Here is a 461,373-nt window from a genome sequence, read left to right on the forward strand (position 1 = left end):
GATAAATCACGCCTCCGTTTCCCTCTCCACCGATAACGGCATTGACTTCTTTCATTTTGTTGACCACATTGACTTCTCCTACTGCTGCGGCTTCATAATTGCCGCCTCTTTTTTCGGTGACATCCCGAAGTGCGCGGGTTGAGCTGAGATTGGAAACCGTATTTCCCGGCTCCTGGGACAAAATATAATCTGCTACTGCTACCAAGGTGTATTCCTCACCGAAAAAAGAACCGTCTTCATTGATAAAACAAAGCCTATCGACATCCGGATCGACCACAATTCCCAAATCATACTTTCCTTTGCGAAGCTTCTCCGATATATCCCTTAGGTTCTCGGGGAGGGGCTCAGGGTTGTGGGGGAAATTGCCATCAGGAGTGCAGTACATTTCTTCCACTTCCTCCACTCCAAGAGCAGCGAGCAGTTTTGGCAATGCGATTCCTCCGGTAGAGTTCACGCAATCGATCACCACTTTGAACTTTCTTGCCGCGATGGCTTCTTTGTCGACCAATCTAAGGTTCAGAACATGCTCCACATGTCTGTCAATATAGTCATCAATCTGAGTATAAGAACCCAGTTTCCTTACTTCTGCAAATTGGAAATCATCGTTTTCTGCCTTTTCGAGAATGTCTTTGCCTTCTGCATCGGAGATGAACTCCCCTTTGTCGTTCAGCAGTTTCAGCGCATTCCATTGTACAGGATTATGGCTGGCTGTGAGGATGATTCCTCCGCCCGCTTTTTCCAAAGGAACAGCCAGTTCAACGGTCGGCGTGGTACTCAAGCCCAAATCAATAACATCAATTCCCAAGCCTTGCAATGTGGCAGCAACCAGTTTGGAAACCATCTCCCCGGAAATCCTGGCATCACGGCCAATCACGATTTTGGGATTCTGAGTATGCTCTAAAACCCAAGCACCATAGCCCGAAGCAAATTTGACAATATCTACTGGGGTAAGACCTTCTCCTGGTTTACCACCTATTGTTCCTCTGATACCAGAGATTGATTTGATTAAAGCCACTTTAAAATAATTAAGGTTAAACTAAAAAAATTCCGGATTTCCCAGGAATAGAAAAGATGATATTATTTAAATTTTGCCATGACTTTGTCCACCTCATTGTCAGGATTGCCGCAGCTGCTGTCTGCATCTACGATTTTTCCGCAATAACTGCAGGAGTCTCCATCTTTGTTGAGAAAGGGATTTTGAGAAGCACAGGTGCCTTTAAATTGTCCGTCCTTCAAAAAGATTAGTCTTACAGACATAAGTACGAAAAACAGAGCAAGAAAGCCCATTGTTAAATACAAGGTTGCCATAATAAATTTATTTGTCCAAATTTACGTATTACTTTCAAAACCCCCATACATTCTGAATAGTTTCAATGCATATGTCTGAATTATCCTCAAGAAAATCACAACTCGCTTCTTTCGACAAGCTTTTGACCATTATGGATGAACTTCGGGACCAATGTCCTTGGGACAGAAAGCAAACCATTGAAAGCCTTCGGCACTTGACCATCGAAGAAACCTTCGAATTGTCAGATGCCATATTGGACAACAATCTCGAGGAGATCAAGAAGGAATTGGGCGATATTCTTTTGCACATTGTCTTTTATGCAAAAATCGGAGCAGAAAAATCGGCTTTTGATATCGGAACAGTCATTGACAGCCTTTCCGAAAAACTTGTGCGAAGACATCCCCACATCTATGCCGATACCATCGCTGAGGATGAAGAGGCTGTAAAACAAAACTGGGAGAAAATCAAGCTGAAGGAAAAAGGAAATATCTCGGTTTTGGGAGGTGTGCCCAGATCACTTCCGGCCATTATCAAAGCAATGCGGATTCAGGAAAAAGCCCGTGGGGTTGGTTTTGACTGGGAAGAAAAAAACCAGGTTTGGGAGAAAGTCGAAGAAGAGATGCAGGAATTCAAAGCAGAATTCAATGCTGCCAAGCCTGAGGAAATCAACTTGGACAGGGCAAAGGGAGAGTTTGGCGATCTTTTGTTTTCCTTGATCAATTACGCAAGATTCATCGACATCAACCCAGAAGAAGCATTGGAGAGGACCAACCTAAAATTCATCAAGCGTTTTCAATACCTGGAAAAAGCCGCGAAAGAGGCCGGAAAGAAGATTGAAGACATGTCTTTGGCCGAGATGGATGTCTATTGGGAAGAGGCAAAAAAGGTTTGAACAAAAAGACACTGGCTAACCCGAAATCTGCATTGCAATTCCTATTGGGGTTGAAGTTGCAAGATAATAGGCAATGCATAACAGGGTCCAATGAACATTTTCTACAACCCATCAAAAAAACCTGAACAATCCGGGGTTTAATTCAAAATCGAATTAAACCTTCCCCTGCCAAAATCTGTCTAAGGGAATGTTCCCTGAAAAGGAATTTATTCTTATTTCATTTAACCTTTCATCCTAGAAACCTTATGCATTTACTGTCAACACTTCTGCTCTTATCCGCCGTGGCATTTGCTCCGGTAATGGAAATGGATACACCCGCAACCTTAAAAGTGAACAAATCCGAAAGTACAGTTACCTGGAAAGCCAAGAAAGTAACCGGTGAGCATTTCGGAAAAGTACCCTTGAGTGATGCCAATTTGGACTATGCCAATGGCAGGATTACAGGTGGCTCATTTGAAATTGACATGACGGTACTCACGGTTGAGGACATCACCGATGCCAACTCCAACAAAAGACTGACCGACCATCTGAAGTCCGATGATTTTTTCTCAGTCGCCAATCATGGTAAATCAAGTTTCAAGATCACCGAAGCGAAAACCAGCAACGGAAAAGATTATGAAATCAAAGGCAACTTGACCATCAAGGGAATCACACATCCGGTGGCCTTCCCTGCAAAGGTGGAAACTGTGGGAAACAAGGTCATTGCCACAGCAAAAATTATTTTTGACCGCACCAAATATGATATCAAGTATAGGTCTGGAAATTATTTCGAGAATCTCGCGGATAAACTCATTTATGATGATGTGGAATTGGACGTGAAATTGGTGGCAGAACAGCCCTAAAATCTCTATTAAAGGTTTTCAATCCCCCAAATCCTCCGACGGATTTGGGGGATTTTCTTTGTAGGGAAATTGAAATTGCCTGATCAGGATCACAATTGAAAACTTTTTTAAGAAATAAGCAGCATACTTTAGTAATTTAGCCCGATGGAGTACAATTGGAAGATCCGTAAAAAGGCAAACGAGGAAAGGGTAGAGGCGCTGAGCAGTGAAATCAATGTAAACCCAACATTGGCAAATATTTTGGTGAACAGAGGTGTGGACACTTTTCAAAAGGCCAAGGATTTTTTCAGACCGGACTTGGACAAGCTCCATGACCCATTCCTGATGAAGGACATGGACAAAGCCGTCAACAGGTTGAAATCCGCAATAGAAAATGAAGAAAAAATCATGGTCTATGGAGATTATGATGTCGATGGCACTACCTCTGTCGCCTTGTTTTATGGATTCCTGAAACAGTTTTACGACCAGGTCAGCTTTTATATTCCAGATCGGTACAAAGAAGGATATGGCATCTCGGATAAAGGAATCCAATTTGCTGCCGATAACAATTTCAAACTTATCGTAGCCTTGGATTGTGGGATCAAGGCCATTGAAAAAGTGGCTTTCGCCACTGAACTCGGGGTGGATTTCATTATTTGTGACCACCATACACCCGGAGAAGAAATCCCAAAAGCAATAGCGGTCCTGGATCCCAAAAGGAAGGACTGTTCCTATCCCTACCAAGAACTCAGTGGATGCGGAGTGGGTTTTAAGTTGATCCAGGCTTATTCAGAATTTACTGGAATGGACCCTGCAGGGCTTATTGGATTCCTGGATCTTCTGGCGATCAGCATTGCTGCGGATATCGTCCCGATCACTGGCGAAAACAGAATACTGACTTTCTATGGCCTTGAACGAATCAACAATAACCCAAGACCGGGGATTCGGGCACTTATTCTTGCGAGTAAAATAGAAAAGGAGATCGAAATTTCCGATATTGTTTTCAAAATAGGTCCCAGAATCAATGCCTCCGGGAGAATTGAACATGCAAAAGCATCTGTGGAATTGTTGATTGCCAAGGATTTGGAGGACGCACTCCGACGTGCGGCATTGGTGGAAGACGTGAATGCTACGCGAAAGAATTTCGATGAAAACATCACCAAAGAAGCCTTGTCCATGATCCGCAAAATGGACGAAACCAAACAATTCAAATCCACGGTTTTATTCAAGGAAGATTGGCACAAAGGCGTCATTGGTATCGTTGCCTCTCGCTGCATAGAGGAATTTTACAGACCCACCATCATCCTGACGGAATCCAACAACAAAGCAACAGGAAGTGCAAGGTCTGTGTATGACTTTGACATTTATGAAGCCATCAGCGAATGCAGTGATCTTTTGGAGCAATTCGGTGGACACAAGTATGCTGCGGGCTTAACACTTTCGGTAGACAATGTCGTCGCCTTTCAGGAAAAATTCGAGCAGGTGGTCTGTTCACGAATCGAAACGATCCACATGATGCCCGTAATGGAAATCGATGACGAAATCCTCCTGGACCAGATCAATTATAAATTTTACAACATCCTCAAGCAAATGGCTCCCTTTGGTCCGGGCAACCCAGAACCCATTTTTTGTGCAAATGACGTGTATGCCGAAAATGTGAAGGTCTTGAAAGACAAACACCTCAGGTTCAATATTGTACAGGATGGGCAGCAAACCCGGCCAACCTGCATTGCTTTTGGTCTGGCAGACAAATTGAAATATGAGGATGATACCTACTTCAAGATGCTGAATGGAAAAATGCGTTTTAATATCGCCTTTGATATCCGAGAAAACACCTTTAGAAACACCAGCAGCCTTCAATTGTACGTAAAAGACATTAAATTCGATTGATATGAAATTAAGGGCCGAAAACCTGATCAAAATTTATAAAGGAAAAAAGGTAGTCAACAACATCTCCGTAGAAGTGGGACAGGGTGAGATCGTTGGGCTTTTGGGTCCAAACGGTGCGGGCAAAACGACCACTTTCTACATGATCGTAGGCCTCATCCAGCCCAATGAAGGGCAGATTTTTTTGGAAGACAGAAACATCACTTCCCTCCCCATGTACAAGCGGGCACAGTTGGGCATCGGCTACCTAGCACAGGAAGCCTCCGTTTTCAGGAAACTTTCCGTGGAAGAGAATATTATGGCCGTTTTGGAAATGACCAAAATGAATAAAGTCGAAAGAAAAGAGAAAGTGGAAAGCCTCCTTGAAGAATTCAGCCTCACCCATGTGCGCAAGAATCTTGGAATGGTACTCTCCGGTGGAGAAAGACGGCGGACGGAGATCGCACGGGCATTGGCCGTGGATCCAAAGTTCGTCCTTTTAGATGAGCCGTTTGCGGGTGTTGACCCCATTGCCGTGGAAGAAATCCAAACCATCGTGGCAAAACTCAAAACAAAAAACATAGGAATCCTAATCACCGACCACAATGTCAACGAAACGCTCTCCATCACAGATCGTGCATACCTCATGTTTGAGGGTCGACTCCTGAAGGCTGGAACAGCAGAAGAACTCGCGGCAGACGAACAGGTTAGGCGCGTTTATCTGGGTCAAAATTTTGAACTCAAACGAAAAACCTTCAACTGATGGAAGTTGTCAACACTTTTATGACCTGGATTTTTAAAAACCGGATGGGTCAAATCGAGAATTTTAAGGAAAATCCGATTGAAGTTCAAAGGGAAATACTCAATGAACTTATCGATAGGGCAAAAAAAACAGAGTTTGGGATCAAAAACGGTTTTTCTAAAATCCGTAGCTATGCTGATTTTGCAAAGCAAGTCCCGCTGTACGATTATGAGGAGATGACCCCTTATATCGAAAAAACCATGAAGGGGGCTGAAAATGTAATCTGGCCCGAAGAGATCATTTGGTTTTCAAAATCTTCCGGCACCACCGCCAACAGAAGCAAATACATTCCTGTATCCCAAGAATCCTTGGAAGACTGCCACTTCAAAGGCGGAAAGGACATGCTTTCCCTGTATGTGAACAATTATCCTGACAGCAAATTATTCTCAGGGAAAAGTTTGAGCATTGGAGGAAGTCTCGGGGACAATCCATTTGACAAAAACGGGAATGCCAAAGTGGGAGACATCTCTGCCATCATCATGGAAAATCTACCGCTTTGGGTTCAATTTGCCAGGACACCGAGTCTTGACACCGCACTCATGAGCGAATGGGAAGAGAAGATAGAGAAAATGGCCCGGGAAATCATGGAGGAGAATGTGGTCAGTATTTCTGGCGTCCCCACATGGACAATCGTGTTGCTTCAGCGAATAATGGACATCAAGGGTGCAAAAAACATCTTGGAAGTTTGGCCAAACCTCGAGGTGTTTTTTCATGGCGCGGTTGCTTTTGGACCCTACAAGAAATTGTTCCGGGAATTGATTCCGTCAGATAAGATGCGTTATATGGAAACCTACAATGCGTCTGAGGGATTTTTTGCGATACAGGATCAGCCCGATTCGGAAGATTTACTGTTGATGTTGGATTATGGAATATTCTTTGAATTTATCCCAATGGAAGAGTGGGACAATGAAAACCCGATAGTCATCCCCCTAGAAGCCGTTGAATTGGGGAAAAATTATGCCTTGGTGATCACCACCAATGGTGGGCTTTGGCGCTACAAAATCGGGGATACCGTCAAATTCACGAGTATCAAGCCCTACAGAATCAAAATTACAGGAAGAACAAAGCATTTTATCAATGCCTTCGGCGAGGAGGTCATCGTGGAAAATGCGGAAAAAGCGATTCAGACTGCTGCGGAGGCTACCGGTGCCACCATTACGAATTTCACCGCCGCTCCGGTTTATTTTGATGGTTCCAAAAGCAAGGGCGCACATGAATGGGTGGTAGAATTCAGATCCATGCCCTCAGACAATGACCGTTTTGCTTTTTTGCTGGACCAAACCTTAAGGGAAATCAATTCCGATTATGACGCCAAACGCTATCGGGATATTGCGCTCAATGCACCCAAAATCCATTTCGTCTCAGAAGGGGTTTTTGAAAAATGGATGAAGTCCCGCGGAAAACTCGGTGGACAGAATAAAGTGCCTAGACTTTCCAATACCCGCGAATATATCGATGAGGTCCTGAAACTCCTTTGATCAAATCCCGAAACCTACTGGATTAATATTGTTCATCTGCCTCAGAATCCAGGATTGTCTGCCGTAAATATAGGGGGTGGGTCGAGCAGGACTCCAGCGCCTTGGATTGGGCAAAACAGCTGCAATCATCGCTGCTTCCTGTCGGCTTAACTTGGCTGCGGGTTTCTTGTAATAGGTTTGCGCAGCAGCTTCGATTCCGTAGATCCCTTCTCCCATTTCGATTACGTTCAGGTAAACTTCCATGATCCGTTCCTTAGACCAAAGTACCTCTATCAATATTGTAAAATAGGCCTCAAGCCCTTTTCTGATTAAATTTCTTCCCGGCCAAAGGAATACATTTTTGGCCGTCTGTTGTGTGATGGTGCTTGCGCCCTTGATACGCTTCCCCTTTTTATTCCCTTCCCAGGCCTTTTCCATTGCTTCCCTATCAAAGCCAAAATGATCCAGGAATTTTTGATCTTCTGCAGCCACTACTGCTTGTGGCATATGCCTGGAAATCTTGTCGATGGAAACCCAATCTTTTTTAAATCGCACCTCTTTTTCCTTGTCAAAAACCTGCTCCACCCACCTGATCGCCATCAGCGGTGTCACAGGTACTGGCAAAAACCGGTATATTATTGTCAAACCGATGGTAATAATAAAAAACCAAAGAATAATCTTCCCCAGTATGCGTATTGATTTTCTGAATATCGTCATCGGATCGTTACAATTAAGCAAAGGCTGTTGCCTGGATAAATCTATAATAAAAAACCGATTCCTTCATTTCTTTGAGTGAATCCATCGCCTCTTGCATGGATTTTAATTGCTGATGGTCGATCAGTCCTTCTTCGAGCAATGCAGGGGAAGCGCTTTCCATCAGATTTTTCCAATAGTCAAACACGATGCGTTTTTCTTCAAATTCCCTGCTGTCCAAGTGGAATCCACCGGACCTCAACTCTATCCCCTGATAGCCGGATTGGGAAAGCAAATCACCCAATCGGGCACCCACTTGCGGATCTCCTCCAATATTGGATTGGTAGTCATTGTAAATTTTCCAATACTCCATGATTTCCTTTTTTTCGGGGTAGGTATAAAAAGTGGTGTTAAAAACTTCCGTAATGACCAATTTGGCTCCAGCTTTTAAAAATGGTTTCATGCTGACCAATATTTGGATCGGATCTGACACATGTTCCAATACCCAACAAATAAACGCCCCGTCAAAAGTGTCTTCCAGCTGAAGGTTTTTTGCATCTTGCTGGATAAAAATGACCTGAACGTCCCCAAATCCCAATTGAGTCATGTTTTCACGCGCCTTTATGATTTGTTTAGGTTCATACTCAACGCAGGTAATCTGCAAATTTGGAAATCTTTTCAAAAGAATTTCTGTCTGTGCACCTACTCCAGAACCAATTTCCAAAAGCTTCCGACAATTGGAGAAGTCTATAAAATCATAGATTCGCTTTTCAATCACCAAAGCCTGATGCCGTAGTCTTTGCTGTTCTTCTTCTTGGTAACCGTGGATGTATTTAGGGGGAAATTCCGCTGTCATTTTGCTTACAATTGAATGACAAAGTACGTCGAATTTTATCAGATTAAGAAATGAGGATTGGCTTTCCGATTGGGATCATGGCTGGGAGATTTTCTTCAGGACAAGGGGTTCTTTTAATTTACTGATGACGATTTCCATAAAATATTTCAGCTCAGGATAATGGGATGCTTCAATGACTTTTCTCCTCAAGTCCAGGGTGGCATTAATTTGGACTTTCCCGTCGAATTTGGTGATCTTATAAGAAAAGAATACAGCGTCTCCAGGAGTATTGATGGCCGCATCTTCCGGGAAATCATCCAACTCGAATCCTTCTGGAATATCAATTATGGTGGTATAATTATCGCTAAACACATAATTGAAATCGACAGGAAATGATCGATATTCGGATTGAAAAGGATTATCCGTCCATCTTTGATACTGAAAGGGTATCAGAAAAATTGTTTCGGATGCTGTCGTTGTCAACAAGGATTTGACTTTGGCATCCAATTGTTTTCGAGGCTCATCCGTATCCTCGATAACAAAGTCCAAATATTCTCCTCCTGTTTTGTTGAAAAATTCTTTCTTGAATTCGTCCTCTCCCCTTGATTCATTTTTTTTTGACATTGCCAACGCCTCATAATCCAAAAATCTTATTGTGGACTCCGAAATCAACTCGCCATGCTCATTTGCTTTGATGTTGGTCATTTGTTTGATGCCAGAACGGTGTGTCAGTTGGATTGGACGCAATCCACTTTCTTTTTCCAAAAGGATAAAACCACTACTCGAATGGTTTTCCAAAGGAAGGTAGCCAAAAGGGATATTGGGATCGGTGGCATCAACAAAGAATTCTTTCCCATCAGCTTTTACCATCAGGATCAACTGGTTGAATTGACCGGCAAATGGAGCCTCCACCAATGTGGACCGACCGTTTCCCTTACTGCTGATCAACATTGGAAATGATTCGATATTGTTGGTTTTCAAATGTGCCAACAGACTCAGGTTGATTTCTGCCCGCGAACCTCTGCCGATATCAAGCAGGCTTTTTAGATTTTGGGAAGGAATATCACCTGATTTTCCATTGAACTTGAATTTTTCTGTCACATACTTGTAAATTTCTTTGGCACGATCGCTTTCAGATTCCGATGATGTCCGGAAACTTTTAAGCCGGTTTTCAATGGTATTGTTTGGATTCATATATGAATTGAAGTCTGGAAACTCCCTTATCGTATTGGACAGCTCCTGCCATGAGCCAAGGATTTCTTTGTATCCGCCCGGGTTGGTTCCATAACCATCAATTTTGTTTCTTACAGCATACCCAGCCAATTGAAATTCCACTTTCTCCAAATAATCCACATAATGATTCATATAAGGTTCTCCAAAAATGGATCTCAGATTGGTCAGGGTCCATTTGTAGACACCCGCTTTGCTGGTTTGGTATTCAGCCTTAATTGTTGCATCCCCTTGTAGAAGCATTCGATAAGTCAGATAGGGGGGAATCTCCAGGAAATAGACAGATTTGAGCGTGGGCACTTCATTTTGAAAAAGGTAACTATCCAAAAAGGTAATGTTTTTGTCTATTTTAAGGTATTCGTATTCCATAATGGACCCTTCTCTTACATTTGGAAAAGTAAACCGAATCTCCTTCCATCCGTTTTCCCGATCCACTTCAAAATAATCTTTTTTGGAAAGCATGATTACCTCTTCTTTGCCATCTATGATATTCATGATTTGGGCACTGAATTTTTGGATCATCTCCACACCGTCATCTCCAAAATAATAGGCGATTTTTACATCTCCGTTTGATTTCCCGCTTTCTTTCAGGACCTTGATTCTCCGGTGAACATTCGTATGCTGGATCCCTCCCATAAATTGGTTTCTGGAAAATTCCTCCAATACGACAGCATTTGCCTCTGGCTCAAAATCCACTTCGGTCAGCTTGATTTCGGCCTGTGAATATTTCCCAAACCGCATTTCCTGTCCTTCAACAATCCTAACGCCCATTGAAAAAAACAGCAGAAGCAAAAATTTGATCATGACACCTCTCATATTGATACTGATTTTTTAAAAATTAAACTTTTATTGGTTTGGACATTGATTTTATCAATCGCCTCCTTTTTGGATTCCTTCGACATCTCTTCAGGGAAATGGATTTCAAGCTCCTTTTGGACGAAAACCTGTCCATTCTCTTCGCTTACAAGCACTTTGAATTTGAAATATTCCTCCTCAATCTCTATGGACGATGTTGTTTCATCCAGTTTCAGACCATTTGGAGTCCGGATCAGAAAGGATTCTTTCAACATCAAATGATTATTGACCATCATCTCCTCATCTATTTTTTTCCAAGTGACAGGGATAATCGATCTTTTGGAGGTGTTTTGGGAAAATCGCTGGACAATGCCATTGAACTCGACCTCAGCGATGGCAACATCATTCAGTTGGCCAATATCCATTTGGTAATCATTTACCAAGAGACCATTGCCTCCCAACCTGGCGTTCAAAAAAATCTTTTTTTCCCTGTCGCCATAATAATAGTGAACGTCAATAAAATCGACAGCAGGAGCCCCATAGAATTTGCTCAACCCACTAAGCGTGGCATCTCCATTCTCCTTCAAGTCCAAGGCATAACTGGACACAATCGTGTTGAAGTTATCATCATCGTATGCGGGTGTTTTGTCCATAAAACCACCCGCATCCGTCACCACCAATACATCCCTATTCCTTGTGAAATCCCCCAAATAACCCGCTGGCAACGTATTTGATGTGCATTCTAACCATAAAGGCTTGGAAGCATCTTCCTGGGGCACCCTGAGAATCACATGATTGAATTGATTGGATGGAAAATCAAGGTCAATTTTTTCAACGGCTTTTCCAGCCTTGACCAAGGTATATTGAGAAGGAATTCCCACTTCCTTGAGCATTGCTTTCATCAGCATGGTCAAGGCTTTACAATCCCCATATTTTGACTTGACCACTTCATCTGCACTCTCAGACATCCATCCCCCTATTCCCAACTGAATGCTGACATATCGGTAGTTTTTTTGGAGGTACTGGTAGAGCACGCTGATTTTTTCGTATGGATCATCCTCCACTCCCTGAATCAAAGCATGAACCTCCGATTTAAAATGAGGAGAAAGAACATCTTTGTTTTTGTTTAACAATCCCATCCAACTGCCCAATCCTGCCCACGAATCCATGGATGCACCATACCCTTCCATGGAAAACTTGATGGGTGCGAGTTCGAGATAAGGATCATCCACTTCAGTTCCTTCTTTCTGTGGAGATAGATTTTTCTCTTCCCATTTGATCGATTTGGTAGATCCTTCACCGGAGAACACAGGGATTGAATTCAAGTGATGTGTCTTATACCGGATACCCAAATCTTCCGGATAAATCACTTCCAGACTTGTTTCGGTGACTTTTTGATTGTAATGCGGAACCGGCCTCCAATCTGGAAAATAAAAATTTCCCTGGTTTGTCACTTCCAGGGAAACCTCCAAGATCACGGGTGTTTTTTGGGCTCTCATCACGAAAAATTTGACACGACTGTCTTGGTAAAGCGTATTTCCACTGACCCGTGAAGCGTCGCTGAGGTCCTTCAGCTTTATTTTCCTGATTGTTTTTCCAGAAACCGGATCAATCAGTAGGGCTTCAAAATTTTCAATTTTATTGAATTTATCATAATAGATATTGATGTTGGCATGTTGAAGTCCTTTTGGCTCCAAGATGTGGATGGACTGAAACTGTTTGGTGGTGACTGAAAAATCCGGGTTCAATTGAATGGTCTGCTTTTGTTCCAATTTGGAATAAACAGGAATTGTCTCCGATTGGAAGGCCATTATTGGTGTGAAAAAAAGCAATTCCAGTACAATTAAAAAAATCGAAAACCTTGCCATAGATCTTATTATGCAGTACTAAATTTACATACATAGTTGTATTAAAAAAGATTTTTTCAATAAATTAATTGTGCTTAAGTAGGACACCAGTATTTTCATTTTCACACAGAATTTTCTGCTGTTGCTTCCTTCTTGGGCAAATGGCTTTAATCCAATAGAATTATTTGATACCTTTATTTTTTTAAATCGGATAATATTATGAGTCAAATCATCATTGGAAGTTTTGAGGACTTCGAACAATACGCTGGAAAAACCCTGGGGGAATCCCAATACCATAAAATCACCCAGGAACAAATCAACCTCTTTGGTACGGCCACGCTTGACCATCAATGGATCCATACAGACCCAGAACGGGCCAAAAAGGAAGGGACATTTGGGGATACCATCGCACATGGATACCTCACACTTTCCATCGTTCCTTATCTTTGGGAGCAGATCGTCAAAGTGGAAAACCTGAAAATGATGGTCAATTATGGCATCGAAAACCTCCGTTTTGCGCAAGCTGTATTGGTGAACAGCGAGGTAAGACTCAATGCTTCCTTGAAAAACATCGCGAACCTTCGAGGAACGATCAAGGCAGAAGTCAATGTGAAACTGGAAATCAAAGGTCAAAAAAAACCTGCATTTACAGGTGTATTGATCTTCCTATACCACTTTAAAACCCAGGAATAGACCATTTATCCGTTTTTTGATTCCCTCTTTTTCAATATTGCAACAAACCATTTTTGTTGCTTTTCCCAGCCGAAAAAGAGTTGGGATTACAATGGGGTTTTGGGATGGACGCTATTTTGATTTTGAAAAAACACGGGTGAAACCCGGTCTTTTTTGGAGGGAAAAATCCATATTCCGGTAAAATTAACGAACCCGAATACGCTGAATTTCAGGCATTCGGGTTCGCTTTTTATCACACCCAATTTATCAAATAGGGCTGTGGATAATTTTCATTAGTCCAACCTGTTTCGCTCTTCGGTACTTCCGCTTCTGTTGGAAATCCTGAAACTTTCCCCTTGGGCAAATTTATACCTTAGGGTAAGCCTTACTCCCTGATTGCTTCTGTACTGTCTGAAACTGGTATCAATCTTGTCAAACTGGACATTTGCACGGATCACTTGGGTACGAAACAAATCCGTTCCGTTTACAGTCAGTGTCAGTTTGTCTTTTTTGAAGGATTTCGTCACACCGGCATCCACCCAGCCAAAGCTTTTCAACATTGCTTGTCCATAAAGCTGTGGTCCAAGATACATTCCCACTACTTCCAGTTTGAATCCTTCCGGCAGCGTAATGTTATGCTGTGATCTCAACATATAAGAAGTTTGTTCTACATCCAGCAAAGCCTCTCCGATCATCGAATTCCATTTGTTGTAATTTACCTGAAGCATATTACTTGTGGTCCACCATGGCCTGATCTCCACTGGAATCATGGCCTTGAAGTTTATGTTTTGTGACTTGTCCAAATTGGTGGTGTAAGTGGTGGTCGTCCTGGATTCCTCGTCTTGTTCAAATATCTGCTGGAAGGCATCATTTGTTTGGGAATAACCCAATGAAAATTGGTAGGACCCCTTGATCACATGGTTCATTTCCAGGTTGTGTGCATATTGTGGTTTTAGATTGGGATTTCCCTCTTCCGTTGTCAATGGATCGATGTAGTAGACGAAGGGGTTCAGCAGGCGATAGTTTGGTCTGGTAATCCTTCTGTTTGCATTGTAGATGATCTGATAGTTTTTACTGACCTGATGCTGGATAAAAACACTTGGGAACAAATTCAGGTATTCTTGTTTGTTGACCTGATTCAAGGTCACCGATGTGCCGGTGATGTCAGAATATTCCGCTCTCAATCCTCCTTGAAAACTCACTTTGTCGGAAAATTTACTTTTGTAAGAAGCATAAGCAGCAAGGACATTTTCCTCGTAAATAAACTGATTGCTGTTGGGATCTGGCATAAAGGGTTGTTCTTCAATGGATCTGCTCAAGTCCAGATCATTGTCGGATTTTACCCAGCTACCTTTTAAACCGGTCTCCAAAACTCTTCCTTTTCCAAAGGGTTTTGTAAAATCCACTTTGGCAGTAAAAATATTGTAATCCATTTCGTTGAGATTCAAAATCCTATCCCGTGTCGCTTGGTCCTCTTGGTCATTTACCCAGTAGCTATTGTTGAGCAGAGAATTTCCTTTCGCCCACATTTTGGTGTAATCAATGTCAGCGGTCAACTTGGTACCCAAAGTATCCAAAAGGCCCAAATAGTGAAGGTTACCAAAGATTCTGTCTCGGTTTCCAATGCTTTCATTGAAGGAAAAAATGTTGTCCCTGTCCGATGTACCCGGATTGTCAACTAGGGTGCTGGAGTTATTGTTATCACTGCTTTCCGATTTCGAAGCTTGGAGATTTATGCCAACACTATGGTTTTTGTTGATTTCATAATCTGAACCTCCATTGAAAAACAAGTTTTTGTTACGGGTTGTAATCCTACCGATCTGTTCGAATCGGGAAACGCCCTCTTCCAATTGGAAATTGCGGTTGATTTCAAGATCGTTGTAGACAGCATATTCGTTGTAATTCAAGCTGGCATTGTTTGTCCACTTTCCTTTTTTGACGTTCAAGGTAACGCCACCGAAGGGTGCATATTGGCCGTTGTATTGACCGCCAGCCTGGACATTTCCAAAAACCCCATCCATATTGTTTTTATTCAGCTTGATGTTAATCACACCCGCAGCACCTTCTGCATCAAACCTTGAAGTGGGGTTGTTGATAATCTCGATACTTTTGATGTTGTCGGCGGGCATGGCTCTCAGGAAATTGGCCAAGTCATCTGCGCTCATGTAGGTCTGTCGGTCATTGATCATGACGGTAACCCCTGAACGTCCATTTAAGTTGATCTTTCCATCTTGGTCCACGTAGACTCCAGGGGACCTTCCGATGACGTCCAAAGCTGTATTGCCTTCGGCCATCACCGTTCCCTCTACGTTAATGGTTGTTTTGTCAGCCTCGATGATCACTTCCGGCCGGGTAGCCTTCACGGTTACTTCTCCTAAAGCCGCCATTTCTTCCTGAAGGGTGATGGCGCCAAAATCCTTCATGGCACCTGGCTTAATTTCAAATTCCTCTGATTTGTAGGTTTCAAAACCAATGGAGGAAATAACCAATTGTGCCTTTCCGGATTTAACGGATTCAATTTTAAACTGTCCATTATCATCTGAAACCGTCCCCGTGATCATGGCACCGTTTACGGATTCCAATAATGCTACATTGGCAAATGGAAGACCTGCCCCATTTTGATCTTTAATTTGGCCACGGATCTGCATGACTTCTTTGGCGGCGAGATTGCTCATTCCTAGTAAAAAGAAGAAAAAAGCTGTAAAAATTTGAGTGGAGAGTTTCATTGTTGTTGTTTTTTGAATGTTTTTCATAATGCTGTATCAGCTACTATGAAAAACAAATGCCAACAATTTTTATAAGGCGTAAATATCTATTATTCAGTTATTTATAAAACACTCCCGAATTTTATGTGTCCCAATACCGTACACTTCTTCCGTTCGATATGGGTACAAAAAAAACCTTGGGGATTTTGAAATCCCCAAGGCTAAATCACTCTTGCATCGAAAATTAATTATTTCGCAGCGGTAAATCTTTTGCTTACTGCATCCCAATCAACAAGATTCCAGAAAGAAGAAATATAATCAGGTCTTCTGTTTTGGTAGTGCAGGTAATACGCATGCTCCCAGACATCAAGTCCCAAAATTGGAGTGCCTTTTTTCTCAGCCACATCCATCAAAGGATTGTCCTGATTTGGGGTAGAGGAAACAAAAAGTTCATTGCTCTCATCTAAGCCAAGCCATGCCCAACCTGATCCGAATCGAGTAGTAGCCGCTTTGTTGAATTCTTCTTTGAAAGCATCAAAAGAACCGAATTTTGCATCGATGGCTTTCGCCAAATCTCCTGAAGGCAATCCACCACCTTTGGGCGACAAAATTGTCCAGAAAAGGCTGTGGTTGTAATGTCCGCCGCCATTGTTTCTTACCGGTGTATTGGCTCCGGCAACCTTCATTAGCTCTTCAAGACTCTTGTCTGCTAAATCTGTACCTTCTATCGCTTTGTTGAGATTGGTCACATAAGCATTGTGGTGTTTACCATGGTGGATTTCCATAGTTCTGGCATCAATATGCGGTTCAAGCGCATTAAAATCATAGGGTAATTTTGGAAGTTCAAAAGCCATATTTTATAAAGTTTTATAGTTTATGATAAAATAATTATTCGTTTCGATTTACTTTTAACTAACCAAATTGATTGGGGAATGGTTCTATTCTCTCAAAAAAGGGGTCAATTTCTTAATTTTTTGAAAAAATGATCCAGCAGTTGTTTGGACTCTTCGGCCATTAAACCTGAAGAAAGCTTGGTTTTGGGATGGAGCAAATATTGGGATATTTGGGAAAACCCTCTTCTGGGATCTGATGCTCCATAGTGGATTTCGCCCAACTGGGACCAAAAACAAGCTCCTGCACACATGACGCAAGGTTCCAGGGTAATATACAAAGCGCATTCTGGAAGGTATTTTGAGCCCAAAGCATTGGCGGCGGCTGTGATGGCGAGCATCTCTGCGTGCGCGGTGACGTCCGTCAATTTTTCCGTTTGGTTGTAAGCCCTAGCAATGATTTTTTTCCTGCAGACAACCACTGCCCCTACTGGAATTTCTCCTTCCTCGAAGGCAATTTTGGCCATTTTGAAGGCCTCATTCATGTAATACGCGTCAGTGTAAAGCTCCATTTAATATCGATTCCGAGTAAATTTAGCTCTAAAAAAATAAGGCACAAACCATAGAAGGGTTTGTGCCTATTTTAAATTGTCAAAATATATTGGCGACTAGATCAAACACCTCTTTTCTCACCCCTTCATTGATGATCAAGGCAAGGACCAATGAAACCAATAAGCCTATTCCAGCTTTTATGACATCTTTTCTTGCCAGTCGGTAAGCCCTCACCAGTCTTGCTTTTCTTTTCTTTAGTTTTCTGGATTTTGCCAAGGCAATGGCCAATTCCCTTCCCCCAAGAAGTCCAATGAAAACCCAAGTAGTACTCATGGGTATGTTGCTTGCAATTTTAAAATAAAACAAGATGATGGCATACACAAAATCAACAATGGTCGCCGCTCTTACGTCTGTCACATTTGTCTTTTCGTTGACAATACCCTGAATTTTATCCCCTTTTAGATAAAAAAGAAAACCCAATCCTCCAAAAACAAAGCCTGCATAGGCAACAAACTCCCACAAATTCAACTGTCTTGGAAGGAAAACGGCGATGTTGGCAGCATCTTGCATGATCCAAACTGCCCAGAGTGTACCTGAAGTGATCCACTGCAAAACATACCAATAAGGCTTTGCCTCTCCTTTTAAATAGGTCTTCACAAATTTTTCAAGGGCAAACCAAACCACGATGGCAATAAAAAAAGCCAAAAGGTAACCCAGAAAACTTTTTTGCATTACACCCACGATCGTTCCGGCCTTGTAGGTAAACACATTAAGCAAGAGAAATGTGGTGGAAACCGGCATTCTCAATCGGGTCATGATCAACAGAACGATAGGAGCTGCTAATTGTAAAAACACAAAATTCGTAGGCGCAATGTCAAGACCCGGCACCTGAAGCCGCTCATAACTTACATCGCCATTGAACACAATCCAGCTGTAAGTGACTGTGCCCACGAAAATCAGGCCCATAAACAACCACAACCAATACCATTTGGTGGTTTGATTGGAGCCGATAAAAGTACCAATTGTCTGGATACTGTCATTGGCAATGGCAGAGTAAGCTGCCAATGCAAACCCAAACCACATCGCAGCATAGGTGTACGGAGTTATCATCCCAGCAATGGAAACCAAAACACAGATAATAATTAAAAAAGGTCTTTCTTTTTTCGAGAAATCAAAAAGTGAATAGGCTGCTTTTGAAAGAGCATCCTGATTGATATTTTGATCTTTAAGTTTTACCATGTGAGGTGAATAGAAGGTATTTTAAACGTGGTGCAAATTTAAAGAAGATAATTGGGCTTGTACATTAAGAAATTGTTAAGCCTATAAGACCATTTCTTAACATCACCATATTCGCCAAAGAGACACTCCTAAGGGAAATAAGCAAAATAAAATTAAGCAAAAAGAAGAAATGAAAAAATTTTATATGATTAGGTCTTGAAAATCTCTCGTTTTTTCCGAGATTTTATTAACAAAATCTTCATCTTGAATCAGGTACTTTGTGACAATTGTGTTCTTACTTTGTAGACCAATAAATCAGATTCTGGACCCCTCTCCAGGGGTTTTTATATAAATGACCGAAATAAGAGAAGTCTCTTCGCCCACACCTACGTTTTATATTTTTTTGCAAATGCTCGTTGCATTGGCGCTTTTCATGTTTTCGATTGATCTTCTCACGGTTTCCGCCACCCGACTCAACAATGAGGTCGCCATGGAGCTCTTCCAAGCGACAAACAATCCTTTCATCGGGCTTTTTGTGGGTTTGCTGATGACTGCCCTGCTTCAGAGTAGCTCTACAATTACTGCCATGATCGTCGCAGTAGTCGCCTCTGGAAATCTCTCCCTTGTACAGGCCGTTCCCTTGATAATGGGTGCGAACATTGGAACCACCATCACCAGTACACTGGTTTCATTTTCATATATCATGGATATCAGAAATTTTAAAAAAGCATTTTCGGCTGGAATTGTCCACGACATATTCAATATCATCACCGTAATCATTTTTCTTCCTTTGGAATTCTATTTCGGATTTTTAAGCAAAACCGCCCAGTTTTTGACCAACACATTCTTTAATGTCGATAGTGGATCCGAGGTGGATTATACCTATAACGTTCTATTTACCCGACCATTGACCCTGTGGCTGCTTGACATCCTATATTATCCCTTGCTGGGATTGATCCTGAGTGTAGCTTTGGTTTTCTTGGCGATCAAATTTCTTTCGACTACCGTATTCAAATCCTTTGTTTCCAATAACTTCAAAAAAGTAAGCAAGCATATCTTCAAATCTCCTTTGGTGGCATTTCTGTATGGAATTTTTTTCACCGCAGCCGTCCAATCCAGTACGGTCACGACTTCATTGGTCGTACCAGCGGTAGTCAATAGAAAAGTATCATTGGTGAAAGTATTTCCTTTCATCATTGGAGCCAATATTGGGACCACAGTCACTGCGGCAATAGCCGCACTCTACAAAACCGAAGCCGCGATAAGCATCGCAATCGTCCATTTCTTGTTTAATTTTATTGGCGCAATGATTTTTCTCCCCTTTCCGGGAATAAGGAATATTCCCGTCAGGATCGCCACATTCCTGGGAAGAGAAACGGTAAAATCCCGTCTCGTGGGTTTTGCTTATATCCTGTTGTGTTTCTTTATCATCCCTTTTTTGTTGATTTATTTCAACAACTACGAAATCAAAGATTCCAGCATAAAAGCGGTCGAAACACCCAAAAAAGAGATTGTTTTAGAAAAATAAATTTCATTTCCCTCCGAGCTCCTTGCATATTTCCACACCTGAACTCGTGCCAATTCTGTCAGCACCTGCTTTTATCAATTCCACAGCTTGGGAAAGATTCTTAATTCCACCACTTGCCTTAATCCCAACTGTACTCGGTAAATATTCCCTCATCAGCTCAATATGTCTCAGTTTTGCGCCTTCTGGTGCAAAACCTGTGGAAGTTTTCACATAATCCACGCCTGCATCGACACAGATTTCACAAGCTTGAAGAATCTCGGCATCACTCAGATAGGATGTTTCAATGATTACCTTCAATATCCGCTCTTGTGCATGACACAATGAGGAGACTTTTGCCAACTCAATCTTAGGCCAATTCATTCCTGATTTAAACGCAGTGATGGACCATACGACATCTATTTCGTCAGCCCCATTTTTAATGGCTTGCTCGGTTTCGAAAATTTTTGTTTCAGTCGTGTTATAGCCCAAGGGGAACCCAACCACGGTCACCAACTGGATGGCTTCGTCACCAATCTCCCTTTTTGCTTTTTTCACCCAAAATGGGGGGACGCATATCCCTAAAAAATGATATTGCTTGGCTTCAGAGACCAACCTCTCAATATCAAGATCCACAGCAGTGGGTTTGAGCACAGTCTGTTCGATATATCTTTGAATGTTTTTCATGTTTCTAAAAATCTTGTGGTGCATCATTCACGAAATCTCGCAAATAAATAAATTCTACAGTGAGATCGCCCTCTTTTGTGACAGTGGCCCTATCCAAGACGGTTGATGTTTCCTTCAGCAGCTCAGGGATTACATATTGGGTCAATTGGTCACCAAAATCTTCCGAGGCGTCTCTCGGCAGTTCTGAGGGAAGGTTGTCAATCGCCATCACGGAGATACTGTTTTGTTTCCCAAATGCGGGCATCGCTTGTAATGTCTGCCTATCGATATCATAAACAGGATCCAACGGCGTACTGGCCTTTAGGGTCGTTGGAATGGAGCCATCGATGTCACAGGTGATGTCCGCAATCACAGAAATATTAAAATCATCCGACCTGATATCCTCCAGTTCAAACAGGCGTGGTGCCCGATAATCCCAAAAAGCTGCACCGATCAAGATGTCACTCACCTCCGCAAACTTGAGAAAATGACTCTCATATTTTTCGGGATAGGTATAAAATTCATTCTTGTCGTATCCTCCATCAGTCTTTCGCCTGTTGTAGTCACTCGATGACAGCAAGGCAAAAACCGGTTCGTCAAAATAATGATGAACCAAGTCATGGGGAGAAACCTCTTTGATTTTGATGGCATCCAAAACCTCACGAACTCCTTTGCCAACCCGTCCCTTTCCTGTTACGACGATTTTAATTGGTGGAAGCTGGATCTTTTGGAGCTCCTCATTCAGCTCTAGACGATCATGGCATGCCATCGCCCGTTTTAGCGCATAGAGTCCGGATTTTTTTCCATAGGCCCAAAAACCATTGTATGCGCCCACAATTCCAGCCCATCTACCAAACGCCACAAGTCTTTCCCCCTGGTCATTTTTGACCACTTCATAGTCTATCAACTCGATATTCTTCTCCAAAATCGCCTTCAGTAGCTTCCGGTTGTAGGGCTGTTTTTTAAAAGTATGGGAAAAGAAAAAATAGGTCTTGTTGGGGATCAGCTGGTCGATGGGGACTTCCTTAATGCCCATCAAGACATCACAACTTCCAATATCATCCACTACTTCAATCCCAACTTGCCTGTATTCCTCATCCTGAAAACATCTGATTTCACTGGATTGGACCAAAAACTCCAATTCTGCCCCGTAGTTTTCCTTTAATTTCAACAATTGTTTCGGGGTAAAGGGAACCCTTTTATCCGGAGGCACCTTTCCCTCTTTAATTATGCCGATCTTCATTGTGTCGATATTAAGAAGGTGAAAGCGTTATGCATTGAAGTTGGTTTGTTTTCATTTATTTCACCAAAATGGCAAATACGCTTTTCCGAAAAGTAATCTTTACTTTTGACAGAGAATAAAAATATTTCATAATAAGAAGATGTCATGTCACACTTGATTTTGGTTGTCCTTTGGGCCCTATTCTATTTCTTACACAGTCTGCTTGCGAGTTTGAATATAAAAAGAAAATTGCAAGGAAAGATGGGAAGTGCCTATAAATGGTACCGTTTAATATACAGTTTTAGTTCATCCATCCTGTTTTTGGCGATTTTTGTTTATGCTGGGCTTTTTGAATCCAAAATGCTGCTGAATTCCTCCCCTGGTTTGACCTATTTATCTTTTTTGACCGCAGGTTTGGGAACCATTATTTTGGTTAAAGCTTTCAAGCATTTCCAGAGCATGGAATTTATCGGCCTGGCACCACATGAGGATCTCGATAAAAAGGGAGATCTGATAAGAAAAGGAATTCATCAATATGTTAGACATCCCATTTATTCAGGGCTGATTCTGATTTTTTTGGGATACTTTTTTTACCTACCCACCCTCTCCTCCATGATTCATTTGGTGGCTCTTTTGGTCTATCTCCCTTTCGGGATCTATTATGAGGAGAAAAAACTTACCGCTCTTTTCGGAGAGGAATACAAAAAATATAAGGAAGAAGTACCTGCGTTGATTCCATTCAAAACAAAAAAGGCCGCTTAGCGCGGCCTTTTTCAAACTTTTAATCCATTCCCAGAAAATCCACTTCAAAAACCAAAACGGAGTTGGGTGGGATTCTATTTATGTTTTCTTGATTCCTGTAACCGTATGGGGAAGGAATAATGATAATTCCCTTTGATCCACTTCTCATCCGTTGAAAACCAATACTAAATCCCTGAATCGAAGAAGTAGACCCCAATGGAAACTGGAAAATGTTATACGTTGCGGTCTCTACAAAAAGGTCGTTTTCTTTGGCAACATTCTCAAGATTCGTATCGAAAACTGTTCCGTCGAGTAGTTTGCCAACATAATTTGTGTAAATCACATTGTTGTTTCTCGGCCTGGAGCCAGTCCCTTCCTCTTGTACAATCACCACTACCCCACTGGGGTCATGGATCCTATACAGACTATCATATGGCGTAGTCAAAAGATACTCAGCTATTTTGAGACTGTCTATTTTTAGATTCCCTTCCGTATCGTAAACCGGTCCACCAAATGGGTTCGCTGATTCGCAGGAAAAGCTGAAAATCAAGATCAGACTTGAAAACAGTATTATACCAATCTTTCTCATTTATAAATCGTCTGGGATTTGAACCCCGTTTACTTCCACCAAATCTATTTCGAAAATCAAAATGGAATTTTTGGGAATAGTAGATACTTGTTGTGATCCATAACCGTAAACCGAAGGAATGATCACTGTAGCTTTGTCTCCCATTTCCATTTTCGACAAGGCATACTCAAATCCTGGAATTACCTGGCCATATCCGAACAACAGTTCCAAAGGGGCATAAACTCTGTTTGCATTGAAGAGATCATTATCCTTCGCCACTGATTCCAAGGAAGTATCGAAAACCTTGTTGTTCGAAAGCTTGCCTACGTAATCCACTTTAAGAGTATCACCTACTACAGGGAGTTTACCACTGGCAGAAACTTCTTGCCAAAGAAGCACCAAACCAGAGGCTGGATCTTTGATCTCTTTCACGGAAGAAATCGCATTTTCTGAAAGATAAAGTTCAATGTTTTTTAAATCCCTTTCAAAAATGATTTGGGTATTTTCCTCTTCGGAAACACAACCCGAAAAAAGAACTGTTGCCAGTAAAATGAAAACACTGAATTTATTCATAGTTTTATTTTTGTACATCTGTAACTTCAACGTCGAAAATCAAAACAGAGTTAGGCTGGATCAAAGCGCCAGACTGTCTGTCACCATAACCCAGTGGTGATGGAATCAAGAATTTTGCTTTTGAGCCTTTTTTCAACAAGGCAAGGCCTTCGTCCCATCCTGCAATCACACGTCCTTCTCCAACTACAACATCAATTGGGGCATATCCGCCTTGCTGATCCCTTTGTTCATTGTAAACATTGGTTGTCTTGGCAAGTTCCTTATTGCTGGTATCGAAAAGTGTTCCGTCCAAAAGGTAACCCGCATAATGGATAAAGGCCATTTCACCATTTTGGATCTGATCTCCTTCTCCTTCTTTTTCTATGACGTAGTAAAGACCGGATTCTGTCCTGGTCGCAGTCAAATTATTTTTTGCGATATAATCCTCTATCAATTGTGTATCTACTTCAAGTTGTTTGATGGCATCTTGGGCTTGGATTTTCATCTGTGCTTCCTGAAGCGCTGTGAAATAGGCCTGGATACCTTGCTCATCCAAAACGTCGATGACACCGATACTGATTTTCACCTTTTGCTCATTGGTAAGAAAAGGAGGCATGTTGGATTCCCCAAACACTTTCAGTGCGGTACTTTCAAATGCGATGCTATCCCCTTTTCTCAAACCCAAAAAGATTTCGTCCATTCCGTTTTGTTTTGGGGTGGAATCATTGAACATCAGATACCCAGGCATCTTTTGATCATAAGTAGAGATAAAGGTAGAATCCTTATCATTTTTCACCACCAAGTTATACAGGATAAATTCCCCGTTTTTGGGAGAATCTTTTCCCTGCTTGATGTAAGTATATTCTATACCGTCAGATGTTTTTTCTGTCTTTTTGCAGGAAACCATACCGGTAATGACTACCAACAGCGCGGTAGACAATAAAATGCTTTTAATTGTTTTCATGGACGAGTTCTAATTGATTTAATAAAGCTTTTTTGTTTTTTTTGATAAGTTTTTCGAATCTATCTGTGGTTTCTTTCAAGCCCATTTCAGATTTTCCTCCGGAAGCGTTTTTGTGTCCCCCTCCGTCAAAAAACGCTGCTGCAAACTTGTTTATGGCCACATCATGCGTGGATCTAAAGGATATCTTGACGGCATCGTCTCGCTCGGTGAAGAGCGCCGCGATTTTGATTCCCTCCAAAGACAAGGCGTAATTGACCAAGCCTTCAGTATCGCCGGTTTGGGAATTGTATTTTTTTAAATCCTTTTTAGTGATGGAAAAATAAGCCGTGTGTAGATTTTCCAAAATCGTCAATCTTCTTGTAATGGCAAAACCCAGGAATTTTAGTTTGTCTATGCTGTTGGTATCATAGATCAATTTTGAAATCTTGGTGTTGTCAGCGCCCAAGCCAATAAGTTCGGCAGTTACCAAGTGTACGTTTTTGGTGGTATTGGGGTGTTTGAAACCCCCGGTATCTGTCATGATCCCGGCGTAAAGACATTCTGCAATATCCTTGTCAATCAGGTCGTGGTCACCAATTTTTACGATCAGATCATAGACCAATTCACAAGTAGCTGCAGCAGAAGTGCTCCAATAATTGAAATCAGAAAAGTTTTTTGGATCTTGGTGATGGTCGATGTTGACTTTGTAAGCGGTGGCATTGTTGACATAAGACTGCATGCTATTCAGCCTACTCAAGCAGGAAAAATCCAGACAAATGATCACATCAGCTGATTCAATTTTTTTGATGGCCTTTTCCTGTTTGGAAAGGTCTTCAAAATTAATCACCTTTTTATTCCCCTTCATCCAATGGAGGAAAGAGGGGTAATCCGATGGAGTGATCACATCGACTTCATGACCTTTTTTAATAAGGTAATTGGCCATTCCCAAGGAAGAACCCAATGCATCTGCATCAGGTTTATGATGGGTAGTGATGACAATTTTTTTCGGTAAGGCAATTATATCTTTTAGAGACTCTAATTCTTGCATTTTAAGGCTTTTATATGTTCTCCGCAGAAAACACAGTCGACAAAGGTCAGGATTATTTTTGAAAAATCCCAATTCTACCAATTGCCTAACATGTAATCAGATAGGATAGAATTCGCTGGCTTTATTCGGAGATTCGTTTATTTACCCTATTTTTGCACTCCAATAAAACGTTGACATAAATTTAAGGAAATGGCAAATAACAGAACATTCACGATGATTAAGCCTGATGCTTTTGGCGCAGGAAATTCAGGTGCGATTTTGAAAATGATTGAAGAGGCAGGATTCAAAATAGTGGCCATGAAGGCTACCAAATTGTCTCCGGAAATGGCAGGGAAATTCTATGAAGTCCATAGCGAAAGACCTTTTTACGCAGCACTTTGCGCATACATGTCCTCGGGACCTATCCTGCCCGTGATCTTGGAAAAAGACAATGCAGTGGAAGATTTCAGAAAATTGATCGGAGCGACCAATCCAGCAGATGCTGCTGAAGGAACGATCAGAAAGATTTTTGCAACTTCCATCGAAGCCAATGCCGTTCACGGTTCCGATTCCGACGAAAACGCTGCAATCGAAGGGAACTTTTTCTTCAGTCAATTCGAAAGAGTTCTTTAATCTGGCTCAAAAAAGAATTTAAAAGCCCTCGGAATTTGACGATTCCGAGGGCTTTTTTTTGTCGAAAATCAAAATTCAGATCGTCCAAAAAATTTGGAATGGCTTAATCCAAATCTTTTTCCAGCCTAGACCAGTTCCATCCATCCATTGTTACGGATGGGATCTTAGTTTACTTTTTCAAATTTCATATCCTGTTCGATCACATCCCCTCCTACTATCCCTCCAGGAAAAAAAAGTTCATTCCCTTCATTTCTCAGCGAATAGGTTTTGGAATAATCCGGATATCCCTCTACAAAGGTGCTTTGCAATTCCTCTTTTGCATAATGGACTTTTTCACCAAAATAAGGCCGGTGTAAAAATGCTGTCCGGGTGAATACAATAGTATTGTTGTCGAGTAAAAAAGTCCCGGATTCATGAAAATTATATCCCAAATCCACGACAGAGCCTTGTTCACGAAGCGTGGAACTGTAGCTATAGGTTCCATCTCCTTTAAATACATAGATGGTGACGTAATCCAATTCAAGGTAATTGTTGAAGCCAACCATTTCCCAAGTTCCCAAAAGTGGGAGGGGAAGGGTATCATCTCCATCTTGACACGAACTTGCGAAAAGCAAAATAATAAAGAGAGGGAGCGTTAGGATTTTTTTCATATTCATTGCGGTTTTTTCATCCTACGAATATTGATAATCTGGGGTTTCTTATTTTTATTCAGGAAATGAAATATTTGGAGTTTTTAAATTTTGACATCAAAAAAAGCGGGAAAATCATGATTTCCCCGCTCCTTCATTTATAAAATGTAGCTTTTGCCACAACAATGTATTTACTCCATCACATTTTAGCACTATAATTCGGTGCCTCTCTCGTGATGCTGATGTCATGTGGATGGGACTCCTTGGCTCCTGCCGAAGTGATCTTGACAAATTTTCCGTCACGCTGAAGGTCCTCAATATTGGGGGTACCGCAATAGCCCATACCTGCCTGTAATCCTCCGATCAACTGATACAAAACTTCGGAAACAAGTCCTTTGTAAGGTACTCTTCCCACGATTCCCTCGGGTACCAATTTCTTGATGTTGTCTTCCGCATCTTGGAAATAACGGTCTTTTGAACCGGATTCCATCGCTTCAAGAGAACCCATTCCCCTGTAGGATTTGAATTTCCTACCTTCAAAAATGATCATTTCTCCAGGAGCCTCTTCGGTTCCGGCAAGCAAAGATCCGATCATGATAGAGCTTCCACCCGCGGCGATGGCTTTTACCAAATCTCCCGAATAACGGATTCCACCATCTGCAATCACCGGTACGCCCGTACCTTTCAAGGCTTCTGCGCATTCGTATACTGCTGACAACTGAGGAACACCCACTCCAGCAATGACGCGGGTGGTGCAGATACTTCCCGGTCCAACACCGACTTTTACCGCATCGGCTCCAGCCTCCGCTAGCGCAATCGCTGCTTCTGGCGTGGCAATGTTTCCAACGATGACTTCCAAATCCGGAAACGCAGCCTTGATTCTTTTACATGCATCAATGACACCTTTGGAATGGCCATGAGCAGTATCAATGGAAACAACGTCCACTCCGGCAGCCTTTAAGGCCTCCACTCTTTCTTCGATATCTGCTGTGACACCGACAGCAGCGCCAACTCTCAATCTGCCAAATTCATCCTTACAGGCATTTGGTTTGTCTCTCCTCTTCAGGATATCCTTATAGGTAATCAGACCAGAAAGTCTATACTCCTCATCGACTATGGGAAGTTTTTCGATTTTGTATTCCTGAAGAATTTCCTCCGCTTCCTCCAAAGTGATTCCTCCCTTGGCGGTGATCAGATTCTCCTTGGTCATGATTTCTTTAATGTTCCGGTTGGGATCTTTGATAAATCGCAAGTCACGGTTGGTGATGATTCCCATAAGTGTCCTATTTTCATCCACCACAGGAATACCGCCGATATTGAATTCGCTCATGATGTTTTGAGCATCCTTTACTTTGGCATCAATGTGTAGTGTGATAGGGTCTAGGATCATTCCGGATTGAGACCGCTTCACCTTTTTGACTTGTGAGGCTTGTTTCTCAATGGACATATTTTTATGGATAAATCCCAATCCTCCTTCCAAAGCAATGGCAATCGCCAATTCTGCTTCGGTGACGGTGTCCATGGCTGCTGAAACCAATGGAATGTTGAGCCGGATTTTCTTGGTGAGTTGAGTGGATGTGTTGGTGTCGCGCGGGAGAACTTCTGAGTATCCTGGGACTAAAAGCACGTCATCGTAGGTGAGTGCTTCAAAAAGAAACTTTTGTGACTTTTGATTCATGGCAAATATCGGTTAGGTTACCCTATTTGCACGCCAAAGATACAAACATTTTCAAATGTGGATCAAACGCTTTTCAAAATAAATCCCATTATTTGCCAAAAATGCTCTTTAAAAAGGAATTTTCTTCTGTTTTAAAGAATTTACACCGTTTTCGGGATTTGAGATTTGGAGGAAGATGGGATTAAAAAAAGTATGAGAGGAAAGAATGGACTTCAATTCCCTTCATCTTTATAAAAGGTCGGCTTCTTTCGAAGGGGAAATTTTATCGAGAAAAAAGCAAATCATCAAGCGATGTCCTCTTGGAAAAACCTGCTTTTTTTTGAAAACACAATGGAGGAAATATAGTTTAAAAAATCAAGCATTGCCGGAGAGGTCTAAATCATTTCCTCTCCGACAACGCTTATTTATTATTCGGTTTCCGGTGCCGTTTCACTTTCTTGAGGAGTGGAAGATTCTTTTTTTCTCAGCTTCGCAATGTAAAAACCATCAAAGCCACTTTCCTGGGCCAAAACTTTCTTGTCCTCTATCAACTCGAAGTCCTTGCCTTTTTCACTGGCCAAAAATTTGGCTATTTGCATTTCGTTCTCTGTTGGCAAAATGCTACAAGTCGCATAGACCATGATCCCACCGGGCTTTAGCATTGAAGGATAATTCTGAAGGATTTCTTCTTGGATCTTTTGGACTTTTTCGATCGATTCTGGCGTCAATTTCCACTTGGTATCAGGATTCCTTTTCAACACACCCAAGCCAGAACAAGGCACATCCAGCAACAAACGATCGGCGGATTCCTTCAGTCTTTTGATGGTTTTGTTTCCTTCTATCGCTTTGGGCTCAATGATGCTCACCCCATCTCTTCTGGCGCGCAATTTGGCATTCTGCAGTTTCCAGGCCTCGGTATCCATGGCCAAAATCCTACCTTTGTTTTCCATCAATGCTGCCAAATGAAGGGCTTTTCCTCCAGCTCCGGCACAGGCGTCGATCACACGCATTCCTGGCTGAACATCCAAAGCAGCTGCCACCAATTGAGAAGAGGCATCTTGCACCTCAAAAAGTCCCTCTTTGAACGCTGGGTTTCTAAAAACATTCTGTCTCTTGGCCAAAACCAAGGCATCTTTGTAGCCAGTAGGGGTATAGGTGTCAATACCATCTTCGGCTAGGCGGTTCATCAGGTTTTCACGGGTTGTTTTTAGGGTATTCACCCTAAGGACAACTTCCGCCTCTTGGTTCAAGGTATCCAGTTCCTTTTCCCATTTGTCTCCCAATAGATTGGCGCCCATCTCATCCAACCAATCCGGAATGGACTGAAGAATGGCACGCTCCTGAATTTTCTGATAGCGGTTTTCAACATCCCTGGGATCGATTCCCTTGAATTCTCTCCAACTAGGCAATTCTTGCCCTTGAAGCAACCAATACGTACCAAAAAGATGGTACAAATCATCCGAAGGACTCACCTCATTGATCAACCTCCACCAACGAACCATTTCGTATACGGATTCTGCGATAAAGCCCCTGTCTCTCGCGCCCCATTTGGGATTGGATCTCAGGGTTCTTTCGATAACTTTATCGGCGTACTTATTTTGATGGAATATTTCATCAATGGCTGTAATGACGCCATGGACTGTATTGGTGTGGAGTTTCATGAAGTTGAATTTGCCTGCAAAGATAGGAAAGTTATTGTTAGAAGTCGAAAAGCTTAAAATTAGTGCCTTTAAAAAAGTAAAGCGGCGCCTATACCGCCAAAATCACCTCCATAAGAGACGATTGCACAGGCCCACTTCCCGCATACCAAAAGCATATGGAATTCTCCGATTTGAAAAATTCAATATTTTCAATCTTCCGGTTTAATCTAGCATTAAGCCAATTTTTGGTCGATTGGATTTTTCCTTTTCATCTGAAGAACAATTTTCTCTTGATGTTCAAATAGGAAAAAAGGCTGCGTTTTCCCCACTTGTATTCATAATAAAACCGATCGTTATGGGTGAGTTTGAATTGTTCTTTTTCATCCTTGCTCTTCAATGTCTGGCTTTCCAAATGATCTACGATGGAGGAACTTACGAGTGCATGCTTGAGACCATGCTTCTGGATGGTATTGATGTAATCATTGTCCGAATACCAAAAAGTGAAGCCTTCATCCAGTTTCCCAGTAATGTCCAGCATCTCTCTTTTGAAAAACAGACACCAACCTGCAACTTCCTTTCTCACTTCAAACCCTTCATGAATTCCGGAATACAAATCAACCCCATGGGCCGGATGATGAATCGAACAGGCCGGTGAAGCACTAACCAGTGACGGGTCCGCATCGAAAGCGCGTAACATTTCGGAAGCCCAGCTTTTGTGGAAAACCAGGTCATTGTTGGCGAGACAAATGTATTGGCTATCTGTTTTTGAAATCCCAAGATTAAAATATTTATGGAAACCGAATTTCTTCCTTGGAAAAAGAGTCCGGGTGCAAGGGTATGCATATTCTTCTTGCTTTTTATTGGACTCTATCACCACGATATCAAATTGGATATCGCTGGGATTTTCGGATGCGATCAGGCTTTGTACGGCGTTCTCAGTTATTCCTTTCAACATCGGGCTGCTGGCATTGGACAGTATGATGACGTCTATTTTTTGCATGTTGTTTATTGATGGTTTTTCTTCTGAAATTCAGTGCTTTGAAATAAAAGGAAATGACCGTTGGCCAATCCCAAAGTTTTGCCATTTTCATCAAATGTGAAGGATCTAGCAATGGACCATGATACATGATGTATTTGAAAAGGGCCAGTTTTCGGTTTTCGTTTTCCTCCATCAGCCTCTTTTTTTCTTCCTTTGAAAAAGAACTCTCTTCGATTTTCTTCCCGACCCAATTCCTCAGATTCAATTCCCCGTACCGCATGATTTGCATGTCCTGACTGACACTTTTCTTATGGACACGAATCAGGCTAAAAGCATCCGGATGGGAAAAATAGTGAATACATGCACCATTGAATGCACAATCGAACCAAAACTGCCAATCTTCGGTATGGGCAACTTCTTCCGGAAAACCATTGGATTTTTGAATGATGTTGTTTCTAATCAAAGGGCTACTGGAGACCGCAATATTGTTTCTTATCAGCGCCTGTATGGCTTCAACTCCTTTCCCAAAAAAATGAGGCATCCATTTTTTCCCTTCCATTTCCTGGTCCGGAAACCAAACATCGGGTTGCCCATTTTGGAAATAATGGTTGTCTGTGTAGCAAATGTCAACGCTGGGATTTTGCCTGAAATAGTCCAACTGCAAGCTGAGTTTTTCGGGACTTAGGAGATCATCAGCATCGAGAAATTGGACGAAATCACCAGAAACATATTGCAATCCCAGGTTCCTTGCCGCAGAAACACCTTTATTGATTTGCTTAAAAAAGACAATCCTGCTGTCTTTTTTAAGCAGGGGAAGAATGATGGATTCGGTATTGTCCGTGGATCCGTCATCGATCACGATCGCTTCCCAGTTTTCATGACTTTGGTGGATGAGGCTTGCCAAAGTTTCAGTGAGAAACTCCCCGTAGTTGTAACAGGGAATAATGATGGATACTTTGTCTTTCATCTCATGAAAATTTAAAAATCCTTTTTGCCTTGACCCCCCAAATGTGACGAAGGGCAAAACAGGTTTTGGACCATTCGCTTTTCTTTAAAATGGGAAGTAGGGAATGCCTGCTTTTCCATATCTCAATCCCAAAATCCAGATTGATGTAATTGTCCTTTCTTTTCCATGCCTGTTGGTACAAACGGGTTGAGAATGTCGCATCTGTCACCCCTTTTTGAAAACCTGCGCAAATTTTCAACCATTGATTTTCCCTCTCCAACCGATCAAGAGAAGGGGAGAGCCCTTTGGTGATGGTTTTGGTTCCGATGATATCCGTTGCATTTTTGGAATGCTGCCTGTATTTGACCAGAGAATCGCTTAGATAGTCAATGCTACCCAAATGTGAGGCAACAAACGCCAACCAATGGTCATAAAAGCCTTTTTCGGGAAAAGGAAGCGCCTTCTCCAAAACCGATTTCCTGAAAATCATGCTGTGTCCGGAAACACAATTCAGGAAAAAGAATGCCCTTGGATCCGCCCCTTTTACAAAGTTGAACTTCTCGGACATCTTATATTCCATGGACATTCCATTTTCATCCATAAATTCAGAATCATGATAGAGCATGATATTTTGCCCGATTTCATGCTGCATGGTTTGCAGTTTTTCCAACTCCCAGCGATCATCCTGATCTGAAATGGCAATCAGGTCTCCTTTGCACAATCCCAGTGCTTTTTCGAAATTTTTGTGATAGCCAAGATTTTGGGTGTTTTTAATGATTTGGAGTGAAGGGAATCTTTCGGCATAATCCTTCAAAATATCCCAGGTCCCATCTTCCGACCGATCATCCACTGCGATGATTTCGAGATTTGGATAGGTTTGGCCAACCAAGGAATCCAATTGTTCCTTCAAAAACCGTTCACCATTAAAGGTGCACAAGGCGATGGAAATGAGTGGAAATTGCTTTGCTGTCATATCATTGTGAATTGCTGCATTTCGATTAATCTATTGTAGCGCCCTTCTTGGTAGAGCAGCTCGTGGTGCGTGCCCTGCTCAATGATCTTTCCCTCCTCAAGGACCAGAATGAGATCTGCTTTTTGAATCGTACTGAGCCTGTGCGCAATCACCAGAGTAGTCCGGTTTACCATCAGTTTGTTCAAGGCATCCTGGACCAATCTTTCGGATTCCGTATCAAGCGCCGAGGTGGCTTCGTCGAGAAGAAGGATGCTTGGATTTTGAAGTACAGCCCTTGCGATGCAAAGCCTCTGCTTTTGTCCACCGGAAAGCTTGGTCCCTCGGTCTCCAATGTTGGTATCATATCCATGAAGTGTTTTGGAAATGAAATCATCCGCATTGGCAATTTTCGCCGCGGCAATAATTTCTTCTCTTGAAGCATCGGGCTTGCCAAAAGCGATATTGGTATGGATCGTGTCATTGAAAAGAATGGAATCTTGGTTGACGATGCCAATGTTTGCCCGAAGGGAATTGCTGTCCACCGAACGGATATCCAATCCATCTATCAGGATTTTACCTTTATTGACATCCAGAAACCTGGGGATAAGATCCATCAGCGTGGACTTGCCACCGCCCGATGAACCTACCAAGGCAACGGTTTTTCCTTTGGGAATAAAAAAACTGACATCTGTCAAGACAGGTTTTTGATGATAGGAGAAATGTACGTTTTGAAATGTAATTCCTTTTTCCAATCCTTTGATGACAAAGGGCTGTGCCTCATCCTGAATCTTTGGTTTCTCATCTATAAGTTCCAAAACCCTTTCCCCAGCCGCTATCCCTGCATGGATGCTGCTGAAAGATTCAGTTATCGCTTTGGCAGGCCGCATGACTTGGGAAAATATCGCGATGTAGGTAATGAATTCTGCCGCGGATAATTCCGACTGATTCGAAATCACCAAGGAGCCGCCATACAGAAGAATCACCGCCACCATGAGCACACCCAGAAATTCAGACACCGGAGAGCCGAGTTGCTGTCTGTAGGCCATTTTTCTGCCCAAATCTGAATACCGGACATTTTCATTGTGAAATTTCTGTTTGATTCTATCGGTTGCGTTAAATGCCTTGATGATTTTGATTCCCGAAAGGGCTTCATCGAGATAGCTGATCATCAATCCATACAATTCTTGGGCTTCAGTGGCCTGGGATTTCAGTTTTTTGACGATTTTGGAGATCACAAAACCTGAAATGGGAATGACGAGCAGGGCAAACAGGGTAAGCTTGTAAGAAATGGCAAACAAAATCCCGGTATAAGCCAAAAGCTGAAGGGGTTCCTTGAACAAGACCTGAAGGGTGCTCGTTACGGAATATTGCACCACCTGCACATCCGAGGCAATTTTGGAAATGATGTTGCCTTTTCGCTGCTCATTGAAATACTCCACATGCAAGTCCATTACATTGTTGAATACCGCCTTCCTAAAATTAAGCAAGGTATGGATCCGGAGATTTTCCATCACCCTTTGGGAAAGGTATCGGAAAATATTGCTCAGCAATACAGACAGGACGATCACCAAACAAACCCATTTGAGGGCTTGATAAGCGCCAAATTCCAGATTGATTCTTTGGGTGTAGTAATTGATGTAACCCATGATATCCGTCCAAGAATCCGGCTTTTGACTTGTAAAAACCGGGTTGTCTTCAAAAAGGGTACTGAGTAATGGCGCCAACAATGCAAGGTTCATCGTATTGAAAATCACGGCAAAAAGCGTGAAGATCACATACGGAATTGCGTATTTTTCAATAGGTTTGGCAAAGGCCAATAGCCTAAAATAAGTGTTCATAATTTCCTTTGTTCTCGTATCAAACCCAAATGAGGTTTTTATCCTGACTGATTTTATTGAAATAATTATTGATGTCCGGCATCGTTTTTTTACTGTTGTGCGAATGCATAAGCTGCTCAAGAAATTTTCTGGACAAATCAATCTGTTCCTTTTTCTTTCTGAAGCCAAAATAACTCTGGAGAATCCAAATCTGTCCTATGAGTAGTTTTGGAATCACCTCCAAAAGAAACAATTGGAATTTCCAGAACAAAAGGTTGCTGTTCTCGGTATGGATGGCGTGCAGGACCATTCTGTTCCTGTAGTAGACCATCTTGACCTGATTTTTCTGACAATATTTTTTGGTGGTGTGGGAGCCCAAGTGATAGCAGGTGGAGACGTGATCATAGTAGGATCTCCATCCCAGTTTCCATGCCCTGATCCCCAAATCCGCATCTTCTGAATAATAGGGAGAGTAAATCTCATCAAATCCTCCCAGTTCCCTGAATTTTTTGGCATCCACCAAGGCATTTGCACCAGACAGAAAAATGGTTGGCGTGGCTTTGGTTGAGGCCGCACTCAAATAAAACAAACGGTCGGTTTTGAGCTTGCAGCCATTCATCTGTGGAAACCTGGCTGCTACCTCTATTTTTTTTCCATCGGGAACCAGTATTTTTCCCATTACCCCAAATGTGTGGGGATTGGAAAAATACTTCCATAGTTTGGAGAAGTAATTTGGAGAAAGCCTAATGTCAGAATTCAAGAAAAAGAGCAATTCATACTGAGCGATTTCCATACCCCTGTTGCAGGAAAAGGAAAAACCCATGTTGGATGGATTGTTGATGACCTTGATCTGGGGATAATGGATTTTCAAGAAATCATTGGAGTCGTCTCGGCAACCATCATTGATCACAATAATCTCATAGTCAACACCTTCACAGGAAATTGCTTGAATCGTGTCTGGCAGATAGATTTCCAACAAATCCTTTCCGTTATAATTGGGGATAATAATGGAAACTGATTTTTTAAAAGTCATGAGGTAACGTGTTATAATTTCATGACGAACCAACCTTCAAAAATGAGACAATTAAAAGAAAATATTTTTTTATAGTTTTAATTCTGGGGCATTACTTGATTTTTTTAATAAAATCAATGTCCAAATAATATTGATAGTCAAGCCAATAGATTCGAAAACGCCATTATTTCCTTTTAATTGACCACTTGAAAACAGCCCCTGCATCTCAGGTTCACTTTTACAAAACGCGGGGCTTTTTAGCGAAATTGTTTAATTTGCCCCCATGGGAGAGAAAAAATGTCCCCATTGTGGGGAATGGTCAAAATGGACGACGGATATGCAGGATACCTGCGAGCATTGCGGCAAACCATTGGGCGGACGCGATTTGGAATACCAAAAAATCCGCGAAAAAGACAAAAAGGCAAACGATGAACAATGGATATTTCATATCAAAGAAGGAGACAGCGACTTGGTCAAAGGCCTTAAGAAAGCGGGTAACTTCTTTTACATGATCTACATGGGGATTCTCACTTTTTTGGCTTGGGTGATCGCCGCTTTACCCGGCTGATGTCAGTCATCAGAAATCCATATTTTATCGTGTGTTGCCTTCTTTTCTGGGCAAACCAATTTTTGGAAAGGATTCTCGGAATCTTTATTCCCTTCGTTCATGAATATCTGGATGACCTGCTTGCGATGCCTGTCGTGTTGGGCATCTCCCTGCAGGTTTTTCGCTGGATTTCTCCTCTGAAAGATGGGTTCATCTTCACCAAAACCCAGATATTGGTCGGAGTAGCCTATTTTGCCTTTCTCTTTGAATTTTTGCTTCCGATGTTTTCTCCTGTCTACACCCGGGATTTTTGGGATGTGGTCTGCTATGGAGTCGGTGCGGTGTTTTTTCATCGTCAGATCAACACCTCTCCAAAAGATATTTGATAATCCGTCGCCCAATGTTCTTAAATTTGCGAAATCGCTTTTGCATTTTGTTTCCCTAAAAAAGCAATAAAAGTCTATCCCAAAGAATATGCAACTCAAAAACCTCTTTGTCTCCTACCGCGATCAGCTTCTCCTGATTTATCCGAAACAGGAAGCGGAAAGTCTGGTTTTTTGGCTTTTTGAGTCCTTTTTAAATAGGAAGCGGATGGATATCTTGAATGATGTCCCTATCGAAGCCGTTCCGGCAGAAATGGAAATTGCTTTGGAAAAGTTGCTCCGGGGAATGCCGATCCAGTATATTTTGGGAAAAGCTCCTTTTTATGGGCGAGAATTTAAGGTCGGACCAGAGGTTTTGATTCCACGAAACGAAACAGAGGAGTTGGTCCACTTGATCATCAAGGAAAACCAGACACCAGGATTGAAGATTCTGGATGTGGGCACGGGTTCTGGATGCATCCCGATTACGCTGGCATTGGAGTTGAAAAATGCAACTGTATTCGGCCTGGATATCAGCGAAATTGCCTTGGAAATGGCAAAAGAGAATGCAAAATCATTGAAGGCCGACGTTTTGTTTTTCCACTGCAACATCCTTCAGGATGAAATCCCAATACAAGGCCTGGATATCCTGGTCAGTAACCCTCCTTATGTAAGGGATTCCGAGCAAGCCCAAATGCATCAAAATGTGCTGCAATACGAACCGCACCTTGCCCTATTTGTAGCAGATGATAACCCGCTGATTTTTTATCGGAGCATTGCCGAGAAGGGCCGAATCGCACTAAAACCTGGAGGAAAGCTCTATTTTGAAATCAACGAAGCATTTGGACCAGAAACAAAAAAATTGCTTGAGGATTTAGGCTACTCAGAAATCCATATTTTGGAAGACCTCAATGGTAGGGACAGAATGGTTACAGGAATAAGGTAGCCCAAATCGCGTTTTACTTTTTCATCAACCAACCATGAACTCCCCGATCCAAAAAACCCCTTTGGCTTGGAAACTCGAAAACCCTTCTTCCACCTCCACAAAAGTGGCGTGATTGATCTTGATGAATGCTGTCGTCTCACCGGTTTTCATTTCCAAAAGCATATTTTCCGGGGCATGAAGCTGAAGGGATCCTTCAGGATACCATTTTCTGAACGTGCCGTTTTTGATTGGAAAGTAACGGATAGGTCCGTCAATGATGACAATGTCTAAATTCTCCAAAAGGGACTCCAATCCAAAAACATCTTTATGGTCAAATCCAACCACATTTACCGCCGAATGCTCGGTCTCTTTTAGGTATTGAATCCCTTCATTCAAAAAATCCCCATGTACTACTGTTCTGAATTTCATGGGATACTGCTCCTCAAGCAAGTGACTGTTTTTTGCTTGAAAATCCAAATCTGCCAAGACCACATCCAATTTGATTCCCCAAGAAATCACCGCCTCAACCGCGTCCTGTGCCACCAAAACGGTGGGCGACCATTCCAGCAAAGAGGCTATTTGCTCAAAATCCACCCCTTCTGTCTTTAGGATCAAAAGTGCGGGCTCCTGTTGTTCTTTTACAAAATGATGGGAGGACATGGTTATCGATTGGACAAATGTGGAATCTCTATTTTAAATTCTAAATTGGCAAAATCAATAAATGGATTTCCATATGGTTTTTTTCCATTTTAATAATCCCATTAGGCTTTCTTCCATAAATTACCGAAAAACCGTTGACAATTTTTATACGCCAGCTTTTCCAGTTGGTCCTGGCTGAGGTTTTCTGAGAGTTTTTCAAGGATGGAGGGGTATTTTCCTGCATTCGCCACATTGGGAAAATAGAAAGGCAAGCGGGATTTGTCAGGGAAATTTTTGGTATAGAAAAAATCCGCCCCAAAACACATCTGCTCTTCTGCACCGATTTCAAAACCATGGAGAATATGCTCATAAATCCTTTCGGGATTTTCATTATCCAAAAATGCACGGAGAAAATTCCCTCCTATAATACCGCCTCTTTTGATAATTTCCTTGGCAAATTCATCGGTCAGGTTTCTTTTGTGGTTCCAGATTTCCCTGAAATTGGAATGGCTGGCAATGATCGGAACATCCAGATTTTCCTTCTCCAGATGATTCAAAATCCCTTCTGCCAATACATCCGAGGTGTGGGAAAAATCTATTGCTATTTTTTTGCCCGAAATGTAATCCAACAGTCTTTTTCCGTCGTCCTTCAAGCCTACCTCGGTGTAGTTGCCTCCGCCGAATCGGTTTTCGGTATGATGTGTTAGACTGATATACGCCATTCTTCCCGTCATACCAATCAAATTATCGAGCTGGTGAAATGCTGCTTCAAGTGGAACTTGCTCATTGGCCAATCCGGCCGCATTTTCAATGGCGGTGACCAGTCCTATCTTCGATTGTTCAGTTATCGAGTGCAAAAAATCCGCATCGGCTTGGCAAACCCCATTGGGAAATTCCTGCAACAGCTGCCGGTACTTTTGGGCTTGAAGCATCGCAAAAGCCATGCTTCCAGAAGACACGTCGGTATATATCGCCAAAACCTGCATTTTGACATTTCCCTCTTGAAGAAAGGGAAGGGCACATGCGATATCGTCAACCTTGTCGGCTTTTGCGCCGGGCACGATGGCCAAGTAAGACAGCAAATCACAATGGGTGTCAATGATGGGAAGTTTCATATTGCCTTCAGTTGTTTGAAGGACCAAAGAAACTCAAAAAATGACAGTTTTTTTATACTTTTAGCATTGAAAAGAGTTATACCCCTAAGCGATAGCCCGAAGAAATCAAATCCTTTTCTTTCCGTTTTAAAAATCTCACAAAAAACCACAGGCCATGCCACTTTCAAAACCTATTAATTTCACGAAATGGATTGAAGAAAATCGCCATTTGCTGAAGCCTCCCATTGGCAATCAACAAATCTACAAGGACAACAAAGATTTTATCGTCATGGTAGTCGGTGGCCCAAATTCCCGAAAGGATTACCACTACAATGAAGGGGAGGAATTTTTCTATCAAATCGAGGGTGACATTGTCCTCAAGATCATCGAAGAGGGCAAACCTGTGGATTTTCCGATCAAGAAAGGGGAGATTTTTCTGCTTCCTCCAAGGACGCCCCACAGCCCTAGACGTCCTGCCAATACCATCGGCTTGGTGATCGAACGCTACCGCAATCCCGGAGAAAGAGACGGTTTTATCTGGCATTGTGAAAATTGCGGAAATAAACTGTATGAAGAATATCAGGAAATCACCGATATCGTCAATCAACTTCCCCCGATCATGGCCCGTTTTTGGGAAAACCCCGAAAATACGAAATGCAAGAAGTGCGGAACAGTGATGGAAAAATAAGGGTACTGGGGATAAGACTCGCGCAAGGAATTCCCAAAACACACAGAAAATCCTTTTTGAAAGCAGAGGATTTCAATAATTAAGACCAAATATAATTCTTGTAATCCCTTCAAAATTCGAACGGCAGATGAGTAAACCAATATGAAAGACATAAAATACGAGTATTCCGAATTCTTCGCCAGGCAACTGGACAATGAAGATCCTTTGAAGGATTTCCGGAATGAGTTTTATTTTCCAAAAATAGAAGGGAAAGAAGCGATTTATTTCTGCGGTAATTCCCTTGGACTCCAACCAAGATCCACCAAGGAATACATCCAAAGGGAATTGGACAACTGGGCAGAACTGGCTGTTGATGGACATTTCAAGGGCGAAGATGCCTGGTACCATGTAAGAAAAAAATCCAAGCCCGCCCTGTCCGAAATCGTAGGTGCACACGAACACGAAGTGGTGGCCATGAACAACCTAAGCTCCAATCTTCATTTCCTGATGGTTTCCTTTTATCGTCCATCAAAAACCCGTTTTAAGATCATCACCGAAGCCGGTGCTTTTCCTTCGGACATGTACATGTTGGAAACCCAAGTTAAATTTCATGGGCTGGATCCAGAAAAAACCATTATAGAAGTAGCTCCTAGACCCGGGGAACATACTCTGAGGACAGAGGATATACTTTTGGCGATCGAAGAACAGGGGGAGGAATTGGCTTTGGTCATGATGGCAGGCTTGCAATACTATACTGGTCAGGTTTTTGATATGGAATCCATCACCCGAGCGGGGCATTCCGTGGGGGCAAATGTAGGATTTGATTTGGCCCATGCGGCAGGAAATGTCCCGATGTCCCTTCATGACTGGGGGGTTGATTTTGCCACTTGGTGCAGTTACAAGTACATGAATTCAGGGCCTGGCAATGTCTCTGGTGTTTTCGTCCACGAGCGACATGCCCAAAATCCGGATCTTCCACGTTTTGCAGGTTGGTGGGGACATGATGAGGAAGAACGCTTCAAGATGGAAAAGGGCTTTAAACCCATGTATGGGGCGGATGGCTGGCAGGTAGCAAATTCAAATGTGTTGGCCTTGGCCGCTCATCAATCTTCCCTGGACATCTTTGAACGGGCTGGAATAAAAAATCTCCGCGAAAAAAGTGAACTATTGACAGGATATTTGGAGTTTTTAATCCAACAAATCTCTGGGGATAGTGGTGTAATAGAAATAATTACGCCAAAAAACCCACAGGAAAGGGGCTGTCAGTTATCTTTGTTGGTCCATAAAGGTGGAAAGGCTGTGTTTGATGAATTGTATCTCAATGGAATCATCGGAGATTGGAGGCACCCAAAAGTAATGAGGATCGCCCCAACGCCACTTCACAACAGCTTTTTGGACGTATTTAGATTCGCCCAAATATTGGAAAAATCAATCCTGAAATTCGCTTGATTGAGGGAGTTATTGAAATAGAAATAATGGAAAAAAATGAGATAAGCATTTTAGGCGCAGGGTTAATCGGCTCTCTTTTAAGTATTTACTTGAAAAAAAGAGGCTGTGATGTTTCCGTGTACGAAAAAAGAGCTGACAATAGAAAAGTTGGGTACAAGGAAGAAGGAAGGTCCATCAACATGGCCTTGAGTGACAGGGGCTGGAAAGCTTTGGAGAAAATCGGCATGACCGAAAAGGTCGCGGCTTTGACCATCCCTATGTATGGCCGAAGAATCCATGACGAACATGGCAACACTTCCTTTCTTCCCTATGGCAAAGACAAGCAAGCCATCTATTCCATTTCACGGGGAAAATTCAATCAGCTTTTGGTGGAGGAAGCCGAGAACAAAGGCGTGAAAATATTTTTTGACCATAAATGCGAATCCGTTGACTTAAGGACCAATGAAATTAGTTTTACAGTACCCGAGACTGGTACGGAAAAAATTCATTCAAAAGTAATCATCGGTTCTGATGGAGCTTATTCCTCCCTGAGAATGGCCATGCAAAAGCAGGTCAGGTTCAATTTCCGACAGGAATACATCTCCCATGGATACAAAGAACTGAGTATTCCGGCCACGGCAGAGGGAGAATTTGCCATGGACCCCAACGCGCTACATATTTGGCCGAGGGGGATGTTCATGCTGATCGCCTTGCCAAATCCTGACAAGTCATTTACCTGCACCCTGTTTTTGCCCTTTGAAGGCGCAAAGGTTTGTTTTGATAAAATCAATGATAAAAGGGATGTTGAAGGTATCTTCAAAAACTACTTTGATGACGCCTACCAATTGATGCCAAATCTGGGAGAGGAATTTTTTACCAACCCAACATCTGCCTTGATCAATGTGGAATGCTATCCCTGGGTCTTGAAACAAGCCATGCTGATAGGAGATGCCTCCCATGCAATGGTCCCTTTCTATGGTCAAGGCATGAACTGCGGATTTGAAGATTGTTTTATTTTGGACAGTTTGATTGAAAAGTTGGGAACAAACGCCTGGGAACTCGTTTTTGCAAAATTTCAGAAAATGAGAAAACCGGATACCGACGCCATTTCCAAATTGGCGATGGAGAATTTCGTGGAAATGAGGGATGCGACAGCGGATCCAAAGTTTCTCCTGAGAAAGAAAATTGAAGCCAAATTGCACAGCTTATTTCCAAATGAATGGATACCGCTTTACACAATGGTGACTTTCTCGGATATGCCCTACTCTGAAGCGTACACGCAGGGTAAATTGCAAGAAGCGATTATGGACAAAGTGATGGCAAATCCCCTGATTACCCAAAACTGGGACAAATTGGATTACGAAGACATCGTCAATCAAATGGATGCTGCCAAGGCGGTATAAAATCAAAAAAGCCCTGACTCGAAATTTTGAGTTGGGGCTTTTTTGTGTTGTGGAGGCAATTGTATTGAAGATCAATTCATCGATGTGATTTTCGCAGGATAAAAATTGAAATCACTCCATTTTTTCTGTTAGGGCTTTGTCCACTTAATGGTACAGCCTATTGCTTTTGTGGTTTTTAAAGCCACTTCATTTCCGGACAAAACAGCATCCAGCGCATTTTCTAGATATTTTTCAGTCACCGAGGAGGCATCTTGGTGATTGTTGTCTATTGCACCAATGTATTTGACCACATAATCGTTGTCTTCTTTTCTCAACAGAAAAACATGGGGGGTTCTGCTTCCCCCATAGGATTTGATCACTTCTTGCTTTTTGTCATGGACATAGGCAAAAGGGAAGTTTTTGTCCTTTGCTCTCTTCTGCATATTTTCAAAACTATCTTTCGGGCTTACCTTATCATCATTTGGATTGATGGCAATCAAGGGATATCCCAGTGATTCATATTTTTGATGTAGCGCTATCATCCGGTCTTCATAGGCGACCACATAGGGACAGGTGTTGCAGGAGAAAATGACGATCGCCCCTTTTGCATCTTTCAAGCCTGAAAGGGAGACCATTTTGCCATCTACGTTTTTTAGCTCAAAATCAGAAGCCTTATCCCCCACCGAATACCCTTTTTCCTGGGCTTGGGTGGAAAAAGAAATCCCAATCCACAAGAAACAGCCCAACATTTATATCGTTTTATTTTTCATTATGCCCTTGTTTTATTTTTTTGATCAAATATTTCAATTGCTTTTCATTGAGCTCTCCTTCATGAAAAAATCTAGTGCCATCCGCGCTGATAAACAATGTTGCCGGAATGGCACCCGACCAATTCGAAGAAACCTTATCAATCCATTTGTTGTAATCCACATCGTCCAAAAGGAAAACCGGGGCCTTAATCCCTCTTTTCTGGATAAATTCTTGTACCCTTTGGGTTTTATTACCATCATCCAAAGAAATGAACATCAGCTCTACCTCTGGATCCTGCGCATTTACTTTCTCAAAATCGGGCATTTCCTTGACACAAGGCGCGCACCAAGTGGCCCAAAAATTAAACATGCGGATTTTCTCAGAGGGGGTTTTGGTAATGGATTCAAATTCATCGAAATCAATAACCTTGAAACCATCTGCTTTCCAAACACTGGCTGTACTGATCCATGCAGCAAACAAAATGAAGGCAAAGACAGAAATTTTTGGGATTGGTTTCATTTAGAATATGATTTTTATTTTGATTTTTGTGTTTTTTAAATAAACAACAAGACATTACAAATCCCAAAATTTAGGCAATGGAAATAATTTTCATCAGTAAAGTCCAAAGCGAAAAAAATTCAAAATTTTATTTTCTTAAACAGGAATTTTATCACCTGTAATGGTCTACGATTCTAGTAAAAAAGGGTTTGAAAGAAAATCAAAAACCTAAAAATCAGGCCCCTAATAAGGTTATTAAAAAGCAAGGGTTATTTATCCACATTTATCGAAAGTTATCCACACGCCCAAAAAAAACAAGCCTTATCTATTTGATTATCAATAACTTAAGGCCGATTACATTTAGCCAATTTTGTGGATAAACAACTGAAAATGAGAATCATACTGATTTATTGGTTTTCAGGATGGTGGATAAATCAATGAAAGAGCATAAAATTTCTTTTTCTCTATTCTTGGTTTTGTCTTATTAAACGTTTTCTATATGCATTGAAAATACGAGACTTAGAAATAAAGCCAAGGTACTTCCCGTCTTGCAGTACGGGAAGGTTCCACGCTCCGGATCTTTCGAACTTTTGCATCACTATTTGCATATTTTCATGGAGGAGTATGACTTCAGGAGGACTGTGCATCAATTGACTGATCTTGGTGGTTTCCTGTTTTTCGGGATCAAACATGATATCCCTGATATCGTCCAAGGTGATGATCCCATTGAGAACCCCGTCTTCCCCGACTACAGGAAAAATATTTCGACGGGACAACTTGACCAAATCGCAAAGTTCTCCCAAACTTGCATTCGGTAAAATGGGGAACAAATCATTCTCGATCAATTTTCGGATATCGATGAGATCCAATACTTCCTCGTCCTTGGATTCGGGAAGAAACCTACCCTTGTCCATCAATTGCTTTTTATAAAGGGAGTCCTTATCAAAGTAAGAAGTGGTAATGAAAGAAATCGCAGAGACCAACATCAGTGGCACAAAAAGCTCATATCCACCGGTAATTTCGGCTATCAAGAAGATGGCCGACAAGGGGGCATGCTGGACCCCACTCATCACCCCGCACATCGCCACTAGGGTGAAATGGGCCACTGGCAAAGGAATTGGAAACCCCAATAAATTGGAGGTATAGGCAAATAGGAAACCGGCAATGCCACCCACAAACAGAGAGGGGGCAAAAATACCGCCACTTCCCCCACTTCCGATAGTAACGGCAGCCGCGATTGGCTTAAGAAAAATAATCAAAACCAAGACAGTGATGATGAAATAAGGATTGGAATACTCTCCGAAAAAGGGACTGTTGGCCAAGATGCGCTGTGGTTCGCCTTCAATCAACGCATAAAGGGTCTCGTAACCTTCCCCATAAATGGAGGGAAAAAAGAAGACGATCAAGCCCAAAAAAGCCCCGCCATAAAGGAGTTTTAAGAAAGGCTCATCGAATTGTTCCATTAAACGCTCCACTTTAAATACGGCTCTGCTGAAATAAAGGGAAATAAACCCTGTCATGATCGCCAGTAAAAGATAATAGGGAGTATGGGCAGCCAAAAAATTATCCGAAAGATTGAATGTAAACATCACATCCTTACCCTGGAGCAGCATCGAAGTAAGGGATCCTGCCACCGAGGCTATCAATAAGGGGATAAAACTCGCTACACTTACCTCCATCAAGATTACCTCAATGGCAAAAATGACGGCGCCAATAGGCGCCCCAAAGATGGCAGAAATAGCCCCTGCGGCACCGCAACCTATCAGCAGGGTTCTTTTTTTGGCATTGAGATGCATCAGGTTTCCGAAGTTGGACCCTATCGCAGAACCTGTAACCAAAATGGGCGCTTCCAAACCAACAGAACCTCCGAAACCAACCGTAATGGCGGAGGTGATCACCCGACTGTACATTTTGACTTTCGGGATCAAGCTGCTCTTCTTTGAAATATTGTACAATAATTCTGGAATACCATGCCCCCCAACATCCTTCAAAACATAATTTCCGATCAAATAGGCTAGGGAGATCCCTATTAAAGGATAGATGATGTAGAAAAAATTGGCGTATTCCTGATTAAAGTCTTGGGTTAGAAAGGTTTGGATGGCATGTACGGTTGCTTTTAAAATCACAGCAGCAAAACCAGCAAGAATCCCCACCAAACCGCTCAGGATCAAGACAAAGTTTTTGGTGCTTATGTTTTTAAGCCGCCAAATCAAAAGACGCGTAATGATGTCTGTTTTAGGCAAAACCTATAAATCGATTAATTTTTATGATCAACAATTTCAATTCTTTTAATTCAAAACAACCTGCTTATTCCTTTTATTTTAAAGGTATCAATTCTTTGTCAAATGCGATCAAGGCATCCAAGATCAATTGAACCGCTCCCAAATAAAATTCCGGGTGAATATTTTCAAAAGTATCTGTGGGTTGGTGGTAATCCTGGTGATCCTCAACACCAAAATAGATAAAAGGGATATTATTTTTGTGGAATAACGCATGGTCGGAGGACATGGTCCAGTCCTCGAAACCGGTGTTGGGCTGATCATGGCCCAGCATCAGTTTGGGGGATTTTCCTTGGGAAACTTTTTCAAGAATTGGCTTCAACTTTGGATAATGATAGGTGCCGACGGCATACAATTCGTTCTTGTCATTTCTGCTGATCATATCCATGTTGATATTGAGTACGACTTGTTCGATGGGAAATGGAAAATCGTTCACCAAAGCTTTGGCACCCTGAAGCCCCATTTCTTCGGCATCCAAGGCGACAAACATCATGGAATGCATCGGCCTGTTTTTGGAAAAGTATTCAGATAGGGACAATAAGGCTGCAACTCCAGAGGCATTGTCATCTGCACCGTTGAAAATGACCTCGTCTGTTTGACCAATATGATCGTAATGGGCCATGACCACGATGAGTTTGTCCGTTTCACTTCCCGGCATAAAACCAACGATATTGGCAGCATTTTCATAAAATTTTCCTTCCCTTTCATTTTTAAAGTTAAAAAATTGGGTGAAATCCGAAAATTGGGAATGGAGGCCTTGGCTCTTGAAACGTTCCTTGATATATTCCCGGGCAACGAGATTTCCTTCCGAAAGCGTTTTTCTACCTCCCAATTGGTCCCCTGAAAGGTATTGGATGTCTTGAAGAACGGTCTTCCCATCGATACTCTGTGCCAACAAGGCTACAGGCATCAACCAGATGAGAAAGGAAAGAAATTTGATTGGGTTTTTCATATGGAAAGAATTAATCACTCGTTGTGTATATTCGTAAAATTAGTAAGGTTTCCCTAGTCCGATCCCAAAAATCATGAAATATATTTCAGCATTTATCATTGTATTGATTCTGTTCCACAAAGCTAATGGTCAAAACATGCTCCCTGAAAGTTTTTTTGACGGTAAATCGGTGGTATTGATTTCAAATTCACCTCAGGCTCAACCTTCTATGGACTGGAAAATGCTTTCTGAGAAAATCCATTCGCCACTGGTGGCGGCAGGCGCTGACCCCATCGGGTATTATGAGTTGGAAGACATCGCCTTGTCCGGCGAAGTGCAGGCTGGCTATGGTGATGCATTTTCCAAAAGAAAGGTGGCCAATATCATCCTCCTTACCCGAAAAGCAAACGGAGAATTGGTCTTGAATATTACCCCATTTACAAAGAACAAAAACATCGTTTCCAATTCCGGCGGATGGAGCACCGCAGCAAATTCCCTTGAGGAACTTTCGACAACCTTGGAAAATGTTGGTAAATCCAATCCCAGCAAAAATTACTTAGTCTTGGAGGTCCCTGAATTCCCAAATTCCTCAGAAGGCCTGACTACTGCCAAAGGTTTTATTGCCAAAAACCCACTGAATCTGGAGGTCTTCAAGCTGGGTGTTCCGCTTACTGGCGCTGTGGGTGAAGAAGGTTTTTTGAGTACTTTCCGGTATGATTTGTTGGGCAAATCCCCAGAAACGGTTCTGGCGGAGCAAAATGCAGAGAAAGGGGAAATTGAAAGCATCTTAAAAAATCACTATTCCAACCAAGTGGAATACCTTACCGAATACAGAACAGATGCCGAATTGATTGCCAATAGGGTCCAATTCCTCCTGATGCGGTTAGAAGCTCGGGAAGGCGATTTGATGAAAAGTATGGGCTTGGAAGTAGAAAACATTGAAGAAAAAACCGGTATTGTGGTCAAATATTACATCCGCTTTTTGGTCAGAAATGAAAATTATATCGGTCCAAAATGGGATGCCCATCCCAATGCCCAAGTTGCTTTGCGTCAGTTTTTGGAAAACCTGAAAAAAAATTAGGGTTCCATATCGGAACCCTAATTAAGCATTGATTAAATTAACGGGTGATTAAACAACCTTTGCTTACTGTTTTATTTGTCAATGGAACCAGTGACTCTTTTCATAAAGGCATTCAATGCTTCCTTCTTGTCCATACCTCCCTTGATCATTTTATTGACCTCCAAAGAACCATATAGATTAGAGATCAATTCTCCCATCACTTCCAGTTCCTCATCCTTGAGAGATGCAATTTCTGTCATGTTTTCCAGCAGGTCGATCGTCTCCTCTACCCAGTCTTCGTCATTGGATTCAATGAAACCCAAGACGTGTTTAATTATTGGCAATCTCATCGATCAGTGTTTTTAGGATTTCCTCTTTGTTGGTTTGTGTTTGGTTTACTAATTTACCTCCTTTGAATGATGCAAAAGTTGGCAGATTAGTCACCTGAGCCAGTTTTCTTGACTCTGGAAGTTTTTCTGCATCCACATACAAAAACTTTATGTTCTCATGATCTCCAGACAAACGCTTGAACTTTGGCTTCATGATGCGGCAATTTCCACACCAAGTGGCACCATATTGCACGACAACCAATTCGTTTTCATTTACAACTTCCTGTAAATTGTCAATTTCTAATTCCTGTAACATATGTGTGTTTTATGCTGATTTCTTGATGCAAAGGTAAAATCTATTCCTTATACTTTCTAATTGAAACTATCTATCTGCGATTGTCAAATCTAAGGGTAGAGCGGTTCATTCAAAAATGGGATCAGTGCCAAAATCACGGCTTGTTTATAATATTCCTTCCGATTGATCGCTCCATTGGTCAGTAAACCCACAGCGCCATCCCCTTGTTTAGAATTTTCTTCTTGGAAAAAACGGTCATTGGCAGCACCAAGTTCCAGTCCCCCTCTGACCAAATCAGAAATGACTGCAGGCAAGAAAAAGACAGCTGTTTTGGCCTTACCCATCCGGTCATCTCTATCCAATACCACCACCCAGGCAAAGGCGGACATTTCCCCCTCTTTTTCTTCAATTCCACCTTCTATTCCAACCCAAAAATCCGCTTCCGGAAAGATTTTCTTGGCATTTTTTGCCCTATTATTGGCCCCTAAGTAGGTCTGCTCATCACCAAAGGGTTGATCTTCGATTTCGGAACTTGCATTGACTCCCTCCACAATAAACGCCGTGTCGAAAGCGGCATGGAAAGCCTTGTCTGCACAACTGATTTTTACTGGGTTTTTGCTTCCCACAATCACGAGTCGATGCCTGGTTTCTTCTTTGATGTTTTTTCTTTTGGGATAAATCATTTTAATCGGAAATTGTTTTAGTATGAAAAAACGGATTCAAATCAGGTCATATTGGTAAAAACCTGATTGACATCATCATCTTCCTCAATTCTTTCAATCATTTTATTGATTTCTTCCTCTTGCTCTGGCGTGAGTTCCATCGTGGTAGCCGGAAACCATTGGAAATCGGCATTGATCACCTCTATTTTCCTTTCCTCCAGGGCATGCTGCATGTTGCCAAAATTCTCAAAGGAGGTATAGGCAAAAATTTCCCCTTCGTTTTCGTCTATTTCTTCCAGTCCATAATCGATCAATTCCAACTCCAATTCCTCGATGTCCAAACCGTTTTGTGAAAATCGAAAAACAGCCTTTTTATCAAACATAAAACTTACCGAACCCGAAGTGCTCAGTGAGCCACCTGCCTTGGCAAAGTAACTTCTGATATTGGCAACGGTCCTGTTGGTATTGTCGGTAGAGGTTTCTATGATGACGGCGATCCCAAATGGACCATAGCCTTCATATACGATTTCTTCATAGTCCTTTTCGTCCTTGTTGGAGGCTCTTTTGATAGCCGCCTCAATCCTGTCCTTCGGCATCGATGCACCCTTGGCATTTTGCACAATGGTCCTCAGCCTTGAATTATTGGAAATATCGGGCCCTCCGGCTTTCACCGCCATCACGATTTCTTTTCCAAGACGGGTAAACACCTTAGACATTTTATTCCACCGCTTGAATTTTCGTTCTTTCCTGAACTCGAATGCTCTTCCCATGTTCGCTTTAATTTATTACTGACAAAATTAATAAATCTTTTTTATTGCCATAGGCAATATAGGTCCCAAGGATAATTAAATCGCTTTACCTAAATAAAATTTGGCCTTTTTTTTATTAAATCAAAGGTTTTTACGTACAGTAATGAAATATCAAAAACTACTCTCATGGATTTTTATTTGGACGCACCCCTCCCAAACCTCCCAAAAACAAGCCAAAAGAAAATAATCATTATCGGAGCAGGTTTTGCCGGTTTGAAGCTCGCAAGAAAACTCAACGGGACTGCCTACCAAGTGATTTTATTGGACAAGAACAATTATCATCAGTTCCAACCGCTTTTTTATCAAGTCGCTACTTCTGGCCTTGAGCCCAGCGCCATCTCATTTCCCCTGAGAAAAATTTTTCATCAATCCAAAAACGTCCATTTTCGAATGGCGGAAGCCAAAAAAATCGACCAAAACATCAATCGTCTTTATACAGATGTAGGTTACCTTGATTATGATTATTTGGTTTTGGCTTTGGGGGCGGAAACCAACTATTTTGGATCCAAAAACATTGAAGCTTTTAGCACGCCGATGAAATCGGTATCGGAAGCACTTTTTATCCGAAACAAAATCATTTCCAACTACGAAACTGCCATCAACATCGCCGAAGAAGAAAAGCGGAAACCGATCATGAATGTCGTCATCGTGGGAGGCGGACCGACAGGAGTGGAGTTGGCAGGAGCCATGGCGGAATTAAGGAACAATGTCCTGCCAAAAGATTACCCGGAATTGAGTTTTAAAAACATGAGGGTGGTCTTGATCGAGGCCGGAGGAAGTTTACTTTCCAGCATGTCCACCGCAGCCAAAAACAAATCCCTGGAATATCTCCAAAACCTGGGCGTAGATGTCTTATTGAATACGCAAGTTGAAGACTATGATGGCCTGACCGTAAAACTTAAAGGTGGTGAATCCATCCAAACAAAAACATTGCTATGGGCGGCAGGAATAAAACCCGCAAGTATCAAGGGAATTGGGAATGAACAAAAATTGGCAAACGGAAGGCTATTGGTGAATACTTTCAATGTCCTTAAGGGCTCCAAGGATGTTTTTGCCCTGGGAGATCTTTGTCTCATGGAAATCGATGATCCCAGAGGATACCCCCAGGTCGCACAAGTCGCCTTGCAACAAGCGGATAATTTGGCTGGGAATTTAAAAGGGGTTTTAAAATCCCAAGAATGGAAGCCCTTCCGGTACAGAGATCTTGGATCCATGGCTACGATAGGAAGGAAACTGGCTGTGGTGGATCTTCCCTTTATCCAATTTCAAGGAATAATGGCTTGGCTTACCTGGTTGTTTATCCACCTAATGGCCATCCTTGGGGTCAAAAACAAGCTCTTTATTTTTTTCGATTGGGCTTGGAATTATCTTTCCTTCGACCCCAGTCTTAGGCTATTGATCAGGCCAAAAGTCGTAAAACAAAAAGAAAATAAGGCATAAATATCCTTAGGTCATTGAATCGGACCGGCGCGATTGATGATTCCTGCGAGGTATCCGTTGGGGATTCCATTTGCCCTGCCACCCCTCAGAATCGTTTCCAGGTATCCCTTTTTGGGAAATATGTTTTCTTTGCAGTCGCTGGAAATGAAGGTGTAGGCTTTCATTTCGCCTTGTTGTGAAAAAACCTCCACTTGGACAAAATCATATCCCGGTTCTGACAAAAGGAAAAAGTCAAAATCCTCTTGGTTGATTTCAAAAATCAACCCGTAAACAGACTCGTTTTCACTTTTTACCAGATTGGCTCGAGCAGAACCATCCGGATTCTCAAAATTAAATCTAAAACCATAGGAGGGAAGCACGCCAAGCCCAAGGAGGACAGGCTCTTTTTTCAACCTTCCTTTTAATGTGCTTACATCGAGGTTGCTGGCATAGCCGAAATAATGAAATTTTTTCATAGGGTAAAATTAGGTTTCAGAATTTAACCCATTTTATGCATTGTCAATTCAATTCCGGCCTAAAATTGCCTAATAATCAGTCGGTTGTTGCTGTTTTTGACTTCACCAGATTGGACTATTCAGGATTATTCAAATAGTCTTATTATCGTGTAGTTACAGCCCTATTAGGAAGCCCAATGCATCATTCGGGTTTAATGCTCAATAATACCTCCTTTTGACCAAAAATAACAATTAAGGTTTGTTAACATTTTATTCGGTGACCTGGATTAAACCCTAAAGCTTGACCTAAGTCTAAATACCAAATTCCAAAACATTTGGAAACAATACCCAATTCATTCCCGGGAAAGGAAGCATTGCAAAAAAATTTCCAAGTATTTTACCTGTATTGAAACTTAAACTAAGAAAATCATGAAAAGGACACTATTAATTGCCGCAATATTCTCTTTGACCATATTTGCCGTATCTGCGCAGCGAGGTCATCAAAAAACGATGCAGAGCCCAGAGGAAAGAGCAGAAAAAATGACCTCCAAAATGACAGAACAACTTGAACTGAGCGAGGATCAGAAAAAACAGATCTACCAGATCAACTTGGAGAATGCCACAAAAAGGCAAGCTGAAATGGAAGCTCGAAAAGAAGAAATGCAGGCAAAAAGAACCGCAATGATGGAAAAAAACAAGGACCAGCAAGAACAGATTGAAGCGGTTTTGACTCCGGAGCAAAAAACAAAGTGGATGGAACTAAAGGATGAGAACCGAGAAAAAAGAAACACGATCCGTGATGCCCGCCAAAACCCAGACCGTGAAAAATTCCAACAACGCCGCAAAAGACCCTCAAGGGACAAATAAATTTCACATGATACAAGGTTGGTTAATAAAAATGACACCTGAAATGGGTGCCAAAACAAAGGAGAAGGTCATTGACCTTCTCTTTTTTGTTAAAAAATCCCTCCAAATGGAGGGATTTTTACATCGTTAAACTAAACTTACTATCTCGCTTTACTCTATTATTCAAGGTTTATTTACGTTAACATAAATCCATTTTATTAAACTCATCCACCACCTGAAAATGACTTTCGTCCTTTTTAGGCAACATGGAGCTTCCCTGAAGAAACTCATCTACCAACACTGCGGCTTCACGACCCTCCGAAATTGCCCAAACCACTAAGGATTGACCTCTTCTCATGTCACCAGCCAAAAACACATGTCTATTGGAACTTTGGTAATTTTTGGATTTGGGAAGTGTATTTTCCATGATTTCCACCCCGAAAGACTCCAACAAACCATTTTTTGCTGGGCCGGTATATCCGATTGCTATCAATGCCAAATCACAGGGGACTGTTCTTTCGGTATCTGGAATCTCCACAAATTGCATTCTCCCATTTTGTTCCTTCCATTCTAGATCGACCAGTACCAAGCCGGAAACCTCTCCTTTTTCATTCCCGATAAATTCCTTGGTCAGGACAGAAAATACGCGGTCGACACCCTCTTCATGAGAACTTGAAGTTCTAATCGTCATGGGCCATTCCGGCCAAGGATTCAGGATTGTCCTTTGGGTCGGAGGTTTTGGCAATAGCTCCAATTGGGTCACTGATGCAGCCTCATGCCGATTGGATGTACCAATACAATCACTTCCGGTATCCCCTCCACCAATCACAATAACATGCTTACCTGTGGCTGATATTGGGTTTTCTTTGATTTCCCCACTCGTCACCCGGTTTTGTTCCCCCAAAAATTCCATTGCAAAATGGACCCCCTTGAGATCATGCCCTTTGATTTTCAATTCCCTTGGATGTGCGGCTCCTGTGGCCAACACCACTGCATCAAAATTCCTAAGGATATTCTCCGCTTTGATGTTGAATCCCACCTCGGTTTCTGTGGAGAAGATCACACCTTCTTTTTCCATGATGTCTACCCTTCGGTCGATCACCCATTTTTCCAGTTTGAAATCCGGAATTCCATACCGCAGCAATCCCCCTACGCTTTTATCTTTTTCGAATACGGTGACCTCATGGCCGGCAAGGTTTAATTGATCCGCTGCAGCAAGTCCCGCGGGGCCAGAACCGATAATGGCTACTTTTTTCCCTGTGGATTCAGTGGGTTTTCTCGGCTGAACAAATCCAAGTTCATAGGCCTTCTCTGCAATGTTTTTCTCAATCAACTCAATGGCAACCGGGTCTTTATTGATCCCCAATACGCAGGAAGCCTCACAGGGGGCTGGACAAATCCTTCCCGTAAATTCAGGGAAATTGTTTGTGCTCCGCAATATCTGAAACGCTTCTTCCCATTCATTTTGATACACTGCCTCGTTGAACTCCGGAATCACATTGCCCAAGGGGCATCCCTGGTGGCAAAATGGAACACCGCAATCCATGCATCTAGCAGCCTGATGGTTGAGTTTATCTCCGTCAAACGGTTTGTATATTTCTTTGTAATCGTTAAGTCTATCTTCCGGTGTGCGCGTCTCCGGCAACTCCCTTTTAAATAAAATAAATCCTTCTTTCGCTCCCATCTTACACCAATGTTTTTGTTTGTTCCAATGCTCTCTTTCTCAAAACCTCCTTGTAATCTCTTGGTATTACCTTGATGAATTTTTCTCTGAATCCATCCCAACTGTCCAGAAATTTGCACGCAAGTTGGCTGTTCGTAAGTTTCACATGATTCTTTAAATACTTTTTGATGGTCACAAAATCATCCTCATTAAGTGGATCCATGTCCACCATTTCGGTGTTGATGAGGTGCAGGTAATCCTTAAGGACATAGGCAAGTCCTCCACTCATCCCTGCAGCAAAGTTCCTTCCGATTTCACCGAGGTTGATCACAAGTCCGCCTGTCATGTATTCACATCCATGATCTCCGATTCCTTCCACCACAGTCTCTACACCTGAGTTCCTGACAGCAAACCTTTCGCCGCCTTTTCCATTGATATAGGCTTCTCCTGAAGTCGCGCCATAAAAGGCAACATTTCCAATAATGATGTTTTCTTCCGCTGGGAAATTGGCATTCCGACTTGGGTATACAATCAGTTTACCACCGGAAAGCCCTTTACCAAAATAATCGTTGGCTTCCCCTTCAAGTTCAAACGTGACTCCCTTAGTGAGGAATCCTCCAAAAGTTTGTCCTGCGGAACCTTGGAATTTGAATTGAACAGTATCTTCCGGTAATCCTGGACTTCCATAGATTTTGGATATTTCATAGGAGAGCATCGCTCCCACTGTCCTGTCAGTGTTTTTGATCTGGAAACTGCCCGAAACGGGGTTCGCCTGCTCCAAAGCTGGAAGGGAAGCTTTGATCAGTTTTCTGTCCAGCACTTTTTTGAGTTCAAACTCCTGATCGATTTGCTTGAATATCCCGACATGGTCAGGGACTTCCACTTTGTGGAAAATCGGACTGACGTCCAGTTTATCCCATTTCCAATGGTTCAAGTGACCGGTTGATTTGAGTACATCGCTTTGTCCCACCATTTCATTGATGGTTCTGAAGCCCAGAGAGGCCATTATTTCCCTAAGGTCCTGTGCCAAGAAGGTGAAGAAATTCACCACATGGTCTGGATCTCCGGTAAATAACTTCCTGAGTTCTGGATTTTGGGTGGCAATGCCGACAGGGCAAGTATTCAAATGACACTTCCGCATCATGATACAACCTTCGACGACCAAAGCACCAGTGGAAATACCCCACTCTTCGGCACCCAACAATGTGGCAATGGCAATGTCTCTTCCGGTTCTCAACTGTCCATCGGTCTGGAGCACGACACGGCTCCTTAAATTATTTTTGACCAAAGTTTGGTGTGCTTCGGAAATCCCGAGTTCCCAGGGAAGTCCAGCATGTCGGATGGAACTCAAAGGAGAGGCTCCCGTTCCCCCGTCAGCTCCCGAAATCAGGATGACATCCGCCTGTGCTTTGGCAACACCAGCCGCCACAGTACCGACGCCCGCCTGGGAAACCAATTTTACATTGATCCGGGCTTTTCTGTTGGCATTTTTAAGATCATAAATCAGTTGGGCAAGATCCTCGATGGAGTAAATGTCGTGATGGGGAGGTGGAGAAATCAATCCTACTCCCGGAGTGGAATGTCTTACCCTTCCGATCCAATCATCCACTTTGTGGCCGGGCAGCTGCCCACCTTCACCTGGTTTGGCACCTTGTGCCATCTTGATCTGCAATTCTGCGGCATTGGCGAGATAGTTGGAGGTTACCCCAAACCTTCCCGATGCCACTTGCTTGATCGCGGATCTTTCCCAATCTCCGTTTTCTTTCACTTGGTATCGGATTTCATCCTCACCACCTTCACCACTGTTGCTTTTGGCACCAATACGGTTCATGGCAACGGCCAAGGTAGAATGTGCCTCATGAGAAATCGAGCCAAAGGACATCGCTCCGGTTGCAAACCTTTTCAGTATTTTTTCAACGGGTTCAACCTCTTCTATTGGCACCGAAATCCTTTTTTTGAATTCAAACAAACCCCTTAGGGTAATGGCGTCTTTGGTTTGGATATTGATTTTTTCCGCAAATTTCTTGTATAGGGAATAATCGTTAAGCCTCGTTGATTTCTGAAGCAGGTGAATGGTCTCCGGATTGAACAAATGCTTTTCCCCTCTTCTTTTCCACTGATAGACACCTCCCGCTTCCAAAACAGGTGTTTCGGTTTCATAAGCAGTATGGTGGCGGATCAGGACTTCTTCTGCCAATTCGTCAAAAGAAATACCACTGATTCGACTGACTGTTCCTTTGAAACACCTGTCAATGACCTCTGGACCAAGACCGATGGCCTCGAAAATCTGAGCGGCCTGATAGGATTGCAGGGTGCTGATTCCCATTTTGGAAAGCACTTTCAACAATCCTTTTCCAATGGCCGATTGGTAATTGGCAAAAAGTTGTTTTTGTGGAATTACCTTGGATAGACTTCCTTTTTCATTGAGTGAAAGAAGCGACTCCAAGGCTAAATAAGGATTGATGGCTGAGGCGCCATATCCGATTACAGTGGCAAAGTGATGCGTTTCCCGGATATCTCCTGCTTCCACGACCAAGCCTGCCCGTGTTCTTAGTTTCTTGTTCACCAAGTGGTGATGCACCGCGCCGATTGCCAATAAGGATGGAATTGGCGCTTTGTCTTCAGTGCTGTTTCTGTCGGAAATAATGATGATATTTTTTCCCCCATAAATCGCTCCTTCAGCTTCTCTGCTGAGTTTGTTCAGCGCTTCGAGCATTCTTCCTGGTTTGTGATCTGTCTCGAAATGCGCATAAAGAGTGATGGCGCGGTAGCCCTGCTCTTCAAGATGTTTGATTTTCTCCAAATCCTCATTCAACAGCACCGGCTGGGAAATATGGATCTGACGGGTATGTCTAGGACTTTCATCCAAAATGTTGTGGCTTTCTCCTATTCTGGTGAATAGCGACATGACCAATTTTTCCCTGATCGGATCGATAGGGGGATTGCTCACTTGTGCAAAAAGCTGCTTGAAATAATTGGATATGTGTTGACTCTGCTTTGAGAGTACCGCAAGTGGCGTATCTGCACCCATGGAACCCAATGGTTCATAAGCCGTGTCACCCATAGGCGCAAGCACAACTTTCAAATCCTCAGAGGTGTAACCAAATATCGTTTGTCTCTTTTTGATTTCCTCAGTCCTGTAGGGTTGATCGAGTTCTTTTGGATTGGGCATGACCCTAAGCTTCAATCTTTCTTCCCGCACCCAGTTGTCATAGGGCTTGTTGTCACAGACGCTTGCCTTGACTTCATCGTCAAAAGAAATTTTTCCTTTTTCCAGATCCACCCAAAGCATTTTTCCTGGGCTTATCCTTCCTTTTTCCTTGATCGTAGATTCCCTCACAGGCAGAGACCCCGCTTCCGAGGACAAAATCAACCTGTCATCCGAGGTGATCAAATACCTTAGCGGACGAAGACCATTTCGGTCCAAAGTGGCACCAAGTGATTTTCCGTCGGTAAACAACAAGGCGGCAGGCCCATCCCAAGGCTCCATCAGTGCAGCATGGAATTTATAAAACGCCTTTCGGTCCTTGTCCATCATCTGATTGTCTTGCCATGCTTCAGGAACAAGCATCATCATCACGTGTGGCAATGATCTCCCACTAAGCGTCAGCAGCTCTACCAACGCATCAAGATTCGCTGAATCGGAGTAATGTTGATTGGTCACAGGCATTAGTTTGGACAATTCATCATCCGAAAAATGTACTGATTTCATCAGTGTCATCTTGGACTTCATCTTGTTCAAATTTCCCCTGATGGTATTGATTTCACCATTGTGTGAAAGATAGCGGAAGGGTTGTGCCAACCTCCAATTTGGGAAAGTATTGGTGGAAAATCTGGAGTGGACGATTGCCAATCCTGAAGTGATCTTATTGTTTTGAAGATCTTTATAAAAAGGCAAAACCTGATCGGTTCTCAACTGGCCTTTATAGATAAGTGTAAATGCACTGAAGCTGGCAAAATAGAATGCATTGTTCACCCCAGAAATCGTCTCATTGATGATTCTAGAGGAATAATTGCGAAGCACATACAGCTTTCTTTCCAAGTCGATCCCTTGCAGCCCCTCTTGATGGGACACAAAGACCTGCTCAATGTTTGGCATGACTTCCAAAGCCCCAGAACCAGGGACGGTTTCGTCGACTGGAACCTCTCTATAGCCGATCAATTTGAATCCCAAATCCTTGATGATCTGATTCAGTTGTTCTTTGGACTTCTTATAAAGCTGCTTGTTTCTGGGAAAAAAGGTCATCCCGACGCCATAATTTCCAGCCTCGGGTATATTGAATCCTGCCCTGGAGGAGACTTCCTTTAAAAATGAGTGTGGGATTTGGATCAGGATGCCAGCACCGTCCCCAGTCTTGGGGTCGCTTCCTCTTCCGCCTCTGTGCTCCATATTGCTCAGCATGAAAAGAGCATCACTGATTGTTTCATGGGTTTTATTCCCCTTCACATTCACTACCGCTCCAATACCGCAGGAATCATGTTCGAATTCTGATCGATATAAGCCTTCATTCATTATATAATAGTTTTAATAGGTTTTTAAGATTGAGTTGCAAAATTTACAAAAAAATTTCTTTTTATTAAAATTCAAGCAACAAACAAGGCATTAAAATATAGAGTTCACACCTAATTAAACCATTAATTGAAATTGGCAATAATTTATATTACACTCCTTTTTTAATCAATTTTTCAATTGAAATACATTTTTATTAAAAACAGGTCTCTATTTAAACCATATTTTCCACAAATTCCGTAATTGATTGAAAAATAGGTTTTTCTGAATTTTATTGAAAAAATTTTCAGATTTTTCTCCTGCATTTTTAAAACAGGGGCATTACTTCAAAGACAACAAAAAATATTATAAAACATTATACTTTAAATATAAAAAAAACATTCTTTTTATTTCGCAGCTAAATTCTGGTTCAATCTTCGTTATGGCCCACATTATCCTCGCTATCAGAAAGAAGATGGACTTTGATCTTTTTGATTTTACGGGTATCCATGGAAAGTATGGTAAATTCAAAATTCTCAAAAACAATCTTCGACCCATTCTTGGGAAAACTGGAATTGATTTCAAGTAAAAGCCCACCCAATGATTCACTTTCCCCTTTCACCTCGTCGAAGATCTGGGTGTCCAAATCAAGCTTTTTGCAAAAATCGTTGAGCGATATTTTTCCTTCGAAAACAAAAGTTTGAGGGTCCAATTCTTTGAAATAAAAATCCTCTACATCGTCAAATTCATCGTTGATCTCACCGATGATTTCCTCAATCAAGTCCTCAAAAGTAACCAATCCTGATGTGCCGCCGTATTCATCAACCACAATCGCCATATGGACCCTTCTTTGCTGAAAGTCCTTCAACAAGGAATCCACTTTCTTGTTTTCCGGCACAAAAAAACCTTTCCTGACAAATTTCTGCCATTCAAAATCCTCCTGGTTGTCAATGTGGGCCAAAAGATCCTTGATATAAAGAATTCCTTCTATGCTGTCGATCGTTTCGCGGTATACCGGGATTCTGGAATATCCACTTTTATTGATTTTATCCATCAACTCATGAAAGTCTGTCCCGATTTCCACTGCTGTGATTTCCATTCTGGAATGCATCACCTGCTTCACAGACAAAGTCCCAAAATTCACAATTCCCCTTAAAATATCTTTTTCTTCGTCCGTCGTGTCTTCGGCGGTAATCTCCAATGCCTGGTGCAATTCCCCAACTGACATTGAATATCCTTTTCGTTCAATTCTCCTTTCGATAATATTGCTGATGGACATCAAGAAAAAAGAAAGTGGCTTCAGTATCGTTGAAAAAAACGACAAAGGCTTGGCCATCATCAATGAAAACTCAATTTTGGCCTTGGTTGCGTACACCTTTGGAACGATTTCACCAAAGAATACGATGGCGAATGTAACGCCTACAGTTTGAACCAAAATGATCACAATGCCAGATGCACCTGTACCAAACAATGTCCAGGTGACAAAGGTGGTCAGCGTGACTATGCCTACGTTGATAAGGTTGTTTAAGATCAAGACCGTACTCAACAACTGCTGAGGGGATCCAACCAATTCTATCACTTTGTTTGCCCTGTCATCAGATTGACTATCCAGCCCCCCAAGATCATTTGCGTCAAGGGAAAAAAAAGCAACTTCTGATCCGGATATCAAGCCAGAAAGAATTAAAAGAATAATAAAAATCAATCCATTTAACAAAAGATAGCCAGCTGAAATGGGGGCCATTTCAGCCAGCAAAAGTATACTCGGATAGGGGTCGTCCATCAAAATTTTAAATGATCACCGCAAAATTAACCAATTCCTGATGAAAATTTCAAAAAACATATCAGAATGGCAAATCGTCATCCGTGGATGCACTTTCCATCACCGGTGGATTGGGACTGTTCATCGCTGGTTTGTTTGCATAATTTCCAGATGGCTGTTGTTCGGAAGCAGTGCTGCCACCCTCAGGTCTTCCACCCAGCATGGTAAAGCTTAAGACCCTAATCCTGACTTTTTTACGATTGTTCCCCTGCTCATCCTGCCAAGTATCCGTTTTGATTTTTCCCTCCACATAGAGTTGCATGCCTTTTTTAAGGTATTGTTCTGCGATTCTAGCTTGACCGTCCCATAATTCCAAATCATGCCATTCGGTATTGTCAACCCTATTGCCACTTTTGTCTTTGTAGGATTCTGTCGTGGCCAAACTGATATTGGCGACAACTTTGTCACCTTCCAAGTGCTTTACTTCAGGATCTGCACCTAGGTTACCTATTAAAATTACTTTATTTACTCCTGCCATATTTTTGAATTTATTGTGTGTAAAAAAATTTGAACATGAATTTAGGCATTATTTTTCACCGTTCAAAAACTTAAGGATCAGCCTAGGTTTACCAAGGTTCTCCAACTCCGAGTCATTGACAAGGAGGTAGCCTTGTTTTTCTGCCCAGATCAATAGATTAGCCCGATGTATTCTTTCTATCTCCAGGGAAATAAATTTTGCGAAAATTCTTTGATGGGTAAGCAAGTGCTTGAATATTTTTCCTGAATTGAGATTGACAGTTGGATCCAAGGAATTGAGTTCAGGGTCCAAGAGGAGAAGCTGCAGATTCTCCAAATCCAGGTCATTGCTTTCAATCAGCGGGAAATCATGCAATCCTTGCCAAATATCGCCGGCTGTTCTTTGTCGAATCACGGTTTCGTTTCCGCTCGTGATGTGCAGATAAGTAAAGAATCTTTCCTTGACCTTGATTTTTTTGGCTTTGAAGGGGAGCTGATCGACCATTTCTTTGTTAAAAGCAAAACATCCTTCCATTAAAGGGCAATCCAGACAGTTTGGATTTTTGGGTTTGCATTGAAGGGAACCAAACTCCATGATGGATTGGTTGAATTCTCCTGGGGCAGATATTGGAATGATTTGATTTGCCAAGGTTTCAAATTCCCTTTTCCCCGCGGGACTTGCTATATCTGTTTCTATTCCAAAATACCGACTCAAGACCCTGAACACATTTCCATCCACAACCGCTGCGGCTTCGCCAAAAGCAAAGGAAGAGATGGCGGCAGCAGTGTAGGAACCCACACCTTTTAACTTCAACAATTCTTTGTAGGAACCAGGAAATTCCCCACCATGAATTTCAACGATGTCTTTTGCGCACTGATGCAGGTTACGTGCCCTGCTATAATAACCCAAGCCTTGCCAAAGCCGCATCACCTCCTCATCTGGTGCTTGTGCCAAATCCTGCACTTTGGGATAGTTTTGAAGAAATTTCTCGAAATATGGGAGTCCTTGGGCTACGCGTGTTTGTTGCAGAATCACTTCGGACAACCAAATGATATAGGGGTCATTGGTGTTTCTCCAAGGCAAATCTCTTTTGTTTGGGCCATACCAATCCAACAATCTATGGGCAAAATGCTTATATTTCAAAATAGGGAATTTTATCAGGTTACTTTTTCATCAAACAAATGAAGCTAATTTTGAACAATTTGTTTTTATATTGAAATGCTTAGTGTAAATTTGCAATCCCAAAAACAGTTGGTTAATAGGTCGTTAAGCTTATTCGATAACAAATTAAATATAATCTACAGTGACTAAAGCAGAAGTAATCACCAAGATCTCGGACAAAACAGGAATCCAGAAAGACGATGTAACTCAGACAATTGAGGCATTCTTCAAGGTAGTAAAAGATTCCATGGCAGACGGGGAGAACATTTATGTAAGAGGTTTTGGCAGCTTCATTAACAAGAAGAGGGCTAGAAAAATCGCAAGAAATATCTCCAAAAATACAGCTATCGTAATCGATGAGCATTATGTACCGGCCTTTAAGCCTTCAAAAGTGTTTATTGAGAAAATCAAAAACAGCAAGAAAATAAAGGAATTATCTCCTCAGGAATAGTCCTGAGGACTATTTTTTCTCTATGAAAAAAACCCAAATCTTAGTTCTCGCCTTGGCAATAATTGCTATCGGCGTTTTATTTCTCCTTCCGAGGGTAATTATCGACAATGACGAGGGCAATTCAGAAATATCCAGTAATGAAGCAAACCCTGTGGCAGAAACCGAAGCATTGCACAATGCGCCAATTTCTGCTTCTGAAAGGGAAACGATCACCTCACTTGTGACAAAACTGGATAGAGAAGAAAATAAAGAAAAATTCGTTACCTTCGCAGACTCTATCGCTTTATTGTACAACCAAATCGGTAAATTTGACAGCGCAGCATTTTATTATGAAAGGGCTGCAGAAAAAATTGACAATGCCGAGAGATGGGAAAAAGCGGGAAATGCGTATTACGAGGCATTTGGTTTTGCTTTGAATGACCAAAAACTCGTTTTTCTTGCTGAAAAAACAAGGAATTACCTCAATAAGGTTTTGGAAAAAGATCCAAAACGATTGGATTTAAAAACAAAGGTTGCCATGACTTATGTTTCCTCCTCCAACCCAATGCAAGGCATCACCATGCTGAGGGAAATATTGGAAGAAGATCCACAAAACGAACAAGCGATTTTCAATATGGGCCTGCTATCAATGCAATCCGGCCAATACAAAAGAGCTGCTGAACGTTTTGAGGAATTGGTAAAATTGTATCCGGAAAACATTCAGGGTCAGTTTTACTTGGGAGTGAGTTATTTCGAATCAAAACAAAATAATAAAGCAAAAAAGCAGTTCCAGATAGTCAAAAGCACGAGTACAGACCCTATGGTGCTGTCAAGTGTAGAAAGTTACTTGGAAAGGTTATAAATAATTGTTCAACTTTAAATATACATCATCATGCCTTGCGGTAAAAAAAGAAAAAGACATAAAATCGCTACGCACAAGCGTAAGAAAAGATTAAGAAAAAACAGACATAAGAATAAGAAGAAGTAGTACACTTCTTCTTATTTGAGTTTTTACATTAAACGTTCATTTACATTATAAACAGAGACACGATTTGAGCACAGAATTAGTAATCGATTCTGCTCAAGGCGGTAGTCGCATAGCCCTTTTGAAGGACAAAAACTTGGTAGAGCTCCACTCCGGTGGGGAAGACAACCAGTTTAAAGTCGGTGATATTTATCTGGGTACGGTTCGTAAAATTGTCAATGGGCTCAATGCAGCCTTCATAGACGTTGGTTATGAAAAGGACGCTTTCCTGCATTATCAGGATTTGGGTCCGCAGATCAACAGCTTGAACAAATACACGAAGCAGATACTCACTCAAAATGCCACCAACTACAACTTAAAAGGGTTTGGTTTGGAGCCTGAAATAGAAAAGCTTGGGAAAATTTCCAATGTCCTTTCTAAAAACAGCCAAATATTGGTTCAGGTTGTAAAAGAGCCGATCTCAACGAAAGGCCCACGACTATCGTGTGAGCTCTCCATTGCCGGTCGCTATTTGGTAATGGTCCCATTTTCGGATTCTGTCAACGTATCGAAAAAAATACGAAGTGCAGAAGAGAGAAGAAGACTGGTCCGACTCATCACTTCCATCAAACCCGCCAACTTTGGCGTCATCATCAGAACCGTTGCCGAAGGCCAATCCGTCATAGAATTGGACAAAGACCTCAGGAATCTGGTGACCACTTGGGAAGAAGGAATGAAAAAATTGGCCAAAGCCAAAGGCCGCGACAAGGTAATCGGAGAAATGAGCATGGCATCCTCCATCATTAGAGACCTGCTCAACGAATCATTCGATGCAATCACAGTAGAGGATGAGTTGATTTTCGATCAGATTCGGACTTATATAAGGACGATTGCCCCTGAAAAAGAAAAAATTGTCAAGCTTTACAATGGTAAAGCAAAGCTCTTTGAAAGTTTTGGAATAGAAAAGCAGATCAAAAGCTTGTTTGGTCAGACGATAAGTCTTCCACAAGGCGGTTATGTTATCATTGAACATACCGAAGCCCTTCACGTCGTCGACGTGAACAGCGGAAATAAATCCAATCAAGAAAGTGACCAGGAAACAACGGCCTTAAAAACCAACCTGGCAGCTGTAAAAGAAATTGCCCGACAACTACGCCTCCGAGACATGGGAGGCATCATCGTCATTGACTTCATAGACATGAAAAAAGCCGACAACAAGAAGGCTATTTATGAAGCGATGAAAGACGAAATGAAATCTGACAGGTCAAAAAACACTGTTTTGCCGCTTACCAAATTTGGTCTCTTGCAGATCACCAGGCAGCGGGTAAGACCTGAAGTAAACATTGTCACCAAAGAAACCTGCCCAGCCTGTAATGGCACCGGCAAGATTCAGGCTTCCATATTGGTCGCCGACAAATTGGAAACAGACCTCGAGCATATCGCTACTATCCAAAATGTTTCAAGCATACACATCGGGCTTCACCCATACCTGTATGCATATTTTACCAACGGGATTATTTCCCAACGTGTAAAATGGTTTTTCAAATATTTTAAGTGGGTAAAACTGATCAGAGATTCCTCACTACCCGTGACGGAGTACAGATTCCTGGACGACTCAGGAGAAGAAATAGAACTAACAGTAAAAAGCGAGATCGAATAGATCCAGCATTTTCAGAATCAAAAAGGGCACGAAGGGATAAACCTTTCGTGCCCTTTTTGATTATATGGGAAGACGATTTACTTAATGCCATAACTCAACCGCATCGTGATCGAGGCGGTTTTTTCCTTTGAGGAAGTATTGAAGGTGCCACCCCAGGAGTAGTCCTCTGTAGAATTTTGGCCTGTAATCTGGAAAATCCCCATATTGGCGGAATTCAATTTTCCCAATTTCGACCCTGAATTTTCGGCGATCTTTTCGGCCCTGAGCCTTGCATCTTCGGTGGCTTTCGAGATCATTTCAATCTTGAGGCTTTCGAGTTGGGTATAATAATATCGAGGAGGCTGGGAATAGAATTTAACCCCCTGCATCAACAGTTCCGTAATTTCACGCGAGATTTTCTCGACTTTTTCTATTTCTTTGGATTCGATCTGAATGGATTGGTTGAGTTCATAACCCAAAAAAGTCTGTCCCATAAAATTGCCGGTACTGCTGTAATTCTGCTGGTATCTGGGATTGGTGCTGACGGCGGAGAAAATGATCTTCTCTATTGGGATTCCCTTGGCGACCAAATAGTCGGTTACCGCTTTTTTGTCCTTCTCCAAATCCGCATAGGCCAACTTGATATCGTAATTTTCTCTACTGAAATTCCCCTCCCAAACCACCAAATCGGATGAAAAATTCTTTTCTCCTAAGCCGGTCACATCGACGGCTCCAGCCTTTTTGTTGCGGTTCACAATGGAATTTGCCAAAACAATGGAGGAGATTATTATGGCGATTGCAAAAATAACCGCGGTAAGATGATTTTTCATAGATGATGAATTTTAGGTAAACCAATTTAAAACAATTCCTGATCAATAATCATTTTGGATATAAAAAAGGATGCCTATATCAAGGTCACTCACATCACCTTTTGTCTATAGGATTGAGTAGCCGGATTTTCCAGATCGATCAAATAGCCATTCACAACAGCATATTTCAACTTTCCGTCCTTGGCCAGAAAGAAATTGGGACTTCCCCCCATTTCTATTCCAGTTGGAATTTCTGTCTTGTTCTTCAACAGCAAAATCGGGAAAGCGTGACTTTGTCTATCCAAGGATTCTATCACTTTAACTCCCAAAAACCCCTTTTTCAGCAATTCAATGGATTTTTCCATCGTGATTTCCTCCGGATTCTTGAAGCTTGTTTCATATATTTTGCCCTGTACCACTTCCATTCCTGCGGCATCGAATTCCTCGAAACCATAAAAAACGGATAAATCGCCCAAATCATCAATGGTTCCATTCACGAAAAAACTATCGTTTGCATCGGCCTCTCTTCTTCTGATACCCAAGTCAACCCCATAATTGGTCTCATTTTTTACCAAGGCCAAATTTTTCAGAATCAAGTCCATCAACTTTAAATCATTGTCAGGAATCTTGTAATAATCCTCCAAAACATATTGATCATGGGAGCCATTGGCGATCTCAGAAAGTGCATTGAGGATAATGATAAAGTTGAGCTTGCGGATATACTGCTTTTCGGGGTCATCCTTATAACCGCCCGATTCAATCAAAATGGTGCTAGTTCCCCATTTCTGGAAATTGTCGCCAAAAGCCCTTGGTTCAAAAGCATCGTCATATTTCCCGACTTGGCCAGGGACGATTTGCTGAAGGACACGGTTCATTCCCACGATGACCTGCATGGCATTCTTTCGGACGTCATTCACTTCTGTTGCATAATTGTAAGCAGGTGCCAAAACTGAAATGGTTGCGGGCTTTTCCGTTTGAGAAACATTATAATAGACCTGCTGGTCATGAAGGTTGAATCCAAATGCTGGTGAAAAATTATCTCTGGCATTTTTGAGGACAATGGCCTCCGGTGAAGTTTGCTTGATGGCATCACGGTTAAGATCAATGTCGAAAGCATTTCTTCTGGTCCAGTTATCCATTCCATCGGGATTGACCATGGGGATAAACCTCAGGGTGAGTTTGGATTTCAGGGTATTCCTGAGGTCTTCAAAATCATCATCTTTGGCTTCCAAAAAATTGAAAAGATCAAAAAGTGCCATGGTAGCCGTACTTTCATTGCCATGCATCTGTGACCAAAGCATCACCTTGGTAGGCCCATCACCGATGGTCATTTGGAAGATTTCCTTCCCTTCTACAGATTTCCCTATTTCCTCCACAACAAAATGTCCATCCAATCTCCCTTTCACCAAAGGCATGGCTTGGGCATGCTTGAATCTTCTTTCAGTGATGGACTTTTCTTGGTACTGTTCATGGACCGCCTCCAGAAGACTGATGTCCAATGCAAGAAATTCCTTTTTTTCGTTTTGACAGGAAAAAAGAAAAAACAGGAACAACAAGGCAGAAAAACTGGTGGATTTGAAACTGAATGAAGGAATCATGCGGGTCTTTGATTTCATGGAATAATCCGTGTAAGTTATGGACTTAAGCAAAAAAATACACTTACTTTTGGCCAAAATATAAATTCATTTTTATGCAGCTCTCCTACATTGTCAAAGATCTTGTTCTAAAGCACACTTTTACGATCGCCCATCAAAGCCGGGACATTCAGGACACGGTGATAGTCCGCTTGGATGATGGAGAAATGTATGGTTATGGAGAAACCACCACCAATCCCTTCTATGGAATGACGGCGGAGAACATCACTCGTTGTTTGGAAGAGGCTAAAGATCGGGTAGAAAATGGCCATTGGAATTCACCAGAGGAGCTTTGGGAAAACACCAAAGAAATCTTTAAGAGCAACCCATTTGCACAATGTGCCTTGGATATGGCGGCTTGGGATCTTTTTACCAAAAGACAGGGGAAAAAGCTTTACGAATATCTGAGACTCGATCCAAAAAACACCCCCACCACCAATTTTACGATCGGCATAGATTCCATCGAAAAAATGGTCTCCAAAATGAAGGAGGTGGATTGGCCCATTTATAAAATCAAGTTGGGAACGGACCATGACATGGAAATCATCCGTGAGCTTAGAAAATATACCGATTCCATCTTCCGTATTGATGCCAATTGTGCCTGGACCGCGGAACAATCCATCAGGAATTCGGAAGAACTGGCAAAACTCAAGGTCGAATTTATGGAGCAGCCTCTCCCCAAAGATGATCTGGAGGGGATGAAAGAGGTCTTCAAATTCAGCAAATTGCCCGTAATTGCAGACGAAAGCTGTATCATCGAATCAGATGTCAGAAAATGCTTTGGTCACTTCCACGGCATCAATGTAAAGTTGGTGAAAGCTGGAGGAATCACACCTGGACTGCGGATGCTGCAAGAAGCCAAATCCTTGGGTATGAAAACCATGGTGGGCTGCATGACCGAGTCCTCAATTGGGATCACTGCCATCGCCCACATTGCCCCATTATTGGATTATGTAGATATGGACGGAGCCATGTTGCTGGCGCATGACATTGCCACAGGAGTCAGGATAACGCCCGATACAATCACTTTTCCTGAAGGGAATGGGATAGGGGCGGAATTGATCAGCTGATCATTATCGGTAAAGAATTCTTTAACCCCACCAATGTGGAGTAAGAATTTTCATCAAAAAGCCTCTCCAATAAAAAGATAAACTCCTGATCCTTCCTGCGTGTAGGCAAGATCGAAACGGGTATAAATGTCTTTTTTGGGAAACAAAAGAAACCTCAAACCGGCACCCGCTGACCAGACCACTTTGTGAATCGATGCTTTTTGGAAATCGGGAAACACTGTCCCCAATCCTCCGAAAACCGCTGCTCCTATCCGCTTTGAAAAACCCAAAGGGAGCGGAAGGAATCGGTTTTCGACTTGGAAAGCAAGTAGGTTTTTGTCCCGATACCGGCCCATATAATATCCGCGCATCATGTTGTCACCACCCATCAAGGCCAGTTGATTGAAAGGAACATCCCCTGTAGTGAACTGGCCAAGAAGCTGGGCTGCCAGCACATTGTTTTTTCCGATCGGCCTATAAATCCTTGTGTCTGATAGAACCGAAGTAAAACCAAAATCGCCAAGTGCTTGGGTATATCTCAAAATGGCCAATTCCGAAAACAGTCCTTTTCTCACATTGAGCACATTGTGCCTGTTGTCATAAACGAGCCCAACTCCTAAACCCAAATTTGTAGAACCTTCGCTTCCTGTTGGCAAATCAATTGTCGGGTTTTCGGGTGAGGCCTTAAAATCCACACCGCCTAGTCGCTGAAAGTCAGCCTGAAGTCCAAAAAAAAGGTTTTTTCTTACCTGCCGAAGTACTCTTTCTCTGATCATTATCTGATTGGCTTCTACAAGTGCCAAATATCCCGCAGGGGAATCCATGCCAATTCCGTGGTATTTCAGCGGAAAACTCTGAAGGCGCAACCTTCCCAGAAAAAACCATTTGTTTTTATCCGTGTACAATGCGTGATCCAACCAAAGTCCGTATTGATTCTGAAGGGTAAAAAATGTAAAGGCATTGACCTCACTTAGTCTGTTGGTGGTGTCTTTTTTTGGATAATAAACATAGAGAGAAGAAAATCCGATTTCCCAACTTGTTTCGGGAGAATAGGCAACCGTTGGATACATCAAAAATTGGGGTTCCCTGATGTCAGAAGTGTCATTGATGATCCCGTTGACGTATTTTTTGAAAATGTTTTGGCTAAACGTAGGTGAGTAGAAAGGCAAACAAAGAATGAGTATTAACAAAAAAACGATTTTTCTGTACATGATTCAAAAACGGGGTGGATATTCCAAATAAATATTCTGGAATAGTTAGCAATGTTCTTCCAATCCAAACTTAACCTCGAATATTTCAAATAGGTTTCAAATTGTTTTTTGAAAGCTGTAGAGAAAAAAACCACTATTAATAAAATCAAACATTTTCTTTTCCTATCTGAATGAATGGATGGAAAGAACCAATTGCTCTAATAATTTTTTGCTACTTGAATCTCACGATTTTTCCATGCGCTTTTGAAGTCATTGGATGGGGAATGGATGCGGTGATTTCATTGTAAAGAAGCTCCACCAATTTCTTTTTCAAAAAACTTCTTGTCAGAATAATACTTACCTCGCGTATCGGTTCTTCCTTGTCGAATCTTCTTAGCCGGAGTTTTTCCTCCTCGGTCAAATCAAAGGTGGCCAATTCTGGAAGAAGGGTGATTCCCTGGTATTTATTCACCATGTTTTTTAGCCCTTCCAAAGAGCCGCTTTCATAATGAAAATTCATCCTATGGAATTTGGTTTTGTTGCATAGGTTGAGCACCTGATCCCTGAAACAATGACCTTGCTGAAGCACCCACATATCTGCATTCTCAAGATCCTTGATATCCAAGCGATCCTTTTTCAAAAGAGGATGGTCTTTTGATAAATAGGCATAAAATTTTTCGTAGAACATGGGCTTTTCCAAAAACCCCGGTTCCTCCAAAGGAGTAACAATGATCCCAAGATCGATTTCATCGTTTTTAAGTCTCTTTAGAATCTCCTCGGTGATCAAGTCCTCCACCTGAAGCTGAACATTGGGGTATTTTTCGAGAAAAACCCGAATGAAACGGTGCAGCAGATAGGGAGCAAGCGTGGGAATGATGCCAATCTTGATCACTCCGGAAACATCCCCTTTGAGCTGGCTAACCAATTCAAAAATACCCTTGCTGTGAGAAGTCACTTTCTTGGCTTGTTCGATGATGGTCGCTCCAATTTCTGTTGGAATCACGGGCATCTTGGAGCGGTCAAAAAGAATGACACCGAGCTCTTTCTCCAATTTGTTTACTTGCGCACTGAGGGTGGGTTGGGTAACAAAACAGGATTCCGCTGCATTACCAAAATGGCGATGTTTGTCCACTGCAATGATGTATTCAAGTTGTTGGATTGTCATTGTTATTCCTTAAACATCTCATAATTCCATTCAAAAAATCCGCTTAACTGTGTGGCCACAAATATAAAAATCTTTTTGTCTTTATTTAGATTTGATTTAAATAATGATTATTTTTGCCCCATTAATCTACCAAAATATGCTCAAAACTCTTATAAAAACCAGTCTCGTTGCAGCCCTTGCGGTTTCATTGTTTTCCTGTAGCAGCACCCCCGAAGAAGGTGTCGTAAATGTCTATACCCACAGACACTACGAAGCAGATCAACTGATCTTTGACAAATTCACCGAAAAAACCGGAATCAAGGTCAATGTCGTAAGTGCCAGTGCAGATGAACTGATCCAAAAGCTGGAGCTGGAAGGTGCCAATTCACCTGCGGATGTTTTGATCACTGTGGATGCAGGAAGACTTCACCGCGCTGAAACAAAAGGATTGCTTCAAACTATTTCCTCGGAGATTTTGGACACAAATATTCCAAGCAAGTTCAGAAATCCAGAGGGATACTGGTTTGGTTTGACTTATAGAGCAAGGATTCTAGCCTACAGCAAAGAGCGGGTAAAAGCAGAAGAACTCAGCACGTACGAGGCTTTGACAGCGCCAGAGTGGAAAGGAAGAATATTGACCAGGTCCTCCGAGAATATTTATAACCAATCCCTATTGGCATCGATCATTGCGGCCAATGGAAGTGCAGGTGCGGAAAAATGGGCCGCTGATCTTCTTGCCAACATGAGCAGATCTCCAAAAGGCAGTGATAGAGATCAGGTAAAAGCTGTCGCCTCCGGTGAAGGGGATGTGGCGATCGTCAATACCTATTATATCGGTATCATGCTCAATGATGCCAATGAGGAAGAAAGAAAAGCCGCAGAAAAAGTTGGCATATTTTTCCCCAATCAAGGAGACCGAGGAACCCATATCAACATTTCAGGTGCGGGCGTCACCAAATATGCTCCCAACAAGGAGAATGCAATAAAATTATTGGAATTTCTATCTGAGCCAGAATCCCAAGAAATTTTGGCCAATATCAACTTTGAATATCCCGTGAACCCTTCTGTAGAGGTTTCCGATTTATTGAAAAAATGGGGGAACTTCAAAACGGACGACCTCAATCTTTCCAAACTCGGTGAAAATAACAATGAGGCAGTTATCATTTTTGATAAAGTCGGTTGGAAATAAGTTAAACCCGAAAGATGCATTAGGCTTTCTTAGGATATTGAAACCGAAAGAAAATCAGACAATTGGGAGACTATTTCCTGACACCGACATGGTGAAGTCAATAAAAGCCAAAAACTGACTAATTATCAGATAAATACAGTATTGAATGGCATTCGTAATGCATAAAATGGGTTAAAATCCTTGGAAATAAGAAAACGACATTATTATTGGTGGAACAAATGGACAGGCTACTCTATTCTAATTGTATTGGTGGTAGCTACCCCTTTGTTCACCATTTTATTCAAACTATTTGATCGTCCTGGAGATAGCTGGTCACATATCTTCAATAACTTACTTTTTGACTATTTCCAGAACACAATTCTCCTTCTCCTTGGAGTGGCTTTTTTTACCTTTTTGCTCGGTGTCAGCACTGCCTGGTTGGTTTCCAATTATGAGTTTCCTGGCAGAAAATACTTCGAATGGTTGCTTATTTTACCCTTGGGATTTCCAGGGTACATTATGGCCTACACCTATGTAGGTTTGCTGGATTATGCAGGCCCATTTCACAGTTTTCTTCGCAACACGCTAGACATTCAGGTAAAAGGCAGCCTGATTGACATCATGAACCTTCCCGGGGCGATATTTATTTTATCCATTACATTGTTCCCCTATGTGTTTTTGATTTCGAGAGCCTCATTTGCCCAACAATCCAAAACCCTTCAGGAAGCCTCCTTTCTTTTGGGTTCAAACAGAACCAAAACCTTTTTCAAGGTTGCGCTTCCGATGGCCCGTCCGGCAATAGTGGCGGGGATCGCATTGGCTTCCATGGAAGTCCTGAACGATTATGGTACGGTGAAATATTTTGGCGTGAATACTTTTACCACCGGGATATTCAGGGCTTGGTTTTCAATGGGAGATTCCTCCACAGCCATTTATTTGGCGGCTATCCTGATGGTCTTTGTATTTGCCATACTCTATCTCGAATCCCTTCACAGAGGGAATAGACAATATTCTGCAGTGAATGGGATCAACAAACCCACAGCTAGAATTCATTTGTCCATGGTCAAAAAGGTCCTTTTTACCGGAATCTGCTTCCTTATTTTTATAGTCAGCTTTTTGACCCCATTTTTGCAACTCCTGTATTGGGTAAGCATGACGTATGAGAAAGTCATCGATTCTGAATTTTTCCTGCTGATCTTCCGAAGTTTTGGCCTGGCCGCAGTCAGCGGTATTATCATCGTACTCTTTGCTGTAGTATTGCTCTATACTTTGCGTTTGAGCCCCTTCAAGTGGATTAAAAGCATTACCAAAGTGTCCACCTTGGGTTATGCGGTACCCGGAGCGGTGATTGCCGTTGGCGTTTTGATTCCATTTTTGGCATTTGACAAGTGGATTTATGATTCTTTTCTTTCTTCCAAAACTGCGGGGTTGTTTCTGTCTGGGACTTTATTTGCCTTGGTCTTTGCCTACGTGGTGAGGTTTATGGCCGTAGGATATAACCCAGTAGATGCCGGATTCCAGAAAATCGGGATACACATCAATGAGGCCAGCAGGCTTCTTGGCACGAGAAGCACACGAACGCTCTGGAAAATAGACCTGCCTTTGATCAAGACCAGTTTGATTTCCGGCATATTACTGGTATTTGTAGACGTTTTAAAGGAATTACCTTTAACTTTGATTTTAAGACCATTCAATTATCAGACATTGGCCACCAAGGCATTTGACATGGCGACCAATGAAATGATCGCTGAATCGGCGAATGCTGCATTGATCATCATCCTGACAGGAATCATACCCATCATTTTCCTCAACAGGCTCATTAAGAAAAGAGAATTTTAAGGATACAAGCCAAAACCTGATGACGATTTTATCACTCCATCACATCTTCAAAAAATACAGCCAAGCTCCCGAATATGCCATCAATGATGTTTCTTTTGATGTCAAAGAAGGAGAAATTTTGGCTTTGGTGGGGGAAAGCGGCTCAGGAAAAACCACTTTGTTGAGGCTGATTGCAGGCTTGGAACATCCAGAAAGCGGTTCGATTTCACTTTCCGGACAGGTCATCGTAGAGGGTCGGGAATCGGTCCCGGCACATGAAAGGCAAGTGGGGATGGTTTTTCAGGATTATGCACTTTTTCCACACCTGACCATTTTGGAAAATGTGAAATTTGGCCTGCAAAAATTCAAGGGCGATAAAGAAAAAAAGGTTCGAGAAACACTCCTCTTGGTAGGGCTTAAGGAAGATTTCAACAAATATCCCCATCAGCTTTCCGGAGGCCAGCAACAGCGTGTAGCCTTGGCGAGAGCGATGGCTCCGAATCCCAAAATCATTTTGATGGATGAACCCTTTAGCAATCTTGATGCAATGCTCAAGGATCAGGTCAGGGAAGAAATCCGACAAATCATCAAGAAAACAGGTGTGACTGCCATTTTAGTCACCCATGATACTCGTGATGCGCTTTCGACTGCCGATAGGATTGCGATCTTGCACAAAGGCTATCTGCAACAGATCGATATCCCCAAAATGCTTTATGAAAAACCCGTGAATCCTTATGTTGCCAACTTCTTTGGAAAGAGAAACGAAATCTTGGCGACGCCTACGGCTGAAGGATTCTACACACCCTTTGGTTTTATAAAAGACAAAAAAGCGGGAGATTATAAAGGCAAAGTAAAGTTACTTTTTAGGCCGGAGCACGCTGAAGTGGTTCAGAATGACGATCAGCAACTGATTGGAACCATATTTAAGGTTTCTTATTTTGGAGACCACCAAATCGTGAAAATTGCAGATGAAGAGGGAAAACGGATCAGTATCAGGACCAATCCCGGAAGAACCTTTGAGGGAATAGAAAAGGCGTTTTTTTATCTCTGGAAATACGATGTGGAAGAGGCATTTTAGAATTCCCAAAAACCAAAAATTTCAGCCAAATTCCTGGAGAACAAAGTCTGCACCTTCGAGAGAACCAATATAAGATGTGGCGATCCATTTTCACCCTAAATCACCACTATCAGGTAGCATAGGGCTACAACATCAATTGTTGATGTTCTATGGAAAGCCTGAATAATGTCTACGAGGAATCATAGAAGGGAAAAGAATCCAAAACTCCCTGACCCAGATTTTAAGTGGATTGGCTTGAACCCGAAACATACATTCGGAAACCTAATGGGCTTGAATCTGCAAGGAAACCAGGCTATTTGGAAAATAAGGCATTGTACCGACAAGCTGAGATTAAAAAAAGGAATCATTGACTGATTGTTAAGCAATTTCAGCTGGAATGAAGCTATTGATGCATTATACCGTTTGAAATATTGAGTTAAACCCGAAATATGCATTAGCCTTTCTAAGGATATTGAAACCGAAAGAAAATCAAACCATTGGGAGACCAATTCCTGAAACCGATATGGTGAAATCAATTAAAGTCAACAAGGGACTAATTATCAGATAAATACAGTATTGAATGGCATTCGCAATACATAAAACGGGTTAAAATTCGGAGCCTAGGCAGAAGAGATCATTCATTCAATAATATTCCGGTAAGCCAAAGAATTGTTTCGAATATAACCCTGCACTCTAAAACTCAAATATACAACCAATTTCATTGCTTGATCGAGCATGTATGTTGGTTGATCAATAGCAGTATCCATTATTTGGAATAAAAGCCAATCCCCTCATCGAACTGCCTGCCTTGCTCAGGATCAGGGTTTCAAAAAAATTAAAGAATATTATCCTAGTCCAGCTTTAGTAGGATAAATTTTTGTTGATCTCACTGAATGCCAATTAGAAATCGGCATTTTTAAAATACAAGACCGCATTGAATGTGGAAATTTCACTTGGCTTTTCAAACATCTGATTTACCTTTGCACTTGGTCAAGAATAGTCTATTCCAAATACAATCGGTTTCATTCAATCCTTTTGAATGAAACTAAAAGAAGAGAGTTTTTAAAACCAACACATTTTACTGAATTGGCTAGTGGAGAAATTCTTTTTCTCCAGACCAATGAAACGACGAGATTTTAGACATAAAATGGAAAAAGATATCACAATATATGATATAGCTAAAGATTTGGGAGTTTCTCCAACCACAGTCAGCAGGGCTTTAAACAACCATCCGGCAGTAAAAGACAAAACGAAGAAAAAAATTTTTCAGGCCGCAGCCGATATGGGTTATCAATCCAACGTATTTGCGGCAAATTTAAGAAGTAAAAGAACGAATAACATTGGGGTGATTGTACCAAGTTTGAACAGTAATTTTCAGTCCTCCGTCCTGGCCGGCATGGAAAAAGTCGCCAATAAAGCAGGTTTCAACTTAGTCATCAGTCAATCCCTTGAATCAAGCGATAAAGAGATTGCCAATACCAGATCCATGTTCAACAGTAGGGTGGATGGATTGCTGGTTTCCTTGGCAAGTGACGCGGAGCATTTGGAACATTTTGCGCCATTTCACAAAAGGGGTATTCCTGTGATATTTTATGACAGAATAGCCAATAGCGATGACAGTACAGGAGTTACAATAGACAATATTCAAGCTGCTCAGGTAGCCACAAACCACCTAATTGAACAAGGCTGTACGCGTATTGTCCACGTCTTGGGAAGTGTCAAAGTGAGTGTGTATGCGGATAGATTGAAGGGATACAAGTATGCATTGATGGAAAAAAACATTCCTTTTGACCAAGATCGAATTATCATACTGTCTGAAATCAATGAAGAGGCGGGCGAAAAAATTGTTAACCAAATCTTAGAAATGAACCCGATTCCTGATGGGCTCTTTGTCTCCAACGATGCCTGTGCGGCAAGCTGCATCAATCATCTAAAACAAAGGGGAATAAGAATACCAGAAGATATCGCCATTGTAGGTTTTAACAATGAGGTGATTTCCAGACTTGTGGAACCTAAAATCACAACCATCAACTACCCGGGATTTGAAATGGGGGAGGTTGCCATGAAAAGTCTGATCAATTACCTGGATGAACCAGAAAGGACTACGCTACAAAACACAAATAAAATCACTTTACGCTCGGAATTGATTATCCGGGAATCTTCTTTGAAAAAAAAGGATGGCTTTTTTAATTAGTAAAATCGGATCGCTTTTCAAAAAAAAGATCCCTAAACCCGGTATTTTTGGAATTGTAAATGAAAAATCTCGCTAGAAATAAGAACGTAGTTTTGACGCCTGGTTATGAGGGTTAAGGACTTAATTTTTATATTTATTTCCTGAATCCAGGGTAAAACCGCCCAATTGGAAAAATCAAACTACAAAATTGTTTTGAACCAGTTTTATTCATTCTCAATTCCATCCTATAATTACCTAATAATCATCCAGTTGTTTGCTTGACTTCCCCAGTTCGGTATTACACCTTATTTATGAATTGGTTTGATATTCTTGCCATTTCAAGACCTATTGGGAAACCAAATTCAGGTTTCGAGTTGAATAAAAAATGGGTGGAAGATTATCTCCCACCCAGTAACAAACCAGTTTTGATTTTTAAATATTAAATTCTCACGAATTAATACCCTGGATTTTGATAAATGGTTCTATCACCCTCCATGGCATCAATCTGACTCTGTGGAATTGGTCTTAGGTAATGGTGCGCTTTGATATTTCTCGTGATGGTTTGCGGCGTGTGGTCTCCATAATTCCTACCTCCAATTTGATAGGTCTTTGCCAATTCTTCCCACTTTTGCGTACGGATCAAGTCATACCAACGATAGCCTTCGGCATAAAATTCCCTTGAACGTTCGGCAAGAATGTAATTGATGTCGATCACCATTGGAGTGGCAGCAATCATTTCTGCGCTGTTGTCAATGATTTTTTCTTGGTTCCCATTGTTATCCCAACGCCATACACCTGCTCTTGCACGAAGCACATTGACCAAATCACGTGCGCTTTTGCCTCCAACGGCTCCTTTTACAGCAGCTTCAGCCGCGATCAGGTACAGTTCAGAGAACTTGGCAATGTTGAATGGTCTGGTACTTCCCGCATTTGGCTGACCCAAGCCGTCACCACTGTCTGTGCGATAAGGCCCCAATTTCCAAAGACCTGGATAGACGATTCTACTTATTCCTTTTGGAGAAACCACAAAATCGGATCTTCCCGGCAATATCCCTGCACCAATATTTCCACCCAAACTCGCTGGAGTAGGATACACAATCGCTTGATCAGGCTCCTCATTCAAAAATGTTAGAATCGCGTCACCTGGCTGCACTTGGATCAAATTCGCATTATAAATGGGGCTACTGATGGCTGGTGCTTTGTCAGTATTGGCACGGTATACCGTAGTAAAGGTACCGTCATAGCGAGAATCATTGCTCTTATCCGCAAAGGTATTGGTAATCACACCTATTGTCGGACACATACGCGTCCATGGTCGACCTGTCGCTTGAGCAGCTTCCCGCCTTACAGACTCGATATTATTGGCCCATTGGGTGGCCGATGCACTACTTCTGATCACGGTATAATTCCAAGTCATCATCCAACCCGCGAAGTTGTCAGGTGCGCCTCCACCTCCAAAAGTGAGACTTCCACCATTGTAAAACTCACTGGTTTCAGTATGATCTGCATACAATAACATTTCCTTGTTGCGGTCATTTTGCGCCAAATTGACATCATAAAATGTCTCTTGAAGGCCAAAAGGTCCCGGATTGTCTATTGCTTCGTTCGCAATATCATAGGCCCGCTGGAAATACCATTGTGCATTATTTCCATCCGGATCTACTCTGGAAGTTTCTGGATACGTAGGAATGTTGTTTGGATTTTCCAACCACCAAGCATAAGTAAGGTAGGCCTTTGCCAAATAAAGACGGGCCAAGGTTTTGGTAGCGGTACCTGTAAGCCTACTTACCTCGGGCAGTTCATTTACAGCTCTGACCAAGTCTGGGAAGATTCCCCTCGTGTATACTTCAGGCACAGTATTCCTTACGGAGGTCCTGGTTGGGACAACATTAAATTCCAATTCCCCAGCGCCTAAATCAAGCGGCACACCGCCGAAAGTCTGAACCAACAAGAAGTAATCAAAAGCCCTAAAGAACCTGGCTTCTGCCACGAGGGCATCGGATACACCCGCATTTTGAGCGAACTTTATGATACCGCTTGCAGTGTTTATATTCGAATATGCGGCTCCCCATAAAGCATCTGCACGGCTGTTGTTCGGATCAATATCTCCTTGGCCACTGATATCCATCACCAAGAAATTTTGGTCCGCACTCTGGGCATATGTTACTTCATCAGTCCCGGTTAAGGTGGTGTTGAAATAATATGCTTGTCCATAAATGTAGCGAAGGTGCGCATACATCGATGTCAATCCACCTTGAATGCCTTCTTCGGTTTGGAAAAATCCAGGTTCAAATATACTCCGGGGTTTTTCATCCAATATTTCAGAGCATGATACAAGGAAAAGCGCTGTCAAAAACAAGCCCTTTATTGAATTTTTATATAGCTGTATCTTTTTCATATTAAATTAAAATGTCAAGTTAATACCCAATATAAAATTACGTGTTGCTGGCGCATTGGTGCCAATAGTCAACAATCGACTTGGGAGCGCATTGGTAATTGCGGTATTTTGGTTGGCGAATGAATTGGTTTCAGGATCCAAGCCTGTTTCCTTATGGAATGGAGAAAACAATACAAATGGATTCTGTACAGCACCATAAACTCTAAATCGACTCAATCCCGCTTTGGTCATCCAATTGCTTGCATTGTCAAAGTTGTAACCAAGGGTCATGGTTCTGATTTTCAAATAGGAGCCATCGAAGTAGCCCAGCGTGCTGCCATACTTAGGATTGTCACCACTCGCCAAGCCTCCAGGTGCAGGATATCTCGCATCTTGATTTTCAGGAGTCCAATAATCCACTTTAACATTGTTTCTTCTTCCATTCATCATGTTGAGATATCCTGAAGAAGAATGAAGGGAGCTAATAAGCACTCCGCCGCTTTTGAAGGTCCCAACAATACTCAAATCAAAGTTTTTGTACCCAACGCGGGTATTGAATCCTCCCATGAAGTTGGGTTGCAAATCAAGAATTTGACGATCAGCAGGCCCAACCGCCCGGGTAGGTACTCCCTCATCATTAAATTCACCTGTATAGGTAACTTTGATCATTCCCGGATTCCCTCCTGGCTCCAAAATATTCCGGTGCATATCATTTTCCTGCCACAAGCCTTGATACTGATAATCAAAAATTACATCAATTGGAGAACCCACAAACCACCAGTTTCCTTCGTCTCTCGTCTGTCCGGACGCTAAAGAGACTAGTTTGTTTCGGTTGGCATAAACATTCAATCCTGCTTCCCAGCTCCAATCTTTATTTTCGAATATCAATCCATTCAAGGATAGTTCAACCCCTTTGTTTTGGGTTTCACCAATATTTGCAGTGTAACTTCCTACTCCAGAAGTTGCTGGTAAATTCACACCCAGCAAAATATCCTTTGTGTTCGTAATGTAATATTCTGCACTACCTGTCAGACGATTGTTAAACAAACCGAAGTCAACCCCTATGTTATAGGTCTCCGAGTATTCCCAACCCAGATCCGCATTGGGGAGTGAATTGACAAAATAACCGGTAGCATAGGTATCGTTTCCAAAATTATAGGGTCTAGTTCCTAAGCCTCCCAATGTCGCATAAGGTGCGATTGCCTGATTTGAGGTCTGACCATAGCCCACTCTCAATTTCAACAAATCCACAGAGGCGGCATTATTCATAAAACCTTCCTTTCGCAAATTCCACCCAGCTGATACAGCAGGATAAGTATGCCACTTATAGCCCGGTGCTAGTCTAGAAGAACCATCAGAACGTAAAGTTGCTGAGATCATGTACCGATCGTCATAAGAATACATTACCCTACCCATATAGGACATCAAACCCCATAGTTCATAGCTTTGATCGCCTGGGTTAACTTGAATCTCTCCGTTGGCAAGACCAATGTTATAAAACTGAAACTGATCGGCTGGGATATCTCTTGCCGTCATTCTGGATCTATGAAATTTATTTTGTTCGGTTGAGTATAGGGCTGTTACATTAACAAAATGTTTATCTGCGAATATTTTATCGTAGGTGATCAAGTTTTCCACAATCCAATGGTAGTTATGGGAATTTCCCACACCTGCCGTGGAAGGAGTAGTAGGGTTTGCGGTGTTTATGCCTCTTCCCGTATAGTCACCTTGGTTGCTTTGACGGTAATCCAAACCTAAATTGACTCTGTATTTCAAGCCATCCACTCCTGGGATTTTCGCTTCTGCATAGATTGCATTGTATGTTGCAAATGCCCGCGTTTCGTTCAGCCATTGACCCTCTAAGTCTCTCACAGTTTCACGAGTGGTTACAAATGATTCATCCAAAGGCATGGTGATTGTCCTCCTCCTGGTTCCGTCCGCATTAAACGGAGATGCGATGGGAGACATACTCAGGACATTGTACAAACCAACTTGAGAACCTTGCGTGGTATTAAAATTATTGTTGGTATTGAATCCTATTCTAAAGAAATTCCCAATTTCCTGGTCAACTGCAGCCCTCATGGAGATTCTATCATACTGCTGGGTAGGGACGACTCCTTCATCGTGGTAGTATCCCAAACCAAAACTGTATGTGCTTTTCTCTCCACCACCAGTAACGTTTATATCATGGTTGGACATCACGCCGTTTTGGTAAAACAAATCCTGCCAATCTGTATTGATGTCATTGGACTCACTCGGTCCATTGGTAAACATGCCTGCGGCTTCTCTCATTTGGATAAATTCCGGACCATTCATCATGGGATATGGAGAGAAGACTGTTTTTGGGCCGTGAAAACCGCTATAACTCACTTTCGCCTCCTGCCCCTTAAAACCTTTCTTGGTTGTCACCAATACCACACCATTGGCACCTCTCGATCCATAGATCGCCGTTGCCGATGCATCCTTTAGGATATCAATACTTGCGATATCCTCCGGATTGATATCTCCAATGGAACCAGAAAATGGAATTCCATTCAATACGACCAAGGGATCGTTACTTGCCGTAAGTGACCGATTGCCCCTTATTCTAATACGCATGGTAGCGCCCGGCTGAGAAGAGGTCTGGGATATTTCCACACCCGGGAGACGACCCTGAAGGGCCTGTGTGATATTTGCCGAAGCTACTTCCCTCATGACGTCTCCTCCTATTGAAGCCACAGATCCAGTCACCGCCTCTTGGCGCATGGTCCCGTATCCAACGACGACCACCTCTTGGAGTGAACTGATATCAGGTTTCATATTTACGGTTATAGAAGACCGATTGCCCACCAGTAATTCCTGAGTAGTAAAACCAATAAATGAAAAGACCAATGTGGCTCCTGGCTTTACATTGATCCTATACTCTCCATCTATACCTGTTACCACCCCATTGGTAGTTCCTTTTTCTTGAATTGAAGCACCTGGCAATCCAATTTCATTTTCGTCGAGAACAGTTCCCGAAACACTTACGCTCTGAGCCATTGACAGATTGCTGATAAAAATAAATACCAGTGCAGCTGTCATGCGAACAAGCCAATTTCCAATCGGTATTTTTTTGACCTTACTGAAAATAATGGCGGATGTTGTTTCCATAAGTTTGATTATTTTGAGGGTTTGTTAAATAGGTTGATTACCACTTTTCTTCACACCTTTTTTTTAGGCAAAGCACTGAAAAAGCCAATAATTTGATAAACCTCTAAAAAAATAAGAATAAATGCAACCGATTTCATTTTTATTTTCATTTTACCCGGCGTGGCCAGCCAAGCGGAATTATATTTGAATTAAAAGCCTCTTTTTCATGGTCTTGGTAATTTTGTGCTCCAATTCAAATTTGGTCGCCCTATGAACCCGAAAAAGCAGATTTTAGTGAATGATTTTGTTTTACGCATTGATTTCCTACCTGCTTTTTCAGTAAATTCCATAAAACCGAAAACACTGATTTTGCCCCTCAGGAATTGGCGGAATATTGACTTCGGGTATGGGAGAGACAAGCTTCGTTTTACTACGCAAATTCCTTCTAATCAACAGGAGTCTCCCTTTTTTCCAGAGGATTGGGATAAATCTTTCATGCTAGCATTCCTCCCAAATTGCCTCACAAAGAAGAAATCAGGCCCTTTATCAAACATTGGCATACGAAGGCTATTTTTTGGACCCTTAAATTTTTTAGATAAATCGTTTTAAAGTAATATTATACTGAAGGCGATGCCGAAAAAAGAATATTCAGCTGTATTTCTGAATAAATGGGATGCATCACCCTTTTTAGGATTGACATTAAACCCAACGAACATGAAAAACAACAAAACCACTTTTTCCAGAAGGAAATTTCTGGGGACATCCCTATTGACCACCGCAGGATTGGCGGCCTTGCCAGGAATGAGTTGGGCAGAAAATATTAAGCCCCTTGCAGATATTCATCAGATAAGACTTGGGTTTATCGGATTGGGCAGACAATCCATGGGGCTCCTCAATGGCATGATAAAAATCCCTGGGGTAGAAGTGGTGGCAGGTGCGGATGTCTATCAGGTAAAAAGGGAGCGATTTGAACTTCGCGTTTCCAAGGCCTACTCCGAAAATGGCAAGCCCTCCCAAAAAGTGACCCTCCATGAAAATTACAAGGACCTTTTGGCAAGACCGGACATAGATGCGGTTGTTATCGCCTCTCCCGATCATTGGCATGCCCTGATGGCCATAGATGCCTGCAAAGCAGGAAAGGATATCTATTTGGAAAAGCCACTTACACTGACCATCAGAGAAGGCCAAGAATTGGTAAAGGCGGTTAGGGCCAACGGAACCATCCTCGCCGTAGGCAGTCAGCAGCGATCAGACTTGAATTTTCAACACGCCGTGAGGATGGTTCAAAAAGGAAGAATCGGAAAACTCGAGAAGGTTTTGGTCAATGTAGGACAACCGGAGCATCCCATCTCTTATGATTTGCCTGAACAAAAAATTCCCGATGGTTTGGATTGGAAATCCTGGTTGGGACCATTGAAACCAATTCATTACAACGAGCAATTGAACCCATCCATCAGCCTAAATCCAGAAAAGAACGAAACTTTTTGGGGAGCTTGGAGAAAATACAAAGAAACAGGGGGAGGATACATGACGGATTGGGGAGCTCATATGTTTGACATTGCGCAGTGGGGAATGGGTATGGACCGCAACGGACCTTCAAAAATTCTTCCTGCCATGAATGGCAAACCTCTGACCTACCAATATACAACTGGTGTGGAAATGGTCGTGGGGGCTTTTGATGGCCCCACACAGGCAGTAAAATTTGTCGGTGAAAAGGGATGGATTCAAGTTTCAAGAGGCAAATTCGCCGCCTCAGATGAAACCTTAAATCCAATCATGGAACGCCCAAACCCAGGGTTTCCGCCACACCTTTTTGACTTCATCGATTCCGTTCAGAAAAGAAGAGACCCTATGGTTCCAGTTGAAATAGGTCACAGTACCTGTATTGTCTGTACTTTGGGAAACATTGCCAATGAACTCCAAAGGCCCTTGGTCTGGGACCCAAAAACAGAAACATTCCCAGAGGATTGGGAAGCAAGCACAAAACTTCATTACAATTACGAAAAAGGATTCACACTTTAAACCCAGCAAAAATGAATAAAAGACGAGATTTTTTAAAACTCTCCGGGGCGATAGCCATTGGAAGTTTGTTGAGCCCGACCAGCCTATTGGCTAATTCGGTATTCGCCAAAAGACCGATTGGTCTACAACTCTATTCCTTAAGAACCGATATGGCTTCAGATCCTCAAGGTACACTGAGAAAGGTGGCCTCAATAGGCTACAAGTCACTCGAGACAGCCAACTATCAGGATGGAAAGGTTTATGGCATGGAACCAAAAATGTTCAGGAAATTTATTGAAGATCTTGGAATGAAGCTAAACAGTGCCCACTTGGGCGGGCCGCAATATACCCCTGAGAAAAAGGAGGAGGCAATGGAATGGTGGAAAAAAGCAATCACCGACCACAAAGCCATGGGAGCAAAGTATATCATCAAGCCTTCGATGCCGATACCAAAGACTTTGGCTGAATTGGATATTTGGTGTGATTACTACAATGCCATCGGAGCTTTGGCCGCTAAATCGGGTCTGAAGTTTGGCTTTCACAACCACGCCCGTGAATTTGAAAAAATTGAAGGTGTGGTCATGTACGACCACATGCTGGCCAAGACCGATCCAAAGCTGGTTTGTTTTGAATTGGATGTGTACTGGTCCAAAAAAGGTGGTTATGATTCGGTTGATTATTTGAAAAAATATCCCGGAAGATTCCCCCTTTTGCATATAAAGGATGAAGAGGAAATCGGCGCCAGTGGAGACATGGATTTCAAACCGATTTTTGAAGCGGCTTATGCCCAAGGCATGAAAGACTTCTTTGTTGAAGTGGAGCGGTATAATTTCGATCCAATCGATAGCGTCCAAAAAAGTTTTGAATACCTAAACAATGCTGCTTACGTAAAGTAACCTTCCCCAGCAGCCTAAAATACAAAGGTCTTGGATTTGGGAATTTTCCATTCCAAGGCCTTTCTAATTTCGATTCAAAATATCAATGAAGCTCGGTTGATCAAAAACCTCTGGTCTTCGGCCCCTTTTTTGTCCTCAGTCGAAAATTGGTTTTGATAAGCCATTCATTTTGAGGATAAAGAGATTTTTTTTCGAATTCAAAATGGTATCTTTAATTACCAGTCAATTTGATTTTGATAAACCTCAAATTTCTTGAAACCATGGAAAAAACACAATTGCTTTCTTTGGGTTTGTGTTTGACAATCCTGTTTTCTGTTTCATGCAACAAGCCCTCGCCGGAGAAAAGCGCCAAAGAGATGGCCTCAATTTTTGTCCCAAATCCACAAAAAGTTGCGGAAAAGCAAGTACCAAAACTTAAAATAGGGGAGAAGGCTCCCTTTTTTAATTTGCCAAACGTGGATGGAAAGCTCATTTCAATAGATGATTTTCGGGAAGCAGAGGTATTGGTTATCAATTTTACTTGTAACCATTGCCCGACAGCGCAGGCTTATGAGGATCGCTATATCCAGTTGGTGGATGAATATTCGGACAAATCGGTGGGATTTTTGGCCATCTCCCCGAATAGTCCTATCGGAATTCTTCCCGAAGAACTCGGATATACAGACCTCAGCGATGATTTCAAAAGCATGCAAATCCGCCATGAAGACAAGAAATACAATTTCCCTTATCTCTATGACGGCGATGACCATGCCTATTCCCTGGCGTATGGGCCGACGACGACTCCACATGTATTCGTATTTGACAAAGAAAGAAAACTCGCTTATTCCGGAAGAATTGATGCGTCGGAAAAGCCCGGAACAGGTAAAGCGGAGGACCTTCGCAACGCCATCGACAGAACCCTCGCTGGGGAAGTCCTGGAACCGGAAAAGGCGATTACACCAGCTTTCGGCTGTTCGATCAAATGGGCTTGGAAAAATGAATACGCCAAAAAAGTAAATGCGGAATGGAAGGAAAAGACCGTGGAAGTCAAAAAAATCAGTGTAGCGCAATTGGCCGAAATTCTGAAAAACGATACAGATGAGTTGTTGCTGATCAATTTTTGGGCAACTTGGTGTGGACCCTGTGTGATCGAATATCCGGAATTTATTGAAATCCAAAGGATGTATGGAGAAAGAGATTTCCAATTCATCTCCCTGAGCTTGGACAGCCCTGTACAAGAGGCAAAAGTTCTCAAATTCCTTAAAGCCAAGTATTCTGCCATTCCCAATTACCTGATCGATACCGAAGACAAGTATGCCGTCATAAACGTGGTCAATAATGACTGGGATGGAAGTTTGCCGATCACATTGCTCATCGAACCCGGCGGAAGGGTGGCTTATAAGGTTTTAGGAGAAATCAATCCACATAAGCTAAAACGTGCAATTGTTGACCATCCCATGATTGGAAGATACTATTGAAAATTAAAAGTTAAGTACTCAATTCGGTTAGATAAAAAAATCAAACGCCGAAATGATCGGCAGGAAGATATTGGCTGTGAAGGATTGAAAGATTTTTTGGGAAACTAAATAAAGATTACTAAATTTAATTGTTTACAATTTAAAGCCGCCGATATGTCCATTTCAGATGATTCCTTATTGTTGAAAAACCAAGTTTGCTTTCCACTCTATGCGGCATCCAGAATACTGATTCAGGCTTACAGAGAACCTTTGGAAGAGCTCGGCCTGACTTATCCACAATATTTGGTTATGCTTATTTTATGGGAAAAAGATGGATTAACGGTCAGCCAGATAGGAGAGAAGCTCTTTTTGGATTCCGGAACACTTACCCCAGTGCTAAAAAGATTGGAGGCCAATAATTTCATAAAAAGAAATCGAAGCGACAAAGACGAAAGAAAAGTTGAAATTGAATTGACATATCCAGGAAAATCTCTGCAAGCAAAAGCAACACCTATTCCAGAAAAAATTCATTCTCTCTTAAACCAATGGGAAGAAGGGGAGTTATCACTGTTTAAGATCCAAGTCAATAAACTAATAGAAACGCTTAAACATTGAGATTACCATGAAAAAAATCACCATTGATTATACAGCAATTGCCGTAAATACGGGAGGAAGAAAAGGAAAAATCAAGACAGATGATGGCTTGCTCGACATGGAAGTAGCCATGCCAAAAGAAATAGGGGGTCCGGGAGGAAAGACCAACCCAGAACAATTGTTTGCTGCAGGCTATGCCGCTTGTTTTGGTGGGGCTCTGGGAGCAGTTGCCAATGGTGTGAAATTGGACGATGCTGAAATCACTGTTAAAACCCATATTGGCAAAACAGGTGATGGAGGATTCGGACTGGCAGTGGATATTTTTGTCAAAATTCCGCAGGCCAATTCCTTGGAAGATGCCCAAAAATTAGTGGATGCAGCACATGAGGTTTGTCCATATTCCAATGCAACCAGAGGAAATATAGAGGTAAATGTAAGTGCCGTAGCATAAAACATCCAGCCCTTGGTAGATTTGCCAAGGGCTAATTTTTTTCCTTGAATCCCTTTAAAAGTTTATTGGTTTGCTTTTGGATTTTGGCTTTCATAAAAGGTGTCCAACCCAATAAAAAGCCCTTCCAACCCAAAGCTTGTCTTGTCCATGCCCACAAATCAAATTGATCGGTGTGCCTGATAATTTTTCCATCCATGAATTCGAAACTTGCATGAATGGTATTGACAACTTTTCTTCCGGTTCCCCCATAAACATACTCAGCAATCCAATCTACAGTCCCATTTTTTTCATCCGCATGGACATTCCGAAAGGTGATCTTGAGGTTCCCTTTGCTTCTTTTGATCAGCATCCTCCACATCATTTCGACATCCCGGCCCTTCAGTTCCCCAAATGCAGGATCCCTAAAAACCACCTCTGAATGATAACAAGCGGACATTCTGTCGGCATCTGCTTTGGCAAAGGCAGTATAAAATTCATGTAGAAGTACTCCGTTGCTTGTCATCATAGGTTTATGCATTTTTTGAAATGAATATTGGATAGAAAAGAAGATCCAAAGTTTCCCAAGAGATATTGCATTGGAATTCTTCAATAACACAGTCTCTCCAAACTGAATCCAGCCGGCAATATTTAACGTCTTCAAGCGCAATATTTGGAGATGACCTGAGCCGATTCGGTTTTGAAGTTTTTTCCTACCTTATTGGCTCAAAACCCCTTATAAGTCATAATTTGAACAGCATTGCGTTTTTTCACTTCTAAATCGAAATAAGGTAATTAAATCATATCCTTCCTCAAAATTTCTTAAAGGCATTTGGACTTACCTTTTTCAAAAATTGGAAAACCAAACACTGCAGAGAGAACCCCATCCCGAAAACTCAAACCCGAATTGTAAGACACTGAAAAAATTAAGCAAAGCATCTAACTTGAACCCGAAATATACATTAGGTTCCCTAAAAGGTCTTGAAACTACAAGAAAATCAGACCAAGTGAAGTACCGAATTGGTGAAGGTAAAAGCAGTAAATAGCTGAATGCTTATTAAGCTATTATAGGTTGGAATTGAATTGGAAATGCCTAAAACGGGTTGAAGTAAGAAGGAAATATGCAATAGGCTTCCAAATAGGGCTATAACTACTAGAAAATCAGATTATTTGGATAATGATAATAATGAATAGTCCAGTATGGTGAAGTCAAAAACAATGAACAACCGACTGATTATTGAGCAATTTCAGGCCGGAAATGAATTGAAATTGCATAAAACGGGTTAAATGGAAAAATTTGAATCAGTTGGCACAAAAAAGGCGAAACCCTATTGGATTTCGCCTTCTGACCTTGAGTGCAAAGATTTGAAGAAATTGATCTTTTTAGGACTCAGCTTCTTTTTGATTCAATTCGGATTCAAATTCAGAAAATTCGAAATCCTCTTCTTTTAACCAATATTCGGATGTCGTGATACTGAAATTGTTGTCTTCGGAGGCTTTCACATCCCATAGAATATTTTCAGCCTCTGGAAAATCGATCTCCGTTTTCATCTGAGGCTCAAAAAGTCTCTCCAAAAGACTCCTGTCGGACAAGCCCACACTGAATAACTTAAGAATATCCTCTTTGGTAAGCACCGGATTTGGCTTCTTGTCAACCCGAGCGATGGAGCAATCGATCACGCTTGCCTTTGCATCGGGAAATTTTCCATTGAAGGCTTTAAACAGGAGTTGATTGACGTGAAACAAGGTAGACTGCAATCCAATTTCCGGATATTCCTCACAAACCTTGTCCAAAAGCATGTCATTTGAAATCTGTTGGATTTGTCCATCAGCAAGATGATCGGACAACTTGTATTCCAAAACCTTCACAGCTGCTTCTTGGGGCTCAAAATCGGTAATGGCCATCAAAAGCAATTCTCTCAGGGTTTCCTTCGGTGCTTTTTCTGCATCGGGATAATCGAATTTTTCCAACAACTGGATGTAATCCTCTGAAGTCCAATATTCTCTTATTTCGTCAACGGTAAGAATGCTATTTATTTTTATTTGAAATTTCATAAATTTTGATTTTAAAGGGATAATGGTAAAAATGAGCTGTTCAATGAATTCTAAAAACACTATGGAACAAAAGTGTGTCCCTAATTCGCCTCCTCAATCTTCACCTTGATTTTTTTGAGCTTTTCGTTTTTCAATTTGGCAAGGACTTTATTTACCTGAGTTCTCTTCACAGAGACATAAGATGCGAAATCCAAGATGGTAATCAGGCCGATGTCTTCTCCCGAAATACCCGCATTTTTGGTCAATAGTCCGACAATATCGCCCTTGCTGATTTTATCCTTTTTCCCTGCACTGATGTATAAGCACGCAAAAATGGGAGGAGGCGGTAGCACCAATTCTTCCTGAAGTGTAATCTCCGTAACGGATTTTTCAACGTATTCAGGCAAAGCTTCGTCATTGGCCAAAACCAGGTAGGCCTGACCTTCGGCGTGCATCCTTGCTGTCCGCCCATTTCTGTGGATAAAGGCATCTTCCTTTGGTGGCAATTGGTAATGTACCACATGTTTGATCTCTGGGATATCCAATCCCCTTGAGGCAAGGTCTGTTGCGATAAGCACATTGTGTGCTCCGCCCCTGAATTTGATGAGGTTTTTTTCCCGATCGATCTGCTCCATTCCTCCATGAAGGACACCATGCGCAAATCGATGGTCTGTAAACAAGGTGCTGATTCGGTCCACAGCGTCTCGGTGGTTACAAAAGACCAAACACACTTCGTCGTTGAATTCAGCGACCAACCTCATCAAGGTTTCCACTTTTTCAATACTTCGGGTGTGTACCAGCTTCAATTCCAGTTTGGAATCCACTTCGTCCTTCAGGTAATTGAGTGCTTCGGGTTTGGAGAAGGGAAGAAACTCAGGCCACAATTTCAATTTTGTAGCGGAAGTGAGCAGGTGCTTTTGCTTGCCGTTTAGGGCCTTAAAGATCAAGGTCAATTGATCATGAAATCCCATTTGTAGGGATTTGTCAAATTCATCCAAAACCACCATATTGACGGTCTTTGGGTCAAATGATTTTCTGAAGATATGATCTGCCAATCTTCCTGGTGTACCAATAATCACAGCAGGGGCCTCATTTAGGCTGTTTTGTTCGATTTTGACAGAGTGTCCACCGTAGCAGCAACTTACTTTGTAAGAAGTTTTCATTGCCTTGAATACCTGCTCGATCTGAAGGGCCAACTCTCTTGATGGAACCACAACCAATGCCTGCACCCCAGAACTGTCTTTTTGAAGTTGGTTTACAAGTGGAATCAAAAAAGCGATGGTTTTACCAGATCCTGTGGGGGCGAGCAACATCAAGTTTTCTGAAGAAGCTGCCTTTCCAATGACAGCTTTCTGCATGTCATTGAGTTCCGCGATGGAAAGATTTTTTAGAAACTCCGCGGTTGTCTCTTCCAAATTATTTTGCATATACAAAGGTAGCTTTAAGCTGACGTCTTTTAGCTATCTTTTTATTTTGTCTTTCGGGTCTTCGTGGAGAAAGCTACAGATTAAAAAAAACCGATCGTTCCAATATCGTGGATTTTGGAGCGATCGGTTGGTATTTTGCTTAGGAAAAAGGATAATGTCCTTTTTCAATCATAAAATCAGCAATTTGTCTTCTCAGGCTTTTGGTATCTACCAAATCCATTTTGGTGAAACGCTTCAATCCCATCAACATGACTTTTTGCTCATCTCCAGAAGTAAACGAAGCGATTGCTTCCTTCGCAGCGATGTTTATTTTTTCTGCCGCCTCAGACAGATAAACCTTGGCCATTGCGATCTGCTGCTGACAACTTTCCTCGCCTCTCAGTCCCACCAATTTCTCAGCTCTCAGGATAGCGGATTCTGCCGCATAAATTTCAATCATGACATCTGCCAGATTCATCATCACCTCCTGTTCATCCTCGATCCTGTCCTGAAGTGACATGGCGGCTTTTCCTCCAACCATCAGGAATACTTTCTTCAATTTATTCAGAACATCTTTTTCGGCAGCAAAAAGTGTTGAGGTATCGAGAGATTCGAAACTTGGTACAGATGTCAATTCCTTGGAAACAGCCATTGCCGGTTCAAAAATGTTGACTTCCCCTTTCATTGCCCTTTTCAAAAGCATCCCAACCATCAGCATTCTGTTGATTTCGTTGGTCCCTTCATATATCCTGGAAATCCTTGCATCTCTGTAGGCCCTTTCCATTGGTGCATCTGCAGAATATCCCATTCCACCATAGACCTGAACTCCCTGATCCACGACATAGTCAAGCACTTCAGACCCATGAACCTTGGCAATGGCACATTCGATGGCAAATTGCTCCACACCCTTGAGTTTTGCTTCGGAATCTTGCATTCCTTCAGCGATCAGACTGTTGATTCGATCCTCTATATCCTGCCCTGCACGGTAGCAAAGGGCTTCTGTAGCAAAGGTTCGAATCGCCATTTCTGCCAATTTAGCCTTGATGGCACCAAAAGTATTGATGCTCACACCAAATTGTTTTCTTTCGGTAGAATACTTGATGGCAAGGCTTGTAACGGTTCTCACACCTCCCAAAACACCTGCACCAAGTTTTACCCTTCCGATATTAAGGATATTCACGGCGATTTTAAATCCGTTTTGACGATCGGAAAGCATGTTTTCCACAGGCACCTGACAATCATTGAAGAATACTTGACGGGTAGACGAGCCTTTGATTCCCATCTTTTTCTCCTCTTCATTCATCGTGATACCACCAAAGGACTTTTCGACAATGAAGGCAGTCAGGTTTTTATCGTCTTCAATCTTGGCAAAGACAATGAACAAATCCGCAAAACCCGCATTGGAGATCCACATTTTTTGCCCGTTGAGAACATAATGTTTTCCATCAGCAGATAGTGTTGCCTTTGTTTTACCGCTGTTGGCGTCTGAGCCAGCGTCTGGCTCAGTCAGACAGTAACAGGCAGCCCATTGACCGGTTGCCAACTTGGGCAAGTATTTGTTCTTTTGATCTTCCGTACCATAATAAAGAATAGGCAAGGTACCGATTCCGGTGTGTGCACCATAGGTAGTGGAAAATGATCCCGCCGCCCCGATAATGTCGGCGATCAGCATAGAGGTATTGAAACTCATGCCCATTCCACCAAAGACTTCGGGAACGGAAATGCCCAAAAGACCCAATTCTCCAGCTTTTTTGAAAATCTGGGGTACCAAATCCGGGTTTTTCATGCTGTCTATCTCCTCGATCCTGGGAGTAATCTCCGTATCAACAAAGTCTTGACAAGCTTGAGCCATCATTTTTTGTTCTTCCGAGAACTCCTCAAAAATAAAGATGTCCTCTGCAGCTGTTTCCTTAATTAGGAATTCACCGCCATTGATTGATTTTTTTATGGTTTCCATTTTGTTTCAGTTTTAAAAGGATAGGCATTCTGACGCGTATTGTTTTGTATTCAAGCAACAACCGGTAAACAATTGAAACCGATCACATTCACCTATTTCAAGAGTTCAAAAACCCCTGCCACTCCTTGCCCACCTCCAACACAGGCGGTTACCATTCCGTATTTTTTATTCTGACGGCGGAGCTCGTTGAAAAGTTGGACGGATAGCTTGGCTCCGGTGCAACCTAGGGGATGACCCATGGCCACAGCACCGCCATTGACATTGATGATATCAGGGTTAAGGTCTAGGGATTTGATAACCGCCAAGCTTTGCGCTGCAAATGCCTCGTTCAATTCAATCAATTCAATGTCATTGATGGAAAGACCGGCTTGCTTCACCGCTTTTGGGATTGCCACTTTTGGACCTATCCCCATGATTCGAGGTTCAACACCGGCGACAGCGTAGGACATCAGCCTGGCGATGGGTTCAATATTCAATTCCTTGACCATTCTTTCCGACATCACGACCACAAATGCGGCACCATCAGAAGTCTGGGAAGAATTTCCCGCAGTCACTTGACCTCCGTTTTTGAATGCAGGTTTTAGGTTGGAAAGGATTTCCATTGATGTTCCTTTTCGAGGACCCTCATCTGTATCGACGATGTATTTTCGGGTTTTCTTCTTTCCCTTTTCGTCAAGATAAGTTTCTTCTACTTCCACAGGCACAATTTCATCCTTGAACTTTCCAGCGGCAATGGCTGCAAAAGCCTTTTCATGTGATTTTACGGAGAACAAATCAGATTCCTCTCTGGTGATGTTATAATCCTTTGCCAATTCTTCCGCAGTAAGCCCCATGCTGAGGTAATAATCCGGAGTTTTGGAGGCAATGTTCCAGTTGAGCGCTGTTTTATAACCCATCATCGGGACCATTGACATGGATTCCGTACCGCCGGCGATAATGCAATCTGCCATTCCTGCCTTGATCTTGCCAACCGCCAAAGCAATGGCTTCCAATCCCGAGCCACAATATCTGTTGACAATAAATCCAGGATTATCTACTCCCAAGGCAAGTAGTGAAATCATTCTCCCCATCTGCATGCCCTGTTCGGCTTCCGGAACGGCATTGCCTACAATGAGGTCCTCAACCATTTTGGATTCCAAACCCGGTGTGTTGGCGACCAAATGCTTGATGACATCAGAAGCCAAATCATCGGGCCGATAAAAACGAAAACCTCCTTTTTTGGCTTTGCCAACTGCCGATCTATATCCATTTACTATATATGCTTCCATTTTATTTTTTATTGGGTTAACTGAAAATTTAAGGTGACCAAATCTTGATCCTGGCCAATCGATCCAAATTGTCTGGGAACCGACACTAATTTCTAAGTGGTTTTCCTTTGAATAGAATGGAGTGAATCCGCTCTAGGGTCTTTTTCTCACCAGTCAAGCTCAAGAAGGCCTCCCTTTCCAAATCCAAAAGATATTGCTCAGTCACTTCTGTCGGAGAAGACAAATCCCCTCCAGACATTACCCAGGCAAGTTTTCTAGCGATTTTTGCATCGTGATCAGAGATGTAAGCACCGTACTGCATCCCGGTAATCCCAGCTTCAAACAAGGCCAAAGAAGTTTTTCCAAGTACCTTGATATTGGTTTGCTGTATCGGCTGGATATAACCCGCATCGGATAAGGCCAGTACTTTTTCCTTGGCATCTGCCAACACCCTTTTTCTGTTCAGGGTGATGGCGTCCTTGGTCTGCAAATATCCCAAAGCCCTTGCCTCATGTGCTGAGGTAGAAACCTTGGCAGTGGCGATGTTCATAAAGTAGTCCTGAAGTTGGTTGAGTTCCACATCTCCGGCAATCAGTCTGTTGGAAAATCTCAGCGTCATCTCCTTGGTTCCTCCACCTGCTGGAATCAAACCGACACCTACTTCTACCAAACCCATATACAATTCCGCGTGTGCCTGAACCGCATCTGCATGAAGAGACATTTCACAACCTCCCCCCAATGCCATATTGTGTGGAGCAACCACCACTGGAATAGAAGAATAGCGCACCTTCATCATGGTGTTTTGAAACTGTGCAATCATCAGGTTGATTTCGTCGTATTCCTGATCACCTGCAAACATGAACAACATGGCCAAATTTGCCCCTGCGGAGAAATTTCCACCTTCGTTTCCAATCACCAATCCTTTGTAGGATTTTTCAGCCATGCTGATGGCGGTATTGATTCCTTCTATCACTTCCGCACCCAGGGAATTCATCTTGGTATGGAATTCCAATCCAATCACCTCATCGCCCATGTCATAGATCGTGGCTCCAGCATTGCCCCAAAGTTTTTTATTGGCCGCTTTAAGTGTATCCAAGAGAATAAATTCTTCCGCACCCGGAACTGGCAAGTATGATTTTGAATGAATATCGTAGTACTTTTTCTGTCCGTTTTCAACCTTGTAAAAAGCCGTATGGCCTGCATCCAACATTTCATGGACCCATGGAGCTGCAATTTCTCCGGCAGCTTTCATCTTCTCGACGGTTTCTTGTAAACCCAAAACATCCCAGGTTTCAAATGGACCCAACTCCCAACCAAACCCAGCACAAACTGCTTGATCGATACGATAGAGTTCGTCGGAAATTTCAGGAATCCTATTTGCACAGTATTGAAACAGATCATAGAAAGTAGCTCTGTAAAATTCACCTGCCCTATCCTCAAAATTCACGAGGAATTTAATTCTTTTCTTCAAGTCATCAATTTCCTTGGAGGCTTCCAATGCCTTGAACTTTGGCTTCTCTACATCCTTATATTCAAAAGTCTTAAGATCTAATTCCTTAAGTTCCTTGGTGCCATCTTCATGACGGATCATTTTAAAATAACCCTGGCCGGTTTTATCACCCCACCATTTGTTCTCGTTCAATACTTCGACAATCTTAGGTAATTTGAATTTATCCCTGGATTCATCATGCGAGAGCGCCTTGTAAAGGTTATTGGCAACGTTCACCGTAGTATCCAATCCCACTACATCCATGGTACGAAAAGTAGCAGATTTGGCCCTTCCAATGAGTGTTCCTGTGAGTTTGTCCACCTCAGATACACTGAGTCCCATTTTCTCAACAGCATGCATCCCCGAAATAATGGCATAGACACCTATTCTATTGGCGATAAATGCAGGGGTATCCTTGCAGAGCACAGTTTCCTTACCCAAAATCCTGTCCCCAAAATCCATCAAGAAATCGATGATTTCAGGATTGGTCTTGGGAGCCGGAATAATTTCCAATAATCTCAAGTACCTCGGGGGATTGAAAAAGTGGGTTCCGGCAAAATTCGCCTGAAAATCTTCAGACCTTCCTTCGCACATGAGGTGCATCGGAATTCCGGAGGTATTTGAGGTAATTAAGGTGCCTGGTTTCCTGAATTTTTCCACCTTCTCAAAAAGTGACTGTTTGATATCCAGTCTTTCCACTACTACTTCCATCACCCAATCGTAATCCTTGATTTTTGGCAAATCATCATCAAAATTACCTGTGGTGATCCTGGAAATAAACCCAGCATCGTAAAGAGAAGCTGGTTTTGATTTTAATGTGTTGGTTAAGGCGGTTTCAACAATTCTATTCCTGACTGCCTTGTCAGAGATAGTTAAACCTTTTTTCTTTTCTTCCTCACTCGGTTCTTTGGGCACTATATCGAGCAACAATACCTGAACGCCAATATTGGCGAAATGGCAGGCAATCCTCGATCCCATTACTCCCGAACCTAAAATGGCAATTTTTTTAATGGCTCTTTTCATAAAGTTTTTTTATTAAAGTTCGTACACCTTATCACTGTACGAATTAGGGTTTATTGGTTCTGATTGAATATTTTCAATGACTTTATTGATTTTCTGGAACACTGAATAGAAAATTTCCAGCTCACTTTCACTGGCCAATTCCCTTACCTGAAGATTAAAATTTTTGATGGTCTCCACTGAAATTGCCTTTTTGCGTTTACCCTCCGGCGTCAAAAATATCCTCACGGATCTTTTGTCATTTGGATCCGCTTTTTTAAAAATGAATCCTTTTTCCTCCATAGTCTTGAGCATCCTGGTGAGACTTCTTGCCTCCAGTCCAATCAATGGGGCAATTTTGGTGGCAGCAGTCCCTTCCTTGGAGTTGATGTTGATCAGAACAAATCCCATGGCCGTGGTAAAATCTTCCTGGGCTGCTTTTTGATTGTACATCCTGGAAATGGCATGCCAAGCACTCTTGATGTGATGATCTACCGTTTCTTCTCGTTTCATAGACAATATTTTACACTTCTAATGTAAGAAAAATATTGTATGCATGCATACTATTTCCTAAAAAAGTTATGCATGCAGAGGAAATTAAAAAAACATAAATTTTAAAATAACGGAATATTATTTTTCCGTTATCAATTTAGGGCCATTAAGTATTGAATTTTGGATTAGAAAACTGAAATATCAAAATAAGTTTCTGAAAATTTTATTTGTATAAATCTTCCATTTCTTTCGCATATTTTTCATGTATCACTTTTCTCTTCAGTTTCATGGTTGGAGTAAGTTCACCGGATTCCACGCTCCAGGATTTTGAAAGCAATTTGAACCTCTTGATTTGCTCCCATTTCCCAAAATACTTGTTTAGATCATCTATTTCCCTTTGAAATTTCTCCAAAATTTCATCCTTTGCGATCATCTCCTCGTCATGGGTGTAGGGGATATCTTTGTGTTTACAATAATCCTTTAGTGCATCAAAACTCGGAACAATCAGTGCCGTTGGGTAATTTTTGTTTTCTCCCACCACAATCAATTGGTCGATTAAGACAGATTCCTTGAATTTGTTTTCCAAAGGCTGTGGAGCAATATATTTACCTCCGGAAGTTTTGAACATTTCCTTCTTCCTATCAGTGATCTTTAGGTAATTGCCTTCGTGTAGCTCTCCAATATCGCTTGTATGGAACCAGCCATCCTTGAGTACCTCTGCGGTCAATGCTGCATTCTTGTAGTAGCCTTTCATGACATTTGGTCCCTTGACCAAGATTTCTCCATCTTCAGCAATTTTGACTTCGACCTCCTTGACCAATTTTCCTACAAATCCTATTCTAATTTCCTTTAGATTACATACGGAAGTGGATATAACGGGAGAAGTTTCGGTAAGCCCATAACCCTCACAAATAGGAATGCCAGCACTCCAAAATACCCGGGCCAATCTTGGTTGAAGTGCAGATGCGCCTGAATTGATCTGCATAATATTGCCTCCAAGCGCCTCTCTCCATTTGTTGAAAATGATTTTATTGGCCAATTTCAATTGAAAATTGTACCATGATCCCTGATCCTTGGAGGGTTCATATTGCAGACCAAGGTTTAAGGCCCAGAAAAAGAGCGATTTTTTTATACCGGTTAGCCCGTAGCCTTTGGAAACAATTTTATCATATACTTTTTCCAGTAATCTGGGGACTGTATTGAACATTTGAGGCTGGATTTCTTTTAAATTTTCCCCAATTGATTCCATACTTTCAGCGTAATAAATGGAAATACCCATGAATAGATAACAAAAAGAGCCTGTTCTTTCATAGATATGACAAAGGGGTAAGAAACTTAATGCCTTCGAATTTCCAGCAGGTACAATGATCCGGTCTTCCACTGCAGATACATTGTGTAGCACGTTGCCATGCGTCAACATAACTCCTTTGGGTGTTCCGGTCGTTCCTGAGGTATAGATAATGGTAAAGAGACTCTCTTCCATTACAAATGATTTAGCCGTCTCTAGCGCACTCAAATCTCCATTCTTTCCTTTTGACATAAAATCCTCCCAATGGATACAGGATTCTAATTTGTCAAAAGAGAATATCTGCCTTTCAATTCCAAGGGATGCTTCCTTTGCTTTGGCTAATATTTCCTCATCACCCACAAAAACCATTTTCACCTCTGCATGCTCAAAAATGTACTTATAGTCCTCTGCTGAGATGGTTGGATACATCGGAACAGATATGGCGCCTATTTGCTGGAGCGCCAAATCTATAAAATTCCATTCTGGACGGTTGTTTGAAATAATGGCAACTTTGTCTCCTGACCCAATATTGGACGATAAAAAAGCCATGCTCAGTTGATCCACTATCTTTTTCAAATCCTTGGATGAAAAGGTTACCCATTCTCCATTTACTTTATGGCCTAGGGCGACCTCTTTGTTGTATTTTAAAATCTGATAATCGATGATGTCAAAGAGTCTGTTGATCTGCATGTGGAAATGGGCTTAATGTTTTTTTAAGGTATCAAAAAGCTTTGAGGAAAGCAAAAGCGATCAAAATAAGTTATCCACCCTATTGTATATTTATTTGATTAATTTAAGAAGAGAACTATTAAAGTTATTATAGGGTGGATATGTGGATAACAATTGTTCAAATAGTTTCCCACAGGATTTTTTTTGAATCGATGAATGTTATGCACCTATTACCCACATTTTTTTCTTTGATAACTTCTTCATTATCATCTACCCTTGTAAAAAACCGATAAAGTTGTGAACAATCCCGAAAAAGATAGCTGTTCATAAAAACTTGTGTTTGTAATTGTTGACAAGGGTGTACAACCATAGAGTTGTCCATACTTTAAAAAATTTTACTCTTTTTAAAAATCTCATTTGGGGACAAACCTCTTTTTGTACCCATTTTATCCTTACTTATGCACAGTCTTATGGGTACTTGTCTACCGTATTGTGGGTTGATTTTCTTCATCTTTTGTTGGCGAGGGTTCGTTTTCTCCATTTTTCAAAAGGCCTAGTCCAATGGGATTTAAAGGATTGATGGTGATTTCATTGTCCCATCCTGCTTTTAAGATGATGTCCCGTGAGTTGTCATTTTCGGAATTGATATGGTAATATATCGGCTCGGCTTGTCTTTTTTCCGTGAGATTTGATGGATCCCATCTCCTATTTCCGTTTAGGTCTTCGATAACTCTTACTCGATAGGTTCCCGCTTCCAATTCCATAAATACAATCTCATTTTTGTCTTTGAGGTATTCTTCCTTGACCAACTGATCTTTGTTGTTCAATAATTGGATGATGAGTGGATATCTATTGCTGTTTATCTTTACTCTCAAAGCATCCGCAAGAACTTCCTTTTTTAGTTTCCTGTACGTTCCCTCAATTTTATTTTCGTTTGTAAGTCCTTCTACATCAAAAAAGGTTGAATCTGCTGAATAAACTGTGAATACTTCATTCTTTAAGGAATCTGGAATAGCGATATCAATGTATATTTTTGTATAATCCGAGCTGTCTTTTAAATATATCCACTCTCGTTTTACCGGTATAATTGATGCTGTATCATATTTGACAAATAAGGAATCCAGTGTTATTTTCTTTATGGGCTTGTTGAAAGTTATCTCCGAGGTAAATTTTCTGACAAAATTAGTCCCAGAATTGATTGTGCTTTCCAGTTTCTCTTTTGATCTATCACTCTCTTGGAATTTGGCAAAGACCATTGTATCCTTTTTGAAACCTACGGAATCTTTGAAAACCAACCCAATGGCCGTACTGTCTCCTTCAAAATCAGTGTGGTAAAAACGCATATTTTTGTCCTTGATTCTATAAAACAATTTTTTATGAATGTCTGGATGCTCTACTTCTACTTCTGTGATGGGTTTGCTTAGAATGATGTCATAATTGGTGCCTACAGGCGAACTCCTATTAATCTTAATGGGAGATAGATCAGCTTTTGATATATAAAATTGTGCGTTGTCAATATTGTCTGTTATGTTGACCTCAGCATCCAAAAACCCATATGGTTCTGTTTTATCTTCAGCTTTAAGGGAGTTGTTGATATCATGCCAGGCATAAGCACTGTATGCTCCTGCCTTGATATTTGTGATTTGGAATCTTCCCAAGGTATCAGCTTGTCCTATGTAATAGGGAGGCCCGCTGAGTACATCTGTCGTGTCTGATAATGGATACAATCCCACCAGTACATCTTTCATGTTTTTTTCTCTTTGTGGAAACAAGAAATTTACTTTTCCCGAGAATGTTAAACTGTCTATATTCTCACCTGTAGAAAAGACGAGTTTAAGATTTTCCGCTGGGTTTTTTTCTGTGATGTCTGTAATGCTTTTTTGGAAATTGAACACATAGGTGGTGTTGTCCTCAAGTTCTTGATTCAGTTTCATGGTCACACGGTTTTTTACCGCTAAGACCTGCATCTCATCCTTTTTTATTCTCGGTGTGATAATCACTTGCTTGTTGGGGTTTTCGATGTTTATGTATTCATCGAAATCGAGGGTGATGGTCGATGGTCTAATATTGACCGCATTGTTTTTAGGATTTGTTTCCAATAATTTTGGAGGATCCAGGTCTTTTGGACCTCCCATTGGCGTGCTTTGTTTAGCACATGAATGAAGTATGAATACTGCTATAAATATTAATAATTTATGGATTAATTTCATTTTTTCTTCAAAATAAACAAAATACTTGAATATTTTCCATCATTATTTTTTGCCCATCTATTTGATTTCCAGCCCATTGTAAGTGCTTTCATCAAGTTTTTCAATTTGGCTGTTTTCGGATGGACATAACTTTCTGATAAAAGAGAAACATAATAGCTATCAAAAACCATAGGCTTTTGATCTACAATTTCCATGCTCATTTCATTGGCAAAGTGCTGTATACTTTCTTTGGTGAAATGATACAAATGTCTCGGTACATCCAAGGAAGCCCAATTGTTTTTGTATTGAAGGGAATCGAATGAATCATAATTGGGAACAGCAATATAGAGGAAGCCGTCATTTTTGAGTTTTTTGATTAATTTCTTACTCGTTTTCCTCAATGAGTGAATGTGTTCCAATACATGGAATAATGTTATGGCATCAAATTTCTTTTCCTCATCAAGATTATCGATGGTTTTTAAGATGTTGAGTCCAAAATCTTTTCCTATTTTTCTTGCATCTTGGTTGGGTTCAATGCCAGTTACTTCCCATCCCGATCTTTTTGCTGTTTTTAAAAAATAACCAGTTCCACACCCATAATCCAACAATCTACCAGGTTGTGGGCATTTCTCCTGAATCCATGAAATTTTGGTTTTTAGGGTTATTTTCCTCACCCACTTGTATATAATGTTGGTTAGGTTATTTGATTTGTCTTGGTGTGAAATATACCCCTCAAAATCATAATACTTTCCTATGTCTTTTTCTTCTGGCCTTGGGTTTGTAAATATCAACTTACAAGAGGAACAATGGCAAAGCAAAAATTTTTCTTGGCTAACAGCAAAGTCTTTAACTTCTGTATGATTAAGAAAAAGCCCACTTTTACAAAGTGGGCATTTGGTTAATCTTTCTCTCATCTTCCTAGGTAAACCGTTAGTATGGATAGATCTGCTGGTGACACACCACTTATTCTTGATGCTTGCCCTAATGTTTCGGGCCTTATTTTGTTGAGTTTTTGTTTACCTTCCGCTGATAAGGCTGTTATTCCCAGATAGTCGAATTCTATGGGGATTTTGTAATTTTCCATATTGTTGAGTTTTTCGACCATCTGTTGTTCTTTCTCTATATAGCTGTCGTATTTGATCAGAATCTCTGCCTGCTCCAAAGCGTCTTTGCTGTATTTGGATAGATATTGCTTTAGATTAGCATCCAATTCCATAATTTGTGTCAATCCTATTTGAGGCCTTTTCAATAGCTTTTCCAAGGTTATTTTCTCCTTTATGGTTGCTGTATCCAAACCTTCTAGGCTGATATTGATCTCTTCTGGAGCGAGTTTTTTTTGTTTGAGGTCATTGATCAATCTGGCGGTATCTGCTTTTTTGTCAAGCATTTTTTCCATACGGACATCATCTGCCAGACCGATTTGATGGCCTAATTGGGTCAATCTCAAATCTGCATTGTCCTGTCTCAAAAGCAATCGAAACTCCGCTCTGGATGTAAACATGCGATAGGGTTCTTCTGTGCCTTTGTTGATAAGATCGTCGATCAATACACCGATATAGGCTTCAGATCTTTTCAACACGAAAGGATCTTTTTCATCAGTTTTTAACGATGCGTTTATTCCCGCCATCAATCCCTGTGAAGCGGCTTCCTCATATCCTGTTGTCCCGTTGATCTGCCCTGCGAAATACAGGTTTTCTATCAAATGAGTCTCCAGGGTTGCCTTAAGTTGGGTTGGAGGAAAAAAATCATATTCTATAGCATATCCAGGACGGAACATCTTGGCTTGCTCAAAACCTTCTATTTTTCTGATTGCATCGTACTGTACATCTTCTGGCAATGAGGTTGAAAAACCATTTACATAGATTTCAACTGTATCCCAACCCTCAGGTTCTACAAATATTTGATGTCTCTCCCTTTCGGCAAAACGGTTGATTTTATCTTCAATGGACGGACAATATCTCGGGCCCAGACCTTGGATACGTCCATTAAACATTGGAGATCTGTCGAAGCCTTTTTCTAAGGCCTTGTGGACATTTGTATTTGTGTAGGTAATCCAACACGGTCTTTGTTCTTTTATCGGCTTGGTTTCATCAGAATAGGAGAACTTTTCTGGGTTCTCGTCTCCGTGTTGGATTTCCATTTTGGTATAATCCAAACTCCTGCCATCCACACGAGGCGGTGTTCCGGTCTTCATCCTCCCAGCTTCAAAACCAAGGCCTACAAGTTGCTCTGTAATTCCTTTTGAAGCGGATTCGCCGGTCCTACCACCGCCAAATTGTTTTTCCCCAATGTGTATGATCCCATTCAGGAAGGTGCCATTTGTAAGAACGACGGATTTTGCTAGAATTTCAATGCCTATATTTGTTCTGACCCCGACCACTCTATTGTCTTTTACCACAATTCCACTGATCATTTCTTGCCAAAAATCAACATTTGGTGTTCGTTCTAGGGCTAGCCGCCATTCTTCAGCAAATCGCATTCTGTCATTCTGGGCTCTCGGGGACCACATGGCAGGCCCTTTTGATCTGTTGAGCATTCGGAACTGAATGGTCGACTTGTCTGAAACAATGCCTGACATTCCTCCCAACGCATCGATTTCTCGCACGATTTGACCTTTGGCCACACCGCCCATGGCTGGGTTGCAGGACATCTGGGCAATGGTGTTCATGTTCATGGTACACAACAATACCTTTGATCCCATTTTTGCCGCGGCATGCGCAGCTTCACAACCTGCATGACCCGCCCCTATTACTATTACGTCGTATATTGGAAACATAAATCGTTTTCTTAATTGTTTCACGTGGAACACTTCCGTTTGTTATGGATTTTAGTGTGTTTTCCACGGGGTGTATTTGTAAATGTTTCACGTGAAACATTTACATGTTTTGAAAATGATGGATGCAAACTTCCTCCATTTTTCTCATTTTCAGCACTTCTTCTTCTTTTTTGTCTTTGTAGCCCATTAGGTGCAAAATCCCGTGGCTCATTACGCGCAGCAATTCTGTCTCAAATAGAATGTCCATTCTTTGGGAATTGTCTATTACCCTGTCTATGCTGACAAAGATGTCTGCCTCTATTTTGTTATCCCCTTCAGAATTGTCGAAAGTGATGATGTCTGTGAGTGTGTCGTGATTGAGGTACTCCAGGTTTTTTTGGTGAAGGTATTCGTCAGAGCAAAACACATAGTTTATTTCCCCAATAGAGTATCCACCTTCTTCGGCGATTTTCTTCAGCCATTTTTTGTGTTTGTTCTTTTCTTTAAGCTGGAATTTGATTTCCTCTTCAAAAAACTGAATCGCCATATTAAGAGATGTAAAATGTCAAGATGGTTCTTCTTCCTTCGTCTTCATACTTTACATCATCAGACAGGTGCTTCATGATAAAAATTCCCCTACCCCCCATTTTCTCTAAGTTTTCTGGTGATGTTGGATCTTTGATGTTTTCAAAATCAAATCCTTTTCCTTCGTCTTTTACGATAAACCGAACTTGGTCTTCTTCAAAAAACAACTCAAGGCCCACGTTTTTGGCGCTATCAGCACCGTTTCCATGGAGAATCGCGTTGCTTACACATTCTGTTACCGAAATCATGATGTTTCCGTAAATGTCATCATTGATTTGAAATCTGTCTCTTGCGTTGTCAATGAAGCTTTCTACGATTTTTATGTTTTCAATCAAAGAGGGAATTGAAATTTTAATAGATTTCATGAAGCTTTTATGGTAAAATTGATAAATTACTTATTTATTTTTAGTTCAACTCTATTAAAATTGGACAATGATCGGAATGAATGGCGTCTGGTAAAATCAACGACCTTTTGATCTTCTCCCTAAGTGGACTTGTCGTCATATGATAATCAATCCGCCAACCCAAATTTTTACCTCGGGACCCCGCTCTGTAACTCCACCAGGTATATTGGTGGGGGTCCTGATTGAACAGCCTGAAACTGTCTTCAAATCCTGTACTGGTAAACTTATCCATCCAAGCCCTTTCTTCGGGTAAGAATCCCGAGGAATTTTTGTTGGATATCGGGTTATGGATATCGATTGGCTTATGGCAGATGTTGTAGTCTCCACTCAATATCAAATTAGGAATTTTTTTTATCAAGTCTTGAGAATAGCCATATATGTCATCCAGAAAGCGATATTTAAAGTCCTGTCTTACATCACCTGTAGTCCCAGAAGGGAAATAGGCAGAAAGGAAGGAAACCCCGTCAAAATCCGCTCTGATGATTCTCCCCTCATCGTCATATAGGGAATGATCCATTCCATATTCGACGTGGTTGGGTTTGATTTTGCTTAGGATCGCTACTCCACTGTATCCTTTTTTGACGGCAGGGTGCCAATAGATGTGATAACCTAGGTCTTCAAATTGGCTTCGGTCGATTTGGTTTTCCAAAGCCTTTACTTCCTGAAGACCGATTACATCTGGATTCACGGCTATTAACCAGTCTTTAAAACCTTTGTTTAAGGCTGCCCGGATGCCATTTACATTATAGGATACGAATTTCATTTGCAATTGATTGTTTTTGTTCCCAAATCAAGTAAATTATTTGATTTCTATCTGGAATTCTTGCTCGAAATAATCCAGCGTGTGGATTTTGAGTAGTTTTTCTTGTTCCAAGGCATTGAAATGGGGAAGTTTTTTCAACAGTTTCCAATGTGGCCACCCGTCTTGATCAATGAAGTCCAATTCATAAAAACCCGATAGACTCAATACCTTGCAGACTGCGATATGCATCAGGTCTTGTTTTTGTTCTTTTGTAAAATTCCGTTGCCCCTGTCCCAATTCCTGGACGCCAATCAGGAACAACACTCCGTTGAGATCGGCGGGCTTTTTTCCAACCAATTCTTGTATTCCAAAGAGGAGTTTGTTGAATCGTTTGTCGAGATCGAGATCTTTTTTGAACATGTTATTTTACTGTGTTTTCTAGTTCTTCCCAGTATTCTACGGCTCTTCTCAAATGTGGGATTACAATGGATCCGCCAATAACAGTTGCAATGGAAAATACCTCAAACAATTCTTCTTTGCTCAAGCCTTCTTCAAAGGATTTACCCAAATGGTACTTGATACAATCATCGCATCTCAAGACCATAGAGCATGCCAACCCGATCATCTCTTTTGTTTTGACATTAACAGCACCTGCTGCGTAGGTATTGGTGTCCAAATTGAAGAATCTTTTTATTACTTTGTTGTCTGCGGCCATGATCTTTTCGTTCATTTGGCCTCTATAGGTGTTGAATTCTTCTATTAAATTCATTAACTTTTAATTAAAATTTTAATTAACTGGCAAATATAACAGGTATTTTCCGCCCATTGTTTGTAACAACCCTTTTTCGAGATGCGTTTCACTTTTTTTGAAGATTTTCTGTCCTTGGTTTTCCCAAAAACCTGTTGTGTTTGTAAGAGGAGTCTTTTTGTTTTTGAAAACCAACTCTGTAAGGTGTGCATCGGATCTCTTCCGATCACCAATTACCACCAAAGGCCTCAAAATAACGAACTTTCCCTAAAAATCTTGGGACTTACCAAGCCAAACTTGGTCATTTCCTTTCTCCAATTCACCAAAAAAGGGACCAGTCAAAAATTGCTTCACCAGCTCAAATACAGGAATAAACCCGAAATAGGGGTTGAACTTGGAAGGATATATGGCCACATTCTTAGCGAATGGGGTTTTGGTTCCCATTGGGATTATATCATACCTGTGCCCTTACATCCCATAAAATTAAAAAGGAGAGGATACAACCAAAGCGAACAATTTGCTTTGGGCTTGAGTGAAATACTGGGAGTCCCCATTTCAAGGAGTTTGCAAAGAGATCAATTTACCGATACGCAAACGCAGAAATCGAGAATGGAGCGCTTAGAAAATGTAGCCAATGTTTTTTCCGTCCGTTATTTTGACGAAATCAAAGGAAAAAGAATACTCTTGGTGGATGATGTCATGACAACTGGAGCCACCCTTACCTCTTGTGCCAACAGCCTGCTGATGGCTGGTGCAGGTACAGTTGACCTGGCAGTAATTGCCGCAGGGAAATAGCTTGGTGAGGAGTGGATAATCTTGTTATTTGATGGTGTTGGATTACCAACTGCCACCGGCTCCACCACCACCAAAAGATCCTCCGCCGAATCCACCAAATCCTCCGCCGCCGCTGCGGCCGCCAAATCCTCCACGCCCAGAAGAAAAATCGCCAAATTTCCCTCCTCCGCCGCCTCTGAGCAAATTGGCAAGCATGATGCTGGTGAATAAATCGATTCCACCACCTTTTCCACCCATATGGTTGTCGTTGTCTTTTCTATTTTTGAGCATGGGAAGAATTACGAAAAGGAAAAGAAAAAACAGGAAGAATACGATTGCTCCTCCATGGTTCCCTTTTGAGACGACTTTATCTGCCTGATATTCTCCCGAAGCAAGTTTAAAGATCATATCAGTGGCTTTGTCCAAGCCCGTATAATATTGCTCCATTTTAAAATTTGGAACAATCAACTGATCCACGATCCGTTTTGCCAAGATATCCGGGACTGCACCTTCCATGCCATATCCTGTGGCTATAAATACTTTTCTATCCTCCATTGCAGCGAGGATAAGGATGCCGTTCTCTTTGTCCTTTCTTCCAATTCCCCACAAATCACCCAGCTTGAAAGCATAATCACTGATGTCATATGGCCCAATTGACCTGATCATGACGATACTCACCTGGGAAGAGGTACTGTCATTATAGGCCACCAATTTGTTTTCCAGTTGTGATATTTCGGAGGGAGAAAGTGTTTGGGTAAAATCATTCACCAATCTCGGTGGATTGGGCGAAGGCGGAAAATCACTTTGTGCCCATAAGAAGGAAATGGAAATGATATTTATTAAGAAGAGAAGTAGGATTCTTTTTTGCATAATTAATTACCCAAATGAGATCTCATTTGGAAGTTCGTTGGCATCACCTTTTTGGTCGTAGGGGAAGTGGGCTTTCAATTGCTGGCCGGACATTTCTATACCTTTGCGAAGCCCCTCGGTGAAATGTTTCTTTTTGAAGCTCACAGTCATTTCTTCCTTAATGTTTTCCCAAAAATCTTTAGAAACCACACTGTTGATCCCGGCATCTCCCAAAATGGCAAATTTATGATCTTCAACCGCGAGGTAAAACAGAACCGCATTGCGGAACTGGGTTTTGTGCATCTTCAGGGTTTCGAAAACCTCAGCGGCGCGGTCCAAGACCTCGCCACTGCAATGGTTTTCTATGTGCACCTGGATTTCTCCAGAAGTTTCGTTTTCAGCAGACTGGATGGCTCCAATGATTATGGATCTGTCCTCAGGACTAAATAATTTCTCGGCCATGGATCAAATTTGATTAAAATTGTACTGTTGGAGCATTTTCTGAGCCTTCGGAGGCCTCGAAATATCCCTTACGATCAAATCCATACCAGCCGGCAAAGATATTGTTCGGGAAGGTTCTGAGATTTGAATTATAAGCCTGTACAGATTGGTTGAAGTTCCTTCTTGCTACCGCAATTCTATTTTCCGTCCCCTCAAGTTGTGCCTGTAATTCCAGGAAGTTTTGGTTTGCCTTCAAGTCAGGGTAGCGTTCTACAGTGACAAGCAATCTGCTCAAAGCGCCACTCAATTGGTCCTGAGCCTGTTGGAATTCCGCGATTTTTTCAGGTGTAAGGTTCTCAGCATTGATGTTGATGGAGGTGGCTTTAGATCGCGCCTCAATGACTCCTGTCAGTGTTTCTTGTTCAAAATCAGCATAACCTTTTACAGTATTCACCAAGTTGGGAATCAGATCTGCCCGTCTTTGATATTGGGTTTCAACTTCCGCCCACTCTCCATTAATTGTTTCTTCAGTTTGGACAAATTGGTTATAAACACCGACTGCTTTTGTGTAAACAAAAATCCCGATCAGTACCAGGACAATAATGGGAATCAAGAATTTTTTCATTGTGTTTTTATTTTTTAAACAGTTTCTAAACGCAAATCTAACTTAAACGGTTCTTATAATTTGTATCCACTGTCGAAAACCGGATTTTTTATAGGAACTTCTGGTTTTTGAATTTAAAGGTTTTTCCAAAAGACCAAAATGAAATCAATTGTGGGGATTGGACTTTCCTTTTTTCAAATCTTCAATATTTGATTTCAATTGGTTGAGGTAGATTGAGAAGGTGGTGCCAACCCCAACTTGGCTTCTTACTTTTAAGTTGCCATCATGGGATCTGATTTGTTCTCTAACAAGGTAGAGCCCAAGGCCTTTACCCTCTACATGGGAGTGAAATCTTTGATAAAGGCCAAACAAACGCTCCCCGTACCGATCCAAGTCCAACCCTATGCCGTTGTCTTCAAAATGGATGACTGTAAAACCCCCTTCTTCTTCACTGCGGATGTTTATGACCGGCTTTCTATCGGGGTGTTTGTATTTTATCGCGTTGGTAGTCAGGTTGGTAAGAAAGTTTTCAAGGTGGGAATAGATATAACTGATATTGGGTACTTTGGAAAAGTCTTTCTGGATAAGCGCACCGGATTCACGGATTTGTTTATGAAGACTCATCTCAATGTTATGGCAAAGGAGGAGGAAATCCACTTTTTCTATTTTTGGGAGCTTGTTTTTTTTGATGGAGACGACGTCTATCAAATCTTGCAAAGTGCTATTCAAAATAGATGTGGAGATCTTCAGGTTATCGATTATTTCCTTGTTGTCTGGGTCGACTGATTTCTCTTCGTCATAAAGTTCCAGCAAGGAAGAAATGTTGACAATTGGGGCCCTTAAATTGTGCGAGATAATATAGGCAAATCTTTGAAGCTCCTCATTTTGGGATTTCAGGTCTCGAATAAGTTGTTCTCTTTCCTCCTCTGCGATTTTGGTTTCGGTTATATTCTGGGTCACCAAGAGAATTCTGTCAATTTCTCCTGATTTGTCCATCAGTGGTACTCCGCTCTTCAGGTAATATTGATTTCCAATGATAACCTCAAACATTACGGATTCCCCATTCAGGATTTTGTCCAGATATTCGCGGACTTCATTGGAAACAAAACTTTCATATTTGGAGAGGTGTGGTGTTCCGATCAGTTTTTTGGGATCCATTCCTGATGTCTTGAATTCTTTTCCCTCGGCATAGATGTAGGTCAGTTTCTTGTCCAATACCTCTACGGTTCCCTTTGGAAAATTCTCAGCGATGCTCCTGAATAAAAGTTCTGAGTTGACCAACTTGTTTTCATAATACATTCTGTCGAGCTCCGAACCAATACGGTCTGCAAGAATGGTGAGCACAGGCGAAATGGAGGTTCCGGACAAAAGGGGTTTTTCGTCCATCAAAACCAACAAACCCACACGCTTATTCTCCATATCCGTGATCGGTACACCCAAGTAGGAAGATATTTGTCCTTCTACCAAGATCTTGGAGTTGGGGAAATGCTTGTAAACGTCTTTGGTATAAATAATAGGGCTAGATGAATTCAAACATTCCAAACAGGGAGTTTGGGAAATAGAATAGGAATAATTGGAGGCTTTTTGACCTTTTTTGGAATAGGATATAATTTTGGCTTCGGTGATCTCTTCGTTTACTTCTGCAATGAAACAATGGTCCATCTGGAATCTTTCCGAAAGAATGGCGGTGAGTTTATCCAAAAACGATTGCCCGCTAAACCTGGAAGTGCTTTCGGTAAGATGGGACAAGATGTTGTGCACGTATTCCTGCTCACTGATATCCTCCAGGATGGCTTGAAAGCTGTTCCCATCATCCATTGTTTTTGCGGTGAGCCGCAAATAGAAAAGTTTGTTGTTAAAATAACTGATATAAGGACCCTCATAAAACCCATAGCCTTTTAGGAAACTCTCCAGATATGCATTTTTGATGGGCTGATCCCCGATCAAATCAAATATGTTTTTTCCAATGATTTTAAGTGGGTCATCAAGATCGATTTTTTGAAGAAAACTATTGTTGATGTCCAAGACGAAACCATCCCTGTCATATTGAAAAATCGGCAAAGGATTTTCTTCAAAAAGGGATTTATATTTTCGAAGGTTGATGGAAGATTCCTTCTCTTTGTCTTTGGTATAAGTGATATCTATAAAAATTCCTGCCCAGATTGATTCCTGCTGGTATTTTTCAAGTCGATTGGAAGCACCGTAAATCCATTTGGTTTTCCCCGAGGCCGTTACAATACGAAAAGAGCATTCAAATTTAGTTCCTTTCTCGTAAGATTCTTTATCTATTTGAAGTAGCGTCGCAATATCCTCAGGATGTACCAAGTCCATGAATTTTTTCTCATCTTCAAGAAGTTCTTGGGGTTCAATTTCAGCTAGTTGCCGTATGTTTTCACTTACGAAAATAAATTCATGGCTTAAATCAGGAAATGTTTTGAGCATATAAACCATTCCGGGGACCACTCCGGTAAGCTCTTCCACCATGGTCTTGTTTTCGAGCAGGTCCTTTTCTATTTCTTTTATTTCGGAAATATCGCGGATAATGCCAAGGATCATTTTTTCTTGGTCCTTACTTTTTCCGTATTCTTTTATTTCTTCCTGAACGAAAATGTAATATCCATTTCTGTGCAACATCCTGTAAACGATGGATGGCGAATGGGACAATCCCTTTTTGTAAATACCCCGATCTTCAGGGTGGATCAGGTTTTTCCAACCTTCTTTGGACAATCCCTCAAAAAATGAAGCTGGATAACCCAAGATCTCCTCCAATCCACCAGACCACCGTATTTCTGCTCTCTCTGGGTAATAGTCGTAATAGATCAATCTAAGCTTTGTGGATTCTAGAAAAGAGGATGTTGATTCTTTTTCAGACGGCAAGGATTGAAAATATTCCAATTGGAAAAGCAAAAAACCATTGCTCAGTGGTTTTCGACTCAGGTAAATATGTTCTGGAAATACGGCCAATACCTCCTCAGAGCGGGATTCCTGGAAGGCGGTCAGTTTTTCAAGCTCCAGAAATGGAAATTTTTCAATAAGAAAGGAATTCCATTTCGTTATATTCTGGACGGGTTTTCCAGAATTTTTTCCGGAGTATACTATGCCATTTGAGGGATCCATCAACCAGCTGAATTTCCCAGGATTTTCCTGCTGAACAGGTGTGATCAGTGCATTGATCAGATAGGATTGGTCTTCTTGGGCGATCACATAACCCTCTATTTGGACAAGGTGGAAAAAATCCTTGCCGATAATCAGTGGACAAATAAATTTGTCTCCATTTCCAAGTGTTTTGAATAAATATTCGAATACCTTCGTTTCCAAAGTTGGAAAAATCCTGTTGAAGAAAGTTTCTTGAAAAAACTTTTCCTTTCCCGAGATCACCTGCTTGATTTCGGATGAAACATAAAGCAATTCAAAAGTTTGATCGTTGTACTTTTTTAGAGTAAGTAAAATATTTTGAAAAGAAGAATTTAATCTGTCTGACATTTTTCTCTTAAAAGAGTGAGCAATTGTAATTTATATTATTGTATTATAGTTAATTAAAAGTCAAAAATCTTGTACCAAATGTACAAATTGAAAAGGGAATTTTAAAAATTTTAATGAAAACTGTCTGTACAAAACAGTTCTCATCAATTTTTGGAAGATTTATATCTGCTTTTTAAGTTTAAAACTCACTTGCAGCATTTCAAAAGTCTCAAGTTCGTCATTTGAAAATCGCTTAATTTCCAAAAATATTTCCCGGTTAGGTTCCGATCGAAAGAGCTTTACCAAGTCTGATAATTCCCAAAAATCAAGGGGTATTTTATTTATCGTCATGATTTCGTCCCGAAGTTTGATACCTGCCACAGCAGCAGGAGAACCTTCTCTGATTTTTGAAATATAAAAACGTTTTTCATCCAAGGGATACATTTTTACGGTAATTCCACTCATGTCATGTTCAAAAGGATTATTGAAAGTAGCCCCTTTTTTCAAGTATAAGCGTTCCCTTCTGTAATCCAAAATCATCCGCGTTCGTCCAAGGATTTCTGACCCCAGACTACCCTGCCGTCCAGTCTCTTTGATCACATAACTGTACTCCGTCTCTTCTGGATAGGAGGCAATCACGTTTGAGAATTTCATGCCATCGATGGACAATTGCTTCACTCTTCCCACAAAACCAAATAAATCACCACCCAAGGACCTGCCCAATTCTGTTTCAATAAACACAGGAGGCAATATGATTTTATCAGAAGTTTCCATGTTCAGGAGCAAGCCATGGTTGGCACCGGTATCAATCAATAGCTTCGCATCGAGATCTTCTCCCTGAACCTGCTTTATTTTTGTGTTGATGTAGGGTTTGTTGTTTTCCACTTTCATGGATATTTTTTTGAATCCAAAAGGCCGCCATTTCATGACGTTGGAATCGTAAAAAGTGATCTTGCTTGTATTGTAGTCGATTTTGACAGGATTGTATTTGAAAAACTCATACCCGATGACGCCATATACCGGAACACCGATGATCATTTCCAACTCAAAGAAATCATCGTCAAGAACCAGTAATGTTTGGCTGATCCCCTCTAGATTGCCTGCATCCATGTGGTTGTTTGGTGAGACAGAAGCGGTGATCACCGTTTTGCCGTCCGCACCGACCAGATCAAGTTTTCTGGTAAAGACAAGACCAATTTGCTCACCAATGGTCTTGCTAAACAGGAGGTTGGTTTTAACCCCGGTATCAACCAAAAAATTTATAGCAGGACTTCCGTTGATGGAAATCGGAATGATGATAAGATTATTCGATGCTAAAAATGGGAGTTCAGTTTTTCTCGAAGGTTCCTTCATGTAGAATCCCGGTACCTGTGCGGTTCCAAAACTAGAAATGGCCAAATACAAGGGTAAAATCAGAACCAGAATTTTTAAAGCCATATGTGGGCTGATATTTGAGAAAATCACTCCTTAATATAAGCATAATATACAGGCGGATAAATTTGTTTCGTAAAATCTTTAAATGCTTAGATTTAAACTGTATTTCTTCCGAAAATCAACGACCAATTTAGAATAATAGCAAATAAGTACCATCTTTGACCATTGTGCGGCTTCGATTTGAAAAAATCTAAAAAATCCCGCATCTTTAATTTTTAGATCTTGAAGGTATGGCAGAGAAGTCACTAGTTGAAAAAGCGAAAAAGATTTTTGAGAATTTCCTCTTAAGACAGGGAAGCAGGAAAACCCCTGAGCGGTTTTCTGTCCTTGACGAACTCTATGCCCTGCCCCAAGATGAGCACATTGATGTCGAGGGTTTATTCCTTTCGATGCGGAACAATGGATATACGTTGAGCCGAGCAACCATCTACAACACACTTGATCTTTTGGTGGAATGTGGATTGGCTGTCAAACACCAATTTAAGGACAAAGTGGCCCTTTATGAGCAGGCATTGACTTATAAACACCATGACCACCATGTCTGCAACCAATGCAGGAAAATTCGTGAGTTTTCCGATGAACGCATCAATTTCATCAAAGAAGCGATCGGTATCGAGTTTCAATCTGGTATCACCAGCCATTCTTTGGTCCTTTATGGAGATTGTAAAATTCCCGATTGCGTCAACCTGAAGTTCTTGGGTTGATTGCAGACCCTTTGAATATTTTTTTATAAACGGGCTTACGGTACAGAAACTGGAGCCAAAGTGCAGGAAAAAGCAAAAAGGTCATGACACCGTTTGGACCTTCATACGTGATCTCATCTTTGATAATACTCGAGTCACCATCTTTGACGATTCGATGTCTGTGCTCCCAAGATTTTAAGAAAAATGGCAGCTTTATTCCTTTGTCCACAAAGAAAAATTCACTTTCGCTTGTCTGATCATCCGTGATTTCACTTGTCCAGACCTGTTTGAACAACAAAAAATCCAACTCAAGGCTGACAACATCTCCTTTTTTTGACCCGTCAAATCTCAAGAGTTTTACAGGTGGGAATGGAGGGCTAAGTTTGGAAAATAGATGTTCAGTAAACCCCTCTTTTACCTGTAGGTAGTCCTGCTCAACTTTAGTGGATATGTTTATTTTCATTTTCTGAAGAAAAGCAATTAAAGATACTCCTTGTTAGAAAAAAAACCACTTGGTTATTAGATTACCAAGTGGTTTTTTTTTGTCAATTCAATTTTTTGAAATATTTGAAAAACTCGCTTTCTGAGGAAAGAATTAGGCTTGTGTTTTCATCCAGAGATTTCTCCAAACTTTCCATGGACCTGACGAATTTGTATAAGTCAACAGAGGTTCTGTTTTTGTTGAAGGCTGCGGCATAGATCTTGGTCGCTTCTGCATCGGCTTTACCTTTGATTTCTTCTGCAAGTCTAAAAGCTTCGGATTGGATTTGTGCCAAATCCCTTTCCTTGTTTCCTTCCGTGACCCTAGCCTCACCTTGGCCTTCTGATCGAAACTGGTCAGCAATCCTATTTCTTTCACTGATCATCCTGTCATAAACCCTATCCCTGACATCATCGACGTAATTCATCCGTTTGAATCTAAAGTCTAGAATCCTTACGCCCAAGTCAGTTGTCCTAAGATTTGCTTTCTCCAACACGATCTTTTCAATTTTATCTCTACCTACCGAGATATCGGAAAGAATTTCTATTTCCTCCATAAACTCTTCCGTGACTTCGGGATCCCTGTTGGTGGAGCGAACAAGATCCAGAAGCTCGTGGCTGGCGATCGCATTTCTGGTTTCCCCATCCAATATGTCGTCCAACCTGGATTGGGCGGACCTTTCATCTCTCAGTCGGATAAAAAACTGAAGCGGGTCAGTGATTTCCCAACGGGCATATGTATCGACAAATATGAATTTTTTGTCCTTGGTGGGCACTTGGTTTCTGTCCCCATCCCATTCCAAATAACGTTTGTCAAAGAACTGTACTTTGTGCAAAAAGGGGGTTTTAAAATTCAAACCCGGAGTGGTTCTGGGATCTCCTACAGGTTTTCCAAATTGTGTAACGATGGCTTGCTGTGTTTCATCGAGGATATACACGCTGTTCATTAATAACAATACAGCGATAAATGCGACTACAATGTATCCTATTATACTTTTTCTCATGGTTTTAGGACTTTAGCTTTGTCAATATTCAATAAAGGCAACACACTGTTTCCTTTGTCATCCACAATGATTTTGTTGCCAATTTTTGGCATAATGCGCTCCATTGTTTCCAGGTAAATCCGTTGTTTTGTTACTTCTGGGGACTGGATGTAGGCTTCATACAAAGAATTGAATCTTTCTGCCTCACCTTTTGCGCGGTTTACACGGTTAAGAGCGTAGGCTTCTGCGAGTTGAACGGTTTCTTCCGCCTCACCCCTAGCTCTTGGGATCACCCGGTTGTATTCAGCTTCCGCCTGGTTAATCAGTGTTTCTCTTTCTTGCTGGGCTTCATTTACAGCATTGAAAGAAGGTTTTACCGCTTCGGGAGGGTTGACATCCTGCAATACGACCTGATCGATCCGAATGCCGTTTTCATAATCGTCACACATTTTCTGCAACAAGACTTCGACACTGGAAGCAACTTCCTGACGACCCACGGTCAGTACCTCATTGACAGTTCTGTCCCCGACGATTTTTCGCATGGCCGCCTCTGACATGTCTCTTAGGGTTTTGTCAGCATTTCTGACCTTGAAGAGGTATTTGAATGAATCGGTAATCCGATATTGTACCACCCATTCCACGTCGGTTAGATTCAGGTCTCCTGTCAGCATCATGCTCTCATCGGCATAGCCGGTTTTCACATATTCAGATCGCTGACTGGCTTGGGCCGTCCGAAAGCCAAATTCTTGTTTCAACTGACGCTGGACGGGTATTTTAAACATTTTTTCAAAGCCATAAGGGATGATAAAACTTAGTCCGGGTTGAACTGTTCGGTTATATTCACCCAACTGGACAACCACTCCTTCTTCCTCAGGCCCCACTGTCTTGACGCCGGAAAAGATGCCAGCCAAAACGATTAGTCCAATGATGATTTTCCCAAGATATTTCTTGATCCAATCGGGGTTAATATTGATTTCGTAATTTTGATCAGCCATATTTATTATTGATAAAGTAAGGTTTTGTCTAAAATCTCCAAGAACTAAAATTTTTGCCTAAAAGGCTAATACAAACGTGAAAAACAACACAATCCATATTAGGTCCATAAAATGCCAATAGGTGGTAAAAAGGTGTATTCTCATTTTCTCAAAAGGATTGGTCAATAGAATGAGATGTTGGATTTGGTCCTTTTCTTTTCTGGAATACTGGACCAACATGATCAAGGCAAAAACCATCGCCACGAGCAAGTGAAAGACATGAATGCCGCTGAGGACATATAAAAAGCTTCCCCTTGGAAGCCCTGTGAAATCTATCCCCATGGCGGTAAGTTCCTTCCACCCGATAAACTGAAGTACCGTAAAAAGAAGTCCGGATAAAAAAGTGGCCAATAGGCTGTTTTTCAATTTTGAAATTTCTTCCTCCCTGAAATGTAACATCATCTTGGAAACCGAATATCCACTGATCAGAAGGATGAATGTACTCCCGATAAAGGCTTTGGGCATCCTGAAACCGATTCCGTCCATATTACCGACTCCAGATAAAAGAAAGGCCAAGGTCATAAACGTGAAAATCAAACCGCTTCCGAACATCCCCAAATACATCAGGGTTTGATAAGGGTGCATGTTTTCTATTTTTTGGAACCATGTTCCGCTCGATTTTTGCATATCAGGACAATTCTTTATTTTCATAAACATTTAAATCATCCATAGGTTCAAGATATTCGATGACAATTTGATAATTGTCTTTTTAAGGCGGAAACAAATCATTTCTGTAACTTTGCACTTCTTACCGTCAAAACCCAGTTCAAAAATTTTGGATAAAAAAGCATTTCAATCCCTTTATCATCAGGATCCTTTTGTGCGTACCATGGCCCATGCACTCCAAACGGAGAAGGGAAAAAGTTTTCAAGTAAAAGGTCTTTCAGGAAGTCTTGACTTGGTTCTGTTTTCCAGCATCTTCAAAGAAATTGGTGGGTTTCATTTGATCATTGCCCATGACAAAGAAGAAGCGGCTTATCTCAACAGTGATCTTCAGGAGCTTTTGGACACAAAAGACCTTTTGCTTTTTCCCTCAAGCTACAAGAGGCCCTATCAATTTGATGAGGTAGAGAATGCCAATGTGCTGATGCGGGCGGAGATTCTCAACAAAATCCTTGTCAAAGGGAACAAAAATGAGATCATCGTCACGTATGCTGAGGCGCTGTATGAAAAGGTGATCAATAAAAAATCATTGAAGGACAATACTTTTACGGCCCGCGTGGGTGAAAAAGTCGATCTTGAATTTATTGCGGAATTATTGTCTACCTATGATTTTGAGAAATCTGACTTCGTTTACGAACCTGGTCAATTCTCCATAAGGGGAGGCATTCTTGATGTTTTTTCCTATGCAAATGAATATCCCTTCAGGCTTGAGCTTTTCGGAAGGGAATTGGAAAGCATCAGGACTTTTGATCCGGAAACGCAGCTTTCCTTAGGCCCCGTCGATAAAATCAGTATTATTCCCAATATCCAAACCAGATTGCTCCAAGAGGTTAGACAGTCATTCACTGATTTTTTGCCGGAAAAAGCGACCATTTGGTTCAAGGATTATCAATTCACCTTGGATGTATTGGATGAGTCCTATGATAAAGCCAGTCTACAATTTTCAAAAATTGTGCACGATGTCGAAAAAGACAGATTGTTGATCCAACCCAAGGACCTTTTTGACCGCTCTGAAACTTTTGTAGACAAGATCGGGAGGTTTACAAAAGTGGAATTTGGACATAAATTTTATTTTAAGGAGTGTCAGGTTTTTCACTTTGACTCCAAACCCCAACCCTCCTTCAACAAGGATTTTGACTTGCTGGTGGCGAATTTGGTGGAAAACGAGAAAAATGGGTTGCTCAACATCATCTGTTCTGAAAATGATAAACAGATCAATCGACTCGAAAATATTTTCCATGAATTGGATCCCACTTTAAAATTCCAATCCCTTATGATTGGCTTAAGGGAAGGATTTGTGGACCGTTCGCTCAAGATTGCTTGCTACACCGATCACCAGATATTTGAGCGTTTTCACCGGTACAAAACAAAAAACAAATCCACCAAATCAAAAGCGCTTACCCTCAATGAACTCAAAATGCTCCATCCAGGAGACTATGTGGTGCATGTAGAATATGGTGTGGGGAGGTTTGCAGGTTTGGAGAAAATCGAAGTCAACGGAAAATTACAAGAAGCAGTAAGGTTGATTTTCAGGGATGATGATCTTCTTTTTGTCAATATCCATTCTCTTCATAAGATATCGAAATATTCCGGTCAGGAAGGAACGGCACCTGCCATGTCCAAATTGGGCTCTCCAGATTGGGAAAACAAAAAGAAAAGGGTCAAAAGCAAGGTCAAGGACATTGCAAAGGAATTGATTGCCCTTTATTCCAAAAGAAGAACTGCACCAGGATTCAGTTTTGCCCAAGACTCTGTGTTGCAGATCGAATTGGAAAGCTCCTTTATTTACGAAGACACACCGGATCAGGCCTCCGCTACCGTGGATGTAAAAGCCGATATGGAAAAACCTTATCCGATGGACCGCTTGGTCTGCGGTGATGTGGGTTTTGGAAAAACAGAGGTCGCTATCCGAGCAGCTTTCAAGGCACTCAATGACCGAAAGCAAGTTGCTATCCTGGTTCCCACGACCATTTTGGCCATGCAGCATTACCATACTTTCAAAGATCGATTGGCAGCTTTTCCTGTAAGAGTAGATTACATAAACCGTTTCCGCACCGCAAAGGAGATCAAGGAAATCATCAAACAGGTGGCATCCGGAGAAATCGATATTCTGGTGGGGACGCACAGGATTGTCAACAAGGACATCAAATTCCGGGATTTGGGACTGCTCGTGATTGACGAGGAACAAAAATTCGGCGTCAAGGTAAAAGACCAACTCAAGGAATTGAAATTGAATGTAGATGTGCTGACACTTACCGCCACACCTATACCAAGGACCTTGCACTTCTCCTTGATGGGGGCCAGGGATCTTTCGGTGATTGCCACCCCACCGCCCAACCGCCAGCCCGTCACGACAGAGATTCATTCTTTCGAGGAGGAAATCATCAGAGATGCCATCGCCTTTGAGCTGAGAAGAGGCGGTCAGGTGTTTTTTGTCCATAATCGTGTAGGTGAAATTGACTCCATTGCCAACCTAATCATGCGATTGGTACCGGATGCAAGGGTAGCCGGAGCACATGGACAAATGGATGGCAAGAAGTTGGAGAAAATCATGGTAAGTTTTATTGAGGGAGAATACGATGTTTTGGTTTCCACCAATATCATTGAATCAGGGTTGGACATCCCCAATGCCAATACGATCATCATCAATAGGGCACACATGTTCGGCTTGAGTGACCTCCACCAAATGCGGGGACGTGTGGGAAGAAGTAACAAAAAGGCTTTTTGTTACTTACTCACCACACCTACTTCAGGACTTACCTCCGAGGCAAGGAAAAGACTTCAGACCCTGGAGGAGTTTTCGGACCTCGGTGATGGAATAAAAGTGGCGATGCGGGACCTGGATATTCGAGGAGCTGGGAATTTGCTGGGTGCGGAACAGAGTGGCTTTGTTACGGATCTGGGTTTTGAAATGTATCACAAAATCCTGGATGAGGCGGTTCAGGAATTGAAAGAAAATGAATTTGCTGCCCTTTTTGAAGATGATTTGAAGGAAAAAGTGGAGGTGTTGGTGCAGGATTGTGTCATCGAGACGGATATGGAGCTTCTCATACCGGAAAGTTATGTGAGCAATATTTCTGAGCGACTCAATCTGTATTCCAAATTGGACAATATTAAACAAGAGGAAGATCTAGCCGCCTACATTGTTTCTATTCTAGATCGTTTTGGTCCGATTCCAGAGGTTGTTCACGACCTCTTTGAAACGGTAAGGATAAGATGGATAGCTCAGGGCTTGGGTTTTGAAAAATTGGTTTTGAAAAATGAGGTGATGAAATGTTATTTTCTTCCAGCCCACAAGGAAAAGTATTATAAGTCAGAAATATTTGGAAGAATATTGGCTTTCATCCCCAAGCATCCAAAATTCTGTAAAATAAAGGAGCATAAAAATCGTTTGATTCTCACCATTACGGGTGTGAAAAGCATCAAAAAAGCCAAACAGTGGCTTTTGGAGATAAATAATCATAAATAAGAATAAAATTAAATGGCTCGAAAATTGCTTTTGGGTCAGCTATATTTGTATTCCTTCGCCGGAAATGGGTAAATCCATTCCAAGAAAGGAATTTTGAAGAAAAAATAATATTGTGATAAAATATTATTGATTCTATATTAGCGTTGTAATTTGTGCACAAAAAATACTTTTCTCAAATGGCTTTTGCAAAAAACAAACTAAGTATGATAGCCGTGTCGGCCCTGATCGTAATGGGTGGTATCCTATCTTCTTGTAACAAAACACCGGGATACGGCAGAAGAACTGCTGCAAAACCTGGAAAAGCAAGTGCATCTACAGGTGCGGAATTCAGCTTCGATCCCAATGACAGTTCTAAGTTTCAGGTAACCAAACTTGCGCAGCAGGTGGTGGGCCCAAGACTGAAATATATCCAAGGTGGGAGGACCGTAGTAGGTTCTCAAGAACAGGACGTAATGGCATTTAGGGATAACGTGGAAAGAACGGTAACCATCGCGTCTTTTTATATGGATGAGACGGAAGTCACCAATAATGATTACAAGGAATTTCTGTTCTACATCAAAAAAAGTGTGAGCGCTGATTCGGTCCTTAAGCTTGAGCCGAAGGACAAGGTCTGGGCGGGAGCGATGTCATACAATGACTTGTATGACACCTATTATTTCAGATTCCCGGGGTTCAATTTTTACCCGGTTGCTGGGGTATCGTGGAGTCAGGCTGTCGCCTACTCCAAATGGAGAACCGATATTGTTGGTAATATTCTTCGTGAAAAGGAAGGACTTGACAGTACCTTGTCAAAAAGACAATTAATTGAAAGAGGAGTTGCCCTTGCGGAATATAGACTTCCCAATGAAGCAGAATGGGAATATGCTGCAAAAGCCATGATCGGAACGCAGTACATGGATGAAAACCAAGAAAATGGAAGAATTTACCCTTGGGACGGAAGAGGAGTTAGAAATCCATATGACGTAAAAAGAAAAGGGAAACAAGGCGACTTCTTGGCCAACTTCAAGAGAGGGCGTGGGGATTATGCGGGTATCGCTGGTGGAGAATCCAATGATGGAGAAATCCTACCAACCAACGTATATGACATGCCTCCGAATGATTTTGGACTTTATCACATGGCTGGAAATATGAATGAGTGGGTACAAGATGTTTACAGACCACTCTCATTTCAGGATTTTGACGATTTGAATCCGTTAAGAAAAGATGGGATTTACGATGAACAAGAAAATTACACGACCATGTTGATCGATGATAATTTCAGAGTTTACAAAGGTGGATCTTGGAGAGATGTGGCCTACTGGCTTGCACCAGGAACTAGGCGATTTATGCACCAGGATTCAGCAACAAACAGCATTGGCTTCCGTTGCGCCATGATTTCCATCGGGGCAAAAGGGAAATAACAAACAATAAAAAACACAAAAAAAGGAGCCATCAGGCTCCTTTTTTTGTTTAAATCCATCGACATCCAGCCGTTTATAACGGATGTCTACCATAGACCGAAATATCAAGATTATCCATTAAGAAATCTTTAAATTTAGGGACATCAAAATTTTGATTATGAAAAATACTTTAAGAAGGTTACCAAAGCTGTGGTGTTTCGTTATAGTTTTTTGGTTAGGGAATACCGGCTCAATACAAGCACAAAGTGATGGAAATTACAAAACACCTCCCAAGGCGATTGCAGATCTTGTAAATGCCCCTGTCACTCCCTCCGTTAGTTTTAGCCGAATGGGTGATTTTATGCTGATTCTCGAAAGATCAGGAAATCCATCCATTGAAGAGCTTTCCCAGCCAGAGTTAAGGATAGCGGGAGTAAGGATTAACCCAGCGACCAACAGTCCAAGCAGAGGCATTACCTATGAAAGCATTAAAATCAAGAAGCTAAAGGAAGCATCCGAAAAAGAAATATCCGGTTTACCCCAAAACCCGAAAATGAGTGGTTTTTCCCTTTCCAAAGATGAAAAACACATGGTATTCACCAATGCTTCCAATACAGGGATAAGCCTCTGGCTGGTGGATCTGACAACTTTTCAAGCGAAAAAACTCACGGATGAAATAGTCAATCTAGCCAATGGTGGCGCGGTAGTTTGGACTCCAGACAACCGCATTTTACTCAAAGCCATTCATCCCAAAAGGGGGCAAATGCCAAAAACACCTTTAGCGCCATCTGGACCCAATATGCAGGAGACTGCAGGAAATGCAGCGCCTTCCAGAACCTATCAAGATTTGTTGAGCAATCCACATGATGAGGCACTTTTTGAATACTTCATGAATTCGCAACTCATCTCGCTTGGGTTGGATGGTAGCCAAAATGCTGTCGGGCCCTCGGGAATGATCAAATCCATGGATCTTTCCCCTGACGGAAAGTACATCATGGTGGATGTGATCAAGAGACCTTTTTCATATCTCGTTCCTGCTTCCCGTTTCCCTTATGATGTTGAAATTTGGGATATGGGAGGAAAAAAGACCAAGACGCTTGCCCAAATTCCTTTGGATGAAAACAGGCCATCAGGGTTTGATGCCACAGTTACCGGGCCAAGATCCATCAACTGGAGGGCAGACAAGCCAGCCATGCTGTATTGGGTAGAGGCGCAAGATGGAGGAGATCCAAAAGTTGCGATGGAGGAAAGAGAGATCGTTTTTACACTTGACGCCCCTTTTACGAACGAAAAAAGCAAGCTTGTCAGCATCGCATATCGTTTTTCTGGAATCAATTGGTCCGACGACAATTTTGCACTGTTGAACGAACGTTGGTTTTCGACCAGACAGGAAAAAATCTCTATGATCAACCCTTCAAAACCTGGAGAAAATAAAAAAGAAATTTTCTCACATTCCTCCGACGATATTTATAACGATCCAGGAAATCCTGTTTTCACACTAAATCAATATGGTAAAAACGTTCTTTTGAGAAATGGAGATGAGGTTTTTATGACGAGTGAAGGTGGGTCTTCTGAAGGAAGCATGCCATTCTTGTCTTCTTATAATGTTAAAACGAAAGCACAGAAAATCCTTTGGAGAAGTCAGGCTCCTTATTATGAAAGGGTCGTAAAAGTCCTCAATGAGAATGCGACTGAGTTCATTACCATCAAGGAAAGTACAGATATTCAACCCAATTATTGGATTGTAAATACCCGGAAAAGAATTGCCCCAATGCAAATTACGGAATTTTCTCATCCTTATGCTTCCATAAAGGGAATCAGCAAGGAATTGGTGAGGTACAAAAGAAAGGATGGTTTGGATCTTTCTGCAGTTGTCTATACCCCGTCGGGTTATGATGCTGCCAAGGATGGTAGATTGCCAGTATTGATGTGGGCTTATCCAAGGGAATACAAATCAGCGGAAATCGCCTCCCAGGTAAGGGGGTCAAAGTATCAGTTCACGAGATTGAACTGGGGCTCCCCGATTTATTGGGTGACGCAAGGGTATGCCATCATGGATCAAACCGAAATGCCCATTGTGGGTGAAGGAGCAGACGAACCAAACGATACCTTTGTGGATCAGCTGGTCGGCAATGCAGAGGCCGCCATCGATTATATCGTCAATAGTGGTGTGGGAGACAGAGACAAAATTGCAGTTGGCGGGCATTCTTACGGGGCTTTTATGACTGCAAACCTACTTTCCCACAGCCAGCTTTTTGCAGCGGGAATAGCGAGGAGCGGTGCCTACAACAGGACGCTGACACCATTTGGTTTCCAGTATGAACAAAGAACCTATTGGGAGGCTCCGGATGTCTACAATACGATGTCTCCGTTCATGAATGCGCACAAGGTAAAAACCCCGATTCTATTGGTCCATGGAGAGGCTGACAATAATTCAGGGACTTTTCCAATCCAGAGCGAAAGGTATTACAATGCACTCAAAGGACATGGAGCAACCACCCGATTGGTTTTTCTTCCCCATGAAAGTCACGGCTATTCAGCCAAAGAATCCATACTTCATACACTTTATGAGCAGCATGAGTGGTTGGAAAAATGGGTTAAGAATAAATAAAAAATCACAAACAATGAATAAAAAAAGCCTCCTTAGGGAGGCTTTTTTTATTCATTTCAGGTTCTTGTGAAAACCAAAGTGGATTGATCCTTGAAGTTTCCAAATTTCCCCAGGGAATCAATATTCTGCACTATTCCATATCCTTGAATTGTGACATGTCGATCACCTCATCCTCCAAATAATGCGGATACATTTTCATATGTTGTTTCTTGACTTCTTTGATGAGAACTTCCCTGAACAGCTCCACGTTGGTGCCGTCATGGGCGGCCATAAATACAGGTTCAATTCCTGTTTTTTTAGCATATGCTTCTGAGAGTTTTTCCAAATCAAGGAAATTTGCCTCCTCAAATTCAAAATCACTCATGTTTTGCCTTTCCACTTCGGTAGGCATTTTTTTGACCAAGTCTACTTTATTGAAAACCAAAATCATGGGCTTTTCCCCAGCGCCGATTTCATCGAGTGTTTGGTTGACCACCGTAATGTGATCCTCAAAATTTGGGTGCGAAATATCCACCACATGGACCAATAGCTCAGCTTCCCGAATCTCATCCAAGGTAGATTTAAACGATTCGATCAAGTGCGTAGGGAGTTTCCGAATAAATCCAACCGTATCGGACAATAGAAAAGGAATGTTGTTCAGCACAACTTTTCGGACAGTGGAATCCACTGTAGCAAACAATTTGTTTTCTGCTAAGATATTGGATTTTGTAATCAGGTTCATGAGCGTGCTTTTTCCTACGTTGGTATATCCCACCAAAGTCACCCTGACAACCCCTTTTCTGCCTTTTCTTTGTGTGGCACCCTGCTTTTCTATTTCTTCTAGTTTTGCCTTTAAAAGGGTGATTTTACTTCGGATATCCCTTTTGTCTGTCTCAATTTCTTTTTCTCCGGCTCCACCCCTTGTGCCCGTGCCACCCCTTTGGCGTTCCAAGTGTGTCCACATATTGGTCAGTCTTGGAAGCAGATATTGGAACCGGGCAAGTTCAACCTGGGTTTTGGCTTGTGCGGATTGGGCCCTATTTAAAAAAATATCCAAGATCAGCAAGGAGCGGTCATAGACCTTTACTTTGAGCTCATTTTCAAGGTTACGCATTTGGGAAGGCGACAAATCGTCATCGAAGACCACCATGTTTACCTCAAAATGCGTCACATAATTTTTGATCTCTTCCAATTTACCCGAGCCTACAAAAGTTTTGACATCCGGCCTTTCCATCCTTTGGGTAAAGGTATAGACTGATTTTGCTCCCAGTGTCTCGGTTAAAAAAGCCAATTCTTCCAAGTATTCCTTGGCCTTTTGGTCGGATTGCCCTTGTCGAAGTAGCGCTACCAGTACCGCAGTCTCCGGTTGAGGAGCGGTATCATGTAATTTTTGTAATTTTTTTGAATATTTGGTCATGAATGGACTTGCTTTTTTTTAAAAGGCTATGGAATTGTAATAAGTTCCAAAAGGAATCTTCTACAAATTTACCAACCTGGGCCGAAATCATGCTATATTTGAGGTACTTATCCAAGGAATGATAAAAAATCTTTCCAAAAAGCATATTTCAAGTGAAATATGGTGGTAAATAGTATTTGGCTTTCCTGGGAAAAAAAACTTATTTATCATCTTCTATAACCCAAATTGAAAATAAATTCATGAAAATTGTAAATACACCCATAGAAGGTGTTGTTGAAATTTACCCAAGTGTATTTGAAGACAATAGAGGTTATTTTTTTGAGTCCTTTCGCAAGGACCAATTGGAGAAAAACGGAATACCGACAAATTGGGTCCAAGAAAATCAATCTTTTTCTAAGGCAGGTACGGTCCGAGGACTTCATTTTCAGCGGAAACCCTTTGCACAAGCCAAGTTGGTAAGGGTGATTCAGGGAAAGGTATTGGATATTGGCGTGGATTTGAGAAAGGACTCAAAAACATTCGGAAAAGTTTTTTCAAAGATATTGGATACAAAAGACCACAACATGTTGCTTTTACCCGAGGGCTTTGCGCATGGGTTTTCCGTTTTGGAAGACGCCGTCTTTTCCTACAAATGTTCTGAATATTACAACAAGGAATGCGAGGGGGGAATCCTATGGAATGATCCTGAATTGAATATTGACTGGATGGTTTCTTCACCGATTCTTTCCGAAAAAGACATGCAGTGGCCTACACTCGAAGCGTTCAGAAAGTTAAGTAAAGGAGGATTATAATGGCATTCTTTGACTTATTCAAAAAAAGCAAAAAAGAAAATCAGGAATCTCTGGATATGAGTTGGCTGGAAGTGGACATGCATTCCCATCTGATTCCCGGAATAGACGATGGATCCAAAACCTTGGAGGAATCCATTACCTTGATCAAAAGGTTGAAGGGGTACGGATATAGGAAGGTCATCACGACTCCCCATATCATGTCCGAGTTTTACAAAAACACTCCGGAAATCATCCAAATTGGTTTGTCAGAACTTAAACACACGCTATCTGAGGAGGGTGTGGACATAGAAATCCATGCCGCTGCAGAGTACTATATGGATGAGATTTTTCTTGAAAAGGTTCAGGGAGGGCAAAAACTGTTGACGATTTCCAACAATTATGTGTTGGTGGAAACTGGGTTTATCAGTAAACCCCAAATGTTGCTTGAAATTCTTTTTGAGATGGAAATGCAGGGCTATAAACCGGTTCTTGCACATCCAGAGCGCTATCAATATTTGGTACAGGACAAAAAACTGGTCAGTGATCTGATCGATAGGGATATTTATTTTCAGATGAACCTGCTTTCTTTGACAGGGTTTTATTCCAAACAGATCAAGACTTTTGCAGAACTGTTGATCGATGAAAAAAAGGTCAAATTACTTGGAACAGATTGTCACAACGAGCGTTATTTAGACATGCTCGAGACCTTGCCAAGAACCAAATATTTAGATAAGCTGAAGCAATTGGATTTGCTGAACCAGCAATTATGAAAATTCTGATCACAGGAATCACGGGTTTTTTTGGCGCGTACCTGGCCAAGAAGTTTTCAGCCATAGGTGAAATCCATGGATTGAAAAGACCGAACAGTGATCTTCGACTTTTGGGGGGGCTGGTTGACCGGATCCATTGGACAGAAGGGGATGTCACCGATGTTCTTTCTTTAGAGGAAGCCTTTGTAGGAATAGATCTGATTATCCACTCGGCTGGATTGGTCAGTTTCAATCCTTCCGATGATAAAAATTTGATGAAAGTCAATCTGGAAGGAACGACCAATGTGGTGAATGTCATGCTGGAAAAGGGTGTGAAAAAATTAATTCACATCAGTTCAGTTTCGGCTTTGGGAAAAACTCCCGATTTGGACATCTTGGACGAAGCACACAAATGGACGACTTCTCCCCTAAATACCTCCTATGCCATTTCCAAATATTTAGGGGAACTGGAGGTCTGGAGGGCTGCTCAAGAAGGGTTGGATGTTATCGTGGTCTTGCCTTCTGTATTGCTCGGGAAGATTTCCGACAGAAGTAAAAGTAATGGTCTATACGAACATGTATTGACGGGTGGCCATTATTATCCGGCAGGTTCCATCAATTTTTTGGATGTTAGGGATGCTGCCGAATTGATTTTTCAGCTTTATGAAAAAGCTGTTTGGGGCGAAAAGTTCATATTGAATCAGCAATCCCTATCCTACAAAAGTTTTTTTGATAAAATGGCAGGGGTATTTGGGAAAAATGCACCAGAAAAAAAAATCACACCTTCGATGCTCAAAATCCTATTGGCAGGGATTTGGCTTGGTAAAAAGCTAGGATTTACCAAGAGCGAATTAAACACCAAAACTTTAAATCTTGCCCAAATCGGAGTTTTTATGGACAACCAGAAGGTCCAAAATCTGCTTCAGTTCCAATATACTCCGCTGGAAGAAACATTTGCTTGGGCGGTAGCGAACGAAAAAATCTAGGACTTCGTTTTGATGAAAGGGTTGTTTTCAAATCTTTGGAAAACTGCCACATCAAGTTAAAATGCGAATCACCTTTAAGAATAAATTAATCAATTTAAGATTTTGACCCACCATTATATTTGGTATCTTAATCGAGAATTAAAAAGAAAATCGATGACCGGAGATTTTGAAAACGAATGGGAAAACGATAAGGAATTAGTTGAGCGATTTGAAAACTCACTTAAGTCCAATTTGGATCTCTATTTTGAAGAAGAAGAACTAGAGGATATCATCCGTTTCTACTTTGACCAGCAAAAGTTCATGAAGGCACTCAAAGCCAGCAATCATGCACTGGAAAAATTCCCCTACAGTATTGAGATCAAGTTGATGAAAGGCCAATGCCTGATCTTCAATGATGAGCTGGATGAAGGTTTGGAAATTCTGGAAAACATCAACAACCTTTCCCCCAACAATGAGGAAATCATATTGGCGCTGACCAATGCCATGCTTTTGGCGGGCAACGTGAAGGAGGCCATATCCATCCTTGAGGATTTTCTCCCCTTGGCAGTGGATAAGGCTGAAATATTTTACTCGCTTGGCAATTTCTACAGGGCAGAAGACAACACCGAAAAAGCGCTGTATTATTACAAGGAATGTGTCAAAATGAAGATCAATCATGAAGACGCCTTGTTCCAGCTGGCCATGATTACGGAGGAAGAAGGCTCATTTGATGAAATCCTTCAGTTTTATCAAGAATTCATAGACCAAGATCCTTACAGTGCCGGTGCTTGGTATAATCTGGGCGTGGTATACAATCGATTGGGCCGATTTGAAGAAGCCATTAAAGCCTATGATTATGCACTGATCATCGATGATTCATTTTCTTCTGCATATTTCAACCTGGGCAATGCGTACATGAACACCCAAGAGTTTGAGTTGGCACTTGAAGCCTACCAAAACACGATCAATTGCGAGGGAATAAATTCCGAGAATTGTTGTTACATGGCAGCGGCATACGAAAAACTCGACCAGATTGATCAGGCTTTCAAATATTTTAAGAAATCTGCCAAATTAGATCCCGAATATGAGGATGCTTGGTTTGGATTGGGAATGTGCATGCTCAAAAGAGATAAGTTTTTTGAATCCATCCATTATTTCAAAAAGGCCATCAAACTTTCCAACGAAAATGCCAATTTTTGGGTAGGATTGGCAGACGCCGAATATAATCTTGGAAACCTTCAGGCCAGTGCGGAAGCCTACGAGGAAGCCATCAACCTGGAGCCGGGTATTTTGGAGACCTATGTAAATCTTTCTATTATTTATTTTGATCAAAATAGGTTTGAGGAGGCAATTGATGTCATCAATGAAGGGCTTGAAGAGTTACCAGAGGAGGCTGAATTCTATTATCGATTGGTGGTTTTCCATATCAAAATCGGTAAATACAAAGAAGCCTTTACAAATCTGGAAAATGCATTAACTTTGGACTTTGAAAAACACACCCTGCTGTATGAATTGATGCCAGAAATCAAACATCAAAAGGCCATTTTCAAAATCATTACTCAATTTAAGGATAGCTCTAAGAAAGCTTGATTTTAAACCTTATTTACCCGAAAATTTTAAAATAATGAATTACGTACTCAATAACATTCCTGTACGTACAGAGAAACCGCGTGCCTCTGGCCTAACGATGGTCATGGACAAGGGCCTCAGTATCCGAGAAGTTGAAGATTTTATAAGTGCCAATAGTGATTTTGTGGATATTGTTAAATTAGGGTGGGCGACATCTTATTTGACAAAAAATCTTGCTCAAAAAATCAATCTTTATCAAGATGCAGGGATTCCCGTGTATTTGGGTGGAACCTTGTTTGAAGCATTTGTCATCCGCGACCAATTTGACGATTACAGAAAGGTCGTTCAAGAATTTAACCTGAGTTTTGTGGAGGTTTCGGATGGATCCATCACGCTTTCGCACGAAAAAAAATGCGATTACATCAAATTGCTCTCTAAAGAGGTGACGGTTCTTTCCGAAGTTGGATCAAAGGATGCAGCAAAGATTATCCCTCCCTACAAATGGATCGAACAGATGCAAAAAGAACTCGATGCGGGTTCTTGGAAAGTCATCGGAGAAGCCCGAGAAGGTGGAAATGTCGGTTTATTTAGGGATTCAGGAGAGGTCAGACAAGGTCTTGTTGAGGAAATCCTGACCAAAATCCCAGAAGAAAAAATCATTTGGGAGGCTCCCCAAAAAGAACAGCAAGTTTGGTTTGTCAAACTTTTGGGAGCAAATGTCAATCTTGGAAACATTGCCCCAAATGAACTGATCCCACTTGAAACAATCCGACTGGGATTAAGAGGGGATACTTTCGACCACTTTTTGGGAGATCTAAAACTCTAAACGTTAAGGGACTGCCTCATTTAAAAAGGCAGTCCCTTTTGTGTTAAAATCGATGAAAAATCTTAAAGATTACATCCTGACTTACCTTAAAGGGATGTCTATGGGAGCAGCAGATATTGTGCCTGGGGTTTCCGGGGGCTCTATTGCTTTGATTACCGGTATTTATGAAGATTTGCTAGAGAGCATCAATTCCATAAACAAAGAAGCCCTGAAACTTCTTTTCAAATTCCAATGGAAGTCTCTATGGGAACATATCAATGGAAGTTTCCTCTTTACGCTGTTGTTTGGGATTTTGACCAGCATCTTTACGCTTTCAAAATTGATTTCATATTTGTTGGAATACCATCCCATTCCCGTGTGGTCATTTTTCTGCGGGTTGATTCTCGTCTCCGCGGTGGTAATTTTGAGGGATATCAAACGCTGGACGATTGGAGTAGTTTTGGCCATTCTGATCGGTGCCGGGTTGGCATTCTGGATCACGGGTCTTCCGCCGATGAGTTCTCCTGATACGCTATGGTTTACTTTCGTTGCTGGTGCGATCGCAATTTGTGCCATGATATTGCCCGGGATTTCTGGTAGCTTTCTGCTCTTGATCATGGGGCAGTATGAGCGGATCCTTGCTGCGGTGGCCGAAAAAGACATTCTTGTATTGGGCCTTTTTGCAGCGGGATGTATTGTGGGAATCCTGTCCTTCAGTAGGTTGATCACTTGGTTGTTGAAAAACCACCACGCCATCACCATCGGTTTATTGTCAGGATTTATGCTGGGGTCGATCAATAAAATATGGCCGTGGAAAAAAGTGCTGTCTTATACGGTTTCCTCCAAAGGGATTCAAAAACCCTTTATGACGGAAAATATTCTTCCGCACCATTACTTATCTGTAACGGGTCAGGAATCTTTATTTTTAATTGCCATCTTGTCCTTTTTATTTGGAATCCTTTTGGTCATCGGAATTGAAAAGGGAGCAAATTATATGAAAATAAGATGAGGAAATTTGGACTTATTGGTTTTCCACTCACCCATTCTTTTTCCAAGAAGTATTTTACTTCCAAATTCGAGAAAGAGGGCCTTACAGATTGCCAATACGATTTGTTTGAAATTGAACACGAATCCCTTTTCCCAAGTATAATCGGGCAAAATCCGGAATTAGAGGGAATAAATGTGACCATTCCCTATAAAGAGAAAATAATCCCTTTCCTCGATGCCTTGGACCCGGCTTGTGCAGAAATTGGCGCGGTCAATTGTATTCGGATCAAAGAAGGAAAGCTTACGGGATTCAACACGGATTATATTGGGTTCAAACAATCCTTAGAACAATGGTTGGGCAATGAGAAGCCAAAAGCCCTCGTATTGGGCACTGGCGGTGCTTCTAAGGCTGTGGTGCAAGCCTTAAACGACTTGGGTATGGAATTCTTGATGGTTTCCAGAAATGACACCAAAAACCCCAACCTGATCAGTTACGAGGTTTTGGCTCAAGAAGAAGATATTTTGAAAAACCATCACTTGATCATCAATACGACTCCAGTGGGAACCTATCCCAACACGGAGGAAATGCCCAAAATCAATGTGGATTGGATAACGAGTCAACACAAAGTCTACGACTTGGTTTATAATCCCGAAAAAACCTTTTTGATGCGGTCCTTGGAGGCCCGTGGTGCAGTTGTGAAAAATGGATTGGAAATGCTTCATCTTCAAGCCGAAGCGGCTTGGAAAATTTGGAACTGATTTCACCATTTATTCAACTATCATGTATTGGAAAAAATTATCACACGAGCAGATCAAAGAAACCGTATTCAAATCCATTGAGGAAAATCTTGATTATCGAGGAGAGCATCCCATATTGGGCATTCCCGGCACCTATCTCGACACGACAGAATTCTATCCTGATGCACCGTTCCTAAAGGATGCGCCTTATATGTCGGCCATGGTCAGCAATCCCAACCATATTGGGGTCCATACCCTAAGCGAAGAATCCGTTTTAGAGGTTTTTCAGGGGACACAGAAAATCGAACGAGCGCTGATCAAATTGGTCGCTGAAGAGATTTTCAATGGAAACCCTGGAGAACAAGATGGATATGTGGCGACAGGAGGAACTGAGGCCAACATTGAGGCAATGTGGATCTACCGAAACTTCTTCATCAAGGAATATGAGGCAAGAATTGGTGAAATAGCAGTGGTCTATTCTGAGGATTCACACTACTCCATGCCCAAGGGTGCAAATATCCTGAACCTTTCAAGTATAATTCTGAAAGTTGATCCAGAGTCTAGGGAGATTTTATGGGCAGCATTGGGGGAGCAAATCACAAAAGCCCGAAATGAAGGCGTCAAGTTTTTCATCGTCATCGCCAATCTTTCTACCACAATGTTTGGGTCTGTAGATGATATCGATATGTTGGGAGATTATTTTTCCAACCAGAATGTGCCGTTTAAGATTCACGTAGACGCAGCATACGGCGGATTTATCTACCCATTTACCAACCCCACGAGTAGATTTACTTTCCAGAATCCTTACCTGAGCTCCATTACAGCTGACGGTCACAAAATGCTTCAGACCCCTTACGGAACCGGACTTTTTTTGGTAAGGAAAGGATTGATTGAATACGTGAAGACCGAAGAGGCTCAATATATCCCTGGAAAGGATTACACCATAAGCGGCAGTCGATCCGGTGCCAACGCGATTTCAATGTGGATGATATTGCAAATCCACGGCTCAGAAGGCTGGAAGTATAAAATGGAAAGTCTTTGTGACAAGACTGAAAGAATTTGCAAAAAACTAGAGGGAATGAGTGTGGTTTATTTCAGGAACCCACACCTCAACATCATTGCGATAGAGGCCCAATATATTTCCAAAAAACTGGCCCATAAGTATCAATTGGTTGCAGATTCGTATGAATTTGATCCAAAATGGTTCAAAATCGTGGTGATGCCACATGTAAAGCAAGGGACAGTTGATACCTTCTTGATGGAAGTCGAGGCGGAATTGAAAGGGTCCAAAATAGGATAAACAAGCTTTCATAACAAACCATTAGATTATAAAAAACCACCTTATGCCTCACAAATCGGGCTTGATGGTGGTTTTTTTATTCTGGGAAAGTGAAAATAGAGAAGGAGAAAAGACCCATGGTTTCATTTGGCAGATCGTGTTGAGAATTTTTTTGGGGTTGCGCTCTGACTCTCCGTTTTGTATTGGGGAAGTGTTTTGATGATGCAACCCGTGTTACGCATTACCAATCCCATTCCAGTCTGAAATTGCTAAAATTATCAATCAGTCAGTTGATTACTGTTCTTGTCTTCCTCCTATCGTTATTACTCTTTATTCTCCCAATAGGTGGACTTTTATGCAATTTCAAGTCCGATTAAGAATCCTAATGCATACGCTAGGCATGAATTGTAAGCCATGCGTCCAATTCATGCCTATATATTTAATTCCGAATGTGAATTTGTGAACTTCACACCCACCCAAAATTTTTCTCGCTGAAAATCACATTTTTAAGCTTGTGTTTTTGATATTGAATTTTTATTTCTTTTCATAAAATGGAAATCCAAATTATAATTTTTTAACTTATTCCTACCTAACTATTTTATCAGCTCGTCCCATGGCAAAATCAAAATCCGACAAAGACCGAAAAATATTTGTGTTGGATACCTCCGTGATCCTGTACGCTCATAACTCCATAATGACTTTTGCAGAACACGATGTGGTCATTCCGATTACGGTACTGGAAGAGCTCGATCACTTCAAAAAAGGGAATGATTCCAAAAATTTTGAGGCGAGGGAATTTATTCGCCTGTTGGATAAATTGTCCATGGACAATATGATTCACAATTGGACCCCCCTGAATGGGAAATCAAAGGGCTTTTTCAAGGTGTTGATGAATCCGGAAAACGCCATGAATGCCAATGAAATCTTTGGGGAAGAAAAGAATGACCATAAAATTCTGAATGCAGCCTTACACCTGAAGCAAGTAGAGCAGGGAAGAAAGGTCATCCTTGTCAGCAAGGATATCAATCTAAGACTTAAGGCCAAATCACTGGATCTTTTTGCTGAGGATTATGAAACAGGGAAAGTGAAGAATATAGACGAATTGGAAAATACCGGTATGTTCCACATGGACGGAATTGAGGGTTCTCTAATCGACAAGCTTTATGAATCCCATGCGGTGGAATCAAAATTGATTCTTGGCACCAAAAAAAGGAAAGCGAATGCTTTTTATATTTTAAGGAGTGAAAAGAATTCGGTCTTGGCCTTTTACAATTCTGAAGACAATTCCATGGAGCGGGTGGATAAAAAGCTGGCTTATAATATCAAACCCAAAAATGCGGAACAGACATTTGCGCTGCACGCCCTGCTCAATCCCAAGATAAAATTGGTTTCCATCCAGGGTGTTGCCGGAACCGGAAAAACGCTTCTTGCATTGGCGGCAGCACTTGAACAAAGACGGGAGTATAAGCAGATATTCTTGGCAAGGCCCATCGTCCCTTTGAGCAATAAGGATATTGGATATTTGCCAGGGGATATTAAATCGAAGTTGAACCCCTATATGGAACCCCTTTGGGACAATCTGAAATTCATCCAAAATCAGTTTCATGAAACCGACAAAGAGTTCCAGAAAATCTCAGAACTGGTCAATCAGGAGAAATTGGTTATCCAACCGCTGGCCTATATCCGGGGAAGGTCTTTGTCCAATATATTTTTCATTGTGGACGAAGCCCAGAACCTAACCCCACACGAAATCAAGACCATCATCAGTAGGGCAGGGGAAAACACAAAAATTGTCTTCACGGGTGACGTTTTCCAGATTGATACGCCCTATTTGGACAGCCAAAGTAATGGACTATCCTATCTCATCGACAGGGCAAAAGACCATCCCCTATATGCCCATATAAAACTGGAAAAGGGGGAAAGATCGGAATTGGCCAATTTGGCAAATGATCTTCTATAAAAATTCATTATGATCAACCGGTAGTGCAGCCCTGTCTGCATTACCGGGTTGTTGATTTTTCACCTCTATTGTCTTTCCGTTAATCAATTGTTTAGCCGGTTTTTATGTTGTATCAAACTGGATGCTTTTGTGTCCAAAATCGAAAATCTTTTTTAATATGAAATCATTAATACTCTGTAAATCAGCGCTTTAAAAATATGGATTGACGTTTGATTTATTGCTTATACAACCTGATTGCTGAAATCCAAATTGGAGACTTCACCTCGGGTCAACAAGCGATAAATAAACAACTAAATACCACAAAAATGAAAGCATCAATTTTAACCCAGAAAAATGCATGTGCCTTATTAGGTTTAATCATGGCATTTACGATCGTTTTCAAGGCAAATGCAACCGATGGAAGACCGCAGCAGCAGGTCATAAGTGATTTGATGCACCAGAAAGAAAATCTTGATTCGATCCAAGAAGTATCCCTTGCCCCAATTGAAGTGGATTTTTCAGAAATGGCTAAAATGCCAACCATAACGGTTATCAATAAATATGGTGAGGTAATCGCCGCGTTTTATGGAGAAAAATCCGAAATACAGGAAAAATTTATGGACGCGTTTAAAAAATGCCACCTTATTACAGCCTATGGCAAACAAGAGTTTTATCTCATAGGATAATTGGCCAAATCACAGAAAGTTGAGGAAAGTTGAGTGGTTCTCAACCTTCCTCAACTTTCTGTGATTGTATTCAATTTTGCTAAAAAGCTGTTGTAATATTGTCTTCCTACTTGTAAAACAGCACCCATTTGTAAATTGATTTCTTTGGTATTGAAATTCTCGATCTGGGCGAGTTGGACTATAAATGATTTTTGAACCCTAAGAAACAGGTTTGACGGGAGTTTTTCCTCCATGTCCTTCATTGATTTCCGAATGGTATAGTTTCGGTTTTTTGTAAAAATGGTTACCATGTTTCCGTTTGCTTCCACATAGTAGATTTCTGGGTACGGAACCCTTTCAAAAGCATTATCGGCTTTTATGAAAACAGCATCTGAAACCAAATAAGGACTTTCGTCCTTTGTTTTGGACATAGCGGATTCTGATGCAGGTTTTGATCGTCTGTTGTAGAGAACAATCTCCACGATAGCGTGAATGTCATTGGTATTAAAAGGCTTCACGATAAACCCGGCTGGATTTACTCTTTTTGCCCTTTCGATGATTGTGGGATCACTGTAGGAAGTTACATAAACCAAGGGTGCATCCACCATTTGTTTCAGAATTTCTCCCAATTCTATACCATCCTTATCGCCCTTAAGTTTGATATCCATAAAGATCATATCGGGCCGATATTTCTTTACTATTTTGATAGCTTGGTTTGCGGAATTGGCAATGTCGATATTCACATATCCTAAAAGTTGCAATATTTCTTCAATATTTTCTGCAATATTGACATCATCTTCAACGATAAGAATTCTTTCCTCTTTCATAAATGCTTTTGCTGGAAATAATGCGTTAATAAGTGAAACAAATAGGTTTTCTTGTATTCAAAATAAGTATTAGTTACTATTTACGCAAAAATATTATTAGAATCAATTATTCCGTTAAATTATCTTAATTGGCGATTTAATTATTTATTAAAGGCTCATCATGTCTTTGAACCGGGCGGCCTGCCTTCTGCTTACTTCTATCCTATCCCCACCTTTTAGCGTCACGACCAGCCCTCCGTTGAACCAAGGCTCTATTCCCTCTACCCAGCTTAGGTTAATGATGTGTTTTCTACTCGCTCTGAAGAATGATTTCTCATCCAGTCGCTCATCCAATGCATTTAAGGATTTGTGAATCATGGGTTTGAAATTTTCAAAGTACACCTTGATGTAATTCCCATCTGATTCAAAAAGTCGAATATTGACAAGTTTCACAAACCAACATCTGTCTCCGTCTTTGACAAAGACTTGGTCTTCTAAAGTAAGCTTTTTTGAATTTGAGGGAAATTCAGCTCCTTCGGTTTTGGCAGTAGACTCGGTTAATTTTTTTTGTAAGCGCTCAATGGCCTCGCCCAATCTTTTTGGTTCGATGGGTTTCAACAAATAATCAAGCGCATTGACCTGGAATGCCTTCAAGGCATATTCATCGTAGGCGGTTGTGAAGATGACATGTGGAACGTTATCAAGCTCTTCAAGAAGGTCAAAACCTGTTTTTTCTGGCATTTGAATATCCAAGAACACCACATCGGGTAGAAGTGAATCGATCTTTTCCTTGGCATCATCTACATTGTTGGCTTCACCGATCACCTCAACCTGATCAAATTGTGATAACAAAGTGATGAGTTCTTTTCTTGCCAATCTTTCATCGTCAATTACAAGTGCACGCATTATTTTTTTAATTTTAACCCAATGTAAGGGTTTGTTTTGGAATTTTTATTTCTGTTATGACAAAATCGCTGCCGGAATTGAATATTTTAAAGGAAGCGCGATTTCCATAAATCAATTTTAGTCTTTGTATCGTGTTGTCGATCCCGTGTCCCTCCCTTTCTTTCTTTTTGGTTTGGGAAGGTAATTGGAGCTGTCCACTGTTTTTTACCTGTATGTATAAATCATCCGTGAGACCCTCATAGCATTTAATCTCTATGGTACCGCCTTTGACCCTATTGGATATTCCATGTTTGATGGCATTTTCCACAATCGTTTGGAGCATCATCGGTGGGATTTTATATTCATAAGCTACCGGATCGATGTCATAAAACACCCGGATGCGCTCTTCAAACCGAATCGTTTCAAGATTCAGATAATCCTTGACGGTGTTGATTTCATTTTCAAATTCTATGGTTCTCTTTTTGTCCATCATCAATGAAAATCTCAGGATATTGGACAATTGGGTGATGGCCAATTTGGCTTTTTTGGGGTCTTCGTCCACCAATGCACGGACACTGTTCAGTGCATTAAAAATGAAATGTGGATTGAGTTGGCTTTTGAGATGGTTGAGCTGGATTTCATTGATTTTGGCCTGATATTTTAGGGATTGGTTATAATTGTCCAGAAAGTGAATCAAAAAATAAAGCATTGCCCAGAGCGAATAGAACAGGAAACTGACAAAGATATTGACTGAAATCACCACAAGCCTGAAATCTTGGTCAGGATTGAGTGTGTCAAAAACCAGGTTGATCAGAATTTGTGCGGAGGTATTTAATACACTCAATATTGCCAAGGCAAAAAGGGTATTGGTGATGAGCTGCGTAAAATTACGATTCAGCCAACCGTACTTTTTTATGACATACCGCAGGGAGTGGGTAGAGACCAAGTAAAAACCCGCTAAGGATAAAAAAGCACCGATCTGTACAGCAGAAAGACCTCTTTCTAGAGATACAAAAAACAGGTTGATCAAGCCAAAGCTCAACCAACCCAAAATCTGCAATATCCAATATAGTTTGTTTCTGTTCATTCCCTTACTTCAAAGATAAGCAGTAAAGTCAAGCTCAGTGACGTTAATTTTATAAAAGGGGACAAACAGCATTTTTATAGTCAAAAGCCAATTTAAGCCAATTCAGGTTTTAGGAATTTGGCGGTGTAACTTGTTGGATGCTTTGCCACTTGTTCCGGAGTGCCCCGAACAACGACTTCCCCCCCATTTTTCCCGCCTTCCGGACCAATGTCGATGATATAATCCGACACTTTGATGACATCCAAGTTGTGCTCGATGATCAACACGGTATTGCCTTTTTCAACGAGCCTGTTCAAAACTTCCAATAAATGTTCAATATCCTGAAAATGAAGGCCTGTAGTTGGTTCATCTAAAATATAGAAGGTCTTTCCGGTGTCTTTTTTGGAAAGTTCTGTTGCAAGTTTAACCCTTTGTGCCTCACCTCCGGAAAGTGTGGTGGCGTGTTGACCCAAAGTGATATACCCCAATCCGACATCATTGAGGGTTTGGATTTTCCGAAGGATCTTGGGTTGGAAGTCAAAGAATTCGACGGCTTGTTCTACAGTCATTTCCAGAACATCCGAAATGGATTTTCCCTTGAACCTCACTTCCAGTGTTTCCCTATTGTATCTTTTTCCCTTACAGGTTTCGCAGGGAATATGAACATCTGGAAGGAAATCCATTTCCACCAACTTCATTCCAGCGCCTTCACATCCCTCGCATCTTCCTCCTTTGACGTTAAAACTGAATCTTCCCGGTTTATATCCTCGGATTTTTGATTCGGGCAACTCTGTAAATAAAGTCCTGATGTCTGAAAATACGCCCGTATAAGTGGCGGGATTGGATCTGGGAGTTCTTCCGATGGGTGATTGGTCAACTTCTATGACTTTATCGATTTCGGACAAACCCTCAAATTTTTCATAAGGCAAGGGATCCTTCTTTGAGTTGTAAAAATGCTGGTTGAGCAAAGGGTACAGCGTGTCATGGATCAAGGTGCTTTTTCCGCTTCCGGAAACTCCCGTCACGCAAATCATGGACCCAAGAGGTAGGTTTACATCCACTTTTTTAAGATTGTTGCCACTTGCTCCTTTGAGCGAAAGGTAACTTCCATTTCCCTTTCTCCTTGTTTTTGGAACTTGGATGTTCAGATCCCCAGAAAGGTATTTTGCCGTGAGGCTTTTTTGTTTTAGAAAATCATCAGGCTTTCCGGCAGCAACGATATGCCCACCATGCCTGCCTGCACCTGGCCCTATATCCACCACATAATCCGAATCTAACATCATGTCTTTGTCATGCTCCACCACAAGAACTGAATTCCCTAAGTCCCTTAGGTTTTTAAGAGCTTTGATCAGCTTCACGTTGTCCCTTTGGTGGAGGCCTATACTGGGTTCATCCAATATGTAAAGTACGCCGACGAGTTGGGTTCCGATTTGTGTGGCCAGCCGAATCCTCTGCGCCTCTCCACCGGAAAGTGTTTTTAGGGGACGGTTGAGCGAGAGATAATCCAACCCGATATCCAAGAGAAAACCGATTCTCTTTCGGATTTCTTTCAATACCTCTTTTCCGATCAAGCGCTGCCTTTCGGTCATTCTGCTTTCTACATCCTCAAACCAATTGGAAAGGGAGGTGATATCCATCATGGCCAATTCTCCGATATGTTTTTCTCCTATTTTGAAGTGGAGGGATTCCTTTTTCAACCGGTAACCTTGGCAGTCTGGGCATACATTCACAACGGTAAACTCGCTTACCCATTTCTGGATTTTGTCGGAGCTCCCTTCTTGGTGCTTCTGGAGGAAATTGACAATGCCTTCAAAAGTAGTGTTCCACATTGTGCCCGGGTATTTGACAGAATCTACGGCGATCTCAATTTGATCTCCATAAAGGAGAATGTCAATCACTTCAATGGGCAGATTTTCGATAGGTGTCGTGATGGCACATTTGTAATGCTTGAGAATGGCATCGATTTTTTTGAAAATCCAGATGTCACGAAACTCACCCAATGGTGCAATCCCACCTCTACTGATGCTCAGCTTTGGGTTGGGGATAATGCTTTCTTTTGTGATTTCTTCGATTTGACCCAGACCGTTGCAGGTAGGGCAAGCTCCATAGGGACTGTTAAAGGAAAAATTGTTGGGTGCCGGTTCATCATAGGATAGCCCGGTGGTCGGGTCCATCAGGTATTTAGAAAAATGGTAAAGGTTCCCTTCTTCATCCCGCAGCATGATGATCCCTTTTCCATGTTGCAAAGCTGTTTTGAGAGACTGGCTGATCCTGAAGCGATCTTCTTCATCGGCTACAATCCTGTCGATTACGATTTCTATATCATGGATCTTGTATCGGTCCAGCTGCATTTTCGGCACCACTTCCATGACCACACCATCCACTCGAACTCTCAGGAAACCCATTTTTCTGATTTGTTCGAAAAGTTCTCGGTAGTGTCCTTTTCGGCCCTTTACCACTGGAGCGAGGATATAAAGTTTTTTGCCCCTAAAATTTTCAAAAAGTTGCTCCAAAATCTGGTCCTCCGTTTGCCGAATCATTTTATGACCAGACAGGTAAGAAAAAGCCTCTCCCGCTCGGGCATACAGCAATCTCATGAAGTCATAGATCTCCGTCACAGTGCCGACTGTTGACCGTGGGTTTTTGGAGGTGGTTTTTTGTTCGATGGAGATTACGGGAGAAAGCCCGTTGATTTTATCGACGTCGGGGCGTTCCATTCCTCCCAAAAAAGAACGAGCGTAAGCAGAAAAACTTTCCATATACCGGCGCTGACCTTCGGCATAAATGGTGTCAAATGCCAATGAGCTTTTCCCACTTCCACTCAGGCCTGTGATGACGACCAATTTGTTCCTCGGAATATTGATGTCTACGTTTTTCAGATTGTGCTCACGCGCTCCGTAAATCTCTATCCACTCTTCTTTCTCGGCTATTGAATCTGTCATGAAGGACTAAATCATTATTTCTTAACATGCAAAAATAAGAATTTTAACTTGGGTTTCCCATGTTAATTCTTTGTTGCTAAACTGAAGGGTTTGATTTAAGTTTTGGATTGGGCTGTATTCTTTCCCTCCTTAGGCATTGAAAAACCTCATTTTGCCTTTTTAGGAGTCCCATTTCTATTTTCAAGTTCTTTTTTCTTCATTTCCTCAAGATCTTCTCCCGTCAATGTAGATTTCAATCCGCTGAAAATCAGTTTCCACCAATAGTTATAAATGGATTTATGGGGCTCTCGGAGATAATAAACCGTTCCTTTTTTCAAATCTCCCCTCTTGTTTGGGTTGTTGGATTTGATGACCACTTTATTGGCAAGAAAAGAGCCTATTTTTCTGAACACATTTTGATCTTTGCCAAAATCCTTGTTCAATAATTCGAGTTCAAGGTCTTCATACCTGACGATCGCCTCACCACTGCCCTCGTAATCATTTGCGATAATGTTAAAATCCAACCGGTTGATCACCCCGGATTTCAAGCTGATTTTGGCCTCAGGCTCTATCATGTTGTTCAAGGTCCGCAATGGCATTTTTCCGAGAGTCCCCTTTAATTTGAAGGTGCCATTTTCACTTGCCAAATCGTAATCCATGCTTAAATCCACAGGGCCAATGTCCATCAGCTTGGCCTTTACATTCATGACCAATTGAGAATTTCCGGCCATCATTTCTTTGTGATTGGAAATGTTCTTGATGTGCGCATTTAACTCCGTAAAAAATAGTGCTCCGGATTGGGGCGCATTGTTGTCCGCCCTCTCTTCTATTCTCAAATACCCATTCCTCAACAGTGTGTTTTTTATATGCAGTACTTGTTCAAGTTTGTTTAAACTCTCATGAAACATTGGGGGGCGTTTTGACAAGTCTTCGGATTTCCGCTTGTCCGTAAATACAGATAGTTTCAGATTTGAGGCGATCAACGAATCGATTTCAACCGTCCCATTTCTGAAATAAGAATTGAAATCCATTCCCCTGACCTTTAATTTGGTGTCTCCAATCTCGATCCAACTCATTCTTTTGTCCTGCAATCCAGTATAGGTATATCTATCTAGCTTGTGTATAAGGGAGAAATTCCCGATTCCCAACGTGTTGTCTTCTGTATTGAAAGCCAGACTATCTACAATTACCATTTGACGGTATTCGTCAAAATGTAAATTTGCCTTTGAAATTGTTCCCTGGATCATGTCTACGTCAAAAAGTGCTTCTTTATTTTGTATGTCTTCTTCTGTAAGCCTAAATCCTGAAGCAGCCACTGAAAGATCGAAAAGTTCAAGTCGCAGGGAATCAGAATAACTGTCCCTGTTTTCCACTGAGAGATGATTCAATCCAAAATGCTTGACACTGATGATTTTGTAGTCCCTGTGTGCTTTCCGATTGGGTTTGGATTCTGAAAAATGCATGGAATCCAATGCTGGAGAAAGGGTTTTGATGGTGATGTTGTCAATCGTGGCAGAATCAACAACGATAGAATTTTCCATCAGGAAATCCTTCCATCTAAACCCCGAGACCCTCACTTGTTTTGCGGAAAGTGTGACCTTGAGTTGGTTTTCGCTGATATTGTCTGCGGGGGTGATTTGGATGTCTTCCAGCTGTAAATAAGTACCTGAGTAATTGTAGTCCAATTTGATCTCACCGAAGGTAATTTCGTGATCCCCAAAACCACTGGTTCGTGTGATCATGTTGCTGACAATCCTGTCCGCATTCTCATTGAGGTAGAGGTTGACCAAAACCGGTAGACCTTTAAAAACAAGTAGGATCAAAAGGAGTAATGCAATTACCCAAATTAAGAGTTTCTTCATGAAGTCACCGGTGAAAATAGGTTTAAATGAAGGATAATTTAACCAAATTCCCAAATATGGGAGTACCTAAAATCAAAAGACAGAAGATGTCAATTCACGGGGATTTTTAAGATGTATTCTTTTCCATTTGCCACAGTCAATTTTGATGACCTTAACCATGGATTGTGGATTTTCAATTCTTTGTAATTTGTATTGTGACGAAGTGCCCAATCCGCCAAATTTGGAATGGATTGGGTCACTTTAAGTTCACGGAAATTCGGGAGTCTATAGAGATCATTTTCAACGAGCTGAAAACCATATTTTCTAGGGTGTTCAAAAATTTCTTTAAAGGCAAGGATTCTAAAGAGGTATCGGCTGGTTTCTTCATTCAGTAAAAGGTCATAATAACTGGTCATTTTTTGCGCCGCCTTTCTTTTTCCCAAGCCGGACATTCCCATATTGTAACTAGCCGCTACGGATGTCCAATTCCCAAATCTCCCATAGGAAGCCTTGAGGTAGCGTGTTGCCGCCAAGGTGGATTTTTCCAAATGATACCGCTCATCCACATCATCATTGACCTCCAATTTGTTTTCCTTTGCAGTCTCTGGCATAAATTGCCAAAATCCTCTTGCACCAGCAGGTGAGGCAACGTTCAAAAGTCCAGATTCAACCATGGCCAAATATTTGAAGTCTTCCGGAATGCCATTTTGGAGTAGGATTTCTTCTATGATTGGAAGGAATTTATTGGCCCTTTTCATCAAAAGGATCATGTTTGATTGCCAGTAGGCATTGACATATATTTCCCTTTCAAATCTCTCTCTTACGTCCGGAAGATCCATTGGAACCTTTTCACCAGAAAACGAGATTTTTTCGGGGATTGCAAAAATCCTTGCATGTGCTTCTGGTATAAGGATTTTCATTTCCTCTCCCGAAGATTGGTGGATGATCACCTCATTGTAATCCACACTTGACTTTTCTTTGGAATTGTGCAGGTGAAAAGCAACTCCAAACAAAATGGCAACCAAAGTATATATAATGTAAAGATGGTAGTTTTTCAAGTTTAGAAATTTGGGGAAAGGAGGTACTTGCTGTAGAAATCATCGATTACCTTTACGGCTTCTGATGGTTCATCTACGAGAGAAAAGAGGAAAAGATCTTCGGCGTTTACATTTTTGTGCTGATCCAGCATGGTGTTTTTTATCCAATCGATCAATCCCTGCCAATATTCCCTGCCAACCAACACGATCGGGAATTTTCCGATTTTATTGGTTTGGATCAAGGTCAAAGCTTCAAAAAGCTCATCCAAAGTCCCAAAACCCCCTGGCAGTACCACGAAGCCCTGTGCATATTTCGTGAACATGACCTTTCTGACAAAGAAATAATCGAATGTAATCAGTTTGTCCTGATCGATATAGATGTTATTGAACTGTTCAAAAGGGAGTACAATATTGAGGCCCACGGATTTACCGTTTTGGGAATGTGCACCTTTGTTTCCAGCTTCCATGATTCCGGGACCACCACCGGTGATTACGCCATATCCATGTCTTACCAGTTTGGCTGCGATTTCCTCAGCCATGAGATAAAATTTATTCTCTCTGGGCGTCCTTGCCGATCCAAAGATTGAAACACAGGGTCCGATTTTCGACAATTTTTCAAAACCCTCCACAAACTCAGACATAACCTTAAATATTACCCAGGAATCGGCACTTTTTATTTCACTCCAATCCCGTTCCTTGAACGCCTGTAATATTTTCTCTTCTTGTCTTTTTTCAAAATCCTCTAATTGCTCATTCATAATATCACGTTTTTTGTAAAAAGTACAGTATATGATTGCTTAAATAGTGATGTATTCAGGCAATCAAAGTTAGGTTTTTCCATTTCAATTGGGCAAGAACGGTTTTAAATAATATATAAAAAGATAAAAAAAATGCATTGTGACCAGGATGTTGTTTTGTATGCGAAAGTGTCTACCTTCGCTGACTTTTAAATAGGACAAATGAATTTACAGGATAAGGCTCTGGGGGTCAGGCAAGTGTTTGACGAATTGGGGATGGAGATAAAGTCTTATTTGGATGAAAGCCAGTTGACCTGTTTCTCAGGCTGTGGCCTCTGTTGTTCCAACCCAAAGGTGAATGCCTCTGTCATTGAATTTTTACCCTTGGCGTTCAAATTGTTTGAAGAAGGAAAGGCGGAAAGTGTTTTGGAAAAGCTGGAAACACTGGATGATGATGCTTGTGTCCTCTATAAAAAAACCAGTGAAGATGGTCATGCCGGATTTTGTTCTGATTATCAAAACAGGGGTTTGATCTGCCGACTATTTGGAACATCTTCCCGAAAAAACAAATACAACGAAAATGAATTGCTGGTATGCAACAAGATAAAAGTTGGCAAGCCGGAGTTGTTCAATGAGGTGTCTTTAGCGATTAAAAAGGATATGCAAGTTCCTTCCAGCGCAAACAATTACTCAAAACTATCGAACCTTGATTTTGATTTGACATCGGCTCAGTTTACGGTCAATATTGCCATTAAAAATGCCCTGGAAGCGGTTTTGAGATTTGAGTTTTATGAGCGGAATCAAGAGCCTGAAATCCCCGAAAATTTTTGAACCCGGGTTTTTGCCGTATATTGTGATTATTTTCAACTAATTTTTGGCACAATAAAAGCGAGGTTTATGTTAAACGTTTCTGAAATAGTACAAACAATAAAAAAGCTTATTGAAGTCCGGTTCAATATCATTCGGGATGAGGTTCAGGATCAATTTTCTTCCATTCTCACCAGAATATTGATCCTGGTAAGTATGGCAATGGTTTCGTTATTGGTGTTGCTGTTTTTAAGTATTTCACTCGCTTTTTATATCAGTGAATTGACCTATTCGACCTATAAAGGATTTTTTTACGTTGGCATTATTTATTTGTTGGTTTTGTTTTTGCTATATCTGGTTAGAAATTCGAGAAGAATGAAAGGTTCACTTCAGGAAAATCTTAGGGAGTTTATTTTTAAAATGAAAAAATAATGGATATGATGGATGACATGAAAAGAAAGGCGGAAGAACTGGAACAAACACTGGAGATGCAGTTGAATCTTGTCAAAAGTGAATCGGGTGACTGGTTCAAGGTTGGTGGAGCGGTTCTGATCGGTGGATTGGTTTCTTATGCGCTTGTGCGCATGGTTCAGAAAAAGAAAACCAGGAAGACGGTCAAAGTATTGAGGGCTTTGGAAAAAGAAGGATTACTGGATGATGACATTAAAAACAAACTTACCCATAACAGCCGTTCCGGTTTTTTAAGCCGATTTGGCCCTTTGTTATTGCCTATTATTTTGGCGTATGGAAAGGATATGTTGATGAATAGCTTGGAGAAATCCAAATTGGAGGAAATTGATGAGGCCACGCAAAATTGAAGAAAGGCTGAAAGGTCTCAATTCTTCAGGTAAAAAAGCAGTGGCTTGGTTGATTGATCCTGACAAGGTCAAATCCACAGAATCATTGAAAAACCAAATCAAGGAGGCTATTCGGCTCGACCTTGATTTTTTTTTCGTGGGAGGGAGTCTAATCCAGGAAAATTCTATTGATTCGATCGTGGGTCTTATCAAGTCCCTCACCACCGAGATTCCTGTTGTGATTTTTCCTGGGAATGTCATTCAGTTTTCAGAAAAAGCTGACGGTCTTTTATTTCTATCATTGATATCGGGGAGAAATCCGGAATTTCTGATTGGTCAGCACGTCACAATAGCTCCCTTGCTGATGAAAACAAAGGTTGAAATTTTGCCAACCGGATATTTGCTCATTGATAGTGGTGCGCCGACAAGCGTACAGTACATCAGCCAAACCATCCCCTTGCCCAACACCAAGCCAGACCTAAGTGTTGCCACCGCTTTTGCGGGTCATCTCTTGGGGCTTCAATATTTTTATGTCGATGCAGGGAGTGGGGCAAAAAATCCAGTCTCTTCCAAAATCATCCATGCCCTTAAAAAACACATTCCTGCGCCACTTATCGTGGGTGGAGGACTGAATAGTCTTCCCAAAGTGAAAGAAGCGTTCACATCGGGAGCGGACTTGGTGGTTATTGGAAACGGGGCAGAAAAAAACCCCGGCTTTTTGACCGAGGTTTTGGAATATATAGCGGTATTTAACTTATCCCTGAACGTTAATTAGGGATTCTCTTCTTCTCATTTTACCTGCAGGCAAACCGTACATCATTTTGAATCTTCGGCAGAAATAGGCAGTGTCCTTATAGCCGACTTCCTTGCCGATATCCCGGATACTTTTCTTGGAAGTTCTGAGTAATTCTACAGCAGCCTCCATTCTCTGGTATTCTATATAATCCTGTGGATTGATGCCGGTAAGCATTTTGAAATATTGGCCCACATAGTCCTCGGAAACATTCGCTACCAAGGCCAAAACCTTGTTTGAAAGATCTCCACCGATGTTCTTTTTGATATAGGTGAACATGTCTATTAGTCGGGGATCCTTGAAATAGGTGCTGTTTGTGGACAATTCCTCAACGAACAACCTGTTTTTCAGAATGTGTCTCACAATCTCCACCACCAATAACTCGGTATGAAGCTTGATTACCCTTTCTTTTCCAGGCGTATTTTGTTCGGATTCTTTGACGATGTCTTCTACGATAGAAGCAATTTTGTCATTGAATCTGATTACAAAAGGAGGGATTCCGAGTGAATTGAAGAAATTGACTACATCAAAAACCTTCGCTTCGAAGGTGACCAATGTGATACAATCCTCCTCAAGATTTTTTATCTCTTTGAAACTTACCGTCTGAAGATATTTTCTTTTATTGTCAAGGAAGTTTTCGTTGTTGATTTCATTTTTCTTGGTTGCTGAACCAAAAGAAATGCTGCTCGATCTGCCAGCGGGAATAAAAAGGATCTCGCCTTCGTTAACTCCTTCTTGGTCATCCGAGAACTTCAATGAACCTTTGTGCAAAAGGATGGCAGTATTTTCTATATCTTGGTAGTCAGTAACAAAAACAGGTTTTTCAATTTTGTAATTATTCCCTTTTACAAAGCGAACACCTACAGATTCTATGACTTTATTGTAATATTCCATGACGAAATTCTGCTTATATTTTTTGTAAAAATATAATATTTTTTGAAACACGCATGCAATAATTCAATATATATTGAAAAATAAATAAATATGGGTATAAAATCTAAAATAAATGTCTCTTTTGCCAATGAAAATACGATTAGCTTAAAATACCTCTCGATATGACTATTTTTTGAATTTCGCTGGTTCCTTCATAAATCTGTGTAATTTTTGCATCTCTCATCAGGCGTTCTACATGGTATTCTTTGACATATCCATAACCTCCATGTACTTGAATCGCTTCAATTGTCACGTCCATTGCTACTTTTGAGGCATAGAGTTTTGCCATTGCACTTGCTTGAGAAAATTCTTTTCCTTGGTCTTTTAGCCACGCAGCTTTCAAAACCAACAGTCGGGCAGCTTCGATTTCAGTGGCCATATCTGCCAGTTTGAACTGAATCGCCTGGTGCTGACAGATGGGTTTGCCAAAAGTTTTTCTTTCTTTGGAATAGGCCAAGGCCAACTCATAGGCTCCGGCAGCAATGCCCAAGGCTTGGGCTGCAATTCCCAAACGGCCACCATTCAGGGTCTCCATCGCAAGGCGAAAACCAAAACCTTCCTCCCCAATCCTATTTTCCACAGGAATCTTTACATCGGTAAACATTAGGGAATGTGTATCAGAACCCCTTATTCCAAGCTTATCTTCTTTTTTACCGACCACAAAACCTTCCCAATCCTTTTCGACGATAAAGGCTGAAATCCCTTTATGTCCCTTTAAAGGATCTGTTTGGGCGATTATGATATACACACTGGCGGTATTTCCATTGGTGATCCAATTTTTGGTCCCATTGAGGAGATAATGATCCCCGTTGCGTTCGGCTGTGGTTTTCTGGGAAGTCGCATCTGATCCCGCTTCTGGTTCTGAAAGACAAAAGGCTCCAATGATTTCGCCTTTGGCCAATCTTTTTAGGTATTTTTCTTTTTGTTCTTCATTGCCGTATTTCTCCAAACCCCAGCAAACCAAGGAATTGTTTACAGACATGGCAACTGAGGCCGAAGCATCGATTTTGGAAATTTCCTCCATAGCCAATACGTAGGAAATGGTGTCCATTCCACCACCGTTGTATTTAGGATCCACCATCATGCCCATAAAGCCAAGGGCTCCCATCTCCTTGATCTGCGCGTGTGGAAAAGTGGCATGGGTATCCCTTTCAATGACACCTGGTAAAAGTTCTGTTTGGGCAAATTCCCTAGCGGCATCCCTTACTGCAAGATGCTCCTCCGTGTATTCGAAATTCATATGAATATTTGGGTTTTATTGAATGATTGCAGGAATATAGCTGAAAAAAACAAAAGGGACAATTTCTTGCCCCTTTATTGTAAACTCATTTCACTGATTTCAGTTTCCGATTAATCTCTGTTTCCAAAGAACACAAAGATATAGTAAGCCAATGTGGCCAAAGAAGCCAATGCTGCAACTACATAAGTCATGGCAGCCCATTTGAGTGCATCTTTTGACATGGCGTATTCAGCAGTGGTAACCACGTTTCTTTCCTTCACCCAAGCCAAGGCCCTGTTACTGGCATCAAATTCCACCGGTAAAGTGATCAAGGTAAAGAGTGTCATGATTCCATAAGAACCGACAACAATGGTTCCTATAAATTCATAAGGCAAGCCGATCAGGTATCCTCCCAAAAGAGATGCGATCAAGACGATGTTTAGAATCTTGCTGCTGGCGTTTTGAATAGGCACCATGGCAGATCTCATTTTCAGCCAAGTGTAAGAAGTCGCATGCTGTACTGCGTGACCACACTCATGTGCTGAAACGGCGGTTGAAGCAGCATTTCTTCCATAATATACATCTGGGCTTAAATTCACCGTTCTATTCATCGGATTGTAGTGGTCGCTCAATTGGCCCTCCACACAATTTACCTTTACGTCATGGATATTATTATCCGCCAACATCAATTCGGCAATCTCCTTTCCGGAAAGATTGGCCTTCAATGAGGTTTGAGAATATTTTTTGAACTTGCTTTTAAGCCTTCGGCTGACGACAAATCCAAGAATTGCAAAGACAACGACAATGAGTATGATCATAGTTTTATTTTTTTATTGCTTTCTGAATACGAAGTTAAGAGGATTTAGGTTCTTTCTTAGCTGAAAGTTTCAGGAAAACGGCTGATGCAATTGTTCCCAAGACAATCACCGTGAGTACCTGACTTCCATGGACAATCACGGCAAAGATTTTACCTTCCTCATTCGTCAAACCATATGCCATCAAAATAAAGGCCACGAGTGCATGGAATGTCCCAATGCCCCCTTGAACAGGTGCGATCATGCCAATACTTCCCATGACCATCACCATGAGAACAGAACCGGCTGACAGACTGGCAGTGGAAGGGATGGCAAGGGCCACAAAATACATGGTCAGATAATAGATTGCCCAAATAAGTACAGAAGATGACCAGAAGCCAAATTGATTCCGAACTTGTTTGAGACTGATGAACCCCTTTATGATATCCCTGATGAAATGCTGGAATTTTTGGAACAGGCCATGATCCCTGTATTTTTGAAAAACCAAATAGATAAAAATCGATGCGACAAGTGCTCCTCCCAAAAGGAGTGGCAGGGCGCTTGAGATTCTGTCCCCGAGTGTTTCCAAGGAAACCAAATCGGATAATAGGCTTAGGAAGAGGTCTTTTTCAATCAGGAAGGCAATAGAAATGGTGGAGACCAGAAAAATCAAATCTATGGTTCGTTCTAGAATGACAGTTCCGAAAAGTTTCCCGATTTGGATGCCTTCGGTTTTTTTCAATGCTCCGCATCGTGCAATCTCACCAGCCCGTGGAACGAGTAAATTCGCCAAATAACCGATCATCAATGCCAATAATACTCTTTTGGTAGGAATGCTGTCGGACTCACCAACTTGGATCAACAGTTTCCAGCGCCAAGCTCTCAACCAAAAGCCTATTATGGAAATCAAAATAGACAGTCCAAGCCAAAAACCCGAGGTTTCCCGAAGTCCTTCTAAAAGTGCCTCTTGGCTGATGTCCTTATATAAAAACCAAAAAATCCAGATGGCCACCCCAAAAGAGAGAAACACCTGGATCCATTGTTTAAGAGTAAGTTTCAACTCAGATTATTTTATTGTGGTCATCTGGAAAGACAATCACCGGTTTATGTTTTTTGGCTTCTTCGAATTCCATGGAAGCATAGGAAATAATGATGACGATGTCCCCTACTTGGGCTTTCCTTGCGGCTGGGCCATTCAAGCAAACCATTCCACTTCCCCTTACTCCTTTGATAACATAGGTTTCCAGACGTTCGCCGTTATTGATGTTGACGATCTGAACTTTTTCATTTTCAATGAGATTAGCAGCGTCCATAAGGTCCTCATCTACGGTGATACTCCCCACATAATGGAGTTCTGCCTGCATGATTTTTACCCGATGTATTTTGGATTTTAATACTTGAATATGCATGGATGATATAATTATTCAGTAATAGTAAGGTTATCGATCAATCTGACTTCGCCAATATAAGCCGCAATGCAGATGGATGTTTTTTGTGAATTTTGGATTTGGGTTACTCTGACAAATGTATCCGACTCGATCCATTCATAGTATTCCAATCGGGCTTGGGGCTCATTGTGGAACCTATTTGTAATCCTGTCTTTTACCTCAAACCAATCTTTTCCTGCCAATAGTTCATCTTTGCCAAATATCAAACACTTATAGAGAAGCGTCGCGATGGTCCTTTCCTCCAAACTGAGCCTTAGGTTCCGGGAAGACATGGCCAAGCCATCCTGCTCCCTTTTGGTTTCCACCACGATGATTTCCACATCAAAGGAGAGGTCTTTTACCAGTCTTTTGATAATGGCTACTTGTTGCAAGTCCTTCTGTCCAAAGTAGGCTTTGTTGGGTTTAACAATATTTAACAGTTTGGAAACCACCAGTCCAACACCATTGAAATGGCCAGGTCTAAAGGTCCCTTCAAGGGTCCTTTCCAAGTCTCCGAAGTCAAAATTTAGGGTGGTTGGCTCAGGATAAATTTCATTCAGGTGAGGTAAAAACACGTAATCAACACCAGAAGCAGCCAAAACCTGAAGGTCCTCTTCTAGTGTTTGGGGGTATTTTTCAAAATCCTCTTTGCTATTGAATTGGGTTGGGTTTATAAATATGGAGACTAAAACAGAGTCAGAAGATAATTTTGCCTGATGGATCAAAGACAAATGTCCTTCGTGTAAAGCGCCCATTGTAGGTACAAAACCGATTGTTTTATTGTCAATTCTCAATGGATGTAGACTGTCTGATATTTCGTTTTTTGTCCGGAGGATATGCACCTTTCTTGTGTTTGCAAATTGTAAAATAGTCGCAAAAGTAGGGTATTCTTTAGAAAAACAATGGATTTACCGCTTTTTTTTCGTAAGTTTGTAGTCCCGTATTATCCCTAAACATAAATAAACAAGATATGTCCAAACTTCGTATTCTTTACGTAGCCAGTGAAATCAATCCATTCCTTGAAACTTCAGAGGTTGCCAACTTTGTAAGGGCATTGCCTCAAGCCATGCAGGAAAAAGGAATGGAAATCCGTATTCTTGTTCCCAGATTTGGTTTGATCAACGAAAGAAAGAATAGATTGCATGAGGTAGTGAGACTTTCAGGTATCAATATTTCTGTTGGAGAGGAAGAAAAACCTTTGATCATCAAGGTTGCTTCCATACCTAATGCCAAGCTTCAGGTCTATTTTATTGACAACGAAGACTATTTCCAGAGGAAAAGCGTTTTCCATGACAAGCAGGAAAAATTCTATGAAGACAACGACGAAAGAGCGATTTTCTTTTGTAAAGGAGTCATTGAAACAGTAAAAAAACTGGGCTGGGCTCCAGATGTGGTTCATTGCAATGATTGGATGACAAGTTTGATTCCAATGTATCTGAAGACCACATACAAGAACGAACCTCTATTTAAAGATACAAAATCTGTATTCGCTATTTATAATACCGGATTTAACCATAAATTTGGCGATGATTTGTTTGAGAAGGTCAAAATGGTGGATATCGATGATTCCATTCTTGCGCCCTTGAAATCAAAAGATTACGAAGGTTTCCTTAAAATCGGAATGGCATATGCCGACGTAGTCATCAAGAGCAATGACATCTCAGAACATCTTACCCAACTCATTGAAGAGTGCTCTAAAGATAAAAAGTGTGAAATTAACAGCGAAGAAGAAGAACAGCTTTTTGAAAGTTATTACAACATCTATACAGACCTTGCCGGCTAAACTGGCTGGAGGTTTGTTCATTTCCTTGACCATTGCGAGTTCATGTAGCGATCCTTCCAATATAGGATTAGACTTGGATCCAAACAATAATCAAATAGGGGTTTTCTTTACGGAGATACCCCTATCTGCGTCTATGGTCTTGTTGGATTCATTCAACACGACCAATCAGGGAAGTTTTGTGGTGGGAGGAGAAACCAGTGCTTTCTTTGGTAAAACTGAAGGTATTGGTTTTAGTAGACTTGCCATCAATGTCACTGCCCCTTTGCCAAGGCAAGAGGCAATTTTGGATTCTGTCAAGTTCAATTTTCAGGTAGAATCTGCAACCGGAACGAATTTCAGCACACCAAAATCCCTTAAAGTCCATTTGTTGACAGAAGGAATCCAAGACACATCCTATTATAGTTTTGATAGATTGGAATTTGATCCTGTCTCAATAGCCGAAAATAGTTTTAATTTTTCCGCTAGAAAAGATACCTTGGTAAGCACGAAGGTGAAGGATGAATTTGCGGCTTTCCTTTTTCAGGAAATGAAAAAAGGTGACGCATTCAAGGATATATTTTCCTTCAGGCGATTGATTCAGGGCATAGCGATTACCGGAAACCCTGAACAAGAAGCTTCCATCAGTCTAAGAGTGGGGAACACAACTGGAATTTCGGTTTTTTATCACTACCAAGGCGATACCGTTCCAACGGTTTATCCAATTAGTACTGCACAATCCCGTCATTTCAATTATGTGAAGAATGACCGTCAAGGTACGCCAACAGAAATCATCACTCAATCAGGCAAAGCTTATGACACCGGGGAAAAAGTAGGATCCAAATCTGGTGTTGGTTTGGTCTTGAAAATAGACACGAGTCCCATTGATGCATTCCTTGATAGCATAACAAATGTCACCTTTAACGATATTTCCTTTGAAATAGGCCCATTGGAATCAGCTTCTGCAGACAATCTCCCTCCCACTTTTATGGTGATGAATTTCACCAATGAAACCAACAGGGTGCTTACCAGATTCGATGGTGAACCACTGTCTATACAGGCCGATGGCCAAGCACAACAGGGCGTTGATCCCAATGGAAACATCGTTCCGGCTGTATTGGCCCCTGCTCTTTTGGCTTATTTCTCTGAATCAAAGGTTTACAATCAAAGAATCACTTCTTATATCAATTCAGTGTATAGATCCAATCTGCAAAGGAATGATTGGATCCTTTACCCAAACTCACCCGGAACAGCGGGAGATGATTTTAAGAAATCTTTTAAAGAATTTGTGGTCAATAAAAACAATATCAAATTAAAAATATATTACTCTAAAATTAGAGCATTGTAAATGATTACCGCAATTGAAAAGCGTAAAAACTGAATTTTTTATTGAAGATTGGTTTTTGGTTGCATTTTTGATTGCCATTATTATAAAACATTACCTTTAATCCTCAATATTTTTACTTATGTGCGGAATAGTAGCATACGTAGGCATGCAAGAAGCTTTGCCTATCATCATCAAAGGTCTCAAAAGATTAGAATACCGGGGCTATGACAGTGCCGGCGTAGCCCTCCTCAACAAGGAAGGCCTAAGCATTTACAAAAAGAAGGGAAAAGTCTCTGAATTGGAAAACCATCTGGTTGATCTCAAAAATCTCAATTCTACAATAGGGATTGGGCATACCCGATGGGCAACTCACGGAGAACCCAATGACGTCAATGCACATCCTCATTATTCTTCCAACGAAAAGTTTGCGATGATCCACAACGGGATCATAGAAAACTATGAAGTGTTGAAAACCGACCTCGTCAACAAAGGATATCAGTTTCAAAGTGAAACAGATTCCGAGGTATTCATCAAGTTTATCGAAGATATCTACGACAACAATGACTGTAGCCTGGAAGAGGCTGTGAGATTGGCTCTGCACAAAGTGGTGGGCGCCTATGCGATTGTTATCATGAATATAGAAGAGCCCGATACGCTCATCGCGGCGCGAAAAGGATCCCCTTTGGTTATTGGTGTTGGGAAAAACGAGTATTTTCTCGCTTCTGATGCTACTCCGATCATCGAATATACCAACCAGGTGATTTACCTGGATGATTATGAAATCGCTGTGATCAGGGACAATAAACTTCAAATCAAGACGATTGAAAATGTAGAAACCAATCCCTATATCAACCAACTGGAAATGCAGTTGGAAGCGATAGAGAAAGGTGGTTACGAGCATTTTATGCTTAAGGAAATCAATGAGCAGCCAAGATCGATCGCAGATTGTATGCGAGGAAGGTTGGATGCCAAAAATGGCCGATTGGTATTGGGCGGTTTGAGGGATTATATGAATAAATTCCAAAACGCAGAAAGAATCATCATTACGGCTTGTGGTACTTCATGGCACGCAGGTCTCGTAGCAGAGTATCTTTTTGAGGAATTTGCGAGAATTCCGGTGGAAGTAGAATATGCATCAGAGTTTCGTTACAGAAACCCTGTCGTGAGTGAAAAGGATTTCGTCATCGCCATTTCCCAGTCGGGCGAAACGGCAGATACCCTGGCAGCGATAGAATTGGCAAAATCTAAAGGAGCGACCATTTTTGGGGTTTGTAACGTTGTGGGTTCTTCCATTGCAAGGGCGACCCACGCAGGTTCTTATACCCACGCAGGCCCGGAAATCGGGGTGGCTTCCACAAAGGCGTTTACGGCACAGATTTCTGTCTTGACGATGATGGCCTTGAAACTTGGCTATCAAAGAGGAACTTTGCCTGAAAGCAGATATATCCAACTGTTGAGTGAACTGGAAACTATTCCGGGGAAGGTGGAAAAGGCTTTGAAGCTAAACGATCAGATAGAAAAAATTGCAGCAGAATATAAGGATTCCAGAAACTTCCTCTATTTGGGACGTGGTTATAATTTCCCCGTTGCCCTGGAAGGTGCTTTGAAACTGAAGGAAATTTCCTATATCCACGCAGAAGGATATCCAGCTGCAGAGATGAAGCATGGTCCGATTGCCTTGATTGATGAAGAAATGCCAGTCGTATTTATCGCGACCAAGGACAGTTCTTACGAAAAGGTAGTAAGTAACATACAGGAAGTTAAGGCAAGGAAAGGAAAAATCATTGCGGTAGTGACAGAGGGAGATACTTCGGTAAGAAATCTAGCGGACCACGTGATCGAGATTCCTGCTACAGAAGAGGCATTTGTTCCTTTGCTGGCTGTAGTACCTCTTCAGATTTTGTCCTATCACATCGCCGTGATGAGAGGATGTAATGTGGATCAGCCAAGAAACTTGGCCAAATCCGTAACTGTAGAGTAAAAAACAGGATACTTTTGGCAAATAATTCTCTGATTATAGAGAATGTATTTATAAAACCAAGCCTAATCCAAATGATTGTGTTTGGATAACAAAAAAAGTAATTGAACCCGTTTTATGCATTACGAACTCAATTCAATGGTATAATTAACTGATATTCAATTAGTTGTTGATTGTTTTTGATTTCATTTTATTGGTGTCAGGAATTAGTCTCACAATAGGCTGATTTTCTTGCAATTTCGATCTCATTTGGAAACCTAATGCATATTTTGGGTTTAAGGGATATATATTCCAAAAATACGGTTCACTCGCTCAAGCTTTTTCATCGACAGAAGAAGGAAAAACTTGAATGGGTGAACCGAAATTTTGATAGAGATTTTTGATCCAAAAAACAACCTTGAATTTTTTAAAATCCTTCGTGATGATTTAGGGCGAAAGACGTGAAGCATTGAATATCACCGCAAAACCCAAGTGCAAAAACTAGCCCGCACCTTTTTTAACCCGTTTTGTGCATTACAAATTCAATTCAATCCTGAAATTGCTTAAAAATCAGTGAGTTGTTTGCCGTATTTAACGTCACCGACTCGGTACTTCTCCTTATTCTCCAAATAGTCTGATTTTCTTGTAGTTTCAACCCCAATGGGAAGCCCAATGCATGTTTTGGAATATACAGATTGATGATAAATTGAGCTTGAGATTTGAAGGGACGTCCCCGAGCCTCCTCACACAGGCGAATTTTCCATTACCTACCAAGATCGTATTTCTGCTTTTGGGAATTAAAGTCTTTTTATCAATTCCTTTTTTGGGAGGCCTATGCTCCACATTCCCCGAAGGTCGCCCACTTTATGTCCGGTGGCTTTGTCTTCTGGGTATAGATTTTTCAATTTTTGGGCAGTCTCCGGACTGATCTCTTTGTCGATCGACCCGTGACAGTTCAGGCAAAAGGCATCGGGAATTACAATCGCTTTTGTGAAAAGCAAAATATCGCCATTTTGGATTCTCTGGATGTTGGGCTCGTTCTTGATCCCGTTTTCGGAATTGTAGGTATAAGCATCTAGAAGCGCTTCTTCCTCAGGCAAGGGTTTGTCCTCGGGGTTTCTGTATTTCATGGAGACCCTTCTGACAGTTACACCATGTTTTTCCCCAACTTCCCTTACAATTGGCAAGGCATTCACGTTGCAAAATTCGATGGCACCCGGAACCCCTTCATCGGCAATTGCTTTCTTCAGCGCTGCCATCAACTGTTCCTGGCTTTCTTTGCTGATTTCTTCCCCCCAAACCATGGCCGCCTGAATGATTTCGGATTCACTCAGTTTCTTGACTTCCATGCTTCTATTAACCTGCTCAAAAACTTCCTTGCTCACCCGTTCATTGGAACCGCAAGCACTCAAAGCCAAATAGAGGGCTAGGCTAAATATTGTTTTTTTCATCTTTTTTTTGGTTTATCCCCGATAGCTGGAAGTAAAAATCTTGGTTATTGTAAATATACGATATGCCTTTAAAATTCCATTGTGAAATCGACGGTACATTCAATTGGGATCCCAGCGGACGGGCTGTTCACTATAAGGACCAACCAAAAACTCAATTTGACGAAAGCGAAAACCCCAGGTAACCGCCAAAAATCAGGACCTGCAGGATTGGGAATAGTTTCAAAAGAAGCGTTGTGGCGTTGGTTGAGAATAGGTGATTCCATCAAGAGGCAAGGGCCAATTCTCATTCCCCAATCTGCCCATAAGTGTCCATTTCCGCAGCGATCTAAAGACTAGTAAAAGGGGTGTTTTAATGAAAATTGTTAGTTTGGTGAGGTTTTCCAAAAACCAATTTGAAATTATTCGAAAAATTCAATTTATTTTCTAAACCATAACAGCAAGAAATTCACCTTTCCTCAAAAGTTTAATGCTGTTTATGCAAATTTCGCAATGGCTTGACTCTAGGGCTCAAATCGACACCTTGTAAACCTCTAGACTATTCTTATATTTAATTTCGTTTTAGTGCGCTAAAATCCCTGAAATAGACTTCCCCATTATGAAGAAACTTCTACTGCTATTGCTTTTTTTCGTAATCGTAGGGCATTCGCTTTTTGCCCAAACCTGGAGAAGGCTTGGGGGTTGGGGAAATAAACTGACTGGAATTTCATGGGTAACTGACGAAATAGGTTTTGTTTCAGGGGAACAGATTATCCTGAAAACCATTGATGGGGGATTGAGTTGGACTGAATTGGAACCTCCGACGGACAATAAAATGCTCGCCGTGGATTTTTTCAATCAAAACAGAGGACTCATTGTGGGTGAAAATGGACAAGTCTATCTGACAACCGATGGCGGGAGCACCTGGCAGCTGAAAAATTTGGCTACTGCAGCCACTTTGAAAAAAGTAAAGTTTCTGAATGAAAATAGGGCTTACATCGTCGGAGAAAAAGGCGAAGTGTTCCGCTCCACCAATGGCGGACAAAATTGGTCGAAGCAACAAGTGAATAACACCACGGATTTGAACAGTCTTTATTTTGTCAATTCTGACACCGGCTATATTGCAACGTCTTCCGGACAGGTTCTCAAAACCTTCAATGGAGGTAATGCATGGACCTTGGGCAATACCGGTGAAAGTAAATCATTGAATGACATTTATTTTGTGTCAGGCAAAACGGGTTATGCCGTGGGTGAAAAGGGAATAATTCTAAAAACAGTTGATGCCGCCCAATCTTGGACAGTTGTCAACAGCGGTACCGAAAGGGATCTAATCAGCGTTTCTTTCAACAAAACCAATTCCAATGCCGGGGTGATAGTGGGCAACTCCGGAACGCTGCTTAGGACCGTCAATGGAGGCCTGACCTTCGATGGCATCAACATCAGCAATTCCGAGAATTATGCCGCAGCAAGCTTTAGGACGGGTTCTAATGTTGTGTTTGCCGTAGGAACCAACGGCTTTGTTATTTCTTCCATCAATTCTGGAGGAAGCTGGACACTTCGGCTATCGGGTGTGGACAATGACTATACGGGAACAAAATTCAAAACGGCAAATCTTGGTTATATCATAGGAAAGGCGGGCAGGTTCTTGGTGACCTCCAATGGCGGAACCTCCTTGGTGGATCGCTCCAGGCCTTTGTCCATTGCTTTCAACGGTTTGTCTTTTCCCACAAACAACTTTGGTTATCTCGCCGGAGAAAACGGGATTGTCCTCAGGACGGGAAATTCCGGCTCCAACTGGACCTCCCTCAACCTCAACACGGAGGTAAACATCAATGGACTTTTCTTTTTTGCCAACAGTGTGGGTTATGTAGTCGGAAATGGTGGATTTATCTCTTCGACGACAGATTCTGGTGTGAATTGGAAGGAAGTCACTGGCAGCAATACGAATGTGGATTTAAGGGACATCGCCTATTTTGATTTTGCGGTTGGGATCGTAATCGGAAAAAACGGGTATTTGGGATGGTCTTTTGGCGGGCAACAATGGGAGAAAATCACCCTTCCTACCACAGAAAACCTAAATGCGATGAAATTATTGGATGTGCAAAATGCCATCGTTGTCGGAGACAAAGGCAGTATTCTGAAAAGTTCGGACCAAGGGAAAACCTGGAAAAAGATCACCACATCGTTTACACAAAACATGACTGCGATTGATTTTTTGGATGAGTCTGTTGGATTTATTGCCGGCGAAAAAGGATTGATGCTTAGGACGATTGATGCCGGTGAGACCTGGGAAAGAATGCCCACGGGTACCTTCCAGAATTTTTCGGGGATCAGTTTCGGCGACCTGAGCCGTGGGTATGCTGTCGGTGCGAAGGGAACGCTTTTCAGTTACAGCTGCCAAGTCCCGGAAACCCCAACAGTCATCTTTGGGGAAAGCAATATTTGCCTCAGTCAGCAGATTTACACCGTCCAGTCCGATTTGCTTCAGGGAGAGGAATTTGACTGGAGAGTGGATGGGGGGACCATTTTGGAAGGTCAGGGAACCAACAAAGTTATCGTCAGATGGGACAGTCCGGGAAGAAATGCAGTATTGGTTAGGGGGAAAAACAATTGTGGAAATGGAAGTACCCGTGGACTTGAGGTGTTGGTCTCCACCGAGCCTGTAAAAATCCCCGAAATTACCGGCGAAGGGGCGGTCTGCTTGAATAGTTTTGCAGAATATGAAGTTTTCGATGTTCCAGGGACCGATTTTTTATGGGAATTGACTGGTGGACTTATCCTGGAAGGCCAGGGAACTTCCAAGGTCAAAGTGCAATGGACAGGATTGAATGCCCAGCAGCTAAAAGTTACCCCCAAAAACCCTTGTGGAAATGGATTGGCTTTTTCTAAAAGCATCTTGGTGCAAAATGTTCCCGAACTTCCCTCAGTAATTTCCGGGCCTGTTATGGTCGCCCTATCCGAAGAAGAATACCAAGTGGTGAAAGTGCCAAATGTCAACTACCAGTGGAGTGTAAGTGATGGTGGAGGAGAAATTTCGGAAGGGCAAGGGACAAGCAAAGTCAAGGTGACTTGGAAAAAGGAGGGGAATTTCGACTTGATCGTCTCTCCGATGAACGGCTGCAACAAGGGTGAAGAAAGAAGTTTGAAGGTCAATGTGAATCTCATTACCAGTATAGGAGAGGAAAATTTCGATGCCAAAATCGAACTTTATCCAAACCCGTCGCAAGGAAACCTCAATTTAAGATTGCTGGGCCTAGGCGATGTCCAGGAAATTTCAATCGTGAATGCCTTGGGACAAACTTTGAATCAAATCAAGGGAAGACCAGGGGTTTTTGAATACGTAATCTACAATTTGCCACGGGGACTCCATACCGTGGCGATCCGCACCCGAGAGCGGGAATATTACAGGAAAATAATCGTGAATTAATTTTCAACCCCCTACTGGGGTACCCTCCTCATTCATCGGGGTCTTGATGAAACCCAAAAGGAAATTGATGAGAAATTTCTTTTTGGGTTTTCCCCCATATTTTTTGGAGGCGGACCTCGTTATTCAAAAAGCCAAACAAAATTTTATTTGGGTAAAATGGAATAAAATATATTCCTGATCCATTTTTATAAAATAAAATCCATATATTTTTAAGTGATTCAAAATAATATTTTATGAGTCTTCTTGATTTTATTGGAAGATTTTATGTCATTTGCACTCCTAAACCCAAATGTAATGGACCAAAGAAATTTTCATCCGGAAAGTCTGATGATGACCCATGGATACAAGCCGGAATTGTCCGAAGGGGCGATCAAATGTCCTATTTTCCAAACCTCCACTTTCGTATTCAAATCTGCTGAAGAGGGCAAATCCTTTTTTCAGGTTGCCTATGGCAAAAGGGAAAAAGAACCTAACGAGGAATTGGGATTGATCTATAGCAGATTGAACAATCCGGATCTTCAAATTTTGGAAGAAAGACTCTGTCTTTGGGATCAGGCAGAGGAATGTGCTGTGTTTGAAAGCGGCATGTCGGCCATTTCGACAGTTATGCTGGAGTTTTTGCGGCCTGGCGATGTTCTTCTTTACAGCAAGCCCGTCTATGGCGGTACAGATCATTTCATCAATAAGGTTTTGCCACAATACGGAATTAATGGCATTGGATTTACAAGTTCCCAGTCATTGGAAGAAATCACCGAAATGGTAAAGTCCAAAGGGGCTGAAGACAAGGTCAAGATGGTATTTGTGGAGACGCCAGCGAATCCCACCAATACGCTGTTTGACTTGGAAGTTTGCCGAATGGTTGCTGACCAGCATTCCAGAAATGAAGATAAGGTGATCGTTTGCGTCGACAATACTTATATGGGCCCACTTTGGCAACATCCTTTGGCGCACGGGGCGGACTTGGTCGTCTATTCCGCCACCAAATATATCGGGGGTCATTCCGATCTTATTGCTGGTGCAGTATTGGGTAATGTATCGCTCATGAAGCGTGTAAGGACCCTTAGGACCTTTTTGGGAAATATGACTGGACCTTGGACGGGTTGGTTGCTGATGAGAAGTCTGGAAACTTTAAAGGTAAGGATGACCAAGCAGGCTGAAAATGCCGAGAAAGTAGCGGGATTCCTTCAAAATCATCCTAAGGTGGAAAAAGTCTATTACCTCGGAAATCTAATGCCTGGGGATCCTCAATATGCTGTTTTCAAAAAACAAATGACCTCAGCAGGAGCGATGTTGTCATTTGACATCGTCGGAGGAGAAAAGGAAGCCTTTTCTTTTTTGAACAATTTGAAACTTATCAAACTGGCGGTTTCACTGGGAAGTACTGAATCGCTTGTAGAGCATCCAGCGACCATGACCCACAGCGATGTAAGCGAGGAGGACAGAAATTTGCTGGGAATCAGTGAAAAACTGGTTAGGATTTCCATTGGAGTAGAGCATTATTCCGACATTATCTGGGATATTGAACAGGCTTTGGCCATCGATATCTAAAAACAAATGGTCTGGTTCAAAAGCGGGAAGGATTTCCCAAGAACCAGGCCGTTTGTTTTATGCGTGTTTTTCGACGTCATCGCGAATCATCACATATTGGAAAAGATCTCCAACTTCACCATTTTTTATATAGCCATGTTTCAAAATGGCTTCGGGAACATATCCGGCATTTTCCAACACCTTCATGCAGGCAAAATTGAAATCGTATACCTGCGCGTAAATCCTTTTGATTTCCGGAAATTTTTCAATCACGTATTCGCTATAAAGCTGGACCGCTTCAGTCGCGATACCCTTTCCCCAGAATGGTTCTCCGATCCAGAAGCCCAGCTCTAAATTTGTGCTCAATTCATTTTTCCCGATCTCACAGCCAATCGATCCTGCCAATTTGCCTTCAAACTCAATGGCAAAGTTTTGTGGGGGATTGAATTTTTGGTTGTGCTCGATCCAAAACCGTGCATCGTGAATCGTATAGGGCTGAGGATAACTGTCTTTGAGGTTCTTGGCTATATTTGGATTGTTGGCCAAGGGATATAAGCTATGGAAATGTCCATCTTGCCAAGAAACCAGACTTATGCTTTTATTTCCACTAATAATCATGCAGGTTGGTTTTAGTTTTCTTTAAGTTAACGCCCTTTTGTGATTTTCTGTACTAAAAACCAAAATATTACAGTTTAACGCCTAAAATTATTAGCATTCTGCAATTATTATCCTTCCTTTTTCAGCAAATGGCTATTCTTCCATGCCATTGGTCTTCATTTTATCCAGATTCTCTGCAAATCTCAGGGCGGAAATGAATTCCTCGATATTTCCTTCCATGAAATCGGGAAGGTTATAGACGGTTTTGTTGATACGATGATCCGTCACGCGGCTTTGGGAATAGTTGTAAGTCCGGATTTTGTCAGACCTGTCTCCACTTCCTACCATTGACCTTCTTTGTGCGCCCACGGCATCGTTGTGCCTGTTCAATTCAATTTCGTAAAGCCTGGAACGCAATACTTTCAGCGCTTTTTCAAAGTTTTTGATCTGGGATTTTTCATCCTGACAGGTCACGATCATTCCTGTGGGAAGGTGGGTAAGCCTTACCGCCGAATAGGTGGTGTTGACCGATTGTCCACCAGGACCGGAGGAACAGTAGGTGTCTTTTCGGATTTCATTCATGTTGATATTCACCTCGACCTCATCCATTTCTGGGAGGACGGCAACGGAAGCTGCGGAGGTGTGGACCCGACCTTGTGTTTCGGTGGCGGGCACGCGCTGTACGCGGTGGACTCCGGATTCATACTTCATCATCCCGTAGACATCAGGTCCCGTGATGGTGCTGATGATTTCTTTGTATCCTCCTGAGGAGCCAAAGGTTAGATCCAGTACGGTAAGCTGCCAGCCCTGTTTTTCACAAAAGCGTTGGTACATCCTGAAGAGATCTCCGGCAAAAATCGCGGCCTCATCCCCTCCGGTACCTGCCCTTACTTCCAGGATACAGTTTTTGGAATCATTTGGATCTTTGGGAATCAATTGTTGCTTGAGTTTTTCCTCCAATTCCTCTTGCCTGTTTTTCAACTCCTCGATCTCCGCCTTGGCCATTTCCCTAAAATCCGGATCTTTTTCCTTGTCCAGAATTTGCTTGGAGCTGGTGATGTTATCCAAAACCAGTTTGTACTCGTCATACAATTCCACAATTTTTTCCAAGTCCTTGTACTCTTTGGTTAGCTTGGTGTATTTGCCCATGTCCGACATCGCATCCGGCTGAATGATCAGCTGACCCACATCTTCAAATCTATCTTTGAGTGCTTGTAATTTGTCAAGCATATTGTTTTCTTTTTTTGATTGACAAAATTAAGAAAATTATCGAGAGTCGCAGGAGGAAACGAAAAATGAAGCCCTTTCCAAACTTGGGGGAACAGAGACTGAACGACTCTTGAACCCGAAATATGCATTAGGTTTCCAAATGGGATTGAAACTGAAAGAAAATCAGACTATTGGGAGAATAATTCCTGACTCCAATAGGGTGAAGTTAATAATAGTCAACACCCAATTGATTATCAGTTCATTACAATATTGAATAGCGTTTGTAATGCATAAAACGGGTTGAAAAAATCACTTGAAAAGGGCAGCAAACCTTTTTCAAAAATTCAGAGGTTTGCATTTGGGAATAAGACCTCTTGCGACCAAAATAACAACACTTTTAGCAATGGAGTATTGAATTGCAACCTATCCATCATTGGTGATCTCCAATTGGTGTTTGAATAACAAGCCTCCAAGGTTCAAGGCTGAAAATTTCGCCTTTTTCATTTTGTTCCTGTCGGGGTCAATGGCAAAATTATTGGCCGAACGAAAATCCGCTTTCTCCAGAATCGTGTTGGAAAACTTTGTCCCGCTCAGGTCACAAGCATCAAAAACAGCTTCTGTCAAATCCGTTTCCGTGAAATCCGTTTCTTTGAGTGAGCAACCTGTGAATTTGGTTTTTCGAAGTTTTGTGCCAAAAAAAGTGCAGTAATCCAGATAACAGTCTTGGAAACTGAAGGAAAACAGAAACCTGTTACATCTCGTGAAATCTACCCCAAGCAATTTGCATCCAATGAAAGTGGCATTTCTAAAACCCGCCCCTTCGATCAAAGCCATGGAAAGATTGCAGTTTTTAAAAGTACAATCCTCAAAATCATTGTCTCTCAAATCACTTTTCGCAAAATCACAAGTGATAAATTCACATTTGACAAACTCCCTGTTTCTCAGCTTTTTTTCAGCGTAACTTATATTGGAAAATGTTTTTTTCAGGTGAAGAATCGGATCTATTGAGGGATTCATTTGCGTTGGTTTTTGAATGCTGTCAAAAATAATCAATCGAAATTTATTTGAAGAAAATGCATGCAAAAGATTATTTTTTATTGAATCAGGAGCGTGAGTATTCGTGCTTTATCAGATTGACTGTGGGTGGAAAAGCCCCTTATCCGAGACCCGAGTGAAAAATCTGAAGAAATTGTAGCGTTTCTCCTCGGTTTTCCGTCTTTATAACAAATCGCAAATCCATGAAAAAGACATTGTCAATAATCATTCTGGCCATTTCAGGAATATTTTTAGCTTTCCAGTGTGAGGACCAGCAACCCAAGGAAATAGTGAACTGTATTGATCCCGCAAAAATCAATACTGAAGCAGTTTGTTATATGCTTTTTGATCCTGTCTGCGGCTGCGACGGAAAGACTTATTCCAATGACTGTCTGGCCACCAATAGCGGCGTAACCTCCTTTGTGAAAGGGGCATGTGAAAAGTAATACTTTTCGCCTTCGGGAATTAATACAGGATTGAGAAATCCGCATACCCCTGTTTTTCTCCCTCTTCTTCCCAAAGTGCCTCCACTTTTGCATTCGGAGGTCCTTTCCTCAGCCATTCTTCCATTGCCATCACGGCATAGAACTCACCTTCGATTTCTGTCAATACAGATCCGTCTGGCTCATTTTTGACCCAACCCTTTATCCCCAATTCCAGGGCTTTTTGTTGAGTACACTTTCTGAAAAAAACTCCTTGAACATTTCCGGTTACCCTTATTTTTTTATTCATCGCAATTGGTTTAGGATTATTTTTTTTCCAAAAGAGGCGCATCGTAGTCCTCATACCACTTTTCTTCGAAAGTATGTTTGACCTCCACATCGGCCGTCAATACTTTATAAACCATCCAAAGCACCATAACCGGTGAAATGGAAAACATAAATAGGATCAGTCCTGTGCTCAAATTCACCTGGACGGAGGTCACATAGATCAAGAGAAAGCCTGTGACCAGGTAGACGGGAAAGAGATAGTTTTTCATATATTTTCATATTAATCGTACAAGATTTAAACCAGTTTTCCCCTATTTTGGTTATGACCGTGTTATGAAAGGATTTAGATTTACACAATATATACCCCCGCAGGACCCTGAGAAAAATGCTTTCGAAAACCTGTTGAACATTTTTCTTCAATTGGTGACCATGACGGGAGGAGATGTGTCGGAGGCCCTCAATTGGCTGAGTAACCTGGACAAGCGCTACAAAATGACCAATCCGGAGTACGGCATCGGGGATTTTATAGAAGAGATGAAGTCCAAGGGCTACCTGACGGAAGAAAACCAAAAAGGTGGTTTCAAAATCACTGGCAAAGCGGAGCAAACCATTCGGAAGAGTGCCCTAGAAGAAATTTTCGGAAAACTCAAAAAAGCCAAGGGAGGAACCCACAAGACAACCCATTCGGGACAAGGGGAAGAAAAGGGAACGGATCGTCGTGCCTATGAATTTGGAGACAATCTGGATCAGATAGCCCTGACGGATTCTTTGCGGAATGCACAGATCAACCATGGACTTTCTGGGGATTACCTGTTGACGGAAGGGGATTTGGAAATCAATGAAAATGAATTCCGAACCCAAACCTCCACAGTCCTGATGATCGATATATCGCATTCGATGATTCTCTATGGGGAAGATAGGATCACCCCGGCCAAAAAAGTGGCCATGGCCTTGGCCGAATTGATCAAAACCCGATATCCAAAAGACACCTTGGACATTATCGTGTTCGGAAACGATGCTTGGCAGATTGAAATCAAGGATTTGCCCTACCTACAAGTCGGGCCGTACCACACCAATACAGTAGCGGGACTTGAACTCGCCATGGATTTGCTCCGAAGGAGAAAAAATCCCAACAAACAGATCTTCATGATCACCGACGGTAAACCAACCTGTTTGAAAGTCGGCATCAAATATTATAAAAACGCATTTGGTATCGACAGCAAAATTCTCAGCGAGACGCTAAAATTGGCTGCTCAATGCCGCAAGATCAAAATCCCTGTGACCACCTTCATGATCGCAACGGATCCCTATCTCAAGGAATTCGTCAAAGAATTCACCAAGGTGAACAATGGCAATGCTTATTACAGCAGTTTGAAAGGTCTGGGAGACCTTATTTTTGAAGATTATAAAAGAAACAGAACAAAACGTGTATAGCATGGACTATCAGAAATTGACAGCAAAAGAATTATTGAAAATAAAGACTTTGGGGGAATTGAAAGCGTCCGGCTACCAGCCCCGCTCGATCAAAGAAGAACTTCGCCAAAACCTCATCAAAAAAATCCAGAAAAAAGAGAATGTGTTCGAAGGCATTTGGGGATTTGAAGATACTGTAATCCCGGATATCGAGCGCGCCATACTCTCACGGCACAACATCAACCTTTTGGGATTGAGAGGACAGGCCAAAACAAGAATTGCCCGATTGATGACCCATTTATTGGATGAATATGTGCCAGTGGTGGATGGAGCAGAGTTGAATGACGACCCACTTCAGCCCTTGACTGCCTATGCGCATGACCTTATCGCCTCAAAGGGCGACCATACACCCATTTCTTGGTGGCATCGACACGACCGCTACACCGAAAAACTCGCTACCCCGGATGTTTCTGTTGCTGACCTGATCGGTGATGTGGATCCCATCAAAGCCGCTACACTGAAGCTTTCCTACAATGACGAAAGGGTGATCCATTATGGTCTGGTGCCAAGGTCTCACCGTTCCATTTTTGTGATCAACGAACTCCCCGATTTGCAGGCAAGGATTCAGGTTGCCCTGTTCAATATCCTGCAGGAAGGCGATATTCAGATCCGTGGTTTCAAGCTAAGATTGCCCCTGGACATCCAATTTGTCTTCACGGCCAACCCAGAAGATTACACCAATCGAGGAAGTATCGTCACGCCACTCAAGGACCGTATCGAAAGCCAGATCATCACGCACTATCCAAAATCCATCGAAATCGGAAAGAGGATCACTGCACAGGAAGCAAGACTGGACGGCAAGCCCTTGGACAAAATTCATGTTCCCGAATTGATGAAGGACCTGATCGAGCAGATTGCAGTTGAGGCAAGAAGTAGCGAATATGTGGACGAAAAAAGTGGCGTTTCTGCCCGCTTGACGATTTCCGCCTATGAAAACCTCATCAGTGCGGCAGAGCGACGCCTTTATCTGAACAACGAGGAAAGTACAGTCATCAGGATCGCAGATTTGATTGGCGTCATTCCAGCAATTACCGGAAAAGTGGAGTTGGTGTATGAAGGAGAACAGGAAGGTGCCGGTTTGGTCGCCTATAATTTGATTGGAAAAGCCATCAGGACCCTGTTCACGGATTATTTCCCATCACCTGAGCAGAACAAAAAAGAAAAATTGGCCAATCCTTATGAGGCAACGGTGGCATGGTTTGGGGAAGGAAATTCCCTGGACATTTTGGCTTCCCAAAATGACAAAACGTACAAATCCCTTCTGCATGGGGTTCCGGGACTTGAAACCGTCATTACCCAGACGGTGAAAAACCTTCCGGAAAGAGAAAAGGAGTTCTTCATGGAATTTGCACTCCACGGTTTGGCGGAGTACAGCCAGTTGAGCAAAAAATTGCTTGAAACAGGGATGCAGTTCAAGGACCTCTTCAGCTCCATGTTTGACATGGGCGCTCCGGACGATGACGATTTCGAAGAGGATGATGATTTGTAGCCAATTGAATCCATCAATCCATACGGCATAAACTTGCCGGGTTTTTGGAAATTTGGGCCTTGCTGGATTTAAAATCCAGCAAGGCCTTTTTTTGGCAGGAATATGCCGTCGATGTTTTTTTTGGATATTTTAGACCAGGCTTTTATGAAACAAAGTTTTTTTTCCAATGAAATTGCGTGAGATAAATTGGCAGCAAGATGTGAGTCTGGGCGGTAATAGGCTTTAATTTTAGGCTGTTTGTGGAGGCTGTCAATGGGAATCATTCAATTTCTCCTTACCTTGGGGGATTCATCAAAACCCAGTCGAATGTCCTCTTTTTCTTTGAAGCAGTTTTTTTATGACGAGTTTAAAAAGAACAATCTCGACACCGAAAACAAGGCATTTATTCAGGCTTTGGAGATTGCGCTTTTCTCCGAAAGATCCCTTTTTCTCACCGGAAGGGCAGGAACTGGCAAAACCACTTTCCTCCATACGCTAAAAAGAATCAACCTGGATAAAAATATGGCTGTGATCGCTCCTACAGGAGTCGCTGCCATCAATGCCAAGGGAAAAACGATTCACTCCTTCTTCAGGATTGATCCAAGGCAGCTCTTCCTGCCTGGAGATCCCCGGCTTCAGCCCAATGCCCGTGACAAAAAGACCTCCATATTCAAGACTTTTTCATTTGCAAAACCCCAATTGGATGTGATCAGAAGGCTCGACATCCTGATCATCGATGAAGTATCCATGGTCCGTGTGGAGCTTTTGGACGTGATCGATCAAATCCTTCGGGTATTCAGGAAAAAATTGCACCTGCCTTTTGGGGGAGTCCAATTGATTCTCATCGGAGATCCTTTCCAACTGCCGCCCGTGGTCCGAAATGAGGACTGGCAGCATTTGTCCCAACATTACAATACCAGGTTTTTCTTTGGCTCCCATGCCTTCAAAAGCCTGCAGCCCATTCATATCGAGCTTCAGAAAATCTATCGGCAAAAGGACGAAGAGTTCAAGGCCTTGCTCAACAGGGTCCGTGAATCTTCACACACCTTTGACGATATTGCCTTGTTGAACCAAACGGTCAAAAAATATTCCTTTGACCTTTTGGACCAGGGATATGTGTTGCTGGGAACGCACAATCAGACCATCGCAGAAATCAACAGCAAAAAGCTGGAAGAACTGAAGGGGACAGAACATCATTTTCCCGGGATAATCAAGGACAATTTTCCGCCGAACATGGCTCCTTTTGACCCGATGGATCTCACCTTCAAGGTGGGTGCCCAAGTAATCTTCATGAAAAACAACTCCTTTTTGGGCTATTACAATGGCATGATCGGGAAGATCACGAAGATCGAAAAGAATTCTATTCAGGTACAATCCATGCCAGGACGGATTTACGAGGTGGAAAGGGAGCTTTGGGAAAACGTGGAATTCAAATACAACGAAAAAGAGGATCATGTAGAATCCGAAGTGATCGGCACCTTTTCTCAATTCCCACTGAAACTCGCCTGGGCCATTACCATCCACAAAAGCCAAGGCTTGACTTTTGAACGGGCGATCTTGGACATCAGTCGCTCTTTCGAGTCCGGACAAGTCTATGTGGCCTTGAGTCGCTGTACAACTTTGGAAGGTTTGGTCCTGAAAAACAAAATCCAGTCCAATTCGGTGAAAACCAGCCCCGATTCAATCGAATTCGCCTTGCAAAAATCGGGAGACGCCTATATAGAGCAGGAACTTGAACATGCCCGGGCAATGGTCGCTGTAAAATATGCCTTTCAAGCTTTCAAAGTTGGGAATTATCCGCTTGCTGAAAGACTCTACGCTGAAATCCAAGGCATCCAGGACATTACGCTTTTTCCCAAATGGGAACAGTTTTTAAGAGTGAGAAAGTGGCTGCAATACAAAAACCAACTCAGGGCAATCCCAAAGTAAGAACAGCCGTTTTTCCCAAAAAACGGAAGAAATGATAATGTCATTGGCCATCGCATTCCTGGATGTTTGGGTGAAAATTGGTCGATTGGTTTACGGGCAGGAAAGAGCAATAAAAATCTATCCAAACCTCATTTTTTGCATAATTGGACTTTCCGGATGATTAAATTCTTCCCAACCTCTTATAATTTGTCTTATTTCTCCTATTTATTTCCCATTCTTTCTGGGAAAACCTCTTATTATAAATTTTATTGTTTAATTTTCGAGCTAGTTTAAATTCAAAAAAACTGTTGATTGGACAGTTTTGCTCCGTTGATTATTTTCCCAGAAAACTATGAAAGTTTCTTCCGAGAAGCCTTTTGAGATTGTATACTCCCTATTTAGCCACGAATACCTTGGATTGCTTTTCGAATCCTTTGTGATTCAGCTGGATGAAAAGGGCAGGCTTTCGTTTGCCCACCAAAATATTTCGCATGTCAATGCACCCGAGTTTGCTGCAGGTCTTGATGAGAAGGACTATGCACTGATTCAGTGGATGGATGAAATGCAACAGGATGCCTTGGTGAAAAAACTCAATACCAAGAAACTTAAAGCCAAGGAATATCTTCGGAAGATCTATGATGAAAAAACCGGAAACAAAACCATCCAAGAACTGATCGAGGTCAAAGTGGAAGGATTGAGGGCTAAGGTCCTTGAAAACCTCCAGGGAAAACGGTTGTTTGAGATGGGAAATGATGGCAATCCGATTTGGAGGGAAATTGAGATCATGCCGGAAAAAGCCAAAGTGCTTTTCCATTTCCGAAGAAATGAGGAAAACACGCATTATTTCCCAACCATCAAATACCGGGGAGAAAAACTGGAATGGCAATATCGGAATGGCTATCTGGTCTGTCACGACCCCGCCTGGCTTGTGGTGGACAACAATCTTTTTAGTTTTGCGAAAGGTGTGGATGGAAAAAAGCTACAGCCATTTCTGAACAAAAAATTCATTGTCATTCCCAAAAAAATCGAGCAACAATACTACAAAAAGTTTGTCACCCAGCTGGTGGCCTCCTTTGACGTCTATGCCCAAGGTTTTGACATCAAGGTGGAGAGAAGTCAGCCAGAACCAGTCCTGAGTCTCAGTGACCTTCCCGGAACTCCAAAAGTGGACTTGTTTGGCAACAAATTGGAAAATGAGGACGAAGACCAGATCGTTTTTGACCTCCAGTTCCAATATGGTGACTATGCGTTTCGCTCAGAAGAAAAGGCTTCCAACAATGTCGAACTCGAGGAATTGGGAAACAACTATGTTTTTCACAAAGTCATCCGTGACTTGGAAAAGGAAAAATCCTATGGAGATTATCTGAAGGATTTGGGTCTTCCGGTTAAATCTTCCCGTTTTTCCCTGACCAAGTCAAAAGCCTTTGGATGGATCAATACCCATAAGGACAACTTGGAAGAAATGGGGATCAAAATCCGCCAATCTGCCATTTTTAAAGGAAAACGTTACTTTATAGGCCATGCACACATCAGTGTGGAGGTAAAGGAAAACATCGACTGGTTTGATGTCAACGCTTTGATCCGGTTTGGCACCTACGAAATCCCGTTCTCCAAAATCCGGAAACTTTTGCTTCAGGGAAAATCGGAGTTTGAGTTGCCTAATGGAGAAATCGCCGTTATCCCCGAGGCGTGGTTTGTCAATTATTCAGAGATTTTCTCCTTTTTGGAAGATCAGGAAAAAAACGACCCAGTGTTGAAGTTGAAAAAACACCACATCGCACTGGCCTTGGAACTGCAAAACCACAACCTTGTCCAGCTTTCCCTGAGTAAAAAACTGGAAAAACTGAAGGACTTTGACACCATTGAAGACTATGATCTTCCTGAGACTTTTCATGGAACACTCAGACCTTATCAAAAAGCGGGGTACAATTGGCTGCGGTTTCTGAATGAATACCGGTTCGGAGGTTGCCTGGCAGATGACATGGGTCTTGGAAAAACTGTCCAAACACTGGCGCTTCTGGCCCACGAAAAACAAAGGACTTCAGGCGCGACATCACTCTTGGTGATGCCAACCTCCCTGATTTACAACTGGGAACTTGAGGCCAAGAAATTTACGCCTGAATTGAAGATTTTGGTCTATACCGGCACGCAAAGACTAAAAGACAACAGTCGATTTGCCAAATATGATTTGGTATTGACCTCCTATGGGATCACAAGGATGGACCTTTCACTCCTACAGGATTTTTATTTCAACTACATCATCTTGGATGAATCCCAGGCCATCAAAAATCCGGGAAGTATCATTTCCAAGGCAGTCAATGAGTTGAAATGCAAGCACAAACTCATCCTCACAGGAACGCCCGTGGAGAATGGCACCATGGATCTTTGGTCCCAGATGAATTTCATCAACAATGGACTTCTGGGCAATCAGAGCATGTTTAAAAAACAGTTTTTATTGCCGATTGAGAAAAAGAACGACCGGGACAAGGCCATCAAATTGAATGCGATGATCAAACCCTTTGTCCTAAGGAGGTTGAAAACCCAAGTGGCCACCGACCTTCCTGAGAAGGTTGTCAATGTGAAATATTCCACCATGACACCCGATCAGGAAAAGGCCTATGAGGAAGTGAAGAGCTATTACAGGGAAAAAATCGTCAATGAAAACAGTCTTCCGGGACTTAAAAACCAACAATTCATGCTGCTTCGGGGTTTGACCCAGCTGCGACAGATTGCCAACCATCCCCGCTTGACCAACAAAGACTATACGGGAGATTCCGGGAAACTGGAGGATGTGATCCACATGCTCAATGCCACGGCGAGTGAGGGGCATAAGGTTTTGGTTTTCAGTCAATTTGTTCGGCATTTGGCCATTGTGAAGGAATATTTGGAGGAAAAACAAATCCCCTATGCTTACCTAGACGGGACGACCAAGGACCGACAAGCACAGGTGGAATCCTTTCAGGAAAATGACAAAATCAAAATATTCCTGATTTCCCTAAAGGCCGGTGGAGTGGGTCTAAACCTAACCAAAGCGGAATATGTGTTCTTGTTGGATCCTTGGTGGAATCCTGCAGTTGAGTCACAGGCGATCGACAGGGCGCACAGGATCGGTCAGGAAAATAAGGTCATGATCTATAAATTTATTACCCACAATACTGTGGAGGAAAAAATTATGGCCCTGCAGGAAAGAAAAATGGCCCTTGCCGGGGAATTGATCAGTACCGAGGAAAGCTTCATGAAGACCCTCAGCAAGGATGACATTCAGGCATTGTTGGAATAACCGATTTTCGGTTGTTCCATTGTGTTTTTATTATCTATTTCATGCTTTTTTTGAAAATAATTTGGAAAAACAACATTCATTTTGGATATTTTTATTTTTGAATCCTAATTACTTCCGATGAAAACAGCGATTTTAATCATCCAATGCCCAGACCAAAAGGGGATCGTAGCGGCGGTTTCTGATTTTTTGTTTGTGAACAAAGGCAATATTCTTGAAATAGACCAGCATGTGGACCAAGCCATGGGGATGTTCTTTATGCGCGCAGCCTGGGAACTTGAAAGTTTTGCCTTGGCAAAAGAAGAAATTGGGACTGTTTTCTGGGAAAAGGTTGGGAAAGATTTTCGGATGGAGTACAATCTACATTTCAATTCCCCCAAACCAAAAATGGCCTTGTTTGTCTCCAAACTCTCCCATTGCCTATTTGATATCCTAAGCAGGTATTACTCCGGACAGTTTGAGGTAGAAATCCCCTTGGTCATATCCAACCATTTGGACCTGAAAGAAGTAGTGGACAATTTTGGAATTCCCTTTCACCACATCCCCACTTCCAATGCCAACAAGGCTGAGGCGGAAAAAAAACAATTGGATTTGTTGAAATCCCATGATGTGGATTTTATCGTGCTGGCCAGATACATGCAGATCCTGAGCGGGGATTTCATCCAGCATTATCCCAATCAGATCATCAATATCCATCACTCTTTCCTGCCGGCATTTGTCGGAGCCAAACCCTACCATGCCGCCTATGAAAGGGGTGTGAAAATCATTGGCGCCACCGCCCATTATGTGACTGAGGTATTGGATGCAGGTCCGATTATCGAACAGGACGTGGCACGGGTCAGGCACCACAACAGCGTTTCTGACTTGGTACAAATGGGCCAAGACGTGGAAAAAGTTGTCCTTTCCAAGGCCATTAGATATCATTTGGGGAGAAAAATCTTCCCTTTTGGGAACAAAACCGTGATATTTTATTGATCCCGAATCTGAAAATCAGTTTGAATACCAGATACCCCTATAATCAGGCAATGATTTTCCTTGGAATATCCTGAGGCAAGCGGGTCAGCAATTCATAATTTACCTGTTGTGTGGATTCTCCAAAGGAAGCTACCGTGACTTCTCCTTTTTTCTGTTTTCCGATCAGGACGACCTCGTCCCCTTTCCCGATCCCTTTCAGATCTGTAATGTCCACCGCAATGCTGTTCATCGTGACCGTTCCCACCACCGATACGAGTTGGCCGCCAATAAGTACCTTGCCCAAATTGCTCAACATCCTGCTGTATCCATGGGAATACCCAATCGGCACCAAGGCAATGGTCATGTTTCGCGGAGCCATATAACTGGAGCCATAGCCGATGAAGTCTCCCATTTTGACTTTTTTGGTGCTCATGATGGAGCTTTTCCAAGAAATGAGCCTTTTCAATGGGTTTTTGTTGTTTTCAGGCAGTTGTTTGAATTTGCTCATGTAGGTTTCCTGTGTCGGCCAAAAGCCGTAAGAGGCAATTCCGATCCGGACCAAGTCCATGATTGTTTCCGGATAATTCAAAGTAGCTGCAGAACAGGCTGTGTGGTACTTTTCAAATTTGATTTGCTTTTCGACAAACCAATCTTTGAATTGGTGGTATCTTTTGATCTGATCCATAACCCGCACATAATTGCTGATGCTTTCCGCACCGGCATAATGTGTACACAGTCCTTTTAAGTCCAGAAATTCAAGGTTGTTTTTGAGAAATAGTTCGAGTTTTTCCCTTTCTTCCCATTCAAATCCCGTCCGGTGAAAACCGGTCTCTACCTCGATATGGATTTTGGCCTTCACACCGATCTTTCTTGCTACCTCTGTAGCGGCGTTCAATCTGTCGAATTCAAAAACGAAAAAACCGATCCCCTTTTTGATGATTTCTTCCAGGTCCTCATTGGCGAGCATCCCCATGATCATGACTTCGCTGTTTTTTTTGCTGCTTTGGTAAACCCGGAGGGCCTCATCTGAGCTAAAAGTGCTGAAATGTCTGATGTTGGCCGCTTCTGCGATTTGGACGATATTTTCTATTCCGTGACCGTAGGCATTTCCCTTTACCACAGCCGAAATCGTGGGTCCCGGACCTACTTCCGACCGTATAAATTGAATGTTTTTTTTGTAGGAGGATTTACTGATTTCAATGTAAGAAGTGTGGTTCATAAAGGGATTTAAATAGGGAGAATTGCTGTTCCAGGAATTCCGGTGAACCAAGTGGTTCATTATTGGAAGATTGCGTTTTGATTTTAGGATTGGGTTATTTCTGGTTTGCCGTGGATTTGTGCCATGATTTCCAAAAACATTTGGATTCCTGTAGGGATAATTTCATCTGGAAAGTCAAAATTGGGTTCGTGGAGTTGCGGTTGTTTTTTGCCTGATCCCAAGCCGAAGAGCAGGGTTTTGGTATAATCGGAAAATAAGCCGAAATCTTCCGACCAGCGGAAAGGAACCCGAATATGTTTGGTTTTCAACTTCAATTTTTTGGCGGCTTCATTTCCCAAATGCCAGGCGTCAGGATCGTTGTGGGTGGCGGCAAAAGATTCGGTATAGGTGATTTCAAATGTCAGTCCGTATTCCTTTGCGATCAAAGCGATGAGTTTTTCGGCGTAACCAACCAACTTATCCCTTGTTTCATTGTCAAAGGATCTCAGCGTGGCCATCACCACCGCTTCCCCTGGCGTGGTTCCGAAGGCAACATTTCCAAGCTGGGCATGGCCAACGGTCACCAATGTGAATTTTTTCATGGCATCCGGAAGTCTTTCCAAGGCCAAAATAATTTTGCACATCGCTTCAGCGGGGCTGTTTCCAGCCTCTGGGTGGGCAGAATGGGAGGTTCTGCCATGCAATTTGACAATCATTCCCACGGAAGAAGCTGCAAATGCACCTTTCTTTATGATGACCTGATTCAGTTCGTATCCAGGAAGATTATGGAGGGCAAAGGCATAATCGGGCTTGATCTGTTGAAACTTGGGGTCTTTCAGGATGGCCGCTGCGCCTTCCCCGGTTTCCTCAGCAGGCTGAAAAAGCAGAACCACTTTCCCTTTTTGTGGTCGATTTTTGGACAATTCCAAACCCAATCCGGATATGATGGCCATATGTCCATCGTGCCCACATACATGGGACTTTCCGGGAAGTGTTGAAATATGGGGAATGTCGTTTTTCTCCTGGATAGGCAAGCCATCCAACTCGCAGCGGTAAAGCGAAACAGGACCTTTTTCCAAACCTTCAAATACGAATGCAATCCCCTCACCTCCTAGTTTTTCGATGATTAGATCGGGCTTCAGGGGTATAAAAAATTCCTTTATCCTTTTAGAGGTTTCAATTTCCTGGCCGGAAACTTCTGGGTTTTTGTGCAGGGTTTTGCGGAGCGCCAAAAGTGATTTAAGGTCTGTTTGCTTCATGTGCTTTGGGTTAAAATCAAAAAAGGAGATGCTTTTAATGTAATAATGACAAAATAATGGTTGGAATTGTTCCTTTTTGGAAAATTTAAGAACGTTTTAAAAAAGGAAATTTAAATCTTTGCTATTCAGTGGCTAAAAAAAATTGGCGAAAATCCCTGAACTTTTATATCTTGAATTTTGCTAATCCCCAAAACAAAGGCCTTATGAATACAGAACAAACCACCGCTTTGGACACTGAAATAGAACGTCTGGAAGGGTCCCTTACCGGAGACATGTTTCAGGACATGGAAATCCGTGATCAGATCCATAATCTAAAAATGCAACGCATGGGCGTCAAACCGATGGACAGCCATTTTGATTGCATAGGATGTGGGAGTTGATCGGCTGAAAAAACATATTGAGGGTCCTTAAGATTGCATAAAAGGCAAGATTTCGACCCTCTTTTTTCTCGATTCCACAACGATTCTTTTTTTGAACAAATCCATTTCTGTTTTCCAAATCCATTTCCTGATTGTAATCAAAATTTTTGCCCCTTTCTATCACAAATGTCCAGTCCTCGTTATTTTATTCTTTACAAACCCTTTGGAATCCTTAGCCAATTTAGCGGCGAAAAGGATTCCTTGAAAGAAGTTTCGGATTTCCCGAAAGAGGTCTATCCCGTCGGCCGATTGGACAAAGACAGCGAAGGTTTGCTCTTGATTACAGATGACAAGCCGCTGAACCACCACCTGCTCAATCCTCAATTTAAGCACCAAAGGACTTATTTGGCACAAGTAGATGGTATTCCTTCACCTGAGGCGGTCGATGCTCTGGAAAATGGGGTGGAAATCAATGTGGATGGAAAAATGTATGCCACACAAAAAGCAGAGGCCCGATTGTTGGAGGAGGAACCGCAATTGCCTCCAAGAAACCCACCGATCAGATACAGAAAAAATGTTCCCGACAGCTGGATTGAGTTGAAGTTGACCGAAGGAAAAAATCGGCAGGTGCGCAAGATGACCGCAGCGGTCGGATTCCCGACTTTGAGATTGGTTCGCTGGTCGATGGAGGAGCTCACCATCAGTGGATTTGATGTGGGAGAAGTCCGGGAATTTTCCCAGGAGGAAATCTATCGACTGTTGCATCTTCGGGTAGGGCAATTGTCGGAAGGTAAAAAAACCACAAATTTTAAATTTATTGGAAAATCTGCCGTTAAAAAGAAAAGGTGAAAAATAGCCAGATTCTTGGCTGCATTTTACCACTGATAAATTACCCAAAATAGGTATTGGGATAGCATCTATTTTATTCTAATTTTGGCACCAATTCATTTTCAATCCTATTTCAAAGGAGACCATTCAGAAAATGGGTTGTTACTGGGCAATCCGTCCCGTTCCCAAAGGATAAGCCTTTTGGATTCCGTACCTTTGGGCATTCTTCTCACTTTGTGAGCATTCCAATCAACCAATAACCAAACCATGCATCAACAGAAAATTCAAGAGGTAATAGAAGAAGTTAGGAAAATCGTCGTTGGTCAGGACCGGATGGTCAACAGACTTTTGATCGGTCTTTTTACCAATGGTCATATTTTATTGGAAGGCGTTCCTGGATTGGCGAAGACATTGACGGTGAACACACTGGCAAAAGTGCTTCACCTTGATTTCAAAAGGATACAATTCACCCCGGATCTTTTGCCTTCGGATTTGATTGGAACGATGATCTACAACCAGCAGGAAGCTGATTTTAAGGTCAAAAGGGGTCCGATTTTTTCCAATATTATTTTGGCGGATGAGATCAACCGTTCTCCGGCCAAGGTTCAGTCTGCCTTGCTGGAAGCCATGCAGGAAAAACAGGTCACCATTGGGGAAACCACGTACATGTTGGACAGGCCTTTTTTGGTTTTGGCTACGCAAAATCCGGTGGACCAAGAAGGAACCTATCCGCTTCCGGAAGCCCAAGTAGATAGATTTATGATGAAGGTCCATATTGACTATCCTTCCAAATCAGATGAATTGGAAGTGATGAGAAGGATGGCAAACATGCATTTTAAATCCGAAGTCAACGCGATACTCACCAAGGAGGATATTTTTGCAATTCGTTCCCAGATCAATGAAGTGAAAATCGCAGAGCCTTTGGAAAACTATATCATCGAATTGGTATTTGCGACAAGATTCCCTGAAAAATACGGATTGAAAGAAGAATCCAAGTACATCCAATTTGGCGTTTCGCCTAGGGCCAGTATAAACCTCAACCTTGCTGCAAGGGCTGTTGCTTATATGGACGGAAGGGATTATGTATTGCCTGAGGACATCAAGGAAATCGCCGAAGATGTGCTCAATCACAGATTGATACTCAATTATGAGGCTGAAGCGGACCGGGTCAATAGCCGCGATCTGGTCAGGATTATTTTGGACAAAATCCCCATTAACAAAAGCGTAACATTGAAATAAGCTTCATTCCAAAGAAATAGCGATTTAAATTGATTCAAATCCATTGCTCAGCCATCACAATATTAAATTATTGTGATGGCTGAAACTTTTTAAATACCCCCTAATTAATGAATTGATAATTTTTACTACCCTATCAGTTAACATTCTCTTCTGACCTTTGTGGTGTTCGTAAAAACACGTATTTCCACATGAAGAAAAATCTTTGTTTATTGCTGTTGACCTTCTTTTTCGCATTGGGACTGCAAGCCCAATCCGGAAGCATAAGAGGAGTCGTATCGGATGCTGCATCCGGAGAAACCATCATCGGAGCCAATGTCAGATTGGAAGGCACCAGTCTTGGTGTGGCCACCGGCTTGGATGGTGATTTTGAAATCACCAGAGTCGAGCCAGGGAGTTACACCTTGGTGATCTCATTCATTTCCTACAAAAGCATTCGATTTGAAGACATTCAGGTAGTGGCAGAAAAAGCCACTGTATTGAATGTAAAATTGGAAGAAGATCTTGGGGATTTGGGAGAAGTGGTCGTCATGGCCACCCGGGAAACAGGCTCGAATGTGGCCATTGTTTCCGAAATCAGAAAATCCCTTCAAGTAGTCAGTGGCATCTCTGCTGACCAAATCAAGCTTTCACAAGATGGCAATGCCGCCCAAGTGATGAAAAGGGTTTCGGGTGTTACCATCGTCGACAATAAATTTGTAAGAGTAAGGGGTGTGGATGACCGATACAATGTGGTCATGATCAACAATGCCATTGCGCCGAGCACCCAAGTGGATAAGAGAACTTTTTCTTTCGACCTGATCCCAAGCGAAAACCTGGACAGGATGATGATCTACAAATCCCCTTCTCCGGAAGTTCCTGGAGATTTTGCCGGCGGATTGGTGAAGGTTTTTACCAAAAATGCCCCTGATGAGGACTTCATCAATTTTGGAATGGGAGTTGGTTTCAGAAACGGGACTTCACTTCAAGACTACAAGCAAACAAGAGGCTCTAAAACAGATGTTCTCGGATTCGATACTTCCAGGGATTTGCCAAAAAATTTCCCAACTACCGATCAATTGTTAAACGCCTCAGGAGGCAGTCCACTCAGAGCAGAAGCGGGAAGGCTTTTGGACAATAATTATGGGGTGAACACCAGTACTGCATTGCCAAACCTAAGTTCGGGCTTGTCATTCGGGAAAAATTGGAGCCTTGGAGGCAAAAGACTCTCCACCGTTACAAGTTTTACTTGGGCCCAAAACCAGCAATATTATCAAGCCGAAAGAAACAGATATTTCTTCCCAGTGCCGGGCGCGATCACTGAAAAAAGGGATGAGTACTTTGATGATTATTACTCCAAAAGCAACGAAGTGGGGATCATGTCCAACTGGCTTTTGAGATTGAACAAGGACAATAAAATCGAATTCCGAAATCTCTTCAACCAAACAGGTTTGAACGAAACCGTCCTTAGAGAGGGCAAAGATTTTGTGCAAAGAACTGAAGGTGCAAGGGATTATGCTTTCCGCTATGAATCCAAACTGATCTATTCAGGTCAACTGGAAGGAACACATTTTTTCAACGATGAGCAAACCAAGTTGAATTGGGTTTTGGGAGGCAATTACATGTACCAAGAAGAGCCTGATTTCAGAAGGTTGAGGAGTTATTTCAGTACTGAAGGTTCAGAAGGACAATATGTAATCAATGACCCTCCAGCGTCCAGTCCCCAGGATTTGGGCAGGTTTTATGGTTACCTCAAAGATTATGGCATCAGCAACGGCGTCAATTTCGAGAAAAAATTCAAAGGTGTAGAAAAAGACAGACCAAGGATTTTGAGAGCAGGGTATTTGGTGGATTACAAGGCAAGAAATTTCAATGCCCGCTACATCACAACATACTATCCAGGTTTTCACGAAACTGGTTCTAAGGAGAATTTAATCCGTCTCCCGATAGACCAATCCTTCGCTCCTGAAAATTACAGAAACAATGATGGCTGGTTGATTCAGGAAGGTACCCGTCCGACAGACAGTTACGATGCTTCCACTTTGGTGTCTGCAGGGTACATTGGTGGAGTGTATCCATTGGGAGCATTTAACTTTTCCGGTGGCGTAAGAACCGAATACAGCATCCAGCAACTTGACAGTCGCAATGATGGCGGATTGGTTCGAGTGGACAAAAGAGAGCTGGCAGTGCTTCCTTCCTTCAACATGGATTATAACATCAACAAAAAATCCTTGATCAGAGGGGGCTATGGAAAGACGTTGAACAGGCCGGAATTCAGGGAATTCGCTCCTTTTCTTTACTACAGTTTTGAATACCTCGCTGGTTTCTTTGGCAATCCAAATCTGGAAATGGCACGGATCGACAATTTTGATCTCCGGTATGAATTTTACCCGAATGAGGGAGAAACATTCAGCTTCGGCGCGTTTTACAAATTCTTTGATAAGCCTATCGAAACGGTTCAGCAGAACGTAACGGAACAACTCCAGTTTACTTATGCCAATGCCGTGGATGCGAGGGTATATGGAGTTGAGTTGGAAGCGAGAAAGGCATTCAGTTCCTTTACATCAGCCCCCTTTGTGAGAGATCTTTCATTCAATATCAATGCTTCCCTGATTTGGTCGGAGGTGTTTTTGGGGGATGATGTGTCTTTTCAGGATAGCAGAAGGGCATTACAAGGCCAATCGCCTTATGTTGTGAACGCCGCATTGTACTACATCAATCCAAACAGTAATGTCCAAATAAGCGCGGCTTATAATGTGACCGGTCCAAGAATCTTTGTGGCAGGAAATGCCAACAATCCCGAGATCTATGAAATGCCAAGACAGGCAATTGACTTGACCGTCTCCAAGACTTTCCGTGACAGGACCACCTTCAAGTTTGGTGTACAGGACCTACTTAATTTCCAATATCGTTTTTACCAAGATTCAAACTTCGACAGGAAAATCGACACCAAAGTGGATGATCCCATGTACCTGTGGAAAAAAGGAAGCCTTTTCAGTGCCTCTCTTAGCTACAGGATTAAATAGCAAAAACATTACTTAACCAATTACTTAATTGACATTAAAAATGAAAAAGACCCTGAAATTCGCTGCTTTTGCGGCATTGCTGGCCTTCTCTTTCTCTTGTGGAGAAGACAACCCAACACCCGTTACACCGGAACCGGAAGAAACCCTTGTAGAACTTATAGGTGACTTGTCGACCAGAACACTGACTGCTGACAAGCAGTATTTGTTAAAAGGACAAGTATTTATCCAAACTGGCCAAACGGTCACTATTCAGCCAGGAACAGTTATCTACGGCGAGAAAAGATCAAAAGGCACATTGATCGTAAACAGAGGCGGTAAATTGATTGCAAGAGGTACAAAAGCACTTCCTATCATCATGACCTCCGCACAGGCTCCAGGTGAAAGAGACCGCTCTGACTGGGGTGGCTTGGTGATCTTGGGAAGGGCTAAAACCAACCAGGCGAATCCAGCTGTGGAAGGAATCGATCCTGTCGCCAATTTTGGTGGAGAGGATGATGCTGACAGTTCCGGAGAATATGAATTCCTTAGAGTGGAATATGCAGGAATTGAATTGACGCCAAACAATGAAACCAACTCCATCACGATGGGTGGTGTTGGAAGAGGCACATTCATGGAACACCTGATGGTATCCTTTGGTGGAGATGACGGATTTGAATGGTTTGGCGGTACAGTGAATGGAAGATATTTGATTTCCCATTCTACTTGGGATGATGATTTCGATGTAGATTACGGTTATTCAGGAAATGTTCAGTTTGGTTTGGCCGTAAGGAATCCTTTCTATGCGGATCAGTCTCAGTCAAATGGCTTTGAAACCGACAATGGACCAAACGACAATGACGTGCAGCCATATACCACCGGAACCTTCTCCAACATCACGATTTATGGACCAAGAGACAGAGTCGGAAGATCAATTTCCGGAAACAACTTCCACGGAATGGATATGAGAAGAAGAACTGCGGTTTCCATTGCCAATTCAGTTATTGCAGGTTTCCCTGTAGGCTTGAGGTTCAATACTGCTTCGGTCACCCAACAGTACCAATCTGGTACAGGAGTATTGACAAACAATATCCTGATCAACCCAAATACGGACTATGCAGCTGGTGGTGGTGCTGATGTGGCCAATGTAAAAGCTTATTGGGAATCCAAAAACACCTCTGTTTCACTTCCTGCAGCTGATGGTCCATGGGAAGCTTTCTACAGAGGATATGGTCTGAACCCAGACAATTTCTTTGCAAAATATACCGTAGCCAATTATCCAAACAATCCCAACTTTTCTTTGGTGGCAAATGGAACACTCTTGACGGGAGCTTCTTTTGAAGATGCTAAATTTTCAGAAGCCACAAGAACTGCTTTCTTTGACAAGAATGTTCCTTTCGTTGGTGCATTTGGCACAACGGATTGGACGGATGGATGGGCTGAGTTCTCTCCATTGAATATTGTTTACGCAAAATAAGATTTCTTAAACCTAGTGAAAGACTTGTCATTGGCTTGATGCCAATGGCAAGTCTTTTTATCTTTATCCCTAAATCTCAAAAAGCAATGAAATTCCTATTTCCAATCCTTGCTGCCCTGATGCTATTGGTTTCTGCTTGTTCTACTGAGAATAAATACGAGGCCGACAAGCATTTAACAGAAGTGGAAAAAAGCCAGCTCTTGTTGACAACCATTCGTTATATGGGGCACCTTCCAAAAAAAGGTACCCAAGAAAATAAGTTTGATGCGGATTTTGATGAACACTACAGCACGCTTGCCAAAGAGTATACAGTGGAAGCATATCATCAAAAAGATGATTATGAATATGTATTGACCACCAGGATCGCCCCCTCCCTAAAAGAGAAAAAAATAGCAATCGGAGTCAAAATGCAAAGAAATGCCAATGGCGAACTCACCTACTATGAAGAGGTTTTTAGGACCTGGAAATTTGAAGTACCCGAAATGAAAGAGAAGGGCTTTATGCTTTTTGATAAAATGGTGAAAGGCGAAGACCTGAGCCCCTACTATCCACAAAATTCCGGAAAAGAAGAATTTATTGAGTTTCCCGACCAGAAAGTAACTTTCGACATCAAGGAAAGAAGATGGATAATGAAGGGAATGGACCTATTTGAAATGTGATTTTTTTAATTTCAAAATAAAAACCCCTCTGATTATACTTCAGAAGGGTTTTTTATGTATTGCCCCTATTTCAACCCGAAATACGCATTAGGCTTACTATGGATATTGGGACCGAAAGAAAATCAAACCATTGGGAGACCAATTCCTGAAACCGATATGGTGAAGTCAATAAAAGTCAACAACGGACCAATTATCAGACAAATACAGTGTTGAATGGCAGTCGCAATGTATAAAACGGATTCAATCGAGGCCCGAGGTTCTAACTTTCATCAGCACTGTTGTCTATCCATATTGGCTCAATACTACCGATGAATCTTTCTACATTGGATATTATTTGCTTCCATGCCTAACCGATTGATTGGAGATGGAACAGTTACAATGCATTTTGAGATTTCGATCAAAAATTCCGTCAAGAGAATTTTCCCAATCATAAAAAAATCAATTTCACCTTAAAATTGATTACTTTTCTTGTGTGAAAATGCTGCCGCTCTTATTGCTCCTTTATGTGCTGTTTTTGGCCTCGGCGCCATTGCATGTGGAGGAGGATTGCCATCATGACAGTATTACAATGGAACAGGAAGCGGCGGATGACCATGAAAATCACCATTGTTGCAATCCTTTTGGACCTTGTCAAACCTGTGCAGCAGTTTATTTCCCCAACGCATTGACAGCTACCTGCTCGGAGATTTTAGATTTGAAAAGCATTCCTCCCATTTATCCATTTTTTTCCATTCCGGAAATCTCCTTCTCCATTTGGCAACCACCAAAACTCGGTTGAACCCGTTTTATGCATTACGAACTCAATTCAAGATTGTAAGTAACGGATAATCAATTAGGTCTTGACTATTTTGGCCTTACCCTATTGGTTTCAGAAATTTCTCTCCCAATAGGCTGATTTTCTTGCAGTTTCGATTCCATTTGGAAACCTAATGCATATTTCGGGTTGAATTTCACCTGCTGGAAACGTATGCCTTCTTCGTTTAGGACTATACGGACATCAAACGGGTTGAATCCGCGGTTCCAACCACACCGGAATCCGGATAATCCACTGATCCGCATTCCACCGGACTCAATTAAAAACGTATTGAAATTCATCCAAAAAATCAAATTCCAACATGCCAAAGTACATACTGGCCTTTTGGCTTTGCCTTTTGTTTGGCAATGCCTTTGCTCAAAAATCCATTTCATTTTCACTTAAAAACCAGAATACCCAAGAAGCGCTCGTCGGAGTTTTCGCCATGGTCACCGGAAGTACTGCCGGTGCAGTTTCTGACTTGGAAGGACTTCTTGTCCTGGAAAACATTCCCACGGGAAAAATCAGCATCCGCTTTTCCTTGATGGGCTATGAATCAAAAACCCTAAGTTTTGAAATCCCGGAGATGGGCCAAAATCCAATTGTCGTTTTTCTCCAACCACAGGAACAGGAAATGGATGTGGTCACGATTTCTTCCACAAGGAGTTCCAGATCCATCGAGGACATCCCCACCCGGGTAGAGTTTATCGCAGGGGAAGAGCTGGAGGAAAAAGCCAACATGAAACCCGGTGATATCCGATTGCTGCTCAGTGAAAGTACCGGCATCCAAGTCCAAATCACTTCCCCCACCAGCGCCAATGCCGGAATCAGAATCCAGGGATTGGACGGAAGATATACCCAAATCCTGAAGGACGGGTTTCCCCTCTATTCCGGTGCGGCAAGTGGGCTGGGACTGCTCCAGATCCCTCCATTGGATCTCAAACAGGTGGAAGTCATCAAGGGTTCTGCTTCCACACTTTACGGTGGAGGTGCCATTGCAGGATTGGTAAACTTGATTTCCAAAACCCCTGAAACGGATGGAGAATTGAGTTTCCTCCTCAACGGGACCAATGCAGGGGGACTGGATCTTAGCGGTTTTTATGGCAAAAGAAACGACAAGACCGGAACCACCATTTTTGGAGCCTACAACACCAACAGTCCTTACGATCCTGCTGATATTGGGTTAACTGCCATCCCGAAATTCGAAAGGTTCACCTTCAACCCCCGTATTTTTCTCTATCCTTCTGAAAGAACAAAATTGAATTTTGGGCTGAACACCACCTTCGAAGACAGACTGGGCGGCAACGTGGCCTATATCAAAAATCCTGAGGAAAACCCGAATGGCTTCTTCGAGGAAAACAAAACCCAGCGGGTAAGCAGCCAGTTTTTCTTAGACCACAAATTCGATGATCGTCGGCATTTCCAAGTGAAAAACAGTGTCAATTTCTTCGACCGGGGATTGACTTCCGGGGATTATCGCTTCAAGGGATTGCAACAATCGACCTTCAGTGAGATTTCCATGGGAATGGATCTGGAACAAATGGACTGGGTCCTTGGGGGAAATATCTGGACCGAAAGCTTCCGTGAAGAGCAATTTGGTTCGGCTTCCCTTAGGGATTATGACTTGAATACTTTTGGGCTCTTTCTCCAAAACACGTGGAAAACCTCGGCAAAAACCACCCTCGAAACTGGATTAAGAACAGATTATGTGGGGAATTATGGATGGGCAATCCTCCCCAAAGCGGCACTTCTCTATCGTGTTTCTCCAAAAGCCACTTCCCGAATTGGTGGAGGACTGGGCTATAAAGCCCCGACCATTTTCACGGAAGAAAGCGAAAGGATCCAATACCGAAATGTCTTGCCGATTGATCCCAATACCAACAGGCTTGAAAAAAGCTACGGGTTGAATTGGGATGTGAATTATAAAACCGGACTTTTCGATGACCAATTGTTTCTGAGTATCAACCATCTGTTTTTCTACACCTATCTCGATAATCCTTTGTTTCTTGAGGAGGTTCAGGCAGGATTCCGATTTGTCAATATCGAGGGATCCAGTGAATCAAAGGGAACCGAAACAAATGTCAAGCTGGAATACCAAGACTTCAAGCTCTTTTTGGGCTATACATTCACGGATGCACGCCTAAGGCAAAATGGAACGACACGCCCAAATCCTCTGACTCCGAAACATAGGGTCAATACGGTCCTATTCTATGAAGTGGAAGAAGAATGGAAAGTAGGACTGGAAGGTTATTATTTCAGTGAGCAAAAATTGAGCGACGGTACGATTGGCCGAGACTATTGGATTGTGGGTTTGATGGCGGAGAAAATATGGGAGAATTTCTCCCTCTATATCAATTTCGAAAATTTCCTGGATGCCCGGCAAACAAGGTTTGACAGCATCTTCACCGGGAATCTCGACAATCCCAGCTTTAGGGACATTTATGCACCTTTGGATGGATTTGTGATCAATGGCGGGGTGAGGTTGAGATTGATGTAAAGCAAAAAAGCGGGGCAACCGATAGATTTCAATCCTTCAGTTGCCCCGCTTTTTAGATGAAATTGACTCCGGAAGTCAGGCAAATACCGGAATATCCACAATGCTCGGATTTCTTCACTTTTTCATCAATACTTCCACTTATTGGCCAAGGCCACCAGAGACAGCATGATGGGAACTTCCACCAAAACACCGACGACCGTCACCAAAGCCGCCGGGCTGTGCAAACCAAATAAGGCAATCGCGACCGCCACTGCCAACTCAAAGAAATTGCTTGCCCCAATCATTGCGGCCGGGGAACAGATCGCATGGGAAAGTTTCAGTTTTCTTCCTCCAAACCATGCCAAAAAGAAAATAAAATAGGTCTGTATTGTCAAGGGAATGGCAATAAGCAGGATGATCAGGGGATTGTCCACGATATTGGGGCCCTGAAAAGCAAATAGTAGTACCAAGGTAAGTAAAAGGGCAATGATGCTGACGGGCTTGAATTTGGGGAGAAATTCCTTTTTGAACCAGACTTCCCCTTTGCTTTTGACCAAAGTCTTGCTCGTGATGATCCCCGCTACCAAGGGCACAACCACAAAAATCAAAACACTGGCGACCAAAGTATCATAGGGGACCGTGATGTCCGTGATCCCAAGCAATAAGCCAACGAGGGGAACAAATGCAACCAGAATGATCAAATCATTGACGGTGACTTGTACCAACGTATAATTGGGATCGCCATCGGTGAGATAAGACCATACAAAGACCATTGCAGTGCAGGGCGCAACGCCCAAAATAATGGCTCCGGCGATATATTCCCCAGCCAATTCTGGCGAAATGAAAGCCGAATAAATTTGATCGAAGAATATCCAGGCAAAGAATGCCATGGTAAAAGGCTTGATTAACCAATTGATCACGAGGGTCAGCAAAAGTCCTTTTGGAGATTTTCCGATTTTCTTCAAGCTGGAAAAATCGATCTGCAGCATCATCGGATAGATCATCATCCAGATCAGGATGGCGATGGGGATATTGACATTGTAAATCTCCATTCCACTCAGGAAAGCTAGGTCTGCTCCCGCAAAATGACCAATGAGGATTCCCAAACCGATACACAAGGCTACCCATAGACTCAAATACCTCTCGAAGAATGCGATTTGCTTTTTAGGTTGTTCCAAAACAGGGCTCATTATTTTTTGATTTTGGAAAATACATAAAACATTTCGGATGCGATTTGCAAGCTCCTCTCGTCATACTTCTCGGATTCTTCCGGAGTGCCATCGAAAGCTTTTGGATCTTCATACCTGACCGGAATCCTGGCTTCAGCACCTGGGATAAAGGGGCAATTCTCGTCAGCATGGGAACAGGTCATAATTGCGGCAAAACCCGTAGGTGCATTGGCGGAATCATCAAAAATCTTGGAAAATGCGACAATTGGTTCCGAATCATCCGAATGGAAAATGAAGTATTTAGGGTTTTCAAGGCCATTTTTGGTCACTCGGAATCCCGCACGTTTGATGGAGTTTACAGCTCTTTCATTGAATTCGGTGACTTCCACTCCTCCTGAAAAACAGGCGGCTTCTATGCCATTGAGGTCTGCAGCGGTCTGTGCCCAGATCTGGGAAAACTGGCTGCGTCGGGAATTGTGCGTACAGATAAAATTCAGGTTGACGGTCTTTCCAGCATCCACTTTTTGTTGGATATACTGGATGAATTCCTGAAGAATGGCCTTTCTTTCTTCCGAAATAGGAATCGTTTTGGCTTTGTTGATGGTGGTTTGGAGGATGGGATTCATCAGTTTTTGAGAGGATTTTTAAGTGAAATCAAAAGACAGGAGCCATCACACTTTAATGTTACTTCCCCTGTCTAGAATTTATTAGCAACATCCCCCGCCAGGAGTACATTCTGCCGCTGAAATCGCAGACAATTGGATGCTTTTTTTGACGGGAGTACCACAGCAGGCCGCTGCCGCTTCTTCTGGGCTGGTCGCCCTGTCCTTTGCTTTGCAGGAGGTTTGGTCTGGTGTCAATTGTACAATGATGCTTGAGCCATTGTTTAGGAGGTTGCTTATGGGAAGGATTGCTGTTGGAAAAGAAGCGTTTCCGTATTCGAATTTGATCTCGACGTCCTTGAGGGTTGACCGAACTTTGTCTACCACTTGGAAGATTTTCAAAGCTTTGGTCGTATCCACATGGTGATCCGGTTCAGGGATTTGGTTTTCCCAAAGCTGCACATGGACTTCATTCCACGCATTTTGAATTCCACCGCAATCCACTGTGTCATAACTGACATTTTTAATTTCGGTGATGTGGTAGTCCGTTCTTACATATTTCCCCTCCTGGTATTCAAAATACAAAGCCAAGCCAGGGTTTTGTTCGAGTAATGTGGTGAATTCTGAGGTTTTCATGATTTTGGTTTTAGCGAATTTTCAATGATTTTGAGTGGGTTTATTCAACAACAGGTATTTGCGTCAGGGCCTTCGTATTGGTCAAACAGTGCACTGAATATTTCCTTGAACTCTATCCACCTCCCATGATGGATACAATAACTTACTGAAGCTCCTTCGATGGTGCCTTGGATAATCCCAATTTCTTTCAATTCCCGCAAATGCTGACTGATCGTTGCCTGTGCCAAACCCAGCTCAAGGACCAGATCCCCATTGATACAGGTATTGGATTTAAGCAAATATTGGATAATGGCGATTCTTGCAGGATGCCCCAAAACTTTGGCGAACTGAGCCATTTGATTTTGCTCGGCCGTAAAGAGTGCTGATTTTGTTACCCCCATTGTCTTGCTATTTTTTGTTGAAATGAAATCTGTTTCCGAATTGCACAGGCACTTTTCTTTGCACAAAGTAAAGCTGGCCAATGACTTTCAGAAAGGTAAATATTATATTGCAATATTACGATGATTAAATAAAAAAGGCCAAAAAAATCTCTTTTTATTTGAAAAAAATCTGGGTACGGACTACCTGCTATCCCTCACTTAAACCCGAAATGTGCATTAGGTTTCCAAATAGGGCTATAAATGCAAAAAAAATCAGGCTATTTGGATAATAATGTAAAACCTAAAACGGAGAAGTCAAAAACAGTAAACAACCGGCCGATTAATAAGCAATTACAAACCTGAATAAAATTGATACTGCATATAACGGGTCAAATTTTGTGTCCTAATGGCAATCGAAAAATTATCTAAGGGATACAGTATACTTAGGAATCAATAAACTTGGCCGCAATTCCCAAAGGGCGAAAAATGAAGCGTTTTTTTGTTTTATGGGCCATACTTCGATGGAAAATGTTTCGGAAGGCTTCGAGTACCTCCAATGTATATTCCCCTTTATTGATCATGACACATTCGGCTTGGGCGGCTTGTCCGGCATCGGTGATTTCCGAACGGGTAGCCATCCCGGATTTGTTGAGGCTTTCCAAGACTTGTGTGGCCCAAACCACAGGTGTGTGCGCAGCTTCGCAGATCCATAGGATTTCTTCCTGGATTTCTCCAGTCCTTTCAAAACCAATTTCTACAGCCAGATCCCCTCGTGCGATCATGACTCCAAAGGCAGCTTGTTGCATACCCTCAAGGAGAAGATGTGGGAGATTTTTAACAGCCTCATGCGTTTCGATTTTCAGAATGAGTTTTGGCGGTTGCTGGGATTGTATTTGTAACAATTTGTGAAGTTCTGTGATATCTTCAGGAGTCCTTACAAAGGAATACCCAATCAAGTCTGCTTGGGAACAGATGAAAGGCAGGCATTTTTTATCATAATCCGTGAGAGAGGGAATGGACAAATGGGTGTCCGGAAAATTGATGCCTTTCCCCTTTTTGATATGACTTTTGGAGGATGAAATCCTTGTGATCCGAATACCAGCGACCCCTTTTTTGATTTTTTCGACAAATCCGAGGATGATCCCATCGTCGATGAAAACCCTCTCCCCAATTTTCAGAAAGGGAATGATACCCGGTTCATTTGGACTGATGACGACATCTTCCTTTTCAAAACCACCACTTTCGTAAGCCAACCAAATCAATTGTCCCAGTTTGATCTTGACTTTTCCTTTGTCTTTACCCTTGTTCAGAATTTGAGTCCGGATTTTTGGGCCAGCGAGGTCCATATAGATTTTACAATCCAATCCGGTTTTTTGACAGGCTTTTTTGAGGTTTAGGATCATTTTGGACCAAGTCTTTTCGTCATCATGTGCACAATTGATGCGGCAAACATTCATCCCCTTTTTCAGCAGATTCTTGATCAGGTCAAGGTTTTCTGCAAAAGATACATCGAAAGTGACCATGATGTAAGGCTCGTCAAGGCCAGGTTTGGGGCCGAAAAGCTGGATGTTTTTATTGGCCAAAATTGTCTTGCTGAAATCATAGGTGCAGACTTCCAATTGTTCGGGGGAATATTCCATTCCAATGCGTTCCTGTATCGCTTGGATTTGTCTGCGGATATGGCTTTCGGCACTTGCCAGTGAGGACAAGCCGAGCGTATGCAGTTCATTCTGCAAAGGCCTAATTTCCTCTTTCCTGAGGGTAAGATAATGAATCAGGTTTCTGGCAGAATGAAATTGTTCGGGATGAAGGGTTTTTAGTAAAAAACTCCTTTTGTCCACTTCAGCCAACATTTTGGATTCAAGGGAATCCAACTGCTCTTTGATAAAAGTGAGGTTCGAAGGCAACATATCCGATGGCTTTTTGAAGGAGTCCTAACAGGAATCAAGCTACATAAAATAATGCGATACTCGAAAAGTATTTGAATTCAATTGCCTATCATTACCTATCAAATTCAAAAATAATTCGACTATGTTGTGGGTTGTTTTATTGTCCCAATCAAAAGGCATCCCGGATTAAAACGAAAATATATGACAAAAGAAAACAATCAACCACTTCCCAATGCCTATGTGGAAATCGACCAAGCAACCAAAAATTGCGGTTTCAATATGGCTTCTGATATCTTGACATGTTCCTTGCTCCGCACATTGGCCGGAACCAAACCAGGAGGTAAATTTCTTGAATTGGGTACCGGAACAGGGCTTTCAACAGCCTGGATATTGGATGGAATGGATCAGAACGCCACTCTGGTTTCCATCGACAATGACCCAAATTTTTTGGGTATCGCCATGGAATATTTGGGAGAAGACAGCAGGTTGGAACTGGTGGAAACGGATGGCGGGGTTTGGGTGGGGAAGAATTTGTCCCGGAAATTCGATTACATTTTTGCAGATACCTGGCATGGAAAATACCTGCTTTTGGAGGAGGTTTTGTCCATGTTGAATCCAGGTGGATTGTATATCATAGATGACATGCTCCCCCAAGACAATTGGCCGGAAGGTCATCAGGAAAAGGCCGAAAAACTTGTTTCTTTTTTGGAAAACAGAGGAGATCTCTTTTTAACCAAGCAGCACTGGGCAACAGGAATCGTTATCTGTGTCAAAAGATAAATTCTTAGTTGGAATAAGGCTTGAAGTTCAGTTGATGACCAATTAGGACATCCGCGCAATGATGGCTTTCTCCTCAGGAAACAATTCCAAAAGTGCTGCCTCGCCAAACATTTTGAAATCCTGAAAATCAAACCCAGGGGCGACGACGCAAGAAACCAAAGAATAGGAATCCGGTTCATCGACTGTTGACCCAAAAATAACTCCCGAAGGCACCATTTGTTGGGGGAAATGACCACTTCCGGATGCAGGACCGACCAAGAGTTTTTTATACCCATTTTCTGAAAGGACGTGCACGGTCAAAGGGCTTCCTTCATGATAAAACCAGAGTTCATCACTTTTGATCTGATGGAATCTGGAGATGTTTTCAGAAGTGAGCAAAAAGAAAATGGATGTTGCCAGGCTTCGATTCCCGTTCTCAGTGTTGATCCATTGTGGAGCACGGTAAGTTTCCGCAAAATATCCACCTTCAGGATGGGGTTGTAGTCCCAATGTCTCAATCAATTCTTGGATTCTGTTTTGCATAATTGTCCACATTGTTTTTTTGAGCCCTCTAACTGCCTAAACTTCCACAGCGTCTGGTCTTTTCGAGTTGGGACCCTGAAAAAATAATGGGCAACTCTAATATGAGGGATAAATTGAGCCAATTTCTATTTATTTCCAAAATCTCCTGTTTCCTAAATGAAGAATTAATGGTCAGGATTTGTCAAAGTATTCCTTTGGAAGCCTTCTGTTCAAGTCCTTGATTCATCCGAATGGTCAGGTCAATCAGGAACATTAAAGTACCCTTCCTTTGCTGAATTCGGCAAAGGAAGGGTAAGTTTTTTTAATCAAATCAGTGGAAACTGACCACTTGGATTTGCGATTTTAGGAATAAATGGAAATAATTTTATCCACAATCCGCTGAGCGGTCTTCCCATCCCACATCGGAATTCCCTGGTACTGTTTCCATTCCCCTTTCATTAATTTTTCAAGGTAGGGGGCAAGTTTTTTGGGATCGGTACCGACCAATTCATTTGTGCCCAAATGAATTGTTTCCGCTCTTTCGGTATTGTTCCTTAGTGTCATGCAGGGTACGTTCATGACGGAAGCTTCTTCGGTAATTCCACCAGAATCAGTGATGACGCCTTTGGCGTTTTTGACCAAGTAATTGAATTCAAGGTAGCCCAGGGGATCGGTCATGTGTAGGTTAGGGTCTGAAATCCCCATGTTTTCGAGGATTTTGGCTGTCCTTGGATGCACTGGGAACACCACTGGAAAACCCTTTGTCCCATCCAAAATTGCCTGGATCATTTCCTTGAGCGTTTCTTCCTGATCCACATTGGCAGGTCGGTGCATGGTCATGACGAAATATTCCTTTGGTTTTAATGTATCATAAATTTTCCCCTCAGGTATTTGGAATCGGTCCATGTTGGCCATCAGTGTATCGATCATGGTATTTCCGACAAAATGGATGCTTGCCTCTGGAAAACCTGATTTTCTAAGGTTTTCATTGGCGATCTCGGAGGTGGTGAAAAAATGATCCGTGATGCTATCGGTCACCATCCGATTGATTTCTTCGGGCATGCTCAAATCTCCGGAACGAATTCCGCCTTCCACGTGGGCAACATCGATGTTGAGTTTTTTCGCAGCGATGGAACACGCCAAGGTGGAAGTGACGTCTCCCACCACAATGACCAAATTCGGCCTGTTTTCCATCAATTCCTTTTCAAATGCGATCATTACCGCAGATGTCTGTTCTGCTTGTGTTCCGCCACCTGCGCCCAAATTTGCATTCGGCTCAGGGATATTCAATTGGTCAAAAAAATCACCGGACATTTTTTTGTCATAATGTTGTCCTGTGTGGACAAGTCTGAATGAAATGGTCGAACCCAATGCCTGTTGGGCTTGGATGGCATGGACCATAGGTGCGATTTTCATGAAATTGGGCCTTGCACCAGCCACTAAAGTAAGTTTGATCATCTTAAAAGCTGCAATTTGAGGCTGCAAAATAGAGAAAAATCTGTTCATTCTTGAATTTCAGCGAATGATATACCCAACAAGAAATTGACCCATTTCAAGTTTAATTTCGTTTATTTGTGGGTAAGTTAAAAACTGATTATCCATAACAGCTTGATTGAATTACGATTACCTCTTTTCCGCAAGATATGCTTAGCATAATAAAAAACCCATTTGCTTCTTTTTTAGGACTCATGACTCTATTTATTTTGACCTCTTCTTGTGAGGACACACTTGAAAGTGAAGTCATGGTGTATTCCAATGATTTTTCCACCTTGAATTTGGCCAACTTTGAAAATGCCAGGCTTTTTGTGTTCCAATCTGATACAGTTGTGGGATTTTATCACAATGAGGAAGTTTCAATGACGATCCCGGATTTGCCAGGACACAATATTTTAAAAGTGACAGTAGATATTCTAATCCACGACAGTTGGGATGGGAATCCAGACGATGGACTTAGTGGCCCGGACATATGGTACATGAAGGTGGATGGCCAAGAAGTTGTCAGAACCACCTTTTCCAACTCTCCCTGTGCATCGACCTATTGCTTGAAACAGTCATATCCTCAGGATTATTTTAGGCAAAACGATCCGAAAACAGGTGCGGTACAGACGAACTTACCAGGACTTTGCCTTTTTGGGGCGAGTCAAAGCTACACCACGCGATACAGTATTTCCAGATTGGTTACCCACCGTTCTTCCAGTGTGAAAATCACCCTGGGAGACGAGCTCAAGGCCCTAAATTCACCCGATCCCATCTGTGACGAGAGTTGGTCGATTGCCAAAATAGAAGTGACTTCCATGGTCGTCATTTGATACAGAAAAAAACAAAATGAAAATAACGGTATTCAAATCCATTTTTCTTCTCCTGTGTCTTGGTGCTTCCTTGAATACAGGTCTTTTGGCACAATCTCTTCCACTGAACACTCCCGTTTTGGAAGAATACATCAGAAGACAACAATTGCTGGGCAAGGTAGATCCTCTCAGTTCCTTTTCCATCAGACCACTATATCCCGCTTACGCCTTTGATAGGTACAATGGGATTGACTTGGACAGTACTTTCACCGATTACGAGGATTCAGAGTTTAACCGAAAATTTGGAGAGGAGCAGGAAGGTCTTATTTTGACCATGCCATTTGGAATAAGGACCCAGTTTAACTCACGGTATGCTTTTGGGCTGAATGACGGAGCGATGATCCCAAATAAGGGATTACAGACCGTTTTGAGCGGGGGGATTTTTGTCAAGTACAAGGATTTTAGTTTCCAGCTTCAACCTGAAATTTTGCTTGCCCAAAACCAGGATTATCTTGGATTCCCCTTGGAACATCAGGCCACGATACTGTTTTATTACGAGTACATGAACCGGATTGATATGCCCGAAAGATTTGGAGGCGCAGGTTACAATCGGCTTCTCCCGGGAAATTCAAGTATCCGGTACAATCCCGGGGACTTTTCGGTTGGTGTATCCACTGAAAACCTTTGGTGGGGACCGGCAAAACGCAATTCACTGCTGTTGAGTAACAATGCTCCTGGGTTTTTACATTTCACGGCCAACACTTTGAAACCGGTGGAAACTCCCATTGGACATTTTGAAGGTCAATTTATTGCCGGCTTTCTAAAAAGCACAGATTATTTGCCTCCTCACCCGGATTACAATATACAGCAAAACCCTGTATTGATACCCAAAAGAGAGGACAATGGCCGCTACCTTTCGGGATTGATCTTCACGTATCAACCCAAATGGGTTCCGGGACTTTCGGTTGGCTATGCTTCAGTGAATCACATGTACCGATCCGATATGGACAGATTTTCGGATTATCTACCGGTTTTCAATGGAGGAAAAGGTCTGAATAATGTCGTGAATTCCACTCGCGACAAAAGACAGCAATTCAGCAGTGGCTTTTTCCGCTGGATGAGCACTGAGGGCCACTTTGAATTTTACGGAGAGTATGGCACCAATGGGAACAGCAGAAGAATCAGTGACTTTATCATTACCCCTGAAAGAAACCGTGGTTTTACGCTCGGGTTTTCCAACATGATGTCATTGAAACGCAGTGGTCAATATTTGCAGATCAGCGCCGAGATGACGCAAACCGGTCAATCCATCCGGGAATCCATCCGAGATTTGGATACCTGGTACATCCACGACCATGTGCGCCACGGATACACACACAAAGGGCAAGTCCTTGGGGTCGGATATGGGCCTGCGGCAAATGTCAACTGGGTTGAATTTGCCTGGGTAAAGGACTTCAATCGATTGGGTTTTCAGTTTGAGCGCATCGTGTACAACAATGATTTTTATTATTTCCGATATGAAGCCTCCAAGGATTTAAGGAACAAATACGTGGACTTGGTTCCCTCTTTAGTCGCAGATTGGAGATTTGGCAATCTTCTGGTGAGCGGTACATTTCAGTATGTAAACACATTGAACTACAAGTGGTTCCTCGAAAATCAACCCGACCAATACTTTGTGCCTGGCTATGACCGCAAGAACTTTGTCGCAAACGTGGGGTTGTCCTACATTCTAAAGTAGATCATAAGCTTGGTTTTGGAAAAAGAGGGTTTCACCAGCACAAAAAATGCCTTGCTCTCTTTGTTTTTTTCCAAAGCACGCAACGTGATTCGAAAAAGACACTAGGAAAAAAATCGATACTGTATAGAAAAAGGCCTTTGCGGTCTCTGAAAACCCCTTGCCGATCTTTGCGCAAAACCTCTTCACCGGTAAGGCAACAAAAGCCAAAAGTTTTTTTTCACAAGGAACGCAAAGAAAAAAATCAAAGCCTGCAAAAAAACGTATTCGGCTGTAAAGAAATCTTGGAGTAAAAAACAAGAAGCTAAAAAACCTCATTCAATCCAAAATAGAACGCTTTCTGGTCACCGAAGGCGATATCCATCCGGATATTGAGGCCTTCTTGATTCAGTCGATACCTGAAACCGAGTCCACCTCCATACCTAAATCTATCCCAGCCGAAGGAATTGACTTGATGGGCGACTTGCCCGGCACTTCCGAAAAAAACCATTCCAAAATTCCGGAAAATGGGAACGCGGTATTCTGCCTGATGGACCATGGCATGGTTGTCACGATAGCGCCCTTCAAAATAACCGCGCATCAGTTGGCTTCCCCCAATAAGGGAAACGTGTTGGAAAGGAGGATTTCCTGCCGTGAAACTCCACCAACTCTGCAGGGCAAGGACCTGTTTTTTGTGAAGGTTTAGGTATCTTCTGAAGTCTAGTCTGTATTGGTTGAAGGTGAAATTGCTTCCCAGGAAAGGCTGAAAAGTCATCCAAGAGTATTGGTTATACCAGCCCTTGTGTGGTTGGAAGATATTGTCGCGGGTGTCCTGGTTGAGGACCAATCCCAGTCCCGAAATGCGCTGGCCATCACTCCCTGCAACCTGATCACTATCCAAAATCCCATCTGGTTTTTTCTTGTAGATATTGTCTGTTCGAAACTCATATCTGGGGCCAATATAAAGCCCTCTTGAAATTTGCCACTCGTAATCCACATGAAAATAAAAGAATCTGGTGGAATAAAATTCTTCATTGGAGGCATCCAACTCGTTTCCAATCCCATAAAACTTGAATGGATAATTGGACAGTTCCAGTCGGACATTCATGTGTTCCCTATTCTTGTTTGCCCAAAGATCCAGCTCGGTGGTCAGAAAAGTCTGGTTGTTGAAGGTGTACAAAAAGGTGATGGGCAGGGTGGAGGGTCTCAAAAGGGAGTCCGCGATGTTTTTATGCCGAAAAACCCGGATTGCCCGGGCCCCAAGACCCAAGCTGGTCTCGGGGGAATAGACCACTGCCGGAATAAAGGACCATTTTTCACCCGAGATCAGGTTGATGGTATTGTCGGCAAAATCAAACAGCTTTTCTATCAATCCCGGATTTCCCGTAGAATCACCTTTGGAGGATTCCTGGGCATATCCGCCGAACGATAAAAACATCGCCAATCCAATCAGTATTTTTTTCATTGGAGGCAAAGATAAGCAATGCTTGAGGAATCAAAGAAAGAACCCTTTTGCCCCTTGCAATTTCCGGTTATGCCGATGAGACTTTACATCTAAAACTCAATGATCAATCCAATCGTCGGCAAAATGGTCCCTGCAGGGTTTTCTACTGTCCGCAACTGATATCGGGATGGATCGTCTGTCCTTACAATTAGCTGGCCCGAACCATCTCTGACAGGGACCAAACGAGGTGCTTGCTCTGCCTGGAAATTATAGGCATTCTGGATGTCGAAGTACCAGTTCAGGCTCCATTTTTCGAAGAAATATTTTTTATCGATCCTCAAATCCAATTGATGGAAAGCAGGCAAACGTACCGCATTGATTTGATCAAAATCAAGTTGCCCTTGGCCTCTCAAATCCCAGTTGCTGATCAGCGAAGAAGATGCCAGATCGAAAGGCGTATACGGTGTTCCTCCCAAAAATCTCCATCTACCCCCGATTTCCCAGTTTTTGCCGAATCGTCTACCCGCCGTCAGGCTGACGATAAATCGGTTGTCCCAAGAAGAGGGAAGGTAACCGACTGTGTTGGGATTGGTAAACTCACTTCTGACCAAGGTGACGGCTGCTATTCCGTAAAAATTTTGGAAAAGCCGCTGTTGGGCCAATAATTCCAAGCCGTAAGCCCTGCCTTGTGCATTGGAATTGATGGGCTCATTGCCAATGACCCCAAAATCAGCCCCGAGATTGGCCAAGGCAATCCCATTTCGGATGGAAGATGGATAGTTGCTGTAGTGTTTGTAGAAGGCCTCGGCAGTGATCCTTCGTTTTTTTTCAGGCATGACCTTTTCAATTCCCGCAATCACCTGAGCGGAACGGATGAATCGGATGTCATTGATTTGATTGGTCAATTCTCCCTCGTTGTTTCTGTACCCCAAAGCGGTGTAAGGAGGCTTCTGGTAATAAACACCCGTATTTCCGGTTAGGAATAGGTTGGGTTTCAATTGATAGGATACCGAAACCCTTGGGCTGATTTGGTTCAAAGGATTTTGGGCTGTTTTTCCAAAATCGCTGCCATCCAACCGGACGCCTCCCGTCACCAACAACCTGTCTTGGAAATAATTTTTGCTCCCAGAGATAAAAGCCCCATAACTGTTGAAAAACGATTTGTCATTCACATTGATGGTTTCTCCTTGCCCGGCCAGTGTTCCCCGGTCAAAATCACGGATGAGATAACGTGCAAATTCATAATTCACCCCATATTTCAAGGTAAAACCTTTTCCAAAGACACTGTTTTCTGCCCGGAATTTGTTCTCGCTCTCCTGAGAGGTATAATCGAACAATAGATTTTCAGGATTGCTTTCGTCGTTTCTTGCGTATTTGAAGGAGCGGTTGTTCAGCATGTTTCGGCTGAGTACAAATGTCCAAAAACCATTGTCCCTGAATTTTTTGAGCTTGAGCCCTGTGGCGTAATTCCACTGGGAGGAAATAGGGAGGCTTTCCAACAGGAAAAGTCGGTTTTCGCGATCCTCTTCCAATTCATTTTTGGGTGTGTCAAAATTGAGCACGAAATCATCGATTGCCCCTACTCCGATAAAAGTGAGTTCGGTTTTGTCGTTGATTTTTGTTGTCGTTTTGACTTGGAAGTCATTGAAAGTGGGGAGAAAAGGGAGTCCAATCAATCTGAATAATCCCTGCAGATACGAACGTCTTGCAGACACCAAATAGGTCGTTTTATCCCCCAAAGGACCTTCATTGGACAAGGTAAGTTCGCTTGCGCCTACGGTAAGCTGGGTCGCCATTTTGTCCCTTCTTCCTTCCTTCAGTTGAAATTCAAAAAAAGAACTCAGGGAATTCATCCTGTTGGAAGGAAATCCTCCGGTGATCAGGTCCACATTTTTGATCAGGTTTACATTGAGAATCCCGACGGGTCCTCCGGAAGAACCTTGGGTTGCAAAATGGTTGATGACCGGAACCTCGATTTCATCGATATAGAATTTGTTTTCGCTGGGTGCCCCTCCCCTAATAATGATGTCATTGCGAAAACTGGCGGTACTGGCCACTCCTGGAAGGGATTGGATCACCCTGCTGATGTCTCTGTTTCCGCCGGGATACCGCTCGATTTCATTGGCATTGAGTTTTCGGACAGAAAGCGGTGTTTCCTCAGATCTGGTAAATTCCGAGCTGACCAATACCTCGCCAAGTTCTGAGGCTTCCTCCAGAAGCCCAAAATCAAGCTGAACCGATTTTGCCAAGGTTACTTGTACTTCAAAGGTGGTTTTGGAACGAAATCCGACAAAACTTGCACGCACATTATAAAGACCCGGCGTAATGTTTTCCAATCTATAGTTCCCATTTTCATCGGAGACGGTTCCCAATTCTGTGTCTAGAACCAGGATATTTGCGAAGGGAATGGGATCATTGTTGATGGGATTGAATACCCGGCCGGAGATCACTCCGCCTTGACCCAAAATTTGGAAGGAAACAAACAAAAGGCAAATAACAGTAAACAGCTTTCTCATGGAAGGGGATTATCAATTTCAACTGGTCAAATAGAGTGGGTCGCTACCAACCCGAATTTCATTTTTTCACATTTGTTCTAAAAAAAGCGTTTCCCCTTCAATCATTACTTGGCTTCCCGGATTTTGTGTATTCCTCCTTTACCTTCCAGAGGTTCCACCAAGGGGTCCCCGGGGAATCGTGGTGTTCGTAATGATAGCCGAAGAAATAACAGGAAAAAAATGCCCATAGGTGATTCTTCGATTGGCTATAAGAATGGTGTCTGTTGTGCGCATTTCCCATGTGTGGAAGGAAAGTACCGAAATAAAACAACTGCAGCGTGGATAAAATTGCAGGGATCATCCAAAATGCAATCAGGTTTTCCGTTGGCAAAAAAAGCTTGAGGATGTTGAAAGTACCGGCCATCAAGAGGATTTGCCAGATAGTGACATACTGGAGGAGAAAACTCAAATACCAGCGAAAAAAGTTTCCCGACGCGTGATAGTCAGGGTCCTTGTCTGTGGCCACGAATCGGTGGTGTTCGTGGTGTTTTGGAAATAACTTCCAATAGAAGTTGTATGAAAAAAGGATAGCTGAAATCCATCCTATTGCATGATTCACTTTTTTATTTGGTGAGACGATTCCGTGCATGGCATCATGGGCGGTGATAAAAAGCCCAGTGTATAGGTGCATTTGCACCAATATTCCCAAATAAGTCAGTGGATTGGACCAACTCATTTCGGTATTTAGCAAAAAAATTAGGGAGGTAAACCAAAGCACAATGACCGTCAATGCGATGATGACGCCTTTATTGCCTAAAGAGTAAGATTGCGGAATCGATTTGGACACGGAGCAAAATTAATTCAAGATCCAATGGAATCCTAAAAAGCGAGGATTCTTCGCTTCACCTCTTCCATCAACCACATTGGCGTGGATGTAGCGCCGCATATCCCGATGGTTTGGCCTTCCAAAAACCATTCCTTATCCACCTGTTCCGAATTGGACACAAAATAAGTGTTTTGGTTTCTTTCTTTGCATACGTTGAACAAGACTTTTCCGTTCGAAGATTTTGTTCCACTTACGAAAACAATGTGGTCATATTTGTCAGCAAAATCCCTGAGTTCCTTGTCCCTGTTCGACACTTGCCGGCAAATGGTGTCGTTGGTATTGACCGTTATCCCATTTTCAAACAGAATCTTATTGATCTCGTAAAACTTGTCCGTGCTTTTAGTGGTCTGGCTGTACAGCGTGATATTTCTTGGCAGACTGGGAAGATCCAGCTCGGAGATGTCTTGGAAGACAATCGCTTTGTTGTTGGTCTGACCCAAAAGGCCGATTACCTCTGCATGTCCGTGTTTTCCGTATATGTAGATGGTTTCTTTCTTGTCAAATGAATTCTTGATCCTGTTCTGCAGCTTCAATACAACCGGACAACTTGCGTCTATGAGCGTAAGGTTATTGGCGATGGCCAACTCGTATGTGGAAGGCGGTTCGCCATGGGCACGGATCAAAACCCTTTCGTTTTTTAAGGTTTTCAGTTCATCGTAATTGATGATTTTGAGTCCTTTCTTAGTCAGCCGATTGACTTCTTCATCATTGTGTACAATGTCTCCAAGGCAATAGAGGTAACCGTTTTCATCCAGTATTTCCTCCGCCATTTCTATGGCATAGACTACGCCGAAGCAGAATCCGGAACTTTGATCTATATGGACTTGGAGATTCATCATAGCGTATTAACTTTTGCAAGCTTAAAATGTTTTCGATTCTTTATGGCCTCATAGATGGAAATATTGATGAGTAAAAGTGTCATGGAATATACGAAATCCTCCACAGGAATGGTAAAAAATCGAATGGAAAGGTTTTCTAAATTGTTGTAGAGCACTACTGGCTCTTCGATAAACGAACCCGTCAATATTCCATTCATGATGGCGAAAGGAATGAGATGGACCAAATATGTCAAGTAGAATCTCCCAAGATATTTCACCCCGAAAAGCATGAAATGAATGATCAGTACCGCCGCTGCTATCGGGAAATTGACTGAAGTGTACATTCTGTCAAGGTTCATTAAACCTATTCCAACAAAGCAAAGGACAAGAATAACGGTCAAGGGTTTTGCTATTTTCCCTAAAATGTCCTTCTCTACGAAGTAATTCAACACCTCATAAATAAAAACGCAGGAGAAAGGGACCACGATAAAAAACATCCATTCTTCGATCGGAAGATCCAAAATATAGATGCCCATGTTATAGCGGGGATTGAATTCCCAAACACCCATCACGGTAAACCAATGGTCCCAAATCACGAAGAGTGTCCCCGTGATGATGATCGCAGGGAACAGTGCATACCATTTTTTGGCATACTGTATTTTGGGTTCAAAGGATCGGATAAGGGGAAAGGAGATCGTAAACAGGATCAGTGTTAAATAAAGATATTTATCCATGATTTAATCAAGTCCAAGTTTCATCCCAAAGTAAGTGAACAGCAAAAGTGAAAATTTCCGAGCATTTGGGATCCGGATTCTTTCATTGCAGATGGTCTCGGGAGAAAGGCCCTTTATTTTGTCAAAAAGTTTCAAATAATATAGATAAGCTACTTTAACACCCATTTTGGCGCCATTGGGGAGACGTTTTATTCCCTCCAATGCCTCGTCAAAATCCTTTTGGATATCCTCTTCGATAAGAGATTTGACGGATTTGTCAAAACTTTTGAAATCCACTCCAGGGAAATATACTCTTCCGCGTTCCTCGTAATCACTTTTGATGTCTCTCAGGAAATTCACCTTTTGGAAGGCGGCTCCGAGTTTACAAGCGGATTCCCTCAACTTCTCGTATTGGTTTTGGTCTCCTTCGCAGAAAATCTTGAGACACATCAAACCCACTACTTCCGCAGACCCATATATATATTCATGGTACCTGGAATCGTTGTACGTCTTAAAATCCAAATCCATTTCCATACTTTTTAAAAAAGCCTCGATCAGGTCATTTCCTATTTTGTATTGGTTGACGATGAGTTGAAATGCATGCAGGATGGGATTAAGGCTGATTTTTTGTTCGATGGATTGAAAAGTATCTTTCTTAAATGCTTCCAAAAGGGATTTTTTATCGTGTTCATGGAATGTATCCACGATTTCATCAGCGTACCTGACAAACCCATACACCGCATATATGGGCATATGGAATTTCTTGTCCAGGGTTTTGATTCCCAAAGTGAAGCTTGTGCTGTAGCGTTGGGTAATCAGTTTACTGCATTCGAATGTCGTCTGATCAAATAGTGCCTTGGCATCCATGCTAATAATATACCTTTATTTTTGTAAACTATATTCTTTTATTACCTCTTTGGCCACTACGTGTCCCGAAATCAAGGAAGGAGGAACTCCTGGGCCGGGAACGGTAAGCTGACCTGTATAATACAAATTTTTGACTTTTTTGTTTTTAAGAGAGGGCTTCAAAAAAGCAGTTTGCCACAAAGTATTGGCCAGACCATAGGCATTTCCCTTGAAGGCATTGTAATCTGCCTTAAAATCGGATAGTGCGTAGGAGCGTTTGTAAATGATATGGCTTCTGATTTCCTGACCGGTAAGTTTTTCCAATCGATCCATAATCATGTTGAAGTATTTTTCTCTTAATTCCTCCGTATCCACTAGGTCGGGTGCCAAAGGAATCAAAAGAAAAAGGTTTTCCTTTCCATCCGGCGCTACCGAAGGGTCTGTAACCGAAGGGGCCGAAACATAGAACAAAGGTTTTTCGGGCCACCTTGGATTTTTATAAATCGCGTCTGCGTGGGGTCCAAGCGGCTCATCGAAAAATAAATTGTGGTGAAGGAGATTTTCCAGTTTTTTATCTATTCCGAGGTAAAACAAAAGACTGGAAGGCGCCATCACTCTACTGTCCCAATATTTAGGACTGTAATTTCTCAATTCAGGAGCCAAAAGCATCGTGTCCACGTGGTGGTAATCAGCTCCTGCAATAATGATGTCTGCTTCTATTTTTTCACCCGAAGAAAGCGTCAAGCTTTCCGCTTTTCCATTGGTCACGTTGATTTTAGAAACGGCACAATCGTATCTGATTTGGACTCCTTTTTCTTCCGCTAAAGTGACCATTCCTTCGATGATTTTGTGCATTCCTCCCATGGGATACCATGTTCCCAGAGAAATGTCCGCATAATTCATCAGGCTGTACAATGCAGGGATGTTTTCAGCGGTTTCTCCCAAAAAGAGAACGGGAAATTCCATCAACCGAAGTATTTTTTCTGCCTTGAAAAATTCACGGACATGTTTGGACATGGATTGGAAGATATTCAAGTGGACCATGTCCAGAAGCAGACGGGGACTAACAAACTCCAGAATGGACCTGCTGGGCCTGTATACCAAGTTTTGGATACCCACCTTGTATTTATAAGCTCCTTGTTTTAGAAATTCGTCAAGTTTCGGTCCTACACCAGGCTCCATTTTTTCCATCAGATTTCTAAATTCCGTGGGGTTGGCTGGTATGTTCACAAAATCGTCTTGTCCAAAAATCACTGCATAGGAAGGATCAAGGCGCACGAGGTTGTAATAATCAGCAGTCTTCTTGCCAAAATGTGCAAAGTAAGTATCGAAAACATCTGGCATCCAATACCAACTCGGCCCCATATCAAAAACGAAACCCTCGGTTTCGAACTTTCTTGCTCGTCCACCGGGGGTGTCATTTTTTTCCAAAAGTGTGACCTGATATCCTTGGTCAGCAAGGTGTGTTGCGGCCGATAAACCTGCAAATCCAGCACCAATGACGACCACCCTTTTATTCAACATGAATTTAGTTTTTATGTTTGTAAACGTGAAGTTGGTCTTTCAAAATCTTACGGGCAATATGAATTCTATTTTTTACAGTTCCAATTGGAATGTCCAATTTGTCAGCAATTTCATGGTATTTAAAACCTCTGTAATGCATCATAAACGGAGTCTTATACACATCATCCAATTGGTCGATCGCATTGGTGATATCGTCCATCGTAAAATCTCCGTAGGCGTCGTTTTCAACCAAAGCTCCACCGGAATTGATGTAATGAAGATTGTCCGTGGTGTCCACAAAAGTACCTCTTCTAACCATACGCTGATAGTTGGTGATGAAAGTATTTTTCATGATCGTATATAACCATGCCTTTAGGTTCGTACCGTCCGCAAACTTGTCTTTGTTTGTGAAGGCTTTTACCATCGTATCCTGTAAGAGATCATTGGCATCATCCATGTCTCTAGTCAATTTCAACGCAAAAGGCTTTAATGAACTAGAGAGTTTATTCAATGAGTAGCTAAATTCTAAAGTAGTCATGGCTTTGTGTTTTTGTTGAAACAAATATAGAACATATTAAACAAAGTGCAATAGTTTTGTCTAATATTTTTTTATGTTTCTTAAACAAAATATAGACACCCAAAATTTTAGGATCCGTTTTAAACCAGAAAAGGCACTATTCAATAAAAAAAGACATAAAAAAAGTGAAAAATAAATTTTCACCTTGTTTAACAAAAATGTGTTTTTGTAAACTATTTCTCTTGCTTCACCTCTTCTATCTCAGCCAGGTATTCCAAAATGCTTCGGATATAGTTCATGACCTTGACATTTTTTGGGAATTTCAAGTCTTGGCCGACCACTTGGTATCCCGTCAAAAGGATTTTGGATTGACTGAACCTTTCCGAAAGCAAATCGATGTATTCCTGGATATTTTCCGAACTGGGGGATGTCGTGATCACCGTCATTAGATAATCCGGTTGGTGCAATCGGTATACGGTCAACAGATCTTCATTGGGCGTGTTTTGCCCAAGATAGATGACTTTGTGGCCCCTCAGCTTGATTAGATACGCGGCAAATAAAAGAGAGATTTCGTGCAGCTCGGCCTCCGGGAGAAAAAGCAGAAATTTTTTGCCCCCACTTTTATAGATTTGGCCATCGATGGCCACAATCAGTTTTTGTCTGATGAGATTGCTGATAAAGTGCTCTTGGGCAGGGTTGATCGCGCCGGTTTGCCACAGTACCCCAATCTTGGACATAAAGGGATAGATGATATTGAGCATCGTCTGCTCAAAGCCAATTTTAATGATGTTGGTGGAAAGAACTTTGTCAAATCGCTCCTCATCCATCTCAATCATGCAGATGGTCAAGGCATGTATCTGATCATCATGGGTCAGTGAGCGCTCGGTGAGTTGAATGACATTTTGCCTGATTTCGGCCTCTGACATCACGGCAATCTTACTGATCTTGAAACCATTGTCATTGAGAAGGGCAACATTGAGTATCAATTTCAGATCATCATCATCATAGTACCTAATGTTCGTTTCTGTCCGCTTTGGGCTGAGCAGATTGTGTCTTTGTTCCCAAATTCTGAGGGTATGGGCTTTGATGCCTGACAACTGTTCCAGATCTTTTATTGAATAAGTGCTCACGTCATTTAATTTTTAAAGTATTTTTTAGGAACGATGAACAAACCAAAAGAAACAGCATCGTTCTTTTTGTTGGTAGCATGATGCGCTTGATGGGCTTTAAATATGCCCTTAATGAATTTGTTCTTTGGCTTATTGAGCCATTTCAACCTTCGGTGGATCAGGATGTCGTGGAGAAAGAAGTAGCTGATTCCATAGAGACTGATCCCCACTCCGATCCAAAACCTGAAATCCAAGCCCTCCGCTCCGATAATGATCAAGGCGATGGCGATGCTGCCAAACAAGAGGGAAAATAAATCATTCAATTCAAAGAAGGATTTGGATGCTTGATGGTGGGTTTTGTGAACATTCCACAAAGGCCCATGCATGATGTATTTGTGAATGAACCATCCGGAAAATTCCATGGCTGCAAAACCAAGAAGAACAAATATGATCGCGTTCATAAAATTCATAACACTTTAGTAATTACAATGTTTAAAGGATTTTTTCTACCTCAACTGAGTACGACATTCAGGATCCCAAAAAAGACAATCAGATTGAGCAACAAAAACAAAGCTAGGGGGTTTTTTTTCCTAAACTCAAGTTTTCCATAGATCAATTGAATGACAAGAGCCACTATAAACCAACTGGTATAATTGGACAAAGGGATTTGGCCGCCTTCCCAGGCCCAAAAATCCAGGGACACTGCGACTGGCTCAATCAGAAAGTCCATGATTACCATGACCAATGCTCCCAGAATGGCGGCTACCAACCAGTTGCGGATTCTTCCCTCAAAAATCTCAGCGCTCAGGTATACAAGGAGAAACCAATTTACCCCAATCATCAGAGGGACCTCAAAAACCTTAACTCCCAAAACCGAACCATAGGAATAACCCCCAAAAAGCAATTGTGTATGGACGCCAATGACTTCGGCCCCGAAACCTATTCCAAAAGCCAAGAGGGAAAAAATCAGGAAATTTACATTCCATCCTTTGTGGAATACCAGCAATAAACCCGTACACAGCAAAAGGTGAAATGGGGTTAGCAGCTGGAAATAAGGCCTGATGGAAGGAATCGACATCCCGACAATCCCCACGATGTGAAAGACAAGGATGATGAGTTTGAAAATATTGATCCTGTCCAATTGGTGGTTTTTGGTTGTTTCTTCCGCAGTGATTCTCTCCATTATTTTTCTAATTTCATCCTTTGGGTGATCGCAATTAATTGTTCGTGGCGTTTTTTTAACCCGACAAAACTATATTTGTTATTCTTTCGGGCCACAAAAATAAAGATAAAACCCAATAACAATGATATTATACAATATAACAGTCAACATTGAAAAGCAAGTTGAGCAGGAATGGATCCTATGGATGAAGGAGGTGCATATTCCGGACGTTTTGGCTACGGGTATTTTCCATGAAAATAAATTTTACAAATTGTTGCATGAGACAGATGATGGCACGGTCAACTATTCCATTCAATACTTCACCGACAGCATGGAAAAAATAAGTGAGTACAATTCGACATACGCCCCAAAGCTTCAGTCAGATTTCAAAGCCAAATTCGAAGATAAATATGTTGTTTTTAGATCATTGTTAGAGATCGTAAAATAAATGAACAACACACTCAAATTGGTGATTTCGATCGTTGTTCCACAATTGTTTGGTGGATTGGGCGCGCTAGTTACGGTTGCCTCTATTGGGAGCTGGTACCAAAGCATAGAAAAACCTTTTTTCACTCCGCCTTCATGGGTTTTTGGACCGGCGTGGACGCTTTTGTACCTGATGATGGGGCTTGCGGTTTATCTGATTTGGAAATCGCAGCACCCCTTTAAAAAACAGGCTCTGGTGGTTTTTATCGCACAGCTTGTTTTGAATGCCATTTGGTCTCCCGCGTTCTTCGGGCTGGAATCCCCGATACTGGGTTTGGTGATCATCATTCCGCTTTGGGTTTTGATCCTGATCTGCATCAGGCTTTTCTTTCCGATCAATAGAATTGCAGCATATTTGATGATTCCTTATATCCTTTGGGTAAGCTTTGCCATGTTGTTGAATGCGAGTATTTGGTATTTGAACCTTTGATGCAAACAAAATGAACAGACCACAAGATCCGGAAAAGCACAGGTGTCCCTGGTGTCTCGGCTTTGAGCAATACATCCAATACCATGACGAAGAATGGGGCGTACCTGTTTATGAGGACAGCATCCATTTCGAATTCTTGATTCTGGAAAGTGCCCAAGCAGGATTGAGCTGGGCGACAATTCTCAAAAAAAGGGAGGGATACAGAAATGCTTTTGCCGATTTTGATTACAAAATTGTTGCGGAATTTCCAGACGGTTACGTGCAGGAATTGCTGCAAAATCCCGGCATCATCCGAAATGTCCTGAAAATCAAAGCTGCCATCAACAATGCAAAAAGGTTTATGGAAATCCAATCCGAATTTGGAAGCTTCTCCAATTATATTTGGGATTTTGTTGATGGCCAACCCATTCAAAGGAAGTTGACGAAACTACAAGAAGTGGTCGCCACCATTCCCGAATCCGACCGCTTGGCCAAGGACCTAAAAAAAAGAGGTTTCAAATTTTTGGGAAGCACGACTATTTATGCACACATGCAGGCCACGGGTTTGGTCAATGACCATTTTGTGGATTGTTTCCGCCATGAAGAAGTGAAGTTGCTCCAGAAATAACTTGGCCCTTTTTTATTTTATTTAGCTGAATCAAACGAAGTTTTGGAATTCCTCAATGAATTACAAAAGCTGAAAAAAGATTGAAGGTGCCATTCCCCCAAGGTTTAGGTTTTGAGGGAATGGCGCTTTTTGCTTCAGGTTATTGCTTTGGTTTCTTATAACCGTCCCTGTATCTGGTCCAGATTTCATAAATGGGGTTTCCGGTGGAACTCACGCCACTATGGTGCCATTCACCTTCGTTCACTTCAAAATCAAAACCCAAGGTGGCCCCAACACGACTGTCGTCCCTTGAGAAAAAAGCGATGTTTTCGACATATTTGCCGTTTTCTGCCGTATAATTTCCGCCACCAGTCCCCATAAACTCCTTGGTTTCGGAATTGAATGCCACCCATTGGAAATGCCCTCCACTGAGGATTTTGATAGTCCTTCGTGCTCCAGGTGTGCTTCTGCTGATTTCTCCATCTCTTTTTCTTCCCGTCATCACCCAGTTTCCGGTGAGATCATTTTTTTGATCACTGATTTTTTTCCAAATTTCCACCCGGGATTTGCCCTCGATTTCAGCAGAAATCACAAGCTTTCCATCTACCAAGTCAAGCGAATAATCAGCCACTTGCCCCACCATTTCGGGTGTTTCGGTATTGAAATCGAATTTTTCCGTGTAGTAATTGTCCTTAAGGATGTATTCTCCTCCGCCTGCACTGATAAATTTATCCCCATCCAGCTCTTTTGCTCCGAATGAAAAATAACCATCTTGGTAAATTTTTACGATTTCCCTATCGGTTACCGGCTTTCCATTTTGATGGGTCATTTTCCATGATCCCTCCAGATGCTGTGCGGTCAGGGTTGCCACAAAAAACAAAAGGGGAAGTATCATCATTTTTTTCATGTTCTGGTTATATTTGGTTGAGTCTACTAAAGTACATTTTTAAATTCTGTTATGAAAACATTTACGCTGGGGCAAAGTAGGGAACAGGTGATGGCACTCATCCCGGATAGAGGGATTAAACTAGTCCAATTAGGCACTGTCAAAATCTGTGTTTCCAGACTTGGAAATGAATTTTTCGCCTTCGAAACGCTGTGTCCCCATCAGAAGACACCTCTTCATCAAGGCCAAGTCACTGGCTTGGCGGAGGTGATTTGTCCTTTGCACCATTTCAGATTTGATCTCCATACGGGACAAGTCCGATCCGGAAATTGTGCAGAACTCAAGGTCTATAAAAATTTACTTTGCGAGGAGGGGCTGCAGATTTTTATCTGATTTTTCAGTGCAATTTTCCCCCGTTGGGAACTGGGATATCCACGGTGGCCAGGACAATTTTACCGGATCCATCATCAAATCCAGTCACCAATATCTCCGACATGAAATCCGCAATTTGCCTCGGCTTGAAATTGCAAACACAGACGACCTGCTTGCCGACCAACTCATCTGTTGTATAATGGTCGGTAATCTGGGCGGAGGATTTTTTGATTCCAAATTCTCCCAAATCCACCCAGAGTTTATAGGCGGGTTTTTTGGTTTTCCCGAAGACTTCTGCTTTGGTGATCGTCCCCACTCTCAACTCAATCTTATAAAAATCAGTGATATCAATCGTTTGCATAGTGTTGTAATTTTTTGTATTTTTGAATCTTAACTTGCTTAAACACAGTGTTGAAAGTACTCAATCCATTAGCCAAAATGACAAAACCAAACAAAATTTCTTTAAATGCCCAAAAAGGAACTTTTCTTGCCGTTGTTTTTTGCATTGTTGCTTCCATGAATGCATTCGCCCAAGTTGAACAAGAAAGAAATATACCTGAGTTGCCAAAAACGATTGATCACTCGGGGAGTTTTGAAAGTCCAGAATCCGGTACAGTAGACCAAAGATCAGATAATTTTTACAGACCAAGCCCTGCAAAAAATAAGCCTCAGGTTTTAAATGCCGCTCCCCAAAGAAAGGAAAATCCAATCTTAAAGCAGGGTGGTGAAAAAGAGAACAGGAAAGAAGGAATGTCCACTTTATCATTCAATTTGTTTCTTTATGTCGTGGACAAATTCAAGGAGGATTAAAGTGGTGAAAAATATTCATTAAATAAAAAGCCAGGCCATCAAGTCTGGCTTTTTTTGTTTGGGAAAAAAGGAAAATTCCTCAATTGCCCTTCAAAACCCCCATTTTGGAGACAAAATCCCAAACAGCTATACCCAAACTGACAGAAATATTAAGAGAATGCTTCGTGCCCAATTGTGGGATCTCGATGATGTGGTCGCAAGCCTGGATCACTTCGTCTTCCACGCCGAAGACCTCATTTCCAAACACGAGTGCATATTTCTCCCCTTTTTCTGGTTTAAATTCATCAAGGGAAAGACTATGCTCTACTTGCTCAAAGGCGCATAGGGTATATCCGGAGGATTTCAGGGTTTCGAGTGCTTCCAGGGTAGTGGGCGCATAGGTCCATTCCATGGATTCGGTGGCGCCCAAGGCGGTTTTTTGGATTTCCCGGTTCGGGGGTGTTCCGGTAATGCCGCAGAGATAGATTTTTTCGATCAAGAAAGCATCTGCAGTCCTAAAAACCGAACCCACATTGTTCAAGCTTCGGACATTGTCCAACACAATCACGAGTGGGCTTTTTTCTATCTTCTTGAATTCTTCCACCGAGAGTCTGTTGAGCTCCTCCATGCTTAATTTTTTCATTGGGTTTTGTTTAGCTTTTTTAATCTTTTAATTTCAGGTGTTAAATCAAATCCAAAATTAACATAAAGATTTAATTTCGAGCGAATATGGCCAAGGAGAAGGATAAAGAAGTGAAGGAAACCCCATTGATGAAGCAATACAATGCCATCAAATCAAAACACCCTGGGGCACTTTTGCTTTTTAGGGTTGGGGATTTCTATGAAACTTTTGGGGAGGACGCCATCAAGGCAAGCAAGGTATTGGACATTGTTCTGACCAAAAGAGCAAATGGTTCTGCCTCGCACATTGAGCTGGCTGGGTTCCCACACCATTCCCTGGACACCTACTTGCCCAAATTGGTGCGTGCCGGCCACAGGGTGGCCATCTGTGACCAACTTGAGGATCCCAAGGAGGCAAAAGGGATTGTCAAAAGAGGGGTCACTGAACTGGTCACTCCGGGCCTGTCCTTCAATGACAATGTCTTGGACAAAAGAAAAAACAACTTCTTGGCATCCATTTATTTTGGCAATGAAATTCTTGGCATCGCTTTTTTGGACCTTTCAACGGGAGAGTTCATGTGTGCCGAAGGTTCCCAATCCTATATTGATAAATTGCTGCAAAGTTTCAGTCCTTCTGAAGTCATCTATTCAAAAGCCGCAAGAAGCAGAGCGGCAGAGGTGCTCAAAGACAATTATTCCACTTTTCATTGCGAAGATTGGGTGTTCCAGTTTGATTATACCTACGAAAAACTAATCAATCATTTCGCCACCCAAAACCTCAAAGGCTTCGGTATCGAAAACTTGGAACATGGAATTGTCGCTGCCGGTGCGGTCCTTTTTTATCTGGAAGAAACGGAGCATCGGCAGGTAAAGCACATTGCATCCATTTCTCGTATTGCAGAGGAGAAATATGTTTGGTTAGACAAATTCACGATCCGAAACCTGGAGCTTGTTTATCCCCAGCAAGAAGGCGGTATTCCGCTGATCCAGATTCTGGACCACAGCATTACGCCAATGGGTTCCAGGATGATGAAAAAATGGATGGTGCTCCCCCTCAAGGAAAAAGAGCCCATCGAAGAGCGGCTGAAGGTAGTGGAGCATTTTTACAATGAAGCGGAAGCTGGAGAGGAAATTCTTGCCCACCTGAAGCACATTGGGGATTTGGAACGGATTATCTCAAAGGTCGCTGTGGGCAGGATCAACCCGCGGGAAATGAATCAGCTCAAAAGGGCTTTGAAAAACACCCTTCCGATCAAAAGCTTGCTCAAGACCGGAAAAAACAATTCACTCCGAAAACTTTCGGATCAGATCAATCCCAGTGAATTTTTGCTTGAAAAAATCCAAAGGGAGCTGCAGGAGGAGGCCCCAATGCTGATCCACCAAGGCGGCATCATCAACGATGGCGTGGATGCAGAGCTGGATGAATACCGTGGATTGGCCAATACGGGAAAGGATTATTTGCTCAAACTCCAACAAAGAGAAATCCAGGCTACCGGAATCACTTCCCTAAAAATCGCCTTCAATAAGGTTTTTGGATATTACCTGGAGGTGACCAACTCCCATAAAGACAAGGTTCCGGAGGAATGGATCAGGAAACAAACCTTGGTCAACGCAGAAAGATACATTACGCCTGAGCTTAAGGAGTATGAGGAAAAGATCTTGAATGCGGAGGAAAGGATGATTGCCATCGAGCAAAGGTATTTTATGGCCCTGATTCAGGATGCTTCTGAATATGTCCCCCAAATCCAGCAGAATGCAAGGATTTTGGCCACGGTGGATTGTCTCCTTTCCTTTGCCCGGGTGGCCCGCAGCAATCAGTATTGCAAGCCAAAAATCGCGGATACCGATTCCCTCGAAATCAAAGACGGCAGGCATCCTGTCATTGAAAAACAGCTACCGATCGGAGAACCCTATGTGCCCAATGACATTTACCTGGACAATGATGCCCAGCAAATCATCATCATCACGGGACCCAACATGGCGGGTAAGTCCGCATTGCTCAGGCAGACGGCCCTCATCGTACTGATGGCCCAGATGGGGAGTTTTGTCCCGGCTTCCTATGCCAGGATCGGCATTATCGACAAGGTATTTACCCGTGTCGGGGCCTCTGACAACCTTTCCCGGGGAGAATCCACGTTTATGGTAGAGATGACCGAAACAGCCAGTATTCTCAACAACCTGTCAGACCGAAGTCTTGTTTTGATGGATGAAATCGGAAGGGGGACGTCTACCTACGACGGCATTTCCATCGCATGGTCCATTGTAGAATTCCTGCACAATCACCCAAAGTTTAGGGCGAAGACTTTGTTTGCCACACATTACCATGAATTGAACCAATTGGCTGATGATTTTCCAAAAGTTAAAAATTACAACGTTTCCGTAAAGGAAGTCGGGAACAAAGTGATCTTCATGCGAAAACTCAAAGAAGGCGGTAGCGAGCACAGTTTTGGTATCCATGTTGCCCAAATGGCCGGAATGCCTAACCATGTCGTTTTAAGAGCGTCGGAAATCATGTTGCACCTGGAAAAAGACAAGGCGATTCACAACCAAAATGAGAAAATAAGGGAAATCCCAAAAAACACCTATCAATTGAGCCTGTTTGAAATGGACCCAAAATTCAAGGAAACAAAAGAAATGTTGGAAAAGATTGACATCAATACCATTTCTCCGATTGAGGCGCTCATAAAACTAAATGAAATAAAGAAAAAATTAGAGAAGTAGGTGGTTTTTTCCATAAATAAAACTTTATATCGTATATTGAGGGGTTACGTTTTTGGAAAAGTTTTTTATGGATCAATTTTTAATAAATAAGTTAAGCACCCAAAATAAGTTTTCAGAAAAATTTATCCAATGGACAGAACAGGATTTTTGTTCATACCAGCAAAATGAATCCAAATTGATGGAGGATTTGGCAATTATCAGTGATAATATCGGGATGAAGGAGGGGTTGATCATTGCTTGCATTGATTATCGGGACCTCAGCATCGCTTTTTGTACGGACAATGTTGGGGATATTATTGGGTATCCGAGTTCGTATTTCAAAAAAAGGGGATTTGAAGGAGTCTTGGACATGATCCATCCAGAGGATCGTGAAATACTGTATAAGTTTCAGGACATCATTTTTGGCGTGCTTTCCAAATTGAATTTTGAAGAAAAAAAAGGCTTTGAGTTTACCTATGTCGTGCGGTGGCTCCATAAAGAAACACAAATAGCCAAATGGTTCTTGACAAAAGTGAAGCCTTATTGGATAGACGATAATGGGAATGTTGTGATGGATTTGCATATTGTAGCCCATCTTACCAGTCCACCGGCTGTCAAGGAATTCGACTGGGGCTATTCCTATACATCCCATGATGGCACCAGAATCGCCTGTTACAAGAACGAGCCGGTGAGCGTTGAGATTCCGTTAACCAAAAAAGAAAAGGAGATTGGATCCCTGATGTTGGAGGGCTTGGATTCCAAAGAGATTGCGGAAAAGCTTTTTATTTCGGTAAATACCGTTTTTACCCATAGGAAAAAGATCATGAAAAAACTGAAAGCCAAAAATACAGGGGATATGATAAAAAAATTAATGGATCAAAGAACCCTTTAAGTGGTTGACGTTCAATTTATGAGCAAATCAAGAAACGAAAATTAAATTTTTTTAAGTTCACAAACTTGTAAATTTAGAATTCTGCTTTACCTTTGTACTCATAATTGATTCAGAAAACGATCTGGATTCGCAATTTAAACAAAAGCGAAAGTAGCTCAGCTGGTAGAGCACGACCTTGCCAAGGTCGGGGTCGCGAGTTCGAATCTCGTCTTTCGCTCCAAAAGCCCTTGAAAGAGGGCTTTGTTGTTTACAACAAAAACCAAGTAGCTCGGAGAAATCCGCAGTGAAGCCGGGATGGTGGAATAGGTAGACACGCAAGACTTAAAATCTTGTGAGAGAAATCTCGTGCGGGTTCGATTCCCGCTCCTGGTACAAAAAGCTTCGCCATTTTGCGAGGCTTTTTGTATTTTAGGGAGCATATTTTTTCACTCTATTTCTCCCCGAAAAAAATTCATTTTCCTCAAAATTCTTTCGTTTTTTTGTAATTTCACCCCCATCGATTGTACAATATGAAAAAAGTAACCGGTATAGGAGGAATCTTTTTCAAGTGTAAGGATCCCCAAAAAATGAAGGAATGGTATGCCGATCATCTCGGCCTCCAAACAGATGCCTATGGGACCAACTTCGAGTGGAGGCAGGCTGAGCACTCGGAAAAAAAAGGATTCACCCAATGGAGCACCTCCTCCGAAAACTCCCAACATTATCATCCTTCTCAAAAGGAATTCATGATCAACTACCGGGTGGAAGACATTACACGCTTGGTGGAGGAACTCAAAAAGGATGGTGTCACGATCTTGGATGAAATCGAGGCGTTTGAGTATGGGAAATTTGTGCATCTCCTGGATCCCGAAGGAAACAAAATCGAACTTTGGGAGCCCAATGATACCGAGTACGACAAAATAGTGGAGGGAAGGACGAAATAGCCTGAATTTGGTTTTTCGGGTTCCCGCTCTTTGGATTGGATTTGGATGGACTACAGTCAATCAAGACAGCCTCATAAAAAAAGAACCTGACATTTGATGCCAGGTTCTTTTTTTATGGGAATACATTATTGTTCGCTTTCTGCCCAGTACTGAAATTCGTTTTAGGCAGCTTGGCCCAATCGCTTTAGGAAATGGTAATGGGATTTTAGCGCTGAATAAAAGGTTTCGTTTTCGTGATAAGGAAGTTGAAATTCATGTGCGGTTTTCTTGACGATTTCAGACATGGCAGGGTAGTGGATGTGGCAGATCTTTGGAAAAAGATGATGCTCCACCTGATAATTCAACCCACCACACAAGAACGTCGCAATTTTGCTTTTCCTTGCAAAGTTTGCAGTGGTTTTGATTTGGTGTTCAGCCCAAGCTTCCTCAATGTTTTCGAACTCCTTAGGATTTGGCATATCGGTATCTTCCACCAAGTGCGCCAGTTGGAAAACAAGTCCTAAAACCAGTCCCATTGCAAAATTCATTGATAAATAGCCAATCAGGTATTGCCACCACGTGATGTCCATAAATACCAAGGGAATCACAATGAACAGGGTGTAATAAAATGCCTTGTAAAAGAAAAGATTGAAGTATTCAATTTTTGGATGCTTGTTCACATGGGCGCCAATTTTCTTTTGAAAGAATTTCACATAGTCCTTTCTGAAAAACCAAGAAATTGAGGCCAAAGAATAGAGGAAAAAGGCATAGATATGTTGATAATTATGAATGCTTTTTTTCTTTTCTTCTGGGGAAACCCTGACCAGACCCGGAGCTACTTCCAAATCTCCATCGTGACCGATGATATTGGTGTAGGTATGGTGCACCTTGTTGTGGGTGATGTTCCAGACATATACATTGGCACCAATGAAGTTGAAGAGAAAACCAAGGGATTTGTTTACCCATGCCTTTTCTGAATACGATCCATGTAATGCATCGTGGCAGATGTTAAAACCAATAAATGCCATTACGAACCCTAGTCCTATCGCAACAAAAAATGTCAGGTAGAGCGGCAAAATATCTGAAATGATCAATGCATAAAATCCAACAAAGAGGACAATGTAGACGGCCGTCTTGAAAACCATAGCGCCGTTTGCTTTCTTGGAAATTTGATTTGATGTGAAGTATTCATCAATCCTGTTTTTTATTGTTACGAAGAAAAGCGAGTTACCTGAATCAATGAATTTAATGGGTTGGCTCATGATACTTATTTTGTTATTGGGGTAAGCGGATATAATTTGTGTAAACTGGATGTCTTTTGGGAAACGCTTTTGAATCGAAATAAATTCAATATTTTTTTTTCAAATACGGAATATTCATTTAATGCACCCTTAATTTTTATTGATGAATGCTTCTTTAACAGGGGTCCATCATAATTTAAACCCCACTTGGGATTACCAAACCAGCACGGATTTGCCCGGACTGTATTGGGATGATTTACAACCTTAAATATCCCAAATTAAAATTATAAATACCATTATAAAAACGAACAAATATAACTATTGAATGGATGTAAAGGTTTTAAGGTTTGACGACTAAGACCCAACATCATTCCTTTGCACCAATTTTTTAGGGGGTTCTTTCAAGAATGCTCTTTAAATCCGCAGGTGAATAATTGATTGACTTCAATGTTTTCCGGTCTTCGGTCCTGAAGACCAAATATAAATTTCCTTCTTTTTCGTGGAAACAATCGACTCCCTTATTTTGATAATGGGATACTGTCGCTTCAGCCTCCTCTAGATTTTCGCAGGCCTTGCTCATATTTGACCTTTGAACCTCGTCAAATAGCGATTTGAAACTGTCGGCCAATCCAAATTCCAATATGGCCCCCGCCAACACATATTGTATGTCGCACAATGCATCGGCGATTTCCACAATATCCTTGTTTTCGATACCCTCCTGCAATTCCCTCAATTCTTCCGCGATCAAGGATACCCTCAATTGGCATCTTTTTTCGTTCGGAATCATCGGTTCGGGTAAAATAGGATGCTTAAAGGTGGTGTGAAAAGCGGCTACTGAAGTCAAGGTGGTTGGATCTTGCATTTTTATTGTTGTTTAATCTGTTTCTAAACCCTAAAAAAACGAAAAAAGCCGGAATTTTCCGGCTTTTTTCGATACTTAAATAACTGTTGGTTTATTTCTTTTTCAAAATCACTGATGACTTCAAATTGCTTTCGATTTTGCTCAAAATAGCAGCATTTCCGTCAGGACTGTTAGGACTGATTTCTATACGTCCATCACCATCTGCATCTACTGCAGTCTTGAAGTCGATTCCTTGAAACAATTTGTCCATGTCAAACATCATGACCAAATCTGTATTTCCATCTACCTCGATGCCCAAAGCACTTTCGGTCAATGCCTTTATTTCCATTTCAGATTCCGTCCAAATCCTGGTTAATTTTCCGTTCACCTCACCAGTCAGCAAAAGTGATTTCTTGAACATCGGATCGTTTTCGTTCGTCCCGGTGTTTTTGAACAGTTTAAAGTTTACCTCCGAATAATTTCCCTTTGAGGTATTTCCTTCACCTACCAAAGTGTATTTTTTATCTCCTTGGGCAACCAAAACCAAAGATTTGGATTCCGCTGTAGAGGCGTGAAGTTTGGTATTCACATTTGACTTAAAAGTGATGTTACCTAGATTTACCCCTGCCACCAAATCGGCTTGAGCTGCATACATCATTTCTACATTCTGGGATCCAACCGTGAATCCGGTGGTTGCGAAACCATTGACAACTGTCCTTCCTTTTGCATCCGAAGCAGATGAAATACTCTGGGCTGAAGCGCTAAGTGTAACTTGGCTCTGTGGCTCAGTGATTACATTTTCGTCGGTCTCAGAAGAACAAGACATGGCCAAGGCTCCTAGGGTAAGCAGTGTAAACAGTTTTTGATAGTTTTTCATAATCTGGATTTTTTTGAATAGTTGGTTTTATAAAGGCCCTCTATGCAATGCCCATGCCATTAGTAGCTTTGTTTTGTGCCTAAATCCATAGCTTAAAGGACAGAAAAGGGGTTTATTTTACCACTTAAAGGAAAGACGGGGCAACTAAAAGAAAAGTCGATTTTTTTTTGGCAAAAAAATAGCGAGGGATAAACCTCGCTATTCAATGTAAAATTGATCTTTTTTAATTTAAACCAAGGCCTCGTACCGTTCGGAAACCAAGTCCCAATTGATGACATTCCACCAATTGCTGATGTAGCCCGCACGATCACTTGTGTAGTTGAGGTAATAGGCATGTTCCCATACATCAATGCCCATCAAAGGGATTCCCTGAAATTCCGAAACATCCATCAAGGGATTGTCTTGGTTAGGGGTAGAGCCAACTGCAAGTTTATTGCTTTTGTCCAGTACCAACCATGCCCAACCGGAACCAAACCTAGTCTTGCCGGCGGTTTCAAATTGTTCCACAAAAGCTTCGAAGCTGCCAAAGCTGCTGTTGATGGCTTCTGCCAAAACCCCTTCAGGTTTTCCTCCTGCATTTGGCTTCATGATTTTCCAATACAATTCGTGATTATAATGTCCACCACCATTGTTGCGCATCTTGGTTGAGTACTTTGAAATGTTCATCAAAACATCTTCCAAAGGTTTTGAGGCATCCACACCTTCCTCCGAAACAGCTTCTCCCAAGTTTTTGGCATAAGCGGCAGCATGTTTGGTATAGTGGATTTCCATGGTCATGGCGTCAATATTTGGCTCCAAGGAGGTGTAGTCATACCCAAGCGGAGTTTGTTCGAACCCCGTACTCAATGTGATTTTTTGTTCCTTCTCGCCGGGACTTCCACAGGCGGCCAAAAAAGAAGAACCTACCATCGTACTGCCAATTCCCAACGCCAAAGTCGCCTTGGAACTTTGCGATATAAATGATCTTCTGGAAACGTGAAAGGGTGTTTTTTTCATTTTTTTGTATTTTGATCCTTTAGAAATTAAATTTTTTCCAATTTTTTTATGAAAACAATTGGCATCAAGTTAAACAATTCGTCCTGAAAATAAAATCAAGTAGCGGACAATACGTCTGATTTTGTGACAAGATGATTATGTTTGTAGAACCAAACAATTACTGGTTTGGTTTTTGAAATATCAATTTGTCCCACAAATGGGAAACCGCATGATGAAAATCTCTTTTTATAAATACCAAGGAACCGGCAACGATTTTGTCATGATCGATGACCGTTCGGAAAGTTTTCCTGATCAGGATCTCTCCTTGGTTGGGCAGCTTTGCGACCGAAGGTTTGGGATAGGGGCAGACGGGCTTATTTTGATCAGAAATAAGGCGGATTTTGACTTCGAGATGATCTATTTCAATGCTGATGGTTCCAAGAGCATGTGTGGAAATGGTGCAAGGTGCGCGGTTGCCTTTTCAAAATTCCTCGGAATAATTGAAAAAAACACGAGCTTTTTAGCCATCGATGGTCCACATCAAGCCACCTTGAACGATGGACTGGTGGAATTGGGAATGTCCCCGGTCAGCAGTCTTGCCAATATGGGGCAGGATTATTTTGTGAATACAGGGTCTCCGCACCATATCCGCTATGTGGAGAATGTGTTGGATTATCCGGTAGTCGAGCAGGGCGGCCTCATCAGATACAGCCAAGCCTATGCCCCAAAAGGCACCAACGTCAATTTTGTAAGTCCAATCGCATCGGATGAGATCCATGTCCGGACCTACGAAAGGGGCGTGGAAGACGAGACACTTTCCTGTGGAACCGGCGTCACGGCATGTGCGTTGGTATTTGGGTATCAAAACGCACTGAATCTGGTCAAAATCAAAACCTTGGGGGGAAACCTCAAAGTAAAATTCACCAAAAGCGCGGATGGGAGTTTTAAAGACATCCTGTTGATCGGTCCTGCGGAACAGGTTTTCTCAGGGGAAATAACCATTTGACCACCGACAGTGGATGGAGGAAAGTGAGAATTCCAATCCTTTTCCTCCCATATCCGATGCGGTTGGATTATCAATTGTAACAAAAAGACTGTAATTTTAAGGCCTTATATACACAAGATTAAAATATGTTAGAATTAATAGCCAAAGGACTGGCAAAAGTATTTGGAACCAAGTCGGCAAGAGATATAAAAGAGTTGTCCCCCAGAGTACCACTCATCAATGAGGCCTTTGAAAAATTAAAAGGCTTGACGGATGATCAATTGAGGGGAAAAACCGCTGAAATCAAAGCAATCATCAATGGGGATCTAAAATCCTTCGATGATAAAATCCTCGAAATAAGGGATAAAATAAATGCATTTGCTCCCGACAAAGTGCATCAAAAAGACGCACTTTTCAACGAAATCGACAAAATCGAAAAGGAAAGGGATGCAGCATTGGAGGTAGTTTTGGACAAAGTCTTGCCCGAAGCCTTCGCTGTGGTGAAGGAAACCGCCCGAAGGTTCAAGGAAAACGGGAAATTGGTGGTCACCGCAAATCTTCGAGACAATGAACTTGCCGCCAAAAAGGCAAATGTGGAAATATCGGGTGAAGAAGCCATTTGGCACAACAAGTGGCTTGCCGCTGGCACGGAAGTCATTTGGGACATGGTCCATTATGACGTTCAGCTGATCGGAGGAATGGTCCTTCACAAAGGCAAAATAGCCGAGATGGCAACCGGTGAAGGAAAAACATTGGTTTCGACCCTACCCGCATACCTCAATGCGCTTGCAGGCCGAGGAGTTCATATCGTTACGGTCAATGATTACCTCGCCAAAAGGGATTCCGAGTGGAATGCCCCGATTTTTGAATTCCATGGTCTGACCGTGGATTGTATCGACAAATATCAGCCCAACTCCGATGCCAGGAAAAAGGCCTATGCCTCCGACATCGTCTATGGAACCAACAATGAGTTTGGTTTCGATTACCTCAGGGACAATATGGCCCGTGAAGCCGGGGATTTGGTGCAGGGGAAACACCATTTTGCCATGATTGATGAGGTCGATTCCGTGTTGATTGATGATGCAAGAACGCCATTGATCATTTCGGGCCCAGTACCGAGAGGTGACGAGCATGAGTTTATGGACATGAAACCAAGGGTCTCTACTTTGGTGGACGAACAGCGAAAGTTGGTTCAGGGCTATTTGACCACAGCCAAAAAACTGATCTCCGAAGGGAATGAAAAAGAAGGCGGATTGCCGCTGTTCAGGGCTTTCAGGGGAATGCCGAAATACAAACCTTTGATTAAATATCTTTCCGAGCCGGGAGTAAGGGTCATCTTGCAAAGGACCGAAAACCATTATCTTCAAGACAACAAGCGGATGATGCCAGAGGCCGATGAGCCGCTTTTGTTTATTATTGAAGAAAAAACCAATACGGTTGAACTGACCGACAACGGTATAGAGGTCATTACCCAGAAAAATGAAAACCCTAGCTTCTTCATCCTTCCGGATATCGGTGTGGAAATCGGCGAAATGGAAAAAAATCCAGATTTGGACGATAGGGAAAAACTGATCAGAAAAGAAGAGCTTATCAAGGATTACAGCATAAAAGCCCAAAGAATCCATACCGTAAACCAATTGCTGAAGGCTTATTGTATGTTTGAGAAAGACACCGAATACATCCTTGTAGATGGAAAAGTGAAAATCGTCGATGAGCAAACAGGCCGTGTAATGGAAGGCAGAAGGTACTCAGATGGCCTTCACCAAGCAATAGAAGCGAAGGAAAACGTGAAAGTGGAAGATGCCACACAAACTTACGCCACGATCACCCTTCAGAATTATTTCAGAATGTACCACAAGCTTGCCGGTATGACCGGTACGGCTGAAACGGAAGCGGGTGAGTTCTGGGAAATCTACAAATTGGATGTAGTGGTGATTCCGACAAACAGACCGATTATCCGTGAAGACCGGGAAGATATGGTGTTCAAAACCGTCCGGGAAAAATTCAATGCGGTGGCGGATGAGATCAAAGTATTGACAGAAGCGGGAAGACCCGTTTTGGTGGGTACCACATCGGTGGAGATTTCCGAAGTACTGAGCAGAATGCTCACCATTAGAAAAATCCAGCACCAGGTATTGAACGCCAAGCAACATGCCCGCGAAGCCGATATCGTGGCCGAAGCTGGTAAATCGGGAACAGTGACCATTGCCACCAACATGGCGGGTAGGGGAACGGATATCAAGTTGAGTCCGGAATCCAAAAAAGCCGGTGGTTTGGCCATCGTCGGAACGGAAAGACACGAATCCCGAAGGGTGGATCGTCAGCTAAGAGGACGTTCAGGTCGTCAGGGAGATGTGGGTTCCACCCAATTTTTTGTGTCCTTGGAAGATAACCTGATGCGCCTTTTCGGTTCGGAAAGAATCGCCAAATTGATGGACAGAATGGGTCTGGAAGAAGGAGAAGTCATCCAACATTCCATGATCACCAAATCCATAGAGCGGGCACAGCGAAAAGTAGAGGAAAACAACTTCGGGGTAAGAAAGCGTTTGTTGGAATACGATGACGTGATGAATTCCCAAAGGGAAGTGGTCTACAGAAGAAGAAAAAATGCGCTCATGGGCGAAAGGCTGGAACTGGATATCCTCAACATTATGTACGACGTCTGCTCAGACATCGTGGATATGGCGAAAACCACTTCAGATATGGACAATCTCAGAATGAATATATTCACATCCCTCGGGATTGATTATAAATTCTCGGAAACCGATATCAAGGTGAAAGATGCGGGTGCCTTGACCCAAGAATTGTTCAATGCCGCCTATAAAAATTATGTGGCCAAAAACGGGATGATCTTAGAAAAAGCGCTTCCTGTCTTGAAAGACGTTCATACCCAAAGAGGGGGAACGGTGAAGGAAATCATGGTTCCTATCACCGATGGGATCAAACAAATCGGCGTGGTGATCAATTTGGGATCTACCATTGAAAACGAGGGAAGGGATCTGATTCGGGCGATAGAAAAAAATGTAACCCTAGCCATTATTGACCAAAACTGGAAAGAGCACCTAAGAGATATGGATGACTTGAAACAGTCTGTCCAAAATGCGGTTTATGAACAGAAGGATCCACTTTTGATCTATAAATTTGAGGCTTTCCAAATGTTCAAGCGTTTCTTGGGCAAGTTGAATGAGGATGTCATTTCTTTCTTGGCAAAAGCCGAGCTTCCAACCCAAGACCCCAACCAAGTAAAGGCAGCACCCGCGCAAGTCAAAAAACCGGTAGAGCCAAAGATTGAAGCTTCAAAGGCAGAGGTCGGAAGTTCGCTCAATCCAGGATCAAGCAGACAAGCCGCTGCTGCAGTGGCCAACAGAAGCGCGGCCCCTCAAGTAGTGGCTCCAAGAAAATCAGAAAAAGCGTATGGCCGAAATGACAAAGTCACTGTCCAATATAAAGACGGAAACCTCAAGAAAGACGTCAAGTATAAAAGCATCGAAGAAGATGTGGCCATGGGGAAATGTGTGATTTTAGAACATTAATCAAATCAATATGAAAAATAGGCTTTGGAGTGGGATCATCATATTGGTATTGATGGGGTCATGTAATCTTATCAAAAAAAGCAGTGCTCCAGCAGATGCCTACAAAGGATATCAGGAGGACCTTTCGGATTCCAGAATTACCTTTGAAACCCAACCCGCTCCAAATGTGGTGGATGAAAGCAGGTTTGAAGGTGGTGAACTTGCCATTGACAAGGATTTGGATCAGGCACTGACCCGATTTGCCAATAACAATAAAGCGGAAAGGTATTACAGTGGATTTACCGTTTTGGTTTATAGTGGAGTGGACAGGAACCTTGCCTTCAAAACCCGTAATGAACTCTATACAAATTTCCCCGAAATCAAGTTCGACCTGCAGTACCAGCAGCCACGGTATTTGTTGAAAGTGGGTAAGTTCATCAACCGAATCGAAGCCCAAGCCTATTATTTTAAACTTAAGGATAGTTTTCCTTCGGCCCGAATCATTCAAGATCGGTTCCAAAGAGATGAAAATTTCTCCTCAGATGAAAATCAGAATGCTGAAAAACAGGATTAAAAGCCTCGCCCAAGAATTCAAAACCGAAATAATTTCCAACCGAAGACACCTGCATGCCCACCCTGAGCTTTCGTTTCAGGAGCACAATACCGCAGCCTTTGTAGAGGCCCAACTCCAAAGTTATGGCATCTCTGAAATGGAGCGAAAGGCCGAAACAGGAATTGTGGTCCTTATCAAAGGAAAGAATCCCGACAAAAAAACAGTGGCACTTCGTGGAGATATGGATGCCCTTCCCATCGTGGAGCAAAATGATGTCCCCTACAAATCCATTCATCCAGGAGTCATGCATGCCTGTGGGCATGATGTGCACACCGCGTCCCTGCTGGGAGTGGCCAAGATCCTGAATGAAATCAAAGACCAATTCGAAGGGACGGTTAAGCTTATCTTCCAGCCAGGTGAAGAACTTATTCCCGGCGGTGCTTCGCTCATGATCAAGGACAAGGTTCTGGAAAACCCAAAACCTTCCGGGATTATTGGGCAGCATGTGATGCCATTGATCCCTGTGGGAAAGGTAGGCTTCAGAAAAGGAATGTACATGGCCAGTGCCGATGAACTCTACATTACCGTAAAGGGAAAAGGTGGCCACGGCGCCATGCCGGAAACACTTGTGGATCCGGTTTTGATCGCTGCACACATGATCGTCGCCCTCCAACAGGTGGTCAGCAGAAATGCTTCCCCAAAAACCCCTTCTGTTCTGTCCTTTGGCAGAATTGAAGCACTTGGAGCAACCAACATCATTCCCAATGAAGTGAAAATACAAGGAACCTTCAGGACCCTGGATGAAGCTTGGAGAGCAAAAGCCCATGGTCACATGGTCAAGATTGCAACAGGAATAGCGGAAGGAATGGGCGGAACCGTCGATTTTGAAGTTAGAAAAGGATATCCATTTCTAAAAAATTCACCCGAACTTACCGGAAGGGCACAGCAGGCAGCAATAGATTATCTTGGCGAAGAAAATGTGTTGGACCTAGATATTTGGATGGCCGCTGAGGATTTTTCCTATTATACCCAGGAAATTGATGGCTGCTTTTATCGCCTTGGGACAAGAAATGAGGCAAAAGGAATTGTTTCCGGTGTCCATACACCCACCTTTGACATTGATGAAAATGCCCTTGAAATCGGCGCTGGTCTGATGGCTTGGCTTGCCTTAAACGAACTTGCTTCCTGACCGATCTTTTGAACCGGACAAAACGCCCATAAAAAAATCACCCTTTATATTCTCCCAAATATGCAGAAATCAAAAATTTCAATTCTCACCCTTATTCTCTCCATTTCCCTTATCTCCCAGTCTTTTGCATGGGGACCTGTTGGACATTATGTGATCGGAGCCATTGCAGAATGGCAGATGAAGTCTAAAACCGTCAGAAAGGTGGAAGCAATTTTACAGCAACAAACGATCTCTGGAGTGGGCGTCTGGATGGACAATATCCGTTCGGACAAAAAATACGACTATACCAATACCTGGCATTGGGTCACCACTGTGGATGGGGAATACGATCCTGCAATTCAGGAAAAAGGCGGGGATGCTTATGAGGCTTTTCTGAGAATCAAGGCAAATTTGAAAAAAGGAGGCCTTTCTCCAGAAGAGGAAAGAGACCAGTTGAGAATGCTGATCCACATTGTTGGGGATTTGCACCAACCTTTTCATGTTGGCAAACCTGGTGACCGTGGTGGAAATGACGTGAAAGTGAGTTTTTTCAACAAAGAGACGAATATCCACGCGATTTGGGATTCTGACCTGATCGAAGGAAAGAAAATGAGTTATACCGAGATCTCTCGCGAACTGAAAAAAAGGATCAACCCAACCGTGTCCCAAAAATACAATGCCGCAACTCCCGCAGACTGGCTTAGAGAAGCCGCCGCGATGAGGCCGGACATGTATGATATCCCTGAAAATGGGAGAATCGGTTATGAATATATCTACAAACATTACCACCACGTGGAGGAAAGACTGACCGCTGCGGGAATCAGATTGGCCAAGGTCTTGGAAGAGATTTACGGATAACCTGTTTTTAGGTGGGAAAAAAAAGCCATTGCCCGTTTCAGGCAATGGCTTTTTTTATTCCCTCAGGAATGCATTTTCTGCCAAAAGGAAGGATTTGATCTTAGATTGGTTTGAACCCGAGAGATGCATTGGGTTTCCAAATGGGATTGAAACTGAAAGAAAATCAGACAATCTCAGGCTGTAATGCCATTCGCAATGCATAATACGGGTTGAATGTTTCTCGCCGAAACCGAATAAGATCATGTTGTTGGTATTCACCTAAAGACCATCTTTCCCAATTTTTCTACCGATATACAAAGGTCTAAAAGGCTATTGGCCACCTTTATTCCTTGATTATTTGTCAAAGGAAATCCTGTAGCCATGTAGACCGGGATATGGATTTGGATTTGCCCATACATCAAAAAAAGATCCTGTTTGCTCTTGAAAACCTGTACCAACAAGTAGCGTTTTGGAAAGTATTGTGAGGAGGTTCAATTTTGAGTTTTCAACAAGTGTCACACTGGGTTGCCCTTTAAAATCCATTTGGATTCTCCTTTTATGACTGACGTTCTTGATCACATATTTGGAATCTACCTCATCCAATTCAAAATGAATGGTTTCTTCCTTGAGGTGTGCGCTTATCCCTGCAAGGTTTTTTGAGGCAAGATTGGACGTCAAAAAATAGGCTCTCAGTCCCTTTTCATTTTTCCAAACCGTGATTTTCTGGATCTTAAATGTATGCTTATCTATCCATATTTCGCCGTCCTCATGCTGTCTGTTGCTTTTTGACTTCACGAGAATCCGGTAATGATTTTCAAATTCACCATCCAATTCATAGGCGTATTTTTTCATATTGGGACCAAAAAAGAAACTTGGCATCGATCCGGCTTCGTAAAAAAAATTATTGCTTAGCCAAAATCCATTATTGAGGATGAGGTTTTCATTTTCCTTCCAAAAACTACTATCCTCTACCTGCATATCGTGAATGGAAAACTGGGGAAAACCTTTTCTGACATGTGCTTTGTACCGATCAAAAACAGCAAAACGTTTTGCCTCTTTTTTTGTGCTTCCGGAATGAATAACAACTTCATTGCCATACTCGTACCTGGTCGTGGAAGGAAACCAATGGTAAGCTTTCCAAAATAAGGCTGCCGAGTTTTCCACAATCTGGTGCGCCGTCAATGAAACAAGCTCGAATTCAGGCAGCTCATAGGTCAATGATTCCATTATTATTTCTATCGGTTGCTCTGGGTCCTTTACGAGAAAATCCTTTGTGAAAAATCCGAGGGATTGGAAGGTTAAATTACGGTCCTCATTCAACAACACCGTGAATTCACCAGAGTTGTTGCTTACGCTGAAATGGTCTCCTGAGGCCACCAAAACACTTGGAATTGGCCTTCCATCTCGATCTTTCACAATACCATGAACGCGTGGCAACGCGATTCCCCACAACGCCAAAAGTATAAAAATCAGCTGCATCCTATAGAAATTTGATTTTTACAATGGCAAAGAGTGCCTCACCCATTAATATATTTTGTAAGTCAAAGGGTAGGTCTTGATTCCCACCGGCAAGCAAGGGGCGTAAATAGTCCAAGTCAAGCACTGTGATCAACCCTTCCTGATACTCGAAATTATAATTCATCAACATAAATTGATACAGGAAAGAAGGGATGTCTTTTCCGAATCCCAAAGCAAATAATTTATCGGATTCAAAATCAAAATACCTAAAATTCGTATCCTCCCCGTTGAGGAAATGGAAAAAAAGCTTTCCTTTTGCGTAAGACATTCCATCCATACCCGTAATGAATTTATCCTCCCCTGAAATTTTAGAGTTGTTAAAAGCTTCAATGGAAAACAGCTTGGATTTAAAATCAAGATTTACCACTGTTTCAACATTACCAGATCCATCCAACTTATAAATGTTATTGTCAAAAGGTGGGGCAAAGTAGGTGTCAGCTCCATTGATCGCATAGTTCCTGATTCTATCCTGCACGAGTATTGGCTCTTCCCTAAAAGGAATTTGAAAAGATTGAACAGTATATTTCTGGCGATCCATATAGGCCAAATTAAAATTTTGGCCATCGTCCATCACTTGTTGCCCCAAATCACACATCATTCCTCCATCATTCACAAAAAGCATGGAGAGAACAGGGAAATCGGAATTTTGACTGCCCAAATACTCCCCGCTCATCGAAAAGCGTTCAAATTTATTTCCCAAGACAAACAACACCATCTCCTCTTTTTGTTCATCAATGATGAAGTCCCAGATCGCCGTGCTTTCAAATGACTTGATGGTCCTCATGTATTCACCAGTCAATCCATACACCTGAACACTTTTGGTGAAAGTTGGGTCAAGAATAAATATTTGGTTTTCAAAAACAGAAATCCTTTCAACCTCACCAAATCCCGAAGAATGGTGGAATTCCAGCGGGATTATTTCTATGTTCTCAATTAAGTCCCCAAAAAAGATTTTTTCTTCGGGATCCATTGCATCGACAAGCGCTGGTGAGGAACCTCCGCATGAAAATGACGCCATCGAACACACAATCAAGCCCATCACAAATACAGATTTTATCCATTTCATTATTTTTTGATTTAAAGACTCTCCCCATTCACACCATAGGGGCAGGCGTAAATCTCCAAAAAGTAAGCTTTACCGGTAATTTAACCTTTCATGAACTAAATTACCACCCACCTATTAATTAATCCTAACTCTTAAAAACAATTAGTCGACTAATCTCAATGTGAGGTGAGAAATAAAAAACAGAACTGTAACCAAAAATTGTCTTGATAACTTAAATCCGGCACGCTTAAACCCGAAATAGGTAAAAACCCACTATGGTTGATCTCCAAAACCAAACTCTTTCCAAGGCACATCCTTGTCCCCAAAGACCCTCTTCTCCAATAGCCTTGGAATAAACTTCAAGATTATGTCAAAAAAGAAGAAATTAATCCCCCTTTCCTTTTTAATTTGAGCCTATAATCCAAACAATGTAACCTTGTTCAGTTTTTTTGATACCAAAATAGAATTCCTCAAGGGGGTAGGTCCCCAAAAAGCTGCCCTGATCAACAAGGAGTTGAATATTTTCACCTTTGGTGAGTTGATCCAACATTACCCGTTTCGATACGAAGACCGCACCCAGTTTTTTAAAATCAATGAGTTGACCGAGGATCTGGAACATGTTCAGATCGTGGCCAAAATCCGCTCGGCCGAAACCATCGGCGAGGGCCAAAGAAAAAGATTGGTGGCCACCATTTTTGACGAAACAGGTGAAATGGAACTGACCTGGTTCAAGGGGATTCAATATGTGGTAAAAAAATTGGTTCCGGGAATCCCCTTTGTTTTTTTCGGGAAACCCAATAAATACGGGAGAAAATTCAGCATCGCACACCCAGAAATGGAAGCCTTGTCTGCTGCCCAGGAAGAAAAAAGTTTCTTCCAACCGGTCTACCCAACCACAGAAAAACTCCGGTCCAGGTTTTTGGATTCCAAAGGGATTTCCAAAATCATGGAGGGATTGGTCACTGCCGCCTTCCCGCAAATCCAGGAAACCTTACCCGGAGAGGTTCTCCAGCGTTTCAATTTGATTCCCAAAAAAGATGCTGTCAAGGAAATCCATTTCCCGGAAAATCCCGAAGTCCTGAAAAGAGCGATTTTTCGGTTGAAATTCGAGGAGTTCTTCTTTATGCAGCTGAGGTTGCTAAAATTAAAACTCACAAGGACCGAAAAATCCCAGGGCCAGATCCTGAATCAAACGGAGCTGTTGAACGTGTTTTACAAGGAACACATTCCCTTTGAGCTTACCGAGGCACAAAAACGGGTGGTCCGGGAAGCGTATGCCGACATGAAATCCGGAAAACAAATGAACCGGCTGATCCAAGGGGATGTCGGCAGTGGGAAAACCATGGTGGCATTTATCTGCATTTTGATTGCAATCAGTTCGGGTGCCCAGGCCTGTCTGATGGCACCCACAGAGATCCTGGCCAACCAGCATTATGCAGGGTTAAAGGAGTATGCGGACTTGATGGGGTTGAACATTGCGCTGCTGACTGGGTCGACCAAAAAATCAGCCCGGAAAGTCATCCACGAATCCCTGCTTTCGGGGGAGCTTCCCATCCTCATCGGAACACATGCTTTGCTGGAAGATATTGTTCAGTTCAGAAATTTGGGCATGGCGATCGTAGATGAGCAACACCGGTTTGGGGTGGCGCAAAGGGCCAAACTTTGGGCCAAAAACCCTCGATTTATCCCTCATGTGCTGGTCATGACCGCAACCCCCATTCCCAGGACATTGGCGATGACACTCTATGGGGACTTGGAAATTTCCGTCATCGATGAACTTCCCGTAGGCCGAAAACCCATACAGACTGTCCATCGCTATGACAAAGACCGTCTAAAAGTATTCGGTTTTATTCGCAAACAGATACTCGAAGGAAGACAAGTTTACATCGTCTACCCCCTGATTGAGGAATCCGAAACCTTGGATCTCAAGAACCTTATGGATGGTTTTGAAAGTATCTGTAGGGCATTCCCTGAATTCCCTGTCAGTATCGTCCATGGAAAAATGAAACCACAGGACAAGAATTTTGAGATGCAGCGCTTCGTGAAAGGAGAAACCAAAATCATGGTCGCCACCACGGTCATCGAGGTGGGCGTCAATGTTCAGAATGCTTCTGTTATGGTGATCGAAAATGCGGAAAGATTTGGGCTTTCCCAACTCCACCAACTCCGGGGAAGGGTGGGAAGGGGTGCTGATCAGTCTTATTGCTTGCTGATGACCAAGTATGAACTTTCCAAAGACAGCCGTATCCGACTGGAAACGATGGTGCGGACCAACAATGGTTTTGAAATTGCGGATGTTGATCTCAAATTGAGAGGTCCGGGCGACTTGATGGGTACGCAGCAGAGTGGCTTGATGGATCTTTTGATTGCGGACCTCAGCAAGGATGCCCCGATCTTGACGATGGCAAGGGATGCTGCGCAGCTATTGCTCCAGGAAGACCCAGATCTTTCCCAGCCAAGAAGCGCAATGGTCCTTCGTCAAATCCGGAGTCAAAAGAAGCATGAAATAAACTGGAGCAGGATTTCTTAATAGAAATCGCTTGAACTACTGAATTTGCTCACGCAGATTTCGAAGATAGGAGTAGGAAAGATATTGATTCTTCCAGTACATTTTTATCATAAAATCAGAAATTGTACTCAAGTATTTTTCGTTATTATAAAAATAAATTTTATGTTCTGTTTTTTATGAAATTACAATCCTTTTAGTTTGAAATGGGGGGGTAAATATGAAATCCAAAGATAGTCCTGAAATCCACTATAGAAATAGTGCAATTTAGTCGACTATAAACGGATAAGAGGGTTGTTCGTATACCTAATATTTGTGTTTTTGAATTTTAAAGACTAGAATTATCTGATATTCAATCTTTTCACATTTTAAACAACAAATTTTATGGAAGCATTAAGCTTAGAAAAAATGGAGAGTCTAGTCGGAGGGTCTAACTATTGTGACACAGCTTGGATACTGCTTTCCGGTGGTGGATTTCAGGGGAGTGATGAATTGTATTTACTTCTTGCCTCAAGTTATGCAGCTAATTGCCCAGACCATCTTCCTGGCAGTAATTGAAAAACAAATTTAAAAAGGATGAGCCTTTTGTGCTCTCCTTTTTTATTTTCACTTAAATTAAAAAAAAATGAATTCAATATTAGTTTTAATAATGCTCGTTATTTCCTTCAACAAACCATCAATTGAAGGCAAATGGAAAATGAATCGAAGTGAAGCTTTTGAAAAAATATTGACTTCCAACAATTTTCAAATGCAGGATGAACAACAACAGAAAGCATTGGCTGAAACTTTTAATAAAATCCTTGATGGTTATTATTACGATTTTAGAAAAGACACTGTTTACTTTACTGATTTCAAAAATTATGAATTAGTAGAATTAAAAGGAATCTATTGGATTGACGCAGATACACTGATTATTGGTCAATTTGATAAAATAAAAGTCCAAAAATATTTGATTTCAAAAATCAATGAGAAAGAGTTACATCTAAAATTGATTGATCCTAAAGGTGCTGTTCTAGACATGAGGTGGATGTTTAAAAGAGAATAATTTTATCCATCTAACTAAGACAAAAAATGAGAACAATTTCATTATTGATTACTTTAATTATTTTATTGAATCGTCCCTCAGTAGAAGGCAAGTGGAAAATGGTAAGGGATGAATCCTTTGAGAATATTCTTACCTCTCCCAATTTTCAAATGCAGGATGAACAACAGCAGAAAGCTTTGTTTGAAACCTTTAATAAAATTTTAAATGGATTCTATTATGATTTTAGAAAAGACACTGTCTATTTTACTGATTTCAAAAATCATGAAATTGTGGAATTAAAAGGGATCTATTGGATTGATGCTGATACTTTGATTATTGGTCAGACAAATAAAATATATTTACAGAAATACATAATATCAAAATTAGATGCAAATGAGCTTCATTTAAAGCTTATTCATCCAAAGGATGGTACAGTATTTAATAGCAGGATGATGTTTAAAAAAGAATAAATCTATTTTCTAGTTATTGATGATTAAGACGTTAAAAAAAATCAAATTGTCTCTTTGAATTAGATTATGAAATATTTTTTCCCATTAGCACTGACAGGTATTTGTTTGGGTCTGCTTATTGATTTTCACTTCCTTTCTGAAGAAGTATACTATAGTCATCTCTCAGATAAATTTACCTATACCAGAATTCAGAATATGCTTGAGTTCCGTGGGAAATGGCTTTGGTTAACATACGTCATCGCCACTTACCGGTGCAATGGATCGGAATACTGAAAACCTTGTTTTGGAATTATTGATGAAATTAAAATCAAATATGATTATTTTAGTTGTTACACATAAAATCAAACCTGCATTAATTGCTGACAGGGTTTATATATTAGAGGATGGTCTGATTGTCAAAGAAGGAACAACGAGAGAATTACTTGATGGGGAAAATCTTCTCTCTTCCGCATATAGAGAAATTGTACAGTTTTAGACCGGGACAATTAATTTTTTCGCGCAGATGGCGCAGAATGGGTCTACGAAAATCCGCCTCATCCGCGCGAAAATAAATTAAATCACCACCCTCTTTCCAGTCTCTGCAGATTCCAATATCGCCTGCACGATTCGGATATCCCTCAATCCTTCCTCACCTGGTACTGGCATTGGTTTTCCTGCCATAATGGACAATGCATCGTGGTCCATTTGGTTCGCTTGCTGAAATGGGACCTCATAGGGGAAATTGATTTCTCCCAAGGGGCTTTTTCCTTTGTTTCCTGCATAAGATGAGAACGGGGACATTTCGATAGTTCCTTTTTCGCAGGTGATGTTCAAAAAATTGGTGTTTTCAAAAAAGGAGGTTTTGATGCTTCCGATCACGCCACCTGGAAATTCAAGCACAGCAGTGACCACTTCGCCCAAACCGTCTTTGTAGATTTCAGGCCGCTCTGCCCAGACTTTCGCGGATTGGACAGCGATGGGTTCCATCCCAGATCCCAAACGTGCACCCTGAATGGAATAAACTCCCATGTCGTAAATCACACCACCGCCCATTTCTCTTTTTTGTTTCCAATGATCAGTCCTTCCCTCCCGGTATCCAGCCGCACAATCGACTTTGGTGACTTTCCCCAATTGTTTTTCCTTGACGATTTTTTGAAAGGCCAAGGTGTTGGGTTCATGCTGGCAGCGGTAGCCAATCGAAAGAGAAACCTTGTTTTTCTTGCAGGCATCGATCATGGTTTGGCATTCCTCCACAGTCACCGCCATGGGTTTTTCACACCAAACATGTTTGCCTGCATTTGCTGCTCTGACAACATATTCCATGTGCATGGAAGGCGGCAAGACGATATAGATGACATCGATATCGGGATTATTAGCGATCGTGTCAAAGTTCTCATAGTTGTAGACATTCTTCTCGGGGATTTTGTACTTCTCCTTCCAGGCTTCTGCTTTGGAGGGTGTTCCCGTCACGACTCCCGCAAGGTAACAATGCTCGGTTTGCTGCAATCCAGGAGCCAGCAAATCCGTGCTGTAATAGCCCAAACCCACCAGGGCAATGCCCAATTTGTCCTTTTTGGGCGCATTTTGACAAGCCAAGAGGCTAAGTGGTGACAATAGGCTGATTCCTGATCCTAATGTGATCATTTTGAGGGTATCCCTTCTGGAAAAACTCTTCATGGTTTGGTTGTGTTGTGTGAAATCAATAGTTAAAAATGCATGTAGACTTCAATTTAGGGTTTTTAAAAACTTGTTCAAAAAAATTTATTAAATTAGAGTCTTAGTCTCTTTTCCAAAATCATAAAAACCTATTCCATGAAGAATTTAACATTCCTGTTTTTGCTCTTTTTATCCTACCCCTCTTTTTCCCAAAATCATCAACAACCTTACCTCAACCTGGCTGAGGCAGAAAGGATATCCGATGCGGCAGAAGCCCGAGCCCGACAGGACAACTGGAATGTAGTCATTGCCATTTTGGACAATGGAGGGCATTTGTTGTTGTTGAAAAAGATGGATGGCACCCAAATCGGCAGCGTGGAAGTGGCCCAGGCAAAAGCCAAATCAGCGGTGTATTTCAAGAGGTCAACAAAAGTGTTCGAAGATGCAGTCAATGAGGGAGGAAACAGAATCCTTTCCTTGCCCAATGCCATTCCAATCGAGGGTGGTTTGCCTATTTTCAAAGATGGTATCATTGTAGGTTCCATCGGTATTTCCGGGGTGACTTCGGTGCAGGATGGGATCATTGCTGAAGCGGCCTTGAAGGCACTTTGATTCTATGAGTAGTATTGCCAAAAATCGCATTCTATACATAGGGGGAATTGTTATTTTCCCCGACAAAAACCATGACCTTATGAACAAGTATTTCTTGATTTTTGCTGTGTTAGGTTTTTTTGCCTTTGGCTGTGTCTCGACGGATAAGAAAACGGACGAAAGCGAAACCTTGAGGAATTATCTTGATTTTTCCCAAAGGGATGATCAGTTTACCGGTGGGGTGAAAATGATTCCCATTTCCACCGAAAAGGGAGAATTCAAGGTCTGGACCAAAAGGGTAGGCAACAATCCCAAGATAAAAGTACTCCTGCTGCATGGAGGGCCGGGAATGACCCATGAAATCTATGAATCTTTTGACGGATACTTTCCTTCGGAAGGCATCGAATACATTTATTATGACCAATTGGGCTCCTATTACAGCGACCAACCGGAGGGAGACGAACTCTGGACGACAGAGAGATTTGTCGAGGAAGTGGAGCAGGTCCGTCAAGCGTTGAATTTGGACAAGGATAATTTTTATCTTTTTGGACAATCCTGGGGAGGAATCCTGGCCATTGAGTATGCCTTGAAGTACCAAAACAATCTCAAAGGACTCATTATTTCCAACATGATGGCCAGCATTCCGGAGTACAATTCCTATGCGCAGGAGGTTCTTGGTCCAAAATTGCCCCCTGCTGTTTTTTCTGAAATCCAAGAGATTGAAGCCAATCAGGATTTTGAAAACCCCAGATATGAGGAATTGCTGATGGAGCACCATTATACCGAGCATGTTCTCAGAATGCCATTGGAAGAGTGGCCTGAAAATATCAACAGGGCCTTTAAACACCTCAACCCGAAAGTATATGTTCACATGCAGGGTTACAGTGAGTTTGGGATTACAGGAAATGCAACTTTAAAGGAATGGGACAGAAAGGCGGATTTGCCGAAGATCACCGTTCCGACATTGGTCATCGGGGCAGAACATGACACCATGGACCCTAAGCACATGGAGTGGATGTCTACTCAGGTAAAAAACGGACATTACCTCTATTGTCCAAATGGTAGCCATCTCTCCCAATATGATGACCAAAAAACCTTTTTCAAGGGATTGATCCAATTTGTGAAGGATGTTGACAAAGGGACGATATAAAAAAATGACGATTGACATTCCATTAGGGAATGGTTTTGATAGGAGTATAGAGGAGTTTAAAAAAGACAATCCCCTTGGATATTGAATTCAAGGGGATTGTCTTTTCATTTTGATGATGTAATCCACCAGCTGCATTTTTTATTTATTGCCGTAGGCCTTGTCCAAGAAAAGATATCGGGCATCATTATTCGCCTTCATTACTTTTGATTCCGTATCCAGGATCATTACCGGAGGATTTGGATCTGCCGCTTGGGCCGCGGGCCATTCTACCTGATCGTTTCCGTTTGGATTGCCGGTTTTGATGAAATTGGCAAAGTAATTTTGCATCACTTCGGAGACCTTATAATCGTCTGCTGTCCAGGCAAAATCCTTGACCAAATGGAGATTTCCCATGCAATATTCTATTTCGCAAGCATGGGGAGCACCGATTGCCTCCGGCATTTTGGCATCGGAATCATTGGAAGTAGTCCCTCCGGCAAGTCCGGTCGTCAGGTTTTGATCGACCAAAGGCGGACGAAGCTTGCTGTACAAATACCGGTAAACAGGTTGATCAGAATTTTTTCGGTGCAGGTCAAACCATTTCCAGGTACTGTATGCGATAAATCTGTCAGAAGCCAAATCAGTAGCCGATTGTTCGATTTCCTTTGCCGACCCGTAAGGATAAAGTTTCAAGACTTCCGCATGGTCATTTGGATAGGCTTCTTTCACTTTATCAATGTAGTTTTTTTCGTCATAAGGAGCACCTTGCATAAATGCCATTCCCGGGATTTCTGCCGAATTCCATCCCAATAGCAAAGGGACTTGCGCCTGCTCTCTATTGTTGAAAATTTCCGGAAGGGTTTTGGGCAAGAAATATCCATCCAATGCAATCGGAAATCCAAATCTTCCCGACTCATTATAAATCTCATAGATGTCCCTTGCAGGGAGTTTTCGCAGCTCGGCGATCGATGAAATGCCGGCCTTGGTGACAAATTCAGCACCTGCTTTCTCGGCTTCTGCCAAAGATACCGGAGCCAAGGTTGGATGGATTCCTGCACCGCTTTCTCCAATGGCACCTGCTATCAGGCCTTTGGCCAAGGGAGACGCCATTTGGTAACTTACCGCGATGGATCCTGCAGATTCACCGGCAATGGTTACCTTATTGGGGTCACCTCCAAAGGAAGCAATGTTTTCCTTCACCCATTTCAATGCTGCCAATTGGTCCAATAGACCATAATTTCCAGATGCTTTGTAAGGCGCTTCTGCACTCAATTCAGGATGGGCAAGGAAGCCAAAGACATTTAATCTATAATTGACCGTCACAGCGACGATTCCTTTCTTAGCCATGCTTTCTCCATTGTACCTCGGCTCTGCTCCGTCACCGGCTACAAAACCTCCACCAAAGAAGTAAACCAAAACCGGAAGGTCTTTCGTGTCTCTTTTGGCCGGTGTCCAGACATTGAGGTAGAGACAATCTTCACTCACCCCGTCGGACCATGAATTCATGTCTCCGAACACGACAGTCTGCATGGGTCTAGGCCCAAACTTTTTGGTCTCTTTTACTTCCCCCCAATTTTCCATCGGCTGAGGCGCTTTCCACCTGAGCGCCTCTACCGGAGGTTGGGCAAAGGGAATTCCGAGGTAACTTTGAATGCCCGAATGGGTGTCATAATCTCCTTCGATGACACCAGTGGTCAGCGTGGCTTGCACAGGGAAACTGTTTTTCCCCTGTGCAAATGCCCCAGCACAAGAAAGGAGAAGTAGGCTCAAAATATAAAATGCTTGTTTTTTCATGTTGAATGGGTTTACTATTGTCTCAATATGAAACAATAGTAATTGGATTTGAGGATAATTCCTACTTACTTGGCAACAATTTACAATCCTGAACAAAAAATGAGTCTTCCTTTAGAAAACGATTTTATTCCACACTTGGCTTTTGATTCGGTGATTTTTGGGTTTTCGGGAGAAAAGTTGAAAATCCTCCTGATGGAATACCACAATACGGCCTGGCTGGCGCTGCCCGGAGGATTTGTAGGGAAAAATGAAAATCTCAATGACGCTGTCAGAAGAGGCCTCCAGGAGCGGACGGGATTGGACAAAATCTATTTGGAGCAGTTCTATACCTTTGGGGATTTGGCCCGTTTCAAGCCCGAGATCATGCAGACCATTTTGGCAGCCAATGGCCACCAGGTCGCGGCGGAAAATTGGATGCTGGATCGGTTTGTTTCTGTGGCTTATTATGCCCTGATCAATTACCATGAAGTCGAGCCAAAACCGGATGCCTTATCGGATTCCATCGCTTGGTATGATGTAGACGCCCTTCCGGAATTGATCTTGGACCATTCGGAAATCGTCAAGAAGGCTTTGGAAACTTTAAAATCGAATATAGACAGGAAATTGGTCAGCATGAACCTTCTTCCGCCAAGGTTTACAATCAAGGAATTGCAGCAGGTATATGAGGCGATCTTGGGCGAAAAACTCCGCAGAACGACCTTCCAAAGGAAAATATTAAGCTTGGATATCCTCGAAAGACATGAAAAATTGTACAGCGGAAAATCACACAAAGCACCCTTTCTCTACAGTTTTAAGGGAAATCAAATGGGGAATTGAAGATATAAATGCCTTAATTTTTTCGCCAAAGGATTTTTCATCCAACCCACGTTCTTATTTCCGGAGAAATGGCTTCAGGTCCACTTTCGTGGTCTTTTCCAAAAGCTGTTCGGCAAGGGCTTCCCCAAGTCCAGCAGAATGCTTGAATCCATGGCCACTACAGGCAGAGGCGATCAGGACCTCAGGAAAGTCGGGCATTTCATCGATCACAAAATTGGCGTCGGCAGTCATGGTGTAGAGACAGACCTTCGAATCTACAATCCGATTTTCAATCCCATGGATTCTTCCGGATATTTTTTGATCCAAAAACGCAATCTGTTCCTCGCTTGTCACTTCTCGGGAAACGGTATCCGGATGCCCTCTTTCCATAAATGATTCTGATGCCATTTTAATGGTCTGGCCGTCCAGGGATGGGAATCCATAGAGAAAATCTTCCGGATTTTCCCCAAACCCCCACATAAAAACAGGGGTTTTCCCAAGCTCAAAAAAGTCCTTGTTTTTAGGGATCCAGTGCAAAAGTTGCCGACAGATTTTAAAATGGCTTTTTTCGGGTGCCGGCAAAAAATCCTTGATCCAGGGTCCTGAGCTGATAAGCGCCTTCCCCGCTTCAAAATCCCCATGGTTGGTCCGGATCAAAACGCCTCCGTCGGAAATGGGCTGTACACCGAATACTTTTGTATGGGTTTTGATCACCGCCCCATTTTTTTCAGCCAATGACAACTGAAGGGAAACCGCAAGTTCTGGTTTAAGAATCCCCGCGGACGGCTCAAAATACACCTTGCCTTCATCCTCCAAATTAAATTCCCTGAACCTTCTTTTCAGTTCCCGGCCATCAAAAACCTCATGTGGAATATTTCCTTCCTCAGAAAACTTGACGGTTCTGGCAAAAAAACCTTCCGATCCGTGTTTTGACCAGCTTTTTCCTCCTGAATCAAAGAGCAAACCGCCTGTGGTGATCATGACTTCCTGCCCGGTTTCCCTTTCCAGCTCGCGCCAGATTTCATGGGAGCGTTTGACCACCGGGACAAAATCCATTCCCTCACCAACAGCCAAGCGGGTGATCCTGGATTCGCCGTGCGTCGATCCCATGGTGTGGGGCGGGGAAAATTGATCGATACCCAAAATTCTTTTACCCGACTTACTCAATTGCCAAAGCGCCGAGGAGCCCAAAGCCCCCAAGCCAATCACGGCGATATCAAATGGTTTGCGCTGCATTTCGAAAGATTATTTTTCCAGAAGGGTACAAAAATAGAAAAAATCAGATGCGGAACCATTGGGTTCAGGCATGTCGGTTGGTCTAAAATGCTTCCTGTTTTGACAAGTAGGCATGAAAAGAGGGAGAATGCTTTTGTGGGCAGGTTTTTCAAGCCCATGGAATTTGGAAATCAACTGATTCTTGGCCTTTTTTTCTAGCGGATTCCATTTCCTTAAAACCCAGGTTTTCTTTACAAAAATCCATAAAACAAAAAACCTTCTCCGTCCGGAAGACTTCGAAGGTTTTTTGTTTGCTATTCGGTCCAGATTTTCCCGACATCGCTGTAGGGGATGCATCCCTCGTAAGGTCCGGGAATGGGATTGTAGGCGAGTATTTCCTTGCCCACTTTTTCGGATTGAAAATAGCCCATCAAGGCCAATTCTTTCATCATCCTGTAGAAAGGAAATTCTGTGGGTTCCCCAAAGGAAAATCCCCACATCGAACCGGGAAGCGGTCCGGATTTTTCCTCGAAATCACGGATAAGTTGGTCTTGCTGTTCGGCACTGCCATTGGTGAAATCTTTTCCGAAAGCAGTATTTGCAGCGGCATTAAAACTATCCAATCCTCCGGAAAATCCCTTTTGGATGTCTTCTGGGAAGACTTTTTGCAGGATTTTATCGATAAACTGGTCTACGCCGACCTCCAAAGCGCCCGGTGTTGCGGTCTTCGGGAGGATTCTGTCCACGATCGCGGAGAGGGTTTTGGCTTGTGTTTCGGAAAGCACCTGTGGGATCCATGTCAATTTTGCTCCTGAGTCGCAGGATTGCATGAGGGCAGCCACCGTAGAACCGGTAAATGCATAGCCCAATATCATCGCGGTGCCTTTGAGGGCTTCTCTTCTGTTCATGGTCATGGAATTAAAGGTTGTTGCGGTTGATTTCCTTGGTTACATAATCGACAGCCCTTGCAGTCATCGCCATGTAGGTAATGGAAGGGTTTTGGGTTCCGGAAGAAGTCATACAAGCTCCATCGGTCACAAACACGTTTGGTACTGAATGGACCTGGTTGAAGCCGTTCAAGACAGAGGTTTTTGGATCCCGACCCATTCTGGCCATTCCCATTTCGTGCACACCAACTCCCAAAGCGCCACTGTTGTCGTAGGTGTGGACGTTTTTCAAGCCTGCGGCTTCCAGCATTTCGGCGGCATCGGATTTGATGAATTCCCGCATTTTCATTTCGTTTTCTTTGTATCCCGCATCAAACACCAATTTTGGAAGTCCCCACTGATCCTTTTGGTTTTGGTCGAGATACATGAGGTTGTCATGGTAGGGCAATACTTCCCCGAATCCGGTCATGCCAAATCCCCAAGGACCGGCCTGCATCAATCCGTCTTTGAATTCCCCTCCAAAATCCTTCTCATTGGCACCTCGGCCCCAGCCTCCACGGCTTGCGCTGCCTTGGTAACCATAGCCACGGAGAAATTCACTTGTCTTGGTCTGTTCGTTGATGTTCCTGAACCTCGGAATGTAGATCCCATTTGGGCGTCTGCCTTTGTAATACTGGTCTTCAAAACCATCAAAAGTACCCGAAGCACCCAATCTGTAGTGATGGTCCATGATGTTGTGTCCCAATTCCCCGCTGTCATTGCCCAGCCCATTTGGAAAGCGATCGGAGGTGGAGTTGAGCATGATGGCAGCCGTTCCGGGGGCTGATGCGTTCAAAAAGATTATTCTTGCATAATACTCGATCATCTCCTTTGATTCCCGATCGATGATCCGGACGCCGGTGGCTTTTCCGGATTGCGCATCATAGATGACCGAGTGCACCATGGAGTTTGGACGCAGGGTCATGTTTCCAGTTTTGGCCGCATCCGGCAAAGCAACGCCATTGCTGCTGTAATAGGCGCCGTAAGGACAACCTCTTGAGCAACGGTTTCTGGATTGGCAAGCGCCGCGGCCGTTATGGGGTACGGTCAGGTTGGCTACCCGCCCGATGGTCATGTTCCGGTAATCAAATTTGCTTTCAATTTCTTTTTTGATGTGCTTTTCCAGGCAGTTGAGTTCCATCGGGGGTAAAAAATTTCCATCCGGAACATGGGCAAGACCCATTTTTTCTCCCGAAACCCCTATGTAATTTTCAACATAGCCGTACCATGGCTCCAAATCCTTGTACCGAATCGGCCAATCCACAGCAATCCCTTCCTTGGCATTGGCCTCAAAATCCAAATCAGACCAGCGGTAACACTGTCTGCCCCAAAGCAAGGACCGACCACCGACTACGTCTGCCCGTATCCAATCAAAACGCTGCTTTTCCTCATAGGGATCGGCTTTGTCATTGTGGTAAAAATGTTTGTTTTCTTCGCTGACAAAACCGCTTCTTGCCTGGATATAATAATCTTCGCGCTCACTGTAGGTGAGCCGATTGTTGTTTTCAAAATCCCAAGGATCCTTGTTCATGGTGGGATAATCCTCCACATGGGTGACCAATCGGCCCCTTTCCAGGACAAGGGTTTTCAGGCCTTTTTGACAAAGTTCCTTTGCCGCAAATCCACCGCTGATCCCGGAGCCCACCACGATGGCGTCATAGGTGTTTTCAGCGACTGCTTTAATATTGAGGTTACTCATTGGGGGTCTTAGGGTTAAATAGGTTTTAGATGATGGAAATAGGGATTCAAATTATAAAAAATGGAGGGAATAAAAAACCGCTATTTTTTTGAAGTCAAGAAAATATGGGGATTGGGTAAATTACGGGCAGTGGCAGCATCGCTTCTCAATTATTTGTCAATAACATTTCGTTTAACCCGGTTTTCTTCGGGTTTCAATTTATTCTTCTTTTTAAAAAAACTAATCCCTGGGAATCTGGATTTCCTACGGAAATAAAAACCAGATCGGCTTCATTTTACCTTATCAAGGTAATCAACTCTGCCACACAAACTGGCTTCTCCGAACCCCTGGACTCCATTTCGGCATAGATAAATAGTTTGAATCCGCCATCATTGGTTTCCTCCACATTGATCAATCTTGCCTTTAGCCTAACCTGGTCTCCTGAATAAACCGGTGCTGGGAAGCGCACTTTGTTTACGCCATAATTGAGGGCCATTTCGATTCCCTCCAATGGAAGCAAATCAACCAACAACTTGGGGACCAAAGAAAGCGTGAGGTACCCGTGGGCAATGTTTTTTCCTCCGGGCAAGAGGGCTTTGGCTTTTTCGGTGTCCACATGGATCCATTGAAAGTCATCCGTGGTTTCAGCAAATTTTTGGATGACCTCTTGGGAAACCGTTGTCCAACTGCTGATCCCCAATTCTTGTCCAACATGCTTTTTCAAATCTCCCAAAGTTTTGAAGGAAATAGGTATTGATGCATTGGATCCAATGGGTTTTGTATTCTGGGATAGCGATTTTTGAATGGCTTTCTTTTCTTCTTCCCAATCGCCAACCTTGACGATGGCTTTTCCCATCACTTTTCTATCCAAAAGTTCCTGAAGGGCATTCGGTGCGGATTCCAAATCATAGACTTTGTGGATGTGCTGGCTGATTTTGCCCGACTGGATCATGGACAGCAACTCCATGATATTTTGCTGGTTTTTTTTAGGTTCTTCCTGGGAAAATCTTCCCCAAAATACGCCCATTACCGCACAGCCTTTCAAGAGCACCAGATTGAAGGGCAGCTGCGGAATGTCCCCGGCAGCAAAGCCCACTACCAAATACCTTCCTTTCCAGGCCATTCCCCGTAATGCTGGTTCGGCATACTTTCCCCCGACCACATCCAGCACCACATCCACTCCTTTTCCCTCCGTGATTTCTTTTATCCTCTCTTTGAGATTTTCCTGCTCATAGTTGATCCGCTCATCAGCTCCCTTTGCTTGGCAAATGGCCAGTTTTTCGGCTGAGGAGGCTGCTGCGATGACTTTTGCACCCATCGCTTTCCCGAGCTCGACCGCTGCCAAACCCACTCCGCCGGAGGCGCCAAGCACCAAGAGGGTTTCACCCGCTTGGAGAATTGCCCTGTCTTTCAGCGCATGGTAGGCGGTGCCAAAGGTGTAAAGCGTCGAAGCGGCTGTCAAATAATCCAGATCGGGAGGAATCGGGAAGATCCTGTCTGCTTTGACCACTACTTTTTCGGCAAATCCACCCCAGCCACAAAGCGCCAGGACCCTTTGGCCCTTTTTCAGGTTTTTGACTTTTGTCCCGACGGCTTCCACCAGGCCGGAGACTTCCCCACCGGGTGAAAATGGCAATTCCGGCTTGAACTGGTATTTGTTCTGAATGATCAGGATGTCGGGAAAATTCACGCTGCAGGCTTTTACCGCAATGAGAACCTCATCTTCTTTGGGAACAGGGTTTTTTGTCTCCGTGTAAATCAGTTGATCGGGCAAGCCAAACCGGGTGCATAGTATCGCTTTCATATAGAAAAATTTTGGTTAAAATAGGCAATTCCTTTTTTAAAACGTAATTTTGAGGCCTTCATTCGACAACAGAACAAACCCATATATGTCAGTAAAACAGTATATTCAAGACCATCAGGAGAAATTTCTAAACGAACTTTTTGACTTGTTGCGCATTCCTTCGGTCAGTGCCGATCCCAAATTCAAAGGGGATGTATTGTCCGCTGCCGAATTTGTGAAAGACAGCCTGATCAGCGCAGGAGCCGACAAGGTGGAAGTCTGCCCAACTGCAGGTTATCCGATTGTTTATGGCGAAAAAATCATTGACCCAAGTCTTCCAACCGTGTTGGTTTATGGCCATTATGATGTGCAGCCAGCGGATCCTTATGATTTGTGGGATTCCCCGCCATTCGAACCCGTCATCAAAAAAACCGAAATGCACCCGGAAGGCGCGATTTTTGCCCGTGGATCTGCCGATGACAAAGGCCAGTTTTTCATGCACGTGAAGGCTTTTGAAGCGATGATGTCCACCGGTACTTTGGCCTGTAATATCAAGTTTATGATCGAGGGCGAGGAGGAAGTTGGCTCGGAAAACCTGGATATTTTTGTAAAGGCAAACAAGGAAAAACTGAAATCCGATGTGGTGTTGATTTCCGATACCAGCATGATTTCTATGGAAACCCCATCGATAACTGTCGGCTTGAGAGGATTGGCGTACATGCAAGTCGAAGTGACTGGGCCAAACAGAGATCTTCACAGTGGATCTTACGGAGGAGCTGTCGCAAATCCGATCAACATCCTTTGCAAGATGATTGCGTCAATGCAGGATGAAAACAACCACATTACCATTCCTGGTTTTTATGATAAGGTAGAGGAATTGTCTTCCGAATACAGAGCTGAACTCAACAAGGCTCCTTTCGATCTGGAAGAATACAAAAAGCTTCTGGCCATCGATGATATCCATGGAGAAAAAGGCTACACCACACTCGAGCGCACCGGCATTCGTCCGACCTTGGATGTCAATGGAATCTGGGGCGGTTATATTGGAGAAGGTGCCAAAACAGTGCTTCCCTCCAAAGCCTATGCGAAGATTTCCATGCGATTGGTCCCCAACCAAGAGCACAAGGAAATCGCGCAACTGTTTGAAGATCATTTCAAATCCATTGCGCCAGCTTCGGTGAAAGTGAAAGTCACGCCACACCACGGAGGTCAACCGGCCGTGATCCCGACAGATTCTGCCGGATACCGCGCGGCACAAGGTGCCGTCATGGAGGCATTTGGAAAAAAAGCCATTCCTACACGTGAAGGAGGTTCCATTCCGATCACTTCTTTGTTCCAGAAAGAACTGGGATTGGATCCGATTTTGATGGGATTCGGCTTGGATACCGACGCCATCCATTCTCCAAATGAGCATTACGGCGTGAAAAACTATTTGATCGGCATCGAAACGATCTCTTTGTTTTTCAAACATTTCAAGGAAGAAGCTTCCAAATAATGCTATTCCCGTTTCGCCAGATCATTTTCTCAGTGGTCTGGCGAAACGGGATTCTTTAACCCCAAAAACACATTGGGTTTCCTATTGGGGTTGAAACTGCAAGTAAACCAGACTATTTGGTCCATAACCTCTATTGCCGATAAGGTCAAGTCCGAAATTGTAAACAAAGACTGATTATGGAGCAATTTCAGGCTGTAATAGAATCAGTACTGCATGATACGGGTTAAACCCTCCATTTTTAGGAACTAATCTCCGGTATTTCACCTTTACCAATCAGTTTAGCATACACCATCATCCGAAATGGCAAAAACAATAAAAATATTCCTGGTTTCCACTTTTTTGACTTTGCTTGCTTTCCAGTCTTTTGGACAGCTTATCAAGCCACCCAAATGGGACATCAAGCTTTCCACGCAAGCGCTCCAAGTCGGTGAGGAGGTGGAAATCATCCTGAAAGCCACCATTCCGACCAATTGGTATATCTATTCCAATGATTTTGATGAAAACGTGGGGCCAATCCTCACCAGCCTTTCCTTGGAAGGTTCCAAAGGAATTTCTGCTGCAGAAAAGTTAAAGCCCATCAACCCCAAAAAGAAATTTGATGAGGTATGGGAAGGCGAAGTCACCTACTTCGCTGGCACGGGCGAATTTCGTCAGAAAATCAAGATTATCGACCCAAACATCTCCCTGAAAGGAACAGTTGAATACCAAATGTGCTCCGATATCACGGGGCAGTGCATTCTTTATGAAGAGGATTTTTCGATCCAGGCTCAGGCCAAACCCGCCGCTGCGACCAGCCCAACTGCTCCGGAAGTGGCTTCTCAAGATTCCGAACCAGTAAATCTTGGGATTGAAGCGGAGGAAGGGGTTGAAGAAACGGAGATTTCGGAAACGAGTACTACGGCCCCAGACACCACTGAAAGATCCTTTATTTCTTTGGACTATGAAGACGAAACTTCTGGTCTGATCGGTTTTATGTTCATTGCCTTTTTGGCAGGATTGGCAGCTTTGCTGACGCCCTGCGTTTTCCCAATGATCCCGATGACGGTCACTTTCTTCACCGGAAGGGCAAAATCCAAGATTGCGGGAATCAGGAATGCCTTTATATATGGGTTTTCCATTATTGCCATTTATACCATTGCCGGCACTGCGGTGGCGTCGATCCAAGGCCCTGAGTTTGCGAACTGGCTTTCGACACATTGGGTGCCGAATGTATTTTTCTTCCTGGTGTTTATTTTCTTCGCCATGGCCTTTTTGGGGATGTTCGAATTGACCTTACCCAGCAGTTTTGTGAACAAAATGGATGAAAAATCCGACAAGGGAGGAATGACGGGCATTTTCTTTATGGCCTTCACCTTGGTCTTGGTTTCCTTTTCCTGCACCGGACCCATCGTGGGTTCCATTCTGATCAGTTCGGCGGGTGGGGCATTGCTCAAACCGATTTTGGGGATGTTTGCATTTTCTTTGGCTTTTGCCATTCCATTTACTTTGTTTGCGATTTTTCCGGGCTGGTTGAATTCCTTGCCGAAATCAGGCGGCTGGTTGAATTCCGTCAAGGTGGTTTTGGGATTTTTGGAACTGGCCTTGGCTTTCAAATTCCTCTCCATAGCGGATCAGGTGTATCATTGGGGACTTTTGGACAGGGACATTTACCTTGCGATTTGGATTGTGATCTTTGCCTTGTTGGGGGTGTACTTGCTCGGCAAACTCCGGCTTGCGCATGATTCTCCAATGGAATATCTCGGCGTTCCAAGATTGATGGCGGCGATTGCCACCTTTGTATTTGTGGTGTATTTGATCCCCGGATTGTGGGGTGCTCCTTTGAAAGCCTTGAGCGGCTACCTTCCTCCGATGTCCAGCCATGATTTCAATGTTCTGGAAAACAGAGGTGGAGTTGCGGTGGAAAACACACTGGATGAAATCCCTAAATACTCAGAATTCCTTCATTTTCCCCATGGAATCCAAGGATACTTTGATTATAACCAAGCATTGGCTGCGGCCAAAAAGCAAGGAAAACCACTTTTCATCGATTTTACGGGCCATGGTTGTGTCAACTGTAGGGAAATGGAAGCCCGGGTCTGGTCAGATCCGCAGGTGCTTAAAATCCTGAAAGAGGATTTTGTGATGGTCGCTTTGTATATCGATGAGCGTTATGAATTGCCGGAATCCGAATGGTACACTTCTGAATATGACGACAAAGTGAAAAAAACAATCGGAAAGCAAAATGCCGATTTCCAAATCATCCGTTTCAACAACAATGCCCAGCCCTACTATGTCCTGCTGGACCACAATGCCGAATTGCTGATAAGGCCCAAATCCTATGACAGCAGTATCCCGGGTTTTATCGCCTTTTTGGAGGAAGCGAAGGCGGAATTTGGAAGAAGGTAGGACGAGAGGGCTGAAACCGAGTATTGGATGTTTGGATGAATTTGACGGTGGAGTGGCGTAAGCAGTTTTTTAGGATTGTTTAAGATTGGACATCGCTTTCAATAGGATCATCTGGTTTTTGGCGCGGTGGAGATTCTGGTCAGGATAGTGGGTGGTGTAATACATGTTTCCCCGCAGATAATCCGCAAGGAAACGCAAACCCATAATATAGGTCATCATCAAGCCTCCAAACGGAAGGGAGTCCAATTCCTCCCTTGTGAAAAAATCCTTTCCAGCCTCCGCAAAACCTGCGTACAGGCCCTTATATTTTTTTTGGTCAAAGCTGATATTCTCCCAATCTGTGGAGGACTCTTCCTCGGTACATGCCACCGTTCGGACCAAATCCCCAAAATCAAAAAACACATATCCGGCCATTAAGGTGTCCAAGTCGATCACGGCATTGACCTTGGAGCCGTCCTCAGAGAAAATCAGGTTGTTGATTTTGGTGTCGTTATGGGTCAGCCTTCTGGGCAATATTTTTTTCCATTCCAAATATTCTTCCACCAAGGAATACTGTCCGAGATAAAAGTCCACCAAGTCTTTGAGTTCACCCTTGATCTCCAATTTGGTTTCGGACAAGGCTTCTTCCAATTGCTGATACCGGAATTCCAGGTTGTGGAAATCCGGAATTACCTCCTGCAATGCGTTTGGATCCACATCCTTCCCTGCGATAATCAATTCAGCAAAGGCCTTAGCTGCCAAAAAAGCCTGTTCTTCACTTTTTACCTGATTGACACAGTCCCCAAAAACAAAAGGAGAAAGCCTGAACAAGCTGTTTTCGGTTTTGGTAAACAGTTCGCCTCTCAGGTTGACGATTGGCAAAGGAAGTTGAAAAGAAAGCGAGGAACGATCCAAATCCCGAAGGACCAAAGCCTGATTGTGTGAAATTCTTTCGGGAAACTGAAAAACGCTTTGGTTGAACTGTTGTAAAATGTAGCGGCTCCCTTCAATATCGACTAAAAATGTCGCGTGGATATGCCCTCCCCCGAATTTCTGGATTTGAGAAGGGGCGATAGACAATCCATATGCTTGTTCAATCGTCTTTAACCAAGGGTAATTGCTCATAGAATGATTTTTTTTCTTGCTGGCGCAAAGTTAATTCAATCCCCATAAAACAAAAGACTGATAAAATTCAATATCTTGACCGAGATCAATTATTTTCATTCCTCAGATTCCACTTTTGCAATTCCTAAATAATTTTTTACCTTAGTGAAATTTATTAAGGAAGTTTAGAATAGAAAATAAAAAAAATCAATAAACAAACACAAGTTTTCATCCTGAAAAAACAAAAAGCCAATGAATATATCAATACTTGACTGGGGCATTATACTCGCCTTTTTTGTGGTTTCCATGTTGATAGGTGTGTACACCTCCAGAAAAGCGGGTTCCTCGGCGAAGGAATTTTTTCTTTCCGGCAGAAACATGCCTTGGTGGTTATTGGGCGTATCCATGGTGGCCACGACCTTTTCAGCCGACACACCCAATTTGGTGACCGATATCGTGAGAAAGGATGGCGTCTCGGGCAACTGGGTCTGGTGGGCTTTTTTGCTCACGGGGATGTTGACGGTATTCGTCTATGCCAAGCTATGGAGAAGATCGGAAGCCACGACTGATTTGGAATTTTATGAATTGCGATACGGAGGAAAGCCTGCTGCTTTTCTTCGGGCTTTCAGGGCTCTTTACCTCGGTGTTTTCTTCAATGTGGTCATCATGGCCACTGTTTCCCTTGCTGCCATCAAAATAGGTGGCATTATGCTCGGCTTGAGTCCCGTAGAAACTTTGCTTTTGGCCTCTGTGGTCACTGTGGTCTATAGTTCTTTGGGAGGATTGAGAGGTGTTTTGCTGACCGATTTTTTCCAGTTTTTCATTGCCATGGCAGGTTCCATTGGCGCAGCCTATTACATCCTCGATTTGCCTCAAATCGGATCTTTGAACAATCTGCTTACCCACCCCAATGTCTCTGACAAACTCTCCTTGATTCCCGATTTCAATGATTGGAACACGGTGATCCCACTCTTGATCATGCCTTTGGCCATCCAATGGTGGGCAACTTGGTACCCGGGTGCAGAGCCAGGCGGCGGAGGTTATATCGCACAAAGGATGCTGTCTGCAAAAGACGAGAAAAACGCCATCGGTGCCACCTTGTTTTTCAATATTGCCCATTATGCCATGCGTCCTTGGCCATGGATCATCATTGCCCTTTCGTCCTTGATTATATTTCCACAGATCAGTGACATTCAGACGGCATTCCCGAATATTCCTGCAGACAAATTGGGAGATGACTTGGCCTATTCTGCGATGCTGACTTTCCTTCCCAAAGGTTTGATCGGTTTGGTGTTGGCTTCTTTGATCGCGGCGGTGATGTCCACACTTTCCACGCACCTCAACTGGGGTTCTTCTTACGTCGTGAATGATTTCTATCTCCGATTCCTGAAGCCGGAAGCGACAGACAAGGAGTTGGTGGCTGTGGGAAGAATCTCCACCGTTTTGCTGATGGCAATGGCCGCAATGCTGGCGCTGTACCTTTCGAATGCCTTGGAGGCCTTCAATATTTTGCTCCAAATCGGTGCGGGTACGGGATTGATCTTTATCTTGAGATGGTTTTGGTGGAGGATCAATGCCTATACAGAAATCTATGCGATGATCATTTCCTTTGCCGTGGCCATTTTCTTTGAAGTCATCAATCCAAGAGTGGAATGGGTCCTTATTCCCGAAAACCAAGCATATTTGAAGCTGCTTTATGGGGTCGGCATTACGACTGTGGGCTGGGTATTGGCCACGTTTCTGACCAAGCCCGAAAAAGAAGAAGTTCTGCTTTCTTTCTACAGGAAAATCAGGCCGGCATCATTTGGCTGGAAAAAATTATTGGATAAATATCCTGCCGAAAAACAAGAACAAGGTCAGCTTCCCATGGAAATAGGCTTGATGCTGGTGGGGTCGGTCATGATCTATTCTGCGTTGTTTGCCGTAGGATATTGGATTTATGACAATACCCCTTATGCGATGATTGCCACTGCAATTACGGTCGCCGGTGGATTGTTTATCATCATGAGTTGGAAGAAAATGAAATAAAAAAATGAAATCCTGCGGGTTGAATCGTTCAATCTGCAGGATTTTTCAACGTTTTTTAAACTCAAGGGTATTCATCAAATGGGCCATGTCCACCTTGATGTATTCAATGACAGGTGCCAAGGAATCGTTTTTCATGGCGGTATTGAAATAAAGCGCACCTCTCAAAAAATTGCTTGTGGAATCGGTGACGAAAAACTGAAACTGGGTGGGCACTTCTCCGCTGAGTTCGGCGATCACTCCCGTATATCCTTTTGGCGTCAGCATGATGGATTCTTCAATCCCATAAGCCTTGATCTGGTGCTTCGCCGTCAAATTGATGGCGTCCTTCAAGACTATTTTCAGGTCCTTGTCCTTGCCGCCCAAAGGCAAATAAGTGAGGTGGACCTTGGCTCCCATTTCCCTGTAATTGAGGTTGATCCAGGATTTTTCTGATAAATTGAAAGAATCAGGTTCCACGGTTGCGTATTTTGAAACCTCAAATTGATAGGGGAGTACCTCCTCGACCGCAGTAAATGCGTGTGCAGGCAGGTCGATCCTATTGTACCCTTTTGGCTTTGGGAGATAATCGCTTTCGCAGGAAATCAGCACCAATGCCCCCAACAAACAGATTAAATTCCTTTTTCGCATAATTCCAAAGTTATCGAATTGGTTTGATTTGCGGATAGGAAACAGGATATTTATGGAAGAATCAAAAAACATACTATGAAAAACAAAAAAAATATTCTCACGCTAGCATTTGGGCTATTTGCCTATTTGCTCACAGGAGCCGCCTCAATGGCGCAGACGACGATGGAAGAATTTATGGCCAAATGGGAAAATGGAAAAGAGTTTACTCTGGAAGTGGTAGACAAAATGCCGGATAATTTGCTTGACTACAGGCCTGAGGCTGAAGCGATGAGCTTCAAGGAGCAAGTTACCCACATCTCTTCCAGCATCGTTGGCATCAGCAAAGGATTTTTGCTAGGCGCAGAACCCGGTTTTGCTTCAGATGCAAAACCGCAAACCAAGGAAGAACTGAAGGCATTTGTTACGGCTTGTTTTGATTATGGAAAAAGCACTTTCAGCAAATTGACCGAAGCGCAATTGAACGAGCAGATTGATTCGTTTGCAGGAAGAGTGACCAGGAGACAAATGGTCGGATTGGTCGATGACCATGCTACCCACCACCGTGGCGCTGCGATTTCCTATATCAGGGCAAATGGCATTACGCCTCCGGCATTCAGGGGATTATAAAAAACCAGTTTCTTTTAATGCAAAAAGGCTGTGGATTGTCCACAGCCTTTTTGAGTATATCGCTTCTGGGTTTTATTCTTTCACCCAAGTCACTTTTTCTGCTATCGGTTTTCTTTTTCCAGCAGGCCAGTTGTCAGTTGCCGGTTTGGCGATGTAGAAAAATCCCATCAACATGTCTTCTTCGCCGAGATCAAAATATTCCTTTGCCTCAGGCCAAAAAGTAAGGCCGCCGGTGCCCCAATACGCAGCCAATCCATGAGCAGAAGCAGTCAAGTACATGTTTTGGACCGCCATGGCCACGGAGGCAATTTCCTCCATCACCGGCAGGTTTGCCCTCATGTCCCGCTTCATCATGATGGCGATGATATGGGAAGCTTTCAATGGATTTTCCTTGAACTTGTTGAAATTGGCTTCCACGAAGTTTCCGTTTTTTTCAGCCCTTTCCTTGTAAACCTTGGCGGTCAAATCCCCCAATGTTGCCAATCCTTTGCCCGAAAACACGGTAAAACTCCATGGTTCGGTCAGTTTGTGGGTTGGGGCCCAATTGGCATTTTCCAGCATTTCCTCGATGATGGCGTCATCCACAGGATCATTTTCCTTGAATTGTGCCAGGAACATGGATCTACGTCCCCGTATGATTTTATTTACTTCTTCTATATTGAATGTCGGTTTTTCCATTGTATTGGTTTTAACCACAAATATAGAGAATCCTGTTAGGATGCCGAATAAATCACATTTTTTCAAGTCAGGGCTTTACCCGATTGGTTTCGGTATGTAAAGGGTAAGGCTGAATCAGCATTGCTAACATTGCCATTCCAACCAAAAAAAAGGCTGTCTCCTTTAAGAAACAGCCTTTTATTAATTGGACAAAAAATCCCGGATATCCGCCATCAGTTTCTCGAAATCCGGTCGGTGGTTGTACATCATGTGCCCTCCCTCATAATAGGTCATCTTTACCCGTTCCATGGGAATGTCATGTCTGGCAAAGGTGTATTCCGCATCAAAAAACGGAGTGATCAAATCATAGTAGCCGTTGGCGACCAGGATTTTCAGGTCTTTGTTCCTCCGCATGGATTCCCCCAATCCTCGGGCGACATTCACGAAAGCGGGCTCCCAATAACTGTCCTTGGAAACGGGTCTCCAATTCCATTTTTGACCAATATTGCCGTTGGAGGTAAGGTATGGGCGGTCTACAATTGTCTTCAACTCCTGTGCAAAATAACTCTGCAAGGCCGCAGTGTAGGCCGCGTCTATGGCATAACTGGCAACATCTCCCAGGGTGGGATTTGCTGCCGCCCAGTCTCCTTCACTTCCCAAATATCGGCCATCCAGCCTTCCCAAGGTGAGCCCTTCCTCCCGCATCAGTTCCTTCTGGTAACGTGACATCAGGATACGGTTGTCCGAGCGAAGGATATAATTGGTGTTCAAACCGGTAAAATAAGCCAACCTTTCTGCAAGTTTCTTTTTTTCCCCATCTGGCAAAAGGTTTCCCTTATAAAGTGCTGAAATATACTCGTTGTAAGCAAACTGACGGGCTTCCTCGGCGAAATCTTTCAGGGTTTTGCCCTGTCCCGCTTTGCCATGATACCAAGCGGTGGCGGCCATGGAGGGCAAATAAGTGAAATAGGAAGGAATAATGTCATGCTCAGAGGTCGATCCCTGATAGTCCAAGGCCTGTGAAATCAAAATCAATCCATTCATCGCCATGCTCTGACCACCCTTTTCCAAATCCGCGGTCACAGCTGCAGCCCTGGTGGTGCCAAAACTTTCCCCAATGATATATTTTGGAGATTGCCATCTTTGATGTTGGGTGATCCACATCCGAATGAACTGTGCAATGGACTTGGAATCCTCAGTCAATCCCCAAAAATCTTCCTCCTTTCCTTTGCCGATGACCTTGCTGTATCCTGTGCCTATTGGGTCAATAAACACCAAATCCGTCAGGTCGAGCAGTGCCAGGTCATTGTGGATAAGTGGGTAGGGGGCTGCTCCATCGTCTTCCTTTGCATCAGAATCCACTTGGACTATTTTTGGCCCAAGTACACCCATGTGGAGCCAGACGGAAGCAGATCCAGGGCCACCGTTAAAGACAAAGGTTACGGGCCGCTTGGATTGTCCCTGCTCATTTTTGAGGTAAGCAGTTGACCATAACGCCGCTACTGGCTCTCCTTCATGGTTTCTGAGAAATGTTTCTCCAGAAATGGCTTTATAACTGATGTTGACTTTGTTAAAGGTCCCTTGATGGCTGGTCTCAAATGAAATCAGGTCTGGGATTGGTTTTTCTGTTTCCTGGGCAAAAACAGGTGTAGCCAGCACAATTGCGGCAAGAAAGAGGAGCGTTTTTTTCATGGGATTCTAATAATAAGCTTTTTCAACTGGACTCTTTTTGGTCTTTCAAGCCGAATTTTCAAGGGGGCTTGCTTGGTGAATCGGATTGTTTTCCTATTAGATTTTCAATATCTAAATCCGACTTTCAATCCACCATACCAATTTCTTCCCGGGGCCGGTTGGAAAAACCTTCCGCCGAAAGCATTCAGGTCATTGCCAAGGCTATAGCTTTCGTCGAGTAAGTTATCCACACCCGAATACAACTCCAAATCCCACCTGCTTCCAAGTGTATTCCTCCATCCCAGCCTGCTTCCAACCAGATTGTAGGTGTCTTGGAAAACGGTATTGGCATCGTTCAAGGGGATCTTATCCACATACTGGTGGGTGAAATTCAGGTAAAACCCAGGCTTTGTTCTGAGATCCAACTGGTTCACCAGTGTATTGGGAGCGACTCCTGTCAGTTTGTTACCAGAGAAATCATCGTTGCCTTTGGTGAATTGGGCAAATTCAAAATAATGTCCAGTAAAGGCATGGGCGATTTTAAATTCCTGCACAAAACCAGCTTGGTTCCGGATCAGGGCATAGTCCAGACTGGCTTCTACCCCCTTCTGATTTGTGGCTCCCGCATTTTGAAACAAGACCACGCCTTGGGCATTGGTAAAGGTCGTGATGGTTTGGTCAAGTTTGAAGTAAAATGTGGTCAAGTCAAGATTGAATCTCCCGAATTGGGCACGGTATCCCAGTTCATAATTCACCCCGCGCTCTGCCTCCAAATCCAGGTTGATGCTTCCTTCATTGGTCCTGACTTCGTCGATGGTCGGCGGAGAAAAACCCGAACTGATGCTCCCGTGCACCCCGGAATTGGCATTCAAAAGAACGGACAAGGCAATCCGTGGAACAATAATCGGGTCAAATTTCCTGACATTTGTCGCTGGATTGTTGCGGCCTGCATCTATTGTCCTGTCGATTTCGAAACGGGAAAAATTCTCACTGAAACCAAGGGTCATCAGGACTTTTGGTGACCATTCGAATTCCAGTTGCTGAAACAAGAACGCTTGGGAAGCGATGAGGTCATCGCTGAAGCGGATGGTGTCTGCCTTACCGGCACGGTTGCCAAAGTTCTGGGCCAAGGTTTTGGAAAATTGGTATTCCCCACCCGCAACCATTCTCACAGGGAAATTTCCCCACATTCCGTTGTGGACAAACTTGGTTCTTCCCCCATAGCCGAAGGCGGTTTCTTTTTTGTAATCCAAAATAAACGGATTTTCGAAATCCGTGGTGTTCATATATAGCGAGGTCACGTTTTCCAATTCCGAACCGAAGGTATAGGAATGTGACAATGTTCCATAGAGGGATTTCTGTGAAATCGAACTGTTTTGGCCTACGGATCCGGGTCTCGCCTGTGTGGGATCTTCTGCCAATTGCGCGGCATTGAGCGCCCCTGGTATTTGGTAGTCCAAGTCCGTGTAGAGGATCTGTGTGGATAACTTCTGTTTGTCGGAGGATTTGAGGAGAGCTGACAATTGAAAAACCTCCCGGTCCACAGCACTGTGTTCCCGATAGCCATCGGATTTTTGTTTTACATAGGAAACACTCAATCCCCCACCATTCACTTTTTGGTCCAGCCCAAACCTGTACCGAAGCAATCCAAAATCACCCACTCCGACATCCGCGGCAATCCGGTTTTCATTGATTTCCTGGCGACTTGTCAGGCTGATCACGCCTCCATTTCCCGCGCCATAGATGCTCCCGGCTGGGCCTTTGATGATTTCGGTGTTTTGGATGTTGGACAAATCAAGCAGATTCAATGGCGTGGTGCCGTCCGGAGCGGTAAAGGGAACCTCATTCCAATAGACCTTTACGTTTCTCACCCCAAAAGGAGCGCGCAGTGAACTTCCGCGAATGGAAATCCTGTAGCTCGCCGGAGCTCTTTCTTCCACGCGTACGCCCGCTTTGGTGTTGAACGCATTGACGATGGAGGTTTCGTTGAAGCGATAGAGTTCATTCTCGAGCACCCGACTGACGGATCCTGCCTGCCTCAGCAAGGGTCTTTCGGACTCAAAACCCATGACGATCACTTCAGATAGCGCATTGGTAGCGCTTTTCAATTGGATGGTAACATTTGTCCCAGGAGCAATTTCCAAGGACTGGGTTTCAAAGGAAACATGTGAAAAAACGAAGAGCAGCGGTGCTGAAAACTCGAGGAGAACTTCTCCCGAACTATCCGACACTTGAGGCTTGAGTCCGGGCGCCTTCACCAAGACGCCGGGAATGGCTTGATTTGTCCCTGCTTCTTGAATCAGGATTTTAGTTTGTGCCAAAAGTGACAAGGGGAATAAAAGGGCTAACAATAGGGTCAATTTTTTCATTATTGGATGGAATATGGAAGCTAAAGATAAGGATAATACAGCTTTTTGCTTTCATAGATTTTATGAACAGCAGCGATGTATGTTTTAAACTGTGTTGAGGCTGGATAAGTGAAATTCAAACGCTCGGATATTCCTCAATGAACAACTTGAATCAGGCTTTTGACTGTATTATTTTGACCATTTCCGACCAAATCTTATCCAAGCGCAGCCCTGTCATCTTTATCATTTCTGCAAGAGGGGAATTTTCGCTAATATGGTCTCGCAATCCCATCATGCATGAAAAAGAATTTACTCATCCTACTCCTTTTAGTGGCCTGTCAGAGCCAAAAAACAGATGCTCCCGCAGCAGTTGAACCCATTCCCACGGCCCGGCAACTGGCTTGGCAGGAGCTGGAATTTTATGGATTTGTCCATTTCAACATGAACACTTTTTCGGACATGGAATGGGGAATGGGAGACGAAAGTCCTTCCCAATTCAACCCAACTGCCTTGGATACCCGACAGTGGGCCAAGACGGTCAAGGATGCGGGAATGAAGGGAATCATCATTACGGCCAAACACCATGATGGATTCTGTCTTTGGCCTTCGGCCTATACGGATCATTCCGTTAAAAACTCACCTTGGCGGGAAGGAAAGGGAGATTTGATCCGGGAACTGGCGGATGCATGTGCCGAATATGGATTGAAAATGGGGATTTATTATTCCCCATGGGACCGCAATCATGCGGACTATGGAAAGCCGGAATATATCGACTACATGAGAAATCAACTGACGGAATTGTTGACCCACTACGGCGATGTTTTCGAGGTCTGGTTTGACGGGGCAAACGGTGGGACAGGATATTATGGTGGTGCCAATGAAGAAAGAAGGGTGGATAAAAAGTCCTATTATGACTGGGAAAACACTTTTGGATTGGTCCGGGAACTCCAGCCAGAGGCGGTGATCTTCGGGGATGCCGGACCCGATGTACGCTGGGTGGGAAATGAGGAAGGCATCGCCTACGAAACCACCTGGTCCAACTTGATGCGGGATTCCGTCTATGCGGGAATGCCTGAATACTCCGAAAAATACGCTTCCGGACAGGAAAATGGCTCACACTGGGTGCCTGCAGAATCAGATGTCTCCATCCGGCCGGGTTGGTATTACCATGAATATGAGGACCACAAAGTGAAGTCACTACCCGCTTTGCTGGACATTTATTACAACAGTATCGGAAAAAACAGCTCCTTGCTGATCAATTTTCCCGTCGACAGAAGAGGCTTGATCCATGAGCGGGATGTGGAACAAATCCTGAAGTTATCCACAAAGATAAAAGAGGATTTTGCAATTGATTTGGCCCAAAATGCAGAAATATCGACCAGCAATGCCCGTGGAAAAGGATTTGAAGGCAAGCAGGTTTTGAATTCAGAAAAAGATACCTATTGGGCTGCCGAAGATGGGGTTTTGGAAAACACAATCACCTTGGCCTTCGAAAAACCGATCACTTTTAATCGCTTTGTGGTCCAGGAATATATTCCTTTGGGACAAAGGGTAAAGACATTTTCCCTAGAAATCGAAACGGAAACCGGCTGGAAGGAAATTGCAAAAGGTACTACGATTGGATTCAAAAGAATCTTGAGGTTGGATGATTTTACCACGGGTAAAATCCGTTTGGTGATCCAAGACGCCAAGGCCAGTCCAACGATTTCTTCCATAGGCATTTTCAATGCACCAAAATTGGTGGTTGAGCCCAATCTCCTCAGAGATAAATCCGGAAATATCAACCTCCTTGTCCCGGAGAAAGGTGTGGATATCTTTTACACACTTGATGGGACAGCACCAGATAAAAGCAGTCATCGTTTTGAAAAAAGTTTCCAAATCAAAGAACCCACCATTTTAAAAATGATCTCCATAGACCCCAAAACAGGGAAAAGCAGCGAGATGGTGCAAGAAAATCTGGACATTGCCAAAGCCAACTGGAAAGTTATCCACATGGATGAAAAGGCGCAAAACCTTATCGACGAGGACCCAAATACTTTCTGGACCAGCACGGGGAATGAGGCGGTGATCGACTTGGGCGCATTGATCCAAACCCAGGGATTTGCCTACTTGCCTCCCCAAAATCGGTACATGTCGGGGGTCATTCAAGAATACCTTTTTGAAGGGAGCCTCGATGGAAAAAAATGGACAACGCTCAGTAAGGGGGAATTTTCCAATATCGCCAACAACCCGATCAAACAAGAAGTCAGCTTCAATCCTGTGTCGGTGAAGTTCATCAAGTTGAAGGCCATTAAGACCAGCGATGGGAAAAATGCTGCCTTTGCAGAGCTTGGTGTTATTTCAAGAAAAAATCAGGGCGATAATTTATAAATGCAGTCAGCGCTTTCTGATATTTTTTTCACAGGGAATGTTGAAAGGTCTGAACATCAACCAAAACCAGAGAAAGGCTTCTTCGGCTTCCCATAAACATCCTCAAAAAGGAGGATTCTGAAAGGTCATACGCATTGTTTTGATTCTTAAAAACCCCCCGATTTGACAAATGGTTATGAATTTTTCCTAAAACGTTTTACCTTTTGTTTCCAATTCACTTCAACCCTAATGACCAAACCATGAAAAGAAGAGACGCTCTCAGGAGTCTGGCGCTGATCACCGGTGGCCTTGTGTTGGTGCCGGCATGTGATTTCAGCAAAGACGACATCCTCAGCGCTTATAAAAACCTTAATGTCACCACCTCCCAACAAAAATTACTGGCGCAGATCGCCGACACCATCATCCCGGCAGGATACATCAAAGGTGCTTCGGACCTTGCCGTTCAGGACTTTATCCTCGTGATGGTCAATGATTGTGTAGATTCCGAAGGCCAAAAATCATTTTCGGATGGACTTTCCGCTTTTGATGCATTCAGCAAAAAATCAGGGGGAAAGGTGTTTGACAAACTGGAGGTGCCCCAAAGAGAGCAGGTTTTGAAAACAGTACTGGCCTCGGAAGGCGAGGAAGATAAAACCATCCGTGCATTCCTGAATACGACCAAAAGATTTACCATCCAGGGTTTTATGATGTCTGAATACATCATGACCAACGTGAAGCCCTATTCCCTAATCCCCGGAGATTACAATGGAGAAGTCCTGATCGCCGACCTTAAATCAGAAAAAATAAATGGCTAATTTAAATATAGACGCGGCAAAAGAAAGAACCTTTGAAGCCATCGTCATCGGCTCAGGAATCAGTGGGAGTTGGGCGGCCAAGGAATTGTGTGACAAAGGTGTGAAAACCCTGGTGATCGAGCGTGGCCGAGATGTCAAGCATCTCAAAGATTATCCCACCACCAATCTGCTTCCTTTCGAGTTTGAGCACAGAGGTCAGATCACCCAGCAAGAACAAAAGGAAAATCCCATAGTCAGCAAATGTTATAATTTCAGAGAAGATTCCAAGCACTTTTTCGTGAAGGACAAGGAGCATCCCTACATTCAGGAAAAGCCATTTGATTGGATCCGTGGCTATCAAGTCGGAGGGAAATCCCTGCTTTGGGCCAGACAGGTCCAGCGGATCTCCGATTTTGATTTTGAAGGTCCGGCCAGGGACGGCTTTGCAGTGGATTGGCCTATCCGATACAAGGATCTGGCACCCTGGTACAGCCATGTGGAAAAATTTGCCGGTGTTTCGGGCAATAAAGATGGCTTGGCAAGTCTTCCGGATGGGGAGTTTTTGCCGGCTTACAAGCTGAATGTTGTCGAAAAGTATTTTCAGGATCAATTGAAGAAAAACTACGGCAACGACCGCCATATGATCGTGGCCAGATGTGCCCACATTTCGGGAAATGCCGAGAATTTCAAAGACCAAGGCAGAGCCCAGTGCCAAAACCGAAACCTTTGTCAGCGGGGTTGTCCTTTTGGTGGATATTTCAGTGCGAACTCCTCCACACTACCTTGGGCCGAGCGAACCGGAAACATGACGATGCGTACCGATGCCGTGGTCCATTCCATTATTTATGATGAGAAAAAAGGTAAAGCAACCGGAGTCAGAATCGTGGATGCCGTTACCAAAGAAACAGAAGAATACTACGCGGATGTCATTTTCCTCAATGCTGCCGCAATCAATACCAACCTGATCCTCTTGAACTCCACTTCGAGTCGTTTTCCAAACGGACTTGGCAATGACAATGGCTTGTTAGGCAAATTTGTCGCTTTCCACAATTACCGAGCGGGAGTTTCCGCGGAGCATGAAGGCCATCAGGAATATACCACTTCGGGCGACAGGCCCACCAGTGGTTATTTTCCAAGGTTCCGGAATGTTGAAAAACAGGAAACGAATTTCCTCCGTGGCTATGCTGCAGGATTCAGCGCCTATCGTGGATCCTATGCCGATCAAAGTGGTATCGGGATGGAATTGAAGGAAAATCTGTTGAATGCGAACAATTATGGCCCTTGGAGAGTCGGTTCCCATATGATGGGCGAAACGATCCCAAAAGAAACGAATTATGTCGCCCTGGACCCCAATGAAAAAGACGCATGGGGAATCCCGCAATTGAGAATCAACATTGCCTATGATGACAATGATGAGAAAATGATCAAGGATTATCAGGAGCAAATGACCGAGATGTTCGAAAAGGCAGGTTTCATCAATATCAAAACCCGTGACGACAACCGGGCGCCGGGTTTGGATATCCACGAAATGGGAGGAGTCAGAATGGGGCATGATCCCAAAACATCCCTGCTCAACAAACACAACCAACTCCATGCCTGCACCAATGTCTACGTGACCGATGGTGCCTGCATGACTTCCACCGCAACACAAAACCCCTCCCTCACCTATATGGCCTTGGCAGCGAGGGCGGCGGATCATGCCGTGAAGGAAATGAAAAAATAAGGATCTCTTTTTTGTCCTGAATTAAGAGATACTCAGCTAGCTTAAGCATCTTGTGGGCCTATTTACAACCCACAAGATGTTTTTTTTTAATGACATTTTTTTGAAGAAAACACCGTAAAAACTTATTCTTCCGTAGATTAGGGATGTAATTTCCATTTTCATGTCTATGCAAATTTCGTCAAAAAGTTTAGCGGCAATATTTTTTCTCCACCTCTTTGTTTTAACCCATTCATTTGGCCAGTCAGCGATTGAGAAATTGCCTGAGCTCATCCTGAACTACAATCAAGCCTTTCCTTGGGAGAAAGTTTATTTACATACAGACAAGCCCCAATACTATTCCAAGGACACCATTTGGATCAAGGCCTATGGAATTCTTGAAAAAGAAGAGAAGACAGCCAACACTTCTTCGGTTCCGCTATATGTGGAGCTTATTGATCCCAAATTCCAGAGAATAGCTGCTGAGATCACCATCAAAATGGATCAAGGCAATGGAAGGGGGGATTTGGTGATTACTGAAGACCTTACACCAGGACCCTATACCCTCCGCGCATATACCAATTACATGAAAAATTTTGGAGGGGAGGCGGTTTTTCACAAGGATATCTGGATAAGGGATTTTATACCGGGTCAAAGTCTTGGCTATACAGAGGGTTCAGATCTGCAATTGTCATTCTTTCCGGAAGGGGGAGTTTTGGTGGATGGAATCAAAAGCAAAATTGGGATAAAAGCTTCTGAGCCAGGAGCCAAAGGCATTGCTTCATTCGGGTATTTGTTCAACAGCAAAATGGATACTTTGCTTAGGTTCGAAACCAATCCTATGGGTGTTGGTAGTTTAAGTTTTGTTCCACAAATAAATGAAACATATGAAATCAGAGCAAAGACCAAAAAAGGTCCCTGGCAAAAGTTCCGGCTCGCTGCGATACAAGCGACAGGCTTTGTCATGGAAGTTGACCCTTTGAGCAATATAGAAAACATCAACATCACTATTCAACACAATTCAGGGGATACCCGAGACCTGTTTTTGATTGGAATGTCCAAGGGAGGATTGGTCTATCAAAAGCAAATGGATGCCAAACGGAATCAACAGGTTTCAATTCCAAAGGATGATTTTTTACCCGGATTGGTTTCTTTTTATTTAATGGATACAGAGACCAATATTTTGGCCCAGAGGCTGGTCATGCTTCATCCCTTTTCCAATGGAATCGGGAATTTCCTAACAGATAAATCTAGTTATCAAACCAAAGACACTGTTGAATTGGAAGTTGAAATTACAGATGAGTTTGGACGAGGTTTACCGGGTGACTTTTCTGTTTCTGTATTGGATTCTTACCAAGTTATTTCTTCCTTAAAAGAAGATAATATTTTTACCAATTTTCACCTCAGTTCCGAAACCAGCAGTGAGATAGAAAACCCATTTCATTATTTTGATCCAGAAAACCCCTATGCAGCGCGTGATTTGGACGACCTGTTGCTGACTCAGCGATGGAGAAGATTTTCCTGGGAAAACCTGCGCTTGCTTGACAACCGGTCGGTTCATTATATTGAAGAAGGTTTGAGCTTATCCGGTAACCTCTCCGGCATGAAAAAAGACAATAGTCATCGACTGGCTCTCCTGATCAATCCATTTTCTGGAGAACCCATCTTCCATGAGGGTGACACGGATCCAGAAGGAAATTTCAGTTTCAGAGGCTTGGAATATTATGATTCGGTTGGGGTATTTTTACAGGCCTATATTCCCATAGAAAAAGGGAAAAACACATGGAAAGTTCTGAAAAAACATGAAGTGAACCTTTCGAAGGTTGAAAAACCTGTTCTTGAAAACAGGACTTTTGCGACGCTGCCGACTATTTTTTATTATACCGATGATGATGCTTATTTGGTGAAAGTCAAAAAAGTCAATGACATGCTGGATCAGATGCGAAAGTTCCGGGATATTGAGCTAGGGGAAGTGACAGTAACCGGAAGAAGAAGCAACTTGGTTCCCGACAAAAGAGCAGAATTCTATCAAAACAGTCCTTATACAAGTCTGGAAATAACTGAAGAAATGCATGCTTACCAAAACATATTCCATTTTTTGAAGACCAAGCTTGGCTATAAGGTAATTGGGGATGAATTCAGCCTCAGTCCTCCGCCAATCCTGACATTGCGAAGCGGTTCATTAAACACGGGTGGTGTTAGGTTCATCATTGACGGCAAGCCCACCTTCAACAACCTGTTGGCTGCATCCTTGCCCTTACATCAGATTGAGCGAATCGACATCTTAAGGGGGCCCAATGTGCCATCGATATACGGGGCGAACAGCGAGGGCGTGATCAATGTACTTACCAAATCCGGGAACCCAAATCCAGACTTTTCCAAGCTGGCAATAACGGGGAATGCCACCATGGTTGCCAAAGGATATGCGCCTGTCCGTGATTTTTATACAGGACCGGATCCGGAAGTTCCTTTGGGCATGGACTACAGATCCACACTTTATTGGAATCCAGAAATCCGTACTGATGCAAATGGAAAAGCAAAAATTATATTCCAGTTGTCAGATGGTGATTCTGAGGTATGGGTTAGGTTAGAAGGGTTATCAGATGCAGGGGAACCGGTATTTGTCATGCATAAAATCAAAGTGGGAGAAAAATAAATGCGCCTGAAAATACCAAAAGCTTTAATGCTCAGCTTTTTCGCACTGTACTTTTTTGCAGCTGTAGGACCTGTGCTTGCTCAATATTCCATTAAAGGCAGAATTATAGATGCTGAAAGTTTTAAGCCCCTGTCTTTTGCGACCGTATTTGTGAGCAATTCATCTTTTGGGGAAATTACAGACGAAGAGGGTTTATTTGAAATACAAATTCCTGAGGGAGAGCACAACCTTGTCATCAGTTTTATGGGGTACGAGCCATTTAGTTATAGTCTGTCCACCAGATCACTCCGGGATTTTTATGAATTCCGCCTTTTGCAACAGCCAATTGATTTGGAAGAGCGTGAGGTAATGGGTCGACGGGATGCAACTTGGCACAAAAATCTACAAATTTTTGAAAGGTATTTTTTGGGAAACAGCAGCAACGGCGTCAAATCTAAAATCCAAAATCCAGAGGTATTGATCTTGGATGCGGAATCCAACAATTCTAAATTAAAAGTTACCGCTAGGGAAATCCTTGAGATAAAGAATCCCAATTTAGGTTTTCAAATTAAATATGTGTTGTTGGGTTTTGAGTATGACTTTTCTTCGCAGCAGGTCACCTATTCAGGTTATCCTTACTTTGTGGAGGCTGATATACCAAAACGTAGACTCAAGAAAGTTACGGATTCACGTGAGAAAGCATATTTGGGTAGCATCATGCACTTTGTCAGATCATTGTACCGGGGCAATTCCAGTGAGGAGGGTTTTGAAGTCCATTCCACAGAGAAAGCCTTGAATCCTAACTGGACAGCGCCGAAAAGTGATTCTAGCCAATTGTCCAGCCGAATCGAAAAAGCAATCGGACAAACCCCAATTCTTCCTGGTTATATTCCCCAATGGATCAACCTTCCAAAACAACCCATTCATGATCCAAATGAATTGATACAGACCACCTCTGATGGCAAAATATTCATGACCTATGCAGCGCCCGTTTATGTGGTATATCAGCACGAAGCCGAAGATCCTGAATTTCATCCTTATAGTCTGAGAAACATCAGCCCCCTTGTTAGGGATCTTGGTTTGTCCGGAAATGAAGAGCTCCATGATCGGGGAAAATTTTCTCAGGTGAGTCTGTTGTACATGCGGGCAAAAGCTGTTCAATTATTTGTCAACGGCAGCTATTTTCATCCCTATGACATTTTTGTGGAAGGGTATATGGCTTGGGAAAAAATAGGGGATTTATTGCCCTTTGAATATGAGCCTTTGCCAAAAAAACAAAGACCCTGATCCGTTTATCAACCAGGATTTATATCCTCAGCATTCTTTATTTTCGGCTTATCCGCTCTATGGGATGAACAACCGAAGATATCCCCGAAATATGCATTAGGCTTCCTAATGGGATCGAAACTGCATGAAAACCAGGCTATTGGAAGACTAATTCCTAACACCAATAGGGTAAAGTCAAAAATAGGCAATCCCTAATTGAATATCGGGCAATTACAATCTTGAATGGGGTTCGCAATGCATAAAACGGGTTAAACCATGTACATTTCCTACTCCTTTGAAAAGTTGAACTTTTGTAGGCGCAAATGACCGAGAGGTTTGAAAAAGCCGGTTTTATCTATCAAAACCAGGGGCGATAACCGGGCGTCCAGATTGGGGATCCACGAAAAGGGAGGTGTCAGAATGGGGCATGATCCCAAAACATCCCTGCTCAACAAACACAACCAGCCCCATGCCTGCACCAATGTCTACGTGACCTATGGCCCCTGCATGACTTCCATCACTACACAAAATCTGTCCCTGACCTAGATGGTCTTGGCAGCCAGAGCAAAGGGTCATGCCGTGAAGGAAATAAAACAAGGCTGATCTTTATAAAACTGAGCAATAAAAAAACCCAAGGGGCTAAATCCTTGGGTTTTTTTATTGTTTCAATTAAACAAAGGGTATTTTATCGCTCTTATTTTTTCTGCGCTTTTTTCATCGGATTGTCACCGGTAGAAACTCCTCTGGCACCACCAGCGCCTTTGAAAAGCTCAAATCGGGTAGGTGTTGCCTGACTTGGCCAATAGTTGTTGGATTCGTCGATATCGGCTGTTTCTCTGAAGGGGTCCAAAACGATGTTTTTCACTTCCTTGAACTTTGCAAATACTTTGGTGACTTCGCTTTCATTCAATCTCCATATTTCAGCTGGAATTCTTTCGATTTCCGAAGTTCCATCCACATAGTTGAATTGGATGATCAAAGGCATGACCAAACCACCGACGTTGCTGAATTTCATTTCATAGAAATTCAAACCGGAGTTCAGCAAATCTTTTTCCTTTTGGTTCAATCTGGCCATAAAGTCTTTGTAGGCTTTCTCGTCCTCAGGAGTGACTGCGAATGGATTGTAGCTGTTGTAGAAATCCCTGGTAGCAGGATTTGCTTCCAATACGGTTTGTGGGATATCCTGTTTGTTGTAGGTTTTGCTGACGTAAGATTCCTCTCTGTCAAATTCCTTTTTGGCATCGGCTTTCTTTTCTGCTGGCGTTCTGTTGTCCAGTTTGAACCAATTCACTTGGTCCAAAGAAATGTCAACCGGCTCAGCACCGTAAAACCAACCTCTCCAAAACCAATCCAAATCCACCCCGGAGGCATCCTCCATGGTTCTGAAGAAATCTTCAGGCGTTGGGTGTTTGAACATCCATCTGTTCGCATATTCTTTGAAAGCATAGTCAAACAGCTCACGACCCATAATGGTCTCTCTCAAGATATTGAGTGCAGTGGCAGGTTTTGCATACGCATTGGGACCAAACTGGATGATGTTTTCGGAATTGGTCATGATCGGCTCCAACAGGTGTTTTTCACTTGCCATGTAGGAAACAATTTTATGGGCGGCACCTCTTCTGGAAGGATAATCCCTGTCCCACTCTTGCTCAGCCAAAAACTGCATGAAGGTGTTCAAGCCTTCGTCCATCCAAGACCACTGTCTTTCGTCGGAGTTGACGATCATTGGGAAATAATTGTGACCGACTTCATGGATGATGACCGAAATCATGCCGTATTTCACGGCGTCGGAATAAGTACCATCGGCATCCGGACGACCATAATTGAAGCAGATCATCGGGTATTCCATTCCGTTGGAAGCCTCCACAGAGATGGCGACCGGGTAAGGATAATCAAATGTCCTTGCAGAATAGGATTCTATCGTGTGGGCAACTACCCTTGTGGAATATTGCTCCCAAAGTGGATTGCCTTCTTTTCCGTAATAGGACATTGCCATGACGTCTTTGCCAGCTTGCTTGACGGCCATTGCATCCCAGATAAACTTTCTGGAAGAAGTCCATGCAAAATCCCTTACGTTTTCGGCATGGAAAATCCAGGTTTTCTTGTTCTTCGCCTTTCCTTTTTCCAATCTTTCTGCTTCCGCCTGGGTACGGATGACCACAGGTTTGTCATAGGTTTTTTGTGCAAGATTCCATCTGTCCAACTCGACTGCGCTAAGCACCTCCTCTGGATTTTGGAGTACACCGGTAGAGCCAACCATGTGGTCTGCAGGAACCGTGATTTTCACTTTGTAATCACCAAATGCCAAGGCAAATTCCCCTCTTCCGACGAATTGCTTGTGTTGCCAGCCTTCAAAGTCTGAGTAAACAGCCATTCTTGGGAACCACTCAGCCATGGTGTAGAGATAATTCCCGTCTTTTTCAAAGAACTCATATCCGGGACGGCCGCCGATAAAACTCATTCGGTCGTGGATATTGAAGCTCCAATCTACAGTAAACTCAAATTTCTCACCTGCTTTCAAAGGCTGAGGAAGGTCTACACGCATCATGGTTTTGTTGATGGTCACCGAAATATCATTTCCGCTCATGTCTTTGAGGGAATTGATTTTGTAACCCAAGTCCAGGTCATGCCATACAATGGACTCCAATTGTCTCATGGACATTCTTTGGCCGATTTGACTGGACGCAATTTTTGGGGTGTTGGAATCCTTGGCCCTTTCGTTTTGGTCCAACTGGATCCATAAATAGGTGAGGGCGTCCGGGGAGAAGTTGTGGTAGGTGATTTTTTGGGAGCCTTTGATGGACTGGTTGTCGTCGTTCAGTTCCACTTCGATTTCGTGATCGGCTTTTTGTTGCCAATACATGTGTCCAGGGGCTCCGGAGGCCGTTCTGTAGACGTTGGGAGACCTGAATGTGGTTCCCAATTGCTCAAAACGCTCTGCGTGGTTTTGGACACTTTTTTGAGCGAAAAGAGAAACGGAGGTCAATAATCCGATTCCAATCGCAGTAAGTAATCTTTTCATTCTTTTTAATTTAAAGTAAAATGTCCCTGATCCAATGAACCAAGAATTTCAAATATCGCTTAATTTATCAATCTTCAGAACTAAATATAGGACGAAGAAAACCTTTTTCCGGTAATTTTTCCAAAAGCGGTTGTTTTATGATTTCACTTTCTTGGAAAATGGTCTTTTTAAAAAAAAAACTCACATCCACTTTACCAATACTTGGTTTCAAGCATCATCATCACGGACATTCCCAACACAATTGCAGAGATGACCAAAGTCCATTCTTTGCGGTTGATGCCTACCAAGCCCACCAAAAGGGAGGAAGCCAGCAAAAACAGGGCGACGATGATGAGTTGCCCGACTTCCAAGCCTAGATTGAAGGCCAACAAGGGTTGAAAGATGGAGGATTCCCTGCCCAACAATGATTTCAGGTAATTGGAAAAGCCCAATCCATGGACCAATCCGAAGAAAAGTGCGAAGAAATAATTGATCTGGACCCCCCTTCCCGTACTTGCCTTTGGCTTGAAGATATTGACCAAGGCGGTGATCGCGATGGTAACGGGGATCAGAAACTCGATCAAGTTGCTGTTCACCTTGACCAAATTCAATGTGGCCAAGGCCAAAGTAACCGAATGCCCGATGGTGAATGCAGTGACCAGGATCAATATTTTTTTCCAATCCCTCCCGATGTAAATTGCACAAAGTGCAATGACAAAAAGAATATGATCGAAACCTGCCAAATCAAGAATATGTTTGATGCCTAACTGAAAGTACAGTTGAAACTGACCCATGCTTATTTTACGTTGAAATTTATGGCCGAAGTATTCTCCGGCGCGTTAGATAATTGTATAATTTTGCAAAAAAAGTAAAAATCATCCATATCCATGCTACATTATTATATTTTCTCACTCATTATAGGATTGAAGGTACTTTTGCATCCTTTCTATATCAGCCTCACAGATATCCGCTACAATGCACAGGGCCAAAACCTGGAAATCGCACAGAAGATTTTTTGGGATGATTTGGAAGTGGCCCTTTCGGAATCTTCCAACAGCAAGGTGGATTTTTTGAATCCCTCCAATCCGGAGAAACTGAATAAAATGGCAAGGGAATACCTGCTGGCTTCCAATGCGATCACTGTCAATGGGCAAAAGATTGAGTTGAGATACTTGGGATACGAGATTGAGGAAGATGCTGCTTGGTTTTATATGGAGACAGGCAAAATCCCTTTTCCCAAACAGGTCAGCATCAAAAACACGGTGCTGTTGAATCAGTTTGATGGACAACAGAACATCGTCAATTTTTACTTGGACAAAAAGCCCAAAAGTTTGATCCTTTATAAGGAAAATGAAACCGGAAACCTTGTTTTTTAACCCGTGTGATGCTCGAACACTTCAAATCTGAAATAGCCTTGAAATCAGTCGGTTGATTGCTGTTTCCGACTTCAGCCTATCGGTAAAATGCATTCTTCTTCTAATAGTCTGATTTTCTTGCAGTTTCAACCTCATTTGGAGACTTAGTGCATGTTTCGGGTATAAGATTTTTGGAATAAAGGATCGAATACACTGAATAGGTTTTCAATACATTCTCAATACAAAAAAGGCTACCCGATGAAGGTAGCCTTTTTGATTGTAAACATGAGAAGATCTGAAAGTCCCGGTTATTCTGGTACAGCGTCATTGGCTGTAGTGGCATACAATCCAATCATATTGCCCGTGAATCCTCCGGCCACATTGGTTGACAGGATATCCCCCGACACCTCAAAATAGGTGAAATCCCCTTCTCCAATTGCATAACCAAATGCATAAGCATCTCCGGTTGCCTTTACCTGCAACCTGATCGGGCCTTTTGTTTCAATTTTTGCGCTTCCGATGATTTGTGATTCTCCTTTTTCGGTTCTTTGAAGGAGAATGAAATCTTCATTCCCTTTTTTGGTGATCCCAAAGACATAATTGAACTTCTCACTCTGAACCGTGGTGATTCCGGCCAGTTCTTTTTCGGAAGCAGGCTTGAATTCGATGGCGGTAGTAAAGGCAAAGTTTTTGTGCTGCTGTCTGTAGAATAAAGTGGAAGTTGGTTTGACCTCCTTGATATTTACAGCAAATGGGTTGATTTGAAGTCCTTTTTTGTTGAAGGAAATAAAATCTTCCCTCGGGCCACGCAAGCCGATCCATCTAAAATCAAGTTTTTCGGCATCGAATCTTTCCGTGTAGGTGAAATTGCCATTTGGAAAAAATCCATCTGAACCGGTTTTGTTCTCAGTGATGCCCGCCGGCATTTTCAATTTTGGCTCCATAGGGATCAATCCGTTTTCGAATACCGGAAATTCACCCGACCAATCTACCGGAAGAATAAAGGTCTCTCTACCCGTATTCACCCTGTTTTTGTCATTTGGTCTTATGCCCAAGAACACACCGTAGTATTTGTCATCTGGTCCAAGGACCAAATCGGCATGACCAGCCCAATCCACTTTATTGCTTCTGTTGTTTCCAAAATATTTCTGTGTCAAGATTGGATTCGAAGGTGCCGGGATAAAAGGTCCCGTGGGGCTGTCACTTTTGAAGATCACCTCGCTGTGATTTCCACCGGTACCCCCTTCTGCGCACATCAGGAAATATTTCCCATCCTTTTTGTAAATGTGCGGGGCTTCTATCCAAATAGGATTCTTTGAAGGGTCCACGCCACCATCTACAATGATCTTATCTGTGCCTGCCACTACTTGGTCATTATCGAGATCATATTCCCAAATTTTGATGACGCGGTGACCTTCGTATCTTTCCTCTCCTCTATTTGGTGCATCGTTGTGCACCACATAGGCTTTGCCATTGTCATCAAAAAACAATCCTGGATCGATGCCATCAAACTTGAGTTTAATGGGGTCACTCCAGCCTTGCATCGGATCTTTTGTCTTGACCACGATATTGCCAAAACCTCCGGCAAACTGGGTGGTGATCATATAAAAGGTGTCATTGTATGGGTTGTACTTGATGTCGGGGGCATAAATCCCCATGCTTATTCCCGTATCCTGAACCTTCAATTGGGATTTTCGATCCAGAACATGACCTATTTGCTTCCAATTCACAAGATCCTTGGAATGGAAAATCGGCACCCCGGGAAACATGGCAAAAGAGGAAACCACCATGTAATAATCGTCTCCTTTTCTGGTAATCGCCGGGTCAGGATAACATCCTTGGAGAATGGGATTGTAAAATTCATTTTCCTTAAGTGGGTTGTCGATGTAAACTTGGTCTTTTCCCTCATATACCACTTCTGTGAAAATGGGAGGATTGTTTTTTTTCTTTTGGCCATACCCGTCTGATACGGAAATGAAAGCCAAAAGGAAAGCCAAAATAACTGCTGGTTTTCTTTTCATTTTGCTGGTTTTATCTGTTTGATTATGAATTTTTTATGATTAAAATTATTGGTTAGAAGGCCACTGTCAATCCTGTAACAAAGACAACATCTTCATGCCATACCTTCTGCCCAACTCCCGGTAGCCAGCGGCCGAGAAATGGAGCCCATCCTCCAAGGCCTCGCAGTCGGTGGAGGAAATCACATACGCTTGTGGAATCACTGTGGGCAATGTTTGAATAATGGCATTCATGCTGGCACACTTTCCACCCTGATCGGCACTGACCATTTCACCTGCCAAGAAGGGAAGGGAATTGGGAGCCAAACCCAGATCCGCTAGAATAGTATCATAAACGCCCTTGGTTTTTTTTGGCCAGTTTTCATCTCCTGTGTTCGATTCCCCTTGATGGAGCAATATTCCTTTGATCATGCCGTCTTTTTGGGCGATTTTGGCCAATTCGATTAATCTCGCATAGGGATCTCCATCATATTCCTTGACCATATTCTGTAGCCAATCAGGTGAAGACTGTACATAGGATTCAAAATTCCCTTTTTCAAAAAGTTCGATCTTTGCTCCTCCAACGGAGACATTGATGATCCCGATTTTAATATTTTCAGGGAGATGTTCTGTCAACGTCCTTCCGAAATAATCTGCAGGACCAAGCCCGGTATGGCATCTGGTCAAAGGTGCCGTTGCCGGATACCATTGGCCTTTTTTTCTGTTCAGGTTGTCGCAGTCGATGGCTTGCAAAACCTTGAATCGATCATCCTCAATGGTGTCCTGACCTTCAAATTTGGCCGCACCTTCCATATTGGATTGTCCAAAACTTAGGAAGATGTAAAAGTTTTCATCCTGTTGGGCGAAAGCCGATAGGCCAATGTTGAAGAGAAAAAAAGCCAAGAGGAATGGCTTGAGGTGGTTTGATTTCATAATGCTGTTCATTTAGGAATGCTTGAAGCGATAAATTTTCCTTCGCACGCTTATTTTTATTCTCCAATTGTTTACTTGCCTTGCCGCCGTTACCGTCCAAATGGCATCGGAAAATTTTTCCACCATTTCGCCACTACGGTAATCCCACCAATCAGCCGAAGTGGCCACGGTTTTCCCGCTCTATCCAAAAACAGTTCAGGTGAATGAGCATCTCTTGGCTATCGAACGGTCTTTTCATCAGGGATTAAAATTTTATTTGATCCTCAATTTTGAAATAGTCAAAATCAGCATGACCTCCAGGCTGCTCGGTTGAGTAATAGAACAAACCGTACCGATACCCCATGAAATGAGGAAGCGTGTATTTCATTTGCAAAACATCTCCCAATTGCTTCCAGTTTTTTCCTTCATCAAGGCTGTAATAGAATTTTGCTTCGTCTTTCCTTTCATGAAAATCACAGACAGCCCTCAGCAAAACCGAATCCCCAACGAATGCTACGGTCTCAATTTCACTTTCAGATGCATCAGAAGCCTTTTTCATGACCAGCTTTTTTTGTCCATCCTGAACCCGAACGCCAATCAGTCCATAGTCTTTCTGCAGCAAAGTAAGTCCTGCAAAATCACCTTCTTTCATCCCAGAAACATCGATTTTGATGGTTCCCATACTTTCGGGGCCAATTGTCCTTTGGGTAAGGGTGTTTCTGGCGGATAAAACACCTTGGTCAACCCGATCGGTTTTCAGTCTGAGGGTTCCTTTTTTCCCATTGATAGACCAAAGGTCAGGAACGGGATTGTGATTCCATTGCCAGACCAAGGGCAAATCGGCATCTCTTTTTTTCCTCTTGAAATCATCAGAAGCGACGATTCCAGGCATAAGTCCTTTGCTTTCTGGCAGGTCAAGTTCCATGGGAACCTTACCGGCTACGCCCAAAACCGGCCATCCATCTTCCCAAGTGACGGGGACCAAATAGGGGACTCTACCTACAGCACCATTGTCCCGGAAGAGATAAGCAAACCAATCTCCATTAGGAGTGTCAATCAAACCTCCTTGAGCAACACCCTTGTCCTGAAGCGCAACTCTTCCTTCATAAGGGCCTTCGATATTGTCCGATCTGTGGATGATGACTGTCCGCATTCCCCCTTTGGGCCAGGCGATATTGAAAAGGTAATATTTGTCATTGACCTTAAAAAGTTGTGCCCCTTCAGCCGGCAAGCCGACATTGTTCCCTGAAGGTTCGGTGGCGTTTTGGATCAATACCCTTTCCGTATTTGGCTTTACCCCAGTCAGATCACTTTCCAATTCCACCATTTTGATGGTGCCAGCTCCCCAAATCAAATAGACCTTTCCATCGTCTTCAAAAAACAAGGTATGGTCATGCAGGGAAGGTTCGAAGACCATGGATTTCCAAGGGCCCTTTTCGATGTCTTTGGTAGAATAAATGTAAGTTTTACCCGTGTTTCCAGAAAAAGTACCTATGTAATAAACACCGTTGTGGTATCTAAGGCTACTTGCCCAAGAACCTTTTCCATACATCTGTTTTCCATTTTCCAGCTTTAGATCCTCGCTTGAACTCAATATTTCATAAGCATAATTGACCAATTCCCAATTGACCAGATCCTTGGATTTCATGATGGGGACTCCGGGATTCATGTGCATGGTCGTGGAGCCCATGTAATACGTATCCCTAACCCGGATCATGGACATGTCAGGCACATCCGCATGGATTATTGGATTGGAGGCTTTTTGACCATAAAGGGAGTGACTCGAAAAGCAACTCAAAAAAGTGAAGAATAGGAGGGTAAACCGAAGGTTGCGCATATAGGATTAAATTTTGATAGGCCATATACAATCAAGTACATGGCCTTTCAAGAAGTTAATAATTTTGTTGGTTTAAGGGAATAATTGAGTTATTCGTATTTTGCTGCAAGTTGGATTATTTCGTTGACGACCGTTTTTGGAGAATTGTCTCTATTGAAGAGTAGGGGATAATCTGTTCTGCCTCTCACAGGCCAGCCATTTTTCCATGAATCTCCGTCATTCACTCCCCAAAGTGTTACCCTAGAGATTTTGTCATGGTGGTCCAGGAATAGTTTGAAGAAAGCTAAATATCGCGCATTGAATTTCATTTGAACGTCATCAGGCAATCCTTCTGTATATGGATTTAGACTTTGTTGATAGTCGACATTGGTCGATACATCGGCGCCCATGTCCCTTCTCGGTGATGGCAATACACTGAGGTCCATTTCCGTGATCATCACAGTCACTCCAAGATCCGAATAGGCCAAAATGCTTTTTTCGAACTCCTCAATGGTGGGGTATTCCAGGCCCAAGTGCCCTTGCATTCCGATACCATCGATTTTGATCTCTTGGGCTTGTAAATCTTTTACCATTTTCACTACGCCTGCTCTCTTTCCAGAGTTGGCCATGGAATAGTCGTTGTAATACAATTCGGCTTCCGGGTCTGCTTCGTGTGCATACTGAAATGCCAATTTTATAAAATCCTCACCAAGGATCTCAAAAAATTTACTTTTTCTCCAAGAGCCATCATCCAAGATTGCCTCGTTGACCACATCCCAGCCTTTTACTTGGCCTTTGTATCTGCCCACTACGGTTTTGATATGGGTTTCCATCCTTTTTGCCAGGACTTCTGGGCTGACATCTTTCCCCTCTGCATCTGTAAAAAACCATCTCGGCGCCTGCGAATGCCAGATCAAGGTATGGCCGACGACATGCAGGTTGTTTTTCTTGCCGTATTCAACAAACTTGTCTGCTTGGGAAAAATTAAATTCCCCTTCTTTGGCTTGAAGCATGCCACTTTTCATGACATTTTCCGCAACAATTGAATTGAAATGGGTACCAAGTACTTCCATCGTGGAGGCATCTGTCTCGTGGATGTGGTTTCTCCCCATAGCAGCACCGATATAAAATTTGCCTTCGAAAGCATCCTTCAATGTAATTGCAGGATTTTTTTCCGATCGCACTACGCAGCCCAATCCAATCAGAACGACTGCAGCGAGGGATATTCCTTTTTTTAATTTATTCCATTTTGTGTTCTTCATTTAGCATTGGGTTCAAATAGGTTTGGATTGATATTTTTTAAGCTTTAAAATTCATCCAAATTATCGGTGATGGAGAAATCTACAATGGATTTTATCGTATAGGTTTTTCTCGATCCTTTCGATTGGAAGGGAAACTGAAAACAGACTTGTTTTTTTATGATTTGAATAAAATGGAAAGGTCAACAATTAAGATTTCGTCAACCTTTCCATTAAACCCGTTTTACGCAATTCCAATTTTATTCCAGCCTAGGATTACTTAAAAATCAGTCTTTGATTACAATTTTTGACTTCACCTTATCGGGTGTAAGCTGAATTTTCCAATTTAATAGTCTGATTTTGTATTAGGTATAATCCCATTATGTGGTTTGAGGCATGTTTCTGGTTAAATTTTACTGATTTTTTAATCCATCCGCAAAACCTGCATAAGAAGGTTTACGCGTTAGGTTGACATCCCAAAGACCTTGTCTCAAGGTATTGTCTGATTCACTGTCAATGGCGCTTCCCAATGTGATTCCGTATCGCTGTGCAGCTGGAACGTATTGTTCGTAAAGTGCCAACACTTCTCCGTAGATTTCGGCTTGTCTTTCCAGCATCGTTGCTGTCGGCTGTGCAGACATGATGCGCACTTCTAAGCCCGAAACCCTGACCATCTTTCCGGTAGCTGCCAACAATTGGAACATGGTACCGATATCTGATGTGTTGGAATTCAGAGAAAGTTGCATTCTAGTCCCGATGCCATCTACTTGAGCGCCCTTGTTTTCCAAATAAGTCACATAATCGATCAGACCACGGCATTTATCCAGATTGGCTTCAAGACCACTCTCATTGATAAATAACAAATCTGCTGGATTACCATGTTGACGAGCCATTTGAAATGCCTTTACCCCGTAGTCTTTGCCCAAATAATCTTGCCAATAAAATTCTCCATCTGGCAAAGTCCTACCCAAACCGGATCTCAATTCTGCTGGATTGTTCTGATCCATCGGTTCATCGAGTACATTCCTGGCTTTGATTTGGTCTTTGGTCTGGCCGACTACCTGAGAAACCCAACGCTCCATTTGTGTACCGATGATGGAATTTTTTTCTTGGGCTGTCTTCTCCACCACAGTGGTACTTCCACCTGAAGCATTGGCATTGCTCAGCACCACATTGTCAATGTAAACAGTGCCCGCAAACTCTCCATAACTAAAAATCAATCTCCCTCTATCGTCTGCGTTTACAGTAGTGGAAAGATTTGCCAAGCGCCACTCTTGCGTCACGAACACTTGACCAAATCCATTTGAAGAGTAATCCGGACTCTGTAATTCAGGCCTGATCACCCCGTCTGCAGTTCCTTTTACCCAAAAACTCAGGTTGTAAGTTTCGCCGTTTTTGACCGGCTGAGCCAACTGATAAACCGTCTGGACTTCCCAGAAACCTCCTGTTGTGGAAGGGTTGGTGACAAAGAATGCACTTCCGGAACCGCCAACTCCCTGGCCATTGGCTGTTACACCTCTTGTGGAATTATTGCCCCATCCACCCCAAGAATCACCAGACTCGAAATCTCCGTTGGAAATGAGATTGCTGATCATTGGGGGTCCATCGACATCATAGACATACAGGTTGTTGATGTCGAGATAGTAAGTTGCGGAAGGCGTATATCCCAATTCCAATTGGAATTTAAAGGAATTGCCTTCAAATGCATTCACCCTAAACCTGACTTCCTTCCAAGAAATACTTGTTGAAAATGTAGGTGTGGCAGGTCCAGAACCAAACCATGCAAGCTCTGGAGTATTTTCCGAAAGTCCTTCAAAAGTAAATCTACCTTCACCGGGAACATCAGATTTGATATAAGCAATGACCTCGTAAGTTTTTCCGGGAATGACTGGAATCTCCGGCGAGGTGATCCGAACGCTGTTTGGTGAAGCTACTGAAGCGCCCACTACCAGCTTAACTGCAGGCACACCATTTCCCATGCCATCGCCTTGCGCTATAGTCACTCCTGAACTGACAGTCCAATCGTTCAACTCACCCTCTTTTAATCCATCTAAAGCCAATTCATTGTCAAAGGCGGGAGATTCTACAATCAACGGAGAAAGCAAGCCGTTGAGATAAGCTGAATTTTGGTTGTTGTAGGAAATCAAAGAGGAGCCAAATACGGAAACGTCTTTTTGTGCCGCCATCTCCAGAAGACTCTGGATGTTTACCAAATTGATGGTGCCATTGTCTTGAACAAGATTTCTATGGGACATACCGGTGTTTGGCGTAAACTCATTGAAATTCCTATTCACAAATCTATATTTCAATCCAGCAGAAGTGTAATCCGTCAGTGGCATGGCAACACCCAATTTGAAATTGGGATAGGCCACCGTGTCCAGCAAACTTCTCAAGGCAGCATAACTGTTAAGCTCTTCCTGCAAAGCGATGCTTTCGGGTTTTTCAGTATTGAACGCTAAAGGATCAAAATCAGCACATGCAGTCATCAAACCCGCCGTTAATGCCAATATTCCAAGTTTTTGAAATTTTTTCATACCTATTCCTTTTTAATTTTTAAATCACTATTTCAAAACTGGATTGAAGGTTTCCAAACCTACTCCTCGATTTCTCATTACCAAAGTATCTACAGCGCTAAGCCTGAATTGAGGATGATTGATCTCATATTGTAAGTAAATCGCATCTCTATCCTGGTTGCCCCAACTTTTCTTTTCGCCTTTTTTCACAAAAGAACCTGATCCGGAAGCGGTGATTCCATCAGTAGCCGAAGTAACCGTACAGTTGCCTTGGTTGTCAAAAGTCAGAAAAAGATCAGCGGCAATATTTTCTCCGCCTGAACCTTGGATGGTCAGAGGAAACTGAATGGTGCTTAAAGATTCGGTATGGAGACTTTTCAGCTCATCTTGCTCCACAAATTCCCTTCTTCTCACCACTTCTTTGCTCAGACCCTCAAAACCGGGCTTGCCTGTCATGGTGTCTTTTCCTCTTCTCAGATAGATGCCATGCCATTCATTGACATATTTAATGGCATAGAGGACAAAGTCCTTCGGTATGACATCCCAGTCGCCGATAACATGCGGATTGGGATTGGCCAAAGTGGACCTGCCCACAAGTACAGAGTCTGCATTGTCCACGCTTTTGATTCTCAATGGAACCACATAGGTGTTTTTAAGCGCATTGGGATCGTTGAAGAAGGCGCCTGTCAACTGGATTTCTACCCCACCAATGATTTCACCTTTTGGGATGATGATGTGGGACGCAGCGAGCTGATAATATTCAGAAGGCAATGTCAGGACTTCATCTCCACCCTCAGAGAACAAAAGATTATTGGAGAGGGATGGGTCAACCTCGATTTCGAGCCGGAGATCCTGACGATTTGTGTAAACGCCACCGGTAGTAGCCATTATCCTGAACTTCCTTTCATTGTCAAGCGAGGTGTCAAAGATGTCCTCTCCCAGCGTGATCGTTCTTACGGGATATTGATGGGCAAAATACACCGTTTGCTTGTCAAAATCAGGAAATTCCCAGTCTTGGTTCACACAGGAAAAAGCTCCTATCACCAAGGATGCAAATGCTATTTTTATAATTTTTTTCATCTTTAAATTCTTTAGACTTCAACGAATTGCATAAACGACAACACTAAATTTTACCATCCTGTATTTTGACTGATTGCGCTGTATTTCAGGACTTCGCTCAAAGGGATTGGGCCATACTTCATGTGGTTGTCGAATACCCTGTTTTGAACATTTATGATTTGAGATCCATTATTTTGGATTCGGATCCCGCGGGCGGTTTCTGTCAGATCAAGATCCCATCTCCTCAAATCCCAAAACCTAAATCCTTCAAAACACAGCTCCAATCTTCTTTCATTTCTGATCAGGGTGCGCATTGCGTTTTGATCATTTTTGATAGATTCCAAATACGCATCTCCATTATTCAGTCCTATTCCAGCCCTCTGTCTGATCGCTTTGATCACGTCATAAGCTGAATATCCATTTCCTCCGGTAGTGGTTGGGCCCCATGCTTCATTTGCCGCTTCGGCATAGATCAAATATATTTCCGTATACCTGATTCTCGGCATGATATGGAGCTGACCATTGACTGAAACTGGGTTTAAATTGACATCTTGTCTTAGCAGTTTTCTCATGTAATACCCCGTTCTGGTTGAGACTTCCACCCTGTTGATGCCATCATTGGTTCCTCCATCAGCACTTGTGTTGATGGTTTGGTTGTTGGGACCTGCTGTACGGCCATTCGAGATGATGAAGTGGTTCAATCGAGGATCTCTGTTCGCATAAGGATTGTTGAGGTCATAATTGCTGGAAGGATGGGAAAGCGGATAGCCATTGGCGTCCGGAAATGCATCCACCAAATTTTGGGTAGGATTTAACAAGCCATTGCCAAATTGGGTAGGAGGGAAATGGGCTGCTTCCAAATTACTGGAGGGACCACCAAGTGACGCTCTCCAAAGTATTTCGGAAGTATTGACACCACCTCCAAGATTATTGATTTCTGAAGTATTGGCATACCAGGTAAGACCTGTTGGTGCTAAACCAGAAACGCCATTATTCATGTCAATGATCTCTGCGGCAAAATTAGCGGCATCCTCCCAAGTGGTGCTGTTTCCTTGGCTGAATGCAGGACTGGCAGCCATCAAAGCCGCTTGGGCCCTGATGGCCGCAGCAATTCTTCCACTCAGCAATTGCCTTGCATCTTCCCCAAATACACGGTTGTAATCATTTCTACTTGCTCCAAGTGCCCGATACTTCTCTGGAACCATCGCATCATTGGAGATGTCCTCGTAATCGGTCGGAAGCAATTCCAAAGCTTGTTCAGCATCAGCATACAGCTGCTGCATGGATGCTTCAAAAGTACTCCTGGGCAAATTGAATTCAGAGGTCAGATCTTGTGGAGAATTGAAGACTTGTACGCCCAACAATTGTCCATCTGCAACACCTCCATGGGATTGTAGAAGATGGAACATAAACAAGGCGCGTAACCCATAGGCCTCCCCTTTGATCCTGTCTGCAAACATTCTGTCCAATAAGTCATTGCTCACGGTAAATGAAACCTTATCTGCAGTTTCAATCATGATGTTCAAATACTGAATCGCAGCATTGGAATTGTTCCATTGGTTGAGGGGGTTATTGTCAGATGCCCATTGCCCACCTGCAACAAGGAAGAAAGCGTTGTTTTCATTGTTGCTTACTGCATCATCGGTAGCCATGTCATTGAAACTCCAGCCATTTCTGGGGATTCTCGCATAACCATTGATGATCAATCCCTGTGCAAACCTTGGCTCATTGTAGCTGCTTTCCAAGTCCCTGTTGTTTTGAATGGCAGGTTCCAATAAATCTACACAGCCTGAAAATAAGGCTGAGAAGAAAGCCAAAACGACAATTTTATGTGTATACTTTTTCATTTTTCGATGATTTAAAATTGTGCTGACAAACCAAGATTAAAGAACCGCGTCTGAGGAGCAGTACCAATATTCATTTCCAGTATCTTCCGATTGGGACTTAAAGTCAAAAGGTTGGAGCCATTGATATAGACATTCATTCCCTTGATAAATTCACCGCCAAAGAATTGCTCAGCAGGCACATTGTAGGTAAGCTGAACCCTTGCAAGGTCAAACCGATCTGTGCTGTACAGCCAAAAATCAGAGTTTCTAAAATTGTTGGCCCCGTTCAGCGTGGTCAATCGGGGGAAAGTTGCGCTTTCAGCGGTGCCTTCTGTCCACCTGTCTCTTACGACTTCAGAATATTTGGCTTCTCCCGAGACCCAGAAATATGAACTGTTCTGCATCGCATAAGCTCCTTTTCTGGCCACGCCCATCGCAAAAAACGTGAAGTTTTTCACCTGAGCAGTTACATTAAAGCCCAACGTCAAAGGAGCACCAAACCAGCCACCTCTTCCCAGAAACACTTCATCCTGAGGGGTGACTCTGCCGTCTCCGTTTTGGTCTGCATAGCGCAAATCCCCCGGCAATACTTCACCAAAAATCTGGGTAGGCGAGGCATTGATTTGTTCTGTATTTCCGAAGAACCCTTGATTTCTCAAACCCCAAATGGCATCGATGGGGTTGTTCGTCCTCTCTTGATATGGGTCTTGCCAATTTTCTCCTCTTTGCAGTGCCTTGGTATTGTAATAGGTACCCACAATTCCAAAATTCAGATTTGCAGCACCTAATTTTTGGTTCCAATTCAGATTGAAATCAAAGCCAGATCTTTGGTCACTGTTGTAATTCTCAAAAGGGATAAAGGAGGATGCCGGAAACCCTGTAGTAAAATAACTTGGATACACATCACTTCTCTGCACCAACAAACCAGACATTCTACTCAAGAAATATGAGCCAGTAAATGCCAATCTGTTATTGAATAGTGAAGCATCAATACCAAAGTTCACCTCTTCACGTTTTGGGAAGGTCATATTTGGGTTGGCACCTCTTCTTGAGATCGTGGAGATGTTGTTCAATCCGTCTTTCCAGGTATAAAACACGGTGCCGTCACCTTGCTGCGTATAAACCTGCTCATACAGGTAGTAATCCTGGATATCCAAATCCGTATGGATGATACCTCCCGAAACGGAAAGCAATAAGTTGTCAAAAATAGACCCTTGCAAAAACTCTTCGTTACTGATTCTCCAGCCCAAAGACATGGTTGGGGAAAAAGCCCTTCTGTTGTTTTCCGGTAATCTGGCCGAGTGAATAATTGCATTATTCATTTCAACCAGATATTTGTTTTTGAAGTTGTAAGCCAGATGCAGCCCGACGTTGGCATTACTTACGGCATGATAAACCTCTGAAACCGATCTCTGGAAGCCTCCTGCCACCAATATTGCAGAGATTTCATGGTGCTCATTTATGACAGTTTTGTAATTAAGCTGTGCAGACATGGCCATGGTCTGTTGAAACCTGCTGTTATTGATGTTCTGAGTTCTTGAGCTGGCATCTTGTCCAAATCGAGTCAGGCCAGAGATGAGGTCTTGACCCGCATAATTGTTCCATTGAGGTTGGTAAACTGCATAATTGTTGTTAAATGACAAATTATACGAGGTCGCATAGTCCAGCCCAAACCTTGAACTAAATGTCAAACCTGGAAGTACATTTTTCAAATCAGCATTCACGCCAGTATTGAATTGATATTGTCTACTGGTAAATTGACTGGAACCCCCTGCATAAATCCCAGCAATGGGATTTGATTGTTCAAGCTGGGTACCTCCCAATAGGAATTGTCCATCAATCAGGTGACTGCTGTTTCTAACAAAATTCATAGAGGCCTCATCATCTTCTTCCAGTGCACTAATCGGAATCAAGGGAGAGAATCTATGCGGCCTAATGGAAGCTGCACCTTGAAAGAAATTCGCATTTACCCCTTTGCCATTGTAGAAAATTACCGCGGCATCAGCAAAAGCCGTAATGTTTTTGCTCAGGTTCATATCCACGTTTCCACGGATGTTGAACCGCTCATTCCTGTTTTGGGTAGCCTGTCCAAAATTCAACAGCGAGCCTTCCGACATGAATCCCAAATTTGTATAATACCTGGCCCTATCATTGCCACCCGCAATTTCAAGAGTCCCGTCATGTCTGCTATAGGCCTCCTGTAGGTATTGGGGTGAATAGAAATCCAAGTTTGGATATCTGTAAGGATTTGAACCTGAGCCATGATTAAAAACATCCTCTTGGGTATAAAGCGGTTGCAAACCATCATTGGTACGCGCTTCATTATAGAGCGTCATGTATTCAGCAGAGCCTAAATACTTAGGGATTCCCTTTGGTACATGGATTCCTGTGTTTGTCGTGACATTTATCCTTTGCTTGCCGGCAGCTCCCCGCTTGGTTGTAATCATGATCACACCTTTGGCTGCCCTACTGCCATAGAGTGCTACTGCAGAAATTCCCTTCAGGAAAGTCACCTGCTCGATTTCCAAAGGCATCACACTTCCCACATCTCTAGGAACACCGTCCACCAGAAGGAGGTATTCATTGTTTCCCCATAGATTCCCATGAAAACCTGGAGCAAAAACCTCCATGTTATCCAAGGAATAAGTAAAGTAGTTCTTCTGTAATAATTCTGGAACATTGACGAAGCTTATGCCTCCAATTAAATTGGACTGATCCCGTTTTTGATAGGCAGTGTTTACAAGTCGTGATTCCAGTTCACTATACAGAATTATTTCATCCATCTGAGCCGAAACACGAAGTACTTTGGTCTCATACCCGGGTGCAGTCACAATAAGAAGTGAGTTTGGAAGTACATCAATTGTAAATATTCCATTTTCATCAGTGGTGGTGATCACTTCTTCTTCTTCATTCTTAATTTCAACAACAGAAAGAGGAAAACCAGTTTGATCTTTCACTGTCGCCTTGATCCGTATGGCTTGATCGGACTGTGCTGTAACCCAAATAGGAGACAACATGGCCACTACCATCAAAAACCACATTATATTTTTATATTTCATGCTGAGTTTCTTTTGAGTGATTTATATTAGAAAAATTACCAACCCGGATTCTGTTTGAATTCAGGGTACAAAGTCACATCAGAAATCTTCAAGGGCAACCAGTAATGTCTTTCTGCCAAAGGCCTTTCCAAAAGCACCTCTTCCCGTAAATTGAGCACCCTCATATTTGTAGGATCTCCATCCAGATCTGACTCAGGAGCCCTTGTGAATTCCAAAGACGTTTTCAGGGTGTATGGTCTTTCAATTAGCAACAACCACCTTCTCAAATCATTGAATCGATGTCTTTCGAAGGCCAGTTCAACAGCCCTTTCCCTCCTGACCTCGTTTAAAAATACGGGAACAGAGGTTTGGAATTTTTCTAAGACATTGGGCATGCCTGCTCTGGTTCTAATCGCATTGACTGCATCCACTGCTGTTTTTTCAAAATTGGAGGATTTGCCTGCGACATTGTTTTGTCCCATTAAAGCCGCCTCAGCATACATCAGATAAACATCCGCCAATCTCAAATAGGGGACATTCAGGTGCAAAGCCGCTCCGAAAGCAAAAGCATTGTCATATGCATTGGCCTGAAGTGGAACAAATTTACGGTTGACATAACCCGTAGGGCTACCGGAAACCGCACCTCTGTAAGTACCCCCTGTAAAAAGATTTGCATGGCGGTTGTCTTCTTGATTTGGTGGCATCGAGCCCTGCACTACCTGAACACCATCAAATACAATACTGCTGTAAAACCTAGGATCTCTTCCTTTGAAAGGATATTCAGGATCATATCCGGATTCCGAGTCAGCATTAGAAATATTATTTGGAAGTGGATGCCCATTCGCCATCCCAAAATTTTGGTTTACATAATTGGCAGTGGGGACAAACTTGGTCGCATCACCATCCACGATGATGGATGGGAAATATTGTTTGGTAATCCCGAAGTTGGATTGATCCCCAGACCAGTACAAGGACCTGAAAATAGCCTCTGTGCTTCCAGAAAGCGCCCAATTTTGTCCAAGGGTGTAGAAATTACTATTCCATCGCTCAAAAGGCACCAAGGAAAACTGTGTTTGGCCGCCCTCCACCAAAGCAAGGAGTTCTCCAAAGGCTTCCGCAGATCTTTGGCAGTACGTAGCGTTGTAGGTTTTACTTCCAGTGGATTCAAAATTCATCAAGGGACTTCCCGCATAAAGCAGATTCTTTCCCAGATAAGCGAGCGCCATGGCCTTGTTTATCCTCAATTCATTTCTCCCCAATGTCCTTCTGCCTGCTACTGTGTTGTCCCAATTCATGGGCAATAAATCCGCGGCTCTTCTGAAATCCGCAGCTGCTTTCTCGGCACTTTCATGATAGGAAAGTCTTGGCTCTCTTAACACCTGATCGCCGGGAAGCACCCTGTCAATGTAAGGCAAGCCTCCCACATATTGGATCAGCATAAAGTGAAACCAGCCTCTAAAGAAAAGCAATTGACCTTCGATCAAATCTCGTTCTTCTTGAGTGGCTTCGGTCATTCTTTCAAGATTCGCCAAACCTAAATTGGCTTTTCTGATCCCATACCAAGCCAATGGCCACAATCCCTTATTGCGTGGATTGTCTCCGGTATCGGTCATGTTTTTATCCATCCAGCTAGACTGCCCTCCATGGCCACTGTGCTCAGCTTGCCAAGCCCAAAAATTACCCCTGTCAAACATAAAAGTGACATGGAAATTGCCGGCTGCCGACACCATTTCGTCTTCTCCCCAATTCCATGAACTCGTCCAATAAGTCGTAGTGAAATTGGGAACGCATTGGTACAACTCTTCAGTGAAACCCTGAAAGTTTTGGAAATTCAAAAAAGCAATTTCTTCGGAAACCACAGACCCAGGTGTCCTTTCCAAGTAATCTTCACAGGAAGAACCTATCGCAAAAACCAAACAGATTGAGAAAATGCGTGATAGTTTTGTTTTTATATGATTGAATTTTTTCATTTTAGATCAATTTAAAATGTCATTGTTAGTCCCAAATTAATACGCCGCACCATTGGGTAACCACCTTCGAATGAAGCACCTACACCAAAATTTGATTCTCGGTCATCAGGCATTTTACTCCAAACCAACAGGTTGTTTCCGTTTAGAAACATTCTCAATCCACCTAAACCAAGCTTGCTTGCTTTCTCAGGTCTTAGGGTATAGGCAATTTCAGCGTTCTTGAGCCTTAGATATGACCCATCATACAGGTATCTTGTACCATAATAATAGGAGGTAGGCGTCAACCAGCTTGGCAATGGGGTATCGGCGTTGGGGTTGTCTTTTGACCAATAAGTCCCCTCTTCGTAGACCAAATTTCTCTGACCATCAAGATTGGTAAAGGGAACATCTCTTGTTACATTGTTGACCCCATATAGCTGGACGAAAAATGAAAGTCCCCTCCATTCCATGCCTATATTTGAATTGAATGTGTTTTGAGGAACTCCGGAAAAACCATAAGGAGCAGAATCAAAAGCGTCAATGACACCATCCCCATTAAAATCTGAAATATGGTAGCCTCCCGGTAATTTGCTTCCATTGTTGGTGTTGTGGGTTGTGCTGGCATACAGCTCATCCCACGAGTTATAGTACCCCTGATCTAGGTGAGACCGATATTGTCCCAATTGGAAACCAGCTTGCTTTTGGTAATCCACCAAAAACTCAGGATCATCTCTGTTGATGACCACGTCCACTGCCCTTGTGACTGCCAAATCAGCCCAAACTCTAATCCCGTTTCTAAGAATTTTATTGAACCCAAGTTGTATTTCATATCCGGTTGTCGTTACTCTTCCCAAGTTGGCCGCTGGGGCATTAGCACCAAAATAACTTGGAATAGAACGGTCTCCTGCCATGAGGATGTCAACCCTATCATCTTTAAATACATCAAAACTACCGTCAAGCAGTCCATCAAAAAGACTGAATTCTGTTTTAAAGTTGTACTTGTAGACGGTTTCCCACCTTACACTTGGATTTCCAATCACTTGTTCTCTGTACCATGTATACTGACTGTTATCGCCGCGCCATCCGATGTTGGCAAGTCTTGAGCTTCCCCCAAAAGCCCATTGATTCATGTATAGAAATCTGCTGCCGATATTGTCATCCCCTACCTGGCCATAAGAAGCCGTTACTTTTAGGAAATCCACGGCGGATATTCTCTTCATGAAATTTTCTTCTGAGATTACCCAGCCTAAACCTCCTGATGAAAAGAAGGCGAACCTGTAATCAATACCGAATTTTTCCGATCCGTTGTAGGCACCATTGTACTCCACAAGATATTTTCTCTTGTAGTCATAAACCGTCCTAAATACCCAATCTTCCCTATAACTTGGTATGATATTTCCAATCGCATCTTCCTGTCTGCTGAACAAGCCCATCAAATTCAAATTGTGATCATCGGCAATGGTGGTGTTGTAATTGAGTTGAAGCTGATAAAATAATCTTCGTTGCGTACCCCTTTGACCTTGATCAAATGTTCCCCCTTGGGTGGTCCAGGCTATCGGTTGGAAGAAATCAAAATTGCTGTTGTCAAAGTTGTTCTTAAAATTCACCCTTCCCGTTACCGGATCAATCCACATTTGTTCGGTGTTGTTGAATAAATCATTGACACCTCTTCCTACTTCAGTGAATGTATTGTCCACTGCGATCGTACCGCGGAAATTCAAACCCTTCACGATCATCTTCAAATCCTGTTCAAGCACTAGATTTGTCGAAAGACTGGTTGTGGTGATGTTTTCTATACCACCGATAGCGAGAACCCTCGCGGAATTGATGGCACCATAATCGTCCAGCGGGTAATATCCCCAAAGGCCATTGTCATATCGAGGAACAAAAGCATCCGGAGGATTTCTATAAGCCGCCCGCCAAAAATTCGCGTCATCGCCACCTTGCCACGGAGTTTTCCTTACTCCGTAAATCCCTCCCATGTTGATTTTTAGGTTGGTAGTAGAGGTAAGCTGAAAATCTAAATTGTTTCTAAAATTGAGCCTGTTGAAATTATACCCGGGAGAATACCCTCTGTCATTCTCAATTTGTTTGAACAAATCTCCTTCATTCTGAAAATCAAAAGAAGTGAAATATTTGGTCAGCTTAGTACCTCCAGTGATGGAGACATTGGCATTGTAGGCCATTGCATAGTCTTTGAAAAGATACTCCTGCCAATCAATATTCGGGTATCTTTCAGATTCCTCCAGGTTTGCCGGGTTTCTGTATTTCTCTCTGATTCCCTCAGGAATCATCTGAGACCAGGCTTGAGGGCTTACCGAAAGCTCTCTTTCGATGGCTTGGTTTCTGATGCCAATGGCATCATAGGCATCCATTTTGCCGGGCAACTTTGATGGGGCTTTTACGGTTGCATTTACCCGAACAAGGATTTCGGCTTTGCCTTCCTTGCCTCTTTTTGTAGTGACGATGATTACCCCATTTGCGCCTCTTGAACCAAAAACCGCTGTAGCCGAGGCATCTTTCAGGACGGAAATCGATTCCACTGATCCCACATCCATTTGGTTGAAGAACTCAGGCCTTTCCACGCCGTCAACTAGAATGAGGGGAGAATTGCCATTCCAGCTATTTTGGCCCCTGATAAAAATCTGAGGCGTTTCGTCTCCTGGCATACCGGAGCTAGAAGTTGTGATCAATCCAGGTAGGTTTCCGGTCAAAGCTGCACCCAAGTTGGAAACACCACCGGTTCGCTGCAGGGTTTGGCTATTGGTTTGGGAAACAGCACCGATTAGGGTTTCTCTTCTTTGCTCACCATATCCAATGATCACGACCTCGTCCATTGAAGTTTCGTCTTCATTCAAGACAACATTATAAGCGGTCCTGCTTGCACTTACCTGAATTTCTTGGGACTTGAATCCTATGTAAGTAAAAATCAAAACCTCTCCGGGTTCAGCATTCAACCTAAACTGACCCTGTATGTCTGTCGCGACTCCTCTTGTGGTGCCCTTTACCAAAACAGTAACACCGGGTATGGGCAAGCCATCCTTTCCGTCAGTTACGGTTCCAGTAATCTGAGCCAGGGCTGCATCAGCATTTTCCGGTAAGTTTTCGGTCCCAGAAGATTTCTTTGGGGCATTTGCATTGAATTCAAATTTGTTTTTTGAAGCCAATTGCTCACTGACAGTGGAAAGATTCAAACTTTCCTTTTGTGTATTTTTTGATTCACTCTTTAAGGGAGTAACAGACAACTTAGCATCTTGGCTAAGTTCACCAAGTACAGACCTCGAACTTGCCACGGCGGAATTTTGAAATTCAGCCGTGTCCATTCCTTTGGCATCTCTTGCGTGAACGAGTGAAACAGGAGCAAATATCAGCTGTGCCACCAGAACATACGCAACGTTTCTTGATAGGAAAAAGAATCGCCTTAGTAATTGTATATCCATATAGTTTTGGTAATTGTTAATTGTAGGTTTGATAGATTGAGTGATCTTCATCTTTCCAAAGAATACTATTGAGACCACCTTTGTAGGAAGAATTTCTCCCTTCAAGATTTCTGTTAGCTCGTATTCATTTTTTTGTTGGCCATTGATTTAGGTTTTGGGTTGTGTTTTATATTAGCGTATAATTTTTTGTAAATGCTGATAGCAATTCAGCTATATGGAAAGGCTATCCCCTCAAATTTTATGGTCAGTTATTTTATAGAGAGGATTCGATGGGGGATGAATATCACCCCCATTGAAAAACATTGCATTCAGATTCTGGACAACAGAGATGTTGATGCCAGAGGAATAGTGATAAGGGGACTTGGTGTGTAACTCTCACAAAAGCTTTTCAAAATCCCCTTTTTTCCAAGGGAAGAAATTCCTCTCAAGCGAGGCGCTTTTGTCGTAAAGAATGAAATAGATTGAAGGAACATTTTATTTTGGGTTTTGTGAAAATTGACAGAATCAAATATAAAAAGTATAGCGAAAAAAAAGAATTCTATCCTAAGTGTTAAATAATTGAAAATCAACGATTTAAAATACTCATTGCGCTTATTTAAACCGCAAAAAACCATGAAAAAGCACCCTGAAAGCGATTAGGAAAGGTTTTTGATTAAAATTATGAAAAATCAGCATTTCGCTTAGATGAACACGTTGATTTTCAGTGTTTTACAATGTTAATAATTAAAAGTTTTATTGTTTTTATTTCCTCAGATAAAGCAATTGCCTATCATTTCAACCTTAAAAAGCCACTCCAGAAAAATAATAATTGCCCAATCATCCTATCTGCTAATAGAATTTACTGTTGGACAAATAATTGAAAGTATAAAAAGGAGGAATCAGCATTTTAAAAGTGTTTTAAATGCTTTGTTTTTTGTTGTCGATTAGGTGTTTTCCTGTTGTTTCAAGCGAATGAAGAGATGGCTGAATACCAAAAAAATGAATCCTGACTATCCGAATTTTTGAACCCTTACCATCGATAGAATCAAAAGGTTTGACCCATCACAATACATTGCTTCTGATCATGATTTGATATTCCTCCTTATAAAAAATAGACTTTGAGGAATAAATATTTGTGGAAATAACTTGGCCTAAATAGAGATCTCTGTGTGAGTGAAGTATTGAGTCTCTGTCCTGCATTATTAATTTTATTCCAGCCTTGGATTGGTTAAAAATGAATTACAATCTTGAATTGAGTTCGCAATGCATAATACGGGTCAAACCAAATGGACGAATCGCAGGACTATTTCAATGTGACTTCAAAGGGGGAAGCTGGTAATCCTATGGAATTGATCAAATTGGCCCATTGGGGATTATTTGCCCATGCGTACCGGAGCTTAGTCGGGTTCTTTGCCCCTTTGATTTTGATTATTACCTTGTCCTTTTTGTGAATTGCATCAATCCAGGTAAACGCCCCAAGTTCATCCGCGATGGCAAAACCAGTCAAGGTTTTCCCATCAGAAGTTGTCAATCCAGCTCCCGTTTCAGAAAATTTGAGGATCAATCGATTTCTTTTAACGTTCAGATTTTCCAAAAGTGGCCCCGAAAACGGTCCGGATTGCTCACCATATATTATCTCTTGCGCTTGCAAAGCCAGCCGATCACCCACACTTTTTTTGTCCAATGGGTGAATGTCATTTGCCTCGCCAACATCTATGGTGATGGCCATGCCTGTATGGGGGATTTTCAGCGTTTTTCTTTGGATTTCTCTCATTTCCGCCCAGTCACTTTCTTGGGGTTGATCGACGACTTCCATGAAGTTTGGCAGTTGCACAAACAGAAATGGAAGTTCCGGTCTCGCCCATTCTTCCCTCCATCCATGAATCAGTGATGCCATTTGCTGTTCATAAATGGTGGCTTGGCCAGCATTGGATTCCCCTTGGTACCAGAGAATCCCTTTCAATGAAAGCTTGTGCAATGGTGCAATCATCGCATTGTACAATCCCATTGGCTTAAAACGGACCGCGGTCTGACTTGGCGATTGTGGCATTTTTGCTCCGATTTTGTACTGCCAGGATGTACTCAGATCAATTACTTGGTCGTCAATTTTCAGTTGGTAAGGTTTCTCGGCAGTAAATCCACCCCTTCCACTTTCATTCACGATCCTAATGACCAAAGTATTCTTTCCTTTTTTCAATATTCCTTCAGGAATCGAATACCTTCTTGGAGGATATCGGTACCCTGTACTTCCGACCAGTACGCCATTTACATAGGCCTGATCACTATCGACCAAAGTGCCCAGCAGAAGTGGGTGCGTCGCGCCTGTTGAAGGATCAAAATCCAAGGTGATTTCCTTTCTGAACCAAAAAACGCCATTCACGGGTCTGTTATTTTCCAAGGGCCAAAAGTCAACCTTCTCCATCAATTCCCAGTCTTTTGGTTCAAAATCCATGGAATACCAGGGGAGATTTGGGTCTTTCAACCCGAGATCTTTGGCGCTCAATTCATTCCTCCAGAAATTCATTTTCTCCTGATCGGTTTTCTCAATTTCCTCAATGACACCTCGGGTCTGAAAATGCAAAGCTTCTGCATAATCTTTTGGGAATTGCTTCAAATCCTCCTCCCTAAGCCATGATTGGATCGGTGAACCGCCGACACTCGCATTCACCATCCCAATGGGGACATCGTACTTTTCATTGAGGTTCTTTGCAAAAAAATAAGAGACCGCAGCAAATGACCGGATGTTCTCTTGATTCAACACCAGCCATTTACCACCTTTGAGATTAGATTTGACTTCGGTAAAGCTGTACGCATCGGGCACATCAAAATACCGGATATTGGCATTGGAAATGTTGGTAAATTCATCCGGAAACATCGGAGACACCCTTTCCATCGTCGTTTCCATATTCGATTGGCCGGAAAATAGGTACACATCGCCAACCCAGATATCATTGATTTCTATGTGCTCAGTTTTGCTGGAAATGCGCATCTGATAGGGTCCTCCGGCTTTCATGGCTGGAAGTGAAAATTCCCACTGTCCATTTTCCCCAGTGCTCCCAGTTAACTTTGCAGCATTGAATTCAATTTGAATTTCCTCTCCAGTGTCACTCCAGCCCCAGACATTGATCGCGGTATTCCTTTGTAGGACCATTCCATCACTGATCAAAAAAGGCAGACGGATTTCGGCATGGCTCCTGTTGACCTGCCCCATTACCAGGATAAAAAAAAGAATAAAGAATTGTTTGAAGAGGGTCATTTTGGGTTGATTTTAATCAATATGTATCCTGAGGGTTATTTGTACAATTTGCCCATCCATAAAATACGCTTTAAACCTCATGAAAATAAATTCAAAATGCAATCGATTTCATTAATTTATTCAGTACAGGAGAACCAATCAAGCTGCACCTTTTATGCATCAGGTCCAATTTAGGATTATTGGAATACAGGCAATATTGGGTACTCAAGCTCAAAATTTATAAAAGCTCTCCTTTGGCCCCAAATAACTCTGCTGCAGTCCACCTGCATCAATGATTAATTTCTGAAAAACCACTCCGGGATTGACCATATACAACTTGAGCTGATTGGGTCCTTTCTCAAATTTCATCTTTCTTTTGGTGATGTTGATGCTGTTGGCCACCCAAGTGTCCCAGGTACGCGCATTTTCATTTTCATGGATAGACACCAGAATGGGTTCATTTTCATTTACCGCCAAGCCATACCGGATCCCTTCTTCCGTGTTCAGGTAATTCAAGGTTGGACTGGCCAATACATTGACTTCATATTCCCCTGCTTCTTCAAACCAGACATCGTAGGTCAAAAAACTTCCCTGTAATGAATCGGACTCCGTGAATGCAATTTCCGGAGTGGCCATGATGGAATTTCCTGTTTTGCCAAGGTCTGGGACCACTTGCCATCTCACTGGATTGACTTCATGTTTGGTTGTAAAGTGATCTGCCTCAATGGAAACCACGCCAAATGATTCAATAAAACCCTTGAAGGATTCGTCAATGGTATAGTTATTCATTGGAATTTGAACCTTCACTTTATCTTTCCCGCTCACAATCTCAATTTCGCTGATTTGCCTGCCTTTTGGGGCCAAAGTCCAGTCGACTTCGATCAGGATTTCTATCTGGGTTTCCACTAGACCTGATTCAACTGTTGTTTTTAGCCACTTGGTTTGATTCATTATTTTGAAATCCATCGGTTTCCCCCCTCTGTTGAAAAGCTCCAATTTTACTTTCTGGACATCAAAGGGAGACAATTCTACGGATTTCAATTGTTTTGTCTCTGGAAAAAAGCTTGTGCTCTCGGAGATGGCCACACCTAAATTTCCTGGGGAAGACATTTTGAGATTTTTGAGTTCCGGCATTGCATTCTTCTTTGGCTCTTGCCAGTAGGTATAACCGATATGGGTCTGATCCATCATGTGGGACCATTTGCCATCAAGTAGGATATTGTTATAGAAATCAGAAATCAATGAATCCTTCTTAAAATATGCTTTGACATCGGCTGCCATTGTGTTGGTCAGCATTCGGCCTTGAAGAAAATAAAGATGATTCAAAGCTGTACTTTCATAGAGACGATGGAGATTGGCCGAGGCGATGATGGGATGTTCCACCAGTTGGTAGTATGCCGGGAGGTACTTGGCATCCAGTTTAGATTTGACCAAAGCACTCAATTCTTCAAGAGCTTTCCATTCTTTGGAAACGGAAGTCATTTCATCGTAGAAATGAATACTGTAGGATTTTTGATCCAAAAGCTCAGGCTTTCTCCTTCCACTCAATTTCCCAAAACCCGATAATAAAGTCCCGATTTCAGCAGCATACTGAGCACCAAATTGTGCCTCAGCCCAGTTATGGGTATAATCCGCAATGGCCGAAACAGGTATGGCATCGGGATTCCAGGCAAAATCCAAGAAGAAGGATATCGGAAATTCCATGGGTTTGATATCGCCAACATTGACCACCCAAAGTTCATCCACACCATGTTGATACGTGCGGTTCATTTGCTCCCAAATCTTCGGCAATGGATTGGTATTGATCCATTTATAATTTCGAGGGCCGCCTACATAGTCAAAGTGGTAGTACATGCCGTATCCACCTTTTCTGGGTTTTGCCCCGATTGCCGGTAGTTTTCGGACATTGCCCCAGTTGTCATCACAAAGCAGGAGCATGACATCGTCCGGAACGCGCATGCCTTTTTCGTAATATTCCTGTACTTCTTTGTACAAAGCCCAAAACTGTGGCGTCTCCGAGGCTGGTTTTCCCGTGACGTCCTCAATGATTTTTCTCTGGTCTTCGATGATTTTTTCCAGAAGCGCAATGTTGTTTTCCTCACTCATCGGCTCGTCCCCATCTCCTCGCATCCCCAAAGAAACCGTGGCTTCCATGTTTCTTTGGCGTTCCAAGCCCGTTTTCCAAAATTCCTGCAAAGTCTCTTTGTTCGATTGATAATTCCAATCGCCTTTTCCATACCGCGACCATTCGGCATGGGCCCGCATCATGGGCTCGTGATGTGAAGTGCCGATGACGATTCCGTATTGGTCGGCCAATGGCCCATTCAATGGGTCATCATCATAAAATGCCCTGCCCCACATGGCTGGCCAAAGGTAATTCCCGTGCAACCTCAGGATGAGTTCAAAAACATTTCCGTAAAATTGATGATTGAAACCCCCAAATTTCTCATGTGCCCATCCTGATAAAGCGGGTGCTTCATCATTGATGAAAATACCTCTGTATTTGACCGCCGGGGTTCCTTTGGAATACAATCCATGATTGATAAAAATCGCTTTCTTGTTTTTGACAGGTACATCGGCCCACCAATTCCATGGGGACACGCCGATTTGTTTGGACAGTTCATAAATGCCAAAAATTGTCCCTCGCTTGTCACTTCCCACGATTACTAGCGCTTGGTTGATACCTGGAAATGGATTTTGTATAGTCTGGATCTGAAAAGTCTCCCATTTATTGGCCAAAGAAGAAATATTGATTTGCCCTTGGAGAACCAATTGATCAATCCATTCGCTTTCACCCAATTGCCCGATGAGGACAATATTGTTTTGGCCATCCATTTTTGTCAGCAAACCTGGCATTTTTCCACTCACGGATTGGATATCTTCTTGCAAATTCTTGACGGCCATCAACACTCCTTCATCCGTCCCATCAAAAACGATAGGGGAGGCCACCTCATTGACGAGGGGAAAGCGGTTGAGGGCAGCACTTTCGGATACAAAACGGGGATTATCCGACTGAGAAAAAACCGAAGCCAATGGCAAAATTCCAAAAAGTAAGGCAAGGATTGTTGTACTGAATGATTTCATGGATACTGGATTGGGTTTGTATGGATTTGATTAATTTGGGAGTGCCGGCAGGATTATTTTGGTTACATCATCTGAAACAAAGATTTTCCGGTGGGCCATTTTAAACTTCAAGCACAGATTGTCGCGTTCCGGTCCAAAACGCGATTTAAAGATCATATTCTAATTTTCAGAAGTTGATTAAAGTCCGAAATGCGTCAATTTAGCTTCAAAACGATAAAAATGGAGAATTGGAAACATCCTGTAATCGGCAGGAATAAAACCGGAAGTTCCCAGAAGGAACTCCAGTAATCAACAATAAACCCTAATATATACCGAACAAGGATTCACGGATTCAAGGCTGAAACCCGATCTCCCTTTTATCTTTTTTTCAAAACTTGGCTACTGAAATAATCAATTGATTTCTGAATGTGGTATTCCTCACATTCAAAGTAATTCATGGATCTGAATGGTTCTAACCCGAAATATGCAAAAGGTTTCCAAATTGGAATTAAACCGAAAGAAAATCAGACTATTCGGAGAATAATTCCTGACACCAATTGGATGAAGTCAAAAATAGTCAAATTGATTATCGGTGAATTACATTCTTGAATTGAGTTCGTAATGCATAAAACGGGTTTAAACAGCACAGATTCCATTTTTGAAACCTAAACTTGACTAATATTAAATCAAATTACAACCGATTTCATTTATTTTATTGAATTTATCTTATATTGAGATGATTTCGAGTTTTGGATGGCACTCATCTTGCATGAAATCCAAAGAAGTCAAAGTGTTCGATCAGCCTTAAAAATTGGCGATGAGGTGTTTGAATATTTTGATTAAAGATGCCTTTAATCGGCTTAAAAAAAAGGTTTATCGTAAAAATGGGGCTGTGGTACAGTGGTGAAGATTGTACAAAAAATCAGGGTTTTTATAGGGTTTTACAAAAATCAAATGGAGTCCCCAGCTGAATATATACCCGATTCAGATAAATACAATCGATTTCATGCTTTTCCTTTTGAATGGAGTGAAAAACAATCCTCTTTACCAATACCCGTATCTGTGTTTAATGGAAGAAGGCAATTATGGAGTGAAGGAGTGAATGCAGTTTTTGAAAATGGAGAAGGACTGTGAGATTAGTTCATCCGGGTAATCCGAGGATTGTTCCCTCATCCTTTGTCAATAAAACCAGAGCGTTTTTGAGGTTCAACCAATTGGGAATTCCATCCAAAATATTATTGGAGCCTTTCCGAACAAGGCCATAAAATAATTTAACCCGATAGCGGCATTGGATTTTCAAACGGGGTTCAGGCTGGAAGAAAATCAGACCATTTGGAGATGAACGGAATTTATCGATTTGGTGGATTCAAACTATATAAACAACTGAAGCTTATCAACCAATTTCACGTTCGAATAGAATTGGTCATGCAAAAACGGGTTTAATCCATAATAAACGTGTTGTTTTTGATCAGATCGATCTGTACTTGATTTTAAGACACGAAAAAAATACACAACAATTGAAGGTAAGAAAAACATATCAAATCTATTTTCTATTCATCACGTTGGTGCTCTTTACGACGGGAGCGAACGGCAATTCCAAACAGGGAACGAAAATCGAATTGAATGGCAATATTTCCCGGGTTTTTGTCAACACCTCCTTTGATTTTTTTCTGGATACCGCTGCCATCTATTCCATTGAGGAGATTTCCCAAGAGAAATTCCAGGATCATTTTCAAAAAGTAACGGATCCTCATGTATTGTATGATTATCTTAACTCTCCCATTTGGATGCGCTTCACCATCCAGAATAACCAATCCATCTCTGACTATTCATGGTATCTTGAATCTTGGGGTTTTGACATCAAGAACATTACCTTCTATTTCCCAAGAGCTGACGGGAAATTTGAATCTTCAACAGCAGGTTTTGAGCAACCCTTCGATCAGCGGAAAATCAGCCATAAAAACTTCAATTATTTTCTGGATCTCAGACCTTCTGAAACCAAGACATATTACTTAAAGGTAAAAAGAAACTACAATCAAGAATTCATCTTTCATTTAAGGACGAATGAGAAATTTTTAGCACACTCCTTAAATGAGTATTTTCTCTTGGGAATCTATTATGGCGTGCTGACCATTATCCTGATTTTCAATTTTTATCTGTTTTACAGATTAAGAGACACCCTATACCTTTATTTCACGTGTTTGATTATCGCCTGTATTTGGTTTTCCCTGGGGAGGGATGGTCTTGGTTTTCAATATCTCTGGCCAAATTCTCCTTGGGTAAACAAACTTGCCAATGAATATTTCATCGAGCTGATCATCATCCTTTCGACCCTTATGTTTTCGGATAGGTTTATCCAAAAATATACCAAGAACAGGAAAGTTTTCACCCTCACCTACTGGGCCATTCTGTTCAAACTACTGCTTTTTTTGAATCAACTCTTCTTCTTTGAATTAAACTATATCCACTATCTGGTGATCACCATCATTATTTTATTGGTCCCGTTTTCTTTGGGTCTTTTTGCATTGATGAGAGTTAAAATATATTCATGGTCTTATATTTTTGCCTATGCCTGTCTGTTTTTAGTGATTGTCTATTCTTATTCAAAAAGCATTCAGCTTTTCAATAATCCTGTTCTCAATTGGTATTTTGTATATCCTGTGATATTCCTGGAAATGATCCTGTTTTCATTTTCGATTTTCAACCAACTCAAATTCCTTCAAAATCAATTTTTGGAGGCAAACAAGGAGAGGACGCTCGCATTGGAAAACAACAACCTCCTCACCCAAGAGCTGAATTCCAAACTCAAAGAAAAAGTAAGGGCCAGGACTGAAAAAATTGAGAAAATGGCCGCTGACCTTGCACAAAAAAATCTGGAATTGGAAACCACGAATTTGAAATTGCAGGAGCTGAATGACCAAGTCACACAGAGCAACAATTATCTGCAAGAAAACAACGCTGTACTCCAGACCAGTGTCGCGGGAGTGGCTAAGGATCTTGCCTTGATGAAAGGGCTGGATTTTTTGGGTTTCAAAAATGTATTCCCCGACAAAGATACCTGCCTGAATTTTCTAGCAGAACTCAAGTGGAAAGATAAATATCAGTGCAAGAAATGCGAGTACAAAAAATTCACCACAGGGCTGAATTGCGGAAGAAGGTGTAAGAATTGCAATTATTACGAATCACCTACCGTTGACACACTCTTTCATAAACTTAAATTTCCGATTGAAAAGGCTTTTTATATCCTCTACCTTTCCAATAGAAAAGATGTAGACCTTACCCTGAACGAACTTTCTGAAATCCTGGAATTAAGAAGGGAAACCTGTTGGGCTTTTAAAAATAAAATTTCCCAAGCCATGGAAAAAGTTGGACACAATAAAGAGTTGAATGGCTGGGAAACCTTGGCCTTGGTCAATCTTGAGTAATCTTGGAAAGCTATTTTTTTTTCTTTACTCAAATTAAGATTGGCAAAAATGATGGCTTCAGACCCTACCTAAATCAAAAAACCAGTCCAGATGACCATCCGGACTGGTTTTAGAAAAACGTAGTGCTTTTTTTTCAGAAAAGTCTAAAAGGCCATTGTCGCAATCAATTTGTTGCGCTGTAATCTTCGCACAAGATTCCTGGTAAGGTGGTTGTGTATGGTGTCATATCCTGAAAGCGATGTGCCATTGACCACAAAATTACCCATCCATACAACTTCCAATGTATCCTTATCCAATAGAAAACAATTGTAGCTCGCATTGGGACTGGTATAACTGGTGCCATCAATAATGTTGGATGAACTCCAAAAGCCTCTTCTGTTGATTAACAGAATCGCTCTTGAATCATGGTTCTTGAGTTTTTCCATATACTTCTCAAAAGAGATCGCTGCCTGAACGGGAAAATAATCCTCCATAAATTCCAACGGCGTGGGTTCAAAGTTTCTCTTTAAACTGCGATGTAATTGTTCTCTGACTCTGGTATCATCCAATTTGTTGAAGCGGTCTTTGATCGCATTCTCAAAAAAATCTTCATCCATTTGTGTGAAATCGGGACCAAAATCCGAATATACAACCATGAGCGAAGTATAAAATACTTGATCCTCTGTCACCATTTTTTCTGTTACCCGAACCGAAGCACAGGAGGATAAAATAACTGATATTATGAATAAAACAGATGTAAAATGTCTTTTCAATTTCATAAGAAGTTGTTTTTAGGTTTCAATGAAAAAAAAAGGCTACCGATGAAGGTAGCCTTTTTGATGATGAAATCGAAAGGATTAATATCCTGGATTTTGTGGTATTGGAGAAGTATTGTTTGTCAGGATTTCTACCAATGGGATAGGCCAGATGAACAAATTGTCGCTGTATGACAATGAGTGATCTGTTGGAATTGCTCTGTCCGTTGTGTAGAAATTGATGTTATTGATGGAACGGCTTGTGGCTTTGGCTGGGATACCCGCCATTCTGCCTTCGCCTGAAAGTCTATGGATGTCTGTCCATCTTCTTCCTTCCGCCAAAAACTCGATTCTTCTTTCGTTGATGATTGCCTCGATCAAAGCATCTGTGGATGCAAAATTACCCGCAACAAAAGAAGATGCTGTCGCTGGAATCGCTCTGTCACGTACAGAATTCAACAATTCAACCGCTGCTGCTGTATTGCCTAGTCTTGCATTTGACTCAGCTGCAGCAAGAACGATTTCTGCAAAACGGATGATCACGGTATTGTCAGAGAAAGTCGTGTTGTCGATGTATTTATTGGTAAACATGCCCAATGGGCCTTGGCTTACAAATCCATCTGATTCACCTCTTAAACTTCTTCTTGCATCACCTGGAAGCCAGAAATCTGCTCTCCAAATAATTGGGCTAATCTTTACCAAACCTCTGGAACCCAAGTTGGGGTTGCCGTACATGTTGGCAAGGGCACCATTCACGCCTGCATTCGATGCATCCGTGTTCTCGAAAGAGAAGATGTTGTCAGAACTTGTTCCACCTCTGAATGGAGTCAAAGGGTTTGGAGTGACCGCAAAATTTGCAGAAAGCTTGGTATGTTCAGCCAAGACGCCAGCCCAATCTTCCATGTGAAGTTTCACTCTTGCTTTCAAAGCAATTGCAGATGCCTTTCTTCCCCTGAAGGCATTTCCTGCTGCAGGTAGTATTTCTTCAGCTTCGTTAAGATCAGACAACAATTGGTCATAAACCTCCTGTACAGTTCCTCTACCCACAGCTTCTCCCGGCTCAACTTTTGCAACATCATTGATGGCAAAAGTTCTGTAAGGAATACCCATGGCAGTTGGGTTGTCAGAATAAGGTCTTGAGAAATACAAGACCAATTCATGATGCGCCAAGGCTCTCAAGAAAAGTGCTTCTCCTCTGTAACCGTCTCTTTGGGCTTGTGTCAAAACTCCGGATGACAATGCTTCATCCAAGTTCTCGATCACAAAGTTCGCCCTGTTGATCATTCTGTAGAGGGAAATCCACTGACCGTTATTGTTGGCTGTCTGAGGATTTTGGGCATTGGTATAGGTTACCTCGTAAAACAACTGATCGTTGTACATGTCCTCACCTTTCATATCTCCCTGTTGGGTAGATGCTGCACCGAATGGATACCCTCTCTGAACTGCGCCCAAGTAGAAGCCTCTTTGTGCGGATTCATAAATCCCCAAGACCGCTGCATTGATCCTGTTGGCATCGGCAAACGCCTCTGCATCTGGAATGATGTTAGCTGGCTGAAGATCCGTTACCTCGCAAGAAGTAATCCCAACCATTGCTAAAGCTACAAACGCAGACTTTATTTTATTTGAAATTATATTTGTCATTTTTTTCAATTTTTAGGTTGTGTGATTAAAATCCAACATTAAGACCTACAGACCAAGTCCTGATGATTGGCGCAACATTCCAATCCACTCCAAATTGAAGTTGTCCAGAAAATTGGTTTGATTCAGGATCGATACCAGAGTATTTTGTGAAGATCAATGGATTTTGCACCTGTGCAAAGAATCTTGCATTTCTGATGTTTCCGTTGAAAGTGCTGGTTAAGAACTGGGTTGGGACTCTATAGCCCACCACAATGTTTTGAACCCTTAAGAAATCACCTTTTTCAATGAATCTTGAATTGGAAGCCGATGTTTGGTACATGTTGGCATCTTGACCTGAATACAATTTAGGAACATCAGTCACCTGACCACCTTCAGTCCATCTGTCCAAGATAGATGCGTGGTTGTTGGAAAAACCTTGACCCAATAGACCCCTAAGAGATTCATTCATGATCATGTTTCCACCACCATATCTCAAGAAGATCTCAGCATCAAAATTACCATAGGTAAAGTTGTTGGACCATCCTCCTTGCCATTTTGGCAATGTGTTGCCCAAGAATTCCTGAGTTGGAGCAGAAGCAGCAGTTGCGATGTTGGCAGGATTGGCTGGATCGTATGCTCTCCAACCCAAATTACCCTGTACCAAGTTGTACTGAACGATGTCATCTCCTCTGAAGTACATTGGGTTACCATTGGAAGCATTGACACCTGCCCATTTGAAACCATAAAGCTGAGCAAGAGGACCACCTTCAACTGTTCTGTTGTAGGTACCTGTCAAAGGCTGAACCAAAGCGGTTACTTCATTTTTGATAAATGTAAAGTTGAAATCTGTGTTCCAAGAGAATTTACCTTTGTTGATCACATTGGAGAAAATCCTAAATTCAACACCTTCATTGTACATCGCACCGATGTTTTGACTGATCTCATTGAATGGAATACCCAAAGATGGAGCGGTTGGAGCATTCAGCACCAATCCATCCACGTTGTTCTTGAAGTAATCCGCAGCGATCGTTACTTTACCAATGGTCATGTCCAAACCAATGTTCAACTTCTTGGAAGTTTCCCACTGCAAGGCTGTGTTCGCTACGTTGGAGTATCCAATACCCGCACCGGCTGCTGCCAATACCGGACCGAATCCACCTGCATAAGGGAATGCACCACCTGGAAGATTGACGTTACCAACTTCTGCATAAGATGCTCTCAATTTGAAATCAGAGATCAAGTTGCTGGTGAAGAAAGCTTCGTCAGAAACTCTCCATCCAATGGATGCACCTGGGAAGGTACCTCTTCTGTTTTCTTTCGCCAATTGGGAAATACCATCATTTCTCACTGCTACGGACAACAAGTATTTTCCTTTGAAGCTATAGTTCAATCTTGCAAAATAGGAATCAAAGCCATTCTCAGAGTATCCACCACCTGAAAACTGGTTGTTGTAAGAACCAGAAATCAAGTTTCTATAACGGAAAAACTCATCCGAGAAATCTGTTCCTTGTGCAGTAAAGTTATAAAAATTGGTGTACTGATATTCCACACCTACGGTAGCATTGATGCTGTGATCATCTGCGATTACCGTTTGGTAGTTCAATGTGTTTTGCCAGTTCCAACGGAAAGCAGGATTGTAAGCCATGATCACGTTACCGTTTGAGCTTCTGCCATCACCATGTCTTGCATCAAGAGAAGTGAAGTCATCCGCCATGGTCAAATCGATACCGATTTGGGTTCTTGCGGTCAAACCGGTAGCAATGTCCACTTCTCCAAAAGCATTTCCTTGGATCCTGTGATTCCTTGCTCTGTAAGTATTGTTTTCCAATACGTAAGCAATGTTTGGAATATTGTTGTCAGGACCTGCAAGATTCGCACCGAAACCAGTGGTTGCACCATTGGCAGTGATGTTGAAGCCATTGAAGGCAGTATTGGCAGCGTCATAGATCGGAACGTTTGGCAATGCTCTGGTGGCATTGTAAACCGCACCCGAAAGTGAATTGTTTCCGTTGTTCAATCCGGTGATTTCAGTGTAGGCATAAGAGAAACTTGTACCCACTCTTACTCTTTTCGAAATACTATGGTCGATGTTTGCTCTGAAAGCATAACGCTTCAAATCATTCGCTCTAACGGCTGATTCTTGATCTGTGAATCCCAAAGAAAAGAAATACTTGGTTGCTTCAGAACCACCAGAAATGGAAAGGTTGTGTTGTTGCGTAGTACCTCTTCTGAAAACAGCATCTTGCCAATCGGTGTTGATACCTGATGGGTTTGCATTTCCAGTTTGGTTTGCGTTTGTTCTTTTTTCATTCGCAATCGTGACAAAATCATCCCCGTTCAATAGATTGAATCTGTCAACAGTCTCATTGAAACCAGTGCTTACACTGTAGTTTACCTGAGCTTTACCTGTTTGACCTCTTTTGGTGGTGATCAAAATCACACCATTCGCAGCTCTGGAGCCGTAAATCGCAGTAGCAGAACCGTCTTTCAATACCTCATAGGAGTCGATATCTGCAGGGTTGATGTTTGCAAGTGGGTTGGATGCAATTTGACCTGCACGGTCAGAATCCACCACTGGAACACCATCAATCACGATCAAAGGATCAGCACCACCCGAAAGGGAGTTCACACCCCTGATTCTGATGATTGGCCTTGCACCCAAAATACCGGAAGGTACCGTTACCGATACACCTGGCGCTCTACCGGCCAACTGTGTATCAAAGGAAGGGGCAACCAAATTTTCAATCGCCTCATTGCTGATGGAAGTCACAGAACCTGTTACATCTCTTCTTTCCTGAGTACCATAACCTACAACGACTACCTCGCTAAGGGTTTTAACATCAAGTGCCAAAACCACGTCAATTGTAGAGTTGTTTCCCACTGACATTTCTTTTGTCAAAAAGCCGACAAAACTAAACACCAATGTTCCCGATCCTTCTGGAACGGCGATAGAGTAAGTTCCGTCAAGATCCGTGATAGATCCAACAGAAGTTCCTTTCAAGCGGACGTTGACACCGGGGATTCCTTCTGGCTCATCAGCAGAAGTTACCTTACCTGTTACCGTCCTGCTTTGTGCAGCTACAGCCAAAACTGTAAATATCGCCAACACAAAGCTTAGTAAAACTTTCTTCATAGGTAATTATTTAGAATAAATTAACAATTATTTAACTGCAATAATGAATTTAAATTTGTATAAAATCAAATGGTGCTCCTGGAAGGAAAAACACTTAAAAAGTAGATTCTATCGATTATCTCACAAAAAGCCATATTTGAATGAATACGGAGCGGCTTTAAAGTCAGAAACATGCAATTAATTTGAAAAAGCCATTTTTTAGCGGATGAAATTTCTTAAAATCGATGTTTTATTCGTTTTCATACCGATCCCAAAATTGGGAGAAGAATAATTCTAGATTATTGATTGGTTTTAAATGTAAAAACCTTTAAAATTCACTGTTTTCATTCTAAAACAAAAAAAAATTAATATAAAATGCTATTTTAATATTTTTTGAAAAATATTTTGTTTGTTGTTTTGCGGTTTTTGCCAAATAAATGAATATTTAAAAAAATTGTAGTTTTTTTCTTTTTGAATCGAAAACCAAAGGGTTTTCATTGGTTTAAGCCAAATTATAAGACCAAAATGGTTGAAATTGTTTTACTTAAGTACAAAAAAATGAATGACCTGCCATTTTCGCTCCACCCTTTTCAGCAAGGCTATTTTGTCAACGAGTACTTCTTTTGAAAACTTCTTCTGCGAAATGAAATCCCAATATTCTTCAAATCTGTTTTCTTTGGTATCCTTGTATGCAAGGGTCATGTGGGGACGAAAGGACTTGTCGCTCAATTCCTCCACCTGATTCAATGCGGTTTTGCAATAGGAGGAAAATTCCCTTTGCATTTTGGACAACTCTGGGTTGCCCACCACATTTACAAAAATGACCCTTCTCCCAAACTTTCCAAATCCCTGGAAAGTCAAAGGCAGAGCCTGGAAGCCATCAAAAAATTCCTTTATTTTTTGAATCAATTTCTCTTCCTTGGCTTCATTCCAACTGAAGGGCATCTTCAAGGTGACATGGGAAGGGGATTTCAGCGCGTATTTAAGATTGAATGCTTCGTAGAGTTCGAGTTTCAACTTCGTCGCCTCTTCCTGAATTTCTCCTTCCGGAACATAGGCGACAAAATATTTGGTCATTGTTTTTCCCATTCAACACAAATATATTGCATTTTGAAGGACAATCCGGATATTTAGAATTTAGAAAAACAGTAATTTTTTTGGCCATTAATCCCGAAGAATTACAACAAAGCTGTAAATTGACCAATCGAATAGGAAAAAAGTATATGGAGAATTTTACAAAGGCAATGGTAGGGCTTGACCTCAGTGCCATGGATGGGGTTTTGATGAAAAAGGTAGCTTTTTTATCCAAATTGTTAGGGATCGAAAAAATCTATTTTATCCACATATCCAAGAATCTCTCTTTGCCTGAAGAGATAAAGGACCATTATCCAGATATACTTGCGCCTTTGGATGAGTCGATAAAGGCGGAAATCCTAGTGAACATAAAAGAACATCCTTTTCCCAAAGAAATTGAACTGGAAGTGATCGTGGGGGAGGGAAACCCAAGAGACACTATCCTAAGATGGGCCAATATCAAAGACGTGGACATCATGATCATGGGTAGAAAAAATGAGATGGAAGGCAGTGGCTCACTTGCCAAATACATGGCCCAAAAATCCCCATGTTCTGTCCTGTTCTTGACAGAAAACAGTGAGATTGCCGTACCCAAAAAAGTGCTCATTCCACTGGACTTTTCCGAACACTCCAACCTTACTTTTAAGTTTGCCCAGAAGTTGTTTGAAGAAACAAATACGGAGATTTTAGCACTCCATATTTATGAGGTGCCTACCGGCTACTACAAGACTGGAAAATCTTACGAAGAATTTGCCGCGATCATGAAAGGGCATGCAAAAAAGGATTACGAAAAATTCCTCCAGAAATACAAGCACCAGCATTTCGAATGTCTATTCCTTATGGATGAAAAAGAAAATTCCGGAAAATTCATCACTCGAATGGCCCAAGAACACCAAGCCAATTGGATCATTATGGGAAGTAGGGGAAGAACCTCTTCTGCATCGGTCTTGTTGGGAAGCGTTGCAGAAAATTTGGTGGAGGCAAACAACATGTTGCCCATGTTGATTTTCAAGAAAAAGGGGGAAAACATGAACTTGATCGATGCCATCCTGAAGATTTGATGGGGCTGACTTTGTCAGGAAAAGTGATTTCAATTTGCTTGATCTCACTTTTCCTGGCAAAGTCGTTTAACCCGCTTTATGCATTATCAAATCAATCCCGAAATTCCTTAGTAATCACTGAGTCGTTAACTGTTTTTTGACCTTACCCTAATCTCCAAATAGTCTGGTTTTTTTGCAGTTTCAAGCCCTATTCCCAAACGAAATGCGTAACTCTATCTAGCTTACCTCAAGTTAGCTGCTTTACGTTACTTTTCCGCTGTCTTAGAATTCGGGTTTAATTGTCAGCAAACGAATAGAGAGATCATCCACATAAGATTCTATTGGATGTTTTCAATACGCGCTTTCCCGATTCCGGATCAACTCAATCACTGTTTTTAGGCAAATCTTCAAATCTAGCCATATTGACCAGTTTTGGATGTAAAAATAATCCAGTTTAACTCGGGAACGGATTTGATAAGGGTTTTCGATTTCTCCCCTAAAACCCTTTACCTGCGCCAGTCCGGTGATGCCTGGTCTGATCTTATGTCGGGAATTGTATTTTTCTATCTGGGTTTTGAAAACCCTATTCATTGGAACCGTATGTGGCCGAGGGCCGATAACGGACATGTCTCCAATCAGCACATTCAAAAATTGGGGCATTTCATCCAGGGAAGTGTTTCTGAGAAAGGCACCGATTTTGGTGACGCGCGGGTCGTTTTTTACTGCCTGCTGGCTATCCCCATAATCATTGGGCGTCATGGATCTAAATTTGAGGCATTTGAAGACGACACTGTTCTCCCCATTCCTTTCCTGAATGAAAAAAACCGATCCCTTGGATTCCAATTTGATCAATATCCCCACGATGGGAATCAACCAACTGAGGATAAAAACGGTGACCAAAAGTGAAAATACGATGTCGAAACTCCGTTTCAAAAACCTGTTGAAGACATTGTCCAATGGAATTTCATTCACATTGATCACAAAGAAATCGCCGTACCGACTAAAGGAGAGTTTCTTTTCGAGTTGAAGACTTCCATGCGGGATCACTTTCACTTTAATATAGTGTTCTTCCGCAAAATCAATGATATTTTTCACGGTGTTGACATCCAGCCTTTCATTGATATAAATCAAGTCCAGCTTGATTTTCAAAGCCTCTTCGTAGAAAATCTTGATGTCGCCACGGGTTTGGTTGCAGGAGGCAACATCATCATAATACCCCATAAAGTTGATGCCAAAATCCCTTCTGATGCCGAGGATTTTGGCCAGTTCGCTGCTGCTGCTGCCTTTTCCCAAAATTACGGCATTTCTGTAATTGTATCCTTTTTTCCTGTATTGCTTGAGCACCATATGTGCACCAACCCTATAAAGCCCCAAGAAAAGGAATAAGGAAGCAGCTTGGGAAATCAAAAACACAATCCGGGAAGGATCTGATCTAAAGGGCAACCAAAAAATGGAGACAATCGCCAAAAACCAAAGGAGCGAACCAAAAAGGCGTTTCAATGTGGATTCAAATTCCGTGGTCCTACCGATCTTGTAATCCTTCCTCAAAAGGGAAATAACCAACCATACCATGATGTAAGTGGCATAAAGGGGACCGCTGAGGATCGGGAAATCACCAAAATAAAACAATGTGGCCATTGAAACCAGCAAGGCCACATGAAGTGCCAAAATATCACCGATTACAAAAAGCCAAGGAAAGAAGGTGTAAAAACGTTTTTTCATAAAATCATTTGAATCCTAAACCGAATGGAGCAAGCCACCATTATTAGGCCAATTTTTGGCTGGTATGATTTGAAGATTAAATTAAAATTTTCCCAACTTCAAGCAAAATTAAAAAAGATTTGCGCATCAAAATTGTTTTTTGATCAATAAATTTAAATGACTTGCCTAACTTTGCTGATTATTTAGGCAAGATTCCAATTCATGAATTACATAAAATCCCTTCTGGCACCATCAGACCATCCCGAATCCCTTGGCAACAAATTCAGATCGAGACGGTTTTTTGTGTTTGAAAATCTCATCCTTAAAAATTTTCCCCAAGGAAGTCCGATTCGGGTTCTGGATGTAGGCGGCACGGCCTATTTTTGGAAAGACATGGGATTTTTGCAAAAATACAATATCCACATCACCTTGCTCAATCTGCACAAGGAAGAAGTAAATGTCCATCGCATCTCCAGCATGGCAGGAGACGCCACAGATTTATCGGGTTTTGAAGACGGGAGTTTTGATCTTGTATTTTCCAATTCCGTGATCGAACATCTTTATACTTGGGAAAACCAAAAGAAGATGGCCAAAGAAGTTATGCGTGTGGGAAAGAAGTTTTTTATCCAAACACCCAACAAACACTTTTTTATCGAGGCGCACTATGCGCTTCCCTTTATCCAATACATCCCCAAGAGGTCGGCTTTCCACCTTTTGACGCAGACCAAAATCAGCCGAATGCAAAAATGGGAACCCAAAGATGCCCAACAGTATTTGGACGAAATCAGACTGATCTCCCAAAAGGACATGCGGAAACTCTTTCCAGGGGCAAAGCTTTACAAAGAAAAATTTCTGGGCATGACCAAGTCATTTTCCGCCCACAATCTTTAAAACTCCTTTCCCATATCTTTAAGACATGGGAAAGGAGTTTTGTTGCTACTTGTCAAATAATGGAGGCCTTTTTTTCTGCCAATCTGTTTTTTCCTGGTAGGCTCGTCCCAGCATGATCAACTTTTCTTCCTCAAATAAATTGGCAAGGAAGGTGATGGAAGTGGGACTTCCGTTTTCCGTAAATCCATTCGGCATGCAAAGTGCCGGATGACCAGTCAAATTGGTGATCTGGAGTTGGTTCCCGCCAAAGGAAGGACTGATGATCACGTCATACTCTTGGAACAGTGCATGCATTTCTTCAATCAAAACCGAACGGTTTCTGCTTGCCTGAATATATTCCACCGCCGGAATAAACCTTGCCGCACGAAACTGGTTTGGCCAGGCACCGCGATGCTGGGCCACGAGCAGATCGTCCATATTTGACCGCGTCAAATCATCGAATGCTGCGGCGCCTTCGGCAAACAACATGATCAGCATGCTGCTGACATCCACTGAGGTTTCAAGTTTTACGGGGTGCAAGGTCAGTCCCAAGCTTTTTAAATCTTCCAGAACCTGTTGATCGATGGCCTTGCTGCTTCTGTCGGTATTGAAAAATTCTTCAAAATAGCCTATTTTGAGGGATTTTATGGACTTGTCCACACTGTAATTCAAAGCTGCCGGAATGGTGCTTTGGTCTTTTTTATCCAAACCATTGATGACCGAAAGCACAATGCCATTGTCCAAAGCGCTGCGGGAAATCGGACCAATTTTGTCCATGCTCCAGCTCAGGGCCATTGCGCCAAATTTGCTCACCCGCCCAAAAGTCGGTCGTAATCCCGTGACGCCATTTCTGGTGGAAGGCGATACAATGCTTCCCAAAGTCTCTGTTCCAATCGCGAAAGGCACCAAAGCCGCACTCACTGCAGAGGCAGATCCCGCTGAGGAGCCACTGGATCCTTGCTGGAGATTCCATGGGTTTTTGGTAACCCCACCATACCAAACATCTCCCATTGCCAAAGCTCCGAGTGTGAATTTACCGACGAGTACAGCACCGGCATCATTGAGTTTTTCGACGACAGTGGCAGTTTCATCAATTTCCTGGTCTTTAAAAGGCATGGCTCCCCAAGTTGTTTTGGTCCCTTTGACGGCCAAAAGGTCCTTGATGCCATAAGGAATTCCATGAAGCGGTCCTCTGATTTTCCCGTTTTTAAGTTCTTGGTCCATCGCCCTGGCTTTTTCCAAAGCTTCCACTTCCATCAGGGTAATCAGACATTCCAATGTGTCACTGTACTTCTTGATTCGGTCCAAATAAATACCGGTAAGTCTTTCTGAAGTCAGCTTCCGCGTCCGAATCAATGTGGATAAGTCTGCTACGGACATAAAAGCGATGTCATGCGCATTGGCGGGCAATTCAACCGTTGCGGGCAATCCCCAGTTTTGATCCTTTTGTTCTTGATCCGGAAAATACCCATGAGGAAGGGGATTGAATACCAGGGAAGGGGAAACCGAATTTTCGAGTTTGTTTTTCCGCATATTCTCATAACCCGTCCGGAAATTGTTCAGGTTTTGGAGCATGCTGTCCTTTTCGGCTGGAGTAAATTCCAATCCAATTAGCATCTCCGCACCCTGGATGGATGCTGGTGTGATCTCGCCCAGCCTTTGGCCGGCAATAAATCCAACAGAAATAAGCAGTGGGACTAGAATAATAATCCAAAGGCTTCGGGTAACTTTAAAATCCTTCATGTAGTTTTGCAATCAAATGTGAACCTTCGGTGAAACAGGAGGTTAATTCCAGAAATATAAAGAATTATTTGAATGCAGAAAAACCAAACTATTCCAAGTTTCCCGATGCCGATGCGAGGGATACTTTTGCTTACAGGAATGTATACCGTGGCCTGGTCAGCATTTTTTAAATATTTGGGAGAGCACCTCTTGCGTTGGCTATCCATGACGCCGGAAAACATTCCGGGATTGGAGAGCAACTGGTTTGGTGGTTTTGGCTTGTTGATCGGTTTTTTGATCTTTATGAGTGCATTTTACCCGAGTAGTTGGCGGTATCTGATATTGGTGGGCATTGTCGGGAAAATCATCTCTTTTTCATGGTTCTTTTTGGAATTCATTCCCATTTTGGGTTGGAACAAAAGAACCATTTTCCACTTGGCCTTCAATGAGCTTCTTTGGCTAATTCCATTGAGCATAATTTACTTGCGCGCAATTAAAGTACATGCGTATTTGAAAACTCTGCCCGAGGAAAAATAAATACACAAAGGGAAAGAATTGGTGTTTTGATAGGCTTATCCAGGATATCAGAGCCATTAAAAAAAGGGAACCAAACATTTCTTTTTGGAGAAAAATCTGGTTCCCTATGCTTTTTGTTCACATGGAACAACTCACAATTCCTGTTTATTTGGAATTGACCTCTTCACGCATTACAATAGAATAACAAGTAACAAGACTATGACGATAACGGCTCCAAGTGAAAGGTAAAGTCCGCCACCACGCCTTGCTTCTTTGTTCAGTTCTTTGAGCTCCGTTTTAATGGCTTTTTTTTCCGCCTTATCCATGGTGGAAAAGTCCATTTTTTTGATTTCCATCACCCTGGATTCAATTTCATCCATTCGTTTCAGGTCTTCTGCTGAGATCACTTTCGGTTCCTTTTCAGAAGGAATGGATGGATTTTCTGCCTGTGCCGAGAAGGCAAATAGCATCGCTGCAAGAGAAAAATAAATTTTTGCTTTTTTCATAAAATTAAATTTAAGTTAGAAAACTATTTTATTATTTTAAGCTCCCAATCATGTCTTCGGGTTTAACCCATTCGTCAAACTGTTCACTGGTCAACAGTCCTAAATCCAAGGCGGCTTCCCTTAGGCTGGTTCCTTCCTTATGCGCTTTTTTGGCAATGGCGGCTGCATTTTCATAACCGATATGGGGGTTCAAAGCCGTGACCAACATCAGGGAATTTTCGAGGTGACGTTTGATAAATGGCCTGTTTGGTTCGATTCCCACCGCACAATTGTCCGTGAAAGAAACCGCAGCATCCCCGATCAAACGTGCCGATTGTAGGAAGTTGGCGATCATCATAGGCTTGAAAACATTCAACTCAAAATGTCCATTGGATCCTCCGATCGAAATCGCAACGTCATTGCCCATCACTTGGGCCGCGACCATCGTAATGGCCTCCACTTGGGTAGGGTTCACTTTTCCGGGCATGATCGAAGAACCTGGCTCATTTTCTGGAATCAGGATTTCGCCGATCCCGGATCTTGGTCCTGAAGAGAGCATCCGGATATCATTGGCGATTTTCATGAGGCTCACCGCTATTTGCTTCAATGCACCATGCGTCTCGACAATGCCATCATGGGCAGCCAAAGCTTCAAATTTGTTGGGGGCCGTTACCAAAGGTTGCCCTGATAATTCGGCGATTTTTTTTGCCACCAACTCCGAATATCCCGCTGGAGTATTCAGACCGGTACCTACGGCTGTTCCCCCAAGTGCCAACTCGGACAAATGGGATAGCGTATTTTTCAAAGCCCTTATCCCATGATCCAATTGGGCCACATAACCCGAAAATTCCTGTCCCAAAGTCAATGGGGTGGCATCCATAAAGTGGGTACGACCGATTTTGACCACATCCATAAATGCCTCAGATTTTGATTTCAGGGTATCCCTCAGTTTTATGATCCCAGGAAGGGTGGTTTCCATGACCATTTTGTAAGCGGCAATGTGCATCGCCGTGGGAAAAGTGTCATTGGAAGATTGGGACTTATTGACATCGTCATTGGGATGGATTTTTTTCTTTTCATCCTCCAAGGTGCCGCCAAGCAGAACATGGCTCCTGTAAGCGATCACTTCATTGGCGTTCATATTGGACTGGGTGCCAGACCCGGTTTGCCAGATGACGAGAGGAAATTGGTCGTCATGCTGGCCAGTCTGGATTTCGTCGCAGACCTTGCCGATGATGTCGGCCTTGTCTTGGGCAAGCACGCCCAATTCTGCATTGGCGAGCGCTGCCGATTTTTTCAGGATCGCAAAAGCATGGATGATTTCGATCGGCATTCGGTTTCTTTCGCCACCTATTTTAAAATTATTGATGGATCTCTGGGTTTGTGCACCCCAATATTTGTCTGCGGGGACTTCCACAGCGCCCATGGTATCTTTTTCTATTCTATATTTCATATAATTCGGTTTTTTTGGTTTGATTTTGAGTCTGCAAAATACGACCTCAATGGCATAATCCATAGAAAAGCCACAATTAATCCCTGACTTGGAGATTGAGCAGATTATAAAAAAGGGATTGAGATTTTCGGATTTTTCGCTTGAAATGTATCCAGGCAAATAGATAGTTCCCCAATCCGATCGCAAGGCATAGAAAACCATAAGCAGGATCGCTTTTGCCCAGAAAGAAGAAAAGGGACATGGCCAGGATAATGACCGACCAAAAACCCAAAAAGAAGCTCGCCCCAGGGAATAGGCTGTATTTCAGAAAGAGAATACAGCCCGCCGCAGTGGATTCTATTTTTCCTGCGATCAAGGGTAAAAAACTGTCCGCTTTGTCAATCACCAATGAAATCCTAAAGGAATCCTCTTTCACAACACCATTGAATAGGTGGCTTTTCTTCTTTGTTTCGTCGAAATCGAGAAAATTTACATTTTGGGTCACTTGATTGAGCCGTGCGATGACCTCCTTTCTGTTGAAGGCGGACACGATGGTTTCGCTATGGGCGGGGAAAATATACATGTATGGTTAACTCAAAAGAATCCCTTCGGTTCAACCCGAAATATGCATTAGCTCTCACAATAGGACTGAAACTGCAAGAAAATCAGGATTTTGGGTGAATAAGTATATTGCCTATATGGTGAAGTCAAAAACAATATACAAATGACCGATTGTTAAGAAACTATATCCTGAAATTGAATTGGCGATGGATACGCCGGGTTTAATCTTCACATAAAATATCCGATTTGATGACCGGCGAAAGAAAATGGGCCCAGCCAACTCCCTTAGTCCAAGGCTTTGGCTGGATTTTTCCTGATTTCGATGAGATTTTCCTTCGTGAGGAATTCTTTGGCGGCCGATTGGATGCGCTCTGGAGTCACGGAGTCGATGGATTTTTCTGCTTCAAGAATGACATCCCAAGAAAGCCCATAAGTTCTGATTGCCGACAATTGGGCATTCCAATAGCTGTTTCTCTTCAGGTTTTCTTCCAAAGCGATCCTTCGTTTTTCCTTTACTTTATTCAGATCTTCAATTGAGGGTCCATTTTCCTGTATTTTTTGAATCTCTATCCAAGTGGCTTCGATCAGACTTTCCACTTTTTCGGGACTACAGGGAAAACTAACCGAGAAAGAAAAATTCCCTACGGGCCTGGAGGAAAGACTGCCATTGGCACCCACGCCATAGACGCCTCCAATTTCTTCCCTGAGGCTTTCGATGAGTTTGATGGTCAGGATTTCCCCCAAATAACCGAAGTCGGCAGCCTTTTTTCGGTCATAAGGGATTTCTCCCGAAAAGTAGAGAATGACCTGACTTTTCTGGTCCACGCCCACTTCCACGATTTCTTTTTGGCCTCTCGGTGCTCGGATGCCTAGATCCTTGTACGCTTCTTTTTGATCTGGGCTTCCCGGAAGACTTCCGATGTATTGTTCTAGGAGCGGGGTGATACCCTCTAAGTCGACATTTCCGGTAATGAAAAACTCAAAATTCCCCGCGTTGGCAAACCTTTCTGCATAAATCTCCAAACCCCTGTCCAAATCTATGTTAACCAAATCTTCGGGATCATATATCCCCATGGCCCTCAAATTGCCATCTGCGATGATTCGGTTCAAGGCTTTTGAGAATTGGTAATCCGGATTGGATAGGGCGCTGGCCAATTGTGCTTTTTGGTTGGCCATATAGACCTCAAACAGTTCTTGGTCTTTTCGGGGCTGGGTAAAATACAGGTGAAGCAACTGCAAGGTCGTCTCCAGATCTTTTGGCGAGGTAGCGCCAGAGATCTCCTGTGAATAGGTAAGCACATTTGGGGTAAGCGACACGGTTTTCCCTGCCAATACCTTTCTCAGATCTGATGGCGAAAATGACCCAACACCCATGATATTGACCAACACGCCGGCGTAGCTTGCGGAGTAATGGTCCTCATCCGGATACAAGGAAACGCCTCCATCCCCTTTGGCCAAGAAGATGATTTCATCGTTTTTGAAGTCCGTGGGCTTGACAAATACTTTGGCACCGTTGGGAAATGTCAATGTGGTCAAGCCGATAGATGCAATAGTTTCGGTTTCCAAAACGCTAACGGGAATGGGCAATTCCTCCATGAGGTTTTCTGCCAAGGCTTTGTCGGCATAGGGCTCCAAACTTGTGTCTGCAATCTCTTCCATCAAGGCAAGCACCGCTGTTTCCGAAGGAATATTTTCTTTTTCGCCCTCCGGGGCGGTGATGATGACTACTCGGTTTTCATTTCGCACCAACTGACCCGCGAGTGCATTGACCTCTGACAAGGTGATTTGGGGAATGATTTCTTGGTAAAATTCATGTTTCCATTTCTCTCCATCGGCAAATCTTCCGCCTAAAAAATGATTGACGTACCGACCGACAATTGATCTTGATTCAGCTTTGTCCATTTCATTGAAGCTTCTTTCCGCGCTGTTCAAGACCGATTTTTTGACACGGTCCAGTTCCGGTTCCGTAAAACCAAATCTGGCCACGCGCTCATTTTCCAACAACAACGATTGGAGGCCAGTCTCGATTTTGCCGGAGGCCACTACAGCGGAAGCGGAGAAATAATCCAAATCCCTGACAAAGTTGCCATATCCCGTCCCGGCAAAAACAAAGGGGGCACCGGGTTTTTGGCGGATTTCATCCAGACGTTGGGTAAGCATACCGCCGTACAGGGTTCTGATCAAGAGATTGCGGTAATCTTCCTTCGTCTCTGTGGGCAAAGCCTTGTGCTTGTAAAAAAACTGCAGCTGGATCCCGGGGGCTTCCTGATCGGTGACCACACTCACAAAAGTCTCTTGATGCTTCGGTACCTCAAAGGATTTTCTCTCCTTTGCATTTTCAGGGTTTTTAAGGTCCGAAAAATGCTCCTTGACAAGGGCTTCCAGTTTTTCGGGATCCACATCGCCCACAGCAATCACGGCCATATTGTCCGGTCTGTACCAATCCCTGTAGAAATTCCTTAAGCTTTCGTAATCAAAGTTTTCCACAATTTCCATTTTTCCAATGGGCAGTCTTTCCGCATACTTGCTATTGTGGAGGATCACGGGCAGGTATTGGTCCTGCATCCTTTTTGAATATCCTTCTCCGGTTCTCCATTCTTCGACGATGATTCCTCTTTCTGCGTCGATGTCTTCGTCCTTCATCAATACCCCCCCGGCCCAATCGCTGAGAACCTTAAACCCATTCCTCAATGTGGCTTCGTTTTCCGAGGGAATCGGCAGGATATACACCGTTTCGTCAAATCCTGTATAGGCATTTAAATCCGCGCCAAAAGAAACCCCAATGGATTGAAGATAATTGACCAATTCATTTTTTTCAAAATTGCGGGTTCCATTAAATGCCATGTGCTCTACAAAATGGGCCAAGCCCTGCTGATCATCTTCTTCAAGAATGGATCCGGCGTTGATGGCCAGCCGCAATTCCACTTTGTTTTCAGGCCGTGGATTGTATTGGATATAATAGGTGAGCCCATTGTCCAACTTTCCAACCTTGACCCTTGGGTCCAAGGGTACTTTTTCATCCAGACTTATTTGGCAGAAAGCAGCTTCTGATGCCAATAAGAAAACAAAGGCTACCAGGATATTTTTGAATATATTCATGATCCTAAATTTGGAAAGTTCTTGGTTCTAGACTTCCAAGGTAATAAAAAATCAAGCGAAGGATAATTAAAAACCCGAAATGTGGTCTGGCTCTAACTTTCCCCAAGATTTTTCCCTTTCTTACCGAGGGCTTTAATGTTTTTGGGACTCCCGATGATTTGGGATTTATAAATCCCAGCATGACCACTGAAGAGGTATGCGATCACACAAGCCAAACCCACATAAACGCCCGATTCGGCCCCAAAAAGCTCAATTCCCATCAGGGTACAAGCAAGGGGCGTATTCGTGGCGCCGGAAAAAACGCCCACAAATCCCATTCCTGCAAGGAGTGCCATGGGTAAGGGAATGATCCAAGAAAGGGCATTGCCCAGAGTGGCTCCCGTAAAGAACAAAGGCGTGACTTCTCCCCCTTTAAAGCCTGCGCCTAAGGTCAAGGAAGTCATCCCAATTTTAGCCAAGAAATCATACCAAGGGAGTTGTTCGGTAAAGGCATCGGTGATTGTTGGGATGCCCAAGCCAATGTATTTGGTGGTGCCCATGGCAAAGACTAAAAGGGCAACCAGAAGACCGCCAATAAATGGCCTTAAAGGAGGATATTTGATTTTCATTTCGAAAAGTGTTCCCCAAAAATGGGTGGCTTTGGCAAACAGTCTTCCGGCCAAACCAAAACAAATTCCTGCCGGGAGGATCCAAAGTAAATTTCTCAGGTCCAGGTTGGGGACTAAAGAAATGGAATAATGATGATGTTCCACCAGCCAAAGCTCTGCACAGGCATAATTGGCAATATAGGCGCCAAAAAATGCAGGCAGAATGGCTTCGTAGCGAACACGACCCACCACCAGCCATTCCAAGGCAAAAACCGCTCCGGCCAAGGGCGTCCCGAAAACGGAGGCAAAACCTGCCGCCACGCCGACGGTGATCAGTATTTTCCGATCTTCTTTTTCGAGTTTAAGCCATTTGGTAAATTGATCTGCCAATGCCCCACCCATCTGGATGGCCGTACCCTCACGTCCAGCCGATCCACCAAAAAGATGAGTGGCCAATGTTCCGAAGAGCACCAATGGAGCCATTCTCAGTGGAATGGTTTTTTGGGGATTGTAAAATTCCTCTAAGAGCTGGTTGTTTCCTTTCACCACAGATTCCCCAAAACGATGGTAAACCCAACCGATCAAAAGCCCCGCCAATGGCAAGAGTGCGATGATCCAAAGGTTGGATTCCCGATAAACGGTTACCCAATTGAGGGATATCAAGAAGATTCCGGAGGCAGAACCAGCCAGCATTCCTACCACACCCGCAATCAGTAGCCATTTGAAGGTAAAGAACAGATTTGGAAGAAATTCGAAAGTGAAAAACGAATTGATTTTGAGACAGGCTTTTATCCTCTCCAACATATGGGATTGATTGTATCCAAAATGAAAAGACATATCAGGGAATAATCTCCACGATGATGACCATTCCTGTTTGGATGGTTGGCAATTGAGTTGAAGTAGGAGTCATCAGCACCAAAAAAGGAGCGGTTGTAAGGCGGAACCCCATCGCCGAATGAAATGTAAAGATATCAAACCTTGGCAAAAATCAACCGTTTCTCCACCTAAAAGTCTTTTCCAGTACAATCTTAATCCATTTTGGATTTTTCTTGGAGAACAAATTGGGTAAATTCCCTAAATTGAAACAATCTTCAGCAATAAGTTCTTCACAGAGAGGTATAGTGATTATACACAAATACAATTTAAACTTCATGAAAAATATACTCATTACCGGAGGCTCCGGACTCATAGGGAAGAAAATCACCAAATTATTGGAAAAAAATGGACACCAAGTCGCTTGGTTGAGCAGGACACCGTCAAAAAACAGTCAAAAATCCTTTGCTTGGGATGTGGAGGCTGGAACATTGGATGAAAAAGCCATACGCTGGGCCGATGGCATTATTCACTTGGCGGGAGAAGGTGTAGCGGACAAAAGATGGACCACCGAAAGGAAAAAGGCTATCCTGCAAAGCCGAACCCATTCCTCGGAGCTGCTTTTTCGGGCCATCGAAAAATCCGATAAAAAACCTGAATCCTTTGTCTCTGCCAGCGCCGTTGGTTATTATGGCTTTGACACCGGAGAGCAACTGGTGGATGAAGAAGCTCCTGCCGGCACCGATTTTTTAGCCCAGGTGGTCATTGCTTGGGAGGATTCGTCAAAAAAAGTAGCCGATTTAGGCATCAGAACTGTTTTGCTTCGGATTGGGATTGTTCTCGACAGTGGAGGCGGTGCCTTGAAAGAAATGATGGGCCCTCCCGTTGCAGCTCCTCTGGGAAAAGGGACACAATGGATGAGCTGGATACAGGTAGAGGATTTGGCCAAAATGTTCGTTTTTGCCGTTGAGAATGAAAGTTTGAAAGGGATTTACAATGCCGTTGCGCCAAAACCGGTGACCAATCGGGATTTGACCCAGAAAGCAGCCAAGAAGATTGGGAAACCCTTTTTGGGAATCGGCGTTCCTGCATTTGGATTGAAACTTCTGTTGGGGGAAATGGCCCAAATGGTGATTGGTGGAAATCGGGTTTCCTCCAGGAAAATCCAAGAAGCCGGATTCAATTTCCAATACCCAAACCTTGCCGAAGCCTTGGAAAAGACATACAGCAAAGATTAAACCCGTGTTGTACATGACCAATTCTCCTCCAGTCGGAAATTGATTAATAACCAATAAAATATATGCATTTTTGATTTCACCTGATAGGTAAAACACCTTGTTCTTCAAATAGGTTGATTTCCTTGCAGTTTCACCTCCTATTTGGAAACCGAATGCACATTTCGGATTAAATCAGATCCTGTTTTTACGACCGAAAAGAAACCACAGAATCGTACCCAAAAAAGGCAAAAATATCACCACCAAAATCCAGACGATTTTATCGTTGCCGGTCCCGAAGCCACTGGTGATGACATCATAAATGGTGAAGGCATAAATGGCAAGTCCAATAATTCCCAATCCAAACATTGTTTTCGTTTTTAAGTGTTGTTGTTTTTTATTGCTGAACATTCCTGCCCCGAATGTTTGTTGAATCCGTTGGGGGAACAGTTTGTTGCGCCAACGTGAAATCAGCAAGGGAGTAAAACAACGGAAAATAACCGGGGATCGCAAAAAAAGGCAAAAGGGAATTTGATGGAACTCGGTCAAGTTTTTTGACCTTCCAAACCAATTATTCATGATTAACTGATTTTATTGATCAGTTTTGGTTGATTTTGAATGCATAAATGAATAGAGATATGATAAAGCGGATTTGTTTCACCCTACTCATCGTTGTCTTGGCGCTAAAGGCCGAGGCACAAAACGTCGAATTGAAATACTATCTTCCAGAGGGCTACACGTATAATCCTGCCATTCCGACTCCTGAGTCTGTCCTTGGATTTGAAGTGGGGGAATGGCATGCCTCCTACGATCAAGTTTTGATGTACATGCGGGCCGTAGCGACTGCATCCGACCGGGTTACGCTTGAGGAGATTGGAAAAACGTATGAAAAACGCCAACAGGTTTTATTGACCATCACTTCTCCTGCAAATCTCGGGAAAATTGATGCCATCAAATCGGAGAGAAAAAAACTCCGAAATCCTGCAGCAAATGTTGCCCTCGCAACCATGCCTGTGGTCATCTATGCAGGATATTCTGTTCATGGCAATGAGCCCAGCGCTGTAAATGCCGCCCTGCTCTCCGTTTACCATTTTGCAGCTGCAAATGAGGTGGCGGCAGATTTGGAAAATGTGGTTTTGCTTTTGGATCCAGCCTTGAACCCAGATGGTGTGAACCGATTTGCCTCTTGGGTAAACTCCAACAGAAGCTACCACATGAATGGTGATCCCAACAACAGGGAATTGAACGAGCCTTGGCCAAGAGGAAGAACCAATCATTACTGGTTCGACTTGAACAGGGATTGGCTGCCTGTCCAGCATCCCGAATCCCGAAACCGGGTGGCAAAAGTGCAGGAGTGGACCCCAAATCTCCATTTGGATTTTCACGAAATGGGGACCAACAGCACCTTTTTCTTTCAGCCGGGAATACCCAGCCGGAACCATCCGCTGACACCCAAGAAAAATTTTGAGCTGACCGAAAAAATCGGGCAATACCACGCCAGATATCTTGACAAAATTGGATCACTTTATTACAGCCAAGAAAGCTTTGATGATTTTTATTTCGGCAAAGGGTCCACCTATCCCGACATTCAGGGGTCTATCGGCATCCTGTTCGAACAAGCCTCCTCAAGGGGACATTTGCAGGAAAGCATTTATGGTCCCTTGACCTTTGCCTTCACGATCCGCAACCAATTTACCACGACCTTGTCCTCATTTGAAGCGGCCAAAAACATGCGGGTTGAGATGAATACCTACATGCGGGATTTCTACAGGGATGCAAAGAAGGAGTATGATCTGGATACCAACAAGGCCTATATTTTTGGGTCAAAAGACGATGGGGGGAAAACATTCCATCTGGCGGATATGGTACTCCAGCATGACATCGATCTTTTCAGCTTAAAAGAAGACATTACCATCAATGGGGTGGAATTCAAAAAAGAAAAATCCTTCATCGTTCCCTTGAACCAACCACAATATAAGTTGATCAAAGGATTGTTTGAAACCCGGACAAATTTTCAAGACAGCTTATTTTACGATGTATCCGCTTGGACCATGCCGATGGCATTCAACCTGGATTTCATGGAGTTGAGCAGCAGGATATTGAACTTGGCCAATGTCGAGCAGGTGGACAAGTCCCTGAAGCTTCCAAAAGGAAAGGTTACCGGAGAAGCTGGGGCATATGCCTTTGTTTTTGAGTGGGCAGAATACTATGCCCCGAAAGCAGCTTATGCACTCTTGGAAAAAGGCTATCAGGTAAGGGTCAGCCACGAAGAAGTCATCCTCCCCAATGCCAAAACCCTGAAGCGCGGGAGCATTTTCTTGGCCAAAGGCCAATCCACTGTTTCTGATGAGGTCTTTTTCAATGACATGGTAAAAGCCGCCGAGACTTCTGGGATTGAAATTTTTGCCTTGAATACCGGCTATACAAATGGCGTCAATGTCGGATCTCCAAGCATGGATGTCCTGACCAAACCAAGTATTGCACTTTTGGTGGATGGCGGAGTGGCCAGCAGTGAGGCTGGTGAAATCTGGCATTTATTGGATCAGCGGTATGAAATGCCCATCACCTTATTGCCCGTAGATCGCTTCAACGGAGCGGATCTTGGCCGATACAATGTCATTGTGATGCCCAATGGAAACTATGCTTCCTTGGGAAAAACCGGTGCGGACAAAGTGAAACAGTGGGTAAGGGCGGGAGGAACCTTGATCGCCAGGGGATACGCCATGAGCTGGCTGGACCAAAATGAAGTTGCGGAATTTAAGTTTAAGCAAGAATCCGAAAAGGTGGAAGTCCTTCAAAAAAATTATGCGGAATTTGACAATGCTTCAGGTGCAAAAGGAACTGGCGGTGCCATATTCAATGTGAAATTGGATATTACCCACCCGATCGGGTATGGCTATGAAAAAACCGAAATGTTTACTTTCAGAAGTGGCAACCAATTCCTCCTTCCATCTGAGAATCCTTATGCAAATCCACAGGTTTATACCGATAGTCCCTTGGCAAGTGGTTACGTTTATCCCTACAATTTGGAACAAATGAAGCGTTCGGCATCTATCCGGGTATCCTCCCAAGGAAATGGCCGGGTAATCGGTTTTGTGGACAATCCGAATTTCAGGGCATTCTGGTTTGGGACAAACAGATTGTTTATGAATGCGATTTTCTTTGGACAGACGATTAAGAGTGGAACCGGTCGATAAAAGAGATTCCTTCTCTTCCTCATTTCCATGTCTTACCTTTAGTCTCTCACGCTAAAAATTAAACTTCTTGTATTATAAGTGGTGCATTCCCGGGATTTCTTAAATAGCCCGAGAGTGCTCCATTTTTTGATAATTGAAATTTTCTTAAGGTTCAACTCTGGTTTTTGATTTTATATTTGGCAAAAAGTTTTAATTATCTAGCGCAAACCACTATTTTGCGTAATATTTGTTTATCAAATGATTCAGAAACTCTTTCCATTAGACAAGAATTACATTTTAAGACAAGCACAGACTGTTTTAGAAGATAATCTCATGGATTCCATGGCTTTTGAATTGAAAAAATCCTACACCTTTCTTTACAATTCTTTGGGGTTGATGGATGAAACGTATGCACAGATCCTTGATGCCTACGATTTTCCAAAAGACAGATTGCGCGTAATCTATTGCCAACTCTCCGGGATTTATCGCTACAAGTACGGTTCCAACCAATTGGAATTGTTGTTCGACGGAAGGTCACATTTCGAAAAATTTCAGGAAGATTGGTCCAAACAGTTGATGGAATGGGTGAAAGAATTGGGCAAGCATGAACAATATGTAAAGACGATGCTGAGAATGACCCTGCTTTTTGACACGGATTCCCGGGCCGAATGGTCTGAAAATCATTGCAAAGCATTCATCAACGAATACTTTGACCTGAAAATCATCAAGCGAAAAGGAGAACTGAAACTTAAGATTGCATAAATAACAAAACCGCCGATAAAAGCGGTTTTGTTCGTTTTTGGTTGGTGGTTTAGTTAATGTTTTTGATTTTTTATCCAAAAGGAATTTCAAAGATTAGAATACAATCCCTATTTTTCTTCGATGGTAAACTCCGGAAGATGGAGGATTTCGCCACCCTTCATGGCCGACTCATGCGCCAATATGCCCACACAAGTGATGTTTGCGGATTGTCTGGCATTGGGATACGGCGATTTCTGCAGGTGAAGTGCATTCAAAAACTCATTTACCAAATGTGGATGCGACCCTCCATGACCTGAGCCTTGGATAAAGGACAAATGCTGATTATCGTCCGAATCGTACACCCCTGCAGTGGTAAAGGAAGCAATTTCCTCAGGCAATAAATGGCCATAATCAGGAATGGTCACTTTTGAAGGAACCTCTCCGGTATGGACCACACTTTGTTCATGCTCCACAAGCGTCCATTCGAATGATTTTTTGGAGCCATAGACATCGAAACTCTCTCTGTACTGTCTTGCAGTGTTGAAAAGTGAGCGTGTCACCTCTGCGGAAAGATCAGAATCCTTCAGTTTGATGTGGCAAGTTTCCACTGCAAAAGGAGACCCATATTTTTCGATAAGGTTTTCATCGATCCTGCCCGAACCAAAACAAGACACATATTCTGCCTGCGCTTTTGGCAAAGCCAATACAGGACCCACACAATGCGTGGCATAATGCATGGGCGGAAGGCCCTCCCAGTATCCAGGCCATCCCGCCATTTCCTGCTGATGGCTGGCTCTTAGAAATTGGATTTTTCCCAATTCTCCCTTTTCATACATTTCCTTCACAAATAGGAATTCCCTGCTGTAGATGACGGTTTCCATCATCATGTAGGTCAATCCTGTTCGCTCGGTTTCCTCCACGATCTGGCGGCATTCCTCCACGGTGGTCGCCATGGGAACTGTACAGGCCACGTGCTTTCCGGCACGGAGCGCTTTCAAGGCTTGTTCTGCATGGGATTGAATAGGCGTATTGATATGAACGGCATCGATTTCCGGATCCTTTAACAATTCATCATAATCCGTATATCTTTTTTCGATGCCAAATGCATCCCCGATTTCATCCATTTTGCTTTGGCTTCTCTGGCAGATGGCATACATGTTTGCCAAGGGATGCTTTTGATAAATCGGGATAAATTCAGCGCCGAAACCCAATCCTATGATAGCGATGTTGATTTTTTTTTGAGTCATGGTAAATTTGGTTTATTGTTCAACTAAGAATTGAAATTACGCTCGTGGACTTTATTTCAGTCTTTGGCCCATTGCTTCAGGAATTGGATGCCGTCTGAAGCAAAGGCATCTTGGCTTTCTGCCAGCGGCTTCCAAATACAAACGGCTCCCGCCAATTCCTTGACGGAAGGAGTGAAACTTTCGATGGAGACCACTCCCTGATAATCGATTGCTTCCAAGCCTCGCTTGATGGAATCCCATCGGGTTTGTCCCTGACCAGGCGTTCCCCTGTGGTTTTCGGAAACTTGGACGTGGAGGAGTTTATTCCCCGCCTGTCGAAAGGCCATTTCCATGTCAGGTTCTTCGATGTTCATGTGAAAACCATCCAGCAAGACCTTTGCTGCAGGGTGATTGATGTCACCGATCAGCCGCATCAAGTCCTTTGTGTTGTTGATCAGATCACTTTCAAAACGGTTCAAGGGTTCCAAAGCAATTTCCTGTCCCAGGGCTGCTGCCATTTGGCATACCTTATACAGGTTCTCTGCGGCTCGGTTCCATTCTATCTTCCTTTGTTCCGGAGAAACCGATCGGGCTTTTCCCACTGCGGAATACATTGGGCCGGCCACAAAGCTTGAACCCAATTCCGCGCTGATTTCCAAACATTTTTGGATGTAATCAAAGCTGACTTGGTGGAAAGCAGGATCGTCATGTGTGAGATCCCTGGTAGGGCCAAAAGCCCCACAGATGATCGCTTCCAAACCATTGGCTTCAAGAGCCTCCCTTATTTTTATTACGTCAATCAAGGCCGGATCTTCCACAGGTATTTCTACCGCATCATAGCCCATTTTTTTTATTTTGGCAAAGAGGGATATCGTTTCCGTTTGGAAAGGCGATGTCCAAAGCCAGGTGCTTACACCCAATCTGATATTTAAAGACATGTTTGGCTATTTTGATTTTATTCCACTTTCATTATCCCATTCATGATTCTCCAGTGCCCCGGTACGGTACAGATGTAGGGATAATCCCCGGGTTTGCTTGGGGCGATGAAGACCAAGGATTCACTTCCTTCCGGATTGATGAGTTTGGATGCTATGATGATTTCGGACATTTTTGGGATAAAACTCTGTTCCATTCCCTTCGGATCCCTGGCAAGTTCATCCGCTGCTTTTCCGACTTTCTCCATTGTGCCGGGCATGGCGAGGACAAAATTGTGTTGCATAAAATCTTTGTTCTCGAAATCAAGGGTGACTTGTTGTCCGGCCTTAACGGTGAATGTCGGTTTGTCAAATTTCATTTCATGCGGAATCACACCCATTTTGATGATCACGGCACCTTTTGAGGTTTCCGTGGCTGCAATTGCACCGGATTTCCCGTTTTGTGCAAGGGTTTCAAAGGAAGGATTTTTAAGCCCCAAATAACTGTTTCGGTCCAGTCTGCCATTGAACCAGAACGGTTTTGGATATTCACCAACCTGGTTGTCTCCCATGTTGTCTTGTCCAACCCGTACGGCTGCTGGTTGGAAAGCGGTCACAAATAGTCCTGTGGCTTTCCCTTTTGCAACTTGGTTTCCGTTGATCTTAAGTTCCATGGTGCCATCCTCCAATAAACTGGCGTTGATCAGGAATTTTTCCTGGGGGAGATTTTTGGAAGAGGAAATCTTGAAGCTTTTACCACCTTGCTTGACAAGCCAATGGATCGCCTTGTTTTCTACATAAAGGCTGTAGCCATTATCTTTTCCGCCTTGGGCGACAATAATCCCTTGGAGGTCATTTTCCGACTTGCTCAAGGTCACCCTGATCTGGATTTCTTTTCCGGTTACATCCGGTGGAAACGCAATCGCAGACCTTCTGTCCAAATTGTATTCTTCGGCAGTAAGGCTTTTGGAGAGCTTCTCATTCAGGGACCACAAAGAATCCGGCTTATCCATGGAAACTAGGGAACCGAAATTTTCTTCAAAGGAGACCGGATGCGTAAGGACGGCGGAAAATAGGGCTTGTGGCAAATATTTGTCCTTGCCATTGTCTTCCTCCATACTCGCTTGGTAAAGAAGTTTGCCAGCATCTGGGGAAGTAGGAGAATCCGCAACTGCCAAGAAAGCTGTTTTTCTGGTGTTCAAATCCTTGTCCTTCAACAAACCTGCGTCGATGATGGCTTTCAAACTTTCTTCCGTTTTTGGCAAAACATCAATGGCATTTTTTCTAACGCCCGCAGCTGGGTGTTTCAATGCAGTGGTGACGATTCGTATCGCATCCTTGTTGGAACCATCCAATGTGCCTAATCCATGTAGGGACCACAAAGCATGAACAGCAGGACTGTTCAATCCGATTTCGTCTGTTTTTTTATCTTCGATCAGTTTGAAAAGATCATTGATGATGCTTTTGTTTTGGTTTTCCACGATCGTCCGTTGGGCGACCAATCTCCAAAACATATTGTCGCTTTTCAATCCGGCAATGATTTCCTTGTTCTTGTCTTTGTCTATTGTGATCGGTTTATAATCGTCTGCACCTTTGTAAACCAAACGATAGATTCTTCCATGCTTGGCATCCCGAAGGGGATTGATGTAGGCATTTCCTTCTCCATTGTCAAAGCCTTTTGGGGTAGGATTGTGCTGAATGATGAAATTGTACCAATCGGCAATCCAAAGTGCGCCGTCAGGCCCCACTTCGGCGTGTACGGGAGAAAACCATTCGTCGGAACTTGCCAGAATGTTGAAGCCGTTTTTTTCCTTGAAACCTGAGCCGTCTTTCTCGATGATCGCATTGTGCAACACCCTTCCTGTTGGCTCGGCCACAAATGCCACCCTGTTCCAATAAGATTTGGGGAAGCTTCTGGCCGTGTAAAAATTATGGCCCGCGGCTGCGGTATAACTACCATGCCAATCCACCTGACGGAGATAAGGTGTCAGGTGCGGCATATCATAATGGGTGTCTATTCCATGAATTGCATTGTTGGATCCGCCATGAATGGACCTGCGGACATGCTTGTTGGGCATGGCCAAATAGGCACTGTGCTGGCCGTTTGCCGTGGAGATAAAGACATTGAACTCTTCGGTAAAGCCCAAACCCCAGGTATTGTTGCTGGTAGAACCAAGGAATTCAAAGTTTTTCCCGTCGGGTTCAAAATTGTACAAACCTTGACCGAATGAGAATTCTTTTCCATCGATTTCACCTTTGAAACCGGAGTAGCCCAAGACTCCCCAGATTTTGTTGTCGATGCCATATTTCAGGTTGGATGGTCCTGCATGGGTATCGCTTTTTCCCCATCCGGTGATCACAACTTCCCTAAGATCTGCTTTTCCATCACCATTGGTGTCCTTGAGAAAAATAAAATCAGGGGCCATGGAAATCATGATGCCGCCGTTGACAAATACCATACTGGTAGGGATATTCAATCCTTCAGCAAAGACCGTGATTTTGTCTGCTTTGCCATCACCGTTGGTGTCTTCCAGGATTTTGATGCGGTCATTTCCGCCTTCCTTGCGGACTTCATTTGGGTAATCCTCGGTTTCTATTACGTATAATCTTCCTTGATCATCCCAGGCAATGGCCATGGGATTTACAATATCTGGCTCTGAAGCAAACAATTGAAGTTCAAAATCTACTGGAACCTGAACAAGTTTCATGGATTCCTCTGGTGAAAGGGGAAGTTGAAACCTAGGTGCAGGATCTCTTTTCTCGTAATTTGGAATGTCCGCATCCTCAAAAACAGGGGTAGGGATGGCATAGTCCGCCACTTGTTTGGCCACTTTATCGCCTACGGCCCACAATACGCCATTTGCCACCAAGTTGTGAAATTCCACTTGGGACCAAGTGCGCTCATCATGGCCATAAGCAGTGTAGAAAACCCTGCCTTTGCCTTGGTTTCTCACCCAAGTCCAGGGTTCGCGATGCTCCCCATCGACTCTTTCCATCAATACAGTCATGTCCGGATTCAATTGGGAATGAACATAGGTTTCGTCCCAAGTCGAAAATTCGTTGATCCCCTTGATGACGGGATGAGAATTATCCACAATGTCGACGGTAAAATCCCCCGTGCCGTGGGATTTGAATTGGCCCCCAACAGCCTCGACAAACCATTCCGAATTGCGGAAACAGAATGAGGCGCTATGGATCGGAACCATTGCTTTGCCACCTTCCACAAAATCCTTCAGGGCTTTTTCCTGCTCTTTGGTGATTTCATCGTGGTTGGCGTAGATCATGATGCCATCATACTTATTGAGGTTCTCCTCGTTTAAGTCATTTGGATCCGCGGTATAGGTCAGGTTGATTCCCTTTTGGAACAAGGGCATGGCCAACATCGGCATCAGTTTTTCAGAATCGTGGTGCTTGCTTTCATGACCCAGGAAAAGAATTTCCACTCTCCTGGGATCTGAGGATAACCCCCACTTTTTTGACTTTCCCCCACATCCCAAAAGCAGGAAAATGGAGAAGATGAGCAATCCTATTGTTCTCATTGTGTTTAGGCTTTTGGGCATTGGAATTCAGTATTGATTTGAAAGACTAATTTGGACATTAATGATTTTTCATTCTCACTGTTTTTTATCTAATTCTGACTGTATTTTGTCATTTATTTTTGTTTTCGGGTTTAATAATAGCATAATTGTATGAATAATGAAGCAACCACTTAAAAAATCGAGAATTCCAGACAACAAGGCTTTTGTGGTCAAAGAGCTTTTCGCACCCTTTTTCGACAAAAACTGGCACTTCCACCAAGAGTATCAATTGTTTTTGGTTTTGGAAGGAAAAGGGATCCGGTTTGTTGGGGATATTATGAAGCCTTTTAAGGCCGGAGACATGGTTTTCTCAGGACCCAATTTGCCGCATTTATGGAGAAATGACCAGGAGTTTTTTGACAAGTCAAATGGCTTGAGCACCCACGGGATCGTGGTTTATTTTCCCGAAGAATTTATGGGGAATGCATTCCAGACCAAAGAAGAATTTGAGGCGATCAAGCTGATGTTGCAGAAAGCTTCTCGCGGTTTGGAGGTTGTGGGCAAGACCAACCTTATGCTGCAGAAGATGATGAAGGATCTGGTGAAACGCAAAGGAATTGAAAGCATTATTCAGTTGCTCAGGATACTGGAAACCCTGGCACATTCAACGGATTGTTTCCCAATTGTCCAGGCAGATTATGCCAATCTCAACAAGGAATCCGAAAAGGACCGCATGAGCCAGGTGTATGAATTTGTGATGGACAATTTCCAACAAAAAATACGCTTGGAAGAAGTGTCCTCGCTTGCCAACATGACGGTAAGTTCCTTTAGCCGGTATTTTACCTCCAGAATGAACAAATCCTTTTCGGATTTTTTGACCGATGTCCGCATCAGTCACGCCTGCAAACTCTTACACGAGCAGGATCTGAATATCAGTGAGGTGGGCTATGAAAGCGGATTCAACACCCTATCCAATTTCAACAAGCTTTTCAAAGATAAAATGGGCGTAACGCCTTTGGTTTACAAAAAGGATTACCTCAAAACTTTCTAGAAGGGTAAGGTTCCAGTGCTTTTTCCCATTGCAATAAAACAAGCCAAGATTGGTCGACCCAGGCTTATGCATGGCCAATTCTATCCCATCCGAAAACTGCCCCATAATCAGTCCTTGTTTGCTGTTTAGACTTCGCTACATGGGTACTAGGCCTTAATCTCCAAATAGTCTGATTTTCCTGCAGATTCAAGCCCTATTAGAAAGGCCAATCCATATTTCGGGTTGAATTCACCTGCTTGAATTTTAAACCATATATCCCTCAGGACGTTTATTAGATTGTAACCAATACAATTTAATATGCAGTGGAGTTTGGATAGGATTATTCCCCAAGGGATTTTGGGAGATAATTACAGGTTGAGATTGATCAAAGAATATCTCAAAAAAATCAAAAATGAAAAGTTAATCAAAATCAAGAAGGGCTAATCGGCCCTTTTTTTTATTTTTGAATGGGCATCTCCCGTATTTTTTCAAAATATATACACAAAAATCAATTTCAAAACTTAAAAAACGCATTTAATAGGAATATTATCACGGAAAAATTTGTTTATGAAAAGCAAAAATGTGTATTTTTACGACATAATAAATTCCTTGAGACATTAGAGATTCCATTCTGGGACATCAAACAAGTTTTAAGCGGTTTTGAACAACTGATTTTAAAATACTACCAAAAGAAATACCTGGAATGATGAAAAATATTTATCTAGATGTCAACTTCAAGGCAAATGATAAAACATCATTTTTTTCAAAGTCAACTCCGGGACTTTTGTTATTGCTTTTCATGTTTATTTTTTCGACCCATTCCTTATCGGCACAAGCCGTAAATGAACAGTCCAATACCCATACATCCTCAAACTGCCAAAACCCCACAAGAATCGAAGGCATGGTTTTCATTGAAAACACTGGTAAATCCTTGAAAGGCATTCCTGTTTTGTTGGTTCCACAGGATGGTGTTTCTGGTGGAGTTCAGATGCAGGTCACCAATGCGGAGGGCAAATATTATTTCATGAACATGGCAGCAGGCAAGTATTTGCTCCAAATAGGAGATGCGAACCTGAACCACAGCAAAGCTCTATATGCAGTGGAATCCAACATGTTTATTGCCGAAATCAAATCTTGTGACCACCAAACAAAGAACTTTGGGTATTCAAATACCTCCCAATCCGTTATCGGGAATTTTGTTTGGTACGATTTCAATGGCAATGGCATTCAAGACGAATGGTTTGATGCCAATGAGGATGGGAAAATCACCCAAAATATCCCTGACCAAAATGGATATGTGGATTTTGAAAACTGGGAATGGATAGACCTGAATGGTGATGGCAGCTACGAAGGCACGGAAAATATCGGTGAACTGAACAAGGCCGGTTTGGGAAATCAAAAAAGCGCAAATATATTTATTACTGGACCAAACGGCTATTCAAGAGAAGTTGAAATCGATTATTTGGGACATTACATTGACCAACCAACCGAATCTGGTGAATATCAAGTAAGGCTTGAAATGGATGCCCATCTTTCCGCGGCTTCCGAAAAAATGGGTTTTTCCGGAAAGGTCAAAATCATTCCGAATTTTGGGAAAAGGATTTTGGCTATGGAAGAGGAAGATGGCCCGATCATCGATTGTGGTCCGACCAAAGAAAGTCTTTTTGCAATCCAACTTTCAGCCAGAGAGCTTGTGCGTTTCGATATTGACTTCGGGATCAGGTGCCAGGAAAGGCCTCCCGTAAAAGAAATTCTCGCCAATGACATTGACTTGGGAGAGTTTGACAGAAGCTATGGTGGACTTCTAGGAAACATCCTTTCCAATGTCCTGTTTGACGGAAATACAGCCAATCCCAAAGAAGTGGATTTTGAATTTACCGACTTGGATGACGTGATTGGTTTGCTGCTCAATGAAAAAGGAGAAATCAGCCTCATTCCTGAAATGAATGAAGCAAGAAAGTATCGTTTGACATACGTATTGCGCGAAGCTGGGAATCCAGATAACCAAAAAGTGGCTTTCGTCACTTTCAGTTTGAAAAATGACCAATCCGATCTTTCCGTGATCCTGACTTCCAACAAAGTTGAACTTTGGGAGGGCGATGTTTTTGAATACCAGATTGAAATCAGCAACGATGGCGCATTGAAGGCCACGGGAGTAGCCATCACCAATTACCTGCCTGCTGGAGTCACATATTTGAGCAGTTCCGTTTTGGAAAATAAATCCAATATTGAACTGAGCAATCCTTCGTTCGCAGGGAATAAAATCACTTGGAAGGCAGTTGGTTTTCCCACCGATGCCAAGCTTATTTTGGCCGTAAAGGTAAAGTCAAATCCTTTGAATGGGACCAATGTCCGCACCACAACCAATTTGGTGGAGGTTTCTGCAGCCGAAACAGATGTCAACCCACACAACAATGTCGCCGAATTGGTCAATGTCATCCATCCTTTTTTTATCCCAAATGTGATCACCCCCAATGGCGATAACAAGAACGATCGCTTTGAAATTCGAGGAATTGAAACATTTGTGAGCAATAAAATAAAGATTTTCAATAGATTTGGGGACAATGTTTTTGAAAGGACTGCTTACGCCAACAACTGGGATGCAACCGGACAAGCCGAAGGGACATATTATTATGAATTGGTTTCGGTGGACAATCAAGGAGGAATCCATGAGTTCAAAGGTTGGGTACAGGTGGTAAAAGAAAAATAAAAAAGGGAAATGAAAAATACGCTTAGGATCTTGGGAATGATCCTTTCGGGGGGGATGTTTTTCACAAGTACAACCTTCGGCCAACAGCTGCCTCAATTTAGCCAATACGTTTTCAACAACTTACAAGTAAACCCTGGATATGCAGGGTATAAGGGACAAGCTTTTGTACAGTCCACATATCGAAGCCAATGGGTGACTTTTCCAGGAGCGCCAAAAACTTTTTCGGTTGTTGCGGACCTCAGTGCAAAAGAAGGATTGATGGGTTTTGGGTTTTCACTGGTCTCGGACCAAATTGGTCCCACAGGAACTACCACGGCAATGCTCACTTATGCTTACCGCATTCGGATTGGGCAAGAATCTTTTTTGTCCCTTGGCGTCAGTGGAGGGGCATCCGAATATGTCCTTGATGGAGATTTGTTGATGCCAGGTGATGCTGATGATCCTGATTTGCCACAGGGAAGAACAAATATATTCACCCCCAATATGAATGCAGGGCTTTTTTTCAACAGCAATCGATTCTTTGCAGGTTTCAGCACTTTCAATATGGTAGGCAAAAAAGCATTGGAAAGGGAAGACATTGCCTTGGCTTATCACAGCTTTCATTTTTTTCTGACCGCCGGAGCTTTGATTCCTTTATCTGAAAATGTTCAGTTCAAGCCTTCTTTTTTGATCAAAGAGGTGAAAGGAATCCCTACCAATTATGATTTGAATACGATGTTTCTTTTTATGGAAAGACTGTGGATCGGCGCATCTTATCGCTCCAACCTGAAAATGAAAGAAGAAAATCTTCAGGGAAATCTAAATCAAAGAAAAGCAATCGCATTTCTCACTGAAATATTTGCCACGGAAAAATTGAGAATAGGCTATGCCTATGACCACAACCTGAGTGAAATCAACAATTATCGGGACAATTCACACGAGTTTTCCTTGGGGTTCTTTATTTCTCCCAAAAAAGGATTTCCGACAAATGGAAAGTGGTTTTAGCGGGATGACTTCACTCCTGGTTTGGTAGTAGCAACCAATTTTTCAGGGGTTTCAGTGAAAGTAATTGCTGCCAGTTGATTGAGTTTTTCCATTTTGACTTGGTCAAAAGCCATTTTGTTTTCTTTGGAAATGGGATTGGAGGGTGGGATTTTTTCCTGAAGCCAATCTTCTTGTTTCCCATTTTTCCAAAACCTAAAACACAAATGCGGCCCAGTGGCCAAACCTGTACTTCCGACAAAACCGATCACTTGTCCCTGTCTTATCTTGGAGCCAGGCTTCATTCCTGAAGCAATTTTGGACATGTGCAGGTATTGGGTGGTGTATGTACCGTTGTGTTTGATTTTCACATAATTTCCATTTGCGCTTGTATATCGCGCCTCAAGGACTGTTCCGTCACCTACTGATCGGATTTCTGTGCCCGTTGGTGCTGCATAATCGGTTCCAAGGTGGGCTTTGTATCTTTTTTGGACAGGGTGGAATCTTTTCAGATTGTATCTGGAGCTGATTCTGGTGAATTTCAGAGGATCTCTTAGGAAAGCTTTTTTGAAACTATTTCCGTCTTGGTCAAAGAAGTTCACTTCCCCGTCTTGTTCAAAAGGGATGGCGGGATAGGACTCTCCATTGTGTTCAAAAAAGGCCAATTCAATATTTCCATTCCCAATTATCTGGTCTTCAACCAACTTTTGCTCATAGACGATTTTGAATTTGTCGCCTTTTTGAAGTCTTTGGAAATCAACTGCCCAACCGTACAGATCCGCAAATTGATCAACCATATCCGGCGTTATGCCGACCTCCGTCATGTTCACATAAAGATTGCTGGAAATCGTTCCGCCAATCTCAATCTTTCTCAATTCAACAGGTTTTTCTTCTTTATAAACTTCTACATCATCCAATTTAAAAACGACATATTCAGCAGGGTTGGGTTCGTAGATAAAAAACTGGGCTTTGGAGGAATCCTTAGGTGTCAATACGGTGAACTTCTTGTTGAGGGCGATTTTTCTGACGTCAAAAATATCCTTGGATTTTTTGGCGATTTCATCAATGATCTGGTAAGGAATATTGAATGGTGCGAGAATAGTGGACAAAGTAGCATTTTTACCGACAACGCCTTCTACGATGTCTAATTCGTTGACATTGATCCCATAAAGCATCAAATCCTCCTTCATTTCTACCTCGACATCGAGGGAGGAATGAAGTTCTTCCTCTGCCAGCAGCGCCTTATTTTGATTCGAATGGAGATAAATCCCATTCCCCAAGGCCAACAGTAAAAAGCCCACTCCTAACCATTTTTTGTTCATTTTCTTTCAATAATTGGGTTCAATTGGATCAAAGGAATTTAAATTTCGGTCAAATTCCAAATTAAAGTCTGACTAAATCCTTTTAATAAGTATCCTCGCTATTTTTTAAAAACGATTTCATGCTGTAAAAAAGTATATTCAGTGGTTTTATTGTTTAGCTAATTTTTTTCGGAAGGATTGTAAAATCAATATTTTCTTCCCCTTTTTATTGATTTTTCTCGAAGTTTATACGGAATATTTTGTTTCATTTTAGAATACTAAAGTCTGTTTGCCTATCTTTGTCCACTTTAAAAAACAGAAGATTCAACCATGCTTAGAACTCATACTTGCGGAGAATTACGCCTGACAGATGTAAACAAAGAAGTAACCCTAGCAGGATGGGTTCAGCGCGTCAGAAATAAAGGAGGCTTGATTTGGGTGGATTTAAGGGATCGATATGGGCTGACCCAATTGATTTTTGAAGAAGATTCTTCGGAAAAATCCCTTTTGGAAAAAGCCGCTTCCCTTGGCCGTGAATTTGTCATCCATGTCAAAGGAAGGGTCATTGAGAGAACTTCCAAAAACCCAAAAATGCCGACCGGTGAGATAGAAATCAAAGCCGATTTTTTAGAGGTTTTGAATGCCGCCAAAGTCCCACCTTTTATCATTGAGGATGAGACGGATGGAGGCGATGAGTTGAGGATGCGGTACCGTTACCTTGATTTGAGAAGAAATGTGGTTCGGGAAAAACTCCAACTCCGACACCGGATGATGCAGGAGACTCGAAAATACATGGACGGTGAAGACTTCATCGAGGTAGAAACTCCGGTATTGATCAAATCCACTCCCGAGGGAGCGAGGGATTTTGTGGTTCCAAGCCGAATCAACCCAGGCGAGTTTTATGCCCTTCCCCAATCCCCTCAGACTTTTAAGCAATTGCTGATGGTCAGTGGATTTGACAGGTATTTTCAAATTGTAAAATGCTTTCGGGATGAAGATTTGAGAGCCGATCGGCAGCCGGAATTCACCCAGATTGATTGCGAAATGTCTTTTGTGAGCCAAGAGGACATCTTAAATACATTCGAAGGATTGACCAAGCATTTGTTCAAAAATGTGAAGGGCGTAGAGTTGGAAGAAGTCAAAATGATGACTTATGCCGAAGCCATGGAATCCTATGGAAACGACAAGCCGGATTTGAGGTTTGATATGAAATTTGCCAACCTGAATGCAGTTGCCCAAGGCAATGGTTTTCCGATTTTTGACCAAGCCGAATTGGTGCTTGGTATCGCTGCTGGAGGTGCCGGGGAATATACCCGCAAGCAAATCGATGCGCTGACCGAATGGGTGAAACGTCCACAAATCGGTGCAAAAGGACTTGTCTATGTGAAATGCAATCTGGACGGAACGTTCAAATCCTCCGTGGATAAATTTTACGGCCAAGAGGACTTGAAATCCTGGGCAGAAAAAACCGGTGCAGTTCCGGGAGATTTGATCTTGGTCTTGAGTGGCGAAGAGAAGTCCACCCGCAAGCAGATGTCTGAGTTGAGATTGAAAATGGGTGAAGAATTGGGATTGAGAGACCGAAATGTTTTCAAACCACTTTGGGTAGTCGATTTCCCACTTTTGGAGTGGGACGAAGAAAGCCAAAGGTTTCATGCCATGCATCACCCCTTTACGTCTCCCAAGAAAGAGGACATTCCCATGTTGGAAACCGATCCGGGAGCGGTCAGGGCAAATGCCTACGATTTGGTCATCAATGGGGTGGAAATCGGCGGTGGATCCATCAGGATTCACGATCGTGCCACGCAGCAATTGATGTTCAAGCACCTAGGCTTTTCCGATGAGGAAGCGCAAAAGCAGTTTGGGTTTTTGATGGAAGCTTTCGAATATGGAGCGCCTCCACATGGAGGAATCGCTTTCGGATTCGATAGACTCTGTGCCATCTTTGGTGGCTCGGATTCGATCAGGGACTATATCGCCTTTCCAAAGAACAATTCTGGAAGAGATGTGATGATCGATTCGCCGAGTACGATCTCTGAGCAGCAGTTAAAGGAGCTTGCCATCAAGGTAGATTTGACAAAAAACTAAGTATCTCTATTATATCCGCCTATCCAGTTTTCTTTTCAAAGAGGAGCATGGGTAGGTGGATAATTTTTTTATCAGGAAGGAAGACTTGGCTTTTTCAGGAAGTTTTTTAACGAATAAACCTTGTTTTTTTAAGAATGGGAACATTATTGGAATGGGGTCAATTTTTTTAGAGCAGCATCATTTTTTTATAAACAGAAGCTTATTCTTCCCATCTCTTTATGAATGCCCGTTGGATTTTAGGGAATCCATATAAAATCGCTCATGCCTTTACGGATAAATAATGGCTTCTTATCCCCATCACGATCAGCAGTTGGGCGACGATATAGGTACCCATCACAAGGACGCCTGACTCTGGGAAGGGGTTGAAAAAAAGATTCAGGGCCAAAATGCCGTCGGAAATCATAAAAAACAAGCCACCGATAAATACCTGCCAGAAACTCTCGGGTATGGTTTTATGGTATCTTTCCCTGGCCGTAGTCACCATCATTACGATCACCAAAACATAGATGATGACGGGGATTTTCATCTCGTGAAGATTGGGCTGGATCAGGTAATAGACAAAAGCCGCGGAGATGTATATGGGAAGATTGTACAGAAAGAGCTTGATAAAATTGACCTTCCCGATTTCGAAAGGTTTGTTTTGGCTGATTTTAAATCCGATGATCAAACAAATATGGGCCATTAGAAAAGCGCCAAGACCATACAGAAACAGATTCGGGAAAAGCAATAGAATGTCTCCCAGCCAAGAAAAGAAAAGCGCCGAAAGCATGGACTTTCTTAAAATTGTGCCTTCGATCACTTTGCTGATCTGAAAAAAATACATAAATAAACTTAAGATAATGAGTGGCTTGGAATAAATCCTGAGGTCGGAATCTCCCTGAGCCGTAAAAAAAAGATCCAAAACCCCAATAATCAAGAACAAATACAGCCAAAGGATATTGTTATTTTTCATCCGTTACTAATTTTTTGTGTTAAATATATACAGAATCCAGCCATTTGTATCTGTAAAACGGCGTAAAGTTTCGGATTAACATTTTCTTAAAGATTTGTTAACATTTGAAATGACCTCAGAACTTAATTTCAAAATAAAGCGAAAAAACGAGACTCAAAACCATGATAAATGTAAAATAATGGAAAAAAAGAAAATTTCCTTTGCTATTTAATGTTAAGGAATTGTTAAGTAATATTGTGAATAAATGTTAAAACTTAACATTTAGAAAAATAAAAACTAGGTTTTCTCTTCTACATTTGTACTCGGAAAACCAAAACAGAATTAAATCCATTATTCAAATTCCACAAAAATCAAAAATTATGAGGCAAACTTTACTAAAAGGTCTATTTGCGGTGGTGATGCTGTTTTTCGCAGCGAATACCGTGATGGCACAAGTTACAACAAGTTCCGTTCAAGGACTTGTTACCGATTCTTCAGGAGAAACACTTCCTGGAGCGAATGTCGTGGCAATCCATGAGCCGTCCGGTACTAGATACGGTGCTGTTTCCAACATCAATGGAAGGTTTACGCTACCAAATTTAAGAATTGGTGGTCCTTACACCATTCAAGTGAGTTTTATCGGTTACCAAACCCAATCTTTCACGGGAATTAGCCTAAGACTTGGTGAGCCTTATGCTTTGAATGCTGTATTGAGTGATGGAAGTACGGATTTGAATGAAGTGATCATCACTGCCACGTCTTCTTCTGATTTTAATTCGAATAGAACTGGAACGGCGACAAACATCAGCAAGGAGCAGCTCAATGCACTTCCTCAAATCAACAGAAGTGTTACTGAATTTACAAGATTGACTCCTCAAGCAAATGGAACTTCATTTGCCGGTAGAGACGCCAGATACAATAACCTTCAAATAGATGGTGCAAACTTCAACAACGCATTTGGATTGAGTGGAAATCCACTGCCAGGTGGAAATGCACAACCGATCTCTTTGGATGCGATCGAGGAAATCACGGTTAACATCGCACCCTTTGATGTCACCCAATCTGGATTTACTGGAGCAGGTATCAATGCGGTAACAAAATCAGGAACGAACACGATTCAAGGTTCCGCCTATTATTTCGCCAAAAACCAAGATCTTCAGGGAAGAAGAATTGGTGACAATGAAATTGAAAGAGTGGATGCCGGCACTCAAAACTTCGGCTTTAGATTAGGTGGTCCGATCATCAAAAATAAATTGTTCTTTTTCGTGAATGCGGAAAGAGAAGAGCAAACCGGAGCAAATGCTAGTGGAACCAACCTTTGGAGACCTTCCGCAGATGGTGTTGCTGATGCCCAAAACAATATTTCAAGGGTAACAAGACCAGAATTGGAATCAGTGAGAAATCACTTGCTCAACGTTTGGGATTACGATCCAGGAAGATATGAAGGATACGCTTCAGAGGCCAAACAATTCAATACCAAGTTTTTGGCAAGAGTGGATTGGAACATCAACGAGAAGAATAAACTTGCTGTGAGATACAACCAAGTAGTCGGTATCTCTAACCAATTGGCAAACGGCAATTCAGGTCCGTCTCCAAGATCCCCTTTCAACAGGGTTTCTGAAAATTCCATGACCTTTGAAAATGGTAACTATGGGTTTGAAAACTCTGTAAGATCAGTAACCGCTGAATTGAACAGTTATATTTCTCCGAAAGTTTCCAACCAGTTGTTGGCCACTTATTCCAGAATCCAGGACAAAAGAACCTCACCATCTGATCAAATATTTCCATTTGTGGATATTTGGGATGCAGGCAGAGGGAATGGTGATGCCAATTATATGAGTTTTGGTACTGAATTGTTCACATTCAACAACGATGTCATCAACAACAACTACTCGATCATCAACAATTTGACTTATGTAGAAGGCAAACATACCATCACTGGTGGAGTGGCTTTCGAAGTACAAAATTTTGGTAACAGTTTTACAAGAGCGGGGACTTCTTATTACAGATACGCTTCTGTGGAGGATTTCTTGACCACAGGAACACCAAATGAAGTTGCTCCTATCACTTTTGCCTTGACTTATCCATATGCAGGTCAAGAGACATATGCAAGGGTGAATTTTGGATTGGCTTCTATGTATGTTCAGGATAGATACAGTGTCAATGATAGATTGGCTGTTACTTTCGGTGTAAGAGCTGAGTTGCCACTTTATCTGAATGAATTGACTCCAAATCCATCTATTAATGCAATCACTCTCCAAAATCAATTTGGAATGCCAACCAATTACGATTCTGGCACATGGCCAAAATCTAGGTTGATGGTTTCCCCAAGAGCTGGTTTCAACTTTGACGTGAACGGTGACAGAAGCTTAGTCCTTAGAGGAGGAACTGGTGTATTCTCTGGTAGAGTACCATTTGTATGGTTGACGAATATGCCAACTGCTTCAGGTGTTTTGCAAAATACAATCGAGCCAGGAAGTTATGCGCAAGTTGCTCCTTGGATAGGTAATATCACTTTTAACCCAGACAGATACCATTATGTGAAAAACCCTCCTGCTGGTGGTGAAAATGTATTCATCTCCAGCCCAGCTGGCGGAGCTCCGGGATCTTTCGCCCTAGTGGACCAAGATTTCAGAATGCCAATGGTATGGAGATCCAGTTTGGGTGCGGATTATAAATTACCAAACACACCTTTTGTTTTGACCACTGATCTCCTTTATACAAGAGATATCAATGCCGTCTTCCAATATGGTGCAAACAGGGCGGTTTCTAACCTCAGAATGAATTATGGATCCAGTGGAGAACCAGGTGATGCTGGTGATACAAGAGAATTGGTCCAAGGGGCATCTGCTACTTACAATCCAGTGATGGGAGCCAATAATGCAACTATTTTGACAAACACAAGCGTCAAAGGATATGCATTGAGTGCTACAGTAGGACTGACCGTTCCTGATTTCAGAGGATTCTCTGGATCGGTGTTCTACACTTACTCTGAGGCACAAGAAGTTTCTGCAAACGCAGGTTCTTCCGCCAACTCTGCATGGGGTGGAAGCCCAACGATCAATAGTCCAAATGATCAGATGTTGAATATTTCCAACTTTGCATTGCCGCACAGGGTCATTGCAAGCATGAACTACAGGATCGAGTATGCAAACCATTTTGCAACTACCTTTGGTGTGTTTTTTAATGGATCGCACCAAGGAAGATTCTCTTATGTATATGGAAACGACCTGAACGGTGATGGCATCAATGCTGATCTTCTTTACCTTCCAAGAAATTCAAATGATTTGAACTTTGTGAACATCGTTCAAAGTGGCAATGTGGTTTTCACAGCACAGGAGCAAAGAGATGCATTTGATGCATTTGTTTCTGCCAACGGTTTGGAAAAATACAGAGGCGAATACGTCCCTAGAAATGCTTTCTTGTCTCCTTGGTTGAACAGGTTTGACGTCAGGGTACTTCAGGATATTTATACCAATATCGGTGCAAGAAGAAATACACTTCAACTTTCCCTTGACATTGTGAACTTTGGAAATCTCTTGAATAACGAATGGGGAATTCAGGAAAATCTGAATAATGCTCAAAGATTGTTGTCAAGATCAGGCTCAGTTAGTGCAACACCTGCCTTCAACATGGTTAGAGTTTCCAACCAATTGCCGAATACTCCGTTCCAAAATGCATCTGGTTTTGGAACGACTTGGAGCATGCAAGTTGGTTTGAGATATATTTTCTAATAAAATAATTATTTAAAAAAAAAGGCCACTCTTTTGAGGAGGGTACTGAAAAAGTGGTTAATTATCAAAAGAGGCTGTTTTCTATGTAGCAAACAGCCTCTTTTTCTGTAAAGTATTTGGGTCCGGACTCATAACTACATTCGTACAGACGATTCTCAGAGCCTTTATTTTATTATTCAAGAGTTTTAAAATATTTAAGGACTTTTTCAGTGGCCTCCTTTTGAGTGGCCTTTTTTTTTTTAAATACCAATAAGCAAACAATTGAACACAAAGGGAAATGGGCTCCTATGAAACAGACCTTCCTTTCCATTCTGTACTTTACACATAAACACCACTGATCGCCCAGCGCAGCCATCTGTGTTTAATTTGTTTTTTTCAGACATGGATTACTTTTAAATTTGCATTTGGTAACCTTATTTCCTTCTCCACTGTTATAGCCGAACCACCAATGAAAAAGGCAATGTTATATTATAAAATGTACGAACACCCCTCCAGCAAGGAGTGGGTGGTATTCATACATGGAGCTGGAGGTTCCTCTTCTATCTGGTACAAGCAGATCAGGGAGTTTCGGGAAGAGTTCAATCTGCTTTTGATTGATCTGAGGGGCCATGGAAAATCCGCAAATTCAATCAAAAACCTTTGGGATGAGGCCTATACCTTTCCTGCGGTCACGACCGATATCATTGAAGTACTGGATCATCTCAAGTTGCCTCCCGCACATATCATGGGGGTTTCTTTAGGGACGGTTTTGGCAAGGCAGCTGGCAGAGATGGAGCCTGATAGGGTGAAATCCTTGATTATGGCGGGAGCGATTACCCGGCTCAATCTTAGCTCTAGACTTTTGGTTTTTCTGGGAAATGCCTTTAAAAGCATTCTACCTTATATGTGGTTGTACAGTCTGTTTGCTTGGGTGATTCTACCTAGAAGGCACCATTCCGAGTCTAGAAACCTCTTTATCAGGGAAGCCAAAAGACTTTGTCAGAAAGAATTTATCCGCTGGTTTAAATTGACCAAGGATATCAATCCGCTCTTGAAATATTTCAAGGAAAAGGACATGTCCATACCCACGCTATATATCATGGGGGATGAAGACCTTATGTTTTTGGAACCGGTAAAAAAAATCGTCATGGAGCATAAACTTTCCTTCTTGAAAATTGTCAAAGCCTGCGGACACGTAGTCAATGTAGAGCAACCTGAAGAGTTCAACCAATTGTCCCTTCAGTTTATCAGAGAACAAAATCAACCCCATTAAAATCTATTTTGAAGCCTTCGGATGAAAAAGCAAACGAAAACCATTTTGATCATCGCCATTGTTCTAGTGGTAGCCATTATTTTTCTTTACCCCAGACTGAGCCAATTCAAAGGTGAGAGCAATCCATCCTCCCAAACAGCTTCAAGTTCTCAAGCCAATCCACAGGAACTTCCCGTTAAGGTAGTGGAAGTGAAAAAGGAAAGGCTGGAAAACAATCTCAATATCACGGGTACGATACTTCCAAACGAATCCGTAAGCCTGCGACCAGAAATCTCAGGCTTGGTGAAGCGTGTCGCTTTTAAAGAGGGTCAATTTGTCAAAAAAGGAACGCCCCTCATTTATTTGAATGACGATGAACTTTCCGCACAATATGACCGATTGGAATTCACCAAAAAACTTTTTGAAAGCCAAGAAAACAGGCAAAAACAATTGTTGGAAAGAGAAGCGATCAGTCAGGAAGAATATGATATCGTATTGAACCAATTCAACACCAACCTTGCAGACCTTAGACTGATCCAGGCGCAGTTAAGCAAAACTGTGATCAGAGCTCCCTTTGACGGAGTTTTGGGGCTGAGACAAATCTCTGAAGGGAGTGTCATCGGTACTTCAGATGTGATCGCGAGTATCATCAACATCGATCCCATTAAAATTGAGTTTTCCATCCCGGAGCGCTATGCCAATTCAGTGAAGTTAAACTCCAAGATTTTCTTCTCCAATGAAGTCGGAGGAGTGGAAGTAGAGGGCGTTGTCTATGCCTTCGAGCCAAATATTGATCCCGCGACCAGAACCCTTAAGTTGCGTGCACAAAGCCCCAATAAAGAGCGAAAATTCTTGCCCGGAATGTTTGTGAGAATAAGGTTCGTTTTGGGAATAGAGGAGAATGCCTTTATGGTGCCAGCAGAAGCCATTATTCCTGAGCTAAATGGCTACAAAGTATACGTAGTTGGCCCTGAGAATAAAGTGGAATCAAGAGTGATTACCATAGGAACACGGACCGAGAGTTCGGTGCAGATTGTAGAGGGGGTACGGGAAGGTGATCTTGTCTTGACCACTGGAGTATTGCAAGTAAGAGCAGGGATGCCTGTCAATTACACTAAAATCAATTAATCATGTCAAGTTTATCAACGATAAGTATCCGAAGGCCAGTATTGGCGATTGTCATGTCGCTGACTATCTTGTTGTTTGGAATCATCGGGATTAGCTTTCTGGGGATCAGGGAATTCCCAAGCGTAGATCCTCCGATTATCAATGTAAGGACAACTTATGTCGGTGCCAATGCCGATGTCATAGAAGCCCAGATTACGGAACCCTTAGAGGAGGCGATCAATGGAATCGCCGGGATCAAATCCCTTACCTCCACCAGTAACGACGGGACCAGTAACATTACGGTGGAATTTGATGTGGGAGCCGACCTTGAAGCAGCAGCGAATGATGTCAGGGACAAAGTTTCCGGCGCACAAAGAAATTTACCACCGGATACAGAACCTCCTGTGGTATCCAAGGCAGATGCTGACTCTCAGCCCATTGTCTTTTTGAATGTCCAAAGCAACGAAAGAAGCCTTCTGGAGATTTCCGATATCGCCAACAATATATTCAAAGAAAGATTACAAACCATCCCGGGAGTAAGTACGGTTCAAATCTGGGGGGAAAAAAGATATGCCATCCGCTTGAGAATGGATCCCCTTCGAATGGCCTCCTATGGAATTACACCATTGGATGTACTCAACAAGGTGCAAAGTGAAAATGTTGAACTGCCCTCCGGGAGGATTGAGGGTTCCGCGATTGAACTCTCTGTGCGGACCAAAAGTAGATTGAGTACCCCACAGGAATTCAATGACCTGATCATCAAGGAAGATCAAAACAATATCGTCCGATTCCAGGATATCGGAAAGGCGGAATTGGCAGCCCTGAATGAAAGGACCGTATTGAAGCGAGACGGTGTACCCATGGTCGGTGTGGTTTTGGTTCCTCTGCCAGGATCCAATAACATCGAAATCGTTGATGAATTTTACAAGAGATTGGAGTTGATCAAGAAGGATATACCGGCAGATGTGAAGTTGGATATCGGTTTTGATTCGACCAATTACATCAGGAGTTCCATCAGTGAGGTGCAAGAAACCATTCTTCTGGCTTTTGTCCTGGTGGTGCTGATCATATTTCTGTTTTTGAGGGATTGGAGGACTACCTTTATTCCGGTATTGACAATCCCGATTTCATTGATTGGCGTGTTTTTTATCATGTATTTGATGGATTTTTCCATCAATGTACTCACCCTTTTGGGGATCGTGCTGTCGATTGGTTTGGTAGTGGATGATGCCATTGTGGTGTTGGAAAATATTTACACCAGAATTGAAAAAGGTGAAAACCCAGCCAGTGCAGCAGAGAAAGGATCCGAGGAAATATTCTTTGCGGTAATTGCCACAACGATCGCACTTGCGGCAGTATTTCTTCCGGTGATATTTTTAACGGGTACTACCGGAAGGCTCTTTAGGGAATTTGGGATTGTCGTCGCAGGTTCGGTGATTATTTCCTCCTTCGTGGCTTTGACGATGACCCCTATGCTCAGCACCTTTTTATTGAAGAAAAGGGAAAAGCACAATTGGTTTTACAACAAGACCGAGCCTGGATTTCTTTGGCTGAACGAAAAATATGAATCGGCCCTTAACAGTTTCATGAAAGTACGTTGGTCAGCATTCGTGATCATTTTGGTGATGGGTTTTGGAATCTATCAATTGGTTTCCATTATCCCAACAGAACTGGCTCCAGTGGAAGATAGAGGTGAATTCCGATTGAATCTTACAGGACCGGAAGGTGCCACTTTCGGATTTATGGACAATGTTCTGGACAACATGACCCAGGAGTTTTTGGAAATGATTCCGCCTGAAGAAAGGGAAGGGATCATCACCGTTACTTCACCAGGTTTTGGAACGGCAAGTACCAATTCCGGATTCTTGAGGGTAATTCTGAAAGATGCGCAACAAAGGGAAAGAAGCCAACAGGAAATATTTGATCAAGTATCTGTAAAAATCAAGGATTTCACAGCTGTAAGGGCATTTGCTACCCAACCCCAATCCATTGGGGATCGTAGGGGAGGACTGCCGGTTCAATATGTACTGCAGGCACCCACCTTGGATAAATTGAAAGAGGTTATCCCTACTTTCATGGAGAAAGTGGGAGAAAACCCTGTTTTTAGTTTTTCAGATATCAACCTGAAATTCACAAAGCCTGAAATTGAGATTGAAATTGATCGGGAGAAGGCAAGAAACATCGGGATCTCTGTTCAGGAAATTGCGAGAACATTGCAATTGTCTTACTCGGGACAACGTTTTGCTTATTTCATCATGAATGGCAAACAGTATCAGGTCGTCGGGGAGATGAATCTTCAGGACAGGAATGAACCGATCAATTTGAGAATGCTCTATGTAAGGGCTGAAAATGGAGAATTGGTTCAATTGGACAATCTTGTCACCATCCGGGAAAACAGCACGCCGCCGCAATTGTATCGGTACAACCGTTTCGTAAGTGCAACGGTATCAGCAGGTCTTGCGCCAGGCTATACCATCGGTGCCGGTTTGGATGAAATGGATAAAATCGCCGCGGAGGTACTGGATGAATCTTTCTCGACTGAGTTGGCGGGACTTTCCAAAGAGTACCGGGAAAGTTCAAACAGTTTGGTTTTCGCGTTTCTATTTGCTTTGATCTTGATTTATTTGGTCCTTTCAGCACAGTTTGAGAGTTTCTTGGATCCATTGACCATTATGTTCACGGTACCCTTGGCTTTGTTCGGGGCCTTGTTTTCTTTGTGGATATTTGATTTTACCCTGAATATTTTCAGTCAGATTGGAATTATCATGCTGATCGGTCTGGTGACCAAAAACGGAATCCTGATCGTCGAATTTGCCAACCAAAGAAAAGCACAGGGAATGTCTGTGGAAGAAGCGATTGTAGGTGCGGCAGGGGCGAGGTTCAGACCAATATTAATGACCAGTTTATCCACCATTTTGGGGATTCTCCCCATCGCGCTCGCATTGGGCGCAGGAGCGGAAAGCAGGGTGCCCATGGGAGTCGCAGTAATCGGTGGATTGGCATTTTCAACCGTTTTGACCCTATTTGTCATCCCTGCCATTTATACTTATTTAACCTCCAAAAAGGGAAGATTAGCCAGAGTCTAATGAAAAAAACGATATTATTCCTTGCCCTTTTGATTCAAGGGGGACAAATGCTGATGGCCCAAGAGACTGAAGTCTTGGACTTGGAAAAAGCCGTTCAGATCGGTTTGGAAAAGAATTATGATGTGAAAATCGCCATCAACAATGCTGCCTTGGCTGAAATTGAAAAGAAAATTGGTTTCGGCACATTCTTCTTGCCCGTGGTCAATGCACTTTATACCCATAACTATAGCAAGGAAGATGTGGAACAGCAGTTTGCCACCAATCCAGAACCCAATCAGATTCTGGGAGCAAAATCTGATACTGAAAATTTCACCATTGCAGGGATCTACGGATTTAACCCGGAATCGATCGTCTCCATCAGAAGGTTGGGGAAATTGGCAGAGATCAGTGAATTGGACGCCAAAATTGCAATAGAAAACACCGTTGCTGGAATTTCCTCCGCCTACTATCGCTTGGTCTTGGAATTGCAGCGAAATGATGTTCTTCAAAAGACCTTGGAGCTTTCCAAGTCGCGCTTGGATATCGCGCAAGCGCGATATGAATTGGGAGGGGCAGGAAAAAGGGATTTCCTTACCGCACAGGTGGATTATAATACTGACCTTTCGCTTACCGTGAGTCAGGAGCAAATCATCCAAAATGCACGCATCAACCTAAATGAATTGCTGGCCATCACACCAGACAGGGAATTTATGGTCAAGGATACCATTCTCATTCAAGAACACCTATTGTTGGAGGATTTGCTTGAAAATGCCTATACCAACAACAAATTGTTTCTGGTGACCCAAAGATTGGAAAATGTGGCCTTCCTTCAGTTGAAGGAATTTCAGGCCCAACGCTTGCCATCTATTAATCTTACGGGTAACTACATCAACAACACCTTCAATTCTGAGGCGGGTTTCTTGTTGCAAAACCAGCGACAAGGATACAATTATGGTGTGAATGTCAATCTGAATCTCTTCAGTGGATTTACGCTCAATAGAAGGATTCAGGGGGCCAAGGTTCAAAAACAAAATGCGGAACATGCGCTTCAGCAATACGAAATCCAATTGAATTCGGATATCTATAGAGCCTACAACACCTATATCAACAACAAAAACCTTTTGGAGATTGAGCGCAAAAACTATCAAGTGGCCTTGGAGAGTGCTGACATTGCACTGGAAAGGTTCAGGCTGGGGATTGCCAATTACCTTGAATTCAGGGATGCACAGGTCAACCTTCTTACCGCTGAAAACAGATTGATCACCTCCATTTTCAATATCAAGGAACAGGAAATCGAACTCATGCGCCTTTCTGGAAAAATTTATTTTCAGGACAGTTATGAGGAATACAATCCTTCCAATTAAACAGCTGTAAAAGAATTAAATTTGGTGAAATCCAAGGAAAGAGATTCGTTTTGAATTTTTTTCCTTGGATTTTATTTTTTTACAAATTTAATTTTGGTATATTTTTTGCTAAAATGCGTTTTTATGTCCACCATGCCTGTCAAATAAGGCTTTTATCGAATGAAAAAACCAGTAACAGTCATAACAATTTTTTTGATTTTCGCCATTTTTGGGGTTCAATGTACTTTTTTTGAAAGGGAAGCGAAAAAGGATCCCGTTGAAAATTCGGTTCTCTTGGATTTGGATGCCATCAAAAAGAGAGGGTTTATTCGGGCGATTGTGGACAATTCATCCACGAGTTATTATATCTACAGGGGCAGAAGAATGGGCTATGAGTTTGAGATGCTTCGGAATCTGGCCAAGGAATTGGGCGTTCGCCTGCACCTCATTGTCAAATCGGATATCGAAGAGGCTTTCATTTCTCTCAATGAAGGGAAAGCGGACATCATTGCCATGAACCTTGAAAAAACGGAGGAGAGACTCAAACTTATGAAATTCACCAAGGGACTTGGTGAGATGAGTACGGTTTTGGTACAAAATAGACGTAAAAATAAAATCGATAGGATTGAGGATTTGGCTGAGAGGGTCATTCATGTTCAGAAAGGATCGGTTTATAAATCTCAACTTTGTGCGCTGGAAAATCCAAATGCACTTTCATTCTCGATCATTGAGGCTTCGGAAGACAAGGAGTCATTGATTGATAAGGTTCTCCAAAATGAAATTGATTTTACCGTTGTGGACAAAAATGTGGCACTCGTCAATGCAACCTACCATGATGAACTGGATGTAAGCCTCGAAATCAGTGAAGCTTCGGAAGTGGCCTGGGCCATTAGGAAAAATTCGCCTGAGCTGGAAAGGGCAATAAATGAATGGATCGATCAAAACAACAAGTCTTCCAACTTTGATATCCTGTACCAGAAATATTTTCTGAATTCAAAAAACAGTTATTTCCGAAACAACAGTCCCTTCTCTTCCTTGGCAGGAAACAAGATCTCCGAATACGATGATCTGATCAAAAAAGGGGCCGAAACATTGGGCTGGGATTGGAGATTGCTGGCCTCATTGGTGTACAAGGAATCCAGGTTTGACACCACGGCGACCTCCTATGCCGGAGCTGTTGGATTGCTCCAATTGATGCCAGTTACCTTGGAGCGCTTCGGCGTGGAAAATCCGAATGATCCGATGGAAAGTCTGATGGGTGGTGTCAACTTTTTGAGATATCTGGATAAATTCTGGAGAGAACGGGTCCCGGAAACAAATGAGCGGATCAAATTTATACTTGCCTCTTACAATATAGGGCATGGCCATGTGGAAGATGCGTGGAAATTGACCCGGAAATATGGGAAAAACACACAGACGTGGAACAACGTAGCCCATTACCTCAGCCTGAAATCCGACCCGAAGTTCTACAGGGACCCGATTGTCCGAAGTGGATTTGCCAAAGGGCATATTGCCGTTTCTTATGTCACGGACGTCATGATCACCTATGATTCTTATCGGGTTTTGGTCAACCCCTAAGTTTGTTTTTTTTCGAAAGACAACACCCACTTTGCCTTTTGAACTTTATCTGTTTGAATGGTGATTCTTCCGGATAGATCTAATTCCCCGAATAGATCACAAATACAGTAGGAATCTTGTGGAGGTCCAAATTGGTTTTCTTCCACTCGGATATTTTTTTGGTTTGGATCAGTTCGTCGCTTCCGGTAAGGTTTTTGGCAATGCAGAGTTTTGTTTCCGGATGAAGGGTGTTTTTGAGATCCTCCAAAAGTGGATTGTTTCGGAATGGAGTTTCCATGAAAATCTGGGTCCGATTATGCTGGCTGGATTCTGCCTCCAGTCTTTTGATTGCGGCTACTTTGTCTTTTTTATCGATCGGCAAATAACCATGAAAGGAAAAAGACTGTCCGTTGAATCCTGAGCCCATCAAAGCCAAAAACATCGAGCTTGGTCCTGAAAGCGGCACCACCTGAATTCCCTTTTCATGTGCATAGGCCACGGCTATGGATCCAGGATCCGCGATTCCCGGGCAACCTGCCTCCGAAATGATCCCCATGTCCATCCCTTCAAAGAGTGGTTTCATCAACAAAGGCAATTCACCAGGTCTTGTTTTTTTGTTCAGGATTTCCATCTGAAGATTTTCGATCGTCAAACCCATTTTCAGGCTGCTGATATAGCGGCGGGCCGTGCGGAGATCTTCCACCAGATAGGAATGGGTGTTTTTGACAATTTCCTTGATTTGTGGACTGATCACTTTGTCGGATGTATTTTCCGCAAGGATACTTGGGATGAGATACAATTTTCCTTTATTCTCCATTCGGTACATCTATTTTGAGCGCCATAAGCGATTTGAGTTTTCCTGAAAGCCAAAAAGATTATGGCCATTGGTTGTCAGGTGCAAAATTAGCCGATTAATCAGAATAATAGCCAAGGCCATGCGTCTAAAACCAGTGGGATTGCCTGTGCAGTGGAGCAAATCTCCCATCAACCCAGAAATGCCTTTACGGTTTGTATTACGGCTTCCGGCTGTTCGGCATGAAGCCAATGCCCCGCATTTTTCAGGTGGATGATTTTATGATCCGGGAAAAAGCGGTCGATGTCTGCTTTATCCCCCTCGTTGATATAATTCGAGTTGGCTCCCCCCATAAATAGGGTTGGATTATCAAAGGTGCCATCAAGGTCAAGGGCTTCTCCGACATTTTCGATTTTAGCCGTGATCACGGGTAGATTGATTTTCCAGATGAAATTCCCGTCCTGATCGCGACCCAAACTCTTCAGGAGAAATTGTCGGATACCTGAGTCGGAAATGTATTTGGACAATAGGTCGTCTGCTTCTTTCCTCGATTTTAGGTCTTCCAATTTGATGGCGTTCAAGCCTTCCAAAATGGTTTGGTGATGAACAGGGTATTGGCGTGGGGCAATATCGGCAACGATCAATTTCCTGACTTTTTCCGGATATTTCAATGCAAAGAACATGGCTGTTTTTCCTCCCATGGAATGGCCCATCAAGTAGGCGGATGCCAATCCCTCATCTTTCATCAACTCCGCAATGTCTTCTGCCATCACCTCATAATCCCAATCCTCACTTTGCGGGGAATCTCCATGGTTCCTTTGATCCACCAAGTATAGGGTGTAGCTTTTTCCCAAGTCGCGGGCAATGCTGAACCAATTGTCTGCCGATCCAAAAAGTCCGTGTAAAATGATCAAGGGTTCTCCCTCTCCGGTTTTCTTAAAATTAAGTTTCATGTTTTATGTCTGTTTTGGGATTCCCGATCTTCAAGATGTCGATCATTGTGTGCCCGGCATTATTTTTCAAGTTTTTGAAATTTCTGATGCTGTTGTAATGGATTGGATTTTCTCAAAGAAGAGAACGCTTAAAATTGGATTCTTCCACAGCTTCCATCCGTCAAACACCTATTCTAATTGTCTTCGGTACATTTGGATTGTATTCTCCAGGCCATAGTAAAGCGTGTCACAGATCAATGCGTGACCAATCGAAACTTCATCCAAAAAGGGGATACTTTCTTTCAGAAATTTGAGATTGTGTAGGTCCAAATCATGGCCGGCGTTCAGGCCAAGACCGAGCGACTGCGCCAGAAGTGCCACTTCAATATAGGGTTTTACGGCAGCGTGTTTGTCTATTGGGAATCCGGTAGCATAGGGCTCCGTGTACAATTCCACGCGGTCCGTTCCCGTGGTCTTAGCCGGTTCAAAATATTTCGGTTCTGGGTTGATGAATATAGAGACCCTCGTTCCGCTTTCGTGAAGCTCGGCCACGATGTCCCTCAACATGCTTTGATGGGCGATGGTATCCCAGCCATTGTTGGAGGTCAGCACATGTGGCGGGTCAGGGACCAAGGTAGCTTGTGCAGGTTTTATCAAACGGATCATTTCCATAAATCGCTTGTCGGGATACCCTTCAATGTTGAACTCTGTGGTCAGTACAGGACTCAAATCCAATACATCCTGGTACCGAATATGTCTTTCATCTGGTCTTGGATGGACCGTGATGCCCTGTGCACCGAACCTTTCAGCATCCAAAGCAACTTTGACCACATCAGGATTGTTGCCTCCCCGTGCATTTCGCAAGGTGGCAATCTTGTTAATATTTACACTCAGCTTAGTCATTTTCCTAAATTAAAGGGTAATTTTGTAACAAATTTACACCTATAATACAAACAACAAGGCAATGAGTTTAAAGCTTACGATAGAAAGTGAAATAAAAAAAGCGATGCTGGCCAAAGACAAGGCAAGACTACAGACGCTTCGTTCCATCAAGTCGCTGATCTTATTGGAGGAGACAAAATCAGGTGCCAGTCAAGCCATTTCTGAAGAAGACGAGCTGAAATTGTTGACCAAGGCGGCCAAGCAAAGAAGGGACTCCGCCGATATTTATAAGCAACAAAACAGGGAAGATCTCTATTCCGTAGAGATGGTTGAACTGGAAATCATCAGTGAATTTTTACCGAAGCAATTGACTGAAGAAGAATTGGAATCCGAATTGAAGCAGATCATCGCTGAATCGGGTGCTCAAGGGCCTAAGGATATGGGGAAAGTAATGGGACTTGCCAGCAAGACACTTGCAGGTAGGGCCGATGGCAAAGCGATCTCTCAAAAAGTGAAAGAATTATTGGGCTAAAATTTAGCGATGGGGACACTGGATTATATCATATTGGCGATTTTGGCCATTGGCGCTTATAGTGGATATAGGCGTGGGCTTTTCGTTGGTATCATTTCCATTGTCGCCTTTTTTGTGGCCATCATTTTGGCCTTTCACCTGATGGATTGGGGGACTGAACTTTTGGCAAAAAAGGTGGAAAACCTCACTTTTATGCTTCCTTTTGTAGCCTTCCTGATCATTTTTTTGGCCGTGATCCTGTCAATCAGAGGCCTGGCTTATGTTGTCAAGAAAACCTTGGATTTGACAATCCTCGGTTCCTTGGACAGTGTGGGGGGGTCCATTTTGGGTATGTTGAAGACTGGCTTTACTTTGAGCTTGATTCTTTGGGTTGCCAATTCTTTTGAATTCAAATTGTCGCAACCCTGGGTCAAGGAGTCCATTTTTTATGCCTATATCCAACCCCTCGCCCCTGTGACCATCAATTTTGTGGATGGGTATACCCCAATTGTGAAACAGACCATTTCCTCGATTCAGGAACTGGTCAATACCGCTTCCAATGCTCTTGTTAATTGATAATTATGATTCGTTTTCACATATTCTGGCAGACTATTTTCTCCAGATGGGTGTGGAATTGAAAATTTTCAGGAACGATGTTCCAATTTCAGAGTTGATTGACCAATCCTATGAAGGCCTAATATTGTCCCCGGGCCCTGAGACTCCAGCAAAAGCAGGAAATCTCATGCAGATTCTGGAACATTTCCACTCCAAGATTCCTGTTCTTGGAGTTTGTCTCGGGCATCAGGCCATAGGGGAGTTTTTTGGAGCTTCTTTGGTGAAATCATCAGAACCTGTCCATGGCAAAGTCCATTCTGTGAATATTGTAACCCAAAATGTACTTTTAAAAAATCTTCCCGAAAGATTCGATGTGACGCGCTACCATTCACTGGAGTTGAAGGATCTTCCCGACACATTGGAAATTCTCCTGGAAACGGACAGTGGGGCAGTGATGGCAATATCGCATAGAACTCTGCCCATTTTTGGGATCCAATTCCACCCAGAAGCGTATCTTACCCAATTTGGGAGGGAGATTATAGGGAATTGGTTGGGAGTGGTAAAGAATCGAATCTATTTTGAAGTTTGACCCTAGGGTTGAAAACAACACAAAATAGCAAGTCAGGATTTGAACTAGCTTTCTCCTTGGCTGTCCATTAAGCCCGAAATATCAATGGGTCCCCAAATGGGATTGAAACGGAAAGAAAATCAGCCTATTGGGAGAATAATCCCTGACACCAATAGGGTGAAATCAAAAATAGTCAACGTCCAATTGATTGTCAGTCAATTACAATATTGCGTTGAGTCCGTAAGCATAAAACGGGTTAAAGCCTTTTAAGTGTCAATTAATCCCCGAAGTCCAAGTTGGTTTTGTACGGACAATTCCTGTTTTTGTGAGATTGGATATCTTTTAAACTACCATTACCCGTTTGCCGTTTCATATTACGGAATCTATTTAATATATTTAAATCATGCAGGCTTACGAATTTATCAACAATTTGATCCCTCCCTTGAAATTCACGGACAAGGCCAAGATGGCTTTGTCATGGATGGAGGAAATCAGGACAAACGTTTTGCCTGTAGTAGATCAGGGCCAATTCAAGGGATTGATCACTGACGAATTGATCTACACCCTCAATAACCCAGAAATGGGAATAGCCGAAATTGAGCCAGAAGGATTGGGATGCTTTGTTTACCAAGACAAACACATCTATGATGTCATGCGGGTAGCCTCAGAATACCACACCAATATGGTGGCCGTCGTCGACAGGGAACTCCATTATCTGGGGGTGGTGACTTTGGAGGATGCCATCAGTGCTTTTGCGGATAGTCTATCCATTCAGTCCCAAGGATCCGTGTTGGTATTGTCGATGAACATGACGGACTACAGTATGTTCGAAATTTCCAGGATCATAGAAGGAGAAAACGCCAAGATATTGAGCAGTTTTATCTCCAGTGATCCCTTGGATATCCATAAAATCAAATTGACACTTAAATTGGACAAAACAGAATTGCGACACATCAAAGCCACTTTGGAACGCTTTGGGTATCGATTGATCGATCATTATGATGAAGAAATCGAAACCAGTGGGGAACAGGATAGGATAGGGAATCTTCTTCGATTTTTGGATATTTAACAAGCGTTTTAATGAACATTATCATTCATGGGATAGATTTCCAAAAGGAATTTATCCCCCATATAGAGCAATTGATTGCCATTTTGAAATCGCGGAAAGTCCGCATTTTTTTTACCGAAAATTTTTCGAATTCCCTCAAAAAGTTGGCGATAAAGGTGGAGGATTGTGAAATCCTATATTCAAAATCACTACTTCGTGAAATGGATTTCATCATTTCCATAGGTGGTGATGGTACACTTCTGGATACGGTGTGTTTTGTTGGAGATATCGAAGTTCCCATTGTTGGAATCAATACAGGCAGGTTGGGGTTTTTGGCCACCATTGCCAGAAACGAGATTGAGTGTGCCATGAAAAAACTCTTTGATGGCGCTTACACCATAGATTCAAGGTCTTTGGTCAGCGTGAGCTCAGACATCCCACTTTTCAATGGCCTCAATTTCGGATTAAATGAATTTACCATTCACAAAAGGGATACTTCCTCGATGATTACCGTGCATACCTATATCGACGGGAAATACCTGAACAGTTATTGGGCAGATGGATTGATCGTGGCCACACCCACCGGTTCCACCGGATATTCCTTAAGTTGCGGCGGCCCTTTGATTTCCCCCAATGCGAGAAATTTTGTGATTACCCCGGTAAGCCCACACAACCTGAATGTAAGGCCCATTATCGTTTCCGATGAAAGCGAAATGAGTTTTCGGATCGAGGGAAGAAGCGAAAAGTTCCTGATATCTTTGGACTCGAGGTCCACACCCATAGATGCGACCGTCAAGTTGCATGTTAAAAAAGCTGAATTTTCTGCCAAGCTGGTAAAATTTGAAGACTATAATTTCTTCGATACCTTAAGGCAAAAACTCAATTGGGGATTTGACATGAGGAATTAACAGGCTTTTTTGTACTGGTTTACGCGACAAGTCGACGATTCCATATATTTTATTGATCTTTGTTCGTTGAGAATGGAAAAGGGGCTAAAATGACCAGGTCTTTCCTTAACAAAAATTAACCCTACAAATCCCCAGGGGGGTTTTTATATCGTTTGGTACTTCATAAATTGCAATGTCTTGAAAAAAGCCGGAATTAGGATTTTCTTTACTTCATACTGTCTGCTCCTCATTGGTTTGCTTACATCAGAAGATTTATTAGCGCAAAGAAATGAATTGGGATTTGGTTTGGGTGGGGCAACCTACACAGGCGATATTATCCGCAAGGTGGACCCATCACAATTGGGGATTCAAGGAACGTTGTTTGGCAGACGAAATTTTGACAATGTATGGTCCTTGAGGGCTGGTATTTCTTTCGCACGATTGAATGCTGCGGACAGTATCAATCCGATAGATGCGGCAGCGGCTTACCGAAATGCCGGGTTTAAGGGGTCGGTCTTCGAGGCTACTGCTGTAATGGAATACCATTTCTTGGATTTTACCCATCCACAATCCCAATACAGGTATTCTCCCTATGGTTTCTTTGGACTTGGATATTCCTTTTTCAGTGGAGAGGGGCAGACTTATCAAGGCGATCCGAATGCTGGAGATTATTCCTTGGGTACGCCCATCATTCCCTTCGGACTTGGCATCAAGTACAAGCTAAACGACCGATGGACCTTGGCGATGGAATTGGGATTTAGAGCGACATTTTCTGACCTTTTTGATAAAATAGACAGTAAAAACGCAAATATTCCCAGGTTTCCCGATCCAAGCAATCAGAATGTCCCTTATGGAATAAATTATGGAAGTTACGGAGACAAGGATTGGTATTATTTTTTAGGGTTGACCCTAAGTTATTCCTTCAATTCTGTCCAATGCTACTCCTATTAATTAATTGACCGTAAGGGTAGAATATTGAAAAAGAAATAGCATTTTTGTACCTCTAAAAAAGAAGTGCATTCGGATTTATAAGGAATGAAGGAATTAATAGACAGTACAAAGATCCCCCAACACATAGCGGTAATCATGGACGGCAACGGCCGATGGGCCCAAAAGAAGGGTGCTCTGAGGATTTTTGGGCACAGGAATGCCATTGCCGCGGTCAGGGAAACGATTGAAGGATCGGCGGAATTGGGCGTGGGGTATCTCACATTGTATGCATTCTCCACCGAAAATTGGTCTAGGCCGACGGATGAAGTCAATGCATTGATGGAAATCTTGGTCAATACCATTGCAGACGAGGTGCCCACCATGATGAAAAACAACATCAAGCTTTCTTCCATCGGGGACATCAAAAGCCTTCCAAAAGGCTGTCAGGATAAATTGGAAGAGGCTAAAAACCTCACTTCCAACAACACTGGTCTGGTGGTTATCTTGGCATTGAGCTACAGTGGAAGATGGGAAATACAGACAGCTATAAAGGACATTGCCAAAAAAGTAGTTGAAGGACAGTTTAAAATAGAGGACATTACGCAGGAATTGATTTCTGCCCATATGGACACCAAAAATATTCCTGATCCGGAATTGTTGATCAGGACCAGCGGGGAGATTAGAATCAGTAATTTCCTGCTCTGGCAAATGGCCTATACAGAGCTACATTTTACCGATGTGCTTTGGCCGGACTTTAGAAAAGAACACTTGTACACAGCCATTCTTGACTTTCAAAACAGAGAAAGAAGGTTTGGCAAGACGGGTGCACAGATTAAATCGTAATATGAAAAGAAGTATAATTATCCTATTCTTGTTCTTGTCTGTGGGTTCTCTCCAGGCTCAAATCCGTTTGGGACAGAGCCGCTATACCTCCCTTAAGCCGGTGGATATCATGGAATTGAATTATTCAAAACCTCAAAAGTTTAGGATAGCTGAAATAAAGGCCGTCGGTTTGGCGACTTTGGATGAAGTGGCCATTATTTCCCTTTCGGGATTGAAGGTGGATGATGTCATCAGTGTTCCCGGAGACGCGATTTCTTATGCCCTGAAAAAGTTATGGGCCCAAGGAATCATTGGAGACGTGAAAATATTGGTGACCAAAGTGGAAGGCGACGATATCTATCTGCTCCTGGATCTTACAGAAAGACCAAGATTCAGTCGCGTCGAATTCTCAGGGGTCAACAAAACCCAAGAAGGAGAATTGAAAGATAAAGTCAAGATTCGTGGACGAGTAGTTCGGGATGATGTTTTGAATACTTCCCAAAGGAATATCAGACAATATTTTGTAGACAAGGGATTTTTGAATGCTGAGGTCAAGGTTTCGCAAGAACGAGATACCACGTTGCCAAACAGTGTGAAAATCAAATTTGATGTGGATACCAAATCCAAGGTGAAGATCAATGAAATCAAAATCGCCGGCAATGATGACATTTCCGATAAAAAAGTAAAGGGAAAACTTAAGAACACCAAAGAGCACGCAAGGCTTCACATTTTTAGGGATCTGATTTCCAGGTTTACCAATACCGACGCTAAATCAGCCAAAGAAGCGATCGTTTACAGAAATCCAGTTTCCGATGAGGAAGTAAAAAATTACATCAACAAGAATTTCAAACTTAATTTTTTCAATGCTTCGAAATTCGTCACCAAAGACTTCAGGGAGGACAAGGAAAAAGTAATTGATTTTTACAATTCCCGAGGATTCAGAGACGCCGTAATTTTGAGTGACTCGGTTTATTCTTTTACCGACAACACAATCAATATTGATCTCAACATCGAAGAGGGAAACAAGTACTATTACAGGAATATCACCTTTACCGGAAATTACATCTACGAAAACCCAATTTTGCTATCCAAACTGGGAATAGCAAAGGGTGATGTTTACAACAAGGAGAAGCTTGACAAAAGATTGAATTACGATCCACAAAAAGGAGATGATGTAAGTTCACTTTATCAAGATGATGGTTATTTGTTCTTCAGTATTGATCCCGTGGAAGTCAATGTTCAGGGAGATTCCATAGACATTGAGTTGAGGATATTCGAAGGACCACAAGTGACGGTGAATTCAGTTTCTATACAAGGAAACGAAAGAACCTCCGACCATGTGGTGATGCGGGAAATCCGGATCCTTCCGGGCCAGAAATTCAACAGAAGCTTATTGGTCAGGACCATTAGGGAATTGTCCACATTGGGATATTTTGACCCTGAGAAAATCGAGCCGGACATGCGTCCAAACTTTGAGGATGCCACGGTGGACATTACGTTTATCTTGGAAGAAAGACCAAATGACCAGATTGAACTGTCTGGTGGTTGGGGAGGTTTCTTTGGATTTGTAGGAACGGTCGGCTTGACCTTCAATAACTTCTCCATAAAAAATATTCGCAACTTTGAAAAATGGAGACCCCTTCCGGTAGGTGATGGCCAAAAACTTTCCTTAAGGGTTCAGGCCAATGGGGCCGCTTTCCAAAACTACAGTGTTTCACTGACTGAACCTTGGTTTGGAGGGAAGAAGCCAAATGCTTTAAGTTTCAGTTTCAATCATTCGGTTCAACGACAAGTGGATTATTTTAGTCAAGGCAATCAAGCCCGGGAACTTGGCTTTTTCAAGATTACTGGAGCAACAGTTGGCTTATCCAAAAGGGTGACCTGGCCGGATGATTACTTCATGTTTAGCAATGCACTGGCGTTCCAAATTTATGATTTCAACGAGTTTGGTCGCCAATTCGGATTGAGCTACGGAACAGGAAAATCAAATAGTTTGGCCCTAAACACAACCATCGCGAGAAACAATGTGGATAATCCAATCTATCCAAGGATGGGATCAAATATCAATTTGACGACTTCGTTTACTCCTCCGTATTCCTCCTTGAATAAAAACATCAATCGGGAATCTCCCGATCAAGAACGTTTCAAATGGCTGGAATATCACAAGTGGATGTTTGACGCCACGTTCTATACCCCAGTATTTGGCTCCTCCAAATGGGTAGTCAGTGCCAGAACACACATGGGCTTCTTGGGCTCTTATGGAGATCGGATCGGTATGATTCCTTTGGAAAGATTCGTGATGGGTGGTGATGGTATGACTTTCAATAACTTTGCGCTCGGTCAGGAAATCGTAGGATTGAGAGGTTACGAAAATCAGGTACTTACTCCTGGAGCTTTGACTCGAGGTGATCCAAATTCAACAGACGGTTATGGCGGTATTGTTTATAACAAACACGTAATGGAACTGAGGTTTTTGGTTTCCCCAAACCCGTCAGCTACTATTTTCCTTTTGGGATTTGCAGAGGCAGGAAACAACTGGGGATCCTACGCTGAATATAATCCGTATAATCTAAAAAAATCAGCAGGTGTTGGTGCAAGGATATTTATGCCAGCCTTTGGATTGTTGGGAATTGATTGGGGATATGGATTTGATCCAGCTCCAGGTCAGAGCACGCCAAGTGGCGCACAATTCCACTTTACCATCGGGCAACAATTCAGATAATGAGAGATAAGCTAATCAGGTTGTTGTTTTTGTCAGTCCTGATCGGTTTGGCAATTCCTGCCCAAAAGGCAGCAGCACAAAAATTCGGGTACATTGACTCCGAATTTTTACTGAATAAACATCCTGATTATAAGGTCATTCAAAATGAGTTGTCAGCCTTAAGTAATGAATGGAAAAAAGAGGCACAAAATTTGGATAACCAAATAAAAGAGTTGTATGTCAGTCTTAAAGCCGAAGAAGTCCTTTTGACAGAGGAAATGTATCAGGAGAGATTGGCAGTCATCAAGGTCAAAGAAAAAGAATCTGTGACATTCAACAACAGGGTATTTGGAATGAATGGTCAGTATTATCAAAAGCAGGCAGAATTGTTACAGCCCTTGCAATCGAAAATTTTCGATGCAATAGATAGGGTTTGTAAACGGAATGGGTTGGCGGTTCTGTTTGATAAGGCATCAGGTCCCCTGATGATTTATACAGATCCAAGGCATGATTATTCCGAATTTGTGCTTGAAGAACTAGGAATTGAAAACAAGTAAAATAAATAAACACGAAAATGATGAAAATTAAAATTATCCTTTCCGCAATCGCTTTGTTTTGCGTAGGATTTGCGGCGAATGCTCAAGATCTGAAGATCGGCTATACCAATGTGGAACTCATAATGGATCTGATGCCAGAGATGGAACAAATCGGCGCGGACATCCAGGATTATCAGGCACAACTGCAAACCAATATCCAAACCAAAGCACAGGATTTCCAAAAACAGGTACAGGCTTATCAGCAAGCTGCTGCGACCATGACCGAAGAGGCCAGAGGAACAAAAGAGGCCTCACTTCAAAAAATCCAACAAGATCTTCAGAAATATGAGCAAGATGCTCAGACTTCTTACCAGAAGAAACTTCAGGAACTTTTGGAGCCGATTCAAGCAAAAGTCTTCAATGCGATCAATGCTGTAGCTGCTGAAAACAACTACACGCACATTTTCTCTGAAACTGCGGGACAATCACCAATATTGCTTTACACCAAAGACGAAGACAAATTTACTGAGTTGGTTTTGACCAAATTGGGTGTTGAAATTCCAAAAGCTCCAGGGCAATAATTAATTGATTTCTCAATAGCATTTGATTGGCCCGCTCCTCACAGGAGCGGGCTTTTTTAATTTAAATCCGAAATCTACAATATCCTAATGAGGCCCATAAATAAGCAGTTTCAAGATGGAATGGAGTGGGTGATGCAGAACACGGGATAAAAAGATGCTTTTGCTTTTTGAAAAGTGTAACTTTTGGGAATAATTGAATAGGAAAATATGCCAAAAAAGAAATTCAAAGACATCATTCAGCATTCTGATGAAGCCGTTCTAGTGGACTTCTATGCGGATTGGTGTGGACCTTGCCAAACCATGTCTCCCATACTGGAGGAGGTCTCCAACGAACTGGACGGAAAGATCAAAATCATCAAATTGAATGTTGACAAAAGTCCGCAAGCATCGCTTCAGTTTGGGGTCAGGTCTATTCCCCATTTTATATTGTTCAAGAGAGGCAAGATTCTTTGGCGAAAAGGAGGCGTGATGACAAAACGGGATCTGTTAAAGGCGCTTAAGGGGTTTGTTTGATCACAATGGAGGTGAATTACCCATGGATGTAGGACTTCATTCTTTTTCTACCAAGGATTTTAGAAAATAAATTCTGTCTTACCCCCGGCACTTTTTACGGGGATTGTTGCCCGGTTTCCCCACATTGAATAGTGAGGATTGGGATTTGAACAGGCCTTAGACTTTTTTTTTGGTTGGGATGCTTACGAAATGTTTCTGTGTTGTATGTTCTAAGGAGAATCGTTTTTTCAATTGGAAATACATCCAACCGACCCTGTGAAACCCATTTTATGCATTACGGACTCAACGCAATATTGTAATTGATTGACAATCAATTGGATGTTGACTATTCTTGATTTCACCTTATTGGTGTCAGGAATTATTCTCCCAAAAGGCTGATTTTCTTTCAGTTTCAATCCCATTTGGAAACCTATTGCTTGTTTCCATCTTACTTACGTCAAGTTAGCTGCTTTACCTTACTTTTTCAATGTCTTAGAATTCGGGTTAAATTGATTCATCTGTCCCATCTCTTTCGAGGGTATAGCCAATCTTGGAGCCAATATATTCTTCCCACAATTCAAGCATAAAAAAACCATCGGAGCAACTTTTGCTTCCGATGGCCTTTTCATTGACCTAAGATTTTGTCTCTGAGTCTTATTTTTTCCAACTCGCTTTACCTCCTTTGGCGGATTCCACATGGATGCTGTAATTGCTGTTTCCGGATACTATCCAGCGTACTTTTACCGCGTCCATTCCTGGGATGTTGTCTATTGCGATTTTTTCCGGATTGACTTTTTGTTCCGTAACCTTGTTGAAATCTTGGTTTTCCACTACAAATCCCGTCACCACCTTGGCGCCGACAATGCTGATATAATCAGGTTTTTCGATTTTGTACTTCAGATCCTGACTCGAATGGGTGGGCATCAATCTTTCATTGTAGATGGTGGCGGTCACTTCTTTCAAACCACTTCCCAAATCCACTTCTCTGACATCCATCACGCTCAGTTTTGGAGTATGGTAAGCATGGTAGATCGTAAAAGCAGAATTTCTATGTGCATCCTGCTCCATCAAGAATCCGGGATGAAGGCGTCCGAAATTCTTTTTGAAACCACCGATTTCGATTTTGCCGAATTGTGGATGGTCAAATTCCTTCCAATTCACGAAAGCATCTCCAAAAGTCAGGTAGGAATCCACTTTTAGTTGTTCGTCTTGGTTGTTTCGCCCAGCTTCTTTGTGGAAATAAAGATAGGAAGTCATCAATTCGTTGGAATAGGTGAAGATGCCTCTTCCACCATAGAACCAATCCAATTGGCCTCCAAAGACAGAATAGAGGTCTTTGTACACCACCAAATAGCGGTAACCGGGCATGAATTCTTCCCCTTTCTTGGCGATGGCATCATAGATGCGGACATCACTTGCATTATAGGTGTCGATATCTTCCTGTGCACCTGGACCTCTCAATATCATCCCTCCATAGTTGTGGTAGCTTTGGGCACCCGCAATGTTGGGATGCTTCATGACAAATTCCATGACTGCACGGTTTTCAGGGACGCTGAAAGGATATCTGAGGGCTCCTCTTTGTACATAATCTGGCTGCCAGTTCCAGCCCCAATCCCTGTTGGGATCATAAAAGCCAATCCCGTCGTCATTGACCACGCCATCTCCATCTCGGTCCAATCCTTCATACCCGAGCATTTCATATTCTCCTTTTTGCTCAGGTGCTACCATCGTCAATTTTCTTGGATCCATCGGATCCTTGACATATCGTCCGGTTGGTGATTTCCGGATCATCATGGTGATGTGCCCATTGTTGTCCAAATCGTCAAAAGGATCCTCTCCATATTCCCCATCTCCGTCATTGTCAAAAATCATCATGCCTGACCTTGGCGAATTTTGGTTGTTTGGCTCTTTGATAAAATAATCGTGTGCATCAGGGTTGATGGTAGGGGCAATGTAGAAAACCTTGTCCTGAAGGAGTTCAGTAATAAAGTCCAGATCTCCAAACATTTCGCTGAGGTACCATGCGGTGTACAGCGTGAATTCCGTTCCTTGGATTTCATTGGAGTGAATGTTCCCATCGATCCACATGGCGGGTTTGTCCTCCGGTTTTCCAGTTTTGAAATCGGTGACGGTGAGCACCCAAATGTCATTTCCCAAAAATGATTTCCCGATGCTTTCCATCTTGACCAAGTTGGGGTGTTTCTTTGCCATATCCCGCATGATTTCCTCCAAGGCGAGATTGGTGTGGTACCTGTTCCAGGAAACCTGTACTTTGGGGGTATGGGGCGTCCCAATGGCGCGGAAATATTTATCCTGCGCATTGGATGCCGACGTTGCCGCCAGGGTGAGGGCTGCTCCTAAAGCAGCGGTATAGATGCAGTTTATAAATTTCATGGTGTTGCTGATTTAGAGTTTGACATTCAAGCTGGCGTATCCGACATGTGGCGCTCCTGCCTTGATGTCGACATTTCCGGAGCCTTTGACTATCCAAGTCAGAGTGGTTTTTTCGTAGGACTCCAGCTTTTCGATCAACTTCATTTTGTCTCCTGCCAACAGGTCTTTCGCATCTTTATTGATGTCGACCCTTATTTTTCTCAACCATCTTGATTTTAACCCCATTTCGGAATGTGAGGGTAGTGTCGAATTGTTGACCAAATCAACTGAAATTCGGGTAAGATTCCCCGCCAATTTCTCAGTCTGCACATTGTGAAACTCCAAATTTGGTCTCATTTCTGCCAATTTGAGGATGAATGCATTGTGTTCTGCGGCAATTTCATCCACTTTGGCAAATGGAGGATTCACTCTTACGAAGGGTTTAATTCCTCCGATTTCCACTTTTTGATTGGGGAAATCCGGATGCTGTATGGCTGTCCACGGGACAAAAACATCACTTTGCCCCTCGGCTGTGGCCCAGGTCATGAAATTCACATCCATGTTGGCATTGGATTTACCTTCTTCGTTTTTGACTTCTGGAATCCACCATCCCGGTGTAGAGAAGCTCAATCTCCCAAAATGGAAATATGCCCACTGGAAGAAATCACCGTCTGTTCCTTGGTTGGTTTGGTTGAAGGCTTTCTGGGTCACTCCGTCATTGTAGAGGCCAGAGACCATCGCGTTGAGTGCCACATCATTTTCAAGCATGGAAGTCACTATCCTTTTCTTGGCATCAGCCGAATTGTGTTTCATTGGGCTGGAGAGATTGTTGGCTGGACTGAAAGTGACAAAGGCAAAAATGTTCCATTGGTCAAACAAATAGTCCAAAAGCGCCCTTCCTTCTGGTTGGGAAACGGCAAATTCGCCTGCCAACGGCTGGAATGCAGGGAATTTATAGGGCAAACTCTTGTTGAATGCAATGCCTTCCAATAGGTCTTCCCCAAACTTACCGTCTTTGTCATTGTCGCGGCTTTCAGGGAAAAGCATGTATTTTCCCTTCTGACCTTTTGATCGGTCGGCTTTGACCATTATCCGATCATCGTCTTCGGAAGCGGCATATTCCCCCACTGGGCTTTCCACCCGCATCATGGTGATGAAACCATCTTTATTCAGGTCTTCATATCCATCCTCATTGACCCTGCCATCACGGTCTTGGTCCACTTTGGCGGCGTTGCCTCTTCTTTCATATTTCAGGGATGCATGGTATTGCGCATAGGCATCCGGTGACATGTTGGGGAAAATGTAAAATGTGTTTTTTTCAAGTGCCGAAGCATTTTCTTTTACTAGGTTTTCAGCAAATCGAAGGGACATTTCCACACCCAAGACATGAAAACCTTCGACTCCGCCGACCAAAGCCAGGGCAGGTTTGTTGTCCATGTCGCCGGTTCCTACTTTTAGGGCCCAGATGTCCTTTCCTCCCTCGGTTTTGACGAGTGAGATGAGTTTTGCGGGACTACCGCTTCCAGAAATGGCCTTAAGCCGCTGGTCGATTTGGCTCAATGTGGGATAATCCCCTTGGGCAAAACTGGAAATGTGGGGAGAAAACAGGATTCCTGCCCCCATAACCAGAGAAAGATAAATTTTTTTCATAAAGCGAATTTGGTTTGGATTTATAGCCTTCAACGACCTGAGAATACAATCTTGGATACAGCTTGGCGCATCTATGTTACAAAAAATACATGGATAAATAAACGGGCTTTGGGTACAAAGAATGAGGCGTTTTTGAATGGCGGTACAATAGGATAAGTGGGGAAGGGAAAAGTATTCTTAAAATCAAGGGCCTTTATGTGCATTAAAAGGCAAAAATTTAATTACTTTGCAAGTAAAAAAAATTTGCCATTATGTTTCATAAAATAGCACTCGCGATTGCCTTTTCTCCCAGGATGGAGGCTTTGATCTGTGAGTCAAAGCGATTGAAAGATCTTTTTAATTCCGAATTGCTCTTGATCCATATAGGAGAAAAGTCACAGTTAGAGGAGGGAAATCTGAAAACCATCCTTGAAAAACACAATATCGATCTAGCCAAAACCAAGGTGGTTTGGGAGACAGGCAAACCCGTTAAAAAGATCATCGAGATTTGCGAAAAAGAGGGTGTGGACCTTCTTGTCGCAGGAGCTTTAAAAAATGAAGGTTTCTTCAAATACTATTTGGGGTCGATTGCGCGAAAAATCATTCGAAAATCCAAATGTTCTGTACTTACCTTGATAGAACCATCATTTGATCGCAATCCATTTCAAAAGGTAGTGATCAATGGTACCCAGCAGGAACAGACTCCGTATGTCATCGCAAAGGGCTTGGAATGGTGTAAATTGGAGCAAACCAAGAAAGTTTTTATCGTGAATGAAATCAAAATGTATGGTTTCCAGATGGCGACAGCAGGAGAGGGTGGTGGCGATGAAGTTTCTGCTACCCGAAAGAAACTGGTAGCAGAAGAAGTGATTTATGTGGAAAACATACTAAAACATTTAGATAAAGGGGATTTAAAAGTCAATATCAAAATAACCTGTGGCAAATGGGCTGCTGAATTGGTGAGATTCTCAGAAGATATTAAAGCTGATTTGTTGATTGTAGGTGATGAAGGAAATTTAGGGATTTTTGATAGGATTTTTTCGCACGACCTGGAAGATATATTAGGTGATTTACCGTGCAACCTCTTAATCATAAAGAAATATAGTGTCTAAATGGAAAAACTTTCCCATAGTGAAGTAGTTAATCTTTTACTGCAACTGGCATCCATGTTAATTTTGGCAAGAGTTTTTGCCGAAATAGCAAGGAAACTCAAACAACCAGCAGTTGTGGGAGAAATTCTTGCGGGGATCCTTTTGGGTCCCACCATTTTGGGAAGTTTGTTTCCCGGAATGTTTGAATTCTTATTCAATTCAAATCAAATGAGTAATATTGCTTTGGATGGATATGTTCAGATAGCAGTGGTACTGCTATTGTTTATTGCTGGATTGGAGGTGGAATTGAATATTGTTCTTTCACAAGGGAAAAAAGCGCTAAGCATTAGTTTTTTTGGGTTGGTCATTCCTTTTGCTTTTGGATTTATAGCACCCTTTTTCTTTGCTGAATTTTTTGGATTTGTAGAAGGAAACCGGCTATTATTTTCATTATTTATGGGTACCGCAATGGCGATAAGTGCACTTCCGGTAATTGTGAGGACCTTGATGGATCTGGATTTGTTTAAAAGTAAAATGGGAATGATGATAGTTTCCGCTGCGATGGTGGATGATATCATTGGATGGATGATTTTCTCAATCATCTTGAGTTTTATGGGGAAAGAAGCGAACACACTAGGTATTGGTTATACCATTTTATTGACGGTAGGTTTTGCTGTTTTTATGATAACCATTGGAAAGTCTCTTATCAATAAAGTTCTGCCTTGGATAAATAAAAGGTTGGCCTGGCCTGGTGGTTTGATTTCATTATCTCTTGCAGCTTGTTTTCTTGCGGCAGCTTTTACAGAATTCATCGGTATTCATGCCATTTTTGGTGCCTTTATTTTGGGAGTAGCTATCGGTGATTCCAAACATATGACAGAAAGAGCAAAGGAAATTATTCACCAATTTGTGAACAATATCTTTGCACCCGTATTTTTTGTTTCCATTGGATTAAAGGTTAATTTTTTCACGAATTTTGACCCGTTATTAGTGTTCGTAGTCATCGTTGTCGCTTATGTAGGAAAAGTGATCGGTTGTGGTTTTGGTGCATTACAAGGGGGCATGAGTAAATGGGAATCTTTTGCCATTGGATTTGGCATGAATGCCCGGGGTGCGATGGAGATTATTTTGGGCCTTATCGCCTTAGAAGCAGGGCTGATAAGCGAGAAACTTTTCGTTGCCTTGGTAGTAATGGCCTTGGTGACGAGTATGACGAGTGGGCCTTTGATGAAGTGGGCAATGAATAAAAATAAGTTGGCTTAATCGCGGGTTTTGTATAAGAAAAAAATGCGTGGGAATATCCGGAAATGCCCCTTGATAATTTCTAACCAAAGGGCTTAATTTTGGTTATTCATAATGATGTTTTACATTTTAAAAATTCGATGAGCAAAAATAAAGCAAAAACAGGTGTCCTTCTTGTCAATTTGGGTACGCCCGACAGTACGGCCACCGGTGATGTGAGAAAATATTTGAGGGAGTTTTTGATGGATTGGAGAGTCATTGACTTCCCATTTATCCCCAGATGGATGTTGGTCAACTTGATTATTGCTCCTTTCAGGGCGCCCAAATCCGCAAAGGAATACCGTAAACTTTGGACTGAAAGGGGATCTCCACTTCTTTTTCACACGGAAGATCTGCGGGACAAACTGGTAAAAAAACTGGATCCGGAAAAATATGTGGTGGAAATGGCCATGCGCTACCAAACTCCAAGCATTGAGAATGGCTTAAAAAACCTGAACAAAGCCAATGTAAAGAAAATCATTGTCCTCCCTTTGTTTCCCCAGTACGCTTCCGCAACCAATGGTTCGGTAGCGGACAAGGTGATGGAAATCGCTAAAGAATGGCAAATAGTCCCCAGTATTTCTTTTGTCAACAACTTTGTAGAGCATCCACTTTTTCTCCAGGCTTGGGCTGAGGTCGGCAAGGAAATGATGGACAAGGCAGAATATGACATGTTTCTGTTTTCTTATCACGGCTTGCCGGAAAGACAAATTCGAAAAGGTTCTGTAGAGGGTTATTGCCAACTCAGTGACAAATGCTGTGGCAATTACACCAAGAAAAATCAATTCTGCTATCGAGGACAGTGTTTCCATACCACTAGGCTTTTGGTCGAAAAAATGCAGCTACCAGCAGACAAGGTGATGACCTGTTTCCAATCCCGTTTGGGAAATGATCCTTGGATCAAACCTTACACAGAAGATGTCATCAAGGAATTGGCAGCAAAAGGGATAAAAAAAGTACTCGTTTTTTCCCCTGCATTTGTGGCGGATTGTCTGGAGACGATTGTGGAAGTGGGTGAAGAATACAAGGAAAAATTCGAAGAACTGGGGGGCGAAGAATGGGAGCTTGTCCCGAGTTTGAATTCCAATGACACCTGGGTGGATTGCGTTGCCGATTTGGTAGAATCCAATACCTGAAAGGATTAGGGGTGGATTTTCCCCATCTTAAATATTGCTGAGACAGAATTTCACAAATTTCCGGAGTGTCCAAAATCCTAGATTTGCCAAGGAATCGAGCATAGTTCTTTTGAATTATACTCGATTCCTTGGTTTTTTTTGTTCCAGTCTCTTTTCTTTAGGGCATAAAAGAAGATATAATGTGATCTTTTTGCCACTTTTGTCGCTTATTCCCACCGAATGAAAAAAATCAATTTCCTTTCAAGCCCCTGGTTTTTATTTTTAGGCATATTGTTGCTTTCTTTTAACCTAAGGCCTTCCATTACTGCAGTTGGACCTTTGATCCCGATGATTCGCGACGAATTGGGACTGTCCAATGCTTGGGCAGGGTTTCTGACCACATTGCCTTTGTTGACATTTGCGACCTTTTCTCTTTTTTCGGCAGCAATAGGAAAGCGGCTGGGTATCGCAAGAGCCATTTTCTTTGCCTTGCTTATTCTTCTTTTGGGAACCATCATCAGAATAATGGGTGGGACTTGGCTGTTGTTTTTTGGTACAGGGCTGACAGGGATTGGTATTGTCATCTGTAATGTGCTTTTGATTCCCTTCATTAAAAATAGGCTTCCTGATAAAATCGGAATTGCAACCGGGGCATTTACCTCAGGGATGATCCTCTTTGCCGCGATTGCTTCCGGAATCAGTGCGCCGATGGCTCTGGATTTTGGTTGGGGCTGGAAAGGCTCGTTGTTCAGCTGGACGGGATTGATTATTTTAGGAATTTTATTTTGGATTCCTCAGATCCGAAATCATAAGGTTAAGGTGCAGTTGATTCAGGAAGACAAAGCCATCAATGTTTGGAAATCCCGTTTGGCTTGGCAGATTAGTACCTTCATGGGCGTCCAATCACTGATGTTTTTCACCCTTATCGCATGGCTGCCAGACATGTTGATCTCTCGCGGATTGTCTGAGGTGGAGGCGGGCTTGGTCCTATCACTGATGCAGATCATCGGATTGTCCGCATCTTTTTTGGCGCCGATTGTGGGCGTGAAATTCAAGGATCAAGTCCCTTTGGCCTGGAGCTTGGGAGGTTTGTATTTTGTCGGCTTCTCAAGTCTCTTTTCACAAACGCTTTTGGTCAATTACATCGGACTTTCTTTGGTTGGGATCGCTACCGGTGCCAGTCTTTCCTTTGCGTATATGATCATTGGCCTGAGGACACAATCCGAAAAAACCACTGCATCCCTTTCGGGAATGGCGCAATCCACGGGTTATTATCTTGCTGCACTGGGTCCGCTTCTTTTCGGTCTCGCTTTTGACATGTTTGGAAACTGGGATTTGTTGATCTATCTTATGCTGTTTTGCACACTCCTATTTGTGTTTTTTGGGGTAAAATCCGGAAGGGCAAGGGTGATTGGATTTGAAGTCCTCTCAAAAAAAAATTAAGTCAAATTAAAAAGGATTCGAATTAAAGCAGAGACAATTTTTCAGTGTTTTGGAAGTCCGCTATCCACCAATATTTTTTATCCCAGGTTTTTCCTGTTTGATCCGAGGTAAGCTGTTACCTTTGCAAAAAAATTCAAGACCAGCCATGCAAGACTATTTTATCTCCTTGGGAATATCCAAAGAAGTGTTCAATTATGTACTCATGCCTTTGTTGATCTTTTCCGCAAGGGTCTGTGACGTGTCCATCAATACCCTCAGGATCATGTTTATGCTGAACGGGAAGAAGAAAATCGCACCAATTCTGGGGTTTTTCGAAGCAATGATTTGGCTTTTGGCCATTGGTCAGATTTTTCAAAATATCGACAATCCCATGTCCTACTTGGCCTATGCTGGTGGATTTGCGATGGGAACTTTCGTGGGGATGACCATTGAGGAAAAACTGGCGCTTGGAAGAGTATTGGTCAGGGTGATTACTCCGACACCCATGCCGGAATTGATAGAATATATGAAAAACAAAGATTTTCGGTTTACAAGTGTTGGAGCAGAGGGAAGGTTTGGAAAAGTCAACTTGCTTTTTACGGTGATGAAAAGGGAAGCTCTTCCGGAATATATCCAAAAAGTGAAATCCTTCAATGACAAGGCGTTTTATACCATCGAAAGCGTGAAAAGGGTCAGTGAGGACGAATTGAATGTAATGGAGGATCGACCAAGTTTTACCAATAAGGTTTGGAGCAGAATGAGAAAATAAAGCGTCAACCCGTTTTGTGCATTACGAACTCAATTCAATAGTATAACTAACCGATGTCCAATTAGTTGTTGATTGTTTTTGACTTCATCCTATTGGTGTTAGGAATTAGTCTGACCATAGTCTGATTTTCTTGCAGTTTCGATCTCATTTGGAAACCAAGTGCATATTTCCATCTAACTTAATCAAGTTAGATGCATTCCGTTACTTTTTCGATGTCTTAGAATTCGGGTTTAAATGCCTGTGGGCATGTTTTGCAAAGCCCCAGACCTGACAAAAAAAGGACCTTGCCCATTTAATTTGGCAAGGTCCTTTTTTTGTGAATGGGACATTTTAACCCGTGTTATGCATTACCGATTCAATTCCATCACAATTGCTTTATAATCAGTCAAGTATTTTAAGTTTTTAGTTACACGATTTCGGTTAAATTCGTTTTTTTCCAAATGGTCGGACTTTCTTGAGTTTCAACACCCACTAGAAAACCTTAGGCTTATTTATGGTTCAATTTGTGATCTCAATCACTTTAAATTCAGTCCTTCTATTGACCTGATGTTCTTCTTCGGTCTGTGCATTTTGGATGATCAATTGTCGTTTTCCATATCCTTTTGCGATCAATCGGGTAGCGACAATTCCTTTTGAAACCAAATAGGCCACGGCGGATTCTGCCCTTCTTTGGGAAAGGGCATCGTTGTAGGCATCACTGGCGCGGGCATCTGTATGTGAACTCAATTCAATGCGGATACTTGGATTGTCTTTTAGGATTTTGACTAATTTATCGAGTTCCAAAGCTGCATCAGGCCTGATATCTGCCATGTTCAAATCATAATAGATATTGTCAAGCACAATGGATCTTTCCAAAATCAAGGGTTCCAAAACGATGGTGGTATCCAAAGTCACGTTGGTGACATCTTGGATCAAATCCTCTGGTTTTGGTGTTTTACCTGTCGTGTTGTAAGTGATGCTCTTCGAGAAATAGCCGTTTTTGGAGGCAATCAAGGCAAATTTTTGATTTGGGGTCAGTGTAAACCTGATGGTTCCATTTTGGTTGGAGAAATCCCCTCCGGTCATTTTGTTGAGGGAATCATAAAGTGCGACCCTGGTTTGGGGCAGAATGGGCTCTGAACCGTCCTCTTTTTTCTCTTTGGTAGTTACGGTCAGGAATACATTGATGATTTTTGCTTTGGGAGTCTTGTCTTCGAAATAATAAATGTCATCCCCGCCTTGACCACCTTCCCTGTTGGAGGAAAGGAATCCCTCAAGTGGATACTTGGTAAAGGAAAGGGCAAAATCGTCTCCTACCGAATTGACATTGGGGCCAAGGTTCTTGACCACCCATCCGGCATCGGTTTTTTCAGCGACAAAAAGGTCCAACTTCCCAAGTCCCGGATGACCATCTGATGAAAAGAAAAACTTGCCGTCAGGAGCAGGTCTTGGATACATTTCGTTGCCTGGAGTGTTGATTTGTGGCCCCATATTCACAGGGTTTCCAAAATCCCCATTGGCAAGCTTGGTCGCTTTGTACAAGTCATTTCCCCCATATCCTCCTGGGCGATTGGACGAAAAATAAAGTTCATTGCCATCTGGACTGAATGCGGGATTGCTGTTCCAGTAGAATTCATCCTCATTTACCGGCATCCAAATGGGTTGTGTGTAAGCGGCACCTCTGAAGTAGGAGGCGAATAATGCGACGTCGGGAAGATCTTTGCCGGAGGTAGAGTTTCCTCTCGCATAAATGATTGTATTCCCATCAGGGCTGATGGCAATGTCCGCTTGGTTCAATCCCTCTTCATTTCTGAATTCGGGAAGCTCTTGTACGTTCTGAACGTCTACCTTGATGCCATCCGCTCTGGTTCGGAAGAGTTTGGTGTAGCCCTGACCTGTGGAGGGATAGAGGCCTGAAGCTTGTCTGGAACTCGTGAAATAGAGAAAATCCTCGCTGAGAATGGGGCCATAATCCAAGCCAGGGGTGTTGAGCAATTTGTAGTTCTCTATTTGGATGTAGGGCCAATACTCTTTGATTTCCTCGACTTTTTTCAAATTGGTGATCTCTCTGTCCAATTCCGCTTGGAATGTGTCATCCAACGTCAATTCCTTGGCTTTTTTAAAGGCTTCTTCAGCTTCCTCAAATTTCCCCTGGCTTTTTAAACTTTGGCCCAAGCGAAAATATTGCTCGTAATTTTCGTCTTCGCCTAAGGTTTTTTGATAGTATGGAGCGGATTGTTCAATCCTATTGGAGAGTCTATAGCTTTCTGCTACGTAAAAGTTTGCCTCTTTATTTTCAGGATCTTCTGCCAATACCTTGGCAAACGTATTGATGGCAAGCTGATATTCTCCTGACAGAAACTGATTTTGGCCTTTCTGATAGAGGCTGGTGCATCCGCCCAGTAGAAATACCATAGACATCAATAATAAAAAATGCTGCTTCATTGTTATCATCAATCAATTTGAGGGTTAATTCTAAAGATAGAATATTTATGATTACGAATTGGCAAAGTATTTATTTAACCAACTTTCCTTGGCCGGAATCAACCATTTTTTATCCAAATCTGACTTTTTGGCGATCAATGGGTTCAAAATCACCGTGTCAGGCTTGATTTTTCCCTCTTTCAAAATTGCCTTCACACCTAAGACAGATGTCATTTCAAAATCATTTCCAGCAGATAAAAAGGAAACCTTTCCCTGATCCAATAAATTGATTTGCAACTGCTTTTCTATTTCCTTTAATGTTCTCACAGAGCTATCAATAGAGCATCCGCTGGCTCCCAGTTGGCTTTCATCCACAGCCATTAAAATGACCTGATCAAATCGGATAGCAAAAGATGTCGGCATCAATGCGCCATGGGTATTCCACTGTTCACAAAAAACCTTGAGTTTATCGCTGATCCATTGTTGTTCTGCTGAGGTGAGTTTTCTGTTGGCCTGATACACCCAGATTCTGGAGTTTTCAGACATTTGATCAAAACTGATATACATTTGCGAAGGATTTCTTTTTTCAAATCTAAGAAGATATAAACTGAATATATCCTGTTTCCATAACGAAAGAAGGGATTGTTAGGATATGTTTTTGAAAGAATTCTCCCAATAAATGCATGGGAAGATTGGAGACTGGCGGTGGATGGTACGAATCCATTTCCAAGAACCAAGACATGGGGCTCAAAACCGAAATTAAATCCCCATATCCTTTGCAATCAACTCCGACAGGTCATACACCTGTACTTCATGCTCCTTGTTTTTGTTTTTTACCCCGTCGGTCATCATGGTCAGGCAAAATGGACAGCCAACAGCAATGGCCGATGCCCCTGTTGCCAGTGCTTCTTCCGTTCTTTCAATGTTGATATCCTTATTTCCTGGCTCAGGTTCTTTGAACATCTGCGCACCGCCAGCGCCACAGCAAAGCCCTTTTGTGCGGCATCTTTTCATTTCGACTAGTTCTACGTCCAATGCCTTCAAGACCTCTCTCGGGGCTTCGTATACGTCGTTGGCCCGGCCAAGATAGCAACTGTCATGGAAGGTGATTTTCTTTCCCTTGAATTCACCGCCTCCTTTCAATACTATTTTCCCCGCATTGATCAATTCCTGGAGAAATTGGGAATGGTGGACCACTTCATAATTTCCCCCCAAAGCAGGATATTCATTTTTGATGGTGTTGAAGCAGTGCGGGCATGCGGTCACGACGCGTTTGATGTTGTAGCCATTCATGACTTGGATGTTGGAAACTGCCTGCATCTGGAAAAGAAATTCATTTCCGGCACGCCTTGCAGGATCTCCCGTACATCCTTCTTCGGGCCCAAGTACCGCAAAGCTTGTCCCTACTTTGTTCAGTATTTTGACAAAAGCCTGTGTCACCGCCTTGTAACGGTCATCAAAAGATCCGGCGCAACCTACCCAAAATAAAATTTCTGGGCTTTCACCGTTTGCAGCCTTCTCGGCCATCGTGGGTACTTTATATGTATTTGACATTTTTGGAACTGTTCTTTTAACGAATGATGAATTGATCGTCTGACATGGTCCTTGGTCAGCTATCTTTTTTTGCTTCTGCTTATTTGATTTCCTCTTCTTTCAGCTTATCTGCCCAATTGAAGCGGTCTGTTGGGGCAAATTTCCAAGGAGAGAAACTCGTTTCCATATTTTGGAACATGGCATTCCATTGCGCAGGTGTGCCGGATTCTTCCATGGCCACATATCTTCTAAGTTGAAGAATGATGGAAAGCGGATCGATATTGATTGGGCAGGCTTCCACGCAGGCATTGCAGGAGGTACAGGCATTGATCTCCTCTTTGGTGATAAAGTCGCCCAAAAGGGACTTTCCGTCGTCAAGGCCAGGTAGGCCAGCATCGATGTTTTTGCCGACTTCTTCCGCCCGGTCCCGAACGTCCATCATGATTTTTCTTGGAGAAAGTTTCTTCCCCGTGATATTGGCCGGGCACTCAGACGTGCAGCGACCACATTCCGTGCAGCTGTAAGCATTCATGACATTGACCCAACTCAAGTCATTGATGTCTTTGGCGCCAAATCTCCCGATTTCAGCTGGAGGATCCTGTGTGGTTTCTGTTGGGATGCCCAGCATCATGTTTACCTCATTGGTGACCTCAGGCATATTTTGCATTTCGCCTTTTGGTTTCAAATTGGAGTACCAGGTGTTTGGGAATGCCAAAAAGATATGGAGATGCTTGGAATAGGTAATGTAAACCGAGAATGCCAAGATGCCGATAATGTGAAACCACCAGGCAAATCGCTCAATAAAAACCAAGCTGCCGTCTGACATGCCCTCAAAAAGGGGATGAAGCAGGCTGCTGAAGAATAATCCTTCCAACAGTACATAATGGTCATTGCCCCTGGCTGCAAGAATCTGGTCAGTGGCATTCATGCTCAAAATGGCAAGCATCAATACGATTTCGATGATCAGGATGAGATTGGCATCCAATGCCGGCCAGCCTTTCAACTCAGGTTGTGTCAATCGTCCAACTTTCATTACATTCCTTCGAATCAAAAAGGCCACGCAAGAAACCAATACGGCTATGGCCAAGAATTCGAAAATGTTCATCGCCACAGTATATGTGGATCCCAGAAGTGGCGCAAAAATTCTGTGGGAGTTAGTGATGCCGTCTATGATAAACTCCAAAACCTCGAGATTGATGACGATAAAGGCCACATAGATCAGCAGGTGAAGGAATGCGGGAATGATTCTCTTAAACATCTTCTTTTGTCCCAGGGCGACAAGAAGCATGGTTTTCCATCGTTTATCTGGCTGATCGTTAACGGTCTCTGCTTTTCCAAGGAAAATATTTCTCCTGAGGTAAGTGATCCTTTTGTAAAGGACAAACCCTGCCGCTGCAAAAATCAGGAAAAAAATCAGTTGAGGTAAAATGCTCATATTGATTGGATTAGTATTTTATTGTTGATTTTGATGTATTTTTTTGTAGAAATGATTTGCAGAAATAGAACTATTATCTACCTTTGCATCACTTTAAAACGGGGTGATGTAGCTCAGTTGGTAGAGCATCGGACTGAAAATCCGTGAGTCGGTGGTTCGAGCCCACTCATCACCACGAAAGGCCTTGAAGAAATTCAAGGCTTTTTTTATGCTTTTTAATTTGGGATTCATTTGGGTCTTTGTCTTCATTTGAGGTCAAATTTACACTGCAAAGTAATAAATAGTAGGCATGCATACTATAATTGACCAACAATTTAAAATAATTCTAAGTTGATCAAGTTTTGTCTTCCAATATACACATATTCCCAAAATAGAAACCGGAAGAAGGGCTGAGGGTTTCCTGCATTGTGGTTTTTTACCTAAATATTCCATCTCGTTTTGGTCATGCGTTGATTTTCAACTCGAAAATCAAGTTAAGAGATTCCGAAAAATAAATCTCTAAGGCCATTTTTTTCGGCATTGTCCTGCTTCCAACAGTACTTGAGCGTGTATTTTGGTGGAATGCTGTTTATTTTTCAAATTACTGTAACATTTTCAATTCCCGATCATCACCTACCTGAATGAAAACTTTTTTTGAAGCGCATATCTGGACACTCAGGGGTAAACTCTATCGCATGGCTTATCTCTGGGTAAAGGAAAAGGAAGTCGCCAACGATCTGCTGCAATCGGTTTTCGAGAAGGCTTGGCAAAGAAGGGAGGCGCTTCAAAAAATGGACAATCCGACAGGTTGGATGGTAAGGAGTCTGAAAAATGAATGTCTCCAGCATTTCAAAGCTTCCAAGAAATTTGAACCCTTGAATGAGGAGGAGCGGGAGGAAGAGGTTTTGGAAGTGCAGGAGACCGACGAGAAGGTTAAAATGGTCTTCCAATTCTTGGAAACCTTGCCTGAGAAACAAAGGGAGATTTTCCAACTTAGGGAAGTGGAGGGCTTGATGTATGAAGAAATAGGAGAGTACTTGGAAATCAGCCTCGAGCAGGTGAAAGTCAACCTTCACCGAGCCAGAAAGACATTACGGGAATTTTTGATGCAAAAGAAAAATGAAAGATAGGTTAGAGAAATTGTTGGATAAATACTGGGAGGGGGAAACTTCTCTTGAAGAGGAGAAAGAGCTCAAAAACCTGGTTTCCCTTTCCGACGGACATTTGGAGGAAAAGGAGTTCTTTCTCGGAACAAAAGCGATAGCGGAGCAAGAGCCAGTCCTATTTCCGATGCCGGGAAGCCGTTCACTAATTTTCTCGAAATGGATGAAAATTGCCGCAGTATTGGTTTTCTTCCTCATTTCCACGACGGTGATTTACAAAATGGAAATGCAAAGGGCAGAAAAAGAAGCGTATGAACAGGTGATGCAGGCATTTGCCTTGATCCAAACCAACATGCGCAAAGGAACTGAAAGCCTTGAATTGATGGGCGATTTTAAGCACCTCAGCACGACCCAAGAAATATTCAACATTAAAGACCATAAGGAATGAAAATGAAAAAAATTATCGGTTTGTTCTTGTTTTTCCTGACGCTCAGCGGCGCACAGGCACAGGACGACGCCATCGTAAATTTCTTTTCCAAATACATGGAGGATGACCGGTTTTCCCGAGTCTACATCAGTTCCAAAATGATGCAGATGGCAGGTGGCTTTCTCAAGTCGGAGGGTCAATCCTCCGATAAAGATGTAAAGGATCTCGGGGTATTGATCAGCAAAGTGAAAGGAATTAGGATTTTAAGTGCTGAAAATACGAATGGAAAGCCCCTATACACCGAGGCTTTAAGCACCCTGTCCAAAAATAAATATGAGGATTTGATGGATGTGGCCAACAAGGATTCCAATACCAAATTTATGGTGAGGGAAGAGAATGGGCTTGTCAAGGAGTTGCTGATGATTTCGGGTTCGGTCGATAGTTTCACCCTGCTGAGTATGTTGGGCAACTTCACATATCAAGATTTGAATATTTTGGCAGACAAAACCAATATGCCGGGCATGAAAGAGTACAAGGACGGAAAGGGAAAAAAGTAAGAAGAAATTCGCACGTTTAATTTTAAATCAAAAAACTCATGAAAAAGATCATTTTGTTACTGGCATTTGTTGGCTTGGTGATGGCTGTCCAAGGCCAAAGTAAAAGTGTGGAAACACTTTTTCAAAAACACAAGAACAATCAGGAATTCTTCCATCTGGATATTGGAGGGAGTTTTTTGGGCTTTGCCGAAGGAATGAAAATCAAAATGGACCATGGACACAAAGAGGCTTTGGCAAATTCCATGGAAAGGATCAAGTTTTTCAAGCTTCCCACCAATGCAGTAACCGCAAAGGCAGATTTCCTAGCCCTTCAAAAAGGCTTGGAAAGGGAGCGTTTTGAGCTTATGATGGAGGTGAGTGAGAAGCAGAGCAATTTTACGGTCTACACCAAAGGAGGCAGTAGAATCAACGATATCGTAGTTTTGCTAAAAGACAAAGAGGGGGATTTCCTGGTATTCGAGCTCAAGGGAGATTTTGACTCCAAAACCGTCGCTGAGGCTGGAAAAGGCATAAAAAAATAAAAAACACACCGGTGTTTATCATTTTTAACAAAGGCAGGGCTCAAATTTAGCCATGCCTTTGTTTTATTTTAATATTTGTGGATAAGTGGGGATTAAATTTTTTTAACGATGTAATAATTATTGAGAACAGAATATTATTTTCCCTAAACCCTTAATTGGCTATTCTAATTCTTTTCGGAATCGTTATCATAGAAATTTTATGCGATTATTGAATCATTAATGAATGCGTATATATGTTACGTAAATGGCAATAAATATTAATTTTTATTAATTTATTTGCAATTGATTTTTTAGTGTCTTATGTTTGTATCGAAGTCTTCCAAAAGATTACTTCATCCCCCAAAGTAACCGGCCTCCTTTTAAACATTCGGGATTCTCCCGATCGAGGTCTTCCAAAAACAGAATTTCTTAAACCTACTAAATATTGCCATTATGAAACTATTCGTTGCATTGCTCATTGCATTTGGCGTTTCAGGAAGCGTCATCGCAAAAACACAGGATTCAGACGAATCTACGAAAGCCACAGTATCCCTAAGAAAAGTGGATGCCAACAAAGTACAGTTGCTGTACGGGTCTGTTCCTGATGGAACGGTGATGGTCAAGATTTTTGACGAAACCAAAACACTTGTTCAAAAGGACAGAATTCTAAACAAAGTAGCCTTTTCCAAGTATTATGATTTCTCCAATATCAAGCCCGGTAAATACCTAGTAGCGGTATATGACAATTCCGGAGAAGTTGACCATTTGGACTTGGACCTTACCAAAGAGGCAAACGCCCCAGTGGTTTATTCCAAAATTGAGAAAATGGAAGGCAATAAATACAAGGTCCTAGTCAATGCGCTGCTCGCTTCTAACATTTCCCTCTTTATTTATGAAGGTGATCAACTGATTCATGAAGAAAAATTGGAAAACTCCACGGGATTTCAAAAACTATACGCATTCAAAAATACAAAGGTGGGTTCTAAATTGGAATTCTTCGTCAAGACGGACAATGGTTTTTCCGAGATGATCGCAGTACGTTAATTTGACACTAAAAATGTATGATGGTTCCTTACGGGGCTTGACGCTGCAAAAAAAGTCAGACGATTTCGAGAATAGTGCGAGGTACCGATACGGTGAAGTCAAAAACAGGAAACGAAGACTGAATAGTAAGTAAATTCAAGCCGGAATGAAGTTGGAATCGCAGTATATAAGTTAAAACAAAATCAATAGCATAAAAAAAAGGCCTTCCGATTTCCGGAGGGCCTTTTGTGTTTTCAGTTTTTTATTTGAAAAACTTAAGATTGATCACTTCTTTTTCGGTTAGGAATCTGTATTTCCCCCTAGTCAGGTCTCTTTTGGTCAAGCCGGCATAGGTAACCCTGTCTAGTCCAACCACTTCGTAACCAAAATGGGCGAAAATCCTTCTTACGATCCTGTTTTTTCCTACGTGGATTTCCAAGCCAAGAATGGTTCTGTCTTTGGACAAAACCTGCATGTCATCCACCTTTACATCACCGTCTTCCAGCGTAATTCCAGCCAAAATGGCTTCCTCATCATTCGCCGTGATCGGCTTATCCAAGGTTACTTGGTAGATTTTCTTGATTTCGTTGGATGGATGGGAAAGCTTTGCGGCCAATTCCCCATCATTGGTAAACAACAAAAGTCCAGTCGTGTTCCTATCCAAACGGCCTACAGGGAAAACCCTTTCCTCGCAGGCATTGGAGATCAATTGCATCACTGTCCTTCGATCCATGGGATCATCCGTAGTGGTGATAAAGTCCTTTGGTTTGTTAAGCAGAATATAAACCGGTTTTTCGGGATTGATGGATTTTCCGTTGTAGGTGATGAAGTCTCTTCTCTCTACCTTGAAACCCAATTCCGTAACCACTTCACCATTCACTCGGATATCGCCTCTTTCGATCAAGCTGTCGGCATCCCGTCTGGAGCAAATTCCTGAATTCGAAATGTATTTGTTGAGCCTGAAGACATCGGTTTCCTTGTTGGGACCGGTTTTTTTCTCTAGCCTTTCCATGTTGTACTTTGGCGTAGGGATGGAATCTTCCAAATCCGGTTGTCTGTTGAATCTTCTTTTAGGAGCTGCTTTGCTTTCTATTTCTGATTTTCTTACCGTTTCAAACAAGGGTTTCTCATCCCTTCCGCGACCTTTATAAACCGTGGTGAATTCGGTCGGGTTTGACTCAGGAGTGGAAGATTTTCCACCAAAATCAGATCTGTTTTGATCAGATTTTGTGCCACGATCGAATTTTGAATTTCTATCGAAACCTTCGTCACCTTTAGGACTTCTGTTTTCAGACCTTGAATCGCTGTTGTAATCCCTCTTTCCTCCTCTGTCTTTGCTTAGCGGACCGAAAGGCTTTTTATCTCCCGAATCGTATCTTTTTTGTCCTTGGTCAGAACGTCCGGATTGGGGTTTTGAATTTCTGTCAAAATCACCGTCCCTTTTTGGCTTTCTGTTTTCAGACCAGGAATCTGAGTTGTTTCCAGTATTCCTACCGCCCCTGTCTTTGTTCAGTGGGTTGAAAGGTTTTTTGTCACCAGAATCGTATCGCTTTTGACCTTGGTCACTACGGCCAAATTGAGGCTTTGATTTTCTCTCAAAACCCTCATTGTCTTTGGAATTTCTGTTGTCAAATCTAGAATCAGAACCAGAATTTCTTCCAAGATTCTCTTTGTTGAAAGCCTTCTTTGCTCCGATATCATGTTTCCTAGGTCCTTGGTCGGATCTTCCGGCTTTTGGATAGGGCTTTCTTTCGAAGGCATCATTGCTTTTTGACTTTTTGTTGTCAAATCTCGATTCCGAAGTGGAACCAAATTTCTTTCCGATACTTTCTTTTGTGAATGGGTTGTAGGGTTTTTTGTCGCCCGCGTCATTCTTTCGTGGTCCTTGGTCGGATCTTCCCGCTTTGGGGTAAGCCTTTTTTTCGTAACCATCATTGCTTTTTGGCTTTCTACTACCGAAACTGGATTCTGAAGAATAATCAGATTTTCCGGTACTTCTTCCCTTTTTGGGATTGCCTGCGGGTCTTGGGGTGCTTGGACCCTTTCCGACTCGATTTCTACTGTTGTCTTTTTTCATAATGTATGCAACATCGCTGCTGTATTTGTTTTTCCCGAAGTACAAGGCTCAACCTTAAGTCCTTGAATTTTAACGGGGTGCAAAGATAACAAATACTTGTCACATTATTTCATAATTCTAAAAATGGCCAAAAATAAGAGCATGGATACACCCTTGTTCGCGCGATTCGAATTTTCCTCCTGGGTCTTCAACACAAAAGACCTATGCCGTTTTTGTGCGCGCTATTGTTTCAAAAAAGTCAATGAAAAGATATTCAGGGCACTCTTTGTGAGGAGTATATGAAATCCAAGGCCTACTTACTTCACTTTTGGTGAAAAGCATCCACTGCGGCTCTTACGGAGCCATATTGATGAAGCATCGATTCTGATTTTTCTTTGTCGAGCCCAGTTGCCTCCATGATCATCCTGGCACCCCTTTCCACCAATTTTTTGTTGGACAATTGCATGTCCACCATTTTGTTTCCCTTAACCTTGCCCAGTTTGATCATCACGGAGGTAGAAATCATATTCAGGACAAGCTTCTGGGCTGTGCCCGCTTTCATCCTCGTGCTGCCCGTGACAAATTCCGGTCCGACAACCACCTCCACGGGAAAATCTACAGCCGCAGCCAAGGGGCTATTGGTATTGCAGGTGATGCAAGCAGTCAAGAGTCCCGCGGCTTTTGCGGCCTTAACACCTCCGATCGCATAAGGAGTAGTTCCGGAAGCGGCGATGCCGATCACCGTGTCCTGAGCATTGAATCCGTGCTGTTGAATGTCTTGCCAGGCCTGCTCAAAATCGTCCTCGGCATGTTCCACTGCTTTCCTGATGGCGGTGTCACCTCCTGCGATAATCCCCAAAACCAGGTCATGCGGGACCCCATAGGTGGGAGGACATTCCGATGCATCGAGAATGCCCAGTCTTCCGCTTGTTCCTGCCCCAATATAAATCAACCGACCTCCCTTTTGCATTCTTGGAATGATTCCTTCCACCAAGGATCCAATGGACGGAAGAGCCTTTGCGACAGCATGCGCCACTTTTTTGTCTTCCTCATTGATGTTTTGTAGGATTGTTGCGACGTCCATTTGTTCAAGGTTGTCGTATAGGGAAGAGCTTTCGGTAGTATTCATAGCATTTTCTGATGAAAGAGTGTGAGTCCAGCAATGGGGCCTTCAATGATGATATTGACTTTTATTCCCGCATCAAAAGCGGCACTTCTTAGGATTTCACTGTTGTAATAGGCAACGGAACCCACGAAACTGACGGGTTTGTCTTTGTAACCCTCGTATTTGGCAACGTATTTTTTGAAAAAATCCTGAAAGGAGTTGTAATAAAGCATGTAGCAATAAGGATCTGCTTTGTTTTCCGAAATGAACCGGCAGAAACTGGCCATGTATCTCCCCGGAAATGGTCTTTGGTACACATTTTCAAGGATGGTTTGGTAATCCAGTTGAAAATGATCAATGACCTTTTCTTTTAATTTCCCAGGCATTTCGTCATGGATAAAATCTTGGAGAAATTGACGGCCGATGTAAGCCCCTCCTCCCTCATCACCCAAAATATACCCTGGAGCTGGTCGGTTGGCAATGATGAATTCTCCATCATAATCACAACTGTTTGAACCGGTCCCCAAGATGCAGGCGATACCAGGCTGATCTGAGCAAGTTGCTCTTGCAGCCGCCATCATGTCATGATCCACGTTGATCTCGGCATGTTTGAAAATGCTCCTGAGTGCACTTTCCACGTGTTTTCTGTTTTTTGGAGAGGAGCAGCCGGCTCCATAGTAATAGATTGTTTCGACCTCGTCTCTCAAGTCCAGCAGGAAATCCTGTCTGAGATCGTTGGCCATTTCCTCGGAGGTTTGGTAATTTGGATTGAAGCCAATACCCCTGAATTGGCCAATCTGGCCGTTTTTGGCAATTACCCGCCAGTCTGTTTTGCTCGCGCCACTATCCGCAATCAATATCATATTATTCCTTAAGTTGTCCTACAGACATGAATTTCTTAAAAACGTTTTCTGTATGCGGGGCATCCGCAATCTCATCGGTAAGGTCCTGACCTGCCCAATGTTCATAATGTTTGCCGTTTTTCCACATCTTGGAATCGGTCACGTCATATATTATCCCTTTGTAAGCCACCCAAATTTCTGGTTTGTCTTGTCCATTTCTGAGGGCAAGTTGTTGCTTGGTGAACAACTTCATTTAGAAAAGCTTAAGTTGGGCATTGATCCATCGTTCGGGGATTTCTCCGGATTGCGCCATCTGATAATCTTTGTAACTGCATGGAATGATGCTGACCCTTTCAAATTTACCCTGCGTGGTTTGTGGGATTTCCATCCACCATTTTTCACTGAGTTTGCTTTTGAAAAAGATGATGGTTGAAGGATTGGAATCCAAGGATACGGTATATTTGATATAATCATTGCTTTTGAAGGAGAGGCTGTCTTTCCGGTCGTAAAAGCCCTCGATAAAGTACCAAACCATGGTTGCGATGACGGCTGCGGTTTTGTTCCTGTTGTCATCGTAGTAAGGCTGATAGCCATAGATACCGATGGAACTTAGTTTTTCATTCATTCCCGCAAATCTGCAAATCTGGCAAGCTTCCTCGCCAGTCATCCCAAAGGGTTGGGCGTCCACGGCACCGGGAGCATCCGCGGAGTGGATGGCACAGATGTCAAAGCTCAGCAAATCGGCATTTCTAATCAAAGGCTCGATTTCCTTGAAATTCCCCCGGAGATTTCCCAACCTGACATGGTCAAAATACAGTTTCTCCAAGGCATTGATCAGCTCGGGATCCGCCAAAAAACTCTGGTATCCTAAGTGACTGTAGTTGAAAAGGAAGTTGGGTTGGTGAAGAATAATGTCCTGCGAGTGAATTTCGTGAGGCAACCCCTCATCTTCCATGTCTATCTTTGCATCCACGGTGACCATGCTGACCATCTTTTTGAGCCCTTGATAAGAAAGATATTGCCCAAGATCCAAATCATGTGATCCCCCCATGTAAACAGGAAGAATCTGTTTTTTCATCAAATATTCCCCGACATTCTGAAGGATTTTTATGGACTCCTCCAATGTATCGCCTACCATCAAGTCCCCTAAGTCGGCGATTTTATAATGGGATTGGCCTTTTTTCAGATGGTAAAGTTTTTCTCTTATTTCTGTTGCCGAACGTTCTACACTATCGGAATTCTTCATCCCCCTTTTTTCCTTCAATCCGATCAGAGCGATCTGGATCCCTTTGAGATCAGGGAAGGTCTCACTGTGGACATGAATGAAATTGTAAAAGGAATTTTGCGCAAATTTTTGTTGCGTAATCTCCTCAGCAATGGGTTCAAAGAATAAATCAAGGTTCATAATATTGGCTTAGAAAGAATCAAAAATAAGCAAATTAATGGCAGGGCAAAAAAAAAGTCCCGCAAAGGCGGGACTCAATTTTCTTTTATTAACCTCCGAAATCATCGAATCTGATGTTTTCCTGAGGAATTCCTAAATCTTCCAAGAGTTTCAATACCGCTGCGTTCATCAAAGGAGGACCACAAAGGTAAAATTCTATTTCATCTGGTTCAGGATGATTCTTCACATAGTTGTCATACATCACTTGATGTATAAATCCAACATAACCATCCCCTTCGGTGTCGTCAAGTGATTTGTTCACTTTCCAATTGTCTTCCGGAAGCGGTTCGGAAAGTCCTACATAGAACTTGAAATTCGGAAAGTCTTTTTCAATTTCTCTGAATTGATCTGTGTAAAACAATTCTTTTTTGGACCTTCCTCCGTACCAATACGAAACTTTTCGGCTGGTTTTTTCGGTGTGGAAAAGGTGGAAAATGTGGGATCTCAACGGGGCCATTCCTGCGCCACCGCCGATATAAATCATTTCCCTGCCAGTTGGATTGATGTGGAATTCACCATAAGGGCCAGAGATGGTGACTTTGTCACCTGGCATGCGTGAAAACACATATGAAGAACAAACTCCAGGATTCACATCCATCCATTTGTTATTTGCCCTGTCCCAAGGTGGGGTGGCGATACGAATGGTCAGCATGATGATATTTCCTTCTGCTGGATGGTTGGCCATGGAGTAGGCTCTGAAAAGCTCCTCGTCATTTTTCATGACCAAATCCCAAAGGCCAAATTTATCCCAATCGCTTTGGTATACATCCTTTGGATGGCCAAGATCAGGATGTGGCGTAATGTCAATCCCTTTGAAATTAACAGTGATTATAGGAACATCTATCTGGATATATCCTCCGGATTCAAAATCCATCGTTTCTCCCTCTGGGAGCTTCACTTTGAATTCCTTGATGAATGTGGAGACGTTGTAATTGGAGATAACTTCGCATTCCCATTTCTTAATTCCAAAAATCTCTTCCGGAATTCTGATTTTCATGTCTTGTTTCACCTTTACTTGACAGGAAAGTCTGACATGTCCTTGCTTTTCGGCACGGCTGAGGTGACCCACTTCTGTAGGAAGCACTTCTCCACCACCTTCTTCGACTACGCACTTGCACATGGCGCAAGTTCCGCCACCGCCACAAGCGGAAGGAAGGAATATTTTTTTGTTTCCAAGCGTGCTCAACAAAGTTGATCCTGCAGAAGCGATGATAGGATTGCTTTCGTCGCCATTGACGATGATCCTGACATCACCCGAAGATACCAATTTGGACTGTGCAAAAAGGAGGATGAAAACAAGTAGCAAAATGATTATTGTAAATGCTACAATTGAAGTAATAATTACTGAACCCATTTAATGTTGTTTTTTACTTTAATTTTTTCAGTATTAAGCCCCAAACTTGGGAACACAAATATATTTAATAATCAGTATAACTGGCCAAAATGCGGTTGAATTTTGACTTTATCTTTAGGATTTGTTACAAATCTATAACCAATTAATTGTTCAAGAGGTTTAACAAAGTTGTCAATCTGTTTTTCAACTGCCTTCTATCGATGATGAAATCAAGAAATCCATGTTCCAAAACAAATTCTGCACTTTGAAATCCTTTGGGTAAATCCTTCCCTATTGTTTCCCGAATTACCCTTGGACCGGCAAATCCGATCAATGCACCTGGCTCGGCAATGTTAAAATCCCCAAGCATGGCATAGGAGGCCGTGACGCCGCCTGTTGTTGGATCGGTCAAAAGTGAAATATACGGGATGCCCGCTTTGTTCAGAAGGGCCAGTTTTGCTGAGGTTTTAGCCATTTGCATCAAACTGAATCCTGCTTCCATCATTCTCGCCCCTCCGGATTTGGAAATCATCAGGAAAGGGACCTTATTTTTTAAGGAATAATCGATAGCTCTTGCAATTTTTTCTCCAACAACGGCACCCATGGAACCACCGATAAAAGCAAAATCCATACAACCTACTACAAGGTCCAGTCCATTGATTTTACCTACAGCGGTACGGACGGCATCGTTGAGCTCGGTTTTTTCGATCGTGGCTTCCACGCGTGAACTATAAGGTTTTGTGTCCACAAATTTCAATGGATCTGCGGATTTCATCCCTGCATCCATTTCGGTGAACTGATTGTTGTCGAACAAGATCTCGAAATATTCCTTGGAACCAATCTTTACATGGTAATCATCGTCAGGGCAAACAAATGAATTGTTTTTCAATTCTCGGGTATGGACGATATTCCCTTTTGGGGTCTTGAACCATAATCCATCAGGGGTGTCTTTTTTTTCCTCGGTGGAAGTTTTGATTCCTTTATCTGTTCTTTTAAACCAAGCCATATGTTTCATTCTTATTGAACCCTGAAGGATGGCTTCAGGGATTACAAATTTATAGGTATTATCCATTAAATAAAATACAACTGCATAAGTTGGGGAATAGGTTTGCGTTTTAGGAGACGCTGAGTGGTTTATATCCTTCCAAAATGGTCTCCTAATCTGTGTATTCCAAGATATCAAGACATCGGCTGCAGAGAATACTCCTCGCAAATTTTTTTACCAAAGTTCTGAAAACCATTTGTATTAATTTGGAACAAGGGGATATTCAAGAGTAAATTCGTGAAACAAAAGTAAATACATGACCTTACTCACCCTTTTGATTTTGTCGGGAGTCATTTTGGTTTCCGCATATTTTATTTACGGAAAATATGTTTACAATAAATTCAAACTTACCGATACCCGAAAGGCACCCTCACATACACATCGGGACGGGATTGATTATATCCCGAGCAAACCCATTGTGGTATTGGGCCACCATTTCGCCTCCATTGCGGGAGCGGGACCAATAGTTGGGCCGATCATTGCCGTCACTTTTGGCTGGATACCTGCAGTGATCTGGATTTTGGTGGGCGGTATTTTTTTTGGTGCAGTGCATGATCTTGGGAGTATGGCGGCATCGCTCAGAAACCAAGGGAAATCCATTGGCGTGATTATCCAAAACAACATTGGCTATAAAGGAAAGCAACTTTTTATCATTTTCAGCTTCTCTACCCTAATCCTCATTATTGGGGTTTTTGCAGATATCATTGCCAAAACCTTTGTGAGCAATCCCGGTGTGGCCTCTGCTTCAATTCTGTTCATTCTTTTGGCATTGGCTTTTGGGCTTGTAAATCGATTGGTGGGAGATAGGAAATTGGCTTTTGTGGTTATTTCAATCATAGGGATCGTTCTGATGTATTATTTTGTTTATCTGGGGATGCAGATTCCCTTTGCATTGGATTATCAAACTTGGGTTTATCTGCTATTGATCTATGCTTTCTTTGCTTCCGTCACGCCCATTTCCACGTTGCTTCAGCCTAGGGATTATCTGAACAGCTTTTTGCTTTATGGGTTGATTCTTTCTGCGGTGGTCGGGGTATTTATCGCCAATCCGGAAATTGTGATGGACAATGAAGTTCATCTGAGTTCCGAAAATCTAGGGTATATTTTCCCCGTTCTTTTTGTGACCATTGCCTGCGGAGCCATCAGTGGTTTTCATTCACTGGTTGCTTCCGGAACCACCTCCAAGCAGCTGGATAAGGAAAGCGATGCGAAAATCGTTGGTTTTGGGGGGATGTTGATCGAGTCTTTCCTGGCGATCATCGCGGTAGGGGCGGTGATTGTGATGAACAGGGCGGATTATTTAAGTGGAATGGTCACCGATGGCCCCGTCCCGTTATTTGCCAATGGATTGGGCAACATGATTTCTTCCATGGGAATTCCTGTGGATTTTGCCATTGGCTTTGTGGCTCTGACAGTTTCCGCTTTTGCCTTGACTACTTTGGATACTTGCACGAGATTGGCAAGGTTTACCTTGCAGGAATATTTTGAAGATGTAAAAAATCCCGTGGCTGCCAAGATTTCCCAAAACAGATACTTATCCACCACCGTGGTGGTCATCCTTTCTGTCATGCTTTTGGCCTCGGGAGGTTTTACCACGCTCTGGCCGATTTTTGGGTCTGCCAATCAACTTTTGGCGGCATTGGCATTGTTGACGATTGCGGTTTGGCTGATAAAGCAAAAAATCAACGCGACATTTGTGATGATTCCCATGTTTTTCATGTTCACCGTCACACTCACCTCTTTGGGCCTGTTTGCTTGGAAAAATTTTCAAGATGAGATTTTTATTTTAGCAATCATTGCCGCACTTTTATTTGTGCTTTCGATTTCCTTGATCGTGCTGGCTGCCAAAAGTTTGAAAACGGAGATCAATAAACCAGAAATGGTCCATTGATCTCCGTTTTTTATTTATCTGAGAAGGAGGAAATCTGGCTATCAATCCAATGAATTGAATACTCCTTTATCCTTCTTGATGATCCTCCAAGCCAAGCTGACATTGACTAAATAGTCGGCAAAAGCAGCATCTCCGTGTCTGAAATTTTCTGGAGTGGAATCTGCAATATCCGCCAAGCTTCTGGTTCTGTTTCTGACCAATGCGATGGGGATATTAATTCTTGTCGTGAAATTTCCTAACATATAACTGAGACCTGGATCCACTGAAACCACATAGCCTGGTCTTCTGAATCCATCGCTGTCTCCTACAAGATCCTTCACAGGAATACCTTCGAGCCTTCCACCTAAAGACAAGCCCAATCCATGGACAGCAGCAATAGGCTTGAAGACCCCTGTTCTGAATGCAAATTGATCGGGCACGCTCATGATTGCTTCGCTTGGCCTTCTGTTGGTGAGAGTACCATTTGTATTCCTTGGATTGAACATATAAAAACCATCATAATACAAGAAGAAATTTTTCGGAAAATTCCATACCCCTTGGGCATCGATGATCAGTCCCAAACCGCCATCTCCCAATTGGATGGATTGATCCACTGGCCTCTCCTCCGGACTTCCACCTGGTCCGACATTGTAAAATGTGCTTTTTGCGTTGTAATCACCCGTTGGCAATTTCAGTCCAAAACCAATGGCAGTATTTCCTTTTCTGGCTTTTTCACCCGAAAACAGCCAATATCCCGCACCGATTCTCATGTCCGCGAGACCGCTTGAATAGGTCATATGCCTTTCGGTCCTTCCATGTTCATATAAGGAGCTCCTCTCATTGTAGGCAAAGGGCAAAGATAGGATTCCATAGACTCTTTCTGAAAATGCGTAGCTGACATTGAAGTCCACACCGTGTGACCAGTTGATCACCTCTGTGTTGTTGGTTATTCTGTCCGGCTCTTCATGGGATCCGCGAAAATGCCGAAAGGATTTGAAATAGCGATAATTGGTACTGATGTTCCATTCTCCTTTTTCAATCGCATTGCCTTGACCGACGGCATTGCCAATTCCTGAGAATTGTCTAATGGCGACACAGCCTTGAGCAACACTTTTACCACAATGAAGGAGCAATGCAATGGAAAATAGGAGTGTGTATTTGTATGTGTTTTTCATGATTTGAAATTTTAGAGAGTTTATAAAGTGCCATTTCTGGCTTTTTTAAAGTCGGTTTGTGCTGCTTTTTTCTTTGGGTCAACACCAAATTTAAATCAAAGCGAAAACCGATTCCACCATAAAACCTGAAAAAAAGCCGCTTTTTGAGTCGTTTTTTTTAAAGGAATTGCATCAAAGGGAAACGATCTAGGATTCGTGTCCAGGGGAAGATTTGGTCAAACCCCTTCAACCATCTCCTCTTATCCATTCCATTTTCGCTAAGACAGAAAAAGGCGGGGATCGACTGGTCTATGGTTTTTTTGAATTAATCCAATGCTTCCCAAGTTTTTCAAAAGAGGTGTTTTTGGTTGAATCAAAAACAAATTTCGAACTTTGGAATTATTTCAAGGCTTTATTTCCGCCGAATGAAAACCGCAGAGATACACATCTATTTGTTTCAAGCCATTTGGCCATAGACATTTAGGATGACCTACAGAGATACAAGTATTGACACCGGAAACCTTTGCGAAAGGAATAAAACCCAGAAAAAAATCAACCCAACTCTGGGGGGGGTGTATTCAGTTTGAAGGAATAATCTTGGTATGGCAAAAAAATGAATCCAATAGGCATTTTCTCAAAAAAGGGAGGGATGCCTAAGGAATATGTGTGAATAGGTTGTGTATAGTCCTTGACAAAATTCTTGGCAAAAAGTGTGTTCTGACCATTTTCAGTTCCATCATCAGCGATCAATGAACTGATCCATTGTTTGATGGTATTGTCCAAAGTCCTTTTGGCAGTATCCGAAACATAGATGACCTGCAAGGTATCGTTGGTGTATCGCTGCTTGATGACCCTATAATGCTGCCCAGCTTTTTCGAAGGAGGTATTTGTTGCCTGAAAATCTTCTTGATTTGCCATGTAGGGAATGGAAAGTGGGATTTCCATAAGGTAGTGTTCAATCCCTTCTTGATCTTGGCTAAATATTCTTTCTGACCAACTGGATTCCATTTGCATCCTAAAAGAAAAATAGAACACATAATACCCAAAGTGGTAGGATGCAAAACAGCATAGAAGTAAGATGGCAATACCTTTTTTCAACAGTGTATAATTTTAAAAAATAAATATAGTAAAAAATATTATTTTAAAAGACTTACAGGTCTTTTGATTAAAACCCTTTTTATGCATTATCAATTCTATTCCGGCCTGGAATTGGGTAATAATCAGTCGGTTGTTTACTTTTTTAGACTTAACCCTATTGAGCTATTCATGATGGTGTAAATAGTCTGATTTTCGTGTAGTTACAGTCTTATTGGGAAGCCAAACGCATATACCATCTAACTTACCTCAAGTTAGCTGCTTTGCGTTACTTTTCCGCTGTCTTAGAATTCGGGTTAAAACGTACAATTCCCCATTTCTAAGGGTATTCCATCGATGGAAACCAAATCATCCAATCTCAGTAGAAACCCATTTTCTCCAAAGAGATATTCAATCCCATCCAGCAGTTTAAGATCTAAGATTTTGGTAGAAACCAATTCGGTGGAATCGCCATTTTTATAGGTGATGGCGCAGGTTTTTTTTGTGGTGGCCCATGCTTCCAGTCGGTCGTAATAGCCACAATTGATGGGGATATATTTTCTTTTACCTTTCATGGAATGTGTCATTGGACCAACAAAAGTAAAACAAAAAGGAAAAGAAAAATTGTTCCGTAGATGCGGATAACTTTGAGTCGGTTGAAACGATCAAAAAACCAAAGTACAAAAACCGGTCGGATCAGACCCATGACCAGGGAGCCCAAAGACAATAGCACTCCAATTTTTAGAAATAGAATCAATGCCGAATACATAATGAATTATAAGACAAAAGGAACAGCTTGTGGCCATTCCTTTTGTTTATTGATATTTGAAATTCAAGTTATTTTTTTCGTTTTACTTCTTTCATGAAATAACCTTCAATTGTATCTCCGATCTCAATGTCGTTGAAGTTCTTGATGGAAATACCACATTCGTAACCCGCTTTCACTTCAGCTACATCATCTTTGAATCGCTTCAATTGATCGATATGGCCATCGAAGATGACAATACCGTCTCTGATTACGCGGATTTTGTTCTTTCTGGTAATAAAACCATCCGTAACATAAGATCCTGCAACAGTTCCGATTTTCGTGATTTTGAAAACCTCTCTCACGACGATGTTACCGGTGATTATTTCTTCAAATTCAGGTTCCAACATTCCTTCGATGGCATCCTTGATTTGATTGATCGCATCGTAGATGATGGAATAATGTCTGATTTCGATTTCTTCCTGTTCGGCCAGCCTTTTTGCATTGGTGGAAGGCCTTACCTGGAAGCCAATAATAATGGCATCAGATGCAGAGGCAAGTAGAACATCCGATTCGGAGATCTGACCCACACCTTTATGGATGATATTGACACTCACCTCATCTTTGGAAAGTTTCAACAAGGAATCGGAAAGTGCTTCGACTGATCCATCCACGTCACCTTTGATGATGATGTTAAGTTCTTTGAAGTTACCGATGGCAAGTCTTCTACCAATTTCATCCAGTGTGATGTGTTTCTTGGTTCGCATGCTCTGCTCCCTTTGAATCTGCTCTCTGGAATTGGCGATTTCTCTTGCTTCTCTTTCTGTGTCGTAAACTTTGATGATATCACCGGCCTGTGGAGCACCGCTCAATCCAAGTACTTGGACAGGAGTGGATGGTCCCGCTTGCTTAACTTTTTTGCCCGTATGGTCAAACATAGCCTTGACACGGCCATAGTGCTGACCAGCAAGCATGATGTCACCAACTTTCAATGTTCCCGCTTGGACCATTACCGTGGATACATATCCGCGACCTTTGTCCAAAGCGGCTTCAACGACTGTTCCTTGGGCATTTTTGTTTGGATTGGCTTTCAATTCAAGAATTTCAGCTTCCAACAATACCTTTTCGAGAAGGTCATCAATACCTTGTCCGGTTTTGGCAGAGATATCTTGGGACTGGTATTTTCCACCCCATTCTTCTACCAAGAGATTCATATTGGCCAATTCCTCCTTGATTTTGTTTGGATTGGAATTTGGTCTATCGATTTTGTTTATCGCGAATATCATTGGGACGCCAGCCACTTGCGCGTGGTTGATGGCTTCCTTGGTTTGTGGCATGACGTTGTCATCCGCCGCAATTACAATGATCGCCACGTCGGTGATTTTGGCACCCCTTGCCCGCATCGCGGTAAAGGCTTCGTGACCTGGAGTATCCAAGAATGCGATTTTGTTTCCGTCTTTGGTCATTACATCGTAAGCCCCGATGTGCTGGGTGATTCCACCTGCCTCATCGGCTGTTACTTTTGCGGTACGGATATAATCCAGTAAAGAAGTCTTTCCGTGATCGACGTGACCCATAATGGTGACGATCGGCGCCCTAGGAACTAATTCTTCAGGAGTGTCGAGCTGAATGGTTTCATTTTCTTCCTCATCGGATTTGGTGAACTCCACTTCAAAGCCAAATTCGTCGGCGATGATGGTGATCGCTTCGGCATCCAACCTTTGGTTGATGGAAACGAACATTCCCAAGGACAAACAAGCTGAAATCACATCATTGACAGAAACGTCCATCAAGGAGGAAAGATCATTTGCCGAAATAAACTCAGTTACTCTTAAGATCTTAGTATCCTCTGTTCCTTCCTCTACATCACGGGTTCTTTCAGAACGTTTGTCACGTCTGTTTTTTGATTTTCCACCACCAGATTTTCCGCCTCCTTGCAATCTTGCAAGGGTTTGTTTGATTTGGTCTTGGATTTCTTTTGGTGTAGGTTCAGCTTTTTGGAATCTACCTGCACCACCATATGGAGCACCTGGACGAGCGCCAGCCTGTCCTGGAGGACGAGCTTGAGCAGGTCTGCGTTCTCTTGGTGGTCCTCCTGGTTTTGGTGGAGGGCTACCAGGGGTTCTTCTTGGCGGCTGACCTGCAGAAGGGGTGCCTGGTGTTGCTGGTTTTCCAGCTTCTCCGGGCACATTTTTATCAATTCTTTTGCGAAGTCTTTTCTTTTTGTCTTTGCCTTTTTCGTCAGAAGAGGCTACCGGCTTCCCTTTCTTCTTGCTCTTGTCATCAGGCAATTCAATTTTCCCCAAAACGGTGAGCCCTTTTAAGGATTCAGCCCTTGCAGAAATAACCTGTGTGGGAGCAGGTGTTTCTACTATTGGGGGTGTGGAGAGAACTGGTTTTTCGATAGGTTTAGAAACGATAGGTGCTGGTTTGGCAGCTGCGACTTGAGGTTTCGGCGTGTATTCTCTCCTTGGTTCAGGCTTAGGTGTAACGTGTTCAGGTTTTACAGCCTTTTCTGATGGTGGAGTCACCGAAGCCTTTGGTGCTACAGGTGGTTTTTCTTGTTTTGGTTCTTCCTTTTTCTGGGCTTGCGGCTCAGGAGTCTTTTCAGGTTTGGCTTCTATTGCTTTTTCGGGCAAAGGCTCAGGAGTTTTCACAGCTTGAGGTTCAGCGATGACTTTCTCCTCTTTTGGTTTTTCAACGATTGGTGCGACTGCTTTTTCAGCTGGAGGTAGTTTTTCTTCTTCCTTTTTTGGTTGCGCTTTTTTCGGATTCAAATCAATTTTCCCGAGAACGGTTATGCCTTGAAGTTTCGGAGCTTCCGGGACAATTTTCTTTTCTTCTGGGACTGGAGTGATTTTTTGTTCTACAGATACAGGAGGAAGAGGTTTTGCAGGTTCCGGTTTTGTTTCAACTGGAGGTGCAGGTTTTTTTTCTTCACGCGTGTCTGATTCAGCTTCTATTGTGAACGACTCATGGTGTCGTTTCCCGATGGAAAGGTGAGAAGCCTCTTCTTTTTCCTGTGCCGAGGACCTGAACTCCTTTGCCAACAGGTTGTATTGCTCCGTATTAATTTTGGAGTTTGGATTATTTTCTACTTCAAAGCCCTTTTTTGCCATAGATTCAACTATCGTAGATATCCCTACGTTAAGTTTTCTGGCTACTTGGCCCAATCGCATCGTTTTTTCTTCTGACATACGCTAAAACCTCTTTCTAAATACTTTTGCAAATATAAGGCCTATTATTGTCTAATTCGGCCTTTATTTACTGTTCAAATTCCTGTTTTAATATTTTAAAGACTTCCTCAATCGTTTCCTCTTCAAGTTCGGTTCTTCTCAAAAGATCTTCTTTGGTAAGGGACAACACACTTTTAGCTGTGTCCAAACCAGTCTTTTTCAGTTCTTTAAGGACCCAGCCTTCAATTTCATCTACGAATTCGTTCAGATCTACATCCTCTTCTTCTTCATAGTCACTTAACTCTCTAAATACATCTATTTCATAACCAACCAATCTGCTGGCCAGTCTGATATTGAATCCTCCCTTGCCGATGGCCATGGAAACTTGATCAGGTTTCAGAAAAACAGAAAGCCTTTTCTCGTCCTTGTTGACCTGAATGGAGCTGATCTTTGCTGGACTCAAAGCCCTGCTTACATAAAGATCAAGGTTATCGGTGTAATTGATGACATCGATGTTCTCATTTTGTAATTCGCGAACCACTGCATGGATTCTGCTCCCCTTCATTCCGACACAAGCCCCTACAGGATCTATCCTGTCATCATAAGATTCGACAGCTACTTTTGCACGCTCCCCTGGTTCTCTTACGATTTTTTTGATGGTGATGAGTCCATCATACACTTCAGGTACTTCATTTTCAAAGAGTCTTTCCAAAAACATTGGGGAAGTTCTGGACAAGATGATCCTTGGATTCCCATTGAGCATCTCCACTTTGTGGACAATGGCCCGGGCAGAATCCCCTTTTCTAAAACGATCTTTCGGGATCTGTTCCGTCTTTGGAAGGATCAATTCATTTCCTTCAGAATCCATCAAGAGTACTTCCCTACCCAAAATCTGATAGACTTCGGCAGAGATTATTTCACCAACCAGCTCTTCGTATTGGTTGAAAAGGAGATCCTTTTCAAGATCTTTGATTTTCTGAATCAGGGTTTGTCGCGCCATCGTAACAGCTCTTCTTCCAAATTCTTCCAATTCTATTTTTTCGTAGACTTCTTCACCAACTTCAAAATCGGGCTCGATTTTACGGGCATCGCTGATGCTTATTTTGTCAAAATCCCAAATATCCTCGGAATTGTCGTCGACAATTTCACGGATCCTCAAAATTTCAAGATCTCCTTTGTCGGCATTGATGGTAACATCAAAGTTTTCATCGGTCTCGAATTTTTTGCGAATCATCGCTCTGAAGACATCTTCCAGAATGCGGATCATGGTTGGACGATCTACATTTTTTGATCTTGCAAACTCTGCAAATGATTCTATAAGAATTTTAGCATCCATTTTTTTTACTTAAAAGAGACTAATATGATTGATTTCTTGATTTGGTCCAGTGCGATGGAGACTTCTTCCTCTTTGGCTTTTTCACCTTTTGGTTTTTTCTTTACTCCTATCTGAATCGCAGACTGATCCACACTTATTAATTCACCCTCGACTTCAGTGCCGTCTAGCAATGATATTTTTAGGTTTCGGCCAATATTTTTCATGTATTGCCTTTTGGAACTCAACGGAAAGTCTAGTCCCGGTGAGGAAACTTCCAGAATGTATGCATCCGAAAGCAATTCCTTTGCTTCGATTTCTTCCCCAACATGGCGGCTAAGCAACGCACAAGTGTCAATATTCAAACCACCATCGGCATCAATTAGGATTTTAACCTGTGGTTTGGGACCCTTTTCTATCACTTGAACATCTACAACGAAATGTGTTTCATCCGGCAGGTGCTTTTCTACAATTTCCTCAATAGTCTGTTTCAAGCTCATTTTTCAAATTTCCATAATGAAAGAGGGGACTTGATGTCCCCTCTATTTACTCGGTTAATACTTTGCAAATTTAATAAAATATTTTCCATAAAAAAAACAACCTTGGGAATCCTTTGATTTTAAGCGCTTTTAAATAAAGCTGTTATCTACCTATAAGCTACTTTTTAAAGAGGGCTTAGCATTTGGTACAGGGATTGTTACATTTGTTATGGTCAAAAAAAACACCATTAACGGACTTGGAAAATATTTCCGAAAACAGTGCCATTTTGAGCTTTCACGCCAATTGAAAAGATACTTTTAAAAAAAAAACGCTTTCTTATTATAAATCGGGATTAAGGTAATAATTTTGCCAACCCGCGTTTCATGTTCTGCATAGGGTATGCGAACTTTGAACGGTCTTCAAAAATCAAATCAATCAAAAAACATAATGGGATTATTCGATTTTTTCTCCAGTGACATTGCTATCGACTTAGGCACAGCGAATACGCTGATTATACATAAAGATAAAATAGTGGTAGATGAGCCTTCTATCATTGCTATCGACAGGACCACCAATAGGGTGCTTGCGGTGGGCAGGGATGCGATGAATATGCACGAAAAAACGCATGAAAACATCAAAACCATTCGTCCTTTGAAGGATGGGGTGATTGCGGATTTCTTTGCAGCGGAACAAATGATCCGTGGCCTCATCAAAATGATCCCAGGTCATAAAAAAGGGATGTTTCCACAATCACATAGAATGGTGATCTGTATTCCATCGGGAATTACCGAAGTTGAGAAAAGAGCCGTAAGGGATTCTGCAGAACATGCAGGAGCCAAAGAGGTATACATGATATACGAACCTATCGCCGCAGCCATCGGTATCGGGATAGATATTGAAAAACCAATGGGATCCATGATTGTGGATATCGGAGGAGGAACTACTGAAATTGCGCTGATTGCACTTTCGGGAATCGTGGCAGATCAATCCATCAGGGTGGCTGGTGATACCTTTACCAAAGATATCCTGGATTACATGAGAAGACAGCACAATTTGTTGATCGGCGAGCGTTCTGCAGAGAAAGTTAAGATTGCGATCGGGTCGGCATTGACGGAATTGGACGATGCTCCGGATGATTATGAAATAAGAGGTCGTGATCTCATGACTGGTATTCCTAAAGTCATCAAGGTCTCTTATTCAGAAATTGCCTTTGCCTTAGACAAATCTGTTTCCAAAATTGAGGAAGCTGTTCTAAAGGCTTTGGAGATCGCACCACCAGAATTGTCTGCTGATATTTATGACAATGGAATTCACCTTACAGGTGGAGGCGCTTTGTTGAAAGGTCTTGACAAAAGGCTTCACCAAAAAACCAAACTTCCAATCCATATCGCTGAAGATCCGTTAAGGGCAGTGGTAAGGGGGACAGGCACAGCCTTGAAGAACATTGCCAATTTCAGAACCGTTTTGATGACCTAATGATTAAATGCAGCGCATTTTACTATTTCTTTATAGCATAAGAGCCCTTCTTTTATTTATATTTTTGGAGGCGGTTGCCATTTGGTTAATCGTCTCTTTTAATTCCCAGCAAGGGTCGGTGTTTTTTAATAGCTCTAATCAGCTGAGCGGGACAATTCTTGGATATAGAAGTGGTGTGATGGATTATTTTGCATTGACTTCCGTAAACAGGAATCTGATGGAAAAAAATGCCGAATTGCTCGCAGAATTGCAAAAGTTCAAAAATCCACCGGACAGTGTTTTCATTCCCCTTGATTCCGCCTTATTCGGGGACATCCAGTTTAAGGGAGCAAAAGTGATCAACAATTCCATCAGGCTTTCCCAAAATTTCATTACACTGAACAAAGGTGCACTCCAGGGATTGAAAGAGGGAATGGGAGTGTTCAATGAGGAAGGTGTCGTGGGCAGGGTAAAAGGGGTTTCCGAAAATTTTGCGACTGTCATTTCTCTTTTGCACACGGATTTATTGATTTCCTCAAAAATTAAGTCGACCGAGGTGTTTGGGTCCACGAAGTGGGATGGTTTGGATTCTAAAAAAGCCAAATTGCTCTATATTCCCAGACACGTAGACATCAAAGTTGGGGATCAAGTCGTGACCTCTGGGTACAATGCGGTATTTCCAGAGGGGATTTCCATAGGGACCGTTTTGGAAGTCAAACAGGGTACAGACACGAATTATCTTGACATCACGATTGAGCTGACTACTGACTTCACCCGCATTTCTTATGTTTATCTAGTTGACAATTATAAAGTGGTTGAGTTGGATTCCCTTTATCAAACTACCGGAATAAAAAATGAACAATAGCAGGATTTTTTTATTGATTGTAAGCTTCATTGTTTTTCTGTTGTTGCAGATACTGGTGTTGAAGAACCTTGTGCTTTTTGGGACCGCATTTTGTTTCCTTTATGTGCTGTACATCCTGCTACTCCCAATAGAGATCAAGACCGTTCCTACCTTGATCATTGCTTTTGTGCTGGGGATGGGAATCGACCTTTTTTATGACACTTTGGGCGTCCATACAGCGAGCATCCTTGCCGTTGCTTTTGTCAGGAGACGCTGGATCAAAATGATCACGCCAAGGGGAGGATACGATGACGATTTACAGCCATCGGTACTGAATATGGGCTTCGGATGGTTCTTTACGTACAGTATTCCGTTGATTTTGCTGCACCACATTTTCTTTTTTTATATTGATAATTTAGGAACTGGTTTGTTCCTGTTTGTTGTTCAAAAAATAGTTGCAAGTGCTATTTTTGTGTTTATAATGAGTATTATTGTTCAGCTGTTGTTCTACAGAAGAAGGAGAGGAATTTAATGAATGACCAAAGGCCGTTAACCATCATCGTAGTAGTAGTACTGGTTGGATTGGTATTGTTGACCAAACTATTTTTAATTCAAGTCGCCGATGACAGTTTTTTGAAAAGGGCTGAAAGAAATGCCATTCAAAGAGTCGTTGATCATCCCTATCGTGGACTTGTCTATGATAGAACGGGCAAGATTATGGTCTATAACAATCCGATTTTTGACCTGATGATCATTCCGAAGGAATTTCAGGTACGCGATACTGCGAGGTTTTGTGAGATTTTTAGGGTCAGCAAAGAGCATTTGATTGAAACCTATACAGCTGCCAGAAAATACTCCTCGGTAAAACCTTCTACACTCATCAAGCAGATTTCCACCACGGATTTTGCGAGGATCCAAGATTATTTGATTGACTATCCAGGACTCTTTGTCATGTCCCGATCAGTGAGGTCGTATCCACAGGCGAGTTCGGCCAATACACTGGGTTATATTGGAGAAATCAGTGGGAATCAATTGGGGCGAGATACTGTAAAGTATTATCGACAGGGTGATTATGTGGGGTTGAGTGGTATGGAGGGCTTTTATGAAAAGGAACTCCGTGGTGTAAAGGGTGTCAAATACAAAATGGTGAATGTTCGGGGTGTGGACAAAGGCCCCTTTAAAAACGGGGAATACGATACTGCTTCCGTTGCGGGGAAAAACGTGACTTCTTCCATTGACCTTCTTCTCCAACAATACGGCGAAATGCTAATGGCTGGAAAAAGGGGTTCAGTGGTTGCGATAGAGCCGAAGACTGGCGAAATCCTTTCCATGATCTCTGCTCCAAGTTATGATCCAAACGTGCTGACGGGTGCGCAGTTCAGTACCAATTACATGTTGCTCAACAAAGACGATACGAGGCCCCTTTTCAATAGACCGATCATGGCCATGTATCCTCCGGGATCGATCTTCAAGATTGTACAGTCGCTTGTCGGACTTCAATCCGGGATTTTGAATGTCAATACTACTTTCGCATGCAACAGATCGCTTGTAGCCTGTCACAACCATCCAAGTCCAGTGGATCTTTTTGGGGCTATTCGGAATTCCTGCAATCCCTATTATCACCAAGCATTTAGGGCAATCATCAACAGGGAAGTGTCAAGCAACACTTTCAAGGACACTGAAATTGGCCTGAATGAATGGAGGGAATCCGTGATGAAATTTGGATTGGGTTCTCCTCTCGGATTGGACATGTTCAATGAAAAAGGGGGCTCAATTCCTTCCAGCAAACTTTATGACCGGGTATATGGTGCTGGGAGATGGAAATATTCAACCATTTACTCCCTTTCCATTGGTCAGGGTGAAATGTTGGTGACGCCCTTGCAAATGGCAAATTTGGCTGCGGTTTTTGCCAACAAAGGGTATTATTATACCCCACATCTGATCAAGGCGATAGACGGAAACACTGATAACATCCCGGAAGAGTTCCGTACAAAACATGAAGTTGGCGTAGATGCCCATCATTTTGATATGGTTCAGGATGCTATGGCGCAGGCCATCTATGGAACCGCGGCAAGGGCAGTGATCAAGGATATCGAAATAGCGGGAAAAACTGGAACAGCTCAAAATCCTCAAGGAGAAGATCATTCTGTATTCATCGCATTTGCCCCAAAATCCGACCCCAAAATTGCCATTGCGGTATATGTGGAAAATGCGGGTTGGGGAGGAAGGGCCGCTGCAAGCATCGCCAGTCTGATGATTGAAAAATATTTGAGGGGAGAAGTCACTAGACTAGAGTTGGAAGAATACGTGCGGGTAGGTAAATTCATGTGATTTGAGACAGGACGATTTATACATCAATAAGATAGACTGGATTACCATTGGCATTTATGCTTCATTGGTAATTATCGGTTGGTTCAATATCTATGCGGCCGTGTATGACGAGCAGGCGGCTAAAAGTATTTTTGACTTTTCGATCAATTCCGGTAAGCAATTGGTTTGGATCGGTACAGCGCTACTGTTGATTACGGTCATCATGGTGGCCGATTACCGATTGTTCGAAAATCTTTCCATAATCCTCTATGGGGTTTTTGTGATCTTCTTGCTGATTACCCCATTTTTTGGGAAGGAGATCAATGGCCAGCGGGCATGGTTTGAAATCGGTGCATTCCGTTTACAACCCGCAGAATTCGCGAAATTTGCTACGGCACTTGCTTTGGCAAAGTTTATGGAGCGGCCGAGTTTTGACTTGAGTCAAGTCAAATATCAGCTTCAAGCGTTGGCCATCATCATGATTCCGGTGTCACTTATCATGCTGCAGCCAGATACAGGGACCGCTATGGTGTATTCCGCATTTTTTGTGATGCTTTACAGGGAAGGAATGCCTCAGCGGTACTACGTTTTGGGTTTGACATTTATCACCATTTCCCTATTGGCCTTGGGCATTGAAAACAATCTTTACCTTGTCATTGGTGTGGCTGTCGTGCTTGGTGTACTCAATTTCATGGGCAAAAAAAGCCTCAGGAGGAGCCTAAGTCTTTTGGCTATTGGGGCTGTGGTGATAGGCTACAGTTACAGTCTGGATTTTGTGGTTTCCAAGTTGCCGACGCACCAGCAAAATAGAATTATGGTATTGTTCAACCCCGATTTGGATCCATTGGGTGTGGGATGGAACGTGACCCAATCCAAAATCGCCATCGGATCAGGTGGTTTTTGGGGAAAGGGGTATTTGGAGGGAACACAGACCAAATTTGACTTTGTGCCCGAACAACATACGGATTTTATTTTCTGCACCTTGGGTGAAGAATTCGGGTGGGTAGGAAGCATTGTCGTCGTATTCCTGTTTTGTTCTTTGCTGATCCGCTTGATAATCCTGGCAGAGAGGCAGAAAAACAGATTTTCGAGGGTTTATGGCTATTGTGTGATCTCGCTATTGCTCTTCCATTTCTTGATCAATATCGCCATGACCATAGGCTTGTTTCCCGTGGTGGGGATTCCGCTTCCCTTCTTTAGTTATGGGGGATCCTCTTTATGGTCCTTCACGATCTTGTTGTTTATTTTCATCAAGCTGGATTCCCACAGAATTCAGTTTTTGGGGAGGATGAATTAAACCCGACATATGCATTCCCCTTTCAAAGGGGCTTGAATCTGCAAGAACAGCATGAGATTGCTAGAATGGTTCGTGTCGCCGGTATGGTGAAGTCAAAAAACAATAAACAAAGCCTGACGATTAGGGGATTTCAGGATGCAATAGAGAAGAGCATGCATGAAAGGGCTAAAAACCCGATACAAAACGGGTTAAACTTCTTTGCCTTTTTTGATTTGATTGAGCCAAAACTGCTTTTTGGGTTCTCGGTGTTTTTTGGCGAAATGGGTGTGGAAGGCATGCTCCTGCAAAAATTTGATCTGAAGCATGCGCCACTCCTCTTTATTTTTCAAAAAATTCAAGGCCTTGAGTTCTTCAAATAGTTTTGCACTGATTTCCGGATAATCATCCCGACCAAGATAATCCAGATCTGCATCGCAAATGATTTTCTGAAGGTCGGTCTCAGGCGTCTGGGGGATTTTTGTGGCCATGACCATTCGATACACTTCCTCGATATGGTTAGGGTCCATTCCAAGATTTTTCATGATTTCAGATGCCATTTCTGCACCAACTTCCTCATGGTTCAGGGGGGATTTTAAGAATCCCAAATCATGGACAATGGCCGCAATGCGGATAAGGTGGGCTTCTTCACCCGATAGGTTGAATGCATTGATATACTGGTCGCAGACTTCCAGTACATCCAAAGTATGTTCGAGTCCATGGTAGGTAATGTGTCTCGGTAATTCTTTGGCCAACAGCCCAAAAACAAATTTCTTTAGTTCGAAGTAGCCTTTCATAGTTTAACATGTATTATTATTCAAGCCTAAAAAAACCAAGAGAATGTTCGAACTGAATAAGTAAAAAGAAATATAAACAATAAAACGATATTTAGTGCCAACAAACGGATGGATTTATTAACAAAACCAAATTTTGTGGAAGCGATCTTGGCATTTATAAAAACCTGTTCTCCCAATTGGCCAAAAAGAATTTCTTTTTCGTTGCTCACTTGGTAAAGATGTTTTGAATATTCTTTGATGGTACCGAAGCCTTTTATTACATCATCAAAGAAAAAAACATTTTTGTCATAACTGCCTAAGATCATGGGTAAAAAACACTTGAAGCTAAAATAAATGGAGAGGATGGTCACCACTAGCCATAAACCCATAAAGGTGATGATGAACCAATCGTTTTTGGCCATTTCCAGAAAAATGTCCAGGTATTTGAAATACAGATTTAAGATAATGCCATAAAAAGACAAAATCAGTCCCGCCTTTATTTCCGAAGCTTTGATCATTCCACTCAGATAATTGATCAAAAACCAATAATGATCTACCAAATCGCCCGTGATTTCATAATTGGGATTATCGGGGACCTCAGGCATTTTGTGGGTATCGTCCATATAAACTGTTTGATTTTAATTCAATAAAAAATATCCGAAAGGGCAATTCGGGAAAGCCTCAATTGTATCAGGTTTACCTCAAAATCTAATTGACCTTAACCATTTCAATGGAAAAGATCCTATAGAAAGGCTCACTCCAATAAAAATCAATATAAAACTACCGAACCTATCAAATATAAAAAAATATTTGGGGTTTTGGACTGATCCAGCAAACCCTTTTCATCCCAGGTTTTCCTGCGCTTATCTAGATTGATTCCCCTTTATTTTTTAAAAATGCGGAACTCCATAATCAGCCTTGAACCCATATCATGTATTGTCAATCATATTTACGCCTGTAATTACCTAATAACCAGTAAATTGAGTTTTATTTTTGATTCCGCCATGTCGGTACTATGCGATATTTTCCAAGTAGTCTGATTTTCTTACAGGTTCATCCCCATTCGGAAACCTAGTGCATGTTTTGGCTTGACTCAGCCTTTCTGGTCGAATTTTCTGAATATAAGCTGTAAAAATTCCACGACAGGCTCCGAATCTTTATCCCAGTTGAGTTCTTCCACAAAACGGAGATTCAGCAGGTTGATGGCGTCAATAAAACTATCACAATTGTCGATGGATTTCAGGGTATGTTTCAATAGATCGGGGTTGCCATCAAACAACTCCTTTGTAAACATAAAGCGCTGGTTGATGCTCACACTTTCGGCAAGTTTCCCAATGGTGCCTTTCATGATCATGTATTCTTCCGACTCAAAACGTTCCCAAGCTTGTAAGGGATCAATGGCTCTACTTCCGGTGGCATGCTTCGGAGATTCTACAACGACATTGGATCCAATGATGATTTCTTCCTCACGAATTTCAGCAGGTGAGTCAACGTGGATTTCTTCTTTTTTTGCATCCATCGCCTCATTTGCCTCTGCCAAGAAATCCTGAACAGATTTTTGGGCCTCTTCTTTTTCTGCCTTGATTTGTTGTTCACTTTGCTCCTTGATGTCAACAAACAGTGCTTTATAATCCAATTGAGTAATTTGATCTAAGCTTTTCAACAAGCTTTCAGCAGATTCCAATTCATTCTTTTTGGCTTCAAAATTTGTCAACAACGCAGCATTATACGCTCCATGTGTATGGCCCAACCCAGCTTTGTCAATGAGGTTGTTGATCAGGATGCTGTGCCATTTGTAATATTTTTTGTTCTCTTTAAGAAAATCATTCAATCTGTTGGAATCCACTTTTTCAAATTCACCGGTATAATAAGTCAGGGGATCTACCGCCAAAAAAATAGTAAAGGCCAAAGCTTCAGCCAATAAAGGTTCAAATGAATTTCGGTCGATTTTTATATTTCGGGAAAGCACATTCATGAATTCGCCCAGCGCTTCATGGACAGCTTTGTCCCTGTAATCAAAGTAAGGATTGCTTTTTAATTTTTCCAATTCCAACTGCCATCCTTCAAAAAGTGCTTTGAGGATGAAAAAATTGACTTGTGGAGAGGGTGTGAGCTGAATGATGTCTTGGCCAGACATGTATTGTTTATTCCTGAAATAATTTTCACAAACCGTATTGGTAAATTCACTCACGTAGCTTTCTAAATATTTGCTGTTTATTTTAGCACACATAATCAATTGTTTTGGTTTGGAGATCAGAAATCATGCTGAAAATCATTATCGAAAATTTTAATCATCAAGAAATCGTGTCTCAGGTAGACAACCGTAAAGTTATAGAATTAATCCATGAAAACTATATAGATTGGATGCATGCATGCGGGAAAAAGGGAAGATGTACTTCTTGCAAAATGGTTGTGACCAAAGGGTTTGAAAACCTCAGCCCGCTGACCGATAGCGAAGAATATTTTAGGGGAAACGGAAGGTTAAAAGTGGATGAAAGGTTATCTTGCCAAGCTAAATTGATGTATGGGGAGCTTTCCATAAAAGTTCCAGAAGAGCAAAAGCTTCCCCATTTGGATTACTCCGAATAAGACCCATGTTTATAGAACCCTCCATAGGAAAAAAGAGTCAACACGAGAAGAAAGGCCATATAGAAGTAATATGTGGCTCCATGTTTTCGGGAAAAACAGAAGAATTGATACGAAGGCTGAATCGTGCATTGATTGCCAGACAGAAAGTTGAGATTTTTAAACCATCAATAGACAAAAGGTACCATGAATTTGACGTGGTATCCCATAACGAAAGTGCAATTCGATCTACCCCGGTAAATTTTGCAGATGATATTATTCTATTGGCAGGAGATTGCGACGTAGTAGGAATCGATGAGGTTCAGTTTTTTGACCAACAGATTATCCATGTTGCGGCTGTTTTGGCAAATTCCGGAAAAAGAGTCATCATGGCTGGACTGGACATGGATTTTGAAGGAAAGCCATTTGATCCCATGCCACAATTATTGGCCATAGCCGAATATGTCACCAAGGTGCATGCCATCTGTATGAAATGTGGGGACTTGGCTTCCTATTCCTTCCGGCTCTCCGATGCAAAAGAAAAAGTGATGGTCGGGGAGAAGGAAAGCTATGAAGCCCGATGCCGGAAATGCTTTTTGGAGGACAAAAAATAGGGCGCGATGGGGGGAGGTATTCGTGGCCTGCAAATGGAGAGCACAACAAGAAATATTTTCTTTCAGAGGATGATTCCCGTGTCTTTTGATTGGACTGGACAGCGTAAAATCGATATGATTTCAGGAAATCCCAAGAAACGGCTTTTTTTGAAATCGGTTGGGCTTTTCTTATTGCTAATTGTCTTTTCGGTTTTTCCTCCGAATGCCAATTTAATGGCCCAGTCCGATATTCCGGTAGGAAGTTGGCGATTTCACCAGTCGTATCTTGATGCGGGTTTTTTAAAAGGGGATGATCGGACTGTATTCTATCATGCCGCTGAAGCGATTTCTTTTTTTGCAACCCATGATCTGTCCCCTCGTGCCATCACCAAAATGGATGGACTGTATGGGCAGGCTTTTACCGCAGCAGCGTATGACTCGAAATCCAAGTTGTTTATGGTGTCTTATCCCGACGGAACATTGGATGTCATTGGGGAGAAATCGATCAAGTCCGTTTATGACTTGAAAGACAATGCACAAATATTGAACAAAAGAATAAGGGGAATCAAAATTTTCGAATCTTCGGCATTTTTAATGGCTGATTTTGGATTGGCGCAAGTCGATCTTATGAATGGGCAGTTTTTGGATGCTTTTCTGAATATCGGTCCTGAAGGATCCAATTTGCCGATTTTTGACATGTCCATGGATGAGAAATCCATTTATCTCGCCACCGAATTGGGGATTCTGAAAGGTGAAAAATCCAAAAATCTAAAGGATTTCAGAAATTGGGAATTGTTGGCCAGATCCGTAGATGGTGGATTCCACTCGATCGAGGAATTGGGAGGAAAGTTTTTTATGAGGGGGGCGGATCTTCAACTTTACCTCCTTCAGGAAGACGAAGCTGAATTGATCTTTGGTACTTATGGAAGCCATATGCTCAAAAAATTTGGTTCTGGACTGTTCTTTGTCCAAGAGGGAACGATAAACAAGCTAACGGCCAATGGCTCTTTTTCGGGTTTTTACGAATCGGACAATATGGCTTTCACAGATTATCATGTCGTCTCAGATGACCTGTATCTGAGTGTTCCGGGAAAAGGAATTTTCAAAACGGGAGACAATAAGTTCATCTTTGCCAGCGGTCCGCAAACAAAAATCCAGAAATTCATTTGGACCGTTTCCGGTGTTTTTGCGATTCCGTATTTTGTAGATGCACAGGGAAATAGCGCCGCTTCAGAGCGCAATGCCGCTTCAAAACTGGTTGAGGGGATTTGGGAAAAGGTTGAAGTTCCAAAGAACACCACGGAGATGGTGAGCATTCAGGATGTTCGCTATTTTGGCACCGATGGGGATGGCTTGTGGAAGGAGCAAAATGGGACATTGGAAAAGTTGAATTTGCCTGGAAATAACGGTGGGTCCAAAGTTTGGGCCCTAGCCAAAGATGCTCAAAACCAGCTGTGGGTTGGGTTTGGCGACAATCAAGAAAGACTTGTCAAAATCAAAACCAATGGTGATTGGGAAACCATACCCGTTCCTGGGCTACAGTTCGCCTTCAAAATCCGTATGGACAAAGCCAACAATCTTTGGATTCTCCAAACCCCCGCTGGAGGATCCCCAAGGATAAGGGTTTTCAATGCCTCGAGTGGTTTGAACAGGCTGCTTGGGAATGCGGATAATCAAGGGGCTTTTCCTCCAGGACAATTGCTGGATATGGACATAGACCAAGCAGATAATTTGTGGTTGGGGATGAGCAGTGGGGTGGTTTATCTTCCGGCCGTATCTGGGACAAACACAAATTCGGGGATCAATGCTATTCAACCCCTTTTCGAAAACAGAAATTTGCTCAACGGCCAGAGCGTGACTTCAGTGAAAGTTGCCCCTGACCAAACCAAGTGGTTTGGAACCTCCTCGAATGGCCTTTGGCATTTCAATGAATTTGGGAATGGATTATTGGCTCATTTTACAAGAGACAACAGTCCGCTGCCGTCCAATACGATCCGAAATTTGACCCTGGATCCATTGACGGGAGCGCTATTGATGGTGGTGCCCAATGGGGCGCTTTCCTTTCGTGGGGGAAGTATGAAGGCTTTTGAATCATTAGAGGCATTAAAAATTTATCCCAATCCGGTGCGTCCGGATTTTGTGGGATATCTGAGTATAGAAGGGTTGACAGATTTTGCCTTCATCAAAATAAGCAATGCTTCCGGAAGGGTCGTCTATTCGGCCCAGGTGAGGGGAGGGAAAACCACATGGAACCTCCGAAATGGCGAAGGTGGTAAACTTTCGCCTGGTGTTTATCTGGTCTATACCAGGGATGAGGGAGGCAGTGAAAGCGTTTCAGGTAAATTCGTGGTGTTGTAATGCTAAAAAAGACTACCGGTATTGTCATCAGCTACATCCGATATCGGGAAACCTCTATCGTGGTGAAAATCTTTACGCGAGACTTGGGCTTGAAATCCTACATCGTCAATGGGGTGAGAAGTAGTGGTTCCAAGGGAAAAATGGCTTTGTATCAGCCCTTGACCCTATTGGAATTGGTGGTTTATGACAAAGAGGGCGCCGGGTTGAACAGAATTTCGGAGGTCAAGCTTTCAAGAGCATTTCAAAGAATTCCCTTTGATTTCTTCCGGTCCGGTGTGGCCATGTTTGTGGGAGAAGTGCTCGGCAAATCCATTTATGAAAACTATCAGAATGAATCCCTTTTTGACTTTCTCTACGAAGCAGTAAGCCATTTGGATGAGGAAAACGTGTCCTTACCGATTTTCCCGGTCGTGTTTTTATGGGAAACCTCCCGGTACTTGGGTTTTGCGCCAATGGATGCCGAATCATTTTTTGACGAAATCGAGCTTAAGGTGACATCTCCGGATTTTATTGCGAGGGAGAAGGAATATCTTGACCACCTGATCCAACATTCCTTTGCCTGCGAAGAAAAAATCCCGGCGGTGTACAGAAGGAGTCTGCTGGATCATTTCTTGGTTTTTTATTCCCAACACTTGGAAAATTCTTCAGAATGGAAATCTGTAAAGGTCCTCAGGCAATTAATTATTTAAATAATTAAGTCTAAGGATGAATTATTTGCGTATTAATAATGTAAACCGTAATATTGTAATGTCTTGGGAATTAAAGGTCCTCTCCCCGGGGATTAATATTATCCTGAATATCTTTTTATTTCATTGCGGTAATACTCAACTCACATCATTTCACACATCATCATTATCATTCAATCATTTCAATTTACATTTGCTTTTTATGTATAACATAGAAGAATTAAGAGTTAGACTCCTTTCTGAGTTAAAAGAGATTGCTGAGGAAATGGCCGTAAAAAACCACAAGACCCTCAAAAAAGACGATCTCATTTATGCCATTTTGGACCAACAGGCAATCACCCCAGAGCAAGCCCTGCCAAAAAAGAAGCCCTCGATCGCTGAAGGCGAACCCACCCCAACAGAATCCACCCCCACTACACCAGAAGCACCACAATCCACCAAGGAAGAGGCACCCATCAAGCCAAAAACAGGGAGACAAAACGTGAGTGAGATACCGAAAGAGGCTCCTACGATGGAAAGAGCCAAGGTACAAACAGAAAAGCCAAGAAGGGAATCCCCTGAAAAAGCACCCGAACGTCCCAAAAGGGAATCATCAGAAAAAAGTCCGGAGCGTCCCAAAAGGGAGCAACAAGTAGAAACCAAAAGGGAGCAAGTAGAAAAGACAGCCGAACGACCAAAAAGGGAAGCCAGTGAAAAGCCTGCTGAACGACCTGCGCCTGCCGAACGCCCCGCAAGAGAAAGGGAACAAGTAAAGCCAGAGGAAAAGCCCAAATCCATCCCGCAAGCCTCAGAGGAAGAAAAACCAAGATTTATCCGTCCCCGTAAAAAAGTCGTGGAGGATATTGAGATCGAGCAGCCCACGGCCGCTTATGAAAGTCAGCCTGAAATGGAAGTGGATCTTCCAAGAAGAAAAAATTACAAGGACAGTGATGAGGCACATATCCCTACTGCAGAAGTAATACCTTCCAAAAGGAAGCCTTACGTGAGCATGAAGGAATTTGACGGAATCATTGAAAATGAAGGCGTGCTTGAAATCATGGCCGAAGGGTATGGATTCCTGAGGTCTTTGGATTACAATTACCTTGCATCCCCGGATGATATTTATGTGTCTCCTTCACAAATCAAACTTTTTGGCCTTAAAACCGGAGACCATATCAAAGGAACCATCCGCCCGCCAAAAGAAGGGGAAAAATACTTTGCCCTTTTGAAAGTGATCACGGTCAATGGAAAGACGACCGAGGAAATCCGCGATAGGGTTCCCTTTGAATACCTCACGCCATTGTTTCCGGAAGAGCGCTTGAACCTCACGACCAGACACGACAATTATTCCACCAGAATATTGGATCTTTTTGCCCCTATCGGTAAAGGACAAAGGGGAATGATCGTGGCCCAGCCAAAAACGGGTAAGACTGTTCTCTTGCAAAAAATCGCCAATGCCATTGCGGAAAACCACCCAGAGGTGCATTTGATGATTCTTTTGATCGATGAGAGACCGGAAGAGGTGACAGAAATGGCCCGTTCGGTAAAAGCAGAGGTGATCTCTTCTACATTTGATGAGCAAGCAGAAAGACACGTGAAAGTCGCTTCGATCGTTTTGGAAAAAGCCAAGCGAATGGTAGAATGTGGGCATGATGTCGTGATCCTCTTGGATTCCATCACCCGTCTTGCCAGAGCCTACAACACAGTAGTGCCTTCCTCAGGAAAAATTCTTTCCGGTGGTGTGGATGCCAATGCCCTTCACAAACCAAAACGTTTCTTTGGTGCCGCCAGAAATGTAGAGAATGGAGGTTCGTTGACCATCATTGCCACTGCCTTGGTCGAAACAGGTTCCAAAATGGATGAGGTGATCTTTGAGGAATTCAAAGGAACCGGCAACATGGAGCTTTCCCTTGACAGAAAACTTTCCAACAGAAGGATTTATCCAGCCATCGACGTACCGGGTTCCGGCACCAGAAGAGAAGATCTCCTGATGGACAAGGAAGAAATGCAACGTGTGTGGATCTTGAGAAAGTTAATGGCCGACATGACTTCCCAGGAAGCCATGGAATTCCTTTTGCAAAGGATGAAAGGTACCAGAGACAATTCCGAGTTCTTGATCAGCATGAACGGGTAACACTATCCACAATCATAGTATTGATTAAACTCCTGGCATTCAATTGTCAGGAGTTTTTTTGTTTATCTCGAATTTTCAAAATTGATTTTTCAAGGCCCCTATAAAATTGCTGTACATCCCGTCTTATTTGTTTTGTAAAACAAGGTTTTGGAGATTGTGAAATAGACGTATAATTTAGGATAGGAAATCTTAGTGGCTGGCATTATCATGATGCATTTCTCCATTAGAATTACTGCATCTATTTTAGGTCGTTTTACTATGGGGAATTTTTACAGAATGTTTTATGGATTTCAGCTGTTCGGCAGCCCTAATGTTTCTCTTCGGGCAGGTTCAGTTTTTTTGTTTTTTAAAGCCCAGAAAGATCCTGTAAAGGCGATGCTGTCAGGCGATTGGAGGATAAGTGAAAATCCACAAAGTAGGCTTTGGATTCCCATTACGGGAAATATAGGTTTTGTTAATCCTATGGGTTACGGATCAATGGGATATATGATGCTTCCTTCACTTCATCCTTTTTCATTTGCTCGGGAATGATGTTGGAGAATTTTATTTTTATTTCAGGGATTTTTCTTTTCCTTTTTTTGATTCCGATTTGGATTCAAAAAGGAGATGTTTTTTCTGTTGACCAATTTTTAAGAAGTCAACTAAATCGCAGATTCAATGGACTATCAACTTCTATTCTTGCTTTAGTTAAAAAAGGGAGTGTTGGGGTTTTGGTTCTGGGGGGAATGTTTTTTTTGGGGACAGGGGAGGTGAAGGGGCAGTGTGATGTATCACAGGATTTTACAAATACCTCTTCACTAGGCACTTTTACAGTTCCATCTGGTGTAACATCAATTACATTAGAAGTTTGGGGAGCCGGAGGTGGAGGAGCTGGAAGAGGAAATAATGGGACAGGTGGCGGCGGCGGGGGCGGCGCCTATTCTAGAAGCGTCTTGGCTGTTACTCCTGGCGCAGATCTACGGGTATCTGTTGGTTCAGGAGGTGGAAGTAATAGTGCGGGCGGTGATTCTTGGGTTTCAACAAGCACTGTTGTTGCGAATGCGATAATCCTTGCAAGAGGAGGACTCTCACCTGGAAATAATATAGCCACAGGAGCTTTAGGAGGAAATGCTACTACTGGTGTAGGAAACATAAGATTTTCTGGAGGAAGAGGTGCTAATGCAGGAACGGATGGAGGTGGGGGTGGTTCCTCAGCAGGTTCTGCGGCAAACGGCACAAATGCCACGGGAAGCTCTGGAGCAAATGCTCCGGCAGATGGAGGTGGTGGAGGTGATGGCAAAATAGGCACCCAAGGAAATGGGATATCTGGTGATATTCCAGGGGGTGGAGGTGGAGGAGCCAAAAGGACAAATAATGGGACAAGAACTGGAGGTAATGGTGCCAACGGCCAAATCAGGATTACCTATAACGCCTCACCAAATACCTCGACTTCAGTTGCTCCCAACCGCACACTTTGTATAAATGTTGCACTATCTACAGTAGGGAATATCACACATGCCACTACAGGTGCATCAGGAATTGGGACTGCTACTGGGTTACCCGCTGGAGTGACTGCAACTTGGTCATCCAATACAATTACCATCTCTGGAACCCCAACCTTAGCTGGGACATTTAATTACTCCATCCCAATGACGGGTGGTTGCACTTCCGGCCAAGCTCCTGCTACCGGGACAATCACAGTTAATTCTAGACCAACCCCAACATTCACTGCGCCTCCTTCAGGCAGTATCTGCCCCGGAACCTCGGTAACTTATACCACTCAAACAGGAAATACCAATTACTCTTGGTCGGTTTCTGGAACTGCCGGAACAGATTACACCATCACTGCTGGTGGAATTGGTACAGGAAGCAATACAGTAACCCTAACTTGGCTTACCCCAGGCTCAAAAACAGTAACCGTTAACTACACCAATTCCAATGGATGCGCCAGTGTCACTCCAGGAACCAATACAATTACTGTTACCCCCAATAAATCCGCCTCAACTTCCCCAAATCCAACTGTATGCGCAGTTTCAGGTAACCCCAATATCACCCACACGACGACGGGTGTGACGGGCATTGGTACTGCCACCGGGCTTCCTACTGGAGTTACAGCTTCTTTTTCGGGCGGCCTCATCACGATTTCAGGCAATCCCACCCAATTGGGCACTTTTAATTATTCCATTCCCTTGATTGGAACTTGTGGCCCGGACGCTTTTGCTACAGGCACAATCACAGTGACAAATTGTTCTTGTGAGGAAATCTTCACAAGCAATGGCACTTTTCAAGTTCCTTTAGGTGTGACCCAAATCATTGTTGAAACCTGGGGTGGCGGAGGAAGAGGCGCTACAAGAACTACTAGCGGTCGTGGAGGCGGAGGCGGTGGCGGTGGATATTCCCGATCTATCCTAACTGTTTCTACTGGACAAAATTATAACTATACGGTAGGCGCAGGGGGTAATAATTCTGTTATTAATGGAGGAAATACCATATTTGGATCGAACATAGTAGTAGCAAATGGAGGCTCCGGAGCAACTAATAATTCTGAAACAAGAGGCGTAGGTGGAGTATTGGGGATTGGAGACGTTAGATATGTGGGTGGAAATGGTGCTACCGCAACGACTTCAGGAAGTGGCGGCGGCGGATCATCCGCCTCATCTACAGCAAATGGAAGCATTGGTGCCGTTACCAACGGCGGAACAATAACGGGGGGAGGAAATGGAGGAGATGGTACAAATTCCAACTCTCCAGGTGAGAATGGTCAAATTTTTGGTGGTGGTGGTGGTGGTGCCAGAAATAATGGCAGTAGTCAAAATGGAGGAACAGGAGGGGACGGCCGAATCAAAATCACCTACACCCTCACCGCTGGAGTGGTTAGTGGCCCTCAGTCTATTTGTCTTGGAAGCACAACTACACTCTCTTCTACTTTGGCAGGAGGCACCTGGTCATCTAGCAATGAAGCAATTGCCACTGTGAACCCTACTACCGGAGTCGTCACTGGGCTGTCTATTGGTATTACAGCCATCAGATATACCATAGTGGGAAGTTGCGCTATTGCTACCACCTCCAGAACGGTATTTGTCACTCAACCGATTATTGCAGGAACTTTAGCCGGAACACAAGAAGTTTGTATCGGAGGTACCTCCCAATTCTCCTCCACAACCACGAATGGCACTTGGTCTTCCAACAATACTGCGGTTGCAACTGTAAGTAGCACAGGGCTGGTCACCGGACTCACAGCAGGTACAGCGACCATCAGCTATACACTTCCAGCCAGTGGAGGTTGTCCTCCTTCTGTTGCTACACGTATAATAAATGTCTCTGCACCGCCAACTGCAGGTACATTAAGTGGTGGAGAAGAAGTGTGTGTTGGAGGGAATTCTACATTCTCATCCACAAGCACCGGCGGCACTTGGGTATCGAATAATCCTACAATTGCATCAGTGAACCCTTCAACTGGGATTGTGACTGGTATAACCCCAGGCACAGCAACCTTAACCTATACGGTAGCAGGTACAGGTGGCTGTCCAAATGCCACAGCCACACGTTCAGTCACAGTTACTGCAGCTCCAATTGCAGGAACATTAAGTGGCTCAGATGAATTGTGTGTGGGTGACGATGCCACTTTCTCGTCCTCTATGCCTGGAGGAACTTGGTCGTCCAGCAATAGTACCATCGTATCAGTCAATAGCACAACAGGCGAACTAATTGCAGTTTCTGCGGGTACGGCTACGATTACCTATACAATGACAGGTACGGGTGGCTGTGCAGATGTGACAGCAACACGCAGCGTCACTGTTTATGCCCTGCCAAACCCTACATTCATTGAAGAACCAACATCTGACGTTTGTGTGGGAACCTCAGTCATCTATAGCACACAAGCAGGGCAATTCGACTATGAATGGGCTGTTGAAGGAATAGAGGGAACAGATTATTCAATTACAGGGGGAGGAATCGGTACAACGAACAATACGGTATCGCTAATCTGGTTGACAGCCGGAACTAAAGAAGTTTCAGTGAATTACTCAAATGTTAATGGTTGTAACGTTAATCCGATTTACAACACAATTACCATTGACCCACTTCCACTTCCAGCTTTCACTGTCCAACCAACAAACCCTGTCTGTATCGGTGAACTAGTCACTTACACCACTCAAGTAGGGCAATCCAATTATTCTTGGACTATTCCTGGGATTGCAGGGACAGACTATAATATTATAGCAGGTGGTATAGGCACATCAAGTAATTCTGTTACCCTCGAATGGCAGACCAACGGTTCAAAAACCGTCACCGTCAACTACTCTAACGCCAATGCCTGTACTGGTGTAAATCCAGCTTTCAATACCATAGTTCTGGATCCTTTGCCTGTTCCTACTTTTACTGCCCAACCAGCCAATCAGGTCTGTATCGGAGACGAAGTCACTTATACCACCCAGGCAGGACAATCCAATTATACCTGGATTATTCCCGGCACAGCAGGAACTGACTATTACATTACTGCGGGAGGTATTGGTACTACAAGCAATACCGTTACCATCGATTGGCGTACTCATGGAACCAAAACCGTCACTGTCAACTACTCCAACGCCAATGGCTGCACTGGGGTAAATCCAGCTTTCAATACCATAGTTCTGGATCCCTTGCCTGTTCCTACTTTTACTGCCCAACCAGCCAATCCGGTCTGTATTGGAGATGAAGTAACCTATACCACTCAAGCAGGACAATTCAATTATACTTGGTCAATTCCCGGCACAGCAGGAATTGACTATAACATCACTGCGGGGGATATTGGTGCGACAAGCAACACCGTGACTATTGAGTGGCTAACCAATGGAACCAAAACAGTCAATCTCAATTATCAGGATGCCAATGGTTGTTCTGGCATTAGCCCGGTTTCTAATACGATTGAAATTAGTATATATACCTCAATTGATATTCAGCCTGATTTATTTGGTGATTTGGAATGTTTTGGAGATGGTTTTGACCCTATATCTGTCTCCGCAACAGGATCTAATCTTTCGTATCAATGGTATGTAAAGCCGGATAATTCTGATGTATCTACCAATCCGGGCACCTCTGTTTCTGGAGCGATATCGGCTTCGTTTACACCTCCTTCAACATCTGAGGGGACTTCCTTTTATTATGTTGTAGTTACAGGTAATTGTGGAATAGAATTTTCAATGCTTGCAGGTCCATTTATTGTCAATCCATCCGGAACGCTCATCACGGTGAGCCCTGCTGTATTTGATGAAACGATCTGTTTTGAGGAAGGTCTGTTCTCTGAACTCACAGTAGCTGCCTTAGGTGATGGAGGTAGTGCCGTGACCTACCAGTGGTATCAAAACACTACTCCTGATAATTTTGGTGGAACCTTGCTCACTGGGAAAGTGTCTGCTAATTTTACCCCCCCTTCAGACGTATCTGTAGCAGATGGTTTACCAAGGTATTATTATGCCACTGCTTCCAGCAGCTGCGGAACAGTTCCTACGGCTATTTCTGGAGCATTTATCGTAAACCCGCCAACGGCTATCGATGATGAAAGCCTTGCGGGAGCTACTATTTGCGAGGATGATGGGCCCTTTGCAGCGATTTCGGTCACAGCTTCGGGAACCGGAACACTCTCCTACCAATGGTACGCCAATACCACAGGGGTAATCAATACTGCTATTGATCCACAAGTGGGAACAAATTCGAACTCCTTTACCCCACTTTCTAATATCCCGGATGCCAATCCAAGATATTACTATGTGGTAGTTTTGAGCACCAATGGATGCGGCCCTAATGTAATTTCTACTATCTCTGGAGCCTTTATAGTTAATCCAAATAATACTGTAAGCGCCCCTTCCTCCACTCCGACTGCCTGTATAAATATTGCCATCCCTAATATCACCCATACGACTACAAATGCTATTGGGATTGGAACTCCTTCTGGTTTACCCGCTGGTATTTCTGCGATCTGGTCTGCAAATGTCATTACTGTTTCAGGAACCCCTACCCAATCAGGTGCTTTTACGTATTCCATTCCGCTAACTGGAGGTTGTGGAAATGCAGCAGCCACAGGAACTATTACAGTCACTCCGGATATGACCGTAAATACCTCTCAAGCAAATGGAAGTACTTGTATCAATCAAAATTTAGCCGCCATAACTTTTAACACAATTCTTGCTACAGGGATTGGGGCTCCGACGGGGCTACCTGCTGGGGTAATCGCAAACTGGGCAGGGAATGTCATTACTATCTCTGGGACCCCGACTGTTTCAGGTTCATTTAATTATTCTATTCCATTAACCGGTGGTTGTGGGACGGCTGCAGCGACAGGTTCCATCACAGTCACCCCGGATATGACCGTGAACTCTGCACAAGCCAATGGCACCACTTGTATTAATCAAACCTTAACTTCAATCACACATTCCACCACTTCGGCCACAGGAATCGGATCTGCAACAGGATTGCCTAGTGGAGTCATTGCCAGCTGGAACGCAAATGTTATTACCATTTCCGGCACTCCTACCCAATCGGGTAGCTTCAATTATTCCATTCCGCTGACCGGCGGTTGTGGAACTGTCGCAGCAACAGGAACCATCACTGTTACTCCAACTATGACAGTGACCACTGCACAAGCCAATGGAACTGTTTGTATTACTGAGAGCTTAACAGCAATAACACATAACACCACCGAAGCAACCGGAATCGGTGCTGCAACAGGACTACCCGCAGGGTTAACGGCCAGTTGGAATGCGAATGTCATTACCATTTCAGGAACACCAACCATTTCAGGTAACTTCAACTATTCTATCCCGCTCAGCGGAGGATGTGGTACTGTGGCTGCTTCAGGAACTATTACCGTTAACCCTGTGCCTGTAATCAACAATATCATGGCATCCCCGATTTGTAGTGGGGACACCTTTATAATTTCACCAGTTAATGGCACAAATGGAATCGTCCCGGCAGGAACCTTATATACTTGGACTTTTTCCAATAATCCTAATGTAACCGGTGAAACTGCTCAAGCAACACCTCAAGGAACCTTTTCTCAGACCTTAACCAACACCTCGAACGTAAATCAAACAGTAACTTACACTGTAACGCCAAGAACGGCAGCAGGCTGCACAGGCGCTACGTTTGAAGTAGCAGTGGTCGTCAAGCCCAGGCCTACTGTAAATTCGATAGCCAATCAAGCTGCTGTGTGTAGCGGAACACCATCAACTGCCGTTAATTTCTCAGGAAGCGGCATTGCAGGAGTAGTTTACAATTGGACGAACAGTAATTCCTCAATAGGTCTTCCTTCCTCTGGAACAGGAAATATCCCTTCATTTACTACAGTCAATACTGGACCCGCCCCAATTTCGTCGACCATAACGGTAACACCAATTGCCAATGGCTGTTCTGGACCATCACAAACATTTACAATTACAGTTAACCCTACCCCAATAGTCACGGTACTTGCTGATTATTGTGCGGTAGCAGGAAGCGTTGAATTGGTGGCAAGTTCAACCGTGCCTGGAACAACCTGGTTATGGAATACGGGGGAAACAACTTCAAGCATTCTTGTAAATACTGCCGGATTATTTTCAGTCACTGGGACTTCGCCTAATGGATGTACCGCCACCACATTTTTCAGTGTCGCAGAGGAATTAGTGGTAGATGGTTCTTTCACCAATTTTGATCCGGCAAATCCAACTTTCTTCACGGAATACACCCAAAATCAAGCTTATTATGTCAATGGTAATGGTTCGACTGGTTTATGGCCAGAAGGATATTATGCCGTAAATGTAAATGCCCAAGGAAATACAACTACTAATCCTCCAGGGTATCATTCAAGTTTTTATGGAAGAGACCATACGAATAATTCCATAGGAGATCGGAATTTTATGATGGTCAATGGTGGAGCACTTGTTAGCATTCCGACTGGAAGTCCCCTGAGACAACCCATTATATGGGAGCAAACCGTAACTATAGAACCAAACACAGAATACTATTTTTCTGCTTGGGCAATGAATTTGAATCCTGCATCTCCGGCTAGATTACAGTTTGAGATTAATGGCGTATTGGTGGGTACAGTTTTAGATTTAAATGGCGCTCCAAAGCCTACAAGCAATGCAGCGGTAAATTTAGATAACTGGAGGCAATTTTACAGTGATCCAACCTGGAGTTCGGGTGATGCTACCACGGCAGTAATTAGAATCGTTAACCTAAATACAGACTTAGGAGGTAATGATTTTGGGTTGGATGACATCTCCTTCGGTACACTTTCACCCTTCATTAAATTGACCTCAGCAGTAGGTACTGATGACAGTCAAGTTGTCTGTGAAAATTCACCAATAATTGATATTGAGTACCGAGTTGGCGGAGGATTGGCAGGCCCTGTGGTGGAGAATTTACCTCCTGGAGTAACCAATACTTGGAATGGAGTAAATCTGAGATTTAGTGGATCACCCACTCAGGCAGGAACTTATAATTACACTATTTTTACTACTGGGGCTTGTTTACAAGTCCGTGCTACTGGTACAATAGTCGTAAGAGACACCCCAACTGCAGGCATAATTGCAAGTGACCAAACCGTCTGTGCAGGCGAAGACCCAGCTGCCATAATAGGAGATGCCTATGCGCCCCAAGAAAGTGGAGCTACCATTTCTTACCGCTGGGAATTAAATACAAACCTTGGAACACCCAATTGGATAGGTGTACCTGGCAATCCATCAGGAGTCAATTATGACCCTCCCATTTTGCCAGAAACGACCCAATACAGAAGATTTACAAGTTCAACTGTTGCAGGACTATCCTGTGAATCCCCACCAACAGCCCCGGTTACCATTACCGTTCAGCGTGAGCCCACCGCAGGAAGTATTGCTACCGACCAAGAAATTTGTGAGGGGGATGATCCAGCAGCATTTACCAGCACCATCGACGGAACAGGAGATGGAAACATTACTTATCGTTGGGAATTCACCAATGCGTCCAATCCAAGTTGGACAACAATCGCCGGTGCATCTGGAGCGACTTATGATTCTCCTGCCTTGTCAGAGACAACACAATTCAGAAGAGGTACTATCTCAACTTTAAATGGAGTAGCATGCGAGTCCGTACCAACGAGTCCTGTCCAAGTAACGGTAATCCCTAATAACACCGTAACGCCAGTCGATCCGAACCCAACCCTTTGCCTCAACACGATTTCCCCTGTCATCATTACCCATAACACCACGGGTGCTACCGGGATCGTCCCTCAAAGTGCCAGCGTAAATTACAATCTTCCCAATGGGGTGACCCCAAATTGGATTGCCGGAGTACTCACAATCCAAGGAACGCCAACTGAATTCGGCGTATTCAATTACAGCATTCCTTTGACCGGAGGATGCGGATCAGTAAGCGCAACGGGCATTATCACCGTGGAGAATCCTACCTATCCCATTGTCGCGATCAATGTGGTTAACCCTACTTTAGGATCTTCACCTCCCTTCACGTCCACATTTACCGTGTACAGTAACGAACTTACCATCGGTACTTACACGATCAATTACAGCATTGATGGTGCCAATGGAGGTCCTAACCAAACAATTTCCGTGACGGTCACCACTCCTGGTGAATTTACCTTTACCTCTCAGCCTTATTCCAATGAGGGCACCACCATTTTGACCATCAATTCCATCAAAAAAGATACGGAGGTCTGTACCTATTATCCACCAAATAACAATACCGTTCCTTATGGAATTAACTGTAGCGCAGAGTTTTTGAATGCTGGCGGAAATGGCGTTTTCTATGTGCCGGCAAATATATTCCAGCTAACTATTCAGGTTTTTGGAGAGGGATTGGGAGGTAATACAGCCTCACAGGCAAAAAACGTACTCCCCGGCGGTGCTATATTCATTGTGTTCGACGGAACCAATGTTTTTGCCACTGAAGTCCCTCCAACTGAGCCTATGGCCGATCGACTGGCTCAAGCGATCGTGAGCACAACCGGCGGAAACGGCAGAATAGTGATCAATTATGATTGTACCCCTCCTCCACCTTGTAGTGGTTCAGGAGATGTATTCCAATACACCGATTCCGAGGGATACACAGTGATCCGGGTGACAGGAGATTGTTCCTCATGGATTTGGAGTGCTCCGGATGGATTGGATGAATTTGAAGTACTCGTCGTCGGCGGCGGTGGTGGCGGCGGCTTTGGCGCGGCAGCCGGCGGCGGCGGTGGCGGGGCGGCGATCTATCAACAGTACCTGGGAATCACCATGAATGGGTTACCTGGTCTGCAAAACGCTGTATTCCAAATGACTCCGGGGGGTCTAGGTCTAGGAGGAACGATGACGGAACGCAGTAAATCAGGTGAAGCTTCCATCTTCACTGGACCTGGATTTGCCTATTTGGGAGGAAATACATTCACCAACCTCAATGCAGCCGGGGGCGGAGGCGGAGGATCCACAAGTGCTGATCCATTGATTAGACAAGGTGGAGCGGGTGCCTCAGGTGGTGGTGGTGCCGCCAATGGTACGGTTGCGTCCAACGGGGGAACCGGAACCGCTGGAAATAATGGGGGAAGCGCAAATGGACAAACTTCCGGTTATTCAGGTGCCGGAGGCGGTGGCGTCTCGACCTTGGGAGGCGACGGAACCTCCTCAGGAAGCGGTGCCGTAATGACTGGCGGTACGGGAGGAAATGGCATGATGCGGTCCATTTCCGGGGAAGAGATTTACTATGGTGCAGGGGGTGGAGGAACAGCTTCCGGAGCAATCACAAATGAAGCGGGCTATGGTGGAAGTCCATACAACGGAGCAAATGGGGATCAATTTTTCGCAGGAGGCAATGGTAACAACAATGGGATGGGCCAACCGGCGACTACCTATGGATCAGGTGGAGGAGCAGGAAGATTCGGCGGAAGCGCAGGCTTCCAAGGTGTAGTCTATATTCGCTACCCCAACTTCCGAATTCTCCCAATCGAATACTTATTTTTCAATGCGGAATACAATTCCTTTATGCGTTCAGGAGACTTGACTTGGGCTTCTGCTAAGGAGTGGGAAAATGACCGCTTTGAGATCGAGCGATCGGTAAACAATATAAAAGACTGGGAAACAATCGGGCAGGTAACAGGAGCAGGATACTCCGATCAACCTGTAGCATATGCCTTTCAGGACATGAAATTGCCACTTGCCGGTGGAAATATATTCTATCGACTCAAGCAGTTTGACTTTAATGGGAACTCCAATTACAGCGTAACCAAAGCCCTTAAAGTGGACCCGATGGCTGGCACTACCTATTGGAAAGTTTTTCCTAACCCGACCACCGGTGATCCGGTCAATATGGAAATGCTCGATAAAGGAACCTACAAAGATGAGAGAATCACCGTGAGGGTAATCTCTGCCATAGGCGTATTTGAAGTTATCGAAGGCGACTCCCCCACTCAACTTAGCGCTCAGCTATCCCTTATTTTGCGCAGAAAAGCAGCTGGAATCTACACAGTGGAAATCAGCTGGGGTGCTTTTCAGGAATATCACAAGGTGATTTTGAGGAGGTAGATTACTCTCTTAAACCCGAAATATGCATTAAGTTTACCAATAGATGTTGAAACTGCAAGAAATCAGGCTTTTTGAAGAAAAAGGTCCATTCCCGATACGGTGAATTCAAAAAATTGTAAATAACTGATTGATTATTAGGCTAATTCAAGCTGGAATAGATTTGGGGATGCATAAAACGGGTTGAAGATAAAGACTTTGCATAGAGGAGGGAGCATGTTTATAGGAATTGCGAACGGGTATTGATAAAAATCGCCCGAAACATGTTTAGGATAGTCTTCAACCTTCCGCAGAACCGGAAGAAATGCCTAGTTCCTAAAACTCAAGATATTTTTATGAATAGATATGTTAAGATCTCATACCACATCTTAGCACACCGGAACATTTGAAATTATTGCTTTTTTCATCCATCAAGGGTCTATCTAACGGATGCCGGACTTCCATAAATATCCCAAATGGCGAGAAATTGCTAAGGATTTTCTCAGTAAATAATGAAAGAGTCTGTTTAACAGGTGCTTAGGGTAAAAATATTTTTTTTAATCATTCATGTATTTAAAAAGCAGTATTGTATATTTGTAATACAAAAAACAACCTAAATTTGAATGATTTTTGAGTTTGTAGTTAAAAAACAGCAAGGTCAAAAGGCATTTAACTAAACAAAGTGTTTGAAATACAGTTTTTAATATGTTTTAGCCCGAAAACACCCTTATTCTATCACCCTTAAATGCCTTATTTTAGAACTTTACTTTTGGTTTTTTTGCTTTTCAGCCTGATTGGGCTTGGAGAGGTATGGGGGCAGTGTGGGACATGTACAATAATTTATACTAATGCAACAGGTAATCCAACTCCTAACCGAAATATACAAAACAACGATGTTGTTTGCATAACTGCCAATCGGACTACTCAAATTAACCTTAGAAATGCCAATAACCTGAGCGTGTGCATATCTTCAGGAATAACTTATTCAAATACCTTTTCAAATCTAGGGGGGAATAATGTGGAAATTAATAATTTCGGGGAATTTGGTACTTCAGGAACACCAAGAAATCTTACTTTAGGGAATAATGGAACTTTTAATAACCTTGGAAATTATTTTGGGAATTTAATTTCAAATAATGGTTCTAGTATAAATAACTCTGGAGGGATCACTGGAAATGTGAGCTTAAATAGTACAGGAGCTGTTTATAATAATTCAGGTACACAATTGGGAGAACTTCAATTAAATAACAATACTCTAATAAATTCTGGTAATTTAAACCTAACTCTATTGACAATTGGAAATGGATCTCCAGGTATTACCAATACTATTTCGGGTAATATTGTGTTAAGTCAAAACGCTAATTTTAATATCACAGCCCCTTTTAATAATGCAGGGTTTTTCAGTTTTACCGCAAATAATAGAAATTTATCCATATCTAATGGCAATTCTGTGGTCAATACCGGCACGTTTTTAGTAGGAGGAGACTTTTCAAACAATGGTACTTTTGATTCTAGGAGTGGAGCTTTAACAATCGGCGGAAATCTTGCAAATAACAACTCAGCAACGATATATCCGGGCATTGCGACAATCGCAGGGAATTTTACTAATAACAATGTAGCAATTCTAAACGGGGGACTAATTGTAGGGGGTAATTTAATTATTAATAATTCAGGCGTTATTCAACCGTTAAATTTAAATCAATGCAATTCAGTTGATGTCTCTGGAAATATAACAAACAATAATTCTAATGGAATTAATGATTCCAATTTGCCGGGTTTGGGGGGGATTTCACCATTATTAATAAATAAGGTTCCGTCAAATAACGGAGTGGTGGGGGGTGTAATAATAGATCCATCACTCGACTGTTCTTGTGGAGCGAGATTCACATCAGATGGAACTTTTTTTGTCCCGCAGGGAGTAACGACAATTACGATTGAGTCAATAGGAGGCGGAGGCAGAGGTGGAACAAGAACGAACTCCGGCAATGCAACAGGAGGTGGAGGCGGAGGTGCGTATTCTAGTTCTACTATCGATGTTATTCCAGGAGAGCCTCTGAAAATAGTAGTAGGTCAAGGAGCAACTTCAGTTCAAGCAGGCGGAGATTCATGGGTTTCTAGAACCGAACTTTTAAGTGACGCATTCATTTTAGCGGTGGGCGGTCAATCGGTAAATAATAATCAAACTACTGGAGCAATAGGTGGACAGGCATCCGAAGGGATAGGGCAAATAAAATTTAGCGGTGGAACTGGTTCTCAAGGATCAACCACTCCTCAAAATGGAAGAGGTGGTGGAGGTGGCGGTGCTGGAAGTGCTACAGGTGTTGGCGGGAGTGCAACAGGCAGAAATGGTGGATCGAGCTCAGGAATTGGTGGAGCCGGTGGGACTGCAGTAGATGGTCCAACTGAAAATGGATTCCAAGGAGCAAATTATGGTGGTGGAGGAAGCGGCAGTTCCAAAAACACCGGTAATTCAACTCCTTCCAATGGTGGAAATGGCGCAAATGGATATGTAAAAATATCGTTTATATGTCCACCTTTAGAATTGACTCCTTGTTCACAAGTTATAAGCTTGGGAGAAATTGGTGGATACTATATTATTGAATACAACTGCGATGATATCTGGGAAGCGCCCGAGGGACTTTTGGAGTTTGAAGTCCTTGCAATTGGAGGTGGTGCAGGAGGGGGAGGGAGAAATGACGGCGGCGGAGGTGGTTCCGGGGGAGTGGTGTATGCCAGAGCCAATATTGAACCTCAGTTTGTAAATGGTTTACCAGCTGGAACTAGCTATTCTATTGTAATTGGGAATGGAGGGGCAGGAGGGACCTCTTCAAACAACTCAACAAGTATTGGAAGTGATGGGGGAGATTCCTTTTTTGACCTAGGAGGGAACTATGAAATCATTGCTGCTGGCGGTGGTGGTGGTGGTTCTACAAATAATGGAGCCGGAAGGAATGGAAGAAATTCATCCATTGCTACAACTACCGACTTTAGTACAAGCCAACCGGAAGGAATCCTGAGAGGGGGAGCAGGAGGTGGACAAAGAAGAACCGAAGGGAGTGGAGTAGGTAGTGGAGCAAATGGTTCAGGAAATGGAAGTGCGGGAAGTGGCAGTGGAAATGGTGCAGGAGGTGCCGGTGGTGGCGTAAATGGAAATGCTGGAATCTCAGGAGGAAATAATTTTGGGAGACCCGGTGGTCCGGGGATCCAATTTTCATTTGGTTTGTTCAATACTAATGACTTTTTCTCTGCCGGTGGTGGTGGTGGTGGAAACATAGGAGGAAACGGAGGGAGCAGCGGTGCCGGAGGTAGTGGAGGGAGTAATAATGGGCTAGATGCGACTACCCCTGGATCAGGAGGAGGCGGTGCTGAAGGAGATAGCAATACCGGAGGAAGAGGATCTGATGGTAGAATATATATCAGGTACCCTATCTTCCGAATCCTTCCCGTTGAATACCTCTATTTCAATGCCAAATACAATTCCTTTATGCGTTCCGGTGACCTCTCTTGGGCCACCGCCAAAGAATGGGAAAACTCTCATTTTGAGATCGAGCGATCGGTCAATGACATCAAATCCTGGACCGTGATTGATCAAATAGAAGGGGCCGGTTATTCTGATGGTCCAGTGGAGTATTCTTATACGGATAAAAATCTTCCAGCAGCAGGCGGAAATATATTCTACCGATTGCGGCAAGTGGACTTTAGCGGAAACTCCTCCTACAGTGTCACTCGAGCCATTCAAGTGGATAAGGTCGACGGCAAAGATTCGTGGGCGGCTTATCCCAATCCAACGTCAGGTGATGTGTTTAAGTTAGATCTGATAGACAATCAAGCATATAACGATGAACACATCCAGGTCCGCCTCATCTCTCCCCTTGCAGGAAGCATTAGTTTTCAGGGAAGGGACTTGCGCGAAATCTCGGATGGAATCCAACAATCCCTTCAGAAATCTTCCAATGGTGTTTATATCCTTGAAATCTCTTGGGGCCAAAAAATTGAATTTTTAAAGATTTTAAAAAGAAACTAATTCAAATCATCAGCTCTAGCTGATTTGGAATTTCAAATGGTCCTCCCAAGAACTTCTGAGTAGACATGTCTTATTGGCTAAGCCGAAATAAGCATAAGGTTTCTTAATAAGGGTTGAAACTGCATGATAATCAGACTATTTAGAGAATAACCCAAATATTGATTATTACGCAATTTCAGGCTGGAACAGAATTGGTGAGACATAACAGGGGTTTAATTGCTTTATTAATATCTTTATCGGAAATATAAAACTTTGAATGCCTACAAATGCTTTCACTTGATGAATTAATTGTCAGATTTATAGGTATATTACATATATAAATGTAATATTATTACCCAATTAAGGGTCTTTATGAGCGAGAATTCACATTGAATTGTTTGCATTGAAAAAAACATTGTTGGGCCATTGAGTACATATTTGTTTCAAAAGCCCTCATGGAAGTTGAAAAACCATGAGAGACATTTTAAGGTTTGGGGTAATCGTGGAAGTGATTTCATGTTATATTTTGCCAGAAGTTGGGATATCCAAACAGAAGTAAAACGATGCGGTGAATAATGACAAATCAGCTGAATGGATCGTTCTTTTGTTTTTCCCTAAAGGTTCTAAATCGGATTGTCATGATTTTGGCAATATGTATTGGACGTTTTAAACACCGTTAATGTATCCAATCAAGCCAATTATCGGTTTTTATTCAGTTCAAATTAAATTTCAAGAGTTGTTTTTAATTGAAAAAAACAGTGAGAATCATTTGGTGAAATAGGGTTGTAAATAGTGTTTTAGCTTCGTTCAAAATTCCGTGAAAAATTTTAAACTTTTACCGAATACATTTTTTAAGGTAACCTGGATTTTTTTTGGGTTGGTAATGATTATGTTTTTTAATTTAAGTGCATTGGCCCAAACGGATAGCATACCCTTCAGTGCAAGCGGGACTTTTACGGTACCCCATGGTGTCACCTCCATTCAAGTACAGGTTTGGGGAGGCGGTGGAGGTGGTGGATTTAATAATAATCCAAATGCAAATAGACCGGGCGGTGGCGGAGGCGGAGGTGGATTTTCGCAATCAAATAATTTCGCAGTTACTCCAGGAGAAAATATTCCTTTTACTATAGGTATTGGGGGATTAGGTGCAACAACTACAATTGCTATTAACGGATCCCCGAGTGTTTTTGGAAGCCTAATCGGAAATGGAGGTGTTGGAGGTCAAGGAGGAAATGGTGGTTTAGGCGGAACGAGCACTGGTGGAATAATTAATTCAGCTGGAGGGAATGGTGCAAGTGCCTCGGGTGCAAATAATGGAGGTGGAGGTGGAGGGGCGGCTGGAAATTTAACAGCGATCGGAGGAGCTGGCCAAGGTACAAACAATGGAATAGGTGGTGCTGGAGGAGGTGGAATAAATGGTGGTGGATCAGGAGGAAATGGAGGCGATAATAATTTTTCAGGAATAAATGGAATCGTACCTGGTGGCGGTGGCGGTGGAGAAGGTGGCAATGGCACTCGAGGTGGTAATGGCGGTAACGGAAGAATTGTCGTAACATGGACCTGTCCTTCTCCTGTTTTGACTTCAGGTATAGGTTCCAATAGTCAGACGGTTTGTATTGGAACACCTATCAATAACATTACTTATGTCATCGGTGGTGCTTATGATGTGACCTTTTCTGGTTTGCCTGATGGCGTAACGGGAATTTACAACAATGGGAATGTCACATTGTCGGGTACGCCCACAGTAGGTGGTACTTTCCCATATACAATCACTCCAGTAGATGGATGTGAAATCAATATGGTATATGGATCAATCTCGGTTACCCCAGACAATACTGCGGGGACGATCACACAGAATACTTTTTGTGCGGGTTCGCCTTTACCAAATGATGTATTCCAGCCGACAACCGGTGCTACCGGTTTGGGGACTCCAACTGGTCTTCCCGCAGGAGTAAGTGTTCAATTGATTTCCAATGAAATTGTTTTTACGGGCACACCAACCCAATCTGGATCTTTTCCTTATTCTATCCCCTTGACCGGTGGGTGTGGAAATGTATTTGCAACTGGCACCTTAATCATCAATGATGTCGCTGTCGTTGATAACCCTGCATTGGCCGGACAGACTGTTTGTGTGGGTTCGCCTTTCACTCCCATCTCCATTAATACTGGTTTTGGCTTTACTTATCAATGGTATCTTAACACCTCAGCATCAAACACCGGAGGAACTGCCATCGCTGCTGCGATATCAGAAATTTACCTCCCCACTTCTGGTACAGTTGGAACTTCCTATTACTATGTGGAGGTATCTGGAGTCTGTGGAAATGTAGTGAAAAGTCCGGTTTCTGGAGCTCTTGTGGTCATTCCTGGAAATACGGCAAGTGCGTCATCTGGTTCTCCAACGGTATGTATCAACCAACCCATTCCGAATATCAACCACACTACTACCGGAGCAACAGGAATTGGTACACCAATTGGACTGCCCTCGGGCGTTAACGCGATCTGGAATGCAGGAGGGATTACCATCAGTGGAACGCCGAGCCAGTCTGGTCTTTTCAATTATAGCATTCCTTTGACAGGAGGCTGTGGTACGGCTAGTGCAACAGGGACGATTACAGTGAATGCCTTACCCGCCATTACAAGCCAAAATACCCCGACGCAGGCGGTCTGCATCAATTCAGCTTTTGGAGAATTGTCCATTCCACAGGAAACCGGCCTTACTTATCAATGGTTTAGAAATACTAACGCCTTAAATACAGGGGGGACCTCCATCCCAGGAGCAACGTCAGTGACTTTTATACCTCCTGCAAATACAGTGGGAACTTTGTATTATTATGTCCAAGTTTCAGGAGCATGTGGTCTTCCGGTACCAAGTGAAGTTTCAGGTGCCCAAGTTGTATATCCTTTGCCTATAATTGCTTTTGATTCACAGCCTAGCGGCAGTTTCTGCGTGGATGTGGATGTTGTTTACACCACCCAGCCGGGTCAATCCAATTATGTTTGGACGCTTCCTGGAGTCGCCGGAACAGATTATACAATTTCCGCTGGAGGCGGTCAATCAGATAATTCCATTACCGTTCGCTGGTTAACCCCGGGTTCCAAATCCCTGGCAGTCAAATATACAAACGGAAATGGTTGTACCGCGGCCAGCCCAGTTTCCTCCAATAACCTCACCATTCAAAGGAATACCTTTTCCGCATCTATTCCGACACTTCCAAGTGTCTGTGTGAATACGGAGCTATCCGCAGTGACAATCAATACTACCTTAGCCACTGGAATAGGAACTCCCACGGGATTGCCTCCTGGAGTGACCGTTTCATTTTCAGGAAATTCCATTTCCATTGGAGGTACACCGACAACTGCCGGAACATTTAATTACAGTATACCTTTGACAGGAGGTTGCGGAACAGTGAACGCAACGGGCACCTTAGTGGTAACTCCAGTGTATGAAATACGGACAACAACCTCCGTATCCCCGAGTTTTGGTGGGGGAGCGGCTTCCATTACCATAAGGGGGGATGTGGCCTCCTTACCCAATGGTGCCTATACGGTCACCTATCAATTGGGTCTTGCCAATTCAGGTGGCCCCTTCACCACTACCGTCAATGTTGTAAATGGTATCGGTACTTTTAATTCAGTTGCCATTATTAATGAAGACCTTACTTCCCTGGAAATTTTGAGCCTGAGGAGACCAACGGATAGTTGTACGGTTCCAATTAGTGAAAGAAACATCACTTTCTTTGGTGTTTGCGCTGCGGTATACGAAGAGGATGGATTATTTTATGTTCCAGCTGGGATTACGGATATCACAGTAAAAGTTTGGGGCGGTGGGGGAAAAGGAGGAAATTCAACGAATTCTGCAGGTGGCGGTGGTGGTGGCGGTGGCGGTTATTCCATAAGTACAATTTCAGTTGCACCAGGTCAGACAGTTAGAGTCGTGGTGGGTGATGGAGGAAATACTGCTTCACCAGTTGGAGGTGTATCCTTCGTAACTAAAAGTGAATTGAATGACTTAAATTTAGCATCAGTTTATGCCGATGGGGGTAATCCGGGATCTGCCGGAAGTGTAGGTGTCGGCGGTACAGGAAATGGAGAAAATGGTTTCGACGGAACCTTGAATCAGGGGAATTTATCTAACGGTGGAAATGGAGGCCGGGGAGGTGGAAATGGAGGGTTAGGAGGCAGTGGCGCACAAGGTTCAGGAAATGACAACAATAGTACACCCGGGCTAGTTCGTGGGGGCGGTGGTGGAGGAGCGAGGGGAAATGGTAGAATAGGTGCAAACGGTGGCAAAGGTTTGGTCATTATATCATATTCTTGTCCTCCAATATCGCCTGATAAATGTTTTGAGGTGGTGGATGATGGTGCAAAAACTGGGAATACAATCATAAAATTTACTTGTGCCGAAAATGAATGGATTGCTCCCACCGGCTTGCTGGATTTCACCGTAGTTTCCATAGGTGGTGGTGGTGGTGGTGGTATGGGTAACACCGGTGGAGGTGGTGGTGCTGGTGGATTAAGTTCTTCTACTGTTTTTACCAATAATCCTATCGGAATGGAGGCCAATACTACTTTCAATATTAAAGTAGGGCAGGGAGGAGTTGGGGCGGATAATATGAGTACAAGGGGGACAAGTGGAGATAGTTCCGTGGTTTCTGGCAATGTAGATGGGAACAGTATTAATGTATCTTCTCCAGGTGGAGGGGGTGGCGGTTCTTTTAATGCGTCAAATCCCGCGAACGGTGGCGCTGGGGCATCCGGCGGCGGTGGGGCATTTTACAATTCAAGTCCTAATTACCAAGGCGCAGGGGGAGCAGGCACTGCAGGAATGGGTTTTAATGGAGGTATTGGAGGTGCGAAGGAATTTGATAACGATCCAAACAAAGGTGCTGCTTCTGGAGGTGGGGGTGGCGGTGCAGGTGGTCCAGGAGGAACAGGAACTGCAAACGGGGCCGGTACAGCATTTGGTGGAATTGGAGGAAATGGAATGGTTTACAATTTGTTTGGAACCTTGATTCGCTATGGTGGTGGTGGTGGAGGTATTGGATATAATTTTAATGGGAATCCTGAAAACCCTGGATTGGGCGGTATCGCTGGTGGTGTTCGTGTTGGTGGTGATGGAAGTGCAAGCGGTGCAGGATTGCCGGGGCTACCCGAAACGGGTTCAGGTGGTGGCGCTGGACCAGGAGGTGGTGGACAAGGCGGATCCGGTGTTGTTTTCATTGTTTATGAAAACTTCCGAATCCTCCCTGTCGAATACATTTTCATCAAAGCCGAGTACCTGCATGAAGATAGACTGGCAGAAATTACTTGGGCGACTGCCAAGGAATGGGAAAATTCACATTTCGAAGTGGAACGGTCTTTTCAAAATATCAACAATTGGGAAGCGGTTGGGAAAGTTGACGGTATGGGATATTCTGACGAACCGGCTTATTATAATTTTGAGGACAAAAATTTACCCTTGACCGGCGGGACGGTTTATTATAGACTCAAACAAGTCGGCTTCTCTGGGAAAATGGATTATTCAAAAGTCCTGTCCGTAAGGATACCGGCACTTCAATTCACACAGGGTGTATGGAGGGCTTACCCTAACCCTACTGATGGAGAACAGCTCAGGATCAGTCTTATGGACAGAAATCAGTATGATGACGAACCCATTACTTTTAGAATAATTCATCCCATGAGTCAAACTGTTGATAAGTCAGTCAGAAATGAGTCAGAAATGAACGAAATTCTTAGCCAAGTAGCCAAGCGTGTTCCAAGAGGCGTTTTTGTGGTGGAAATCAAATGGGGTCAAAAAATTGAACACATCAAAGTGCTGAAAAAGTAGGTGCATTATTTCAATAATTTAGCAGACCTTATTTCTGATTTTTTTTATCTGAAGTCATAAGAGATGATTCAGGATTAAATCTGTCCGACGTAACAATGGAAACAGTCCCGATTTTTTGACCTTAAGATTTCTGATCCAAAATGAAATTTAACCCGTTATATGCATTATAAATATAATTTCAGGATACAAATTTTAGATAAAGAGATGTTTGTGTAATGTTTTTGGCTTCACTACCTACGTGAGATGCCTTATTTTCCAAAAAGCCTAATTTTCTTGCAGTTTCAACTCTTTTAGGAAATCTACTGCATATTTCGGGTTTAACCCGTTTTATTCCCAGCGAACTCAATTCAAGATTGTAATTGACTAATAATCAAATAGGTGTTGACTATTTATGAATTCACCTCATTGGTGTCAGAAATTAGTCTCCCAACCCTCTGATTTTTTGCAGTGTTTATACCCTTAAAAGCCTAATGCACACTTCGGGTTTAAGGAAATTCCCCAAATTGATTTTTTCTCAGCAGATATTATGATCACAATTTATTTTAATCTGAAGACCAAATTTTATCTACAGTATCTATCTATATCTAAAATTATATTTTAATTTTAGATATAGATACTCTAATTTATTTTGAACACAATAAAAAGTAATTTAAACTAACATTTCTGTAATGAGAAAAATTTATCTGATTTTTGCAATGTCCTTTGCCTTCTTGATGGGCTGTAATCCTGATGGGGAAAATCCCTCCAGCCAACAGAATATTTTAATCAGCACTGATGAACTGGCCCTGAATGCAAGGGTAAGTTTAGATGGTGCCGGCGTTATTGGGATTTTGGATCCAAATGTCGCTTCGGGACGAACCGCCGAGGTAGCCAATGCAATTCCCATGATCTTGGTGGCCCAAGTGGAGGCCCCAAGAGAAAATGGAAAAACGCTTAAGGCCACTCATGTCGACATTTCCGGTGATTATGCTTTTGTGGGTTATAATCTTGAGGGAGAAGAATACCTGGGTGCAGTTGAAATCTACGATATTTCTGTCCTGACCAAACCTAAAATCACCAGCCAAGCCATTTTCAAGAATGCAGACATCAGTTCACTGGAGATCGTGAATGGAAAGCTGTATATCGCCGCTGCCTTTGATGTGGATGCTGAGCCTGGTATTTCCAGTCCTGCCCAATTGGTGACCGTCAATGTAGCCAATGGTAAGTTTACTTCAGATTTTGTCAAAAGTCAGTTGGAAGGCTTTGTGGCGACCAGTGTCAGCAAAACCAACAATCACGTGGCTGTAACCAGCGGAAGCAATGGCGTTGTGGCACTTTTTGACAATGATCAAAAAAAGATTGCCGAACTGGCAATTTCAGATTTGAGGGCGACAAAGTACGGCAACAATGTTTTGGCGGTATTGTCCGGTACTGAAGGGATCCAAATCCTGAATGCTGAAAACCTTTCACCGATCAATAAAATAGCCACCGTTCAGGACGTTCCACAAGCCAAAAGAACCCTGGATATGGGGCCAGATGTATTGTTTGCCGCAGAAGGATCAAATGGAGCCGGGATGTATAAATTGCCTTCCGGTGAATTGATCAAGAAATTTCCCATTGCCATGAAGCCTGAGGGATTGGCGTCTGATGAGATCGTGACCAATGCAATTTCTTTTGATAGCAACTTATTGTTTATGGCCAACGGTGGAGCAGGATTGGGCCTGATGGATCTTACTGACTTGGACAATATTGTCTCCTTGGGTGTGGTGGATTTAAGTGGCTCTTCCAATTTTGTAAAATACCACAACGGACACTTGTTTGTGGCGACTGGTGCTGGAGGCCTTCAGATTTTGGAATTAAGCAAGGTGCAAGAAATACCTCTGCCAGGGATTTCATGTGAAAATGTAACGCCTTATACAGGAAACGCCAATCTCAATGTAAACTCAAATGACAACTTCCGGTATTCGGGGTCTGCATCTTTCCAAAATGTAAACATTGGAGGAAACTTGCTTTTTTGTGGTTCGATGGCTGTTCAAAACAACATGAACTTGAATAGCAACGGTGTTTTTGAGATGAACGGTACTTTTGCCTTCGGACAATACCAAAAGAACAATACCCTATCCATCAACAGCAATGCTGTCTTGAGAATTTCTGGATCCGCTGTTTTCTATGGGGATCTTAACCTCAACAGTGGAGCAACCATTGAATTTGTGGGTTCGGGAAACAGCATCACTATCTATGGTCAAGTGAGAAAAGGAAACAATGTCACCATTACCGGTAATTTTACCGATACCGAAGGAAAGTTAAAATAGTAGGGAAAGGGCTCAGATTGGTAAATCTGAGCCCTTTTCATTTACATGACTTCAAGAGGGAGTTTTTTCGAACAATTGATTCTAGGTCTTTGGTCTGATATTTGAATACTGCTATTAAATAACAATTGACAATATGAAAAAGACAGTATACGTATTCATGATACTTGGTTTGGGATTTTTAGGCGCTTGTGGTTCTGAGAAAACCACAGAAGTCAAAGAAGTCAAAGAGGTAACAGTTGAAAAAGACAGTAAAACTGAAATCAAGTTCAACACCAAAGACAAGGATGTAAAGGTGAAGACCAAAAAAATCGATGTCGAAATAAATGGCAACTAGAAAAAATAAAAAAAAGGCCGGGTATACATACCACCCGGCCTTTTTTTGTGCCTTTTTTTAACCCGTTTTATGCATGATGAATTCAATTCAATAATGTAATTTACTGATAATCAATTAGGTATTGACTATTTTTAACTTCGCTCTATTGGTGTCGGCAATTATTCTCCCAATAGTCTGATTTTCTTGTAGTTTCAACCCCATATGGAAACCTATTGCATATTTTGGGTTTTATCTAAATCATGTCAAATCCTAAATAAGGAATCAACACTTTTGGCATATTGATGCCATCTTCGATTTGGTTGTTTTCCAGAATGGCTGCCACGATCCTAGGCAAGGCCAAGGCACTTCCATTCAAGGTATGCGCCAGCTGGGGTTTCTTGTCTTCCCCCCTAAATCTCAACTTCAGCCTGTTGGCTTGGTAAGTCTCAAAATTGCTGACAGAACTCACTTCTAGCCATCTGTCCTGACCGGCAGAATAGACTTCCATGTCGTATGTCAGGGCTGACGTAAAGCCCATATCTCCTCCGCAGAGTCTCAAAACCCTATAGGGAAGTTCCAGTTTTTGGAGCAATCCCTGCACATATTGGCTCATTTCCTCCAGCACTTCATAGGATTTGTCCGGATGGACCACCTGAACGATTTCCACTTTGTCAAATTGGTGTAACCTGTTGAGTCCACGGACATGGGCTCCCCAGCTTCCGGCTTCCCTTCTGAAGCAGGGTGTATGCCCAACATTCATGATCGGCAATTCCACCTCGTTGAGGATCACATCCCGGTAAAGGTTGGTGATGGGCACCTCTCCCGTTGGGATCAGGTACAGTTTGTCAGCGGTAGCTTCGTACATTTGACCTTCCTTATCAGGCAACTGACCCGTGCCGTAGCCAGAGTCCTCATTGACCAAAATTGGAGGTTGAATCTCGATAAAGCCTGCTTTTATGGCCTCATCCAAGAAAAAATTAATCAGTGCCCGCTGAAGACGCGCACCCCTTCCTTTGTAAACTGGAAAACCAGCTCCTGCGATTTTGACACCAAGGTCAAAATCAATGATGTCATATTTTTTGATCAATTCCCAATGGGGAAGTTTTCCTTCAAAGAGTTCGGGGATTTCTCCATGTTCGAAAACAATCTCGTTGTCATCTGCGGATTTTCCGGATGGGACGGAATAATGTGGGACGTTTGGAAGCGTATACAAAAGTTGTTTCAAATCCTCTTCGTAATTGGAGTAGGTATCTTCCAACAATTTGATCTGTTCCTTGATTTCCGTTGTCCGGGATTTGATTTTTTCGGCCTCTTCCTTTTTTCCTTCTCGGAGTAAGGCTCCGATTTCTTTGGACGTGCTGTTGGATTCTGCCTGCAATCGGTCCCTTTCCACTTGGGTTTCCTTCCGGTTCTTGTCCAATTCCAACACCTGATGAAGGGCGGCTTCCGCATGAGGGAAATTGCGTTTTTGCAAACCTTCCAACACGGTTTCGAAGTGGTCTCTAATGGTATTTACTAATAACATAATCCTTTGTTAATATGCCTGTTTGAAGTGTAAAGATAAGGATGTTCCACAAAATGAAACTGTATTTGAGCATTGGATTGGTTTCTAAAAAAACAATTAGGCCTTCAAAGCCGGGTAAACCTTGAATTTACTCGATGATGATTGTTTTGCTCACTCTTGAGAATGCGCCATCCAATTCCTTTCCATCTTTCCTAACTAGGTTTACATACAGCCTGTATTCTCCCTTGGGGAGGTTGGCCACTCTTACTGGAGTCATTTCCTCTATTTCGTAGGAAAATTCATTCACGCTAATTTGGACTTTGAGTCCATCTGCTTTCATGTCTCCACCGACCACCAAAAAATCGATGATCACTTCCTGTTCCGGACTGTAGCTTTGTTGGTTTTTGGGAAGATTCAGAAAGACGGAAGGTTCGGCGAAATAGGGGAATGCCCTTGTGTCACCGACCGTAAAATCCCTGTCGATATAATTCCCGAACTCTTTTAAGGCAAGGCCTTCAGGATCGATCAAATAGGCGACAGCCCTATAGGTGCCTTCCTTTAGCTCTCTTTGGAAAATAGGCATGTTGTACCCAATCGGATCTCCCGAATTCAAGATCAAATTCAACTGAAACCCACTCAATCCTTCGGCAAAGGGATAGTTTTTTATGTTGAATTCGAAGGGGACTTTTCCAGGCCTAAAGCTTTGATTGCTCAGAGGGGTGTACATTTCGATGATGGCATCCGGATAATCGTTTTTCTCCTCGTAATGGAAAAAACTGATTTCAGGTAATACCAAGGAAATACTATCAGCAGTTTCGTGGGTAATAATAGTTTCTTTTTTTCTCTCCCTTTTGGAATCGCAGGAATAGGATAAAAGTAGAATCGACAGCAAAAGAGAAAGGCTTGTTTTGTTCATGGGTTAAAGGGTAATCCGCTAAAGTTATTTAAATTTAGTTTAAAATAGCTTACCTTTCGGTATAAATTATACCCTTATGACTGAGATTTTATATGATGAAATCCCCTCACTTGATTTGGCGGATTTTACTTCTGGAAATGCTGAAAAAAAGGCAGCTTTTGTAAAAAAATTAGGAGAAGCTTATCAAAATATCGGATTTGTGGCGATCAAGAACCACGGATTGAGCAAAGATTTGCAAAACAATCTTTATGCGACGATACAGGAATTCTTTTCCCTTCCCGATTCGATCAAGACAAAATATGAGAAACCTGAAATAGGGTTTCAAAGAGGCTATACCGGTAAAGGAAAAGAACACGCCAAAGGTAGAAATACGGGCGACCTCAAGGAGTTTTACCATATTGGCCAGGATTTGGGTTTTATCCCCGACACCGATCCGATCAGGGCTGAATATCCAGAAAATGTTTGGCCTGAGGAATTGCCGAAATTCAGGGAAATTGGTTTGGAAACCTATCGTACGCTTGAATCAGCCGGGAAAAATATGCTCCGGGCCATTGCACTTCACCTAGAACTTCCTGAAGATTTTTTCGAAGAAAAAGTCATTTATGGCAATTCCATCCTACGACAAATACACTATTTCCCGATAGAAAACCCCGATGAAGTGCCTGCAGATGCCGTACGCGCAGCCGAACACGGAGACATCAACCTGATCACCCTTCTTATGGGCGCAAGCGCAGACGGTTTGCAAGTTTTGAGAAGGGATGGAAAATGGATCCCCATCACCGCATTGCCCGACCAACTTGTTGTCAATGTGGGCGATATGCTGGAAAGGTTGACCAACAAGAAATTAAAGTCCACCATCCATAGAGTGGTCAATCCCGCTCGGGAAATGATGCACACAAGCAGGTATTCCATTCCGTTTTTTATGCACCCAAGATCTGAAATGGACCTCACTTGCTTGGAAAGCTGTATTGATGAAGACCATCCAAAGCAATTTTCGGACGCGACAGCCGGTGAATTCCTAGATGAGCGTTTGAGGGAGCTAGGTCTAAAAAAATAAACCATGGAAACCAGAAAAGGACGGTATTTTCTTTATTTGAAGGATGTATTGTTGCTTTCTGTGACCGCATTTGGAGGCCCGCAGGTCTTTTTGGCCATGGTTTTGGATACCATGGTCAAAAAGAGGGGCTATATTACTGAAGAAGACCTTTGGGAATTGAATGCCTTGTGTCAGGTACTTCCAGGTCCCACTTCAACACAAACGATCTCTGCAATCGGCTTCCGAATCGGAGGCCCATTGCTAGCTTACTTTTCCCTTTTTGTCTGGATTTTGCCCGCCACGCTGCTGATGATCATCGCGGCCTTTTTGATTGATTTTCTCCAGGAAAATACCCCCGGCGCCTTGAATTTCGCGAAATTCATTCAGCCCATGGCCATCGGTTTTATCATCTATGCTGCCCAAAAGACAATTTTCAAAATGATCAAAACAACAGAAGCGATGATGCTTATGATGTTTTCGGCCTTTATTTCATTCTTCTATAATTCTCCATTTGTTTTTCCCGTGTTGTTGTTGGTTGGGGGGATTGCCACCTCACTCAAATACCACAAGCAGCCAAAAGAGGAGGGAGATAAAAAACTGGTCATCTCCTGGTCCAATTTCTACCTTTGGGGTGGGATTCTGGTCTTGGCGGCAGTGCTGGGTGCATTGACCAAGAATCAATCGGTACTGCTCTTCGAAAATTTTTACCGAAATGGGAGTTTGATCTTTGGAGGCGGGCAAGTTTTGGTCCCCTACCTGTATACTGAATTTGTAGAATTCAAAAAATTTCTATCCTCTGAGGAGTTTTTGACGGGTTATGCCATCTCACAGGGAATACCAGGACCGACTTTCAGCATCAGTTCCTACGTAGGGGCTTTGTCCATGAGGAATTTTGGCCTTGGGGGTTTTCTGATGGGGGGATTTATCGCTGCTGCAGGGATATTTTTACCCGGAACGTTTCTGATTTTCTTCGTCATCCGTTTTTGGGATCAATTGAAGAAATACAGGCCGGTACGCGCGGCATTGGAAGGGATCAATGCGGTAAGTTGCGGAATGCTGATCGCAGCAGCTTATCTGCTTTTTGAGCCTCTTGAAGCCAATCTCTTCAATATCTTGGCCATCGTTTGCACCTATTTGCTTTTGCAGTTTTCCCGGCTCGCCTCACCTTTAATCATCGTCATCGGAATCCTTGCGGGGATTGCCTACAACTGGTTGGCCACTGGATTTTTTTTGCCAGCGTCTTAGTTCCCATTATACAATCGCCAATATCCAGAAGTAGGAATTTTTTTTCAAGATTCCCCAGATCCAAAGATGCTTTATTCAATTTTTGTGGAATCCTGATTTTGGAAATGCGCCCATCAGGGAGACAATAGCGGAGATCAGGAAGAAAATCAAACTGAAGGCTACAGCGGCATTTTTATCGATCCCTACATATTCATGGCTAAAAATAAAGACAAGTTCCCGCGCACCCACACCCCCAATGGTCAGCGGGAGCACAGCGATGATGGAGGATACCAAGAACACAAACTGGTATTCCAATATATTTTCATTAATGCCCAAGGAGATCAAGATGCAATAGGCACAGACCAATTGGATAACCTGACCCATGATGGAATACAAATTGGCCAACAGGAACGAGGGGAGGAATTTTTTGAACATCAGTTTTTGAACAAGGAAAAAAACCGGAAAAACCAATAGTAGCCCAATAGAACTCAAAGTTTTAAGAGGGAAATCATTGAGTAAGGGGAAATCGATTTTTACTACCAAGACCAAGCCAAAAAGAAGGAAAAGGATGGCCACCAAGCCACCCAATCTGTCGAGTAGGACAGATTGAAGTAAGGGTTTCAGGGGTGTTCCGTGGTGTTTGTTGAGCTTATACACTTTGTATCCATCGCCACCCATTCCACCGGGTAGGAAAAGGTTGTAAAACATCCCGATACTGTACAACTTGATGTTGTGGATTTCGGAGATGTAAAGGCCAATATTCCGGAAGTAGGCATTGAGGCGCAAGGCTGTCAGAAATTTACTCAGAATAAAAAGCAGCATCGCGATAAAAAGCCAAGTCCACTTTGCGGTGATGATCACCGATAAGAGTTGATCGGTATCGATTTTCCGGAAAACCAAAAAAATAGCCAACCCCGTCAGGATCAGCTTTAAGATTAATTTGATTGTTTTTTTATTCACCCTGAAAAACGGATTTGATTTTGTAAGTGGTTTTGTTCTGGGATTCAAAATACGTTCTCACGATGATCTCAGCAACAATACCTGTGGTAATGAGCTGGATCCCTGCCAAAAGGAATATAAATCCCAATAGGAGTATCGGTCTGCCCCAAATGTCTCCCCCGAGGATTTTCTCGACAAGCAAATAAATGTTGATCACGATTCCCACGAAAAAAGACAACATCCCCAAGGTTCCGAAAATATGGATGGGGCGTTGAAAATACTTTTGGAAAAACAGCATCAGGATCAAATCCGCCATTACCTTAAAAGTCCTGCTCAAGCCGTATTTAGAGGTTCCGTGGATCCGGGGATGGTGTTTCACATCCACTTCTGTCATGGTGGCGCCTTCTTGCTTGGCCAAAACCGGGATAAATCGGTGGAGCTCTCCGTACAGCCCCATGTTTTGGGCGATATCAGCCCGATATACCCTTAGGCTACATCCGTAATCGTTCAAATAAACTTTGGTGGTGTTCCGGATCACCCAATTGGCGATTTTACTTGGAAACTTTCTGAGTACAAACCCATCCTGTCTGTTGGCTCTTCTGCCTGCCACGACATCCCAGTTTTCGGAAATGGCTTTTTCCAACATCATCGGGATATCCGTTGGGTCGTTTTGAAGATCACCGTCCATGGTCGCGATGTATTCGGCACTGGCCATGTCTATCCCTGCGGAAAGAGCCGTGGTCTGACCATAGTTTTTATTGAATATGATCAGTTTTGTTCTGTTGTTGGCATATTTTTTCACTTCCGCCACCGTCTCGTCTGTGGCGCCATCTTCCACCAAAATGACTTCATAATCCAAATCCTTCAGTGCTGAATATGTGGAGGCTAACAGGGGTTTGATATTCTCCTCTTCGTTGAAGACGGTGATGACAACAGAAATTAATGGCTTGGTCATGAAAATAAAATTTCCCCAAAAATAGGGTTTTAATTCAGAGGCAACAAATAAACGGGCTAATTGAGTTTTTTGTAACTATTCAGGTGTTTTCAATCCAGTGATATACACATGGTTTTGTTACAAATTTTGGGACCTTTTGAATTCAGATCAAAGAATCAATCTGCTGAGCGTAAAAACGCGCCCACAGCCGGATTGACAATGCCCTTGACCGCAGGCAAATTCAAATCGGATCGGCTTCCTGTCCTGATTCCATGGTTTCTAAACCCGTAGTACGCACTGCTAATTTTAATTCAGGATGAAATTGCTTAATAATCAGTCAGTTGTTTGCTGTTTTTGACCGCACCATATCGGTAATGCGCCTTATTCTCTAAAAGTCTGATTTTCTTGCAGTTCCAACCCCATTTGAAAGCCCAATGCATATTGCGGGTTTTAACATTGCATTCAGGATTTTCTCATTTCAAAAAAAGGCAGTCATTCGACTGCCTTTTTTTGAAATGAGTGCTGTTCCTTGAATCGTAATCCGATCAATGTCGGTTTTTGGAAGGGTTCTTATTGGCGATTTTGGATGATATTTACGTTTTTATCCCTTATTCCCAATCCCAGAAGTTCAAACTCTTCATTTCCCCTTGTTTCTGTGGTCAGTAAAATCCGGGTATCCGACAATCCAATTACTTCGCAAAGGATGGCTTGGTTTTCAGAAGTAAATATTTTCACCAAAACTCTTCCCCCTTTTTCCTGAATGTCCTCGACTTTTATTCGTTGTACCGGTTTGGACTGAATCTGATCAATGACTTTCCATGCATTTCGATTGTATTTTCTGCTCAACTCAATTTGCAATTGGTTATCCTTTAGAAAATCACGTGCTTTTGTAAAATTTATTTCACCCTCTTGCCTATAAGTTGAAGCTGAATAACTGGCTGTCTTGGAAAAAACGCTGTTTTCAGGGTTGAAATTTTTGATATAGAGATGACTTGCGCCCCTAAGTGAGGCCTCTGTCTTTAATTTTTCCATCGCCCGGTTTTGGATGGTATTGATCGCAGAGATTGAAAATACTCCCTTTGCCTTTGAGAAAATATCCCCAGTTTTTTTTATTCCTTCGGTATTTTCGAGTTGATCAAGAATAACAATCTCAGCGATTGGCGTGTAACCTGGAAGATTCCAGGATTCGTCGAATTGGGCAAAAGTAATCGACGGCGCAAGGGCGATAAACAATAAGATCAATCTTTTCATATTCATCAATATTTGGTAAGGTTAGTTGATTGTAGTTTTATAAATAAAAAGACTTGCCGTTAAGATTTGTTAGAAAAACTTTAAAGAATACCCAAGTGATCGATTACATAAATCATGAACTTGCTTGAGTTCCTTTCAAAAGATAATTTTAGTCAATTTTTTAAACTAATCAAGCTTTTTATGATCTTCATTTTAAGAATTTTCTTCAGATTTCAACCTGATTATCTAACCCCAAGTGGGGTTCAAATCAAAAAGCCACTGATTATCAGTGGCTTTTTGATTTGAACTTTCTTTTTTGGAAATGGTCAGATAAGATTTCCTTGCTCATCCCATTGGGCAATTTCGCCTCGATCTTCGGGCTTTAAATAAACGGAAAGATATTTTTCCTCATATTGGAGCCCATGTTTTTTCATGACTTCCTCTGGTACACCGTCCCAGACATTTGCCCGGTTCCCAATATAGCCCAGATCTTTGAATCCCACCTCTGTGGTGAAGAATCCCGTAGCGGTGAGATTGCGCATCATGTTGAAAAACCTTACCCCTGTATCCACTTCTGGTTTAGCTTTTTCTGGCCAAGCGATAGCATCAATGACTTGCATCCGCTCGTTTTCTGAAAGCGCCATAAAGAGTTTGCCATAATGGTCCTCACTGAAATGGTCCAGCCACATCAATCCGCCCCTCATGGGCGTTTGGTAGGAAGGTTGGTCTTTCACCATGAACTCAATGAAATCAGGTACGCCCACTTCTGTCGCACTGCCGGAAATGTCATCCTTGGGGATAATGATGTCCACCAAGACATCGAGTTTCTTCCTTTCCTCATCAGTGAAGAAAGTTTCCGAAAGCAATTTTTGGTCTCGGAGATCTTCATCGGGTATTCGGCCGCCGACGGTACCGCCTCCTATTTTTGGCGAATATTCAAGTTTTTTGTCTTCGGGATTGCAAGCGGTCAGGAGGAATCCTGAGCCTATTGTTCCGGTGAAAAGGAGTTTGAGATTTTCTCTTCTGTTCATGGTTCCGGTCTTAAATGTTTTTCTTTTTTAATTCACTGATGATGAAATCCGACGTTCTCCAAGACAGGGCCAAAATGGTCCAGGTTGGGTTTTTATCCGCTTGGGATACAAATGGGCCCGCATCGACCACAAAGAGATTGTCACAATCCCATGCCTGACAATTGCTGTTCAATACTGATGTTGCCGGGTCATTGCCCATTCTGGTTGTCCCGACCTCATGGATGATCCTTCCCGGGGTGGCCAATCCGTACATGGTTTCAGGCCCAGGTTTAGTCCCCATCAAGATCGCTCCTGCGTTGGTCAGGATTTCCTCAAAGGTGTCCTGCATGTGCTTGGCTTGGTTGATTTCATGTTCTGTCCATTGGTAATGGAAACGGAGAACAGGGATTCCAAATTTATCCACCACATTTGGGTCGATTTCGCAATAATTGCTGTATTGGGGAATGCTCTCTCCTCTGCCCGACATGCCGACAGTGGTCCCGTAAAAACTTCGGATGTCTTTTTTTAGCCCAGCTCCATAGCCCCCGTTGGGACTAGGATTTCCGAATTCGTCTTTCACGTATTTCCTCATGGTATCCATGGCAAAGCCAAAACCATAAGAAGGCATGGACATGCCACCCCAATATTCAATGTGGTAGCCTCGGGCAAAATCCAGTTTTTTATTGTCAAGCCACCATGGCGTATAGACATGCATGCCTCCTACGCCATCTTCATTGTATCTTTCTCTATTGACCAGATCTGGAATAATGCCCATTCTATCTGCTCCGGTAGAATCATGCAAATACCTTCCGAGCATTCCGCTGTGATTGCCCAATCCATTGGGATGTGATTTGGATTTGGAATTCATCATGATCCGTGCGGATTCACAGGCAGATGCACCAAGGACGACTACCCTGGACTTGAGTTTGTATTCCTTCATGTCCAGTTTGTTCACATAGGAAACGCCAGTGGCTTTGCCGGCATCGTTAGTGGTGACTTTCCGGACCATTGCATGGGTATAAAGATCCACCTTTCCTTTTTTCATCGCGGGATGAACCAAACAGGTTCCGGCAGAAAAATCAGCATAAGCCTGACAACCGCGATTGCATTGCTTGCAAAAAAAGCAAACACCACGATCGTTGTTAATGGGGCGGGTGAGTATGGAAAGTCTTGAGGGAATGATAGGCAAATTGGTTCCTTTGGCGCCTTTGATCATGAAAAGCTCATGAAGCCTTGGTTTTGGAGGAGGAAGAAACAAGCCATCAGGCTCATTGTAAATCCCTTCCTTGGACCCAAATACACCGATCAACTTGTCAACTTTGTCATAATAGGGCTTGACATCATCGTAGCCGATCGGCCAATCATGCCCGAGTCCATCGATACTTTTTCTTTTAAAATCATTGGGACCAAAGCGAAGGGAGATTCTCCCCCAATGGTTGGTTCTTCCACCGACCATTCTGGATCGAAACCAGTCGAATTTGGTTCCATTTCCCCGGGTATAGGGTTCACCTTCCATGTCCCAACCTCCAATGGCGGCATCGAAATCACCAAAAGGGCGGATTTGCGTTCCCCCGCCTCTTCTCGGAGATTCCCATGGATTTCGCAGTTGGGTCCTGTCTTCTTCTTTTGCTGGGTCAAAGTCAGCTCCAGCCTCTACGACTGCCACTGTTAATCCAGCTTCTGATAAAATTTTAGAGGCCATGCCGCCCCCGGCACCGGATCCTACGATAATGACATCGTATTCTTCTCCGGCTGATTGGGTCTGAAAACTCATGTTTGATGAAATTTTTAAATTTGTTTACCAAGTTAATTTAAAAATTTTGAAATCAAAAAACCTTTGTGTTTCCAAAAGAAGAAGTTTGTGTTATCGCGGCAATGGGTTATTTAAATGGTAAAGAAAATATAAACTACGTCTTGCCTATTCATATCAATGGGGCCAAAAATTCCCAAATGGTCTCGAATACAATCAGGTGACCTTCTTCGGTGGGGTGGATGCCATCGGGAAGATTCAATGCCGGATTTCCGGCTACGCCTTCCAAAAGAAATGGAATCAAGGTGACATTCTCCTCCTGTGAAACCCGAGGGTAGAGCTCCCTAAACCCAGAGGCATAATCCTGGCCCATATTCGGGGGAATTTGCATTCCTGCCAGCAAGATTCTCGTCTTTGGATATTTCGCCTTGACCATTTGAATCATAGCCCTGAGGTTTTTTTCGGTTTCTGAAATCGCAATTCCTCTCAAACCATCATTTCCGCCCAATTCCAATATGAAAATATCAGGTTCCTCTTCCAGAAACCATTCCAATCTTGCCACCCCGCTTGCCGTGGTTTCTCCGCTCAATCCTCCATTGATGATCCGGTAATCGAGTCCAAGGCTATCGATGCGACTTGCTACCAGGCCAGGAAAAGCATCTTCGGCTTCTATGCCGTATCCTGCGGTCAGGCTGTTGCCAAAGAAAAGGATCAGTTTTTTTTCCGTCTTGGTTTCCTGCTGTTCAAGATTCTCGGATTGCACCACTTTTTCGTCCTTTGGGGCACAAGAAAAAATAGAGAGGGTCAATACACACAGTAGTATTAGGGAATTCAATTTCATACAGATAGACGTCTAGTTACATTTGGTTTCAAGGGGCCAAGTATTGTTGTTTGCCTGCTTCATGAAGCCAGCCCGCTGGGCAATAGTTTCAAAAATACGATTTTCAGCGCATTTTTGTTCAAAGCCAAGCCTATACCTTATATTTACGCCAAACATTTAAACCTTTTGGCCGTCTTATACTGTTACCTTGCCAACTAAAACCCCAGCAATTTTTATGAGTATTTTGAGTGTAAAGCAGGTTTCAAAAACCTATCAAAGCGGAAGCCGGAAATTGACGGTGTTGGATGAAGTGAATTTTGACATCCAGGCTGGAGACACCATTGCCATCGTGGGGCCTTCAGGAAGTGGAAAAACGACTCTTTTGGGCTTGTGTGCGGGACTGGATTCTGCGAGTACAGGCAGCGTAAGTCTCAATGGCCAATCCATGGAAAATCTCTCCGAAGACCAAAGAGCCGATATCAGAAGCAAATTCGTTGGGTTTATTTTCCAGAATTTTCAATTGTTGCCCACTTTGACTGCCCTTGAAAATGTGATGGTGCCACTGGAGCTCAAGAAGCGGAAAGACGCCAAGCAAAAAGCATTGGAGCTTTTGACGAAAGTCGGTCTTGGCAACAGGGCCACCCACTACCCAACTCAACTTTCCGGAGGTGAACAGCAGCGTGTCTCGATTGCACGTGCTTTTGCCAACGAGCCCAAGATTTTGTTTGCTGATGAACCCACAGGAAATTTGGATACGGAGACTGGCGAGATGATTGAAAAACTAATTTTTGACCTCAATAAAGAACAGGGAACAACCTTGGTTTTGGTGACCCACGACTTGGAATTGGCCAAAAAAACCAATCGGATCATCCATATCAAAGGAGGTAAAATTCAGGAGGACACTTATGCATAATCTTTCCTGGATCCTAAAAATGGCCTTTCGGGATTTCCGAAAAAATGTGGCCAAACTCCTGCTTTTTGTCTCTTCCATTGTGATCGGAATCGCGGCATTGGTCGGGATCAGTTCCTTTGGAGACAACCTCAGCCAAGACATAAACAATCAGGCCAAAGAGTTGATGGGGGCAGATTTGGAATTGAAAAACAATCAACCTTTAGGCGAACAGCCAACAGACTCCATTGCAACCCGAATCGCAGAGGAAATTAATTTTGCGAGCATGGTGGTTTTTCCGGCTACCGACGATAGCCGATTGACGCAGGTGAGGGCTTTGGCCGGTGAATATCCCTTTTATGGAAAGCTGGAAACCCTGCCCGAATCCGCTGAATCCAGTTTCAGGTCCGGCGGTCGCAAAGCATTGGTCGAAAAACTCCTCTTGGCTCAATTCAACGCCCAAGTGGGAGACAGTATCAAAATAGGTGAACTGACATTCCTGATTGAAGGGGAACTTCAAAAAGTCCCCGGCCAAACGGGCATCACCGCATCGGTAGCGCCTGCAGTCTACATTCCGATGGAATATGTCGAAGCAACAGGTCTGATCCAATATGGAAGCAGATTGAACTACCTCCGGTACTATGAACTTCCTTCTGACCAGGATCCGGAGTTGTTGAAAACAAAATATGAGGCCCAATGGGATGAGGCGCGGATTGATGCGGATACCTTGGCCGATCGAAAAAGATCCACAGGCCGGTCTTTCCAAAATCTTTCCAACTTCCTGAGCTTGGTAGCTTTTATTGCACTGCTTTTGGGTTGTGTGGGCGTTGCGAGTGCTGTCAATGTATTCGTTAAAGAAAAACTGGCGTCTGTCGCAGTATTGCGTTGTTTGGGTGTTTCCTCTTGGAGTGCAATGCTGATTTATTTGACACAAATCCTAATGATGGGTTTGCTGGGATCTTTATTGGGGGCGGGATTGGGAACTTTGTTGCAGTTTGCCCTTCCGGCGGTTTTCAAGGATTTTTTGCCTGTAGCCGTTACTGTTCAGGTTTCTTGGACAAGCGTAGGCTTTGGGGTGCTGACTGGGTTGTTTGTCTCGGTTCTATTTGCTTTGCTGCCACTTTTGAAAATAAGGAAAGTGTCTCCCATGGCTACGCTTAGGCCCGAGGCAGGAGAAACGAAAATCAGTCGTGATCCTCTTCGATGGGCGGTGATCGTGACGATTTTGCTCTTTATTTTCGGATTCAGTTTTTACCTTTTGAAAGATTGGAAGGTTGCTTTGGGATTCACGGGCTTTGTGGTTTTTGCATTTGCAACACTTTGGACAGTTGCACTGGGGATCATGTGGATGATCAGAAGATTTCTTCCGCTATCGCTCCAATACCCCATCCGCCAATCCTTAGCCAACCTTTATCGACCCAACAACCAAACCGTATCCTTGATCGCAACCATCGGCTTGGGAACGGCCATGATCAGCACGCTCTTCTTTGTCCAAAACCAGCTTTTGGATGAAGCGAGATTTGCAGGGAAGGAAGATCAACCCAACATGTTGCTTTTTGACATTCAATCCCATCAGGTGGATGCAGTGGCCGGCAGGATCAAAGACAGAAACCTGCCCATCATGCAACAAGTACCGATTGTGACCATGGCTTTGGAATCTATCAATGGGCTGACGAAGAAGGCAAATGAAGACCTTCCCGAAGAAGAGCGAAGGTCCAGGGGATTGTACAATCGAGAATTTAGGGTCTCTTACCGAGATACTTTGATCGCTTCGGAGCGATTGGTAAAGGGAAACCTGCGCAAGGTCGAAAATCAAGGAGACAGTGTTTTTGTTTCTTTTGATCAAGGCTATGCCGAAAGAACGGGAATCAATCTTGGCGATGAGATTATCTTTAATGTCCAGGGAAGGCCGATCAAGACCTTTGTGGGAAGTTTTAGGGACATCAAGTTCAATCAGGTTTCCACCAATTTCCTGGTTCTGTTTCCAGAAAATGTGCTGAACAATGCGCCAAAATTCCATGTCTTGATTACCAAAACGGCCAATGATCGACAAGCCGCCGATGTGCAGTCTGAGATTGTCCGGGAATTTCCCAATATTTCCGTCATCAACTTGGGGATGATCGTGGAGACGCTGGAAGAGATTCTTGGTAAAATCAGTTTTGTGATTCAGTTTATGGCCTTCTTCAGCATTATTACAGGGATATTGGTCCTCATCAGTTCTTTGATCATCAGCAAATACCAGCGGATGAAGGAAAGTATTTTGCTGCGGACACTTGGGGCAAGCAGCGGAGTCGTGAGCAAGATCAATACTTTGGAATATTTCTTTTTGGGGAGTTTGGCATCATTGAGCGGAATAATGCTGTCTTTTTTAGCAACAGGACTGTTGAGCAAGTTTGTTTTTGAATTGCCTTTTAGGGCAGCATTCAAGGAGGCGTTTTTCGTTTATCTTGCCATCACGCTGCTGACGGTCATCCTTGGCTGGTTGAATGGAAGGAAAATCGTGAAAGTTGCCCCTATGGAGATTTTGAGAGAATAGGTTTGCTGAAATAGAAGCAGTGGAAAACCTACACAAAGGATCCTTCAATTAGGGGACTTTGTGTGGGTTTTTTTATCTGAAATTCACCAGTTGATTGGGAAATTAATCAAATTAAGGTTTTGTGGTTTTTTAATATTTACCTATACTTGAAGTTTATAGCCAAACCAAACCGGATGAAAAAATCACTTTTGCTTTTTCTGATGCTTTTTTGTTCATTTTTTCTTGTGAAAAATGTAACTGCCCAAGTTCACGCAGGTCTTTACCATGGTGGTGTCTTGAGCCAGATTGGGGTCGGTACGGATATCGATAAAAAATATTTTGGGGAAGTACGGTTTCTCGCAGGTGATGTGGTGAACTATGTCTATGGTATTGAGGCCTTAGGTCATGTCAATTTAAAACGATCCGATTGGTACAATGTGCACCTTGGCTTGATGTTGGGTATATCTTCAATTGATAATGGTAAATTTGGTTTGCCCATTGGATTGAGTTTCAAACCCCTTGAAAACCACCGACAATTTTCCATTTTGTTGGAAGGAACGCCCATGTATGCCTATGATTTTACTGTAAGGGCTAATATTGGATTGCGCTATACTTTCAGAAAAGACTAATAATACTCTTTTTTCTCATCGCTAAAAAACCGGATGCTCTTTATTGGGAGATTCGGTTTTTTTTATTGGCACAAAAAAGATTATTTTTCAATGTCAAATCACAAGACTATGAAAAAATCAATACTGCTGCTTCTTTTTACAATTTTTCTATTCCCCGAATCCAATTTTGCGCAAGTCATGCCTTCTCCCGATCGAAAGGAAGGGGATGGACCTTATGATCGGCTCATCATTCGGGGTGTCAACCTGATCAATGGGACAGGTTCGCCTACCATTGGCCCTGTGGATATCGTGGTGGAAAAAAACAGGATTGTCGAAATCAGTGTAGTGGGCTATCCCGGACTTCCGATAAAGGAAGGGGGAAGACCAAAAGCAGGAACCAATGACAAAGTCATGGACTTGGAAGGACATTATCTTTTACCAGGTCTGATCGATATGCATGGACATATTGGGGGTGCTGGGCAGGGAACTCCAGCCGAATACGTATTCAAACTCTGGATGGCGCATGGCATCACGACGGTGAGGGATCCTTCTGCAGGCAATGGGCTGAATTGGGTCTTGGACCACAAGAAAAAATCGGCGGCCAATACCATCACCGCACCCAGGCTTTTGGCCTACACGAGTTTTGGTCAAGGGGCCACAAAACCAATCACCAATGCGACCGAAGCGAAAGCCTGGGTGAATGAAAATGCAAAAAAAGGAGCAGATGGGAT

The 461,373-nt window shown here is 42.6% G+C and carries 361 protein-coding genes, 3 tRNA genes, 1 pseudogene and 1 riboswitch (2 of these 366 running past the window's edge); of the genes and pseudogenes, 169 read left to right on the forward strand and 196 right to left on the reverse strand.

Going from position 1 to position 461,373, the window contains the following annotated elements:
* On the reverse strand, nt 1-1,015 hold the 5' portion of the coding sequence (glmM, locus tag F824_RS0100315) for a phosphoglucosamine mutase (RefSeq protein WP_019595838.1). 377 nt of this gene lie to the left of the window's left edge; the window shows 1,015 of its 1,392 coding nt (coding positions 1-1,015); the start codon lies at nt 1,013-1,015; the stop codon falls past the left edge of the window.
* A 62-nt stretch (nt 1,016-1,077) separates the two neighbouring features.
* Complete coding sequence (locus F824_RS0100320; RefSeq protein ID WP_019595839.1) at nt 1,078-1,308, reverse strand: hypothetical protein; 231 nt, start codon at nt 1,306-1,308, stop codon at nt 1,078-1,080.
* A gap of 71 nt (nt 1,309-1,379) precedes the next feature.
* On the opposite strand from F824_RS0100320, the gene mazG reads away from it, so the two are divergent.
* From mazG to F824_RS0100345, 5 genes are all read left to right on the forward strand, one after another.
* The gene (mazG, locus tag F824_RS0100325) at nt 1,380-2,180 is read left to right on the forward strand and encodes a nucleoside triphosphate pyrophosphohydrolase (RefSeq protein ID WP_019595840.1); all 801 of its coding nucleotides are present in this window, start codon (nt 1,380-1,382) and stop codon (nt 2,178-2,180) included.
* A 245-nt stretch (nt 2,181-2,425) separates the two neighbouring features.
* Nucleotides 2,426-3,022, forward strand: a complete 597-nt coding sequence (locus F824_RS0100330; RefSeq protein ID WP_026333398.1) for a YceI family protein — start codon at nt 2,426-2,428, stop codon at nt 3,020-3,022.
* 144 nt (nt 3,023-3,166) lie between these two features.
* Complete coding sequence (gene recJ / locus F824_RS0100335; RefSeq protein WP_019595842.1) at nt 3,167-4,891, forward strand: single-stranded-DNA-specific exonuclease RecJ; 1,725 nt, start codon at nt 3,167-3,169, stop codon at nt 4,889-4,891.
* A gap of 1 nt (nt 4,892) precedes the next feature.
* Nucleotides 4,893-5,630, forward strand: a complete 738-nt coding sequence (gene lptB, locus F824_RS0100340; RefSeq protein WP_019595843.1) for an LPS export ABC transporter ATP-binding protein — start codon at nt 4,893-4,895, stop codon at nt 5,628-5,630.
* Nucleotides 5,630-7,147 (forward strand): GH3 auxin-responsive promoter family protein, encoded by a 1,518-nt coding sequence (locus F824_RS0100345; protein ID WP_019595844.1) that lies wholly within the window; start codon nt 5,630-5,632, stop codon nt 7,145-7,147. Before lptB ends, F824_RS0100345 begins: the two co-directional genes overlap by 1 nt.
* Here the strand turns inward: F824_RS0100345 and mtgA are convergent, their stop codons facing one another.
* The 4 genes from mtgA to F824_RS0100365 all read right to left on the reverse strand — a co-directional run bounded on the left by mtgA (nt 7,148) and on the right by F824_RS0100365 (nt 12,490).
* Nucleotides 7,148-7,843 (reverse strand): monofunctional biosynthetic peptidoglycan transglycosylase, encoded by a 696-nt coding sequence (mtgA, locus tag F824_RS0100350; RefSeq protein ID WP_026333399.1) that lies wholly within the window; start codon nt 7,841-7,843, stop codon nt 7,148-7,150.
* A 13-nt stretch (nt 7,844-7,856) separates the two neighbouring features.
* Nucleotides 7,857-8,675, reverse strand: a complete 819-nt coding sequence (locus F824_RS0100355; protein ID WP_019595846.1) for a class I SAM-dependent methyltransferase — start codon at nt 8,673-8,675, stop codon at nt 7,857-7,859.
* Nucleotides 8,676-8,750: 75 nt separating this feature from the next.
* Nucleotides 8,751-10,688: a DUF3857 domain-containing protein gene (locus F824_RS0100360; protein WP_161629728.1), complete on the reverse strand. Its 1,938-nt coding sequence runs from the start codon at nt 10,686-10,688 to the stop codon at nt 8,751-8,753.
* An 8-nt stretch (nt 10,689-10,696) separates the two neighbouring features.
* A complete protein-coding gene (locus F824_RS0100365; RefSeq protein ID WP_161629729.1) occupies nt 10,697-12,490 on the reverse strand; it encodes a DUF3857 domain-containing transglutaminase family protein in 1,794 nt (597 codons plus the stop codon).
* Between the two features lie 255 nt (nt 12,491-12,745).
* Here F824_RS0100365 and F824_RS0100370 point away from each other — a divergent pair, with 255 nt between their 5' ends.
* Entirely contained in the window at nt 12,746-13,219 is a 474-nt protein-coding gene (locus tag F824_RS0100370; RefSeq protein ID WP_019595849.1) for a MaoC family dehydratase, read from the forward strand.
* Nucleotides 13,220-13,491: 272 nt separating this feature from the next.
* On the opposite strand, the gene F824_RS0100380 is transcribed toward F824_RS0100370, so the two are convergent.
* The 4 genes from F824_RS0100380 to F824_RS0100395 all read right to left on the reverse strand — a co-directional run bounded on the left by F824_RS0100380 (nt 13,492) and on the right by F824_RS0100395 (nt 18,524).
* A complete protein-coding gene (locus F824_RS0100380; protein ID WP_026333401.1) occupies nt 13,492-15,924 on the reverse strand; it encodes an outer membrane beta-barrel family protein in 2,433 nt (810 codons plus the stop codon).
* A 227-nt stretch (nt 15,925-16,151) separates the two neighbouring features.
* Nucleotides 16,152-16,757 (reverse strand): superoxide dismutase, encoded by a 606-nt coding sequence (locus F824_RS0100385; RefSeq protein WP_019595852.1) that lies wholly within the window; start codon nt 16,755-16,757, stop codon nt 16,152-16,154.
* A 104-nt stretch (nt 16,758-16,861) separates the two neighbouring features.
* The gene (locus tag F824_RS0100390; protein ID WP_019595853.1) at nt 16,862-17,305 is read right to left on the reverse strand and encodes a nucleoside deaminase; all 444 of its coding nucleotides are present in this window, start codon (nt 17,303-17,305) and stop codon (nt 16,862-16,864) included.
* A gap of 79 nt (nt 17,306-17,384) precedes the next feature.
* Complete coding sequence (locus F824_RS0100395; protein ID WP_019595854.1) at nt 17,385-18,524, reverse strand: hypothetical protein; 1,140 nt, start codon at nt 18,522-18,524, stop codon at nt 17,385-17,387.
* Nucleotides 18,525-18,855: 331 nt separating this feature from the next.
* Between F824_RS0100395 and F824_RS0100400 the strand changes: the two genes are divergently transcribed.
* Nucleotides 18,856-20,031, forward strand: a complete 1,176-nt coding sequence (locus F824_RS0100400) for a Na/Pi symporter (protein ID WP_019595855.1) — start codon at nt 18,856-18,858, stop codon at nt 20,029-20,031.
* 3 nt (nt 20,032-20,034) lie between these two features.
* On the opposite strand, the gene deoC is transcribed toward F824_RS0100400, so the two are convergent.
* Together deoC and F824_RS0100410 are read right to left on the reverse strand one after the other, a co-directional pair.
* Nucleotides 20,035-20,694: a deoxyribose-phosphate aldolase gene (gene deoC, locus F824_RS0100405; protein ID WP_033405001.1), complete on the reverse strand. Its 660-nt coding sequence runs from the start codon at nt 20,692-20,694 to the stop codon at nt 20,035-20,037.
* Nucleotides 20,695-20,698: 4 nt separating this feature from the next.
* Entirely contained in the window at nt 20,699-21,916 is a 1,218-nt protein-coding gene (locus F824_RS0100410) for an NAD(P)-dependent oxidoreductase (protein ID WP_019595857.1), read from the reverse strand.
* A 144-nt stretch (nt 21,917-22,060) separates the two neighbouring features.
* On the opposite strand from F824_RS0100410, the gene F824_RS0100415 reads away from it, so the two are divergent.
* Nucleotides 22,061-22,657, forward strand: a complete 597-nt coding sequence (locus F824_RS0100415) for a methyltransferase family protein (RefSeq protein ID WP_019595858.1) — start codon at nt 22,061-22,063, stop codon at nt 22,655-22,657.
* Between the two features lie 19 nt (nt 22,658-22,676).
* On the opposite strand, the gene F824_RS0100420 is transcribed toward F824_RS0100415, so the two are convergent.
* Genes F824_RS0100420 through F824_RS0100435 form a run of 4 tightly spaced genes read right to left on the reverse strand, consistent with a single transcriptional unit; the run spans nt 22,677 to nt 25,747 of the window.
* Nucleotides 22,677-23,225, reverse strand: a complete 549-nt coding sequence (locus F824_RS0100420) for an FKBP-type peptidyl-prolyl cis-trans isomerase (protein WP_019595859.1) — start codon at nt 23,223-23,225, stop codon at nt 22,677-22,679.
* Nucleotides 23,226-23,777, reverse strand: coding sequence for an FKBP-type peptidyl-prolyl cis-trans isomerase (locus F824_RS0100425; RefSeq protein WP_033405003.1), 552 nt, complete (start codon nt 23,775-23,777; stop codon nt 23,226-23,228). It lies immediately after the preceding gene.
* Between the two features lie 4 nt (nt 23,778-23,781).
* Nucleotides 23,782-24,720, reverse strand: coding sequence for an FKBP-type peptidyl-prolyl cis-trans isomerase (locus F824_RS0100430; protein WP_019595861.1), 939 nt, complete (start codon nt 24,718-24,720; stop codon nt 23,782-23,784).
* The gene (locus F824_RS0100435) at nt 24,707-25,747 is read right to left on the reverse strand and encodes a DHH family phosphoesterase (protein ID WP_019595862.1); all 1,041 of its coding nucleotides are present in this window, start codon (nt 25,745-25,747) and stop codon (nt 24,707-24,709) included. The genes F824_RS0100430 and F824_RS0100435 overlap by 14 nt, the downstream gene beginning before the upstream one ends.
* Before the next feature lie 189 nt (nt 25,748-25,936).
* Here F824_RS0100435 and F824_RS0100440 point away from each other — a divergent pair, with 189 nt between their 5' ends.
* A complete protein-coding gene (locus F824_RS0100440) occupies nt 25,937-26,359 on the forward strand; it encodes a nucleoside-diphosphate kinase (RefSeq protein WP_022582155.1) in 423 nt (140 codons plus the stop codon).
* A 164-nt stretch (nt 26,360-26,523) separates the two neighbouring features.
* On the opposite strand, the gene F824_RS0100445 is transcribed toward F824_RS0100440, so the two are convergent.
* The 8 genes from F824_RS0100445 to F824_RS0100495 all read right to left on the reverse strand — a co-directional run bounded on the left by F824_RS0100445 (nt 26,524) and on the right by F824_RS0100495 (nt 36,012).
* Nucleotides 26,524-27,009 carry a lipocalin-like domain-containing protein gene (locus F824_RS0100445; protein WP_139189572.1) on the reverse strand — a complete coding sequence of 162 codons (486 nt, stop codon included), beginning with the start codon at nt 27,007-27,009 and terminating at the stop codon, nt 26,524-26,526.
* A 178-nt stretch (nt 27,010-27,187) separates the two neighbouring features.
* The gene (gene guaB / locus F824_RS0100455) at nt 27,188-28,666 is read right to left on the reverse strand and encodes an IMP dehydrogenase (RefSeq protein WP_019595866.1); all 1,479 of its coding nucleotides are present in this window, start codon (nt 28,664-28,666) and stop codon (nt 27,188-27,190) included.
* Nucleotides 28,667-29,073: 407 nt separating this feature from the next.
* On the reverse strand, nt 29,074-30,306 hold the full coding sequence (locus tag F824_RS0100465) for an RsmB/NOP family class I SAM-dependent RNA methyltransferase (RefSeq protein WP_019595868.1): 1,233 nt from the start codon (nt 30,304-30,306) through the stop codon (nt 29,074-29,076).
* A gap of 247 nt (nt 30,307-30,553) precedes the next feature.
* Nucleotides 30,554-31,285 (reverse strand): glycosyltransferase family 2 protein, encoded by a 732-nt coding sequence (locus tag F824_RS0100475; RefSeq protein WP_019595870.1) that lies wholly within the window; start codon nt 31,283-31,285, stop codon nt 30,554-30,556.
* On the reverse strand, nt 31,221-32,231 hold the full coding sequence (locus F824_RS25425; protein WP_019595871.1) for a glycosyltransferase family 2 protein: 1,011 nt from the start codon (nt 32,229-32,231) through the stop codon (nt 31,221-31,223). The genes F824_RS0100475 and F824_RS25425 overlap by 65 nt, the downstream gene beginning before the upstream one ends.
* 1 nt (nt 32,232) lies before the next feature.
* A complete protein-coding gene (locus F824_RS0100485) occupies nt 32,233-33,183 on the reverse strand; it encodes a glycosyltransferase family 2 protein (protein ID WP_019595872.1) in 951 nt (316 codons plus the stop codon).
* On the reverse strand, nt 33,180-35,000 hold the full coding sequence (locus F824_RS0100490) for an ABC transporter ATP-binding protein (protein WP_019595873.1): 1,821 nt from the start codon (nt 34,998-35,000) through the stop codon (nt 33,180-33,182). Before F824_RS0100490 ends, F824_RS0100485 begins: the two co-directional genes overlap by 4 nt.
* Before the next feature lie 19 nt (nt 35,001-35,019).
* Entirely contained in the window at nt 35,020-36,012 is a 993-nt protein-coding gene (locus F824_RS0100495) for a glycosyltransferase family 2 protein (protein WP_019595874.1), read from the reverse strand.
* A 262-nt stretch (nt 36,013-36,274) separates the two neighbouring features.
* Between F824_RS0100495 and F824_RS0100500 the strand changes: the two genes are divergently transcribed.
* From F824_RS0100500 to prmC, 3 genes are all read left to right on the forward strand, one after another.
* Nucleotides 36,275-36,559 carry a hypothetical protein gene (locus F824_RS0100500; RefSeq protein ID WP_019595875.1) on the forward strand — a complete coding sequence of 95 codons (285 nt, stop codon included), beginning with the start codon at nt 36,275-36,277 and terminating at the stop codon, nt 36,557-36,559.
* A 62-nt stretch (nt 36,560-36,621) separates the two neighbouring features.
* Entirely contained in the window at nt 36,622-36,924 is a 303-nt protein-coding gene (locus F824_RS0100505) for a magnesium citrate secondary transporter (protein WP_236613167.1), read from the forward strand.
* A gap of 88 nt (nt 36,925-37,012) precedes the next feature.
* Nucleotides 37,013-37,846, forward strand: coding sequence for a peptide chain release factor N(5)-glutamine methyltransferase (gene prmC / locus F824_RS0100510; protein WP_019595877.1), 834 nt, complete (start codon nt 37,013-37,015; stop codon nt 37,844-37,846).
* A 24-nt stretch (nt 37,847-37,870) separates the two neighbouring features.
* Here prmC and F824_RS0100515 read toward each other — a convergent pair whose 3' ends face one another.
* The gene (locus tag F824_RS0100515) at nt 37,871-38,485 is read right to left on the reverse strand and encodes a hypothetical protein (protein WP_019595878.1); all 615 of its coding nucleotides are present in this window, start codon (nt 38,483-38,485) and stop codon (nt 37,871-37,873) included.
* 101 nt (nt 38,486-38,586) lie between these two features.
* Nucleotides 38,587-39,579: a dipeptidase gene (locus F824_RS0100520; RefSeq protein ID WP_019595879.1), complete on the reverse strand. Its 993-nt coding sequence runs from the start codon at nt 39,577-39,579 to the stop codon at nt 38,587-38,589.
* A gap of 154 nt (nt 39,580-39,733) precedes the next feature.
* Between F824_RS0100520 and F824_RS0100530 the strand changes: the two genes are divergently transcribed.
* From F824_RS0100530 to F824_RS0100540, 3 genes are all read left to right on the forward strand, one after another.
* The gene (locus F824_RS0100530) at nt 39,734-40,246 is read left to right on the forward strand and encodes a 3-hydroxyanthranilate 3,4-dioxygenase (RefSeq protein WP_019595881.1); all 513 of its coding nucleotides are present in this window, start codon (nt 39,734-39,736) and stop codon (nt 40,244-40,246) included.
* A 141-nt stretch (nt 40,247-40,387) separates the two neighbouring features.
* Nucleotides 40,388-41,674, forward strand: coding sequence for a kynureninase (gene kynU, locus F824_RS0100535; protein WP_019595882.1), 1,287 nt, complete (start codon nt 40,388-40,390; stop codon nt 41,672-41,674).
* A 26-nt stretch (nt 41,675-41,700) separates the two neighbouring features.
* Entirely contained in the window at nt 41,701-43,056 is a 1,356-nt protein-coding gene (locus F824_RS0100540) for an FAD-dependent oxidoreductase (RefSeq protein WP_026333402.1), read from the forward strand.
* A 128-nt stretch (nt 43,057-43,184) separates the two neighbouring features.
* Here F824_RS0100540 and F824_RS0100545 read toward each other — a convergent pair whose 3' ends face one another.
* From F824_RS0100545 to F824_RS0100565, 4 genes are all read right to left on the reverse strand, one after another.
* Nucleotides 43,185-43,784, reverse strand: a complete 600-nt coding sequence (locus F824_RS0100545; protein WP_022582157.1) for a thioredoxin family protein — start codon at nt 43,782-43,784, stop codon at nt 43,185-43,187.
* 10 nt (nt 43,785-43,794) lie between these two features.
* A complete protein-coding gene (locus F824_RS0100550; protein ID WP_019595885.1) occupies nt 43,795-44,304 on the reverse strand; it encodes a TlpA family protein disulfide reductase in 510 nt (169 codons plus the stop codon).
* A 443-nt stretch (nt 44,305-44,747) separates the two neighbouring features.
* Nucleotides 44,748-46,526, reverse strand: coding sequence for a chloride channel protein (locus F824_RS0100560; RefSeq protein WP_031327007.1), 1,779 nt, complete (start codon nt 46,524-46,526; stop codon nt 44,748-44,750).
* Between the two features lie 73 nt (nt 46,527-46,599).
* Nucleotides 46,600-47,514: a M28 family peptidase gene (locus F824_RS0100565; RefSeq protein ID WP_019595887.1), complete on the reverse strand. Its 915-nt coding sequence runs from the start codon at nt 47,512-47,514 to the stop codon at nt 46,600-46,602.
* 73 nt (nt 47,515-47,587) lie between these two features.
* Between F824_RS0100565 and F824_RS0100570 the strand changes: the two genes are divergently transcribed.
* Entirely contained in the window at nt 47,588-48,574 is a 987-nt protein-coding gene (locus tag F824_RS0100570; protein ID WP_019595888.1) for a hypothetical protein, read from the forward strand.
* Between the two features lie 71 nt (nt 48,575-48,645).
* Here the strand turns inward: F824_RS0100570 and F824_RS0100575 are convergent, their stop codons facing one another.
* From F824_RS0100575 to F824_RS0100590, 4 genes are all read right to left on the reverse strand, one after another.
* A complete protein-coding gene (locus tag F824_RS0100575; RefSeq protein WP_026333404.1) occupies nt 48,646-48,903 on the reverse strand; it encodes a DUF6952 family protein in 258 nt (85 codons plus the stop codon).
* The gene (locus F824_RS0100580) at nt 48,884-49,198 is read right to left on the reverse strand and encodes a thioredoxin family protein (RefSeq protein ID WP_019595890.1); all 315 of its coding nucleotides are present in this window, start codon (nt 49,196-49,198) and stop codon (nt 48,884-48,886) included. Before F824_RS0100580 ends, F824_RS0100575 begins: the two co-directional genes overlap by 20 nt.
* 89 nt (nt 49,199-49,287) lie before the next feature.
* A complete protein-coding gene (gene yjjX / locus F824_RS0100585) occupies nt 49,288-49,860 on the reverse strand; it encodes an inosine/xanthosine triphosphatase (RefSeq protein WP_019595891.1) in 573 nt (190 codons plus the stop codon).
* Nucleotides 49,861-49,901: 41 nt separating this feature from the next.
* Nucleotides 49,902-50,609, reverse strand: a complete 708-nt coding sequence (locus tag F824_RS0100590) for a YebC/PmpR family DNA-binding transcriptional regulator (protein ID WP_019595892.1) — start codon at nt 50,607-50,609, stop codon at nt 49,902-49,904.
* A gap of 165 nt (nt 50,610-50,774) precedes the next feature.
* Between F824_RS0100590 and F824_RS0100595 the strand changes: the two genes are divergently transcribed.
* Entirely contained in the window at nt 50,775-52,088 is a 1,314-nt protein-coding gene (locus F824_RS0100595) for an NAD(P)/FAD-dependent oxidoreductase (protein ID WP_019595893.1), read from the forward strand.
* A gap of 11 nt (nt 52,089-52,099) precedes the next feature.
* Here the strand turns inward: F824_RS0100595 and F824_RS0100600 are convergent, their stop codons facing one another.
* Nucleotides 52,100-52,543: a gamma-glutamylcyclotransferase family protein gene (locus F824_RS0100600; protein ID WP_019595894.1), complete on the reverse strand. Its 444-nt coding sequence runs from the start codon at nt 52,541-52,543 to the stop codon at nt 52,100-52,102.
* Nucleotides 52,544-52,951: 408 nt separating this feature from the next.
* On the opposite strand from F824_RS0100600, the gene F824_RS0100605 reads away from it, so the two are divergent.
* Nucleotides 52,952-53,389 (forward strand): DUF4890 domain-containing protein, encoded by a 438-nt coding sequence (locus F824_RS0100605; RefSeq protein WP_019595895.1) that lies wholly within the window; start codon nt 52,952-52,954, stop codon nt 53,387-53,389.
* A 178-nt stretch (nt 53,390-53,567) separates the two neighbouring features.
* Here F824_RS0100605 and F824_RS0100615 read toward each other — a convergent pair whose 3' ends face one another.
* From F824_RS0100615 to mutY, 5 genes are all read right to left on the reverse strand, one after another.
* Complete coding sequence (locus F824_RS0100615) at nt 53,568-55,052, reverse strand: glutamate synthase subunit beta (protein WP_019595897.1); 1,485 nt, start codon at nt 55,050-55,052, stop codon at nt 53,568-53,570.
* 1 nt (nt 55,053) lies between these two features.
* Entirely contained in the window at nt 55,054-59,544 is a 4,491-nt protein-coding gene (gene gltB / locus F824_RS0100620; protein ID WP_019595898.1) for a glutamate synthase large subunit, read from the reverse strand.
* A 406-nt stretch (nt 59,545-59,950) separates the two neighbouring features.
* Nucleotides 59,951-61,300 carry a gliding motility-associated protein GldE gene (gene gldE / locus F824_RS0100630; RefSeq protein WP_019595900.1) on the reverse strand — a complete coding sequence of 450 codons (1,350 nt, stop codon included), beginning with the start codon at nt 61,298-61,300 and terminating at the stop codon, nt 59,951-59,953.
* A 61-nt stretch (nt 61,301-61,361) separates the two neighbouring features.
* Complete coding sequence (locus F824_RS0100635; RefSeq protein WP_019595901.1) at nt 61,362-61,817, reverse strand: single-stranded DNA-binding protein; 456 nt, start codon at nt 61,815-61,817, stop codon at nt 61,362-61,364.
* 48 nt (nt 61,818-61,865) lie between these two features.
* Nucleotides 61,866-62,939 carry an A/G-specific adenine glycosylase gene (gene mutY, locus F824_RS0100640; protein WP_019595902.1) on the reverse strand — a complete coding sequence of 358 codons (1,074 nt, stop codon included), beginning with the start codon at nt 62,937-62,939 and terminating at the stop codon, nt 61,866-61,868.
* 160 nt (nt 62,940-63,099) lie between these two features.
* Between mutY and F824_RS0100645 the strand changes: the two genes are divergently transcribed.
* From F824_RS0100645 to F824_RS0100655, 3 genes are all read left to right on the forward strand, one after another.
* Nucleotides 63,100-63,408, forward strand: a complete 309-nt coding sequence (locus tag F824_RS0100645) for an HU family DNA-binding protein (RefSeq protein WP_019595903.1) — start codon at nt 63,100-63,102, stop codon at nt 63,406-63,408.
* A gap of 22 nt (nt 63,409-63,430) precedes the next feature.
* Nucleotides 63,431-64,249, forward strand: coding sequence for a tetratricopeptide repeat protein (locus F824_RS0100650; protein ID WP_019595904.1), 819 nt, complete (start codon nt 63,431-63,433; stop codon nt 64,247-64,249).
* Nucleotides 64,250-64,439: 190 nt separating this feature from the next.
* The gene (locus F824_RS0100655; protein WP_019595905.1) at nt 64,440-66,011 is read left to right on the forward strand and encodes an Rne/Rng family ribonuclease; all 1,572 of its coding nucleotides are present in this window, start codon (nt 64,440-64,442) and stop codon (nt 66,009-66,011) included.
* A gap of 77 nt (nt 66,012-66,088) precedes the next feature.
* Here F824_RS0100655 and F824_RS0100660 read toward each other — a convergent pair whose 3' ends face one another.
* On the reverse strand, nt 66,089-66,820 hold the full coding sequence (locus tag F824_RS0100660) for an SIMPL domain-containing protein (protein WP_019595906.1): 732 nt from the start codon (nt 66,818-66,820) through the stop codon (nt 66,089-66,091).
* An 89-nt stretch (nt 66,821-66,909) separates the two neighbouring features.
* Nucleotides 66,910-68,415 (reverse strand): M14 family zinc carboxypeptidase, encoded by a 1,506-nt coding sequence (locus F824_RS0100665; protein WP_019595907.1) that lies wholly within the window; start codon nt 68,413-68,415, stop codon nt 66,910-66,912.
* A 74-nt stretch (nt 68,416-68,489) separates the two neighbouring features.
* Between F824_RS0100665 and F824_RS0100670 the strand changes: the two genes are divergently transcribed.
* The gene (locus F824_RS0100670) at nt 68,490-69,503 is read left to right on the forward strand and encodes a dipeptide epimerase (protein WP_019595908.1); all 1,014 of its coding nucleotides are present in this window, start codon (nt 68,490-68,492) and stop codon (nt 69,501-69,503) included.
* 53 nt (nt 69,504-69,556) lie between these two features.
* Here the strand turns inward: F824_RS0100670 and F824_RS0100675 are convergent, their stop codons facing one another.
* The gene (locus tag F824_RS0100675; protein WP_019595909.1) at nt 69,557-70,693 is read right to left on the reverse strand and encodes a BamA/TamA family outer membrane protein; all 1,137 of its coding nucleotides are present in this window, start codon (nt 70,691-70,693) and stop codon (nt 69,557-69,559) included.
* A gap of 211 nt (nt 70,694-70,904) precedes the next feature.
* Nucleotides 70,905-71,837: a hydrogen peroxide-inducible genes activator gene (locus tag F824_RS0100680; protein WP_019595910.1), complete on the reverse strand. Its 933-nt coding sequence runs from the start codon at nt 71,835-71,837 to the stop codon at nt 70,905-70,907.
* Between the two features lie 103 nt (nt 71,838-71,940).
* Here F824_RS0100680 and F824_RS0100685 point away from each other — a divergent pair, with 103 nt between their 5' ends.
* The 5 genes and pseudogenes from F824_RS0100685 to F824_RS0100705 all read left to right on the forward strand — a co-directional run bounded on the left by F824_RS0100685 (nt 71,941) and on the right by F824_RS0100705 (nt 78,053).
* On the forward strand, nt 71,941-73,005 hold the full coding sequence (locus tag F824_RS0100685) for a Fe(3+) ABC transporter substrate-binding protein (RefSeq protein ID WP_019595911.1): 1,065 nt from the start codon (nt 71,941-71,943) through the stop codon (nt 73,003-73,005).
* A gap of 180 nt (nt 73,006-73,185) precedes the next feature.
* Nucleotides 73,186-74,823, forward strand: coding sequence for an ABC transporter permease (locus F824_RS0100690; protein ID WP_026333405.1), 1,638 nt, complete (start codon nt 73,186-73,188; stop codon nt 74,821-74,823).
* Between the two features lie 109 nt (nt 74,824-74,932).
* A pseudogene (locus F824_RS28225) lies at nt 74,933-75,274 on the forward strand (ATP-binding cassette domain-containing protein); the annotation flags it as partial.
* Nucleotides 75,275-75,508: 234 nt separating this feature from the next.
* The gene (locus F824_RS28230; protein WP_408005415.1) at nt 75,509-75,880 is read left to right on the forward strand and encodes a TOBE domain-containing protein; all 372 of its coding nucleotides are present in this window, start codon (nt 75,509-75,511) and stop codon (nt 75,878-75,880) included.
* A gap of 1,126 nt (nt 75,881-77,006) precedes the next feature.
* Complete coding sequence (locus F824_RS0100705; protein WP_019595915.1) at nt 77,007-78,053, forward strand: LacI family DNA-binding transcriptional regulator; 1,047 nt, start codon at nt 77,007-77,009, stop codon at nt 78,051-78,053.
* A gap of 433 nt (nt 78,054-78,486) precedes the next feature.
* Here F824_RS0100705 and F824_RS0100715 read toward each other — a convergent pair whose 3' ends face one another.
* Together F824_RS0100715 and F824_RS0100720 are read right to left on the reverse strand one after the other, a co-directional pair.
* Nucleotides 78,487-80,430, reverse strand: coding sequence for a RagB/SusD family nutrient uptake outer membrane protein (locus tag F824_RS0100715; RefSeq protein WP_019595917.1), 1,944 nt, complete (start codon nt 80,428-80,430; stop codon nt 78,487-78,489).
* 6 nt (nt 80,431-80,436) lie between these two features.
* Nucleotides 80,437-83,541: a SusC/RagA family TonB-linked outer membrane protein gene (locus tag F824_RS0100720; protein WP_019595918.1), complete on the reverse strand. Its 3,105-nt coding sequence runs from the start codon at nt 83,539-83,541 to the stop codon at nt 80,437-80,439.
* Between the two features lie 693 nt (nt 83,542-84,234).
* Here F824_RS0100720 and F824_RS0100735 point away from each other — a divergent pair.
* The 5 genes from F824_RS0100735 (at nt 84,235) to F824_RS0100760 (ending at nt 88,898) form a co-directional block, all read left to right on the forward strand.
* Nucleotides 84,235-85,542 (forward strand): Gfo/Idh/MocA family protein, encoded by a 1,308-nt coding sequence (locus F824_RS0100735; protein ID WP_026333406.1) that lies wholly within the window; start codon nt 84,235-84,237, stop codon nt 85,540-85,542.
* A gap of 11 nt (nt 85,543-85,553) precedes the next feature.
* Nucleotides 85,554-86,417 (forward strand): sugar phosphate isomerase/epimerase family protein, encoded by an 864-nt coding sequence (locus F824_RS0100740; protein ID WP_019595922.1) that lies wholly within the window; start codon nt 85,554-85,556, stop codon nt 86,415-86,417.
* Between the two features lie 260 nt (nt 86,418-86,677).
* Nucleotides 86,678-87,874: a redoxin domain-containing protein gene (locus F824_RS0100750; RefSeq protein ID WP_026333407.1), complete on the forward strand. Its 1,197-nt coding sequence runs from the start codon at nt 86,678-86,680 to the stop codon at nt 87,872-87,874.
* Nucleotides 87,875-88,054: 180 nt separating this feature from the next.
* Nucleotides 88,055-88,468, forward strand: a complete 414-nt coding sequence (locus tag F824_RS0100755; RefSeq protein WP_236613181.1) for a MarR family winged helix-turn-helix transcriptional regulator — start codon at nt 88,055-88,057, stop codon at nt 88,466-88,468.
* Nucleotides 88,469-88,475: 7 nt separating this feature from the next.
* Nucleotides 88,476-88,898 (forward strand): organic hydroperoxide resistance protein, encoded by a 423-nt coding sequence (locus tag F824_RS0100760; RefSeq protein WP_019595926.1) that lies wholly within the window; start codon nt 88,476-88,478, stop codon nt 88,896-88,898.
* Nucleotides 88,899-88,929: 31 nt separating this feature from the next.
* On the opposite strand, the gene F824_RS0100765 is transcribed toward F824_RS0100760, so the two are convergent.
* The 16 genes from F824_RS0100765 to F824_RS0100850 all read right to left on the reverse strand — a co-directional run bounded on the left by F824_RS0100765 (nt 88,930) and on the right by F824_RS0100850 (nt 107,899).
* Nucleotides 88,930-89,403, reverse strand: a complete 474-nt coding sequence (locus tag F824_RS0100765; RefSeq protein ID WP_019595927.1) for a nuclear transport factor 2 family protein — start codon at nt 89,401-89,403, stop codon at nt 88,930-88,932.
* 854 nt (nt 89,404-90,257) lie between these two features.
* Nucleotides 90,258-90,929 (reverse strand): hypothetical protein, encoded by a 672-nt coding sequence (locus F824_RS0100775; protein ID WP_026333409.1) that lies wholly within the window; start codon nt 90,927-90,929, stop codon nt 90,258-90,260.
* A gap of 80 nt (nt 90,930-91,009) precedes the next feature.
* Nucleotides 91,010-92,335 carry a DEAD/DEAH box helicase gene (locus tag F824_RS0100780; RefSeq protein WP_019595929.1) on the reverse strand — a complete coding sequence of 442 codons (1,326 nt, stop codon included), beginning with the start codon at nt 92,333-92,335 and terminating at the stop codon, nt 91,010-91,012.
* Between the two features lie 139 nt (nt 92,336-92,474).
* Complete coding sequence (locus F824_RS0100785) at nt 92,475-94,271, reverse strand: acyl-CoA dehydrogenase family protein (RefSeq protein ID WP_019595930.1); 1,797 nt, start codon at nt 94,269-94,271, stop codon at nt 92,475-92,477.
* Between the two features lie 92 nt (nt 94,272-94,363).
* Nucleotides 94,364-95,539, reverse strand: coding sequence for an acetyl-CoA C-acyltransferase (locus F824_RS0100790; protein ID WP_019595931.1), 1,176 nt, complete (start codon nt 95,537-95,539; stop codon nt 94,364-94,366).
* A gap of 85 nt (nt 95,540-95,624) precedes the next feature.
* The gene (locus tag F824_RS0100795) at nt 95,625-98,030 is read right to left on the reverse strand and encodes a 3-hydroxyacyl-CoA dehydrogenase/enoyl-CoA hydratase family protein (RefSeq protein ID WP_019595932.1); all 2,406 of its coding nucleotides are present in this window, start codon (nt 98,028-98,030) and stop codon (nt 95,625-95,627) included.
* A 12-nt stretch (nt 98,031-98,042) separates the two neighbouring features.
* A complete protein-coding gene (locus F824_RS0100800) occupies nt 98,043-98,519 on the reverse strand; it encodes a MarR family winged helix-turn-helix transcriptional regulator (protein ID WP_019595933.1) in 477 nt (158 codons plus the stop codon).
* A 202-nt stretch (nt 98,520-98,721) separates the two neighbouring features.
* A complete protein-coding gene (locus F824_RS0100805; protein WP_019595934.1) occupies nt 98,722-100,476 on the reverse strand; it encodes an AMP-dependent synthetase/ligase in 1,755 nt (584 codons plus the stop codon).
* 461 nt (nt 100,477-100,937) lie between these two features.
* Entirely contained in the window at nt 100,938-102,590 is a 1,653-nt protein-coding gene (locus tag F824_RS0100815; protein ID WP_019595936.1) for an Ig-like domain-containing domain, read from the reverse strand.
* Nucleotides 102,591-102,661: 71 nt separating this feature from the next.
* Complete coding sequence (locus F824_RS0100820; protein WP_316928716.1) at nt 102,662-103,318, reverse strand: class I SAM-dependent methyltransferase; 657 nt, start codon at nt 103,316-103,318, stop codon at nt 102,662-102,664.
* A gap of 236 nt (nt 103,319-103,554) precedes the next feature.
* Nucleotides 103,555-105,420, reverse strand: coding sequence for a tRNA uridine-5-carboxymethylaminomethyl(34) synthesis enzyme MnmG (mnmG, locus tag F824_RS0100825; protein ID WP_026333412.1), 1,866 nt, complete (start codon nt 105,418-105,420; stop codon nt 103,555-103,557).
* A gap of 100 nt (nt 105,421-105,520) precedes the next feature.
* Nucleotides 105,521-105,946: an rRNA maturation RNase YbeY gene (ybeY, locus tag F824_RS0100830; RefSeq protein ID WP_019595940.1), complete on the reverse strand. Its 426-nt coding sequence runs from the start codon at nt 105,944-105,946 to the stop codon at nt 105,521-105,523.
* Nucleotide 105,947: 1 nt separating this feature from the next.
* On the reverse strand, nt 105,948-106,349 hold the full coding sequence (locus tag F824_RS0100835; protein WP_019595941.1) for an ATP-binding protein: 402 nt from the start codon (nt 106,347-106,349) through the stop codon (nt 105,948-105,950).
* Nucleotides 106,350-106,389: 40 nt separating this feature from the next.
* The gene (locus tag F824_RS0100840; RefSeq protein WP_019595942.1) at nt 106,390-107,151 is read right to left on the reverse strand and encodes an exodeoxyribonuclease III; all 762 of its coding nucleotides are present in this window, start codon (nt 107,149-107,151) and stop codon (nt 106,390-106,392) included.
* A 36-nt stretch (nt 107,152-107,187) separates the two neighbouring features.
* Nucleotides 107,188-107,550, reverse strand: a complete 363-nt coding sequence (locus tag F824_RS0100845) for a hypothetical protein (RefSeq protein ID WP_019595943.1) — start codon at nt 107,548-107,550, stop codon at nt 107,188-107,190.
* A gap of 1 nt (nt 107,551) precedes the next feature.
* On the reverse strand, nt 107,552-107,899 hold the full coding sequence (locus F824_RS0100850) for a carboxymuconolactone decarboxylase family protein (protein WP_019595944.1): 348 nt from the start codon (nt 107,897-107,899) through the stop codon (nt 107,552-107,554).
* Between the two features lie 81 nt (nt 107,900-107,980).
* Here F824_RS0100850 and F824_RS0100855 point away from each other — a divergent pair, with 81 nt between their 5' ends.
* Nucleotides 107,981-108,673 (forward strand): ComF family protein, encoded by a 693-nt coding sequence (locus F824_RS0100855; protein WP_019595945.1) that lies wholly within the window; start codon nt 107,981-107,983, stop codon nt 108,671-108,673.
* Nucleotides 108,674-108,715: 42 nt separating this feature from the next.
* On the opposite strand, the gene F824_RS0100860 is transcribed toward F824_RS0100855, so the two are convergent.
* The 5 genes from F824_RS0100860 to F824_RS0100880 form a co-directional block, all read right to left on the reverse strand.
* Nucleotides 108,716-109,522: a TPM domain-containing protein gene (locus F824_RS0100860; RefSeq protein ID WP_019595946.1), complete on the reverse strand. Its 807-nt coding sequence runs from the start codon at nt 109,520-109,522 to the stop codon at nt 108,716-108,718.
* Nucleotides 109,523-109,528: 6 nt separating this feature from the next.
* A complete protein-coding gene (locus tag F824_RS0100865; protein ID WP_019595947.1) occupies nt 109,529-109,963 on the reverse strand; it encodes a TPM domain-containing protein in 435 nt (144 codons plus the stop codon).
* Between the two features lie 13 nt (nt 109,964-109,976).
* Nucleotides 109,977-110,567 (reverse strand): LemA family protein, encoded by a 591-nt coding sequence (locus F824_RS0100870; RefSeq protein ID WP_019595948.1) that lies wholly within the window; start codon nt 110,565-110,567, stop codon nt 109,977-109,979.
* Between the two features lie 144 nt (nt 110,568-110,711).
* Nucleotides 110,712-114,029 carry a PAS domain-containing sensor histidine kinase gene (locus F824_RS0100875; RefSeq protein ID WP_019595949.1) on the reverse strand — a complete coding sequence of 1,106 codons (3,318 nt, stop codon included), beginning with the start codon at nt 114,027-114,029 and terminating at the stop codon, nt 110,712-110,714.
* Nucleotides 114,030-114,188: 159 nt separating this feature from the next.
* A complete protein-coding gene (locus F824_RS0100880; protein ID WP_019595950.1) occupies nt 114,189-115,445 on the reverse strand; it encodes an aspartyl protease family protein in 1,257 nt (418 codons plus the stop codon).
* A 227-nt stretch (nt 115,446-115,672) separates the two neighbouring features.
* Between F824_RS0100880 and F824_RS0100885 the strand changes: the two genes are divergently transcribed.
* Nucleotides 115,673-116,146 (forward strand): Fur family transcriptional regulator, encoded by a 474-nt coding sequence (locus tag F824_RS0100885; protein WP_019595951.1) that lies wholly within the window; start codon nt 115,673-115,675, stop codon nt 116,144-116,146.
* Here the strand turns inward: F824_RS0100885 and F824_RS0100890 are convergent.
* The 4 genes from F824_RS0100890 to F824_RS0100905 form a co-directional block, all read right to left on the reverse strand.
* On the reverse strand, nt 116,124-116,588 hold the full coding sequence (locus tag F824_RS0100890) for an SRPBCC family protein (protein WP_019595952.1): 465 nt from the start codon (nt 116,586-116,588) through the stop codon (nt 116,124-116,126). The genes F824_RS0100885 and F824_RS0100890 overlap by 23 nt on opposite strands.
* A gap of 82 nt (nt 116,589-116,670) precedes the next feature.
* Nucleotides 116,671-117,609 carry a protease modulator HflC gene (gene hflC / locus F824_RS0100895; protein ID WP_026333413.1) on the reverse strand — a complete coding sequence of 313 codons (939 nt, stop codon included), beginning with the start codon at nt 117,607-117,609 and terminating at the stop codon, nt 116,671-116,673.
* Nucleotides 117,606-118,583 (reverse strand): FtsH protease activity modulator HflK, encoded by a 978-nt coding sequence (hflK, locus tag F824_RS0100900; RefSeq protein ID WP_019595954.1) that lies wholly within the window; start codon nt 118,581-118,583, stop codon nt 117,606-117,608. The genes hflC and hflK overlap by 4 nt, the downstream gene beginning before the upstream one ends.
* Before the next feature lie 57 nt (nt 118,584-118,640).
* Nucleotides 118,641-119,249, reverse strand: coding sequence for a cytochrome c oxidase subunit 3 (locus tag F824_RS0100905; RefSeq protein WP_019595955.1), 609 nt, complete (start codon nt 119,247-119,249; stop codon nt 118,641-118,643).
* 148 nt (nt 119,250-119,397) lie between these two features.
* Here F824_RS0100905 and mfd point away from each other — a divergent pair, with 148 nt between their 5' ends.
* From mfd to F824_RS0100920, 3 genes are all read left to right on the forward strand, one after another.
* Entirely contained in the window at nt 119,398-122,754 is a 3,357-nt protein-coding gene (mfd, locus tag F824_RS0100910) for a transcription-repair coupling factor (RefSeq protein WP_019595956.1), read from the forward strand.
* A gap of 176 nt (nt 122,755-122,930) precedes the next feature.
* Nucleotides 122,931-124,154, forward strand: a complete 1,224-nt coding sequence (gldJ, locus tag F824_RS0100915) for a gliding motility lipoprotein GldJ (protein WP_019595957.1) — start codon at nt 122,931-122,933, stop codon at nt 124,152-124,154.
* A gap of 157 nt (nt 124,155-124,311) precedes the next feature.
* Nucleotides 124,312-126,744, forward strand: coding sequence for an alpha/beta hydrolase family protein (locus F824_RS0100920; RefSeq protein WP_019595958.1), 2,433 nt, complete (start codon nt 124,312-124,314; stop codon nt 126,742-126,744).
* A 130-nt stretch (nt 126,745-126,874) separates the two neighbouring features.
* Here F824_RS0100920 and hflX read toward each other — a convergent pair whose 3' ends face one another.
* On the reverse strand, nt 126,875-128,140 hold the full coding sequence (hflX, locus tag F824_RS0100930; RefSeq protein WP_019595960.1) for a GTPase HflX: 1,266 nt from the start codon (nt 128,138-128,140) through the stop codon (nt 126,875-126,877).
* A 239-nt stretch (nt 128,141-128,379) separates the two neighbouring features.
* Here hflX and rfbC point away from each other — a divergent pair, with 239 nt between their 5' ends.
* From rfbC to F824_RS0100990, 10 genes are all read left to right on the forward strand, one after another.
* Entirely contained in the window at nt 128,380-128,931 is a 552-nt protein-coding gene (gene rfbC / locus F824_RS0100940; RefSeq protein ID WP_026333414.1) for a dTDP-4-dehydrorhamnose 3,5-epimerase, read from the forward strand.
* Nucleotides 128,931-129,680, forward strand: coding sequence for a tyrosine-protein phosphatase (locus tag F824_RS0100945; protein WP_019595963.1), 750 nt, complete (start codon nt 128,931-128,933; stop codon nt 129,678-129,680). The genes rfbC and F824_RS0100945 overlap by 1 nt, the downstream gene beginning before the upstream one ends.
* Complete coding sequence (locus tag F824_RS0100950; RefSeq protein WP_019595964.1) at nt 129,677-130,645, forward strand: NAD-dependent epimerase/dehydratase family protein; 969 nt, start codon at nt 129,677-129,679, stop codon at nt 130,643-130,645. The genes F824_RS0100945 and F824_RS0100950 overlap by 4 nt, the downstream gene beginning before the upstream one ends.
* Nucleotides 130,646-130,798: 153 nt before the next feature.
* Nucleotides 130,799-132,214, forward strand: coding sequence for a tetratricopeptide repeat protein (locus tag F824_RS0100955; RefSeq protein WP_019595965.1), 1,416 nt, complete (start codon nt 130,799-130,801; stop codon nt 132,212-132,214).
* Between the two features lie 34 nt (nt 132,215-132,248).
* On the forward strand, nt 132,249-133,019 hold the full coding sequence (locus F824_RS0100960) for a phosphosulfolactate synthase (protein ID WP_019595966.1): 771 nt from the start codon (nt 132,249-132,251) through the stop codon (nt 133,017-133,019).
* 52 nt (nt 133,020-133,071) lie between these two features.
* Nucleotides 133,072-134,007 (forward strand): DUF368 domain-containing protein, encoded by a 936-nt coding sequence (locus F824_RS0100965; protein ID WP_019595967.1) that lies wholly within the window; start codon nt 133,072-133,074, stop codon nt 134,005-134,007.
* Nucleotides 134,004-134,744 carry a shikimate dehydrogenase family protein gene (locus F824_RS0100970; RefSeq protein ID WP_019595968.1) on the forward strand — a complete coding sequence of 247 codons (741 nt, stop codon included), beginning with the start codon at nt 134,004-134,006 and terminating at the stop codon, nt 134,742-134,744. The genes F824_RS0100965 and F824_RS0100970 overlap by 4 nt, the downstream gene beginning before the upstream one ends.
* Nucleotides 134,745-134,766: 22 nt before the next feature.
* Nucleotides 134,767-136,023 carry a pyridoxal-dependent decarboxylase gene (locus F824_RS0100975; RefSeq protein ID WP_019595969.1) on the forward strand — a complete coding sequence of 419 codons (1,257 nt, stop codon included), beginning with the start codon at nt 134,767-134,769 and terminating at the stop codon, nt 136,021-136,023.
* A 592-nt stretch (nt 136,024-136,615) separates the two neighbouring features.
* Nucleotides 136,616-137,962: a PhoH family protein gene (locus tag F824_RS0100985; RefSeq protein WP_019595971.1), complete on the forward strand. Its 1,347-nt coding sequence runs from the start codon at nt 136,616-136,618 to the stop codon at nt 137,960-137,962.
* A 209-nt stretch (nt 137,963-138,171) separates the two neighbouring features.
* Nucleotides 138,172-138,627 (forward strand): hypothetical protein, encoded by a 456-nt coding sequence (locus F824_RS0100990; protein WP_019595972.1) that lies wholly within the window; start codon nt 138,172-138,174, stop codon nt 138,625-138,627.
* Nucleotides 138,628-138,677: 50 nt separating this feature from the next.
* Here the strand turns inward: F824_RS0100990 and F824_RS0100995 are convergent, their stop codons facing one another.
* From F824_RS0100995 to F824_RS0101025, 7 genes are all read right to left on the reverse strand, one after another.
* A complete protein-coding gene (locus tag F824_RS0100995) occupies nt 138,678-139,433 on the reverse strand; it encodes a LytR/AlgR family response regulator transcription factor (protein ID WP_019595973.1) in 756 nt (251 codons plus the stop codon).
* A 147-nt stretch (nt 139,434-139,580) separates the two neighbouring features.
* Nucleotides 139,581-140,318: a LytR/AlgR family response regulator transcription factor gene (locus F824_RS0101000; protein ID WP_019595974.1), complete on the reverse strand. Its 738-nt coding sequence runs from the start codon at nt 140,316-140,318 to the stop codon at nt 139,581-139,583.
* A 13-nt stretch (nt 140,319-140,331) separates the two neighbouring features.
* Nucleotides 140,332-141,384 carry a sensor histidine kinase gene (locus F824_RS0101005; protein WP_019595975.1) on the reverse strand — a complete coding sequence of 351 codons (1,053 nt, stop codon included), beginning with the start codon at nt 141,382-141,384 and terminating at the stop codon, nt 140,332-140,334.
* Between the two features lie 92 nt (nt 141,385-141,476).
* The gene (gene uvrA, locus F824_RS0101010; protein ID WP_019595976.1) at nt 141,477-144,305 is read right to left on the reverse strand and encodes an excinuclease ABC subunit UvrA; all 2,829 of its coding nucleotides are present in this window, start codon (nt 144,303-144,305) and stop codon (nt 141,477-141,479) included.
* A 146-nt stretch (nt 144,306-144,451) separates the two neighbouring features.
* Nucleotides 144,452-146,146: a hypothetical protein gene (locus tag F824_RS0101015; RefSeq protein ID WP_019595977.1), complete on the reverse strand. Its 1,695-nt coding sequence runs from the start codon at nt 146,144-146,146 to the stop codon at nt 144,452-144,454.
* 89 nt (nt 146,147-146,235) lie between these two features.
* Nucleotides 146,236-147,183, reverse strand: a complete 948-nt coding sequence (locus F824_RS0101020) for a lytic transglycosylase domain-containing protein (protein WP_019595978.1) — start codon at nt 147,181-147,183, stop codon at nt 146,236-146,238.
* A gap of 2 nt (nt 147,184-147,185) precedes the next feature.
* Complete coding sequence (locus tag F824_RS0101025) at nt 147,186-147,920, reverse strand: LOG family protein (protein ID WP_019595979.1); 735 nt, start codon at nt 147,918-147,920, stop codon at nt 147,186-147,188.
* Nucleotides 147,921-148,121: 201 nt separating this feature from the next.
* Between F824_RS0101025 and F824_RS0101030 the strand changes: the two genes are divergently transcribed.
* From F824_RS0101030 to F824_RS0101045, 4 genes are all read left to right on the forward strand, one after another.
* Entirely contained in the window at nt 148,122-148,730 is a 609-nt protein-coding gene (locus tag F824_RS0101030; RefSeq protein WP_019595980.1) for a YkgJ family cysteine cluster protein, read from the forward strand.
* 66 nt (nt 148,731-148,796) lie between these two features.
* Nucleotides 148,797-149,138 carry a phage holin family protein gene (locus tag F824_RS0101035; protein WP_019595981.1) on the forward strand — a complete coding sequence of 114 codons (342 nt, stop codon included), beginning with the start codon at nt 148,797-148,799 and terminating at the stop codon, nt 149,136-149,138.
* On the forward strand, nt 149,138-149,524 hold the full coding sequence (locus F824_RS0101040) for a hypothetical protein (RefSeq protein WP_019595982.1): 387 nt from the start codon (nt 149,138-149,140) through the stop codon (nt 149,522-149,524). The genes F824_RS0101035 and F824_RS0101040 overlap by 1 nt, the downstream gene beginning before the upstream one ends.
* Entirely contained in the window at nt 149,505-150,278 is a 774-nt protein-coding gene (locus F824_RS0101045; protein ID WP_019595983.1) for a geranylgeranylglyceryl/heptaprenylglyceryl phosphate synthase, read from the forward strand. Before F824_RS0101040 ends, F824_RS0101045 begins: the two co-directional genes overlap by 20 nt.
* Here the strand turns inward: F824_RS0101045 and F824_RS0101050 are convergent.
* The 6 genes from F824_RS0101050 to panC all read right to left on the reverse strand — a co-directional run bounded on the left by F824_RS0101050 (nt 150,258) and on the right by panC (nt 155,511).
* Nucleotides 150,258-151,190 carry a helix-turn-helix domain-containing protein gene (locus tag F824_RS0101050; RefSeq protein WP_026333416.1) on the reverse strand — a complete coding sequence of 311 codons (933 nt, stop codon included), beginning with the start codon at nt 151,188-151,190 and terminating at the stop codon, nt 150,258-150,260. The genes F824_RS0101045 and F824_RS0101050 overlap by 21 nt on opposite strands.
* Before the next feature lie 139 nt (nt 151,191-151,329).
* Complete coding sequence (locus F824_RS0101055) at nt 151,330-152,469, reverse strand: acyl-CoA dehydrogenase (RefSeq protein WP_019595985.1); 1,140 nt, start codon at nt 152,467-152,469, stop codon at nt 151,330-151,332.
* A 110-nt stretch (nt 152,470-152,579) separates the two neighbouring features.
* The gene (locus tag F824_RS0101065) at nt 152,580-153,266 is read right to left on the reverse strand and encodes a zinc metallopeptidase (RefSeq protein WP_019595987.1); all 687 of its coding nucleotides are present in this window, start codon (nt 153,264-153,266) and stop codon (nt 152,580-152,582) included.
* Between the two features lie 34 nt (nt 153,267-153,300).
* Complete coding sequence (locus F824_RS0101070) at nt 153,301-154,302, reverse strand: lysylphosphatidylglycerol synthase transmembrane domain-containing protein (RefSeq protein WP_019595988.1); 1,002 nt, start codon at nt 154,300-154,302, stop codon at nt 153,301-153,303.
* A gap of 1 nt (nt 154,303) precedes the next feature.
* Nucleotides 154,304-154,651 (reverse strand): aspartate 1-decarboxylase, encoded by a 348-nt coding sequence (gene panD / locus F824_RS0101075; protein WP_026333417.1) that lies wholly within the window; start codon nt 154,649-154,651, stop codon nt 154,304-154,306.
* An 11-nt stretch (nt 154,652-154,662) separates the two neighbouring features.
* On the reverse strand, nt 154,663-155,511 hold the full coding sequence (panC, locus tag F824_RS0101080; RefSeq protein ID WP_026333418.1) for a pantoate--beta-alanine ligase: 849 nt from the start codon (nt 155,509-155,511) through the stop codon (nt 154,663-154,665).
* A gap of 128 nt (nt 155,512-155,639) precedes the next feature.
* On the opposite strand from panC, the gene F824_RS0101085 reads away from it, so the two are divergent.
* From F824_RS0101085 to glmS, 3 genes are all read left to right on the forward strand, one after another.
* The gene (locus F824_RS0101085) at nt 155,640-156,452 is read left to right on the forward strand and encodes a glycogen/starch synthase (RefSeq protein WP_019595991.1); all 813 of its coding nucleotides are present in this window, start codon (nt 155,640-155,642) and stop codon (nt 156,450-156,452) included.
* Nucleotides 156,412-157,776: a DUF4270 domain-containing protein gene (locus F824_RS0101090; RefSeq protein ID WP_236613180.1), complete on the forward strand. Its 1,365-nt coding sequence runs from the start codon at nt 156,412-156,414 to the stop codon at nt 157,774-157,776. The genes F824_RS0101085 and F824_RS0101090 overlap by 41 nt, the downstream gene beginning before the upstream one ends.
* Nucleotides 157,777-157,894: 118 nt before the next feature.
* Nucleotides 157,895-159,736 carry a glutamine--fructose-6-phosphate transaminase (isomerizing) gene (glmS, locus tag F824_RS0101095; protein WP_026333419.1) on the forward strand — a complete coding sequence of 614 codons (1,842 nt, stop codon included), beginning with the start codon at nt 157,895-157,897 and terminating at the stop codon, nt 159,734-159,736.
* A 773-nt stretch (nt 159,737-160,509) separates the two neighbouring features.
* On the opposite strand, the gene F824_RS0101105 is transcribed toward glmS, so the two are convergent.
* Nucleotides 160,510-161,163 (reverse strand): Tll0287-like domain-containing protein, encoded by a 654-nt coding sequence (locus F824_RS0101105; protein ID WP_019595995.1) that lies wholly within the window; start codon nt 161,161-161,163, stop codon nt 160,510-160,512.
* Nucleotides 161,164-161,758: 595 nt separating this feature from the next.
* Here F824_RS0101105 and F824_RS0101115 point away from each other — a divergent pair.
* On the forward strand, nt 161,759-164,566 hold the full coding sequence (locus F824_RS0101115) for a YCF48-related protein (protein ID WP_019595997.1): 2,808 nt from the start codon (nt 161,759-161,761) through the stop codon (nt 164,564-164,566).
* 294 nt (nt 164,567-164,860) lie between these two features.
* On the forward strand, nt 164,861-166,114 hold the full coding sequence (locus tag F824_RS0101125) for a cystathionine gamma-synthase family protein (protein ID WP_026333420.1): 1,254 nt from the start codon (nt 164,861-164,863) through the stop codon (nt 166,112-166,114).
* A 57-nt stretch (nt 166,115-166,171) separates the two neighbouring features.
* Here the strand turns inward: F824_RS0101125 and F824_RS0101130 are convergent, their stop codons facing one another.
* From F824_RS0101130 to F824_RS0101140, 3 genes are all read right to left on the reverse strand, one after another.
* On the reverse strand, nt 166,172-166,711 hold the full coding sequence (locus F824_RS0101130; RefSeq protein WP_019596000.1) for a GNAT family N-acetyltransferase: 540 nt from the start codon (nt 166,709-166,711) through the stop codon (nt 166,172-166,174).
* 132 nt (nt 166,712-166,843) lie between these two features.
* Entirely contained in the window at nt 166,844-167,920 is a 1,077-nt protein-coding gene (gene prfA, locus F824_RS0101135) for a peptide chain release factor 1 (RefSeq protein WP_019596001.1), read from the reverse strand.
* Between the two features lie 402 nt (nt 167,921-168,322).
* Nucleotides 168,323-168,916: a pentapeptide repeat-containing protein gene (locus F824_RS0101140; RefSeq protein ID WP_019596002.1), complete on the reverse strand. Its 594-nt coding sequence runs from the start codon at nt 168,914-168,916 to the stop codon at nt 168,323-168,325.
* 221 nt (nt 168,917-169,137) lie between these two features.
* On the opposite strand from F824_RS0101140, the gene F824_RS0101145 reads away from it, so the two are divergent.
* Entirely contained in the window at nt 169,138-169,380 is a 243-nt protein-coding gene (locus F824_RS0101145; RefSeq protein WP_019596003.1) for a Kazal-type serine protease inhibitor family protein, read from the forward strand.
* A 19-nt stretch (nt 169,381-169,399) separates the two neighbouring features.
* Here the strand turns inward: F824_RS0101145 and F824_RS0101150 are convergent, their stop codons facing one another.
* The gene (locus F824_RS0101150) at nt 169,400-169,666 is read right to left on the reverse strand and encodes an acylphosphatase (protein WP_019596004.1); all 267 of its coding nucleotides are present in this window, start codon (nt 169,664-169,666) and stop codon (nt 169,400-169,402) included.
* 16 nt (nt 169,667-169,682) lie between these two features.
* Complete coding sequence (locus tag F824_RS0101155) at nt 169,683-169,913, reverse strand: hypothetical protein (RefSeq protein ID WP_019596005.1); 231 nt, start codon at nt 169,911-169,913, stop codon at nt 169,683-169,685.
* Between the two features lie 64 nt (nt 169,914-169,977).
* On the opposite strand from F824_RS0101155, the gene F824_RS0101160 reads away from it, so the two are divergent.
* The 5 genes from F824_RS0101160 to purU all read left to right on the forward strand — a co-directional run bounded on the left by F824_RS0101160 (nt 169,978) and on the right by purU (nt 178,745).
* Nucleotides 169,978-171,078 (forward strand): vWA domain-containing protein, encoded by a 1,101-nt coding sequence (locus tag F824_RS0101160; protein ID WP_019596006.1) that lies wholly within the window; start codon nt 169,978-169,980, stop codon nt 171,076-171,078.
* Nucleotide 171,079: 1 nt separating this feature from the next.
* Nucleotides 171,080-172,606 (forward strand): P-loop NTPase family protein, encoded by a 1,527-nt coding sequence (locus tag F824_RS0101165; protein ID WP_019596007.1) that lies wholly within the window; start codon nt 171,080-171,082, stop codon nt 172,604-172,606.
* A 306-nt stretch (nt 172,607-172,912) separates the two neighbouring features.
* The gene (locus F824_RS0101175) at nt 172,913-174,514 is read left to right on the forward strand and encodes an ATP-dependent DNA helicase (protein ID WP_033405021.1); all 1,602 of its coding nucleotides are present in this window, start codon (nt 172,913-172,915) and stop codon (nt 174,512-174,514) included.
* Nucleotides 174,515-174,845: 331 nt separating this feature from the next.
* A complete protein-coding gene (locus F824_RS0101185) occupies nt 174,846-177,773 on the forward strand; it encodes a DEAD/DEAH box helicase (RefSeq protein ID WP_019596011.1) in 2,928 nt (975 codons plus the stop codon).
* 117 nt (nt 177,774-177,890) lie between these two features.
* Nucleotides 177,891-178,745: a formyltetrahydrofolate deformylase gene (purU, locus tag F824_RS0101195; RefSeq protein ID WP_019596013.1), complete on the forward strand. Its 855-nt coding sequence runs from the start codon at nt 177,891-177,893 to the stop codon at nt 178,743-178,745.
* 43 nt (nt 178,746-178,788) lie between these two features.
* On the opposite strand, the gene alr is transcribed toward purU, so the two are convergent.
* Together alr and F824_RS0101205 are read right to left on the reverse strand one after the other, a co-directional pair.
* The gene (alr, locus tag F824_RS0101200; protein WP_026333423.1) at nt 178,789-179,943 is read right to left on the reverse strand and encodes an alanine racemase; all 1,155 of its coding nucleotides are present in this window, start codon (nt 179,941-179,943) and stop codon (nt 178,789-178,791) included.
* Nucleotides 179,944-180,026: 83 nt separating this feature from the next.
* Nucleotides 180,027-181,181 carry an amidohydrolase gene (locus tag F824_RS0101205; protein WP_019596015.1) on the reverse strand — a complete coding sequence of 385 codons (1,155 nt, stop codon included), beginning with the start codon at nt 181,179-181,181 and terminating at the stop codon, nt 180,027-180,029.
* A 203-nt stretch (nt 181,182-181,384) separates the two neighbouring features.
* Between F824_RS0101205 and F824_RS27675 the strand changes: the two genes are divergently transcribed.
* From F824_RS27675 to F824_RS0101265, 8 genes are all read left to right on the forward strand, one after another.
* Nucleotides 181,385-181,561, forward strand: coding sequence for a hypothetical protein (locus F824_RS27675; protein WP_169368192.1), 177 nt, complete (start codon nt 181,385-181,387; stop codon nt 181,559-181,561).
* Nucleotides 181,562-181,726: 165 nt separating this feature from the next.
* The gene (locus F824_RS0101220) at nt 181,727-182,389 is read left to right on the forward strand and encodes a pseudouridine synthase (RefSeq protein ID WP_019596018.1); all 663 of its coding nucleotides are present in this window, start codon (nt 181,727-181,729) and stop codon (nt 182,387-182,389) included.
* A 246-nt stretch (nt 182,390-182,635) separates the two neighbouring features.
* On the forward strand, nt 182,636-183,607 hold the full coding sequence (locus tag F824_RS0101230) for an AAA family ATPase (RefSeq protein WP_019596020.1): 972 nt from the start codon (nt 182,636-182,638) through the stop codon (nt 183,605-183,607).
* Nucleotides 183,608-183,795: 188 nt separating this feature from the next.
* Complete coding sequence (locus F824_RS0101235) at nt 183,796-186,609, forward strand: TonB-dependent receptor (RefSeq protein WP_019596021.1); 2,814 nt, start codon at nt 183,796-183,798, stop codon at nt 186,607-186,609.
* Nucleotides 186,610-186,649: 40 nt separating this feature from the next.
* A complete protein-coding gene (locus F824_RS0101240) occupies nt 186,650-188,062 on the forward strand; it encodes a hypothetical protein (protein WP_019596022.1) in 1,413 nt (470 codons plus the stop codon).
* 86 nt (nt 188,063-188,148) lie between these two features.
* Complete coding sequence (locus F824_RS0101245) at nt 188,149-188,721, forward strand: hypothetical protein (protein WP_033405025.1); 573 nt, start codon at nt 188,149-188,151, stop codon at nt 188,719-188,721.
* A gap of 478 nt (nt 188,722-189,199) precedes the next feature.
* Nucleotides 189,200-189,499 carry a hypothetical protein gene (locus tag F824_RS0101255; RefSeq protein WP_019596025.1) on the forward strand — a complete coding sequence of 100 codons (300 nt, stop codon included), beginning with the start codon at nt 189,200-189,202 and terminating at the stop codon, nt 189,497-189,499.
* A gap of 337 nt (nt 189,500-189,836) precedes the next feature.
* Entirely contained in the window at nt 189,837-192,011 is a 2,175-nt protein-coding gene (locus F824_RS0101265) for a TonB-dependent receptor (protein ID WP_019596027.1), read from the forward strand.
* 125 nt (nt 192,012-192,136) lie between these two features.
* Here the strand turns inward: F824_RS0101265 and arsB are convergent, their stop codons facing one another.
* The 5 genes from arsB to F824_RS0101290 form a co-directional block, all read right to left on the reverse strand.
* Entirely contained in the window at nt 192,137-193,180 is a 1,044-nt protein-coding gene (gene arsB / locus F824_RS0101270; RefSeq protein WP_019596028.1) for an ACR3 family arsenite efflux transporter, read from the reverse strand.
* Complete coding sequence (locus F824_RS0101275; protein WP_019596029.1) at nt 193,180-193,785, reverse strand: low molecular weight phosphatase family protein; 606 nt, start codon at nt 193,783-193,785, stop codon at nt 193,180-193,182. Before F824_RS0101275 ends, arsB begins: the two co-directional genes overlap by 1 nt.
* 81 nt (nt 193,786-193,866) lie before the next feature.
* Entirely contained in the window at nt 193,867-194,397 is a 531-nt protein-coding gene (locus tag F824_RS0101280; protein WP_019596030.1) for a DUF6428 family protein, read from the reverse strand.
* A 44-nt stretch (nt 194,398-194,441) separates the two neighbouring features.
* Nucleotides 194,442-194,777: an ArsR/SmtB family transcription factor gene (locus tag F824_RS0101285; protein ID WP_019596031.1), complete on the reverse strand. Its 336-nt coding sequence runs from the start codon at nt 194,775-194,777 to the stop codon at nt 194,442-194,444.
* Nucleotides 194,778-195,199: 422 nt separating this feature from the next.
* Entirely contained in the window at nt 195,200-196,666 is a 1,467-nt protein-coding gene (locus F824_RS0101290) for a pyruvate kinase (RefSeq protein WP_019596032.1), read from the reverse strand.
* A 180-nt stretch (nt 196,667-196,846) separates the two neighbouring features.
* On the opposite strand from F824_RS0101290, the gene F824_RS0101295 reads away from it, so the two are divergent.
* Nucleotides 196,847-197,425, forward strand: a complete 579-nt coding sequence (locus F824_RS0101295; RefSeq protein WP_019596033.1) for an O-methyltransferase — start codon at nt 196,847-196,849, stop codon at nt 197,423-197,425.
* 42 nt (nt 197,426-197,467) lie between these two features.
* On the opposite strand, the gene F824_RS0101300 is transcribed toward F824_RS0101295, so the two are convergent.
* On the reverse strand, nt 197,468-197,947 hold the full coding sequence (locus F824_RS0101300; RefSeq protein WP_026333424.1) for a cupin domain-containing protein: 480 nt from the start codon (nt 197,945-197,947) through the stop codon (nt 197,468-197,470).
* Nucleotides 197,948-198,289: 342 nt separating this feature from the next.
* Nucleotides 198,290-199,384 (reverse strand): non-hydrolyzing UDP-N-acetylglucosamine 2-epimerase, encoded by a 1,095-nt coding sequence (gene wecB / locus F824_RS0101305; RefSeq protein WP_026333425.1) that lies wholly within the window; start codon nt 199,382-199,384, stop codon nt 198,290-198,292.
* Nucleotides 199,385-199,569: 185 nt separating this feature from the next.
* On the opposite strand from wecB, the gene F824_RS0101310 reads away from it, so the two are divergent.
* The gene (locus tag F824_RS0101310; protein WP_031327110.1) at nt 199,570-200,235 is read left to right on the forward strand and encodes a hypothetical protein; all 666 of its coding nucleotides are present in this window, start codon (nt 199,570-199,572) and stop codon (nt 200,233-200,235) included.
* 16 nt (nt 200,236-200,251) lie between these two features.
* Nucleotides 200,252-201,952, forward strand: coding sequence for a capsule assembly Wzi family protein (locus F824_RS0101315; RefSeq protein WP_019596037.1), 1,701 nt, complete (start codon nt 200,252-200,254; stop codon nt 201,950-201,952).
* Nucleotides 201,953-202,253: 301 nt separating this feature from the next.
* Here the strand turns inward: F824_RS0101315 and F824_RS0101325 are convergent, their stop codons facing one another.
* The 11 genes from F824_RS0101325 to F824_RS0101380 all read right to left on the reverse strand — a co-directional run bounded on the left by F824_RS0101325 (nt 202,254) and on the right by F824_RS0101380 (nt 213,442).
* Complete coding sequence (locus F824_RS0101325) at nt 202,254-203,393, reverse strand: BamA/TamA family outer membrane protein (protein WP_019596039.1); 1,140 nt, start codon at nt 203,391-203,393, stop codon at nt 202,254-202,256.
* An 89-nt stretch (nt 203,394-203,482) separates the two neighbouring features.
* On the reverse strand, nt 203,483-205,888 hold the full coding sequence (locus F824_RS0101330; protein WP_019596040.1) for a TonB-dependent receptor: 2,406 nt from the start codon (nt 205,886-205,888) through the stop codon (nt 203,483-203,485).
* Nucleotides 205,889-205,985: 97 nt separating this feature from the next.
* Nucleotides 205,986-206,714, reverse strand: a complete 729-nt coding sequence (locus F824_RS0101335; RefSeq protein ID WP_019596041.1) for a fatty acid desaturase — start codon at nt 206,712-206,714, stop codon at nt 205,986-205,988.
* 32 nt (nt 206,715-206,746) lie between these two features.
* Nucleotides 206,747-207,592 carry a 4-hydroxy-3-methylbut-2-enyl diphosphate reductase gene (locus F824_RS0101340; RefSeq protein ID WP_019596042.1) on the reverse strand — a complete coding sequence of 282 codons (846 nt, stop codon included), beginning with the start codon at nt 207,590-207,592 and terminating at the stop codon, nt 206,747-206,749.
* Nucleotides 207,589-208,305 carry a lycopene cyclase domain-containing protein gene (locus tag F824_RS0101345; protein ID WP_019596043.1) on the reverse strand — a complete coding sequence of 239 codons (717 nt, stop codon included), beginning with the start codon at nt 208,303-208,305 and terminating at the stop codon, nt 207,589-207,591. Before F824_RS0101345 ends, F824_RS0101340 begins: the two co-directional genes overlap by 4 nt.
* Nucleotides 208,306-208,308: 3 nt before the next feature.
* On the reverse strand, nt 208,309-209,151 hold the full coding sequence (locus tag F824_RS0101350) for a phytoene/squalene synthase family protein (RefSeq protein WP_019596044.1): 843 nt from the start codon (nt 209,149-209,151) through the stop codon (nt 208,309-208,311).
* Nucleotides 209,152-209,166: 15 nt separating this feature from the next.
* On the reverse strand, nt 209,167-210,654 hold the full coding sequence (locus F824_RS0101355; protein WP_019596045.1) for a phytoene desaturase family protein: 1,488 nt from the start codon (nt 210,652-210,654) through the stop codon (nt 209,167-209,169).
* 4 nt (nt 210,655-210,658) lie between these two features.
* Nucleotides 210,659-211,171, reverse strand: coding sequence for an RNA polymerase sigma factor (locus F824_RS0101360; protein ID WP_026333427.1), 513 nt, complete (start codon nt 211,169-211,171; stop codon nt 210,659-210,661).
* Nucleotides 211,172-211,383: 212 nt separating this feature from the next.
* Nucleotides 211,384-212,280: a MerR family transcriptional regulator gene (locus tag F824_RS0101370; RefSeq protein WP_019596048.1), complete on the reverse strand. Its 897-nt coding sequence runs from the start codon at nt 212,278-212,280 to the stop codon at nt 211,384-211,386.
* A 5-nt stretch (nt 212,281-212,285) separates the two neighbouring features.
* Nucleotides 212,286-212,729 (reverse strand): sterol desaturase family protein, encoded by a 444-nt coding sequence (locus F824_RS0101375; RefSeq protein WP_019596049.1) that lies wholly within the window; start codon nt 212,727-212,729, stop codon nt 212,286-212,288.
* Between the two features lie 41 nt (nt 212,730-212,770).
* Entirely contained in the window at nt 212,771-213,442 is a 672-nt protein-coding gene (locus F824_RS0101380) for a carotenoid biosynthesis protein (protein WP_019596050.1), read from the reverse strand.
* Between the two features lie 121 nt (nt 213,443-213,563).
* On the opposite strand from F824_RS0101380, the gene F824_RS0101385 reads away from it, so the two are divergent.
* The 3 genes from F824_RS0101385 to F824_RS0101395 are packed head-to-tail and all read left to right on the forward strand — an operon-like array spanning nt 213,564 to nt 214,944.
* Entirely contained in the window at nt 213,564-213,869 is a 306-nt protein-coding gene (locus tag F824_RS0101385) for a DUF4286 family protein (protein WP_019596051.1), read from the forward strand.
* Entirely contained in the window at nt 213,870-214,337 is a 468-nt protein-coding gene (locus F824_RS0101390; protein WP_019596052.1) for a TspO/MBR family protein, read from the forward strand.
* 10 nt (nt 214,338-214,347) lie between these two features.
* On the forward strand, nt 214,348-214,944 hold the full coding sequence (locus F824_RS0101395; RefSeq protein ID WP_019596053.1) for a DNA-3-methyladenine glycosylase I: 597 nt from the start codon (nt 214,348-214,350) through the stop codon (nt 214,942-214,944).
* 139 nt (nt 214,945-215,083) lie between these two features.
* Here the strand turns inward: F824_RS0101395 and F824_RS0101400 are convergent, their stop codons facing one another.
* Nucleotides 215,084-215,830: a hypothetical protein gene (locus F824_RS0101400; protein ID WP_019596054.1), complete on the reverse strand. Its 747-nt coding sequence runs from the start codon at nt 215,828-215,830 to the stop codon at nt 215,084-215,086.
* A 51-nt stretch (nt 215,831-215,881) separates the two neighbouring features.
* On the opposite strand from F824_RS0101400, the gene F824_RS0101405 reads away from it, so the two are divergent.
* Nucleotides 215,882-216,202, forward strand: coding sequence for a Rieske (2Fe-2S) protein (locus tag F824_RS0101405; protein WP_019596055.1), 321 nt, complete (start codon nt 215,882-215,884; stop codon nt 216,200-216,202).
* 4 nt (nt 216,203-216,206) lie between these two features.
* Here the strand turns inward: F824_RS0101405 and F824_RS0101410 are convergent, their stop codons facing one another.
* Nucleotides 216,207-216,542 carry a tRNA-binding protein gene (locus tag F824_RS0101410; protein ID WP_019596056.1) on the reverse strand — a complete coding sequence of 112 codons (336 nt, stop codon included), beginning with the start codon at nt 216,540-216,542 and terminating at the stop codon, nt 216,207-216,209.
* A gap of 77 nt (nt 216,543-216,619) precedes the next feature.
* Between F824_RS0101410 and F824_RS25430 the strand changes: the two genes are divergently transcribed.
* Entirely contained in the window at nt 216,620-216,991 is a 372-nt protein-coding gene (locus tag F824_RS25430) for a hypothetical protein (RefSeq protein WP_081624966.1), read from the forward strand.
* 79 nt (nt 216,992-217,070) lie between these two features.
* On the opposite strand, the gene F824_RS0101420 is transcribed toward F824_RS25430, so the two are convergent.
* A complete protein-coding gene (locus F824_RS0101420; protein WP_019596058.1) occupies nt 217,071-217,613 on the reverse strand; it encodes an RNA methyltransferase in 543 nt (180 codons plus the stop codon).
* 86 nt (nt 217,614-217,699) lie between these two features.
* On the opposite strand from F824_RS0101420, the gene mutS reads away from it, so the two are divergent.
* The 5 genes from mutS to F824_RS0101445 all read left to right on the forward strand — a co-directional run bounded on the left by mutS (nt 217,700) and on the right by F824_RS0101445 (nt 222,106).
* Complete coding sequence (gene mutS, locus F824_RS0101425) at nt 217,700-220,312, forward strand: DNA mismatch repair protein MutS (RefSeq protein ID WP_019596059.1); 2,613 nt, start codon at nt 217,700-217,702, stop codon at nt 220,310-220,312.
* Between the two features lie 67 nt (nt 220,313-220,379).
* On the forward strand, nt 220,380-221,183 hold the full coding sequence (locus F824_RS0101430; protein ID WP_019596060.1) for a LuxR C-terminal-related transcriptional regulator: 804 nt from the start codon (nt 220,380-220,382) through the stop codon (nt 221,181-221,183).
* A gap of 144 nt (nt 221,184-221,327) precedes the next feature.
* Nucleotides 221,328-221,403 (forward strand) — tRNA-Gly (locus F824_RS0101435).
* A gap of 68 nt (nt 221,404-221,471) precedes the next feature.
* Nucleotides 221,472-221,555, forward strand: a tRNA-Leu gene (locus F824_RS0101440).
* Between the two features lie 137 nt (nt 221,556-221,692).
* Entirely contained in the window at nt 221,693-222,106 is a 414-nt protein-coding gene (locus F824_RS0101445; protein ID WP_026333428.1) for a VOC family protein, read from the forward strand.
* Between the two features lie 161 nt (nt 222,107-222,267).
* Here the strand turns inward: F824_RS0101445 and F824_RS0101450 are convergent, their stop codons facing one another.
* The 4 genes from F824_RS0101450 to F824_RS0101465 form a co-directional block, all read right to left on the reverse strand.
* The gene (locus F824_RS0101450) at nt 222,268-223,347 is read right to left on the reverse strand and encodes a fatty acid desaturase family protein (protein WP_019596063.1); all 1,080 of its coding nucleotides are present in this window, start codon (nt 223,345-223,347) and stop codon (nt 222,268-222,270) included.
* A gap of 367 nt (nt 223,348-223,714) precedes the next feature.
* Nucleotides 223,715-224,188: a pyrophosphohydrolase domain-containing protein gene (locus tag F824_RS0101455; protein WP_019596064.1), complete on the reverse strand. Its 474-nt coding sequence runs from the start codon at nt 224,186-224,188 to the stop codon at nt 223,715-223,717.
* Between the two features lie 91 nt (nt 224,189-224,279).
* The gene (locus tag F824_RS0101460; RefSeq protein WP_019596065.1) at nt 224,280-225,044 is read right to left on the reverse strand and encodes a hypothetical protein; all 765 of its coding nucleotides are present in this window, start codon (nt 225,042-225,044) and stop codon (nt 224,280-224,282) included.
* Nucleotides 225,045-225,272: 228 nt separating this feature from the next.
* A complete protein-coding gene (locus F824_RS0101465; protein ID WP_019596066.1) occupies nt 225,273-226,040 on the reverse strand; it encodes a superoxide dismutase in 768 nt (255 codons plus the stop codon).
* Between the two features lie 211 nt (nt 226,041-226,251).
* On the opposite strand from F824_RS0101465, the gene dapF reads away from it, so the two are divergent.
* The 5 genes from dapF (at nt 226,252) to F824_RS0101490 (ending at nt 233,095) form a co-directional block, all read left to right on the forward strand.
* Nucleotides 226,252-227,025, forward strand: coding sequence for a diaminopimelate epimerase (gene dapF, locus F824_RS0101470; protein ID WP_026333429.1), 774 nt, complete (start codon nt 226,252-226,254; stop codon nt 227,023-227,025).
* Between the two features lie 125 nt (nt 227,026-227,150).
* Entirely contained in the window at nt 227,151-230,537 is a 3,387-nt protein-coding gene (gene secA, locus F824_RS0101475) for a preprotein translocase subunit SecA (protein ID WP_019596068.1), read from the forward strand.
* 10 nt (nt 230,538-230,547) lie between these two features.
* Nucleotides 230,548-231,090: a hypothetical protein gene (locus tag F824_RS0101480; RefSeq protein WP_019596069.1), complete on the forward strand. Its 543-nt coding sequence runs from the start codon at nt 230,548-230,550 to the stop codon at nt 231,088-231,090.
* Complete coding sequence (locus F824_RS0101485) at nt 231,071-232,258, forward strand: M20 metallopeptidase family protein (RefSeq protein ID WP_026333430.1); 1,188 nt, start codon at nt 231,071-231,073, stop codon at nt 232,256-232,258. Before F824_RS0101480 ends, F824_RS0101485 begins: the two co-directional genes overlap by 20 nt.
* A gap of 60 nt (nt 232,259-232,318) precedes the next feature.
* Nucleotides 232,319-233,095 carry a S1/P1 nuclease gene (locus F824_RS0101490; RefSeq protein ID WP_019596071.1) on the forward strand — a complete coding sequence of 259 codons (777 nt, stop codon included), beginning with the start codon at nt 232,319-232,321 and terminating at the stop codon, nt 233,093-233,095.
* A 333-nt stretch (nt 233,096-233,428) separates the two neighbouring features.
* Here F824_RS0101490 and F824_RS0101500 read toward each other — a convergent pair whose 3' ends face one another.
* Both F824_RS0101500 and F824_RS0101505 read right to left on the reverse strand, forming a co-directional pair.
* Nucleotides 233,429-234,553 carry a peptidase associated/transthyretin-like domain-containing protein gene (locus F824_RS0101500; RefSeq protein ID WP_019596073.1) on the reverse strand — a complete coding sequence of 375 codons (1,125 nt, stop codon included), beginning with the start codon at nt 234,551-234,553 and terminating at the stop codon, nt 233,429-233,431.
* A 1-nt stretch (nt 234,554) separates the two neighbouring features.
* Nucleotides 234,555-235,658 carry a 6-bladed beta-propeller gene (locus F824_RS0101505; RefSeq protein WP_019596074.1) on the reverse strand — a complete coding sequence of 368 codons (1,104 nt, stop codon included), beginning with the start codon at nt 235,656-235,658 and terminating at the stop codon, nt 234,555-234,557.
* A gap of 415 nt (nt 235,659-236,073) precedes the next feature.
* Between F824_RS0101505 and recG the strand changes: the two genes are divergently transcribed.
* The 5 genes from recG to F824_RS0101530 all read left to right on the forward strand — a co-directional run bounded on the left by recG (nt 236,074) and on the right by F824_RS0101530 (nt 240,112).
* Nucleotides 236,074-238,167, forward strand: a complete 2,094-nt coding sequence (recG, locus tag F824_RS0101510; RefSeq protein WP_019596075.1) for an ATP-dependent DNA helicase RecG — start codon at nt 236,074-236,076, stop codon at nt 238,165-238,167.
* Nucleotides 238,168-238,527: 360 nt separating this feature from the next.
* Entirely contained in the window at nt 238,528-238,701 is a 174-nt protein-coding gene (locus F824_RS27680) for a hypothetical protein (RefSeq protein ID WP_019596076.1), read from the forward strand.
* A gap of 67 nt (nt 238,702-238,768) precedes the next feature.
* Nucleotides 238,769-239,188 carry a hypothetical protein gene (locus F824_RS0101520; protein ID WP_031327113.1) on the forward strand — a complete coding sequence of 140 codons (420 nt, stop codon included), beginning with the start codon at nt 238,769-238,771 and terminating at the stop codon, nt 239,186-239,188.
* A gap of 26 nt (nt 239,189-239,214) precedes the next feature.
* Nucleotides 239,215-239,637 (forward strand): hypothetical protein, encoded by a 423-nt coding sequence (locus F824_RS0101525; RefSeq protein WP_019596078.1) that lies wholly within the window; start codon nt 239,215-239,217, stop codon nt 239,635-239,637.
* Between the two features lie 283 nt (nt 239,638-239,920).
* Entirely contained in the window at nt 239,921-240,112 is a 192-nt protein-coding gene (locus F824_RS0101530; RefSeq protein WP_139189576.1) for a P-loop NTPase family protein, read from the forward strand.
* Nucleotides 240,113-240,189: 77 nt separating this feature from the next.
* Here F824_RS0101530 and F824_RS0101535 read toward each other — a convergent pair whose 3' ends face one another.
* Nucleotides 240,190-241,293: a Gfo/Idh/MocA family protein gene (locus tag F824_RS0101535; protein WP_019596080.1), complete on the reverse strand. Its 1,104-nt coding sequence runs from the start codon at nt 241,291-241,293 to the stop codon at nt 240,190-240,192.
* A gap of 135 nt (nt 241,294-241,428) precedes the next feature.
* Here F824_RS0101535 and F824_RS0101540 point away from each other — a divergent pair, with 135 nt between their 5' ends.
* Together F824_RS0101540 and F824_RS0101545 are read left to right on the forward strand one after the other, a co-directional pair.
* Complete coding sequence (locus F824_RS0101540; protein ID WP_019596081.1) at nt 241,429-241,884, forward strand: GlcG/HbpS family heme-binding protein; 456 nt, start codon at nt 241,429-241,431, stop codon at nt 241,882-241,884.
* Between the two features lie 79 nt (nt 241,885-241,963).
* Nucleotides 241,964-243,013: a proline iminopeptidase-family hydrolase gene (locus F824_RS0101545; protein ID WP_026333431.1), complete on the forward strand. Its 1,050-nt coding sequence runs from the start codon at nt 241,964-241,966 to the stop codon at nt 243,011-243,013.
* Between the two features lie 138 nt (nt 243,014-243,151).
* Here the strand turns inward: F824_RS0101545 and F824_RS0101550 are convergent, their stop codons facing one another.
* Nucleotides 243,152-244,786 carry a carboxylesterase/lipase family protein gene (locus F824_RS0101550; protein WP_019596083.1) on the reverse strand — a complete coding sequence of 545 codons (1,635 nt, stop codon included), beginning with the start codon at nt 244,784-244,786 and terminating at the stop codon, nt 243,152-243,154.
* Between the two features lie 99 nt (nt 244,787-244,885).
* Here F824_RS0101550 and F824_RS0101555 point away from each other — a divergent pair, with 99 nt between their 5' ends.
* Nucleotides 244,886-245,602: an NUDIX hydrolase gene (locus F824_RS0101555; protein WP_031327114.1), complete on the forward strand. Its 717-nt coding sequence runs from the start codon at nt 244,886-244,888 to the stop codon at nt 245,600-245,602.
* Nucleotides 245,603-245,656: 54 nt separating this feature from the next.
* Here F824_RS0101555 and solA read toward each other — a convergent pair whose 3' ends face one another.
* From solA to F824_RS0101580, 4 genes are all read right to left on the reverse strand, one after another.
* Nucleotides 245,657-246,817 (reverse strand): N-methyl-L-tryptophan oxidase, encoded by a 1,161-nt coding sequence (gene solA, locus F824_RS0101560; protein WP_026333432.1) that lies wholly within the window; start codon nt 246,815-246,817, stop codon nt 245,657-245,659.
* A gap of 293 nt (nt 246,818-247,110) precedes the next feature.
* The gene (locus F824_RS0101570; RefSeq protein WP_026333433.1) at nt 247,111-247,704 is read right to left on the reverse strand and encodes a gluconate 2-dehydrogenase subunit 3 family protein; all 594 of its coding nucleotides are present in this window, start codon (nt 247,702-247,704) and stop codon (nt 247,111-247,113) included.
* 10 nt (nt 247,705-247,714) lie between these two features.
* Nucleotides 247,715-249,421: a GMC oxidoreductase gene (locus F824_RS0101575; RefSeq protein ID WP_019596088.1), complete on the reverse strand. Its 1,707-nt coding sequence runs from the start codon at nt 249,419-249,421 to the stop codon at nt 247,715-247,717.
* Nucleotides 249,422-249,695: 274 nt separating this feature from the next.
* Nucleotides 249,696-251,204: a zinc-binding dehydrogenase gene (locus F824_RS0101580; protein ID WP_019596089.1), complete on the reverse strand. Its 1,509-nt coding sequence runs from the start codon at nt 251,202-251,204 to the stop codon at nt 249,696-249,698.
* 85 nt (nt 251,205-251,289) lie between these two features.
* Between F824_RS0101580 and F824_RS0101585 the strand changes: the two genes are divergently transcribed.
* Both F824_RS0101585 and F824_RS0101590 read left to right on the forward strand, forming a co-directional pair.
* Nucleotides 251,290-252,678: a dipeptidase gene (locus tag F824_RS0101585; protein WP_019596090.1), complete on the forward strand. Its 1,389-nt coding sequence runs from the start codon at nt 251,290-251,292 to the stop codon at nt 252,676-252,678.
* 300 nt (nt 252,679-252,978) lie between these two features.
* Nucleotides 252,979-255,063 carry a protein-disulfide reductase DsbD family protein gene (locus F824_RS0101590; protein WP_019596091.1) on the forward strand — a complete coding sequence of 695 codons (2,085 nt, stop codon included), beginning with the start codon at nt 252,979-252,981 and terminating at the stop codon, nt 255,061-255,063.
* 69 nt (nt 255,064-255,132) lie between these two features.
* Here the strand turns inward: F824_RS0101590 and F824_RS0101595 are convergent, their stop codons facing one another.
* The gene (locus F824_RS0101595) at nt 255,133-256,167 is read right to left on the reverse strand and encodes a phosphotransferase enzyme family protein (protein WP_019596092.1); all 1,035 of its coding nucleotides are present in this window, start codon (nt 256,165-256,167) and stop codon (nt 255,133-255,135) included.
* A 231-nt stretch (nt 256,168-256,398) separates the two neighbouring features.
* Between F824_RS0101595 and F824_RS0101600 the strand changes: the two genes are divergently transcribed.
* Nucleotides 256,399-258,174, forward strand: a complete 1,776-nt coding sequence (locus F824_RS0101600) for a sodium:solute symporter family protein (RefSeq protein ID WP_026333434.1) — start codon at nt 256,399-256,401, stop codon at nt 258,172-258,174.
* 45 nt (nt 258,175-258,219) lie between these two features.
* On the opposite strand, the gene gldD is transcribed toward F824_RS0101600, so the two are convergent.
* Nucleotides 258,220-258,801, reverse strand: coding sequence for a gliding motility lipoprotein GldD (gene gldD, locus F824_RS0101605; RefSeq protein ID WP_026333435.1), 582 nt, complete (start codon nt 258,799-258,801; stop codon nt 258,220-258,222).
* 75 nt (nt 258,802-258,876) lie between these two features.
* On the opposite strand from gldD, the gene F824_RS0101610 reads away from it, so the two are divergent.
* Nucleotides 258,877-259,407 (forward strand): DinB family protein, encoded by a 531-nt coding sequence (locus tag F824_RS0101610; RefSeq protein ID WP_019596096.1) that lies wholly within the window; start codon nt 258,877-258,879, stop codon nt 259,405-259,407.
* 72 nt (nt 259,408-259,479) lie between these two features.
* Here F824_RS0101610 and F824_RS0101615 read toward each other — a convergent pair whose 3' ends face one another.
* The 3 genes from F824_RS0101615 to F824_RS0101625 form a co-directional block, all read right to left on the reverse strand.
* Nucleotides 259,480-260,085: a nitroreductase family protein gene (locus F824_RS0101615; protein WP_019596097.1), complete on the reverse strand. Its 606-nt coding sequence runs from the start codon at nt 260,083-260,085 to the stop codon at nt 259,480-259,482.
* A gap of 180 nt (nt 260,086-260,265) precedes the next feature.
* Nucleotides 260,266-261,756, reverse strand: a complete 1,491-nt coding sequence (locus F824_RS0101620; RefSeq protein ID WP_019596098.1) for a S10 family peptidase — start codon at nt 261,754-261,756, stop codon at nt 260,266-260,268.
* Between the two features lie 104 nt (nt 261,757-261,860).
* Complete coding sequence (locus tag F824_RS0101625; RefSeq protein WP_019596099.1) at nt 261,861-264,104, reverse strand: TonB-dependent receptor domain-containing protein; 2,244 nt, start codon at nt 264,102-264,104, stop codon at nt 261,861-261,863.
* A 276-nt stretch (nt 264,105-264,380) separates the two neighbouring features.
* On the opposite strand from F824_RS0101625, the gene F824_RS0101635 reads away from it, so the two are divergent.
* The 6 genes from F824_RS0101635 (at nt 264,381) to F824_RS0101665 (ending at nt 273,372) form a co-directional block, all read left to right on the forward strand.
* Nucleotides 264,381-266,453, forward strand: a complete 2,073-nt coding sequence (locus tag F824_RS0101635; RefSeq protein ID WP_019596101.1) for an alpha-L-fucosidase — start codon at nt 264,381-264,383, stop codon at nt 266,451-266,453.
* 239 nt (nt 266,454-266,692) lie between these two features.
* Nucleotides 266,693-267,247 (forward strand): gluconate 2-dehydrogenase subunit 3 family protein, encoded by a 555-nt coding sequence (locus tag F824_RS0101645; protein WP_019596102.1) that lies wholly within the window; start codon nt 266,693-266,695, stop codon nt 267,245-267,247.
* Nucleotides 267,240-268,949, forward strand: a complete 1,710-nt coding sequence (locus F824_RS0101650; protein WP_019596103.1) for a GMC oxidoreductase — start codon at nt 267,240-267,242, stop codon at nt 268,947-268,949. Before F824_RS0101645 ends, F824_RS0101650 begins: the two co-directional genes overlap by 8 nt.
* Before the next feature lie 166 nt (nt 268,950-269,115).
* The gene (locus F824_RS0101655; RefSeq protein WP_019596104.1) at nt 269,116-271,581 is read left to right on the forward strand and encodes a TonB-dependent receptor; all 2,466 of its coding nucleotides are present in this window, start codon (nt 269,116-269,118) and stop codon (nt 271,579-271,581) included.
* A complete protein-coding gene (locus F824_RS0101660) occupies nt 271,582-272,847 on the forward strand; it encodes a carboxypeptidase-like regulatory domain-containing protein (protein ID WP_019596105.1) in 1,266 nt (421 codons plus the stop codon). It begins immediately after the preceding gene.
* A gap of 315 nt (nt 272,848-273,162) precedes the next feature.
* Nucleotides 273,163-273,372 (forward strand): GMC oxidoreductase, encoded by a 210-nt coding sequence (locus tag F824_RS0101665; RefSeq protein ID WP_019596106.1) that lies wholly within the window; start codon nt 273,163-273,165, stop codon nt 273,370-273,372.
* A 148-nt stretch (nt 273,373-273,520) separates the two neighbouring features.
* On the opposite strand, the gene F824_RS0101670 is transcribed toward F824_RS0101665, so the two are convergent.
* Nucleotides 273,521-275,848 (reverse strand): M1 family metallopeptidase, encoded by a 2,328-nt coding sequence (locus tag F824_RS0101670; RefSeq protein ID WP_019596107.1) that lies wholly within the window; start codon nt 275,846-275,848, stop codon nt 273,521-273,523.
* 191 nt (nt 275,849-276,039) lie between these two features.
* Entirely contained in the window at nt 276,040-276,621 is a 582-nt protein-coding gene (locus F824_RS0101680; protein WP_019596109.1) for a HupE/UreJ family protein, read from the reverse strand.
* A gap of 93 nt (nt 276,622-276,714) precedes the next feature.
* On the opposite strand from F824_RS0101680, the gene F824_RS0101685 reads away from it, so the two are divergent.
* The gene (locus F824_RS0101685) at nt 276,715-277,203 is read left to right on the forward strand and encodes a DUF6702 family protein (protein ID WP_019596110.1); all 489 of its coding nucleotides are present in this window, start codon (nt 276,715-276,717) and stop codon (nt 277,201-277,203) included.
* A gap of 287 nt (nt 277,204-277,490) precedes the next feature.
* On the opposite strand, the gene F824_RS0101690 is transcribed toward F824_RS0101685, so the two are convergent.
* From F824_RS0101690 to F824_RS0101740, 10 genes are all read right to left on the reverse strand, one after another.
* Entirely contained in the window at nt 277,491-279,203 is a 1,713-nt protein-coding gene (locus tag F824_RS0101690; protein WP_019596111.1) for a glycoside hydrolase family 43 protein, read from the reverse strand.
* A gap of 66 nt (nt 279,204-279,269) precedes the next feature.
* Nucleotides 279,270-280,112, reverse strand: a complete 843-nt coding sequence (locus F824_RS0101695; protein WP_033405027.1) for a sialate O-acetylesterase — start codon at nt 280,110-280,112, stop codon at nt 279,270-279,272.
* Between the two features lie 244 nt (nt 280,113-280,356).
* Nucleotides 280,357-281,928: a glycoside hydrolase family 43 protein gene (locus tag F824_RS0101705; RefSeq protein ID WP_019596114.1), complete on the reverse strand. Its 1,572-nt coding sequence runs from the start codon at nt 281,926-281,928 to the stop codon at nt 280,357-280,359.
* A gap of 89 nt (nt 281,929-282,017) precedes the next feature.
* The gene (locus F824_RS0101710) at nt 282,018-283,169 is read right to left on the reverse strand and encodes an endo-1,4-beta-xylanase (protein ID WP_019596115.1); all 1,152 of its coding nucleotides are present in this window, start codon (nt 283,167-283,169) and stop codon (nt 282,018-282,020) included.
* A 389-nt stretch (nt 283,170-283,558) separates the two neighbouring features.
* Nucleotides 283,559-285,679 (reverse strand): endo-1,4-beta-xylanase, encoded by a 2,121-nt coding sequence (locus F824_RS0101715; RefSeq protein ID WP_019596116.1) that lies wholly within the window; start codon nt 285,677-285,679, stop codon nt 283,559-283,561.
* Between the two features lie 27 nt (nt 285,680-285,706).
* Nucleotides 285,707-286,738, reverse strand: coding sequence for a DUF5627 domain-containing protein (locus F824_RS0101720; RefSeq protein WP_019596117.1), 1,032 nt, complete (start codon nt 286,736-286,738; stop codon nt 285,707-285,709).
* A gap of 50 nt (nt 286,739-286,788) precedes the next feature.
* Nucleotides 286,789-288,564: a RagB/SusD family nutrient uptake outer membrane protein gene (locus F824_RS0101725; protein ID WP_019596118.1), complete on the reverse strand. Its 1,776-nt coding sequence runs from the start codon at nt 288,562-288,564 to the stop codon at nt 286,789-286,791.
* A gap of 11 nt (nt 288,565-288,575) precedes the next feature.
* A complete protein-coding gene (locus F824_RS0101730) occupies nt 288,576-291,602 on the reverse strand; it encodes a SusC/RagA family TonB-linked outer membrane protein (protein ID WP_019596119.1) in 3,027 nt (1,008 codons plus the stop codon).
* A 35-nt stretch (nt 291,603-291,637) separates the two neighbouring features.
* Nucleotides 291,638-293,551 carry a RagB/SusD family nutrient uptake outer membrane protein gene (locus tag F824_RS0101735; protein ID WP_019596120.1) on the reverse strand — a complete coding sequence of 638 codons (1,914 nt, stop codon included), beginning with the start codon at nt 293,549-293,551 and terminating at the stop codon, nt 291,638-291,640.
* Between the two features lie 11 nt (nt 293,552-293,562).
* Nucleotides 293,563-296,970, reverse strand: a complete 3,408-nt coding sequence (locus F824_RS0101740; protein ID WP_051107534.1) for a SusC/RagA family TonB-linked outer membrane protein — start codon at nt 296,968-296,970, stop codon at nt 293,563-293,565.
* A gap of 192 nt (nt 296,971-297,162) precedes the next feature.
* On the opposite strand from F824_RS0101740, the gene F824_RS0101745 reads away from it, so the two are divergent.
* On the forward strand, nt 297,163-297,342 hold the full coding sequence (locus F824_RS0101745; protein ID WP_019596122.1) for a hypothetical protein: 180 nt from the start codon (nt 297,163-297,165) through the stop codon (nt 297,340-297,342).
* A 910-nt stretch (nt 297,343-298,252) separates the two neighbouring features.
* Here the strand turns inward: F824_RS0101745 and F824_RS0101750 are convergent.
* Nucleotides 298,253-300,205 (reverse strand): sialate O-acetylesterase, encoded by a 1,953-nt coding sequence (locus tag F824_RS0101750; protein WP_019596123.1) that lies wholly within the window; start codon nt 300,203-300,205, stop codon nt 298,253-298,255.
* A gap of 210 nt (nt 300,206-300,415) precedes the next feature.
* Nucleotides 300,416-303,268 (reverse strand): glycosyl hydrolase 115 family protein, encoded by a 2,853-nt coding sequence (locus F824_RS0101755; RefSeq protein ID WP_019596124.1) that lies wholly within the window; start codon nt 303,266-303,268, stop codon nt 300,416-300,418.
* Nucleotides 303,269-304,764: 1,496 nt separating this feature from the next.
* Between F824_RS0101755 and F824_RS0101780 the strand changes: the two genes are divergently transcribed.
* Nucleotides 304,765-306,672, forward strand: a complete 1,908-nt coding sequence (locus tag F824_RS0101780) for a 7TM-DISM domain-containing protein (RefSeq protein ID WP_236613178.1) — start codon at nt 304,765-304,767, stop codon at nt 306,670-306,672.
* A gap of 143 nt (nt 306,673-306,815) precedes the next feature.
* Here F824_RS0101780 and F824_RS0101790 read toward each other — a convergent pair whose 3' ends face one another.
* From F824_RS0101790 to F824_RS0101810, 4 genes are all read right to left on the reverse strand, one after another.
* Nucleotides 306,816-307,430 (reverse strand): hypothetical protein, encoded by a 615-nt coding sequence (locus F824_RS0101790; RefSeq protein ID WP_139189578.1) that lies wholly within the window; start codon nt 307,428-307,430, stop codon nt 306,816-306,818.
* A 78-nt stretch (nt 307,431-307,508) separates the two neighbouring features.
* Nucleotides 307,509-309,047 carry a RagB/SusD family nutrient uptake outer membrane protein gene (locus tag F824_RS0101795; RefSeq protein ID WP_026333437.1) on the reverse strand — a complete coding sequence of 513 codons (1,539 nt, stop codon included), beginning with the start codon at nt 309,045-309,047 and terminating at the stop codon, nt 307,509-307,511.
* A gap of 25 nt (nt 309,048-309,072) precedes the next feature.
* The gene (locus F824_RS0101800) at nt 309,073-312,159 is read right to left on the reverse strand and encodes a SusC/RagA family TonB-linked outer membrane protein (protein ID WP_019596133.1); all 3,087 of its coding nucleotides are present in this window, start codon (nt 312,157-312,159) and stop codon (nt 309,073-309,075) included.
* Nucleotides 312,160-312,678: 519 nt separating this feature from the next.
* On the reverse strand, nt 312,679-313,215 hold the full coding sequence (locus F824_RS0101810; protein ID WP_019596135.1) for a 2'-5' RNA ligase family protein: 537 nt from the start codon (nt 313,213-313,215) through the stop codon (nt 312,679-312,681).
* Between the two features lie 146 nt (nt 313,216-313,361).
* On the opposite strand from F824_RS0101810, the gene F824_RS0101815 reads away from it, so the two are divergent.
* On the forward strand, nt 313,362-314,273 hold the full coding sequence (locus F824_RS0101815; protein WP_026333439.1) for a universal stress protein: 912 nt from the start codon (nt 313,362-313,364) through the stop codon (nt 314,271-314,273).
* A 330-nt stretch (nt 314,274-314,603) separates the two neighbouring features.
* Here F824_RS0101815 and F824_RS0101820 read toward each other — a convergent pair whose 3' ends face one another.
* Entirely contained in the window at nt 314,604-315,974 is a 1,371-nt protein-coding gene (locus tag F824_RS0101820) for an exopolysaccharide biosynthesis polyprenyl glycosylphosphotransferase (protein WP_019596137.1), read from the reverse strand.
* Nucleotides 315,975-316,175: 201 nt separating this feature from the next.
* Here F824_RS0101820 and F824_RS0101830 point away from each other — a divergent pair, with 201 nt between their 5' ends.
* Nucleotides 316,176-316,844 (forward strand): class I SAM-dependent methyltransferase, encoded by a 669-nt coding sequence (locus F824_RS0101830; protein WP_019596139.1) that lies wholly within the window; start codon nt 316,176-316,178, stop codon nt 316,842-316,844.
* Nucleotides 316,845-316,889: 45 nt separating this feature from the next.
* Here the strand turns inward: F824_RS0101830 and F824_RS0101835 are convergent, their stop codons facing one another.
* Entirely contained in the window at nt 316,890-318,566 is a 1,677-nt protein-coding gene (locus tag F824_RS0101835) for an amidase (RefSeq protein ID WP_019596140.1), read from the reverse strand.
* A gap of 72 nt (nt 318,567-318,638) precedes the next feature.
* Between F824_RS0101835 and F824_RS0101840 the strand changes: the two genes are divergently transcribed.
* Nucleotides 318,639-319,082 carry a hypothetical protein gene (locus F824_RS0101840; RefSeq protein ID WP_026333440.1) on the forward strand — a complete coding sequence of 148 codons (444 nt, stop codon included), beginning with the start codon at nt 318,639-318,641 and terminating at the stop codon, nt 319,080-319,082.
* Nucleotides 319,083-319,252: 170 nt separating this feature from the next.
* Here the strand turns inward: F824_RS0101840 and F824_RS0101845 are convergent, their stop codons facing one another.
* The 5 genes from F824_RS0101845 to F824_RS0101870 form a co-directional block, all read right to left on the reverse strand.
* Nucleotides 319,253-319,567: a hypothetical protein gene (locus F824_RS0101845; protein WP_019596143.1), complete on the reverse strand. Its 315-nt coding sequence runs from the start codon at nt 319,565-319,567 to the stop codon at nt 319,253-319,255.
* Nucleotides 319,568-319,598: 31 nt separating this feature from the next.
* Nucleotides 319,599-320,999, reverse strand: a complete 1,401-nt coding sequence (gene fumC, locus F824_RS0101850; RefSeq protein ID WP_026333441.1) for a class II fumarate hydratase — start codon at nt 320,997-320,999, stop codon at nt 319,599-319,601.
* A gap of 76 nt (nt 321,000-321,075) precedes the next feature.
* On the reverse strand, nt 321,076-321,561 hold the full coding sequence (locus F824_RS25435; RefSeq protein ID WP_031327042.1) for a hypothetical protein: 486 nt from the start codon (nt 321,559-321,561) through the stop codon (nt 321,076-321,078).
* Between the two features lie 263 nt (nt 321,562-321,824).
* The gene (locus F824_RS0101865; protein ID WP_019596147.1) at nt 321,825-324,638 is read right to left on the reverse strand and encodes a M16 family metallopeptidase; all 2,814 of its coding nucleotides are present in this window, start codon (nt 324,636-324,638) and stop codon (nt 321,825-321,827) included.
* A gap of 92 nt (nt 324,639-324,730) precedes the next feature.
* Entirely contained in the window at nt 324,731-326,029 is a 1,299-nt protein-coding gene (locus F824_RS0101870; RefSeq protein ID WP_019596148.1) for a voltage-gated chloride channel family protein, read from the reverse strand.
* An 89-nt stretch (nt 326,030-326,118) separates the two neighbouring features.
* Nucleotides 326,119-326,187, reverse strand: a riboswitch (Fluoride riboswitch).
* A gap of 189 nt (nt 326,188-326,376) precedes the next feature.
* Here F824_RS0101870 and F824_RS0101885 point away from each other — a divergent pair.
* Nucleotides 326,377-327,276, forward strand: coding sequence for a TIGR01777 family oxidoreductase (locus F824_RS0101885; protein WP_019596151.1), 900 nt, complete (start codon nt 326,377-326,379; stop codon nt 327,274-327,276).
* A 171-nt stretch (nt 327,277-327,447) separates the two neighbouring features.
* Here the strand turns inward: F824_RS0101885 and F824_RS25440 are convergent, their stop codons facing one another.
* On the reverse strand, nt 327,448-327,621 hold the full coding sequence (locus F824_RS25440; RefSeq protein ID WP_081624967.1) for a PLDc N-terminal domain-containing protein: 174 nt from the start codon (nt 327,619-327,621) through the stop codon (nt 327,448-327,450).
* A gap of 269 nt (nt 327,622-327,890) precedes the next feature.
* Between F824_RS25440 and F824_RS0101895 the strand changes: the two genes are divergently transcribed.
* Nucleotides 327,891-330,449, forward strand: a complete 2,559-nt coding sequence (locus F824_RS0101895) for a M14 family metallopeptidase (protein ID WP_033405031.1) — start codon at nt 327,891-327,893, stop codon at nt 330,447-330,449.
* 237 nt (nt 330,450-330,686) lie between these two features.
* Nucleotides 330,687-331,190 (forward strand): hypothetical protein, encoded by a 504-nt coding sequence (locus tag F824_RS0101900; protein ID WP_019596154.1) that lies wholly within the window; start codon nt 330,687-330,689, stop codon nt 331,188-331,190.
* A 107-nt stretch (nt 331,191-331,297) separates the two neighbouring features.
* Here F824_RS0101900 and F824_RS0101905 read toward each other — a convergent pair whose 3' ends face one another.
* Genes F824_RS0101905 through F824_RS0101915 form a run of 3 tightly spaced genes read right to left on the reverse strand, consistent with a single transcriptional unit; the run spans nt 331,298 to nt 336,848 of the window.
* Nucleotides 331,298-332,416 (reverse strand): Gfo/Idh/MocA family protein, encoded by a 1,119-nt coding sequence (locus F824_RS0101905; RefSeq protein ID WP_019596155.1) that lies wholly within the window; start codon nt 332,414-332,416, stop codon nt 331,298-331,300.
* Nucleotides 332,417-332,472: 56 nt separating this feature from the next.
* On the reverse strand, nt 332,473-333,333 hold the full coding sequence (locus F824_RS0101910; protein ID WP_022582182.1) for a sugar phosphate isomerase/epimerase family protein: 861 nt from the start codon (nt 333,331-333,333) through the stop codon (nt 332,473-332,475).
* Nucleotides 333,334-333,350: 17 nt separating this feature from the next.
* Complete coding sequence (locus F824_RS0101915; protein WP_026333442.1) at nt 333,351-336,848, reverse strand: PVC-type heme-binding CxxCH protein; 3,498 nt, start codon at nt 336,846-336,848, stop codon at nt 333,351-333,353.
* Nucleotides 336,849-337,005: 157 nt separating this feature from the next.
* Between F824_RS0101915 and F824_RS0101920 the strand changes: the two genes are divergently transcribed.
* The 3 genes from F824_RS0101920 (at nt 337,006) to F824_RS0101940 (ending at nt 341,551) form a co-directional block, all read left to right on the forward strand.
* Nucleotides 337,006-337,878 (forward strand): AraC family transcriptional regulator, encoded by an 873-nt coding sequence (locus F824_RS0101920; RefSeq protein WP_019596158.1) that lies wholly within the window; start codon nt 337,006-337,008, stop codon nt 337,876-337,878.
* 682 nt (nt 337,879-338,560) lie between these two features.
* Nucleotides 338,561-340,567, forward strand: a complete 2,007-nt coding sequence (locus F824_RS26755; RefSeq protein WP_019596161.1) for a T9SS type B sorting domain-containing protein — start codon at nt 338,561-338,563, stop codon at nt 340,565-340,567.
* Nucleotides 340,568-340,576: 9 nt separating this feature from the next.
* Nucleotides 340,577-341,551, forward strand: coding sequence for a PorP/SprF family type IX secretion system membrane protein (locus F824_RS0101940; RefSeq protein WP_019596162.1), 975 nt, complete (start codon nt 340,577-340,579; stop codon nt 341,549-341,551).
* Here the strand turns inward: F824_RS0101940 and F824_RS0101945 are convergent.
* Complete coding sequence (locus F824_RS0101945; RefSeq protein ID WP_019596163.1) at nt 341,548-342,849, reverse strand: peptidoglycan DD-metalloendopeptidase family protein; 1,302 nt, start codon at nt 342,847-342,849, stop codon at nt 341,548-341,550. The two genes, F824_RS0101940 and F824_RS0101945, sit on opposite strands and share 4 nt — an antisense overlap.
* Nucleotides 342,850-343,158: 309 nt before the next feature.
* Here F824_RS0101945 and aspS point away from each other — a divergent pair, with 309 nt between their 5' ends.
* Nucleotides 343,159-344,916 (forward strand): aspartate--tRNA ligase, encoded by a 1,758-nt coding sequence (gene aspS, locus F824_RS0101950; protein WP_019596164.1) that lies wholly within the window; start codon nt 343,159-343,161, stop codon nt 344,914-344,916.
* 259 nt (nt 344,917-345,175) lie between these two features.
* Here aspS and F824_RS0101955 read toward each other — a convergent pair whose 3' ends face one another.
* A complete protein-coding gene (locus tag F824_RS0101955) occupies nt 345,176-345,868 on the reverse strand; it encodes a lysoplasmalogenase (protein WP_019596165.1) in 693 nt (230 codons plus the stop codon).
* A gap of 359 nt (nt 345,869-346,227) precedes the next feature.
* On the opposite strand from F824_RS0101955, the gene F824_RS0101965 reads away from it, so the two are divergent.
* From F824_RS0101965 to F824_RS0101990, 6 genes are all read left to right on the forward strand, one after another.
* Nucleotides 346,228-349,581, forward strand: coding sequence for a TonB-dependent receptor (locus F824_RS0101965; RefSeq protein ID WP_026333443.1), 3,354 nt, complete (start codon nt 346,228-346,230; stop codon nt 349,579-349,581).
* 460 nt (nt 349,582-350,041) lie between these two features.
* Nucleotides 350,042-350,833, forward strand: a complete 792-nt coding sequence (locus F824_RS0101970) for an alpha/beta fold hydrolase (RefSeq protein ID WP_033405034.1) — start codon at nt 350,042-350,044, stop codon at nt 350,831-350,833.
* A gap of 21 nt (nt 350,834-350,854) precedes the next feature.
* Nucleotides 350,855-351,940 carry an efflux RND transporter periplasmic adaptor subunit gene (locus F824_RS0101975; protein WP_019596169.1) on the forward strand — a complete coding sequence of 362 codons (1,086 nt, stop codon included), beginning with the start codon at nt 350,855-350,857 and terminating at the stop codon, nt 351,938-351,940.
* Nucleotides 351,941-351,942: 2 nt separating this feature from the next.
* Complete coding sequence (locus F824_RS0101980) at nt 351,943-355,005, forward strand: efflux RND transporter permease subunit (protein ID WP_026333444.1); 3,063 nt, start codon at nt 351,943-351,945, stop codon at nt 355,003-355,005.
* Nucleotides 355,005-356,348 carry a TolC family protein gene (locus F824_RS0101985; RefSeq protein ID WP_019596171.1) on the forward strand — a complete coding sequence of 448 codons (1,344 nt, stop codon included), beginning with the start codon at nt 355,005-355,007 and terminating at the stop codon, nt 356,346-356,348. The genes F824_RS0101980 and F824_RS0101985 overlap by 1 nt, the downstream gene beginning before the upstream one ends.
* 159 nt (nt 356,349-356,507) lie before the next feature.
* Nucleotides 356,508-357,905, forward strand: coding sequence for an MltF family protein (locus F824_RS0101990; RefSeq protein WP_019596172.1), 1,398 nt, complete (start codon nt 356,508-356,510; stop codon nt 357,903-357,905).
* Nucleotides 357,906-357,984: 79 nt separating this feature from the next.
* Here the strand turns inward: F824_RS0101990 and F824_RS0101995 are convergent, their stop codons facing one another.
* The 3 genes from F824_RS0101995 to F824_RS0102005 form a co-directional block, all read right to left on the reverse strand.
* Nucleotides 357,985-358,710 carry an SAM-dependent methyltransferase gene (locus F824_RS0101995; protein WP_019596173.1) on the reverse strand — a complete coding sequence of 242 codons (726 nt, stop codon included), beginning with the start codon at nt 358,708-358,710 and terminating at the stop codon, nt 357,985-357,987.
* Between the two features lie 158 nt (nt 358,711-358,868).
* Entirely contained in the window at nt 358,869-359,630 is a 762-nt protein-coding gene (locus F824_RS0102000) for an alpha/beta fold hydrolase (RefSeq protein WP_019596174.1), read from the reverse strand.
* 168 nt (nt 359,631-359,798) lie between these two features.
* Entirely contained in the window at nt 359,799-360,512 is a 714-nt protein-coding gene (locus F824_RS0102005; RefSeq protein WP_019596175.1) for a pyridoxine 5'-phosphate synthase, read from the reverse strand.
* A gap of 61 nt (nt 360,513-360,573) precedes the next feature.
* On the opposite strand from F824_RS0102005, the gene F824_RS0102010 reads away from it, so the two are divergent.
* The 11 genes from F824_RS0102010 to trxA all read left to right on the forward strand — a co-directional run bounded on the left by F824_RS0102010 (nt 360,574) and on the right by trxA (nt 370,143).
* Nucleotides 360,574-361,023, forward strand: a complete 450-nt coding sequence (locus tag F824_RS0102010) for a GatB/YqeY domain-containing protein (RefSeq protein ID WP_019596176.1) — start codon at nt 360,574-360,576, stop codon at nt 361,021-361,023.
* 9 nt (nt 361,024-361,032) lie between these two features.
* Nucleotides 361,033-361,578, forward strand: a complete 546-nt coding sequence (locus F824_RS0102015; protein ID WP_019596177.1) for a CvpA family protein — start codon at nt 361,033-361,035, stop codon at nt 361,576-361,578.
* Complete coding sequence (locus tag F824_RS0102020) at nt 361,562-362,146, forward strand: anthranilate synthase component II (protein WP_019596178.1); 585 nt, start codon at nt 361,562-361,564, stop codon at nt 362,144-362,146. Before F824_RS0102015 ends, F824_RS0102020 begins: the two co-directional genes overlap by 17 nt.
* Before the next feature lie 382 nt (nt 362,147-362,528).
* The gene (locus F824_RS0102025; protein ID WP_019596179.1) at nt 362,529-363,194 is read left to right on the forward strand and encodes a CBS domain-containing protein; all 666 of its coding nucleotides are present in this window, start codon (nt 362,529-362,531) and stop codon (nt 363,192-363,194) included.
* Nucleotides 363,195-363,205: 11 nt separating this feature from the next.
* Nucleotides 363,206-364,081: an NAD kinase gene (locus F824_RS0102030; protein ID WP_019596180.1), complete on the forward strand. Its 876-nt coding sequence runs from the start codon at nt 363,206-363,208 to the stop codon at nt 364,079-364,081.
* A gap of 177 nt (nt 364,082-364,258) precedes the next feature.
* Nucleotides 364,259-365,011, forward strand: a complete 753-nt coding sequence (porG, locus tag F824_RS0102035) for a type IX secretion system protein PorG (RefSeq protein WP_019596181.1) — start codon at nt 364,259-364,261, stop codon at nt 365,009-365,011.
* A gap of 84 nt (nt 365,012-365,095) precedes the next feature.
* Nucleotides 365,096-365,833, forward strand: a complete 738-nt coding sequence (locus F824_RS0102040; RefSeq protein WP_019596182.1) for an isoprenyl transferase — start codon at nt 365,096-365,098, stop codon at nt 365,831-365,833.
* 1 nt (nt 365,834) lies between these two features.
* Entirely contained in the window at nt 365,835-368,534 is a 2,700-nt protein-coding gene (locus F824_RS0102045) for a BamA/OMP85 family outer membrane protein (RefSeq protein WP_019596183.1), read from the forward strand.
* Nucleotides 368,534-369,070: an OmpH family outer membrane protein gene (locus F824_RS0102050; RefSeq protein ID WP_019596184.1), complete on the forward strand. Its 537-nt coding sequence runs from the start codon at nt 368,534-368,536 to the stop codon at nt 369,068-369,070. The genes F824_RS0102045 and F824_RS0102050 overlap by 1 nt, the downstream gene beginning before the upstream one ends.
* 17 nt (nt 369,071-369,087) lie before the next feature.
* Nucleotides 369,088-369,630: an OmpH family outer membrane protein gene (locus F824_RS0102055; protein WP_019596185.1), complete on the forward strand. Its 543-nt coding sequence runs from the start codon at nt 369,088-369,090 to the stop codon at nt 369,628-369,630.
* Between the two features lie 207 nt (nt 369,631-369,837).
* Complete coding sequence (gene trxA / locus F824_RS0102060; protein WP_019596186.1) at nt 369,838-370,143, forward strand: thioredoxin; 306 nt, start codon at nt 369,838-369,840, stop codon at nt 370,141-370,143.
* Nucleotides 370,144-370,776: 633 nt separating this feature from the next.
* Here trxA and F824_RS0102075 read toward each other — a convergent pair.
* The gene (locus F824_RS0102075; RefSeq protein WP_019596188.1) at nt 370,777-372,516 is read right to left on the reverse strand and encodes a M14 family metallopeptidase; all 1,740 of its coding nucleotides are present in this window, start codon (nt 372,514-372,516) and stop codon (nt 370,777-370,779) included.
* Between the two features lie 12 nt (nt 372,517-372,528).
* Entirely contained in the window at nt 372,529-374,145 is a 1,617-nt protein-coding gene (locus F824_RS0102080; protein ID WP_019596189.1) for a M14 family metallopeptidase, read from the reverse strand.
* 251 nt (nt 374,146-374,396) lie between these two features.
* On the opposite strand from F824_RS0102080, the gene F824_RS0102085 reads away from it, so the two are divergent.
* The 5 genes from F824_RS0102085 to F824_RS0102110 all read left to right on the forward strand — a co-directional run bounded on the left by F824_RS0102085 (nt 374,397) and on the right by F824_RS0102110 (nt 379,802).
* Nucleotides 374,397-375,236 (forward strand): universal stress protein, encoded by an 840-nt coding sequence (locus F824_RS0102085; RefSeq protein WP_019596190.1) that lies wholly within the window; start codon nt 374,397-374,399, stop codon nt 375,234-375,236.
* Nucleotides 375,237-376,478: a cation:proton antiporter gene (locus F824_RS0102090; protein ID WP_022582387.1), complete on the forward strand. Its 1,242-nt coding sequence runs from the start codon at nt 375,237-375,239 to the stop codon at nt 376,476-376,478. It abuts the gene before it with no gap.
* Nucleotides 376,479-376,597: 119 nt separating this feature from the next.
* Complete coding sequence (hemH, locus tag F824_RS0102095) at nt 376,598-377,632, forward strand: ferrochelatase (protein ID WP_019596192.1); 1,035 nt, start codon at nt 376,598-376,600, stop codon at nt 377,630-377,632.
* A 219-nt stretch (nt 377,633-377,851) separates the two neighbouring features.
* Nucleotides 377,852-379,054 carry a CynX/NimT family MFS transporter gene (locus F824_RS0102100; protein WP_019596193.1) on the forward strand — a complete coding sequence of 401 codons (1,203 nt, stop codon included), beginning with the start codon at nt 377,852-377,854 and terminating at the stop codon, nt 379,052-379,054.
* Between the two features lie 145 nt (nt 379,055-379,199).
* Nucleotides 379,200-379,802, forward strand: coding sequence for a DUF2179 domain-containing protein (locus F824_RS0102110; RefSeq protein WP_019596194.1), 603 nt, complete (start codon nt 379,200-379,202; stop codon nt 379,800-379,802).
* Nucleotides 379,803-380,300: 498 nt separating this feature from the next.
* On the opposite strand, the gene F824_RS0102120 is transcribed toward F824_RS0102110, so the two are convergent.
* The 4 genes from F824_RS0102120 to F824_RS0102135 form a co-directional block, all read right to left on the reverse strand.
* Nucleotides 380,301-382,226 (reverse strand): OmpA family protein, encoded by a 1,926-nt coding sequence (locus F824_RS0102120; protein WP_026333445.1) that lies wholly within the window; start codon nt 382,224-382,226, stop codon nt 380,301-380,303.
* 51 nt (nt 382,227-382,277) lie between these two features.
* Nucleotides 382,278-382,772, reverse strand: coding sequence for a hypothetical protein (locus F824_RS0102125; protein WP_019596197.1), 495 nt, complete (start codon nt 382,770-382,772; stop codon nt 382,278-382,280).
* 192 nt (nt 382,773-382,964) lie between these two features.
* Nucleotides 382,965-383,759 carry a (Fe-S)-binding protein gene (locus F824_RS0102130; protein WP_019596198.1) on the reverse strand — a complete coding sequence of 265 codons (795 nt, stop codon included), beginning with the start codon at nt 383,757-383,759 and terminating at the stop codon, nt 382,965-382,967.
* A 79-nt stretch (nt 383,760-383,838) separates the two neighbouring features.
* Nucleotides 383,839-385,173, reverse strand: a complete 1,335-nt coding sequence (locus F824_RS0102135) for a 4Fe-4S dicluster domain-containing protein (RefSeq protein ID WP_019596199.1) — start codon at nt 385,171-385,173, stop codon at nt 383,839-383,841.
* A 102-nt stretch (nt 385,174-385,275) separates the two neighbouring features.
* On the opposite strand from F824_RS0102135, the gene F824_RS0102140 reads away from it, so the two are divergent.
* The 6 genes from F824_RS0102140 to F824_RS0102170 all read left to right on the forward strand — a co-directional run bounded on the left by F824_RS0102140 (nt 385,276) and on the right by F824_RS0102170 (nt 388,783).
* Nucleotides 385,276-385,348: transfer RNA gene (locus F824_RS0102140), tRNA-Phe, on the forward strand.
* A 445-nt stretch (nt 385,349-385,793) separates the two neighbouring features.
* Entirely contained in the window at nt 385,794-386,282 is a 489-nt protein-coding gene (locus tag F824_RS0102150) for an RNA polymerase sigma factor (protein WP_019596200.1), read from the forward strand.
* Entirely contained in the window at nt 386,272-386,703 is a 432-nt protein-coding gene (locus F824_RS0102155; protein WP_019596201.1) for a hypothetical protein, read from the forward strand. Before F824_RS0102150 ends, F824_RS0102155 begins: the two co-directional genes overlap by 11 nt.
* A gap of 2 nt (nt 386,704-386,705) precedes the next feature.
* A complete protein-coding gene (locus F824_RS0102160) occupies nt 386,706-387,239 on the forward strand; it encodes a DUF4252 domain-containing protein (protein WP_026333446.1) in 534 nt (177 codons plus the stop codon).
* Between the two features lie 38 nt (nt 387,240-387,277).
* Entirely contained in the window at nt 387,278-387,760 is a 483-nt protein-coding gene (locus F824_RS0102165; protein ID WP_019596203.1) for a DUF4252 domain-containing protein, read from the forward strand.
* 432 nt (nt 387,761-388,192) lie between these two features.
* A complete protein-coding gene (locus F824_RS0102170) occupies nt 388,193-388,783 on the forward strand; it encodes a hypothetical protein (protein ID WP_019596204.1) in 591 nt (196 codons plus the stop codon).
* 241 nt (nt 388,784-389,024) lie between these two features.
* On the opposite strand, the gene F824_RS25450 is transcribed toward F824_RS0102170, so the two are convergent.
* The 7 genes from F824_RS25450 to accD form a co-directional block, all read right to left on the reverse strand.
* Nucleotides 389,025-390,275: a pseudouridine synthase gene (locus F824_RS25450; RefSeq protein ID WP_051107535.1), complete on the reverse strand. Its 1,251-nt coding sequence runs from the start codon at nt 390,273-390,275 to the stop codon at nt 389,025-389,027.
* An 865-nt stretch (nt 390,276-391,140) separates the two neighbouring features.
* Nucleotides 391,141-391,947 carry an N-acetylmuramic acid 6-phosphate etherase gene (gene murQ / locus F824_RS0102180; RefSeq protein WP_019596206.1) on the reverse strand — a complete coding sequence of 269 codons (807 nt, stop codon included), beginning with the start codon at nt 391,945-391,947 and terminating at the stop codon, nt 391,141-391,143.
* Nucleotides 391,944-392,786 carry an N-acetylglucosamine kinase-like protein gene (locus tag F824_RS0102185; protein ID WP_019596207.1) on the reverse strand — a complete coding sequence of 281 codons (843 nt, stop codon included), beginning with the start codon at nt 392,784-392,786 and terminating at the stop codon, nt 391,944-391,946. The genes murQ and F824_RS0102185 overlap by 4 nt, the downstream gene beginning before the upstream one ends.
* Nucleotide 392,787: 1 nt before the next feature.
* Nucleotides 392,788-393,018: a cytochrome b5 domain-containing protein gene (locus F824_RS0102190; protein WP_019596208.1), complete on the reverse strand. Its 231-nt coding sequence runs from the start codon at nt 393,016-393,018 to the stop codon at nt 392,788-392,790.
* Entirely contained in the window at nt 393,019-394,170 is a 1,152-nt protein-coding gene (locus F824_RS0102195; RefSeq protein WP_019596209.1) for a formimidoylglutamase, read from the reverse strand.
* Between the two features lie 88 nt (nt 394,171-394,258).
* On the reverse strand, nt 394,259-395,563 hold the full coding sequence (gene nqrF / locus F824_RS0102205; protein ID WP_019596211.1) for an NADH:ubiquinone reductase (Na(+)-transporting) subunit F: 1,305 nt from the start codon (nt 395,561-395,563) through the stop codon (nt 394,259-394,261).
* Between the two features lie 142 nt (nt 395,564-395,705).
* A complete protein-coding gene (gene accD / locus F824_RS0102210) occupies nt 395,706-396,548 on the reverse strand; it encodes an acetyl-CoA carboxylase, carboxyltransferase subunit beta (RefSeq protein ID WP_026333447.1) in 843 nt (280 codons plus the stop codon).
* Nucleotides 396,549-396,843: 295 nt separating this feature from the next.
* On the opposite strand from accD, the gene F824_RS0102215 reads away from it, so the two are divergent.
* Entirely contained in the window at nt 396,844-398,478 is a 1,635-nt protein-coding gene (locus tag F824_RS0102215) for a carbon starvation CstA family protein (RefSeq protein WP_019596213.1), read from the forward strand.
* A gap of 41 nt (nt 398,479-398,519) precedes the next feature.
* Here F824_RS0102215 and F824_RS0102220 read toward each other — a convergent pair whose 3' ends face one another.
* The 6 genes from F824_RS0102220 to F824_RS0102255 form a co-directional block, all read right to left on the reverse strand.
* Nucleotides 398,520-399,632 carry a hypothetical protein gene (locus tag F824_RS0102220; RefSeq protein ID WP_019596214.1) on the reverse strand — a complete coding sequence of 371 codons (1,113 nt, stop codon included), beginning with the start codon at nt 399,630-399,632 and terminating at the stop codon, nt 398,520-398,522.
* A gap of 531 nt (nt 399,633-400,163) precedes the next feature.
* Entirely contained in the window at nt 400,164-400,709 is a 546-nt protein-coding gene (locus F824_RS0102230) for a hypothetical protein (RefSeq protein ID WP_026333448.1), read from the reverse strand.
* 293 nt (nt 400,710-401,002) lie between these two features.
* Nucleotides 401,003-401,260 carry a hypothetical protein gene (locus F824_RS0102235; protein WP_026333449.1) on the reverse strand — a complete coding sequence of 86 codons (258 nt, stop codon included), beginning with the start codon at nt 401,258-401,260 and terminating at the stop codon, nt 401,003-401,005.
* Between the two features lie 262 nt (nt 401,261-401,522).
* Nucleotides 401,523-404,627, reverse strand: a complete 3,105-nt coding sequence (gene infB / locus F824_RS0102245) for a translation initiation factor IF-2 (protein WP_019596219.1) — start codon at nt 404,625-404,627, stop codon at nt 401,523-401,525.
* Between the two features lie 67 nt (nt 404,628-404,694).
* Nucleotides 404,695-405,942, reverse strand: a complete 1,248-nt coding sequence (gene nusA / locus F824_RS0102250; RefSeq protein WP_019596220.1) for a transcription termination factor NusA — start codon at nt 405,940-405,942, stop codon at nt 404,695-404,697.
* Between the two features lie 5 nt (nt 405,943-405,947).
* Complete coding sequence (locus tag F824_RS0102255) at nt 405,948-406,418, reverse strand: ribosome maturation factor RimP (protein ID WP_019596221.1); 471 nt, start codon at nt 406,416-406,418, stop codon at nt 405,948-405,950.
* A 427-nt stretch (nt 406,419-406,845) separates the two neighbouring features.
* Between F824_RS0102255 and F824_RS0102260 the strand changes: the two genes are divergently transcribed.
* Genes F824_RS0102260 through rodA form a run of 5 tightly spaced genes read left to right on the forward strand, consistent with a single transcriptional unit; the run spans nt 406,846 to nt 412,304 of the window.
* Nucleotides 406,846-407,874, forward strand: a complete 1,029-nt coding sequence (locus F824_RS0102260; RefSeq protein WP_026333451.1) for a rod shape-determining protein — start codon at nt 406,846-406,848, stop codon at nt 407,872-407,874.
* 7 nt (nt 407,875-407,881) lie between these two features.
* Nucleotides 407,882-408,718 (forward strand): rod shape-determining protein MreC, encoded by an 837-nt coding sequence (gene mreC, locus F824_RS0102265; protein ID WP_019596223.1) that lies wholly within the window; start codon nt 407,882-407,884, stop codon nt 408,716-408,718.
* The gene (locus F824_RS0102270; protein WP_019596224.1) at nt 408,708-409,229 is read left to right on the forward strand and encodes a hypothetical protein; all 522 of its coding nucleotides are present in this window, start codon (nt 408,708-408,710) and stop codon (nt 409,227-409,229) included. The genes mreC and F824_RS0102270 overlap by 11 nt, the downstream gene beginning before the upstream one ends.
* Entirely contained in the window at nt 409,229-411,028 is a 1,800-nt protein-coding gene (locus F824_RS0102275) for a peptidoglycan D,D-transpeptidase FtsI family protein (protein ID WP_019596225.1), read from the forward strand. Before F824_RS0102270 ends, F824_RS0102275 begins: the two co-directional genes overlap by 1 nt.
* A 1-nt stretch (nt 411,029) precedes the next feature.
* On the forward strand, nt 411,030-412,304 hold the full coding sequence (gene rodA / locus F824_RS0102280; protein WP_019596226.1) for a rod shape-determining protein RodA: 1,275 nt from the start codon (nt 411,030-411,032) through the stop codon (nt 412,302-412,304).
* A gap of 188 nt (nt 412,305-412,492) precedes the next feature.
* Here rodA and F824_RS0102285 read toward each other — a convergent pair whose 3' ends face one another.
* From F824_RS0102285 to F824_RS0102295, 3 genes are all read right to left on the reverse strand, one after another.
* A complete protein-coding gene (locus tag F824_RS0102285) occupies nt 412,493-413,077 on the reverse strand; it encodes an HD domain-containing protein (RefSeq protein WP_019596227.1) in 585 nt (194 codons plus the stop codon).
* Between the two features lie 26 nt (nt 413,078-413,103).
* On the reverse strand, nt 413,104-413,679 hold the full coding sequence (locus F824_RS0102290) for a Pycsar system effector family protein (protein WP_019596228.1): 576 nt from the start codon (nt 413,677-413,679) through the stop codon (nt 413,104-413,106).
* A gap of 470 nt (nt 413,680-414,149) precedes the next feature.
* The gene (locus F824_RS0102295; protein ID WP_019596229.1) at nt 414,150-415,286 is read right to left on the reverse strand and encodes an ATP synthase subunit B family protein; all 1,137 of its coding nucleotides are present in this window, start codon (nt 415,284-415,286) and stop codon (nt 414,150-414,152) included.
* Nucleotides 415,287-415,318: 32 nt separating this feature from the next.
* On the opposite strand from F824_RS0102295, the gene F824_RS0102300 reads away from it, so the two are divergent.
* The 6 genes from F824_RS0102300 to F824_RS25465 all read left to right on the forward strand — a co-directional run bounded on the left by F824_RS0102300 (nt 415,319) and on the right by F824_RS25465 (nt 432,857).
* Entirely contained in the window at nt 415,319-415,645 is a 327-nt protein-coding gene (locus tag F824_RS0102300; RefSeq protein WP_019596230.1) for a 2Fe-2S iron-sulfur cluster-binding protein, read from the forward strand.
* 5 nt (nt 415,646-415,650) lie between these two features.
* On the forward strand, nt 415,651-416,235 hold the full coding sequence (locus tag F824_RS0102305; RefSeq protein ID WP_019596231.1) for a thymidine kinase: 585 nt from the start codon (nt 415,651-415,653) through the stop codon (nt 416,233-416,235).
* A 6-nt stretch (nt 416,236-416,241) separates the two neighbouring features.
* Nucleotides 416,242-418,572, forward strand: a complete 2,331-nt coding sequence (porZ, locus tag F824_RS0102310) for a type IX secretion system anionic LPS delivery protein PorZ (protein ID WP_019596232.1) — start codon at nt 416,242-416,244, stop codon at nt 418,570-418,572.
* Nucleotides 418,572-419,261 (forward strand): DNA repair protein RecO, encoded by a 690-nt coding sequence (gene recO, locus F824_RS0102315; protein ID WP_019596233.1) that lies wholly within the window; start codon nt 418,572-418,574, stop codon nt 419,259-419,261. The genes porZ and recO overlap by 1 nt, the downstream gene beginning before the upstream one ends.
* 199 nt (nt 419,262-419,460) lie before the next feature.
* Nucleotides 419,461-421,371 (forward strand): transcription termination factor Rho, encoded by a 1,911-nt coding sequence (gene rho / locus F824_RS0102320; protein WP_019596234.1) that lies wholly within the window; start codon nt 419,461-419,463, stop codon nt 421,369-421,371.
* A gap of 725 nt (nt 421,372-422,096) precedes the next feature.
* A complete protein-coding gene (locus F824_RS25465; RefSeq protein WP_139189580.1) occupies nt 422,097-432,857 on the forward strand; it encodes a glycine-rich domain-containing protein in 10,761 nt (3,586 codons plus the stop codon).
* A 1,326-nt stretch (nt 432,858-434,183) separates the two neighbouring features.
* Here F824_RS25465 and F824_RS0102335 read toward each other — a convergent pair.
* Complete coding sequence (locus F824_RS0102335) at nt 434,184-434,447, reverse strand: hypothetical protein (RefSeq protein WP_139189582.1); 264 nt, start codon at nt 434,445-434,447, stop codon at nt 434,184-434,186.
* Nucleotides 434,448-434,664: 217 nt separating this feature from the next.
* Between F824_RS0102335 and F824_RS26760 the strand changes: the two genes are divergently transcribed.
* From F824_RS26760 to F824_RS0102370, 4 genes are all read left to right on the forward strand, one after another.
* The gene (locus tag F824_RS26760; RefSeq protein ID WP_139189584.1) at nt 434,665-436,857 is read left to right on the forward strand and encodes a T9SS type A sorting domain-containing protein; all 2,193 of its coding nucleotides are present in this window, start codon (nt 434,665-434,667) and stop codon (nt 436,855-436,857) included.
* An 868-nt stretch (nt 436,858-437,725) separates the two neighbouring features.
* Nucleotides 437,726-442,663 carry a glycine-rich domain-containing protein gene (locus F824_RS27795; RefSeq protein WP_019596241.1) on the forward strand — a complete coding sequence of 1,646 codons (4,938 nt, stop codon included), beginning with the start codon at nt 437,726-437,728 and terminating at the stop codon, nt 442,661-442,663.
* A 668-nt stretch (nt 442,664-443,331) separates the two neighbouring features.
* On the forward strand, nt 443,332-444,954 hold the full coding sequence (locus F824_RS0102365) for an LVIVD repeat-containing protein (protein ID WP_019596242.1): 1,623 nt from the start codon (nt 443,332-443,334) through the stop codon (nt 444,952-444,954).
* A gap of 133 nt (nt 444,955-445,087) precedes the next feature.
* Nucleotides 445,088-445,288, forward strand: coding sequence for a hypothetical protein (locus tag F824_RS0102370; RefSeq protein WP_019596243.1), 201 nt, complete (start codon nt 445,088-445,090; stop codon nt 445,286-445,288).
* Nucleotides 445,289-445,520: 232 nt separating this feature from the next.
* Here F824_RS0102370 and serS read toward each other — a convergent pair whose 3' ends face one another.
* Nucleotides 445,521-446,792 carry a serine--tRNA ligase gene (gene serS / locus F824_RS0102375; protein ID WP_019596244.1) on the reverse strand — a complete coding sequence of 424 codons (1,272 nt, stop codon included), beginning with the start codon at nt 446,790-446,792 and terminating at the stop codon, nt 445,521-445,523.
* Between the two features lie 127 nt (nt 446,793-446,919).
* Nucleotides 446,920-447,687, reverse strand: coding sequence for a hypothetical protein (locus F824_RS0102380; protein ID WP_019596245.1), 768 nt, complete (start codon nt 447,685-447,687; stop codon nt 446,920-446,922).
* A 76-nt stretch (nt 447,688-447,763) separates the two neighbouring features.
* Here F824_RS0102380 and F824_RS0102385 point away from each other — a divergent pair, with 76 nt between their 5' ends.
* Entirely contained in the window at nt 447,764-448,744 is a 981-nt protein-coding gene (locus F824_RS0102385; protein ID WP_019596246.1) for an isopenicillin N synthase family dioxygenase, read from the forward strand.
* 3 nt (nt 448,745-448,747) lie between these two features.
* Nucleotides 448,748-449,968, forward strand: coding sequence for a chromate efflux transporter (gene chrA, locus F824_RS0102390; RefSeq protein ID WP_019596247.1), 1,221 nt, complete (start codon nt 448,748-448,750; stop codon nt 449,966-449,968).
* 75 nt (nt 449,969-450,043) lie between these two features.
* On the opposite strand, the gene F824_RS0102395 is transcribed toward chrA, so the two are convergent.
* The 6 genes from F824_RS0102395 to F824_RS0102440 form a co-directional block, all read right to left on the reverse strand.
* Nucleotides 450,044-450,907: a lysylphosphatidylglycerol synthase transmembrane domain-containing protein gene (locus F824_RS0102395; RefSeq protein ID WP_019596248.1), complete on the reverse strand. Its 864-nt coding sequence runs from the start codon at nt 450,905-450,907 to the stop codon at nt 450,044-450,046.
* Nucleotides 450,900-451,841 carry a glycosyltransferase family 2 protein gene (locus F824_RS0102400; protein ID WP_019596249.1) on the reverse strand — a complete coding sequence of 314 codons (942 nt, stop codon included), beginning with the start codon at nt 451,839-451,841 and terminating at the stop codon, nt 450,900-450,902. The genes F824_RS0102395 and F824_RS0102400 overlap by 8 nt, the downstream gene beginning before the upstream one ends.
* A gap of 549 nt (nt 451,842-452,390) precedes the next feature.
* Entirely contained in the window at nt 452,391-453,071 is a 681-nt protein-coding gene (locus tag F824_RS0102415) for a hypothetical protein (RefSeq protein ID WP_139189586.1), read from the reverse strand.
* Nucleotides 453,072-453,376: 305 nt separating this feature from the next.
* A complete protein-coding gene (locus F824_RS0102425) occupies nt 453,377-454,081 on the reverse strand; it encodes a gluconate 2-dehydrogenase subunit 3 family protein (protein ID WP_019596254.1) in 705 nt (234 codons plus the stop codon).
* 10 nt (nt 454,082-454,091) lie between these two features.
* The gene (locus tag F824_RS0102430; protein ID WP_019596255.1) at nt 454,092-455,834 is read right to left on the reverse strand and encodes a GMC family oxidoreductase; all 1,743 of its coding nucleotides are present in this window, start codon (nt 455,832-455,834) and stop codon (nt 454,092-454,094) included.
* Between the two features lie 148 nt (nt 455,835-455,982).
* Nucleotides 455,983-456,651 (reverse strand): arylesterase, encoded by a 669-nt coding sequence (locus F824_RS0102440; RefSeq protein WP_019596257.1) that lies wholly within the window; start codon nt 456,649-456,651, stop codon nt 455,983-455,985.
* 214 nt (nt 456,652-456,865) lie between these two features.
* Between F824_RS0102440 and F824_RS0102445 the strand changes: the two genes are divergently transcribed.
* From F824_RS0102445 to F824_RS0102460, 4 genes are all read left to right on the forward strand, one after another.
* Nucleotides 456,866-457,543 carry an ABC transporter ATP-binding protein gene (locus F824_RS0102445; protein WP_019596258.1) on the forward strand — a complete coding sequence of 226 codons (678 nt, stop codon included), beginning with the start codon at nt 456,866-456,868 and terminating at the stop codon, nt 457,541-457,543.
* The gene (locus F824_RS0102450) at nt 457,536-460,055 is read left to right on the forward strand and encodes an ABC transporter permease (RefSeq protein ID WP_019596259.1); all 2,520 of its coding nucleotides are present in this window, start codon (nt 457,536-457,538) and stop codon (nt 460,053-460,055) included. Before F824_RS0102445 ends, F824_RS0102450 begins: the two co-directional genes overlap by 8 nt.
* Nucleotides 460,056-460,228: 173 nt before the next feature.
* Nucleotides 460,229-460,663, forward strand: coding sequence for a hypothetical protein (locus F824_RS0102455; protein WP_019596260.1), 435 nt, complete (start codon nt 460,229-460,231; stop codon nt 460,661-460,663).
* A 108-nt stretch (nt 460,664-460,771) separates the two neighbouring features.
* A protein-coding gene (locus F824_RS0102460) for an amidohydrolase family protein (protein WP_026333452.1) crosses the window boundary here: on the forward strand, nt 460,772-461,373 show its beginning. 988 nt of this gene lie beyond the right edge of the window; 602 of the gene's 1,590 nt are visible here — the first part of the coding sequence; the start codon lies at nt 460,772-460,774; the stop codon falls past the right edge of the window.

Source organism: Rhodonellum psychrophilum GCM71 = DSM 17998 (genome assembly GCF_000381545.1).
Taxonomy (GTDB): Bacteria; Bacteroidota; Bacteroidia; order Cytophagales; family Cyclobacteriaceae; genus Rhodonellum; species Rhodonellum psychrophilum.

Coding starts and splice junctions, on each gene's coding strand:
- F824_RS0100320 (WP_019595839.1), bottom strand. CDS start 1,308: ATGGCAACCTTGTATTTAACAATGGGCTTTCTTGCTCTGTTTTTCGTA.
- mazG (WP_019595840.1), top strand. CDS start 1,380: ATGTCTGAATTATCCTCAAGAAAATCACAACTCGCTTCTTTCGACAAG.
- F824_RS0100330 (WP_026333398.1), top strand. CDS start 2,426: ATGCATTTACTGTCAACACTTCTGCTCTTATCCGCCGTGGCATTTGCT.
- recJ (WP_019595842.1), top strand. CDS start 3,167: ATGGAGTACAATTGGAAGATCCGTAAAAAGGCAAACGAGGAAAGGGTA.
- lptB (WP_019595843.1), top strand. CDS start 4,893: ATGAAATTAAGGGCCGAAAACCTGATCAAAATTTATAAAGGAAAAAAG.
- F824_RS0100345 (WP_019595844.1), top strand. CDS start 5,630: ATGGAAGTTGTCAACACTTTTATGACCTGGATTTTTAAAAACCGGATG.
- mtgA (WP_026333399.1), bottom strand. CDS start 7,843: ATGACGATATTCAGAAAATCAATACGCATACTGGGGAAGATTATTCTT.
- F824_RS0100355 (WP_019595846.1), bottom strand. CDS start 8,675: ATGACAGCGGAATTTCCCCCTAAATACATCCACGGTTACCAAGAAGAA.
- F824_RS0100360 (WP_161629728.1), bottom strand. CDS start 10,688: ATGATCAAATTTTTGCTTCTGCTGTTTTTTTCAATGGGCGTTAGGATT.
- F824_RS0100365 (WP_161629729.1), bottom strand. CDS start 12,490: ATGGCCTTCCAATCGGAGACAATTCCTGTTTATTCCAAATTGGAACAA.
- F824_RS0100370 (WP_019595849.1), top strand. CDS start 12,746: ATGAGTCAAATCATCATTGGAAGTTTTGAGGACTTCGAACAATACGCT.
- F824_RS0100380 (WP_026333401.1), bottom strand. CDS start 15,924: ATGAAACTCTCCACTCAAATTTTTACAGCTTTTTTCTTCTTTTTACTA.
- F824_RS0100385 (WP_019595852.1), bottom strand. CDS start 16,757: ATGGCTTTTGAACTTCCAAAATTACCCTATGATTTTAATGCGCTTGAA.
- F824_RS0100390 (WP_019595853.1), bottom strand. CDS start 17,305: ATGGAGCTTTACACTGACGCGTATTACATGAATGAGGCCTTCAAAATG.
- F824_RS0100395 (WP_019595854.1), bottom strand. CDS start 18,524: ATGGTAAAACTTAAAGATCAAAATATCAATCAGGATGCTCTTTCAAAA.
- F824_RS0100400 (WP_019595855.1), top strand. CDS start 18,856: ATGACCGAAATAAGAGAAGTCTCTTCGCCCACACCTACGTTTTATATT.
- deoC (WP_033405001.1), bottom strand. CDS start 20,694: ATGAAAAACATTCAAAGATATATCGAACAGACTGTGCTCAAACCCACT.
- F824_RS0100410 (WP_019595857.1), bottom strand. CDS start 21,916: ATGAAGATCGGCATAATTAAAGAGGGAAAGGTGCCTCCGGATAAAAGG.
- F824_RS0100415 (WP_019595858.1), top strand. CDS start 22,061: ATGTCACACTTGATTTTGGTTGTCCTTTGGGCCCTATTCTATTTCTTA.
- F824_RS0100420 (WP_019595859.1), bottom strand. CDS start 23,225: ATGAGAAAGATTGGTATAATACTGTTTTCAAGTCTGATCTTGATTTTC.
- F824_RS0100425 (WP_033405003.1), bottom strand. CDS start 23,777: ATGAATAAATTCAGTGTTTTCATTTTACTGGCAACAGTTCTTTTTTCG.
- F824_RS0100430 (WP_019595861.1), bottom strand. CDS start 24,720: ATGAAAACAATTAAAAGCATTTTATTGTCTACCGCGCTGTTGGTAGTC.
- F824_RS0100435 (WP_019595862.1), bottom strand. CDS start 25,747: ATGCAAGAATTAGAGTCTCTAAAAGATATAATTGCCTTACCGAAAAAA.
- F824_RS0100440 (WP_022582155.1), top strand. CDS start 25,937: ATGGCAAATAACAGAACATTCACGATGATTAAGCCTGATGCTTTTGGC.
- F824_RS0100445 (WP_139189572.1), bottom strand. CDS start 27,009: ATGAAAAAAATCCTAACGCTCCCTCTCTTTATTATTTTGCTTTTCGCA.
- guaB (WP_019595866.1), bottom strand. CDS start 28,666: ATGAATCAAAAGTCACAAAAGTTTCTTTTTGAAGCACTCACCTACGAT.
- F824_RS0100465 (WP_019595868.1), bottom strand. CDS start 30,306: ATGAAACTCCACACCAATACAGTCCATGGCGTCATTACAGCCATTGAT.
- F824_RS0100475 (WP_019595870.1), bottom strand. CDS start 31,285: ATGCAAAAAATAGACGTCATCATACTGTCCAATGCCAGCAGCCCGATG.
- F824_RS25425 (WP_019595871.1), bottom strand. CDS start 32,231: ATGAAAGACAAAGTATCCATCATTATTCCCTGTTACAACTACGGGGAG.
- F824_RS0100485 (WP_019595872.1), bottom strand. CDS start 33,183: ATGACAGCAAAGCAATTTCCACTCATTTCCATCGCCTTGTGCACCTTT.
- F824_RS0100490 (WP_019595873.1), bottom strand. CDS start 35,000: ATGAACACTTATTTTAGGCTATTGGCCTTTGCCAAACCTATTGAAAAA.
- F824_RS0100495 (WP_019595874.1), bottom strand. CDS start 36,012: ATGACTTTTAAAAAATCAGTTTCCATTATTATCCCCAATTATAACGGA.
- F824_RS0100500 (WP_019595875.1), top strand. CDS start 36,275: ATGGGAGAGAAAAAATGTCCCCATTGTGGGGAATGGTCAAAATGGACG.
- prmC (WP_019595877.1), top strand. CDS start 37,013: ATGCAACTCAAAAACCTCTTTGTCTCCTACCGCGATCAGCTTCTCCTG.
- F824_RS0100515 (WP_019595878.1), bottom strand. CDS start 38,485: ATGTCCTCCCATCATTTTGTAAAAGAACAACAGGAGCCCGCACTTTTG.
- F824_RS0100520 (WP_019595879.1), bottom strand. CDS start 39,579: ATGAAACTTCCCATCATTGACACCCATTGTGATTTGCTGTCTTACTTG.
- F824_RS0100530 (WP_019595881.1), top strand. CDS start 39,734: ATGCCACTTTCAAAACCTATTAATTTCACGAAATGGATTGAAGAAAAT.
- kynU (WP_019595882.1), top strand. CDS start 40,388: ATGAAAGACATAAAATACGAGTATTCCGAATTCTTCGCCAGGCAACTG.
- F824_RS0100540 (WP_026333402.1), top strand. CDS start 41,701: ATGGAAAAAAATGAGATAAGCATTTTAGGCGCAGGGTTAATCGGCTCT.
- F824_RS0100545 (WP_022582157.1), bottom strand. CDS start 43,784: ATGTTGGGCTGTTTCTTGTGGATTGGGATTTCTTTTTCCACCCAAGCC.
- F824_RS0100550 (WP_019595885.1), bottom strand. CDS start 44,304: ATGAAACCAATCCCAAAAATTTCTGTCTTTGCCTTCATTTTGTTTGCT.
- F824_RS0100565 (WP_019595887.1), bottom strand. CDS start 47,514: ATGAAAAACCCAATCAAATTTCTTTCCTTTCTCATCTGGTTGATGCCT.
- F824_RS0100570 (WP_019595888.1), top strand. CDS start 47,588: ATGAAATATATTTCAGCATTTATCATTGTATTGATTCTGTTCCACAAA.
- F824_RS0100575 (WP_026333404.1), bottom strand. CDS start 48,903: ATGAGATTGCCAATAATTAAACACGTCTTGGGTTTCATTGAATCCAAT.
- F824_RS0100580 (WP_019595890.1), bottom strand. CDS start 49,198: ATGTTACAGGAATTAGAAATTGACAATTTACAGGAAGTTGTAAATGAA.
- yjjX (WP_019595891.1), bottom strand. CDS start 49,860: ATGATTTATCCCAAAAGAAAAAACATCAAAGAAGAAACCAGGCATCGA.
- F824_RS0100590 (WP_019595892.1), bottom strand. CDS start 50,609: ATGGGAAGAGCATTCGAGTTCAGGAAAGAACGAAAATTCAAGCGGTGG.
- F824_RS0100595 (WP_019595893.1), top strand. CDS start 50,775: ATGGATTTTTATTTGGACGCACCCCTCCCAAACCTCCCAAAAACAAGC.
- F824_RS0100600 (WP_019595894.1), bottom strand. CDS start 52,543: ATGAAAAAATTTCATTATTTCGGCTATGCCAGCAACCTCGATGTAAGC.
- F824_RS0100605 (WP_019595895.1), top strand. CDS start 52,952: ATGAAAAGGACACTATTAATTGCCGCAATATTCTCTTTGACCATATTT.
- F824_RS0100615 (WP_019595897.1), bottom strand. CDS start 55,052: ATGGGAGCGAAAGAAGGATTTATTTTATTTAAAAGGGAGTTGCCGGAG.
- gltB (WP_019595898.1), bottom strand. CDS start 59,544: ATGAATGAAGGCTTATATCGATCAGAATTCGAACATGATTCCTGCGGT.
- gldE (WP_019595900.1), bottom strand. CDS start 61,300: ATGGACGACCCCTATCCGAGTATACTTTTGCTGGCTGAAATGGCCCCC.
- F824_RS0100635 (WP_019595901.1), bottom strand. CDS start 61,817: ATGGCAGGAGTAAATAAAGTAATTTTAATAGGTAACCTAGGTGCAGAT.
- F824_RS0100650 (WP_019595904.1), top strand. CDS start 63,431: ATGAAAAAAACCCAAATCTTAGTTCTCGCCTTGGCAATAATTGCTATC.
- F824_RS0100660 (WP_019595906.1), bottom strand. CDS start 66,820: ATGAAAAATCATCTTACCGCGGTTATTTTTGCAATCGCCATAATAATC.
- F824_RS0100665 (WP_019595907.1), bottom strand. CDS start 68,415: ATGAAATCAAAGACCCGCATGATTCCTTCATTCAGTTTCAAATCCACC.
- F824_RS0100670 (WP_019595908.1), top strand. CDS start 68,490: ATGCAGCTCTCCTACATTGTCAAAGATCTTGTTCTAAAGCACACTTTT.
- F824_RS0100675 (WP_019595909.1), bottom strand. CDS start 70,693: ATGTACAGAAAAATCGTTTTTTTGTTAATACTCATTCTTTGTTTGCCT.
- F824_RS0100680 (WP_019595910.1), bottom strand. CDS start 71,837: ATGACAATCCAACAACTTGAATACATCATTGCAGTGGACAAACATCGC.
- F824_RS0100685 (WP_019595911.1), top strand. CDS start 71,941: ATGATTATTTTTGCCCCATTAATCTACCAAAATATGCTCAAAACTCTT.
- F824_RS28230 (WP_408005415.1), top strand. CDS start 75,509: ATGCTTTATGAAAAACCCGTGAATCCTTATGTTGCCAACTTCTTTGGA.
- F824_RS0100705 (WP_019595915.1), top strand. CDS start 77,007: ATGGAAAAAGATATCACAATATATGATATAGCTAAAGATTTGGGAGTT.
- F824_RS0100715 (WP_019595917.1), bottom strand. CDS start 80,430: ATGAAAAAGATACAGCTATATAAAAATTCAATAAAGGGCTTGTTTTTG.
- F824_RS0100720 (WP_019595918.1), bottom strand. CDS start 83,541: ATGGAAACAACATCCGCCATTATTTTCAGTAAGGTCAAAAAAATACCG.
- F824_RS0100735 (WP_026333406.1), top strand. CDS start 84,235: ATGAAAAACAACAAAACCACTTTTTCCAGAAGGAAATTTCTGGGGACA.
- F824_RS0100740 (WP_019595922.1), top strand. CDS start 85,554: ATGAATAAAAGACGAGATTTTTTAAAACTCTCCGGGGCGATAGCCATT.
- F824_RS0100750 (WP_026333407.1), top strand. CDS start 86,678: ATGGAAAAAACACAATTGCTTTCTTTGGGTTTGTGTTTGACAATCCTG.
- F824_RS0100760 (WP_019595926.1), top strand. CDS start 88,476: ATGAAAAAAATCACCATTGATTATACAGCAATTGCCGTAAATACGGGA.
- F824_RS0100765 (WP_019595927.1), bottom strand. CDS start 89,403: ATGATGACAAGCAACGGAGTACTTCTACATGAATTTTATACTGCCTTT.
- F824_RS0100775 (WP_026333409.1), bottom strand. CDS start 90,929: ATGAAATTTCAAATAAAAATAAATAGCATTCTTACCGTTGACGAAATA.
- F824_RS0100780 (WP_019595929.1), bottom strand. CDS start 92,335: ATGCAAAATAATTTGGAAGAGACAACCGCGGAGTTTCTAAAAAATCTT.
- F824_RS0100785 (WP_019595930.1), bottom strand. CDS start 94,271: ATGGAAACCATAAAAAAATCAATCAATGGCGGTGAATTCCTAATTAAG.
- F824_RS0100790 (WP_019595931.1), bottom strand. CDS start 95,539: ATGGAAGCATATATAGTAAATGGATATAGATCGGCAGTTGGCAAAGCC.
- F824_RS0100795 (WP_019595932.1), bottom strand. CDS start 98,030: ATGAAAAGAGCCATTAAAAAAATTGCCATTTTAGGTTCGGGAGTAATG.
- F824_RS0100800 (WP_019595933.1), bottom strand. CDS start 98,519: ATGAAACGAGAAGAAACGGTAGATCATCACATCAAGAGTGCTTGGCAT.
- F824_RS0100805 (WP_019595934.1), bottom strand. CDS start 100,476: ATGCAGATCAACAGACTCTTTGACATCATCGATTATCAGATTTTAAAA.
- F824_RS0100815 (WP_019595936.1), bottom strand. CDS start 102,590: ATGGGAGGTCCAAAAGACCTGGATCCTCCAAAATTATTGGAAACAAAT.
- mnmG (WP_026333412.1), bottom strand. CDS start 105,420: ATGTTTCCAATATACGACGTAATAGTAATAGGGGCGGGTCATGCAGGT.
- ybeY (WP_019595940.1), bottom strand. CDS start 105,946: ATGGCGATTCAGTTTTTTGAAGAGGAAATCAAATTCCAGCTTAAAGAA.
- F824_RS0100835 (WP_019595941.1), bottom strand. CDS start 106,349: ATGAAATCTATTAAAATTTCAATTCCCTCTTTGATTGAAAACATAAAA.
- F824_RS0100840 (WP_019595942.1), bottom strand. CDS start 107,151: ATGAAATTCGTATCCTATAATGTAAATGGCATCCGGGCAGCCTTAAAC.
- F824_RS0100845 (WP_019595943.1), bottom strand. CDS start 107,550: ATGTTCAAAAAAGATCTCGATCTCGACAAACGATTCAACAAACTCCTC.
- F824_RS0100850 (WP_019595944.1), bottom strand. CDS start 107,899: ATGAATTTAATAGAAGAATTCAACACCTATAGAGGCCAAATGAACGAA.
- F824_RS0100855 (WP_019595945.1), top strand. CDS start 107,981: ATGCGTTTCACTTTTTTTGAAGATTTTCTGTCCTTGGTTTTCCCAAAA.
- F824_RS0100860 (WP_019595946.1), bottom strand. CDS start 109,522: ATGCAAAAAAGAATCCTACTTCTCTTCTTAATAAATATCATTTCCATT.
- F824_RS0100865 (WP_019595947.1), bottom strand. CDS start 109,963: ATGGCCGAGAAATTATTTAGTCCTGAGGACAGATCCATAATCATTGGA.
- F824_RS0100870 (WP_019595948.1), bottom strand. CDS start 110,567: ATGAAAAAATTCTTGATTCCCATTATTGTCCTGGTACTGATCGGGATT.
- F824_RS0100875 (WP_019595949.1), bottom strand. CDS start 114,029: ATGTCAGACAGATTAAATTCTTCTTTTCAAAATATTTTACTTACTCTA.
- F824_RS0100880 (WP_019595950.1), bottom strand. CDS start 115,445: ATGGCTTTAAAAATTCTGGTTCTGATTTTACCCTTGTATTTGGCCATT.
- F824_RS0100885 (WP_019595951.1), top strand. CDS start 115,673: ATGGCAGAGAAGTCACTAGTTGAAAAAGCGAAAAAGATTTTTGAGAAT.
- F824_RS0100890 (WP_019595952.1), bottom strand. CDS start 116,588: ATGAAAATAAACATATCCACTAAAGTTGAGCAGGACTACCTACAGGTA.
- hflC (WP_026333413.1), bottom strand. CDS start 117,609: ATGAGAAAAAGTATAATAGGATACATTGTAGTCGCATTTATCGCTGTA.
- hflK (WP_019595954.1), bottom strand. CDS start 118,583: ATGGCTGATCAAAATTACGAAATCAATATTAACCCCGATTGGATCAAG.
- F824_RS0100905 (WP_019595955.1), bottom strand. CDS start 119,249: ATGCAAAAATCGAGCGGAACATGGTTCCAAAAAATAGAAAACATGCAC.
- gldJ (WP_019595957.1), top strand. CDS start 122,931: ATGGCTTTTGCAAAAAACAAACTAAGTATGATAGCCGTGTCGGCCCTG.
- F824_RS0100920 (WP_019595958.1), top strand. CDS start 124,312: ATGAAAAATACTTTAAGAAGGTTACCAAAGCTGTGGTGTTTCGTTATA.
- hflX (WP_019595960.1), bottom strand. CDS start 128,140: ATGACCAAATATTCAAAAAAATTACAAAAATTACATGATACCGCTCCT.
- rfbC (WP_026333414.1), top strand. CDS start 128,380: ATGAAAATTGTAAATACACCCATAGAAGGTGTTGTTGAAATTTACCCA.
- F824_RS0100945 (WP_019595963.1), top strand. CDS start 128,931: ATGGCATTCTTTGACTTATTCAAAAAAAGCAAAAAAGAAAATCAGGAA.
- F824_RS0100950 (WP_019595964.1), top strand. CDS start 129,677: ATGAAAATTCTGATCACAGGAATCACGGGTTTTTTTGGCGCGTACCTG.
- F824_RS0100955 (WP_019595965.1), top strand. CDS start 130,799: ATGACCGGAGATTTTGAAAACGAATGGGAAAACGATAAGGAATTAGTT.
- F824_RS0100960 (WP_019595966.1), top strand. CDS start 132,249: ATGAATTACGTACTCAATAACATTCCTGTACGTACAGAGAAACCGCGT.
- F824_RS0100965 (WP_019595967.1), top strand. CDS start 133,072: ATGAAAAATCTTAAAGATTACATCCTGACTTACCTTAAAGGGATGTCT.
- F824_RS0100970 (WP_019595968.1), top strand. CDS start 134,004: ATGAGGAAATTTGGACTTATTGGTTTTCCACTCACCCATTCTTTTTCC.
- F824_RS0100975 (WP_019595969.1), top strand. CDS start 134,767: ATGTATTGGAAAAAATTATCACACGAGCAGATCAAAGAAACCGTATTC.
- F824_RS0100985 (WP_019595971.1), top strand. CDS start 136,616: ATGGCAAAATCAAAATCCGACAAAGACCGAAAAATATTTGTGTTGGAT.
- F824_RS0100995 (WP_019595973.1), bottom strand. CDS start 139,433: ATGAAAGAGGAAAGAATTCTTATCGTTGAAGATGATGTCAATATTGCA.
- F824_RS0101000 (WP_019595974.1), bottom strand. CDS start 140,318: ATGCGTGCACTTGTAATTGACGATGAAAGATTGGCAAGAAAAGAACTC.
- F824_RS0101005 (WP_019595975.1), bottom strand. CDS start 141,384: ATGAACAGAAACAAACTATATTGGATATTGCAGATTTTGGGTTGGTTG.
- uvrA (WP_019595976.1), bottom strand. CDS start 144,305: ATGACAGATTCAATAGCCGAGAAAGAAGAGTGGATAGAGATTTACGGA.
- F824_RS0101015 (WP_019595977.1), bottom strand. CDS start 146,146: ATGAAGAAACTCTTAATTTGGGTAATTGCATTACTCCTTTTGATCCTA.
- F824_RS0101025 (WP_019595979.1), bottom strand. CDS start 147,920: ATGAATGAGCAATTAGAGGATTTTGAAAAAAGACAAGAAGAGAAAATA.
- F824_RS0101030 (WP_019595980.1), top strand. CDS start 148,122: ATGAATTTACAGGATAAGGCTCTGGGGGTCAGGCAAGTGTTTGACGAA.
- F824_RS0101035 (WP_019595981.1), top strand. CDS start 148,797: ATGTTAAACGTTTCTGAAATAGTACAAACAATAAAAAAGCTTATTGAA.
- F824_RS0101040 (WP_019595982.1), top strand. CDS start 149,138: ATGGATATGATGGATGACATGAAAAGAAAGGCGGAAGAACTGGAACAA.
- F824_RS0101045 (WP_019595983.1), top strand. CDS start 149,505: ATGAGGCCACGCAAAATTGAAGAAAGGCTGAAAGGTCTCAATTCTTCA.
- F824_RS0101050 (WP_026333416.1), bottom strand. CDS start 151,190: ATGGAATATTACAATAAAGTCATAGAATCTGTAGGTGTTCGCTTTGTA.
- F824_RS0101055 (WP_019595985.1), bottom strand. CDS start 152,469: ATGAATTTCGAATACACGGAGGAGCATCTTGCAGTAAGGGATGCCGCT.
- F824_RS0101065 (WP_019595987.1), bottom strand. CDS start 153,266: ATGATCATACTCATTGTCGTTGTCTTTGCAATTCTTGGATTTGTCGTC.
- panD (WP_026333417.1), bottom strand. CDS start 154,651: ATGCATATTCAAGTATTAAAATCCAAAATACATCGGGTAAAAATCATG.
- F824_RS0101085 (WP_019595991.1), top strand. CDS start 155,640: ATGTCCAAACTTCGTATTCTTTACGTAGCCAGTGAAATCAATCCATTC.
- glmS (WP_026333419.1), top strand. CDS start 157,895: ATGTGCGGAATAGTAGCATACGTAGGCATGCAAGAAGCTTTGCCTATC.
- F824_RS0101105 (WP_019595995.1), bottom strand. CDS start 161,163: ATGAAAAAAACAATATTTAGCCTAGCCCTCTATTTGGCTTTGAGTGCT.
- F824_RS0101115 (WP_019595997.1), top strand. CDS start 161,759: ATGAAGAAACTTCTACTGCTATTGCTTTTTTTCGTAATCGTAGGGCAT.
- F824_RS0101125 (WP_026333420.1), top strand. CDS start 164,861: ATGGACCAAAGAAATTTTCATCCGGAAAGTCTGATGATGACCCATGGA.
- F824_RS0101130 (WP_019596000.1), bottom strand. CDS start 166,711: ATGATTATTAGTGGAAATAAAAGCATAAGTCTGGTTTCTTGGCAAGAT.
- prfA (WP_019596001.1), bottom strand. CDS start 167,920: ATGCTTGACAAATTACAAGCACTCAAAGATAGATTTGAAGATGTGGGT.
- F824_RS0101140 (WP_019596002.1), bottom strand. CDS start 168,916: ATGAATCCCTCAATAGATCCGATTCTTCACCTGAAAAAAACATTTTCC.
- F824_RS0101145 (WP_019596003.1), top strand. CDS start 169,138: ATGAAAAAGACATTGTCAATAATCATTCTGGCCATTTCAGGAATATTT.
- F824_RS0101150 (WP_019596004.1), bottom strand. CDS start 169,666: ATGAATAAAAAAATAAGGGTAACCGGAAATGTTCAAGGAGTTTTTTTC.
- F824_RS0101155 (WP_019596005.1), bottom strand. CDS start 169,913: ATGAAAAACTATCTCTTTCCCGTCTACCTGGTCACAGGCTTTCTCTTG.
- F824_RS0101160 (WP_019596006.1), top strand. CDS start 169,978: ATGAAAGGATTTAGATTTACACAATATATACCCCCGCAGGACCCTGAG.
- F824_RS0101165 (WP_019596007.1), top strand. CDS start 171,080: ATGGACTATCAGAAATTGACAGCAAAAGAATTATTGAAAATAAAGACT.
- F824_RS0101175 (WP_033405021.1), top strand. CDS start 172,913: ATGTCCTCTTTTTCTTTGAAGCAGTTTTTTTATGACGAGTTTAAAAAG.
- F824_RS0101185 (WP_019596011.1), top strand. CDS start 174,846: ATGAAAGTTTCTTCCGAGAAGCCTTTTGAGATTGTATACTCCCTATTT.
- purU (WP_019596013.1), top strand. CDS start 177,891: ATGAAAACAGCGATTTTAATCATCCAATGCCCAGACCAAAAGGGGATC.
- alr (WP_026333423.1), bottom strand. CDS start 179,943: ATGAACCACACTTCTTACATTGAAATCAGTAAATCCTCCTACAAAAAA.
- F824_RS0101205 (WP_019596015.1), bottom strand. CDS start 181,181: ATGAAGCAAACAGACCTTAAATCACTTTTGGCGCTCCGCAAAACCCTG.
- F824_RS27675 (WP_169368192.1), top strand. CDS start 181,385: ATGAATACAGAACAAACCACCGCTTTGGACACTGAAATAGAACGTCTG.
- F824_RS0101220 (WP_019596018.1), top strand. CDS start 181,727: ATGTCCAGTCCTCGTTATTTTATTCTTTACAAACCCTTTGGAATCCTT.
- F824_RS0101230 (WP_019596020.1), top strand. CDS start 182,636: ATGCATCAACAGAAAATTCAAGAGGTAATAGAAGAAGTTAGGAAAATC.
- F824_RS0101235 (WP_019596021.1), top strand. CDS start 183,796: ATGAAGAAAAATCTTTGTTTATTGCTGTTGACCTTCTTTTTCGCATTG.
- F824_RS0101240 (WP_019596022.1), top strand. CDS start 186,650: ATGAAAAAGACCCTGAAATTCGCTGCTTTTGCGGCATTGCTGGCCTTC.
- F824_RS0101245 (WP_033405025.1), top strand. CDS start 188,149: ATGAAATTCCTATTTCCAATCCTTGCTGCCCTGATGCTATTGGTTTCT.
- F824_RS0101255 (WP_019596025.1), top strand. CDS start 189,200: ATGCTGCCGCTCTTATTGCTCCTTTATGTGCTGTTTTTGGCCTCGGCG.
- F824_RS0101265 (WP_019596027.1), top strand. CDS start 189,837: ATGCCAAAGTACATACTGGCCTTTTGGCTTTGCCTTTTGTTTGGCAAT.
- arsB (WP_019596028.1), bottom strand. CDS start 193,180: ATGAGCCCTGTTTTGGAACAACCTAAAAAGCAAATCGCATTCTTCGAG.
- F824_RS0101275 (WP_019596029.1), bottom strand. CDS start 193,785: ATGAATCCCATCCTCCAAACCACCATCAACAAAGCCAAAACGATTCCT.
- F824_RS0101280 (WP_019596030.1), bottom strand. CDS start 194,397: ATGAAAACCTCAGAATTCACCACATTACTCGAACAAAACCCTGGCTTG.
- F824_RS0101285 (WP_019596031.1), bottom strand. CDS start 194,777: ATGGGGGTAACAAAATCAGCACTCTTTACGGCCGAGCAAAATCAAATG.
- F824_RS0101290 (WP_019596032.1), bottom strand. CDS start 196,666: ATGTTGCCTTCGAACCTCACTTTTATCAAAGAGCAGTTGGATTCCCTT.
- F824_RS0101295 (WP_019596033.1), top strand. CDS start 196,847: ATGACAAAAGAAAACAATCAACCACTTCCCAATGCCTATGTGGAAATC.
- F824_RS0101300 (WP_026333424.1), bottom strand. CDS start 197,947: ATGCAAAACAGAATCCAAGAATTGATTGAGACATTGGGACTACAACCC.
- wecB (WP_026333425.1), bottom strand. CDS start 199,384: ATGATCAAACTTACTTTAGTGGCTGGTGCAAGGCCCAATTTCATGAAA.
- F824_RS0101310 (WP_031327110.1), top strand. CDS start 199,570: ATGCTTAGCATAATAAAAAACCCATTTGCTTCTTTTTTAGGACTCATG.
- F824_RS0101315 (WP_019596037.1), top strand. CDS start 200,252: ATGAAAATAACGGTATTCAAATCCATTTTTCTTCTCCTGTGTCTTGGT.
- F824_RS0101325 (WP_019596039.1), bottom strand. CDS start 203,393: ATGAAAAAAATACTGATTGGATTGGCGATGTTTTTATCGTTCGGCGGA.
- F824_RS0101330 (WP_019596040.1), bottom strand. CDS start 205,888: ATGAGAAAGCTGTTTACTGTTATTTGCCTTTTGTTTGTTTCCTTCCAA.
- F824_RS0101340 (WP_019596042.1), bottom strand. CDS start 207,592: ATGATGAATCTCCAAGTCCATATAGATCAAAGTTCCGGATTCTGCTTC.
- F824_RS0101345 (WP_019596043.1), bottom strand. CDS start 208,305: ATGGATAAATATCTTTATTTAACACTGATCCTGTTTACGATCTCCTTT.
- F824_RS0101350 (WP_019596044.1), bottom strand. CDS start 209,151: ATGGATGCCAAGGCACTATTTGATCAGACGACATTCGAATGCAGTAAA.
- F824_RS0101355 (WP_019596045.1), bottom strand. CDS start 210,654: ATGTTGAATAAAAGGGTGGTCGTCATTGGTGCTGGATTTGCAGGTTTA.
- F824_RS0101360 (WP_026333427.1), bottom strand. CDS start 211,171: ATGACTACTTTAGAATTTAGCTACTCATTGAATAAACTCTCTAGTTCA.
- F824_RS0101375 (WP_019596049.1), bottom strand. CDS start 212,729: ATGAATTTTATGAACGCGATCATATTTGTTCTTCTTGGTTTTGCAGCC.
- F824_RS0101380 (WP_019596050.1), bottom strand. CDS start 213,442: ATGGAGAGAATCACTGCGGAAGAAACAACCAAAAACCACCAATTGGAC.
- F824_RS0101385 (WP_019596051.1), top strand. CDS start 213,564: ATGATATTATACAATATAACAGTCAACATTGAAAAGCAAGTTGAGCAG.
- F824_RS0101390 (WP_019596052.1), top strand. CDS start 213,870: ATGAACAACACACTCAAATTGGTGATTTCGATCGTTGTTCCACAATTG.
- F824_RS0101395 (WP_019596053.1), top strand. CDS start 214,348: ATGAACAGACCACAAGATCCGGAAAAGCACAGGTGTCCCTGGTGTCTC.
- F824_RS0101400 (WP_019596054.1), bottom strand. CDS start 215,830: ATGAAAAAAATGATGATACTTCCCCTTTTGTTTTTTGTGGCAACCCTG.
- F824_RS0101405 (WP_019596055.1), top strand. CDS start 215,882: ATGAAAACATTTACGCTGGGGCAAAGTAGGGAACAGGTGATGGCACTC.
- F824_RS0101410 (WP_019596056.1), bottom strand. CDS start 216,542: ATGCAAACGATTGATATCACTGATTTTTATAAGATTGAGTTGAGAGTG.
- F824_RS25430 (WP_081624966.1), top strand. CDS start 216,620: ATGACAAAACCAAACAAAATTTCTTTAAATGCCCAAAAAGGAACTTTT.
- F824_RS0101420 (WP_019596058.1), bottom strand. CDS start 217,613: ATGAAAAAATTAAGCATGGAGGAGCTCAACAGACTCTCGGTGGAAGAA.
- mutS (WP_019596059.1), top strand. CDS start 217,700: ATGGCCAAGGAGAAGGATAAAGAAGTGAAGGAAACCCCATTGATGAAG.
- F824_RS0101430 (WP_019596060.1), top strand. CDS start 220,380: ATGGATCAATTTTTAATAAATAAGTTAAGCACCCAAAATAAGTTTTCA.
- F824_RS0101445 (WP_026333428.1), top strand. CDS start 221,693: ATGAAAAAAGTAACCGGTATAGGAGGAATCTTTTTCAAGTGTAAGGAT.
- F824_RS0101450 (WP_019596063.1), bottom strand. CDS start 223,347: ATGAGCCAACCCATTAAATTCATTGATTCAGGTAACTCGCTTTTCTTC.
- F824_RS0101455 (WP_019596064.1), bottom strand. CDS start 224,188: ATGCAAGATCCAACCACCTTGACTTCAGTAGCCGCTTTTCACACCACC.
- F824_RS0101460 (WP_019596065.1), bottom strand. CDS start 225,044: ATGAAAAACTATCAAAAACTGTTTACACTGCTTACCCTAGGAGCCTTG.
- F824_RS0101465 (WP_019596066.1), bottom strand. CDS start 226,040: ATGAAAAAAACACCCTTTCACGTTTCCAGAAGATCATTTATATCGCAA.
- dapF (WP_026333429.1), top strand. CDS start 226,252: ATGAAAATCTCTTTTTATAAATACCAAGGAACCGGCAACGATTTTGTC.
- secA (WP_019596068.1), top strand. CDS start 227,151: ATGTTAGAATTAATAGCCAAAGGACTGGCAAAAGTATTTGGAACCAAG.
- F824_RS0101480 (WP_019596069.1), top strand. CDS start 230,548: ATGAAAAATAGGCTTTGGAGTGGGATCATCATATTGGTATTGATGGGG.
- F824_RS0101485 (WP_026333430.1), top strand. CDS start 231,071: ATGCTGAAAAACAGGATTAAAAGCCTCGCCCAAGAATTCAAAACCGAA.
- F824_RS0101490 (WP_019596071.1), top strand. CDS start 232,319: ATGCAGAAATCAAAAATTTCAATTCTCACCCTTATTCTCTCCATTTCC.
- F824_RS0101500 (WP_019596073.1), bottom strand. CDS start 234,553: ATGCAGCTGATTTTTATACTTTTGGCGTTGTGGGGAATCGCGTTGCCA.
- F824_RS0101505 (WP_019596074.1), bottom strand. CDS start 235,658: ATGAAATGGATAAAATCTGTATTTGTGATGGGCTTGATTGTGTGTTCG.
- F824_RS27680 (WP_019596076.1), top strand. CDS start 238,528: ATGGAAGCATTAAGCTTAGAAAAAATGGAGAGTCTAGTCGGAGGGTCT.
- F824_RS0101520 (WP_031327113.1), top strand. CDS start 238,769: ATGAATTCAATATTAGTTTTAATAATGCTCGTTATTTCCTTCAACAAA.
- F824_RS0101525 (WP_019596078.1), top strand. CDS start 239,215: ATGAGAACAATTTCATTATTGATTACTTTAATTATTTTATTGAATCGT.
- F824_RS0101535 (WP_019596080.1), bottom strand. CDS start 241,293: ATGAAGAGTTTTTCCAGAAGGGATACCCTCAAAATGATCACATTAGGA.
- F824_RS0101540 (WP_019596081.1), top strand. CDS start 241,429: ATGAAGAATTTAACATTCCTGTTTTTGCTCTTTTTATCCTACCCCTCT.
- F824_RS0101545 (WP_026333431.1), top strand. CDS start 241,964: ATGAACAAGTATTTCTTGATTTTTGCTGTGTTAGGTTTTTTTGCCTTT.
- F824_RS0101550 (WP_019596083.1), bottom strand. CDS start 244,786: ATGAAAAAACAAGCATTTTATATTTTGAGCCTACTTCTCCTTTCTTGT.
- F824_RS0101555 (WP_031327114.1), top strand. CDS start 244,886: ATGAGTCTTCCTTTAGAAAACGATTTTATTCCACACTTGGCTTTTGAT.
- solA (WP_026333432.1), bottom strand. CDS start 246,817: ATGCAGCGCAAACCATTTGATATCGCCGTGATTGGCTTGGGGGCTTTG.
- F824_RS0101570 (WP_026333433.1), bottom strand. CDS start 247,704: ATGAACAGAAGAGAAGCCCTCAAAGGCACCGCGATGATATTGGGCTAT.
- F824_RS0101575 (WP_019596088.1), bottom strand. CDS start 249,421: ATGAGTAACCTCAATATTAAAGCAGTCGCTGAAAACACCTATGACGCC.
- F824_RS0101580 (WP_019596089.1), bottom strand. CDS start 251,204: ATGAAAGCGATACTATGCACCCGGTTTGGCTTGCCCGATCAACTGATT.
- F824_RS0101585 (WP_019596090.1), top strand. CDS start 251,290: ATGTCAGTAAAACAGTATATTCAAGACCATCAGGAGAAATTTCTAAAC.
- F824_RS0101590 (WP_019596091.1), top strand. CDS start 252,979: ATGGCAAAAACAATAAAAATATTCCTGGTTTCCACTTTTTTGACTTTG.
- F824_RS0101595 (WP_019596092.1), bottom strand. CDS start 256,167: ATGAGCAATTACCCTTGGTTAAAGACGATTGAACAAGCATATGGATTG.
- F824_RS0101600 (WP_026333434.1), top strand. CDS start 256,399: ATGAATATATCAATACTTGACTGGGGCATTATACTCGCCTTTTTTGTG.
- gldD (WP_026333435.1), bottom strand. CDS start 258,801: ATGCGAAAAAGGAATTTAATCTGTTTGTTGGGGGCATTGGTGCTGATT.
- F824_RS0101610 (WP_019596096.1), top strand. CDS start 258,877: ATGAAAAACAAAAAAAATATTCTCACGCTAGCATTTGGGCTATTTGCC.
- F824_RS0101615 (WP_019596097.1), bottom strand. CDS start 260,085: ATGGAAAAACCGACATTCAATATAGAAGAAGTAAATAAAATCATACGG.
- F824_RS0101620 (WP_019596098.1), bottom strand. CDS start 261,756: ATGAAAAAAACGCTCCTCTTTCTTGCCGCAATTGTGCTGGCTACACCT.
- F824_RS0101625 (WP_019596099.1), bottom strand. CDS start 264,104: ATGAAAAAATTGACCCTATTGTTAGCCCTTTTATTCCCCTTGTCACTT.
- F824_RS0101635 (WP_019596101.1), top strand. CDS start 264,381: ATGAAAAAGAATTTACTCATCCTACTCCTTTTAGTGGCCTGTCAGAGC.
- F824_RS0101645 (WP_019596102.1), top strand. CDS start 266,693: ATGAAAAGAAGAGACGCTCTCAGGAGTCTGGCGCTGATCACCGGTGGC.
- F824_RS0101650 (WP_019596103.1), top strand. CDS start 267,240: ATGGCTAATTTAAATATAGACGCGGCAAAAGAAAGAACCTTTGAAGCC.
- F824_RS0101655 (WP_019596104.1), top strand. CDS start 269,116: ATGCAAATTTCGTCAAAAAGTTTAGCGGCAATATTTTTTCTCCACCTC.
- F824_RS0101660 (WP_019596105.1), top strand. CDS start 271,582: ATGCGCCTGAAAATACCAAAAGCTTTAATGCTCAGCTTTTTCGCACTG.
- F824_RS0101670 (WP_019596107.1), bottom strand. CDS start 275,848: ATGAAAAGATTACTTACTGCGATTGGAATCGGATTATTGACCTCCGTT.
- F824_RS0101680 (WP_019596109.1), bottom strand. CDS start 276,621: ATGGGTCAGTTTCAACTGTACTTTCAGTTAGGCATCAAACATATTCTT.
- F824_RS0101685 (WP_019596110.1), top strand. CDS start 276,715: ATGCTACATTATTATATTTTCTCACTCATTATAGGATTGAAGGTACTT.
- F824_RS0101690 (WP_019596111.1), bottom strand. CDS start 279,203: ATGAAAAGAAAACCAGCAGTTATTTTGGCTTTCCTTTTGGCTTTCATT.
- F824_RS0101695 (WP_033405027.1), bottom strand. CDS start 280,112: ATGAAATCAAACCACCTCAAGCCATTCCTCTTGGCTTTTTTTCTCTTC.
- F824_RS0101705 (WP_019596114.1), bottom strand. CDS start 281,928: ATGCGCAACCTTCGGTTTACCCTCCTATTCTTCACTTTTTTGAGTTGC.
- F824_RS0101710 (WP_019596115.1), bottom strand. CDS start 283,169: ATGAAGAACACAAAATGGAATAAATTAAAAAAAGGAATATCCCTCGCT.
- F824_RS0101715 (WP_019596116.1), bottom strand. CDS start 285,679: ATGAAAAAATTTCAAAAACTTGGAATATTGGCATTAACGGCGGGTTTG.
- F824_RS0101720 (WP_019596117.1), bottom strand. CDS start 286,738: ATGAAAAAAATTATAAAAATAGCATTTGCATCCTTGGTGATAGGAGCT.
- F824_RS0101725 (WP_019596118.1), bottom strand. CDS start 288,564: ATGAAAAAGTATACACATAAAATTGTCGTTTTGGCTTTCTTCTCAGCC.
- F824_RS0101730 (WP_019596119.1), bottom strand. CDS start 291,602: ATGAAATATAAAAATATAATGTGGTTTTTGATGGTAGTGGCCATGTTG.
- F824_RS0101735 (WP_019596120.1), bottom strand. CDS start 293,551: ATGAAAAAATTCAATCATATAAAAACAAAACTATCACGCATTTTCTCA.
- F824_RS0101740 (WP_051107534.1), bottom strand. CDS start 296,970: ATGGATATACAATTACTAAGGCGATTCTTTTTCCTATCAAGAAACGTT.
- F824_RS0101745 (WP_019596122.1), top strand. CDS start 297,163: ATGCTGATAGCAATTCAGCTATATGGAAAGGCTATCCCCTCAAATTTT.
- F824_RS0101750 (WP_019596123.1), bottom strand. CDS start 300,205: ATGACCCTCTTCAAACAATTCTTTATTCTTTTTTTTATCCTGGTAATG.
- F824_RS0101755 (WP_019596124.1), bottom strand. CDS start 303,268: ATGAAATCATTCAGTACAACAATCCTTGCCTTACTTTTTGGAATTTTG.
- F824_RS0101790 (WP_139189578.1), bottom strand. CDS start 307,430: ATGAAATTGAAAAGACATTTTACATCTGTTTTATTCATAATATCAGTT.
- F824_RS0101795 (WP_026333437.1), bottom strand. CDS start 309,047: ATGACAAATATAATTTCAAATAAAATAAAGTCTGCGTTTGTAGCTTTA.
- F824_RS0101800 (WP_019596133.1), bottom strand. CDS start 312,159: ATGAAGAAAGTTTTACTAAGCTTTGTGTTGGCGATATTTACAGTTTTG.
- F824_RS0101810 (WP_019596135.1), bottom strand. CDS start 313,215: ATGACCAAATATTTTGTCGCCTATGTTCCGGAAGGAGAAATTCAGGAA.
- F824_RS0101815 (WP_026333439.1), top strand. CDS start 313,362: ATGGAGAATTTTACAAAGGCAATGGTAGGGCTTGACCTCAGTGCCATG.
- F824_RS0101820 (WP_019596137.1), bottom strand. CDS start 315,974: ATGAAAAAACGTTTTTACACCTTCTTTCCTTGGCTTTTTGTAATCGGT.
- F824_RS0101830 (WP_019596139.1), top strand. CDS start 316,176: ATGAATTACATAAAATCCCTTCTGGCACCATCAGACCATCCCGAATCC.
- F824_RS0101835 (WP_019596140.1), bottom strand. CDS start 318,566: ATGAAGGATTTTAAAGTTACCCGAAGCCTTTGGATTATTATTCTAGTC.
- F824_RS0101840 (WP_026333440.1), top strand. CDS start 318,639: ATGCAGAAAAACCAAACTATTCCAAGTTTCCCGATGCCGATGCGAGGG.
- F824_RS0101845 (WP_019596143.1), bottom strand. CDS start 319,567: ATGAAAAAAGCAAAAATTTATTTTTCTCTTGCAGCGATGCTATTTGCC.
- fumC (WP_026333441.1), bottom strand. CDS start 320,999: ATGAAATATAGAATAGAAAAAGATACCATGGGCGCTGTGGAAGTCCCC.
- F824_RS25435 (WP_031327042.1), bottom strand. CDS start 321,561: ATGTATATTTTCCCCGCCCATAGCGAAACCATCGTGTCCGCCTTCAAC.
- F824_RS0101865 (WP_019596147.1), bottom strand. CDS start 324,638: ATGAATATATTCAAAAATATCCTGGTAGCCTTTGTTTTCTTATTGGCA.
- F824_RS0101870 (WP_019596148.1), bottom strand. CDS start 326,029: ATGTTGGAGAGGATAAAAGCCTGTCTCAAAATCAATTCGTTTTTCACT.
- F824_RS0101885 (WP_019596151.1), top strand. CDS start 326,377: ATGAAAAATATACTCATTACCGGAGGCTCCGGACTCATAGGGAAGAAA.
- F824_RS25440 (WP_081624967.1), bottom strand. CDS start 327,621: ATGTTTGGATTGGGAATTATTGGACTTGCCATTTATGCCTTCACCATT.
- F824_RS0101895 (WP_033405031.1), top strand. CDS start 327,891: ATGATAAAGCGGATTTGTTTCACCCTACTCATCGTTGTCTTGGCGCTA.
- F824_RS0101900 (WP_019596154.1), top strand. CDS start 330,687: ATGATTCAGAAACTCTTTCCATTAGACAAGAATTACATTTTAAGACAA.
- F824_RS0101905 (WP_019596155.1), bottom strand. CDS start 332,416: ATGACTCAAAAAAAAATCAACATCGCTATCATAGGATTGGGTTTCGGC.
- F824_RS0101910 (WP_022582182.1), bottom strand. CDS start 333,333: ATGTCTTTAAATATCAGATTGGGTGTAAGCACCTGGCTTTGGACATCG.
- F824_RS0101915 (WP_026333442.1), bottom strand. CDS start 336,848: ATGAGAACAATAGGATTGCTCATCTTCTCCATTTTCCTGCTTTTGGGA.
- F824_RS0101920 (WP_019596158.1), top strand. CDS start 337,006: ATGAAGCAACCACTTAAAAAATCGAGAATTCCAGACAACAAGGCTTTT.
- F824_RS26755 (WP_019596161.1), top strand. CDS start 338,561: ATGATGAAAAATATTTATCTAGATGTCAACTTCAAGGCAAATGATAAA.
- F824_RS0101940 (WP_019596162.1), top strand. CDS start 340,577: ATGAAAAATACGCTTAGGATCTTGGGAATGATCCTTTCGGGGGGGATG.
- F824_RS0101945 (WP_019596163.1), bottom strand. CDS start 342,849: ATGAACAAAAAATGGTTAGGAGTGGGCTTTTTACTGTTGGCCTTGGGG.
- aspS (WP_019596164.1), top strand. CDS start 343,159: ATGCTTAGAACTCATACTTGCGGAGAATTACGCCTGACAGATGTAAAC.
- F824_RS0101955 (WP_019596165.1), bottom strand. CDS start 345,868: ATGAAAAATAACAATATCCTTTGGCTGTATTTGTTCTTGATTATTGGG.
- F824_RS0101965 (WP_026333443.1), top strand. CDS start 346,228: ATGAGGCAAACTTTACTAAAAGGTCTATTTGCGGTGGTGATGCTGTTT.
- F824_RS0101970 (WP_033405034.1), top strand. CDS start 350,042: ATGTTATATTATAAAATGTACGAACACCCCTCCAGCAAGGAGTGGGTG.
- F824_RS0101975 (WP_019596169.1), top strand. CDS start 350,855: ATGAAAAAGCAAACGAAAACCATTTTGATCATCGCCATTGTTCTAGTG.
- F824_RS0101980 (WP_026333444.1), top strand. CDS start 351,943: ATGTCAAGTTTATCAACGATAAGTATCCGAAGGCCAGTATTGGCGATT.
- F824_RS0101985 (WP_019596171.1), top strand. CDS start 355,005: ATGAAAAAAACGATATTATTCCTTGCCCTTTTGATTCAAGGGGGACAA.
- F824_RS0101990 (WP_019596172.1), top strand. CDS start 356,508: ATGAAAAAACCAGTAACAGTCATAACAATTTTTTTGATTTTCGCCATT.
- F824_RS0101995 (WP_019596173.1), bottom strand. CDS start 358,710: ATGTACCGAATGGAGAATAAAGGAAAATTGTATCTCATCCCAAGTATC.
- F824_RS0102000 (WP_019596174.1), bottom strand. CDS start 359,630: ATGAAACTTAATTTTAAGAAAACCGGAGAGGGAGAACCCTTGATCATT.
- F824_RS0102005 (WP_019596175.1), bottom strand. CDS start 360,512: ATGACTAAGCTGAGTGTAAATATTAACAAGATTGCCACCTTGCGAAAT.
- F824_RS0102010 (WP_019596176.1), top strand. CDS start 360,574: ATGAGTTTAAAGCTTACGATAGAAAGTGAAATAAAAAAAGCGATGCTG.
- F824_RS0102015 (WP_019596177.1), top strand. CDS start 361,033: ATGGGGACACTGGATTATATCATATTGGCGATTTTGGCCATTGGCGCT.
- F824_RS0102020 (WP_019596178.1), top strand. CDS start 361,562: ATGCTCTTGTTAATTGATAATTATGATTCGTTTTCACATATTCTGGCA.
- F824_RS0102025 (WP_019596179.1), top strand. CDS start 362,529: ATGCAGGCTTACGAATTTATCAACAATTTGATCCCTCCCTTGAAATTC.
- F824_RS0102030 (WP_019596180.1), top strand. CDS start 363,206: ATGAACATTATCATTCATGGGATAGATTTCCAAAAGGAATTTATCCCC.
- F824_RS0102040 (WP_019596182.1), top strand. CDS start 365,096: ATGAAGGAATTAATAGACAGTACAAAGATCCCCCAACACATAGCGGTA.
- F824_RS0102045 (WP_019596183.1), top strand. CDS start 365,835: ATGAAAAGAAGTATAATTATCCTATTCTTGTTCTTGTCTGTGGGTTCT.
- F824_RS0102050 (WP_019596184.1), top strand. CDS start 368,534: ATGAGAGATAAGCTAATCAGGTTGTTGTTTTTGTCAGTCCTGATCGGT.
- F824_RS0102055 (WP_019596185.1), top strand. CDS start 369,088: ATGATGAAAATTAAAATTATCCTTTCCGCAATCGCTTTGTTTTGCGTA.
- trxA (WP_019596186.1), top strand. CDS start 369,838: ATGCCAAAAAAGAAATTCAAAGACATCATTCAGCATTCTGATGAAGCC.
- F824_RS0102075 (WP_019596188.1), bottom strand. CDS start 372,516: ATGAAATTTATAAACTGCATCTATACCGCTGCTTTAGGAGCAGCCCTC.
- F824_RS0102080 (WP_019596189.1), bottom strand. CDS start 374,145: ATGAAAAAAATTTATCTTTCTCTGGTTATGGGGGCAGGAATCCTGTTT.
- F824_RS0102085 (WP_019596190.1), top strand. CDS start 374,397: ATGTTTCATAAAATAGCACTCGCGATTGCCTTTTCTCCCAGGATGGAG.
- F824_RS0102090 (WP_022582387.1), top strand. CDS start 375,237: ATGGAAAAACTTTCCCATAGTGAAGTAGTTAATCTTTTACTGCAACTG.
- hemH (WP_019596192.1), top strand. CDS start 376,598: ATGAGCAAAAATAAAGCAAAAACAGGTGTCCTTCTTGTCAATTTGGGT.
- F824_RS0102100 (WP_019596193.1), top strand. CDS start 377,852: ATGAAAAAAATCAATTTCCTTTCAAGCCCCTGGTTTTTATTTTTAGGC.
- F824_RS0102110 (WP_019596194.1), top strand. CDS start 379,200: ATGCAAGACTATTTTATCTCCTTGGGAATATCCAAAGAAGTGTTCAAT.
- F824_RS0102120 (WP_026333445.1), bottom strand. CDS start 382,226: ATGAAGCAGCATTTTTTATTATTGATGTCTATGGTATTTCTACTGGGC.
- F824_RS0102125 (WP_019596197.1), bottom strand. CDS start 382,772: ATGTATATCAGTTTTGATCAAATGTCTGAAAACTCCAGAATCTGGGTG.
- F824_RS0102130 (WP_019596198.1), bottom strand. CDS start 383,759: ATGTCAAATACATATAAAGTACCCACGATGGCCGAGAAGGCTGCAAAC.
- F824_RS0102135 (WP_019596199.1), bottom strand. CDS start 385,173: ATGAGCATTTTACCTCAACTGATTTTTTTCCTGATTTTTGCAGCGGCA.
- F824_RS0102150 (WP_019596200.1), top strand. CDS start 385,794: ATGAAAACTTTTTTTGAAGCGCATATCTGGACACTCAGGGGTAAACTC.
- F824_RS0102155 (WP_019596201.1), top strand. CDS start 386,272: ATGAAAGATAGGTTAGAGAAATTGTTGGATAAATACTGGGAGGGGGAA.
- F824_RS0102160 (WP_026333446.1), top strand. CDS start 386,706: ATGAAAAAAATTATCGGTTTGTTCTTGTTTTTCCTGACGCTCAGCGGC.
- F824_RS0102165 (WP_019596203.1), top strand. CDS start 387,278: ATGAAAAAGATCATTTTGTTACTGGCATTTGTTGGCTTGGTGATGGCT.
- F824_RS0102170 (WP_019596204.1), top strand. CDS start 388,193: ATGAAACTATTCGTTGCATTGCTCATTGCATTTGGCGTTTCAGGAAGC.
- murQ (WP_019596206.1), bottom strand. CDS start 391,947: ATGAATACTACCGAAAGCTCTTCCCTATACGACAACCTTGAACAAATG.
- F824_RS0102185 (WP_019596207.1), bottom strand. CDS start 392,786: ATGATATTGATTGCGGATAGTGGCGCGAGCAAAACAGACTGGCGGGTA.
- F824_RS0102190 (WP_019596208.1), bottom strand. CDS start 393,018: ATGAAGTTGTTCACCAAGCAACAACTTGCCCTCAGAAATGGACAAGAC.
- F824_RS0102195 (WP_019596209.1), bottom strand. CDS start 394,170: ATGAACCTTGATTTATTCTTTGAACCCATTGCTGAGGAGATTACGCAA.
- nqrF (WP_019596211.1), bottom strand. CDS start 395,563: ATGGGTTCAGTAATTATTACTTCAATTGTAGCATTTACAATAATCATT.
- accD (WP_026333447.1), bottom strand. CDS start 396,548: ATGGCTTGGTTTAAAAGAACAGATAAAGGAATCAAAACTTCCACCGAG.
- F824_RS0102215 (WP_019596213.1), top strand. CDS start 396,844: ATGACCTTACTCACCCTTTTGATTTTGTCGGGAGTCATTTTGGTTTCC.
- F824_RS0102220 (WP_019596214.1), bottom strand. CDS start 399,632: ATGAAAAACACATACAAATACACACTCCTATTTTCCATTGCATTGCTC.
- F824_RS0102235 (WP_026333449.1), bottom strand. CDS start 401,260: ATGAAAGGTAAAAGAAAATATATCCCCATCAATTGTGGCTATTACGAC.
- infB (WP_019596219.1), bottom strand. CDS start 404,627: ATGTCAGAAGAAAAAACGATGCGATTGGGCCAAGTAGCCAGAAAACTT.
- nusA (WP_019596220.1), bottom strand. CDS start 405,942: ATGGATGCTAAAATTCTTATAGAATCATTTGCAGAGTTTGCAAGATCA.
- F824_RS0102255 (WP_019596221.1), bottom strand. CDS start 406,418: ATGAGCTTGAAACAGACTATTGAGGAAATTGTAGAAAAGCACCTGCCG.
- F824_RS0102260 (WP_026333451.1), top strand. CDS start 406,846: ATGGGATTATTCGATTTTTTCTCCAGTGACATTGCTATCGACTTAGGC.
- mreC (WP_019596223.1), top strand. CDS start 407,882: ATGCAGCGCATTTTACTATTTCTTTATAGCATAAGAGCCCTTCTTTTA.
- F824_RS0102270 (WP_019596224.1), top strand. CDS start 408,708: ATGAACAATAGCAGGATTTTTTTATTGATTGTAAGCTTCATTGTTTTT.
- F824_RS0102275 (WP_019596225.1), top strand. CDS start 409,229: ATGAATGACCAAAGGCCGTTAACCATCATCGTAGTAGTAGTACTGGTT.
- F824_RS0102285 (WP_019596227.1), bottom strand. CDS start 413,077: ATGAAAGGCTACTTCGAACTAAAGAAATTTGTTTTTGGGCTGTTGGCC.
- F824_RS0102290 (WP_019596228.1), bottom strand. CDS start 413,679: ATGGACGATACCCACAAAATGCCTGAGGTCCCCGATAATCCCAATTAT.
- F824_RS0102295 (WP_019596229.1), bottom strand. CDS start 415,286: ATGTGTGCTAAAATAAACAGCAAATATTTAGAAAGCTACGTGAGTGAA.
- F824_RS0102300 (WP_019596230.1), top strand. CDS start 415,319: ATGCTGAAAATCATTATCGAAAATTTTAATCATCAAGAAATCGTGTCT.
- F824_RS0102305 (WP_019596231.1), top strand. CDS start 415,651: ATGTTTATAGAACCCTCCATAGGAAAAAAGAGTCAACACGAGAAGAAA.
- porZ (WP_019596232.1), top strand. CDS start 416,242: ATGGGGGGAGGTATTCGTGGCCTGCAAATGGAGAGCACAACAAGAAAT.
- recO (WP_019596233.1), top strand. CDS start 418,572: ATGCTAAAAAAGACTACCGGTATTGTCATCAGCTACATCCGATATCGG.
- rho (WP_019596234.1), top strand. CDS start 419,461: ATGTATAACATAGAAGAATTAAGAGTTAGACTCCTTTCTGAGTTAAAA.
- F824_RS25465 (WP_139189580.1), top strand. CDS start 422,097: ATGTTTTTTTTGGGGACAGGGGAGGTGAAGGGGCAGTGTGATGTATCA.
- F824_RS27795 (WP_019596241.1), top strand. CDS start 437,726: ATGTTTTTTAATTTAAGTGCATTGGCCCAAACGGATAGCATACCCTTC.
- F824_RS0102365 (WP_019596242.1), top strand. CDS start 443,332: ATGAGAAAAATTTATCTGATTTTTGCAATGTCCTTTGCCTTCTTGATG.
- F824_RS0102370 (WP_019596243.1), top strand. CDS start 445,088: ATGAAAAAGACAGTATACGTATTCATGATACTTGGTTTGGGATTTTTA.
- serS (WP_019596244.1), bottom strand. CDS start 446,792: ATGTTATTAGTAAATACCATTAGAGACCACTTCGAAACCGTGTTGGAA.
- F824_RS0102380 (WP_019596245.1), bottom strand. CDS start 447,687: ATGAACAAAACAAGCCTTTCTCTTTTGCTGTCGATTCTACTTTTATCC.
- F824_RS0102385 (WP_019596246.1), top strand. CDS start 447,764: ATGACTGAGATTTTATATGATGAAATCCCCTCACTTGATTTGGCGGAT.
- chrA (WP_019596247.1), top strand. CDS start 448,748: ATGGAAACCAGAAAAGGACGGTATTTTCTTTATTTGAAGGATGTATTG.
- F824_RS0102400 (WP_019596249.1), bottom strand. CDS start 451,841: ATGACCAAGCCATTAATTTCTGTTGTCATCACCGTCTTCAACGAAGAG.
- F824_RS0102415 (WP_139189586.1), bottom strand. CDS start 453,071: ATGAAAAGATTGATCTTATTGTTTATCGCCCTTGCGCCGTCGATTACT.
- F824_RS0102425 (WP_019596254.1), bottom strand. CDS start 454,081: ATGAACAGAAGAGAAAATCTCAAACTCCTTTTCACCGGAACAATAGGC.
- F824_RS0102430 (WP_019596255.1), bottom strand. CDS start 455,834: ATGAGTTTTCAGACCCAATCAGCCGGAGAAGAATACGATGTCATTATC.
- F824_RS0102440 (WP_019596257.1), bottom strand. CDS start 456,651: ATGAAATTGAATTCCCTAATACTACTGTGTGTATTGACCCTCTCTATT.
- F824_RS0102445 (WP_019596258.1), top strand. CDS start 456,866: ATGAGTATTTTGAGTGTAAAGCAGGTTTCAAAAACCTATCAAAGCGGA.
- F824_RS0102450 (WP_019596259.1), top strand. CDS start 457,536: ATGCATAATCTTTCCTGGATCCTAAAAATGGCCTTTCGGGATTTCCGA.
- F824_RS0102455 (WP_019596260.1), top strand. CDS start 460,229: ATGAAAAAATCACTTTTGCTTTTTCTGATGCTTTTTTGTTCATTTTTT.